This window comes from Gottfriedia sp. S16(2024), assembly GCF_050473765.1.
Classification (GTDB): Bacteria; Bacillota; Bacilli; order Bacillales; family Bacillaceae_G; genus Gottfriedia.
On the sequence record NZ_JBFLUO010000001.1, the window covers coordinates 4,206,416 to 4,667,788 of the forward strand.

Sequence of the window (461,373 nt, forward strand, 5' to 3'; positions counted from 1 at the left end):
GCAAACGAACTTACAGTTGTAATTACATGGCAAGATGAACCTCTCATAAGAAAAGAAGATATGAAACCAAAAGATTGCAATGGTCAACGAAAACACATGCAAGTATTCAATTTTAAAAATTAATGTTTTATAAAAAAGATAGTAAAACGGGAATCATCTGTTTTACTATCTTTTTATTTAATACAAATTTGATTATTCGTTATTGAACTAAAGCATCAGTTAGTGAAATAAAATACCTTGTTCATTGCCTTTACACTACTTCATTCCAGACTTCCTAATAATAGATGAAAATTCGTTATATTTATCGAGAACGTTTTTACATAAAGGGTGAGCTTCATCTTGAAATCGCAATGCTAATATCCCTTCTCTATGAAGGTGTCTAAGAAGTTTGCTAAAGGCTTTATCAATGGTCGATACAAACATATAAAGATTAAAAGAATAGATATCTCTGCCACCAGGTTGATGATTAATTTGCTCGATACGAATTTTATTACTATCTCTTACAAAATTATAATAGTCACTATTACCGTAATTACTCAATCGAACACGACTACTTTTTCCATTATAAAGTGAGGATAACTCTAAGAATAGCTGAGGTAAAATAACAGAACCTAAACCAGAAGAAAAAGTGAAATCCTGTTCATCTCCAGAAACAGTGATATTGACTTCTCCATCTTCAAGGTCAATTTCTACTAATCCTTTATAGGTTGAACTCAAAAGAACACCCCATTTTAGTTGATTATAATTATTAAATTCAATAAGTTTATATAAATTCCTTGTTCAACTAAACTGCCATTTAGCTCAATAAAAAAATCGACTATAACGCCGATTATGTTGTTCAACTCAAGCAATGCGTTAGTTCAATAAAAAGATTTGATAATGACTTATGAACCAGTAAAATCAAAAAAATATATTTACAAGAATTGCTAAGATTACAATTGGAATAACTCTCTTAAAAAACCTCTTCCAGTCACCTTTTGTATCTGAAAATATAATTATTAAAACATAAATACTACATATCAATCCAAATACTAAATCAGAAATGTTTAATATTTTTTGTAGTAATAAAAGTACAATAATTATTAGAATCTCAGAAGTTTTAATATCGTTATTTTTCTTCTTCAATTATTATAAAACTCCTTTGTTTTTATATGTAACTAAAGCATCAGTTAGTTGAACAACTTTTAATTTTTTGGAAGAACCCCATTAGTAATCTTTTTAAGCGTTTTTTCTAAAATGCTACCAAATATAATAAGAGTTAGAATAATATCTATGATTTGAATCAATTTTCTTACAAATAGATTTGAAAGACTTTCTCCAATCCAATTGCCACCGTAATAAATGCAAATAAACATAAAAAAAATCGTAATAAGATAGGTTAAAAATACACCTGAAATCTGAAGTTTTGTTAGTTCCTTTATTATTTTTCTGTTTTTAAATATTTTATAAATCGTGATTACGATGAACAAAATCGTTATTAAAATACCAATCATTGTACCGCCTCCTACATAACCTCTTCTATATATCCCTTTAAATTACCTTTTCTCTTATGCAACTAAACTGCCATTTTGTTGAATAAAAAAAGCCGCAAATTAGCAGCTCAAGATCTTCAACTATCGCATTCGTTTGTTGCATAAAACCACTTTTTATTAATGGTTTGTGGTAAAATTTTCTTTTTGATGTTTTCTATTAATCATACTAATCCAGAGTAATATACTTGGAATAAAAGACACCCAGATTAAATTGACTTCGTTCGTAATTAAAACTGAGGATATAGGATAGTTAGATGCATTGTAAATCCCCAGTATCATCCAAGCCCATCCTCCATCTGTAAAAAAGAAGCAATAACACCATATTAATAGAGCTGCAATTAACACGGATGAAACAGATAAAAAATCTTTTAATACATTTTTCTGACTGACCAATAATTTACTACCTATTTTGTAATACAGAAACCATCCTAAAATAGAAGTGACTATATAAATTACATTTGTTATCGTTTCTGAAACAGATAATTTAATTAGCAAATCCGTAATAAACCCTGCTGTAAACCAAATTAGAACACTAACAAGCATATGAACAATTAATGAAATTATATTGTTTTTGATCATAACTACTCTCCCCTTCATTTTATTAATTTGAATTAATCCTTCTCCTTTAATTGATTGTTTGTTAATTCAGAAAGTCGATTCATAACATCTACCTGATCAAACGAACTATACCATCTATAATCTGAATCATCTAAAATTCTATAATGTTGACTAATTACATTTTGTTGTACACGATAGACTCCTTTTTTCTCAACTTCATTCCAAAATAACTTCCTACCTAGTGTTTTATCTTTTGGAGTATTCATTTCTTCATGTGCGATTGTTTCGATGACTTCAAAAGGTTCATTACCAAAGAAGTTTTTTAAAATCATACTATCCTTGAATAAAGCACAGACTGCAACAGTATTTGTCCATCCTAATAATGTTCGTTCTTTTTCAATTTGAACTAGTGTTTTTTTTGAAATTCCAAGAACAGTTGCCATTTTTTCTTGCGAATACCCTTTTTCTAGGCGAATCATTCTGACATTTTTTGATGTGAGTTCGATGAGTTTATCCTTATTCATATATAATCACTTCCTTATGAACAGATTCATAACAATTATCTTAATCATTCCATAAGGTTATTTTTACCATCATAGTGTAATATTACACTTTTCAGAACTTTTTGTAAATAAATACATTTTGATATTTTTTTAATTGAGATTTCCTTATTCAAATGATTTGAAATAAAATAAGCACCCTTCAATGAAAGGTGCTTTTAAACTAATTTATTTTGTTAAGATGGTCGTATCGTGAGTGGAATCTTTGCAACTAGTCAATACATAATTCAATTCGGTCTCTTCAATGGTTTTGCAAATTGTTGAATAAATTTTTTGATCTCCGAAATTGTCCCTTCTTGTGTCAACAGTCGAGTGAATCTCTTTTCCGTTATAGTGTAAATCATGTAAAATTGGGTCGCCTTCAGTAGTGTAATGAACCACTCTAACTTGGTCAGGTTCCCCTCTCTTAACATGGTCTAAAAACGTTAGAAACTTTGACATATTCTTCACTTCTCCATGCGTATCTATTACATCATCAACTGTTGGCTTATAATCAGGAAGGGTTTGTGCAGAATTCGATTTTTGCGTACCATTACAAGCAACTAACCCCACACATAAAATAAAACCAATCATTCCCATCAAAAGTTTACTTTTCATTTGTTTTATCAACCCCACATATAGCAAAGTAATTATATTATTATTTCTAGAATTTAGACCCTTTCCCTTTAATTATGTACCTTTTACCTCGATAAAAAAAAGAGCTTCAAGCAATTCATAATCTTCAACTAAAGAATACGTTTGTTGTATTAGGTTTTGTTTTGAAACTAGTTTGCATTACTAATCTCTATATCCATAACCGATTAATTTATGTGATTTTAGATCTGCATAAACTACAAAATCACCTATTGTGGGATTATCATTTGAAGGGTAGTTTACAATGAAAACTTCTTTTCCAATAAATTTTTTGTCAGTAATCATTCCCATTGAATCACGAAGAATTATTTGCTGTACTCTTGCTTTTTTCCAGTCTCCTTGGATATGATTTTTATCCTTACTTGTAAGCTGATCCCACACACTTTCACTTACATCTAATGACTGTTTTTCATTATTTTTAACTTCCAATACATGAGGTTTATCTTTTTCTTTAGATGATTCTTCTTGACAACCATTTAGAACAAAAATCAAAGGAACTGAAAAAATACCTATTAGAAATAACTTATTCATAACTACACCTCCATTAAAAGAAATTTCTACGAAGGATATCCTCATACCTTTAATTTAAAGTTGGGTTATTTTCACCTTAATTTAATAGCATTTTTTGTTGATTAAAGTAAAAAGCGTCTTTAATCAGTCTAAATTAACACCAAAATCTCTTTGCCTTATATATCTATCCTGCCAGTTTGTTCAATAAAAAAGACCGACGAATAGTCGATCATGTTTTTCAATAAAATCATTGCTTTTAGTTGTATAATACTATTTCATTGACCTTGCAATTTCTAACATTTTTTCTTCTGTTAACCTCATGCTATCTATTTCTATATGCGTTCCCTCTTGGTTCCAAGAAAGCAAACCACCAGTAATGAGTTCTCCATGATTATTGTCCAATTGACCACTATTTCCCCATTCTTTGAAGTATCCTTTGTATCCATTAATCTCGACTTGCTTAGAGTTAGATTCTAAACGTTCATCTTGTAATCGTAATTGTTTTCTTTGTTCAATACCTATTATAAGTTTTGTATCGTTTGTATCCATGTAGTGTAATCTAATATAAGTGAACTTTTCCTTTTCGCCCCAAGGGTATGTTTTAGTTTCTAGTGTCCAACCACCAGGTACTTTTTGGGGAGTAAAGACCTTAAAATCTACTTTATTCTTTATATCTGGTACAGTAATGCTATTGTGATTATACTTAATTTCTTTAGCCATAGCTGTTGTTGAACTAATGCTTAAAAGGATTAAGATTAGGACAATAAATAAACGGATGGACGTTATCAATTTTGTACCTCGATTCTCAATAAATTTTAATTGTAGTATCTCCGAACTGTCATTACTTATTAAAACTATACTGTCATTTACTGCAATAAAAAAACGAGCCGCAAGCAACTCGTGATTTTCAACTAAAGCATGTTTTAGTTTTATAAGATTATTTTTAATAAGTTCCGTTTAAATTGGTAATAGATACATTAAACATGCTTTTGAGATAGGGAGATTACTAATGAAAACGATATTGATGTCGTGTATAGTTATATACAATTTGATTTTTATTCCTTATAACACGTTTGCTCAAAATATAAATGATAAGGATAAAGAGGAACTAATTATCCAGTTCCTTGAACCATATTATTTAATGGCTCTAAAAAAGCACTTTGGTAACCTTTATAACATATCAACTCAATGCGAGCGATTAATTGAAATAAAAAGGGAGCCAGATAGACCGAAAGTATTTACAGTAGAAGCAAAAACGATGACGTTTGAGGGTGCACATAATCCTCCTCATTATTCGGTAACCATTATAGTTTCAAACAAAGAAGATGTTTTTAATTTCAAATTAATTAATTACAAAGTAGAAAAAACTCAACCAGGAACTACTTGTCAAAATTATTAAGAATAGTTAGAGAGGATGATCAAAATGATTATCCTCCCTTTTTTGTTCAACTAACATGCGTTAGTTGAACATCGTGATTTTAAATAGGTTTCAAATAAAACCTTATTACTGAATTTGTGTATTCAACATCTCCGATGGAGTGCACCTGTTGAAACACTTTTGGATAATGAGAATCTAACGGAACTAACATCAATTGTTTTTTTTCTTTATATGAAAGGTCTACGTTAATTCTGTTATCAAAATTGATTGTAAAATAGAAGAGGTATGGTAAAATCCATTCATAGTAAGAAAAACCATCCTTAAATGATTGATTTATTCCAACTGTACACTTGTTACTCATAGCTAATTCAACTGCATTTAAAGGTTCATTGTTTTGATAAGTCACCACATTGAATTGAGGGTCTGCCATAATCCATTTTTTCATTTTAGTAATATATATTTCGACAACGACGTGCCCTGCTCCAAATTTTCTAGTCTCACAATCCCGTGTTTTTAGAGACAATATTCTCGACCGAAGCCCCAAAGCATTTAAACAACCATTTAGAACCACCGCGTATTCAACACACCGATATTGCTTACCTTTAAATACTTGCTCTAAAATGTATAAAGGATCAAAGTGTTTAGGTATATTCTCACCATTATGCTCCCATAAACAACTAACCCAACTCATTATGACTTCCACTTTTGTTAGATCGTCCATCTCATCATTAATAAGGCTTATTAAATTATACCTTTCTCGAAGTTCCTTAAGATATGGATGGTTGTAATCTAACCATAAAAACTTATCTTGAATTCTATTTTCCTCTAAAGAAAAGGTAATCATTTAAGTACCTCCAAATAAGTTCTTAATTGAATAACTAGCTATTTCTTCTCAAAAGTTAAATTACCATTTTAATAGGAAAGTATTCTTCAAAAAACATATAATTCTCATTATTTTAGATGCTTTAAAATCTCCAGCTAACACCGAAAAAGGAGCTGAATTATCGCCAACTCCTTTGTTTGCAAATTCACTGCGTTATTTACTTAAGGAATTTGTATACTATTCCTTCATATAACTACCTATTTAAAAGATCAAGCGATAATATTTGACTATTCTCGTTGTCTACAATTAATTCTAAATTAAAATATTTACTGAACAGCTTAATTGATTCAAGATTTTTTATTTCATTCCTTAGTTTCCATCCAGCTGGTGATATAACAAAAGTGTGATTATCTTCTTCTGAAACACCAAAAGATTTTTTTATAAACTTGATGACATCTAAAAAACTTGAATCGGTTTGAAAAGGAATCTCAATTTTTTCATTTAAAACTTGGTATAGTTTTTTATTTTCCCTAAAGGTTAGAAAATTGTGCTCTAAAGGAATAATATCTGACGAAAAATATAATTCCCTGATAATCGGGTGAATTTGATTATATCGAGACATTTCCAAGAATTTGTATTTAGAGAAGTCCTTAATTTCCCTCAGTTGAATTCGTTCTAAGCGATCATTGATGACTATTTTTTGAATTTTATTGAAGTGAACGGCAATTTGTTCCATGACTATCTCTTCAACTTCATCATTTGTAATCGGAATAGCTGTCACAAGAGGTAAATCAAAAAGTGTATGTATCGCAATAAAGAATTGAGCAATGATAGTTATATCATTACGTTTTTTATCTATTTGAACTATTTTTATTTCGAGTTTTTCATTACTTATTCCATTACCTAATGTACCATTAACTCCTGTCTTTACATTCATTTCTCTGAGCCAATTCAATGCAATATTCTCCTATTCGAACTTAATATAATTTAAATCTTGTGGTATAACATAACAAAAATGATTTATCATAGCAAATCCATATACAACTATCGCATGAAAAAATGAGCTGCCAGAGCAACTCATGTAGTTCAACTAACGCATTGCGTTAGTTGTTTAAAGAAACTTAAACTTATTTAACTTTATAAAATAGAAACCTGTCCCGTTTTCTTGTGGAACAAACACTTGCTGAGCTGAACTATTTTCCACCATATTTTGCTCTTCTACTGATATGACTGTATATTGGTCCCCATTATAAGTGGCTTGTTCAGTTTCCCCTTCAGATACCATAGCTTCTATACGATTTTGCTCTTCTAATGATACAACTCTGAATTGGTCTCCATTAGTCTGTGCATATACCTTTGTATTTTGGAAGTCTTTTGCAAATCCGACTGATAATGCTAAAGCACCTGCAAAACCAATTGATAATACTAGTTTTCTTTTCATAAATAAACCTCCTATTTTATTTTGGTAAGTAATTCCATCTTTTTGTTATAAAGATAGTATCACAAATAACTTAAATAACTTGTCTAATATTGTTTAACTAATCTGCCATTTACTACAATAAAAAAAGCCGCATATAAGCAGCTCGTGTAATGCAACTAATGCATGCTTTAGTTGAATAAGGATTACGAAAAGGAGACGCTAAGTTGACTTAGACTCTTTCTTAGAATCTAATATTTTAATAACAATATAGCTAATAATAAATGAGGAAAGGATGAAATATAAATGGATCACATATCTAAATGCATAAGCAGATAATAAAACTGTAACAATTGGAGATATTAAAATACTTCCCCATTTATTTTTAGTAAAAAAATAAATAGCAATTACAAAAAAAACTGCGGCTATTACTGGTATTAAGACAATCCATTCCTGACCTTCACCTATAATCATGTACCTATCCTTTAAGTAAGCGAATTTTTCCATTTTCAACCTCCCACTTTATGTACCTATTTGAAAGTCCCTATTATATAAAATGGATTAAATACCAATATTTTCGATTTTATTATTAAATTACCTCCATTTTTTCATTAAAATAATAGAACAATTTATGTCACTACTTGTTCAGCTAAACTGCCATAATGTTGAATTAGAAATCAAAAATGCTTGAATTAAAGATCACCTTGAGCGACTACCGCCACTCTAAATTTTTTGTAGTGACATCAAAACCCTTCAATTCAAAAAAACTATATCTGCGCCAAATTTAAAAAATATAGGAAAATTAATCAATAATGCCGACATTAACATCTTTTACTTTCTCACCATTTTCAACAACTTGTATTGGACGGTCTGTGCCATTCTTATCTTCTGAACGAATGACAAATAATGAGTCCGATTTAAATCCTTTGCTTTCCTCTGATTTATAAGAAAGTGTAATGGTTTCGTTTCTCGTTGAAAATTGAATCTCGTGGAACTCTTTATCTAGGTGATTTAGATAAACATATAATAATGATTTATCGCTTTCACTTCGTAAGAATAATGGACCACTGTGTTCACTATTTAATTGAATAGCTGTTTTTAACCATTCTTTTTCTACAAGGTCCACGCGCCATTCTTCAATACTGAATCCATCACCTAATCTAGCTTTTGATATTACTAGTTGATTGTCTCCTGTTACTTTTTTTGTTGGTTTTACATTTGTACCACTTACTTGTTCTTTTTTTTGTTTATCGATATCGTTTGTACATGCTGATAAACCAAGTATTAACACACTAATTGAACCAATTGCTAACATTTTTTTCAAATCTATCACTCCTTACATTACGTTACAACTTCGATAAGGCAAATATTTACGATCCAGTTCTCTCCAAACGGTATGCCGTTCATTTGGTTACAAATTAGGATTTTCATAACTTAATAAAACTAATTTCTAAATTTCTTATCCTTATTTTTATTGGCTATTTAAACATCGTTATCCTGTTCGTGAACGTTAATGCTCTAACTTTTTTGACAATTTAATTTTAATAGATCTATAGCGTATAAATGAAAAAGTAAAAAAGATCTGAATTGATCCTTTTCTACTTTGATTTATGACGTATTTTTCCATTTAGTGCAAAAAAAATGACTACCGAAGTAATCCATTGTTGTTAAACTAATGCATGCGTTAGTTGCATATGATTATATTGTTTTCCAATCCTTATTTTTTACATTGCGGTTTAAACTAGCGCTTTCCTTTGCTTCGTCGATAGTATCGTAATCTATATCTCCAATAACTTCCCAGTTCAAATCGCAAGAAAATAAATAATAAATATTACTTCCTTCATACTGACAAATAGCCATAGCAGTAACAAGTATTTCATCAATTATTTCTTTATCATCGTTTATTATTCCTATTGTTCCATATTGATTAGTCAAGGAATTTGATGTGTATAGAATTACTTTAGCACCATCCAATTTAGTCGGAATTCTCATTTCTTACCTCCACCAAATTGCCAATTATTAATAGACTATTTCTATACAATCTACTGGATTCCCTGTTCAACTAATCTGCCATTTACTTTAATAAAAAAAGCCGCAAATAACAGCTCTTGATCTTCAACTATTGCTATGCTTTAGTTGTACAAAGCAGAATCTAATCATTAGAATTATTAATAATCGTTGGTACAGAATCAGTTTGTTTAAATACGTATGTTTCATTATCAATATTTATTTTAAAAGTTCTGCTTTTTTCATTATAAAAGATTTTCAAATTTTGAAACTTAGGACTATTAATTACATAAGTCTTATCGGTTTCCTGTAGATATGTTCCTTTGTCTGTTTCATTTCGATTATAATAATAAAATGAATGATGATCTTCTTCATCAAATACTATTGTTACAAAAGGAAGTTGCTTACTATGGTAAGTTCCTTTTAAAGTTGAATTAAATGATTTCTGTATTTTAGGGACATTTGTAGCTAAAATAATAAATGCTAAAACTAATAATAGAATCATACTTTTATCAACCCACTTTTTCTTTTCAACCTTATCCATTACTAACTACACCCCCTTCTAATATTAAATTATTTAGTATTAAAGAGGACTATTCTAAATATCAATTCAATATCAGGTTATTTTAACCTTGAATTAATCGTACTTTCTTGCCCACTGATGTAATAATCCTAGTTATACAACTAAAATTAACAAAAAAAAAACGGGCTGCAAACAACTCGTGATCTTCAACTAAAGCATTCGTTGAATAACGTATTTCACTTTATTATCCAAGATACCTAATTTTATTTTGATCTTTTTTCGCTCTAATAACTATTTTTGCTGTTAAATGCTCTGGGTTGTCATACGTTAACTGAACTTCTTCAAAAAGTTCATTAATCATCTCTTCAAGATTTCCCAACGTAACTGATTTTGTAAGAGTTTTTGTTCTTCCTATTTCATAGTTTTTATATGCATCATCATAACCATCTATTTTCACTTCACCAGCAGCACTTATTTGAATTTCTACTTTAATTTGATCTTCCATCATTTCAATTCCTCCTGATATAAATTAGAACTACTATTCCTTACTACGCTACCAAATAGCAAATTATGTCTGATGATCGTAACCCACAAGTCTTATGTAACTATCGGACTACGATAGTTACATAAAAAGTTAATTTATTATATCTCGTCCTAATTGAATAACTACGAATTAAAAGGTCGAACTCAATGGTATTAAAAATAAGTGTGCTGCAAATATTGACCATGTTATTTTATTGTTCTTATTAAGAATTAATGCTCTAAACATAATATTTAAAATTGTAGAACCTAAAATACTAATAAATATTAAACTACCATAAAATATAATTTCCCTTGTCGATGACGAAACATCTGTGGCATTAATCAGTTCACCTAATACAAACAAAAATGGAGTACTCAAAGGAAAAATAACCAAAAAGGAACATAAATAAACTATTGTACCCCATACGATTTTATATTTTTTCTTTTCTTTCAATCAAATTACCCCTTACATTTTTTAATTAAATTTTAACAATTATCCTCTATAATTTCCTAATGTAAATTTTCCTATTTTTCAAAATATTATCAAAGGCATATAATTGAACAAAAAAAGAGTTGCAGTGATATTATCCCCTTCAGGTAGACAGTAAAAAAAGAGAACATGATATGATGTTCTTAACTGTTTAACTGAGAGGGGATTTTTTTATGGCTAAAAAAGGACAAACATTTTCAACTTATTCTGAAGAAGTAAAGCGAGAAGTCGTTCGTTTGAAAGTGGATGAAGGATGGTCATATCGTATGCTTCGTGAAAAGTTTGGAATTAAAAGTGATTCCCAAATAGCTCAGTGGGTACGTAAGGTTAAAAATGGGGAAACCTTTGATGATCAGCGTGGAATATGGAGTAAAAAAAACTTTACTAGTATTGAAGAAGAAGTTAATTACCTGAAAGCGCAGGTAGAATACTTAAAAAAGCGCAATCCAAATCTTCACGGAAAGGAATGGTCTTAAAGGCGGCACGTTTTGAGATAATTAATCAACTTCGAAATTTTCATCCTTTAAAGTGGTTACTAAAAATAGGTGAAGTATCAAAAGCTGGCTTCTATAAGTGGCGAAAAAGTCTTTCTAAACGCTCGGTTAAAGTGGATGAAGAATTATTATTAAAAGAGCATATCTTAGCTATTTATAAAATACACCCTTATTTTGGGTATAAACGAATGACAAAAGCCTTAAAACGAGAAGGCATTCTAGTCAATCATAAACGAGTACGACGCATGATGAGAAATTTAGGAATTCGTTCAGTTATTCGAAAAAAGCGTCCTTTCTATGGTAAACGTGGTTCGGTCGTTTTTCCAAATATCCTTAACCGCAAATTTTCTGCAGAAAAGCCATACCAAAAGCTAGTAACAGATATTACTTATGTGCGAACTGGGGATACATTTGTCTATTTATCAACAGTTTTAGACCTTTATAATAATGAAATTGTAGCCTGGAAACTTTCAGAAAGAAATGACCTAGAATTAGTGTTGAACACTCTCGATCAATTGGAAAACAAGCCCTTCACAAAAGATGCATTAATCCATTCAGATCAAGGTTTTCAGTACACATCACCAGCTTATAAGAAGCAAGTTACAGAGAAAATAAAGATTCAAGGAAGTCATTCTAGGAAAGGTAACTGTTACGATAATGCCTGTATCGAAAGCTTCTTTTCTCATTTAAAAACGGAAAAGTTGTATTTAGTGAACCCGAAAAGCAAGCCAGAAGCAGCAAAGGCAATTCACGAATATATTTATTTTTACAACAATGATCGATTCCAAGAAAAATTAAACGACCTTTCCCCGATAGAATATCGTGAAAAGGTCGCAGCTTAATATACTCTTTTTTTCATTGTCTACTTGACAGGGTTATGTGCACAGAAGCAACTCTTTTTGTTCAACTAACGCAGTAGAAATTTCGATATTATTCTTTTGTACTTTTAATTAAGGTATTTCATGCGCCTTTTATCATATGTTTTTTCATCATCGGTTCCAAATCCATAACCATCTTCAATAAGTGAACTTATTGGCGGAATCGATTGCATAATAATTTTCCTTTTTTTATCTTCTAACACAGTCGTAACAAAGTAGTAATTTACACCATTTAGTGCGTACTGATCCTCTTTGTATACTTTCAAATCCACTCCGACATAATATACTCTCGGACTTTTAAAATTTTCTATGTACCTCGTCGGTAAATATTGTGAAGCATACGAATACGGTACCTCTTTCAGATATTTCACTTTAGCTTTCTTGATCCCAAAAAATCCATTTTTCTCTTGTTGATTTTGCTTTTGTTGAATAAAACCAAGCATATCCGCATCTTTCACCCATAACTTAGGAATCAGATACCAGTTCCGTTCATCAATCGCTTGAAAGTATTCTTTTACTATTTGACTTGGTTGGACCTTTTGTTCTGCATGAACAAATCCATTGAACCCTACAACCAGGCATAATGAAAAAAGTAATACGCTAAATTTACTTCTCTGCAAGGAATTTCCTCCGATTATTTTTTAGAGTATTATTTCCCACTAGGTCGGTCATATTCATTCTTACATATTGTCTTACTCTAAATTGCCAGTTATTGCTTAAAAAAAAGATTGCGGAAACAGCCCTAATGATCTTTTACTAATACGTGGGTTAGTTGAAGCACCTCTATTTTTTTATCCATATTTTAAATATAATTCTTCCATTTATTTTTTCTTCACCTAAACAAATACTACCATTCGTTTTATTGTAATTTATCCATTCTGGTAAAAGTTCTGATAAACATTTTATTACCTTTTCGTCAGGTGTAGCGTATCCTACGTTTGTATTAGAACATAAATATTGACCGAAATCTGGATATAATGCATCCGCCCACATTTCTGCTTGCAGATGCGTTTCGAAAATATAATTATCTTCTTTGTAGCTACCGTTAATCCATATTATATTCTTCATATAATTACTCGCCTTCAAAATGTTTAATTTATGTTTATGATTGGATATGTTTATCTTTTTAAATTTGATAAAATCTGTTGTGCTTTATATTCGTCTTCTTTTTTCACATAGAATTCATATAGGACAGGTCTTCTATAGTCAGATACATTCATCTGCAATCCAGGCGTAGAACTATTTCGTGTATGATTTTTAACCTTGTACTGCAAGTCTTCACTTTTAAATGCTTGAGAAACCTTAAAATAGTCATCATCTTTTAACGCTGTATAAACTAATACTTTGTTAAAGAAAAAATCATATAGTGACAATGTCTTCACTCCTTTAGTTTTACCCGTTAATCTAAGATATTCGAATTCTGTATACAAATTCCTTGTTCTAACTATACTGCCATTTATTAAAAAAATCGACTTAACAACCGATCATGTTGTTCAACAAATGCATTGGGATTTTTAGACACAAAAAAAAGAATCACCATAGAAGATTCCTTTTTTATTTATGCATTAGAAATATTAATTTTTCTTTTTTTTATATAATAAGCAAGTGTAAAAGGGATTAGAGGGAATAAAGCAATAACTTTGCCAACCCAACTTTCTCCACCAGCAAAGTATAATGTTGGAAGGATTAAAAGAATTCCACTGATCAATAAAGAATGCCAAGATTTTTTCCATAGACCCCAAATTAATAGAACTAAACCTGAACCAATTAATAACCAAAAAATCAAACCTATCCAGTAAAAACCCACCGTTTCCATTTGAACACCACCTTTTGTATTTATATAAATATTATATTTTCACTTTAAACTATCCTTCCATTTATTTTAAAAAAATCATTATATTTATTGTTTTCTCTAAATCTTGTATTATTGGCACAAAAATGCAATTTATATTTAAAAAAATGACTAAATAGCAGATCAGGTTGCTTAACTAATGCACTGCGTTAGTTGCATAAGGAATCGATTAGATTAATCATCTCTGTTACCCTTTCAACCAGACGAAACTCATCGTGAGTAACCAAACAACGATAGGTGTGGCAAACAATTTGATTCGTTGGATTGTCGTAAACGGACTATTTCTTTTTTTCAACCATTGATCAACGAGAAAATAAATTGAAGAAGCAAGTAATCCAGGTAATAAGAGAATTAGACCGAATAGTAAATGAAAAATTCCACAGATGGTTAGCCATAAGCTTTTTTTTCGACTTGCAAACCGATTTGCAATTGTCTCACTCAAAAACGATGTAATTACCCCATAGATAAGATAAAACGGTAGACTATACATTAAGTAAATAGGGATAATTCCGATAACATCTGAAAAATAGTGCTGAATAGAAGTGATTGGTTCATCGAAAGGTTCTGGATCAATTAAAGCAAACATGATGCTAAATAGCGTGCTTGCATAGATAGCAGTAACAAATTTTCGTTTAAGCATGCCTTGAAGTTCTTCATCACTTTTCATAAATTCATTCCTTTCTCTCTATGGTTTACTAATTCAGTTTATTCGGCAAAAAGCTTACTTTTTCCTTTATGTACCTTATATAACTAAACTGCCATTTGCTTTAATAAAAAAAACCGCATAATAGCAGCTCTTGATCTTCAACTATTGCATGCGTTAGTTGATTTACATTTTCTCACAATCTTACCTTCATTACATCGGTAATAGTCGTTCCAACTTTTGTTATTTTTTATTCCTTATAATATTAATCGAAGCACTAGACGGTGTAAGGTATTTCTTTTCCCCAATGGAAAAATCAGATTGTTGACGATTTATTTCTGCATATTGAATTACCTTGCCCTCATTAAGAAAAACCAATAGGTATATATCGTCCCTCATATCAATGTTACTTAGGTCTTTAAAATGCACTTCTAATTGTTTATCAATACTTTCTTGAGTTGTATAAGGTAGAAAGATAAAGGCTTTTTCCCAAGTGAATTTAGCCAAAGACGATATATCTATTTCACTTTTACTTTTATTTTCCACCACTGAATGAATAGACTCTTCTAATTTTTTATTCTGTTTTACATTACTTACACTACAGCCTACTAACAAATATAAAGAAAAAATGACAATTATAACTTTCTTCAATTCAAATCCCCTTTTTCTTAATTTCCATAAAACTGCATACACACTCTCTACAATTCATACAAACCAATTTTCTTAGTTTTAACATATTTACTCTTTTACGCTAGATTTTTCTGTGAATTCTTATTGACCTAAACTGCCATTTAGCTCAATAAAAACCCATAAACTAATACTCATTTTAAACCCCTTTGGAGAAATGATTTTTTAATGTTTTTGCGTTATTTTTATCTAGCTCACCGTAACTGTATCCTTCTTTTTCATCATTAATAATAATAGTTGCAGTACCAGTCGCGTTAAACCAAATTTCATATTCATATAATCTATTAGGCATATTTTTCTCTTCTTCATAGAAGAAAACAGCAAGTAAATCTGGCTTCTTTGCCATACTCAGAATCTGATTCGATTGCCATTTGATTTTTTTAAATAAGTTTTCTATTAAAACCAAAGTATCTTTATCTTGAATATGAGTGGGTTCTTGATTTTTTACAAATGTATCAATGTCAATTCTTGTTAACTCGCCCTTACCTTCCGATGTACAACCCACTAATAAAAAAGTAAGAACAGCAATAAGAACAAAATACTTCTTTAATTTTTTCATAATACACCTCCTTAAATAGATAGGTTCTACAATAAATATGTTCATACCTGTAATTTAAAGTCGGGTTATTTTTGCATTGATTTAATAACTTCTATTTGTACATTAAAGTAAAATACGACTTTAATCAGTATAAATTAACTCAACAATCCCATTTCCTTCTTCCACTAATCTGCTTTAAAGTTAAACAAAAAAAGAGTTGCCAAAGCAACTCTTTTTGTTGAACTAACGCATGCGTTAGCCATCCATGAATCAGTGATTCACAACAGTGAATGGAAGATTATATGGCTCTCCCATGGTAGTTGAATATGAAATGCTTTTTTACATATACCATTGCAATTCATTTTCTTACCATTTTTATAACTTCCCATTCCTTATTTTGCTTAAGCACTTCTAAATTGTATTTGTTCCATCTGATTTCTTAAAAAGGAAATATGCTTTATTTCCATTTATAAAAGTAACAGGGGAACATTTCGGCAGACAGTTTATGGAATTTCAAGCACAATAAAAGACTACAATAATTGTAGTCATTCTGTTTTTTCTTTTGACAAAGTGCTTAACATATCTGCCATTTTGCTATCCAAATAAACCAGCTTTTGTACGATTAATAAAAGTTCTTTATCCATCAGCGCAGAGTCATGTTCAGTTAATTTTTTTATTTGGTCACGCATTAGACCATTAACTACTAAAAGATCCATTAAGGTTTCGTTTTTTTTTGCTTTCAGTAAAGTCATTTTACTACCACCTTTCAGTCTTTTTTAAATAAATTCTATTTAATTTGGTAGTTTCCTCTAGACAAATTCCTTCAATTATTGCAAACCATGTGAATTTAATGTTTTTTAATTTGGGGGATTTTTGCCTTTTTTAAATAGACTTTCAGATAATTCTTTTGCAAAAAACCTGCCATTTAGCACAATAAAAAATGGACTACCGTAGTAGCCCATCCTTGTTGAACTATCACTTGCCATAATTCAATAAGCAGAATTAAAAATTGTTACATTTCATTTATGTTAAAACTCAATTTTATCGTACTTATAACAATTTGTTATGTATGACATTTTTGAATTTGGAACAAGTTTTTTACAGTAGTCTTCTACTATGTGCGAACCTTTAACAAACTTCCCTTTAACAAATGTTCCCTTTCTATGTTGATCTGTTCGGTCTCTGGAACTGTCATAACGATAATAAATTATTTTCCCATTAAATTGATACTCTGTTATTACTGCATCACCATTGGATGTGAATTGAGTAAAACGAATAAAATCAGGTTTTTTATTTTTAACATTATTTTTAAACTCAGTTATTTTCTTCTTTTGTTCAGAAGTTCTTTCTTTAAAAAATGTTATGTCACCGTTTTTTAATGCTTCTTTCTTACTGTAAATTAAAGGAACCTTGTTCGTTTGTTTTTCTCCAAAGTTTTCAATTTCTTTTTTAAATCTCCACTTGCTGAATAGATTAGCTTCAGCCCCAACTTTATTATTTAAATTCGTACTAACCAAAACCATTATCACAAGTATTGTTGAAAAAGCTCTAATATTCAAATGACAATACCTCCCATATTTTATCTATGATAGTTTCATCCTTTGAAAACCTCTCTATTCAATGAAGCTCAGCCTTTCTTATTCCACTATTCTGCCATTTACTTGTATAAGAAAAAAGCCACCTGGATTGGCAGCTTCTATTCAACTCATGCAATGCGTTTGTTACATAAAGAGATTTTTATAGTTCCTTGTATCCAACTATTTTCTTTAACATTTTTGCATCCGTTTGACTAATTTTTCTATAATCTCCCATATCAATAATTGCACCATCATTAGTAAACCATATTTGTGTTTCTGTCAAACGTATACCTTCTTTAGGATTGTTGATAAATAAGTGTAAATCTGATTTACCTAAGTCTAAATTTTTATTGTCAATTTGCTTTGCAAAGGTTAGAACTTGTTGGATATAATCAATCTTTTCTTGATTCTTTACATCAGTTATGACTTTACGTATTTCGATTACCCCTTGTTGACCTGATATTTCATATCCCACTTGAATCTCTCTTGTTGGTTTGTTATATAGTAATTTTCCGCTAAAAAAACCTCCACTAAAAACAATTGTGATTAGAAGAATAAAAACAACAATTTTTATAAATTTATTCAAATACATGACCTCCCCTCAGTCTCACTATATGAATAATAATTCTATAAAATTTTTCTGTTTTTCCTTAGAAAGTCCATTTCCTTATTAAGCTATACTGTCAGATAAGTAGAAAGGAGCTGATTGTCCAATCAGCTCCTAAAAGAGTTAACTATTGCATGCGTTAGTTGCATAAGCAACACATGATTTTACAAATACCAAAGCAATTCATTTTTCATTTTCTTACCATTCTTATTCATCTTTTTTACAACTTCCCATTCCTTATTTTGCTTAATCACTTCATAAAGTGTATTTGTTCCATCTAATTTCTTAAAAAGGATATATGCTTTATTCTTATTTATAAAAGTAACAGGAGAAATTACATTTTTATAAGGTGGATGGATCTCTGGATTCAAAATGTTATTAACAATTTCCTCAGTAATATTGGCAAGGGATTTGTATTCCTTTTCTTTTTCTGCTTTATATTGGAGTTGCGAATACTTAAATTCTGAATATAGCTCTAAATTTAAATTAAACGATTGCTTTATATCTGAAATAGTCTCACTATAAAACTGTTTAAATTTCCTTTCCTCTTGATCGCCTTCATGAACATAACTAATCTTTTTAATTCCCATTGGGCTTATATCAAAGATCATTGTCTCCTTTCCATGCGGAGGATTGTGTGCATGTTCAAAAGTATTCACTTGGACTTTTGTTGTAAAGCTAAAGCTTCCTTCTCTATCCCTATTAATATTTAATATTTTCGCATCATACAAACCATACGCTTTGTGATATCCATAATAATCTTCTACACCTTTTGAAATATAAGGATCGAGTGTAGTCAGTAATGTATCATGAAGTAATTTATTATTTATTTCATTTTCATTTTGATTTGCTTTAATTACATAAGGTTGAATAAGAAAAATGAACGTGCTAATTGAGATTAATATAAAAAATTTTGTCTTCATATAAACCTGCCTATTGTATTTTAGGATTATATTAACCCATGCAAAAAAAACGATACTTAGATCCTGACAATTTATTCTCCCAGTTACCAAAATAAAAAAATCGACTAAATAGTCGATTTTGATGTACAAATAAAGCATGCGTTAGTTGAAAACTTTTTTTCATTTAGACTCTATACTTGCTACTAAATCCTCTATTGTACCAAAGCATTTTTCGATTTCAGGTAAATGGTAAAATGTACTCGTAGTTTCAAAATTATCTACTTCTTTGTTTGGTGAATATAAATAGACTTTTTTGCCACTTCCAAGAGCGATACCTAATTCAATATGACTTCCTTTTCCTGCTGGAAACAAAACAACAACAAAATCAGCTTTAATTACAGCTTCCTTCTCTTTTTGACCTATTACTTTTAGTTCTTCAAGTGTTGTAACGTTTTCATTTGTTGTCCAATCATATGTATTAATGAATCCTTTTTCTATTAAAATTTTACTAACATACCTAACCATTTCAATATTTTTAAGACTTGATGCAAGATAAAACTTTATTATTTCCCCCTCCTTTTTATTCTAAATTTTATCATAAATTCGAATAACTCTTATACAACTATTCTGCCATTTACTTGAATAAGATAAAAGCTACCGTAGCAATTTAAATGTTGTTCAACTAATGTATGCGTTAGTTGATTAAGAAATTGTATAAGGTACGTATAGTTTAATAAGTTAATTTGATTTAAGGGTTAGTCTATTAAACCTTTAAGTTGACTATTGTTTTTCTTCAAGAATAGCCAAATAATACATAGAACAGTAAAAATAGAGACGAATAAGATGGGTAACTGATAGAAACTCAAAATATTAGGTCCATAATATTTTAATTGATGATACTTCTCTATGATATTTTCGTATGAAGTTTTGTATTCATATTGAACTACCCAATTTCCGTTCTCCATTACTACATTTCCTAAATCATAATCACTTGGAATTATTTTTTCTTTGCTTCCAATAATACCTTCATTTCCAATAACAATTGCTGCTTTTTGATAATTAATTGGGTAAATTGTTGTGGGTTCATTTCTTACAAGAGCGTTTTCCTTAATCCAATCTTCTACATTGGTTTTAGGAAATATAGCCAACAAATTAAGTTTGCCATTATACTTTTCAAATACTTTAAGAAGTTGTTCTTCTTTTTGATTTGTAAGAACAGTTGAGTCTCCAAGTACGTTGATTGCATCATTCATAATGGCTTTTTTTTCTTGCTCTACTACACCAAGCCTGTTTACTTCTTCTTTATATTTTTTCATTTCATTATTCGAATTAGCTAGAAAGTATATCCCAAACAACAATGAGATGAGTGCAAATATAAGTATATAATTTGTAAATTTCTTCTGGAAGTTTAAAAATCCAGATACTTTTGTAAACGGTTTTTTCGTCGTCTCCAACCTTTCAATTTTATAAATCTCATCGGATATATTGATATCGGATTTCATAGTATCTAATATTTTTCCGCAGTTTACACATCTAGTTAAATGTTCTTTAATAAACTGATTGCTCTCTTTGCTACATATATTGTCTATATAAGATGGTAGTAGGTCCCTCACAATATCACACTTATTGTTCATTCTCCATCTTACCCCTTTCCCTTAATTTAATTTTAGCCCTATAAAAAGTAACCCTTGCCCAGTTTTCATTCTTCATTTGAATTTCACCAATTTCTTTATAACTAAGTCCTCCTAAAATTCTAAGAAGTAAAACTTCTTTATATGGTTCTTCTAGTAGGTGGATTATTCGGTATAGAGCAACTTTATCCTCCGAATTTATCAATTCAGTTTCAGGTGAAGTATGTATGGAATTCTCTTGGTAAATCTCTTTTCGTTGCTTCTTATTTTTTTCTAGGTACTTATAGTAAGAGTGCTTCGCTATTTGACATAACCAAACTGACATCTTACATCCACCATTATAACTATCAATCGATCTCACAGCTTGATAGAAAGTTTCTTGTGTTAATTCTTCTGATAAATCTGCATCATGGCAAAGACACATCAAATACTTAAAAACGACTTCAGCATAATTATTGTAAATTTCATTAAGATCTCCCAAGGCTTTTCCTCCTTTCGCACTATATATCCGATTAAAGTCGTTTTTGTTACAAAAAATATGATATTTTTTTATGAATTTTTTTAACAGCAATAAAAAACCGCCATCTATTGGCGGTAATAATGGTTAATTTTAACATATTTACTTATGTATTTTACTAGTCTGCTATCATAAATTAGACTGCTGCACTCCACTTCATGCAACTACCATATGCTTTAGTTGATGATGAGGTAATAAATAATACTCTTCAGATAAGTTCCTGTTTTGGTCGATACCACTTCGGAATTAATAGATAAGCTACATATCCTAATAGATTAAATAAAGCAAAAATAATTATCCAGCCTGTGTTTAATCGTTTATGATGATACGCATTGATCGTTGCCCAAATTGTAAATAAAGTCCAATTAATTGCTAATCCTGCTATTAAAACATAACCTGCAAAAGTATCAAAACTTCTATACTTCATTTCGACATACCACTCTTTATCTCCGTTTCCATAAGGGAAAAAGTCATGAGCTAACCATTCTGGAGACCAAACGATTTTTTTGTATTGATAATCTGGCTTTTCTATTTCCGTATTATAAAAAATCGTGCCATCGTCTTCCGTTCTAATCTTCTTTGAACTATAAATGCTAACATCAGAAATAAAATCCGTACTTTCTACTAACCTTGCTATTTCTTTTTTCATTTCTAAAGAAACTAATTTCTCACCTTTTAATTCGTCTGCTATTTGTGTAGCGATTACAGACAATTCGTGTGAGTGTTGTTCTTCATATTGCCAAACGAACCCAAAGATTGATAAAAATATTAAAAGAAACGCTACGGAACAGAAAAGAACCCACTTGGCAAAAGTTTTTTGTGCTTTAAACAATTGAGCCACTATTGAACGTATTTCTTTTTCTCCACCAAAACGCTCAATAGCAAGTTCAATGGCTTCTTGTTCGGATTTTCCTTCTGATTTCAATTCGTGAACAGCTTCTAACAAATGACCTTTCATCTCTGCTTTTAACTCTTGGACTTCCTTCAGGTTTCCGCCAACATTTAGATAAATCGAATCGACAAATGCTTCAATTTGTTTCATACTGAATCGCTCCCTTCTACAAATGAATCAATAATACGCTTAACAAAAATCCATTCCTTACGCTTTAATTCAAAATTTTCTTTTCCTAAAGTTGTAAGGCTATAATACTTTCGTCTCCCACCAGGACCTTGCTCATCTGCCCAATAAGAAGAAATCCAATCAATTTTTTCTAATCGCTTTAATGAAAGATAAAGAGTACCTTCCTTCAATTCAAATTGTTCATCACTTTTTTCACGAACATACTTCGCCAATTCATACCCATACATTTCCTTCGTGTGTAAAAGAGAAAGTATGATTGTATCAATGTGACCTTTTAATACCTCTTTGTTAATATTCAATTCCCTCACCCCATTCCCTTAATATTTTTATTACTTTGTTATACAAGGTATTCAATAATATTAAATAATATCCTTTTAAAAAAAATCGACAAATAAAAAGAACGATCTTCTACTAATTAATCGTTCTTTTAAAATATATTAAAAAACTAAACTGCATTTACAACAAAAAAACGAGTTGCAAGCAACTCGTTATCTTCAAATATAGTATGTGCTAGTTAAGTAAATTTCTAATTTTCATTTATTTTTTAATGAAGTCAATATTTCTAAAGCATTTGAAAGTATATTCTGCTCTCGCTTATGTCCTTTCAGTGCTACCTTTACGTTTAAAATACATTCTAATAATATTTCATCGTTTACAACTGAATTAATATTTTCTTCGATTAATTAAAACGAGTTTGCTTGGACTTCGAAATTTCCAGTCAGCAAATGCTGAACTAAAGTTTTTAAGTGTGCAGTACAATCAAATGGTTTCAGTGCATAAAACAAAGTACCTCGATACCCTAATGTTTTAGGGTCATTTATCATTTCAAAAAGTGGTTCAATTGCTATTTCATTTCCAATATCACTAAGAGCAATTGCAATTGCATTTCTTATCCTATGATTACCAGTGACTTTTAAGCAATCAATGAGAAGGTGAATACAATTTTCTTGTTTATTTTTCACGATTTCTTCTAATATTTTTTCTGCTTCCTCTACATTTTCACTATTTATTACTTTGCTTATGTGATCTAAAACCATCTCTTCAAATCCCCTTCAACACAATCCTTTTTTACTAAATTTCAACGAAATGGTCTAGTTTCTATTACAACTAAAGCAATTCGTTCGTTCAATTGAATCACTCAACAAAACTACCAATATTAATTAGGATCCCATCCTTATCGAGCCTGAGATGATTGTATGGAATTTGACGTAACTTTTTGTACTTTTCATTCCAAATTATATCTATGAAACCGTTTGATTCTTGAAGAATACAATCAGCTTTGACGTTCACTAAACAATAACATTCATTAGGATATACTTCATCGAGACCAAATAATGAAATTACATCTTTTTCGATTGCCATTCCACCTATTTTAAATTCAAAAATGGAATACAAGTCTTTAAGAAAATTTGTAAAATCTGTAATTTCTTCATTTTGTATTCCAATCTGATCCCACTCTATGGCATCAATTGGAGAACCATAAAACCAAAAATTAACCATTGCAGTATTAGAAGAGACCATTTCAATTTGTAACGTTGCTTTTCTCTTCCTAGATAAATAGACATATAATCTGAGTTGTAGGGAATGTAAGTAATTTGATTTAGGATCTTCTTCGTTAAACGGATAGCCTTCAGCAAAGAAATCGATAATTTCATCAACATTTTTGTCATTGATTTCAATTCTATTTTTTAATTTTGATATATTTAATATAATTTCTTGTATTGTTTCTTTTTTATTTTTTTTTTGTTCCAATAAAAAACTAATCTCAAGGAAAGGACCACCTTGTAACCATTGAGACCACTGCATGTGTTTTGCCTCCAATTTTAAGTAACTATTGTATTGTATTAGTTCAACAATATTATTTCATTATTAACTAAATAAAAGACTGACCAATTTCTGTAATATTTGATATTACATTTAATTCAATTCATTCTTTCAATGCTTTTCGTACATTTTGTCAGTAACATAATAAAAGATTGTAGAGAATTTTAATGAATGCTGCGTTTTTCTTCGCAATACTCTACGATATATTCATAAATACCTTTATTTTCAGTTCCTAGGGGACCTGTATCACCTTTAATTATTAGCTCTTTTGCACTATTTATTGCACTGTTGTATTTTCCAATTTGAATATAAGCTAACATTTTCATCAAATCTACATGGTAAAAATCTGATTGTTGTACAACGAATTTATTGAAATTATCTACACTTTTTTCCATAGAATTTATAAACGTCTCGTAGGTATCAATAAATTCTACTACGGTTTGACGAATATCATCTTCTATATTCTCTAAACTGTTTTCAACAATTTTAATCTCTTTGATAGGATAGGTTGGTGCTACAAATGCTCCTATTGCTCTTAAGCTCATAGGTTCTCCTGCATTTTCCTGTATATCGAATACTTCCCAAAATAAATCATCATAAATCAATGGTTTTATTTTACAATACATACTAATTGAAATTTCATTATCATCTGTAAAATTTGTTCTATAGTCTCCCGTTACAAAAAAATCTCCTACTTTTTTAAATATACAGTACGACCTCTTTTTTAAACCAAATTCTTTAGCTAACACTCTCATAGACTTTTCTTGAATTTTTTCAATTTCTTTAAAAAGAGCTTTTTGTTCTTTTTTCAAAATTAATCCACACCTTATCTCGTTTATTTCTTTAAATATAATCTATATAAAACCTCATATAAGAAATAATATTTTAACAAAGATTCGCTTCAGTATCACATGGCTTACCAAGAATCCTTTTTAATCTATACTGTCACTTACTTGAATTAGAGGTTTTAGCTATCATACCAATACGTATGCAAAATCCTTTAATAGCTTACCTATATCAAAGTCATCTAATCAATGGAGCATTAAAATTGATCAAGCTGATCAAGTTAAGGTAAATGAGCCTAAACTTACAAAGGCAAAAAAGGGTGTTATTAATGTTTATAGTTTGGATATAAGCAATATTGGTGATAGAAACATAAATAACGTTAGAATTGAGGCTTATCGAAATGAGCCTCATTCAAAAACTTATTACGAGTTATTTACTCATGATGGGGATATTTTAATTAAAGATGGTAGCTCTTATCATCATGCAAACTTTCCTATATCGGTAAAAGCTAAGGTATTTAAAGTGGACATTACTTGGGAAAAGACAATAAAAGGAAATCAAATCAGACATTTTAAAGAAACATTTGTTTTTCATCAAAAATAATTCCAATAAAAAGAGGAAGATCCTAAGATCACCCTCTTTTTGTTGTTTAACTATTACATACATAGTTGTACAACAAATTATCTTAAATATGAATAAACAATGTTCCATTAGTTTTTACTGTAACTAAAGGATTTTCAGGTAAGTTTTCTTCAGTAAGAATGATTTCTTTACCAATTATATTTGATAGTTTAATCATAAATTCAAATACGTAACTAGCTTCATTTAGCCCTATAATTTCTTTAGGATTTATATCAAATTCTATTTCATCTTCTACAAAGAAATGGCAATTTACCAAAACACTATTGATGTCAATAGACATTAAAACACTTTTATTCTTTTTTTCCTCAAATATTTTGGATACATTTATTATTTTATTTGTGTTTTTTTGTCCATCTATATAAAACTCAATACCCCAATCAGATAAACATAACCAGTCTATTAATTTTTGCCAGTCATTTATATTGGCATCTAAAATATAAATATCCCTTAAACTTCCATCACCGAAAAATACATTATCCAAAACTTCATTAGTTATATGTTTTTCCATAAAAAAGATTCCCCAATACCAAATAGTTGTATCGATTTCTGTTTGATTTTTTTATTTTTTATATGCATTTATGCGAAGTACATTCAAAATAACTATTAATAAAACTAACGTAAACCATATAGATCCTGTATATCTTAATGGATGTATTGAGATATATTTACCCAAAACAGGGAGATTACTCAATACGTCATTTACAATTAGCTTTATACCCGTATAGCCTAGAGTAACAGTTAAAATTGTAGATAATATTAATACAAAAAGCTCAGTATTCTTGATTCCAGTTTCTCTATTCGTATTGATATTTTCTCTAATATCATTAAGTAGTTTTTCACACTTTGTTACAAGAGAATTTACTCCAGTTTTTTCTAATATAATCTTATATAATTCTTTTGGACTCCCATCGGATTGTAAGATTAATTCTTCATCGAATTTTAATTTAACAAAATTAAAATCTTCTTTTAATTGATTGAATTTCTTTAAGTTTTTTGTTCCTGATAAAATATCATTCAATAATTTAGATGTATAATACCTTTTAATAAAAGTAAGCTCATAAAATCTTAGATGCTGATACATGTGTGTTAATGTATATGCTTTATATAATTCATTCACATATTTGTCATATTCATTTTCCTGTTTAAGTTCCTTTTCAATATGTTTTACTGATTCGTCAACAGCATCTTTAAAGAATGTATATCCAATACTTAATATTGAAGAAAAGGGTGTGCAATAAAAATGCAAACCCTTCATCCTAAAAACTTGAGCACCCTCGATTTCTTTTGTTATTTTTTCTTCCTCCATTCTAAAGGTTAGTTCAGAATTAGCGTTTCTTAGGTAGCTATAATACAGATGTTTGTTTTGTTCTATAAATTTCTGGTGTTCAGAGTTTTTATTTGATGCAAAATCCCCAAAAACCCAGGAATAATTATAAAACTCTTCATCATTAAAATAATCCCCACATAGCATCTTCAAGTAACTTTGATAATATTCAAAAATTTGAGTAAGATTTAGTGTTTTTGCAGTAGTTTTATTATAGTAATCACTTGATTTATATTTCTTCTTACTTTCATAGAATTGAACGTTTGAAAGAATAACATTTTGAGGTGTAGTTTTGGGTGGATTTTCCACTTTATTGGTCTCATAGGCTATGTTTATTTGTAAAGTAACAATACCGATATCATAAAATGTTGCAATAATTATTGGTTGTACATACTCGTCTTCAATTTTTGCTAAAAAGGGTAAAAATGTAAACCTTTTTTGGTTCTTCATAATAAAATTTTTACTTAAGAATTGACGGTTAATCCCTTCAATTGAATTATCAATTATTTTAGTTTTATCTAAAATTTGTTCTTCAATCAAATCTACAAAATGGGTGATTATTGTTCCGTTATCAACATTATTAATCTCGATATTATGTTTATAATCATCCTGCATCCCATATTGTTCTAAGTATTTATTTATCTTTTCTTGATCAATATTTTTGTTTGACAGGAGCATAGAAAGCTTTCTATTTAAAGGCTCTTTGGGTGGGTCACTCAAAATATTACTGGTATAGGCAGATTGTTTTAATCTCAGATACATTTCGTACCTAGGATTAACGATCCCATTAGTTTTATTGGGATCGTTATAAGTTGTATAGCCGTATGAGTCCTTTATTAAATTTGTAAACTTTGCGTAATGTTCTTTATTAAAAGACAAAATATTGTATGCATTTAAAACCTTAAAAAACATATCTTCACCATTTGTACCTTTTATTATTTATTTTACATTTATAAATTAATTTTTTATAGTTCGTACTTCTTTTCCTTTAAAAAATGTTCAATCAAACATTAAAGCTTTCTATAAGCTGTTACCGAATGCTATTAAAGAAACAGTAGAAGTGTACACTTCTCAAGAGTTTATGCATATAAACGAAGTATTCATATTTATGAACAACCCTTATTCCGAATGGTCATAAAAATAGACTACTGATTAATGATATTAGTACATTTTTCTTAATTTATCTATTAAAATCGGTATTTATAAAATAGTAGTTAACTAGACTTTCTCCATAAGTTGTGCCTGAGATCATAAATAACAGCATTTAAATTTAAGAAGAACTTAATTTAATGAATTCTTCAGCATCTTCCACACATAATTTTATTCCTTTTTCCCAGAATTCTTCTGAAGTAATATCTTCTCCTAAATGTTTCATAACTAAATCTTCAACAGTCATACTTCCTGAATCACGAAGTAAGTTTAAATAATCTTTCTCAAAATCTATTCCTTTCTCCTTTGCCTTTGCATAAATGCCCAAAGCAAATAAATACCCAAAAGTATATGGGAAATTATAAAAAGGCGATTGAGTAATATAGTAGTGTGGAGTCCAAACCCAAGAATGGATTGAAGGTTGTTCTAGGGAACCAGCATAAGCCTCATTTATTGATTCTTCCATTAACTGATTTAGTCGATTGGCTGAAACAATCCCTTCATTACGTTCCTTGTAAAATCTCTGCTCAAAAATGAATCTCGAATGCATATTCATAAAGTTCATTACACTACGTTTTAATTTTTCATCCAATATAAATAATTTTTCTTCTTTTGACTTTGCCTTTTTCATAGCCGCATCAAAAATAATCATTTCGGAGAAGGTTGAAGCAGTCTCGGCAATACTTAACGGATAACGCTTATTCAACCCATTTACCGACTTCATGGCATAATTATGGAAAGCGTGCCCCAGTTCGTGAACAAGAGTTAACACATTTAAAAAAGCACCTCTAAATGTCATAAAAACTCTTGATTCACCTGTTAGTGGAAAACTAGCACAAAATGGAATGGCAGACTTATTTGGACGATTTTCTGCTTCTATCCAACCTTCATCGAAAGCTTCCTTAACGAAAGCTTCTAATTCCGTTCCAAACTGTCTAAAATGTTCCGTAATAAGGGTAGCAGCTTCCTCGAATTTTATCTCTTGATTACTTTTTGTAATGGGAGCCCAAAAATTATAAGCCTTCATACTAGATTCGCCTATCATTTCAGCTTTTTTATTCAAGTAATTTGAAAAAGGCTGTTTATATTTACTGATCACTGTCCACATCGTATTCAGCGTTTCTTCCTTCATTCTGTTCTTTTTCAAAGGTTCTTCTATTTCACTTTTTATCCCGAGTTTGTTATTCACTTGTATACGAAAGCCAACAATGTGATTTATAATTTTACTAAATAATTCTTCTTTCTCTTTCCATGTAGACTCTAATACATAGTGAGCTTCCTTTCTCACTTCTTCATTATGGTGTGACCGCAAGTTAATGGCTTGTCCAACTGATAGAGTCTCTTCTTTTCCGTTAATTTGAATATTTAAGTTAATACTACTTACTAGATCCTTATAGAAATGTCCCCAAGCATGGTACCCATCGATCATTAAATCAGAAATCAAATTTAGCTCCTCTTCTGACAAATTCTTAGCTGCATTTTCACGCCATTCGTTTAGAATAAATCTATATTCGTGTAATTCTTCGGTTTCTAGTATGCTTTCCCAAACATCTTCCTTTGTATTTCTTAATATCTTCTTTACTTTCGATAATTCTTTTTCAAAACGAGATTCTATTTGAGCAACTTTTCCTCGTAATACCGCCGCATCTTGATCCTTTGGATTTTCTGCAAGGAGACAAGTGATAAACGAATTAGCTTGCGTTAAGTACAACCGAATGTTTCCGATGTTTTCTACTAAATGCACCAATCTAATTATTTCGTTTGTTGAAAGTGGAGTAATAAATGTTTTAACATTACCTTCTAGTTCATGTACTTGAGCTTCTAATCGATTGAAATGATTTAAAAATTGAATTGATGTGCTTCCGCCCATAAAAACCTTATCTAGATTCCACTTTTTAGAATAGCTTGTTTTCTCCATTAGTTACCTCCCAGTAATATGTATTTACCACAAAAACGAACATACATTCTTATCATAACATATATCTGATGTTAAAAATCCATACAATTATAAGAGATAGTAATTTTGTAAGATTAATGTCAATTGTTCTACTCTTCTTCCAATTTGTTCAATAAAAAAAGACCGACGATTTGCCGATCATGTTGTTCAACTAAAGCTTGCTTCGTTGTACAAGAAAATAATTTATTTAGTAACAGCAACTAAATCATCCAATGTTAGTAATGAGTACCTTATAATAGACTTCTAATTTTATTCATCTAATGCATTCTTTTGTTGAATAAGCTAACTTTTTATCGTAACTACAATCAAAGATAGTAAGCCAAGGTAATCACTTTGATTTCTTCTTTTAATAACGTATTATTCACATCTTATTTTCTACATAAATAAAATCCTACATCTTTTGGATCACGCCAAACTCTTCCAATACGGGCTAATCTATCCTCAGTTTCTAATTTCAACCAGTTTTTCATATCAGTGTATAAGTCCGTATCGTGAGGTATATTTAAAGATGGAAACATGCTGATTATATAATTCACGATTGGCTCAGGCTGTCCAAAAATTAATGAATTAGAGATCACTTTTTCTTCTACTTTATCAAACACTGAATTTAACAGTTCTTTTGCATTCTCTATACAAAATGGAGCAGCTGGCGAAACTCTCTCAGGGAATCCAAATTCTAATAGCATGTCATTACAAAGTTCTCTAATTTTTGGTAATGAATCACGAGAATTTGTAGTGGTAATTAGTCCTCCGTTTGGTTTTATTACTCTTTTAAAACCTTCTATTGTTCCTTGAAGATCTGGCACATGATATAGCATATGTCTTGCTACCAACCAATCATATGAATTACTTGAAAAAGGAAGTTTTCTTGCATCTCCAATAATCCATTCAATATTTAAATTCTTTTGATTAGGTTTCTTTTTTGCTTCTTCAATCATTTTAGGTGACTGATCAAGTCCAGTAAGATGTCCTCTATGCCCCTTTGTTTGTAATATAGAAAGGAATGCCCCAGTCGCACATCCAATGTCTAGTATCTTTTCATCATTTGTTAAATTTAATAGTTTAATAACCCATTCATCTAAATCTACACGTTTTTCTTCGTACAATAAGTGTGTATCAATTCGTACTTGCAAATTTGTACTTGCTCCATATTGACGTTTAACATCATTCATTTTTTGTGATGCCACTTTTGCACAAAAATTTTGAATCGCGTGGGTTAGGAATTCTGTTTTATTTATTCCTTCATAAATTAATGCGTCTTCAAATTTTTCTAAAATTGTTTCATTGATTCTAAAGTGAATGCTCTTACTTTTAATATTCGTCCCCTCCCAAGCATTTATAATAAGAACATAGCACGCTTTAAGATTTTCCGTAAGCATTTGTGTACACAAACTCTGTTAGAAGATACCCTATTTTTTTGATTAGAATTTTCATTTATTTCATATAAAAAAGCCAGCAATTTAATGCTGACCGATTCTATCCTTATTGAACTTACGCTTGCCTTAGGTACATATAAAACCTTTCGCTTTAGGAAAAAATTTTCTTAATTGAATTAAATCATCAATTACAAAATCAGCTTGTTTGAGTTCATCTTCTTGTGAAAAATCAAAATTACAACCAATCGCCGTTAAACCATTATCCTTAGCTGCATTGATGTCAGATAAGCGATCTCCTATAACAGCGCCACTTTTAATTTCATATTTGTTAACAATAGTTTTGACTAAATCTCCCTTATTAAGGGTTTGAATTTGTTGAATACTAAACGTTTCAGTAACCCAATTATCTAACTTATAATACTTTACAATTGCATTTAAATAGTCTGTTAAACCATTACTCGCTATGTAAATTGAAAAATTATTGTACTTTAAAAATGTAAAAATCTCTTTTACATTTGGATATAAAGCTCCATTCCCATTATTAATGTTCTCAATTAATCTTTCCTGAAAATAAGCATCTGTTTGTTCTCTTACTTCCTTAGAATAACAAGGTAATAACACTTCCCAGACTTTAAGGTACTCCCATTATTTCACGGTATTTTTCAATAGGCGTTACTGTATCCCATAAATTTAGTGAACGTAAATGGTTAAAAGTATCATTAAGTGATAACTCTAAAATTTTATCTGTTTGAAATAATGATCCATCCATATCAAATATTAGTGATTGTTGCAATGAGATCATCTCCATTTGAAATCTGATTAGTATTTTCATTAGTTAGTTTATTAAAAACTTCCTAGAGATTAATTTATTCATTTTCTATATTTAATAGGGATCTATATTAAACCAAGCTTCAATTTAATTTAAATTCTGATCTAACTGCTTCTAATAGGATTTATGAATAACTGAATTTGGAAGAATTGCTCTGTAATATTTACCTATCTTCTCAACCTCAGACATTATACGACTAATTCCTATTTCAGATAAATTCCAATTATCTTTTGTTATTCCAAACCGATCAGTAACAGGCGATACAATAAACTCAGTTTCTACTGGAAACTCGGTTTGATAGCATAATAATGCACGACGTGAGTGACCTGCTTTACATACTATAATAACCTTTTTAGGCTGTATTCCTTTTTCTTTTAAGACCTCAAATGAAAAACGTGCATTTTCCAATGTATGCTGTGCTTTCTCTTCTTTTAAAATGACATTTGCTGGAACACCATTTTCAATACCTATTTGCTTCAAATATTCCCACTCAGTTGTCTTTATGCTTTCTTTATATCCTCCAGAAGGTAATATATAGGGTGCAAAGCCTTGTTTATACAATGAACTAGCTTTTTCCATTAACTGAGGGTAGTCTGATCCTGGAATAAGAATTACATCTGCTGATTTTATCTCATTTTCAACAAAAATAAAGCCTGTAATACATTCAAAAGGATTATTCACATGATTTTACCTCTTTTATCTTCAAGTACTATTAAATAGATTTTTTATTTCAATGTCGATAACAACTCTTCGTTTCTAACCTCCATACAATATTCTTCTAATACATGATTTCTGCCCCCGTGTTTCTCGTACCATTCTTGAACTCGTTTTACATGTTCTTTATCGCCTCTAACATTTGCTTCAATTTCTTGATACTTTTCATAACTGTCATACTCCCAAATGGCGAATATTCCTGTGGTTGTTGTATCATGAGAAATCATCCATCTTCCTGTCAATCTTGCACCGTGCTTATGTTGATTTGGTAAATTCGTTTCATTAAAGTGTTCATTAAACGCCTCAACGAATTCATTTTTTACAATGTGAAATTTCCTTCTATAAAACATGTAATTTATCTCCCTATTTCTCTTATTTGTCAATTACTAGTTTAGTTTTTTTCAGAATGTTCCTTTAGTTAATATTAAAATTTCAAAGTGCGCCAGCCGTTACTTTTATCAAATGTGGCAATGCTAAATAAAAAGCACTTACTGTAAAAAGATGATTAATTTCTCCACTTTTTATTTTAGAGTACATATCTTCTACATCAACCAACTTGATTTCAATCACTTCAGTGAGGTCTAGTTCCTGTTCAAATGCTTGATAAGCATCTAAAATTAAATATGTTATTACTTTATTATTTTGTGTTGCTGGATTAATAAAAAACTCTCCTAATAAAATTGGTTCAGTTTCTGTTTTATATCCAGTTTCTTCTCTTACTTCTCTTAATATAGCTTCAATATAAGTTTCAGTACCTTCAGATTTTCCTGCTGGAATCTCTAGAAAATACTCCTGTCCAGCGTATCTATACTGCTTTACCAATAAAATCTTTTTCTCTTTTGTTACCACAATAGCGTTTACCCAATTAGAATACTCATTTACATAGTAATCTTGTATTATATTTCCATCAGGCAATTGACAACAATCTTTTCTTAAATTTCCAAAAGGAGTTTTAAATATATATTCCGAACTAAGTGTTTTCCATTTCTTCATTCTAATAGCTCCTTATAAATTTGGTTAAATTCCTTTTTTAACTAAATTCAACTACAAAAGTATGCGTAAAATGTACAAGAATGTAATAAATTAAACTTCACTTTTTCTATAAATCTTTAACTGTCCGCCTGAAGACTGAACCCAACTCCAATTATTAAGTACATGTTCAAGAGGTAGACATTGATATGGATTAAACATCGTTTGCCCTTGTTTATTAAATACTAAACCATTACTCAATACAAAACACGAATGCAGTGTATTTTGATCTTTTTCCCAAATCAATACGTCATTTGGTTGGATCGAACTAGATTTAATTCTCACATAATCTTTATTTTCCAGTTCTTCATAAAATTCTGCTGGAAGTACCCATTTATTTAAGTAAGATGTTAGTTTGCCCTCATCTTTCTGCAATGCTGCTAATACAGCACCCAAGCAGTTCGGTCCATTGTTACTTCCAAATGTATTCAGTAAAGAAGCAATAGTTAGGTATTCACTCTTTAATGCATTCAAGTATGTTATATCTGAAGTAGAATCCATATCTACAAACATATTTGCTACATAAAGTAATATGTATATTCTTATTTGGTAAGGCAAAGCTTTCCATAAAAAACCTTGTAATGTAATCATTTTCGTTCCATCTATATTAATTGAAAAAGTATCGAGAGCATTCTTTACATCAACTGGAATGTCTCCTATAACGTTTCGTAATTCATCTAACTCAAATATGTATCCTCTATTGAGGCGTATTTGTTCGCTCAAGACTGCTTTTTGTAAATCTTCCTCCCAAAAGAGAAACTCCTGATTAGATACAATACCTATATAACGAGCTTTTGCAGAAATATTCCACGGCAAGTAAGAGGTTTTTATATCTAATGACAACTCAACTGTTGCACGTGCATTAACTACAACAAAATCTGGACGATCCTCAAAATAAAAGTATTAATATCAGGGACTAATTTTTGATCCCATGCTTTTAAAACTTCTTCTGTAATTCTATTATTTTTTACTTCATACATTATTTCTCACCTATATTTAACCTTAATAAATAAGGATTTTTTAACTGATTTTAATTGCATAATGATATATTTCAACACATTATGAGCACTCCCATTTCCAAATAAGTAAGCCATTTAACATAATAAAAATGACCGTGAAAGCAATCTTCTATTACTTCAACTAATACATGCTTTAGTTGCACACCTAATTTCTCTATTAATTCTATTAAACAAACTCATAAAATTCTTTTAATGCTTTAATAACTGCATCTGGACGATCAATATGTATTGCATGTCCAGCATCATCAACTATTATATGCTTACTATTCGTGGACAATTTAACTAGTTCTTCTTGAAATTTACTCCAGTAAATCCATGACTCTGTTGTATGGTATGGTTGTGTACCACCAGTAACCACAAGAAGTGGCATATTTCCAAGTGACTTAGACTCACTAACTTGTTCAAGACTTTCTTCAAATTCATTTAATGAAGCTTCAAAACTAAATTGACCATAATATTCTTTTTTTACATTATCTGAAAATAAAGGAGCCATAAATTTATTTTGGTCCTCATGAACTGAATCCAAAAGTATTACACCAGCAACTTCTTCAGGATATTCACTTGCAAATAACCTAACATTTGCTCCACCAAAAGAATGTCCAACCAATATATATGGTGGTTTCACGCCTGCTTTTTGAAGTAAAGTATGAAGGTTTTCAACATTTTGCCTACTATGACGTGGTCTATTGTCTTTTCCACTTTCCCCAATACCTGCTCTATCATAAATAAACATCATAGTAAACTTTGAAACTTCATTTCTAATTGTTTTCCAATTATTTAAGTCCCACCCATATCCAGAGTCAAATACCATAGTTACATTTGCATCTTTTTTTCCAAAAAACTCATAATGTAGTTCTATACCACCTATATCTACTTTTTGCTTACCTTCATTTTTCTTAACATTATGCATATTTAAACACCTCCAAAAATCATTATTTTTATATATTAATATTCTCTAAAATAGTAATGATTTCCTTTTTAACTAAATTGAAATAGTCGAAAGGAGCCATCATGGCTCCTATAAGATATTTTACTTAATTTTAAACGTTGTTTGTTCAACTAATCTGCCATTAACTCCATAAAAAAAAACCGACTAAACAGTCGATCATGTTGTTTAACTAAAGCATCAGTTAATTGAATTAGGAAATTACTTAAAACAGTATTCACTTGTAATTCTATATATACAGTCTAGGATTATGTCAGGACGATCTAGAAATACAGAATGCCCTGAATTACCAGCAAATAACAATTCACCTTTTGAAGAGAGTTTAACTTGGTTAATAATTAATTCCGACCATTTCTCTTCAAAGATTCTTAATTCCCATAAAGGTATTCCTGTTTTCAATTCTGACATAATGGTGAATTCTTTATCTCGTCCAATGACAATTAACGGTATATCTGGAAAATCCCCCAATTTTTTGATTACTTCAGCATCGTTTTTCCATTGTTTAATCTCTGATGCCATCGCTCTATAAAGTGATGGATTTACTTGAAAGTCCAATAATCTCTGTTGAATATCAATAGGTAATTGAAGATGTTTCTTATTCAATGTTGGCTTAATTGTTTTAGATAATCGTTCAATATCTTTACTCGCATAACTTAAACATTTTTCAATCCAATCTTCATCCGATTCTTTATCCATTACAGGTAGATTTAAATTATCCAACTCTTTCAATTCAACGGAGGTAGAATCAACTAAGATTACTCCAGCTACCATTTTAGGATAAGATTTAGCAAAGTGTTGAGCACATAGTCCACCATAAGAATGTCCAATTAAATAAATTGGTTCTTCAATCTTAAAATGATTAAGTAATGCTGCTAGATCACGTACAGTCGATTCAGTATTATTTATTCCTGCCCCAATTTCACTTTTACCAAGCCCTTGCCGATGAAAAGTGAGGATTCTACTGGTATGACTTAATTTGTCTATAACCTCGTACCACTCATCATAGGAACACCCCATACCTGTAAGTATTACAATTAAAGGTCCTTTCACTCCTTTGTATAGCACTTCAATTTTATTATTATTTATAAGAATATATCGATTACTATCCATACTACTTAATCTCTCTCCCCTGATGTAACTAATCTGCTATTTAAAACAAAAGATTGTTCAAAAAATAAGACCGCCGAAGCAGTCGATCATTGTTCAACTAATGCATGCGTTAGTTGCATAAGGAATTGTAATTAGCAATGCACAATTTTAAGTTTGCTTAACAAATATTTTTGAAATCTCCAATTTATCATTCTTTGCTAATGAATTGATTAAATAATGTATACCAGCTTTTCCTGTACTTCCTAAGTCAAAATATGTAATATATTTATTTCTGAATTTCTTAATATATCTCATAAAATTCATATAATGATCGCCTGATTTTTCCGATTCAAGATTCCAATTTTCATATGCACTCTTTAAGGTATCAACTACTAATTGTTTATCGCCTTCATTTTCGGTGCTTAAACTTACTTCTAGGTATATGTCGGATTCAATATTTCCAGAATATTCTACTTCAAATGGAAAAGTAAAAGAATCAACAACAACAGTCTTTTTCTTAGATTGCATTTTTATAGCGTTAACTGGAAAATCTTCACACCAGCTAAAAGTAATATCAATGTCTTCCACATTATCAGCAGGGAGAATATTTTTTTTGTCAGATGAGCTCCATTTAATTGTTACATCTCTACTAAAAGATCTCCAATCAACAGCACTAACTTTCATATATCCAAGTCCATCGGTAGCAAGTTTTGCTCCATCTTCTTCGATCAATATGCCCCATAAACAATTAGTGATTGGTTCATCTAATAGTGTAGAACCACTTTCAGTAAGTTGAGTGATCATTTTTGAAGTAAATGAAGGATGAAAATCATCTACAAATGTAAAATCCAATTTTAACTCTTTCTTTTTTCTTCCCATTTATTTCACCCTTCTAAATTATTAAATAGTGTAACATTACATTTAATTTGTAACTCTTTTAATCAACTATCGCATGCGTTAGTTGAAGAAAATCAAATTTAATTCTTTGAAATAACATATCCTTAGTTAATTGATAGAAAGATACAATATGCGTAACCTCCAACACATAAAAATTGTATCAACCCTAATTTTTTAGTTCTTTTATTATTACTCAGTTGACTACTTATTCCAGCAAATAAACATGTAATTAAACTTAATGAATAGAAAATGACCATATTAATTCTGGTTGAAGAATGTAACATGTCATAAATACCATAAACGGAATAAACAATAAATAGAATTAAGCCACAAAAAGCTAAATAATCAAAGATTTTCTTAACCACACACTCAATCCTCTCTTATTACGATGATAACTTTAATAAGTTTACTTTCAACTAAAGCATTGCTTAAGTTACTTAAATGATCTTATATTTGTAGAATTATTTTTATTTTATCATTAAACAAAAAAGTATTAACCCATCAAAAGAATCATATAATTGCAATTTCTTATCGAACTAAACTGCCATTTTGTTCAATAAAAAAGGACCGACAAAATCGTCGATCACGTTTTTCAACTAATGCATTCGTTAGTTGCATAAGGTTAATAAATTAATTATTATCTGGATCATATTTTTTAAGATACTTTCTCCAGATAAATGAATAAACTAGCAAACCGATTATTACACCTATAAATTCATCAAGTCCTAAAAATCTAAATATCATTCCAAATACTAAAATAGATGTACCACCGAGTACAATTTCTAACAGAATAAATATATTGCGGTTCATTATAATACCTCTAGTTATTATATAAATTATGATTCACTATACATTGGATAGCCCCTGGGAATCTACTACTATCGCATGCGTTAGTTGAACAATTGGTCATAAAAGTACCATAGTAAAAAAACTGTTACTCCTAATAAAAATACTCCAAATACAATAGTAATAATTTTAAATAAAACTATATGATATCGTTTCGGTAACCATTTTTCTGAAATCAATACTAATATTGCCATAAAAAATTCAACAAATGGATCTGTATCCCATCCAGAAAACTCTCCTCGTTCATATTTTTTAATACCAGCATATAATGTGTTTCCAGCAGCCAATAATATACCTAGTGAAATTAGCAAAACCAATGAAAATATTAAAAAATGCATTTTGGAATCCCCTTAAAATATATAAGATTATTTTATTTAGCACTTATTATTTTAGTTAGTCTAAGGATTAATTACTTTCTTTTTTGTTTAAGAATTTTATAAGGTACATTAAATGTAATGTATATCATTGTTAAACCAACTAAAATCGCCCCAATAAATCCAATTCCATTTGAGAAAATTTTAAAAGGTTTAAAACCAACCATTACTAAAATTAGATAACAAATATGATAAGTAAATGTAAAAAAAATAAATATAGCAAAGTCCTTAATATTTTGTTTCCAATTAATTTTTTTAGATTCAAAGTAATAAACAGTGCTCTTTCCAACAAAATAAATTAGTGCATAAATAAATGCGTCTTTGAAAGTGAAGTCTATACCACTGACTAATAAGACAACTAATAATATTCCAATACTTATCCTTTTTTTCATCCGATGTTTCCCCTAGAAGTGTTAATTTTGTAAATCCTTTATTTATTCATCACTGTTCTTTTTTTATTGTTTTGTATAGAAACCAGCCAATCCATTTTCCAATTATTATTATTGATACGATATAAAAAATACAACTGGTACCCACTTTGAACCAATTTGCATTTAAAATCTAATCCTAACTAAATTTTATCACTTATTTATCGATTAATTATTAGAAAAAAAATCCATTTCTTATTGAACTAAACTGCCATTTACTACAAAAAAAAAGCCGCATTTAAGCAGCTCGTGTTAAGTAACTAATGCATGCGATAGTTACATAAGGATTTCGCAGTTTGTTCGTAAAGTACATTTTTTTACCGAAAGTTTAACAACCTTATTGCTTTATCGTGTAGTTCGGGTAGTTCTAAAGGTAAATCAAACCCACTACTGCCATCAAATCCTTCAAATTCCTTATGAAATCTAACTTACTTTGCCTCATCTGGGTAACTTTCAGTAAGTTCAACTAACTCTTTCGCCCACCTATCCCAAGTAGAATCCTCAATTATAGAACCATTTAATTGATAATAAATATACGAATGAACCAATATTTGTAAACGTCTTTGTTGTATCTTCTCTCTAATCGTTTGTATCATTATTCCATCCTTTCGTTAATCACTACTGACATTATCAGTTTTTTTATTACTTCGTGTTCGACAACATATACAATACCTCCCCACGCTTCGTGGTTCTCATAATTGCTTTATACTTCTTTTTCGTTGAACTAACGCATTAGTTGGTTGTATTAGTTTATATATTATCTAATTAAAAGCTTTCCTTCTAAACACATAAAAAACTGCTGATCCTACTGCGGTACTCAATGAAAACACAATTAGAAAAATGAAGTCTGAAGAACTTGCAAAGTCTGGCTCGAAGAAAATAAGTGCATATATAATTCCACCGTATACCAAACCTAACAATATGAAATGATAAAGTTTAGCAGGTTCACTGACAATGAACAATCCTTCTCCTATCGCACATCCACCTAATATGAAGAAAGCTCCAATTACCCACATACCTACAAAATCAGTTAATTCTGAAGCAGTATAATGTCTACCATTTAGAATGTAAAATAATACAATTACTAAGGTAATCAGGATAAAAGAAAAAACTGATGCTAAAAAAGAAACTAGAAAATTTTTCATTTGACCTTTCTCCTGAAAATGATTATTTTTTTAGATTTTATTCGACATAAATTGTTGAAATCCTTGTTCAACTAATCTGCCATTTTGTTGTATAAAAAAAATCGACTAAACAGCCGATCAAATTGTACAACTAGTGCATGCGATAGCTGAATAAGAATCTAAATAAAAAATTTAGCTTTTTATTATTTCGTTTTTTCAAAGTCTAAGATTTTCAGACAATTTCTATCTTCATCATCAATATGAATTGTTGTGATATCTTCTATTTTTATTAACGATTCTCCATCGCGTTTACCAAATTGAGTTAAATTGGTTACAATAAGCACTCCATTTTCTTCGCTCTTTATTAGACCTTGAACAGTAGCACTTTCGTATAGTTCTATCAATACAACAAAGTTGTTCCGTTTAGCAAACTCGATAATACCCATCATTAAATTTTCATTATTTATATCAACTTTGATATGGCTTTGTTTCTTTGCTTTATATAATTTATCTATTTTGCGAAGATAAAGGGTATCCAAGCTAATTTGATAGATTTTTTCGGTTTGAATTAAAGAAAAACCATCGTACATACCAGTTGGAGAGACATTAGCTAAAATTACATATTCATCTGATAAATTAAGAACTTTTGCTACTGCACAAGTATCAACATCTCCCAAATCAGTGTAGATTTCAACAAGTTCTTCTTTATTTGTTAATTTAAATAATTGTTCCTTCAAACCTAATCACCCCTATTTAAGTAATATTCATAAATTAGTTCGATATAAAAGTTGAACGTTCCTTCTTTAGCTATTCTGCCATTATGTTAAATTAGAAAAAGCGATCTTCTATTGAAGAATCGCACGCTTTAGTTGCATTAGATTATTTCTTTGGTCCGCCAACATACTCTGTTTTACCACTCCAAAAGTCATCAAGATGAATCCACCATTTTAATGATTCAGGAAGTAAGAATTTTTTTATTCCATCATGATTCCCTGCGTGCTGCTGTATATCTTCAAGTAATCCAACGGTAGCAGCTTCTTTAACAACTTCATCTCCTTTGATGTGCAATCGCTCAACCAATTCAAATATAGTTGGGAATTCATCATATTGTCCTTTTTTATGTAATTCAGCTACATGTCGTGCAAAATCAGATATATCTATATACAATAATTGTTCTTCATTTTGTTCATAATTATCTTTTAGATATGCCTCCCATCTTTTTTTATAAGAAGGACATGCTCCTACTAATAACTTCATTACATCCTGTTTTTTAATTTCAGTACTCACTTGGAACACCTGCTTTAAATTATTCTTAATAATCTTTAATTCATTCATATTTGTAAATTTATTTTTATTTTATCATTAAGTCAAAAAGTATTAATCAATCAAAAGACTCATGAAAATTACAATTACTTATTCAACTGATATGAACGAAACTGTCAACTCACCATACCCAAATGGTTTTGATTTTATGTTTTTAGGCAGTCTTATTCTAAGACTGCCAACTTAGTTTTTAATTTTTACTAAGTCTGTGAATTACCATTCTTTTAAGAAAGAATAGAAGTTTTTATTTTCAAACCTAAAGAATAACCTCTTTAAAACCTTGGCACGAAGGCAAAAATTATCAACAGTGATTTACAATCTGATATGCGTGGGTTGGTTACCACATTTCATTCTATCCGTTACGGAGCTGCCTCGATCTAAACGCGCACGTTCAGTATTTTACCTAGTGCATAGTTGAACTAGAGGGTTCTCCTTACCGTGTTTGCCTCCGAGCCAAAATTTCAATTTTAGTTAGTCTTTAGATTTCATTTATAATTAGATTTTTATATTCCTGTTTTGAGTAGAAGATTACCTATTAAGCAACAGATTGGATTAATTTTTGATCCTCAATACTACATCCAATTGCCCAAATAAAACCAAGTAACTCACGAGCGACGGCTACAACTGCAAACTTTCCTGCCTTACCTCTAGCTGTAATTCGATTATATTTTAAATTGAGACGATGTTGGGCTTTCCACGCAATTCTTTGTGCTTCAATTGGTTGTCCAGCCTGTCTTTTCAATAATTCACCTTTAAGAGAAGGTCGATGGCGGTATGCCCAGGAACATTCTACTAAAGCTCGGCGAATGTGTGAGTTTCCTATTTTAGTAATTGGACCCTGCCATCGGCTTGAGCCACTCGAGTATTCCTTCGGAACAAGTCCAGCGTAGGACATTAATTGCCTTGGATTCGAAAAACGTGAAAATTGACCAATTTCTGCGACTAGTGTGACAGCTGTAACCTCGGCTATTCCTCTTAAAGTCTGAAGGGCTTGTATGACAGGTGCATGTTCGCTTTTGATTGCTTCCTCATGAACCTGTGCTTCAATACGCTTCATTCTTTCTTCAACCTCATAAATTGAATGTAAATATTCTTGAAAGACGATACGTAATGATGATTTTTCAAAAGTGAGCGTATTTAACCAGGTACGATGTTTGATTGTCCAGTTCCTAACACCTTGAGGTGGACGTATTTCATGACGAAGCAAGAAATGAACTAATCTTTGACGTGCTTTTTGTAAATCTTCGCGAGTGTCAGAACGAGCATGAATTAAATCTCTCAATGCCTCATGGATTTCGTCAGGTACCCAAACAGCCGTTAGTTCGCCAGCTCGAAGAAGCTGAGCTAACCGTAATGAATCGCGACGATCCGTTTTTACTCGATCACCAGTACGTTTAGGAATTAGTGTTGGAGCAACTACAATACATTCAATTTCCATTGATAAAAGTTGACGGTAAATACTATATCCACATGAACCAGCTTCATAACAAACTAGTAAATTCTCTGGATCACCTAACTTCTTAAAAAGTTTTCGAATAGCTTCTGGGGTATTTGCGATATTCCCATGAAATCTTGGTGCAGCTCTTCCTTCATCAGCAATTCCAACAGCAATAATATCTTTTGAAACGTCTAAACCAATAAATTTTTGACCATCCTTCATAATACACGGCTCCTTTTGTTTGTAGCTCTACATTTGGTTTGGGTAGGCTTTTTGATTACTACCATTTTTGCCAAGTGCAACCTACGATAAGCAAAATGGAGCCGTTTCGTTCATTATGACTAAACTGCCATTTAGTAAAATAAAAAAGACCACCGAAGCAGTCGACGTTGTATAACTAAAGCATCAGTTAGTTGCATTAGTTCTCTTATAATTCATTAAAAAACTCTTCATTTCAGCCTTTTTAATGTAGAAGAAAAATCGTTATATTTATCGATAACGTTTTGTTCTAATGGGTGTCCTTTTTCTTCAAATTTTAACGGTAGTACTCCTTCTTTACGTAATTGTCTAAGATGTTTGCTAAATGCTTTATCAATAGCTGTTACGAACTGATTTAGATTAAAATGATATGTATTTCTGACTCCAGAATTTTTCATTATATTTTCAATCCTGATTATATTGCTGTCTTTTATAAAATTATAATAGTCACCATTTCCGTAATTACTCAAACGAGCACGACTACTCTTCCCAGAATAAAGGGAGGATAACTCAGAGAAAAGTTGAGGTAAAATTATAGAACTTAAACCAGATATAAAATTGAAAACCTGATAATCTCCTGAAACGGTGATTTGAACATCTCCATTTTCAAGATCAATATCTACTAAAACTTTATATGTTGAACTCAAGTTAACACCCCATTTAAGTGTGATAATAATATAAAATTCAATATGATTTAAAAAATCTTTGGGCAACTATACTCTAAATATAGAAATATGAGTTGATTGTTCGTAATCAACTCATAAATGTTATTAAACTATCGCATCAGTTAGTTACATAAGGAATAATAAGGATTACTTGCAGTTCTCACTCCAATTTATTACTTCTGCTTCTAATACACTTACTTCTCCTAAGCTTAAAATGTGAGGAATAAATGGAAACATTCCAAACTTATTCCCTTTTTTATTTTCTTCCTCATAGTAATTTCGGGTATCGATTGGAAGCGCAGTTATTTCTTCATATTCCTCTATATCAATAAAATGAACATCTTCGCTATTTATTTTCGCAGCAGGTCCTATGTAATTTTCTTTACGGTATAAATAGACCACATTCAAATTATTTACTAAGTTTGTAGTCGGAATCTTATAAAACATTAAATCTGTTTTTACTTTTACACTAACAGATCTTAGGGCATTATAAACAAGATGTGGATGTATAGGTAAAAAATGAATAACATCATTCCATAAGCAATTTAATTTTGGAATTTCTTTTTCCAAAAGTTTTGGTCGTTCAGGGTGATCATAATATTTTTTTGCATAGTGTTTATATAGCTCTGAATCCAAAAACTTTATTTTATTTAAGGGCATAAGTGTTTCTCCACTCATATTTTTTGGAACCATGTGATAAACGTATTTAATAAAATCTCCCCCTTTTTTTCCGCACCTTTCATAATTCTATTTTAAATTATATTAGTCCTTCTTATTGAACTATTCTGCCATTTACTTGAATAAGAAAAAGCTACCGAAGCAGCTTAAAGGTTGTTCAACTATTGCATGTGTTAGTTACTCTAAACTTCTCTCCAATTACAAACTCACTTGAACTTTCTCATGGTTTTTTGCTCAATTATATTTTTGAATAACTCAAAATTATAAGCCTCTTTATCAATATAAAAAGTTTTCCTTCCTGATTTTATGTAAGAAAATAGTAGATTTACACCAACATCATTTATATCTGAATACTTTATCTCATATTTTTTCCAAAAAAAAGTCCTATAAATGAAAAAATCAGAATTGCTATTTACAAAAATTCTCCTCGAAATTGTACTATTACTGTACATTACACATAATAATATGAGTCCTATAAAAGCAACTTTTATCCATAATTCACCCTTATCCTCTGAAAAAACTAATGCAAGTATATAAGCAGTTAATAATATGCTAGTAGCTATTATCCCTATCCAAACATAAATTTTAGTAGTTCGTACTATATATTCATTCTTATCTTTATTCGTTATTAATTCCTTATTTTTGTTTTTATCAACAAAATAAAATATCACCATAAAAATAAGCATAAGAAATAAAATTTTCATTATTGCACCTTCCCTAGAACAAACATATAAGTTAGTATTTCCCACGTTCTTATTCCACTAATCTGCCATTTAGTTGCATAAAAAAACGATCCTTCGTTATTGAAGAATCGCATTAGTTAGTTGAATAGCATTTTTTATTTTGTTCTTTTTCATTAATTTAGTATCGAATACTCACTGCAAATCAAAATCAATACAATAAGAAAAAAAGCAACCTTATACCATAGACGATATTTAGATGACTTATTATTTTCTGAATCACTTTTTTTATTTTTCGAAGTAGACATTTCATAAATCAACGGAGCAGCCCCAACTAAAGCAAATATTAATTTTATAATCAGTTCCATACTTTTCTCCCATTTCTAACGATATGTTACTTCTATTATAAATTCTTTTCAAAAGTCTGTAACTTGGGGGAATTTCTCCTTTTTTACTTGAAATTTAATATTTTTTCTTCAACTAAACTGCCATTTAGTTCAACAAAAAATCGGCTTTTCATCCGATCACGTTGTTCAACTATCGCATTGCATTAGTTACTTATGAAATTTTTTTTTCTTTTGCATTTGTATGCTCGTTAAATAGCTGTGTTTTTATTCGAAGTATTTCTTACTTTGTTTATGATTTTAAAGATTATATAAAATCCTAAATAAAAACTTAAGAAATTAAAAATAACATCTTGTAACATAACATTCCAATGACCAGTTTCTGTATAACCGAAAACTATATTTGGTTTTCCAAACCAATGATAATATGGTAATTCTTTAGGGTTTGTAGGGATAAAAGCAGTTATTACCGTTGTAACTAAACTTAGTATAGCAACTAGATTTTTTTTCATTTTAATCCCTCCGTCAAAGGTTTTAAGTTAATTATACCAACTCAACGACTTTCGTAATTTGGGGGAATTCCGTTTTTTTACATAGAATTTCAGATAATCCTTATGCAACTAACCTGCCATTTTGTTGAATAAAAAAGGCAGTTGCGACTCGTGAGTTTGTTCAACTAATGCATTAGTTAGTTGCATAAGAAAATTATAAATAAAGTTATAAACACTAAATTTTAGCTACTTTAGAATATTGAAATTTTTATTTTTCTTATCCAGCTCTTTGATAATACTTTTCTATTTATTTGCAATTTTACGTAACAAATAAAGTGCATAAACTATTTCAGGTATAGCCCCTATCATCATAATTATTTTTATTACACCTAAAATTAAATACCAAGGTGATACAAATACACTCATTTTAAACCCTTTGGAGAAATATTTTTGTAATGTTTTTCCTTTTACACCTCTTTAAAAAGAGTTCTACAATAAATATTCTCTTACCTTTAATTTAAAGTCGGGTGATTTTTTTATTCTTGATTTAATAACGTTTATACGATTTCGTATTGAACTAAACTGCCATTTTGTTGAATAAAAAAGGAACTGCGCTGCCAAAGCAACTCATGTTGTACAACTACTTTGGAAGTGCGACATAAACTTCCATGCACTGTGGTGAATCTGAGGATTCATGGTTGGCTAACGCATGTATTAATTATAAAAGCTACCGATAAACAACTAAGCTATCATTTAAATTACAAATAATTTATTAACTTTATTTAAGTTATTAACTACTGCTTGATTAAAAACTACTTCCAATCTCTTACTAAGTTCATTAAAACTTTTGAAAACTTGTTAATCAAACCCCGATTCTTTTATTTACTTCATTTCTATATCGCTTAGTGTTTGATTCCTTATTCTTTTACCAATCGCATTAATGAAAAGTTCAACATGATAAAACACATTTGAAGCGTATGAACCGAATAATAACATGAAAAATAACCCACGAATATTATCTAGAACGCTCAGTGGCAAACTTAGTGTTTCATATACAAATAATGGAAAAGTCACAAACATCCCAGCAATTGCATACATTCCTACTTTTGTGAAGTAAGAAGTTCGTTTGGAGGGATAGCGATGTAGTTGATGCCATTTATCTACTCCATACGATAAAAGGATACCAGCAACAAAGTAAATGACCCCTGAATAAATAATTGCTAACGAAAAAAGTTCAATAAAACCAAAATGATATGTATCTTCTGGTGTGTGTGGGTCATAAGAAAAACAGGCATAAATAAATGAAAAACAAATCGTTGAAAGTGAAGCTATGAAAAGTTTTTTAAGCATTTTTTTGACCAATTAGTATCACCACCTAAATATTTTGAAGGACTGAAATGAAAGAAAGTATAATTGCAATAATATTATAATTAGTTTAAAACATTACTTTAAAGATTCAATGATTTAATAGACCTATTTCCCAAAATGTATACTTATTTAATAATTTAGCTCTGTTAAGTTTAAATGTTGATTTTTAGCAAATGAAAAGACCACAAAAATGCGGTCTTATTTTTCTTTATATAACTAACGCATTCCTACTTTAACTAAACTGCCATTATGTTGAATAAGAAGAAGCAAATAAAATACCTTAGTTAACAAATGTTATCAAAGGTATTCTAATTCAATCGTAAACGGTGCATTCCTACGTATTGGATTATTTGGGGATAGGTATTTTAACTCTGAATCTAGCATACGGCTATAATATATCTTACGAATAAACCGTTTTAAGTGCGTATTTATTTCCATAGGATCTGCATTCCCATTTTCAATATCATCCAAAACGGTTAAAACATTAGATAACTTTTCCGTTACTGTTGCAGTATTAGTATTTGCTAGCCTAATAGTTAATTCTTCAAGTTCTGCATTAAGTAATTCAATGGTATCGGTTATTGATTCCTTCTTACTTGCTATTTCATTAACAGTAAAAACACCACTAATAGCTAATTCAATTAATTTATTAAACTGTTTTTTTTGTTCTTCTATTTTCCCGTTTATATGGATTAACTGTTCTTCTAAATTGGCTGTTAAATTAGTTGTATCATTATTAAGTAAAAGTTCAATTTCTAGCTCTATTTCACCTCTTAACTTACTTACTTCCTCCATTACCAACTCTTCAACGTAAATAACATTTATACCCATATTGGGGCATTTAGTACCATCTTCCATTAAGTACTCGCACCCTTTAATGTAATAACTTGCATTTCGATTGTTTTTACAAATCACTAGCTTTCTACCACAGTTATGGCAATAACATAAATCTTTTAATATCGTTACGCCTGTAACAGAGCTAGGTCGTTCTCTAATAATCTTTGCCGTTTCAGCCCTTGCATCACGAATACCGTTAGCCTTTTCCCATTCTGCTACGCTGACAATTGGGGGATGTGCATTTTCTACTTCTATCGTATTAACGTTTAAATATACATATTTTCCATTCTGTTTCACTCGTTTACGATCATTAAACACTACCATCCCCTTATAAGCTGGATTACGAATGATCCGTCTAATACTTGGTAAGTTAAATGCTTTACCTGTTGCACTTTTATATCCTTCCGCATTAAGGATATCTCGTATACGATAACTACCTAATCCTTCATTTTGCAGCTTAAATATGTAGCGAATAATATCTGCACTTCTCTCATCTATTTCTAACCTTTTAGTATCCTTATTTCGTTTATATCCATATGGTACAGTACCACTAACGTGCATACCTTGTTTAACCATTGATAACTTATTATTTTTACTACGAGCACCTATTAGGGAGTGTTCTTGTGAAGCAATTAAACTTCCAAAACGGTACATTAAAACGTCAGATTGGCTATTCGCTAAATCGTAAATCCGTTCTCTGGTAATGATTGGCTTATTATAATCTACGCATGTCTGCAACACCTTTTCACTGATAAGCCCATTTCGGCTTATACGGCTTAATTCTACTACTAATATTCCGTCGTATTGCTCTATATCGTTTAACATGCGTTGAAGTTGCGGACGTTCACTTAACTCTGACTTACCTCCGCTTAATACTTCTTGATACAGATCATATGCCCATCCACATTCTTTAGCATATTCGATTAACATTGTGCGATGATTAAGTAATGTGTCTGCATTTTCGCCCTTCTTTTCTTGTGATATACGTAAGTAAATAGCAACATTATATATATCAGTGGCTATGTTATTTTTTTCAACTATTTTCATAAGTAATCCTCCCCTCTATTTATTAATATTGTGTAATAGGATAAAACCGTACAAAATTTAGTATAAAATTAATAATACAATGAAATTTAAAGTACTGCATTATAAAAATGCAGTAGGTACTGCATAACCAGATGTATGCCCACGTAATCCCTCAATAATCTCCAACCCTTTTGCAACTGGTGCTCTAAAATGACCAATTCCTTCTGATAAATCACATTGATAAATATAATATGGTCTGACTCTTATTTTTACTAAGTCATGCATTAACTTTTTCATAATTGGTACGCTGTCATTAATCCCTGTTAAAATAACTGACTGATTCCCAACTGGAACGCCAGCATTTGCAAGCATTTCACATGCTTTTTTTGCTTCTTCTGTTACTTCAATACTCGTATTAAAATGTGTATTTAACCATACTGGATGATATTTTTTTAATATTTCACATAAGTTGTCGGTAATTCTTTGAGGGAAAACTACAGGCGCTCTAGTTCCAATTCTAATAATTTCCACATGATCGATTGCTCTTAAATTTTTTAAAATATATTCCAATATATTGTCATTAATTAATAATCCGTCTCCACCTGAAATCAGTACGTCTCTTACTTCTTCATTTTCACGTATATATGCTATTGCTTCATCTAATTGTTTTTTCGGTACTCCCATACCAATTTGCCCTGAAAATCGACGTCTTGTACAGTAGCGACAATACATAGAGCATTGATTTGTCACTAAAAAAAGCACACGATCTGGATATCGATGAGTTAATCCAGGAACTGGACTATCATCATCTTCGCCTAGTGGATCTTCCGAATCATATTTTGTTTTATTTAATTCTTTACTAATTGGTACAGACTGCATTCTAATGGGACAACGTGGGTCAGTCGGATTCATTAAAGAAGCATAGTAAGGAGTAATATTTAATGGAATGGTTTTAGTAGATATTCTTACCCCTTCTTCTTCATCCTCCGTTAAATCGATCACTTGTTTCAAATCATCCAATGTTCTGACTGTATTTGTTAATTGCCATAACCAATCGTTCCATTGTTCATCCGTAACATCTTTCCATAAAGGAATATCTTTCCAATGTCTTTGAGGTTTATAAAGCTGATTTTTCATTTATGGTCCTCCTTGTTTAATAGGACAATTTAAATTTACTAAATTAAGTAAAAATTTCTAGTTATATACCTACTTCTTTATATGCACTAAATAAAAAGTTGGTGAAAAAAGTAAAACTCAAAAAAACAGTATAAATACTGTGTAAAAAATGAAATAAACCGACTAACTAAATGTTAGTCGGTTTCTGTGGCTGACGCTCAATAGTTTTTAGCAAGTTACAAAAGACGCACCGATGATAATTAATAAAATAAATAACACAACGATTAACGCAAATCCTCCGCCGCATCCAAAGCCACCGCCGCAGCCGCCGTAGTAAGGTGAATATCCCTTCATAATAGATTGCCTCCTTCACTTAACTTTTAGAAATCACACTAAAGTATATGTAAGGGTCACAATCCTTGTTACATAGGCATTTGTCTATATTTAAGGCGAGATTAAATATATTTTTGGATAACAACTTTATCTCATAGTGCTAAACATAAGGGCGTATGAATGATTAAACAATTTTCGAAAATCAACTTTAAGTAATAAAAAAAGTCTTGAGAAAACTCTCTCAAGACTCTTTAACTTAATAAATTAGTGATAATATAAATGTCCAAATACAAACAAATGCTAGCAATCCAAAACTATATTTTAAAGTCATTTTTGTTAATGTCGATTCATTACCAGTTTCACCTACTGCAGCAGTTGCGATTGCAATTGACTGAGGTGAAACTAGTTTTGCAATTACCCCACCTGCAGTATTTGCTGATACTAATAATGAAGGATTTGTACCTAAAATATTACCAGCCGAAACTTGAATTGGAGCAAATAAAGTATTGTTATTCACGACAGAACCAGTCATAAATACCCCAATCCATCCTAAAATTGGAGATAAAAACGGAAATGCGTCTCCAGTGTGTGCAACTGCTTGACTTAAAGCACTTGTTAATCCTCCATAAGTCATCAATTTTGCGATACTAATAATTGCACAAATCATAATAATCGGTATCCAAAATTCTGAGATTGTTTTTAAAAGTAGAGATAAACCTCTACTAACATTAATTGATTTAGAAGTGAAAATTGTAACTAATCCTGCTAATAATATTGCAGTACCTGTTGCTCCGATTAGATCAATGCTGACATTTATTGTTGAACCTGGAACAACGAATTTTATAACAGTAGAAGATAGAGCTCCTCCAACAGCGAATAAACCTTTAAATGATTTTAAGCTCCAAATTAATACGAAAATTGTTAGTAAATAGAATGGTGACCATGCTTTAATCACATCAGCCATTGAATAAGATTCAATTTTAAATTCTTTCCCATTTAGTAAGAAAATATTTTTAGGTTGCCATTTTTTTAGAAATAATGCTAAAACACCCATTGTTAATAATGAAGGAATAATATCTGCTAACTCTGGACCTAAAAAGATTGTCATGATTGCTTGAGAAACTGTATAAGTAATAGAGGTTACTAAAATTGCCGGTAAAATTTCTTTAATTCCTTTAAATCCATCGATTAACCAAATTAACAGAAATGGAATCGTAAAATTAATAATCGGTAAAGTTAGTGCTGTCATGATTGAAACTTTCATTGAAGTTACGCCATGTAAACCAAATGTATCAATAATTCCCACTGGTATTCCAATTGCTCCAAACGCACCAGATGCTCCATTTGCAATTAAACAAAGCATAGCTGCTTGCAATGGTTTAAAACCGACTGAAACTAATAATACCGCACAAATAGCAATCGGTACTCCAAAACCTGCTGCCCCTTCAAGAAATGCGTTAAAACAAAATCCAATCAATAAGAACTGGATCCGCTGATCACTCGAAATACCAACTATACTACTACGTAAAATATCAAACTTCCCAGATTCTACTGTTATTTTGTATAACCACACAGCCATTACAATGATATAACCAATTGGCCATAACCCTTGAATAGTTCCTTGGGTTACACTTCCGATTGATTCACCGATTGGTAATTTAAAGATTGTAAGTACGATTATAAACGTAATTCCTAGGTTTAATAAAGCAGCATAAATACCTTTCATTTTTAACACGGTTAAGCATAAAAGAAATAAAAGAATCGGTACAGCCGCAACAAGTGCTGAAATTGCGAGATTATCAAATGGATTAAAGCTATCTACTAACATTTGGTTTACTCCCTTTGTTTAGGTTCTTAGATTTAACCTATAAAATCTAGCATCCAACCTAATTATTTTGTTAAATAACTTCACAAACTTTATTTTTATTAATATTGCCTTATTAAATCATTAATATTTATTTCAACCGTTATATATTTTGTGAAAGTATTCACATATGGTGATAAAAAAATAATTATTTTCACCTAATTTATTCGTTTTTATTTGTGAAGAAATTAACAAAGTAAATTTTATACTATGTAGTATTTCTTAACAATGAACAATTATTTCTATTTATGGAAAAATACGGTATATATCAATTTTCCTTTTTTGTTATGTATTTTCAAAATATTAGAGGGGAAATATAAATTAAATTACATAAATAGACCAACAATCATATTGAAGGAGTAATTTAGTCATGTCGAAGTTCTTGCGAATATGCCTTCTTTCTTTTCTTGTTTTCTTTCTAACCAGTTGTCAAATTAGACCATCGAATCACGACCAAAGCCAATCAAATCCACTAAGTGAACAAAAAATCAGCTTTAAAAATAAACTTTTAAAAAACTCATTATTTTTCCTAGTTATTGGTGTTGATTCTCGTGGCGAAAAAAACTCACGATCAGATAGTATTGCAGTAGTTCAATATAATGTTGAGGATCGAACTCTAAAAGTTGCCTCAATACTAAGGGATTCATATGTTAAAATTAAAGGTTATAAGTTTGGTTATGGAAAAATTAATCAGGCTTATTATTTAGGTGGAGAAAAACTACTAAAAGAAACAATTTATAATAATCTCGGTATTCCGATTGACCATACGGTTATAATTGATTTTAAAGGTTTTGTTGGGATTGTAGATACACTTGTTCCAGAGGGTATAACAGTTAATGTTAGTCAAGCAATCATTAATGATATGAACTTAAAAATGAAACCTGGAAATAATAAACTACACGGTCAACAGCTTTTAAAATACGTACGATTTAGACATGATCAAGATAATGATTTTGGAAGAGTTCAACGCCAGCAAGAAGTATTGTTAAAAGTCGTAAGGGCCGTTAAAGAAAAGTTAAATACTTTTGGAGGAATTGCTAGGGTACCTCTTTTACTAGACGAAACAACAAAATATGTTTCAACTGACTTAAAATTAGATGAAATACTTTCGCTTGCTTCTTTTGCATTTTCTCAACCAATTGAAAAAATTGATCGCCTAAGTATTCCTGTAGATGCTGGTTTTACAAACGAAACGGTCGAACATTCAGGAGCAGTACTAAAATTAAACTTTTCTAAGAACAGACAAACAATAAAGCAATTTTTTAAAGCTCCTACACCAGTCATTAATAGTAAAAATAGTAATAAAAAGTTGAAAAATAAATGATATTTTGAATTTCACAAAAAAGAGAAGGTTATTATCCTTCTCTTTTTTGATTATTTTTATCTTGTACTTTTTTATCCTGTAGTGACTTAGTAAATTATTGATTAAATGAAATCACTTTATACGTATCCGATGAGTATTCCAAAATTGTAATACTAGCGTTTTTTATTTCTAATTCAATATTAAATTCTTCTGAAAACTTTTTTACAATATTTCGAATCGTATTTCCATGAGTGACAATTAATACATTCTCATCGTTTTTATTATTTTCAATAATTAGTTCATTTAATCCTTTTTCAATTCGATCCCATAGCTCGGAGTAATTCTCGGCATGATGGTATGGATCAGACTCTTTGATAAAATTTGTAATATCTTCTAGGGAACGATTTCTTAATAGTTCTCTAAAGGAAGAGTAACCGTGATCATTTGCAACTTTACCTAAGGCTACTGCTGAGAATTCTCCTTCAAAACTACCAAAAAAGGACTCTCGGAAGGCTTTTGATTTTCTTATTTCGGGAATTTCGTAATTGTTCTGCTGTAAAATTAGTTCTGCCGTTTCAACAGTTCTACCAGAATCGCTAGTATATACACGGTCAAATTGGATATCTGATAATCTATTTCCACATTCAATCGCTACTAGCTTTCCTTCTTCTGTTAATGGACTATCGGCCCATCCTTGCATTCTTTTATAACGATTTAAATAAGTTTCACCATGTCTAATTAAATATAAATGAATTCTATTTTCCATCTAATCACCCACAATGTGAATTTTAAAATCTAGTTAAAGATTGATCCTTATTTGCCAAAACCTTACCTAAATAAATCCCACTAGCCGCTGCTTGAGATAATGAGTGGGTAACTCCAGAGCAATCTCCAATTACAAATAATCCATCTAAACTCGTTTGAAAGTTTGAATTTGTTTCAATAATTGGTGAGTAAAACTTTCCATCCATTCCGTAAAGGAGTGTATCCTCATCAATTGTCTCTCCAATAAATTCTTCCAACTGATTCAAAAATCCTTGTAAAATATTCAAATATAAATTAGGAACTTCATTTTCAAGGTCACCGCAATCAGCATCTAATGTTGGTTTTATACTGTTTTTTTCCATTTTCGCAATTGTTGTAGGCTTGCCGCTAAGTAAATCACCTAATCGTTGAACGACGATGCGATCTGACCCATTATTTATTTTTCCAATAATTTCATTAGCGTAAAGATTTGCTTCATTTAGTGATGGAAAATATTTAGGAGTGAATAAAGTAAAATTTAAATTAGTTGTCCCTGATTCTTTTTCCTTAAAATTTTGTCCATCTGGCATCACTAATCCTTCTTGAAACTTTCGAACGATTCTACCTTTTGGATTCATACAATATGTAGTTGAAATCAATTCGTCATATTCAAAAGCAAGTTTCGTTTCAAATGTATCTTGTAAAATTGAACGAAGCTGTTGTTCTTTCATCTCGACTCTAATCCCTAAATCTAAACGAGTTCTTCCTTGTTTAACTCCAAGTGAAGCACACTGATCATTTAACCATTCTGTTCCGGATCTACCTGTTGCAAATACGATGTTTTTAGATTCGAATTTTCCTAAGTTAGTATCCAAATAGAATAGATTATTCTCCTTTTTAATATCTAGAATATCAACTTCAAAGCGAATATCAATCTTACTAGATAATTCCTTATATAGTCGTTCGAATATTTCTGTTGAAAGACGTGTACCGAGATGTCTAACTTCAGTAGTTAACATATGTAACTTGCAACCCTCGGCTTTTTTTGCCAAATTTTCATTTACAGTCGAATACTTTTCTACAGCCCCTCCACCATAAAGGCATAATAGATCGTCAACCTCTTTCATTAATTGTTCAAGATTTACTCTGCCTACCTTTTGTGCTAATTCTCCCCCAAAATCACATGAATAGTTGAATTTCCCTTCTGATTTACCAAGTCCTGCAAAGCCATAATATTTACCACAAACGTCGCAATTGCATATTCCGCCTTTATCTATAGCACAGGCCCTTTCTTCTAAAGACTTTCCTTTTTCCAGTATTAATACTTTCTGATTTGATTGTAATAATGTATATGCTAAAAAAATGCTACTTACACCTGAACCGATAATTGTAATATCATACATCTTTTTTCACCTTCTTGATTTTTTCACTTATTTTAATTGTACAATAGTTACTATCTTTAAGTGAAATTCTCTAGTTTTATTTGATAGAAATTATTTATATAAAAAAAAACACGCCTTAATTAGCGTGTTCAAGAATTTTTATTCTTATCCTTATCTCTAAACTCTAAAATGGCGATCACAAACATACCAAAGCTAATCATCAGTGATAAAACTTCGAAAGTAATAATAGAAACCGCCTCCTTACTTTTAAGCCTTCCCGGAACCAAGTTTGTCCTATACATTCAACCATATTTTTTTATATTAAATTTATAACCTCTCTTAAAAAAGGGATTAACATGCAGGATTATTCATTGTTACATTTAATCCAATTTCTTCCACAAACTTTTTAAGGTCTATTTTTTGTTAATAATTGGAATAATAGTTTCGACAGGAGGAATACAAATGGAACATTTCGAAGCATTTTTGAATAGTAAGAATTGGATTGATAATGATTTAGATGCAAGATATATAAATATAAACCACCCTTATGCGATCTTAATTTCTGGAGAAGAAGGACAAATTACTTTAAGAGGAAACACCGGTTTTGATAACGGTCAAAACGGAGAAGAAATCTTCTCTTTTACATCATTAAAAGAGCTTCAAACGTGGTTTGAAGATAATATTGGTGAATGAATTCGTTTTATTTAATAAATATCCTACTCATGCCAAAATCTAAAATTATTGGCTGAGTTTTTTTATTTTATTGCAATGTAAAACGCTGAGAAAATCATTTACCCTAAAATTTAATTTTTTGAAACTAAAAAAGCAGATATACATAAAGGATATTGAAGCATTTGCAACGAATAATTTTCTTTGGAGGTGTTTGATATGAGCAGTATAAATAAAGAATTAAATTCTACTAAAGATGATTTGTATTTAGAGGTAAGCAACGAAATGAAAGGAATCCAAATCCATTTGTTAGAAGAGATTACTAGGTTAAACAGCGAAGTTAATTTTCTAATATCAGTTGTTCTACCAAATATAGATCGAGATCATTTAAATAATGATCAATTGGCCATGTTCGGAGAAATCGTATTAAATAAAAGAAGTTAAACACAATATTAGGTTTGTGAAATTCTATCAAATGAAAAAATGATAAATCCTTGAAGCAATCAATTCAAATTATGTTTTCAAATTACTTCTCTTTTACCTCTTATAACTCTTACCACTTATGATTGATTGTTGGATTGTAGAACACGAATCCAAAGAATTTGTATTACCTTTAGATAAACCGAAAAGCAAAATACTTTTTATTTGAATGTAAGTCTATTTCTGTATTTAATTAATCAATATTCCAAAGTATTTACCGTTTACTCTTCAATCTTTTTAGAAAAAACTTTACCATTGTTTAATTGACACCAATCCAAATCTGTTGTGTCTCTGTATTTTTCATTAAACTCATCTATCGTAAGGAAAACTTCAATATTACCTTTTTCAAGTTCTAAAAGAAGCGTATAAGGAGTTAAGCCGTAAACATTAGAAACAGCAATTAATTCACCAATATGTATTTTTTCAGAAAAATCAATTTTGTCTTCCATTTCAATCTCTCCTTACCCTATAGAATTTAAAGTCCAAAGTACTTTTATATTCTGCCCTTAATACAAATTTATCTTCAAAAATACTTCAATAAGATTTTGATTAAATTAACTATAAATACGAGACCGACTTCATTACAAATTGAAAAAAGTGAATTTAAAAGAGTAAAAATGACTCAAGTGTGTTTCTTGAGTCATTTTATTTTTGGCTTTGCTTACTGAAATAATTGTATTAATAGTATTATTTTTTATTTGTTTATGTTTTATTAATTTTATGATGCAATTATTAATACCTCGCTTCTATTTAAGAAAATAAATTATGTCTATTCCTAAAAAAACTTCAATTTGTGATTTATATCACAAATTTATATCAATATATTTGGTAATCTTTTTTTAGAAAGACAAAACAACAAAAATCTTACGGGGGTACTAAAATGAATCAACCATTTAATGAGTTATCTAAGATTAGTGAGATTGTTACTGAATTCCCAAAAGCAAGTGATCTATTTAAAACATATCGAATTGATTTTTGCTGCGGTGGAAATAGACCTCTAATTGATGCGATTGAAGAAAAAAATTTACCAAAAGATGAAATTTTAACAAAACTAAATACACTTTATCAAGAAACAAAATTATCAAACGAAGTAGTAATTGATTTTAAAGAAGCTTCTAGTAGTGATTTAATCGATCATATTATAAGTAAGCATCATCGTTTTTTAAATGAGGAATTACCTCAATTAAGCCCATATGTAACGAAAGTAATGCGAGTTCACGGAGAAACTCAACCTCATTTAGTAAGATTACACAAACTGTTTTTTGATTTAAAAACAGAATTAGAGCAACATACTTGGAAAGAAGAATCAGTGGATTTTAAATTAATTTTAGAATATGAAAAAAACCCAACGGAAGAAAATTACAAGAAATTAAGTAAAGTCGTTAACGAGTTAGAAAATGAGCACAGTTCTGCAGGGGATATTTTAAAAGAATTACGTGAAATCACGAATGACTATACTCCACCAATGGAAGCATGTGGTACTTACCGCCTTGTTTATCAAAGACTTGAAGCTCTTGAGGCTGATACATTCCAACATATCCATTTAGAAAATAATATATTGTTTAAACGAGCAATTGTTAGGGCTTAAATAAATCTAGTTTATATAGGAGCATGACAACTCATGCTCCTTTTTTAGTTAACTTCCGCTTGCAATTCTTCTATATTTATTACAAAAAAACCCTCTGAATCAATCGTAACTAATTCCTTTTTTCTTAATTGGTTTATCGTACGGTTTACTGACTCTCTGGATGAACCAATCATATTAGCAAGTTCGCGATTCGTAAAATGAGTTGTTAGTTTAGATTGATTTTTATCTAAAGATACCCCATTCGATTTACATAGACGTAGTAGTAACATGATTACTTGGTCATATGTATTATGTAGTGTTTGTTCAACTAATCTCGCTTGTAAGTCAATAATTTTTTCTCCTAAAAACTTAAATAACTTAATACATAATTCAGGATATTTAATCAGAATTTCCTCAAAGTCAGCGATTGGAGTGACAATTAACTCCGCTGTTTTGAGAACTTCAACATGAGCAGGGAAAGTTCCTTTTCGAAATAAACCAACATGTGGAAACATCTCGCCAGTTCGGGGTATCGAAACAATTTGTTCTCTACCCGACGGATCAGTTATATGTATTTTTACTTTTCCAGAGTGTATAAAAAACACTCGATCAAGTTTGTCACCTTGCATACAGACAAATGATTTTACTTTATATATTCTTATATGTGAAATATCTACTATAGATTGAAGCTCCTCATCCGATAGATCTTTAAAAAGTGGCACTTTTTTAAAATGATTAAAAATTACATCTGACATTCAAAATACTCCTCTATAAAAAATTCCTAATACTCATTTAACATCTATTTTGTATATCAACTACAAGTATTTACCTATACCACTTATATAATTAATAAAAAAAGACTCCTTTGATAAGAGTCTTCATTTAGTTCAGTTATTAAAAAAAACTGGAGTAAATTTAAATTCATTTACATTAAATAAACCTTTTGTCGTAATTTTTATACTTGGAATTACAGGCAGTGCTAGAAATGATAATGTTAAAAAAGCGTTAAATGTATTGTTTGGCCTAATTTGAAGTAATGATTTTTCAATTTGGAGTAAACCTGCTTCTACTTCTTCTGCAGATTTATTACTCATTAAACCGCCAATTGGTAATGATAATTTGGCAATTACTTTTCCAGAGGATACGACTACAATTCCACCGTTCATTTCTTCAATTGTTTTAATTGCAAGATACATATCAGCATCATTCATACCGGCAACGATTAATTGGTGTGAATCATGAGCTATTGTTGTAGCGATTGCTCCCTCAATTAAATTTAAACCTTTAACAATTCCAAGACCAATCTCTTTTTCAGAATGGTAGCGATCTATTACTGCTATTTTACATAAGTTTTCAGCGACATTTGGAACAAAATAAGTATATTCATTTGATAATTTTTTAATTAAATGATTTGTTACGATACTATTTGGATTAATTTCAATTATATTAGCAAGCTTTTTGGAGTCGGTTTTTAATTCGAGATCTTCAATCTTTAGATCTCCTAAGCTTACTTTTGAATCAATTACATTTGACTCTTCACTATTAATTCGTTTACTAATTTGTTTGTTTTTAACGATAAACTCATTTTTACACCATACGTCCGTAACTTCTACTGATTCTAAGTCGTTTAAAAATACTAAGCTTGCTTCATATCCAGGAGCAATTGCTCCTTTTTGTTTTAAACCATAACATGTTGCTGGATTTAATGTTGCCATTGAATAAGCAGTCACTGGGTGAATTCCAAATTTGATTGCTGTACGAATACAAAAATCAATCGAACCCTCTTTCATGATATCGTCTAAATGTTTATCATCAGTGCAATACATAATTCGCTGGGCATTTCGATCATTTACTGCAGGTAATAAATCCTTTAGATTTCTTGCAGCGGACCCTTCTCTAAATGCAACATATAACCCTGCTCTTAGTCTTTCCATTACTTCCTGTACATTTGTACATTCATGATCAGTTGAAATACCTGCATAGGAATATGTGTTTATTTCATTTTTAGATAGTCCAGCTAAATGACCATCGATTGGCTTTTGATAAGCGTGAGCTAATTTTAATTTATCGATCATTTGTTTTTCCATCGACATAACAGCAGGATAATCCATTACTTCAGCTAAGCCAAGTACTCTTGGATGTGTCATAAAAGGCTCTAAATGTTCTGCATAAAGTATGGCTCCCCCGCGCTCTAATGAGGTTGCTGGTACACATGACGGTAACATAATTCTAACGTCTAACGGAATATTTTCTGATGCGTCTAACATCATTTTTATTCCACCAACCCCAGCAACATTTGCGATTTCATGAGGATCGGTAATAACTGTAGTTACACCATGTGGTAGTACAGTTCTCGCATATTCACTAGGTAAAACCATCGATGATTCGATATGAACATGGGAATCAATAAAGCCTGGTGATATATATTTCCCTTCTGCATCTATTACTACATTAGCTTCATAGTCACCTATTCCAACTATTATTCCATTTGTAATTGCAATCGAATCTTCTATTATTTCTTTCGTAAAAACATTTATTACTTTCCCATTTATGATTAAAAAATCAGCCTTTTCAGCTTTTGTTGACGTTTTCATCTCATGTAGATTCATGTTTGTTTCCTCCTAAATATTTAGGAGAGAATATGCTATGTCATATCTCTCGTAGTCAAACTATATCGGCAGCTTGGTAGAAACTTTTGGACCGGTTATTTCCAAAATTATACGAGCGTATTAAGAATCACTTTATTTTTTAGTGAGACAGACGAAAAAACAAGTTTTAGGACGATGTCTTCATACTGAATCATTTAAAGTGAATAAACTTAATTAGCTAATATTTAATTGTAAAAAACTATATTGATAGTATTCTATAAAATTTTGAGTCTAAAAAGCAATAACTATTTTAAGAGTTTTAAATATAAAATAATTCATAATTTTCTCGTTAATGAATACTATGTTAAATGGGATCGTAGGATGGTAATCATAGGAGGTATGTAGTTTGAAGAAAGTGGTAGAAAAAAAACGAATAAACCCGCATATTTTTAATCATTTTTCATCCTATTCAAAAAAAGAGGACAATTTGTTCCCTGTTAATTATAATCGATTTGATTCGTTCCAAAGGCTAATAAAAAATAATTCACCAATAAGTTATAAACAAGACAATATAATAAAGCAAAATTTAGCTTTTATAAGACTCGTTAATGTTTTACCAAAAAAAATAAGCTTAGACATATATGTTAATCGTACTAAATTTATTTCGAATTTAACTTATAAAGAATCAACTCACTATTTAACTTTACCTTCAGGGGTACAATTTGTTGAAATTTTTAAAACGAATGATCAATCAAAACCAATTCATTCTGAACAACTAAATTTACTTGCTGAGCAAAAATATACGATTGCTATTGGTCATAACTTTGACCAAATCTCACTGTTTTCATATATGGATAATAATTCCTTGCCACAAGGAGAAGCTAAAATTCGCTTTATTAATTTATCCCCTAATTCACCTAATCTAGATTTTGCAGTAAAAGCTGGTGAAGGCGATGTTGTTTTCCCAAATGTCCCATACCGAAAAGCCTCAGAATATCTGCCTATATCTCCAATGACAGTTAATTTGGAAATACGTTTAACTGGTACAAAAATGATCATATTTCCCCTCTATAAATCAAAGTTTAAAGAAAATATAGTATATGATTTAATTTCAGTTGGGTGTGTTGAAGAGGATCCAAGATTTGAAGTCATTAAATTATTTTAGAATTATTTTGACCGATAAGAAATTAACGGCAGGAGATCGGTAGCTCTGGTTGAAAAAAAACAGGATTGTCAAAATTAGACAATCCTGTTTTGTTATTTACTCACTAATCTAACAACACTCATACTATTCACGTACTTTGTAAGCTTACATTCACACGAAAAATCTTTAGTTATTACCTAATAAAAAAGAACGACCTTTAATAGTCGTTCTAAAGTTATTTATTTAATAAATCATTTTATTTTTTTGGTCTGCTCATTTTTATAATAAGAAAAACAATAAGCACTAGTGACACCGCAATAATAATACCATTAAACCAAATTTTCGTTTGAAACCAACGAGGTTTTTGAGCGTCTACGATAGGCGAGACAATCATTTGTTCTTTTAATTTCCCTAACACCAATTTTTCTTTTTGAATATACTGTTTGAAGTTCTCAATATCATACTTTGGTGCTTCTACATGATCGTTCCCATAAAGCAACTTGTATGGCCCAGTACCCGTGTCCTCAAATATAATCTTATCCAAAAAATATTCGACCTTTATTCCCTTTATATCCAATGGTGGATTGTCTTCGTTATTAATTTTTATTTTAAAATATGGCTGCGTAATTGGAGTTACTGCTGTGATCGTAGTATCGTTAATTTGAACGTTTTTAAAATTAATATGATATATCTCATTTTTACCATCAACTTGAATTTCATTATCCTTTGGGTCAAATACAGAATAAGCTCGAGTAAAATTATTATCAATGTCCAGCATTATTGTCTTGATTTTAAGCCTATTTTTATTCTGGATTGCAATATCCGTCAACTTAGAACCCTCTTTAATTTTAAAAGTGGGATTACTAGTTTTCTTATAATCATTCCATTTAAAATCGTAAGTTTTATGAACTAAATGTAGCTGTTTAAAAATCAGATTTTCAACATTATCTAGCACTTTTACTCGATAAAAACTATATTTATGGACAGTGCCAAGATTAATCATTTTATTTTCTAATCGATCAGTCCGGTATAGGTCATTTTTCTTTATATACTCCCACAGATTACCATCATAACTACCATAGACTTCTACATGCTTTAAAAAATCTAAATTCGGCAAATCGATCAGTAGTGTATCTCCTTGAATATCCTCATTTTCTTTTATTGGTGTGATACGAAAATCCAAGATCGTATTTTGATCTTTCTTTGCAGTATTCACTAAGGTTGAAGAATAGACTATGTTTTGCTCCTGCGATTCTTTATAGCCATTTTCTATATAAAATGGAACAAACTGCCCCTTACTGTTTACGATTCGAAGGTCATTTAAATTCTCATCTGCTCCTGCATATACTTCTTCATCCAAAAAAAATGATTGGTATTTATTATGATCTGGTATATCAATTGACTTGGAAAAATGCCAATCCTTACTATTATCCTTTGCTTCGATAACTGTAAAGATCGGTAACATAAAAACCAAGGAAGAAATACTAGCAATTAAACTAATTTTTTGAATCAACTTGACCATGTTGCTCCCCCAGTCTTGATGAAACTCTTTGATAAATAAATGACACGCCAATAAGCACAAACCCGAAACTGAAATATGCGATTATCTTACTTCCCGAAGATAGAAAAGATAAATCAAAAAAGATTAACTTTCCTGTTGATACAAGAGTTAGTCCAAGACCTAATCTTCTAATATACATATATCGCTTACGGAAGCCATATAAAATATAAGAAATTGCTAACAATAAATATAATAAACTGATTGCTAATCCTACCTTATTTAATTGAAGCTGTATATTTATGAATACTGTAAGGATTCCTATTAAGTAGATTCCTAAAATTAAAGGATACAATTCACTACTTTTAAATTGTCTACGAATATATGCAATTAAGAAGTCCCGACTGCTGAAAAACACGAAAATATTAACACCAATCAATATACCTAAGGCAAGATATTCGACAAATGTATTTTTTGAAAAATCTTCCTTCAATGCCGGGAATTGAATCGTTACATAAATACAAATTAAATACCCGATCATGTATAGGAATAAGCAATAATACTTCACAATACCGTCATAAAGGACTTTCATTTTAGTAAGAATATATGCAAATACAATCGTAATAAATGCTTGTAGTAACCCTTGATAAAAGGAATAATGTGTAAATTGATCAGATACATTATTGCTATATACATTGTCAATCTCATACATTAAATAAAACCATATATTAACTAGAGTAAAATATTTAAACCAAGTAATTACTTTTAACTCGATCGGTCGAGAGAAAAGTGGTACATCACTTCGATTTTGTTGTATCGCATAAAATAAAGTAAGAATCGACATACCAATAATAATCGCACCATATTTAAAATCAAAATAATCATTGTTAATATCTAGTAACATATTCATTCCGATATCAATAACAAAAAATGATCCAATACATAGAAGGAATATGCCCCAACCAGCTCTAGTTAGTTGCTTGAATTTATAAATGCTTCCATAAAGGCTTAACAGAATCCCCTCAATAAGCCATCCTATAGATAACCACTGGATTCCAAACTGGAACGGAATCATTAAGATCGCAAATGTTAGTGATGTCGCATAAAATAACAACATCGTTTGTTTTTCTTTCTTCATGACTTTCTCGATGAATTTTCCCAAACCAATATACACAAGGCTAAAAATAAGTGCTAATAAACCTCTTAAGTCCTTTAATCCCGCTTCGTCAAATAAGAAGTATAATAAACCGCAACTAATCACTGTGTTTAAAGACAATAATACAACGTCAAGTCTAGTAAGCTTTGATTTGTATTTAAATGGATACAATAAAGTGATACCAAGGTACATTAAGAATGTAATGATCGAGTACAATATGCTAATTGATTCATTATCAGCTAACCATATTAATGCAGCTAAAGATGGTGTGTTAAATAAAAAGCTAATGTAATTTACAATCGTCCAACGTTTTCTAAATGAAACTAACAATATGCAAAGATTTAATAGGAAAAGATAACCCATCGCTGTGTAAACAGCATTTCCGTGGAGGCCGAAAGCCCACATATATGAAAATAATGGAAGATAACCTCCTACTAGTCCGAGTGAACAAATAGTCCTTGAATGATATCTTAATGATAACAGTACTGCGGTTAAAGAAACTAAAATAGATAAAGTCAATCCTACATAAATGTCTATTATATGTAATAAAAAATAACTATAAAAAATCGATCCATACAAGACCGAAATTCCCCCTCCTAAAAGTCCAAGAGCAAACGTCTGTTTTTGCTTTCGGAAAAACACTTCCCCACCTGCCAGCATTACTGCTCCAAGCAAGAAAAATATACTCCCTTTCATATAGCCATTAAACCAAGTGGAATATGAATATTTAAATGCAGCCCCAACACCTAATATAATTAGGAGAATTCCAAGTTTATTGATCCAATTCAAACCGATTTTCATTTCGATTTGATTTTGTTTTATTCGTTTCTGAATAATTTCTTCATTTACTTCTTCTGAAGAAAATTGGTCTAAACCATTTTTGACATTTCCGATTAACGTTTTCTCTTCTTCTGCTATTTGTTCACGATGCAAAATAATTTTCCGATCTAATTCTGAGGAAATTTGCTTAAGCTTCGCTCTTAATTCATCTTTTTCTATCTCTAAATCAATGGAAGCCCTTTCAAATAGACGCCTGATTTTTTGTTTCGCATCGAATTCAAAGGCATCTAATCGGTTATGATGATCTTTTGTTCTTCCTTCAAAATAAGTTTCTAATTTCTTACGAGATACTTTAATAATATTGAGTTTCTCATCAAGGATTTGCTCCATCAATGAATTTCGTAATTTAACATTCTCTTCTGATATTTGATCATACTTTTCCTGTAATTGAGACAATTGAAGCTTATACTCTTCGTAATAATTACGTAAAGTTTGATTTTCATGAATCAAATCACTTGATTCATACTGCTCAATTAAGGTCTGATACTCCTTTATCAACTCGTTCTGACTATCTTTCAAGAATATTAGCCTATCTTTAAAATCATCCATCATTTCCTCCTCCTTGTTTTCGAAGATTATATAAATTATAAAAAGAATACAAAATATTACTTTTTATATAACACTTCCGGTATATACTATTTCACTTTTAGTAGTGTGATAACACTTAAATACTGTTAAAACAAAAATAATTGAGATAACAACTTTAGATGATTGTTTCATTGTTCAAATACAATGGCCTTTATTGACTGTTTGCTAATTCGGAAAGGCGATTCATTACATCTTCTTGATCAAACGAACTATACCATCGATAGTCTGAATCATCTAAAATACGATAATGTTGACTAATTACATTTTGTTGAACACGATAGACGCCTTTTTTCTCAACTTCATGCCAAAACAGTTTCCCTCCAAGTGTTTTAAATTTTGGAGTATACATTTCATCGTGTGCCAGTGTTTCAATAACTTCAAACGGTTCATCACCAAAAAAATTCTTTAAAATCATACTATCCTTGAACAAAGCACAGACAGCAACTGTATTTGTCCATCCTAATGATGTTCGTTCTTTTTCAATTTGAACGAGAGTTTTTTTGGAAATTCCAAGAACAGTTGCCATTTTTTCTTGCGAATACCCTTTTTCTAGACGAATCAATCTTACATTTTTTGAGATGAGTTCGATTAGTTTATCTTTATTCATATTAATCACTTCCAATGAAAAGTTTTAAAGCGATGATGTGTTTTAGTTCAAAAATTTACTCCCACTCACCTTTAGTGTAATATTACACTTTGTGGAACTTTTTGTAAATAAATGAGTTGATTTATTTTTTTAAAATTTTTCAGAATACAATCTTAAACATCATGAGTAGTGGTTTAAGAAAAGGATCTTCTTTTTTCTAAGATCCTTTAAAGATAATGATCTAGCGTTTCTTTATTATTTAATGTTCGAATTACACTTTCCTTTTTCAACATAACCCTAATCAGATTCTACAATAGGTTAAGTTAATTATACATTTCAAATCGACTTCTGTAATTTGGGGGAATTTTACCTTTTTCCATAGGATTTCAAATTATCCTCTTAAACAACCTAGCAATATACAACTCCATTATACAAAATAAAAAAACTCGGACTTATTATCCGAGTTTTTTTATGCCTCTTTTGGCAACGTTATGTAAAATGCTGTCCATTCGTCATCAGAAAAACAATTAATTTTCCCATCATGTTTTTCAATGATTTGTTTACATACAAATAAGCCAATTCCAGTACCATGATTTTTTGTCGTAACAAATGGTTCAAAAATTGTCCGTATGCTTTCTTCACTAATTTTAGGTCCATTATTTCTTATTTGAATTTCAATCTTATCCTCTAAATCTGAAACTTGATAATGAATCGTTTTTTGCCCATCGTTTTCAGCCAATGCATCGATTGAATTCATTAATATATTAAGTAAAACTTGACGAAGTTCATTTCTGAAACCTGGTATGTATATTTTTTGAGATATTCCTTCTTGTAAAATGACATTCGAATTTACAATACTCGGATATAAGAATTCTGTGATTTCTTTAAATAAATCATTAATTAAAAAGGATTCCACGATCTGATCATGATCTTTTTTCGAGACATGAAGAAATTGATCAATTCTAAAATTTAATTGATGCAATTCATGATCTATGATGTCTAAATATTTTAATTGTGGATGATCTCCTTTAAGTAATTTTACAAATCCTATAATTGAAGTAAGTGGATTTCTAAATTCATGAACGAAACTAGCAGACATTTGTCCTAGGATTGTAAGTCTCTCTTTGTGAGTCTCGTCAATGAACTGTTTTTTCTCTTCTATATCTTGTGTAATGAGATATGAATAATGTTTTACTGTAAAATAAATAAACTGGTCAAAAACGTAGTTAATTTTATTAATGAGTGGCTGAAGTAGACTAATACTTTCTTCAAATTCAGACAAATGTTTAAATAGTTCACTTCTAGCTATATTTGAGTTATACACAAAATCTCCGATGTTAGCACTTGCTCTAGCTCGTTCAAGGGCGATTTTATGCGCCAAATCTTTGACTTGATCCTCACTTATTTTACCCTTAATAAATAATAACGTAATGTCAATCAATTTAGTTCCATTAATGATAATCTCGGATTTAAATGGATCATTATCGCTAATTACCGCTTTAGCGACCCAATTCTTTACTAATGTAGGCATACTTTCCTGTATGAAAGCGCTATACCTACTCTCTATTGACATATCAATAAGGAACACCTCCAATAAAAATCTATTAATTAAATAGTAACAAATTTTTAAATATTCGTTAAGTAAAAAAATAAAAATTTGTCGAATTTATTACGACAAAGTAATATTTTTTACAATATTCTGATTAAAACGTAAATTAAATTGATGAATATTTCATTCATTTCTTTCAGCAACTGAACCTTTACAATTGTCACTTAGTCCTAGTTATTATAAAACTAAAAGTACGCAAAAATGTCAATAATATGGTGTGTAGAATAGAATAAAGTTAGATACAATTAAATTAATAAACTGAAAGTAGGTATTTCAATGGCTGGAAATAAAGTTGAAGATTATTTAATCAAAGGTATCTATGGTGAAAAGCAAATAAAAATTGAAGAACGAAATATTTTTTTAGGCACAATTCGTGAAAGAATTGAAATTGCGTTAACGACAAGTCAAGTGATGGCAAATTCAATCTATCCAATCGTTGAAAAATCAATCAGTATGAAAAATGTTACTTTGTTATTAAATGGTACTCTAGCCTATAATACAATTTCGAAATATATTTTACTGGCAAAGAAAAAAAATATTCCCTTTTCATTAGTCAATAATTTACCCGTCCCTACTCCGATCGGACTTGTCGTGACGCATAATGACGCAGTTGATAAGAATGAAATTTTTGTTAAAGATGAACTTTATAAATCAACTAATTTTTAATTAATTCGGTATGTGAAATTTCAAAAAATATGGATAAAAGCGCAGCTCAATTGTTTTACAATTTAAGTTGCGCTTTCTTCTTCTAGTTCAGGTTTTTTGATTGGTTCCCGTGTTAATTCAATCGATTTTATATAATGTCCGTCTAACTTAAGAACTTTAAATGTGCAGTTATGATATTTAATTGAATCTCCTTCTTGCACATCAAAATTTTCAGTTAAAATCCATCCACCAATTGTATCAACATCAGTATCATCAATATCTAAGCTAAAAACATCATTAATTTCACTAATTAAAACTTTTCCTGCAATGACGAATTTATTTTCGTTTACTTTACTTATATCCTCTTTCTCATCAACATCAAACTCATCACGAATTTCCCCAACAATTTCTTCTAAAATATCTTCAACTGTTACTAAGCCAGATGTACCTCCGTATTCATCAACTAATATTGACATATGTATATGTTCTCTTTGCATTTTAACAAGCAAATCATGAACAGATATTGATTCAATAACTTGAATAATCGGTCTAATATATTGTTCAAGTGTTTTTACCTCTGCATCCCCTTTATGAAGAACAAAATCAGTAAAAACATCTTTAAAATTTATTAACCCAACAACATGGTCCTTATCTCCATCTACAACAGGAAAACGAGTATATTTTTCTGTGCTCATAAAGTGAATATTCTCATGAAAAGGTTCACGCAAATCAATTGCAACCATTTCCGTTCTAGGAACCATTATTTCTTTTGCTACTCGCATATTGAAATCAAATATATTGTTCACATACTTAAATTCAGATTGATTAATTTCACCACTTTTATAGCTCTCAGAAAGGAGGATTCTTAACTCCTCTTCTGAATGTGCAACTTCATGTTCTGAAGCAGGAGGAAGTCCAAATATTTTTAAGACCATCCTTGCTGAATTATTAAACAACCAAATGAACGGATAGGTAATTTTGTAAAAAAGAATCAATACTGGTGAAAACTTTAAGGTAATTTGTTCAGCCTTTTGAATAGCGATTGTTTTAGGTGCTAATTCACCAACTACGACATGAATAAATGTAATTATTCCAAAAGAAAGTAAAAAAGAGATTGTGCCACTTACTGCAGTAGGTAAATTCAAATCGTCAAGCAGCGGATGCAATAATTCATCTACAGCTGGTTCACCTAACCAACCTAAACCTAAACTCGTAACTGTAATACCAAGTTGACAAGCTGAAAGATATTCATCGAGATGTGTTATTACTCGTTTTACAGCTCTTGCTTTTTTATTTCCCTCGCCAATTAATTGATCAATTCTAGAACTTCTAATTTTTACGATTGCAAATTCTGAAGCAACAAAAAAGGCAGTAAATGCAATTAATACAACAACTAATAATAACTTAGTACCAATTCCAAACAATTGAGTCATCCCTCCAATTGGAAGTGAAGGCCATCTTCATAATTAATATTTTTAAATTAGGCTTATCTTAGTATATTCAGTTAAATAATTTGTTATCAAAATTTTTTTATTTAGGCATTCTTAAAACAAGATAAAAAGGATGTTAGAAAAGGTTTCCTCATTTCCTCTTTGAACACTCCTCAATATTTCTTCTCTCTTAATTACCATTCTTTACCTTATTTCTATTTTCCTTCTCCGGTAGTGTCTTGCATTATATGCTATATATCAACTTTATATTCTAAAATTTGTAGAATATTCCGCTAATAACAACGTAATAAACCGAATTTCGATAAAAATCAATTCAAAAGTAATTAAGTTTACATATTCAGCTATTTTGATTGTTTAGAACCTATTTATTCGATGGATTTTAAGAACTTTTGCCGAGTCAACACTAGTTTTGTCAACCTCAAAGGAATGTGCAGTTTAATAAAGAATTTTTAATTATATAAATTATTTGGAGGAGGAATAGCGTATGTATACAACTTCTCAAGTGGCAGAACAACTGCAATTAACAAATAAAAAAGTATTATTATTTTTAAAAAAAGGTAATTTAAAAGTAGAGAAAACTCATAATGGATATTTGTTTACAGAAGAACAAATCGAACAGATTAAAGAAATTTATGAAGCTTCTGCACAAACGATCGAAACAAAACAAAATGACACTGATCACAACATTGACATTATAAAAGAATTAACTCAAAAATTAATAAAACTTGAAGAAAAAGTTGAAACGAAAGCAAATGAAGTCGTTTCAGTTCAAATTTTGGAACATCGATGTGAAATTGAAGATTTAAAGAAAGTAGTTGTTAAACTTGAAAATCAAGTAGAACAATTAAATGAACAAGTGACCTTATTAAAAGCGGATTTAGAGGATCAGAAAAAGATCATTACATTTAAACCGAAAAAACGATTTGCCATTTTATCAATATTTGGAGTTTAAAAAATCTAAATTCAAGTTTAAAGGTTATGAACCCTGAGTAAAGTCAATCAGTGAAATAAGCGTTTGGAGTTAAAAACGTAGAAGAATTTTCTTCTACGTTTTTTTACATACTAAAATGAATGTTGGTCAAAAATAAAATTGTATGAAGGGAGGAATTTCCATGCAAAAAAATGCGCGTCAATATACTCAGGATGCAACTACTGAACTTAAACACGCAATTGAATGTCTTCAATCTGCATTAGAAACCGTTGAAAAACCACAAAACCACGAAAGAATCGAGCAAGCGCTTCAAGCTTGTCAAACAGCTTATAATCAAACGAACCAGGCAGCAGGTATTCTTGAACAAGAATAGTATGCAAATTAAAAAACTCAGGTTTATCCCTGAGTTTTTCTCATTTATTTATCATAATACATTAAGATTTCTTTAAATTCATTTGAATATTTCAATAGTTTAATAGCATGCTTTATATCCAATAAAAATGGTACAGCAATTATATCATCACTTATTTCAAAATATTCATCAATCGGTAAAATTTTAAATCCTGCACTTCTAGCAAACATATATAGTCTTTTATTTATTGTACCAATATACCAATCAGCGTTAGTTTGATTGGCATGATCATAGCATGCTAGTAAAATTTGTTTAAAAAATCCTTTACCTCTATTTTCTCTTGTAATTAATAATTTACCAATTTCATAGATTTCTTCATTTTGAATATATTTAATGTATTTGTTTTCGGAAAAATCATAGTAATATTTATTTTTATCCTCATTTTCAATATTATATTTACTAAACTCGAGGGTACCAATTAACTTTTTATCCGAATTACAAATTCCATAACGAGTAACTTCATTACTTCTTACTAAGAAAGGTATTTCGTTTTCTTCACAAAAATCTCCCCAAAGCTCGTTAAATAAATTATTCTCTTCTTTTGTATGAATAACACGAAACACTCTCACTCACCCCTAAAATTCCTATATAAATATTCTTATCTTACGTCTATTAAACAACGTTTATACCAAATTTTAATATTGTCTCTTTAATTCTATTTAGTTATTTTGTTAAAAAAATATTTAATTGGCCTGTTTATATATGGCTCTATTGTATGGTAAAATTTAGCTTTTGGCAACGCTTACATAACTAATTATGTATAATTTGTGAAATCAAAATTATCTCATAATTAGTTTTGTAGTATAGATTAATAATAAAATGTAAATTTTAAACAGAAATATTATTTCGTATTTTATAATATAAACAATGTATGAAAATGTCAAAGAACATCTTCGAATTAAAGAAATATGCCCTATGCCGTCGAATGGTAAAGGGCACATAAAGATTGGTTGGTTGACTTTCTAAATACAGTATAAATTTGGGTTATTTAAGTTCTTCAAGTGTTCTGTTTATTATATCTACTAGCTCTCTTTCACCAATTAGTTCATAAAAATCCTCGCCCTTTTTCCTAGGATAAAACTGAATATAAGTACCACAGCCCGCTTCAAGAACTTTACGATGAACATTACTACCTGGATATAAACAAATTACTTCATTGATCGGTTTTCGCACATATGTCATTTTTCCATTAACACGTTCAACATACTTTAGTCCCCAGTATTTATACATTTGTTCCATTGCCTTTGTATTCCCTACTGGTTGATAAATATTAAACATTGGACTATATTTAATTTCAAAAATGATCGAAGCAACGTATTCTTTATTTTTTTTTCGATAAAAATCTAATCTTATATCCGGTTTTTTAGATTCTTCACCACTAAAAAAATTTGTTCCTTTTAACAGTGATACTTGCGGACTTCCTTCAATAATTTCGTTATAAACTAAATTAATGATCCAACTTTTATTTTCAAGCGACACAAATGCCCCATCCATTAACTCATCGTCTTTTATATGCATTAAAATCTGTTCAGCTAATGGTTCAGAATCATTTTTAAATTTTAGCTTTAAGAAAATATCGCATAATGAGAAAAAGACAAAGTATTCATATAGTAAAAAAGTTGGCTTATAGACAGGTAAAAGCATTTGTTTTTTTCCGTATTCCTTTACCTTTTTATCAAACAAGCTTAAAGAATGAATAAAATTTAAAAATACTTTCGATGGACTAGTTGGATATTTTGAAGTATCAGTATCCGTCGCTATTCGAAAGATTCCGATTGTATATTCTCTAAAATATACTTCATAAAGTTTTTCCAAAGAATTCGTAATGCGCTCTTTTTCTGAAACACTTTTAGATAATTTTTCTAATTCTAGCTCTTTTAACATTTTTGACTGTCTATATTTAGCTTTTTCTCGATCAGTAATTGAGCCATTTCCAACTACATTCTGCATCATTTTTTCTATATCCTTCACTTGAAAATCGATTTGATCCATTTTATTTTTGTCTTTAACTAATTCATATTTTACAAAAGTTAATAGAGTTTCAATTGTAAGTATAAATTTACGAACTTTATTTTTAGCATATTTTATTTCATCTATATAATTTTCTTCTTGAACGACCGGTTGCATTGTTAAATTTGTTGCATTTGAAATGGCTGGATGCAATAAGGTCCATCTAATTGTATTAAAATCTAATTTTTTCACCTGCCTTTTTAATTCATATTCCTTTTTTTGTTTCCGCTTTAATTTACTAATAAATTGCTGAATTGCAACTAGCAGTCTCTCTTCATTTGACTCGATAAATCGAATAATTGGCCAAAAATACATTGTTCCATTTTGAGTAAATGAAGCGGAAGATTTTTTAAAGTATTGTGAGTCATTCATTATTCCATTTATTTGTTGATGTAATGTTGAATGCATCCACTCTAATTGATCATAATCTAAATTTTTTGGTACTATTTTTATCATTCCATAAAAGTGTTGGTCTTGATAAATAATACAAAATTCATAATATCCGCATCTCCAAGGATATGCATTCTCGGTTTTACCATGTTCATATATTAATATTTTTCTTTTTTCAGATGTAAAAATAAACTGCTGATCATCCAGGTTTTCTTGTTGAAAATGATAAAGATTATTCCAAACGAACGTAATTTTACCGTCAAACTCACCATCGACTTGAAATAAAAATCTTTTTAATTCTTGTATTTCATAGGCAAATAAGTAAGCCTCTTTTGGGTTCATTGTCAGTGCATCAAGAGATATTTTTTCCTCTTTCCCCCTAGTTCCAACAAGAATTGCAATCGTAAATGGTAGATAAAGAGGCTCAAAAATTTCTGGACTATTATTAGTTGACATATCCATCAATCTCCAGTTGCTTTCTTTTCTTTTTCAATTCTTTAATCGAATACTCAAAATCAGAAATTGATCTACCTAAATTAGATTTCATGACCATATTTAGTAGCCCTTCCTGCTCGTTCCCTTCCCCAGTACCAATTAGTTCTTCTAAATTAGCAAATAATCCCCTAACTTTAGTTAATACGCGTTGCTTAACAAAAAGATCAATCGCTTCTTTGCGTTCGAATTGAATATGGGAAGGAAGAGTAGGTATGTTAGCTAAATAATTTGATAAATCTTTAATCATACGCGGAGAGATTATTCGCTCACTTAGTGAATGTTCAACTATTTTATTAAACTCATCAAAAAACTTTAATTCATCACTTGTAAGTTCAGATGCACTTAAAGTTTTCTTCGTCCAATTACTGAAGTTTTCTGCATTAATATAAATTTGTGGCACAGTTTCATAAATATTTTCGTTATTCATCTTTTCTGCATAATTTACGAATGACGTTGACCTAAGTGAGATGATATTTACACGATCTAATAATCTTAAAGAAAACTCACTTGATGTTTCATCAAAGTTAACTGTTCCAACAAAAATAATATTATTACCGATTCTTACTTTAGGCTTATAATATTGATTAATGACTACGTTATGATCATGGAATAAAGTTATGACTCTCTTATCCTGAGGCATTTCTAAAATTGATAAAAATTTACTAAACCAATGTTCAATTTGAGAAAGATTCATTTCATCAAATATCACCATATACATCCTGTGTGGAAATTGTTCAGCCTCTATCAGTAATTTTGTTAATCCAGTCTCAGAATCTATATAAATCCCAGTAGTCGGATTTAAATAGCCTAATAAATCATAATGTTCTCGATAAGACGGGGAAATTGGAACAAATAATAACTCCTTTCCAAATTCAAGTCCTAAGGTTTCACCATATATACGTGCTAATTGTGATTTCCCAGTACCACTTACACCACCTAAAATTGTTAGAGCCTGAAATTTACAACATATATGAAAATTAATAATATCTTTTTTTTCGTATAACAAGCCTTGCTGCAAACAATTTTGGTAAAATCGTTCAATAAAAGCATTTTCAGTATCATTACTCCATTCAATTGGAAATGCTTGTTTCTCGGTAAATTCTTGCGTATAAATAAGTTCTTTACATTCTTTTTTAAAGTTTTTACTCAACTCTTCCCATTGTTTTTCGGGAATAAAATAAATTAAATGATTTAAATGAATAAATGACTTTTTAAGTTCATCTTCATCATAATCTTGAAATGTAACTTCATTTTGTTTTTCTAAGTAACTAATATCATTCATCATCGATTTTAAAAACAAATTGCCATATAGTCTATTTTCATAAAAGACAAATTCTGGTTGATCAAAATCATTAAAGTATTTTGGCAAATGAATTGGCAAAGAACCTTTTATTAGTCGGTTTTCGACCTCTTCACGCTTTCCCTCTCCCCTAAGTTCAATGACAGGCAGTAGATGATAGGAGGTGTCCCGTTTCCCATCAAAAAACTCTACTAGATCTGCTGTAACTACTTCATTTGCATATTCAAGACGAAACATGACTAATTTAGAATCAAAAATCTTTTTTAATCCTTCAATTATCTCATCTTTTTTCTTACTTTTAATTAGTGGTTTTATTTTACTTTCATTATTTTTATTTGCAGTTGTCCCTACAAACAAAACATCTTGAGTTGAAAAACTCGTTTTTAACTTTGATGGAATTGGAGATAAGCACTCTATATAAAAACGAATATGATCTTCGTCTTCATAATAAAGTAAGCTCTGCTTCTCTTGGTCCACTACTCTTTCTGTAACAATTTTTCCAAGGAATAAAAAGTTGTGAATTTTTTTTGCTAATTTCTGGGTCAATGCGCGTTTTAATTTCAAAGTCATTTCCCCCACTTTCCGACATTTCTCCTACATTTTACGTTCATAGTATAGAAATTATGAATAATACGGCCTTTTTACAAATAAAAACACCCAGTTAAACCTGAGTGTTTCAGTGTGTGGACAAAATCTAAAATTTTACGATTAAAATGTATCCCATTCAGATTACAGGATTTGTATTATAGCATTAATTGATAATATGCGATATCTAGCCATTTATTAAATTTCTGGCCTACTTTATAAAAATGACCTACCTTTTTATATCCTAATTTCTCATGTAATCTTTCACTCACTTCATTCCCACTAGTAATACAAGAAATAATAGTAAAGTGGCCTAATTTTTTAGCAGTTTCAATCATTTCAACCATTAATGCCTTCGCTAGCCCTTTACGACGATGATTAGGATGAATATATACAGATAGTTCAACTGTATGTTTATATGCATCTTTTTCCTTAAATTGAGTAAGTGAACAATACCCAGTTACTTGTCCATTATCTTTAGAAACAATTACCGGGTAAAGATCTGTATGGTTGGAAAACCATTTTTGCATTTCTTCTTCCGTTTTTATTTTCATATCAAATGTTGCTGTAGTATTTAGAATTGCATCATTATAAATTGTTACAATTTCTTGTACATCTTCTTTTGTTGCAAAAAGTATTTCCATTCTACTTCCTCTTCTCGCGTTTTATCTTTCCATTCATTGTACATTACAAAAATTGAATTTCAACATGCCTATTCATAAAAAATCCTTACATCAAAACATGCACAGTGTTTAGGCTCCTTACATATACTGCGTTAGTCGGAATGATAGGAGGTATGAAAATGAGTGAAAAAGAAAATAACAACACTCAAGATGAAAAGCAAAGTCATTCATCTATTGATCTTCAACATTATTTAAAAAAGGTGGATGATCTAATCGATCAGTCGCCAATTCGAGGTCTTTTTGATGAAATTGATAAATTCTTTCATAAACATGGAGTTTTTTCCTCAATCGGTGTAGAAATCATTGAAAACGGTGAGGAATTAATCATTCAGGCAAGTATGCCAGGTGTAAGTAAAGAACAAATTTATATGGACCTTGAAGGAACAATCTTAACAATTGGCTTAAAATCTGATACAACTACTGAAGTACAAAATGATCAATCAAATTACTCCTATAAAAAATATTCTTATAGCCAATCCCAAAGAGTTGTAAAATTACCTTACCCAATTAATGCAACAACTGCAACAGCAACATACGAAAACGGTATGCTTGTCATAAAAGGTACAAAATTACCTGAATACCAAAAACAAATCTTTTTAGACTAAAACACGATTTTGCATATTACCGACTACTTAAACGAATCCAATTAACTAAATTCAAATTAAACAAAAAAACTGAGTATCTTTTAGAAACTCAGTTTTTTATTAAATAGATAGATAATTTTTTTACTGAAACGCAGTTTTATTTCCCTGTTAATGTTTCCATATCAGATAAAATCTCATCAAATGGCACATTACTTACACCACTATAATCTTTAACGATTTTTCCGTTTTGATCAATTAAATAAAATTTAGTACCATGGATAACTTGTGAATTGTTTTCAGGTTTTTTAACAATCGTTTTAAAATTTTCAGATGCAAATTTTTCAATGTGTTTTTGAGAATATCCCGTTAAGAAATTCCAATTACTAAAATCAGCATTAAATTTATTTGCGAATGTAGTTAATAATTGTGGCTTATCAACTTCAGGATCAATACTAAATGAGATGAAGTCTACATTTAACTTCTTCTCTGCAGCCTTTTGTTGAAGTTTTGCCATATTTGCTGTCATTGGCGGACAAACTGTTTCACAACTTGTAAATATAAAATCTGTTAGCCAGACTTTTCCTTTTAAGTCTTTTGTCCCAAAAGTCTTACCGTCCTGGTTAGTGTATGTAAATTTTTCTAAATCCCAATTTAAAGGATTTTCAATTTTATTTCCACAGCCACTTAATAAAGCCAGGCATAAAATCATTATAAATGTCACAAATACCGTATTTCTCTTCATACTTATCCCCCTACGCTAGCATTGTACTTGTCCATTGTATCAAAAACAGATCGTTTCTTTCTAATAATTTAAACTAATTGACATATATATTTAAAATTTTTCAAATGATATTTTTACAAAGTAAAGTTAAACTAAACATATTGATAAAGAATCTTGAAAGGATGACTGATAATGGCAAATAAAAAATATGAAAATTTAGACACGAGTTATCGTAAAACTTTTAAAGATATTATCAAATGCGGAATAGAAAGAAGTAGGGCAAAAAAGGATTATAGTAGTGTAATTCAACAATGTAGTCATAAAAAAATCTCCTATTTAAAGGAAAATCGTAATGAAACAACAATTACTTGGATTGGACACTCTACTTTTTTAATACAAATAAACGGAGTCAATATTTTAACTGATCCTGTTTATGCTAATCAAATGGCTTTAAAAAAACGATTATCAAAACCAGGCATACTTATATCAGAATTACCTCCAATTGACATAATTTGTATTTCTCATGGTCACTATGATCATCTAGATTTTAATACATTGCGACACTTCCCTAAAAAAACACGATTTATTTTACCGATCGGCTTAAAACAAAAATTTGTTAGTAAAGGCTATAAAAATGTCCATGAAATGAATTGGTGGGAGTCAAAAGACCTTTTAGGGATCAATATTTCATTCGTACCTTCTCAACATTGGACGAAGAGAACATTATTTGACAGAAATAAATCACATTGGGGTGGATTTGTTTTCAAAACGTCTAAAGAATGTATCTATCACGTTGGTGATAGTGCTTATTTTTCAGGCTTCAAAGAAATCGGTAAAAGATTTCAAATTGATACAGCAATTATTCCAATCGGAGCATATGAACCTGAATGGTTTATGAAACACAACCATATGTCACCAGAAGAAGCTGTTCAAGCGTTTTTAGATCTAAACGCGAAGTTATTTATCCCAATGCATTACGGAACATTTAAACTTGCAGACGATACTCCTTTTGAGGCTCTAGAGCGATTATGTTCTGAATGGAAAAGGAAAAAAATAAAACCTGAAAAGCTTCAAATTTCTTTACTAGGTGAAACATTTCATCACTCTACCGTTAGAAATAAAAAAGAAGAAGCCATTTATTAAGCTTCTTCTTTTTCCAATGTTGAATATAAAATCTACTCAGCATAAAAAACGAACCCTATAGCACCTTTACCTGTATGTGTGCTAATTACTGGAGTTGTATAATCTGTTTTATCTAATTCAAGGTTCGTTAGTTGTTGAATTGAATTTCTAAGTGTCTCTGCAAGCTCAGTAGCATCTGCATGAGCAATCCCTACACCTTTTATGGCTTTTCCAAGTGTGTCTTGTTCAAAATATTTAGTTAAAGTTTTTACTACTTGTTGATGGCTACGCACTTTACCAACTGGAGAATAAACTCCCCCTTCAAGTGATGCAATCGGTTTAATATTTAGCAATGACCCAATGAAGGCTTTACCCTTTCCAATTCTTCCACCTTTAACTAAATTTTCAAGTGTATCTACCATTATATATAAATACGTACTATTTTTAATTTCTGTAAGACGGTTAACAATGTCTTCAACAGTGGATCCTTCATCAGCCATTTGTGCTGCCTCGATGACTTGAAAAGCCATTGCTCTTGTAATAAAAGCTGAATCGATTACTGTTACATCACCTTCAACCATCCCAGCAGCTGCACATGCAGTTGAATAAGTACCACTTAAACCACTAGATAAGTGAATTGAAATGACTTTACTGCCATCGGCTGTCAATTTTTCAAATGTTTCTACAAATTTTCCTACAGCTGGTTGAGATGTCTTTGGCAATTCAACTGATTGTTGCATTTCTTCAATAAATTGCTTTGGAGATATATTAACTCCATCTAAATATGTTCCACCATTTATTTGAATTGTTAAAGGAATGACTGTTATATTTAAATTTTCAATTTCTTCTTTTAATAAGTCGGCCGTTGAGTCAGTTACAATCTTAATGTTTGCCAATCAATTCACATCTTTCTTCTCTAAAATTCTACAAATTTTGCAAAGTAAATTCATTATATCATTTTTACTATGAGTTAACAGTAAATATTAAAGTTCCATTAAAATTTCAATATTTCTTTGAAAATCATATTGACAAGTAGGAGAGTTTTAGTTTAAAGGAAGGTTAAGATGAAATTATTGAATACATATTGAGTAGTTGTAGAATTTTCCAAAATAAAAAACTCGGTACTTTTACCGAGTCTTTTACCGATTTATTTGCCGTTCTTTTCGTCTTTTTCTTCTAAAAGATCATTTGTTAAACCTTGTGTAGAACGCTTAAATTCTCTAAGTGTATCTCCAAATGCTCTTCCGATTTCAGGTAATTTTTTTGGTCCAAATATAATTAATGCTAAAATTAAAATTAAAATTAAACCTGGAAAGCCTATGTTAGCCATTATTTTCCCCCAACTTCCATCCACTATTAATAAGTAAGTACCAAACTTTCCTTATATAGTAATATTGTCAAAAATTTGTTCATTCGTCAAATAATTTCAAGGAATTTTAATAAAATTTAATAACTTATTCGTTTATAGTTTACATAATAACATTATTGTTTCCTAATTTTGTTTTTTATTTAAATTAATTTATCTATAAACTGTAAATACTCTTCTTTATTACTAGGTACCACTAAAGAACCACTTTGAATCTTATCCTTATATTCATTGACCTTTACTAAAATTGAGTCCTCAACATTATTATCCGCCAATATTAATTTTATACCATCTTCATTTAAACCATAAATTAATGTTTTACCACCATGAAATTCATTTGATTTTGTTTGTTTAGCTAAATCATATACTGCCTGATCAATTTTTTTCACAAGTGAGATGAGCGTTACGTTTTCAGGTAAACCGTGTCTATACTCATTGCGGTCAGCTCCTATTACCCATACTTCTCTTTGATTTGATCTTCTAACCTTTTTTGCAGTTGTAAATACGCCTTTACTTGTTAAACCCGTTACTGGAAAAATAATATCTACATCTTTCATAAAAAAGTCGTTTGCTATTCTTGAACCTATTTTAGGGTCATTAAACGTATTTGAATACGCAGTTAGAACTTCAATTTCTTTATTTACTGATTTTACTCCAGAAATAAACCCATACTTATATCTGTTAATAATTTCATTGTCGTCCCCACCGATAAATCCAACTTTTTTGGTTTTTGTTTTCATTGCTGCTATTACACCTGCTAAAAAACTTCCGTCTTGTTCAGTAAAATTAATACTAATTACATTTGGTTGGTCAACCCTTGAATCAATCACACCAAATTTCGTACTCTTATTGTTTTCTGCAACCTTATTTAATACAGAAGATAAATTATTACCTATTCCAATTATTAAATCATAATTTGAATCAGCCATTTTAGTAATTTTCTTTTCAAAACTTTTTGTACTACTTGTTGTAATGTATTTATAATTCTGATCTTTTTTTAAATTTTCCTCTTTTGCAAATTTAGTAATACCTTTCATTGCACTTGAGTTTAAATAACTGTTATTTTTTCCATTTGAATTTGAGACGATTCCTATTTTGAACGTATTACTAGAATCTTGATTATTGCTGCTGCAAGCCGAAATAACGACTGCAATTATCGAAACTAAGATTAATGCAGTCTTTTTTATATACAAATCATTCACCTCATTCGAATACAATTATTTCTAGTATGAATTTTCGATTATTGTTTTATTCGTTGAAAAGAAGATGGATTAGGAAAATGAGGGTTTTGGGGATTTAAAATTTAAAAAGCAGGTAGTACTTTGTACTTCCTGCTTTCACGTTGCTGATAAACATTCTTATTATTTAATTCTCGAATTTTCGTAAAAGGAGTAGAGTGATGTTGATTTCCACTACAGCATGCTCGCTTTCAATGGGGCGAGACCTGAGCCTCCTCGTCACATTCGTTCCTGCGGGGTCTCAGCCTTCCCGCATTTCCAAAAGGAGTCTTGACCGTTTAAAATTTCTACAATCAGAAAAGCAGGGAATAAATAATAATTCCTGTTATTCTTAATCCTATCTCATTCAAATGTTCCTTTTACTAAAACCTCTTTATCTTGCATCATAATTTTTCCTTTTGAAATAACTGCTTCAATTTCTAGTGTGGATTTATTTAGGAAGACTAAATCTGCATCGAATCCATTTTTGATTTGGCCTTTTTGTAATTTTAATATATTGGCTGGGTTTTTAGTGATTACGCTAATTGCATCTTCAATCTTGATGCCTTCAATTAAAATTGCGTCTTTTACTTCGTTAAATAAACTGCTTACTCTTCCAACCTTCATGCCTCGGAGTATTCCGTTTTCATCAAAATCGGGTAGACTACCTTGTCCATCAGATGTAAACGTGATTTGATCAATGCTAACACCTGAATTGAGCATTCTTTTCAACCCTACACTACATTTCACTTCACCATTATTCAAAAAGTGTGGGATTGAGCTAGTTGTAAAGTCAACAAACCCTCCTTTTTTAGCAAAGTTAATTCCTGCTTCAAATAAATAGCTATTGCGGTTAATATGTGTTGGGTAAAATTGTGTAATTGGTAATTCGGTTTCTTCGACAATCTCCTCGATCATTGACAGCATTTTTTTACTATCTCCTATATGTACATTCACAACGCCGGACTTTCCTGAAAGTAAGCCCCCATTTCGAGCTTGTGCAGCTATTCTTGCAAATTCTTCCTTTGTCGGTTGAGATGATCGATGGTCCGAAATGGCTATTTCACCTACACCGATAATCTTATCAATTAGAATGATGTCTTCTTCAATTTTAGAAAATAACGTTTTGACAGGTGTTTGGTATGAGCCCGTATAGACAAATGAAGTTATTCCCTCTTCTTCCAATGCTCTACATTTTGCTAGTAGGCTAGTCATAGTTCTTGTTGTTCCATCTGTTCCTATGACTCCTACTACGGTGGTAATTCCTCCTTTAATACAATCAGACAACAATAATTCTGGAGTTCTTGTTTTAAAGCCACCTTCCCCTCCACCACCAATAAGATGAACATGTGCATCAATGAAGCCAGGCACAATATAGTAGGCAGATGCATCAAATATTTGTATAGGTACCGAAGTTGAAGTTGAGGTAATGTCTATTTCTTCATGAATATGCTCAATTTTTTCATTCGATATTAAAATATCGTTTTTACCTATCGACTTTGGTGTAAATATTTCACCATTTTTTATGAGTAACATATATACCTCCGATTAGATAATTTTGTTTAATTTCAGCTTACCATATCTGTCTCTGTTATGAATCGTTCCTTTTTAGTAACTGTTAAAATGATCTATCAAAATATACATACAGCTATAAAATATTGAAAACATTAAATCTCTAGATTTGTTCATAATACTCTCATAGTTAAAAATGATTCAATTAAAATAGGAGGCATTTTTATGAGTAGAGCAATGAAAGAAGAATTAGCAAATGCTATTACTCATGGGATTGGTGCAATACTGAGTATCCCAGCACTATATTATTTAATTAATAAGGCTATTAATAAAGGGACACCTTGGCATTTAATTTCCTTTACAGTCTTTGGTTTGTCTATGTTGCTACTTTATATTTGCTCAACATTACTTCATAGCGTCAGAGACCCAAAATTAATTAGACTATTTACAATTTTAGATCACTCTGCAATTTATTTATTAATCGCTGGAACTTATACTCCATTTTTACTCGTAACATTAAGAGGAAAGATTGGCTGGTCATTATTTACCATTATTTGGGGTTTGGCAGTTTCGGGAGTAGTCTTTAAATTTATCTATGTTAATCGATTTGAATTATTTTCAACCATTGTTTATTTAATTATGGGTTGGTTAATGATGTTCGCAATTAAACCTATTTATGTAGGACTATCTGGAATAGGATTTTTCTACTTATTATTAGGCGGGCTATTTTATTCGATTGGTACAATTTTTTTTCTAGTCAAACGCTGGCCATATAGTCATGCAATATGGCATTTATTTGTATTATTAGGTAGTGCATCTATGTATTTTTGTATATTTAAATTTGTAGTTTAAAAAAAGCGCTTCATTTCAAATGAGCGCTTTTAGTTTTATTATTCAATAATCTCTTTAATATAGTTAGTTAATTCTTTGGCATCTGTCATTCCAATTTGTTCAGGATAAATTGGTGGAAATACTTTAAGTGTAACATTTGCTGGTTTAATTCGATTACCATTAGCTTCTAAAATATTATAGGTCCCTTCAATTCTTACAGGGATAACTGGAACCCCTGACTTCGTTGCTAAATGAAGGCTTCCTGATTTAAATTCCCCCATTTGACTACCCTTACTTCTAGTTCCTTCTGGAAAAACTACTAATGAATGGCCGTTTTTCAGTTTATCAACGCCTTCTTTTATAGCTTTAAGTGACTGTCTTCGATCACTTCTGTCCATAAATACACTATGCATTTGATCCATCCAGTCAGGTACAATCGGCAGTTTTTTTAGTTCGATTTTTGCAATGAATCCAATAGGTTTTTCTAAATATCCTAATAATAGTGGAATATCAAAATTACTTTGATGATTACTTACAAATAGGACACCTTGATCTCTAGGAATATTTTCGATTCCTTCAACCTTAACTTTACTACCAGTACAACCAATCATCATTTTCCCGAAATAATCTGGAAATTGGTGCATTAAACGGTCTTGCTCATGTACAGGTAATTCTTTTGGTATTTTTTTTACTGATGATAATTTTAGCTTTGCTTCAATTACACCAATGACAATGCGTGTTGCAGCAAATATTGTGCGAAACATATTAATCCTCCGATAATTGAGTATGTTAATTATTATACAAAATGCCCAACCACTTGAAAAGTATTATCCATCCTGATTATGTTATAAAACGAGAATCACAAAAAAAAGAATCGGCTTGTATTAGCCGATTCCTTAATATAGTGAATCTTTAGTTCGAAACTTTTGCACCACTGAATTCTGCAGCAAGAACTTTAGCTTTTTCAATTGCATTAGCTTTAATTTCTTGTGCTTTATCTGGCATTGCAGCCATACCTTCTACGAATAATGTAGTTACATCAGTAACACCTACAAAGTTTAAAATACTTGTTAAGTATGGGCTAGAGAAGTTAATTCCAGTTGCAGGACCTTCTGAATAAACGCCACCACTTGCTTGAATGTGTAAAGCTTTTTTATTCTCAAGTAAACCAACTGGACCATTTTCAGTATATTTAAATGTTTTGCCAGCAATTGAGATATTATCAATAAAGTTTTTTACTACTGATGGGAAACTAAAGTTCCAGAATGGTGTAACAAATACATACTCATCAGCTTGAGTGAAAATTTCTAAGTTACGATTCATAGCAGCTAAAGTAGCTTGTTGATCAGCACTTAATTCTTCAAAAGCAGTACCGTTTCCTAATTTGCCCCACGCATCAAATACATTTCCATCTAACATAGGAACATTTTCTTTAAATAAATCAAAATGAACAACTTCATTTTCAGGATTTGCTTTTTTGTATTCATTAATAAATGCTTCCCCTACAGATAGACCAAATGAATTTTCAATTGCATTTGGATTTGCAGTAATATAAAGTAATTTTTTCATCTTAAACATCTTCCTCTCAGTTTCGTTTATCTTTAATTCGAGATTTATTATTAAAAATTAAGGGATAAATAAATCCCTTAACCTCATAATAATATCTCTAATTCAAGATGTCAACACTTTTTTTCATAAACAAAATATCTAAATTTAATTTTTGATTTTTCATCGACTTGTACATCAGATACAGATTTAACATTCCATTCTTCCTTTGAAAAATTTGGAAAGAAAGTGTCACCTTCAAAGTTATGTTCAATTTCAGTAATATAAAGTGTGTCTAAATATGGGAAAGTTAAATTAAAAATTTCCGCTCCACCAATAATAAATAAATCTTTATTTTTATTTTCTTCAACATAACTTATAACATCATTAATGACTGTAACACCTTCTGCATGAAACTCCTTTTGTCTTGTCACAACGATATTTTCTCGGTTTGGAAGTGGTCTACCAATTGAATCAAAGGTTTTTCTTCCCATAATAATTGTATATCCAGTAGTTACTTTCTTAAAATAAGCAAGCTCCTGTGGAAGATGCCAAGGCATTTTATTATTTAAACCGATCACATTGTTTTCTGACATCGCAACTAATGCAGCAATCATACACTTACTACCCCTTTGATCGCAGGATGGCATTCATAATCTTCTAATGTAAAATCTTCATATATTTTCCGATTCAACAACATAAATTCTGTTTAACTCCTTTTTAGGTAAAAATTTTCCCACTTTAGATATTATATAATTATATCGTAATTACTTAATCAGATACCTAATTAACTTTTAAATTTTATTCAATAGCTATTTTAAAAATATTGCTACTACTGGGTTACTCATACCTTTCTAAATCAAACTTAAATACACAGTCCCCATATTTTACTCTTCCACCCTATAATTAAATTCAAGTGAATTACACTAAATTAATAAATTTATAGCATTTTCACTTACAATAAATTATTTAATAAACACCTCTATGTATTAAGAAGGAGTTCATTTTCCGAATTTACAACTCCTAACATTACAATTTTATTTCTCAGCCACCTTAATAACCATTCGATAGTATAAATAATACATTGTAATATTTGGCTAAGCCATTTATGGGTTATTCTTTGAGCATCTTGTCTTTGTTCATAAAACCTATGGATCCAAGGATGGAGAACCAAGTCTTCATTATCTCCAATATCACGTGTCAAATACTGAACATTAAAATATGATATTAAAAAGATAATCAGAGAGTGGGATTGGATTCTGATTATCTTTTTTCTTACACTGCAATTGGAGCCTTAATAGAAGGATGTGGATCATACCCTTCAACTTTTAAGTCCCCTAATTCAATATCAAAAATTGATTTCTTTTCAGGATTAATTATTAATTTAGGTAGAGGTCGTAAGTCACGGGATAATTGTTCCTTTACTTGTTCTATATGGTTTGAATAAATGTGTGCATCACTAATACTGTACACAAACTCACCAACTTCTAAATCACATTCTCGAGCAATTAAATGGATTAATAATGAATATGACGGAATATTAAAGTTTGATCCAAGAAACGAATCTGCGCTGCGTTGCAGTAAGTGGCAACTAAGCTTACCATTGGCTACATAAAATTGAAACATTACATGGCATGGTGGCAAAGCAGCTTTACTTCCTTTTTTGCCAGCATTGATTACATCCTCTGGGTTCCAGGCATTCACTATTAATCGACGGGAATCAGGGTTGGTTTTAATCTGCTCAATAACATCTTTTAATTGATCGATTGTTTCGCCTGTTATGGTTGTCCAATTACGCCATTGCTTACCATAAACATTACCAAGCTCACCATACTTCTCGGCAAATTCATCGTCTTCTAAGACACGCTTACAGAACGTCTCCATTTCTGCCCGATATATCTTATTAAATTCTTGGTCGACTAAACAACGATTCCCAAAATCCGTCATATCTGGCCCTTGGTATTCGTTAGACTCTATCCACTTTTTAAAAGCCCATTCATCCCAGATATGGTTATTATTTTGAAGTAAATATCGAATGTTTGTATCACCTTTAATGAACCATAATAACTCAGTTGCAATTAAGCGGAAGGGTGTACGTTTTGTTGTAAATAGCGGGAATCCTTTAGATAAATCAAATCGCATTTGATATCCGAATACACTAATTGTTCCTGTACCAGTACGGTCTTCTTTTTTTACACCATTTTCTAAAATATATTTTAAAAACTCTAAATATGTTTGTTCTAACTGATTTGACAATTTAATTAACCTCCACTATTTTTTACTCGTATGTATTATCTTAATAATTCAATTTTTGTTGAAACTAATATAGTTTTTTTATCTTCAATTCTAATTAAACTAATTGTTCATATACCGCGTTATTCTTAGACATCTGTATTTCTAAAGATTGTCTTAGTATCCTATTTTCATGTTCTAGTTAAATCTGCATCGTTATATATACTACCATGCTTTTTAATCCATTGTAAATGTGTATTGTATTCAATTTCTTGATGAATTTTCAAAGGAATTATTGTCATTTCATACTTCCCCATGACTATTACAAAAGTATTAATTACATGTTCGGCTGGTTTTAAAGTATCTATTAATTGCATTTTATATTTAGATAACATGGAATATTATTACCATATTTTCTAAATATTTTTCTGTATAGTGGATGTTGCTTATGCAACCGATTAATCCTCATAACCATCGCTATACTAATAAATGTGTTACATTCATTAATAGTACCTCCTCGCTCCAAACTGCTTTTGACATACATATTAAAATATATAGCATTATCAGTGAAATCTTGTAAACTTGGAATATTATTCTTCTTAAGCTTACATTGAGAAACGTTACATAGGGATTGTAGATAGTACCATAGAAGCAATTGCTGGTATTGTAATAAGTGATTTGATGATTTCTGTATTTTAAACTAAGAGTGTTAATCTATATTATAAACTTTGATGGTAATTCTACCACTCTAATTTTCTTATCAGGAAATACAAATAAGAGTTATTTTGCTCTTCATATTCAATAAGTTCCATATTAAACATTCAGATATAATATAACTGAATATTTAGTCTGGTATTTAAAGATTTAAAGCATAAACAAAAAAAACTAAACGCAATTTTAATATCTACGGTTAGTTTATCGTGTAATTAGTATTTTTCAAATTTTAGCTAAGAAAATATTTCCCCTATAATTGGAGATATAAAGTCATAATTCTAATCTCTATTCATTTGTTTAAGTTTCTTGTCTTGACCTTATGGAATTTCTCTAATAAAGTATATTAAGCCTATTCAACACAAGTAAAGGAGGAATATTCTCAAATTTGGTATAAATGATAATAGTTAAAGTACATAACATTACTATTACAAAAAAATGTTTCCTTTCAAAAATCTTTCAAACCACTTTACTTTACCATCCATAATTTTGGTTGAATAAGAATTTTTTCAGGATATCCACTGAAAATATAAAATATTGATTCAGAAATGTAACCACTTCTTTCTAAAACAATTTCCAAATATTCCTTCATTTCAAATTCATCTGCAATTTCTTTTAAAATATCAACAGTTTGAAGGTGTATTCCTCCTGGTTTTTCTCCTTCTTTTCTCATCATTTCGAAATATTTTTCATATGGTGTTAAATTTTCCACATTCTTTGTCAATGACCAATTTGCTAATTTCTTAGTTGAATTTAAAATACTAAAAGAAATATTCATATTAATCACACGTTTCCATGCCTCAGCTAAATCTAAACAATCATGAAGTCCTTGCAATGTCTCCGAAATATATAAGAATAATCTTTGCGTTAATCCTGCATTTTCTATTACATTTACGGGTATAAGTGTGCCTAATACCGCTATCGCCCCTGCATTTAATAGGGCGTCATTGATTGTATAATTTCCTCTTCCTTTAGTAGCTACATGACAAGCACTAAGAATGACTACAGGTGGTACTTTGAGCGTTGGTTCAGGAAACCAAAATTCTCCACCCACTACCAATCCAGAAACACCTTCATGATTATATGTCCCATGTGCAGAAATAATTAAGAAATCAATATTTTGATAAGTAATTATTTTATCCTCTAATTCTTTTTTTGAATTAACAACTTCATAATAGATGGTTACTAATTTATTTTCAGAAAGTTGTTCTCTCATTATCGACCATCCTAAATCAGAATACTTTCTAATGTGGTCATTTTCAGATAAGCATTCTAAAATTAATATTTTAAACCCTCGTCCAAAGCCAATATAATGGTCATTGATATGATTTAAGCCATATTTAAAAGTATTTGTTAACGGAGTTATTGGACGATAGGAAATAGCAGTCATACTACACAATGGATCACTGTAACCAGGTGGTATTGCTAAACCAATTGGAAAATCTGTAAAGGCTATGATTCTAGGAGAAGCAAGTGCATATTCTCCTAGATTCTCAATACCTAAACATTCAGCCAAATGATTACCAAAATCTTTCATAGTTCGTAATATAAACTCTCGTTTTCTTTTAGTAGCGAAAAAATGTCTTTCTAAATTATCTAACTTATTAAATATATCTGGATTTAATTGATTACCTTCTAACCAAATCCCCTGTTGAGAAATCGCACGTTGAACACCAAAGAAATTAATTAAGTCTTTTTCTTCTTCATTAATTATATGCTCATGTGAATCAACCCTGTAACTTTTTCGTGAGCGTGGTCCTCCTGGTAAAGTAATAATAAGTGGACACGGCGTATATATGTAAGCTTTATTTAAAGCCCTAGTAATCTCATAATCACTTATTTTTTCCAGTTCACTCCCTAATTGATCCCATATTTTAAATAGAGTAAGTTGTTTTTTCGTAGCATACATTCTTCCTTTTAATGAATAATTATCTCTATTTAAGAATTCTAGAACTTCTTTTGTATCTCCATTTTGATTGGCTAAAAAAATATTAGGTAAAGTAGATCTTTCCTCATCAGCCAATAATCTTGGGGATACATCTAGGATTTTTATTGATTCCATTTCTATATTGTTATCATTAAATGTAGTCTTAACTTTTTCTTTAATAGACTCCCATTGCTCAGAAAGAAGATTCGAAGACAAATTTTGTATACTAACAGAACCTAATTTAGCAGGACATAATTCATTTAATTTTTTAGATTCTTCATAACAAGAATCTTCGCTAATATAAAGTGTTGGGTGAAATGTATTGAGTAAATCAATATTAGCTTCATTAAGTTCTGAAGATATAATAAATATATTATGCTGATGCAATACGTCACCTTCAACAAAAAATTTATCAGGAGAAAATATAACATCCATTCCGTTTCTAGGCATATGTAAGCAATACCATAAAGCTTTAGAAACATCAGCTAAAATCGGACTGTAAAGATGTAAAGAAGGATTAACTTCTCTTTCCTTATTACTGTCGAATACAATGAAGTAATTATCATAAATCCCTTCCAAACTCTTGTGTTTAACTACCTTTCTTTCATTAATACAACAATTTTTAAATTTCTCCCCACTACCACAAGGACATTTATCATTTCTTTCTACCTTCACAGCAAAATCCCCTTATATTTAAAAAAGTTTTAATTAAAAAAATTTAAAATTTTATACAAATTACACTTTTCAGTATTTTCAATACAATTAAAATCATAGGATTCATTAATTAAATTTCGTTAACTAAAAAAAATATTTCCGCGCTTCTTTGATTAAGCTGATAAGAAAGTTTTCCATCATTCCAAGCAGAAACAATTATTCTGCATGAACCTGAGTTTGTTTTAATTCGATTAAAAAACTTAATGTACTAATTGTTCCTGTTCCAGTACGGTCTGTTTTTGTCATGCCATTGTCTAATACGTGTTTACATAAATCTAAGTATTACTTCATATTAGCCTCCTAATTATGTATTGTTAATTCTTAATGATCTTCTGCATTAATTTCAATATAACCAAAATGAAATTCTGATGATTTGCGAATTAATTGATTAAATCCATATTTTTTAAATCTTTCACTTCTAAAATGATCTTTCAACACTACCCTTTTTTTGGCAACTCGCTTTGCTTCATTGATTACTTCATATGTTAGGTCATCATATGAAGCTAAATTTTTTAATGCTGCAATACCCGAAGAGGCTTCAATATTTTTTTCAAACATCGGATCAAAATAAACGATATCAAAAGATTGATCTGGAAGTGTCTTCAAATAAGTTTTATAATCTATATTTTTCACTTCAATTTTGTTGATGATATTCGACCAATCTATAATGTTCTGTTTATTTGTTTTTAGGCCATTCTTAGTAAGGTAAGCGATAATTTGGTTTTTCTCTAAGCCTAAAACTTTACCTTGGTCACCTACAACATAGCTTGCAACAATACTATCTGAAGCCATTCCAAGTGTACAATCTAGTATTGAATCACCTTTTGTTAGTAAACAAGCGTCACAAAAAGGATCATGTTCACCCTTCATCAATCGCCTAATTCTAAAAACTGAGGAATTCGGGTGAAAAAAATACGGAATTGCTTCGTCATCCTCATACCATTCTAATCTATTTTTACCTAATATAAGTATAGGTTTTTTAAATTGACCATAGATTTCTTCAATGCTAAATTCCTTTCGGAAAATTAGCTGTCCATTTAAGTCTGAAGCAATTTTCTCAGCTTCCTTTTCTAAATAAACATCTGGTCTTAAACAAGTTGTAATAATCATATGTCTCCTTAATTAAGAAAAAAAGAGGAAAATCCTCTTTTTACATTTGTGCAAATATCGATTGAATTCTTGCTTTAATGTCTTCAGGAGTTGAACCTTCGATTTGTTCACGAGGAATAAAGCCAACTACCTCTTTACCTTTAAATACTGCCATTGATGGTGAAGATGGTGGGAAGTCAGCTAAATATTCTCTTAACGTTGCAGTAGCTTCCTTATCTTGTCCAGCGAACACTGTCATAACATTAGCAGGTTTCTTTTCTGAATCAATAACAGCTTGGACTGCAGAAGGTCTAGCAAGTCCAGCAGCACAACCACAAACTGAATTGATTACAAAAAAAGCAGTATCATTTAATTCATTCATAAATGACTCGACTTCTTCCCCAGTAGTTAATTCTGTAAAACCATTTGAAGTTAATTCCTCTCTCATTGGTTTTACGATCCCTTTCATGTACTCATCATATGCATTCATTAGTTTGTTTCTCCTTTGTCATTTTCTATTTTATTACGCTCAGTCATTTGTTTCCAAACTGAACCTAGTGCTTCCTCACCATTCTCAATTCGATGTAAAGCAAGCTGAACTTGTAATTTCACTTCGAATTCTGGGTCTTCTAATGCGGCTTTTAACGCAGGTATTGCACTTTCATCACCTAGCTCAAAAAGAAACATTGCTGCACGCCATCTAACTAATTTACTAGGATCTTTTAATGCTTCAATCATAGCTGGCATTGCTTCTTCAAATCCTAAGTCTGATAGACAATCTCCAGCAATTCGTCTTACACCCACTGCCTTATCCTTTAAAGCCTCATATAAATAAGGTAACACTAATTCTGATTTTAACATACCTAAATAAGCTGTAGCTAATCTTCTTATTGAAACATGTTCATCTTTTAATGCAATCTCTAATAATGGTAAATTTTCAAGTGTAGGATCGATTTTTACAAATCTCGCATACCTTTTTTTCCAATCTTTTTCTTCAAAAATATCTGCAGTAAATGGTTCAAATTTAGGAACTTCTTTTTTCTCAACATTAGTAGAATCATTCGTACTCACTTCGTTCACGATATTCTTTATATCGTTTTCAGTGTGAGTAGCCGTTAATTCATCAATAATTTCTTTCTCAATTGTTGATAATTCACCATAACGAATTCCATAATCAATCCATTGTCTTTCAAATACAACATTTGAGGCAGATGTTGTTAGTTTCATAATTGCTTCTTTATAGAATGGAGGTAAGGCTGCTCTTTGTTCTTCACCATTTACAATTAATTTCAACTGCATTGGTATATTATGATACATTTGAACAAATACTTGTACCTCTCCAAAATGATTATCAATTATCGTTTCATTAGTAGCTTCATCATTTACTTCTTCACCGAATACATTTCTGACTTGAAGCAAAATGGTTTGCCAATTTGCATTTGACTTACGATCAATGGCGATAAAATCAGCCACATGATAGACACTTTTGATTCCTTCAATTCCTAATATTTCTTGAATTATTAATGGTGCCTTGTCAATATTATCAATAGAATAATGATTTCTACTTCCTGATGGCAATTCCTCATCTAATAACACTTTCATTGTATTAGGACTCGGTGTTGGTTCGATTGACTTAATTTTCATCTTAATCTCCTCTTCTTGTTATTTAGTCCATTCTATCAAAAAGAGGAAAAACTCACTATTGTAACGCCTTAACAAATTCTTCAAATTCATTTGTACTTGATTCGACAGCGTTGTGAGTTAACTCTTCAGATCGACGAGTAAAAAGGTGAAATTTCTCAACTATTATTTCCGTCACATAAATAGGTTTTTCAGATTCCTTTACATAACTTGAAGTTTTTATAACTCCCTCAATAGAAACTTCCATCCCTTTTTTTGCTTTTTTAGTAGCATATTCAGCAATGGGACCCCATAATTTTACTGATACATAATTCGTTCTCGTTTTTTTCAGATAATCTGAATAAACATTCGTAGCAATATTAATAAAAGTTGTTTTCCTACCATTCGGTGTAGTTTGTAAAATGGGCTCTTTCGTTAATCTTCCTACTAGTACAACATTGTTTATCATTATTACCATCTCCTTTATTTTTTTCTACAATACAAAATTATTGTAAGTTCGTAAAAAAAGGAAAATAGTATTTTCAATAAACATTTATTTTTAAAAATTCATTATGAGATAAAAAAACTTGAGTAGTAAAATGACATCATAATCCAAAACTCAAAATTAATAATCTACTTTAAACTTTCAACTAAATCACTTAAAACTGACCAACGCTCCATTTTCTGTTCTAACTCAGCTTCTTTTTCTTCAATATCTTTAGAAAGTTTATAAGCTTCATCAAAATTAGAGCCTACACCTTGTAATTTTTCATTTAGTTGCTCAATCTCATTCTCCAGCTTTTCGATGTCTGATTCAATGTTGTCCCATTCTTTTTGTTCTTGATAAGTTAATCGCTTTTTCTTTTGCTCTTTTTGATAAACTGGTTTTTCAATTGTCTCTTTTATAACTTCGACTTCACGTTTTTCGTTAGATTGTCGATCTAAATAATCCGTATAGCTTTCTAATGTAGATGAAATTTTCCCTTCACCTTCGAAAATTAATAATTTATTTGTAACTTTATCTAAGAAATAACGATCATGTGATACGGTAACTACTACTCCACTAAAATTCTCAATATAGTCTTCTAAAACCGTTAAAGTATCAATATCTAGATCATTTGTAGGCTCATCGAGTAATAATAAATTTGGAGCAGTCATTAAAAGTCTTAATAAATATAGTCTTCTTTTTTCCCCACCTGAAAGTTTTCCTAATTGTACACCGTGCGATGAAGTAGGAAATAAGAACGTTTCAAGCATTTGTGAAGCTGAAATTGTTTTTCCATCAGGAGTATGAATGACTTCTGCTTCTTCCTTAATATAATCAATCATTCTCATAGTTGGATTCACATTTTCTTGTATTTGAGTATAGTATGCTACCTTAACCGTTTGTCCAATTTCAATTTCACCAGAATCAACTTGTTCTTCTCCAACTAGCATTTTCAATAAAGTTGTCTTCCCCGCACCATTTTCACCAATTATTCCAATTCGATCAGTTTGAAGTAAAAGTAAGTTAAAATTATCTAATATCTTTTTCTCGTTAAAAGACTTATTAACATTTATAAACTCAACAACTTTTTTACCTAAACGAGTTTGTTGGAAGTTCATCTCTAATTCCACTTTTTCTTGATTGTTTAGTTTACCCGAAAGGTCATCAAATCGTTGAATACGAGCTTTTTGCTTAGTCGTTCTAGCTTTTGCTCCTCTACGCATCCAAGCTAATTCTCTTCTAAATAAATTGTTTCTTTTTTCATTAGTAGCTGCCTCTTGCTCTTCTCGAGCAGCTCTTTGTTCAATATAATACTGATAATTACCTTCATATCGATAAATATTACTATTTGATAGCTCTAATAATGCTGTTGTAACTTCATCTAAAAAATAACGATCATGGGTTACAAATAATACTGCGTTTTGCAGTCTTTTTATGTATTCTTGTAAAAATACGATACATTCATAGTCCAAATGGTTCGTAGGCTCATCTAAAATTAATAAATCACTTGGATGTATTAATGCTTTTGCTAAGGCTACTCTTTTCTTCTGACCACCTGAAAGTAATGAAACGTCTAAATTTAAATTTGATAAACCTAATTTCGATAAAATTGTCTTAGCATTTGCTTCTAAATCCCAACCATTTAATGAATCCATTTCAGCTTGTAATTTTAGTAATTCATTTTGTAATCCTTGATTAGATGGATCTTCTCCAAGTGCTTGTAAAGTTTTTTCATATGATTTTACTAAAACCATTACTTTATCTTCACTCTCAAATACTGCTTCAAGAATTGTTTGGTTTTTATCAAAGTCTTCATGTTGAGGCAAATAACTTATTACATAATCCTTTGGAGTAGTAATTTTTCCATCATCAGCTGACTCGACACCAGCAATAATTTTTAATAAACTCGATTTACCAGTTCCATTTATACCTAATAATCCAATTTTCTGTCCTTCGCTTACGGTAAATGAAATTTTATCGAATAAAGTTTTTTCCCCATAAGTTTTAATTAAATTCTCTACACTTAAAATCTTCATATTTTAAAATTCCACTCTTTCATAAATTCATCGATGAATTTTTCTACAAATTGATGTCTTTCCTCTGCCAATTCTAATGCTGAATTTGTGTTCATTAAGTCTTTTAGTTTTAATATTTTTTCATAGAAGTGATGTAACGAAGAACTTTTGTCACTTCTATATTCTTCGATCGTCATGTTTTCTCTTATTTTAAACTCTGGGTTAAACATACTACGACCTTTTTTACCTCCGTATGCAAACGTTCTAGCAACACCGATCGCTCCAATTGCATCTAAGCGATCAGCATCTTGTACAATTTTACCTTCTAAAGAGGTTGGAATAACCCCATTTCCTCCTTTATAGGAGATATTTTCAATTATGTACATGATTGCGTTTACTTCTTCAATACTATTTAATAATTCATTTAGAACTGATTCTAATTGAGTTTTCTGAGCTTCAAGATCATCATGTAATTTATCATCTATTACATCGTGTACTAAAGCAGCACATTCTACGATGAATTGATTTGCATTTTCTTTTTGAGCAATATGTACAGCTAAATTTCTAACCCGGTCAATATGATGCCAGTCATGTCCAGAGCTATCACCTTGATGAAGATTTCGAACATAATTTTCTATTTGTAAAATGATTTCCTGTTGATTCATACTCGTACCTCCATAAATCGACTAGTGATATTATATCATTTTTCTATCACCGTAAAACATTTATAGGTTAAGTGAGAATTAAATTTACGAAAAAACCTTCACTTTTGGTGAAGGTTTTTACAAATTATGATTTTATATATAGAGAGAATTCTAATGATATTGAGTAGTATATTTATTCTTAAATCCATAAGGATTCGATTTATGCCATTTCCAAGCATCACTAATGATTAAATCGATGTCTTCATACTTTACCGTCCAGCCTAATACTTTTTTAGCTTTCTCTGAAGAAGCAACTAGAATACTTGGGTCACCTACTCGTCTAGAACTGATTTTATATGGTATTGGATGCTTAGTTATTCGACGAACCGCTTCAACAATTTGTAATACTGAATACCCCTTATTATTTCCAAGGTTAAAAATATCACTTTTCCCACCATTAAAAAGGTATTTAAGTGCTAGTAAATGAGCATCCACCAAGTCTTCAACATGAATATAGTCTCTAATACACGTCCCGTCTGGAGTATTATAATCATCTCCAAAAATAGAAATCTCTTTCCTTTGATTTAAAGCAACTTGTAAAATCAATGGAATTAAATGAGTCTCTGGAGAATGGTCTTCTCCAATTTCGGCTGAAGGCTTTGCTCCTGCAACATTAAAGTATCTTAGTGAAACATAATTTATACCATATGCTAAACTACTCCATTTCATCATCTTTTCCATCATTAACTTTGTTTCACCATAAGTGTTCGTTGGATCTGGAATGCAGTCTTCTGAGATAGGTACTATTTTAGGTTCACCATATACAGCAGCGGAAGATGAAAACACGATATTTTTAACATCAAATTCATTCATCACTTCTAATAGAATATGTGTGCCAAATACATTATTGCTAAAATACTCCAACGGTTTTTCCATTGATTCACCAACTAGACTATTTGCTGCAAAATGTAACACACCATCAATCTTTTCATTTTGAAATACTGATCTTAAAAATTCCTTATCTCGAATATCCCCATTATAAAAAATGGCTTCTGAATGAATCGCTCCTTTATTTCCTGTCTGCAAATTATCAACAATTATTACATTTACGCCATTTTCAATCAGCATGTATACTGCATGTGATCCTATATATCCAGCTCCGCCAAGTACTAAAATATTCATTTTAATCACATTCTTTCGTTTTTAAGTTGTTTTTTGGTCATATTTTTATTCTTAAAAACAAGCAATTTTTGACCAAAGTAATTTAAAACCGTATATAACCCAGAACTAAATAAAACAGCTAAGTCATTTTTATAATTTAGAGAGATAAAATCCTGTAAATTTAAAATGTAATCAATTATTTTAGCTCCGAGATTAAATGCTATAAAATAACAGGTTAAAATGACTATAATAAACAATGGAATACTTTTTTTTACAGAGCCTTGACTTTTAAATGTAAAATTTCGATTTAAAATATAACTTACACAAGCTCCTATGGAATTTCCAATAAATGTTGAAATCCAATAAGACAAACCAAATAAATGAAGAAATAAATAAATGAATGATAATCCTACAACTGTATTTGCAATTCCTACCGCAATAAAACGGATAAATGTCTTATTCATCTTTGCCCCTTATTTACTAATTCAGAATCGCTCATTGTATATAAATTTGTTTCAATAGCGTATCTAGGTCGATTTTTTACTTCTTGATAAATCTTTCCAATATACTCACCGATCATTCCGATTCCCAATAATTGAACTCCACCTACAAACCAAATTGAGACCATTAATGATGGCCATCCACTAACCGTATTTCCTAATATATGTTGAACTATTGCATAGCCACCTGCTATCAAACTAAATATGATGGATAAAAATCCAAGCAGTGATACAAATCTAATCGGGGCTATACTAAATGATGTGATCCCGTCGAACGCAAAAGAGAGCATCTTTTTTAATGGGTATTTTGATTCTCCTGCAAACCTTTCTTTTCGATCGTAATAGATATTAGTCGATGGAAACCCTACAAGAGGAACTAGTCCCCTTAGGAATAAATTAGTTTCTTTATATTTGAATAATTCATCTAATGCCCTTTTACTCATTAATCGGAAATCTGCATGATTAGGAACTAGATTAATCCCTATTTTCCCCATGAATCGATAGAATCCAAGCGCTGTTGAACGCTTAAAAAAGGTATCTGTTTCTCTACTGTCTCTTACGCCATAAACAATATCAAAACCCTCTTTATACTTTTCTACAAAATTACGTATTACATTAATATCATCTTGTAAATCCGCATCGATTGAAACTACACAATCGGATTGCTTATAAGCAATTTCAAGCCCAGCAATTAGTGCGTTTTGATGCCCTACATTTTTAGCAAGCTTTAATCCTTTAACAAATAAATTATCGATACTTTCTTTTTCTATTAGTTCCCATGTTCGATCCTTACTTCCATCATCTACAAATAGAATTTTGCTATCATCTGAAATAAGAGAATCATAAATTAATTCTTCAATTAAGTAAGTGAGTTGATAGGCTGTTTCTTCAAAAACTTCCTGCTCATTGTAACAAGGTACAACAATTGTTAATAAAGGTATCATATATAATCACGTCCTTATAAAGTGGTTATTTTACTTCGTATAGATAGATGCGCCATGCTGAATGAACATCATCAAAAGTCTTCATCAATCTAAGTCCATTACTATTAGCATTTTCTATTGGGACAGCCGCAAAAATATATTCCCCACCCAACTTTTTAAATTCGTTAATATTTAGTTGTAAATGATGGATTTTTACGTTCGAGTTCTTTTTAAATTCATAATTTTTACCTAGTTCAGCTACAAATAAATAGCATCTTCCACCCCAATGATCGAAGTAATTTTCAAGTAAGGGGCTTTTTTCAAGTTCAGGTGCAATTATTTTTCTAAATTCGTGTTTATATTTTAACGAATAAAAATTATTATATGTATCGAGTGTGTAAAAACCATTGTACTGAGCAATCGCAGGGTGAATGCCTATACTTGCAACTCGATAACTATTTTTAGGTTTACCAATATATTTGGAGATTTCACTAAATTGATTTACAGCATAAAATTGTTTAAAAGATGGTTTCCCCGAAACTCGATAGACAATCTCGTCATTCGCACAAAACATTACGATTACTTGGACTACTAAACAAATTTTCACAAACTTTTGCCAACCTTTTCCCTTTAACCAAAGAAGATAGGCTCCAACAGCAAACATTAAATAGATTATTAAAGGTCTTAAAAAATGAAATCTAGCAAAATTAAACGTATTTAAAAGCTGAAATTGTTCTTTTACTGGCTTCCATCCTTTATAAAACCAAAAGGCGTACCAAACGGATAATAAAAAATTAAGAATAAATAAGGATAGAAACCTTTTTTCTATAATTCCTCTTTTTTTATTTCTTAAAGTCCAGAATACAATAAAAGATAAAGGAACAATGACTAGAGTGTGAAGTGTTAGTACATGTGTATGTCCTAAAAAATAATTCTTAAACACTAATCGAATCGTATGCCAAAAACCCAATGTAGAGCTTACAAACTCGTTTCTACTTGTTGGTTCAGATGGAATGACTAATGAGAATACAAGGCGATATTCTATTGCTAAATACATTAAAGTCATTAATAAAATACTTAAAAAGAACACTAGATTGATTTTCTTTTTTACAAATACATCTCTTAACCATAGCAATCCCATAAATACTAAAAAGAAAAAGAATCCTAATACAAAACTAGAATAGAAAGGTAATAAAATAAGGGTAATCCAGTCTTTCCAAGAATATTTCCCAATTCTTATATTTAGAAACGCCCAAAGTGCTAGTGGCATTCCCAATGTACTTAGCATTCCGGACGGCCAAAATGGCGTTAGTGCAAATGCAAGTGAGACCCATACTCTAATAAGGTAATTTTCCTTTGATGTTATAAAATGCTTTCTTAACAGGATATACATCCCAAAAAACGCGAAAAATCTAGTAATTGTCTGTCCGATGGAATAAGCTAGCATCGGCGAAAAGAGATTATTTAGCCACTGAATACCACTAAATTCCGTTCCATAAGCATTTCTAGGCAATCCATTAATGATCTGTGGGATTGTAGAATTTAATTTACCAAATAATTGCCCTGAATTTTTAAGTGTTTTATACCATGCAATGTTTGAATCTAAATTATCATGTACTCTAATGTGAGCATTTTCTCCTAATATGAAAAGTGGAGAAACATAAATGATCATTAAGATTGTTGCAATCACTAAATGTTTATTTTCCTGGCTTAGTTTCTTAAATAGTTTCATATTTATTACACCACTTTGTTTATATATTGTTTTTTGATTACTGATTAATATTTCCCTCGCTTTATCTTTTTAGTTATATCATTACTAGCTCTTTCTCATATCTATTAATATTAAAATTCTTTTCTGAAAATCAGATGAAAATTTGACTAAAATTTCATTTAAATTTGCCTTATTATTTTCATAAGTAAAAAATATTCATTTTATTATGTGCATAAAAATTTGATTAGATTAATTTCTTTAATAATATATAAAGTTTTTAGAATTCATTAAATCATGTACTAGAGGTGTAATCATGCTGATTTTTGTGGATGACGAACAAAAAAAGTTTCATCTAACAAACGGAAGAATTAGTTATGTATTTTATGTCATGAAAAATGGTCAACTTGGGTCTTTGTATTTTGGAAAAGCAATTGACATTCATTCAAATTTTACTCATATCCAAAATGACAATTCTTCTACAACATATACTTCTTATTATTATGCTGATCGATCAATTAGTCTTGAAACGATTAGACAGGAATATCCCGTATATGGCACTTCTGACTATCGTGAACCGGCATTAAGTATTCGTCAGTTAAACGGTAGCCATATTACTAACTTTATCTATAAAGATTTTACAATTACAAAAGGGAAACCAATTTTACAAGGTTTACCTGCCACTTATACAGAAAATGAAGAAGATGCTGAAACAATTCAGATTGTTCTTGAAGACTCAATTCTTAAAGCTGTGCTTGTCATTTCCTATACAATATTTAAAGATTTATCAGTTATTACTCGAAGTGCATATATTTGTAACCAAGGAATTGAACCATTTTATTTAGAGAGATTCATGAGTGCAACGATTGATTTTCCTGACCATGATTTCATGATGATTCAGCTAAGTGGTGCATGGTCTAGAGAGAGACATATAAAGGAACGTCAGTTAGTGATGGGTACACAAGGAATCTCGAGTTTGCGAGGCTCAAGTTCACATCAACATAACCCATTTCTTGCCTTTAGAAGAAAGGAGACTACAGAAAATCATGGTGAAGTATTTGGTTTTAATTTAGTTTATAGCTCAAATTTTATTGCTCAAGCTGAAGTTGATCATTATGATATGACTCGAATCACGATGGGAATACATCCGTTTCGATTTACCTGGAAATTATCTGAAAACGAACACTTTCAATCCCCTGAAGTAGTGATGGTGTTTTCTGATCAAGGAATGAACGGAATGAGTCAAACTTATCATGATTTATATCGAAACAACTTAATTCGTGGAAAATGGAAAAATAATGAACGACCTATATTAATAAACAATTGGGAAGCCACTTATTTCAATTTTAATGAAGAATCCTTACTTCAAATCGCAAGAGAAGCAAAACAACTTGGGATTGAATTATTTGTATTAGATGATGGTTGGTTTGGTAAAAGAAATAATGCAACTAGCTCTCTAGGCGATTGGTATTCAAATACAGAAAAATTCCCTAAAGGAATAAATAGTTTTGCAAATCAAATTAAAGAGTTAGGTTTAAAATTTGGTCTTTGGTTTGAGCCTGAAATGGTTAGTCAAAATAGTAATTTATTTAAAAATCATCCTGATTGGATTATTTGTACACCTAATCGACAAGTTTCTTTAGGAAGGCATCAACTAGTCTTAGATTTCACGAGAAAGGAAGTTGTCGATCATATTTATAAAAAAATGGCAGATGTTATAAAAAATACAAATTTGGACTATATAAAATGGGATATGAATCGAAATATTACTGAGGCTTATTCTAAGAAGTTAGCTAATGATCAACAAGATGAATTTTTTCATCGGTATATTTTAGGTGTGTATGAATTATATGAACGACTAGTAAGTGATTTTCCAAATGTGTTATTTGAATCATGTGCTGGCGGTGGTGGTCGATTTGATCCTGGTTTATTGTTTTATGCACCCCAAGTATGGGCTAGTGATAATACAGATCCAATTGAACGATTAAAAATTCAATACGGTACCTCACTACCATACCCAATTTCTAGCATCGGATCACATGTATCAGCATCACCTAATCATCAAACATTACGTTATACCCCATTATCAATTAGAGCCAATGTCGCATTCTTTGGAACATTTGGTTATGAATTAAATCCTTCGATACTTACAAAACAAGAAAAAACAGAAATTAAATCGCAAATACAATTTTACAAACAGCACCGATCATTAATGATGAACGGAGATTTTTATCGGTTACTTGATCCTTTTAAGGATAACGAAGTAGCTTGGATGGTAGTAAGTAAAAACAAAAATGAAGCCATTATAGGCTGGTACAAGATATTAGCAAGTCCAAATCCACCGAAGTACCAGACTTTAAAACTGACAGGTTTAAATCCAAATACGAAATATTTACTAAACAATACAAATCGCACTTTTTATGGAAACGAATTAATGGAAAATGGAGTCCCCTTACCACCCGAATTTAATGGTGCCAATAAAAAAATTGCAAAACGAGCAGGTGATTTCCAATCTTGCATCTTTCATCTTGTTTGTTGTGATTAATTGAACGAAACTAGTACTTAATGTCTTATAAAAATGATATATTGACCAATCAAACGCTTGTCTTTTCGTGCAATAAATCTTGCAGATGTGCGATAAACACAAGCGTTTTGATATGGTCGAAAACCATTCAATATTAAAAAAGGTTCTTAAGCTTTCAATAATTCCTCAATTGTCGCTCTCATCTCTTGAGGATTTGTTTGAGGAGCAAATCGTTCAATGACTTCACCATTTTTATTAATAATAAATTTAGTAAAATTCCATTTTATTGATTTTAACCCCATAATACCAGGAGCTTTTGAGCTTAAATATTTAAATAGTGGATCTGCTTTGTCACCATTTACATCAATTTTTGCAAAAACAGGGAAGGTTACACCAAAATTCAATTCACAAAAACTTTGAATTTCTTCATTTGAACCTGGCTCCTGATTCATAAATTGATTACATGGAAAACCAAGAATTTCTAATCCGTCTTCTTTATATTCTTCATATAATGCTTGTAAATCTTTATATTGAGGAGTATATCCACATGCACTTGCAGTATTTACAACAATCACAACTTTATCTTTATAATTTGAAAGAGATACTTCTTCGCCCTTGCTATCTTTTACTTCAAAATCATAAATACTCATTTCACATTCCTCCTTCTTCCTTATAATGTTAATAGTAATTATTTTCCATCAAAAAGTCTATTCTAATTACTATATTTTGAAAAAAACCTTCAAACCTATTAGTATTTAAATTATAGTTTAATTAAACTAATTTCTTCACCTTTTAACTAAAGAATGGAGGTAAGTGTATGCAAGATTTAGGGTTTAATACATATTTAATTGATTTATATGATTTATCGTTTCAGGAACGAACGGGTAGCTATATTATATTAGATGAAGATATTACAATCATTGAAACAAGTGCAAGCCCTTCCCATGAGTATTTATTAAAAGGTTTAAAAGAGTTACAAATTTCATTTGAAAAAATTAAAAATGTTATCGTAACACATATTCATTTAGATCATTCAGGTGGCGCTGGCTTGCTAATGGAAAAATGTCCAAATGCAACTCTTTTTTTACATCCAAAGGGAGCTAGGCATTTAGAAGATCCGACAAAATTAATTGCGAGTGCAAAACAAGTTTATGGTGATGATTTTGATCGTTTATTTAACCCAATCCTTCCAATTGACTCTACTAAAATTTATCAGGTAGCCGATAGTGAAGAGCTTGTTATTGGTAAAAATCGTAAACTAACATTTTTACATACTCCAGGTCACGCTAATCATCATATTTCAATTTTCGATTCTTCTAGTAAATTTATGTATACAGGAGATACTTTAGGTATTTATTATCCACAGCTTCAAAAGGAAATCGGTACGTTTATTTTACCATCGACATCACCTAATCAATTTTCATACGAAGCAACTCTAAGTTCATCAAAAAAAATTCAAGAGTATAATCCGGATGCTATTTGCTTCGGTCATTATGGATTAACTAGAGATACAAATTTCGTATATGCGTCTTTAAAACTATATTTAGATCGTTTTATAAAACTAACTGCTACCACGATTGAAGAAAATAAGGAAAAAGCTTTTTATGAGAAAAGTAGGATTCTGTCAGAAGTATTATACAACGAAGTAAAACAAGATCTTCAAATTAAGAATATAGATGAAAGTAATCCGGTTTTCCAGATTATTAAATTAGATTTGGAAGTTTCAGCTATGGGATTAGTACTGGCTATGGATCAAAATTAACCAAATAAAAAACTTCAGCCATTTGGCTGAAGTTTTTTATTATTTTTTACCCTTTTTTACCGGTTTATTTTTGCTCGAAACAGGTTTTTTGTTTTGATTCGAAACTGGTTTTGTTCTTTTTTCATTTGATTGATTTTCATTCAATTGTTTTTCGTTCATTTCGATTTTTTGTATTTCGCCATGTGAAACGGTTAAATGTTCAAAAAACATTTTTTGCGTTCCTCTTAAGCTAAATAAATTCTTTTTCTCTCGAGGTGTTACCAAGTTTATAACAGTACCTTGTTTACCCATTCTTCCTACACGGCCACTTCGATGAGTATATTGTTCAACTTTTTCTGGTACATCAAGTGTTATAACGTACGGTAACTCTTGCAAATCAATTCCTCTTGCTGCTACATCAGTAGAAAATAGTAAAGTAGTTTTACCAATTTGAAGATCTTTTAAAACTCGGCTTCTTTCCATTTTCCCTAGTTTTGAATGCAGTACCGCTGTTTTAATTCCTCTAAAGTTTAATTTAGAAGCGTATCCTTCAAGTTTAAATGGATCATTACTAAATACGATTGCTTTCATATTTTGAACAGAACCAATTCTTCTAAGTAATTCTAGCTTCTCTCTTTCTTCACAAGGAATAAACCCATGGACTATATTTCCTTCCAAGCTTTGTTCAATCGAAATTTCTTTTAGATTTGAACTTGTTTCTTTTGCAAACTGCATTGCTGCCGGTGTGATTGTTGCCGATAAGAATAATAGTTGGCGATCTTTCATTGTTGCTTTGACAATTTGCGGTAAATCTTTTTGATCATCCGTTTTTAATAATTCGTCTACTTCATCAAAAACAATTGTCTTAACACAATGCATTTTTAATTTTTTTTGTTTAATTAATTGTGAGATACGCCCCGGTGAACCAACGATAATTTTAGGCTTCTGTTTTAATTTTTCAATCTGACGTTTTATATCAGCTCCACCAACAATTGAAGCAACCTTTATATTTGTATTTTGTGTATAGTCTTGGACAACCTGAAAAATTTGCATGACAAGTTCACGAGTTGGAGCCATGATAATAATTTGAGGATTTTCTTCCTTTTCATCAACCTTATTAATCAATGGTAAAACATATGCAAGAGTCTTACCAGTACCTGTCGGAGATTGCGCTATAACATCGTTCCCTTCTAAAATTGCGGGGATTGCTTCCTCTTGAACTGGTGTCCATTTCGTAATATTATTTGCTTTTATTTTTAAGATTGTTTGTTCTGCTAATTGAAAATGTTCCATTTAAATCTCCTTTAATATTTGCTCATCGTACCATTGTAACATTATTTCTGTATTATGTACCAATTCTTCTATTAGATCGAAGTCATCTTCGGTCATTTTATTTTGAAATTTTATGTTTACTGACGATTCAATGATATTTTTATCTAAAATAGACTGTTTAATGTTATAAAATGGAGTGAATTGTTCAGTTGTCTTATTTTGAAATAAAAGTAGACTTCTTTGAATGATTTCGATTTCTAATTGTTTAGGAAAGGAAAATTCAAGTTCAATATAACAACCTACTTCAGTATTTCCATTAATTAATTCATTATATAAATCACTAGCCGTTGTATTCATTGAAAATGTGCAACTAGTTGTCTTAGTCGACTTGTTTAGCTTCCTAAATTTAATTGAGAATAATCGATCCATCTTGGAAAGATTAACAAAGTCATTTCGATCGATGATTTCATATTCTCCGTCTAGATCTTTATCATATATAAGCCCTTCTATTACAACCTTCATATTATCAAAAGCGGTCGGATCAAACATTATTTATACTCCTTTAAACTATAGATTCCTTTAGTTCGCTTATTTTCTATTATGTATCATATTAAACGAACCACACAAAAAATAATCCGATAAAATCGTCTTGATTCAAATTTTATCGGATCAATTTTTATTTAACTATTTCAAATTGGCTATTATAAAGATTTGCGTAGAAACCTTCTTTTTCCATTAATTCATCATGCGTACCTTGTTCAATTATATCGCCATCCTTCATACAAAGAATCAAATCTGCATTTCGAATAGTCGAAAGGCGATGCGCAATCACAAAACTTGTTCTTCCTACCATTAAATTGTCCATTGCTTTTTGAATGAGTGCTTCAGTTCTCGTATCAACACTACTCGTTGCTTCATCTAAAATTAATATTTCAGGATCTGCCAAAATTGCTCGAGCAATCGTGATCAGCTGCTTTTGACCTTGGGATATATTATTCACTTCTTCGTTAAGTATCATATTGTATCCATCAGGCAGGGCTCTAATAAAGTGATCAGATTGAGCAGAAATAGAGGCATTTTTAATTTCCTCATCTGTTGCATTTAGTCTTCCAAAACGAATATTATCCGCAATGGTACCATTAAATAGCCAAGTATCTTGCAGAACCATTCCAAATAATGATCTAAGTTCATCCCTTTTATAATTCTTTATGTTATGTCCACCGATTGTGATTTCCCCACTATTTACATCATAAAACCGCATTATTAAATTTACAATTGTTGATTTACCAGCTCCTGTAGGCCCAACAATTGCAATTTTTTGGCCAGGTTTAACGACTAAATTAAAATCATGAATTATCATTTTTTCAGGTGTATAACCAAAAGCAACATGATTAAAGCGAACATCACTAGTAACTTCATTATGCTTAATTGATAGGGCATTTGTTACTTCAGGTACTTCTTCTTTTTCTTCTAAAAATTCAAATACTCTTTCTGCTGCAGCTGCAGTTTGTTGAAGTATATTTGAAATATTAGCAATTTGTGAAATTGGCTGCGTAAATGAACGAACATACTGAATAAAAGCTTGAATTCCTCCGACTGTCATTGATCCATTTGCAGTAAAATATCCACCTAATATACAAATAGCAACGTAGCCAATGTTTCCAATAAAAGCTGTAATTGGAATCATAAGTCCTGATAGAAAATTTGCTCTCCATGCCGATTTATATAACTCATCATTATACTCACTAAAGGCTCTTGTAGATTCTTCTTCACCACTAAATGCTTTTACTAAAACATGATTTCCTAACATTTCTTCTACATGCCCATTTACTTTTCCTAAATATCTTTGCTGGTTAATAAAATGTTTTTGAGATTTTTTAACGATCATCATGACAAATACCATTGAAAGAGGCAATATGCATAGTGCAACTAAAGTGAGTTGCCAGCTGATCGAAATCATCATAATTGTTATACCAATAATTGAAGTAATCGATGTAATTATTTGCGTTAAACTTTGGTTTAATGTTTGATTAATCGTATCAACATCATTTGTTATTCTAGAAAGAACTTCACCGTGACTAGTTTGATCAAAATAACTTAAAGGTAATTTATGAATTTTATCATTTATATCACTTCGAAGCTTATAAGTTACCTTCATCGTAACACCACTCATTACATAGCCTTGAAAATATGCAAAAAGTGAGCTTAATAAATATAAACCGATCAACCATAAACCAATTACACTTATTTTCCCAAAGTTAATTTTTCCACTACCACTAATTTGTTTCATGACACCAGAAAAAATTTCATCTGTCGCTTTCCCAAGAATTTTTGGCCCTAGTATTGTAAACACAGTTGAAATAATTGCTAGTATAAAAACAAAAATGATCGTCTTTTTGTGCGCTCCTAAATACCCCATCAATTTTGTCATCGAACCTTTAAAATCTTTCGCTTTTTGACCTGGCGCCATTGGAATATTTCTTCCAAACATTTGACCAGGACCACGACGAACACCCTGATTTTGAAAAGTATTTTTATTAGAATTGCTCATGCTAATTCCTCCTTGGATAACTGCGATGAAGCAATTTCTAAGTATTCTGGGCAATTTTTCAGAAGTTCTTTATGAGTACCTTGGCCTACAATCCTACCGTTATCTAAAACAACAATATGCTCTGCATTCATGATCGTATTTACGCGTTGGGCAATGATGATCATCGTCGCCGATTCTATCTCTTCATTTAACGCTTTTCTTAGAGCAAAATCCGTTTTAAAATCAAGCGCAGAGAAACTATCGTCAAAAATAAGAATTTCAGGTTTCCTTGCTAAAGCCCGAGCGATCGAAATTCTTTGTTTTTGGCCACCTGAAACATTATCTCCACCTTGAGAAATTTCAGCATTAATTTCCCCTTCTTTTTGAGAGATAAATTCACTAGCCTGAGCGATTTGGGCTACTCTTTCCATTTCTTCATCAGAAATATTTTTATTTCCGTATTTTAAATTAGAAGCAATTGTCCCTGTTAATAAAAGACCTTTTTGAGGTACATACCCTATTTTAGTACGTAAATCCTTTTGCTTTACTTCCCTTAGATCTACACCATCAACTAAGACTTCTCCTTTGGAAACATCATAAAAACGTAATATTAAATTTGCAATTGTTGTTTTCCCCGAACCAGTTGGACCAATAATAGCAGTTGTTTGTCCTGGCTTTGCAACAAATGAAATATCATTTAGTACATCATTTTCAGCACCTTCATAACGGAAACAAACATTTTTAAATTCAACAAATCCTTTTTTATTCGCTTCGAAGTTTTTATGAGACTTTGGATCGATAATTGTTACTTCAATCGACAACACTTCTGAAATACGTGCACCAGAAACAGCAGCTCTAGGAACAAGGATAAACATGATTGAAATCATTAAAAATGCTGTGATGATTTGCATTGCATATTGCATAAATGCGATCATATCGCCAACTTGCATATTAGATTTAGCAATTTGATGGGCACCAACCCAGATAATTAAAAGTGATGACCCATTCATAATCAACATCATTGAAGGCATCATCAGTGTCATGATTCGATTAACAAATAAATTCGTTTTCGTTAATTCGCTGTTTACCTCTTGGAATCGCATTTTTTCATGTGAAGCATTTCCAAAAGCTCTAATCACCATCAATCCCATTAAATTTTCTCTTGAAACTAAATTTAATTTATCTATTAACTTTTGAATTAATTTAAACTTTGGAATAGCAACTGTCATGATTATCATAATTAAAGAAAGTAGAACAATCACAGCTAATGCAATAATCCAACTCATCGAAGCAGATTTATTGATTGCCATTATGATTCCGCCAATCCCCATTATTGGTGCATAACAGAGCATTCGTATCCCCATCATTAAAAGAGTTTGAATTTGCATAACATCATTTGTACATCTTGTAATCAGAGATGCCGTTGAAAATTTATCAAATTCATTGTTAGAAAAGCTTTCAATTTTTTTGAAAACATCTTTACGTAAATTCCTAGCAACGCCAGAAGCAATTCTTGAGGACAAGAAGCTGACTAAGACTGTAGCTATTCCTCCAAGTAAAGCAATCGCAATCATAATCAATCCAATTTTAACGATATATAGACTTCCTAATTTGTGTAAATTAACGCCTAATTCTGTATAAAATGCTTTCGTCATCATAATACCACTTTGAGTTAGTAAGGTTTTATCCGATGAAATAGCTTTATTATGCGCATTTATTATCACATTTTTGGAAAGTTTATCAAACATTGGTTGTAACTCATATAGTTTAGTTACATTAATCTTATTTGAACGCGGCGTACTGCTAGTTTGTGCATGACTGACTTTTCCAGCAGATTCTTCTTGGATTATATTAAATAAAGTCCATGTAGATACACCAAATGATTGATCAATTTGTTTTTCTACATTCTTATTTAATTTTTTCTTTACGTATATGTTCTGATTTGCCTTTTTGTAAATACTTATGTATGTTTTCCCTTTTGAATTTTTATCAGTTGTAGATTTTAAATCATAATTATTCATTACAATTTCTTTTTCTTTATCCGTCATAAAGGTGGTCATTAGTTTCATACCTTTTTGACTAATTGCATCTGGAGCAACGTGCAATATACCATTTTGCTGTATACCATTGTTTACTATTTCAGACATATAGTTAGGTAAGTTCAAATCACACATGGCCTGACCAAATAAAAATAATATAGCTAAAATAATACTTGTACTAAATGATTTTAAATACTTAGCTAACTTGATCAAATGAGCATCTCTCCTATTTTGTTGTATTTTGGCTCCTAAACACTAACTCATACTGAAAAAACTCGCATCAAATGCGAGTAAATTTTTCAGTTTGAATTATTAAGTTAATTAAAACAATCCTTTTGGACGTCCTAGTTCATCTACGTCCATATTTAATGCAGCTGGTTTTTTCGGTAAACCTGGCATTGTCATTACGTTACCTGTTAGTGCAACAATAAAACCTGCACCAATTGATGCTTTAAGTTCTCTTATTTCTACTTTAAAACCAGAAGGTCTTCCAACTAAACTTGGTTGATCTGATAAAGAATACTGAGATTTTGCCATACAAATTGGTAGGTTGCCCCAACCATTCTCATTAAATTCCAAAATTTGTTTTTTCGCTTTAGGAGAAATATTCACTCCGTCTGCACCATATACTTCTTTTGCAATTTTTTCTATTTTATTTTCAATTGAATCAGATAATTCATATAAATAATTAAAATTTTCTTTAGGATTTTTTAACATATTAACAAGTGATTCAGCTAGCTCTACGCCACCTTTACCGCCATGTTCCCATACTTCTGTTAAGACAATCTTAATGCCATTGTCTTGTCCCCATTGTTTTAATACGCTAATTTCTTCTTCTGTGTCAGAAATAAATTTATTAATTGCTACAACAACAGGTACATTGAATTTTTGAACTGTCTCTACGTGCTTTTCAAGGTTTTGGATTCCATCTTTAACCGCTAAAGCGTTTTCATTAGTCAATTCGTTTTTATTTACTCCACCATGCATTTTTAATGCTCTAATTGTTGCAACAATCACAACTGCGTCAGGTGTAACACCTAAAGCTCTAGTTTTAATATTTAAGAATTTTTCTGCTCCTAAATCTGCACCAAAACCAGCTTCCGTAACAACATATTCCCCTAATTTCATAGCCATTTTAGTTGCAATAACACTGTTACAACCATGAGCAATATTAGCAAATGGACCACCATGAATAATTGCTGGAGTGTGTTCAATCGTTTGAACAAGATTTGGTTTAATTGCGTCTTTAAGTAATAATGCAAGAGCTCCTTCTACTTTTAAATCTCCAACAGTTACTGGAGTTTTATGTATAGTATAGGCAACAACAATTCGTTTAAGCCTTTCTTTTAAGTCTTGAATTGATGTCGCTAAACAAAGAACTGCCATAATTTCAGAAGCAACAGTTATATCAAACCCATCTTCTCTTGGAACTCCACCAGATGGACCACCTAAACCTACAACGACATTTCTTAAAGCGCGATCATTTAAATCGACTACTCTCTTCCAAGTAATTCTACGCACATCAATTTCAAGTTCATTTCCTTGATGGATATGATTATCAATAAAAGCTGCTAAAGCATTATTGGTCGTAGTAATGGCATGGATATCACCGTTAAAATGCAAATTAATATCATCCATTGGTAAAACTTGAGAATAACCTCCTCCAGTTGCACCGCCTTTTACTCCCATTGTTGGCCCTAAAGAAGGTTCACGTAATGCAACGATTGCATTTTTGCCAATTTTGTGGAAAGCTTGTGCAAGTCCAACAGTGACCGTAGATTTACCTTCACCTGCAGGAGTTGGATTTATTGAAGTAACTAAGATTAATTTACCATCTTCATTTTCTTTTAATCGGTCTAAAATTGATAATGACAATTTAGCTTTATAATGACCATAGTTTTCAACTTCTTCATCAAAAAGATTTAAATTATCTGCAATTTCGGTTATTTTTTTCATTTCTGATTCAAAAGCAATTTCTAAATCTGACTTAACTTGACTCATTCAATCATCTCCAATTGCACTTCATTATAATCAAAATTATAGCACAATTTTACAAAAAATTCATTTTTAAAAATTCGAAATTCTTTCATCAAATCATTCAAAATTACTAATACTTTCTACTTATCAATGGAATCCAAAGTTACATACTATAGATAAGGCATTAAAAGAAAGGAGTGTAATTTTATGTATCGTCATACAAAGCATAATGAACATAAACGTAATCACAATTTACCAAAGGATCAAAATGAAGAATATAGTGCAGAGTTTTATCCCACAAGGAATGTGTTTTATTCGGAAACAACTTCAGATAAATCTCATGCCTCTGGAATTGTAATTGGATACGTAGCTCTATTTTTTTCACTATTTTCGTTATTTTTAATGCCTGTTATATTTGGGATTGTTGGAATTGCACTTGGAATATACTCTGTAACTAAAGGTCATTCCACTTTAGGATATACAGCAATTGGGTTTGGATTATTTTCGGTAATTGTAACTATTTTCTATAATTTATTAATTGTCTTAAGTGCAATACTTTAAGAGTAGATTAAAAAATAAGCAAAAAAAACCTTTAAGGTCCTTTCAGAATAGATGTACTTCATCTACACACTGAAAGGACCTTAAAGGTCCATGATATTCCTTCGCAAACGATCACTTACTCCATTTTTACAAATCGAAAGACAATTAATTTTCATTAAACTTGAACTACAGACCATTCGTCATCTTTCTTTGAATAAGTTAAATTTGCAATATGATTTGTGAGGTCGCGATACTCTTCAACATTTTCTAAAATTTCATCTACACCAGAATAAAAATCAACTCGGAAAATAGGAATTTCGATTACCTTTCTATTTTCAACTCTTTCACTTAAATCGATTATTAATCCATCCTCCATTAAAGGATATAATGTCAACATTAATTTAATATTGATTGGATTAATTTGTTTTGAACGATTAAATATATTTAAACTTCTTCTCTGAAGTTGTGTAATTTTATAAGATATAACATTACAAAGCATAAAAATAAAATCATTAGTTCGTTTATAATAAACTTTTTGATACATTCCATCACTTATATTCATGTATGCAAAAGAATTGTTTAATCTTGGTATAAAAGGTTTTTGTAATGGTTCTTTTTTGTGAGCAAGATACAGTAATTCTGCGATTTCTTTAGGCTCTAGCTCATCTAAATCTGCTAATTCTTCAAAATCGATCCAACAAAGGTCGTCATGTTCACTATGTTCTAATATAAATTGATTAATATCTTCTCTTTCAACATAATAAAAAGAGGAATTTAAATTAAATTCGGACCATTGAATATCGTGTTTTAGCAAAAGAATGTTTTGAAGAGGAAAAGGAAGTCCTTGAACAAACTCTTTATAATTTATGCCTGAGGTTATAAAGCAATGATTATGGTTATCACCATAAATATAGATAATATCCTTTATTGAATCAATTCCCGCCAACGATATTGCCACCTTTAATTTTTTTCTTTATCATATCATACTTTATACTAAATTTATCATCAAAAATGATTAATTTAATTCTTTTTATCTAATATTTTTATACATTTTTTACCATAATTCCGTATGCTCTACCTCAAAAATAATGTTATACAGGAGGCCTACATAAAGCAGTAGTTTTTGTTTGAATTGGTTCTTTCGTAACAGAGCGAATACTCCATTCACCGTCATCATTTGAAAAATTAAATTTAACAAGAGTGTAAGGTGGTTGTTGATCTTGTTTATATGCAATTAATTGAATTGTTGCCCCGAATACGTATGTACCATTATATTTCTTTTTTAGATTTGTGATTGTTGCACAATTATATTGTTCTCCTGGACCGAACATTTTATATAAACGGTTATTTATACTAGGAAAAAGAATTGATAACACTGCATCTTCTAATACTTCATTTTGTACCGCAAATGCATTTGCCGGTTTTGATGTCCCAATTAAGCATATTAATAGTATGATAATAAATCCTCTTTTCATATCTAATCCTCCATCTTAAGGTTTTAACAAATTACTTAGTATCTATTCTTTACAATTTACTGATGGTTATGAAAGAGAGTTTTAAATGAACATGAAATAGCAATTATAAGAAAAAGGAAAAAAGAAGACCCTGAAAAGTTTTTTCTTTTCTCGGTCTTCTTTTTAGCTGTTAACTACACTATTGATGATCCCAATAGTATTTGCTTAAGATATCTGAGAGCAAGTCAATTGTTCTATAAAGTTCAGGTAATGTATTATCGACTCCTCCTACTTCGATTAATATTGAATGTGGCGATAAATCTTGGTTATAAACGCCATTTCCTTGTTTATAGTTTTTACTAAATATCCCTCTAGTTAAACCTTTGTTAAATTTCATAATTTCACTATTTAAGTCTTTCGCTAACGCTAAGTTCTTTCTATAATTTTTGTTTTCTACTCCGACAATAAAGTATAGCTTTGCGTATTTTTGACCATCAATCTCAGTTGTTGTCACATTTTTTCTTTGATCATCACGATGTATGTCAATAAGATAATTTAAATCATTATCTTGAGCAAGCGCATTTTGTACAACCAATCTAGACATTTTATATGAACTTCCCCAATTCCAATTTCTTTTCGTTAATTCAGATCCAATATTTGTTTTATCGTCAATCGCGCCTATTCCATTTGCTTCTAAATTATTTTTTAATCGTTCACCTAATAAGCTTACATTTACTTTTGGAGAAGAAGCTTGATTTGGCGACTTTGCACCTGGGATTAAAGGTAAAAATGATTCCCAGCTATGTGTGTGGTAAATAAAAAAGACATCTTTTCCATTTGTAGTTTTTGATGGTGGATTTGCTGGATTTTTAATTGGTTCATTCACTGGATCTTTAACAGTTGGATTTTGGTTAATTTCGTCAAGTGTTAAGCTTGATTCGATTGGAAGATTCGTAAAATCAATTCCTTCTCCAGCGACTAATATATTATTTTCGAATTTTGTCATACTTGATATTTCATGTACTAATAAACTTTTTGGATCGTACAGTCTAATATTGGTAATAAATGAAAAAAGAATATTACCGAGAGGTTGTCCATTTTTATTGGAATCATCACCTGACTTAAAATGACCGTTTTCATATTCAAACGCTTTAATAAATCCTTCATAACTCATTTTTTCGAACCATTGATGTACATAATATGATTTGGTATTTTTCATTGATGTCACAAATAAACTAGCTAACAAAAATAATAAGACAATGCCTACAAAGACACTTGCCGTTACACGTTTAAGATTAATAGATTTTATATATATTGATTGTCTCATTAAATCACCTCTAATAAAACGTATGTACAAGCCCTATAGAATAGAATGAAAAAATTATTAAATCCTTATTAATTAATCCCTATCTATATAAAAAAGCGTGATTGGATTGTTAAATTGTCGGCACTTCAACATTTTAAACCACTCTCATTTATGAATTTTAAATAGAATTTAGATTAGTAAAAAAAGAGATGCCTCAAAAAGACACCTCATAAAAAAGTTCGTAATTTAATTAGTGTAAAAGCACTTTTTTAAATAGATTACATATTATTATTGTTGCAACGACTGAAGTTAGTTAATGGATTCACAACGCAACTATTTCTTGCAGCTTCTAATTGAGTTTCACAAAATGAGTTTGTTGCTGGTGATACCATACTGTTATTCATGTTTCTGTTTCTATTTTTTCTACATCCACATCTTCTATTATTATTCATATTTCTGTTTTCGTTTCTGTTTTCATTTCTGTTTTCATTTCTGTTTTCGTTTCTGTTTTCATTTCTGTTTTCATTTCTGTTTTCATTTCTGTTTTCATTTCTGTTTTCATTTCTGTTTCTGTTATGGCTATTATTCATATTTTCACTCATTACTCTATCATTGTCATGATTTCTATGACAATCACAGTCATTACATGGTCTACGAACTTCAACAAACTCTCTCATATCTCTTACTGGAGATACTTCTTCTCTTTCTTCTCTTCTACGATTGCAACCACAAAATCCCCACATTTAAGAACACCTCTATAATTATTTATTGTACATTTATAACATACGTAGAAATTTAGATATTGAATGTGTACATGTCTAGATATGAACAAGTTTTTTATATTATTTTTCGATTTAAATTGATAATTCGGTAAATGAAATTTTAAAAAAGCTCACTTTTATAAGAATTTGTTAGTTGTTTATCCTGAAAGTAAAAAAAAAAATGAGCCAATTAGGCTCATTTTACTTGTTGCGGTATACATACGCATCTTTTGGTGGTTGAATTTCCTTAATATTAGTGACATCTAAATAAGGAATGTTTACTTTAAATGGTTGATAGTACATTTGTTGTATATTACCAGTAGCTTCAATCCATTGATCATTTTTAAACGTTTGTCCATCAGGTAAATCAATTAGCACTCCATATACACCGGAATCGGCAACACAGTGAATAATGCCAAATCTAAATAAGAAAACCTGATTTTTCTTTAATCCTTTTTCATGATAAATAAAGCCTTTATAGGTCAATTGCTTACCTAAATATTTTCCAGGCTCATCGTATAAAACTTCCATTCCTTTAAGAAAGTCATAATCATTTAGGACAATACTTTTTTTATTTATATATTCTTTTGATTCTTGTTTAATTAATTTTTGATATCCTTCTTGCCCATAGTAAATACTTAAATCAGGCTTTAAATATTGCCTTTCCATGAAAGGATCATTATTCCCCGGTTCTGAAACGGGGAAATGAAACCCTTTTGCTTGTACAATCGTAGAGTCCAAAGTTGCAACTGGTAAAAATATACCGGTAAACAATGGAAAGATGAATACTAAGCCATTTAAAAACTTTTTAAAACCTTTAGCTTCTTTATGAACATGTCCATGTACACAAGTATGATCACAATTATGATCATGATGGTGGTCATGATCGTGGCTATGCTCTTCATCTTCATCATGACTCGTTCTTAAAGTATGAATTACTTGAATTAAAGTTAGAAATGCAAATAATATCGCAGCTGTCAAAGATAAATAAGAGTATTTCATATTAATATATTTTGAGATCGTACCTTTAATATGCAATTGCATTAAAAAGAAGGTAAATCCTAATAGTACATATGCTCTTGCCATATTGATTCTCCCTTAAATGAGTAATGTTGTGAAAAACGTTAATACAATAACTAACCCAATAATAATGAATACATATCGACTTTTGAAATGTTGGAATAACATTAATGTATTTTTTATGTCGATCATTGGACCAATAACCATAAACGCAACGATTGAGTTTAAAGAAAACGTACTTTGAAATGAAGATGCTACGAATGCATCAGCCTCAGAACAAAGAGATAAAATAAAGGCTAATGCCATCATTACTAGAATACTAGCAACTTGTCCATTACCTATATGCATTAACGTTGAAGTTGGAATAAATGTTTGTACGAATGCTGCAATAAATGCACCTAAAATTAAAAATTTACCCATTGAGAAAAATTCCTCTATAGCATGTACACAAACACTCCATAATTTTTTCCTAGCAGGAATTGAATGATCAACTGGAATTGTAACTAGATCGTGTTTTAATGGATTCTCAATTTTTAAATATGATAATACGATACCAATTATATAAGCAATGATCATAGCAGCTCCAGCACGATAAATAACCATTTCAATATTATTACCAAATGCAATAAATGTTGCAAACAGTACAATTGGGTTAATGATCGGCCCTGTTAACATGAACGCGACCGCTACATAGTGTGGCACACCTTTTTTGATTAGCCTACTTACAATTGGGACAATTCCGCACTCACAACCTGGGAAAATAAATCCCAATAAAATAGCTACTAATACTGCTAGATATCTATTTTTTGGTATTAACTTAGATAACATTTCCTCAGTAATAAATATTTGAATGATCCCCGATATAAAAACACCAATTAAAATAAATGGCAGTGCTTCAACTACTATCGAAATAAAGATCGTATTCATTTGTAAAAACGAATGATAAAAATTCGTACTCATAATCTCTCTCCCATGTACTTTTTAAAAATGAAAACTCACAAAACCTCCGAATGACCGGCGGCTTTGTGAGTTAAAAGTACCTTTTTTTCCAAAATATTAATGCAATTGTTGTTGATAATATTGCAGATATACCTATTACGATTGGAAACGCATGTGGAATATTTGCTAATGGGATATGATCAACGTTCATCCCATAAAAACTTGAAACCATTGTTGGAATTGATAAAATAATTGTAATAGAAGTTAAAAATTTCATTACAATATTTAAATTATTTGAGATAACCGAAGCAAATGTATTCATCATTCCACTTAAGATATTACTATATACTTCTGCCATCTCTATTGCCTGTTTATTTTCAATAATAACATCTTCTAATAAATCTTCATCATCTTCATACATTTTTAAAATATTCCCTTTAAGAATTTTTTGCATGACAATTTTATTCGATTTTAGTGAAGTCGTAAAATAAACAAGACTTTTTTCAAGGTTCAGCATTGTAAATAACTCTTGGTTTCTCGTAGATTGATGTAATTCGGCTTCAATTTCATTTGTTTTGCGATTAATTTGTTTAAGATAACGTAAATAATATGATGATGTCGTATGCAATAGTTGAAGTGCAAATCTAGTCTTTTTAAATGTAAAAAATCCTTTTACTTTTTGGTAAATAAATCTTTCAAAGATCGGATTTTCACTTAAGCAAATTGTCACAAACGTGTGAGATGAAATAATCATCCCGATTGGTATTGTATCAAAAATTGTGTGCCCATTATCATCATGAGCTACAATTGGAATATCAACAATAATTAGAGTGTGTTCCCCTTCAACCTCTATCCTTGAACGTTCTTCATCATCAAGTGGGTCTTTGATAAAATCTAAATCTAAGTCTAATTTTTGAACTAGATATTGAATTTCTTGTTCTGTTGGATTGATCGCATTGATCCAGCAACCTTTTTCAATGACATCAACTTGATTTAGTTTCCCTTGTGCATCTGAAAGATAAAAATTTAGCATCTTAATTCACCTCTAATTCTGAAACAAAAACTACACAATAATAGCATACGAAACATTTATATATGTTTCAACCTTTATTAAAAAGAAAGTCCATTTTCTAATAATCAAGCGCTATCGGCTGGCTATTTTAGTGAGCATTTATACTATTCACAAATAAAGAAAAAGGCCACTTATAGTGACCTAATTTTTAGTATCCGCTTTTATAGAAATAATGCATATCACTTAATTCATCAATGTATTGATAAACTTCTAACTGACTTTGTAATTGTTCTTTTGTATGTAATGAATAATCTTCCGTATTCAATTGATTTTGAACATTTGAAAGAGTATTTGATAAATCAGATTTTAATGCATCATATGACATAGAATACATAAAATTCATCCTTTCAATTGAAATTTATCATATTATATGTAATATAATGTAAAACAAATCATATTTATTTTATTTTCTACCTTTTGCCACTAATTTTTTTATTAAAAAATATACAACAAATAGGGCAATCGCTATAATGATTAGCATCGGAGTATAAGGAGCTAAAACCTCTTTAGCAGTTTCCCAGTTCTTTCCTAATTTCTCACCTATTTTGATAAATAGTATAGACCAAGGAATGATTGCAAGAACTGTATAAAGTGTAAATTTACTTACTGGCATCTTTGCTAATCCAGCTGGGATCGAAATGGCATGTCTAACAACAGGAATAAAGCGAGCCGTAAACACTACTCCTACGCCATATTTTGAAAACCATTTTTCTGCTAAATCAAGGTGATGCTTATTAATTAGAATATATTTACCATATTTTTCAATAATTGGACGCCCACCAAAATAGCCTAACCAATATAAAAATAATTGAGCAATAGTTCCTCCTATTACCCCTGCTACTAAAGCACCTGCAAAATTTATATGCCCTCCGGCTACAAGATAACCAGCATATGCTAAAACAATCTCGCTAGGAATAACCTCGATCATTAATCCTAATGCGACCCCTAAATATCCTAATGACGCAAAAAATTCTAATATTTGATGTATGATATTTGTCAATAGGATCCCCCCTCTCAAAAACAACTTGTACTACAATGATAATACATAGGAAGATAAAATATGTCAAAATAAAGTAATACTCCGGTGAAAGTAACTTATCTCATATAAAAAAAGGCTGTCCAAGTCAGTGACCTGACAATAGAACAGCCTTTTATCATTTCTTAATTATTTAATTACAACGTTTTTGTATGTGTAATCTGGTCCGAACGCATGCTCAATTAATCCAGTTACTTTTGGCTTCATAACGTATGCAATCGCACGTTGGTAAATTGGAAGAATTGCTGCATTGTCTTGAACTAAGATTTTCTCTGCTTGTAAGAATGCATCAGAACGCTTAGTTGGATCTAATAAGAAATCTGAACCTGCTTGAGAGATTAACTTGTCATAATCTGCGTTAGCAAATCCCATTTGGTTGAATGGGCTCTTACTAGTCCACATATCGAAGTATGTCATTGGGTCTTTATAGTCTGGACCCCATCCGCCGAATGAGATGTCATAATCTTTCTTAGAGTTTAAATCTAATTGTTGTGCAAATGGAACTGATTTAATGTTAATTTTTAAACCTGGTAAGTTTTTAGTGAATTCACCTTGTAGGTACTCACTGATTTTTTTGTTAGTTTCAGTATCTGAACCTAATAATTCGATTGAAACATCTTTCTTACCGATTTCTTTTAAGCCTTGTTCCCATAATGTTTTAGCATCAGCTTTATCGTATTTTACAAGTTGTCCAGAAGCATCACGGAAGTCTTTACCGTTAGCATCTAAGAAGTTACTTGGAGCTAAACCGTATAAAGGTACTGAACCGTTATTTAAGATTACGCTAGTGATTGCTTCACGATCAAATGCTTCATTTAAAGCTTTACGGATGTTAACGTTTTTAAGAGCTGGATTTTTCGATTCGTTTACACGTAAGAAGAATACAGTTGGCTCTTTAGTTGTTCCATAGTCAGGGCTAGATTTATATTTGTCAACAAACTCTGCAGTTAAACCAGCACGGTCAACTTCACCAGACTCATATAAGTTTACAGCAGTTTGTGGATCTTTTACGATTTTAAAGTTGATTTCTTTTAAAGTTACGTCTTTAGCATCATAGTAATCAGGGTTTTTAACTAACTTGTAGCTTTGATCATGTTTCCACTCTGATAATTCAAATGGACCATTGAAGATTAAGTTAGCTGCTTCTAAACCATAGTTTTTACCTTGAGATTCAACGTATTTTTGATTTAATGGTAAGAATGTTGGGAAAGTTACTAATGAATCAAAATATGGAATAGCTTTTGCTAATTTAACTTCTAAAGTTTTATCATCAACAGCTTTAACTCCTAATTGATCAACTGGTTTTTTACCAGTAGTAACATCTTCACCGTTTTGTAATACATTCAACATGAATGCATACTCAGATGCATTTTTAGGATCTGCGGCACGTTTCCAACCGTAAACGAAATCTCCTGCAGTTACAGGCTCACCATTAGACCATTTAGCATCACGTAAGTGGAATGTATAAGTTAAACCGTCAGCTGATTTATCAAAAGATTCTGCGATACCAGGTTGTACAGCATCATCTTTACCTAACACGTTTAGACCTTCCATAATGTTACCTAAAACGTTGAAAGATTCAGCGTCTGTACTAGTACTTGAATCTAAACTTGGTAGCTCAGCTCCGCCTAGTAAGTTCAATACTTGTGGTTTTGCTTTTGCTGTTTCTTTTTTACCTTCATTTGATTTGTCTGAGTTACATGCAGTTAAAAGCATGCTCACAGCAACAGATAAAGATAGAAAATACGATACCTTCTTTTTCATTAGATTGCCTCCCCAAAATTAAACAATTAGACTTAAAAACTATTAAAATATTCAAACAATTTTTATTGTCCGAATAGTTAATAACCTTTAACTTACTTTTTATTTTACATACTTTTTAGAAAATATCAACAAAAAATCGACATTTTTTTCAAAAAAATTAATAAATTTAAACAAATCTTTACTTTTTTGTAATTAAAAGTTACATTTTCAAGTGCTTTTTTGCATATTTAAATCAAGACTATTAATAATTGCCCCAATTTCAATAAATGTTTAAAGTGGGACAAATATGTATATTTTTTTCAAGTTTCAAGAAAAAATCATATAATTTTCTCTCTGCAAGCACAAAATAAAACAAGAGCCAGCGAAAAAAAGTAACCAACTGGACACCTTTTAACATTTACTTTTAAGATTTTTCTTATGCACAAAAATAGAAAATAACCCCTTTAGTTTATTACCTAAAACTTCCTAAAAAAGAGAAGGGTGATCCCTTCTCTTTTTGTTTGATACTATTTATTTTTTTTGTTAGAAGCCCATTTGTAAGAGAAATCTCCGCCAAATTTATGCGCAATAATACCTTTAACTGAATCTTTTTGTAAATATGCACGGCCGCGTTGGTAAATTGGTGAAATACCAGCTTCATCCATAATTACTTTTTCAGCTTCTACCATATCATCCCAGCGTTTTTGTGGGTCTGCTTCTTTCTTTGCAGCATTTACAAGCCCATCATATTGTGGATTGTTGTATGCCATTTCATTAAATGGACTGTTAGATAAGAACATATCAATAAATGTCATTGGATCTGGATAGTCTGGACCCCAACCTGAGAATGAGAAGTCGTAATCTAATTTTTTCTCGTTATCAAGTTTAATTTCAAACGGTTGTGGTGCTACAGTAATTTTTAAACCAGGTAAGTTCTTCTCAAGCTCACCAGCGATGTACTCAGCAGCTTTTTTGCGAGTTGTATCATCATAAGAAAGCATTTTCAGTTCAAATTTATCTTTACCAAGTTCTTTTTTAGCTTCAGTCCATAATTTTTTAGCTTCTTCGACATTATACTTGTTAAAGTCACCATTATGATCACGGAAATCTTTTGAATCTGGTCCTTTTACCCACTCAGAAGGAACTAACCAGTATGCAGGTTTAGAGCCATCATTTAAGATTGTAGATGTTATAGCAGATTTATCGTATGCTAAGTCAAATGCTTTACGAGCTTTAGCATTTTTAAAGATTGGTAGTTTTTCATTGAAACGGAAGAATACTAAACGAGCATCTAATTGAGTTTTGTATTCTGGGTTGTTTTTATATTTATCAACGTACTCAGAATCTAACATTACTTTATCAATATCACCGTTTTCATATAAGTTAACTGCAGCAGAAGTATCTTTAACTACATTGTATTTAATTTCATCTAACTTAACTGTATCCTTGTCCCAATATTTAGGATTCTTCTTCAATGTAAAGCTTTGCTCATGCTTCCAGTCACTTAAAGTAAACGGACCATTATATAATTGAGTATTTGCTTCTAAACCATATTGATCACCTTTAGACTCAACCCACTTTTGGTTTTCTGGTAAATATGTTCCAAAAGTTGTTAATTGTAAGAAATAAGGTGTTGGTTGCTCTAATGTAACTTGTAAAGTTTTATCGTCAACTGCTTTAACACCTAATTGATCTAATGGCATTTTACCATTGAAAATTGCCTCAGCATTTTTCACATAGTAAAGAATGAATGAATATTCAGATGCAGTTTTTGGATCTACAGCACGTTGCCATCCGTAAACGAAATCTTTAGCAGTTACAGGATCACCATTTGACCATTGTGTATCTCGTAAATGGAAAGTATAAGTAAGTCCATCTTTACTAACTTCAATCGAATCTTTTTTAGCAACACCATCTACTACTTCGTCACCTTCACCTAAACGTAGTAAACCTTCATTTACGTTGTTTAAAACTTCGAATGACATTGAATCAGTAGTTTTTGCTGAATCCATAGAAGGAATCTCAGTAGTTGTAGTTAATCTTAACGTTTGCTTCGTATCTTTCTGAGAATTGGTTGCTGTTTTTTCTGTGTCTTTGCCACAAGCCGCTAGTACTGTACTTAGTACTAATAAACTTGAAACAGTTGTTGCTAATCTACGCTTCATTAGAGCACCTCCATATATTAGTGATTTTTCCATTTTATAATTTACTTATTTTTCTGAAAAATCACTTATTACTTTTTCAATATACTACAAACTTTTCAGAAAAAAAAGTATTTTTTTAATATTTAATTTATTTTTTATTAAAATTTCTTCAAATCTTAGTTCAATTTTCACACTTTTTATAAATTTTAGTGTAGTTCAATATGATTGTATTACTATTCACATATTTTTTTGTTGCAAAAAAAACGCATTTTTTTTAAATTGTATGTCGATTCTACAAACATTTTATGAACTTAATTATTAGTTTCCATTCTTACTAAATTATGGGTTATAATATATCTTATTGAATTTGAATATATCTATTTTTATATCAATTTTAGGAAGTGAATGTATGATAAGAAAAAGTATCCCAAACCTATTTACTCTAGGGAATTTATATTGTGGGTTTCTATCGATCGGCTTTGCAGCTAAAGGAGAGTTTAGAAATGCCGCAATTCTTATTTTAATAGGAATGATGCTCGATAGTATGGACGGTCGAGTTGCTAGGGTTTTAGGAGTCCAATCACAATTAGGAAAAGAACTAGACTCTTTAGCTGATATAGTTACTTTTGGAGTTGCACCTTCCTATTTGGTATTTTGTACACAATTTTCAACTGAAGGTATCTTTGGTCTAGGAATTGCTGGTTTATTCCCGCTGTTTGGCGCATATAGATTAGCACGATTTAATGTAACACCGATTTCAACATCATTAAAATATTTTACTGGTGTCCCAATTACAGCAGCTGGTGGTTTTGTTGCTTTTTTAACATTATTTGGAAGTCGAATACCGCAAATAGTCATTATTACAGTTTTTGTTGCATTAGCATTCTTAATGGTTAGTAGAATTAAAATTCCAAGCTTTAAAGATATTCCGATCCCTAAATATGCTACAATTATTACGATTTTTTTAGGATACGCATTATATCTAGTATGGCATGCTAAAAAAGTGCAGTGGCCATTCTTCATTTATATAGCAATTCCGCTTTACATTTTCTTTATTTTCTTTCAATTTTTCAAAAGTAAAAAGAAGCAATCAAGTAATGAAAATAAGAAACCACGTAAATTCCGTTTAAAAAGAAAGTCTTAATAAAAAGTATGTTTTGATGCATTGTTTTTCATCAAAGCATACTTTTTTTTATATATTAATCCTTTTAAACCGCATTTTTCTTGCACATTAATAATTACTGTTCTATAATGACTAAGGATTAAATCGTATTTATTACGATTTTGAATATTTTAATAAAATTTATGTACCTAATTGTTTGATAAGAATTATCTTACATTTTTTTTAAAACTTAAAAAGGAATGATTACGAATTACATTAAAATATTTTAACCTTTTTCGTTTATTAATAAGCTTATTATAAAATACTAAAATGATAAATTTTTTTAGGGAGAGAAAAAAATGAAATTTAAAAAATTAGCAATTACGACTTTGCTAGTAACAAGTGCAGTTCTGTCAGCTTGCAATAAAGACACGCAACAGCAAAGTACGAAAAATAAAAACAAAAATAAACTGACGATTTATACAACCATCTATCCTTTACAAGATTTTGCTGAAAAAATTGGTGGTAAATACGTAGATGTTCATTCTATATACCCTACTGGTGTTGATACTCATGATTTTGAACCAACTTCTAAGCAAATTGTGAAAATCGCAAACTCAGATTTATTTGTATACAATGGTGCAGGTATGGAACCTTTTGCAGATAAAATAAAAGATACACTTAAAAATAATAATGTTGCGATCTTAGAGGCTACCAAAAATATTGAATTAATAAAGTCAAACGAAGAAGAAATTCAGGCGGATGAAGATCATCATGACGTTGATCCACATGTTTGGTTAGATCCATCTCGAGCAAAAATTGAAGCACAAAATATTAAAGATGAATTAGTTAAATTAATGCCAAAAAACAAACAGTACTTCGAAGCAAATTATAATAAAATTGAAAATCAATTTGATGAACTTGATAGTGAATTAAGAAATTTAGTTTTACATTCTGCACGTAAGGATATTGTCGTTTCACATGCAGCTTATGGATATTTGGAGCAACATTACGGAATTGAACAAATCCCAATCACTGGACTTTCCCCTTCTCAAGAGCCTTCACAGAAGGATTTAAAGAAAGTTGTTGATTTTGTTAAAGAACATAATGTTAAATATATTTTATTCGAAACATTTGCTACACCAAAAGTAGCATCCGTTGTAAAAAATGAAACTCATGCTGAAATCTTAAGACTTAACCACTTAGCAACTATTTCAGAAGACGATGTAAAGAATCATAAAGATTATTTCGACTTAATGCAAGAAAATATTGATACGTTAGATAAGGCATTAAATAACCGTTAAAAAGAGGACCCAATTTGTTGGGTCCTTTTTTGCTACTATTTATCCTACCTTCATATTTTCAGAAATCGGTTCTGATTTTCTCTTAATCTCTTTAAACATCACTTCAAATAAATATGCTCCGATCAAAGCTAATATTGAAATGATGCTAAATGTCCATTTATATCCAATCAGCCCAGCAAGTGGAATTGTTAATGGTGCAATCGTTCTTCCAAGTGACCATCTTAATCCAGCTGCTGCAAAATACTGTCCACGTTGATTTTCAGGTGCAATTTTTGCAATAAATGAGTTCTGATTTCCTACAACTAATATCTCACCCAAAGTAAAGAGTGCCATTGCAATAAAAATTACATAGGCTGATAGCGTAAATCCAAATAACAGCATAGATAAAGCATAACAAACAGATGATGCAAAAAATAAAAGTCTTTCATTAAACTTATTTGCAAGTTTCGTTATTAAAACTGTCAATAACGCTACGATTAAACCGTTTTCTGCTATGACCCAGCTAAATAACGTTTCACTATTTGTCTTTAAAGTAAAATTGCTAAAATTAAATAATGTTTGAACGGGAATACTTTCTTTAATATAAACCGCTAGTAATAAATCTAATTGAGTAAAAGTTTGAGAGATTAATATACCAGCTGCAACAAATAAGAAAAATACCTTATCAGTAAAAATAATACGATAATTCTTTACTTGTTTTACTAAAACTTTTGAAATAGAATCTTCTTTTTCTTGTCTTACAGAGTCTGGTAATGATTCCTTTATTAATAGAAGAATCATAAATGCGACGATTAAAAAGATAAATGAAGATGTAGCAAATAATAAAAATCTTGCTTTAAAAAATAAAATCCCACCAATGATTGGTCCGATAACAACATTAATATTGATCATCGTATAAAAAACAGCGAATACTAAGTTTCTTTCATCTTTATCTTCTACAGTATCTGCTACCATAGCCGAACTTGCTGGATTATATAGCATTCCTGTGACACTAATAATTGCAAAACCAAAAAAAGTTAACCATGGAGAATTTAAAATTGGTGAATTTGCAATTGTTAGCAAAATCATTCCTCCAGCTTGAATAAAAGCTGAAATAACCATCATTCTTTTTCGGCCATACGTATCAGCCAAATATCCTCCGATTAAATTTGCAAATACCCCAACAGCTTGAGAGCACATAAGTAAGACTCCCGCTGTTACTTTTCCCAATTCTTCTGCAAAATAAATTGCTAAAAATGGTAAATACATCCAAAAGAATAATCCAAAGAAAAACTCGGCAACAAGCCTGATTTTCATATTAAAATTCCATTTAAGTATATTCATGATGTCCGTCCCCCTAACCTTCTCACTTTAACATAATTAAAAAAATGCGTAAATTGAATTTTAATTTCTACTTCCTTCTTCTAAGAAATCTATACCAATAAATGCATTTAATTAAACTGTTTAGAAACTTTTACAAAGGGAGCATGTCTATTTTCTTAAAATGTATCATACAATTTAGTACTACATTTAGGAGGACTTCCTATGAAATTGAACTTTAGTAAAGAAGCTCGAAATATAGCCTTTACATATGTCGGAACTGTTATTGGAGCAGGTTTTGCTACGGGTAAGGAAATTGTAGAGTTCTTTTCAATTAACGGGGTATATGGTGCAATGGGGATCCTGTTTGCCACTGTATTATTTTGTTGGTTCGGAACTAAAATTATGACAATTGCTCATACATATAAATTAAATTCTGCTCAGCAATTTAATGTACTATTATTTGGAGAACTCGGAGGAAATATTATTAATGGGCTATTATTCTTTGTTTTAATTGGCGTTACAAGTGTCATGTTGTCAGGTGCTGGAGCCGTATTTAAGAATTACCTACATTTTGATTCTTTTATCGGTTCATTATTTTTTATCATTTTGACTTTTATCGTTTTAAGAAAAGGGACAAGTGGTTTATTCAGTCTAAATAATACAGTAGTCCCAATTATGTGTGCTTTTATCGTCGCAGTTTTCATTAACTCACATTTACCATTTACAATGCATGAAATCACACTAGATCATATTTTACCTTCTATTAGTTCGCTTAACCTTACAGTGTTTTCAAAACCTATTACTTATGTTTGTTTAAATATGGCTTTAGCCCAGGCTGTTTTAGTACCTATTGGTTTTGAGTGTAAAGAAAAATCTTCAATTGTACAAGGCGGGGTATTAGGCGGTCTAATATTAGGGACTATTTTATTACTAATTCACCTGAATGTATCAGGTGTAACCAATTTTCAACAATATGAAATTCCAATGGTAGAAGTAATCAAAAAAATCCATCCAATTTTCTATTACTTTTTCCTAATGGTTATTTTAGCTGAAATTTTCACTACATTAGTTGGAAATATCTATGGGATGTCTAGGCAAATAAATTCATATATCCGATTAAATACAAATATAGTCGTTATTTTATTATTAATATGCTGCCTATTTATTAGCATTATTGGCTATGGACCATTATTAACATTCCTTTATCCACTTATCGGTTGGATTAGTTTCCTTGTAATCCTTACCTTACTAAAACCTAAAAAATCATCTTAATCGCAATCATCGCAAACTTCATAATATAAACCAAATTCAATGTGTAACTTTGGCATCCATTGAATCTTAAACATCCTACTTTGCCAACGTTCTAATACAAATTGAATTGAATTTTCATCAGGATCGTTTATTAATATCATTTGATGAATTTGTAGGCTTTTTACTGAGAAGCGATTTTCATTTTCGATATACCAATCAATCGTTAACTCATCGTATTCATTTATAATAAACTTAACATACGTGCTCGGTTTATCTTTCAAACTCATCTCGCTAAAGATTCCTTCGTCAGTCACAATAATTGGATAATCACCTTTATCATTTTTTTCTAATTTTATTTGAAAGGTATTTTCTAAAAAACAAATCATTTTGTCACCTTCTAATTTATGATATGTTGATAGTTTATCAAATTAAGACAGGAAAAGACAGGAATATGCCGGTTCAAAAGAACTTGTTAGGATGGTAATGTTGGAATTTTGTTCTCAAATTGAAAAGGGATTACTCTTATTTATAGAGTAATCCTTTTTTTTATTTTCGATTATATAAAGCTTTATATTTAGACCATGTATTTCTTCGTTCTTTCATTAAAGTAATGAATTCCGGTTTACATTCGTCTAAATTAGTTAACGCTATCAGTTCGTTATTTTTCCATTTTGTTACAATACCTTCTGTAGTATAGATTAAGTATTGGTACTCTAAGTAACTTCCTAACGTTGATAAGCTTATTTGTTCAAAAATATTTTCTGCAAAGCTGTTAGAAAATGATACACATACCGGCCTAGTGCCCACTCGATCCAAGTCAAGAACATGTACAATTTTCCTATTACAATCTATACATAATGAATAAACGGAAGGAACAATTCCACCAGTTAAAAAAACTTGTTCATTGCTATAGAATTCCTTCACTCTAATCCTCCTATTATCATTGTATATAAGTATATGCAATAAAAAATAGAATTGACTAGTTAAATTACATTATGCGTCACTTTATTTAATGGAATTTTGGATAAACATGATCTTCCCTGCTTCATTAAATTTTAAAGAAGCTTCAAATTCTTTGCCATCTTTTGAAAATCCTTTTATAACTTCTGTTGTCTCACCGTTTAATAACTGCTTCATTAAAGCTTTTGTAATTGTTTTACCTAATATTTTTTTTGAAATTGTAACTTCACATTTTGTTTTTTGGAATTGATCACACCCATAAAATGAGCCTTTATCGACCATTTTACCATCGCATTTAATACATTTTCCAACACTAGTTGATTTTTTCTTCGGACCAAACTTCGAATTTTGCATTTCCTCAATTTTAAAATCTGAAAAATTCCATATCTTCTCATTTTCATATGCATCAAGAATTATTTTTTCAGTTAATTTTTTGGTTTGTTCCATAAACTCAAGACTACTTGCTTTTCCTTCTCCAATTTCACTTAATCTCTGCTCCCATTTTGCAGTCATTTCAGGTGAAGTTAAAATATTTTCCCCTAGAGCATAAATGATCAGCTTCCCTTTATCCGTCGCGAAAACTTGATTTTTCTTAACATCAATATATTTTCTATTTTTTAAAGTACCTATAATACCAGCCCTAGTTGCCTCAGTACCTAGTCCTTCAGTTTTATTTAGTATTTTCGTTAATTCCGGATTATCAATATGTTTTCCGGCAGACTTCATTAATGTAATTAATTGTCCTTCTGTATATCTTTTAGGTGCTTGAGTTTTCTTTTCTTTTACCTCTACTTTTTTAACAATTCCTTCTTGCCCAGTTTCAACAACGGGTAAATTTTGTTCTTCAGTATTTTTTTCTTTTGATTTTTCGAATATGACTTTACGCCAACCTTCTTGAACCATTATTTTTCCTTTTGAAATAAAGGTCGCTCGCCCGTCTACTAACGTATGAATTGTAGTATAGTCAAAAATTGAATTAGGATAATGTGCACTTATTAAACGATTTACAATTAGTTCATATATTTTCAATTCCTCATCATTCATTTTATGAATATTTGGCACTTGCTCAGTAGGTATAATTGCATAGTGATCAGTGACCTTTTTCTCATTAACGTAGCGACTATTATTTAAGATCGATTGATTTGGCAGAGGGAAGAATTGTGAAAATTGCTCAATTTTTTCAAGTTTCTTCAATATATCTGGGAGCATCATTGCTTCTTCTTTCGTAATAAAACTTGAGTCTGAACGTGGGTATGAAATATTCCCTTTGACATAAAGTTTTTGTGCAATCTCTAGTGTTTTTTGTGGTGAAAATTTATATTTACTGTTTGCATCAGCTTGAAGTGCCGATAAATTATAAAGAAAAGGTGGTTGAAACTCTTTTCTTTCTTGCTCAATATCAGTAATTTTTACGTTTTTATTTTCACAAAAGCCAGCAATTTTTTCTGCTAATTCCTTTGACAAAATTTTAGATTCGGAATTGTTATGCCATTTTCCAAAAAACTTTTGCTTTTCAAACTGAAATGTAGCAAAAACTTCCCAATAAGGTTCGGAATTAAACCTTTCAATCTCAAGTTCTCTTTTCACAATGAGAGCTAGTGTTGGTGTTTGAACTCTTCCTAACGAAAAGACATCCTGGATTCCTTTTTTCTGCAGATGTAAGGAATATACTCTTGATGCATTCATCCCAACTAACCAATCAGCACATGCTCGGCTATACGCCTCAAAGAATAAACTTTTTGTTTCACTTTCATCCAATAATTGACTAAATCCTTTTTTAACGGCATTTTCTGTTAAAGACGAAATCCAAAGCCTTCTCATTGGCTTTTTATTTCCAGCTAAATTTAAAATAAGGCGAACAATATGTTCTCCTTCACGTTCACAGTCACCTGCAAGAATTATTTCAGTAACCTCTTCTAAGTGGACTAAGTTCTTAATAATTGAAAATTGATCCCATTTTCCTTTTGATACTTTATGCCCAAAGCGATTAGGTATAATAGGTAAAGTATTTAATGACCACTTTTTCCATTTTTCATCATATTCTTCAGGTGATAATAACTCACATAAATGCCCAATAGCCCAAGTTAAATAAGCACCTTTTGGAAAAAACTCGTTAGGTTGAATGACTAAGAACCCTTTTTTCTTTTGGAACTTAAAAGGGGCTGCAAGCTTTAAACCTTGATCAGGCTTTTCGGCAATAATTAATTTCATTTTCTTCCTCACATTTTAAACTAATTTTTGTATAACTGTATTTGTTTGATATAGTTATTATATAACTTATGTAATGGTAGGGAAAGCCGTAAGAAACGAAAAAAAGGCAGTGCCAAAAGAATACATTCTCTTGAACTGCCTTTTCTTCTCTTAATAGTTGGACGCTTTTAACTACACGCTGGATTACGTGGTATTTGAATAAATTCTACTTCTTCTAATATTTTAATTCTTTTTGTTACAATGACAACAAAGTTAGCTGTCCATATATATTTAGGAAAGTTATTTTCGTCAACCATCATTGCTTGAAATGTATCATTCATCATTTCTTCAAATTTTTCCTCTGTAATAAAATCATTTTCAATTTTAAATTCAATCCATTCACAATGAATCATTTTCATCTCTCCATCTCTTTATAAAGTGAAATCAAGATCGATTCTTAATAGTAATCTAAATCACTTACTATGGTTGTAGTATATCATGTACTTTTTCATTTGTGAATAATTTCACAAACGGATATTAACTTTTTATTTTATTTGTGAAATATTTAAGTCAATTGAGTGTATATTTTGATATTAAGCGCTTACTTGACTTATATTCTTAATAGTTGTATATTAATTTCAACATTTATTAAAAATATTAATAAATGGAAATTCTTTCGCGCTTCATGTGCAATGTTTTAGGAGGAAAAGAAAAATGCAAGGAAAAGTAAAATGGTTCAACAATGAAAAAGGTTTCGGATTCATCGAAGTTGAAGGTGGAGACGATGTATTCGTACATTTCTCAGCAATCCAAACTGACGGATTCAAATCTTTAGAAGAAGGTGCTGAAGTTTCTTTTGACATTGTTGAAGGTAACCGTGGACCTCAAGCTGCTAACGTAGTAAAGCTATAATATAAACTTGACTACATAAAGGACTGATTATCAGTCCTTTTTTATTTTTATTAAGAGATTATCATAAAAATTATTCAGTATACTTAAACAAAAAAATCCTCTTGCTTTTCATGATTCCCATTTTATTTGGGAATACTACGAAGTGAAATAAGGAGGGTGTTTATGTCAAATTTTAATAATTTTGAAGATGTAGAAATGAAAGTGAAAGCTGCTCAAAAGCTTGTAGGCTATGCAACAATGAGCATGGACGCACAGCAGTTAACAGATGCAACAACAGCAGTTAGTCAAGCAAGAGAACAGCTCGAAAAAATGAAGGGCCTTGCTACTGATTTAGATGATGAATTTTTAAAGAAACAAGAAGAAGATTTAATGCAAGTTGAGCAACAAATAAGAGAAGCTCAGATATAATGAAAAAGAAGGTACTTTTAATGGTACCTTCTTTTTTGTGTTTAAATTAAGTTAGTGGCTAATTAACAGTCAGAAGTTAATTGCTTACCGATCATTTTTATTTTTTCTCCAACCGTACATTTATTAATACAAAAGGATTGAGCAAATTTTTGGCTATGGTCTTTTCTAAAATGTTTATAAACAAAACAACCATCGCAATAAGTCTTTATTAAAGTATCTATTTCGTCCAAGATTTCTTTACGTTCCATACTTCATTTCACCTCTTCATGTAACTTCAATCGTACTTATTATCTTATTCCCTTTAAGTGCTTGCGTTGCTAGATTATGAGCTTCTTTATTATCATTACGTTTAATAAGTTCTAATTGTAAGGTTAATTTTAAGTTTTTACAATTTCTTTCAATTCGATTTATGAATCGTTCATGTTGTTCCTCATAACATGGCCAATCTCCATTTAATTGATTAATGACAACTTGTGAATCTCCTTTAATAAGAATCGTTTGCCCTTTTATATTCATTTCCTCTAATAGTAGGATTGCATTTTCAATAGCAGCAAACTCTGCTTCATTATTTGTCAATAACCCATCTAATTTTTCATTAAACCTTTTTCGATAGTTTTTACCATTTTGACTAAAGTATAAGCATACACCTATACCTGAAATAGATGTTGATTGATCAAATCCACCGTCAAAAAAAATTGAAATATTATGTGGTTCTTCTTCAAGTTCTTTTAAGTACTTTATTACTTGTTTTTTGGTCCACTCTGTGTCGAATTGATCTAAAAAGATGATTTCTTTTGTTCTACCTGTACTTTCAAAATCCTCCGCTAAAAGTAGAGCTTCTTTTATTTCTAACCATTCAGTTTCAAGTGTAATTTGATATTTCTTTTTAGTTTGATACTTCCAACTGATCTTTAGCTTCATCCGTCACACCTCTTCTATTGTTTATTTTAGACTAGACTATGGTTAAATATAAAAATACTTCTTTCATATTTTAAGTTTTCATTTTTTTGAATATATACTAAAATGATACATATATAAGTGTTGGAGGTTTACTATGATTGAAGTTTATATTGACGGAGCTTCCAAAGGAAATCCCGGGCCCTCAGGTGCAGGTATTTTCATAAAAGGAATAAAAGAACCTGTTTTTTTAAGTATTCCATTAGATTCGATGTCTAATCATGAAGCAGAGTTTCATGCCTTGTTACTTGCACTAGATTATTGTGTCAAACATAATTTAACAACTGTTTCATTCCGTACAGATTCAAAAGTCGTTGAAGAAAGTATTGATAAGAATTATTCGAAAAACGATTTGTTTATTCCTTTATTAGAGAAATCACTTAAGTTGATTAATCAACTTGATCTTTTCTTTATTAAATGGATTCCATCAAGCGCAAATAAGGTTGCTGATGAACTTGCTCGAAAAGCCATAAAATAAAAAAGGAATGGACGATATGAAAAATAAATTAATCGCTTTTTCTTCTTTAGTCTTTGTGTCCTTCATTTGGGGTTCTTCGCTTTTCATTGTTAAAGAAACACTTAAGATTGTCCAACCATTTACATTTAATGCATTACGATTTATTGTAGCCGCAATTGTCTTATTTACAGTTCAAACTTTATTAAATCGAAAAAATAATAAAAGATATCGCGGAAAAGCTGGATTTATTTCCCCTGGAATCGTTATAGGATTATTCTTATTTCTAGGTTTTGTTTTTCAAACATTTGGATTACATTACACTTCCATATCCAAATCTGGTTTTATAATAGGTATTAGTGTAGCGATTGTTCCTTTTCTTTTATTTTTTAAATATAAGAAAAAGCCTACTTTACGGGAAAATTTATGTGCAATTATTGCATTCATCGGATTATTTTTATTGACTCTTTCAACAAATTCCAAGTTTAATTCCGGTGATATTATTTCCTTTTTCAGTGCGATTGCGTTTGCTCTTCATATTATTTATTCAACGATCTACTCACCTAGTTATAATTCACTACAACTAGCAACTGTACAAATAACTTTTGTAGGTTTAGCCTCTTGGACATTTGCTTTAATTTTTGAAGATTGGCAAGTCATTTTCAATCATGCATTATGGACAAATAAATTTTTCATTTTTTCAATTCTATTTACAGCAATTTTTTGTACCGCTGCAGCTTTTTTTATCCAAATGTTTGCCCAACGTACAATAAGTGCCACAGAAGTAGGAATTATTCTCGCTACAGAGCCAGTTTTTGCAGCGATTACTGGTTATTATTATGGTGGAGAAAGATTACAAGAAATTGGTTTATTCGGTTGCAGTTTAATTTTAATTTCTACGATCGTAACTCAAATTAGAAAGAACAAAAGTAAAAAGCAATTATATAAAGAAGAAAAAACCATTCACAAGATGTGAATGGTTTTTTTTTCCCGCAAATGCCGTTGTTCCTTTTATGTCTAAGTAAACCGAACTCCAAGGTGGATGTCCTCACAAGTAACGTTCATCCTCCTATATGTAGGCACGATGTTGTTACTTAAATATCGGTCTTCCGGTATACAAATCATTGGTTTAAGACATAAACTGACAACGCACACAGCAGGTTTTGTTTAATTTGTATTCTCATTCTATACCAACTAAAACTATTTTGCAACTAATTATTTCTTCTTATTCACAACATTTTCTTCATAAGAAATCCAGTCACTAAAACTACCCGGATAGAGTTTTACATTCGTATATCCAGCTTCAACTAATCCTAAATAATTAACACAACCAGTGACACCTGAACCACAATAAACAACAGTTTCATTGTCATTTTTAAATGGTTTAAAGAGAGTTTTTAATTCTTCTTTTGTTTTAAATTCTCCCGATTCATTTAATACATCTTTCCAAAATGAATTTTTTGCTCCAGGTATATGGCCAGCAATTCCGTCAATTGGTTCAAATTCGCCAATATATCGAATAGATTCTCTAGAATCAATTAAATTGTAATCATCATTTTTACTATTCTTCTTAACTTCATTCATCGAACTAATCATATACTCTTGTACGTTAATCTCGAATTTTTTAGGTATTACTTCTTCGATTTTAGTAGTTACTTCAAAATCGTTTTCCAACCATTTTTTATAACCACCATTTAAAACAAAAGTAAACTGATGCCCTACTAAATTACATAAAAACCAACATCTTGCCGCGTTATCATTCGTACCATCATCATAACAAATAACAATTGTATCATGATCGATCCCTAGTTCCCCTAAAAGATTTCCAAAATCATTTAAATTAGGAAACGGATGCCTGCCTCCATGCTTTTGTACAGGACTAGATAAATCATTATTTAAATCAACATAACGAGAAAGCGGAATATGATTTTTCTGATATTCACTTAAACCATATTCAGGATTTGACAATTGAAATCGACAATCTAAAAATACAACATTTTTATTTAAGTGCAATTTATTTGCAATGTTTACATCAATAATATTTTTCAATTTTAATTGTCCACCTTCATATTAAATTAATTTTTTGAATAAGCTTAATACTTTTTCATCTACAACGACTTCATTTAAATTTTCAGTTGCTTTAATTGTTTGTTGAACATCATTTTCGATTTGATTGCTGCAGTTTTGCAATACAGAGTTTAATGAATCCACATATTGAATGTGATAATGCTCCGCAAATAAGCTATTCATATTTGCTAAATACTCTTTTAATGGTGTTCTCAATTCATTAATGCATTCATCGATCATAGTTTCTTTCATATTTTCAACAAAAAAGCTTTTTGGATTTTTAAAGTAATTCTTTAAACTTTCAAATCGATCTACATTAATAAATTGATCAGGATTTTTTATCGAAACAGGTAAAATCTCATTAATTTCGCTTTTTTGAACAATAAATTCAGATTGAATCGAATGAATTTCATCAATTACTCGATCTTGTGACATTGAAATTTCATTTGTTAAAAACTTCTCTAATCTAAATCCAGTTACTCTTAATTCCTTTAAAATCTCTTCCAATACTTCATATATAAATTCACGAATTTTAGTTACAAATAATTGTTTAATATTTTTTGTTGTATTATTAAAAATACTTGGATTAAAGAAGTAAGGGAATAAATCTCGCATCCTTAATTCGATACGCTTTTCGATAAAGAAAATCAATTGCTCGTTTTCTTTCATAAAGGCTCTTGGTAAATTAGTAGGTTCTGCATTTTTAATCGCTTCTTTAATATTTTTCTGAATTTGCTCAAGTTCGTTGAAGAATTGATCTTTTTCACGCTTTATTCTTTCGAAACGATTAATCGTATCACGTAAGATTTTTTCAATTGTTAATAGGTCATTAATAAATGTTTTAAAGACTTCATTTGCAATTTCAAATTGGAAGAAATTTTGGATTTTCGTATTTAATTTCTTATAATTATTCTGGATTTCTAAATTTAACTCTGATTCACCATATCCCTTCATCTGAAGCATACTTGAAATAGGAAAAACAGCTGGGAAACGAACCCCTAGTTTCGTTAATTGGTTTACAAAGAAATTTTGTACGATTTCGATTTCGTTTTGATCCTTTGCTAAATCCGAAGCATTTAATACAAAGTAAACTTTATCACTATCAAAACTTTCTCTCATTCGTCCGATTTGCATTAAGAAAGACTCATCTTGACGTGTAAAAGCATGCTGATAATGTGCAACATATAAAATTAAATCAGCTTTTTTCAAATAGTCGAATGCTAGTTCAGTATGTCTTGAATGGATACTATTTCCTCCTGGCGTATCCACTAATACAATTCCACTTAACGTGATCTCACAATCAAAATAAACTGTACTTTCTTTTACAAAACATGCTCGATTTTCTTCACTGATTACACTTACATACTCACTTAAGTCATATCGCTTAGTAGTACCTAGTAAACTTCTCATTTCTTCATAATTTTGACAGACGCTTTCTGCATAAACGAAAGCATCAGTAGGGATTTTATCCTTTTGTTTCTTGATTAAATTTTGAAGAGTATTAAACCACTCTTTTTCACTTGCTTCCACTCCCCATTTTTTGAAGAAATCAAGAAACTCTTCTTTTAAAGATTCCTCTGATTTATAACTCACATCAGCTTTTTTATTGCCAGATTCAACTGTTGATCGTTTAATCTTACAAATTGCCGCTGTTGTTGGGTGTGGAGAAACAGGTAGTACACGATCGCCAAGTAGAGTATTTATATACGATGTTTTTCCAGAACTAAACGCTCCGAATAATGCAATTGTGTATTCGTTTGATTTTATTTGCACTCTTTTTTCTTTTAAAATACCGATTTTACTCTGAATAAATTTATTTGAAGTTAATTCGTCTAATATAAAATCAGCGACTTCATATTTAGCTTGAATTTCTTCGTTTGAATATTTTTTTGAATTAGTTTGTTCGATGTCAGTAATAAGTTCTTCTTTTACTTCCGGTACACAAACAGTTAAAATTTTATGATTAATTAACTCGCTTACTGATATTAAAGTAGGCTTAATTTCCGGCAGGTCTTGATTAAATTCTTGATGATTATTTAAAATCGTCTTAATTTCTGTAACCATATGAGAAATTTTTTGATTATTAAACTCTAATTCATCAAATCCTTCTATTTTTGATTGTAAATCAATCTTTTGATTTTTTAACTTTAGTATAGTTGATTCATTTTGTACTTTAAGTTCTTTTGAAAGTGTGTAAATAAATTCGGAAATACTTTTACGATATACCGCCTTAATCCCTTCACTAACTTCCTTCGTATACTGTAATAAATAATTTCCACCTGTATCAATCAAGTGAGACGGCTTTGGACAAATTACCTCTTCACTCAAATTAGGCTCTAAGATTTTATCAAAGTCACTGCTATCAATTTTATTATTTTCAATTTGTTTTAAAGTTCGAATTGCTGCTTCTTTTACAAAATACTCTATTTGTTTATTTGTTAATTCTTTTACTTTGTGAATAAATTGACTTTTAGATTCATGTAATGCATTTTCAAGTTTTTTTCTTGATTGAAATAATCCTTTATTTTGCAATGCTTTTTCTGATTCTAAATATTTTGACGCTAATTCTCTCATTTCAAATGGTGTAATGTTTGAATTAGTAAGAACTTGTTGTGTAGACTGCAAACAATTTTCCTCAAATGATGAAACTGACTTTTCAATCACTTCAATTTCATTATTTAAATCATTATAAACTGATCTAATTTCATCTGCATTTTGATCGAGATCAATGTAATCGTTCTCAAGTTGTTGTATTTGTTCGTTCATAATTGTTAAAAAGCTTGCATTGTCATTTTCAATTTGAACTACGTCTTGATGACTGTATAAATCATTTAAATAATTTATAAACTGGTTATATTCATTATTATTGACAGATTTATCTCTTGTAGAAATATAAAAAACTTGTAAGTTGCCTAATCCTTGTTTTTTCAAGTTTCCAATTACACCATGTTGAAACTGTTCGAACGTCAATTCGGTTTCATCGTGTTTATCAATACATGTGATGACTAAACAAACTTTATTATTTTTTTCAACTAAATTATGAATAAAATCGATATTTGTTTTCGAATGAACATGTTGATAATCCATTAAATAAAAAATACTATCCGCTAGATGAATGACAGAATTTGTTGCCTCTAAATGATCCATATCTGTTGAATCAATTCCTGGAGTATCAATTAAAACAGATCCAGTTGGAATTTTAAATATCTCTTGTGCCCACTCGAGCTCAATTATTGAGCCACTATCAGAAGCTAACTTTTTTAGTTCGTCTACTTGAATGTCCTCTTGAATCTGATACATTTCACCATCTTTAAGAGTAATTAACATTTTACTTTCGCCATTTTTTAATTTTACAACGTTTGCACTTGTAGGAATTGGGCTTGTAGGTAGTTTTTCAACTTGTAAAAGATCATTTAGTAAGGATGACTTACCAGCAGAAAAATGCCCACAAAATACGTAATAACTTTCCTTATTTTGTATTTTGTATGCTAATTTTTTTAATTGAAATAATTCCTTCGAATTTCCTTGTTCAGAAAGTAAATTGATACCTGAAGAAACCTTATTCATTAAATCCCCTCTGTTAATCTTAGTGTTTTGCAACGTGATTTCCCCATTTCATTTCATACTCAAATATTTTCCCTAGCATTATTTTATCCCCATATATATTAATTTGGAAGAAGAATGTATAGGCATATGCATATAAAATAAAAAAAACTAGGTAACATCACCTAGTTTTGAACTTGTTTAAGTACATATTTAGTTAATAAAAAGTATAAAAGAATTGTAGCTGACACAAATCCAAGAACCATTTGACGCACAACCTTTCGAAGTTGATAATGATTTTCATTCTACATTAATCATAATCAGTTATTTTCCATTTGTCAATAACTATTCGATTGATTGTAAAAGCGCTTTATTTTCTTCTCGGATTCTTACTTTTAATAAAATTAAATTACAAACAGAAAAGATTACAGTTGTAATATACGCATGAAACATAATTGGTATTACTAATAATTCAATTGTAACGATTATGTAATTTGGATGCTTGATATATTTATAAAGCCCACGTTTTACTAATTTTTCATTAGGTAAAATGATGATTTTTGTATTCCATCTTTCCCCCAACGTTGAAATAACCCATACCCTTGCTAATTGTAAAATGACAAAAACGATTAGGAGAAATGTTAAAAATCCAATTTCTATATATTGAATGAAATAATTCTCAATTAAAATTGATATAAAAAACATGCTATGTAAGATGATAAAAAATTTATAATGCTCTTGGCCAAATTCAAGTGCACCCCGCATTTTTAATTTTTTTTCATTTTTCTTTGCTATACTTAGCTCAATCACTCTTTGTATGATGATGAATAAAAAAATAATCTTTAACATTAGCATTCTACCCACTTTAACAAAGATAACTCTGAACTAAATCCTGGTCCTAAAGCACAAAGAAGTCCGTACTCATTCGTTTTTCCTAACTTCATAAACTCAGATAACACAAATAAAACAGTACAAGATGACATATTTCCATATGATTTTAAAATATTTAGGGATATTCCGATATTCGCTTCGGAAAGATCTAAAGATTCAATATAAGCATCCAATACTTTTTTCCCTCCAGGATGAGCAATGAAGTGAGTTATATCCCTTATCGTTAGTTCATTTTCCGTTAGAAAGGTTGTAACAACTGGTTGTAACCAACTTTTAACAATCGATGGAATATCCCTAGAAAAAATGACAAATAAACCATCATTCCGAACATCCCATCCCATTACGTCTAATGAATTTGGCATTAGAGTTGAGTTAGTTTGTTCAATTGACGGCAAAGATTTATGTATCGTTCGATTTTTCAAATCACTTTCATCGCCAATAACTAGTACCGCTGCTGCTCCATCAGCAAATAGTGAAGTTCCTATTATATTACTCTTGGACAGATCTTCTTTTTGAAATGTTAAACTACATAATTCAACTGCAACTAGTAAAATATTTGACTTTGGATGGGCTTTACAATAATCAAATGCTCTTGAAATACCACTAGCACCACCTGCACATCCTAGCCCCCATATTGGTATTCTTTTAATTGAAGAATTAAATGGCAGGATATTAGCTATATGAGCATCAATTGTGGGTGTAGAAATACCAGTTGAAGATACAAAAATAATTCCATCAATTTCTTCATATTGAACTTCTGAAGATAAAAATTCATTACTCGTCACACAATTTTTAATCGCTTCTATCGACAATTCAATCGAGATTTCAGTGTATGCCTGATTTTTTTGCTCAAAGCTATGCTCTTCGCTATACCAAGGAAGCTCCTTAGCAATATATCGACTTTGAATCTCACCATTTTGAAATACAGATAATAAACGATCAATTGAAGGATATCTTTTCAAAAAAAGATCTCGAATAAAAGGTACTACATTTTCCTGATCGATTTTATATTTAGGTACAGCTTTTCCAACAGATAAAATTAAAGGCATAATTTTCCACTCCTTGTAGTCATTACCTTTTGTTTAAAATTGGAAAATTATTCTTTTATAAATGCAAAAAAAGACAATTCGCTATTCATTCATGGACCATGAACAAATAATAAGAATTGTCTAAGCGTTTCAAAGGAGTTTTCTTTCTGTTGTGCAGTTTTAGTATATCTCATTTTACACAAATCTACATTCGCAATTATTTCCATTAAAACGATTCTGAAATAGCCCTCATAACGCTTCTAATACACGATTATGATTTATTTACTTCTTCCAACTCATATAATTTTGTGTATTTTGATTCTAAATAATCTACAAAATATTTAACATTCAATTCTTCACCAGTAACATCCTTCAAAATTTGTTGCGGTTCTTTCATTGCACCATATTGGTGAATATTCACTTTTAACCAATCAAGAATTGTTTGAAAATCATTCGTTTCAACTAATTCATTAAAATTTGGTAATTCTCTTTCCATTGTTGCTTTAATTTGAGCAGCATACATTGCACCTAATGCATAAGTTGGAAAGTATCCAAAATGCCCCATCGACCAATGTACGTCCTGTAAAACACCTTCTCGATCAGTTTTAGGAATTATTCCTAAATACTCCTCCATTTTTTGATTCCAAATTGAAGGAAGATCAGTAACCTGAATTTTGCCATCTAATAAATCCTTTTCAATTTCATAACGAATCATTACGTGTAAAGGATAAGTTAATTCATCAGCTTCAATACGAATAAAAGATGGCTTACTATGATTTATGACTTTATAAAATTCATCTAAAGTAACATTATCTAGCACTCCATTAAGTTGCTCTTTTAACTTTGGATAATTTGATTTCCAGAATTCATAGCTTTGTCCAATTATCTTTTCATATAAAAGGGACTGAGATTCATGAATACCTAAAGATGCTCCTTGAGCGATCGGTAAACCTTCCAAATCTTTGGAAATGTTTTGCTCATATAGAGCATGACCACATTCATGAATTGTACTAAACATGGCTTTTTCAAAATTATTTTCATGATATTTCGTTGTTACTCGAACATCACCTAAATTAAGAGAAGTAGCAAAAGGATGTGGAGTAGGGTCTAATCTTCCGGCATCAAAATTATAACCAAGAGAAGCTAATAGTTGCTCACATATTTCTTTTTGTTTTTGCATTGAAACGAATGCTTTCATCTCTTCTTTTTCAAAGTTTTTCCCACTTGTCGCTACAGCTTTAACAATCGGTACTAATTTATTTCTTACTTCTGAAAATACTTCGTCCAGTTTATTTACAGTCATTCCAGGTTCATATTGATCTAAATATGTATCATATTTACAGTCCTTATATCCTAAATATTCAACGAATTTACGTTTATACTCAATTATTTCAGTTAAATAAGGTTCAAATTTAGCAAAATTATTTTCTTCCTTCGCTTCTGCCCAAACACTCTCAGAAATTGCTTGGCATTTTACAAAGGCTTCAAACTCATCAACTGGTATTTTCGTATTTTGATCGTATTGCTTTCTTAAATATTTTACAGTTTTTTCAACTTCTAACGAACATTTACCTGCACTAATGGCTTCTTCCATTGTAATTAAATAGTGAGCCATATCTTTTGAAGTACTCATTTTAAAAACATCGGCTGATAATTGACTAATTACATTTGAACGCTGACTAACAGCATTTTTAGGTGCACCTGTCCGAAAATCCCAATATAAAACACCAATTGCTTCTTCAATGTTTAACATTTTTCTTACATACTCTAAAAACGAAGCCTCATAATCTTTTAAGCTCATCAAAACACCCACCTTTTATTATCAAATTTTTGAGTCAGCTAAATAGTAGCATAAAAAATAGACGGATTAAGAAGAATTATCTCACTTTTTAAATAATATTTCTCGACAAAACGGATATTGTCAAATCACTTCGTACATACTACTCAAGTCTTTGAATCTTTTTTTAGATCAACACAAAATTTGCATTCTGAATATTCCTTGACAGGAATATTCCACGTGAGGTATATTCGATTTATGAATTCGACTTTAATTGCTCTTGCAGAGCCGAACCGGTTACAGATTGTCGAACTCTTACGTGACGGTCCTTTATCAGTCGGGGAAATTGCTGAAAGCTTAGGACTTAAACAACCACAGGTTTCAAAGCATCTTCGCGTTCTAAGCGAAGCTGGGCTTGTCGAAGTTCAACCAATCGCCAATAAAAGAATTTATAAACTAAGACCCCAGCCGCTAAAAGAAATGGATTCGTGGATTAAGTCATTCCGACACGTCTGGGAACAGAGATTCGATCAATTGGACGATTATTTAAAAAAATTACAAGGCAAATAATCATGACTTATTCAACGCACACAATTTGATTTGTATTAACTATTTTTGAAAGGAGAAGTACAGGGAAAACATTACTTACTATGACATCACTTTTTGCATCTGTAGAAATTCGCAATAAAGTTGTTGAAGAATACGGCGCAATAGAAGGCGGAAAACAGACTTTAAGCAGCCTAGCAGATTTTTTAATCAATATAAAATAAATGGAGGAATTAATAATGAGTAAAAATACGTTTAATGTAGATGAGCAAGGATTAGTCTTAACAAGGGTTGTAGATGCGCCACGTGAATTAGTATTCAAGGTTTGGTCAGAAGCAGACCATCTTAAAAATTGGTGGGGTCCAACAGGCTTTGAAATGGATGTAGCAACGTTAGAATTTAGACAAGGAGGTAAATTCCACTATAAAATGGAATCTCCAGAAGGATTCGTAATGTGGGGATTATTTGTTTTTGGTGAAATTATTGAACCTGAGAAAATTGTATTTGTTAATTCATTCTCTGATCAAGAAGGTAATATGGTCCGTGCTCCATTCTTTGAAGTTTGGCCATTGGAAATTCAAAATACTTTAACTTTAGAAGAAAATGATGGGAAAACAACTATTACATTAAAAGGTTTTCCAATCAATGCTACTGATGAAGAAGTTGCAGCATTTATTGCAAATAAAGATTCTATGCAACAAGGCTTTACTGGTACTTTTGACCAACTAGATGCATATTTAGCTAAAACTTCATTATAAGATAAATGCAAAAATACCCTTTAAAGGGTATTTTTTTAGTGCTTTTTAATAATAAACAACTTTCGTTTTAGCGATTAAATCATGCAATGTTTTCCGATCTTTTCGGAAGATAAAAAATATATCAACGAGATACAAAATTCCAATTACCACTATAAATATTGGCAAATTTAGCTGGCAACCAAAAGCAAATATCGAGCGTAATGTCATTGTTTTGAAATCAACTAAGTCTTCTGTATCCTTCACAACCATAATACTTAATAATCTTTTTCCTATTGTTTGTCCGTTCCAAAAATAAGTAGGTACTATGACATAAAATAGGAAAATAAATAATAGCGACCAAATTGAATATAGAAACAGTTGCTTACTACTAAACATAAAAAAATCTAAAATGTCTTTACTTTCTAACCCAAGTATTATTAAACCTAATTTAGAAAATAAAAGATTTAATGAGCCATCGATCCAAGCTGCAAACAATCTTCTAAAACGACTTGCCTGTTCGAAATCCATCTAGAACCTCATTCCACATTTTATAAAAAAATGGATATTAATCGATATACTCTATTATACTTAGGAAGTTTTGTTTTTGATTAGTGATTTTTAACTATTTGATTTAATTTTTTTATACAAGCTGCATAAGTTGTTTTTTCACTACATGATAATTTTTAATGTTCGGTTGATAAACAAACTAAAAAAGAGATGAAAATTTTGACTATTGATCTATGACAAGTCTCCCTCTTCTTATTAAGGTATTTCATTTAAAAAGGACTAATTACTATTAAGTAGAATTATTAAAATTAAATAGAAATTTACAAAGGAGATATTTAATGAAGAAAATTTTGACAGGAAAAATGAGTATTACTCAAGCATTATTTGCATGTGCCTTTTCTTCAATTGCAATTACTGTGTTAGAAAGTTATATACATTATAGTAATCGCTATATTGCTGGTATAGTTGCTGGCTTAATCACTTTTTTCAGTTTTCTCTTAGCATTTATCATTTTCAAAAATGAGAAATAATAAGTTTGAATTTTACGTAGCATGAGGTTTTATTAGGAATATTTCGATAAATCAAGATGGACAGTACGGTCATACATTAGGATTTTTTATAGGATATATTTTTGGGTTTACTTTTTTATTTAGACAAAATAAAAAATATGAAAGTAACTAATTAGTAGATCGACTAAATTGCGCATTTAACGGAGAAAAACCTTGTTTATCCAAGGTTTATTTTTTGTTTAAGAAAGCAATAAATTATGCGAAAGGAGCAAAAAAATAAGACCACAAAAATATTTTGTGATCTATGTACTAATTTATCATATTGGTTTAATATTAATTTTCGATTGTTTACCTGCAACCGTTTTCAACAATTTCTGTAGTTCTCTTAAATCAGTGTCCAACTGATGACGAATCTTTACTACTTCATGATGATTGTCATTGTTTTGATTTTGAGCTTCTTGCAACTTGATTCGTTTTTCTTCAATATTTCGTTCTAAAGATCTGGCTGTTCTAAAAAACATTCAAATTACCTCCTTTTCAAAAAAGTATGAACACGCTTTCATTTTTATCTATAATACTATAAAAAAATATCTTAAGACTCTCTAAATGTGACTATTTTTTGAACTTAATTAGGGTTCCTTTAAATCTTCAATATTTCCCCTTATTAAATTCAACTCTCCTTAATAAGTAACCGTGAACACGCTTTCATTTTTATCTACTATACTATAAAAAAGCAATTTATTAAATATCTAAATATGTCTATTCTTTGAACTTATTAAAAAAACATAAAAAATTAATAAGTTTGAATTAATCATTTATTTATGTTTGCTTTAATGTTTTGTATAGGGAGATTTATTAAGAACCTCCCCATACGAATAAGATTATGCTAAATTATACAATTTAGAGTACTTATCTTCTAAGTATTCAATAAAGTATTTAACATTTAATTCTTCCCCTGTAACATCTACTAAAATTTCTTTCGGTTCTTTTAGTTTTCCATATTGGTGAATATTAAGTGTTAGCCAATTTACAATTTGATGAATCTCACCGCTTTTTAAAATCGATTCATAATCGGTTAAATCCTGTTTCATTTTATTCTTAAACTGCGCTGCATACATTGCACCTAAAGCATACGAAGGAAAATAACCAAAATCTCCACCTGCCCAGTGAACATCTTGTAGAACGCCTTCTCGATCGTTTGATGGAACGACTCCTAAGTATTCTTCCATTTTTTCATTCCATACTTTTGGTAAATCCTTTACTTGTAAATCACCATCAAACAGTTCTTTTTCAATTTCATATCGAACCATTATATGCAATGGGTATGTACACTCGTCCGCTTCAATTCGAATTAATGAAGGCTCACTATGGTTTATTGCTTTATAAAATTCTTCAACCGATAAATTTTTAAAATAATCGCCAGTTTTCGCGATTAAATTTTCATACTGTGTTTCCCAAAACTCTTTACTTCTTCCAATCATATTTTCAAAGAATAGTGATTGAGACTCGTGAATTCCCATCGATGCACCTTCACATAATGGTGTCCCAATTAAATTCGATGATAAATTTTGCTCATAAAGTGCATGGCCACATTCGTGAATGGTTCCAAAAAGCGCACTCATAAAGTTATCTTCTATATATTTCGTTGTTACACGAACATCACCAGGATTTAACGTAATCTGAAATGGGTGAACTGTTTCATCTAAACGACCAGAATCGAAATTATAACCTAATTTTTCAAGAATATCCTCACTTACTTCTTTTTGAATTTCAATTGAGATTGGTTGTGACAATTCTTCGCGAATTAGTCTAGTTTGTGATTTTGAAATTTTTGCAACTAGTGGTACAAGACTTTCTCTTACTTTCCCAAATACTTCATCAAGCTTCCCAGTTGTCATACCAGGCTCATAAAAGCTTAATAAGGTATCATATTTCTTTTCTTTATAGCCCCAATATTCAATGAATTGTTTTTTCATCGCTACAATTTTTTCTAAATATGGTTGAAACTTACTAAAGTCACCTTCATTTTTAGCATCTTCCCAAGCATTTTCACTTAATGAACAAAGCTTTACATATTCTGCATATTCATTTTTAGGGATTTTACAATTTAAGTCATAATTTTTTCTACATTCCTTAACAGATTTTTCAATGACTTCATTTAAGTTGCCAGTACCTATTTCTTTTTCTAATAAATTTAAATAGTTTTCCATTGTACATGATGTCGTCATTTCAAATACTTCAGCAGAAAGTTGACTGATGACATTTGATCTTTGTTCAGCACCATTTTTAGGAGCTCCAGTTCTTAGGTCCCAATACATAACATTAATTGCTTCATTATAATTCTCGATTTTCTTTAAATAATCAATGAATTCTTCTTGTATCTTATTATTTGCCATATTTATCACTCATTTCTAAATATTGTTAATTTCATTCTATCATAACTTTTATATTGAATTAATATTAAGCTTCAAAAGCACTTTCGTTAACAGAATTCAAATGATTAAGTTTATATAAAAGACATGTTTAATAAAAGTATTGTACAATACAGCAAGGTGATGTTATGAAAATATTATTATTAGGAGCAACTGGAAGAGTCGGTTCTTTTTTAGTGGATTTATTATTAGAAGCTAAATGTGAAGTAATTGCTTTAGTAAGAGATGAACAAAAAATAACGATTAATCATGAAGCTCTTACAGTTTTAAAAGGAAATACGCTAAATGAAAATGATTTAAATTTAGCTTTAGAAAACGTAGATGGAGTAATTTCTGCATTAAATACTGGCAGTGAAAATATTTTATCTAGAACTATGGGACTACTAATCCCTCTTCTGGAAATGAAAAAAATAGGTAGGATCGTTACAATTGGAACTGCAGGTATTTTACAATCAAGAGTTGATCCAACAATTCTTCGTTATTTAAGCTCTGAATCAAAACGAAAATCAACAACCGCAGCAACTGATCATGAAAAAGCATTTAACTTATTAAACCATAGTCAGATAAATTGGACGATTGTTTGCCCTACTTACTTACCAGATGGTCCAATAACGAAAGATATTCGTGCTGAAAAGAATTATTTACCGATTGATGGCCAACGTATTACGACTGGAGATACAGCTTTTTTCGCATTTAAGGAATTTTTCGAATGCAATTTTAGTAACTCTAGAGTTGGAATTTGCAATTAAAAAAAGCTAGCGAATGCTAGCTTTCGGTGTATAGACAAAGTTCTAAAAACTTGACTTTCAGACTGATTGCAAGCGCTTGTCTTTCGAGGCACGAAGCCTGGTGAGGAGCGGAGTTACCCTAGTCGGTAATGAGCACCGCAGACAGGCGAAGTAACGAAGAAAGCGAGCGTTTGTCAACAGTCTGAAAGCTAGCGAATGCTAGCTTTTTAAGTTTTAAGATGGATTAACAGGCAAACTATTTAAGATTTTTTCTTTCGTTTCCTTGTTTAGATCATTCTCGATAAATAAAACGATTCTTCCTTTATCTTCATGACTACGAATTAGTCGTCCAATTCCTTGGCGTAATCTTAATAACATATACGGCTCATCGATCTCGAAGTAAGGGTTCTGTGCATTTTGACGTTTTGATTGGAATACTGGATCATTTGGCGGGAATGGTAGCGCGTGAATGATCACTTGACTTAGTGACATTCCTTGAATATCTAATCCTTCCCATAAATGAACTGCACATAAAGATGCGCTAATATCTTCTTGGAATTTTTGTACAATTGAACTAATTTCTTCTTCACCTTCAAAGTATAAATTGAAGTCTAATTTTTCTTTTTCAACTTGCAGTTTAAACTTTTTCATTTCTTGAGTTGAATTGAAGAGAATTAATGTACTTCCGTTCTTATCCTTTAACTTCTCAATAATTTTTTCATTTTTTTCCTCAATTTTGGTTGGGTCAACTTGATTTAACTCTATTTTCATTTGTTCATCATAGTCAAACGGAGAATTAACCGAAAATGATAAGTAATCTTTTATCCCTAAACTACCTGCGATATAATCAAAAGAACTATTTTGAGAAAGAGTTGCAGATGAAAATACAATCGGCATTTTCTGATTAAATACTTTTTCTTGTAGAAGCTCATTTACAGCCTTTGGCATGATGACAAGTGTTAATTCATTTTGATTATATTCAATCCATTGAATCGCTGTAATTTCATTAATAAATAAATTTAAGCAACGCTCAACATCATCTAAATGCTCATCAACAATGTTTAACTGATATTCATCAATCGTATACATTTCACTTTCAAAGACTAATTCATCACCAATACTACTAATTTGAGATTTTAATCTCCTTGCTAACTTAATTAATCTTTCATTCATATTCAGTTTAAAACGTCTAGATCCTTCAACTTCTTCAGTATTGTTATCTAATTCAAAAAAGAATTGATCATATGTTTCTAATGTATCTTCTAGTAACTGTTGGAAACTTTCACGCGTGCCTGATTGCATTAAAAATGATAAAAATGTATTTAATGTTTCTTGTTGAAGTCGATATGTTAACGATTTTTGACTTGCAAATTCAAGTAAATGTCCTTCATCAAATACTACACAACTTGGATTAGGTAGTAATGGCAATTGACCTTCACGTTTTCTAGATTCTACCGTCCAAATATGCTCCATATAAAATTCTTGTGAGCAGACAATTAAGTCAGTTGCTTTACGATAATGTTCTCTTGATAGAGTTTGTCCACATCTATGTCTTTGTTCACAAGTAGAACAATCCTGGAAATAATCATATGAAATTGTATCCCACTCTTCATCTGTTAGATCCTTATATTCAGTACGGTCCCCATATGGAGTAAATTTTTGCAGTGTTCCATAATCATTTACAAAGCTTGGTAAATTTTCATAAACCCCTAAAACGGCATCCGATACGTCAATTTCTGAACGCTGTAAATCTAATTTTTTTAAACATAAATAATTTGTAGTTGATTTAGCTAATCTAACATCAATTGATAAATTTAAAGCATTCGATAATTTTTCAATGTCCCCATTTTTCTTTACTAGCTGCTCGATTAAAGATTCATCAGCACATGCGATAATAGCTGGCTTACCAGTATATCTTGCATAGCATAAACAATATAGCAAATAGACAAACGTTTTACCTGTACCAACACCTGCTTCAGCAAAAATAACTTTCTTTTCTTTAAAAGCTCTTTCAACTTGATAAGCCATAAAGATTTGCTCATCTCTTAATTCATAGCCTGCATCTGGTAATAAATCGTAAAAAACGTCCCCAATCCACTCCCCTAGCTTTTCAATGAATTGGTCTTGCTTTCCTACCTCAAAAGGTAATTTAGTTGAATGACTCATTGCTACCCCCAAAATGTAAATTAAAAAGAAAAAGTCCTCTTGTGAGAACTTTAATTTTGCAAATTTATTCGATCCATTATATTATTTAAAAATTGTCTCTACCCGCTATCATACAAAAAATGTGAGGGAAAGGCAAGGGAAATAAGGCATGATCCTTAAAGACTAAGGAATCTGTGAATTAGGAACGAATTAAAAGTGTACATTGCTTTAAATTCATAATACTCCTTTATCTCCCCTTAGTTATTTTTACCAACCTTTTGCTTGTTTTATCATTTCTTCAACAATCATTTGAGATTTTAATGCTTCTTCACCATTAATCGATGGATTTTCATCAGAGTAAATGCAATTGATAAAATGATTAATACAATCCTCAAAACCTCTTTGTTTTAATGTTGTGTCCCATGATGATGAAAACGAATTACTAATTGTGTTATTTTTTTCGATTTCAAAGTTGTTCATATTTTTTACCCTTATAATCGAACCTTCATTAATTAATTCTAAGCGCTCAAGATTTGTTCCTGACTTTCGATGCATTACTGTATTAATTGTAGTTCCTTCTAACGATTCATATTGGTGTGTAGCATACTCTAGTTGATTAGTATGAGTAAGTTGAACCCTTCCATTAATCAAGTTAACTTCTCCGTCTGAAAACCATCTAATTGTATCAACCAAATGTAAATAATCATCCAGCATCGTAAACTCGAATGAATTAGACCCGATTTTATTCTCTCGATGCTTTTCAAATCTAATTAACGCTATATTCTTTGCCTCTTCTTTTGCCTGCACATACATTGGACAGAATCGGCGGTTGAATCCAACCATAAGTTTTCTATTTAGTTTAATACTTAATTCAGTTAATTTTTCTGACTCTGGCAATGTAGCTGCTAGTGGTTTATCAACATATACATCTTTACCTTTATTTAATAAATACGATACTACCTCAAAATGTGAACTAGTTGAACTATGTACAAATACTGCGTCACTTTGTTCTGCAAGTAAATCCAAACTTTCAAAATCATGAATTCGATATTGTGAACATATTTTCTTACGCTTTTCTTTATTTGGTGAAAATGCACCGATAAAATCCCAGTTTTGTTCTTTTGTAAGAATTGGTAAATATGCTTTTTGTGCAATATTGCCTAATCCTACCATCCCGATACGTAGTTTTTTCATTTTGATCAGTCCTTTAAATTGGGTTACTTTTCTAGATTTATTGTAACAAATAATCATTCTTCTTAATAAAAAAATGATTATATTTCCAGATAATCTAATAGCAATAACATTCAAATTATCGGGAAATCTATAAAATAGTGATAAAAATGGTAGTTTGGAGGTGTTTATTTGTACTTATATTCTTTAATTCAGACTAATTTTGATACGAATGATGATATAAGTGTTGTAAGGGACCTTTATTTGCTTCAGCATGAAAAGAGTTTCACTAGTCATGAATTCCATGATCTAGTCACTCAATATAAAAGTACTGCAGAAACGAATTGGCATGTTGCACACTTACTTGAAAAAAATCATGGATTTAGAATTGTCCCTTCAATAAATTTATGATGTTGATAAATCTAATACAATTTTTGTTCAAATTTTGTTCGTAAAAACTTTACCGAAATAAGATATTATAAATAAAAGGTGCCCCAATCGTCTAATCGACAATTGGGAACACCCTTTTAAATTTTTACTCTTCGATTTTTCTTGGAGGTCTTTTTCCAAAGTATTGATAGTAGTCAGTTTTAATGAAGCCATTAAATAATTTACGTTTTTTTGTTGCAGGTTTACCGTAAAATTGTTCAAATCCCTCATGACTAGTTAGTACATACGCTGACCATGTATCTAATTTTGTAAAAACATTCCCCATATCTGAATATAACTTTTCAACGTAAGGACGATCGTTTAATCGCTCACCATATGGTGGGTTTGTAACAACATATCCATACTCAGATTTAGTAGTAAAGTCTTTTACTTGCATTTGTTTAAAAGCGATTGAATCTGATAATCCAACTTCATCAGCATTCGCTTTTGAAACATTAATCATTCGATGATCAATATCTGATCCGATTATTTCAAGTTTTTGATCATAGTTTGCTAAGTCTTCTGCTTCTTGTCTTGCTTCATTCCATCTTTTTTTGCCGATCCAGTGCCAATCTTCAGACGCAAAGCTTCTAAACGATCCTGGAGCAATATTATGTCCAATTAATGCAGCTTCAATTGGAATCGTACCAGATCCACAAAATGGATCAACAAAAGGTAAATCAGCATTCCAATTCGTTAGTAATACTAATGATGCAGCAAGTGTTTCTTTTAATGGTGCTTCACCTTGATCTACGCGATATCCTCTTTTATGTAAGCCTTCACGACCAGTAGTATCAATCGTTAATGTTACGATATCTTTTAAAATAGAGACTTCCACTCGGAATAATGGACCATCTTCAATTAACATACCTTGAATATTTTGGATTGTTTTTAATTTATCAACAATTGCTTTTTTGACGATTGCTTGGCAATCTGATACTGAAAATAATTTTGATTTATGAGATTTTCCTGATACAGGAAATTGACCGTTTCTTGGTATAAACATATGCCAAGGTAAGGCTTTTGTTTTTTCAAATAATTCATCAAATGAGGTTGCCTTAAATTCACCAACACGAAGTTTCACTCGGTCAGCTGTTCTTAGCCACAAATTCGCTTTCACAATTCCAGCTTCATCCGCTTTAAATAATACTCGACCATTTTCAACTACTACATCTTCAAAACCTAGGCTTTTTATTTCTCTAGCGACTAGGGCTTCGATACCCATTGCAGCAGTAGCAATTAATGTATATTTCGCCAATTTTACCACCTATCTCATTCAAATTAAGAATGAACTTTTCTTTTCATATTTTCATTTTAATTCCTATTTTCATTATGAACAATTTACGTCGAAATTACAAAAAACTCTCCATATAATGAAGAGTTTTTATACAGTTTCATCATTTCATATGTTCTGTAAGCCATGTTCTGTACCATTCGTACTGCAAGCGGCTCTCGCCTCGTACTACAAGGTGGTAATCATCTATCTACAGAATAATCTGTCCCTTTCTCAGTTCAATTCCTTTGAAAGGATTCCCCTACCATAATTTGGGTTTCTCACTCGTGGGGTTTACCGCGTTCCACTCCTCTCATTTCTTCGAGGACTACGTCACTGTGGCACTTTAAAGGTAGTAGAACCATATCCGTAAAGGACTTAGGTCCGTTCCCTGCCGTTAGCTGATACACAGCTACCCTATCTTATGACTTCGATAGGCACGAACACTACAGCCATCGCAGGACTGTGCGAGCATGGACTTTCCTCAACAACGTCTAGCGTTGCAGCGATTACCCGAACATATTGAAACGAACATTTATTAGTATAGTAAATTATACTTAAGTTTGCAATGCTTTCTTAAAATATAAATTTAGTTAAAATTATTCGAATAATTTACTTCCAAAAACATGCTTCTCTAAATTTGATAATCTTTTTAGAACATCAGTATTCGTATTATTAAAAGGTGATGGTGGAGGTGTAGCTGTGTTCTTTTGATCCTCCAACAATTTTTTATATTTTGCATTTTCTTGTTGTAGGGCTACGATTTGATTTTGAAACGATTCATAATCTTTAATGATCGTGTCTAAGTATTGATCCACTTCCTCTTGATTATATCCTCGCATCGAAACTTTAAACTCTTTATTTAGGATATCTTTTATACTTAGTTTTATTTTTGTTGCTTCCATGTGTGTCACCCCAAAACATTTAGAAATATTTACCTTCTATTTTTTCAAAGTCTTCATAAATTGTCAATTATCTATTCTATATTTCCCTATATTTATTATCATCATTCTCAAATGACTCTTCTGCAATCACTTGTAAATCGTCAAATGTGATGATTTCTACAGGATAATTAAATAGTTCATTTTTCTTGTGTGCTAAATCATATAAATACCTAGGACTTCCTTCTTTTTCATTATCGTAAAATAAAATACATCCATCACTTTTACTAACTAAAAATTCATTTTTTGCTTTTAACTGTATTGGAGATTCGTATGGTTTTCTTGAAATTGAGTCGACGTGATCTGCCCCAATTAAGATTTCATTATAATATTCTTTATTTGCTTCATTCCAATTTTTCTCTTGATCTTCGTAGGGTGTAAAAATACCCAGCTTTAACTCAGGATACTCAAGCTGAAGTTCGAATACTACTTCTGCGGCCCATAATTCGGTACCCATTTGCCCTGAAATAATAATCCATTCTAATTCATCTATAAATAAAATTATTTTATTTTTTATTGCTTTTTTTATGTATTTAACTGCATCATGTTTATTCGAAAAAATTCCTAATTCAAATGATTTATAACCAGATATAAGTAGTATCTTCATATTACCTCACAATAATAAATTAGGAAGAACTAAAAGTTCTTCCACAAATTAAATTTTATTTTATTAAATACTCTGCTGTATTTCAAATATTTAGTAACAAATAAAAATTGTAAGTATAATTTTATCTCGCAAAAATCATTAATTTAAATAATATTCAAATGTAGAAATTTATATTGAGGGAATCTAATATTTAACTTTACTTTAGTAGTCATTAGCTTAGTGGAAATCAACTATTAAGACAATTTAAGATCAATATTTCAATATTTGATTGCTGCTCATAGAGGATATTTTGTTCCCTTTTAGATTAGTTATTATGTTAGGAATATTATTATTAAAATTTTTTCGTAGAAATTTTACTTAAGATAAAATTACATATAAGGCTTGTTTAAAACTAGTAAAAATAATTAATGTTAATGTAATTGTGAAAAAAAATAAAAAAAGTATTTTGTTCAAATTTATCCTCTCCAATATCCTAAATATACTTTAATGTCAACTTTTTTATTTTATTAGGTTTGAACATATTTCACAACAATAAAATTAATAATGATTAAAAGTTTAAATATTCTGATTTTTGTGAGTATATACAATGATTGCCGAAAGCATTTTATTCCTTTAAAATGAGTTATGAAATCGTTTTAAATATAGATAAAATTTAGATTAATGCAATACAAGGAGTAAAAAATGATTAACAAAAATTCCCCAATACCAATTTATCATCAATTATTAGAATACATAAAATGTAAAATCGCATCAGGTGAATACCCCGCTGATGAATTAATTCCATCAGAAAGAGAGTTTTCAGAGAAATTCCAAATATCTCGCATGACCGTTCGACAAGCATTAAATAATTTAGTTCAAGAAGGAATTGTCTATAGGCAAAAAGGTAAAGGTACATTTGTTAGTCGTCAACAAGTTGAAAAAAAAATTAGCAGATTAAATAGTTACACAGAAGAAATGATTGAAAGAGGTTTAAAACCAAGTAGTAGATTAATTCAATTTGATATCTTAAATTCTGATAAAGCATTATCTACTATACTTAAGATAAAAGAAAACGATCCCATTTATTTTATTAAACGAGTCCGATTAGCAGACTCAATTCCTATGTCGATTGAAAGTATTCATGTGTCATGTGATATAGCTCCAAACCTAAATCAAAGTGTTTTAGAAAAATCATTCTTTGATTATGTAAATGCCAATATTCCGGACCCTATTCAATATGCTGATCAATCGATTCAAGCTAGAATGCCTTCTGAAGAAGAAGCTCAATTATTAGAAATTCCGCCGAATTGTCCCGTATTAGCAATTTATCGTACAACCTATTTAAGAAGTGGCAAAGTTTTAGAATACGAATTGACTGTATACAGAGCGGACCGCTACAAGCTTGTACATTCTTTATCTAGAAATGATTAATAGTATAGAAATAAAAGTGTTTTAGAACGAAAAAAAGCCAGGGATTCCTGGCTTTTTTATTTAAAGAAAACCCCAATTTGTTTAAATAGTCCGCCTACTTGATTCATGGTATTCATCATTTGACCCGCTGTAGACATCATTTTAGGGACATCGTACGAACCGGAACCATTTTTAAATTGATTTAATATTGATGAAAACTGAAAAGATTGACCATTATTATTTTGTTGGTTTAATTTTTTTGGTTGAGTTGGATAAGGTGTACTTGGCGCAAACATTGGTGGAGTTGTAAATGGACCTTGTTGTAACATTTGTGCATGTTGAGGTTGCATGGAATACTGGTGATTTTGTGGGCTAGTTAAATAGTTCGTTTGATTACCAAATTGTGAAGGATTCATTGGCATATGTGGATATTGATTTTGCATCATCCCGAAATAATTAGGATCGTATTGATACCCTTGGTTATACGAAACAGCAGGATGTTGCATTGAAAACTGTTGTGGTGCTGCATACTGGACTTGACTTAATTGACCATAACTACCAGTTTGTATTGATGGTCCCCCATAAGGAGATGGCTCAATCATCTGTGATTGTTGGATTGGTTGTGGTGGTTGTGTTAGTTGAGTTGACGGTGTATGTTGTGTCTGTTGCGATTGAACTGGTGGTTGTTGAGTATTAATAGTAGGATTTTGGGAAAAAGGTTGAATTGTATTTCCATAGTAACGCTGATTTTCATTCGTTAATTGGTTCATTTCTGGATAATTAAAATTCTCATCAATCATTTGATTTTGTTTTCTAAACCACTCAAAGCTGTTATCTGAATGATTTGGAGGAAACATTTGAGATCCCATATTCTCACATCCATTATAAGTTTTCTCATTTATAAATATGTTACAAATGCCTATTCTGTTACTTCTATTATCTTATGCGCTATTTGTCATAATATGTCGGAAGTTTAAATTTTTAAAAAAATTTAAATCTTAAATATTTATGATACATTTTATATAGTTATACAAGTTGTTAATTAAATTTTAATGTTGGAGGGGTAATAATGACTTTACAAGAATTAAAGAGCAAGTTTATTTCATCAAAAAGTTTCGAACCAACTGACTTTAATCAATTAATGGACTTTTTACAACAAAATTACCTAAATGGTGAGGTTACTATTCAACATTACAGAGAATTAGTTAAAGAACTTGAACGTTTTGGCGCTTGTAAGCCAATTTAGTAAACGGGAATATTAATATTATAAGAAATAAAGCGATACACATTTACTAAATTGTAAAAGTGTATCGCTTTATTTAATTCCTTTTATTTACTTATACCTTCATTCAAATCAAACATCTTCTACTTATATATGATTATTAAATGTTAAATGCTAATTGTCTTCCTAAAAATGGTGTTGAAATCCAACTACCACCCTCTTTTGCTTGACTTACTTTCTTTTCAAAATGATGAAGATGCACTGTTGTTGACTGGATCTTATTTAAAAGTGAATTCTTTTCTTCATCACACTTTTGATCAATTCTTAAAGCTAAGGAGTGCTCAATAAATTCAACCTCATTTAAAAATTCATCAATAGCACGAAAAAAATCTTCTCTTTGAATTAACTCCATACAGTTCAACTCCTCTTCCTAATTTTCTAAATTTTCTTTACAAAATAAATTCAACAACCGTTCATCTACCTCCTTCTTCACTGACAAAACTAGAACTATTTCGCTAAACAAAGTGAATAAAGGTATTTTCATCTATAATTTCGACAAAAAACTTGTAACGTGGAACAGAATTGGGAAAGGTATATTACATGGAGGTGTTTCAAATGGCAAAAAACAAAAATGAAAAAAAGAAAAAGCAAGAAAAAAGTAAAAGTCAACAAACTGGTAATCCAAAATTAGATGGTCCTAATTTCCCTGCTACATAAATGTTGGGACACAATCGATTTGATTGACATTATTTCTATAAAATTTAAATGAAAAAAGCTAGCATTTATGTGCTAGCTTTTTTCAGAGTGTTGAAATATAAATCGGTCATTAATGAAAATGTACAATAAGTGAACAATGTATTAATGAATATAATATTCATTTTTGGAAGATCTCGAGGCTCAAGAATCTCGCCCCATGAAAAACGAGCAACCTGTAGTGGAAATCAATATCACACTACTCCTTTTACGAAAATTTGGTACTTAGTTGATAAGATCGTTTTTCAACAGCGTGAAAAACAGCTAGCATTATTATTGAAAAATCGATTTCAATTTTAACAACGAACTAAGCAGCTCTTGCTTAATTAAAAAAGTTTCCTTAAAACTATCCCCACTCGTAACTACTTCATTTTCATACCATTCATTTAAAATTTTACTATTTGTGTACCAATCATCCTCAACAGTTCGTGTGTGAGGGATGATTGGATAGACATCTCTTAATTTCGGATTATTTGAGCTTGTAATTCCAACTAACCCTTCGTAATCACTTCTACTGCCTGTGTGAATAGTTTGCGTAGCAAAATCGATAAACTCATTGTGTATATCTTCATGAAATAAAATAGAATATAATTGTTTCCCAATCTGTATCCTTTTCGATAAATCTTCAAATTGGAAAATAACAAGTCCATATAGTTCCCCATTACTTGATGGAAATATAACATAACTAAGTTTTAATTGTTCCTGGAGTTTAAATGCTAAAGAATTAAAAACTTCATTTTTAAAAAATTTATTTTGAATGACAGGTCTTTCAATCATATTTTGTTCGTTAATGATCAATGAATAGACTAGTCTTTTCTTATCTCGATCCGTCCAATATTTCTCCCATTCAATTTCCATAAAACTAGATACTGAGAAATATTTCAATAGGTAAAATAATGGCTTATTTTTTACTTTTGAATATTCAAAAAGAAGTAACTGTGGAAATGCATCTAAAAAAATAATCCAATTTGCACGTTCATACGTCATAAAAAGCTGTTTTCTTTGTTTTACACTTAGTCCATTAACGAATATTTCGTTTTCCAAATCAGTCATGTTATAGCCTGCATTACGTGATACCATACTTGCAAGAAAAGACCACTCTATTTCACTTTGTCTTAAAAAATATTCTTGGTATGCAATCGTTCTGGAAATATTATCAGCATTATATTTAACTGTTTCTTTCTTTATTAAATCAATAAGTTTTGCTTCTTCATGTGATAAATTGTGATCTTCTCTTCTTTTTTTTATGAAACCTTTCCAGCTTTCATGGTTTGCATTCATTGACTCACCCCAAGCAATCTGGTATTTTTTTACACGAACATCTGTTTTAGTGCTATAATACGAGTTGTATGTAAATTAAGGTGGAGTTGGTTTTATGACAATAAGTTATCCAAATCGAAGAAATAATGTAGTTCAAAAAAGTCAAAAAAATAACGAAATACAAGTAAAATCAAATAATACTTATAGTAATCGCGGAATGTCACTTGAAGATGATTTAAATGCTACTAATACGTATTATTTATCAAATAACATCGCAAACATACATAAAAAACCAACACCTGTACAAATCGTAAAAGTAGACTATCCAAAAAGAAGCGCTGCAGTTATTAGAGAGGCCTATTTTAAACAGCCTTCAACAACCGACTATAATGGCATCTATAAAGGGAAGTATATTGATTTTGAAGCCAAGGAAACGAATAATAAGACTAGTTTTCCTTTACAAAATTTCCATTTACACCAAATAGAGCATATGGAAAATGTACTGAATCACGGTGGAATTTCGTTTGTCATATTAAAATTTTCATTATATAATGAAATTTATTTTATGAAAGCAACTGATATTCTTACCTTTTGGAAAAGGCAAACAGATGGTGGAAGAAAATCAATATCTAGAGAAGAATGCAAAGAGTATGGAACGTTACTTAAACCAAGTTATCCAATCATTGTTCCTTACTTAAAATGTATCGATGAACTTTTTGTAATTTAATATTTTAATAAATTCATTAAGTTCATTTGAAAGGCAGGAGAAACAAAAAAATGGCAAAAGAGTATAGTTCTCGACAAGAACGAAAACAATTGGAAATGGAAAAGCCTTCAAATGTAAAACCAAAAAAACGTGAAGGTTTATGGAAAAAGATTACATTAACAATATTAACTTTAGCGGTACTTTGTATTCTTGGGGGAGTTGGGACTTTCTATTATTTAGTAAGTGATGCTCCTAAACTTGATGAATCAAAGCTAAAAGTACCTTTATCGTCTACGATTCTAGATAAAAATGGGAATGTTATTGCGGAACTAGGAACAGAACAAAGAACAAAAGTTTCATATAACGAGATTCCTAAAGTAGTAGAAGATGCTTTTATTGCTACTGAGGACGTACGTTTTTATAAGCATAAAGGTGTTGATATCCGCCGTGTGCTTGGCGCAGTTTTAGCTAATATTACTGGTGGATTTGGATCACAAGGTGGTAGTACGATTACTCAACAAGTTGTCAAAAACTCATTCTTGTCTCCACAAAAAACAATTAAACGTAAAGTACAAGAATGGTATTTATCATTCCAGCTTGAACAAAAATATTCTAAACAACAAATTTTAGAAATGTATTTAAATAAAGTTTACTTCTCAAATGGTTTAAAAGGCCGCGGAGTTTATGGTGTAGCAAAAGCAAGTGAAACATATTTTAGTAAAGATTTATCGAAAATTACATTACCTGAAGCAGCTACACTAGCTGGTATGGTACAAAGTCCAAATAACTACAATCCAGCAAAACATCCAGCTCAATCAGAAGCTAGAAGAAATGTTGTATTAAGTCAAATGAAAAAATATGGTTACATCACTAAGGAACAATATGCTAGTGCAAAAGCAATTCCTGAGAAATCATTAGTTAAAGTTCATGAAAGTGGCCAAACAAAGTACCAAGCATTCATTGATGTAGTTATGGATGAGGTTAAAAAATACGGTGATGCAGATATAAATACAGATGGATTAACAATTGAAACAACTTTAGATCCTAAAGCACAAGATAAAGCAGATGAAATTATTAATCGAGGATCTGAATTTTATCCAAGCGATGATTTCCAAACTGGTTTTGTACTAACTGACACTAAAACAGGTGAAATTAAAGCTGTAGGTGCTGGAAGAAACACAACTAGTGGTGGTCTAAACTTTGCAACAGATATTAAAAGACAACCTGGTTCAACTATTAAACCAATCCTTGACTACGGTCCTGCGATTCAATATTTAAAATGGTCTACTAATCATCAACTTGTTGATGAACCATATCAATATTCTGATGGAACACCTATCCGAAACGCTGATAAATCTTATAAAGGTAAATTATCGATTCGTAAGGCGTTAATCGGTTCAAGAAATATTCCTGCATTAAAAACAATGCAGCAAGTTGGATTAGATAAATCACGTGAATTTGGTAACGGACTTGGATTTAACTTCCAAAAGAACAGTTTTTACGAGTCTCATGCAATCGGTGGATTTACAGGTGTATCTGCAATGGAAATGGCAGGTGCATATGCAGCCTTCGGTAATGGCGGTGTTTATATAAAACCACATGCTGTTACGAAAATAATCTATCAAGATAAAACTGAAAAAGTATTATCTCCTGAACCAAAACAAGCAATGAGTGATTACACTGCATATATGATTACAGATATGCTACGTGATGTTGTTAAGGCTCCAGGTGGTACGGGTGGTAGAGCTAATGTACCTGGTCTTGATATGGCAGGTAAAACTGGTACTACAAACTACCCACAAGAAGTAAAAGACAAGTATGGCTTCCCTTCAAACGCAACTCGAGATAGTTGGTTTGTTGGTTATACTCCAGATGTTACTGTTTCGGTATGGACTGGATATGAGAAAAATAAAGAAGGTCATTATTTAAGTAAAACATCAACAAATCTAGCTAAATATATAGCTAGAGATATGTTGGCAGCAACAGCTGATCGTTCATCTGCGTTCCATAAACCAAGTTCAGTTGTAAATGTTCAAAACGAATTATATATTAAAGGTGAAAAAATGGATGATCTTCCTACACCAGATACATTAGATTCAGCTAAAAATGTTACAGCGAAATATGATGAAAAAACGAGCAGTGTTTCGTTAAATTGGCAGTATCCTGCTGAGTTACTTGCTTCTACTACTTTTGAAGTAAACTATGATATAAACGGTGTTAAAGGCCAAACTCAAAAAGTAAATGGTACATCAGCAAAAATTAATGGTATTGTAGCTGGAAACAAAGTAAAAATTACGATCGTAGCAACTAATGGCGATACAAAGAGTGCTGCGGTTACTGTTACAGTCGATTTAACTACTACAGAAGAGCCAACTACCCCACCAGCTGATAATAACGGTAATGGCAACGATAACGGCAATGGTAACGGTAATGGCAACGATAACGGCAATGGTAATGGTAACGGTAATGGTACTGGTAATGGTAACGGTAATGGTAATGGTAACGGTAACGGTAACGGTAACGGTAACGGTAACGGTAATGGTAACGGTAATGGTAATGGTAATGGTAATGGTAATGGTACTGGTACTGGTGACGGCACTGGTACTGGTACTGGTGACGGTACTGGTACTGGTACTGGAACTGGTGATGGAACTGGTGATGGAACTGGTGATGGCAAAGGTGACGGCACTGGTGATGGTAATACAAATCCAACTACACCACCTACTACACCAGATCCAAATAAACCATCAAAACCAACAAATACGAATCCAACTTCGTATAACTCAGATTCATACTCTAATAATCGATTTAATAAGTTGGAACGTAATATTATTGCATAAATTAAAACCTCCTCATTTTTTGAGGAGGTTTTGCTATGTAACTATTCTAAAATAAATCCCCTTGCCTTTCTTTTTATTAAGTCCGAGAATTTCCAATTTACTCTAAACTAAAATAAACCTCCTCAACTTGAGGAGGTTTTGCTATGTAATTAATCTAATTAAATCTTCTTGCCTTTCCATATATTAAGCTTGAGAATTGGCAATTTACTCTAAATCTAAAATTCCTCCTCATCTTGAGGAGGTTATTTTTTGCTTATAATAAAGCTTTTCTAATTCCGTATATAAGCCAGAAAGTTGAATAAATGAGTGATAGTGATCAGGTTGATTTAATACAAAACTAATTCGCTCGTCTAAATTGATTGGCTTAATCTTTAATTTATCTAACTCAAGTAATAAATTATTTAAATTAAGCAGCATTTGGCCGTTTATCCATGTAAGAATTGATATAAAATTAGCTAACCCTCTTATCATTGGCTCACACGCAAGTTTTCGATTCCGTTGTTTAAAGTAGTTAGAAATGTGTTTTGATTCATCTTTCCACTCAATAAACATTTGTTTAATAATCTCTTCACTTTCATTCGGTATTTTTGAGCTCTTATTAACTAGAATCTGATTGCTTTCATAAAAAAACGGTTTATTTTTAATTTTAATTTCTTCATTTATTAGTTCATTAGAATTGTTTTTATAAAATGGCGTAACGATAAAATCCTTATAAATACTATTTGTCATTTACTTTCTTCACTTTCATTCGTTTTTTTCCTTCTCTACACATTTCAAGTAAAGGACATACCTCACAACTCGGTCTTTGAGCTTTACAATGGTATCTACCAAAAAATATTAGACGATGATGAGTTACTCCCCAGTCTTCGATTGGAACTTTTTTCATTAATGTCTCTTCTACTTCTAAAACAGAATCTTTCCAACGACATATAGCTAATCTTTTTGAAACCCTCTCTACATGAGTATCTACTGCGATTGCTGGAATATTAAATGCGACAGACATTACAACATTAGCTGTCTTTCTACCGACTCCAGGCAATTTTACCAGCTCTTCTCTAGTACGTGGAACTTCTCCATTAAAATCATTAATAATCATTTCACTTAATTTCTGGATATTTTTTGCTTTGTTCCTAAAAAGTCCAATAGAGCGAATATCATTTTGTAATTCCTCTAAAGAAACATTTAAATAATCCTTAGGTTCTTTATATTTTTCAAATAGGTTTTTTGTCACTTTATTTACTAAAACATCAGTACATTGCGCAGATAAAGCTACCGCTACTACTAATTCAAACGGATTCTTATGGTTTAACTCACAATGTGCATCCGGGAACATATCACCCATTATTTTTAGTACTTCATTTATTTGTTGCTTATTTAACATTTCAAAACACTCCTTACTAAACAAAAGCGAGGAGCATGTCCTCGCTTCAGATTGTCCCCCAAGCGCTCGCTTTCTTCGTTACTTCGCCTGTCTGCGGTGCTCATTACCGTTTAGGTAATTCCGCTCCTCACCAGGCTTCGTGCCTCTAAAGACAAGCGCTTTCAATCAGTCTGAAAATCAAATTTTTGGTACATTGTTTACACAATAAAGCGAGGAGCATGTCCTCGCTTTATTTTTCAAGCCAATTATAAAAAGGAATTGATCCTGTATACTTTGTTTCGTTTTGTGGTTCTCTTGTTTCTTTTTTTCTAAAATGCTTACTATAATTCATTGCTTGATCTACTTGCTTAATTCCGTTTTTCTTCCACTCAAAAAGAATACGATCTATATAACGAAAATTTAATTTCCCACTTATAACTGCTTCTTTCAGTGCAGTTTTGATTAGTTTTTCATTATGATCATCTTGGTCCATCCACATTGTTAAAGTTTCAATCTCAAAAGGGGACAATAATCTACCAAATTCTTTTTCAAATACTAAGTAAATTGATTCCTCTTCTTGTTCAATAATTGAAGGAATAGTATGTGTTTCTTTTGATTGTTGACCATTTTGGGTAATATTAACTAATTTTAACCATAATGGAGAAAGTGAATATGCCTCACATCGTAAGTTATGTTGGTCAATTTCTTCCGTAATTTCTAATAAACCTTTTTTAAGAAGTTCTCGAATAACTTCCATACATTTTTGTTCATTTATTGACATAATTTTTGCTAATTGAGTAGGTGTTGGAAACGTATGACCTTGTTGTTGAAAAGAGTAAAGCTGTAGAATCATGACTAGTTCTTCTTCATTTATGTTTAAAGAAGAATAATGACTGAGAAGTATATTTGGAATGCTAATATTCCCAAATTGAATCCAGTTTAGAATGCTATTATTATTCACTTCGAACACCTCTAGCATAGTATAGCATGATTACATAAAATATACAGTAAAAGAAACTCGTGAAATAAAAATAAATAGAGGCCTGGAAATCACACCTCTATTATAGTATATCTATTTAATATTTAAAAAACCAACTAATAAATTATTTAATTAAGGATATAGTCTGTTAAATATATTGTGAATGGTTTTGCTTTATTGTGCTATTAAATCACACAAAAATGTCTACTGAAAAAAGCTAAGCATATGCTTAGCTTCATTGTTAAAAATAGAGATTCCCATGGATAGGAATTAACTTAAGATACTTGCTTTCATAAATTGTTCAATGCGTTCTAAAGCTTTATCTAACTGTACTTGAGATGTTGCATATGATAAGCGAATATTATCAGGTGAACCAAAGCCTGAACCAGGTATTACCGCAACATTAGCTTTTTCAAGTAATTCAGTAGAGAATTCATCTACATTTTGATATCCAGCCATTTTAGCTGCCTCAGTCACATTTGGGAATAGATAAAATGCACCATTCGGTTTAACACAGCTAAATCCTGGAATTGAAATTAAGCGCTCATAAGTTTTATTTAAACGATCTTCAAACGCTACTCTCATTTCTTCAATAGGACCATCGCCTAACTCATATGCTTTAATCGTAGCGATTTGGGCCATTGTAGTAGGATTCGAAGTAGAGTGGCTAGCAAGATTTGTCATCGCATTGATTATTTCCTTATTACCAACAGCATAACCAATTCTCCATCCTGTCATTGAATGAGATTTTGATACTCCATTGATAATAATCGTTTGCTCTTTAAGCTCTGGGCTTAATGAAGCAATTGAAACATGCTTTGCACCATCATATACTAATTTCTCATATATTTCGTCAGATACGATTAATATATCATGTTTTAAACAAATCTCTCCGATTGCTTTTAATTCTTGCTCATCATAAATCATACCAGTTGGATTACTTGGTGAGTTTATAATGATCGCTTTTGTATTCTCTGTAATTGCTGCTTCGATTTGTTCAGGTGTTACTTTAAATTGTTGATGTTCATATCCTTCAATAAATACTGGCACACCTTCAGCTAATATAACTTGCTCAGGATAGCTTACCCAGTAAGGTGTCGGAATAATAACTTCGTGACCAGGGTCTAAAATTGCTTGGAAAAGTGTGTAAAGTGCATGTTTTGCACCATTTGTTACAACAACCTCTCCCGGAGAATAAGTTAATCCTTGATCTTTTAATAACTTATCACAAATAGTTTTTCTTAAGGCTGGTAAACCGTTTGAAGGAGTATATTTTGTTTGGCCGTTAAGCATTGCTGAATAAGCTGCTTCAATAATTTCAATTGGTGTATTAAAATCAGGTTCACCTGCTCCTAATCCTATTACATCAATTCCTTGATCTTTCATCTCTTTTGCTTTTGCTGTAATAGCTAGTGTTGTAGATGGTGTTAGTGCACTTACTCTTTTTGCTAGTTTCATCTTGTTAATTTCCCCCTAAATACTATAACGTTTTAAAAGCTCTCCATTTTCGAAAGCAGCGTAGTAAAAATTATATCGGCCGTTTTGGTCTATATATACTACTTCCCAAAGTGGTATTTTGTTCTCTATTCCTAACTTTACTTTATGTATTTTTTTTGGGTTTCTCTCACTGACTACTTTGTCAATGATTTGTTTTTGGGTCAATCCTTCACTTTTCTTTCGTGTAATAACTTCTCCATCCTGTACCCACGCAATCATTTCATTATTTGCATCATCTTTACCACTTACAACGATTGCTTGTTCTTTTCCATGGAAATAATCTGAAGTTTCCACAGATTTTAAATACCCTTGATTTAATACAAGCTCTTCGGCATGTTTTTTATCATCATTTAGCTTTGAAATTGATGATTGATATGTGGCGATTAAAAATAATGAAAGAAAAATGATGCTTAATCCAAGGATGACTAACCATTTTTTCATATATACCTCATTTATGTTCGATAAATTGTAAATACCGCATATTCTTGATCTTCTTTATCAAGTGCAAGTCCAAACATTAAATCTTTTTCTTTTAAAGTACGATTTAAACTATCAACAATTTTGTATAAATCTCTAGTATATTCAATTTTTGTTGTTGATAATACTTCAATATTTGAATTCATGTTGCTCCTCCTAAAAATGTATTATAAATACATTACAATTTATGTCATTATACCACACGTCTAGCCTGAAATCCCCTACTATTCTCATGCTAAATTTTGAAAAACTACTAAAAATCTTTTAATAATTCATCAATTGTATTTATTTTTATTTTATTTTTTGGGATTAACTTTAAAAATTCTCCACCATAGCTAGTATTTATTATGCGATTATCTAAAACAAATAATGAACCTTGATCTTTTTCATTTCGAATTAGACGACCATAACCTTGTCTAAACTTAAATACGGCTAATGGTAAAGCCAAACTTGAGAAAGAATTTTCTCCAGCTTTTTTTAATAAATTTGATTTAGCAATAAACATAGGCTTTTCAGGGTTTGTAAACGGTAAGCGTACAATGATTAAACAATCTAATTCTTCATTAGGTAGGTCAATTCCTTCCCAAAAAGTGTTCGTACCTAATAAAATTGTTTGTTTAGATTGTAAAAACTGTTTTATTAACTTTTGTTTTCCTCCAGGAGAAACACCTTGAGCTAATACAGATGAATTCAGTGAATCAAAATTTTGTATTAATTGATCATAAGTCTGTTTTAATAAATCAAAAGCTGTAAATAAAACTAATGTTCTACCTTTTATTTCGGTAACAATTTTACGAATTGTATTCGAAGTTTGTAATGCGTACTCTTCTTGTGTGATTTCTTTTATTCCCATTAAATCTGATGGAATATACACTTTCATCCCTTGGGCAAAATCATTTGGGACGGGGTAGATTTTTTCAACGACATTAATATTTTCACTAATTCCTAATGATGACTTTATAAATGAGAAGGATGAATCAATCGACATCGTTGCAGACGTTAGTACGATTGAATTTCTGCCACTAATTAAATAATTTTGTATTAAATCTGCATTTTCAACTTTCTCACAATAAAGCATCGTTGTATGAAATGAGCCTTTTGCTTCAGTTTCCATCCAGCAAATATAATGTTCATTTTTATCGAATAATATTTCATAAAGACCATTTTTCATGTTTTTTAATTGTTCAATAATCATTTTAAATTCTGAAACGATTGAACGATGAAACGCTGATCCCTTTTTCTCTTCAATTAAATTCAAATATTGCTCGCAACCCGTGAATAAAGTATTATTCACATGAATTAATCTATTTGCACATTCTTGAATAACCTTCCAATTTTGGCTAGCAGTATTTTTATCACTTAGTGTAATTGATTGTCTAATGTTTTCTTTATCAAACTCATTTTGTTTACTTAAAATAAAATCACGTAATAATCTAAATAACTCTTCAGATTCATACTTTATTTCTTTTACTAAGTGATCAACTTTTTTCCACCATTTTTCACGATTAGGTATTCCCTCATCAAATTTATATAATCGGTGAACAAGTTCATTACTATCAGTAGTACTTAATCTACTTAAATATTGATAATATTTTAAGCATGAAAAAGTGATTCCAAAAGTTTTTGATGCAGTCTCTTCAAGAGCATGTGCCTCATCAATTACAATCGTTTTGACAGAATTAATAAAGTGATCTTTATTTTTTAAAGTCGATAATAAATAAGCATGGTTTGTAATAATTATATCGGCTAACATTAATTGATTTTTAGCCCTTTGATAAAAACATTTATGAAACCAAGGATTTGTTCTTTTATTTTCACTTTCTTCGTTACAACAAACACGGTCCCATAAATGTAAGCCACCTGAAGGAAGTGATAATTCATCTAATTCTCCATTTTCAGTTTCAGTTAACCAAACTGTTATCATAGCTTTAGATAAAATACTATCGTAATTATCATCAAATTGTTCTCCAACAATATATTCGAATTTTTGGAGACATAGATAATTTCTTTTACTTTGTATAGAAGCTATTTTTAACTGAAAAGGTACAATTTTTTCAATCGTCTTTATATGTTTTTTAAGTAATTGTTTTTGTAATGAGATCGTACTTGTACTAATGACAACTTGTTTGCCGAATTGTTTTGAGAAAAATGCTGATGGAATTAAATACCCAAAAGTTTTGCCTACACCTGTTCCAGCCTCAGCTAAGAGAATATTATTCTGACTAAATGCATCGAACACATCATGCATATATGCAAATTGTTCTTCTCTTTTTATAAAGTTTGGAATTACCACAGCCATCTGATCTACAAGTTCACGCTTAAGATGCTCGTCGAATTCAACGAAATCTTCTTCTTCTTGTGGTAAACTAAAGCTTCTTTTTTTAATGGCGATTCGTCTAAATTCTTCATAATCAACAGTTTCATTTGAAAATGATTCAGATTGCTTTTGAAGTATTTCCGAAATATAGTATGTAATGTCGCTTTTAAAACTTGTGCTAAGTTTTTCTAATATTTTTAATGATGCATATGGTAAGCTTTCAAGTTTTTTTAATAAAATTGTTAATAATTCGGCAGTTACTTCAGCATCACTATCAGCTTGATGAGGATTTTCATGTTCAATATTAAATACTTTTGCTAAATCAGATAATTTATAACTAGTTAAAGTTGGATATAAAATTCTTGTTAACTCCACTGTATCAATAGCTAACGGTGAAATTTTTGGTAAACCAATCCGCTCAAATTCTTTTTGCAAAAATGTTAAGTCAAAATGAACATTGTGTGCAACGAAATAGGCGTCATTAAACATCGGATATAATTCTTCAACTATTTGTTCAAATTGAGGAGCGTATTGAACCATTTCATCTGATATCCCTGTTAGTTCGGAAATAAATGTTGGAATATTCATGTTTGGATTTATAAAACTTGAAAATTGTTCAATAACTTCTCCATTTTCCAATAAAAAGGCTGCAATTTGAATAATTCGATCTTGACCTCTATTATTATTTCCGGTTGTTTCTAGGTCAACGACCACAAATTTATTCATATTTTGCCACCTCCAAATTCTCTATATAGATATTATTTTGCATAAACAGATTAAACAATACAACCAACAAAAAAATCCCCTAAAGAAGGGGATTTCAAATTGCCCTCAAACACTCGTTTTCTTCGTTGTTTCTCTTGTCTGTTAAAAAATTGATCTCAACAAGTAATTTCATGTTTCGAAATTCAAAAGTTGACAGACAAAGCCTAATGCCCAATTCTATTACTTTACTGTACCTGCAATTTCTTTGCCAATCATTTCGACAATTTCATTTGCATCGTTTAATATAGCAATCTTTGGTTCATGTTGAGCCAGTTTCTCTTCCTCTACTTGACCATAAGCAATAATAATTACTTTGTCACCTTCTTGAACCAATCTAGCTGCTGCACCATTAAGACAAATTACACCACTTCCACGTTTTCCTGGAATAACATATGTCTCAAGTCGTGCACCGTTATTATTATTTACAATTTGAACTTTTTCGTTTTCAAGTACGTCAACTGCATCCATTAAATCTTGGTCAATTGTAATACTTCCTACATAATTTAAATTAGCTTCTGTAACTGTAGCTCTATGAAGCTTTGCTCTCATCATTGTGCGAATCATGTTATTTCCCCCTAGTTGTTCAATCCTTAAATAGAAATAATAATATTATCGATTAGGCGAGCATTAGTAAACTTAACTGCTAATGCAATAATTACTTTTCCATTTATTTTATTTAAAGGCTCTAAATCTGGATAAGAATAAATACTTACGTAATCTACTGTTCCAGATGTTTCGCTTTGTATTGTAGATATAATATTTTGCTTAAGTTGATCTGGATTTAGATTCCCATTTTTTATATCTTCAACTGCTGCTTGTAAACTTTTATAAAGAACAGGTGCTTCTTGTCTTTCTTTGTCTGATAAATAGACATTTCTAGAACTTTTAGCTAATCCATCTTCTTCTCTAATAGTTGGAACTGGATTAATTTTTACAGGAATGTTGAAGTCTTCAACTAAACCTTCAATTACAGCTACTTGTTGAGCATCCTTTAAACCAAAATAAACCTGATCTGGTTGAACAATATTAAATAATTTTGTTACGACTAATGCAACGCCATCAAAATGTCCAGGTCTTTTTTCACCACAAAGGACATCAACTCGTTTTGTTACTTTCATTGTCGATTTTAATTCATTTGGATACATTTCTTCAACTGTTGGATAAAAGAGGCAATCTACCCCAGCATTTAGTGCAACTTTTTCATCTCTGTCAAAGTCCCTAGGATATCGATCAAAATCTTCATTAGGGCCAAATTGAGTCGGATTTACAAAAATACTTAATACGACGATATCATTATTTTTTCTAGCTTCTTCTAATAATGATGCATGACCTTCATGTAAAAAACCCATCGTTGGAACAAATCCAATCGATTTTTCATTTTTTCTGTGAATTTTTAATTCATTTCTTAAATCTTTTATAGTGTGAAACACTTTCATTGCGAACTTCCCCCGTATAATGCCTTTAACTGTTCTTCTTTCATCGTAAACGAATGTTTAGTATCTGGAAATTGTCTAGCTTTAACTTCTTGCACATATGAAGCAATTGCATTTTCAATTGTTGTAGATACATTTGCATACTGTTTAACAAACTTAGCTACTCGCCCAACACCATATGTTATTAAATCATGGTAAACAAGTACTTGACCATCTGTATCAACACCTGCACCTATTCCTATTGTCGGAATTGAAAGATCCTTCGTAATGTCCTTTGCAATTTGCTTTGGTACACATTCAAGTACGATTGCAAAAGCGCCAGCTTCTTCACATTTTTTTGCATCGTTAAACAATTTCATTGCACTTTCAGAATCACGTGCTTGAACTTTATACCCACCTAATACGCCTACTGATTGTGGAGTCAATCCTAAATGAGCTACAACTGGTACTCCAGCGATTGTTAATGCTTTAATCACATCTAAAACATTTTCATCTGCGCCTTCAACCTTAACAGCGTGCGCATCACCCTCTTGCATAATGCGACATGCACTACGTAAAGCCTCTTCTTTTGAAAAATGGTAAGACATGAATGGCATATCTGTTACGATAAACGTATTTTTTGCCCCGCGCTTTACGGCTTTTGAGTGATGAATCATGTCATCTACTGTAACCTTAATTGTAGAATCATAACCTAGGACAACATTCCCAAGTGAGTCACCGACTAAAATCATATCTACTTCACTTGCTTCTGCTAATAGTGCTGAAGGGTAATCATAAGCAGTAATCATGACGATTGGGTCATTGTTTTGTTTCATGTTTAAAAAATCTTTTGTTGTTTTCATCTTTTTTCCTCCTTTTAAATGAGAGGAAATGGGGGCTACAATAAAAAAACTTTGCTCCGGTAGAGAACAAAGGAAAATTGTAAACCGTCTCATTCCTCTGTCCCAGTCCATATAGGATCAAGGCAGACACATTTTTAGAATTGATTTTTTAAAACCTGGTGTAGTTCTTCTTAGGATACTAAAGTTTGATTGACCCTATTCAGATACCACCCTTGAAGCATCAGCTAAAAGTCGCGACCCTTCCACTACAGTTTATAGTAAGAATAGCAATTAAGTAAAGAAAAAACTTGGTATTATTTACAAATATACGTGACAAATATACAGCAAATAAAATAACTCTCTTTCAAATATAAAAAGAGAGTTGTTTTATTTCGTTTTTACTTATTTATCGAAATATCCGCTGAATAGATTGTATGAACATTACCTAAGTGATCTTCAATTAATAATTGACCTTCATCAGTAATTCCAATGGCATTTCCGACAATTTCTTCAGTTAAAGTCGTGGCTTTTATTTGTTTCCCTAACGAAATTGCGTAGCTTTCCCATAAAATTTTAATAGGTTTAAATCCTTTTTCTAAAAATATTTCATAGTACTTTTCAAATTCAGCTAATATAGCTTGAATTAAATTGGCTCTCATAAAGGATTGTCCTTTTTCAATACGTAAGGATGTAGCGATATCTGACAGTTCTAATGGGTAATCTTCTTCTACTTGATTTACATTGAGTCCAATACCTATGACAACACTCTTAATGCAATCAGCATCTCCTTGCATCTCAGTTAAGATTCCACAAACTTTTTTATTATTGATTAAAATATCATTTGGCCACTTTATATTTGGTTGTAAACCGGTCACTTTTTCGATTGCTGATGCAATGACTACAGCTGTTAATAAGGTTAGTTGAGGTGCTACTCTTGGTGAAATAGCTGGTCTAAGGATCACACTCATAGCTATTGCTTTTCCATCTGAAGTTAACCAGTTTCTTTGTAATCTGCCTCGACCTAATAATTGACGCTCAGCCAAAACGATTGTACCTTCAGGTGCATCATTTAGCACTAATTCATTCGCAATCGTTTGGGTTGAATTCGTTTCTTCTTGGTATACGACATTTCTTCCAAATTTTTTCGTTTCTAAACCAAGTTGAATATCCGTTGGAGTTAACCGATCTGATTTGCCCGTTATTTTATATCCAACCTTCCTAACTGCTTCAACTTCAATTCCCTCTTCTTGCAATTCTTTCATGTATTTCCAAATTGCAGTACGTGAAATTCCTAATTCATCACTCAAAAATTGACCTGATAAATATTCATTACTATTTTCCGTAAATAATTGTATGATTCTTTCTTTTACTTTTGAAGCCAATTTATAAACCACTCCTTAACAGCAAGTTGGTTATTCTCAAGCTGGTTCTCTACTATTTGAAACTCAATTTCACTTAATACTTCTTTTAACCATGGACCACCTTTTAATTGTGACCATTCTAATAAATCATTACCTGTAATACATATATCTGATTTTGAATAAATCGGTAATTGATGATATAAAGCCTTTAATATATCCTCATTAAATTCACTTGCATCGACCTTTTCAATGACACATTGTAAACGCTCGTATTTTATTGCATCCGGTAATCCAACTTGATATAACTTTGTATTGCTCCATTTAATTTTCGTTTCACTTAACAAATTATAAACCTTCAATATTTGTTTCATGCGATTATTCGACATTTTCCAATTTCTTAAAACCTGTTCTGGGCTGTCAAAATTACATGTATATAAAATTAGCGCCCAAATCTCTTCAATTGTTTTTAATGATTGAAGAGGGAGTTCTAATAGTTCATTAAACTGATTAGTATATTTTTTTAAGCTTGGAAGATGATTTACTAAATTTGTTTGTATTAATAGTTCAATGCCTTTTTTAGGAGAATTTCCTAATAACATTTTTTCTATTTCAACCGAAATGCGTTCAATTGCTATATTTTCAATTAAATGTTTATTTGATTTAATTGCGTTAAACGTTTCATCATGTAAACGAAAATCTAATTGGCTTACAAACCGTATACCTCTTAGCATTCTAAGAGCATCTTCTTGAAATCTTTCCTTAGCTTCACCGACACATCTAATTAACCCATCATAAAGATCAATTGTACCATTAAAGGGATCTATTATTTCATTTTCTATCGTCATAGCAATGGCATTCATTGTAAAATCTCTTCGTTTTAAATCTTCTTCGATCGATTTTACAAATGTAACCTCCGATGGTCTACGATAATCATGATATGTTGACTCTGTTCGGAATGTTGTGATCTCATATGGCTCACTATTTTGTATAACTAAAACCGTTCCATGCTGTAGCCCTGTAGGAACGGTTTTTGGAAAAATTGACATAACTTCCTCAGGTAAAGCTGAAGTTGCAATATCAATATCGCCAATTGTTCTATTTAATAATTTATCTCTAACACAACCACCGACAAAATAGGCCTCATAACCATTTTTTATTAATTTATCTAAAATCGGCTTTGCTTTATCAAAAATTTCCATATTATTTCATTCCTAATAACTCATTATAAATGGATAAATATTGTGAAACGATTTTATTTGATTGAAATCTTTCTTTAACTATTTCAATCGCTCGACCTGAAATTCGTTTATATAATTCTTCATCTTGTAATAGGTTAAGCGTATAGTAAGCGATTTGTTCAATATCTCCTAGTTCACAAATATATCCGTTTTCCCCATGCTCGATTACTTCTGGAATCCCACCAACTCTTGTACCGATACATGGAACCCCACAAGCCATCGCCTCAAGTAATACTAAACCAAAGCTTTCTTTTGACGAAAGAAGTAATTTTATATCGCTCATTGAAAGTAACTCTTCAACATTCTCTTGCTTTCCTAAAAATAAAACATCATTCTCAATGCCAAGCTCTCTAACTAATTTACATAAACTTGAGATTTCCGGACCATCACCAACTAATAGGAGCTTGGATGGAATTTCTTTTCTTACTAAGTTAAATACATCTACTACATCTTTTGTTCGCTTAACTTGACGGAAATTAGAAATATGTATAATGACTTTTTCGTGCTCTTTAATCCCGTACCCTGCTTTTAATGCCCGACAATTTCTTTTGTAATACACTCTTTCATCAATAAAATTATACACAGTTTGTATTTCTTTATCAGGGTTAACTAATTCCTCTGTTTGACGTATTAAATCATTTGAGACCGCTGTTACAACATCTGATTTTTCAATCCCGAACTTAATTAACTCTGTTAAAGATGAATCATAGCCAAGAACAGTTATATCTGTTCCATGTAATGTCGTTACAATTTTAATATCATGATGAATCATTTGTTTTGCTAGAACAGCACATATTGCATGCGGAATCGCATAATGTACATGTAAAATATCTAATTTTTCACGGTTTGCAATTTCAGCCATCTTACTCGCCAATGCTAAATCATATGGTGGGTATTGGAAAACTGAATATTGATTTACTTCAACTGCATGATAATAAATATTAGGATATACTTTATTTAAACGAAACGGCATACTTGATGAAATAAAATGAATTTCATGTCCTAGTTCTGCTAATAACTTACCTAGCTCAGTCGCAATCACACCAGAACCGCCTACTGAAGGATAACATGTAATCCCAATTTTTAATTTCATTTTATCTCTCCTAAACTTCTTCATTTCTTCTTAAACTAACCAATCTGCATTTAATAGGAGCGGCCTTTTTGTCATAAACCCTTCCCCATAAGGGACTCCAGCTTCTTTACCAAAAATTTTCTCTCTTGCAATTACGCTATTTACATAATCGTTTGTTAAAGGCGTAACTACACCATCTGGCCCCGGAGTAAATTGACTTTCATATGCTTCTAATGCTGCCCTTTTAACTTCAATCGTTTCTGTAACATCAACAATAAAATTTGGTCGATGAAACCCATTAATCATATATTGAAAAACATGTTTAACCTTGTGGGCATCATGATTTGTATTTACATTAAATTTTCTAATCCCTGATGAAAATACTGCTTCTTCTACTATTTTTGTACAATTACCATGATCAGGATGACGATCCACTTCATATGGTGAGAAAATAATACTAGGCTTTGTCATTCGAATTAAAGCAGCTACTTGTTTAATTGCTTCCTCAGATAAGTATAGCCCCCTATCTGGTAATGATAAATTAAAACGCTTTGAAACCCCTAAAATCTTATCTGCTTCTTCAGCTTCTTTTCTTCTAATAAAAGTATCCCCATTTGATGAGAGCTCCGCTTCAGTTAAATCACAAATAGCAACCTTATAGCCTAACTTAGTAAATTTAGCAATCGTGCCTGCCATACCAATCTCAACATCATCTGGATGCGCTCCAAATGCAAGTACATCAAAATATTCCACTTATCTCACTCTCTTTCAAACTAACTAAAAAATTTCACTACTGCCTTAGCGGTTTGAATATTCGTTGCCACCGGGACATTAAAAACATCGCATAGCCTTAATAAAGCATTTACATCTGGTTCATGCGGTTGAGCAGTTAAAGGATCCCTAAAAAAGAAAATCGCGTCCATTTTCCCTTTAGCTATTAATGCACCTATTTCTTGATCTCCTCCGAGTGGACCAGATTGAAAGCGATAAACGTTTAAAGCTGTATTTTCCATTACACGTAGTCCTGTAGTACCTGTTGAAAATAGTTCATGTTGCTGAAAAAAAGATTCATTTTCTTGAACAAAAGTTACTAATGCGTCTTTTCTCTTATCGTGAGCAATTAGAGCTATTTTCACTACCTACACCACCTTTTAGTCCATTATATTTTCTAATCCGTAGACTAGCTCCGAAAGTTTCATTACTTCCTCAACGGCTACTTTAACTCCAGACATAAAAGAAGCTCGATTCATTGAATCATGTCGAATTGTTAATAGTTGACCATCTCCACCGAATAAAACTTGTTGATGCGCAACTAAACCAGGTAATCTCACGCTATGAACTCTCATTCCATTTAGATCGGCACCTCTAGCACCAGCTTCAGTTTCAACTTCATTTGGATGTCCTTGTAATTTTGATTCACGTACTTCCTCAATCATTTGAACTGTTTTAAGAGCTGTACCTGAAGGCGCATCTAATTTTTGGTCATGGTGTAGCTCAATAATTTCGATATCTTTAAAATATTTCGCTGCCATTGCAGAGAACTTCATCATTAATATAGCACCAATTGCAAAATTTGGCGCAATAATACAACCTAGCTCATTATTTGAAGCTAACTCTTTTAAATCATCAAGCTCCTCTTTTGTAAAACCAGTTGTACCAATAACAGGTCGAATACCATTTTTTAAAGCTAAAAATGCATGTTTTTTTCCAATTTCAGGTGTTGTTAAATCAACAAGTACATCAAAGCTTTCATTTTCGATACATTGCTCTAATGTTTCATATATTTTTGCTTCACCTTTAAACACAGGGTTAACCTTTTGGATTTGTTCTCCACCTAATTTATAATCTACTGCAGCTACAAGTTGAAAATGCTCAGTTCGATCAATTAATTGTAAAGCTTCAATTCCCATTTTACCTCTTGGTCCAGCTAATACTACTCTAATTACTTTTTCCATTTTAACCTTCCTTCCTTGTCCAACGATCTTTATCTCGAGTATTAAACTTGTTCATCACCATATCATGTGCTTCTTGTAAGTCTATATTTAGGCTATTTGCTAAACAAATCATAACAAATAATACATCGCCTAGCTCTTCTTCAATTAGCTTTTCTTTTTCAGTGCTTTTTTTAGGCTTTTCACCATAGGTATGATTGATTTCTCTAGCTAACTCACCCATTTCTTCAGTTAACCTAGCCATCATAGCTAAAGGACTAAAATAGCCCTCTTTAAATTGACCTATATATGTATCGACTTCTTTTTGCATTTCTTTCATCGTTTTTTCGTGCATACTAATATCAACTCCTCAATTAAATCTTATCGAATTGACTACTTTTTGACAAATTATATATTATTTTACTTGAAAAAAATACAAGATAAGATAAAAATAAGAGTTTAGGGTAATTTTTATAGTATGGAGGAAGTATATGATTTTTAATTTGAAGTTACGCAATATCTTATTTATTATTTTAGGTTCTGCAATTTTTTCTTTTGGAATTATGAATATAAATATTCCAAACAATCTAGCTGAAGGTGGTTTTACGGGAATTAACTTAATTCTTTTAGCTGAATTAAATATTCCAGTTTGGATCTCAAACTTAGTCTTAAACGTCCCGTTATTTTTTATTGGCTGGAGATTACTTGGTACAGTAACAATGCTTTATACTATCATTGGAACTGTTGCAGTCTCATTTTTCTTAAAATTATTTGAGAAATTTACGTTCAATATAGATGTCCATGGCGATTTAATGTTAGCTTCATTATTTGCGGGTGTATTTATTGGTGTAGGATTAGGAATTATTTTTAGATTTGGTGGAACTACTGGTGGTGTCGATATCATCGCCCGTTTAGCCTATAAATACAAAGGTATTAATATGGGGAAAACGATGTTTATTTTTGACTTTGTTGTCATTACGCTTTCACTTTTAACTTATTTAAAAGCATATGAAGCAATGTATACGCTAGTCGCAGTTTTTGTCGGAGCAAGAATAATTGATTTTATGCAAGAAGGTGCATATGCTGCACGTGGAGCAAATATTATTTCTGAGAAAAATGATTTAATTGCAGCTCGAATTATGAAAGAAATGGAACGTGGTGCAACTTATTTAAAAGCAACTGGAACATTTACTGGAGAAAGTAAAGACGTTCTATTTTGTGTCGTACCAAAAAATGAATTAGTTCATTTAAAAAACATCATTCAGGATATCGATCCACACGCATTTGTAGCCGTTACAGAAGTGCATGATGTACTTGGAGAAGGCTTTACTTTAGATGAAAATAAAGTCCCTCTTCACCCTTAATTTTTAACAGAAACAAAAAGAGGTTCTTGGCATTGATTGCCAGAACCTCTTTTAATTTTATATTGATATTAATCATCACTACGTGTCATACCAGTATAAATTAAAACTAATCTTAATAATTCTGCGACGGCTACCGCTGCCGCAGCAACATATGTCAATGCAGCTGCATTTAAAACACGTTTTGCATAAACATGCTCATTCGAATTGATGATACCCAAAGTTGTAATTTGTTTTAAAGCTCTACTTGAGGCATTAAATTCAACAGGAAGTGTAACAACTTGGAACAGTACTCCTAGTGCTAATAAAACTATTCCTATTAATAATGCACCTGATAGTCGAGATAACATACCAATTATTATGAATATATAAGAAAAATTGGAACTGAAATTTGCAACAGGTACTAAAGAATGACGGAATCTTAAAAAGCTATAGTCATTTGCATCTTGAATTGCATGTCCTACTTCATGAGCAGCAACTGCAGTACCCGCGACTGAATATCCATGATAATTTTCAGTTGATAATCTTACAACTTTTGCACGTGGATCATAATGGTCAGATAAATATCCTCGAGTTTCCTCTACTGCCACATTGAATAATCCATTTTCATTTAAAATTTTTCTCGCTACTTCTGCACCCGTTAAATTTGATGTAGAACCAACTTGAGAATACTTTCTAAAAGTTGATTTAACCCTCATTTGTGCATATAAAGGTACAATCAACAAAATTAAAAAGTAAATTAAATAACTCATTGTAATTCCTCCAAGGAGTGTGATTTTACGATATTGTAATAACTTTTAGAGAAATTTGTCAATCATTATGTTCTCTTCTTTTTTTATTCTTATTTCGATCACCTATATATTTTCTCCAACCGACATAACTTAATGTACCGATAATAATGATCCCTGTTGTAAAAATTGTCCAAATGGAAACAGGCGGAATAATTGAGTTTCCTTGATCAAAAATGAATAATAATTCACTTTTTGTCTCATCCAACTTTTGTTGAAAAGCTGGAATTGATTCTTGGTTAATTCGATAATCATCTAAAAACGAAACAAGTGAATTTATTTTTTTTACTTCATCATAGGGAAGATCCATGATAAGACTTGGATAAATAATTTCAAATTGATGTAAGAATTGATTTAATTGCGTTTCATATGCTTCAGAATTACCTCGTTTATATGCTGAATCCATATTCTGTAGTGGAGTCATAACCGACTTTTTCATTTCCTTCCACATCGGCTGCATTGTCGTTTCTCCAGCATCAATCAATAATCTTAAACCAAGAACATCAGCAACTTTTTCTTGTGGATCTATTGCATCATTCTTTAAAGATACGAGCGCATTTTGAAAAGTAACGGAAATCGTTTCTAGATCTTTTGGTGTGAAATTTTTATTCTTTTTCACAGACGCCATATACTTTGACTCAAACTGTTCAATCAAATTAGCACCATGTACATAATCACCATCTTGTACTAAAGAGAGTGATTGTTCGATTAGTGAAGTTTCTTGATCTATTTTAGCGTACCCTTTTACGGTATTAAATGAAAAGAAAATAAAAAAAACGCTTATCCCCGCAATTAATTTTTTCATCAAACCCCTCCCTCATAACTACTAATAATTATGAGAGAAAGGACAAGATTAGAACTTGTTCAATCACGAGCTCTATTTTTAAAAATTAACTGGTAATAAGCAATTAAAATAACAAATATAGTTAACCAAAATGTAAGTAAAGCTATCCAAATTCGATAATCAGAGAGCATATAGTATTCTGGCATTGTTCCAAAAACATAGTCTAAAATAAGATCTTGTAAGATCCAAATACTTGCAACAGTCAAATGCCATTTTTTAACCTTAAATGACGGTGCATACAAAACAGCCTGGATTGCCATAGCTCCATGCGAAAAAATTAATAAGTATGCAATTTTATCAAGTCCACCTGCTAAATAAAGAACCATTCCATTCATTAAAACTGCCCATATTCCATATTTCAACAAGCTTACATATGCTAGTGCTTCTATTAATCCATTCCGTTTATTTAAAATGAAAAGTAGCAATACAATACAGAAAAATAAGGATGCAGTAGGACTATCAGGTACAAATATTTTTAACCAACCAGGAGTAAAATCAAGTTGAGATTTATACCAATAGTATCCATAGATTGTTCCTAGTAGATTTATTATAAATAAAGCAATTAAATTAGGTTTAAGCCGTAGCATACTGTAGAGTATGTTCACTATTTCACTTCATCCCACTTTCACTTAGGAGATTTAATAAATTTATAACACAAAGTTCACAATTTATATGTATCATCACATTTTTTACATGTTATTATTTCAGTATACAATAAAACATAAAAAAAGAGTCGAAAATTCGACTCTCTTTTAATTACTCTGTTTTACCTGCTTTTGAAACGAATTCAGCTAGAACTTTAAGTTCTGCGTCAGTACCTTTAAATACACCAGATGGCATCGCTTTTCGACCGTTTCTTGCGATATGAGCGATTTCTTCAGGTTTTAAACCATTATTTTGAAGACTTGGAGCTGCTGCGCCACCTTCAAGATTATCGCCATGGCAAGATACACAAGTATTTTTTTGCAATAGTTTATATGCTGGATCTTCTTTATTTAATTCAACAAAAGTACGGATTTTACCTTGTTCTTTTTGTTTTTTCCAGTCATGGTGAGCCGCAGCTTCCCATGTTAAATAAATTACACCAGATAAAGCTAATAACATAAATCCTGTAGCTAATGGACGTTTAATTGGTTTTCTATGTGGACTACGATCTAAGAATGGCGCTAATAATAAGCCACCAAAAGCTAATCCAGGAATTACGAAAGCACCAATTACGTTATAGTCACCAGAAGCATAGCTATATTTTAAGAATTGATATAAGAATAAGAAATACCAGTCCGGTAATGGCGTATAGCCAGTATCAGTTGGGTCTGCAACCCTCTCAAGTGGAGATGGATGTGCAATTGTTAATGTTAAGTATCCAATTAAGAAAACTGCTCCTACCATCCATTCTTTTAATAAGAAGTTTGGCCAGAATGCTTCAGTTTTACCAGGATATTCTGAATAATCCTTTGGTACATTAGGTTTACGACCTGCCATTGCAGGTACACGTGAGTCACCTACAAATTTCATTCCTTTACCGCGATGCATGTTCTCCCTCCTTTATTCCGACACACTTTAGTCAATTTTTACTAAAGCCCCATGCACTAAATCTTATAGTGGACCTGAAATACCTTGCTTACGAATAATTAAGAAATGGGCACCCATAAGAGCAAGTAAAGCACCAGGTAAGAAGAATACATGGATTGCGAAGAAACGAGTTAATGTTTGTGCACCGATGATTTCCGGATTACCTGCAATTAACGTTTTCACTTGCTTACCAATAAATGGTGTTTGTTCAGCAATTTGCAGACCTACTTTAGTCGCAAATAACGCTTTCATATCCCAAGGTAATAAATATCCTGTAAAGCCTAATCCAAGCATTACGAAGAAGATTAAAACCCCTACAACCCAGTTAAGCTCACGAGGCTTTTTATATGCGCCTTGGAAGAATACACGTAAAGTATGTAAAAACATCATAACAATTACTAAACTTGCACCCCAGTGATGCATACCACGAACGATTTGTCCGTATGCAACGTTGTTTTGTAAGTAATAAACTGATTCCCATGCATTTTTGATATCTGGAACATAGTACATTGTTAAGAACATTCCAGATAAAATTTGAATTACTGTAACGAAAAATGTTAATCCACCGAAGCAATATACGAATGCTGAAAAATGGTGTGCTGGATTAACGTGTTCTGGTACTTCATGATCAGCGATATCTCTCCAAAGAGGCGTAATTTCTAATCGCTCATCTACCCAGTCGTAAATTTTGTTAAGCACGATTATTTACCTCCTGTATTTGGTTCTAGTTTACCAAGATAGAAAGAATCACCTTTCACTTTTACCGCATAGTTGTCTAGTGGACCAAGCGGTGGTGTACCTTTAATGTTTTTACCATCCTTATGGTAACGACCGCCATGACATGGACAGAAGAATTGATTTGGAAAATCTTTATTGTCGTTCCAACCAACTGTACAGCCTAAATGCTTACAAGTAGGTGATAACGCAACGATGTCTCCATTTGAATTCTTGTACACCCATGCAATGTGTGACGCATCAGATTTAACCCAACCATCAACCTGCTTAACTTTAAAGTCAAAGCGTTTTGGATCAGTCGTTAAATCTTTGATTAGTCCAACTTGCACCATTGCTCCAGCTTCTTCTTTTTGTAAAACTGGGTCAATGGCAAAACGAGCCAATGGCATTAGCATTCCTGCCGCCATAAAGCCGCCTACACCTGTTAAAGTGTAGTTTAAAAACTGGCGTCTTGAAACCTTTTCACTCATGAAAATTCCCCCCTCTATCACAAGTACTCCTGTACGGACAACAGCTATAATAATAAAACTAGGACACTTTCATAATATAATAACAAATTTAGAAGGTCAATAATATCCTAATAATAATCATAGTAATAATGTTGTTTTTATTTTTATCCCCATATTTTAGAAAATAATGCATTTATGTGAGATAATTGTTTATCAACTATTACTCGTTGTGATGATTCATCTAAGCTATTGATATTTAAATTAGGTAACCAAATTAATGATTCATCCATTTCAGATTCTGACTGTCTCCAATCAAAATCACATGTTAAATAAAACACATGCTTAATCCCACTAGTTTTAAACTCTTCATACCAAGCCTTTAATCGGTTTATTTTATCAGATTCTTCAGGTAAATAAGTAAATTCAGGAGCAATTACAACTCTGCCTTTATATGTACGTTCAAGTTCCGAAGTAAGTATTATTAAGTCCTCTCTTTGCTCGGCAAGACCAATATTTTCTTTCTTCAAAGAAACAGGACAAAGCGGAATAATGATCGTATCGATGTACTCCAGATTCTCAATAACTTGATTTAATTCATTTGTTGTCCATTTCATCAAAATTACCTCTTTCTATTAAAATAATTTATTTATAATTGTGAAATTTTTGTGAACAAATTTCTATTTTCCATTTAACCATACATTACTATTTTAAGAAAGAAAAAAAGTCCACTAATAAAGGATTTTACAGTGAGGTGAATGGCATCTTTGTAGTTAATTCAGAACCTCCATTAACAGTTCACTGATATATTTTAAAAAAATGTAAATTTAGTTGAACTACTATCCGTTTCGAGTCAAATATTTCTATGAGATCAATAAAGTGACTTTTTTACTAATATTATTTTTTATAAGTGTATTTTTTTATGAGTAATTAGCTAATCTTAATCTTACATACTGTTTTTTTTTTAACTTATATAAGTTGATAAATCGTTCGACCTCAATGAGATTTACCAGAAAGCTTTGGACCAAAAAGGAAACGTATACTACGATTAGGACCATGAATCTTGCCACAATTAAAAGCTAAGGCCCTAAAAATGGAAATTAACCCCACATATCTTATTTAACAATAAAAATTAACTCTATTCAATTAGCAAATAACTTTTCAACAGTAAAAAAGCCCCCATAAATGAGGACTTTTTTCAGGTTTTCATTAAGTTAATGAATTGAGTTGCTTAGTTAATTCTTGGAAAAGCTTTTTGTCTTGATTATCTAAAGCTTCATCAATCATTTTCATCAATCTGTCTTTTTGGAAATTCATAATTGAATCTGACAATAGCTTTTCAGCAATTACGCGGTCTTTTTCGTTACTATTTAAGTTTTTTGGTAGATGCGGGTTCTCTTCTAAAACTGAAACAAACATCGGATATTGAAAAGAAGATTTAAAGTTGAGCTGGATATAAATATCCTCATCCCTATTTAGTCGAATATCGTGAAATGATTTCTCTGCATCCGTCGTCATAACATTTTGTTTATAAAAATGAAATGGGACTTCTTTAACACAGTTGGTCGACATCACTAATCCACGTGGACAATATTTAGACTGTTCTACAAAATGAACCTTTTTCATTAAATAATCATGGCTCATTAGGTAATTTAAAATCCAAACACATTCTCTTTGCTTTAACTGAAAATTACTTAGAAACCATTTAACAAAATCTTTCTTCTCATTCACAGATACAGGGGTTGCCATTTTAAATCCCTCCTCTGTCCATAAAATTTGTCCCCTTTTCTGAATAAAGAAAACTACAGAATTTCATTTATTCTTTCAAGACGCTCTCTTACTTCTTCCTGTAGATACTCATCGTCTACAAGTTTACTGTAAACCTCTTTTGCTTCTTGTACTAAGCCTTCTTCAAACAATAGGTCTCCGTATTCCTTTAAGAAGGAAATTTCCTGGTTAAAGTCATTATATGCTAGACGATATTGTTTTAATGCCAATTCATAATTTTCATTTCCATAATATGCTTTGCCTAAGTCCCAATTAAAATGAGGATCTGAAGCCCCATGCTCGATTGCTAGTTCAATTATACTAATAATATCATCGAAATCTTCTTCTTCGAAAAGAATTCCGACTAATAACTGAACTGCCTCAATTAGCGAAGGATCATAAATTAATGCTTCCTGTAAATGTTTCTTACTTGCTTCTAAATTTTTCATTTTACGAGCTAATTTAGCTGCTGATAAAAGGCATTCTACATTCGTTTCATCAACTAGTAAAGCTTTTTGTAATATATCATACCCTTCTTGAAATTGGCCTTCAAGGTCATGCGCCTTACTTAACCATAAATGTGCTACCAAATATTCAGGATCAAAGAAGATTGCTTCTTCGAATACTGGAATAGAGGCTGCATAGCGTTCAGCTTGAAATAGCGTTATGCCATATCCTAATAGCGTATGGAAGTCTTTTGATTTCTGAATTCCTTTTTCATAATAGGAAATTGCATCTTCCCATTCACCTTCAGCACTTAAACATTCAGCAAGTCTTAAATCTTTATTTACTCCACTTACTTCAATTTCTTGATAGTTGAGTTTTTCGTAAAATGGTATTGCTTTTTTATAATCATATTTACTAAAATAATACTCCCCTAATGCAAAATCTACTACAGGTTCATTAGGTAAAATTCTTTTGGCTTCAAATAATTTTTGTTCAGCTACTTCATCAAGACCCTGAACTTGATATAAATCAGCCATTAATAATAGTGCTTGAACTCGACTCTCACTATCTTCTTTTATTGCAAGTAAAATTTCTAAAGCTTCGTCTTCTAAATCTAGATCCAACAATATTTCTGCATACATTATTTTAAGATCATCGTCGTCATCGTATAAGTAAACTAAATCTTCAATGAGATTTTTCGCATCTTCTACAATTCCTAATGATTGAAAAAGAAGTGCTGCTTCGTATTTTTCTTCATCGTTTGCAGTTTTTAAATTCTTTCTTAATAAATCCAATCCCTTTTCGGTATGACCGTTCTCTATTAACTGAACAGCTTCGTATAAACTCATTCTTACACCTCATATGACTACTTAATTAATTCATTTAATTGCTCTTTAAAGTTCGGAAAAGATACAGCTATGCATTCCGTATTTTCAATAATTGTATCACCTTTAGCAAGTAATGCAGCAATTGAAAGCATCATTCCCATTCGATGATCACCATGTGAATTTACATTCGCACCTATTAAAGAACTATTTCCTTGTATAATCATACCATCTTTTGTTGCTTCAATGCTTACACCAAGATTTGTAAGTTCTGTTACAACAGTCTGGATACGATCCGTTTCCTTTACTCTTAACTCTTCAGCATCTTTAATAATGGTCTCTCCATCTGCTAAAGCTGCTGCTAAGGCTAAGATCGGTAACTCATCGATACAAGTAGGTATTTCAGCCCCACCGATTACAGTTGATTTTAAATTCGATGATTTCACTCGAATATTCGCAATTGGTTCTCCGTTTACAACTTTTTCATCCTCTAATGTTATATTAGCGCCCATTCTTTCTAAAACAGTTAATATCCCTTTTCTAGTAGGGTTCACCCCTACATTTTTTAACAAGATTTCGCTATTTGGAACAATCGACCCTGCTACTAAGAAAAATGCTGCTGATGAAATGTCCCCAGGAACAATAACATCTGTTGCAGTTAATTCTTGGTTTCCATTAATTGAGACTTTGTTCCCATCAACTTCTAACTCACAACCAAATGCCTTTAGCATTCTTTCAGTATGGTCACGAGACTTTTCCGGTTCAGTCACAGTCGTTGTACCTTTTGCAAATAAACCAGCTAATAAAATTGAAGATTTAACTTGTGCACTTGAAACAGGAGAAGCATAAGAAATACTATTCAGTGAACCTCCTCTAATAGAAATAGGTGTATATGTAGCGTCTTCACGTCCATCTATAGAAGTTCCCATCATTTTTAAAGGTTTTGTAACACGTTTCATTGGTCTTTTACCAATTGATTCATCACCAATAATAACTGAATGGAATGGTAAACCACTTAATATTCCCATCATTAATCTTGCTGTTGTTCCCGAATTTCCTACATCAAGTACTTCGTGTGCCTCTTTAAGTTCTTCAATTCCTTTACCATAAACGACTACTTCATCTTCTGATACTTCGATTTGTACACCTAATTTTCTAAAACACGCAATCGTACTTAAACAATCTTCACCTAATAGAAAGTTAGTAATTTTTGTAGTCCCTTTCGCTAGTGATCCAAACATAATTGCTCTATGAGATATTGATTTATCTCCTGGAATTGTCACATCACCAACTAAACGGATTTTTTCTAACTGGGTATTTCTCATCATAGTCACCTTGTCTAACCTTTCTATATGTATTTACATTCCATTTTTTATTAAATCAAACCTTTTTTTTCTCTGAAATTCTATTCGACGAATTGTCCTATGTTTTTCATTTTCAATGTTCAATTAGTCTAATTTAGAAAAAGAAAATGATATTTTGATTTAACATTTGATCAAAACACCATTTTCAGATAAGTATTATGAAATTATTTGTTTAAAAAAACTATCTAAACTTTCTTTTATAAAGTTTTCGTCTAATTCACAAATCACTGGATTCCCAAAACTTTTTAATAATATATATTTTATTTTCAAATCTATATTTTTCTTATCTTGTTTCATTAGATTTACAATAGGTTCTAATTCTAATTTTGAATAAACAGGATAATTCAATCGATTATACCAATTTACAATTTCTTTAAATTTTAAGTCAACCTCAAAGAACTGTTCACTCAAATAGATTGAAAATAAGGTTCCAAATGCAATAGCCTCACCATGAGTTGTTTTCGCATAACCTAAATAAGCTTCAATCGCATGCCCAAGAGTATGGCCTAAGTTTAAAAATGCTCTTTCACCAGTTTCTCTTTCGTCCTTGGAGACAATTTCATTTTTTACACTTATCCCCATTGTCACACATTTTTCAATTAACGCATCATCTAAATTTTCAAGTGAAAGAATATTATCCATTAACCAATTCAAATTGTCGGTAGAAGAAATCATAGCTTCCTTACTAATTTCAGCAAAACCTGATCTCCATTCCTCAATTGGCAAAGAAGATAAAAAGTTTAATTCATACAAAACTAGTTCTGGCTGATAAAATGCGCCAACTATATTCTTAGCTTTTGGAAGATTTATAGCGACTTTACCACCTATAGCACTATCGTGGGCTAGTAAAGTAGTCGGTAATTGGATAAAACGAATACCACGCATATAAGAAGCTGCAACAAATCCTGCTAAATCACCAACTACGCCTCCACCTAAAGCAATTATTAAACTATTACGATCTAATTGGACATCAAAACAATAGGTTAAACAATTTTCGTACATAGCAAAACTCTTACTTTTTTCACCATGTGGAATGATAAAGTGTTCAACTTTATTTGCTTTACTACAATTTAGTAATACTTGCTCTAGATATAGTGGAGCAACTTGATCATCTGTAATGATTAATATCTTTGAAACTTTAGGTACTAAGCTATCCAACTTTGATTCTAGTTGACTTAATACTCCAAACCCTATACAAACATCATATTGTTTAGAGCTTGTTTTGACAGTTATCGCATTCATTAAAACTTCCTCGCATACTCACGGAAATCTTCAATATTACGCTTTAAACGCTCAAGTTGATCTGATTCAAATTGTTCAATAACTGCTTTTGCAACTTCCCAAGCAACAATATGCTCTGCTACTACACTTGCTGCTGGAACAGCACAGCTATCTGAACGTTCGATACTTGCTTCATAAACTTCCTTTGTTTCAATATCAACGCTTTGTAACGGCTTGTATAGCGTCGGGATTGGCTTCATTACTGCTCGAACGACAATAGGCATACCTGTTGTCATACCGCCCTCAAAACCGCCTGCACGGTTCGTTAATCGGTAGTAGCCTTGTTCATCTGAATATGCAATCTCATCATGAACTTCACTACCAGGTAAGGATCCAGCTTGAAACCCGATTCCGAATTCAACACCTTTAAAGGCATTAATGCTTACAATTGCACCTGCAATTTTTGAATCAAGTTTTCTGTCATAATGAACGTAGCTACCAACACCAGCTGGCATACCTTCAACAACAACTTCTACAATCCCACCAACTGAATCGCCATTTTGCTTTGCATCATCAATTAATGTTTTCATATTTTCTGTAGCTTCTGCGTCTATACATCTTACTTCTGAGTTTTCAGCTCTATTATGTAAGTCTTCTACATTTTTATAGTCTAAATTCTTCGCTTTAACTCCACCAATTTCAATTACATGGCTTGCAATTGTGATACCTAGCTCACTCAACAATTTTTTTGCCACCGCACCAGCTGCTACACGTACAGTTGTTTCACGAGCAGAAGATCGCTCTAAAACATTTCGTACATCTCTAAAACCATATTTTATAGCTCCATTTAAATCGGCATGCCCTGGTCTTGGTTTTGTAATGCTTCTTTTTCCTTCGTATTCTAAATCTTCTAAAGGTTCAGCACCCATAATATTAGTCCAATGTTTAAAGTCGTTATTTTCAACAACCAGTGCGATTGGAGAGCCTAAAGTATAACCATGTCGAACACCGCTAGTAATTTGAGCAGTGTCCTTTTCTATCTGCATTCTTCTCCCTCTTCCATATCCACCTTGACGTCTACGAAGTTCAACATTTATTTCTTCTGCTAAAATTGGTAAGCCTGCTGGAACGCCTTCAATAATTGTAGTTAATTGTGGACCATGTGATTCACCTGCTGTTAAATAACGCATTTCAACACCTTCTCTTTATGTAAGTTTAAAATTAATTAGTTACTACTATAGCACAACCTATTCTGAATTTAATATAAAAAGAGAGCCATATTCCGGCACTTTTTTGATTTTTTAACAAAAAAATGAATTATTCAGTAGAAAAACCTAATGCTCAGCATTTGATTGTGCAATCTTTTTTATTAATATTTTAAATCAAGAAAAAATCGGATGAAATCTCTTTACAGCTTAAAGACTGTACCGAGAAAGCTCATCTAATGTTGTAATTAGTTTTTATCATATTCAATTATTTTTCGTCATTCTCATTGCTAAAGCATTTGAGTCTCTGATTATTCCTGTACCATTTATAAGGTCGTTTTTTCAAAGCATTCACCGTCATCTTTTTTTAGATAATTTTACTTATGATTGAAGCTTTGCACGGAAGTCTTTTAACTCAAACATAAATTCTTCAAATTGTGGAATATTCATTTGTTGAGCCGAATCTGATAAAGCAACTGCTGGATCAGGGTGTACTTCTGCCATTACTGCATCTGCTCCAATTGCTAGGGCTGCTTTTGCTGTCGGTAATAATAAGTCTTTGCGACCTGTAGAATGTGTTACATCTACAACTACTGGTAAATGTGTTTCTTTCTTTAGAATCGGTACAGCTGAGATATCTAATGTATTTCGAGTAGCTTTCTCATACGTACGAATACCTCTTTCACATAAAATAATTTGGTCATTTCCTTGCGAAATAATGTATTCTGCTGCATTAATAAATTCTTCAATTGTTGCTGACAGTCCGCGTTTTAATAACACTGGTTTATTTACTTGACCAACTGTTCTCAGTAAATCAAAGTTTTGCATATTACGTGCTCCAATTTGAATGACATCAACGTATTCTAAAGATCTTTCAACATCATTTGGATTTAGTATTTCACTTATTACTGCTAAATCAAATTCATTTGCCACTTTTCTTAAAATTTGTAGTCCTTCGTATCCAAGACCTTGGAAATCGTATGGAGAAGTTCTTGGTTTAAATGCCCCGCCTCGCATCATTGTTAAACCTTGTTGTTTCATAGCTTGTGCTACTGCACGTACTTGTTCGTAGCTCTCAACTGCACATGGACCCATAATAAATGATTGAGAACCATCACCAAGGACAATATCATTTTTCACTGTAACAATTGTATTGTCAGGCTTTTTCTTTCTTGAAACTAAAAGAGCTTTTCTGTGATCATCCTCTTGTAGTTCTAAGCTTGCTTGGAAGATCGTCTTGAAAATATGTTGTAAAGTTGACGTTTCAAAAGGGCCCTCATTTACATTTGCAATCATATCTAACACTTCACGCTCACGAACTGGATCGAAACGCTTGATACCATGTTTAATCTTTTGTTGACCAATTTCTTGAACAACTTTTCCACGCTCGTTTAATAATTCAACGATTTTTAAATTAATCTCATCAACCTTATCACGTAAATTTATTAATTCATTATTTGTACTCATTTCCTTTTCCCCCTTAAATTTAAAAATTCTAATGTCCAACACCTCTACTTTTCATCAAGTAGTAGGCATGTAAAAAATAAAAACAAAAAGCCCCTACTGAATAAACAGTAGGGACGAATTAATTAATCGCGGTACCACCCTAGTTGTGAACAAAAACTCTGTTCACCACCTTCATTTTGTTAACGATCAAAACGACCGTTTCTATTTTCAATAAATGAAAAAGAAATTGCTCCAAGAATGTAATTTAGCATACCATTTGTACTGACTCGCAGCTTACGTCAGCTCTCTTAAACAGGGAAGTTATGCCTACTGTGCCCTTATCATCGCAATATATTTAATTGTCAAAAGATTCATTAAAAAAGTTATTAATGATGATTATAAGCAGATTTAAAGAGGCTGTCAATGTATTATTTTTTTACAATTTATAACTTATTCACTATTTTGCTTACTCATAACGATTCTACTAAAGTTAATACGAAAATTGATCCACAGATCTAGATTTTAATCATTTCCAAAATAAAAAAGCCAGCAATTATGCTGACTTCTTTGTCTAAAACTTTTTATTTATTAGTATACCCACTCTTTAATAAGCTTAGAGTATTCAACTAATTCATTTTGATTGAAGAAAATACCGATTTCACGTTCTGCACTAGCAGGTGAATCTGAACCATGGATAATGTTTTTGCCTACAGTTGCAGCATACTCTCCACGGATTGTTCCTGGTGCTGAATCTTTAGGGTTTGTTGCTCCCATCATTTGACGAGCGGTAGCGATTACATTTTCGCCTTCCCAAACCATAGCGAATACTGGGCTTGAAGTGATGAAGTCTACTAATTCACCAAAGAAAGGACGTTCTTTGTGCTCAGCATAGTGAGTTTCAGCTTGTTCTTTACTCACTTGCATTAATTTAGCTCCAACTAATTGGAAACCCTTTTTTTCGAAACGTGAAACGATTTCACCAATTAAGTTACGTTGTACACCATCAGGTTTTACCATTAAATAAGTTCTTTCCATTATGCTCTACCTCACTTGATTTCAATTATGTATAAACAACACAGTTAGAATAGTAACATCAATTTATAAAATTATCAATAGTTTAAAATCTTGTTATATTATAAAAATTGAAATCGCTTCCAGATTATTCGTTAACTTTAATCAATATAACTGATTAACGGGAGTTCTATACGTATCTAAAAAGCCAAAAGAGGCAGTTGTAAATGCACTAGCATTTTCCCCGCCTCTAGTTTTTTCGATTTCCAATATTTTTAGCAATTAATATTAACATTTCCTTTGCTTCACTATTAGGAAGGCTATTGATACTGTTTAAAGATTTTTGTAAATATGCTTCACTGACTTTTCTTGCTGCTTTAATATATGTACTTTTACGAATTTGATTGATAAGAGGTTTTACAGATTCCGGATCGATTCCTTCATAAACGGATTCAATTTTCTCTTTAAGAGCTAAATCATTCATCGCAAACAAGACAGGTAATGTAATATTCCCTTGGATTAAATCGCTACCTGATGGTTTTCCTAATTCTTTCTCAGAAGCCGTAAAATCAAGAATATCGTCCATAATTTGAAAGGACATACCTAAATAGTATCCGTAATCTTTTAAACACTTTTGAAAAGCCGGAGAGGCTCCTGATGCAATTGCACCAATTTCACAACTTGCTGAAATTAAAAGTGCAGTTTTTCGTTTAATTCTTCTTAAATAACATTTTAAATTTTGGTCAAAATTATATTTATCTTTTATTTGTTCAATCTCACCTAAACAAATCTCTAAAATAGTCTCAGATAATTTTTGATGGGCCAATGGGATTTCGATTTCTGACATACATTCCAATGCTTTTGCAAATAAAAAATCCCCTGCATACATAGCAACACGATCATTGTAAGTGGAATTGATTGTCGGTTTACCTCTTCGTAAACTAGCTTCATCAATTACATCATCATGAACTAATGATGCCATATGTATGATTTCCAAAGTAGCTGCTACATTTTTAATCGATTGAAGGTTATATTGTCCAAATTTAGCACTAAGCAATACAAAAACTGGTCTAATTCTTTTACCACCAGATTCAAGCAACTGTACAGATGCGTTTTTCAAAATTGGCTGTGAAGAATTAACTACTTTATGAAGCGTGCTTTCAATCTCATTAATGTCCTTTTTTAAATAAGAATATTTCCATTTAACCTTCATTCCGTTCACCTTACTATTCATCCCATTTTCTCGCTTTTTTGTAACTAGCTTTTTGGTTTAACACCTAAATGCATTGCTGCTACACCAAAAGTATAAGGTTTAATTTTTATTTTTTCTAATCCTGCTTTTTTGAAAAGATTTGCAAGTTCATTCATTCCTGGGAACGTGCTTGCACTTTCTTGTAGCCAAGAATATTCTTTAAAGCTTTTAGCAAATATTTTCCCAAAAATCGGCATGATGTATTTAAAATACGCTTTATACACATGTCTAATACCAAATGCAGTCGGTTGTGATGTTTCTAAACACACAACAATACCCCCAGGTTTCACGACTCTTGTCATTTCCTTCAACACTTGATAATAATCTGGAACATTTCTTAAACCAAATCCAATTGTAACGACATCAAAATAGTTGTCCTCAAATGGTAACTCCATAGCATTGCCATGAATTAATTTTACTTGGTCCAAATGCATATTTTTAACTTTTTCTTCACCAATTGATAGCATATTTTTGCTAAAGTCTAATCCTACTACTTCTCCGTCTTTTCCAACTGTATTTGCAAGTGCAATTGTCCATTCACCAGTACCACAGCATACATCAAGCGCTTTCATACCCTTTTGAACATTCATAATTTTCATAGTTTGTTTGCGCCAAGCAATATGTCGTCTAAAACTAATAATACCATTCATTGTATCATATTTATTGTAAATCTTTTCAAACACGTCATGTACGCGTTCTTCTTTTGATTGAGTCATATAAACCCCCACTAAACTAATTACGATTACTTCTATGTAGATTAATTTTGTAATTGTATTATTTTTGATAATTCTTCTTTTGTTTTAGCTAAATCAACAATCCCCATTATTCTTTGAAATTGAGAAATAAAATCAGAGTAATTTTCAACTGAAGATTGTTCGAATTCTTTTTTCAGTCTTGACATTAAACATTCTTGCTCAATATGCTTTATAGATTCTTCTGCTGAAATAAATTTTGCAAAATGTACAAGTATAGTTGATTCGATTACAGTTATACAGTTGAAAAGATCTTCTAAAGAACTAAATTGTTCATGAACTAGATTGATCTTCTCTTCATTCATTTCTTTAACAGCATATGACAGTTCTCGAATTAAACCAATTTCCCCAGTTTTAGACAGAGCATCGTAGTATAGTCCACTATATAAGTCTCCTTCTAAAACGGTTAATTGTTTCTTCTCACGATCCATTGGAGTACCTTCATATGTGGATACCTTTTCATGAGTATCTAATGCAATTTGATGAATCATCAAGGCTTTACAGTAATGTACAATTTTATCACTCGTAAAATTGTGATCATTTAATAAATTTATTAATAAAGTAACCTTTACATCATCAATTGTCGGTGCTTGCAGATGTTGATTTAAATATGGGTGTTTAATCGTATGTAAGATTTGAGTGATTACTTCATTTTTTAACTCGTGAATACTATTCATTATTTCCATCCATTCCATTTATAACTGATTTTTTCATTATACCATAAGTATTTTAGATGGTATAAGTTGATTGCTCAATCAACTTGAATTATTTTATAATGAATATTTTAAAAAAAGCAGGACTTCCGGCTTTTTAGACTGCCTGTCAAACGCCCTGCTTTTTGATTATTAGATTCTATTTAGTTGAATGAATCATTGCAAGTATTTCATTTCTTCCTTGCACATCTTCTTTAAGTGAGCCACGAACTGCAGTCGTAACAGTTTTTGAGCCTGGTTTTCTTACTCCACGCATAGACATACACATATGTTCAGCTTCTACAACTACCATTGCACCGTGTGGTTGTAGCACTTCCATAATAGCATCTACTACTGAGGCAGTAATACGCTCTTGTAACTGAGGTCTTTTAGCTACTGTTTCTACAGTACGTGCTAATTTACTTAAACCAGTTACTCTACCATTTCTAGGAATGTACGCTACATGAGCAACTCCGTAAAAAGGTAATAGATGATGTTCGCACATTGAATGGAATGGAATATCTTTTACAAGAACTAATTCTTCATGATCTTCACCAAATACTTTATGTAAATGAGCTTTTTCATCTTGGCGCATACCAGAGAATACTTCAGCATACATTTTCGCAACTCGCTTTGGCGTTTCGTAAATTCCTTCTCTATTTGGATCATCACCGATAGCTTCGAGAATTAGACGAACCGCTTGTTCAATTTTTTCTAAATTAACTTCATTCATTAATTGATCCCCCATGCTAAAAAAAATTCTAATATTCACTATCAGATTCGTTTTATTTTAACATAATTCTTTTTTTATAGGCAAAAAAAGAAGGATACTTTCTTTAAGATCACCTAAAAACAACGCTTTCTATGTCCAAAATTAATGATTGATCCCAAAATCATGGGACTTTTTGGACTTTTTTTAGCAAAAAAAGAAGGATGCTTTTATTAGCATCCTTCTTTTTCGCTTAAATTATGTAATTATTTTACTGCATCCTTAAGCGCTTTACCAGGTTTGAAAGCTGGAACTTTACTAGCTGCGATTTCGATTTCCTCGCCAGTTTGTGGATTACGTCCTTTACGAGCTGCACGCTCACGAACTTCAAAGTTACCAAATCCGATTAATTGTACTTTATCCCCGTTTTGTAACGCACCAAGAATTGATTCGAATACAGCGTCTACTGCTAAAGTAGCTTGTTTTTTAGTTAATTCACCAGCTTCAGCAACTGCATTGATTAAATCTGTTTTGTTCATGTCTTTCACCTCCTCCCAAAATTTTAGAAATGTTTCTTAATTTCATTTGTGACCAAAATTTTAAATTTTATACAACAAATTCCAATTAATTTCTTTGTCATGCCTTATATTATACGATTCTACGGCTTTTTTCAATATGTTTTATAAGAAAATGTTGGAATTACTCGAAAACAGGTGGTGATTTTTCTGAAAAATTCATGTTTCGTCTTCAATTTTGTTACAAGGTCTCGTGAAAGTACGATGATTACTGTATTAATTGGCATTTTTTTAATTTTTTTGATGATTTTTAATAAATTAACTTTTGTTGAAATTTGTCGAATATTATTTATTTTATCTTACTAATTTTCTATGTTTTTTCTTCAAATTTCATTTCCTTAAATAAAAATAACGATTAGATTTTTTAAAGATTAACCTTTATTTATAGCAAACACAAAAAAATCAGATGGTTTTTACCACCTGATCAATTAATAATTAAAGGATAATTGCAATTAAACCGCCACTTCCTTCGTTAATAATTCTTTCTAAAGTTTCCTTCAATTTATATCTTGCATTTTCAGGCATTAGAGAAAGTTTCGCTTGGATGCCTTCACGCACGATTGAACTTAATGAACGTCCAAATATATCTGAGTTCCAAATTGATAATGGATTATCTTCAAAATCTTGCATTAAGTATTTAACAAGTTCTTCACTTTGTTTTTCAGTTCCGATGATTGGTTCAAACGTTGACTCGACATCAACTTTAATCATATGAATAGAAGGTGCTACTGCTTTTAATTTCACCCCAAACCTTGAACCATGGCGTATAATTTCTGGCTCATCCAAGCTCATATCTAAAAGTGAAGGTGCAGCAATTCCATAGCCGGTCTGTTTAACCATTCTTAAAGCATCTGCTACTTGATCATATTCTTGTTTTGCATGAGCGAAATCTTGCATTAATTCTAATAAATGATCTTTTCCGCGAATTTCTACTCCTACAACCTCTTTTAAGACTTGATCATATAACTCATCTGGTGCAGATAAATCAATCTCTGCAACCCCTTGACCCATATCTATTCCAGCTAGTTGTGCATGTTCAATAAATTCATAATCACTAAATTGGCCAACTACATAGTCTACATCTCTTAATCGCTTAATATCTTTAACTGTTTCTTGTATTGCTTCTTGGTAGCTTTGGCGTAGCCAGTGATTTTCTTTTAAAACTAATACCCAGCTAGGTAAGTTTACGTTCACCTCAAGGACTGGGAATTCATATAAAGCTTCGCGAAGTACGTTCATTACATCTCCTTCGCGCATTGCTTCAACACTTAATGCAATGACAGGAATATCGTACTTATCAGATAGTTCTTGTCTAAGTGCCTCTGTATTAGGATGATATGGCTGAGAAGAGTTGATCACCATAATGAAAGGCTTTCCAACTTCTTTTAATTCAGCAACTACTCTTTCCTCTGCTTCGATATAATCATATCTAGCTATTTCTCCAATTGTGCCATCAGTTGTTACAACAACTCCAATTGTTGAATGCTCTTGAATAACTTTTCTTGTACCGATTTCCGCCGCTTCATTAAATGGAATCGGTTCTTCATACCAAGGAGTGCTAATCATTCTAGGACCATTTTCATCCTCATACCCTTTAGCTCCTGGCACACTATAACCAACGCAATCTACTAATCGAATATTTACATCTAACCCATCCGCTACATGAATTTTAACTCCTTGATTCGGAACGAATTTTGGTTCAGTAGTCATTATTGTTTTACCTGCAGCGCTTTGAGGTAATTCATCATGTGCTCTAGCACGATCCGCTTCATTTTGAATATTAGGGATTACAACTGCTTCCATAAAGCGTTTAATAAATGTTGATTTACCAGTACGCACGGCACCTACAACACCTAAGTAGATATCTCCTCCTGTGCGCTCGGCAATGTCTTTAAAAATATCTATCTTTTCCATGTGTTCCCCTCCCGATTTATCAATACATGGGAATAATTGACTTGAAGTAGTATACCTATGACAATATCATTCTATGATGTTGTCCTAGTGAGTTATGACAAGATTTTTTATTTTTTCTTTTTACTCACTTCGGATCAAATAAAAAAATCCTTCGATAAAATGTATTCTTTTATCAAAGGATTATGATTTATATTATTTATTTTTGTTCTAAAAACACCGGTTGTCCATCTTTAATCGTATATGGAAGTGAGTATGCAGGCACGATTGGAGAGTCTTTTACTAAAATAGAACGAATATCTTCACCGAATTTATAATTTTTCGCTTCTTTAATTTTTGCATATAAATCAGTTGAATAGTCAACATAGAACTCCCCATCATTCCCCATTATGATTGGTAAGTTCTTATTGCTATAAGGACTGACTACGAACGGTTCTTCTTTGAAACCCATCTTTTTATAGTTTAATAGAAAAACACCATTAGCCAATGTTTTCTTGATTGGTGGGTATGTATGTTTATCTTTATAAACTTCTACTCTTAAGGATACATCTCTTAGTTTTTCTGCAATTCTAAGATCGACTAATTTAACCGTCGGATTCTTTTCTGCATCTATTAATACGTACTGAAAGATCCCACCATTTTCATAAGAATTACCAGGTGCATCACTTAAATAGCCAGGTGTTAGTTTTGTAAAATCAATTGGATATTTAATATAAATTGGTGTACTCATATCCTTGTTTTTTATAGGTAACATTCCTGAATTGTTTTCCTTAAATTTATTAACTGCAGTTTGAACAGATTGCAATTGATCATCATATGGTACTTGATTTTGTGCAAGTTTATCTTGTGGATATAAACAGCCACTTAATAAACTAATTACAAAGCACATTAGAATGGAAAGAAATAGCTTTTTCATGTTAGTCCCCTTTATTCTCATTAACTAGGCCAGCTTAACACGATATATGTAATTAAAATCCCTGAAATAATTAAAGACATATATGCAATGAAGGCTGTAATCATTTTTAAAAATTTTATTTTTATTTTGTTTCTACTCAAGAAAATTAAAAATAATGATAAAAGCATTAAGCCGATTCCTACAAAAGAAATAATTTCATTAATATGTGCCGCGTTCATTATGTTCCCCCTATGTATTTTCTACCATTATTATAGTATCAAAATAATCACATGATTTGAATTAAAATCTTTTTTAATCCTATTAAGACATTATCGACTTATTTAATGCTTAAGTATACTTGGAAGTTATTAATTTATTTCTTTGCTTCATAAAAAATCCATTAGAACAAATTCACTAGTTACACCTTAACAAACACCATCAAAATACCTCCTTGTTAAAACGAACCAAGGAGGCACTCAGGACCATTCACATATTTAAAAGTGCAAAATAAAAAGAAAGAAAAAGTAAAAATATACTCCTTCTTTCTTCGAAGCAAACTGGGGCAATTGCTTCGTAATCTTCTTCGACTAACACCCACCAGAATACATCCGGTATAAGTCATTCTATATTATGCGAAAATGTATGATTATGCACTAAATACATCGCTGAAGAATAAGCCCAATTATTTTTGTTTAAACATATTTGTTAATGATTGAAAATCTAATGGCATATTATTTGTAACAATTGCTTGAACGATTTTGTCTTCTTTTTCCTTAGAAACTTGACGACCTGTCATCAATGCAATTTGACGAACTAGTTTTCTAACAGTTGCTTCATCTTTAAAGTTTGCATCTTTTACTGAATCAGCGACTTTAAAAATATCTGATTTGCTTACATTTGCTTTCTTTTCAATTTTATCGAAGAAACCATTTGGATTATTATTAGTCACCATTCAAACCTCCTTCTTTTCTATACAAATATGCTATGCAAAAAAAGAGAAATGGTGAAACGCCTATTTTAGTCCATAAAAGAAAAAGCATTAAAACAAAGTTTTAATGCTTTTAATCTTACTATATAAATTAATTACTCGGCAAGATCGCTTATATAATTTGAAGTACTTTCGCCTTCATGTTTTTTTACACGAGACATAAGTGCATCAACTGCTAATTTAGGATTTTTATTTTCAAATAAAACTGCGTGTAATTCATTAACAATTGGCATTTCTACATTTACTTGTTTTGCTAATTGATATGCAGCCTTAGTCGTGCGAACTCCTTCAACGACCATACCCATATTATCTAGTACTTCGTCTAAAGATTTGCCTTTCCCTAATAAATTACCGGCTCTCCAGTTACGACTATGGACACTCGTACAAGTTACGATTAAGTCGCCCATTCCAGTTAAACCAGCAAAAGTTTGAGTATTCGCTCCCATAGCCTTACCTAAACGAATTATTTCTGCAAGTCCTCGTGTCATTAATGCAGCTTTGGCATTGTCGCCATACCCAAGTCCGTCAGTAATACCAGCAGCAAGTGCGATAATATTCTTTAATGCTCCACCAATTTCTACACCGATTACATCTTCGTTTGTGTATACACGGAAATAACCATTTGAGAATAATTTTTGAACAATTTCCGCATCTTCCATATTTTTTGATGCCGATGTTACAGTCGTTGGATGTCTTAAAGCAACTTCTTCAGCATGACTTGGTCCTGATAATACTACTACCGATTTTAAGAATTTCGAATCAATTTCTTCAGAGATCATTTCAGAAACACGCTTAGATGTGTCTGGCTCAATCCCTTTACTTGCATGGATGATCGTAACTTCGTTCGTTAATTCATTATTTAATTGCTGACAAACTTCTCTTATTGCTTTAGTCGGTACAACAAGCAAAATATAGTTAGCCCCATTGATTGCTTCCTTTAAATTAACCGATCCCTTTAAATTTTGAGGTAAATTAATTTCCGGTAAGTATCTTTTATTCGTATGTTGTTCATTTATTTCATTTATTTGTTCGGATTTATTTCCCCATAAAGTAACCGTATGCCCATTATCTGATAAAACCATGGCTAAAGCAGTTCCCCAACTACCTGCACCTAAAACAGCGATTTTTTCCAAATCAACACTCCCCTTCATAAAGAATCCATATTTCGAATTTAAGCTCGTGCACGACCGATAATCTTAATTGGAGATCCCTCGAAATCAAAAGCATCTCTAATACGATTTTCTAAGAAACGCTCGTAACTAAAATGAAGTAATTCAGGATCATTTACAAAAACAACAAATGTTGGTGGTTTAATTGCTACTTGAGTTGCATAATACACTCTTAATCTTTGTCCATTATGTGTAGGTGTTGGATTCATCGCAATTGCATCCATAATAACATCATTTAGTACATTTGTTGGAACACGTAAACTATGGCTTTCACATGCTTTATTTATCATCGGTAATAAAGTTTGAGTTCGTTTCTTCGTTTTAGCTGATAGGAATACAATTGGAGCGTAGTCTAAGAATTGGAAATGTGCTCGAATGTTTTCAATGAAATCATTCATCGTTTTTTCATCTTTTTCTACTGCATCCCATTTATTTACAACAATAACAATTGATCTACCTGCTTGATGAGCATAACCAGCGATTTTCTTATCTTGTTCGATAATACCTTCTTCACCATCTAATACAACTAAGACGACATCTGATCTCTCAATTGCACGTAAAGCACGTAATACGCTGTATTTTTCCGTACTTTCATAAACTTTACCTTTTTTTCTCATACCAGCTGTATCGATAATGACATAGTCTTGGCCATCTTTTGAATAAGGCGTATCGACTGCATCACGTGTAGTTCCTGCAACATTACTTACAATTACACGTTCTTGACCTAATAATGCATTTACTAAAGATGACTTCCCTACATTTGGTCGTCCAATTAAACTAAATTTAATTGTCTCTTCATCGTAATTATCATCTTCTTGCTCAGGGAAATGTTTTACAACTTCATCAAGTAAATCACCTATTCCTAAACCATGTGAACCTGAGATTGGAAATACTTCTCCAAAACCTAATGCATAAAAGTCGTAAATATCGCTTCTCATTTCAGGATTATCGACTTTATTAACGGCTAATACTACCGGTTTTTTTGTTTTATAAAGGATTTTAGCAACTTCCTCATCTGCCGCTGTAACACCTTCACGTCCATTTGTTAGAAAAATAATAACATCCGCTTCATCAATTGCGATTTCAGCTTGTTGACGAATTTGCTCTAAAAATGGCTCATCACCGATGTCAATTCCACCTGTATCGATTAAACTAAATTCTTGATTTAACCACTCTCCTGAACTGTAAATACGATCACGAGTAACTCCTGGAATATCTTCTACAATTGAAATTCTTTCTCCCACTACCCTATTAAAAATAGTTGATTTCCCTACATTTGGTCGTCCAACTATTGCAACTGTCGGTTTAGACATTTAATTCATCCTTCCTAGCATAACTATGTACCATTTAAATCATCTAAATGAGTTTTAGTTTAGTATTAAAAATTGATTTATTTAAATAACTTATCTATTTTAACAAAAAACACGAGAAAAAACCAATACACTTCAACTTTTTAGTAATTTTCTATTTTTGAGACTTACTTTTGATACGTAAATTACTATGAATTGAATTGCTGACAATAATAAAATAGACATTAATAATGTATCAAACCAACTTAAATCTCCAATTATATATTTAAAATCAATCGACTTAAACGTAATATAATTAAAAATTTCTCCCTGAACTAGACCGATTGTTATATAACGAATTTTGTCATAATAGGATTTACTTAAAAAGAAAGTAAGTAGTAATACTAAAAATGAACTAATTATTCTCTCATCAATAAAAAAGCTTGCAGGATCATAAATCGATAGCAGTGTAACTACACTATATGTCATTCCTATAATCAAGCCTTTAAAGAAATGAACTATTTGCTCAATTAAATTTAATAAACTAATAAAGTAGCTTATGATAAAAATTATAATGATATATGAAAGATTTATTTCAATTGAAAATAGATCAATTGTATAAGCTGAACAACTAATTAATATAAGCACTCCAGATAAATACAAGAAATTCTTCTTAGTTCGATCCCTATAAAACAAAAGAAATAAAACAATAATCCAAGAAGTAAATATAAATAAACTACCCTGCACACAAAAACCTCCTAATAGTACTAGTATGAACAATTCATATTCAAAAATAATCAAATCGAAAAGAAAGTGTATAAGAAGTTGCATTTAAAACGAATCTATAAATGAGATTTTTTTGGAGGTGAATCGAGTGGGAAAAGATCGTCAAGAAAAGAAACTTAAACAATCTAGAAGAGTTGAATCTGATCGAGATCAAAGCATACATTATAAAGGTGCTACACGTTTAGACACACCTGAAGAGGCAAGAGCAGAAAATCAGCATAACTAAAGTGTTCTAAATAAAAATCCTTCAGCAAATGGCTGAAGGATTTTTTATTATTTTTTAAATTTATTTAACTTATCACCAAGTAGTTCGCTTAATTGGAAACCACTTTCACTTGGTTGTACGTATTTAGCAATATCCTCTTGAAGTTCAGCTTCACCAGCTTCTTTAATGCTTAATGATAAGCGTTTTTCAGTAGGATTAATTTCTAAAACTTTTACTTTTACTTCTTGACCAACAGTTAAGACTTCGTTTGGATTTTTAATATGCTTATCAGCAATTTGGGAAACATGAACTAATCCTTCAATTCCATTTTGTACTTCTACAAATGCACCAAAGTTTGTAAGACGTTTTACAGTACCCTCGATAACCGCCTCGGCTTTAATGCTTGGATTTAATTGATCCCATGGTCCTGGCTGAATTGCTTTCATTGATAAAGCAATACGGTTTGTATCTGTGTCAATTGAAAGAACTTGAACTTTTACAGTATCTCCTACAGATACAATCTCTTCAGGTTTTGTAACTCTTTTATGAGACATTTGAGATACATGGACTAGCCCATCTATTCCACCAATATTTACAAAAGCACCGAAATTTGTTAATCTTTCTACTTTACCTTCAACGATTTGCCCAACTTTAATAGAAGAGTATGCTTGACGGCGATTTTCAATTTCATTTAATTGCTCAACAGCTTTATGAGATAAGATTACTCGATTTTTTTCGCGATCTAGTTCTTCAATTACTACTTCAAGCGATTGACCAACAAAGCTTCCTAGATCTTCAACGAATTTTTTTGAAACTAGTGAAGCTGGAATAAATCCACGAACGCCTACGTCTGCAATTAGTCCACCATTTACTTGCTCTGTAACGATTACTTCAAAAACTTCTTTACTAGCTAATTTTCCTTCTAATTGTTCCCAAGCCTTTACTGAATCTACGGCACGTTTAGAAAATACAACTGTATCTTCTTCAACTTTAATAACCTTTAATTCAATTTCTTGTCCAACAGTTAGCGCTTCACTTACGTTTTCGATATGTACGTTTGAAATTTCTTTTATTGGAAGAATACCATCTGTTTTTCCACCGAAACCTACGATTGCTTGCTTATCTTCAATTTGTTCTACTACACAAGAGATAATTTCCCCAACTTCTGGCATTACTTTTTCAACCATGTCATATTCCTCCTTATGTTTTAAAAATGGATAGGCCAATTATGTATTATCCTCTTTTACCTTCTAATAAATAAGCAGAAAAGTCAAGAAATCTGATGACTAATTCTTCTAAATATTTTTTATTTTCCCTTCGACTATCGTTAATATGTCATTTACGACATCATCAATGTTTTTTGAAGTAGTATCTAATGAGATTGCATCATCAGCTTTTTTCAATGGTGAAACTTCTCTTTCTGAGTCAATTCTGTCTCTTGTCGCTATTTCTATTTTCAATTGCTCTAAATCACTTTCAAAACCATTTTTGACATTTTCGATATGTCTTCTTTGAGCACGTTCATCTACAGAAGCAATCATAAAGATCTTAACTTCTGCACCGACTAATACATGAGTCCCAATATCTCTTCCATCCATTACAACCCCACCATTTACGGCATATTGGCGTTGTAAATCGACCATTTTTTCACGAACTAAACTATGTTTTGCAACAAATGATACGTTTCTAGTTACTTCTGGTGTTCTTATTGGCTCTGAAACATCTACATCATCGATGAAAACCTTTTGAGTCCCTTCTTCCGGGATTAACTTGATCGTAATATTTGAAAGTAAATTACTTAAATCCATCTCGTTATTGACATCAATATTGTTTTGGATTGCTTTAAAGGTTAGAGCACGGTACATGGCACCTGTATCTATGTATACATATCCTAATTTTTTTGCAACAATCTTTGCAACTGTACTTTTACCGGCAGCTGCTGGTCCATCTATCGCTATACTAATTTTTTTACTCATAAGTCCTCCTACATAAAAAAAGTGCTACTTCAATAGCAACCTTTAATCTTATCATGTCCTAAAAAATTAAAACAAATAAAAATAAAGCAGGCTAGCCTGCTTTATTTTATATTACCATATGATTCCGACGAATTCACCTATTTACCAATATGATTATATACTTCTCTCGTGACGTCCTTAGCTTTTTGCGTAACACCTTCATACAATTCTATTTTGGTTAAATAGACAGAAAGACTAGGGAATGATAAGACGTATTGACTGATGACTAAACAAAATAACTGAATAATAATTAATTTAAATAATATTCGCTCGATTCTTTTCATTTAAGATCATACCTTTTTTATTACCAGTATGATTAGATTCAAATAATTTTATACACAATTTTGAATTTAATTTTTAATTCATCAATCTCTTAACAAATTAAAAAAACGTGCTAAGCACGTTTTTGTGAAATGTATAGACAAGTAAAAATTATTTAGAGAATCCTTCAAGAATGTCATTCACTTCGGATGCTAACATAACAGTTAATTTAATTCTTGCCTTTTTACTATCATAATCTTTACCTAAAATAACACCTTTATTAACTAAATCATAGGCACTTCCGTAATAATCATAAGTCGGATATACTTCGCCTTCTTCAGAACTAGTTGTGATGATTACTTTAACACCATCTTTAACAGCTTTTTCAATTTCTTCAGTCATATGTGGAGAAACTTGTCCTCTTCCAACGCCTTCAAGGACAATTCCTTTAGCTCCATTTTCAACAGCTGCTTTAATTAAATATCCTTTTGCCTCAATATAACATTTAATGATATCAACTTGAGGTAATTCACTTGTAATTTTGTATTTATCCTTTAATACCGGTTTTTGATAGATATGTACTTTATCGTTATCGATAATACCTAAGTATCCGAATCCAAATACGTTAAATCCTTGAATATTAGATGCATGTTCTTTTTTAACATATTTTGCAGTAAAAATACGTTCATTAAAGACAACAACTGTACCGACGTTTCGAGCAGATTCGTCAGATGCAGTATAAATAGCATGTCTTAAATTGATAAAAGCATCGGTACCTAATTCACCTGGTGATCTTTGAGAGCCAGTAATAACAACTGGACGATCATCGTCAATTGTTAAATCTAAAAAATAAGCCGTTTCTTCTAACGTATCAGTTCCATGGGTAACAACAACCCCATCGATTGTTTCATCTTGATAGTATTCTTCAATCTTATTCTTTAACAACATCCAATGTTCGAAGCCTATGTGCATACTTGGAACTTGGAAAAAAGAATCAACAATAACATTTATGTCTTTTGGTAAATTGAGCATATCTGCAATTTCTTGTCCTGACAATGCTCCAGAATCTAACTTACCTGATTCTGCATTTGGTTTGCTAGCAATCGTTCCACCCGTTGTTATTAATACTACTTTTTTCATTTTAGCACCTCATTTCACATGAAATTATAACATTTTAAAATTCTTTAAGTAAACAGAAAACGGCTTGAAAATCGTTAATAAAAAAAACGTAGCATCGCTACGTTTTTAGTTTAATTAAAATTTTTATTTACTAGCTAAGTGGGAAACTATTAAGTCACCGTGAAAACGACCATTTTCTATAAAAATTTCGTTTGCATTGTTTCCTGCAGCAATTACCCCTGCAATATAAATACCTTCAATATTTGTTTCCATCGTTTCTGGATTAAATAAAGGTCTTCCTGTTGTATCATCAACTTTTACTCCCATACTTTTAATTAATGTATGATCTGGGTGGTATCCTGTCATGGCATAGACAAAGTCATTCTCAATCTCAATTATTTGCCCTTCTTTTTCGTATACTACTGATGATTCTTTGATTTCAATTAGATTTGCGTTAAATTCCATTTTAATTGTTTCAGAACGGGCAAGTGCCTCGAATTCTGGTAGAACCCATGGTTTAATACTTGGTGAATAAGAGCTACCTCTATAAAGTACAGTTACATCTGCTCCACATTTTTCTAATTCTAGTGCTGCGTCAACACTTGAGTTTTTACCACCAATAATGACAACCTTCTGATTAAAATGTTTATGACCTTCAAAAAAGTAGTGTGAAACTTTACTAAGCTGTTCACCAGGCGTCGATAAATAGTTTGGTTGGTCATAATATCCAGTTGCTACAATTACCGCTTTTGCTTCATAACGTTTTTCTTCACCGTTTATTGTAACGGATTCGATGATAAAATCATTTTTCTTACTAACTGTTTTTACCTCTTCATATGCATTAATTTTAATGTTATTTCGTTTAACAACATCACGGTAATATGCTAGAGCTTGGTGTTTTTTTGGTTTTCTACCTTCAATAATAAATGGAATATTTCCCACTTCTAATTTTTCACTTGTACTAAAAAATGTTTGATGCGTTGGAAAACGACTGAGGGTATGGACAATATTTCCTTTTTCAATTATTAAAGCAGATATCCCCTTATTTTTTAATGCTAAGTAAGCTGCAATACCACAGGGTCCTCCGCCAATGATCAGAACTTCAACTTTTTCCATTTGAAACATCTCCAATAAACTAGAGTCTTAGATTTATTTACTATTTCTATTTTACGTAAAATATTCAATTTGTCTAATAATAGCTAATCAAAAAAAACAAGGTGGATATTTTCCACCTTGTTTTTAACTTCAAATATAATCTTATACCCAACCTCTAAATCGGCTAGCTTCAGCCATTTTACGCGCACCAACCATGTAAGCAGCTAATCGCATATTTACTTTTCTATTTACACTTGTTTCATAAATATTATTAAATGAACGTACCATAACTTTTTCTAATCGATCTTCTACTTCTTCTTCAGTCCAGTAGTAACCTTGGTTATTCTGTACCCATTCAAAGTAAGAAACAGTTACGCCACCAGCACTAGCTAATACGTCTGGAACTAATAAAATTCCGCGCTCTGTTAAAATCTTAGTAGCTTCAAGAGTTGTTGGTCCGTTTGCAGCTTCAACTACAATATTTGCTTTAATATTATGAGCATTATCTTTTGTAATTTGATTTTCAATCGCTGCTGGAACTAAGATATCACAATCTAATTCTAATAATTCTTTATTTGAAATTGTATTATTAAATAGTTTAGTAATTGTACCAAAGCTATCTCTACGATCTAATAAATAATCAATGTCTAAGCCGTTTGGATCATGAAGTGCACCATAAGCATCAGAAATACCAATAACTTTTGCGCCAGCATCATGCATGAATTTCGCTAAGAAGCTACCTGCATTACCAAATCCTTGGATAACAACTCGTGCACCTTCTAATTCAATACCTCTACGTTTTGCTGCTTCACGAATTACAATCGTTACACCTTTAGCAGTAGCTGTTTCACGGCCGTGAGATCCACCTAGTACTAATGGTTTACCAGTAATAAAACCAGGTGAGTTAAATTCATCTATTCTAGAATATTCATCCATCATCCAAGCCATAATTTGTGAGTTTGTAAATACGTCTGGAGCTGGAATATCTTTAGTTGGTCCTACGATTTGGCTAATTGCACGAACATAACCGCGGCTAAGTCTTTCTAACTCACGGAATGACATATCACGTGGATCACAAACGATTCCACCTTTACCTCCACCATATGGTAAATCTACAATTCCACATTTTAAGCTCATCCAGATTGAAAGGGCTTTTACTTCATTTTCTGTTACATTTGGATGGAAACGGATACCACCTTTAGTTGGTCCTACTGCATCATTATGTTGAGCTCTGTAACCAGTGAAAATTTTCACTTGTCCATCATCCATGCGAACCGGAATTTTTACAGTCATCATACGAACTGGTTCTTTTAAAAGTTCATACATTTCATTTGAATATCCTAATTTTTCTAACGCTTCTTTAATAACTACTTGTGTAGGCGCTAGTACATCTAATTGTTCTTCAGTGTTGCTATTTTTCTCTGTAGATTTCTCGGCAACCATTGTAAACCCCCTAGAAATTTGAACTATGAAAAGATTCATTCATTCTGAAATTAGTATACAACTTTCCATCCCATTTTGAAAGTTATAAACACATAGAAAACAAAATATAATATTCGTTTAATGTAAGCGTTTTCTAAGGTCATTATACTCCTATTTCCAAAATTTGAAAAGAAAAGAATGTGAAGAAATACAATATATTAATAAAAATTTACAAAAGTAAAACCTCTCGTAATAAATTACTGAGAGGCTTTATTTTTAACGAAATAAAAATGCAGTTGTTCAATAGCATTTTCCGAGATAAGTTCTTTACCATATTCAATAATACGGTAAATTGTTCTTGTGGAAGGATTACCATATTCAGCTAATATCGCATAAAATGTTTCACGATCTAGTCTTCCTATTTCATTCTCTTCGAACTTTAAGTAAAACGTATTTTCAAAAGAGAATAATCTCCCACCTAAAGCTTCACATGAAACTAATTTTTCAGAAAGTAGGATTAGATCATCTAAAGTAGAAAACTCGTACAATATATGTTCACTTTCATCTAGGATTACTTCCATCGAGATAAAATCGTCTTGAAATTCATCTTCCTCTTCTTCAATATCATCGGATTTTGTTACAATAACAACCATACCTTGAGCTTGAAGAGAGAAAACTTCAACGGATACTTTTCCATCTACTTCGAAACCTAGTTCTACGCTAGCTTCATGCATCATATCTTGAAAAAGCTGTTGAACTTTTGGTGCATTGTACCATAAGTCTTCTTTTGTCAGACCACGTTCAGATAAATCATCAGATGTAAGAAAAACTTTTATTTTATTGTAGTTCAACCGTTCCAACCTCATGAACTAGCCTCCTTGCTGCATTTACCATAGTACAGTTTATGTTTTTATATAATTTTGGTGATTCTAAAGTCAAAATTCATTTATAATTAAAATTCTGCTTTAACCATTCATCCCAGTTCGATTGTTGATTACCTATATAAAATTCCTGTATGGAATCCATAATTGGGCTCTCACAAGTTGAAACTGCATGTCCACCAATTCCAATAATGATATCAGGTTTAATTTTTTTGATTATGATGGCTAGATCAATTGTTTTCTTTAAATTTTCCCTTAAAGTACAAGTCATGATAAATCCAGCTGGGTTCACTTCATTAATTACTTGTTCAACATCATTTGAATCGATTGATGCGCCTAAATAAATAACTTGAAAACCGATTCTTCTTAAGTAGATCGTAAATATTAATAAACCTAGTTCGTGCTTTTCTTCAGGTCCACAAACCGCGATTAACTTTGGCAAATGTTTATTGTTAGGTAAATTTTGATAAATCATCCCTAATCTCGTTCTCAGAAAAGATGTTGCAAAATGTTCATGGGCACTTGTAATTTCACCATTACGACATTTATCACCTATTAATATGAAAACCTTAGAAATAATTTTAAATAATACTTTATCTACAGAAAAAAGACTAAATGCGTCATTCACATAATTGTGGGCTTCACTTTCTTCAAAAGATAATAATGAAGAAACAATTCGATTTACTAGAGCATCTGATTGTAAATTTTCAGTAAGAGAACTGTCATTAGACGATTTATGCCCTTTTGCTTCGTATAAATTAATTGCTTGTCCAATTGTAAATCCTTCATTAACTTTTTGAACGAGCCATTTTAAAATATAAACATGTTCTTCTGTATATAGTCGATGGCCAGCATCATTTCGTACAGGACTTATGATATTATATCTTCTTTCCCAAGCTCTTAATGTGCCTGGTAATATCCCAACAATGTTAGAAATTGCTTTAATATTGTACTTTCCTATTTGGGCCAATTTTCTTTCCTCCTGCATGTAAACAAGAAACACTTATTTCATAACTTCAAAATTTAAAACAGTTATTGTGTTTTGTTTTCGAATTCCTTTATTGTTATGTAGCTCCAAATATACCGTTTTCTGATTTCGATTTACATTTATTTGACTTCTTTCAAACAGATAAACTTGAATACTTTCAAAATTACTACTTTTACTATCCTTGACTTCAGTATAGCTTGTTAAAATACTAAGATCGTCTTCATATCGCTCTTCAAGTGCAAAGTTTAAATCATCTCTTTTTGTTTTCACATCATCTAAACCAACAATCGAAAACTTTGTCCCATTTTCAGTCTCAAATGAAGCACTTTTATTTTCTAAAATTGTAACTTTACAATCTAGTAATAATGCATTTAGATCTCTATAGTTGCCACTATAATCAAAATCATTCCACAAAAAATATACTGGAGCCAAAGATGATAAATAGTGGATGTTTTCATCATTATATTTCTTTGATTTCTTTTTTGAGTAACCGCTTAAAAGGATTAATGTATTATGATTGCAAATTTTTTCAATCTCACTCAATTTAAAAGGAATATCACCTATATTTGGAATCCATAAAAGCTGAATTGACTGTAATGAATCATCTAAATGCTTTATTTTAATTTTTTTATTAATAATTTCTAGTTTACTTTTTCGATTTAGCAATAGAATAATTGCTACTATTAATACGAATCCGATCGATAATAATAATTTTATTTTAATTTCCCCCTTGTAACTTAACCCATCAACAAAGTAAATATCGGCTTATTTCCTGATTTTACTTCTTTTTAAAAAAATCAACTTTATCTATTTCTTTTTGTTATAGTTCAAAGTGCTTTTATTTATTATACAAAAACTAGTAGAAATTGAAAAATTTTAAACAACAAAAAACTTATATCCATTATTACAAAATGGGCATAAGTTTTTAATTTGAGTAAAAAATGGTTTAATTGTCTATTGTCGTCTATGCAAAAAACTATAATTAATCAATTTTTTGTTCCAAGAAAACTGCGAAACTAAAATAATATTATTTGTGTTTAACTGTAGAATTTTCTTATTCATTTGTAACAGATACTATTCTTAGACCAATCTCTTCAAATTTACGTAAAATTTTATCGATATTTTTATTATCATCTATTTTTAAGACAATTCTTCTTAATAACTGATCTTTTGAATCAAAAGTTACTAGCGAAATAATATTAATCTTGAAATTGTGAAGATAATCAAGTAATCTTGCTAATTGCCCTTCCTTCTCCATACTTGTCATTGAAATTCTTATTCCCCGACAATCCTTTCCAAGTACTTCTTGAAAAATCTCAATTACGTCATATCTTATAACTAGTCCAACAAAATTTCTCTCATCATCAACTACTGCAATTGATGGGTATTTTTTTAACGAGTTCATTGTATCTTCAAATGGCTCTTCTGATTTAACACAGATTGTTTGATGTGTTGCGATTTCACCTATTTTTAGATTCTTTGTATATTCTTCTTTTCGTAATTCACTAAAAAAGCATCTTCTAAAAATCTCTGCTTGTGAAATCATTCCAACATATTTATTTCCCGTTAATACAGGTACGCTATCTATTTGCTTTTCCAATAAGAGATTAATTGCAAACTCTACAGTTTTATTAGATTGGATCGTAATTACTTGATGGTTTTGAAGCATTCTATGCTTTGCTAACATACTATAACACTTCCCTTCCCTCTATTTATAACATAGATTGGAAGCATCAAATCAAAGCGAATTTGTCTAGATTTTGAATTTCAATTTCATTGCCTTTTATGTATCTCTTAACATTATTTATCCACATCGACATTTAATGGGATTTTTAAGATCTGGCCAGGCGTCACTTCAATCCCATTTAAATGATTTGCATCTTGAATAATTTCTTCGCCATCACGATTACCGTAATATTTCATTGAAATAGTAAATAATGTTTCTCCTTTTTTGACTTCGTGATTAATTTCTTCCACTCCAACAGTTTCACTTGAATCTGTTGGAGGTTTTACTACATTTTTTATTTCTTTTTTGATTGGAGCTTTTTTCTGTGTTTCATTCTTTTTTTGTTTTTTAACATGATCGGTAGTAGCTAATTCAACTTTTTCAAATTTATTTGAAGGTATGATTAAACTTCCTTTTTCAGTAAAAATTTTATCGTATTTACTATGTACAAACTTAACCACTCCAAATGGTAGCATGATAAAAAGTATGACTAAAGCAGTGATTAAAGGATATTTTATTTTCCACCAGGGTCTTTGTAGATCCTCTTTTATTTTCATTGTTTCACTTCTTGGTGGTAAATTTAACAGATCAACTGCTTTATTCTGATCATTTATTTTCTTAATTTTTGATTTCTTATTTTTTTTCTTTCGACTTAAGTCAGCAATACTATTATTCTGAAGCTCATTTTTCATTCTTTGTCTTCACTTTCCAAACTTAATTTCATATACATTCCTAAAACATAATCTAAGATAAAATGTGCGATAAATACAATTACTATATTATTTGTTTTCAAATACAAGTAACCTAAGAAAAAACTTTCAATTAATACAATCGTAAGTAAAATCGGTTTTTTCACATAGCGAAAATGAACTAAAGCGAAAACAACTGATGCAATAATTAGTCCAAATTTAGCTTGAATAAATCCTCTAAAAAGTAATTCTTCTGATAATGCGATCAAAATACAAAGTAATGTCATTTCAGGAACTGAAAGTGACGTAAAGAATCTTTTATTAAAACCGCCATCATCCAACAAACGCTCTGGAATCGTATAATTTAATAAAATATTAAATAAGACGAGTGAAAATCCAGCACCGAATCCATATAAATATGTTTTATAACTTTTAAATAAATGTAAATCATCTATAAATTTTTCTGTACCAACGAAAAAAGCAATACATAAAATTGCGATTACTAAAATGATTAACTGCGTACCGTATACGCTTTTCTTCAAATAGTTAGCAGAAATTTCTTGTCGGTTTAATTCGCTTTCCATATAGATTCCTCACAGCCCCAATTTATTTCTTAATTCTTGTTCCCATGAAATTACGTTTGTATTTATATATTTCTCATGATCATTTGAACAATACTCTTCAAACGATATACCACAAATGTTACAGCAATTTATTGGTTTCTGTACTAATATTTCATCAAAAAGTAAAAGATATTTTTCGCGATAACAAGTTGTTGAAGATAGAAAATCAATCATCGCTTTGAGTTTTAAATATTTTACTTTTTTTCTCTCGGAAATTAATTCTTTAATCGATTCTAATAAGCCATAATTTATTTTTTCTAAATACAAGTGTTCATTTTCAATTATATTAAATTTGACCATTTCAGAATGAAGCGTCGTCCATTGTATTTCACTAAATTGAAAAACTGATTTCCAATTAGACACAAGGGTTTCAGTCAATTTTATCGGATTTTCTTCTAATCTTTTTAAATAAGCTAGAAAAGACTCAACTTGATTTACAGAAAGGATTTCGTCATCAATTAACCTTAATGGTAACTCATGATCTTCTTCACACATGATTAGTATTGCTATACTGGGCTCACCATCTCGGCCGGCACGTCCAATTTCTTGAAGATAATTCTCAATGTTTGACGGATACTGATAATGAATCACGAACCTTACATTCGGTTTATTAATTCCCATACCAAAAGCACTTGTACAAACGATGATATCTATTTGATTTTGAATAAATTGTTGTTGAATTAAAATTCTTTGCTCATGCTCCATTCCACCATGATAATAAGCAACTTTGCAATTTAACTTTTCTCTTATGGTATGTGAAATTTTCTCACAAGTAGCTCTTGTACCACAATAGACAATGCCTGGACCTGTTAATTTTGAAAGATGGTCAGTTAATGACTTGAGCTTTTCTACTTCTGAATCTACTTTTTCAACTTGAATTGATATATTCTCTCTATTAACTGAATTGATATATTTTTGAACATGTTTTAACTGTAAAGTTTCAATTATTTCTTCCCGCACATTTTTGCTAGCTGTAGCGGTTAAAGCTAAAACCGTCGGATTATTTAATTTCTGCTTAATTTCTCCTAAAGTTTTATATTCTGGCCTAAAATCATGCCCCCACTGTGATATACAATGTGCTTCATCAACAACAAATAACGAGACCTTAGAAGCAGAAAGTTTTTGAATTAAAAATTGATTTTGTAACATTTCAGGCGAAACAAATATAAACTTATAGCTGCTAATATTTTTAAACAAATATTTTTTTTGCTCAAAACTTCTAAAGCTATTTAGTGCAATGACTCGTTTATCTCCAAATGCTTTAATTTGTTCTACCTGGTCCTCCATAAGTGAAAGTAATGGTGAAACGATTACTACAAGGCCAGGCAATAGTAGCCCTGTTAATTGATATAACAATGACTTCCCCCCACCAGTAGGAAGCATCGCTAAAACATCTTTCGAGTTTAACAAGTCATTAATAATTTCTTTTTGGTTATTTCGAAAACTTGAATAACCGAACTTTTCGTATAGAACTTTATTTAGGTCCATGTAAATCACCCATTCTTGCAAGAGTAATACGAATTTGAAAATATGTTACCTCATTTAATAAAGCTTCTTTAATAATTTTTAATTTCCTTGTATTTAGCTCAATAATTTTATTTTTTATTAATGTAAATTGTTTTGTCGTAATAAATTGATTAATTGGAAATAATTTATCACCTAATACACACTCAACAATATGATCCTCTATTGTACTAATCTTTAAATTACGAATCGCAGCTATTTCTTGAATTGTTCTACCCTCAGCAAATAATTTCTTCGTTTCAATCGAAGTATTCGTAATATTAGTACTTTTATCTCCATTAACAAATTTACTTAAAAAAGGATAATTATTTTTAGGCTCAACTAAAATGGTGATCATATGATGCAAAGTATTAATCGATTTGAGATAAATTTTCTCAACACTCACTTTGTGTTCAGATGCAATCTGTTCTAAAGTCATGCCATAAGCATTTGCTCCAGACAATCGTTTCACAAATAGTAATGCGTCTTCATCACTTACATTTTCTAAAATTGTATGTAATTCATTATAAAATTGATTAACTAATTCGTTTTTATTCCCTGTAAAATTAAGAATTTCATTTTTTACCCATTCTTGTATATCTTGGTCTTGAATTACTGCCCTAAAATATTTTAAATTCATATTCAGATTTGAAACTGTTTGAAAGAACAATGAAAATCTTTTCCAAAATATCTTTTGAATACTAGAAAACCTTAGACCATTTATATATTTAAACTCCATAAACTGTAATTTTTGATTTTCTAGATAAGCTTGACCATTTTTATTTAACAAATAGATATTTTTATTTTCCGTTTGACTTATATACCCTTTAACCTCTAACCCATTTATAATTTCTTGCATATTCTGATGAGTGAGGAAATGAAAAAGCCCGAAAAATGATGTGACATGATAAAAATGAGAATCTTGAATAATTTGAGCACTTTGTTTACCTTTTAATAAATACATTATACCTTGGATCGTTCGTTCAGCATTATATCGATGAAGTAAAAAAAGGAAGATTTCTTCCAATATTGATAGATTAGACATCATAAACCTCTCAAATAAAATTATTCCATTAATATATTTGAATATTTTTTCGAATAATAATTAGTAGTACAAAAATATTTGTGCATTTTTTCTAAATAGTTTTTATTTCTTCTAGCTTATCATATGTATCAATAACCAAACCATTTTAAGCATATAAAAATCATTATTTATTTTATTTGAGATTTCATCATTTCTCGTTTTTTTCAAAACCTTGTACAATTATATTGAAAAGTTTTGGAAACCGTTTTAAAATGTTTACAGGTACATTACAAAAATAGTATCTGTAACATAAACAGGGAATAATTTGGGAGGTCAATACAATGGCAAAATATACAATCGTTGATAAAGACACTTGTATCGCATGTGGCGCTTGTGGCGCAGCTGCACCTGATATCTATGACTATGATGATGAAGGGATCGCATACGTTACTCTAGATGATAACCAAGGAATCGTTGAAATTCCAGACGTTTTAGTTGATGACATGATGGATGCATTCGAAGGATGCCCAACAGACTCAATCAAAGTTGCTGACGAATCATTTGATGGCGACGCTTTAAAATTCGAATAGTAAAAACTGCGACGAAATTATTTCGTCGCTTTTTTTATTTTTTTTAATAAAAAAACACAAGCTAGCCGAATTGCTAATTCTACTGTTCCGTCCTTCCTGTAATTTCTAAATCACTCATTGCCGGACCTATACAATTAATAATCAAAACCCCTTTCTTAATTATTTCCTTATTTTACATATTTAGAATAATCTAATAATTCGTTATAATAAACAAAACATCAAGAGAGGATGAACAGCATGGAACAGATGACAATTACTGAGAAAAAAACATTTTTAAACAAGTTCTTAGAGAAAAATCAGGTAAAAAAAGACATCGAATTGATTCTACAATATCTCCTTGCTGTTGATGAAGTACTAACAAACATCTCGTTTGTAGATGATGCAAAGAGTACACCAAATGGCATTGTAATTAATTTTCGAAATGATAACTACTCTAACTACTCGTACCTTCAGGTTTCGTATTACGAATTTAATAAGAAGGTCGAAATGTCACCGGAATCGATTTACCATAAACTTCGATTACACGGAAAGGAAATAGCGTTTTATCTTGAGTTGTTATTTGATGCGATGCCGATCGAGTACGCTTTGATTTTAGATTCAAATCCGTTTTCGACGACTTCTATTGAACCAAACGAAGAAGTGCAAGCAGAAATTGATGCGTTTCTTTCATCGCTTATCACTCAAACTTCACACGCACTTCTTCTTCGTCAAATTGACAAAGCACTATATGAGAAGAATGAACAACAATTTCTTTTGTTATCTTCTCAGCTGATAAACTAACAAATAAACCATCTATCATTCGATAGATGGTTCTCTTTTTTACGGTGCAGTTTTTTCACCTTTCAAAAAAACAAAAAAGTGTCTACCAAAATTTAGTAGACACTTTCATTTATTTATACGTTATGGACATTCATTCTTTGAGTTAACCAAACCTTTAATTTAGGGTAGATTACTAAGAATAGGATCATGATTAATAGACCTTTAATTGCATTAAATGGCATAATTGATGCAACAATTACTTCATTTGGCAGGTTAAAATTCATGAAATGTGCATATGCAGGTAATAACACAAAATAATTTAAAAGACTTAATATTCCAGTCATCACTACTGTACCAACGATTAATCCAAGAGTTAAACCTTTTACTGAACGATATTTTCTAAAGAAATACGACGCAGGTAAAATATATAATACTCCTGCACTGAAATTAGCAAATTCTCCAATTGGTACGCCAGTCATGCTACCATTAATAACATAATGAAGGATGTTTTTTATTAACTCTATTCCTACTCCTGCTACAGGACCAAAAACAATTGCTCCTATTAACGCAGGAACGTCACTAAAATCAACTGTAAGCCATACTGGAAATGCAGGTAGTGGAAAGTACAGCATCATCAGTACATAAGAAATACTGCTAAGCATAGCTACTACTACCATTTTATTTACTTTGTTGCGTTGTTGCATAATACCTCTCTCCTTTTTCCCGATCATATCAAGAAAAATGAAAGGTTCGCTTAAGTAGCGTTATTATTTGCACATATTATCATAAGTCCGAATTAATAAATGAAAAATAGTATAAAATTATGCAAATAAAATAAAATCCCCTATTTTTTGAAATAGGGGAGAATTTTCAGCACGCCAAATAAGCGTTCAAAAAGTGAAATTTTTTGAACTTGCGAACCTCCATCTTCTCCCATCCAGACTATACTGTCGGCTCTAGAATCGCACTAGATCCTGCCCAAAAAATCAGGCTCGCGGGCTTATAAGCAATGCTTAATTACCGCCGGTGGGGAATTTCGCCCCGCCCCGAAGATAGATCGTTTATTAATTTACAGTTTAATGTTACTAAATTAAATACAGTTTGTAAATAAAAATCTCCCACTAATCATTTAGAGCATTATTTAGGTTTTCTTGACAAAAACTTACTAACGAATCATCCTTTTGATCGTTCGCATATAACAACAGCACAACTGTTGTAAAAACGGCTTTAAATTGTGCTAATTTCTTTGACGCTTCCGATACATTACCATAAATCTCAAAAAATGCACCTCTCATATCGTTCGGAATTAGACTATAAATTATAGACAAATCTAATTCACGATTGCCGATATGAGCATCACCCCAATCAATAATTCCTTCAAGTTGGTTTTGTTCATTCACAATCATATTCTTAAAATGTAAATCACCATGAACAAGAACTAATGGTGTCTCACTTTTAATTTCAACTAAGCTTTCAATATAATGATTAATTTTCTGTTCATCTTCAATGAGTTTCTTCTGTATTGCCTGTTGTATATATTTTTTAGCCTGAGGTTTACGGAAGTTTATATCTAATCTTTTTAACTCATCAAATGGTAATTTAATCCCCTTTAATTCATCGAATTTTATTGAATGCAAATTTTTCAAGAAATTAGCGATTGGTTCAATCATTAAAATTCTCTCAGTTCTATTTAAATAAATTGGAGGCTTTCCCGCAATAAAATTATATCCTAAAAATGGCCAAGGAAATAATTCAGATGGCTTTCCATCAAGTATTGGTACCGTTGTCTTTAATTCAAAATGACTGTAAATAATTGGGAGTAAATTTCTTTCAACGTTTAAAATGGCTACAGCTATTTCTCTTCGCGGAAATCTTAGTAAAATGTCATCATTTAAACAAAAGACAGTATTGTCAAATCCTTCACCAATTTTTTTAATTACGTTTATATTTATTTCGGGGAATTGTATCTTCATTATTTCTTTTACTAATCCCTCTTCCATTACAATCGCTGGATCCCATATATTAGACATTTCTTTCTCCTTAAAATCAAAAAATAGAACTTCACATATAAATGTACTTTACCAAATTTAGAAGTAAATTACATTTAATATGGAAGTTCTTAAAACAGTCGGTCTTTTCGACACAAATTATTAAACTAATAGTCCAAATATACGGCTAAGGATTTGAAACAATTTTTAATTCATGAAAATTTTTATCTAATATTATATCCTTTAATTTCTCTCGATTCCCTCCGATAAATAAAAGACCAATCGTTAAAACAAAAACAACAATCAACAAACATCTCCTAAGAAAATCAAGCATTATTTTCCTCCTACCTAAAGAATTGTGGAAAGTGTTTAATCAGCCCAAAAACTCGTAGACTGACAACTGGTAATTCATTAAAAAAAATAGACGAGACGCATAAATCATTGCAAATCCTTGACTCTTTTTTATGTATATTACTTAAGAAGTATTGAGCAAATGGATCGTGTAAACGCCAAGAAGTAGTTTTACTAAAACATACGCTCAATCATTCTATGATAGAAAAAAATTATTTATACAAAAAAAATAGCGATTGATTAGAAAAATTTAACTATTCAACCGCTACTTTTCTTATTTATTTTTTATCAGTTCGAAATACGATTGATCCTCGTTCGTATTCAACATCCTTAATATTTAAACGTGTGTTGATTACCCTTGCAAGTGCAAAGAAATAATCAGATAATCGATTCAAATATAAAAATACTGGAAGATGAATGTTTTCTTGCTTCATTAATGTTACAACCGTTCTTTCTGCACGTCTCGTTACCGCTCTTGCTTGATGAATGATTGCAGCAGGTTTTGACCCACCAGGTAGAATAAAACGCTGTAATGGGGGAGTTGCTTCCATATATTCATCGATTAATGTTTCAAGCTCTTCAACCATTTTCTCTGTCGTTTTAAAAGGGATGCTATCCTTTACTACTGCCAAATCTCCACCACAGTCAAATAGTTCATGTTGGATCTTTTGAAGTGCATTGTAAATATCTCTCGTATCCTCTTGATCTAAATATGTCATTGCGTACCCAACGATTGTATTTACTTCGTCAATTGTTCCGTAAGATTCTACCCTTAAATCATCTTTATCTACTCGTTTACCTACTAAGCTAGTTTGACCTTTATCCCCGGTTTTTGTATAAATTTTCATGAAAAACCTCTCCTTTTTTCAATTTTAATTTACAATACATTACTTTTATAAATAATGACTTTCTTATTTGTTTCGGGATTATCTAAAATTTGAAAAGATGTGTCATATAAACCTTTTAATAAATTTTCATTTAAAACTGAGTCTGTTTTTCCTTCGATATAAATTTTTCCGTCCTTTAATCCTACTAATCGATCACAGTAAAGACTTGCTAAATTTAGGTCATGAAAAACAGTTACAATTGTTTTATTCTCTTGTTTTTGTAATTCCTTTAAAACGTCTAAAATTTTAATTGTGTGCATTAAATCTAAATGGTTACTTGGTTCGTCTAAAAAAATATATGGTGTTTCCTGAGCGAAGCATTGAGCAAGAAAGACTCTTTGACGCTCACCACCACTAATTTCATTGATGAAACTTTTTTCCATCTTCTTAGTACCAGTCATCATCATTGCATTATTGACCGCAGTTTCATCGATTGTGGACCAGCTAGGAAAAAAGGAAGACGAATGAGCAAGACGTCCAAGTTTAACTGTTTCTTTTACCTCATAAGAATATGTATAGGAATTTTGTTGTGATAAAACAGCAATCTTTTTTGCTATTTGTTTATTTGACATACTAGAAACTAATTCTCCATCCAACATTACATTTCCTTTAGACGGCTTAAAAAGTCCACAAAGAATATTTAAAAACGTTGACTTGCCACTCCCATTTGGACCGATAATTCCTAGCCATTCTCCTTGATTAATAGAATAAGACAGTTCATCCAAATCAGTATGAATTCCATCATAAGAATATGAGATATCTTGACATTTGATCATACTTTTCCCCTATTTCTTTTCAAAGATAGTAATATAAAAGCAAATATTGGAGCACCAATTAGTGAAGTAATTACCCCTATTGGTAACTCTCTTGGGGCTAAAACAACTCTCGATAATATGTCAGACCCGATTAAAAAAATTGCTCCATTGATCATCGATAAAGGAAGTAATTTTTTATGTAATGGCCCTACAAGTATTCTAGTATAATGCGGAACAACTAATCCTACAAATCCAATTGTTCCAGAAACGGCTACTGCTGCACCAGATAAAATACTTCCTGTTAACAAAATTAAATAAGTAGATTTTTTCACATCAATTCCGATATGTTTTGCATTTGTGCTCCCAAATGTCATCGCATCTAACTGCCTATTTTGACTAAATAATATTAAGAAAGAAATGATTAAAAACGGTAATAAACTTAGAGAGTACTGAATGCCTCTCCCACCAATATTACCCATTAACCATCCAATTACTGCACGTAATTCATTATTTGAAAAAGTTATAAATAATGACAACAATGCAGAACAAAATGAACTTATGATAATTCCACCTAAAATAATTGTCTCTACATTAAGTGATCGATCCAGTTTTCTAACAAAGAGTAATAATAAAATAAGTGTACCAAATCCAAATAAGATACTAACTACTGGTAATGTAAAATAAGTAACAAAAGGTAAGCTTATTTGAAAAAACAATACAAACACTGCACCTACAGAGGCGCCTGAAGAAACACCTAATGTAAAAGGATCAGCTAAAGGATTTTTAAGTATTCCTTGAAACGCAACACCTGCCAATGAAAGGCACGCACCGACTAATCCAGCTAACATAACCCTTGGCACTCGTATATTCATGACAATTGTTTGAATATCAGCTGGAACATAATCAGTTTTAAATATAGCATCTGAAAAGCTAGAAATAATAGAAGAAAAGGGAATCGATGTAGACCCAATCGAAACCCCTAAAATAAATAAAAAAATTAATAAGATAATTGGAATTAAAAAGATTAAATATGTATTATTTATAAAGCTCTGGGTAAACCGCCTTTGCAATTGCTTCGACTCCCTCTGCAAGTCTTGGACCAGGTCTAGATGTTGTATCTGAATTAACATCATATACACGGTGATTTTTAATTGCGTTTACTGTTTGCCAGTTTTTCCTAGCCATTACAGTTTTTTCTAAATTTGGAACATAATATCCATAAGTTGTTAAAATCACATCAGGATTCGCTTTAATTGCTGATTCCTCACTATACTTTACCCAACCTTTTTCACTTTCAGCTACGTTTTTAGCATGAACAATCGAAAGCATTTCATCTAAGAAAGTACCTTTACCTGCTGTATAGATTTCTGGCGGACCAGAAATTTCAAGCCATACCTTTGGATTCGTAGTTGCTTTAGCTGTTTTTTTGCTAATTTCATCTAATTTTGTTTTCATACCAGTTACAACTTTTTTCGATTGCTCGGTTTTTCCAGTTATTTCTCCAACTTGTTGAATTGTATCATACACATCATTAATAGTTGCAGCATTTTTTACGACAAAAACATTAATCCCAGCTTGTTTTATCTGTTCTAAACCGTCAGCAGAAATTCCTAAACTTGATTCATGAGCTAAAACTAAATCAGGTTTCAATGAAATAATTTTTTCAACATTATATGTCATATCGGCATTATTTCCGCCAACTTTATCAATTGATTTTACTTCTTTTGGATAATTGTCAAAATCTGTTACCCCTACTACATCCTTGCCATCACCAATAGAAAATAAGATTTCAGTATTACTTGGAATAAGTGATACGATTCTTTTAGGTGCCTCTTTAAAGCTAATTTCTTTGTTCGTTGCATCTTTAACAGTCATTGGAAAAGTTGCTTGTTCTGTTTTACTTACATTCGATTTTTTTTGTGTCGTATCATTATTACAACCAAATAATCCTAAACACAATAACATAATGATAAAACTTGATAAAAACTTTTTCATTTAAATCCTCCTAAATAATTGAAATACATAAAAAAAACCCCATTCATTTTGAACGGGGCTGAAACAACATAAAAATACAAGAAGTCTTGCAACTGCTGCTTCAAATCCTTACTCCCCGAAGAATTGAACAAGGATGAATTTAGCAGGTCTACTGACTTTGTTTCAACCTACTCCGACCTTCCCATTCTTTCGAACAGTGGCTATTCGTTTCGTCCACATTACAGTTGCGGGGACAGTTCTGGATTATACCAGATTCCCTTTTAAGCAATACTTGCACTAAACTCATCAATATTTCATTAATTCAATCGTAAGATAAATTGGGTAAGAATTCAATTATTTTATTTATATGTTTATGATTTTACTAACATTTTATTTGTTTTTTGTGTGTTTTGTAGAAATTTCTTCTCTAAACATATGGGAAATATGTTTTATATGAAACAAGATTACTCTACATCTTTTTCGTTCATTCGTAAATTATGCGGTATTTTAACTTTAAATGTCGTTCCCTGTCCTACTTCACTATAAACCTGGATGGATCCACCATGTGCTGTAACAATATTTTTAACGATTGATAAACCTAAACCTGTTCCACTTCTACCTCTTGTACGAGCTTTATCTGCCTTATAAAAACGTTCAAATACAAATGGTAAGTCTTCTTTTGAAATCCCTGCACCTGAATCAATAAAATTAAATGTAGTTGATCTTTCATTTTGATTTACTGAAACAATTATTCTTCCATTTTCATTCGTATGTCTTATTGCATTATCAATTAAATTTGTAAAAACCTGTTCCATTCGATCCTCATCTATGTAGATATTCAAATGCGAAACATTGTCGATTTCACCAAATAGCTTAATATTTTTATCCTTTGCTAGACCTTTAAACTTACGTAAAATTCGATCCACAAATTGTACTAGAGGAACGAACTCTCTATTTAATTCGGTAAAACCGTTCTCCATTCTTGCTAAATCTAACAGATCATTTACTAAACGCCCCATTCTAAGAGACTCATCATAAATGATTTGTGACAATTCCTGCATTTCTTCTTTGGATTCTGCTACCCCATCAACAATCGCTTCGCTATAACCTTGTAATAAAGAAATAGGCGTACGTAGTTCATGAGAAACATGCGCTATAAAATCTTTTCGCATCTTTTCTAAACGTCTTTGTTCTGTAACATCTCGAATCACCGCTACAACGCCTCTTATATTTGTTTGATTATAAAGGGGCGACATTAAAACTTGCCAATTGCCTTGATCAAAATGTAATTCGATAAATTGCTTTTTCTCACTTTCGACTACTAATACAAATAAATCTAATAACTCATTTGTTAAAACAAGAGAAGAGGGATCTTCTAACTGATCATCATTAAGCATTTTCAAAAAGCGTTCAGCTGGTGGATTTGATGTCACGATTTGACCTTCTTTATCAATCGAAATTACCCCATCTACCATACTTGTAATAATATTAGAAACCTTCTCTTTCTCTTGTTTTAATGCATTCATATTAAAATTTAATTGTTTACTCATCTTGTTAAATGAATACGCAAGCTCTCCAATTTCATCACTTGAATGGATCGGTACTTTCACATTAAAATTTCCTGAAGTCATACTACTTACAACTTCTTTCATTTTTCTAAGAGGAGCTGTAATTTTAGAAGAAAGAAAGAATGAGAAAAATGTTGTTAATACGATTCCGATTGATGCCGCAAGCAAGACAAAATTAGTCGTTTGATGAATCATCACTTTTACAGGTTGTAATGTTTGGTATATAAATACAGCTCCATTATTTGAGTTTGTATGTAATGGAACACCCACTACTAATTTTTCTCTCTCACTATTTTCACCATAAACAAGTCTTTTACTGACCTCTTTATTATCAGTTAACGTTTTATTTAAGATTTCATCATTTTTTATTTCTTTAAAAGGTAGATCCTGTATTCCATAAGTATTATTTGAATACCATGGCTCCCTACCGTCAATAGAAATGATTACTCTTGAATATCGACTAACAATATTATTTGATAAATACTCAATATTTGAGAGTGGTTGACCATTATCTATTAATTGTGCAATTTTCGTTGCATCATCTTTCATATTTTGTACTTGAAGGTCAATGTAAAATTTTTCAAAAAATCCTATTAAGACAAAGGTCAAAAATGATAATACAAGAGAGACTAGTAAGATAATTGTCAGCCAAAGCTTTCCAACTAAACTTCTTACGATCATTACTCCTGACCTACTTCAAATTTATAACCTACACCCCAAACGGTTACAATCATTTTCGCAGCATCCTCAGAGCTTTTACTTAGTTTTTCACGCAGTCGTTTTACATGTGTGTCTACGGTACGTAAATCTCCGAAAAAATCATATTGCCAAACTGATTTTAATAATGTTTCACGATCAAATACTTTGTCAGGTGCCTTAGCTAAAAACAACAGTAATTCGTATTCTTTTGGTGTTAAACTGATCTCTTCCCCTTCAACAATTACCTTATGAGCATCATTATCAATCGTTAGATGCGGAAACACAACGATATCCTTCGCTGAAGAATTATCTGAAGTAAATACTGGTACAGGTGAAGAACGTCTTAATAGAGCTTTAACACGTAGTACTACTTCACGCGGACTAAATGGCTTAACGATATAATCATCGGTACCTACTTCAAAACCTTGAACTCGGTTTGTTTCTTCACCTTTTGCCGTTAACATGATCACAGGCGTTGTTTTTGTTTTTCGTAATTCCCTACAAACTTCAATTCCATCAATTTTAGGCATCATCAAATCTAGTACGATTAAGGAATATTCATTCTTCAATGCTAAATTTAAAGCATCCTCACCATTTTCAGCTTCGTCAATACTATATCCATCACGTTCCAAATACATTTTTAATAATCGTCTAATACGATCTTCATCATCTGCTATTAATATTTTTATATTTTGATCCATAATTTCGACCCCCTCTACATAATTTTACATAATAAAAATTGGATATTCTAGTATAATTTGTGAACATTTTTACATAATTCTTAGAATTTATTATTTCCATAAAATAGTGAAAAAAAACTTGGCAGCAAGAGTGCGATTTCTAGGAAACCAAAATTAAGTAAATGTGGACCGAAATAAAAATTAGAAAAAAAAGCCTTGTAAAGGAAGGTTTATTCCTTTACAAGGCTGATTATTAATTACGCATATGAGTGTAAACCAGCAATGATTAAGTTTACTGCAATTAAGTTAAACATAATAATTGCAAATCCCAGTACGGCTAACCAAGCAGATTTTTCACCTTGCCAATTTCGTTTGAAACGAAGATGTAAAAACACTGCATAGAATAACCATGTTATTAATGCCCAATCTTCCTTTGGATCCCAGCTCCAGAACTTTGTCCAAGCAATTTGAGCCCAAATCATAGCAAAGATTAATCCACCAAGTGTAAATACTGGAAAACCAATTGCTACAGCACGGTATCCGATTTCGTCTAATAATTCACTATCGACTTTTTGTACAAATGGTTGTAAAAATGCACCAATTCGTTTTCTGATAATTAAACGAATGATTGCATATAATGCTGCGCCAGCAAAAACTGACCAAATTACAGTGTTCAATTTTTTAGCATTAACCATCGCTGGCACTTCTGCAAGGGCTTCAAATTTATCTTTTGTTGTCAATTCACCTTTATGTGGACCAACAATTGATGGAAGATTATAGACCATTTCTTCTTGTAATTTATCTTTATTAATCCAATTATATTTTGCTTCGTATCCAGATGCATTAAATGCTGTAGAAATAATAACGAAACCAACAACAGTTACTAAGAAATATAAAACTGCTTCAAGCCAAAATGTTTTCTTTGTTGATACTTTTTGATCGATATTTTTAATTAAATAAATTAGTCCTGTAATAAAGCTAATCGCTAAAATAGCTTCCCCTAAAGCTGCTGTTGTTACATGGATATGTAACCAATAGCTTTTTAAAGATGGAACTAATGGTTTGATTTCATGTGGAAATACTGATGCATAAGCAATGATGATTATTGATAAAGGTAATGCGAATAATCCGATTATATTTAAGCGATACATAAAATAAATCATGATAAACGCAAAAATTAACATCATTCCAAAGAATGTAATAAATTCAAATAAATTACTTACAGGTGCATGTCCAGCAGCAATCCATCTTAAAATAAAATAAGTAATTTGCGATAAGAATCCAATTAATGTAATCGAAATACCAATAGTACCCCATCTATTAGGACCATTATCATTTGTTTTCATCGAGCCGCCAAAAAAGAAAGTAGCTACTATATAACAAATAAACGCGATAAATAAAAAATTACTACTTAGCTCGTACATATTTTCCCCCTAGTTAAACACTATTCTTTAGCTTGTTGATCTATCGGCAATTCAATTTTTGTGTCTACAAACACTTTCTTTAATTCCATCTTTAAACCATAATAGTTTTTATTTGTAAATGCCGCAACCCAAACTTCCCCATCTTGATTCTGTATCCAAACGCGTCGGTGATACCAATACATACCTTGAATTACACCGATCATAAAGATTGCTCCTCCAAGTGCTAGTAACCAAAGAGTTAAATCTTTACGTACTGTTAAACCTGTTGAATCTTTTGTTTCAATCCCTGCAAATGACATTTTATATTTGTTTTCACCATTTGGTTCAATATTTTGTTTAATTGCAACAAATGCTACTTCGCCTTTTGGTGTTTTTGGTGTAGTCATTTTAAATACAAACGCTGGATTGTTTGGTTTTCTTGTTTTTGTATCAGGCTGACCATCAGAGTTAAAATAGAAATCTGGAAAATAATTTTTAAGTTCTACTTTATATCCATTTTTTAAGTCATATACTTCTTTAGGATTTTGTAAATCTACTGTGATTGGCCCTAATTTTTCACCTGTTTGTTTATTTTGTAATGTAAATAAGAATGCACTAAATTCACCAATTCGATAATCTACTTGATATAGAGCGAAGTTTTGGAACTTTAAAGGTTCATTAACTTTAATACTATAATCTTTTACTTTTTTAAGTTTTGGATCTTCTCCTGGAATTAAATTTCCTTCGCGTTTATACAACGTCACATCGGCTTGATAGTTTTTAGGTATTTTATCATTTCCAAAGCGCTCAATCGCTTTTTTATAAACTTTACCCTCTTTATCTTTATCATATGTTTCCATATGGAAATCATTTAATTTAATATAATAGTTTTGGTTTGTACCAACGACAGGTTTTAATTCGCCTTCTTGAACCCAAAGAGCTTTATCCATATACATTCCAGGTACATATCTCATCATTACCCCAATAAGGAAGATAATTAACCCTATATGGTTTACATATGGACCCCAACGAGAGAAACGACCTTTTTCTGCTAAGATATTGCCGTTTTCTTCACGAATCTTATAACCTCTTTTACGCAAATTAACTTTAGCTTTTTCTATTTCGTCTGGAATATGATCAACTCTACTAATTCCGAACATTTTTTGTCTTTTTAAAAAGTTTGGATGTCTAGTAACAGTTTGTTTGTTTAGAGCTTTATAGAGTGGTAAAATTCGATCTAAACTACAAATTACTAGTGAGATCCCAATCGATGCAACAAGTAACATGAACCACCAAGAGTTAAACGTATTATCCAAACCGATTGCATCGTATATTTTACCAAAGATTCCATATTCATCTTGATAATACGTTGCAGGATTCGCAGTAGGTGGTAATAAATCTCTTTGTGGAAAAATAGTACCTAATGCTGCTGCTACTAGCGTAATTAGAATGATTACAACTGCTACCTTTACAGATGAAAAAAACGTCCATATTTTATCTATATAAGTTTGATTATTAACGATTGATCTTCTAGCAGTCCCTTCATATCGCATATCAAGTATTTCTGTTGCTTTTTCATCTTGAGGTTTACCGCATGACTCACATATTTCAGTACCTACATGATTAAGATGACCACATTCACATTTAAAAGTCTCCATTTTATTTCCCCTTACTAATGTACACTCATCATTTTGGTAATATTTCTTTAATATAACTTTCAAAAGAATCTGGTGTCATTTGACCAGTTACGATTCTCTTTATTGTTCCATCCGGACTTACAAAAAACGTAGTTGGTAAAGGGTTAACACCATACGTATTTAAAACCTCTTGATCTTTATCTATTCCGACTGGAAATTTAAGTTTATAATCGCTTACAAATCTTTGTACTGAAAATTTCGATTCATCTGCATTCATTGCAAGTAACTCGATTCCTTTTCCCTTATATTTCGAATAGATTTCATTCATAAATGGCATTTCTCGCTTACATGGTTCACACCAAGTACCCCAAAAGTTAACAATCACGCCTTTTCCTTTTTCACCTGAAAGAGTATACTTTTTACCAGTATTTAGCTCCGTCATAGCAAAGTTTGGCGCTTTACTTCCTTTAGTAATAACTTCATCTTTCTTAAAGAAATTTATGTAAAAAGTATAACCAATTGCACAAACCAAAACTAATAGGATAATTGTTCGAATTAACGTTCTATTTTTCTTCATATATGCAGTTCCTCCCATATGATAGAATATCATTATTTCCTATTCTTGAATAGAAATTTGATACGTTTCAAAAAAGACTAAATTTTCAATCTTTTATCCCAAAATATTAAATGTTTAAAGCAAAGAAAAAACTCGGTATTTACCGAGTCGTAGTGAAAAAATAAGATATCAGACTGAATTAAAACATATTTTCTAAAAATGTTAACCGGATTATAAATAAGTACTGAATTTAGGTTAAGTAACTAAGTAAAAAAGCAGTGATCATCAGTCTGATTTATCATTAGCGTGGCTTTGCTGTAGCCATTGCTCTTAGTTTTTTCACTTCATGAGGTGATAGTTCTCTTGCATCACCAGGAGTTAATCCACTCAAATCTAAAAACGCATATCGTTCACGTTTTAACTTCACAACTGGAGTACCAATCGCCTCAAGCATCCTCTTGACTTGACGGTTTCTACCTTCATGAATAATCAGTCTTACAATTGCAGTATTTTTGCTTTTATCAAGTGAAATCATTTTAACTTGAGCTGGAGCCGTTTTCCCATCCTCAAGCACAATTCCTCTTTCTAATTTACGTAACTGCTCTTTAGTTGGAATCCCTTTTACTTTTGCGATATATTCTTTATCTATTTCATATTTTGGATGTTGAAGTATATTTGAAAATTCGCCATCATTAGTTAATAGAATGATACCCGATGTATCAAAATCCAATCTACCAATTGGATAAATGCGTTGTTTAATCATTGGGAAAAAGTCTGTTACAACTTTTCTACCTTTATCATCTGAAACACTTGAAATTACACCTGATGGTTTATATAAAAGGAAGTATACTGGTTCTTCTTTATCAATCGGAATCTCTTCCACTTCAACACGATCGTTACCACTTACTTTAACACCTAACTCAGTAACAACCTGACCATTTACTTTCACTTTTCCTTCTTTAATTAACTCTTCTGCTTTACGACGAGAAGCAATTCCCGCTCTAGCAATAACTTTCTGTAATCTTTCCATTCGATCATTTCACCTCTTCAACCATCATACAGATTTATACAATTGAAAACAAGTAGCAGCTACAAGGTTTTTTATGAATAAAGTGAGTTAAACACCCAATCTAAACCTTAATTCCATTTTTAAGTCGTGCACGATCGTCATTCTTCCTCTTAATCCATTGTCCCTTTATCCTTCTCTCAATATCATATTTTTAAAAATCTATCATATAATTTACTAGATTTGCAGAAATGAGGTAATAGATATGAATTTAACTTTAAAACACTCCTCAGCATTTGACCGTTCTAAAATTATTACGCCAGGTAGTGTACTTATTACTAAAAAGAATGAAACAATCTATATGCTTGTTTATGAGGAAAATGAAGACGATTTCCCATATGTACTTGTCTCATTAACCGATGCAAGACTAGTCCAAAATTATGATATTATGCCAACCCTTGGAGATATTGAAGATTGGATTGGTGAAGTGACCATGGTAACTCAGAAAAACAAAATATCTATTACAATTCAAGCTAATTACTAGTTTGCTGTTTAATCTATTAGGAACCCGTCAATAATATAATAAGTAAAATGAAAAAGGAGCTTACTATATGAATTATTCTTTTAATCCAGCAGTAAAATATAATTCAGTTGGTTCGTTTAAATTAGGCGATGTATTTTTCACTTCCGATAAACCTTCAAAAGCATACAAATTAATCTATGACTCTACAGAAACTAATTACCCATATATTTTATTATGCTTAGATGATGCCATTTCAATTCAAAGCTTTGATGATATTCCAACAATTGAAGATATTGAAGAAAATATTGGAGAAATTAAATTCACCGTTCCAAAAGAGAAATTACTTCTTGTGATCAATTAAGCTATTTTTTATTTTTGTTGCTTTAAAACGCCATCAAAATTAGGATGACGTTTTTTTCATTCTGTTGAAAACGATTTTGCCAATTAAGGTGGCTGCATGAGCCTTATTTCCACAACGGGATGTCCACTTTCCTTATGGCCGAGATTTATTTGTTCATTTCTCAATCCATTTTACGTTTAGTCCTCGAGATTCTTTTGGGTTTCGCTCAAATTTATGAATGATTCGTGGTCTTATTTGCAGTTTACTTAATTTTATTTAATTGTAGTTTTGCCTTATTTATTTGCACCTCCCCATTTTCTTTTTTCCAACAGTCTAATATAAAAAAACGTCATCCATTAAGATGACGTTTTTTTATATTAAGCAAATACGCTTTCTAACGTTTCGTCAGTTTGCTCGCTCCAATATTTTAACCATTTTTTTGCGCCTTCAAGGTCATGAAGTTTTGCTTGGCCGCATTGAAGCTCATTTGCAGCAGGTACTTCTTCAACTTGCTGTCCAAGTTCAGCTGTTTTACGTAATAATGTGATTACTTCTGAAATTGAAGGTGTACCAGCGATTATTAAATAAAATCCAGTTTGGCAACCCATTGGTGATAAATCAATAATTTTAAAAGGGTCACCAGCAGGTACTGCTTCACGTACGTTCAAAGCTAGTAAATGTTCTAAAGTGTGAATTGTATCTGGTTTCATTGCTTGCTTATTTGGTTGGCAAAAACGAATATCATATTTTGTAACAACTCCGTCTGTACCAACTGCATGAGTCCCACAATGTCTAACGTAAGGAGCAACAACTTTTGTGTGATCTAATTCAAAACTTTCAACTGATGGCATATTTAATTTCCTCCTAAATTACTTCTCTCTATTTTTTTGTAGCTTCAACGATCCATACAAAATCATTATATTGTTCGAATTTCACATCAAAACCATTTTTTTCAAAATGTGAACGAACAACTGGGATTAATGGATAATATTCTCTAATTAAATCATCTCTTAGATTGATATAATTTGCATTTTCAGCTTTTGTAATTTCATTTTTATATTCGTTTTCTGTTAAAAACATTGTATCTGCAAATACGATTTTCCCATTTGTGTTCAATAATGAGCTATATATTTTAATAGCTTCATATTTTTCTTGATCAGTTAAATGATGAAAAACGTATGAACTTACAATTGTATCGATCCCGGCCTGTGGTTTTGGAAAATCAATTAAATCTCCGTCGTGAATCGTAATATTCTCGCCCAATTTCTTTGAGGCAATAATTCTCATCTCGGGAGATGGCTCGATTGGAAATACAGTTTTTCCTTTATCAAGAAGTAACTTTGTTAAATTCCCTGTACCAATTCCAAATTCGAGAACGCTATTTCCACTTCTATTAACAATTTCATTCAGTATTTCATCATAACGTCGAAATGCTTCTTTATATTCTGGGTCATGGCCTTGAACAAAAGAATCGTAACTATCTGCCCAACCAGTAAAAACGTCTAAAAACTCTCTACCCATTTATCTCACCTTTGATGTTTGAAATATTAATGCTTGTTCTAGGTCTTCGATTAAATCTTCTAAATCTTCTAGACCAACCGATAATCGAATTAATTCATCAGAAATTCCGGATGCAATTCGTTTTTCTCTTGGGATTGAAGCATGCGTCATTTTTGAAGGAATCCCTACAAGACTTTCAACTGCTCCTAAACTTTCAGCTAATGTAAACCACTTTAATTTACCTACGAATTCTTCTGGATCTAAACCTTCTTTTAATTCAAAAGATAACATGCCACCAAATCCACTGCTTTGTTGTTTTGCTAATTCATGGTTTGGATGTGTCGATAATCCAGGATAGAAAACTTTATTTACATTTGGATGATTCGATAAGAACGTCACAATTTCATGCGTATTTCTTTCATGTTCTTCCATTCTAATTCCAAGTGTTTTAATACCACGTTGTAATAACCAGCTATCGTTTGGCCCTAAAACTCCACCAATCGAGTTTTGATAAAATGCTAAATCTTCAGCTAATTCTTCTTTATTCGTTACAACAACTCCAGCTACTACGTCACTATGTCCTCCAAGGTATTTAGTTCCACTATGAACGACGATATCAGCACCTAGTGTAAGAGGTTGTTGCCAGTATGGAGTAGCAAAAGTATTATCAACAATCGTTAATAAGTCATATTCATTTGCAAGTTTTGCAATTGCTTTAATATCAGTAATTTTTAATAATGGATTACTAGGTGACTCAATAAAAATTGCTTTTGTATTTGGTGAAATAACATTTTCAACTAAAGTAATATTACTTGTATCAACAAATGTAGCTGTTATGCCTAAATTTGATAACACTCTTGTAAGTAATCGGTAAGTACCACCATAAACATCATCACCGACTACGATATGGTCACCAGTCTTGAATAAACTAAACACAGTATGAATAGCTGCCATTCCTGATGCAAATGCAAATCCTGCAACACCGTGTTCAATATCTTTCATTAACTCTTCAAGAGCATGTCGTGTCGGATTGCCTGTTCTGGAATATTCAAATCCTCTATGTTTACCAACAGCATCTTGTTTATACGTACTAGTTTGATAAATCGGAACACTAACCGCACCAGTTGTTTCATCTCTACTAATTCCCCCGTGTATTAACGCCGTCTTTTTCTTCATATTTTATCCCTCACTATATATGTTTTTACTTAAGTATCTTTCACTACTATCTGGGAAAATCGTTACGATTGTACTCCCTGGTTTTGCTTTATTTGCTTCTAATAAACTTGCATATAACACAGCTCCTGAGGAACTTCCTACTAAAAGTCCTTCTTTCGTTGCTAGTTCTTTGACTAAACGAAATGCGTCTGTATCAAGTACTGTATGAATAGCATCAAATAATTTTGTATCTACAAAGGCAGGAATAAATTCCATTCCAATTCCTTCTGTATCATGTGAACCTGGCTTTCCACCATTTAAGATTGATCCTTCTGGTTCAACAATCACTGTTTTTACATTTTGTAATTTATCTTTTAAATACTGGGCTGTACCAGTAAATGTTCCTCCACTACCAGCTCCAGCAACAAATACATCTATTTTTCCATCTAGTTGGTCAACTAATTCAGGACCTAATGTTTTGTAATAGGTTCTTGGATTTGCTTCATTACTAAATTGTGATGGTACAAATGAATTCGGTATTTCTTTTGAGAGCTCATTCGCTTTTTTAATTGCACCTGTCATTCCATCTTCTGTAGGTGTGTTCACAATTTTTGCTCCAAGTGCTTTCATCAATGTTTGTTTTTCAATACTGAATTTTTCAGGAACAACAAATAGAACATTTACACCATATTTTATAGCTGCTAGTGCTAAACCAATTCCTGTATTTCCGGCGGTTGGTTCAATGACTGTACCACCTTTTTCTAATTTACCTTCGTTAAGTGCACTTTCTAATAATTCCATTCCAAGTCGATCTTTTACACTTCCACCTGGGTTACAGAATTCTAATTTTGCAAATAGTCTTGTTCCTTTTGGTAAAGGGAATGTTGTAATTTCAAGCAATGGTGTTGATCCGATCAGCTCGTGTACTGATTTTACAACTTTCATAATTTCAAGCTCCTTTATGTCACAAAAAGGTTAGTTTCTTCCAATCCATTATATGCAACATGGGTAAAATTGAATGTTGTCTTAATACCAACTATTCTTATTGGTATTATAAGATATTAATTTTAAATGCGCAATAAAAAAGTACTTTTATCCTAAAATAAAAGTACTTTTTCACTGTTTCAAATCGTATGCGTTGGGTTAAGAAAAGAACATCGTTACAAAAATGATTGAGAAAATAATACTGATTGCATCTGCAATTAAACCTACTTTTAATGCATCACCCATTTTACGAATTCCTACCGCTCCAAAATACACCGTTAAAACATATAGCGTTGTATCTGTACTGCCTTGCATAGTCGAAGCTAACCTTCCGATAAATGAATCCGGTCCATATGTTTTAATTAAATCCGAAGTAATCCCTAAAGCGGCCGAACCAGAAATAGGTCGAATAATTGCTAGCGGAAAAACTTCTGCCGGAATACCTAATGAACTTAATAATGGACGCATAAGTTCTACACAAAACTCTAGAGCACCTGACGCTCTAAAGATCGAGATCGATACTAGCATCCCTACTAAAAATGGAATTAATTGCACTGCAATTGTTACACCCTCTTTTCCACCTTCAACAAAAGATTCATACGTAGGCACCTTTTTCCAAGTTCCATGTATTAAAATGACAGCGATAATAAATGGAATAATATAAAGTGAAATAGTATTCATATATCCCATTTATTTTCTCCCCTTTCGATTTCGCCTACTTGCAAAAAAACTATTTACCGCGAGTCCCCCAATAAATGAAACGATCTGTGCAAGGATTGTAACACCTACTATTTCGGTCGGATTTGCAGAATGATAAGACATTCTAACTCCGATCACTGTTGTAGGAATTAAAGTGATTGCACTTGTATTTAAAGTTAAAAATGTAATCATGTCATCACTTGCTTCAATACTATTTCTATTTAACACTTTTAGTTGTTCCATCGCCTTTATACCTAATGGTGTTGCGGCATTTCCTAAACCGAATAAATTGGCGACCATATTTGACATAATATAACCTAGTGCCGGATGGTCTTTAGGGATTCTCGGAAATAGGAAAGATAGGAATGGTTGAAATAATTTCGAAAGAATTTTTAATAATCCAGATTCTTCTGCTATTCGCATTAAACCTAACCAAAAAACAAGCACACTAACTAGTCCAATAATAATGGTAATTGCTTGCTTTCCTCCGTCAAATACTGCTTTATTTACTTCATCCATGGTGCCATTAATCATTGCAAAAACAAAACCAATTATTGTAAGAGCAACCCAAATGATATTAACCATCAGAGTGCTCTCCCATTAAGTTTAATAGAACTTGTTTCCCATTTTGGATTATTTCTTTTGTAAATATTTTGACCTTACTATCGCTATAAAATATATTTCTAAATCCAATTTGTTCACCTTCTAGTTCGATAATCGCTTTACCAACAATTGCATCATTAGCAATTTTTTTCTTGGTCGGCTTTTGCATTTCAATCGTGATTCTTACTTGATCACGCTCTTTTTTATCTAAAGGATAAGAGAAGTCATTTTTCATATAAACATGTCCTTTATATTTTTTATCTGTGACTTCTTTAATTCCTCCTTTACTTAAAACTTTCGTTAAAGGATAGTTACTGAAACCATATTCGAATAGTGACATATGATCTTGCCAATCTTGCCCATCATTTAGTGTTACGACAATTAAATCCATTCCGTTTTTTGAAGCAGTTGATACGAGTGTTCTTTTTGCTTTTTTAGTAAATCCAGTTTTACCTCCAGTACTATACTTGTACATGAAAGTAAGCAATTTGTTTTTATTCTTCCAAACATAATCCCAAGATTCTGCCGTATTTGGGGCACGGTGTACTTTTGTACCTGCAATTTTTGCATATTTAGGATTTTCCATAGCGTATCTCGTTAATAACGCCATATCATAAGCAGATGAGTAATGCTCTTTTCCTTGCTGATCAAGTCCTGATGGATTGCTAAAATATGTATTACTCATTCCGATTTCTTTTGCTTTTTCGTTCATCATATAAACAAATCCTTCGATGCTACCACCTACAGCCTCGGCAATTGCATTAGCCGCATCATTCCCAGACCTAAGCATTAAACCATAAACTAAATCTTCAAGTTTAATTTTTTGTCCTGGTTTTAAATAAATGGATGATCCTTCTGTTTGCACTGCCCTTGAACTAATTGTTATCGTGTTTTGCATTTTACCGGACTCTACAGCGAGTATTGCAGTCATTATTTTTGTTATGCTGGCGATTCTTTCAGAGTCATGCATTGCTTTACCATACAAGATTCGTCCAGTTTTTTGATCCATCAAAACTGCATTTCTAGCACTAACTCCTCCAAATGCTTTAACATTATTCGTCGGAATAATAATTCCGATTAAAAATAAGCCAATGATTCCGATTACTAGCCATTTTTTCATCTTTCGCATCAACTCCACAGTTAGTCCTAATTAGTACAAGTTTACGAATTACATTATAAAAAAATGACTTTTTTTTTAAGAAAAAAGTGCTGAACTTGTTCAGATATACAACCTGAGCAATTCCAGCACCTACTATTTTACGCTTATTAATAAAATGGTTGCCATTTTAATTGACTAGCATAATCATATCGATAATTTACATCTGGCCAATTAACAATGTTCCAAAAATTTGTAATGTATGCGTCTTTATCAAATTTATACTGCAAATAATAAGCATGCTCCCAAACGTCCAAAACTAGCAATGGAATTGTATCCCATTGAGTAAAGAATTGATGTTTTTCAGTTTGAAGAATCTCCAACCGATTCGCTCTTGGAACCCAAACTAAAATCGCCCAACCGACACCTTCCACTTTTTTAGCAGCCTGTGTAAAATGCTCTTTAAAGGCTTCATAACTTCCGAAGTCATCTTCAATTTGTTTTAAAAAAGCCCCATGAGGTTGCCCTCCACCTGATTTACTTAAATTATTCCAAAATATCGTATGCAAATAATGACCAGACCCATGAAATGCAAGCTCTCTTTCCCAATGCTTTAATAAATCGTATGCCTTATTCTTTCTTGCCTTTTCTAATTCAATCTCAGCTTTATTTAAACCATCTACATAACTTTTATGGTGCTTATCATGATGTAGCATCATAATTTCTTTTGATATATATGGCTCGAGTGCATTATATGGGTATGGTAAAGGCGGGAGCTCGTGCTTACCAATCCCCACTCTCTCTTCGACTTCTATTACCCGATACGCATAGCTATCATCATATTCCTCTTCATTTAAAATTGAAATTAATCGTTCTTGGATATCATCCACATCCATACTAATTTCATCTAAAAAGGAATTTTGATCTACATAATGACCTTTTGTCCCCATTCTGTTTAACAATAGTTTAACTTTATATTCTAATAGTTCTTTTTCTTGAATATGGTCAAATCTTTCAGACAGCAACTGTAATACATTCGCACACCAGATTTCTACCTCCTGAAAGTAAGTGACGAGTTCAGATTGATTTAACATCATACACCTCCATCAGAGAAAATAAATTTCTCTTCTACTTTCCATTGTATGATATTAAATTTATAGCTATTACCGGTATTCATGCGATTCACGCGATTAATGGAATTAACGTATTTAAGATGTTAATTCCGCATCCTCTTATATAAAATGATTAGTTAAGTTTTTCTAAAACGGTCTGATTTTCTGAGTAAAACTCCATTTTTAATGAGATCACTTTTTCCAATTCATAAACAATCATCATTAAACTAGCTCTAGTCTCAAACTCATCTCTTGATTCAGGTAATGGCATCTTTCTAAAATCATTCATCATATGACTAAATTCCCCTAATAATTCAATCCCTGTAGATTTTTCTTTTAAATAAACACCTGTGTCCTCAAAAAATTCTGCGATAATTTTTGAATGCGGATAATTTAACGCAACCTTTTTTAATAATGGGATGATTTGATTCGATATGATTTCGAATTGACGTTCTCTCATTTCAAAATAATTAATATAATATAAGTTTGATTTTACAAAACTATTTTCAACTTGCCTGTAAGCTAATGATTTCGCCGTTTGTAAAAGGTTTTTTGTTTCATAAATTAATTCATTTTGTGAATCTTCATCCTTACCCTTCATTTTTAAAGCAATTCCTAGAAGTAACATTTTAAAATTTTGCTCGATTTTCTTTTGAGATTCAATCATCTTCTTCTCAATACTTGGCATATATGTATTCATTATTAAAGCAATTAAGATCCCAACTGCTAAAATTTCAACTTGATTAATTAAGAAAGATATTGATTTATTGTTACTCACATAAATTTGCAAAACGATCACTGAGCTTGGTATGATTCCTTCTTGTAACTTCAATGTGACTAATAAGGGTATAGTTAAAAGAAAATAAATGACAACTGTTAATGGGGTATAGCTTAAAAATTCAAACATCATCCATCCAATTAACATTGCAATAACTGATGCAACAAATCTTTGAATTGCAACAATAAATGATCTGCGTTTTGTATTTTGAATACTTAATAGCGTGACGACAGCAGCAGTACTGTAATTTTGTAAATGTAGAGCTTCTGCGATTAATAGAGATATACCACTTCCGATTGCTGTTTTGATTGTCCTTTGTCCAATTGAATACATTTGTTTCATTTTAAGTCCTCTTCTCTTACAAAGAAATTTCTATAGTATTGTAACGTATCTTAGATAAAAATTACTAGATATATCCATTTTTTTGAGTTTTATACAAAATGAAAAGACTAGAAAATTTCTAGTCTTTTTCTCTTAACGATATTATTTACATTTAACTATTTTCTAATTACTGTTTGTATTGTTGCATCAGTTTTGTTGAATAATCTGTTTCATAATACTCAAGTTCTTCTCGCATTTGTTGAAAAACTTTTTCTAAAGACGAAAATAGGTCTTGAAGAGTACCAGGTACAGCTTTATAAAATGTAATTGCTTGATTACCTGTGTATGCTGCACGACTATTTTCATACCATGCATCGTTTTTAGGAGAGAAGAATTCAGCGATACATCTGTGATAAATTTTATGTAAAGTATCTTCAGCTGTTGCTTTATGGAACTGTCCACTTAAAATTTTCTCACAAACTTCTTTAGCATCCTCACAATATACTGTAATTCTACGTAATGAAGAGAGTATTTTTTCTAAGTAGTTAGTATCCACTGATTGATTTTCATGTTGAAATGACGGTAAAGAATTCCTATTTAAAAACAAATTACACTCTAGACCAACAATCCCTAATTGATTACCTACAATTTTTAATTGATGCTCTACCATCTTATTCGACATTTTTTTCCCTCCGTTAAATTAGATCGATATTTCTATTTTATTTGAATTTTGCTTAATACTTCTCGCATATCCTACCAATTTATCAAAATCAACACCTTGTAGCTCTTTTACAAATTGATCTATTTCATTAATATATATTCGCTTTCTTCCACGATAATCAGGATTTTTAATAATTAGCGCAAGTGCCACTAAATCACGAAAATCGACTGATTGGTCACCATTTTCATATAATCTAGTTGTTTTTAAATCACTTAGTTCGGAAAGTTGTTCTTCAAAAAAGCGAACATATAAGACAGAAGTTACAATTTTTTGACCATTATATTCATATTCAACTTCGGAACGATTAAAAATGTCTTCTGAAGTATTTGATTGAGCCTTTACTAATTCATACCCATGACAATTATAAATTAACAATTCTTTCACCCTCCAAGATTTCCATAGTATTAGTTTAACATAGGATACATAAAGATTTGCAGAATTTTTTAACTAATCTTGTTTTTCAAATTTGCTAAAAAATAAATCTGCTTCTTCTTCAACCTCTTCCATTTTTAAATCTTGTGGGAGTGGAGGTAATTCTTTAATGTTTTTTAGGCCAAAATAATCTAAAAACTCAGAAGTAGTACCGTATAAAATTGCACGTCCAGTACCTTCAGCCCGTCCAACTTCTTTAATTAAATATTTCGAGACAAGCGTTTGAATTGGTTTTTCAGTCTTAACTCCACGAATATCTTCAATTTCTGTCCTCGTAATTGGTTGTTGATATGCAACAATCGCTAAAGTTTCTAATGCTGCTTGTGACAGCGAAGAGTTCGATGGGCTTTCAACTAATTTTTTGAAAAACTCACCATGTTCCCTCTTTGAAGTAAGTTTATATCTGTTAGCTAGAATTCTAATTTGTAAGCCTCTGTTAGGATTTTCATATTCTTTTTTAAGATTCTCCATTAATTCTAGAACTTCGGTTTGACCTAATTCTAAAGTCTCAGATAGCTCGACCATCGAAATTCCTTCATCGCCAGCTACAAATAAAAGTCCTTCTAGAACTCCTACTAAATTTTTTTCCTGTTCCATTACAAGTACACCTCAGCTTGCTTATCTTCAAAAACCTCACGTGATGTAAGAAAAATTTCTGAAAAGTTTTGTTCCTGTTCTACTACAATGTCTTTTGTTTTCATTAACTCCAATATTGCTAAAAAAGTAACTACAATACTTTCTTTATCATTATGTGGAAATAAACTGATGAAATTAGTTCTCTTTTTAATACTTTTTAAGTAGGTAATAATTTCATCCATCCTTTTGTCGATCGATATTTCTTCACGAACAATTTTAGTTTGAAGTGGTTCTTGTAGCTTTTTACGTTTAAATAGCTTTTGAAGTGCACCAAACATATCGTAAATTGTTACATCAGTTGGCATGACAATATCTTCTGGTCTCGGTCCATATTCGGACAAATCAACTGGATTTCGAGTAAAAATCATCGCCCGTTCTGATTCTTTTTCCTGAAATACGATCGCCGCTTCCTTAAATTGCTTATATATAATTAATCGATTCATTAATTCTTCTCTAGGGTCTTCTTCAAGTATTGCATCCCAATCAGCTTGTTCTTCATGATTAGGTAAAATACTTTTACTTTTCATCGCAAGTAATTCAGCTGCCATCACTAAATATTCACTTGCAATATCCAATTCTAATTCTTTCATTGTATGAATATATGAAACATATTGATCTGTTATTTCAGATACAGGTATATCATAAATATCAATTTCAAATCGTTGAATTAAATGAAGTAATAAATCTAATGGCCCTTCAAATGCATCAATTTTAACTTCATATTGCTTCACAAACTACTCACCAACTTACTTTAAAATAAAAATATACTCTATAACAGTATAAAGTATTATTTCATAAAACTATATAACAGAAAAGGATTTTTCATCGATGAAGTTACTTTGTTCCTAAATTTTTAGTTTTACGCCTATACCATTTTCTAAAATTTTTCATAAGATATCAGTGCAAGAAGAATTATATTTTTGGTAAGGAGGTTATTTCATGAGTAAAGGTGTTTCTCCAGAGTTCGGCGGTTTCGGCCACGGCAGAGGCTTTGCTTTAATCGTAGTATTATTTATTTTATTAATCATCGTTGGATGTGCTTTCGTCTGTTAATTTAACCCCGTGAATAAACAAAACGTGAAAGTCTAGACATTGCTCTAGGCTTTCTTCTTTTTAAATTTTTCCATTTCTGATAAAATTTTAGTAATAAAGAGGTGAAAAACTTGGTCCATTACAATAAAAACGAGCGGTACATAAAATATTTATGTCATTTCCATTTTGATCAAGATTTTTTTGAATGTCATGAAATTCTTGAGGAACAATGGAAACTTGAATTAAATCATCATTATAAAAAGGTCTGGTTAGGTTTAATCAGATTATCGGTAGTGTTATATCATTATAGAAGAAGAAACTTTACTGGTGCTAAAAAATTATTTCGACACGTAATTACCTTTTCAAATGATTCTAATTTATTGGAAATGGCTGGAATTGATCAATTGCGCTTTAAACAAATCATATCAAATTTACAGTTAAATCTTCAAAATGAAACGGAATATCACCATTTTGACCTCCCATTAAATGACCAAGAATTGATTGAAAGATATCAAAATCAAAAAGAATATTACTCGTCTTTTACGGAAGATTTAATTAATAAACATTCTACAAGAGATCGAACAGATGTCATTTCAGAAAGATTAAAGCAATTAGAATTACGAAGAAAAGTTTAGAGGAAAGGTGCTCAAAAAATTGGGCACCTTTTTTCTGTGTTTCGAAATAGAAGTTGAATCGTACTTACCCATGACTGGTTTATGAGTAAGCAAAGTGCAAATTGTTGTTTCATTCATACTCATAACCGGCCTATGAGTATGTAAAATCGCATGAAGTTTAAAAAACCTTACTCTTGAATGGTTCATGGAACCATTTTTTCTACAGTGTAAAAAAAGTGCTCAAAAAATTGAGCACTTTTTCTATAATACTTTCAAACTAACATGACAATGTTCAATGAATGAAGCTACTTCTTGCGTTGTTACGATTGTATAGTCTGTATACTGAGATCGAATCGCATCGTAAAGTGAAGTTGCAATACCTTGATTTCGGAATGAAGGGTTTACACTTAAATGTTTAATCATAATAACCTTATCTGGTAGAAGTTGTATTCCAATAATCCCAACAATATCGTCTAATTTCCAAAGGAACAAATGATTATCATCTTTAGTTTCATAATCTTTAATCGTATTTACTAAGCTCTTCACATTCTTTTCATTCGGCATAAACGAAAGCAGGCCCATTGCAATTTTCTCATATGTTTTCTTATACCTAATTAACATGTTAACCCCTCTTAAAAATTATTAAAACTCTAATTATCTTCTAAACCAATACATAATATATGATTGATTATCCCTCTATAGTACGATAAATATAAAAATACGTTCCAAATATATCAATATTTCAAATATATAATTCTCACATTTTTCTGTCAAGTCAGAAAACCGGAGAGATGGAAAAACGGGATATATGGTATAGGTGAGAATTTAAACTGATTTAGAGTACTAGTCATGTATTTTTCCTGCCCATCCAACCTTATAGGCTTTTGTCACCAATTAGATAAATTTGAATACAGTAAATTTTAGTTAGAGTTATATAAAAGGGTGATCATTATGAGGTTGGATTTAGATTATTCATCACCAAATATTCAATATACTTATGATATAAATAAAAATCATGCATTTGTAAAGGACAGTCAAAACTTTATCAATCAATTAAGTGTTAATGATTTGAATACTTTGGATAATTTGTCTTTATTGGATATATCTTTAAGTGCAAATAATGTTGTAGAGCCACATTATCATCAAAATTCATCAGAATTAGTCTATTGTATTTCTGGTGCAGCAGTTGTATCAATCTTAAATCCTTATACAAAGCAACTATTAAATTTCCCAATTACTCCTGGTCAAGTTGCAAACGTACCACAAGGCTGGTGGCATTATGAAATTGCAACTGTTGACAATACTCATTTATTAGCAATATTTAATGCACCTTCCCCAGACGTAATTTTATTCTCTGATTTAATGAAATTTACACCTTCAAATATTGTCTCACATACTTACTGTCTTGATGAAAACCAATGGAAAACAGCAACTGCAAATTTACAACCTTCTATATTTATAGGACCACCAAGAAATTGTAATCGACAAGTTCAAAACGAGCATGAATTTTCAAATCAGCAGAATCAAAATTATTATCCAAACTCCTATTACAACCAGAATTATTATCAACAGCGTTTTTAATTGCAAGATCAAGTGAGACCAGTTAGTCGAATTAAAAAAGTCAAAACTGCAATTAAATCTGCGCAAGTGCAATTAAAAAATCCAAAACTGCAATTAAATTTGGCAAATCTACAATTAAAAAAGTTATATCTGCAATTAAAATTTAAAAAACTGCAAATAAGACTATGAAACATGTGGAAATAGATTATGAGAACCAAGAAAATAGAAGAAATAACATGAAATCGCATGTGAAACAATAAAAACTAAACATATTTCAAAAAAAACCAAAATAAATCTTCAACTTAACCTTCTCTAAATAGTCCGAGATGTTATTAAATAATTTCACCGTTAAAACAACAAAGAACATGTTAAAAAACCACAAGGAAAAATTTTTCCCTTGTGGCTTTTTTCATTTGAAATCTATTTAGAGTGACCTCTTAAATGGTTTGACTATTCTTCGTCCCAAACCTTAACTTCTTGCATAACATCGCCATTACGCATTCTTAAAACTGTATCCATACCTTCGATTACTTGACCGAATACTGTATGTACTCCATCTAAATGTGGTTGTGGCTCGTGAACGATAAAGAATTGGCTACCACCAGTATCTTTTCCAGCATGTGCCATTGATAAAGATCCAGCTTTATGTTTTAATGGGTTACCTACAGTTTCACATTTGATTTTGTATCCTGGGCCACCTGTTCCATTACCGTTTGGATCTCCACCTTGAGATACAAATCCAGGAATTACACGGTGGAAAGTTAATCCATTGTAGAAACCTTCACGGATTAATTTTTCAAAGTTTTCAACTGTACCTGGTGCATGCTCTGGGAATAATTCGATTAAGATTTGTTCGCCATTTTCAAACGTAATACTTGCTTTTTTCATAATAAAAAATCCTCCTTATGTATGTACAACTTTATAAGACTTAATTGTCCTATATTTTTTCATTACTGAATAAATTAGTAACGCTGATATTATCATACAAAAAACAAAAAGTAATGACAAGTTTTCGAAAATGACTATAATAGTGTTGTAAGATGTAAAATTTGGATTATTGTAAAGGGAGTGTCTCTTTGTTAAAACGAAAGTTATTAGCGTTCACCATATCAATGGGATTAGTAGCTATGCCTTTATCGGTATTTGCTGATGCTGTTCCGGGTGAAACGATTGTTACTCTTGGGCAAAATTTATCTGAAACGCAAAAGAAATCATTATTAGCTGAAATGGGTGCGCCATCTGATGCTAGAATTGTGACTGTTTCAAATCAAGAGGAGCATAAATATTTAGATGGTACTGTGCCTAGTGCTCAAATCGGTACTCGAGCTCTTTCATCTGCTATGATTACAATTGGTGAAAAAAATACAGGCATCGTCGTTCAATCAAATAATATTTCATGGGTTACTAACTCAATGTATACAAATGCTTTAATCACTGCTGGATTAAAGGATGCAAATATTGTAATTACTGCACCATTTCAAGTCTCTGGTACAGCTGCTTTAACTGGGATTATGAAGGCTTATGAGCTAAGTTCTGGTCAAGTTATACCTGATGATGTTAAAAAAGTAGCAAATGAAGAAATGGTTAAAACTGCCGAACTTGGTGATTCAGTAGGTAATGAAAAAGCTGTACAACTTGTCACTAAAGTGAAAGAAGAGCTAGCTAAAAATCCAAACATGTCAACCGATGAATTAAAATCATTAATTGATCGATTAGCAAAGGATCTTGGAATTACATTAACTGCTGATCAAAAAGCTAGTTTGATGAATTTATTTGAAAAAATGAAAGATTTAAATATTAACTGGGATCAAGTAGGAAACCAATTAACAAAAGCTAAAAATAAAATCTCAGATTATCTAAATTCTAAAGAAGGCCAATCTTTTATTGAAAAACTTAAAGATTTCTTCTCTGCATTATTTGATGCGATTGTTTCATTATTTAAATAATTATGAAAGAAACCCGGTTACTTAAAAAAGTAACTGGGTTTTTTTGATGTTAAAATTCAAGCTACAAATAAAAGATGAAATATTGCAAATAAATCGTTGGCTGCAAATAATTATCAAAACAAATAAAAAGTGCTGTTGAGATACCTCACTAGCACTAGTACATTTTTTAAAATTAAAATGAGGGCGCTTATTTGTCAGTTGATCTGACTCCTGAGACAGCCCCCTTCCTTTATTCTTAAGTCAACAAATCAAATGGTAGCATCACCGATTGTTTTTCCACCTTTTTTATGTTGACTTTCACTAGCTTTTGTACGGACAACTAAGTGCCAAAATGCTCTGCCATCGAATGGAATAAATGGCCAAAAATAAGGTGTATTTAAAGTATTCAGGCTTGCTAAAAACAGAATGAATAATGTCGAACCAATCATAAAGCCTTTAACACCTAATATTGCTGTTAAAATTAAGATTCCAAACTTGGCTAATTTATTTGCAAGTGCTAGCTCATAACTAGGGGTAGCATATGATCCAATCATTGACACAGCCGTATATAAGACTACTTCTGGTTGGAAAAGACCCACATCAATTGCGACTTGTCCAATTAATACTGCTGCAATAATACCCATCGAGGTGGAAACTGCATTTGGTGTATGTATACTTGCCATTCTGAGGAATTCAATCCCCAAATCAGCAATAATTAATTGTAAATAAATTGGAATATTACTTGTTTCTTTTGGTCCTATATAACTTAATGATTTTGGTAATACCTCTGGATAATTACATAATAGTAACCAAAATGGTAATAAAAAGACTGACATAAAAATCCCCATATAACGACACCATCGAAGGAATGTTCCGACAGAAGGAGTTTGTCTGAACTCTTCTGCATGTTGCATATGGTGGTAATATGTTGCCGGCGTAATGATTACGCTCGGAGATGTATCCACGATAATACATACATGTCCTTCAAGTATGTGGTTTGCAACGACGTCAGGTCTTTCTGAATATCTAACTAAAGGAAACGGATTATACCCTTGCTTTAATATAAATTCCTCTAATTTCTTATCTGACATTGTAAGACCATCAACGTGAATACCTGTAATTCGATCTCGAATTTCTGTAACAAGTTCCGCGTGTGCTAAACCTTCTATATACGATAAACAAACATCAGTCTTTGAACTTTCACCTACTTGAAGAATTTCATTTCTTAAATTTTCATCGCGAATACGTCTTCTTATTAGCCCAGTATTATTAATAATGTTTTCAGTAAAACCATCTCGCGAACCACGTACTACTCGTTCGGTATCTGGTTCAGTTGGTCCACGCCCAGGATAGCTCCTAACATCGACTGCAAGCCCTTTATCTTCTCCGTCAACTAGTACTACAATCAAACCAGATAATACTTTCTTTATAACATCTTCAAATGTTAAAACAATCTCTACAGATTGATGGACAATCGTATCCTCAATATTTTTAAACATCGATTTATTTTTCTCGACTTTTTCTAGCCCGATTAAGTCGTCTAAAAATCTTTGAATAAAGCTTGTATCCGTTAATCCGTTTACATAATATAGATTAACTTCAACTTTATTTACAAAAATCACACGTTTTCCGATATCAAAACTTACTCCATAACCTATTCGATCACTTATTGTATAAGCATTTGTAACTAGTTTATTTGTTAGTTTAGTTGGCTCTTTTTTCGTGGTCACTGGAGTTCACTCCTCTCGAGGATATATTCAATTGCTTTTCGTGTAATAGGTGAGCCGATTTCAATATCATCTCTCCCACCCATTTTTCCAATATCACCGATCCCTAAAATGAAGGGGATATTTAGTTGATCTAAATTATAAACGGTGTCTCCATTTATTCTTCCGATTTCAATATCAGGAACTCCATACTTATCGACACCGTATTCAGTTAAATTCCCTTCGTTATCAATGCTTACATCTACTTTTGTCCATTCTTGATGATGTGTATTTGATGCTACTGCTAATGCAGCAATAACTTCAATATGTTTATCACTCGCTACATATTTTAAAGCCTTTTCTCCAGGACCTTCTCCCATAAAGCCACTGTCATCAAACAATACAAATACTGGTTCTTTTTGTGCTTGCATAATGATTTCAACCATTCTCTTTCCAGAGAATTTAGTGGGATTACCTTTCGATTGTGATATTGTGCATCCGCCAAATTGTTTTGCCAAATACTCAATACTCCGATGTGCATATACATCTCCGTCGGTTACGATAATGATCCTTTTCTTTTTCATAAGTTAACCTTTTGGCTTAAAAATTAGAGCAATTATAAATGAGAATAAAATTGCTGCCGAAATGCCAGATGAAGTTAGTGAAAAGATCCCCATTCCAATACCTATAAAGCCGTGGTCATTTGCTTCTGCCATCGCTCCGTGTAATAAAGAATGACCAAAACTAGTAATTGGAACGGTTGCACCCGCACCAGCAAATTTTATAAGCTTATCGTAAATGCCAAACCCATCTAAAATTGAACCAATTACAACAAAAATACACATTACATGCCCTGGTGTTAACTTTGTGAAATCAAAAAGTAACTGGCCTACTACACAAATTAAACCTCCTACTATAAAAGCATTAACAAAATCCATCTGAACACCTCCTAACAGCTTTCGAAAACGACAGCATGTGAAATAGTTGGAATTGATTCTTTCTGTTGAATCATTGTTGGGCTTAAAAGAGCGCCGGTTGCTGCTACCAAAATCCGTTTATAAGTACCTTTATTTAACTCTTGAAATAAATGACCATATGTTACGACCGCTGAACAAGCACAGCCACTTCCACCAGCAAAAACTTCCTGATTTTCTCGATCATAGATTAGCAATCCACAATCATTGTATTTCCCTGCCATATCATATCCTTCTTCTCTAACAAGTTGTTCGCAAATTGGTGCACCAACAGCTGAAAGATCTCCAGTTACGATAAAATCATAATCATTAGGTGTTGTATTTGTATCTTTAAAGTGTTGCACGATTGTATAAGCTGCTGCTGGTGCCATCGCAGAACCCATGTCGAATGGATCTGTCAAACCTAAATCCTGAACTGTACCTATTGTGGCGCATTTTACTTTTATTTTGCTTTTTTTATTGGAAAGGAGAACACTTCCCGCACCAGTTACTGTAAAAGTTGCCGAATCAGGTTTTTGTCCACCATATTCTGTAGGATATCTATATTGTCTTTCAGCAGTAGCATTATGGCTACTTGTTGCTGCCAGTGCCATTTTTGCATAACCACTATCGATTAACTGTGCACCGAGTGCAGCCGTTTCCATTGAAGTTGAGCATGCTCCAAACATACATAAAAAAGGAAGTTGCAATTCTCTTGCCATAAAGTTCGCAGTAACATTTTGATTTAATAAATCACCTGCTAAAAATACATCGATATCTTCGACGTTTTTGTTTGCTTTTTTTAATGCAACTGAAACTGCATTTCTCATTAATGCTCTTTCTGCTAATTCCCAATTATCTTCACCACAGTGAAGATCTTCATAAGCATAATCAAATTTGCCAGCTAACAGTCCCAAGTTTTCTCTTGGTCCTACAGCGGTTCCAGATGCTTGGACATAAACACCATTTTGAAACTCCCAAGTTTGTTTACCGACTAAAGCCATATGTACTCACCTCCTATAAGAATACTTTAAATGCGTATCGTATCATTCCGACGACGTATGCCGAAACAACTCCATAAACAATTACACAACCAGCTAGTTTAAACATATTTGTTGCAACCCCTAGAACTAGACCTTCACTTCTATGTTCCATAGCAGCACTCGTCATAGAGTTGGCAAAGCCTGTTACAGGAACAGCGGATCCTGCACCTGCAAATTGGCCAATTTTGTCATATATACCTAACCCTGTAAGTAAGCTAGAAATTAAAACAAGTGTAGCTACTGTTGGATCACCGACATTTTTATCAGTAAAGTTAAAATAGTTTATATAGATTTTTGTAATACACTCACCTAAAAAACAGATAAATCCCCCAACTAAAAATGCTTTAATACAATTTTTTAATACCGGCTTTTTTGGTTGGTATGGTTTGATATTCTCTTTATAATTAGCTTTTAATTTCCCACTCATTTCATCCATCCTTTACTCTATAAAATAAATCCAATGAAATAACGAACCAAAAACTTTACCTAGTGCGATCGCCATTAATAAGTACACAATTTTCTTTTGAATGCCAATTCGTTTCGCTAAAATTGGAAAAACGTTTAAAACCTCAGTTAATGCGGCAGCTAACATTCCAATAAAAATACCTGCTAACAGCCCAATAAAAACTGAAAATATATTCGGCAAATTAAATACGGTATTTCGTAAACTAATCCAGCAACCAAAAATTGCTCCTAAAATGACTGAAAACTCATATGCACGAATTTTTTTAATCGTTTTTGTTAACTGTGTTAGTCTCGGAATAATTCCAATAACCGATAAAAATGCTACAAAGCCCGTACCAACAGCTATACCTCCCGAAAACCCTACAAACACTATAAACAAATCTCTAATCATCGGTATTTACACTTTTGTTTGGCTTTTTATTTTCGTTTACTAACACATATTCATCCATTGAGCGTTGATACTGAAACATTTCTACTTCAAGAGGGCTCGGCTCTTCGTTTAATCTAGTCTTAAACCATTGATTAAAAAATAAAATCATCCCAATTCCTAGTCCAAAAGAATATGGTACTTGAAGTAATAAAGGTTTATGATTATGTTCTCCTGTAATCATATAGTAAATTCGTTGTTGAACCTGCTGCATGCTTACATCTTCATGGAAATAAATGATTGCTAATGAAGAACCCGTAAATAACAGGATCCAAACGAAACAAAACAGAAAGAAACGATCCTTTGAAACTTCATTTTTAAGTTCTATTATGCACATCGTCACTCCAACGAGCTCAAACGAAATATCAGGTTCAATTTCTTGAATTAATGGCAAAAGATCGAGAATATCAATAACTGTATGTGTACCATCCTCCTTTTTTGATTCATGTACAATGATTTTTTTAATTTGGGCTAAATCAACATTAATCCCTTGTAATCGTGCAATCTCTTCTAGATGTACACGTTTACCTACTTGTACAACGATCCGATTAAGTAACTTAATATATAACACCTTATTCATACTTTCCCCTCAGTTTCAAAGCTTTATGAATTCAATTACAACTAGTATGTGAAAACTTCCCAAAAATATAAGTCCAGGAAGATTGAACTAAGTAGTTTGGTAAGTAAAAACAGGAAATGTTAGGCGTCATCCCGATCAAAAAAAGCATTAGGTAGTCGAATTTGGAGATGTTTCATCTATATTTGAAACAGGAGTTTATAGTAAAAAGACAAAATAAAAAAGCTGAAAAATCGTTTTGAATTCAATACGATTCTTCAGCTTTTTTAGCTATGATTTTATTTAATTTTGTCTTTCATTTGTTGGAGAATTTTTTTCTCTAGTCTTGATACTTGCACTTGAGAAATTCCTAATCGTTCAGCAACTTCTGATTGAGTTTGATCTTTATAGTATCTTAAATAGACAATTAATCGCTCTCGATCATCTAATTGTTTTATCGCTTCTTTTAATGCAAATTTTTCAAACCAATTTGTTTCATGGTTATCAGCAATTTGATCTAACAATGTAATTGGATCCCCATCATTTTCATACACCGTTTCATGAATTGATGAAGGAGCTCTACTAGCTTCTTGCGCAAGTACAACATCCTCTGGTGTAATTTCCATATGAGTAGCAATCTCGTTAATTGTAGGCATTCTTCCAAGCGTTTTACTTAATTCTTCTTTTGCTTTTCGAATTTTATTATTCGTTTCCTTTAATGAACGACTCACTTTAACTGTTCCATCGTCTCGAATAAATCGTTGGATTTCTCCGATAATCATTGGAACAGCGTATGTAGAAAATCGCACATCATAAGATAAATCAAATTTATCTACCGATTTCAATAAACCGATACAACCAATCTGAAATAAATCATCTGGTTCATATCCACGGTTAATAAAGCGCTGAACAACTGACCATACCAGTCTCATGTTGTGCCCGACGATGCTGTCTCTAGCCAATTGATCTCCAGCCTGACTACGCTTAATTAACTCTTTTAATTCATGATCCTTTAACTGCGCACGGGGTTGATCTTGCTTGACTTCTACGTCCATAGGCGGATTCTCCTTAATTACTTAAAACATTGCTATTTGATAAGTACTTTTTAACCGTAATCGTTGTACCAACATTAATAGTGGACACAACTTCACATTGATCCATGAAATTCTCCATAATCGTAAATCCCATGCCGGATCTTTCTAAATCTGGTTTTGAAGTATATAAAGGTTGCATTGCTTCATCTAAATCAGAAATACCAATTCCTTCATCTCGAATTGTTAAAGTTACTGTCTGATCTTCAAGTAAAACTGAAATGAATACGATCCCTTCAGGATTATTTTCATACCCATGAATAATCGCATTTGTAACAGCCTCAGATACTACAGTTTTAATTTCAGTTAATTCATCTAAAGTAGGATCTAGCTGAGTAATAAATGCAGCTACAGTTACACGAGCAAATGATTCATTTTGACTTAATGCAGAAAATTGAAGGTTCATCTCATTTCGCATTATGCCACCCCCAATACATTAAGTCCATTTGACTCATCATCAGCTAAATGAACGATCTTAAATAAACCAGACATATCAAATAACCGCTTAATTGATGGAGAAATTGAGCATACAACCATTTCTCCACCTTTATTTCGAATAACTTTATATCTACCTAAAATGACACCTAAACCAGAACTATCCATAAATGTTAAATGCTCAAGATTTAATAAAATATGTTTGATAGTCCGTGACTCTAATACCTCATTTACTTGTAAACGTAAATCCTCAGCAGTGTGATGATCTAGTTCCCCTGCTAGTCTTACACAAAGGATTGCATTTTTCACTTCAAGTTCAATATTAAGACTCACTACAATAACCTCCTTATTTGACGGTTATTGAAAGTTTCGTTAAAACTAAACCGAATTCCTTCATGCATGACAAAACTAGTGGGAAAACGCCAAATCTTTTAGGAATACTCGAAATTAGTCGGAAAAAATCAGTTAAATCCACCAACAGTACGCTTAAATAAATCATACCAATTCGCTTTACTTACCGATTTATTCGCCACTAAGTCTGTTTTAGATAAAACTTTACTACCTTGTTTTAAGACTAAAACTCCGACAACTTCCCCTTTTTTAATTGGTGCTTGAATATTTTTGTTAAGCTTAATATCTTTCGTAATTTTATTCAGCGCCTCACCCTTCTTCAATACAACTGAAACTGGGCTTTTTGTGATAACATTTACACCTTTAGACTTACCTTTGCTAATACTAAGTCTTTCGATATTCTCACCTTGTTTAATTAATTGCTTTACTTGATATTGATTAAATGCATAATCAAGCATATTTGTCATTTGTGCATTTCTTTCTTTAGAAGTAGGCGCACCCATAATTACGCTAACTACTCGCATGTTGTTCTTCTTAGCAGTTGCTGTTAAACAATATTTTGCTTCTGCAGTAAATCCAGTTTTCAATCCATCTGCTCCTGGATAAAAACGAACTAGTTTATTCGTATTAACTAACCAAAATTGTTTTTCAGTATCTTTTCTCAAGTAATCTTCATAAGTACCAGTAAATTTTGTGATTAATGGATATTTTAAAAGCTCTCTTCCCATGATTGCCATATCATACGCTGATGAATAATGACCAGGTGCAGGTAACCCAGTTGGATTTTCAAAATGTGTATTTTTTAATCCTAACTGTTTTACTTTTTTATTCATTAAAGCGACAAATGCCTCTTCTGTACCTGCAATTTTCTCTGCCATTGCAACTGATGCATCATTTCCCGATGCGATTGCAATCCCTTTTAACATTTCTTTTACAGTCATCTCTTCGCCAGGTTCTAAAAAGATTTGTGATCCGCCCATTGACGCAGCATGTTCACTTGTCATTACTTTATCATCCAGCCTGAGTTTTCCTTTATTGATTTCTTCCATAATAATAAGCATTGTCATGATCTTAGTCATACTTGCTGGTGGAAGCTCTTTTCTAGCATCTTTTTCATATAAGATTTTGCCAGTATCTTGTTCAATAATTACAGAAGATAATGCATTTTTTGCCAAACTTACATCATTATTTTGTGTCTCTCTTGCATCTACTTTAGGTAGTGATAAAGAAAAGATCATAACACTACTTAAAAGAGTTAGTAATACCCTTTTCATCTATAACCCTCCATTCTTTTCATACATATTTTTTCCAAATATAAGTAGTTTAATCAAGTACAGAAGAAAATATTAGAAAGAATGGAACTATTTACATACATGAGAACATATGATATAAGTAAAGTGTATTAATTATACTCATACACTTAATACACTCCATACACTTAAGAAAACATTTGAGGTGGTGATCTCTTGATTATTATTTTAGACCCAAGAAGCCATTTACCGCTTTGGGAGCAAATTGTTCTACAAACAAAAGAGCAGATGCTAAGAAAGATTTTGGTAAATGGAGATAAACTTCCTTCCGTACGTGAATTAGCAACCACATTGGTAATTAATCCAAATACTGTTAGTAGAGCCTATCAAGAACTAGAGCGCACTGGCGTCATCGAAACGATAAGGGGTAAAGGAACATTCGTAATTGGTTTAACGAAAGAGACTGTTTCAACAGACACCCTTTTAAAATATAAAAATAAACTGTCCAATTTATTAATTGATTGTTTAACAGATGGCGTTGAAGTGGAAGAAATAATGAATTGGGTAAAAGAGTTTTATTCTAATAAAGGAGCTGAATAGTTTGCTGAAAATCCATCATTTAAATAAAAAACTCGATGAACAGGAAGTATTAAAAAATCTAAACTTTCAAATCGAAAAAGGTAAAATCACAGGCTTAATCGGTAGAAATGGAGCTGGTAAAACGACTCTTTTAAGGACGATCGTTGGCATTTTATCTCCAGACGAAGGCTCAATACTAATTGATGATGAAGAGATTAACGAATCACCAATTACTAGAAGACAAATTGCATATATGAGTGATTCTACAAATTTCATTAATCAATATAGTGTGAAAGAACTTATTACGATCTATGAAAATTCATATCCAAACTTCAATAAACACAAATTTTTAGAAGCATTAAATAAATATAAGTTACCTAATACATCTCTACGTAAATACTCTAAAGGGATGAAAACACTGATCTATTTATTATTAACCTTTTCGACTAATGCAAAATATGTCATTTTAGACGAACCGACTAACGGTTTAGACCCAGTCGTTAAACGGACTGTTTTGCAATTAATAATTGAATATGCAAGCACAGAATCAGTTGGAGTTATTATTTCATCACATCATCTTGCTGAGCTTGAGAAAATAATTGATCAATATTTATTTATTAAGGACGGAAGAATTAATTCAATCTCTACAATGGAAGAAAGTACGAATCAATTTTATAAATTACAAGTAGCATTTGAAAATGGCTTACCTAAAATATTGGAAGAAGACCCATCTATTTCTGTATTCTCAAAAACCGGCAAAGTAGCAATTATCATTATTAATGGAAATAAAGACGAATATATAAAACGAATGGAAAATGAAAATCCGCTTCTTTTAGAAGAACTTCCATTGACTTTAGAGGATTTATTTTTCATAAACGATGGAGGGGACTTATATGTTTAGTAAAGCATTGTGGCTAATAAATTCTAAACAATCTAGGCTTGCACTTATTTTATTATATCTTGTCTACCTGATTATTCTTCCATTTAGCTATTACAATAATACGGATGAATTAAATCGAGCATTACTAACAAATCCGAGTAATCCGTACCTTTATATAACTGACTTTAGTATGCTAGCAGTTATTTCACCGATTATTGTATTAATCCTAAGTATCTTATTGATCGGAATTGGCCGTAATACAGGAGGAATTGATTTTCAATTTTCACTTCCATACTCACCGAGACAACTTTATTTATCAAAATGGATGTTTGGAATTGCTCATATTTTTATGGCGACTGTTGGATTAATTATTTTAACTCTATTAATCCATTACAATACTAATCTTCACAAATATATTGATGCTTCATCATTTGTAACTATTTTTACTGTCATTTTCCTATTTACGATTGCTTTTTTTACTATTGGTCTATCGATTGGAACAATTACTGGTCATTATTTTTCACAAACACTTTTCACTATTTTTACGATTTTCTCACCTAGTATTATCTATTTTAGTATCTATTCAAATTTAAATGGCCTCTTTAACTATAAATTAACTGGTAATAGCTTTGAAAAACTGATTACTAGTTGGTCTATTCCATATCTAGCTGGCCAACTATCAATTTCAAAGGATTTTAATGAACAAATCGTTGATTATCCAACTATAGACTATGGAAATTTAACGATCATTATCCTTTATATCGTTGCATTTTTAATAATCGGGTTATTATGTTATAACAGACATGCGAATGTCAATAATGGCAAATTATTCGTATATAAAAAATTCGGGTTTTTCGTAAACGGATTATTTGTATATCTTACAGCAACATTAATCGCTTTACTAACATCTACAATTGCAAATGGAAATAACACGATTATTTACGTGATTGGATTAATAATAGGTACCGTTGTTGGCTATTTCTTCTATAAACGATTAAATAAATTTTTTGATTAATGTTTTTCAAAAAAATTCATAAAACACCAAAATAAAAAGCGCTGTTTCTCAGTAGAGAAATCAGCGCTTTTTTTTATGTGATAAAATTCAATGCGAAACGTACAAAGAATAATGCTGAAATTGCCACCATATATGGTGTGATTTCAGTTTTCTTACCTGCTGCCATTTTAACTAATGGATAAGCAATAAAACCGAATGCAATTCCGTCAATAATACTATATGTTAAAGGGATGAATGCTAAAATTAAGAAGGCAGGTATTGCCTCAGTAGGATCATCCAATTGAATATCTGTAATGTGTTTAACCATTAATGAACCGATTATGATTAAGATTGGTGCAATCGCAGATGTTGGAATATATGCTATTAATGGCATAAAGAGTAAACAACCTAAAAATAAAAATCCAGTTACAACAGAAGTAAGACCTGTTCTACCACCAGAACTGATACCTGCACTACCTTCAACAGCAATAACTGTTGGACTAGTTCCAAGTAAACCGGATAAAATAATACCAAACGCAGTTCCTTGAACAACCTTTTGTTGCTTATGCTCTTGGTTTATCATGCTTAATTGACCATGAATAATACCGATTGATTCAAATAATACAACCATCGTTAACGAAAATACTGCAATCCAAAATGGAAAACTCAATATATGAGCAAAGGTCAGTTGTCCGACAACCTCACTAGCAGATTTCATTGTTATTCTCGATGTATCATGTGCTTTTTCAATTCCACCATGTAAAATGAATGAAATGATTGTACCTAAAATAACCGTAATTAAAAAGTTTGCAGGTACATTTTTAATAAAAAGATAAATCGCAATACCTAGTGTAATAACTGTTGCTAAAACATCCATGTTTGTAAAATTCGCGATGGATACAAACGTACTTTCATTTTTTACAACAATCCCACCAGCTTGAAGACCGATAAATGTTAAGAAAAATCCAATTCCAACTGTAATTGCACTTTTTAGTGATAATGGAATAGCAGTTGTTAATTTCTTAATTAATTTTGTGAATGATAAAATTGATAATAAGATTCCACTTACGAATACAACAGCAAGTGCTTCTTTCCAATTCATTCCCATTTCTCCAACCATAGTATAAGTAAACAATGCGTTGATGCCCATTCCTGGAACTAATACTAAAGGTGAATTACTCCATAATCCCATCATAACGCTTCCAAAAAAAGCTGACAGAATTGTGGCAATCATTGCACCTTGGAACGGTATACCTGCATCATGCAAAATTGTACTATTAACGGATAAAATATAGACAAGTGTTAAAAAAGAAACTGCACCTGCAATTAACTCCGTTTTAATGGTCGTACCGCTACCTTCAAGATTAAACTGTTTGTTCAATAAATTTTTCAAAGAAATTCCTCTCTTTTAGTGTCTCCCTCTCCCACCCATGCAACAAGGCACGATTACAATTATACTAAATTTAATCAAATAATTAAACAAGAAAATAATTTTCTTTAGTGTTTCATTTATAAAAACTTTTTGACAAATCAGGATTGCAACGAAAACAGTGCCTAGGATCCCAATTAGTTGAGCAACTCCTATATATTTTTTTAGTTTCATTTCGTAAGATAAAACTAGAGAATTATATTAGGAGTGTTTATTTTGAAAGAACTATTTAAGAAAGTGTCTGCAGCAATTGGTTTTACATTGCTAGTTACAAGTCCCATTATCTTTCCAATGTTGTTTTTTTTATTTGGAATGTCTACTGACGCCGATGGTACTGGGGCTGGTAGGGAATTATCAGGATCCTTTTATTTTACAATCTATTTGTTATTATATTTTATTGCCATCATACTGATTACATCTATTATTACTAAATTGATAATCAATAAAGGTACAGTATTTAAGCTTATTAGCTGTATCGGCTTATTGTTTTTACCCTTTATTTTACAGAGATTTTCATTCACTGACATGTATGGCTTTCTATTAATCCCAATAGGGGTTATCTTATTAATCACTATAGCGATCTATGAAAAACTCGATACGTGGAAAAAGCCGTTTATATGGTTTTTAATCCTCTTTCCATATATCATTTTCGTACTTATGTTATTTGGAAGTTTAAGTATTTAAAAGAGATTTAAATTTTACAATAAACAAAATCAAACAACCCCTTCCATAAAATGGTGGGGTTTATTTTTTTACTCTTCATTCCTTGATATCCTACTAAGGAATTGAAATTATGTAGCTGTTACGTTCAACTTCCCAAAGATAGTAAAAAGAGATCGTCCCAAGAGTAGACCTCCAATAGCAAATATTATAGATAACCATATTCCACTTTCACTCAATGCTAAATACGATGGAATTAAAATATTTAAAGAAACTTTCAGTGAAATTAATATAATGATTGATCCAATCACCCAGAGCTTCCTTTTTCCAGAACCGATTTCCCCTCGTTTTTCACGAGTGATTGCCCACCCTTGAATGATCCCTGTTAAGATACCCATAATGATTCCCGAGAGTAACAACAACCATTCAATTGCTCCAATTTTATTCATCTGATAAGCCCAAATCCCCCCTAAAATCAGCATTAATATCCCAATAAGAAAGAACGGATTAAACTTTTTCAACTTTCTTTCCTCCTTTGCTAGATTTAAATTACGTTAAATTAATTATACCGACTTGTAAAATTTATTTAATACGCCCTCAGGCTGAATTATAGAGAGAAATAAGTTTTTATAACGAAAATTACTTTTGTGTATTTAAAAATCCAAATGAAAAACTACCATTTAATAAAACAAAAAAAACTGCAATTAAGCAGTTTTATGAACTTCAACAATCCTATATCGAACCTCTAAAGTTTGAATCAAATAAATTTTCTCTATTAAATTTTTAAGCTAGAATTTCTCCCCAGTCATAATCGACATAAAATCCTTATAAAACCCTTCATAATCTAACCCTATTGCAATATGTTGTTGCTCTCTTCCATCAAATTTCTCAGGAGTATTTGTTACTCGAAAATCTGCAATACTTTGACCTCTAGCTACACCTGTTGAATCAATGACAACAGCAGATTGATAGAATTTAAATAGATCGCTTCGAATGACTGCCATGAGAGTTACTGCATCATGAACTGGACTCCCCTTTATGCCCGGTACCTGCTTTTGATAAAAGTTAAAATAATAATAATCTAATAGTGGTTTTACAAGATCAGTTTTCCCTTTAGAATGAATATAATTGGCCATTGCAGGAGTAACTATGGCATTTTGTGTTACATTTAATGGAAAAATATATGCACCTTTTACATATTTCATAACGATATTAGCTGCGATCGGATCTCCATGAAAATTCGCTTCTGCAATTGGTGTAACATTTCCAGGATATAGAAATGCGCCACCCATGATATAGTAAGAATTCACAGTTTTCATCAGATCTTCGTATAAGATAAATAAGGTGGCTAGCGAGGTTAACCTCCCAGTATTCACAATAATTAGTTCGTCCTTATACTGCTCAATCAACTTGATAACTTCATAAAAGTTTTCTAAGTTCTCTAACTTTAAACCTGGATCGATTGGGCCTAAACCAAACGGACCATGTATATCAAGGTAATAGGTTGGGATTTCTCCCGTCATTGGTTTCTCAGCACCACCATAGACTTTAATATATTCTTTTCCTGACCTTTTAAGTAAAAAACGAACATTCCTAGTCGTTTCTTTTTTAGAAACATTGCCGTAATCCGCCACAATCCCAATTATATTAATATCTTCTGTTAATCTTGCATAAACCAAAGCAATCGCATCATCAATTCCTACATCTCCGAAGAATAACACTTTCTTTCCCATCAGCTTAGCTCCCTTTATATCAAAACTTTGGAACATTTTTTTTATTATTTATTCCTTTGATATAATGGTATGTAGTTATCTATTTGAAAAGTATAAAAAACATCCTATATTTTCACTATAGGATGTTTTTTATATCCCCATATATTTCATTCATCGGGATTTATATAATTTCATTTTTTAACAATTCAATTTTTCATGATATTCATAACACTTTTTTATTTAATTGAATTTATCTACTTCTAATAAAACTTTGATATCTTGTGCCTTGAAATGTAAGTTCTCCATCATCACCTTCAACAATCATTCCGTATTCAGTATCCTTAACCTGGAATTCTAACCGATCTCCACTTTCTACTTCGAACGTTACAAAATAATTACTATATGACGAATGTTCCCTGCCACCATGTACTGCTGTTCTTTTAGTTATAGCTTTCGCTTTTACATTTAATTTTGGTGAGTTGTTATTTTTATTCCATTGTGTAACTCCTTTTATTATTGAAAATAAAACAATGGATATAACAATTACAAAACTAATACCAATGAAAATTGGACCAAACGTAAACATAAAATCTTCACCTTCAAACATTTTACCCCTCCTAGCAAGTTGAATAGAATAAATTTAGGTATATAAATTTTATAAGTAGTTTAATATAGGAAAAATAATAAAAAATAATGTTATAAAAATGATAATTCCTTTTGCAACATACCAGTGTAATAAATGGAGACCATCTATACAAACAGGGAATTACTTCCTCATTCTCTTTTTTGTACCGTTCTCTTGTATACACAAAAGACATCAATAAGATTCCTACTCCAAAATTATCCTTATTCTACTAATCTACCATGTAGTACAATAAAAAGACTACTTGAATAGTAGATTCCTGTTAAACTAAAGCATTGCATTGGTTAAAAAGAATGAATTAATATCTAATGCATATCCCGCATCTTTAACTCTCCATTTTCCTTTTTTACTATCTCTAACCAGCGTCCAACTAAAATTATCCATCGTTTTATTTGCATCCCAACCACCAACAACTGTAGGAGCGGTTTTAATGGTAGAAAAGATAACAATGGCATTTTTATTTTCCATATAAGCTTCAATTGTATCTGCATCGATTGCTTGAAACTCTGAATAGTGTAGTTCTGTAATTGTGCATCCTTCATTATTTTCATCTTTCTTGAATTCTTTCTTGACGGTATCAAACGCAGTGATTATATCGTCCTTCGTTAACTTTTTAGATTGTCCTATTCTTACTTTTACATGATCAGCATCAGTATAATTATCTTCCGCTTGTTCAACTCTCCATTTTCCCTTTTCACTATTTCTTATTAAAGTCCAAGTATATCTAGTCTGAGTTGATTTAGGCTTCCAACTTCCATCACCACCAGAAGAATCGACTTTAAAGTTAGAAAGCAAAACAATTACATTTTTATCGCCTACAACCGTTTCATAACCGCCACCATTATTCATATAATCTTTCGTGATCGCAAGAGAATCTTTTTCTGAATACCATAGATCCGTCAGTGTACATCCCTTATAACCTTTGAATTTTTCTTTTACAGTACTTACTGCTGCATTTATTTCGTCCTTAGTGAACTTATTTGAATGTCCTACTTTTACCTTTACAGTTTCAGCACCAGTTTGGTGCTTATATAATAGAATTGAAGATACAACAACTATTAATATAAAAAGAGAAAAAAATCGTTTCTTATTTTTCATACTATGGACTCCTATTATTAATTTTGTTTAACCAAATTTCCAGTTACTCCCATAAAAATAATTATACAGTATAGAACTGCTACTGTAATTTGGGGTAATTTCGCCTTTTTGACACAAAAATTGAACTATTCTTATGCATCTGCTATTTAGTTGAATATCAAAAAGCTACCGAAGCAACTTAAAGGTTGTTCAACTCAACGTCAGGTTGTAAAGAATATAGTCCAGCATTTTTTTGCAAAAAAAACAATATGCGATGCACCTCTTGTCAAAAGGTTCAATTAATGTTAGGATTGTGTTGCTGTAAAAATAAATCGTAATGAGGTGAGGATAACAATGAAAACAAAAAAATATATGTCTTATCCTCATATTGCTATTTAGTTTGTTATTTTTATATAAATACATTAATTAAGCTCTGAGGGTAGGATTCACTCTCAGGGCTTTTATATTTTTAGGCAGAAGGACCGTTCAAGCTTTCTTGCCGATCTATTCTATGACAGCCACTTACTGAGTGGCTGTTATTTTTTTGGGCCAAAAGGTTGGTCAAGGCAACAAAATTGGTTTTATTTTGAAATTGATAAGGATTTAATCGATTATCATACAAATTGATATGAACTCTATTAGGGGGATATTTATTGAATTACTTAGGATGGAATGCATTTTCCACGGAAAATTTCAAAAAGTGCAGGTTTATGTTTGAACAGGCTACTAGGAGATTAGGGACCGAACCGATTAGTCATTACCTTGTTCCAAAGGATAAGGGACCACCTAATCTAGCTATCGTTTCAACTTAGGAAATTAAATTCCTTTATTCACAGCTTTCCAAATATGAAAGGATGATGCTTTATTAAAAGACTAGCTCAATATTTTCGCTCATTACAATCCGGACAGTCATCATATAGTATGATTTACGAAGACCCAACCTATTGGAATAATGAAGTTGCCTACTACATTGAAAGGACGCATAAACTCACACAAGATAAACCTTGTATCACCATACAAATACCTTTTGACCGTCTCGGCTTAGATGAAAATATGAATCAAATTGTTCTCTCGGATTTTGCATTAAGAGAATGGGTTGATCATATTGAGGCATTAAATGAAGGGATTTATAACCGGTCACGTTCTGATAAAGAAAACGGTGCTTTTTATTGTTTTCGTCCAACCAATGTGTTGATGCAACGTAATGCATCATTTGTCGAAGTCATCTCAGGAAAATGGTATTTATGTATAATGATTACAGTTCAACTTCCATTCAAGGATAATAATAAAGCAATGCGCATGCTCTGCAAAATGCTTCTAAAAGAAGTGGAGAAATTTATTGCTAAGTTTGATCTCATCAAATTAAATGCTGCTTTTGAATTGACAAAAAAACAAAATATGATTCGCGAATGGCTAAAATCTAGTGGTTATTGTGCGTTTATTGGGAATGGCAGCATTTTGCCAAGAAATAAAGACAATAGCGGCCCACTAGAGGATGCCTTGCCTTTTACATCCCCGGAAGATGTTGAAGTAGAAATTTGTGGTATGCGGGGAATGGGTATAAAACATGGCGTGACGGTCATTACCGGCGGTGGTTATTCGGGTAAAAGCACTTTGCTGGATGCACTAAATTCTGGGATTTACAATCACATCAAAGGCGACGGACGAGAATTTGTGATAACAGATCAAAGTGCAATGGAAATCTCTGCAGAGGAAGGCCGCTCCATAAAAAATATCAATATTACGCCTTTCATAAAATGGATACCCCATAATTCGGCTGAATTGTTTTCGACTGACTACGCCTCGGGTTCCACATCTCAAGCTGCAAATATTATGGAGGCAATTAACTACGGGTGTAAGCTTCTTCTTATTGATGAAGACAGAAGTGCGACCAATTTTATGATTCAAGACAACAAAATGCGTTCATTAATCAAGCGCGAACCCATTACACCATTTACAGAACGTGTAAAGGAGCTACATGAGGCTGTTGGCGTATCTTCTATTCTTGTTATTGGAGGGAGCAGTGAATTTTTAGCCGTAGCCGATCAAATCATCCTAATGGACAATTTTGTGCCAAAAAACGTAACAGAGGAAGCAAAAAATTTATGTGAACTCGAAATACCCCGAGAGCGAATCCCCCATACAAAATGGGAGATAGAAAGAAATATAACTACCGATCACTTTTCGAGCTATCCATAGGGCAGTGGTACAGAGAAGTTGATCGTTTCAACGATGGGATATATGATGATCGGTGATGAACAAATTGATATTAGAGGGCTTTACAATATCACATCACACGCACAGCTTGCAGCGATTGCCTTTTTAATTCGAAAAATAGCTATAAGGAATCAGGATCGCACCATCTTTCTTCATGAAAAGATCAAAAAAGAACTTGAAGAAATGGAGAAAGAAGGAGTGGATATTGTATTTTCTTCCTTTTTTCCTGGTTTCGAAAGATGGCTTGAATTACCTAGAATTAATGAAGTATTATCTGTCATAAACCGGATGAAACATTTGAATTTTATTCAACCTGAGCCATCTGAACATCTCTAATTACGACATAAATATTAATTATCTTGATAATCAAATAGTAAAGTTAAAAAATTGCATTGAAAAGTCTCAGAAACCAACAAGTGAACAATATAAAAAAGCTATTCTCATCTTGTGAGAATAGCTTTTAAAAATACTTAAGCTTCCATAATTAAATCATAAACTAATGTAGGTTCTTCTACTTTTTCAGCAGAAATTTTAATGTTTTCTAGTAAGTCTTTTTCAACTTCACTAATATCTTCTGTGCTTGAATAAACAGTAACTAATGAATCGCCTTTTTTAACTGCTTCGCCTACTTTTTTGTTTAGCATTAATCCAACAGCTAAGTCAATAACTGATTCTTTTGTTGCACGTCCAGCACCTAATTTCATAGCAGCTGTTCCAACAGCATCAGCTACGATTTGTGAAACATAACCGTCTTGCTTCGCTACTACTTCTTTTACATATTTAGCTTGAGGTAATTTTGATGGATCATCTACTACTGAACCGTCTCCACCTTGAGCTACTAAGAATGCTTTAAATACTTCTAAAGCTTTTCCGTTTTTCATGTTTTCTAGAAGTTTAGCTCTTGCTTCTTCAATTGTTGCAGCTTTTTTAGCTAATACAACCATTTGACTACCTAATACTAAACATAATTCTTCTAAATCTTTTGGACCTTCACCTTTAAGTGTGTCAATTGCTTCTTTCACTTCTAATGCATTACCAATCGCAAAACCTAATGGTTGGCTCATATCAGAAATTACTGCAACTGTATGTCTTCCAACGTTGTTTCCAATCTTAACCATCGCTTTAGCTAAATCGCGTGCATCATCAATATCTTTCATAAATGCGCCTGCACCTGTTTTAACATCTAAAACAATTGCGTCTGCACCAGCAGCAATTTTTTTACTCATAATTGAACTTGAAATTAATGGGATTGAGTTAACAGTTGCTGTTACATCACGTAGTGCATATAACTTTTTGTCAGCAGGTGTTAAATCTCCAGTTTGTCCGATAACAGCTAATTTAATATCATTTACTTGTTTTGTAAATTCTTCTTCTGTTAATTCAACATGGAAACCTTCTACAGCTTCTAATTTATCAATTGTACCACCAGTGTGACCTAAACCACGTCCGCTCATTTTTGCTACTGGAATATCTAAAGAAGCTACTAATGGACCTAATACAAGTGTAGTTGTATCACCTACTCCACCAGTTGAATGCTTATCTACTTTGATTCCTTCAATATTTGAAAGATCAATTGTATCACCAGAGTGTACCATAGCCATTGTTAAATCACTGTATTCTTTCTCAGTCATTCCCTTTAAGAAAACTGCCATTGCAAAAGCACTCATTTGATAATCAGGTACACTTCCATCTGTGAAACCTTTGATTACAAAATTAACTTCTTCAGTTGTTAATGTTTTTCCGTCACGTTTTTGTTCAATTAAATCTACCATTCTCATTTTGAAACGCCTCTTTCTGATTTGTGTATATTACTTCTAATGAAAAGTGACTTCCACATAATGTAGAAGTCCTTTATATTTTCGTTAACTTTTGAATTAACCGATTTTACGAATAATCTCTTTTACTAAAGATAAAAATGAAGCTCTTACTCTTTGGGTTGTTTCAATTACTTCTTCATGGTTTAGAGGTTGATCTAAAATTCCCGCTGCCATGTTTGAAATACAAGAAATACCAAGTACTCTTAATTCAGCATGACGTGCCACAATTACTTCAGATACAGTTGACATCCCTACTGCATCAGCACCTAATGTTCTAAACATGCGAATTTCAGCTGGTGTTTCATAAGATGGTCCTGTCAGTGCAGCGTAAACTCCTTCTTGAAGTTTTACATCTACTTCACTAGCAGCACTTTTTGCAAGTTCTCTTAATTCACGGTCATACGGATAAGACATATCGACAAAACGAACACCTAGCTCTGGGTTATTTGGTCCAATTAGTGGACTAGTACCAGTAAAATTAATATGGTCTGTAATTAACATTAAATCACCAGGTTCGTATGAAGTATTAACTCCACCTGCAGCATTCGTTACGATTAATTTTTCAACACCTAGTTCTTTCATGATGCGAACAGGGAATGTAACTTTTTCCATGCTATAACCTTCGTAGTAGTGTACTCTTCCTTGCATTGCTACTACTTCAATACCATGTATCGTACCAAAGACTAGTTGTCCTTCATGTCCTTCAACTGTTGATGTTGGATATTCAGGAATTGTATGATACGGAATTTTTTCTTGGTTTTCAATTTCATCAACAAGAATTCCTAAGCCAGATCCTAAAATCAATCCAATTTTAGGCTGTCTGTCAACTTTACTTTTAATAAATTCAGCGGCTTTATCAATATTTTCTTTATTCATATGTAACTCCACCTTATTTCAATTTTTCAAAAAAACTTGATCCATGTGATGGCATTGTAACTTTAAAGTTTTCTGCAATAGTTGCTCCAATATCGGCAAACGTTTTTGGAATTTCTAATTCTTTACCTTCTGAAAACTGTTTACTATAAACTAATAACGGAACATATTCTCTTGTATGGTCTGTACCAGTATAAGTCGGATCGTTTCCATGATCGGCAGTAATCATCAATAAATCATCTTCTTTTAATAAATCAAATACTTCTGGTAATCGTGCATCATATTCTTCTAATGCTTTACCGTAACCTAGCGGATCTCTTCTATGACCGTATACAGCATCAAAATCAACTAAATTTAGGAAGCTAATACCTGTGAAGTCCATTTTTAGTGTTTCAACTAATTTATCCATACCATCCATATTAGAAACAGTACGTAATGCTTTCGTAATTCCTTCACCATCGAAGATATCAGCAATTTTACCGATTGAAATCACATCTAAATTCGCATCTTTTAACTCATTCATAACAGTACGTCCAAATGGTTTTAATGCATAGTCATGACGATTTGGTGTACGTTTAAAGTTTCCAGGTTCACCAACAAATGGTCTCGCAATCACACGCCCAATCATGTATGGATCATCTAATGTTAATTTACGTGCAATTTCACAATAACGATATAAATCTTCTAAAGGAACAACTTCTTCATGAGCTGCAATTTGTAAAACAGAATCAGCAGACGTATAAACGATTAAATCGCCTGTTTTCATATGCTGTTCACCAAGTTCAACTAAGATCTCAGTTCCTGAAGCAGGTTTATTCCCAATTATTTTACGATCAAAATGGGTTTCTAATTCGCTTATTAATTCTTTAGGGAATCCATCAGCAAAAACTTTAAATGGTTTATCAATGTGAAGTCCCATGATTTCCCAATGTCCAGTCATTGTATCTTTTCCGACTGATGACTCTTCCATTTTTGTATAATAAGCAAGTGGCTTATCGGCCTTTGGAACCCCTTTCAATTCTCTTATATTACTTAAACCTAGTTTTGCCATGTTCGGCATATGTAATCCATTCATTTCTTCAGCAATATGGCCTAGTGTATCTGAACCAACATCATTAAATTTTTCTGCATCTGGAGCTTCTCCAATTCCTACAGAATCCATAACAACGAGGAACACTCTATTAAATTTTCTATTCATTTGTTTTCCTCCTAACTCATCGAAACAAACTTAAACTTAAATGCTAGCGTCAGATGTCTGACAACTAAAGTATACTTATTGTCCTAATTCTTTTCAAGAAATATATTTTCCAATTTGTGTCTATTGATACTATATTTCCCCAGAATCATAATAAATTGACATAAATAATTCATAAATACATTCTTTTTTATTAAGTTGCTAATAATGATGATATGTAAAATTACACTCTTCCATACATAATGCAAAAAGAAAAAGCCCAAGCTTTTTTAGCTGGGCCTTTTAAAGTATTATGCGGTTTGATTTTCTGTATTTGCAACTTGATGTTTTTGTGCTTTTCTTCTAGAAACAATTGTACCAGCTCCAATTACGATTGCAGTCATGACAATTTTGAAAGCTAAAGCAATTGCAGAATTATCAAAAGCATCGTGAATCATTTTTTCATGAGTAATCATTCCAGCTGCCGTCCAAGCTAAGATACCTGAACCAATTGTTGTAATTATTGGGTATTTGTTCATAATTTTCATTAATAATGAGCTTCCGCCAACAATAATTGGAATTGAAATTAAAATCCCAATTACGATTGCAACTAAGCTACCATGTGATACACCAGCTAAAGCTAAAACATTATCAAGACTCATTAACGCATCAGCAATGATGATTGTTCTAACTGCTCCCCATAATGTTGCACCACTTTTAACTTCGCCGTGTCCAGAGTCATCGACTAATAATTTAAAAGCAATCCATAATAACATTAAACCACCGATTGCATAAATAAAAGGAATTTTTAATAAATACACGATTACTGCTGCAAATACGATACGTAGTCCAATTGCACCTAATGTACCAAATAAAACTGCTTTTTTCTTTTGGTCTGCTGGTAAGTTTTTCGCTGCTAATGCGATTAGAATAGCATTGTCACCACTTAATAACAGGTCGATAAAAATTACATTCAATAGTACGCCAATACTTAATCCGTCAAATAAATCCATGACTATTCCCCCTTATGAAACTACTATTTTTAATTAAACAACCTGTACCCGTGACTACAAAATAAAAAGACCTTTGCCAATAGTTGTAGTTCTACGGCAAAGGTCTTGCTGAGCACACATATGTATGCCAACAAAGCCGATGAGAATTTCTTCTCATGTAATGACGACTTTGTTTCAGAATCTCTCCTGACGCTACTCCCCTTTGGAGTATTCGATTGTTTATTAATAATATAATAGTATTCTAGCTAGTCCATTATGTCAATAGATTTTTAACCGGTTTTTAATTATAAGTTTTATCTTTTATTTTCAATGTAAATAATTAACTTATTGCTTTGTCAATATTTTTGGTCCATTACTTGTTATCGCTAAAGTATGTTCATATTGTGCTGAATTTTTTCCATCTCTTGTTCTTGCTGTCCAGCCATTTGAATCCATTGTTGATTGCCATGATCCTAAATTAATCATCGGTTCAATCGTAATGACCATCCCTTCACGCAGTCTTAAACCTTTACCTGCCATACCAAAATGTGGAACATATGGCTCTTCATGAAGCGTTGGTCCGATGCCATGTCCTGTAAAATCACGCACAACTGAATAACCTAATGATTCAGCATAAGTTTGAATTGCAAAGCCAATATCACCAATACGGTTACCTACTACAGCTTGTTCTATACCTTTATATAAGCATTCTTGGGTAACTTTTAATAAGTCCTTGTTTTCTTTAGTAATATTCCCTACACCGTATGTCCAAGCGGAATCAGCAAGCGCGCCATTTAAATTTACGACCATATCAATCGTTACAATATCTCCATCTTTTAAAGCTTTTTTACGAGGAAATCCGTGGCAAATCTCATCATTAATTGAAGCACAAGTTGCATAGTTATATCCTCGATAACCTTTTTGCTCCGGTTTCGCACCATTTTCAGCTAAAAACTTTTCTACAAATTGATCAATTTCCCAAGTCGTAATCCCTGGCTTAATCATTTTTGCAATTTCCTTATGCGTAGCAGCCAATAAAGTACCTGCTTCATCCATTAAGTTAATTTCACGTTCAGTCTTAATCGTAATCATTTAGTTCATCCTCTCAAGTCACCTAGTTTCGGTTCTTACATGATTAATTTAATATATTATTCTTTTCACATTATAACAATCTTTTCCCAAGAAAAAAGAGCTTTATTTAAGCTCTTTAGTGTGTAGACAAAGTTTTAAAAATCTGTTTTTCAGACTGAACAGTCTAAATCTGAGATTAAGCTCTTGGATGAAACTCTTTATAAACATCCTTAAGTCTATTTTTCGTTACATGTGTATAAATTTGTGTTGTAGATATATCTGCATGTCCTAACATTTCTTGAACCGATCTTAAATCAGCGCCATTTTCTAATAAATGTGTTGCAAATGAATGACGTAAAGTATGCGGTGTTAATTCATGCTGAATATTTGCTTTTTCAGCTTGCTTTTTTAAGTTTTTCCAAAATCCTTGTCTAGACATTCTATTTCCATGATGATTTAAGAAAAATGCATCATTATTTTTTTTACCTTTTAAATCATTTCTTGCTAATTTTAAATAATTTTCAATTGATTCAATAGCAAGTTTACCTAAAGGAATAATTCTTTCTTTACTACCTTTACCTAAACATCGCACAAATCCCATTGTTAAATTAATGTCAGATAGATTTAATGATAATAACTCTGACACCCGCATGCCAGTAGCATATAGCAATTCTAACATGGCCTTATCTCTTAAACCAAATGTAGAGTGATCAGGTACTTCTAATAAAGCCTCTACTTCCTGTAGTGATAAAACCTTTGGAAGTACTTTTGGGGCTTTTGGAATTTCTATTAATAGTGAAGGATCGTCTTTCATCCCATCAACCTCACGAATTAAAAATTGATGAAATGAGCGAATTGTTGCTAATTGACGAGCCATTGTTCGTGCCGTTAAATCTCTTTCTTTTAAATATTTTAAATAACTAATAATATGTAACCTAGTTATATTTGCGAGACCATTTATATTTTCAACAACGTCCAAATATTTTCCGTAGCTTTCTAAATCCTTGCCATATGATAGAATTGTATTTTTAGATAAACCTTTTTCTACTTGGATAAAATGGATAAAATCCTCAGTTGCAAAATCAAATTCTTTTTTAAAAGGTGTTTTATCAGTCGTTGTCACATTTCATTACTCCCCGTTTTGATAAAACCGTACCAATTGGTTAAAAGCACCATCCTTTTTATGAATGTCCACCTTTAACATTGAGCCTTCTGGTCGGTCATATCGATGCATATTTTCATATTCAGAATGAATCCATTGAATAGCAAAATAAAATAAAATTGTACATGTAATGAATAAAATTGTAACTTTTATTACATTAAAAACAATACTTGCTCTTTTTTTCATATGACCACCACCTTTTGCTAGAAGTAAAGACATCATTACTACATACTATGCAAAAATAGGACAAATCATACTTCAAAAAAGCAACATTAATCATTACCAGTGTAATTTTTAGAACATGAAAAAGAGCAGACTCTTTTTATTGAACTGCTCCGTCTTTTAAGAATCAAAAATAAAATGATTTTAATTAAATTAAAATCATTTTACTACTCTTCGTTTTGATCATGGCAACGATGACATACACCATGAAATGATAATCGATGATCTTTAATTTTAAAATTCCAACGTTCTTCAACTGTCTTTTCAACTTCACTTAATAGATTTTCATGAATTTCATCTACTGCTCCGCAAACCGTGCAAATTAAATGATGGTGAAAATGTTGTGCACCTTCATGTCTTAAGTCGTATCTTGAAACGCCATCACCAAAATTTATTTTATCAACAATTGTTAACTCAGTTAGTAATTCTAACGTACGATAAACAGTAGCAAGTCCAATTTCTGGCGATTTTTCTTTCACTAGGAGGTAAACATCTTCTGCACTTAGGTGATCTTCTTCGTTTTCTAATAAAACACGAACAGTAGATTCCCGTTGTGGTGTTAATTTGTATCCTGCTAAATGTAGTTGTTTCTTTATTCGTTCAACTCGTTCTTCCATTCTTTTCACTCCCTCGCCACTTGATAATAATTATAACAAAGAAAGAGAAAGTGTCAAAAATTATTTGTTAATTTTTTGAAACAATTATTTCTGAGATGGCTTTTAAAAAATATGTTGAACCATATGCTTCAATAATACTTGCCATACTTAAGCAAACAGCAACAATTCCAAAAACAATAGAATACGAGACTAACTGTTTCATAATTGGTTCATTATCATTTTTAATAAATTGCTTTCGAATCATTCGAATAGATAGCTGAACTGCTAAAACAGTTAAAAGTATATATAATGGTAAAACGATCACATTTTGTGGAAAAACAGAAGAAAATGCTAATAAAATACCATGCCAACCTAATTGATTGACTAAAAATCCAACTGTAAATCCAACTACCAATCCTTTCATAAATAATAAAATAAGAATGATTGGTAATCCGATGATTGAGATCCCTAAAACCCAAATCAATGCTAAAAACTTTAAATGAGAGGAATAGCTAGAAAGGAACACTTCATTTCCGCTTATATAATCCCCATTATTAACTTGTCCAAAAAAATGTGTAATAAAGGATAGAATATCCTGCTTTTGACTCACATTCATACTATTTACGATGACTGCTCCAAATACTACACCAAAAAGTAAAATCACACTAACAAAAATATAGAGTGACAAATAATCTTTAACATGTTTTTTCATCGTTGATTTGACTGAGCTTCTTGTCATGATATCATCTCCTGCACTATATTCTCTCTTCATTTTATGAATGGACAAGTAATTTATTCTATTAATTTATAAAAGTTGAAAAATTAATCATAAAGAAAAAGTAGGTCTAGTTGCTATTTTATGGAAAGGGATGATGATTTTGTTGTCATCAAAAATTTTTAAAAAATATAAAAAAGCTGTTAAAGTCAGTCAACGACTAAAACAGCTTTGTTTTAATTTAATAATTCAATTTGTTTTTTTATGATTTGACCGATTGAATTAGCATTTTCTTCATTATTTCCATAAATAGAAGAATGTGTGTAGCCTTCTAATGTTTGACGGTTACCTTGATTCGTTGTTTCACAATATTCATTATGATATTTTTCAACTTTATGTAGTAATTCCTTTTTTTTCTTCAGGTTAAGTTGTAAGCCACTTTGATTAGAAGCTGTTAATACTAGTAAAGGAATATTCATTTTTATTTTCAATGCGTCCTTAATTCGTAAGTTACTATAATTTAGGTTTTTCCACTCACTGACAACAGTCTTCCAATGCTTATAACTTTTAATTGCGCTAATCATTTCGAACTGGTTCTCCGGTGAAGTTTTCATCATTTTATTAATTAATTTATTTGGAATTACCTTAGTAAGATTAAATCGGTTCGCGTTCTTCATCATTAACGCAAATTGATATAGTAACTTATCATATAATTTCTGCTCTTGTTCTTCTAGGGTCGGATGTGTTGGATCGAGTAAAACCATAGATTGGATAGAATTTGGAAAAAGCCGAGACAATTGGAATACAATATATGCCCCCAGAGAATGTCCGACAGCAATTAAAGGACTTTTAATATTTAATGCTAATAAAATATCATAACATTCAAAAGCTTGTTGCTCTGTTGATCGTTCTGTCGTCCATATTCCACTTTTTCCATAACCTAAGCGATCGTACGTTATAACTTTGGCATATTTACTCAACTCTTCTTGTAAATACTTCCATTGATGAAGAGTATGCATCATTCCACATTCTAAAAGAACTGTAACTTTGCCATCCCCTTTTACTCGAACGTGATATGTGCCAAGCTCACCATTAACAAACAATATTCTCACCTTCATCGTATTTGATTAGTTGTCTTATTGTATTCATTTTTCCTATTTTCTATTTTATCTTTCATTCTTTAATTTTTGCTTAATAAAAGTGAAATGCTGTTTTTCAATATAGGCATTCAATAAGTCATAAAAAAAAGACGTTAAAAAAATAACGTCTTTTTTCTCAAGATTTTTATATCGTTTCATTTTTTGCTTCGTATGCTTCTTTTACTTCTGCATAAAATTGTGCCTGAGAAGTATAAAAATATGGTGCTACATAAAATAAAGCAAGCCCAAAAGTGATGATCACTAATAGACCCCAACCGATGAATGAAAGCCCTAGTAAAAAGAATTTCCATTTATACCCATCCATCATTCTTCTACTTAATGTAATTGCATCTAGTGCATTCATTTCTGGAAAATCTTTTAAAATATATCCAACTTGTGAATACGCGATTGATTTGATAATCCCAGGAATGATTAATAAAACAGTCCATAATACTGTAAATAAAGTTACTAAAAATCCAACTATTATTCCTCTTATAAATTGATGCCCACTTTTAAAATAGAAAAATATATCCGATATGTTTTTTTCCTCAGCACGAATCAACTTTAAAAAGTATACAAGTAATCCATAACCTAGTAGCGTATTTAAGATTGCAGTAATAATTTCGATTACGGTTTGGATTCCACCAGGTATTAAATCTTGTTGATCAAAATCTAAAGTTATACTCCCTGTATAATGATAGTTGACTGGCCCATTAAGTAACATATAAATAAGTCCTTGTAATACACCAAAAACCACAAGTGTTAAAATCGCTTTACCCCAATTACCAGATAGACGACTTTTAGCTGTTTTTTTAATTGACGAAATTCTCATCTACTCATCCTCTCAAAAAATGTCACTTTATTTTACCATGTTTATTACCACTTTTTGAGAGATATTTTTAATTTTAATTTAATTTTTTTGTAATAATTGTAAATATTGGACTGCAAAGCATGTTTTCGCATCATGGATTGAACCTTTTTTTAGCTCTTCTAGACACTCGTCTAATGTTAGCTCAAAAATTTCGACAAATTCATCTTCGTCTAAAACTGCACTATTTTCTAATTTCTTTAAACCTTTTGCTACATATATATGTATATACTCGTCTGCAAACCCCGGTGATGTATAAAAAGATTGAATATGCTCCCACTCGGCTGCTTCATATCCAGTCTCTTCTTCTAGTTCTCGTTTAGCCGTTACAAGTGGCTCTTCGCCTTTTTCTAATTTTCCCGCTGGAATTTCTAAAAGACTTCTTTCTAGCGCTTTTCGATACTGCTCTACAAATACTATTTTTCCTTCACTTGTAATTGGAATTACAGCTACCGCACCTGGATGCTTTACGATTTCACGTGTACTTGTATTTCCATTCGGTAATTCTACTTTTTGATGATAAAGAGAGATTACTCGTCCTGTGAATATTTTTTCTTCTGCTAGTGTTTTTTCTTCAAATTTTTTCATTTTTTTCATCACCTTGTTCTAATTTATATGGTTGTCACATACATTTTATCATTTATTTCATTAAAATACTTTCTGAAATGAGGTAGTCTGATGAAAATGTGTATGACGGAAAATTCTGTTGTCCTTGTAGGCTCTAAAACAGAAATTTTAAAAAGCCTCGAAGTTATTGCTATGCAATATAAAACGGTTCAAGAATGGATTCAAAACTCCAATGGCAAGCTTCTCTATGTTGTAAAATAATTCTCTTTTCCCTACAATTAAACTTGGAGGGATTTATATGAAAAAACGTAAACTTGGTTCTACTTTATTAGAAATATCCGAAATTGGTTTAGGTTGTATGTCTCTTGGGACAGAAGAAAATGAGGCAATTTCAACAATTCATGCAGCAATCGATGCTGGTATTAATTACTTTGATACTGCTGATTTATATGATTTCGGTAAAAATGAAGAAATCGTTGGTAAAGCTTTAAAAGGTCGCAGAGATCAAGTGGTTATTGCAACGAAGGTCGGAAACCGTTGGAATAATTCACATGATAATAAATGGTATTGGGATCCATCGAGAGCATATATTAAAGAAGCTGTAAAAGACAGTTTACGTAGACTAAATACAGATTATATCGATTATTATCAACTTCATGGTGGAACAATTGAGGATCAATATGAAGAAACTATATTTACTTTTGATGAACTAGTAAAAGAAGGCTTAATTCGCCATTATGGAATCTCTTCAATTCGTCCGAATGTTATTAATCGATTTATAAATCATTCATCTATACAAGGTGTTATGATGCAATATAATGTACTTGAGCGTAGACCTGAAGAATTCTTTCCGCTTTTCGAAAAAAATAATATTTCTGTCATTGCACGTGGTTCTGTAGCAAAAGGATTATTAACAAGTAAATGGGAAAAGAAACTATCTAACAAGGGCTATATGTCATATTCAGAACAAGAATGTACTGAAATAATCCGAAAACTTCTCCAACTTCTCGATGAAGAACAATCCTTACATAGCTTAGCTTTACAATATGCTCTTTCTCATAAAGCAGTTTCATCATTAGCTGTTGGAGCTAGAAATAAAGAACAATTACTAGATAATATTAACGCTTACTTTGCAAAACCATTAAATTCACAACAAATCGCCCAAATAAAAGAAATTTCACTTCTTACGAATTATGAGGAACATCGTTAAGCCACTCCTTCCTTCCATGGAAGGAGTGTTATTTCTTCCATTTACTTGCTTTTCTATCGATTTCATCTAAAAATTCTTCTTTACGTCCTCTTTTATTTTCTAATTTGTTTTTAGCAAGTTCTTTTTTTAATTTTATATATTCCATTGCTTGATCAGTATGAGCGATCATATATTCCCTAAATGCAATATTTCGTTCAATAGCAGCATTTCCTTTTTCATATACTTGAATATGGAAACTACTATTATCATCACATTTTATAAAAAGTCTTCTGTCTTGCTTAGATAGATCCCCCAATTGTTCGTAACCTAAAGTTTTTAGAACATCACTATACTCATCAAACTTTTTTAAGTATTTTACAACGATCATTAAGTCAATGATTGGCATCGCAAACATATTCGGAATTGAAGTACTCCCTATATGATAAATCGCTGCTTTCTCTGGTAATAATAGATCAATTGCCTTTTTTTCAGACTGAAAATCTTCTTCCCAGGAAGTACGATAAGGTACAATTTCAATATTCTTTTTCATTTTAGAACACCTACACTTTTTTCATTAACTTCCTTTTATAGCATTCGTTAAAGGACAATTAATTATTGAAAAAATTAATTGCAGTAGAAAAAGCATAAAAATAGACCTTTTACAATCGTGACCTTCCACCTATTCCATAAACCCTATGTTTAAACTGTTTTCATTAAAATTCCCTAATCCCTTTTACCCTTACTTTCACTTAAAAAATGTTCAAAAATCGTAATTTAATACTAAATTAAATTTTGGTTAAAATACTCACAATTTCTTCTTTAAATGGTTTCTTTGAATTATAATTATTTTAGTTACTAAGATATTTAGTTACGTTAACTTTTTAGTACTTCCTATATTCTAAGGAGAGAATGAAATGTCAGAAAAACCAATCATTCGAAGTGAATTTATTCCATCTCTTATAATGGAATTTAGAAAATTCAGCACTTCAATCGTTCTTTTTAATGAAGGGCTTGCCTCAAACCTTCATTTAAATGCGACTGATTTACGATGTCGAGAATTACTTTGCCACACTGGTCCGATTACAGCTGGAAAGTTATCTCAATTAACACATCTAACTACTGGTGCTATAACAGGTGTTATTGACCGACTTGAAAAAGTCAACTTTGTTGAACGTATTCAAGATCCTAATGACCGTAGACGAGTAATTATTCAACCTGTGTATGAACGTGATGATGAATTAGCAGAACTTTTTAAACCATTATCTGACTCTCTTTCTAATATTTTTAATCAGTATGATGACAAAGAGTTAACATTATTATTTAAATTTTGGAATGATATTAATGAATTGATTCCAAAAGAGACTAAAGAATTAAATAAGGGGGAAACTTAATGGTTTCAAAAGAGAGTAAGGTTGGCTTTGTCGTAGCAGGTCTATTATTAGGAATGCTGATGGCGGCTATGGATAACACAATTGTTTCAGCTTCAATGCCGACAATTGTTGGAGAACTAGGTGGTTTAGACCAATTTATTTGGGTAACCTCTGCCTATTTGGTTGCTACTATGGCAAGTATGCCGATTTTTGGTAAGTTATCAGATATGTATGGACGTAAACGATTTTATTTATTAGGACTTATCATTTTCTTAATTGGTTCCGCATTATGTGGAACAGCAAATAGCATTATTCAATTAAGTATTTATCGTGCGATTCAAGGAATTGGTGGAGGTTCACTAATGCCAATCGCCTTTACAATTATTTTTGATATTTTCCCACCAGAAAAACGAGGAAAAATGACTGGTTTATTTGGTGCAGTTTTTGGTCTTTCTAGTGTATTTGGACCACTTTTAGGTGCTTATATTACTGATCAAATTGATTGGCGCTGGATTTTCTACATCAACCTACCTTTAGGTATTATTTCTTTATATTTAATTTCACAGTTTTATAAAGAAAACCTTCAGCTTAGAAAACTTAAAATCGACTGGTTTGGTGCGATTACACTTGTTGGTTCAGTTGTCAGTTTAATGTTTGCTCTTGAATTAGGTGGAAATGAGTACGATTGGAATTCTGCTCCAATTATTTCCTTATTTGCAATCTTTGCAGTATTATTTATCGCATTTATTCTAATTGAAAGAAAAGTTGAAGAGCCAATTATTTCATTTAGCTTATTTAAAAAGCAACTGTTTGCAGCAACACAGGGTGTTGCATTTTTCTACGGTTCTGCTTTCATTATTACGACTGTATTAATTCCACTTTTTGTTCAATCAGTTTATGGTGGTACAGCTACAAATTCTGGTATCATTCTTATTCCGATGATGCTTGGTTCGGTTGTAGGTAGCCAAGTAGCAGGTCAATCAGTACGTAAATTTAGTTACAGAAGCATCATGTTAGTTTCAGTTGTTTTATTCTTTATTGGAATGTATTTATTAAGCACTTTAGATACTGATACAGCTAGATCAACAGTAACATTCTACATGATTATCGCTGGTCTTGGGATGGGCTGTTCATTCTCATTATTAAGTATGGCAACTCAACACAAAATCGAACCTCAAAAACGAGGCATCGCTACATCAACAAATACTTTCTTTAGAACATTAGGTATGACAATTGGTGTAACAATTTTTGGTACAATTCAAAACCACGTATTTAAAAATAAATTAAGTGATTTACTTGGAAATATTAGCGCATTTGGCGGAAAAGTTGATTCACGAGCATTATTATCCGCTGATGCAAGAGCTAAAATTCCACCAGAAGTACTTCATAAAATCTCAGAAGCAATGGCACATTCAGTTGCAACTACTTTCAAATGGACATTAATTCCGATTACTTTAGGTTTTATCGCGATTATCTTAATGGGTAAAGAAAAATTAACATTTGAAGTAAAAGAAAATAGAGCGAAAAAAGCTCAATAAAAATAAAGCCAAATCCATTCTAATATGGATTTGGCTTATTTTTTTCTTCTATTAAATACTTTGAATAATACATTTGGAATACTTTGTAAATCTCTATTATTTCTTCAATTTCATCACTTAACATTCTTTCTATTTCATTCATTTGTTCTCTTTTTAATTCAAATGATTGCAAGCTATCTTCATATTTATTTAGCATTTCATAAAAAAACGTACAGTCAATTTTACATATAGAACCATCCGAGTAGTGGCCTGATTCTCTTAATAATGTATTCCAAGAAAGTTCACCATTTTTAGAACTTAAAAAAAGACACGCTAAATGTAGGTTATTAAATTTTATATAAAAGTCCGGGCTTAATGTTTCTAGGTCAGAGTAAGCATATTCAGAAACAATCCCACTTGCATCATTTGAGCTTTTAGTAATCGCTAATTCTAAAATCCAGTAAGGTGGATTTTCTAAAGACTCAATAATTGAATCACACCACAAATAGTAGTGTTTGTAAAAAATTAATCCTGAATCGATCATCTCTACAATTATTTTAGCATTGTTTTTGGTTAGGTCTATACTCATCCTCCAACTATCACCCCCTATCTTATTGCTCATAGTCATCTTAAACCGTTATTCAAATAATGTATACGTTCGTTCAATAACCTATCTAAGAATTCACTTATACCCTTACAATCTTTGAAATAATTTATTTATTAGTTTAAAGATTTCATGTGATTTAAGTCACAAACAATGATTATATCCCGCCATATAATAAGTTTATTCAAATTGTTAGGGGGATGAATGATGTTTTGTAACCAATGTGAACAAACTCCGGTTGGTGGTTGTAAGATTGTAGGTGTATGTGGAAAAGATGAAACAATTGCAAGTTTACAAGATACGATGGTTTATGGGTTAAAAGGAATTGCAGCTTATCGTACACATGCTGCTCAATTAGGGTATACCGATCCATTTGTTGACCAAGTAACACATGAAGCTCTGTATATGACTTTAACAAATTCTAATTTTAACTTACAAGAACACATTGATATGGCTATGAAAGTAGGTAAAGCCGCAATTCGTGTAATGGAGCTATTAGATGAAGCCCATACAAAACATTTTGGAATTCCTGAACCTGTTCAAGTTTCTTCTAATAAAATCGAAGGAAAATGCATTGTTGTGACTGGCCACAATTTATTTGCATTAGAAGAATTGTTAAAACAAACAGACGGGAAAGGTTTAAATATTTACACACACTCTGAAATGCTACCTGCTCACGGTTATCCAGCATTAAAAAAATATACACATTTAAAAGGTAACATCGGAAAAGCTTGGTTTGATCAACGTCGTTTATTTGAAAAATTCCCTGGAGCGATTTTAGCAACCACAAACTGTGTGATGCCAATAAAGGGAAGTTATGCAGATCGCTTCTTCTCATATGAAGTGGCGGGATTAGAAGGAGTAACAAAGATTATAGAGGAAGATTTTTCGCCATTAATTCAACGTGCATTAGAACTACGAGAAGCAAATATAGAATCAGAAGAAGTAATGACTACTGGTTACCATCACGAAACAGTTTTGTCTATTGCTCCTGAAATTGTAGAAGCTGTAAAAAACGGGAAGATTCAACGCTTCTTTGTTGTAGCAGGTTGTGACGCCCCAGGAAAAGGTGGAGAATATTATCGTGAGCTTGTCACTTCTTTACCAAATGATACAGTAGTTTTAACAACCTCTTGCGGTAAATTTCGCTTTAATGATGTAGATTACGGTACTGTAACTGGTACAAACATTCCTAGATTTATAGATTTAGGGCAATGCAATAATTCAGTTTCAACAATAAAAATTGCGGCTGCATTAGCGGATGCATTTAATTGTAGTGTCAATGATTTGCCTGTAAGTATTATACTTTCTTGGTTTGAGCAAAAAGCCGTGGCTATATTATTAGGGTTATTTAGCCTTGGAATCCAAGATATTCGAATCGGACCTAAAGCACCAGACTTTATTAATGAAGGCGTATTAAATGTATTAGTTGATACATTTGGCTTAAAATTAATTACGAATGCACAAGACGATTTGAAAACAATTTTACAAGGATAATAGCCTGAATGAACAATGAACTTCTCTTAAAAGAGAAGTTCTTTTATTTATTTTTCAGTTCCAACATCAATGAATGCTTAGAGTTTGTTCAATCATTTCGAACGTATTTTTCTGTGTTGCTATATACCATATTTCAAAATAAAAATAAATAAACAACTATAGATAAATAGTTGTTTCAGTGTGTAGACAAAGTACTAAATACTTGATTTTCAGACTGATTGCAAGCGCTTGTCTTTCGAGGCACGAAGCATGGTGAGGAGCGGAGTTAACTTTAGGCGGTAATGAGCACCGCAGACAGGCGAAGTAACGAAGAAAGCGAGCGTTTGGCGGGCAGTCTGAAACAACTATAGATAAATAGTTGTTTCTTATCCACCAATATAAGACATTTCAATTTTACGATTTTTATGACTTTCTTCTGTGCGGATCTCAGAGTATCTGTCATCTCTTTTTTCCCATAATGATTGAATTATTGCTGAAATGTATTGATCTGTAACGCCAGTGCGCAACATTTTTCTTAAGTCATACCCTTCTGAAGCGAATAGACAAGTGTATAGCTTTCCATCTGTAGATAGGCGGGCTCTCGTACATGAACCGCAGAAAGTTTCTGTAACTGATGAGATAAATCCGACCTCAGTATTCGTTCCTTTATATCGATATCGTTTTGCTACCTCGCCAATGAAATTCTGCTCTACTGGCTCCAACTGATATTGTTCTTGGATCAGATCGTAAACTTGCTTCTTCGAGATAACATCTTTAAAATTCCATCCATTTGTACACCCTACATCCATATACTCTATAAATCGTAATGTAATATTTTTCTCTTTAAAAAAATGAACCATTGGTAATACTTCAGTATCATTTAACCCTTTCTTTACTACCATATTTACTTTGACTTCTAACCCTGCTTCTCTAGCTGCAATAATTCCGTTTAAGACTGTGGAAACGCTCGTATTCATATTATTTATCTTCATGAAAACTTTATCATCCAAGGAATCTAAGCTCACATTTACGCGGCAAATTCCGGCTTCTTTAAGTGCTTTGGCGTTTTTTGCCAAAAATACACCATTTGTTGTTAACGTCACATATTTAATTCCTTCAATTTTTGAAAGACGATTAATCAGTATTGGTAGATCTTTTCTTAAAAGAGGTTCCCCTCCTGTTAAACGAATCTTTTCTACACCTATTTTTGCAAATAATTTAGCTAATCGAACAATTTCCTCAAAGGATAGGATTTCATCTTTACTCATAAAGGGATAGTCAACCCCAAATATCTCTTTAGGCATACAATAACTGCATCTAAAGTTACAACGGTCTGTTACAGATATTCTTAAATCTTGAATTGGTCGATTGCGGGTATCGAGGATATTGGCCATTATTTTCCTCCCCCTTCTTCTTATGTATGATTTTCAGCTAATATTAGCATACAAAATTATTTCACCTTATGATGTATGTCACAATCTGGTTGTATAAGCTATTCAGTATTTATGTTCCAGAATGCCTTTTTTGGAGGAGTTACTTTTCATTTGCAAAATGCAAGTTTAACCAGCTACTACGTCAATCTTTTATATTCAATATCCTTAGAGTTCTATGATATTCTATAGAATGGTATTATAATAATAAATGTAATACATAAAATACTTGTTTTCATGATAAATACATAAAATCAATGATGTTCAACTATAACGAAGCGGAGATACTTTGATGGAAAAAAATAATAATAGAAAAAGTGACCTTTCAATCGTTTCTAAAGATTTGGCTTCCTTATTACAGTCAATCGGATCAACTCGTTCAGTAAATAAAGACACCTTCTTATTTCAAGAAGGAGAAGATGCTACAGAATTGTATCTAATTAAATCAGGAATGATCCAAATAAGTAAGCTGACTTTAAATGGTGATGAATTAAATCTTCGTATTTGTAAAAAAGATGACTTAATTGGAGAATTGACTCTCTTTTCAGAGAATGCAAATTATATGCTAAGCGCATACGCTTTAGAAGAATCAGAAGTGCAGGTCATTCCGAAAGATATTTTGGAGAAAAAACTAATTAACCATGCTCCATTGACATTTGAATTTATGAAATGGATTTCTACTCATCTTAGAAAAAATCAATCAAAGATTCGAGACTTAGTATTGAGTGGTAAAAAAGGCGCACTTTACTCTACACTCATCCGTATATCGAACTCTTACGGAGAAATAATAGAAAACGGAATTCTTCTTAATATTCATCTTACCAATCAAGAATTAGCTAAGTTTTGTGCTGCTACTAGAGAAAGTGTTAATCGGATGTTAAGTGATTTAAGGAAAAAAGATGTTATTAGTTATTCTCCCGATGGAAAAATTATCATCAAAGATTTACAATTTCTTAAAAATGAAATCGGCTGTGATAATTGCCCAAAAGATATATGTAACATAGATTAGTTCTTTAGAAGACTATTTAAGTATAAAGCTGATTAAATTTGTCTTTACATAATATTATTAAATACTTGATATTAAGTAACCTTAACTTTACTTCTAACTAGTTAAGGTTATTTATTTTTTAATTACTTGTATTTCTCTTTAAAATAGATTGGTCCTCCAAATTCCCCCTCATTTCCCACCATCTAACTGATTTCACAACATCTGATCGCTATTATTTGAGCTATATGTGTGAAAAGAGTCACAGTTTGGTTCAAATCGTTTTTATATAATGATGAAAATATACGGTCTTGTAATTTAGGGAGAGAAAAAAATTGTATAAACCTGATTATTTACTTTATTTGAAAAGCCTCTGTTTGTTTCAAGATATCAATCATAACCTCTTAAAAAAAATAGTTGATGCATCCAATCTATACTTTAGAGAAACAAATGAAAATATACCTATTCATAATGAACAGAATATGATTATCATTTTAACCGGAAAGGTAAATGTTCATATGATAGAATCGAGTGGCCTTCAATATAAAATTGGCAACTTAAACTCAAGTGATGTTTGTTTGCCTAGTATCTTTCTGTATACTCATGTTAACAATTCCATTATTCTTGAAGTGACTCAGTCTTCGGTATATATTGAAGTCCCATATTTATTTATAAAAAGCTTGTCTGTTAAAGAGCCTATTTTAAAACGTAATATTTTGCGCTCTTTACATAAAAACCTTCAAAGTACTTACGAAGAAATTTTCAATATGATGAGTTAACGAATAATTTAAAATATGTTATCCATTCTTGCCCCATTTGTGTGATATACTTCACAACGCTTCTTTCCATTGATTGGTAAAATTTAGTTAGTAAATTTTATTATTGATCCATTGAAAGGGGCATCATTATATGAAAAGTTCTAAAATCCAATTACCTCTTCAAACATCAAGTCTCATCGTAGGGTTCATGGTTTGGGTACTCATTTCTTCACTCATGCCAAATATTCGCCAAGATATTGAATTAACAAATGGTCAAGTCTCTTTAGTCACTGCCATCCCTGTAATTTTAGGAAGCATCTTACGTATTCCAATCGGGTATTACACAAATCGATTTGGAGCTAGACCCATTTTCACCATCTGTTTTCTTGCACTTTTATTTCCTGTATTTTTCATTAGTCATGCTGATTCACTTTTAGATTTAGTTATTGGAGGATTGTTTGTTGGTATAGGTGGTGCAATCTTTTCAATCGGAGTCACTTCACTACCAAAGTATTATTCTTCAAATAAACATGGTTTTGTGAATGGAATCTATGGTTCTGGTAATATCGGTACAGCCATTACTGCATTTTCGGCACCTGTTTTAGCTAAATCATTTGGTTGGGAAACAACAGTCAGATTTTATTTAGTTTTACTAATTGCGTTTGCCCTATTAAATTTTCTATTCGGTGATAAAAATGAGAAGAAAGTAAATGTTCCAATTGTAAAGCAGGTAAAAGAGGTTTATCGTAATTCAACTTTATGGTCACTTAATTTATTCTATTTCATAACTTTCGGATCGTTTGTTGCCTTTACAATCTACTTACCAAATTTCTTAGTTAATCATTTTAATTTAAGTCCTGTTGACGCTGGTATACGTACCGCTGGATTCATTGCTCTAGCAACAGTTTTCCGACCAATCGGTGGATTCCTTTCAGATAAATTCAATCCTTTCAATATTTTATTGTTTGTCTTTGGTGGACTAACATTCTCAGGAGTTCTATTATCTTTTTCTCCTACTATTAAACTATACACAGTAGGGGTTTTATTAGTAGCAGTTTGTGCAGGAATCGGAAACGGTACAATCTTTAAATTAGTACCACTTTACTTTTCAAAACAGGCTGGTATTGTAAATGGGTTAGTTGCTGCTATGGGAGGTTTAGGAGGCTTCTTCCCTCCATTAATATTAACAGCTGTATTTAGCTTGACAGGACATTATGCGATTGGATTTATGGCATTATCTGAGTTTGCACTTCTCAGTTTTGTTATTGTAGTATGGATGACTTTCCGTGAAAAATTGAAAACGGAATATAAAATATTAGAAAATACAGCCCAAGCAATGATGGTTACAAATGAACATGGAGTAATTCAAAAAATAAATCCTTTCTTCACGAAAGTAACAGGCTACAAGAAAGAAGAAGTCATTGGTAAAAAGCCAAATATCCTTCAATCTGGACATCACAACAAAGCATTCTATATACAACTTTGGAAACAACTCAAAGATCAAGGTAATTGGCAAGGTGAAATTTGGAACAAACGAAAAAATGGTGAAGTTTATTTAGAATGGCTGACGATCACTCAAGTGTGTGACGATCATGGTAAAGTGATTTATTATATTGGACAATTTAGTGATCTATCTACAAGTAAAAGTAAAATAAACTAAAAATGTAGTTTATTCTATAACTTATGAAAAACATAATACTTTACATATGGTGCTCCTATAAAGGGGCACCACTTTCTTTTTATGTATTGAACTATGTATATAATACTTTTTCTACCACTTACATGTAATAAATGTCACAGGAGCTTTCTTCGTTATCTTTTATAATAAGGAATGAATTGATCGTAAGTGATAAAGCCACGGGAGGAGATATACATCATGTTAACTGTTGAATTACACTCTATTAGCCCTGATCTATCTATAGAACATACTCTTCATATGAAAGGATTTAAAATTCAAGAAGGAACGTATTTTTACACAAAAGATAACATTAAATTAGAAGGTATCATAGATTCTAATAAAAGATGTCTAAAAATCAATTTCCCCCCACAATTAAATCTAAAACAATATACAACCGTACACCATATTATTAAGTATCTTATTCTAGTTCTTAATGCTGAATATAATGATTCTCAAAGTTTATTAGGCTACTTATCTACTGGAGAAGGAGCATACATCATTACAAATTGGGACTATTGGGTTGCCTTTCTTCAAAAAGCAAGACTACATAGTTTAGAAGGAAAAAAAGTACGAGTATTCGATGAAACAAATAAAGAAATTGCCTCTGGTATGTTTATAAGCTACAAAACGGATGAACAATCATCAAATATTACAGAATGTATATTGATTACACATTTTGGTGAGAGATCCTTTAATGGAAGCAGTTTATTAATTGAAGCAACAAACGAATGGTAACTGAAAATACTTAACTTATTTGAAACGCAATTTCAATCATTGTTCTGTTTTTTGTAAAGTTATATAAATAACGTGCTAATTGGTATTAGAAATAAAATGAGAAAAAGGCATTGCTCTTGAGTGGTGCCTTTCGTAATCTCCTATTGCTTCGACCAAATAATTCTCTTGGAGTGCTTCTTCACATAACTCCTTCAACTTCATTGAAAAGTATCTTACTTTTTGGTCATCTATGTTATCAGAATTGTATTTTTCCGATAAACCATTACAAATGTTTATTAACTCCATTATCTCTTGTATGGATAAATCTTTGTCACCGTATTGATCTATAAGTAAATCAAACTTCTCTCTAAGCTGCTAAAACAACTCATATGTACTACCAAAGCATTGCGTTAGTTGCATAAGCTATCAATTTTTCAATTCATTAATTACCTTTAACGCCGTGGTGTTTGTAGGATCCTTCACCAGAATTAAATTTGCTACTTCAATGGCTTCTTCGTTTTTTAATAACTTTTCTGGGAGTGCATTAAAATAAAGGAGATACTCTTTGTAACTAATATCATAAGGAGATAGTTCAATCGCTTTTTTCGCATGATGAAATGATGTTTGATATGCTCCCTCCAAGTAGTTTAAAGCCATACTCAGAATAAATGAAATCACATAATGATTTTCGGATGTTTCTTCCTCTAAGAGTTGAAAGTTTGCAAAACCATACGGTGCAATACTTTCTTCTTCATATGCTATTAAAAAAAGCGCTTCTAATAAAGATTCTCCATCCATATTTGAAGATAATTCTCTCGCTCTGTTAAAATCACCACTAAGTATTGCATCCTTAAAATACATTTTATTTACGCTCCTTGAGTAAAAACATATTTGAAACTTGCACAACTAAAGCATGCGTTTGTTCAATAAGAATTGTATTCAAAAATAGCCCAAGGAAGCAAAAAAACTGGTTCTGTTCCTAGGTTTTCGTCATTTGCAATGTTACAACATCTCTCTGCTTCAGCAAGTGATTTAATAAAACCATTTTCATTCAATGAAAAATCAAACTGATTTTTAAACTCTTTCTCTAATCCGTTACACAAATAAGAATGGAATGTATTAAATTCATAGCCTAAGACCTCTCATAGCCTTTTATCAAATTAGTTTCATCAACAATAAATTCTTTCCTGATTAGGACATTCTCTATTCCGGTTCTTTCATCTATGGACTTGTTTATTGTGTCTTCCTCATCAAAAAAACTTTCTAAATAATTATTAGGTAGTCCAATACCTATTATTCTTAAGTCTTTTACGTCATTTAAAAATGTGCTAAAAAACTCTTTTGCTAAATTTAATGATGGGAAGATTTGAGGATATTGGAATTCTCCGAAATCAAACTTATCTTGAATCCATTTTTCCATCTCTTTGTATTTATCTACTGAACTATTAAGTTCTTTAATGTATTTTAGTTTATTTTCCTTCGAACCACCCCAAAATATATTGATCTCAGGATGCATATCATTAAATAAACAATGGTTTCTATACTTAATCACCAAGTGCGATGATGAATAAATTTTGTTCGATTGCTTCTAAACAAAGCTCTTTTAACTCACTTGCAAATTTCCTTATTTCTTTTTCCAACCTGTCATATTCTGCTTGGTAATTACTTAACAAATAATCAGAAATACTGAGTAATTCTTTTATTTCTTTTTCTGAAAATAACTTATCACTGTATTGATCTAAATCAAGTAATAAACGTAAGCTTGCATTATTCCTTTCCTTACCACGAAGATGAAAGTGAATATTTTCAGAAAACTTCACATTTCTATCTATATCTAACCAATCTCTTCTTCTTTTGCCTTTAGCTAAGGTAAAATCAATACCTACCATTTTGTACACCATCCCAAAAATTAAAAACTATTTAAAATAACATAGAAATTCATATTAATAAGTATTTCATTTCCTTATTCAACTAACCTGCCATTTAGCTGCATAAAAACGATCCTTCGTTATTGAAGAATAGCATGCGTTAGTTGCATAAGAAAAAATTATCGTAACTCTATTTTGATCCATTCTTCTTCTGGAATATATCTACGCTTAATATCAATTGCTTTTATGTCACTTCCTTTAATTCTAAATGTAATTGTTTCTTCTACATAAGGTGGATTATGTGCACCACTAAAAGTCTGTACTTGAACAGTTACATAAAATATATTATTTGTTTTATCTTTTTCTATTTTAATTATTTTTTCATATCCTCTATACCAAAGCCTATCAACCACTTGACTTATCGGCTCTGTTAATCGTTCAATTAACACGTCTTTAAGGAGCTCTTTTGATACAGGAATTCTATTTAATTTTTTTCTTATTACATCGACAATTTCCCAATCATTATCAACCTTTTTGATCTTATAAAGAACATTGGTACCATCATTTTTCCAAATGTGAATATAGCCTTCGTTCGCTTTAATATATATTCGTGGTTCATCAATCCACTCTTTTTCTTTATTAGTAGCCACCGTATACACTTTAGCAAGAGAAGTAAAATCATTAGGTTTATCTTGAGAATATGAACTTAAAGTATAATGTTCAAAACCAGTTAAATTAATATCAAAATAATTATCTGAAACTGAATTTGTTCGTTTAGTTGCTTCGACAGAATGTGTAGAAAAGATCAAAACAAAATTAATAAGTATTATAATTAATTGCCTATTCATATTTACACCTCGTGATTAACTTTTCCACAATAGAGGGCAATTATTTAACATTCCTTATTGAACTATTCTCAAATACCTCAAAAAAATAGCTGCATTTAAGCAACTAGTGATCTTTAACTAACGCATTGCGTTAGTTGAACAAGAATTGTTTGAAATCAAAAAAATTAAGATTGGTATAAATTAAAAACTTCGTTCCAATTCCAATGCTCATAATACCAGGTCCCCAAATTAATATTCTTAATCCAGATTCTCTGATTTTTGCCATTTTTTCCTGCAATCAAAACGCTAGCTTGCTTTCGGTTCGTTCTTATCCATACTAATTTTTCACCATCATTTATACTTAAAGGATAAAAATCTCCTTCATTTGCTAATGGAAAGGTGCTTTTCTTTTGTTTCTTAGTTTGGAGATTAATATGATAAATGCTAGGCAACGGTCTCTGTCCAACTTCGATTAGATCATTTTCAACTGATCGTGATACATAAATTTGATTATTAGTTTTCCACGTCAAATCTCGATCTACATAACCTTTTGGAGTGAAGCCAAACTTAGTATCATTAGACATTTTTATAATTTCTAGCTTCTTATTTAATGTCGAAACACGATTAGATCCTTTAATATAAGCTAAATAATTAACACTTTTTGCCCAGGCAAACCATTCCTCATAATGTAACATCTCATTAATTTTATGAAAAATAGCTCCATCATTTGAAAGAACACAAATTGTATTACTATCAGCAGATAAAGATGCAGTAGGAACTAACTGAAAAGCAATCCAGCTACGATCATAGGACCATTTAAACTGACTTGTTCCATAATAATGTTCATTTTCTGCAACTCGTATTGTATAAAAATGTTGGCGCTCATATTGATTGTTATGTTTAAGAATAAATTTAGATAAAACTATGTCCGAATAAACACTTTCACCTGCTTTATTAGAAGTTAAAAATCCCCTCCCGTCAGGTAACCATGAGAACTCGATAACTCCAGAAGAAATCTTATGCTGTTCTTTCATAAATTTAACATCAATCATCTTTAATTCATTATTGGATTGAAAACCAAAGGAATTTTGATTCGGTGCCCATTGAAAATTATTATTTACATTTGAAGAAATCTTAAAATGTTGCTTTCTCTTTATGTTATAAATCCAGAGGTCTCCTTTAAATAATGGGCTATATTCTTCTTTGACTCCGCTAATATAAGCTATCCAGTTGCCATCATAGGACCATTTTGGAAACCTCACGTATTTACCGTTTGTAATTCTCACTTCACTTTCTTTAATTTTAATCCACAAATCGTCATTTTTTATAAATGCTGCTTTTAATACGCTATTTGTTTCGGCGGCAGCTAAAGGAAACTGTTGTATCCATAATATAAGTATTGAAAGAAATATAATGATCTTTCTCTTCATGTAAACTTTATCCCACCTCTTTAATACAATTGCTATTATTCTTCCCCGTATTCACATTCTTACAATAAAATCCACCTTTTAGGCAGTCATTAATTGAATCATAATGCTTTGAACAATAAAAAAAGATCGACGTAAATGTCGATCTTTTAATCTAACTAGTCGAGTAGAATGGAGTCTCTTTACCTTACGGTAAATTGCACTCCAAACCCTCTCAGAACCGTGCTTGCACTATTAATGCACACGGCTCCTCCAGTAATCATTTACAGAATATAGCTAATTTCTTTTCTTAAATCATAAATATTCACCTTAGCCCTTGGTGTGGGTAGTGGAAATTTGCTAAGGAAGAGTCTGTATTTCTCCCATTTAAAGGATTTTCTTTGACTTCTTCTATTGAGCCACTTAAATATTAGGTTCTCGATTTTAACTTTGAAAATGTTAACATTTGGGATATTATCAGTGATGCAATAGTAGTTGAAGTAGCCAATAAGAGAGCGTTTGAATCTGTCCATAATTATATGAATATTATTATTTCTATTCTTCTTCAACCATTCTTTAGACTCTTTTAATTTGCTTTGTACTTTCTTCCTACTTGATTTGCGTTTCACTCGAAATTTTCCTTGTTTACTTTTTCCACAATAGTGCGTAAAACCTAGAAAATCGAAGGTTTCTGGTTTTCCATTTCCTTGGTGCTTTTCAAGTTTCTCCGCAAGTCGTCCGAAAGGGATAATTTTGGTTTTATCTTCGGCTATTTCCAGATTGAACTTCTTGAGTCTTAATTTTAGAGATTGAAAGAATTCCTGAGCCTCATTCTTAAATTGAAAACAGCACACAAAATCATCTGCATACCTTACCAGGTATGCTTGTCCCTCGCACTGTTTCTTGACACTTTTCTCGAACCATAAATCAAGTACATAATGAAGATAGACATTAGCTAATACAGGAGATATTACTCCACCTTGCGGTGTACCATTATCTGTTTTGTATTTCTTTCCTTCTTCCATATATCCACCTTTAAGAAACCTACCGATTATTCTCAGTAAGCTCGGGTCAGTGATTCGAAGTTTTAAAAATTCTATCATCCATTTGTGGTCAACATTGTCAAAGAATCCTTTTATGTCTACATCTACAACATAGTTTACTGACCTCTTTTCTATATAGAAGTTCAGTATTTTCAAAGCATCGTGGCAACTACGATTTGGGCGAAATCCGAACGAACAGTCCAAAAAGTCAATTTCATAGATGGAGTTTAATATTTTCGTAACACCTTTTTGAACAATCTTATCTTCATGTTCCGGTATACCTAATGGTCTTTTCTTTTTCGAATTGAGCTTCGGAATATACAGTCTCCTAACTGGAACAGGACGATAGCTTTTGCCTTTAAGTCTCATTACTAAATCTTCTATGTTTTCCTCGAGATTTGCACTGTATTGTTCTTTAGTTGTGCCATTTATCCCAGTTGCTTTCTTATTTGGTAATTCAATGTGACATTGAACTAGTGACTGCTTATCTAGTAAATATGCAAGAGATGTAAATTGCATTTTAGGATCAGATTTTGCTAATTCTGCTATCCTTAGTAGTTTTGTTTCCATTTGTTATACCTACCTCTGTGTGTAGTAAATGTGTCCCTATTAAGGGTGATAAACTGGTAGTAGCCTTTCCTCCATCGGCATTACCCAACTTCATAGGTACTACGCTACTATCCGACTCCCAACATCGGCATTTGGCTTCCTTACTTTTTATCGCTTGTACACCATACTCTTCTAAAAAAAAAAAAAGAAAAGACCGGTTGGGTCTCCCGAGTTGCCGTATCATATCAATGTATGACGTGCCAAGGTCTCTGACTCCAGAGAGGCTTTACCATTCTTGCCTTACCGAAAGGTAAAGTGTAGCTTTCTGCTATGCGTAAAGCATCAGCCCTCTCGATTTACTAACATTATGGAGCTCAATCCCTTCAACCATTTGGCTTTCGGCCCGCCACCTAACTGTCTACGCTTAAAGATTAAAGTTACCTTTAATCCTCCAAGACTCGCTACGAGCGAATGGCTAGTTCTTACTCGACGGGAATCCCACCCGTTATATGATACGACCTATGCTCGGCCGCACACGCATTAGTTAGTTGTATAAAAAAATTGTATTAATTAGATTTTTTAGATCTACTAACTTACTAATTAACATTTCACGTATATTTTCTTTTTCATTCGAATGAGAAAAGTATTTTTCTAACAGTTCTTGCCCCTTATCAAGATTACCAATTTTTGCTTCTATAAATGCTAGAACAAAGAATGGACTAGGGTAAATGAAATACTGATCACCACTTTCCATATTTTTTATTGCGATCTTCCGCACATCTTCAATTGAAGGAACTGACTTAAAGTGTTTTTCAATTTGTTTAATATCTGTTTTAATAGCATTTACGATAGATTGTTTGACATCGTCTTTAACCCACTGTGAAATTTCCGAAATATCCCCACGAATTGAAATTAACTCTCTTGCACCTTTTTCTGTTCGAAAGTATCGGAGTTTGTTCCCAGATAAAAGAGGGATGAAATCAAGACAATACCCGTATGAAAAACAACCCATTCCCCCCTTAGAAGGGACGTAATGAAAAACTTTCCTAATACCATTTTCGTTTTCACCAACCCAGTAATAATCACCTCGCCATTTTAATCCCAAAGGTAAAAGATACGGGCTAACTATAATATTCAACAACTCTTTTAACTTATCACCTTGTATTAATACTTCCATATTTTCTTCACCAGCTTATCTTCTTGAAATTTAATAATTGTTTATTATTAATAATGATAAATTATTTCTTTACTATCCTACAACACTCTGTTTTATTAACTAAAGTTCCAAATACTTAAATAGGAGTCGATCGTTATCAACTCCTTAATTGTTCAACTAATGCATGCATTAGTTGAATAGCAAAATCAGTCATTGGCTGCTTTTTTATTTATGTATTTGGCAGGTTAGTGGAATAATCGAATGATATAATAAAAGTAGAATCTATTTAAAGAAATTAAATTTGTTATTCCGATGAAAAGTTAAAAAATGATTGATTATTGGGAGTTAGAAGATGAAATATAAAAAAAGTAATAGAGACGGCTTTTTTAAAGATTCCCTAATTGAGTTTATATTTGAAGTGATTTTTGAAGTGATTTGGAACATCTTAATGTTTATACCAAGAATCATAATTCGATTAATAGGGAACATTTGGTGAAGCGATTAGTCAAAATGGAGCTAACGAGGGTAGGAAAGGAAAGCAAAACAAGTTATTTAAATCTTATGTAACTAACGCATGCGTTAGTTGAATAAGGATTTTAAGTATATAACAGTTATAAAATGAAAGAGTGATTAAATTTCCCGATTTTCTTTTTTCTCTCCAACAATAAAATAATATATTAGCCAAATGACAATAGAGAAACAAAATACAGCTGATAGATAATCTTTAGAATTGTAATTAAGTATTGTTACAAAAATCATTATAAATAGCGGGACTAAGCGTGAGAAAATCTTCCCCATAAATATTTTCCTTTCTTTACCTAATGCATGCGTTAGTTCAACAAGAACAACTTAAATATCAAAAAATAAATCTAAAATTCCAATGATAAAAAACATAATTGCACTCATCAACCAAAGATTAAGATCATTAGATTCTTTCTTTTTTAAAATTTTCTCCTTAATCACATTTGAAAAAAAAATAGCTGCTAATGAAATATGAAACAGTCCTTCGTATATATGATTAGTGTTATCCGATGTAAAAGAATAAACCACATACATCATCATTGGAATCATCAACATAGTTTGGATAATTGCTATTTGTTTAATTCTGTCTTTAAATATTCTGTTTATAAATTGACCCATGATAGTTATCAAAAAATTCTCCTAAGATTGTTGCTTCATAAATGGTGGGAAAAGCTTAACTAATGACTTTATTCTTATGTTTTTTCCTTAAAAATTCAACTAAAACTAAAATCGATAAACCTATTACTATTGTTACGATATGAAAAACCCATTTCTTTTCATCAGGAATATTGTCTTTTATAATTCCAAAACCTGCAATAAATGAATTTCCTCCGATAAAATAGTTCCATCCATGTCCAATTAATATGTACTTTCTATAAAAATGAAATGATGCAGACATAAAAAATACAAAAAATAATATTTCAAAAATCACAACTTTTCTCCCTAAATAGTTTTAATAGTTGAATTTTATCATACTAATCCCTTGCTTTTCGTTTGAAAAAATTACCATATCCTATTCAACTAATCTGCCATATAGCTGTATAAGAAAAACGATCCTTCGTTATTGAAGAATCGCACTACGTTTGTTACATAAGGTGGATGATCTCCTTTATTTATAGAGTATAACGGAATGAGTAACAAAACTTATCGTATCCCATTTTTTCCTCATAGAATCGATGAGCGTCAACTCTGTGAAGAGCTGATTCTAATGTTACATGTGAACATTCTTGCTCGCGTGCGTAGCGATGAATGTACGTCATTAATTCTTCACCATATCCTTTTGACCTTTCTGTTTCTTTCGTTACCAAATCGTAAACGAAAAGAAATTTATTATTATAAAAATTCGTTAAGATATTGATCCCTGCAACTGCAACAATCTCATCATTTACTTCCAAACCAATCAAACGATACCCTTCTTTATGCATTTGATTATATTGTTCTTCAAATTTTTCTAAAGTTAAGTGTGTTCTCAATTGATTTAAAAGGTTAAAAGCTTTTACTAATTCATCTTTTGATTTCATATGCTTAATACTTGATAATTGATGCATAATTTTCCCCCTTGATTAACTCTTTTATTTTTAAAATTTATAGAATTGAAGTCTATATCACTTATTCAATTAAAAAAGCATTACTTCCTGCTAACTTGAAGTAATGCTTAAATTATATAACTAATAGGAAGATATTTCTTCCTCAACCAAATAAACCTTAAAAGATTAAGAATAGCATGTCGTCTGAGTCATTTTGAAAGAGTTCCATAAAAGCTCATTTTTTGGACTAGCTAGACGCAATGATTTATACCCTTGGATATTAGGAATGACATTAAATCTATTGAAATATAAAAACCCGCAAAGAAAATTTATTTCATTGTGGGTTTGCTTCTAAAAATCGTTCATTACATTCAACATCAATCTCTTCATCTAATCAATCTATTAACTTTCATTATTTCTGATATTCTTTCTTTCTCCATTTTAAGTAAGTAAGAAAGCAAACGATAGAAGAAAGAACTCCTATAACAGTATATAGCTTAACAGATTCATATTTTTCTCCATAAAAAGACTCAATTGTCCATTGAAGCATCACTACGTTAACAATTAAGGTAATAAATATGATTATCCAATATTTTTTACGCACCATGACGAACTTTCCTTCCGACTGCGTAAACAACCCCATCGATTACTTCTAATTCAATCAGTGGTAATTCACGCTGAGGTGGGCCAGCTAGAGGCTGACCATTGTCCACGCTAAAGAATCCGCGGTGACAAGGACACAATAGCTTTGATTCTTCCTTATCATAAAAAACAGGACATTGTAGATGAGTACATTTATTATTATAAGCTTTTAGATTACCATCTTTTGTGTGTACTAGTATTGCAGGTTCATCGGCAGTTGGATAGTTAAAGTTTATTGAACTATCTTTTGGTAAGTCTTTCAATCTGATAATCTTTTGTCTATTTAAATCCTCTTTCTTGTTATTAAGGGCAATAGCTGAAAATGGAACAGTTGCTAATCCAAGAGCAACAGAAGCACCTACAACAGATTTCAGAAAAGATCTTCTGTTTAATTTTAAATCTTCATTTCTGTTTAAGTTATCGATTAAGTTAATCATATCATCATTTGTTTCTTTTATATTTCGTTTACTTTTATTATCTTGAGGCATAAGTCCGTCTCCTTTCGCCTAATATGAACTTATTTACGTATATACTCCAAAGAATTCCGGAACGTATTCCCACTTATTTCCTTCTTGTGGTTTTTTCCCTTCAACGAGATTCATCTGAGATCTTCTTCTACGCAACAGCTGCATTTCATCAAAGTCAATAAAACGAATCGCATCACTAGGACATACAGAAGCACACATTGGTGCAATATCGTATTTTGAGCGATCGTAGCACATGTCACATTTGTACATTTTATTTTCTTCAAAATCGAACTTAGGAATACCGAACGGGCATCCAAAAGTACAATTCCTACATCCTATACATTTCTCTTCCATAGCTGAAAGAACTACACCTTCTTCAGTTATTTGAATGGCATTCGCGGGACAAACTCGTGCACAAGCTGGATCTTTACATTGCATACAAAGCATCGGATAGGTCTGTCGACTTTCCATGAAATCAACATATTCTACATAGTTTCTTTCTTTTGCGTCATGATCACCGCATTCTCGGCAAGCCGCTTGACAAGAACGACATCCAATACATCGCTCAAATTCTAAATACATGATTTTATTCATCGATCCCGACTCCATTCAAAAGTTATTTATATTTCTCAATCTTCAGTGAGCATACTTTAAATTCTGGCATTCTCGAAATCGGATCTAAACATGGATTGGTTAATTGATTGACCGCTAATTCTTTTCCCCAATGATATGGAACAAACACCGTATCTCTTCTCGTAGCTTTTGTTAATTTCGTTTTTACAAGCATATGGGAGCGTGGTGTGATCAACTTTACAAGGTCGCCATTCTCCAATCCATATTGACTTGCAAGTGCTGGATGCATCTCAGCAAATGGCTCTGGACATTGCTCCATAAGAAATTTGACTCTTCTTGTTTGAGCACCAGATAAATAGTGAAACACTACCCTTCCTGTCGTTAAGAACAGAGGATACTCCTTCGTTGGAGTTTCACCTGCTTCTTTCCATTCAACACTTGGGAGGTTAGCTTTACCATCTGGCGTTCCAAACTTGTCAATAAACATCGTTGGAGTTCCCGGATGGTCTTCAGAAGGACATGGCCAAAACACCCCGTCTTCTTTATCAATTCGATCCCATGTTATTCCGTAATAATCTGCTTTCCCACCTTTAGTGGCAATGCGAAACTCTTCAAAAACTTCTTCAGCATTTTTATATGGAAAATATTTACCTTTGCCCATTCGTTCTGCAATTAAGCTAACAATCTCCCAATCTGGCTTTGACTCACCTAAAGGTTCACGTACTTTACGGATTCGAATCACTCGGCCTTCGAGGTTGGTCGTTGTTCCTTCGTCCTCTGCCCAAGTAGTCGCAGGTAATACTACATCAGCAAACTCCGCTGTTTCAGATAAGAAGAAATCACTGACAACTAAGAAATCAAGCTTCCTAAACCCGTTCCAAATATGTTCAAGATTCGGAGCTGAAACTGCAGGGTTACTGCAAATAACATGCATACCACGAATAGTACCTTTTTGAATTTCATCGAACATTTCATATGCAGAAACACCAGGCTTTGGCATTTCGCTCGGATCGATTCCCCATACTTTTGATACATACTTCACCGCTTCTGGATCTGTTAGCTTCCTATATCCTGGTAAAAGGTCGGCTTTTTGCCCGTGTTCTCTTCCTCCTTGACCATTTCCCTGTCCAGTAAAAGTTGCAACCCCCGAAGCAAATTTACCTATTTGTCCCCTGAGCAGTGCCATCGATGTATAAAGCGAAACATTATCTACACCTTTTGACTGTTGCTCAACACCTCGTGCAAACATAACAACTGATTTTTGGGATAATCCATAAATATGAGCAGCTTTCACAATTTTTCCAACCGACACGCCTGTTATCTTTGAAGTATATTCGGGTGTAAACTTTTCAACTGTTTTCTTTAGTTCTTCAAAATTATTACATCTTTCATTTACATAGTCTTGATCTACATAGCCATTTTTAATGAGTAGATGAAGCATTCCGTTCGCCAATGCAGAGTCTGTACCTGGCTTAAGATCTAAATGTACATCTGCAACACGTGCCGTTGGAGTCTCTCTCGGATCTGCCACAATCAGTTTAGCTCCCTTGTCCTTTGCTCTCCACAACCATTGAATGCTTGTAGGATGACACTCAGCGGTATTTGAACCTGCTATAAAGAAACAATCGGTATGTTCTAATTCTGGCCACGGTAGGGTTGAACCTCTATCGGTTCCGAGTGTCTTAAGGAATCCACCTGCAGCTGAGCTCATACAGAATCGACCATTGTAATCGATAAACCTTGTACCGAGACCAACCCTCGCATATTTACCTACCAAATAGCACTTTTCATTCGTCATAGATACCCCACCAAAAACAGATAAAGCATCTCTCCCACTTTCTTTTTGGATCCGTTTAAAGTTTTCTTCTATCAGGTCTAGTGCTTCTTTCCAAGTAGCTTTAACAAATTCACCGTTTTTCTTAATAAGTGGTGCAAGGATTCGTTCATCGTGCTCAACAGTTTGGTATGCTGTTACTCCTTTTGGACACATTTTTCCTCTTGTAACTGGCCAGTCATATCTCGGCTCTACCCCAACTATCTTTCCTGATTTCTCATTCACACGTATATGCATTCCACACTGCATTCCACAATAACAACAATGAGTAGTAATTAATTTTTCTCCTGGTTTTTGAAGGTTTTTAACACCTTCTTTGACGATGTATTGGCTCATTCTTCACGATCCCCTTTGTTATATTGATTAATATCTTTTTGAACTTCCTCTGGAAAATGATAATAGTCATCAGATCTCTTTTTGCTAAAACCAGACATTTGAATTCCATTTAATGTAGAGATTGGATCACTGCTTTTAAGATGTGGCTCTGAATTTAGTTGCTTCATGACCCTAATTCTTCTTCGACATGGTAAACAATAGTCTGAGAGATAACTTCTATCTTCAAGTTGTAAATCAAAGCTTTGGGCAGATAATATATCTTTTACATCGCTAATTTGATCATCAGAACTATAGGGTGTCCCACATCTTTTACATGGCCTCGTATCTACCCTAAGTTCTTGTTGATAGTTCATTGGAACTGCTGTTGCTAATGGACGGATCGGTAAATGAAATAGCTTTCCGAATGGAAAATAGATCAGTAAAATTACGACTGTCAATTGGTGAATAAGTGTTAAGTAATGATGCATCCAACCATCTAAAAGTACATATGAAACAGTTAATAGAAGTCCTGTCACGGTTACAGCTAGTAGTAAATATAAAGGTAATAAATCAAATTCAGCTCGTTGTGTCACCTTCACATCTTGACTCATAATTCTTCTTACGATTGCCATGATGACACCAACAAGAACCATACTAGCTGTAATGTTTAACCCGTTGTAAACCATTTCAGCGAATATACCGTGTGCTGCCATTGTAATTGTATCTACACCCATAACGACAATCGTGTATGTATTTGGATCAACGAGCTCAAAGTGCATCCAGCCAAATGTCAAACCAAAGGTGATTGCAAAGGAACCAATGCATCCCCAAGAAATTAGTAAATGCTGTACACCTCTGTAAATACCCCTTTTAAAGATAAATTTCTGTAAGAAAATATTTTCTAGCGCTGTCTTGGTGATCGATATTAGATTACGTTTTTTTCGAGAATTTTCTTTTAAATTTTTCAAACTACGCCTTATAACTTGATGTGTTGCCGGCCTGATAAGCCATGCAGACATCCTGATCGTTAAGCCTACAGCAAAAATGAGCGAAGAAATAAAATAGCCCATTAATGCCATATCGAAGTGTAAAAATCGGTCTGTTCCAACCCACGTTGTAAAGAGTAGAAGCAAAATAATAAAAAATGAATACATACTGATTTTCGAGTAAAATGAGCGCTCGAGGGATTTTCTCATCTCATGTTCAACCTCCATGTGACTTTTTTAACATCGAAGTGCCTGATAAATTGATAAAATTGGGTACATGATGAAGTCTTCTTCTTTGTCATAATTGTACAGAAAGACTGTATCCAAGACTGTGAAGTACATCACACAATAGACCCTTAAAATTTAAAAAGAGGTGTGAACATGTTATCAGGTAATGTAATCGCTATAACAAGTGGAAAAGGTGGGGTTGGTAAGTCAACTGTAGCGGCAAATCTTGCAGTTTCACTTGCGAGACAAGGAAAAAGAGTTGCTTTAATTGACTTAGATATTTATGGATTTAGCATTCCTAAAATGATGGAAATCGACATCAGTCCAAAAACCTTTAACGGAAAAATCATCCCTGTGGAGTCACACGGAGTAAAAATTATTTCGATGGGTTTTTTCATCAAAAACAACGATCCAGTCGTTTGGAGAGGCCCTATGTTAGGAAAAATGGTTGAGCATTTCAGTAAAGATGTCATTTGGGGAGAATTAGACTATTGCATTCTAGATATGCCTCCAGGGACCGGTGATATTGCACTTGATATGCATCACACCATTCCTCAAAGTAAGGAAATCATTGTCACCACCCCTCATCAAACAGCATCAATTGTCGCCGAGAGAGCAGGTACGATGGCCCAAAAAGCAAATCATGAAATTCTTGGAGTAGTTGAAAATATGTCTTATTTCCAACCTATAGATCGTTCTGAGAAGTACTACATATTCGGAAAAGGAGGTGGCGATTTATTAGCCGATCGATTAGGAACCGAAGTACTCGCCAAACTACCGATTGAGGAAGTTATCGAGAATTCTACTACTCCGTCCATATACGAAGAGAATAGTAGATTATTTCATCATTATAAAGAGCTAGCTAAAACTATTAATCAGAAAATTAACACTTAAAATGATGTTATAATGGATTAAAATAGCGACTTCAATTAGCAGAAGTCGCTTTTGTATGTTGAACCTTTGGATTATAAATGAACTAAATCTACAAAAACAGAAAACTAGTTACCACTAAGAATATGACAAAATTGATAATCTCAATGATCCCTAATTGCATAATAGTAAGTTTTTTATTGTACAAAGAAATTGCTCTTATCAAACTAGGAGCAAAAGGGAGAATCCAAAGCCAAGACTCTTTTAAAGTAAAAATAAATAATAGAACGATAAAATGGTATCCCCACGAATACCAACGAAATCTCTTATTCTTTTTTTCTCGAATCATTGATTTCACAAAAAATGTACTACCTAAAAAGAACAAAAATACGAAGAGTGCTACACTCCAGCCTTCGCTTGTAAGTGCACCCTTCCCTATATAAAAACTAGCCAATCCACCTATACAAAAAACACCAATCGCAACCATGTCATTCGTAAAGGCTCGTTCGTTTTTTCTCTTAACGAAATATATGTTTAATAGAAAGAATGGAAGCATAGCTAGACCGAAGTATATCAATCTCCATTCAGCAAACATAACGAGTGCTAAAAATACGAATGAAATGAAAAAATAACCTAACGCCCAATAAAAATAAAATGACACTTGTTTTCCTTTAATCACCATAATTAATGGATAGGTAGCAAGGTATAGAAAAAACCAGCCTATAAATAAAGGGATATGAATTAAACGAAATGAACTTGCGGCAACTCCAAGTATATATGGAATTAAAAGCATTGCCCAAGCACCGTGTTGGTTTGGAACTACTATTTTCACAATATAGCACCCACTTTCCTTATTATTCTTACATCATACTCAAACGATTATGGGTTTTCTGTGATTAAGTTCACTATCCTTTTTATGTTTGAGAATTTCATAAAGCCCCATTTACTTTAATAGAGCCTAAAATATAAAACTATTCCCAACAAGAAAAAAGCCCCTTAAAAAAGGGACTTTTTTACTCATCCTTTGCAACTCCACCAACGGACCAATTTTCTTTTTCGAATTCGTTTATTAAAATTCTTACTTGTGCTGGCTGAACATCCAATGTACGACATACAACTTCATTAATTTCTCTCATTAATTGCTTTTTTAATTCTGGACTTCTTCCTTCAATCAATTGAATTTGAATGATTGGCATATTGTATTACCTCGTTACCTGTAGTTCCATTGTCTCGATTCCATCAAATCGTGCTTCTACACTATCGCCCTCTTCAACATGGATCGCTTCTGTAATTCCACCCGTTAAGATAATCATCCCTGGTTCAATTTGTTCGCCGTTTTTACTTAGCATCTGCACCAACTTTACGACGGATTCTACTGGATGATCTAGTACATCAGAACTTACACCACTTTGTACTTTTACGCCATTTTTGTATAATTCAACATTAACTTCATCCCAAGAAGTATATGTAGGTGAATATTGTTGTTTACCAATAATAAATTTTGATGAAGATGCATTATCTGCTACTACATCTGTTAGCGTAAATGAGAAATTTTTATATCGACTATCAATTACTTCTAATGCAGGTACAATATACTCAGTTGCTTCCCATACATCTTTTGCTGTTACATCCTGTCCAAATAATGGCTTGTTGATCATAAATGCTATTTCTGGCTCAACCCTCGGATGGATTAAACCTTCCATCTTTAATTCTTTTTCTTCTAATTCCATCGATTTTGTTAAGCGTCCATAAATCGGCTCGTCAACATTAACAGATTTTTGTTTAGCAATACTTGTTAGTCCCATTTTCCAACCAATTAATGGATCACCATTTTTAATCGCATTATCAATACTTAATTTTTGAATTTCATAAGCATTATTAACGTTTAATTCTGGATGTTCAATCGTAATTTTATCCATTTCTAGACCGTTTTTTTGGTGCATATATATTTTATTCGCGATTTCAGTTATCATAAAACCCGTCTCCTCTCAAAAAACAGACAATTTTTTATTTGCTAACATACAAGCAACTTCTTGAATCATATCCTCTTGCCCACCGACTACTTTTTGTTTTCCTAATTCAATTAAGATATCTCTTGCATCAACATTCCATTTTTTAGCTGCTCGATTAGCATGTAATAGAAAACTAGAATACACTCCTGCATAGCCTAAAATTAGACTACCTTTTGTAATCTCTTGTGGTGTTTGAAGAATTGGCGCAACGATTTCCTCTGCTAAGTCCATCATTTTATAGAAATCAATTCCTGTCTTGATTCCTAATCGTTCTAACACTCCAATTAACACTTCAGTTTGTGTATTTCCTGCTCCAGCACCTAAGCAACGTACGCTGCCATCAATTCTAGTAGCTCCTTCTTCAATCGCTACTAGTGTATTTGCCATCGCTAGAGAAAGATTATTATGTGCATGGAATCCAACTTCAATATCAAGGGACCCTCGTAAAGCAGCAATACGGTCTTTTACTTCATGTGGAAGAAACGCACCTGCAGAGTCAACCATATATACAACGTCCGCACCATAACTTTCCATCAATTTGGCTTGTTCTACTAATTTTTCAACTGGTGCCATATGGGACATCATTAAAAAACCAACAGTTTCTAATCCAAGCTCTTTAGACATAGATATATGTTGTTTCGAAACATCAGCTTCAGTAACATGTGTAGCTATACGAGCCATTTTTGCTCCGATTTTTGCTGCCGTTTTTAATTCATTTACTGTTCCAATACCAGGTAATAGTAAGACAGCAATCTTTGAATGATTACATGAATTTACCGCTGCTTCGATCAATTCAAATTCATTCGTTGTTGATAAACCATATTGTAATGAAGAACCACCTAAACCATCTCCATGTGATACTTCAATAAAAGGCATTTTTGCATCATCAAGAGCCTTCGCAATTCGAACGACTTGATTTACTGTATATGAATGAGCAATTGCATGACTTCCATCTCGAAGTGCTACTTCAGTTACAATGACTTCTTTTCCAAACATTGCACTCCCTCACTTTCTTTAAGCACTTTTTTAAACAGTTTTTACAACTTCATATTGTGCAATCTCTTCTGCTACTCTTACTGCTGATGCAGTCATAATATCTAAGTTTCCTGCATAGCTAGGTAAGTAGTCCCCTGATCCTTGAACTTCTAAATATACAGTTATAGTTGAACCATCTATGATTGGATCCATTCTTAAACGGTATCCTGGAACATACGCTTGAACCTTTTTCACCATTTGTTTAACGGAATGAATCATGCTTTCATGGTTAAAATCTTCATTCGTAACTTTACAATAAACTGTATCTCTCATCATAATTGGCGGTTCTGCTGGATTTAAAATAATGATTGCTTTTCCTTTTTTAGCTCCACCAATCTCTTCAAGTCCTCTAGCCGTTGTTACAGTAAACTCGTCGATATTAGCACGTGTACCAGGACCGGCACTTCTTGAGCTAATTGTTGCAACGATTTCTGCGTACTCAACTTCGGCAATTTGACCTACCGCATGAACGATTGGGATTGTTGCTTGCCCACCACATGTTATTAAATTGACATTCCTTTCGACTATATGTGAACCTAAATTGACAGGTGGTACGACAAACGGCCCAATTGCCGCTGGCGTTAAATCGATCACGCGCTTCTTTAATTCACCAAGTACTTTTGCATGATGAAAATGAGCTTTTGCAGAAGTCGCATCAAACAATAAATCAGCCAGTTCTTTTCGTTCAATGAAACCTTGAATACCATTATCGATTACTTCAACTCCTAATTCCTTCGCACGGTTTAACCCATCAGATTCTGGATCAATTCCGATCATCGTTGTTAATTCTAGAAATGGATTATTCTGTAATTTCATCATTAAATCTGTTCCAATATTCCCCGAACCAATGATTCCGACTTTTAATTTATTCATAATTACCACCTCATTTATTTAAATGAAATCGAGACTTCACCTAGTAATGGAAACTTCGCAGTAAATAAGTCCCCAGCATTTGCATTAATTGCAGCTGACAAAGCTCCTGATAAAATAATTTCTCCTGCATTTAGCGAGATTCCAAATTCACTTAATTTATTGGCTAACCATGCTACACAATGAATTGGGTTTCCTAGCACTGCTTCTCCCTTACCTGAATTCATCAATTCTTCATTACGATATAATTCCATCGCAACATTCGGTAAGTCAATTTCCTTTACATCAAAACGCTCATTGCCAAGAACAAATAAGCATGATGAAGCGTTATCAGCTACTGTATCCTCTAATCGAATTTTCCAATTTTCGATTCTACTATCAACTACCTCTAATGCAGGTACAATATAATCTGTTGCATTAACTACATCCTCAAATGTAATATTTGGCCCGATTAAATCCTTTTTTAAGACAAATGCAATTTCAGCTTCTACTTTTGGTAAAATCATATTTGCAACTTGAACTTCACCGAAATTAGGAATATTCATATCTGTTAGTAAGTGACCGTAATCTGGTTCATCTACTCCTAATAACTCCTGCATAGCAATTGAAGTTAAGCCAATTTTTTTACCGATAATTTTCTGCCCTTTTTTCAATTTTTCTTCAACATTTGTTAATTGAATTTGATAGGCTTCTTTTTCAGTTAATCCAGGAAAAATCTCAGTTAAAGCTTTTATACTTACTCCACTCTCTTCTGCTTCTTGTAGCAGAATCGTAAGCTCGTCTACACTAGTAATCTTCACTTTCTTTAGCCCCCTTTTTAATTCTTATAATTTAATCGTGATATTCGATAATTCACTATAAAACTCAAAGCTATGAATTCCACCCTCGCGCCCTAAACCGCTTTGCTTCATTCCTCCAAATGGTGTACGTAAATCTCTTAAATACCAAGTGTTCACCCAAATAATTCCAGCTTCAATTTGATGAGCAACACGGTGAGCTCTGCGTAAATCATTTGTCCAAATTGTAGCTCCTAAGCCATAATGAGTATCATTTGCCCATTCAATCACTTCTTCTTCCGAATCAAAAGGCATAACTGTTACGACTGGACCAAATATTTCTTCTCTTACACATCTAGAATCACGGTTTAATCCTGTAATGATTGTCGGTGAGATAAAGCATCCTTTTTCAATTGATGCTGGTCTACTGCCACCCGTTAAAATAGTTCCGCCTTCTTCTTTTGCAATCTCGATATAAGATAATACTTTTTCGAAATGTTCTTTACTAATTACCGCACCCACTTTTGTGCCTTCTTCAAACGGATCGCCAATTTTTAATTCCTTTGTTTTCGCGACAAATTTATCAATAAATTCATCAAAGATTGATCTCTGAACATAAATTCTAGATCCACATAAACAAACTTCTCCTTGATTCATAAAAGATGATTTTAAAGTTGTTTCAATCACTTCGTCTAAATCAGAATCAGCAAAGATAATGTTTGGATTTTTTCCTCCAAGCTCAAACGATAATTTTTTTAACGTTGGAGCTGCCGCCTTCATAATTGCTGTACCTGTTTTTGTTTCACCAGTAAATGTGATTGCATCAACATCGCTGTGCTCTGTTAAAGCTGAGCCCGCCGCATTTGCTCCAAATCCGTGTACAACATTCACAACTCCGTCAGGTACGCCTGCATCTTTACAAATTTCAGCTAAAACTGTAGCTGTCATTGGTGTCCATTCTGCCGGCTTCATAACCGCTGTATTGCCAGCCGCTAAACAAGGTGCAAGCTTCCATGTTAATAGTAATAAAGGAAGATTCCATGGGTTAATCATTCCGACTACACCAACAGGCCTACGATATGTATAATGTAAGGCAGTTTGATCTTGCATATGAGACTCAGAGCTTAAAGTTGTAATATAATCAGCGAAAAAATAAAAATTGTGAGCCGATCTAGTAATATCAACTTCTAAAGCAAGTTCATATGGCTTTCCAGAATCCATTGCCTCTAAAGCTGCTAATTCTTCTTTTCGAGCTAATATTCCGTCTCCGATTTTTCTTAATACTGCCGCTCTTTGATTGCTAGTAAATTGTTTCCACTCACCTTTTAGCGCTCGTTTTGCTGCTTTTACTGCTAAATCAATTTCTAACTCCCCACCTTCAGAAACAGAACCTAACACTTCTTCAGTTGCAGGATTAATATTTAAAAATGTTTTTTGATTAAAAGAAGGAATAGATTGTCCATCAATAAAATGCTTACAATCGATCGGTAATGTTTTATTTTTCTTCTCTGTAACTTGCATAATAGGCACCTACCATTCTAATAGAATAAAAGGTGACACGAGTGCCACCAAATTTTTCAATCCTCTATTTCTACAACCATTTCAATTTCGATCGCTGTATTATGTGGAAGCTGTGCCATCCCAACAGCCGACCTAGCATGTTTTCCTCTTTCACCAAACACTTCTACTAAAAGGTCAGAAGCTCCATTCATCACTTTCGGATGATCATAGAAATCTTCTGTACTATTTACGAAGCCTAATATTTTTACAATTCGTTTTACTTTCGAAAGTTCACCTAATTCGTACTTTAAGACACTGATTAAATTTAACATTGACTCTCTTGAAGCAGCATACCCTTCCTCGAGCGTTAACTCTCGTCCAACTTTTCCATGGTATTCATCTACACCTTGACCAGATGTAAATAGTAGATTACCAGTACGAACAGATTTTACATAATTACCTGAAGCCGGTCTTATTGCTTTAAGTGCATAACCTAAACTGATTAATCTATCTTCTGGAGTCAATACTTTGTTTTCCATGAAGTAAATCTGCCTCCTTAATATTTAAAAATTTCAGGGCATTTTTGCCTAAAATAGCATCTTTCATTTCTTTATTAATATCCATTTGATTAATGACTCTTCCAGGTGGCGTTTCCCTTAATAAGAAAGGATAATCCGAGCCCATCACAATTTTGTCATAACCAAATCGGTTAATTAAAAATTGAATATTGATAGGATCATAGTGAAGTGAATCAAAATAAAAATTACTTACATAATGACTTGGTGGATAGGCAGTTTTTCGCAAATGCGGCCATACCTTCCATCCTTGATCTAATCTAGGCAGAATAAATGGGAATGAACCACCGCCATGTGCAAAACAAATCTTTAATTTTGGATATTTTTCAATCACACCACCAAATGTTAAGCTAGCAGCAGCTAAAGCTGTTTCACTCGGCATTCCAACCGTGTACATAAAGTTATGATCTGGAGTACGATCCTTCGCTAATGTTTCCCACGGATGAATAAACAATGGGACATTCCATCTTTCAGCCATTTCAAAAAATGGACTAAACTCATCACTGTCTAAATTTATTCCATTTACATTTGTACCAATTTCCAATCCGCTTAATCCAAGTGTATGAATACAGCGATCCATTTCCCTGATAGCTACTTCGGCGTTCTGCATTGGTACTGTCCCTAATCCAATAAATTTTGTAGGGTTCTTTTTAACTGTATTTGCAATGAAATCATTTTGAATTTGAGCCATTTCCAATGCTGCTGGAGCTGGTGCCCAATACGAAAATGTAACTGGAATTGGCGACAGCACTTGCATTGTTACATCTTCATTATTCATGTCCTCAATTCTCTTTTCAGGACTCCAAACTTGATCAGTTACTTCCCTAAATACTTTTCCTGCAACCATAATATTGGCACCACATGAACATGTCGGTTGTAAAATTGGCCATCTTTCATGACCATATTTTTCAAAAAAATCCGGTAAATCCTCAGGAATGATGTGTGTATGAAAGTCTATACGCATACCCATTCATCCGCTTCCTCTTTCATGACATGACCACAGTTTTTACATGTTCTTAATTCAAGGCTAGCATTGAATTGTTCAATCGCTTCTTTTACTTGTGTACCAATATCCGTTAATTGAACGGTCGTTTTATGCATTTCTTCATTACACTCATCACAGAACCAAACAAAGCTTTCTAATTCACCTTCTGCCCTTTTTCGTTCAAGCACAATTCCATATGAATCTTTTACTCTATGAGGTGAATGTGGAACAAAAGAAGGAAGCATAAAAATTTCACCTTCTCCAACTGTTACAACTTCTCGCTTACCATCTGGCGTAATACACTCAACATAGCAATTGCCTTTAATTTGATAGAAAAATTCATCTGCAGGATCGATATGGAAGTCTCTACGTTTATTTGGTCCTCCAATGATCATCGCAGCATACTCCGAATCTTCCCAAATAACCTTATTATTAACTGGTGGTTTTAATAGCTCTTTATTATCCTCAATCAATTTGAAAATATTAAAAACTCGACTTTTAAGATTCATCTCTAATCCTCCAATTAATTCATTTTTATTTAAACTTAAGTAAGCGCTATCATTATGCATTAATATAACCAAGCTGATTTGAGACTGTTTTAGCAGTTTTCACAACATCCTGAATCATTCGACCAATGTCTTGGCTCATCATATACGAAACCGGTCCAACCATATTTAATGCTGCAAAAGTTTGACCAGTATATGTTTGAATTGGAGCTGCAATTCCGAATAATCCTAGATCATTTTCATTGTTGCTAATGCTATAACCATTCTCTTTAATCGCAGTCATTTCTTTTTTTAATGCATCAATATTCGTAATTGTATTTGTTGTATAAGCTTTAAAGCCTTTTTCAATCGTTGTTTTTAAATATGCTGGATTATATGATAATAGAATTTTACCAGTACTCGTACAATATGCAGGTCGTTTAGCACCTATAAATGTCGGGACAGGTATCGAATGTTTTGATGAAACTTTTAAGACAAATCTTACGTCCCCTTTATCAAACATTCCGATATGAACGGTACTATCATAATTTTTTAGTAGATTTTCTAATAATGGAATGGCTTCACTATATATGTCTTGTTGATACATAACGTGATTACTCCATTCAAGCAGCTTCCAACCAAGTCGATACTTTTTCTTACTATCCTGAATTAAAATTCCTTCAGCACAAAGAGTTCGAACTAAATGATGGACCGAGCTTGCATTCATATTTAACTTTTCAGCTATTTCTAAATTTCCTAGGACTGGTTCTTCTTCTGTAAAGCAATCTAATATTCTAGAAATCTTTTGAACTGAAGAGATCACTAGATCCCCTCCTCTTTGATACTAAAAAATTTCATAAAATCCCTGCTTTCTAAAATTAATCAGTTAACTTTAGAATTCGCTAGATTAGTCGATACTCCTTTTAAGTTTTTTGCTCCGTTTAATGCATCGTCTACCATACTAAATGTTTTCTTGCGTTTCATTTGGTTATAGTAAATTGCTCTTTTTCGAATTGGATCACCAGTATAATATCTTTCATATTGAAGAGCTCTTTGTCCAAAAGCTTCTCCACATAAATCCCATGCAAGTTTGAATAATTGAATTCGTTCTAAAGAGGATACTCCTTCACGTCCAACATAGTATTTATCCATTGCATCTCTTAGCTCCGGATGTTCAAAGTCTGCTTCTGTTGGTGACATTAATAAACCACCTGCACCAATTGTTTGAATCACTTCAATTGCTCTTGGGTACATAGTTGGAAGCAAGCCACGAATTGTCTCAAGTGGTTCCCATGCCGGTCTTACTTCGCCTGAAGGTAATGTCTCATACTCTGTTTCAGAAACTCGAAGTAAAGCACGAATTGTTTCAACTGATTGTAGTAGTTCACCTAAGTCATTTTGGACATTTAAATAAACATCTACTCCAATTGAATCAGCTAATTTGCAAGCTACCTCTACTGCAAAAGCTAATTTTACGTAGCCTCTTACGCCAGACTGATGAGCAGGCTGTTGTGCAATACCTGTTTTGGGATATAGATTATTTGCAGCTTCAACATTATTATGAATAAATACACGATTCCAAGGGATTAACACATCTTCAAATACAAGGACAGCATCCATCTCTTCGAATCTAGATGCTAATGGATGATCAAAAAATGATCTTTTACCATCTTGCATTTGCTCTCTACATAAAATTTTTAATCCCGGCGTGTCAATCGGAAGTGCAAATGCTAAAGCATATCGCTCATCACCTTCGTGGAATCCAGGGAATGAATAAATAATGACTTCATCTGTAATTGGTGCTAATGTTGCAAGCATTTTAGCCCCTCTAACAACTAATCCATCAACCGTTTCTTCAACAGCACCTAAATGTGTAAATAGATCTTTTTGTTCATAAGATGGCTTACTGCGATCATTTTGTGGATTAATAATTGCGTGCGTTAAGAAGACGTCGTTATCACGAACAAATTTGAAATAATTTTGGACATTTTTTGACCACTCTGGATTATATTTATCTAAAAACCATGAATTACTTGCCATTGAAGTTAAGACAATGTTCAAGAAATCTGGTGTTCTTCCCATTAAACCAAATGTTGACTTTGCATATGCTTCGAATAAATCTCCACGCTTTTTAATATCCTCAGATGACTTAGGCACTAAAAATGCATTAGAAATTCGCTCACCAGTTTCTTCACAAATATGTGTGATTTTTTCTTGATAAGCTGGATCGAACTGCATATCATATAATTTTGCAATCTCTAGAATCGGTTGTTTGAAAACTGGATGGTTTACGATATCTTCTACCTTTTCTCCACCTAACCATACGTCTGGCTTTCTAGATTTTAGTCCATCAATATATTGCGCTCCTGTACGAATACCCATTTAATAATTCCTCCACTCCGATATGTAATTTTTTTAAACTTTGTTTTTTAAATCGAATTCGGAAATTTTTTAAAGCACTTTCAAAAAGATCAATTTCACTATCTTAAATTATTTACATCACCTACTACTTTTTAATTAACTTAATTTCACTATAAAAAATTATAAAATTTAGAACAATCAAAAAATTTCATAATGTGAAATTTCTTATAAAAAAATGATTAAATTAATTTTTTACACTTACAAAAAAAATAAGACACCAATGGCGTCTTATTTAAAGTCCTTCCAAGAGATATTACTCTCGTTAAGTAACTCTTCGAATGATTTATTTTTCTCACGTAATCTCTTTTCTTCACGAATACGTGCTTCTTCTTCCTCTTTTAGCTTCGTTTCATTTTCTTGCAATTGTTTTTTTGTATTTTTTAATTTTTGAAGAATTTCTTCATTCATTAATGATCCTAATGATATTTTTTCTTTCTGTTCATACGCTGGTTTTACAGGCTGTTGTGGTTTTCTTTTTTTCATATTATATCACCTTCCATTTCCATTATTTTATAATAATTTATAGTAGAAAGAGAAGTATTTCATCTTTACATATATTATAAAACTACTATTTCTCTTTTTTCAAATGCTAAAACTCAGATTCTTTTGGTTCTTCATAAAAACAATAGGATGCCGCAGCATCCTATTGTTTATTTTTATATTTAAAAATCTGCATTTCCTGGTGTACGTGGGAATGGTATTACATCACGGATATTCTTCATTCCTGTTAAATACATAACAAGTCGTTCAAATCCAATTCCATAACCAGAATGTTTTGTACCGCCGTATTTTCTAAGCTCCAAATACCACCAGTAATCTTCTTCATTCATACCAAGTTCTTTGATTCGCTCTACAAGGATGTCTTCTCTTTCTTCACGTTGACTTCCTCCGATTAATTCGCCAATACCAGGAACTAATAAGTCTGTCGCAGCTACTGTCTTGCCATCTTCATTTGCTCTCATATAAAATGCTTTAATTTCTTTCGGATAGTCAGTTACGTATACAGGACGCTTGTAAATTTCCTCACTTAAGTAACGTTCATGTTCAGTTTGTAAATCTGTTCCCCATTCAACTGGGTAGTCAAACTTTTTACCAGAGTTCTGTAATAATTCAACAGCTTCAGTATAAGTAACTCTACCAAAGTCAGATTCTAACGCATTCTTTAATCTTTCAATAAGTGTTTTATCAATAAAACTATTAAAGAATTCCATTTCTTCAGGTGCCTGTTCAAATACATAATTAATTACAAACTTAACCATGTCTTCACCAAGATCCATAATATCTGGTAGTTCTGCAAAAGCAACTTCCGGCTCAATCATCCAGAATTCTGCCGCATGTCGTGCAGTATTTGAATTTTCTGCTCTAAAAGTCGGACCAAATGTATACACATTACGGAAAGCAAGGGCATAAGCTTCACCATTTAATTGGCCACTTACAGTTAAGTTAGTTTCTTTACCGAAGAAATCCGCGCCGTCATCCACTTTTCCGCCTTCAGCTTTTGGAACTTGGTTCAGATCCATTGTAGTCACACGGAACATTTCTCCTGCGCCTTCTGTATCGCTTCCAGTAATGATTGGTGTATGTACATATACATATCCTTTTTCTTGGAAGAACTTATGAATGGCATATGATGCAAGAGATCTTACTCTGAAAACCGCTGAGTAAGCATTCGTTCTTGGACGTAAATGAGCGATTGTTCTTAAATACTCAAGAGAATGTCTCTTTTTTTGTAATGGATAATCTGTATCTGATAATCCCTCAATCACAATTTTTGTTGCTTTAATTTCAAAAGGTTGTTTCATTTCCGGAGTTGGAATAAATTCACCTTCTATTAAAACAGTTGAGCTAATAGGTAACTTCGTAATTTCTTTGAAGTTTTCAAGATTGTCCTCAAATACTATTTGTACACTCTTAAAGAATGTACCGTCGTTTAACTCCATAAAACCAATTGTTTTAGAATCACGAAGAGTACGAATCCATCCTGAAATTTGAACGGTTTGGTCTTTAAAATTTTCTTGATTTCTGTATAAATCTTTTACTACAGTCTTTATCATAATTAGCCTCCTTATGTTAATTTTCCAATAAAAAAAGCCTTCTATCCCTATAAAAGGGACGAAAGACTAACTTCCGCGGTACCACCCAAATTGTCATAATATGACCAACTTTAAAGCTAACACTGCTTATCCCAGTTAATAACGTGCTGGTAACGTCTAAGCCTACTTAAGTGATCCCTTTCGGTTAGAACTCAAAGGTGTTCTTCATTCATGCTTCATCACTAGGCTTCCACCGTCCCTAGCTCGCTATCGAATATAGCAAAAACTACTGTCCTTTTCATCGATTTAAAATATGTAGTTTTTAAAGGAATTTTTCTTGTATAATTTATCATAAATCATAATCTCTTGTCTAGTTGTCCCTAAAAATATATTCATTGGAATCTATACTTTTAAACAGCTTAACCTAATTAAATCGATCTGATACACAACATTTTCCATTTGAGCCTTTTGATTAACCAAGCTCCATCTTCTTGCCTTTTTACTTACTCATGAACACCTCATGAGTAACCTAGCTCCATCTTCTTACCTTTTTACTTACTCATGAACACCTTATGTGTAACTAAACTCCTTCTTCTTACCCTTTTACTTACTCATGAACACCTAATGGGTTAGCATATTTCATATTTTGTATTTTTTCCTACTCATGAATCCTTTTATATCTTATAAGGATTATTTATGAACATGAAGCGACAATGTTTAATTTATAAACTCGTCATTCTTAATTTAATTGTCAAAATCCCTTTATTAAATTTTCTTTTTCCTATGATACACTTTACTAAAAAGGAGGGTTTAATTTATGGCTAGAGCTGAAGAATTGTTAAGGGATAAATTTGTTTGTTCGAAATGTAAACATACACACGCGAAAACTAAAGAAGTATCAATGTCCGGTTCAGGTTTAAGTAAATTACTAGATATTGATTATAATCATTTTTTATTTGTTTCTTGTTTAAATTGCGGTTTTGTTGAGGTTTATAATCCTTCAATTTTAGAAGGTAAAACCCGTGGTGAGTTAACGACAATTCTTGATATTCTTTTCGGATAGAGAGTGATGGTTCTATTATGATGATCTGGCTTGTTGTAGCTGTTCTTTTTCTTATTTATTTTATTGGAGTTGGCTACTATTTTACGCAGCAAGTTTTGTTTATGAAAACAAATTCACTTGAGTTTATTTATCAGCGCGAGTTGGAAAATTTCCGATTTGATGAAGGATTGTATCGTTCTGTTCAAAAACAACCCTTTTCTATCCAATCTCGTTATGGATACGAATTAAAGGGATACTTGTTTGAGTCCTTTGATACAAATAATTGGGTCATTATTACACATGGTGTAACGGTTAATAAGAATAACTCAATTAAATATGCTGAGCTATTTTTAAGGCTTGGCTTTAATGTACTTACTTATGATCATAGGCGACATGGGGAGTCAGGTGGTCATACAACTAGCTATGGATATTATGAGAAATATGACTTACAATCTGTTGTTCAATATTTAAAGGATTTAAAAGGTGAGATTGTTCTTGGCATTCATGGAGAGTCAATGGGAGCATGTACAATGTTACAATATGCTGGTTTTGTTGAGGATTCTGCAGCTTTCTATATTTCAGACTGCGCGTTCTCTACATTCGAAGAACAGCTTACATATCGTTTGAAAATGGATTATAAACTTCCTAAATGGGCAATCCTTCCTGTTTCTAGCATTTGGTTAAAGCTTCGGAATGGATTTTTCATTAAAGATATTTCTCCTTTATCGGCAACACATAATATTAAAAATCCTGTTTTATTTGTTCATAGTAAACCAGACCCTTATATTCCATTTACACATACACTTAAATTATTCGAAGCGAAAAATCAAAATAAGAGAGAACTATTCATTGCCGAAAATGGTGCCCACGCTATGAGTTTAAATGAAAACAAAGATGATTACTATTCAATTGTTTCATCTTTTTTAAATAATATTGGCGTTAACCATAATTCAATATAAAAACTGGACAGAGTTTTTCTCTGCCCAGTTTTGGATCTATTAAAGAGCTGCCTCTAAAATTTTCAATGCATCTTCTTGATCTAATTTTTTAAAGTTACCAAATGGACCATATTTAACCGTTTTAGCAGCCATTTCAGGTAGTTGTTCTTTTGTAATACCGTACTCACTTAAACGACTTGGTGCACCGATTGAGTCCCAGAATGTGCGTAAAGCTTTAATACCAGCTAATGCCCATTCTTCTTTTGACATTGATTCTTGCCTGATATCAAATACTCTAGCTGCAAATTGACAGAAACGATCAACATTTTCGCTCATTACATATTCCATCCAATGAGGGAAAATAATTGCTAATCCTCCACCGTGTGGAATATCTGTTACTGCAGAAACTGCATGCTCTATATTATGTGTAGCCCAATCACCTTGGACACCCATACTTAAGATTCCATTTAATGCCATTGTTCCACTATATAGTAGTGTTTCACGCGCTTCATAATCATCCAATTTCTCTACTGCGATTGGAGCAGTTTCGATAACTGTTTTTAAGATTCCTTCACAGAAACGGTCTTGAATTTTTGTATTCGTTCCATGGTGGAAATATGACTCAATAACATGTGACATTATATCCACTGATCCATAAACTGTTTGATCACGAGGAACTGTAAATGTATTTTGAGGATCTAGGATTGAAAACGTTGGGTAACTAAATTTACTTCCCCAACCTAATTTTTCATTTGTTTCCCAATTTGTAATAACTGACCCAGCGTTCATTTCTGAACCAGTTGCTGCAAGTGTTAATACTGTTCCAAATTTTAATGCATCTGTTGGGAATGCTTTACGTGTAATAATATCCCAAATCTCACCATCAAATTTCGCACCAACTGCAATAGCTTTTGTACAGTCGATTACTGAACCACCACCAACAGCTAAAACAAAATCAATATTTTCGTCTTTACAAATTTGTATACCTTTATGAACTGTTGTTAATTTCGGATTTGGTTCAACTCCGCTTAGTTCATAAACTGTTTTGTCAGCTTCTTTAAGAATATCTACTATTTGATCATATAGGCCATTTCGCTTAATACTTCCACCACCGTATACAACTAAAACATTCTTTCCAAAGCTAGCAGCCTTTTCTTTTAACTTTTGTACACTATCTTTACCAAATATTAATTCTGTTGGATTTGCGAATGTAAAAAAATTCATATGTATCCCTCCTATTGTTCAAACTTAATTTTAACTTAAACAATCGAAAGGATGCATCTTAAACGACTTTTGTTTCGAATATTTTTTCATTTATTGGGAACACTAAATAATCGTATGAATGATTCATAATAAATCTAACTTTCTCATATTTAAATCCCACTTTTTCATATAATCGGCGGGCAGATGTTTTGTCTTGATCAACATTTAATGAAACACGAGTAATCCCTTTGTTTTTGGCAAAAGAAAGTAATCCCTCTAATAATTCAGTTCCAATTCCTTTGCCTTGATAATCTGGATGCACTGATAATGTATCAATATAAAAATCTTCATCATCTGCTTCCTTATCTACTTTTACATTTTGGATATTTAAATTACGACTTATTATTTCAAGCATTTCACGATCAAGTACTGATAATTCTAAGGAATGGTAGGCTATAATCACTCCTACAACTTTCCCTTCAATTTCTTTCACTAAACAATTATGGTAACTTAGTCGATTTTGTTCAGATTGAACATAATATTCTAAAATTGGGGTTGCTTGTTCGTATGATGTTGTCCCTGTTAACATAAATACAATATCTTCAATCGCTTGTACAATTAGAGGGACAATTTGTTTGGCATCTTCTTTTTTTGCTATTCGAATCATGAATTGTCACTCCTTAACATAAATTTTTACTTAGTTATCTTTAACATTTTTTTAGTATAAAAAAAATAACCTTTTCATTTTATACTAAATTCATGTTAATTTCATATTAAAAGTTAATACTTTATTAAAATACCCCATTTATTTTAACATAAATGTAATATATAATAACTTTAAGATGTGTAGGAGGAAATTTAATATGTCTGATGTTCAAATTAAGGTTTTAGATAATGGTCCTTTACGTGTAACTGGAACAGTTGATTTAGTTGATGCTGAAGGGAATACATATCCGCAAAAAGCAGCTTTCTCATTATGTCGATGCGGCATGTCAAGTAAATTACCATATTGTGACGGTACTCATAAAGGAAAATTCGAATCTGTCGTTCGAGCTCCTAAAGAATCAGAATAATTTCATTTTTCTGGCGCCGATTATTGAGCAATCCTAAATAATCGGCTTTCTTATGCCCTCATACCTTTATTATATTTGAATCATTCATAATACTGATCTAATCACATTTTATATTTAGGGAATGTACTATTTAGGGGGAAAACAATATGAAAAAGGTATTAGCTTCAGTCGTTTTATCTGCAGCATTAGTAGTACCAGGTGTAACTGCATATGCAGCGCCAAATGCAAATGAATTAAAATCTTATTTAGTTAGTATCAACCTAACTCAAAAACAATTAGAGGATTATTTAAATTCTTACTACGGTGAGTCGATCTCTGATTTCGATTCAGTTGATGAGTTAAAAGATACTTTAGGTGAAAGACTTACACAAAAAACTTTAGACGCTCTTCTAGATGAGTACGGTTACACTGAAGATGAAATTAAAGATCTAGCAGTCTACTATGATGATATGGACAAAAATGCATCATTACTAGATACGTATTATTTTACTTCTGATATCGAAAACTTAATTTATTTAGATGAAGATGAGTCAGGTAGTGTAGAAGATCAATTCCCTTCTATGGAAGATATTTCTTCTGCTCTTTCAGAGTTTGGAATTACTCAAGCAGAAATTAATAATCTATCTGCATACTTAGAAAAAGTTGTAAATGATGATCCTGCTGTTGAAGCTAAATTAGAAGCATTAGGAGAACGTGCATCTGCTTTAGAAGAAAAGTATCCTGAAATTTTCTCAATGGATTCTGAGGCTGCTCCAAAAGAATTACCAGCTGAATTAAAAGTAGAATTAATGAATATCGTAAAAGAGCTTCAATCTACTTTAAAAATTGATATTAAAGTTGCGATTGAACAAAATGGCGTTAAATCTCCTTTAACTTTTGCTAAATTACTTACTATGGATGATTCTATGGATTCTATGGAAAATATAAAAGTATATTTAGAGATTTATGATAATGCTGGTAATCTATTATTAGACGCTGTATTTTCACCAGATGAACTTTTAGGTGATGACCAGATTGTAGATATCGTTAAAGATACTCAAAAAGCAATTAAAAACCCAAAACCAGCAACTAAGAACCCAAAACCTAATGTTATTGTAAGAACGGAAAATGGCGGTAAACTTCCTACTACTGCAACTCATACAACTGAATGGACAATGGTTGGTATGTTAATGATGTTAGCTGCTGTTGTTTTACGTAAAAAGGTAATTGTTAAACGATAAGCTATGAATCGTAAACGAAAAGTTCTACTTATATTTTCAGCACTCCTTTTTATTGTCGGATTATTTTTTGCTACAACAAATGCTTATTCTTTAATTAAAACCTACGTACTGTATAAACAGTCTAAGGATGATTTCAAAAAAGAAATCAAAACAGAAACAGCAACTAAATTGAAGCAAATTAAAAGAGATGAACCGCTTTACAAGACTTATCCTAAATTTGGCGATGAAATGGGTACATTAACGATTCCTCGACTTCAAGCAACTCTACCAATCTTCCACGGGACAGATGAGGATGAGCTTGCAAAAGGAATAGGTCATTACGCTAAATCTGTGATGCCAGGTGAAAGAGATAATAGTGTTCTTGCTGGACATCGAGATACTGTATTTCGTGGGCTCGGTAAAGTAAAAGTGGGCGATCCGTTAATTGTTAAAACTTCGGCTGGCACATTTACTTACAAGGTTCATAAAATTCGTATCGTTGATAAAGATGATCGCACTGTTATTATTCCAAAACCAAGACCAACTTTAACGGTAAGTACTTGTTATCCGTTTAATTTTATTGGACATGCACCGCAGCGCTATATACTTGTAGCTGGTTTAGTCAAATCAGAAGTAAATAAATAAACAAAAAAATGCTTACTATACAATAGTGAGCATTTTTTTATTAGTAGTTTCATATTTTTCATTAATTTTCTAGTACAGCCCAAAATTTTTCGTTATTTAAATTGCGAACACTCCATTGGTAGTGTCCATCACTGCAAGTTTCTGAAAAGAAATTTGCCGAATAAATACTATAAAATAAAACGTATAAATGGATTGTACTTCTAACCTCTTCTCCTAATCGATCAACTACTTTATTTAAATATTTTGCTAGCTTTATTTCACCCAATTCATCATATAAATCAAATAAAATCCAGCTTAATGCAACATCAAATAACGGGTCTCCATATAATGTCATTAATCCGAAATCAATTACACCATTAATTTGTCCATCTGAATTTACTAATAGATTTGATGGATAATAATCACCATGTACTAATGCATATTCCCCTTCATATCCAACTGAAAATGCATCTATTAAACGTTTTAATTTCACTTCGTAATCTGATACATCTCTTTTCAAATAATAATCTACTTCTGTATTCTTTCTTAGTAGCGATTGCTTTAAAAAACCGTTCCAGTCCTTTGAAGAAACTTCTTCATAATCACTTAATAATTTAATGCCTTTAAATTGCTTTTCTAATTCAATCCTTTGAATACTTAATATTGTAGATAGATAGTTTTCAAAGAAAGAATCTAATACTTGCTCATCATAATTTGATAAATCCTTTTGTATATTTCTGCCTTCAATTCGTTTTTCAATTGTTAAAACAACGCCCTTCTCTTTTATAATCTCGTGAATTTTAGGTAATTCAAAATTTGCATCACTAGAATTCATTGATTCATAAAATTGCTTTAATATTTCTAGCTTTGAATGGGCTGTTGGTTTATATAATTTTAAGACTCTCTTTTGATCATAAGAGTAGACTTCTGCTTCTTGTCCCTTTCCTAAAAAATTCAATTCGCTTATATTGTACTTTTTCAAAATGTAATCCCTAACATTTTGTGTGATCATCTTTTGTTCCCCATTTTCCCTTATTTATCTTTTTTTCAATTCTATTTCCATCTATTCCTACTTCTTCCAAAATAGCCTACTATTTCTTATACGGCAATACAAATTATTTAATGATTTTTCTCCGTATTAGCTTCCTACTCTTCTTTTGATACCCATGAACCTTGTGCTTTTCGTATGTAGAGTATTTGCCCGATATGATAAGCATTATGTGTACATAAATTAGATAATGCTCCCCACCAGACTGCATCTACTGGAAAGTTTGGAATTTGTTCATAAAGCTTTGATTCATCTGCTTCTTTTATGGCTTGCTGCCAATTCGCTAAATTCTCGTCTAACCGTTCAACAAGCTCCTGCCAATATTCCCTTGTTAAATTTTCCATTTCTCGAAAAGTTGAAGCATTACTATCGATTACTTCAGTTGGTATTTCTCCTTTAAATCTTCTCAACCATCGTTCATTATAGAAATACAGATGGTATACGATTTCAGCGATCGTATGAGTAAAATCATTTTGTCTCCAACTTATATCCTCTAAACTTAAATTCTCCAATGCTACATTTAAAGGTTGAATCCAACTTTCAACATTACGACAGACTTCCAATTGATCTAATATAAACTCTTTTTTACTCATAGATCATTCTCCTTTGTTAATTTTATACTTTACGATATGTACTTTCGTGGTTATTACTAGATTCACCTTTATTACTTTATGATTTTAACTTATTAAAAAATGCACTACTTTTTTAAAAAGCAGTGCATTCTTGTAACGGGATAGGAGAATCTTTTGAAGCATAACGATAAAATCTTATACTAATGAACTCTGAATAGATTAATTGTTGCTCCAGCACCTTGTAACAACTTAACATCTCCAACAAAGTCAAATAATTGAAGTGAAATTGTATCTCCAGCTTCTAATGGTAAGATCATTTGACTACCGTAAATGGATCTATTCACTTCATTTACGATTGCTGATGCATTAATAGGTCTACCGTTTATTAATATTCTTGTAGATACGGCTAATAGTGCATTTAAATTCACAGTGTAAGTAATAAAATAATTACCTGGTGCCTCAACTGTTAGTCGATCATTTGCTCGATCAATTGTAATTCCTTCACCTAAATACTGAAATGATGGAAAAGTTACAACTGTTCCTTCTTGTATTACTGAAATTGTTCCACCACTATTTGTAACAAATGCAAAGCTTTCGCCAGGAGGTATTGGTGGACAATGATGTCTTGGGTGTCTTGAATGTCTCATATTATCACCTTTCATTATTATTAGACATAAATCCTCTTAGGAGTAACATATTAAAGACTTGTCTATATAGTTTATTAATATGAAAGTTTTTTCTTTTCGTTACAGCATGTCCACTAGTTTTTTTATTTTTTTCAATTTTAATAGAATAAAAAAACTTAGTCATCATCGGACTAAGTTCTGTTAAATCATATAGTATTGCGAGTTCTATGACCTCTCTAGTACATTTACAATCCGATTTAATAGTTCATTTTGCTTCTTTAATTCCTCGTTTCGGATTTTAAATAATTTATAGAAGTAGGAGATTACTACTATAAGACCTATAGGAATTGCAATGTAAAAAAGCATAATAATGATTGGAAATATACCTAAGGCTACATCCATTTTAACACTCCACATCCTTTATAGTTTATATTTAGATTATGTTAACCTATACAATCTTTATGTCTTTAAAATAGGGAAAAGGAATAAGAAGTGTCTACAAAGTATAGAAAGAATGCAAAAAAAGAGAGTCTCAAAAGTACTTTGACTTTTAAACTCTCTCTTGCCGGTCTACAAATTGAATGTAATTAACTTTGTTTCAATTTTTGTTTTTGATCTAAAAAATGATAGATTGCATGGGCTACGCCTGCTTCTTCATTTGTTTTTGTAACAAATGTACAGTAGCTTTTTAGTTCTTCTTTCGCATTTCCCATAGCTACTGGAAAACCTACTCGATTAAACATAGAGACATCATTAAAACTATCGCCAATTGCCATGCTCTCATTTAAATCTACTCCAAGGATTGGTGCAAGCTTTAATAATGCCGCTCCTTTACTTACATTTGCTGCATTAATTTCAACGTTATTTGAGCCTGACGAAGTAATTAATAGTCCCTCTTCTTGCATTAGTTTTAGACGAATGCGACTAATAACCTCTTCATTCTTGGAAAGAAATAATATTTTATATACATCGAGATCCTTAAAATCTTCAATAGAAGAGTAAGTTCGAACCTTTCTTAAAGTAGCTGTCACTTTGTGTGTCTTGCCAGTTTGCTTATCAGTAAAAAATTCATCATATAGTGTATCTCGACACTTTGTAAATGATCCTTCACTAGTACTAATAATAAATGTTTTATTTTCTGCTTCACATATGCTTAAGGCTTTCGCAAAAATTTCTTTATCCATTGAATCGTTGTGCAAAATTTTTGCCTCATAGTCATATATTTGGGAGCCATTTAAACAGACAATCGGACAAGTTAGACCAGCTTCATCTAATACTTCCTTTGCACTTTCATACATTCTACCTGTAGAAATGACAACATGGATTCCTTCCTTTTGTGCTGCCCGGATGCTTTCAACATTTTCCATAGGTATTCCATTCTTACCATTTACCAGTGTACCATCCATATCAATTGCAATTAATGCCATGTCGTTCTCTCCTTTTCTACTATTCTCTTATAATCTGAATGCTAACTATTCACCAATTCTACTAAATTATTCTTATTACAATTTATCTATTTCTATTTTATGATTTCATTCTCTATTATTATAACGCAAAAAAAGACCTTCTGCATTTCAGAAGGTCTTTGGACTGCCTACAAAACTCATTTTCTAACCATAATAAAGCCTATAACTCTATCTCAATAATCTCCTTACCAACCAAGCGTGCGCCTTGTTTTGCTACGACAATTCCACTTGTAGAAGTGAATACGTTGTTTGCTACAATTTTATCCATTACTTGATTGATTAATGTTGGATTAACTGGAATGGTTGGATTGTCTACTGTTAGCGTAACGACCTTTTCGTTTTCATTTAAAAATTTAAGTTCTAATGTTTGAATCATGTCGCTTTCCTCCTTTTTTATAGACTGTTTAAAAGTAGTCCATTGCTTAATACTTCTAGTTCTACTAACGGTAGATCTTGCAATGATGCTAAAGCATTGCCAATTTCACTTAGCTTCACTAAATCAACATCAACTCGGACATTTTTATATGCCTTCCTCTTGATCATGATTTTTCCTTGTGCGTCTTTTCCTGCATGTAAATTTACATACAATGTTAGTTGTTGAGTAGCAATTTGTGCCATTTTCAACTCCCCCTTTCGATGTATATGTACTTAAAAAAGAGGGAGTTTTCGTTAACGGTTCATTATTTTTTTTGATTTTCAAGATCCAATTTTCACGTCCACAATATCACTTAATAACAGCTCCATATATCCAGCTTGTTCTTCATAAATGGATAGCCTATTTTGGTGTAAATTAATTTTCCCTATTTTTCCTTTTACATTATGGTGATAGTGATCTTTATAATAAGTAATTTGTACACTTTCATCTTCGTGAATTGCCTGTTGAAGATGACGGTTCATTTCCTCTAATAGTTGTTCATCTACATCTTTTTGTTGTTCATAATTTTGTGATACTTTCCAATCACGAAGCATTTTTACATGTTCTGGTAACATCATTGACGTCCATTTAATCGTGCCACGGTCACGTATCATCGGCATTCTTCTCCTTTTTTCTCATTTTATCTTAGGTAGAACTAGTGGTTTTCACCTGCAGGGAGAAAAGGACGAAAGGAAATCTTTTACCCTTTATGTCCACCTACCAGCTTGCTTCGGGCAAGTGCTGTTCCTCCTTCTGCATAAGAAACAGCCCAGAGGAGCGAAGATGATCCGTATTTTTTTCGGACTGCGTCCATCACATATCCTAAATTACGCTTTTGAGGTTTTTTCTGGTCAAACAAATTTAACTGCATGATTTCGTCACTTACAATATTCGAAAGAGAAATGAGAATTTGCCGAACTGTCTTCCCTTCATAATATCGATCAAATAATTTTGTACAGATTTCATACAAATCTGAAGTAATATTTGTAGGTTCATCCATTGTAAAAGCATGGGAAAATCCTCCACCGAATTCTTCACGACTATATCCAATTCCTAATGTAATCGTACGTCCTGCCTTCTTAGCATTACGAGTTCGGCGTGCAACCTCTTCACACATTTCACGAATAACAAACTTAATTTCTTCGACTTTCGTATAATCTCTCATTAATATTTGGCTTTTACCAAAACTAATCTGTCCATTCATTATTGGCGCACCTAGCTCAGACAGATCTACTCCCCACGCATGATGATATAGTTGATTTCCCATCACCCCGAATTTTTTCTCCAGCAAATGAAGAGGATATTTCGCTAACTGTCCTACTGTAAAAATACCCATTGCATTTAAAGTTCGTTCGGTTCTTTTACCGATTCCCCACATTTCACTAAGAGGACTCACCTGCCATAGTTTTTTTTCTACATCTTCATAAGTCCACTCCGCTATCCCATCTTTTTTTCCTTCTAAATCTAAGCACAGCTTCGACAAAAGCATGTTCGGTCCAATCCCAATCGAACAAGGTAATTGAAATCGTGCCATAATTTCAGTACGAATTTTTTCGGCAATCTCCCATGCATCACCCCATAATCTCTTCACTCCATCCACCTTTAAAAAACATTCATCAACACTGTATACATGTAAATCCTCTAAGGGTACAAATTCATTTAATAACTTTACTATGTTTGTTGAGATTTCTAGATATTTTGACATTGAAGGATTTACAATTTTAATTCGCGGATCTTTCGGTATTTCAAAAACCCTTGATCCCGTTTTAATCCCAAATTCCTTTTTTAATCGTGGGGAAGCTGCAAGGACGATACTTCCTTCTCTCTCTACATCTCCAACAACTGCTAAATAACATTCTAATGGATCTAATTCGAGCATGACCGCAGAACAACTTGCATAAAAGCTCTTCATATCGATGCATAATATCCGATGATGTGGTAACTCTTCATAACAAATGCTCATACATATCACTCCGATTTTCCAAAAAATAGCAGAACTAATGTTCTTATTTTTATTATAAACATATATTAAACGAATATACGTTCGATTTCAATAAAATTTTTTCATTAGGAACAATACAAAATTTTAGCTATACTAAAGTTAGCTTAAGGGAGGAAACTAAAAGTGGATGGACAGTTTGTAAAGCAGATGATTAAACGAGCGTTAATGCAATATAGAGGAGAACACGAACAGTGGATTACAGCTGATATGCTAGATAAACTGTACGATCAAATCGTTACCGAACAATTAAATGATGATCGTGAATTATATGAATTAGTACAAGATATTGTTTACGAATACGTAACGAATTATGCCTAAGCAATCGAAAAAACCCGAGAAAGAACGTCCAGTTCTCTCTCGGGTTTTATGAATAGATAAATGATATTTCACTCGTAATTCCAACTTCTTCATCAAAACCAATAATGATTTCCATTGCATAGGATGAAAAACGATGAATCTCTTCTAAGTAAAAACCAATTGCGTCTGATATTTGTTGCTCACCATACAATACGTTCAGATGATTGGCCGAAACTTGACAACTTACCCCAACATCTTCATCAAATTGAAACTCAATTTGCACACTTTCTGGGCGTATTCCTTCTAAATCAGCCACATATACACAAATTGCATTGGCAACATCTTGTTCATCAAAATAGATTTTCACAAGTCACCTCGAAGGGAAAAAATTAATATCGGTTTCTACGAAAGATTTTCTTAATAAACCAAATAATCACTACTATCACTAAAAAATCTAATAGTAATCCAAAAAATGAAAAACCAAAGTGCTGACCACCATAGTAGCCACCAAACGGGTTTAGCATCGAGCCAAAAAGAGAGCCTAACCCAAATGCACCTGCATACCCTAAAAAATTCCTTCCAGGACTTCTATAAGATCGATAACTCGACCTAGGTGCTGTTGGTCGATAACTTCTATTAGAACGATACGATCTCCTAATGGCAAGATGCGTTGATGGTTGTTTGCTAAAAACAAAAGAATTAGTATTCACCTTAATACGTTGATGGTTATATGTATTACTACTTGCATCAACCGGGATTGACAAAGCAAGCATAAAAAACAAAATCCACATTGATATTAGAGAATTTATTTTTTTCAATATTGACCCTTCTTTCATCATCACATCTTTCTTAGTATGGATTATTTTAATAAAAAAATGTGATAATTAAAGAGGCCTATAACCACTTAATACTTTGTTTTGTAAACAACTGATCCGCTAATAGGTGCGAAAAATAACCGACTGTACCAGCTAACCATAATCCATTTATCATTAAGTCTTTTTGCAGCAAATAACAAATTCCACACCAAAAAGCTAAAAAGTAAAGGGAATGAGTTGGTCCACGATGCTTTAATCTCGAAGAAACAGCAACAAATACTCCAAGCGCAAAGATTGACCAATAACCATGAAAGAAAAACCAACCAATAACTGCAATTAATATGCCTGTTAACATTAATATTGTTTTTATATTCCGTAACCAGCTAACACAAACAATAAATAATGTGAGAATACCTACTGCATAAATCCATGAACCAGAATAAATTAATTTCCCTGTTTTCACAACAATAAATAATGTAGCTGCTAAAAATAATAAGCTGAAAAGAACTTTTAGCGGCATTGAAACTTTTTTTGTTAATGAACTATTATGATGATCTAAATCAGGAGCTAAACTACTGATTGCACCAACTATAAGTGGGACGGTCATAGAATCATTTTTTGTTGCATACATTGTGACACCAGTTGCAAATAATCCTACAATTACATGACTTTTTCCATCCAAAATATTTACCTTCCTTATCTTACATACTCATACTTTTATTATAGTCGGATAAGGTTAGTTTTCATATGAATATATTAGCAAATGATGGTAATTTAAGAATAATTAATGTCTTTATATTCATTGACGATTGTTCTTTTTTCTGACAAAATATAGGAAGCTTAGGTGTTATAGAAAACTAGTCGGTTTGTAAGCCTTTTGGGCGAAGACTAAAGACGTAGTTGCACTTACACTTTATTCCTAGAATTGGCTACTACATCAAGTAATCGACGTCGCTAGCCAGTTTACTTTTTAAAGTGTAATAAAATACTTTCACAGTTTGCTTTGGGGGAAATTATGCAAGAAAAAGAAATGAGTGTCATTGACCATTTAGATGAACTTCGAAATCGAATAATAAAAGTTATTGTTGCATTCGTTATTTTTTTAGGGATTGGATTATATTATACGAAAGCTATATTCAATTTCCTTGTTCAAGATTTGCATGGAAAGCTTCTAGCGCTTGGTCCAAGTGATGTCCTTTGGATTTATCTAATGATTGGTGGGGTGTTCGCGATCGCGTGTAGTATCCCTGTCATAGCTTACCAAATATGGGCGTTTGTAAAGCCGGCCTTGCATGTAAAAGAACGAAAAAGCACAATGCTTTACATACCAGCTTTATTCTTATTGTTCGTTTGTGGATTAGCATTTGGCTATTATTTCATCTTTCCAAACGTTTTAAAATTTTTACAGGATATTGGAGAAGACTTAGTAACAGTTACATTCACAGCTGAACGCTATTTTAGCTTCTTATTTAACTTAGTTGTTCCTTTTGCGTTTTTCTTTGATTTACCAGTCATTATACTATTTTTAACAAGTATCGGAATCGTATCACCGGCATTTTTAAGAAAAACTCGACGATTTGCATATTTTATCCTTATTATTATCGGAACAGCAATTTCACCGCCTGATTTTGTATCTGATATGATGACAAGCTTACCATTGTTAGTTATATACGAATTAAGTATTCTTGTTTCATCACTTGCATATAGAAGACGTATTAAACGACTACAACATGAATCAGAATAAAAAACAAAAATGGACAGCAATTAACATGCTTGTCCATTTTTTCTTGACTATTCCTCATAATAAAATATGTGATGTATACAAAGTAACAACCAAACCTGAAAAACTATAAATTAACGATGCTTTAATAGCAATTTTTCTTTGAAAATCTTTATGTAAATCATTAAATTCTAATCCAGCAGCACGCAACCATTGATACCGCTGCAATGGAGTATAACTTACTTTTTTAGCTGTTTTCCAATAAAGGAAGACCGTCGTAACGAATCCTACCATAATAGCAATATTACTAGCCGATGAATCCGAGAGAACACTAACAAGGAACGTCAAAATTACTTGTACAATTAAAATAGCAAAAACGTAAATGAACTTTTTCATGTTAATCCTCCTTATTTAAGCTTATTTAAATTATAACAAAGATGTATTTTTCAGAATAGTAAAAATTTTGTAGAAATCGTGGGTAATTAGAACTAAATAGACAACAAAAGGATAAGAAATTGAGTATGTTTATAAGAGAAAAATGTAAAAGAGACTAAAAAATTCTATTCCCTTCTTCCTATTTGAGTTTGTACGTTCGACTTTAAACTTGCACCAAACGAACGTTAGTTCTATAATAAAAATAGAAAAAAGATTCCCATTTATATGAGAATCTTTTAGTTTAATTAATTGTTAGTTTGAGCTGATCTCATCTTTTGATTTCGGCACGATGATGATTGTTTCTCCTTTTTTAGAGAACATGTATTGATCACGCGCATAGTTTGCTATGAAATCCGGATCATTTAATAGTCTAATCTGTCTGTTTAAATCTTTTTCAGTTTTAGCCACTTTTTTTTGTTCGACATGTAATGTTGAAAGTTCATGTTGCTTTGCCGAAGCGATCTTGTTTTGACTAAACATATATATTCCAGACACGACAATGAAAGACAAAAATAATATTGTCAAAATGATTCGATGGATTCTTATTGTTTTTCTTTTTTGAGTTTGCGGAAATTGATTACGAGAAGGCTTGTTTAATTCTTCTCTTTGTGGATTATATAACTTTCGTGCTTCTGCCTTCACGTTAAAAACCTCCCTTTAAAAATATTATTCTACTCTAGTTTAACAAGTAATATCTTTTTAGAAAAGAAAAAAAAGGTAAAACAAGTAAAAATTTGACTATTTTACACAAAAACTCGTCTTTTTTGTCGAGTTCTCGTCATGTATCTTATCAATAAAAGATACCATTAATTACCTCATTTTCTTATTTTTTGAATATTTTAAATTTTTTTAACAAAAGTGGTTGACGAATATTTTCCCATCATGTATATTAAATATAAATTAACTGAATATTTAAACAGTTAAATTTTAGTAATCATGTTATACACATCCCCCCAATCCCTATCACCCAATTAGATAGGGATCTTTTTATGTTCAAAATCACAAGCCAACAAATTACCAATTTAGGGAAAGTTGGATTATAATACTTTTTAAAGGAGGTACGAGAAAATGCAAAAATTAGAAATTGGTGCTGCCCAAGAAGCACTTCAAAATTATATAAATCAAACAGTCTATTTACATTTAGAAACTACAAATGGTGCATATGCTAATCACTTTAATGAAAAAGTAATGACAGTAAATGCCTTTATCAGAAATACGAAAGTAATCATTAGCCGTGCTACGATCACAGGCAAATACCCATACCGTGTCGGACTAAAGCTTGAGGAAGGCTGGGTTGTTGCAGAAGGATTAACTGATTTTGAAGTTGATGACCAAGGTCGCCTCCTACTAGCAGGTCATAATGAGGATGGAAAGCTTGCAATCGCAATACATTTAAGCTATACGCCATTTTAAGAGAGGAGCACTAAAAATGAGTCAAAAACAAGAAAAAGTATTACTTGTGTTCCCTCACCCTGATGATGAAGCTTTTGGGGCTGCTGGAACGATTTCTAAGTTTACAAATAAAGGGATTCCGGTTACATACGCTTGTTTAACTTTAGGAGAAATGGGACGAAATATGGGAAATCCATTTTTCGCAACAAGAGAATCACTTCCTACAATACGTAAAAACGAATTAATCGACGCTTGTAGAGAAATGGGAATCCAAGATTTAAGAATGCTCGGATTCCATGATAAAACAATTGAATTCGAAAACCCTGAGGATGTAATTAATCCAATAAAGGAAATTATCGACGAGATTCAGCCAACATTATTAATTACTTTTTATCCAGAACATGGTGTCCACCCCGACCATGATGCAACTGCAAGAGCTGCTGTTGAAGCAGTTCGACGAATGGATGAAGAAGATCGTCCAACAGTATGGTGTATTGCAATTACAAAAGAACGTTTTGAAGTATTAGGGAAACCAGATATCGTGAATGATGTAATGGATGTAGCAACCCAGAAACTAAGAACAATGAAAGCACACCGTTCTCAAACAGAAGCGATGCTAAAAGACGTTGTAAAAATCGAAAAATTTGAGGATATACCCGATGATCGATTAAAATCATTTTTTGCGAAGGAATCATTCTATACTTATCAGTTTGAATAAGAACTTGCAAAAACCAATATAAGAAGGTAAAAACCTTATTTATGTAGAAAGAAAAAGAGATTAAACTATTCTGGAGGTTAGTGAAATGTTGAAAATGAGGTATTTAATTTTATATGTTTCAAGTCTAGAAAAATCTCTTACTTTCTATACTGAGTCTTTAGGCCTTCCTATTCGTGGAAATCATGGTACGTATGTAGAATTAGATACAGGCAATACCGTACTTGCTATGATTGAACGTAGCAATGTTCAAGAGCTTACTGGATTAAATTATAAATATACTGAGGCAACCTCTCAAACCTTTGAAATCGGATTTGTAACTGATGATGTGAATTCTACAATAGAAGATTTACGAACAAAAGGTGTAAATATCATCAAAGAACCAATTACAAAGCCATGGGGTCAAACAGTAGCATATGTAGCAGATCCAGACGGACATTTTATTGAAATTTGTAGTTCAATGGACTAATAAAATAGCTAAAAAAATCCATCTCTAAAAAGAGATGGATTTTTTTAGCTATTGAAAAACAACCTTGTCAATTAATATCGAACATTAATTAATAAACTAATCAATTGAATTTTTTTTTCTAAAAATTAGCTCATACTATTTTTAACTTCTGAAAAAAACTTACTAGTGTTATTGGAATCATAAAATTGTCAAACATATTAAAATTTAAAAGCATTAATAGATCATCAAAAAAATGATAATTTCATTTTTAATAAATGTTCATTTAATGTCCTTTTTCTCTATTGAGCATTTTATATTTTTTCAAACTTACACAAAATTTCTAGTAGAACTATTACGACTAAACTTATAAATAGCAATTAAGAAAAATGCAGCCGCAAAAACTAGAAGGATTAAAATGTTTAAATATAAGCTTCCTAAACTGCTTCCTTGTTGCAACTTAGCCAAAGTCTCTAACGTCCATCTTTGAGGGAGAAAATCTGCAATTCTTTGTACTGATGATGGCATAATCTCAATTGGCCAGAAACAACCGGAGATCATGACAGTTGGAACAACGATTAAGTTCTGTAATGCTCCAGATGATTTTGAACTATTTGAGAACGCCACAATCATTAATGAGATTCCTACTGAGATCAAAGCAAAAAGCATCATAACAATTGCCGCTTCCCAAAACGGAATATGAATATCAATATGAAACACTTTAGTCATAAAGAGAAGCGTAATAATTACTTGAATAGTCATTACAATCATATTTACTACAACATTTGAGAAAATATATTTTCTAGCATTAATAGGTGCTGACAAAAGTCTGTAGTAAATTCGATTTTCTTTTTCCTTTAAAATAATTTCAGAAAGATTCCCTGCAGACATTAACATAATCATAATCAAAAAGCCTAAACTATATGTCGTCATATTTTCAGACTGAGATGAATCTGATAATGTTTTTGTTGCTACCTTGAAGCTTGCATTTTGGTAGTTGGAATACATTTGATTAAATTTAGTTTGGTCTGTTTTTGCCACTTTACTAATTGCCGAAACATTATCGATATAATTGTATAAATAAGATTTTACAAAGCTCGTAATTTGAGCACCTTTTATAGAAGATATTTGAATATGATCTGGATTACCAGAACGTACACTATCTGTAAAGCCATCATGGAACGAAATAACACAATCAAGTGATCCTGAAGCAAGTTTATCATTGGCATCAGAAGTGTTTATTATTTCAATACGAACGTTATCTAAGTGTTCTAAAAACATAATCGTATCATTTGCAATATATTGATGATCCTCATTGACAACTCCAACGTGAACAATCGTTTTATTTGAACCACCATAAGCTAGAAAGGAAATAAAAATACCAATTAGAGGTACTAAAATATACATAATAACATTTTTCTTATTTTTAAAAGTAGCTCTTAAAGTATTCGAAATTAGCCAAAAAACTGTCTGCATCTTACAGTCCCTCCCTTCTTTGTAGAGAAATAGATGCAAGAAATAGGAATAACAATGAAAAACCTATATTAAAGACAAGCGCAGGAATCGCAGCTGACAAGTCGTTTGCATAAATAATTTTTGTAATTGCAGTATTAACCCATGTAAGTGGGGAAAAATGTGTAATGATTTTTAAAAACCCGCTAGTATCGCCCAATTTAAAGTAAGCTCCACCAAAGAATGAAGATAACTGCACAACAATCATGATAATTGCTCTAGATGATGCATTTGATTTCGTAATATAGCTTACAACCAATCCTAAACTAATTGATAGAAGAACTTCCGTTAGTAAAACAATAAAGACTAATAATAGATGGCTACCCCAGTTAGCTTTAAAAAAGAATTTACTGAAATAGACAACTACAATAATGCACAGAAAGTTAGCAACCAAACTTCCAAGTATTTTCCCTATAAAAATCTCAAATTTAGAAATAGGAGAAACGATTAATCGATCAGCTGTTTTTCTCATTCTTTCTCCAGTAATCAACTTACTTGCAGACATTGCAGCATAAAGAGCAATCATAGTCGTCATTGCAATCGCGTAATAATCCATTGAACCTGGCTGTTTATTTGATGCAATGGAAGTATCCTTAATATAATCGTCATGTGAATTACCTAAAAAGACTTCTTTAACTTGAGTTGGGTCAATTTTTGCAACTTCAACTCCAACATTATATTTATCTACAAAAGAAGTTAACATTCCTTGAATAACGCTACCTTCAACACTGTTTCCTTCATTTATATAAAGCTTAATTCCGTTATCTTGAATAGAAATATAGCCATCATAATGATTTCGTTTAACTTCTTTCTCACCATTTGTATTACTCGCCGCTTTTTTAAAATGAATCCCAGACTTTTTCGTACCTTTAATTAATTCGTTAAAATACTTCGAAAACTCACCAGTTGTAGATTGATCTTTATATAAAACATGCACATCCTTAATCGGGACGGATGTTGTAAAAGCATTTGAAAGTGAAGTACCTAAAACAAGCATTAAAATGATTGGAAAAGCTAACATAAAAAATAAGGTCCTTACATCTCGAAAGTCTCGCTTAATTTCCATGAAAGCAATATTAAAAATGTTCAAGTCAATTGCCTCCTTGTTAAATAATTTTTCATGAAGTTAATCACGCAAATTTCGACCGGTTAATGTAAGGAAAACAGTTTCTAAGTTAGGAGCATTTTCCTGTAATGAACTGATTTCAATTTCATTATTTATAAAATGCTGAATGATTTTATTTAGATTATTCACACCATTATCTGAAGTAATCGTAATAACATTATCTAAAATATGAACATTCTCTACGCCATTAATCGCTTTTAGCTCAGTAACATCAATGTTTTCAGTCGTTTTAACTTCAATTCGTATATCCTTTGTATTCGTAATAATCGATTTAAGCTGTTCTTTCGTTCCTTCAGCGATGATTTTCCCATGGTCAATAATTGAAATACGTGAGCATATTTCTTCAACTTCTTCCATGTAATGGCTCGTATAAATGATTGTACAGCCCATTTCGTTAAGCTTACGTACACTATTAAGAATATAATTTCGGGAATGTGGATCAATCCCAACAGTTGGTTCATCCATAATAATAAGCTTAGGTCGGTGTGCAATTGCACACGCAATATTTAATCTTCTCTTCATTCCACCAGAGAAATTTTTTGGATATTCCTTAAATTTATCTTCTAACCCTACAAATTGTAGCGCTTCTTCTACTCTTTCATTTAATTCCGAACCTCTTAAACCATAAAGTCCAGCGAAAAATCTAACATTTTCATAGGCAGTTAAATCTTCATAAATAGCTAAGTCCTGAGGTACCATTCCAATATTCATTTTTGCGAACTTACTATTCTTCTTACTGTTTTTACCTAGGATTTCTACAGTACCTTGATTACTTCGAAGTAGCCCTGAAATAATATTAATTGTCGTACTTTTTCCTGCTCCATTTGCTCCAAGAAATCCAAAAATTTCTCCTTCTTCAATTGATAAAGACATATTATCGACTGCTATAAAATCCCCAAACTTTTTAGTTAAATTTTTTATCTCTAAAACTTTCATCCTCTCACCTCTTAAGCTTTGTGTATGATGCTATTATAAGCAAAAGGGTGAACTAATATCAGTGTATTAGTTCACCCTTTTTACATGAGAATATTCATGTTTTTATTTAGGCAAAATCATCATGGACTTAATAGAAATTCATATCACATGATGAAATTATTGGATTGGAAGCAAAGTTGTAACTGAAAAACCATCATAACCATCAACTATTATTTTCCCGTTTATAGCCGCTGTTCTCTCTTCCATCCCAATGATGCCTAAACCTTTTTTAATTTTCACTTTCCCTTTACCATTGTCTTTTACATTTGTTTTTATCATTTTATTCATGACATGTATTTCAATCGAAACCTCTGTAGCATCTGCATATTTCATCGTATTTGTTAAAGCCTCAACTACATTTTCTTGAATTACTTTCCATTGAATTGGTGTAATAAGGTCGAGGTTTCCTTTATAGACAAACAATGTTTTTAAATCATGCTTAGCAGAAAATTCATCTATGAATAATTTCATATGATGAATTCCCATTTGTTCAGTTGGAGGCTTCATATTTTTTAAAGTGAGTCTTATGTTTTCAATTCCATCCTTAGAAATATTAATCGCATTTTGAAGCAATTCTAATGCTTTATCCTGATTAGTACTCATTAAATGTTTAGCTGCTTCCATTTGATATAGCGCACCAGTCATTGAATGCCCAATTTTATCATGTATTTCTTGAGAAATACGATTTCGTTCCTCCAATTTAAAGGTATATTCCGATTGCTCGATAAACTCATTATGGTTATTTATCTTTTTTGAAAGCTTTTGAATCGTACTCCTCATCTTGTCAATTTGATCTTCTTTAAACTGTAATCTGGTGTTATACAAATTAACAATCGAAAAGACGATAAAACTAAATAATGAAATTAATCCATAAATAGGCTGTAAAGACTTTGGTAAGTAGAAAATTGGAAGTAATGCAAGAAAACAACCAATCCATTTTTTCGAAGTAAAAAAAGAAACGAGCTCTAAGATCGACACTGACAGCAGTAAAAGAAATAATGGCTGAATCTTTAAATTGGAATAGACAATTAAACAAATTGATAAGATTAGTAAAAGTTTTATCAACGATCTATTTTTTATTAAATAAAGACTAATATTCAAACAAAAATAAACAAGTAATGCAAAAAGTACCCAAGAGAAATTAGGAATTTCATTTTGAATACAAATTAAAGCTATATATAAGATAATAGAGAGTTTATTTAAAATAATCCAACGCTCCATATGTAACTCCTTCGCGTTAGTCTACTTTCCCAGTAATATAGAAAATAGCAATTTGTGTTCGATGTTCTAGCCCTGTTTTTCCAAGAATTGAAGTAATATAATTAGCAACTGTTCCTTCAGAAATAAAAATTTGCTTAGAAATTTCCTTATTCGAAAACCCTTTTGCAATTAGTGCCATTACATCTAACTCTCTTTGGGTAAACAAACTCGTATCTATTTTCGTATCTGTTGTACTCACATTACTTGCTAAATTCGTTCTAATTTTATCTAGTACTAAATCTTGCATGACTGTATTTCCATGATAAACACTTTTAATCGCTTCTCGAATTCGTTCTGGTTCATTATTTTTTAATAAATAGCCCTTTGCGCCATTTTTCACAGCATCAATAATGTACTCATCATCATCAAAAGTCGTTAAAATAAGTGGCTTCGTTTTAGTTTGCTCGGAAATATGCTTAGTAGCTTCTACACCATTCATATTTGGCATTCGAACATCTAAAAGCGCAACATCTACTTCATTATTTTGACAATATTTGAACGCTTCATTCCCATCATTTACGGTTTCTAATACATCAAACTCTTCATAAGAGCTCAATATGATTTTAAGACCTTCTCTAATAAATGAATTATCATCAGCAATAATTAATTTTATTTTCATTTGAATAGAGGGAGAAAATTTCTACCTCGTTTTCACATCCTTTATTCCACGAATTATATTTCCATTATATACCACTATTGACTAATTACCATGAGAAGAGAAAGATTAGCTCATTGATTTCAAAAAATAAATCCATTCATTACATAAGTTTATTGCTTTAAAACGATTAGCTTTCCGTATTCATTAATAAAAAGGTAAAGAAAAACACATGAACTCTACATTTGTGATAAATTTCACAATTTATTCAATTGTTGAAGTGAAATTTCTCGAAATATTTAGTAAAATTCAATTGAGCGCTCTGTTAAATTTTACTAAAAAATATTTACCCTTTAACTTATTTGTATATACTTCTAACTTTTTCAAAAAAATTACAAATAAGTTAACACATTAATTAACGCCGGCAAAATGAAAAGGTAAACTTTTCCCCTTATTAAGTTAGTAAATAGTAAACATTACAAGTCTTTTTACAGGAGAAAAATAAGTTCATGAAAAAATTTAATACGATAAAAATACTCATTATATTTATATTGGTATTTTTAACTAGTGGTTGTAATTCCCCAAATAAGACATTTTTATTGAGAGGTACATTTTTATGCAAAGAACTGCCTTTTGAATCAATCGTCTTTGATCCAGAAAATGATTATACATTTTATTATTATTACGAAGATTTACAAGGTAATGGAAAATTAGATAAAGGAACCTATTTAAGAAAAACAGAATCCCAATATATTATACAAAGTTCGATTTTTAATAAAGTAGAAATCACTTATAAAAATAGTGGATTCAAGATTATGAGAAATGAAAAGACTTATTATTTTAAACAGATTGATGCAAACCCATATATCCAAACAAATTATGAAAGTAGGGAGTTTGATTATGAAAAAAATAGTAAGTTTACTAGTCTTTTTAAGCATCTTAATATCTTCAACTTCAATTAATGCACAAGAAATTCCAACTGATGAGACAAGCCAAGAAGCTTTTGTAATACCTGTACCTCAAGAAGAAATTGATAGAGAAGAACAACTGCAATTAAAACAACAAAATAATAAAGCAAGAACTCCATTGTATGAATATAAAAATGAACTAGCGGGAACTCAAACAGCAAAAAAAGTCAAAATTGGTTATGCTGCAGGTCAACCACCAAAGGGGACTATATTTCATTCACCAGGAAGTTTTTATTGGTCAGAAGGTGGAAGTAAAGTTACAGTTACAATAACCGTTGCATATGGTGCTTATTCCCTTGGGGTAACTCCGGGAACTATTAGTGGAACTGGGGTTGTAGTAAAATCTCCATATAAGGGACAAGCAGTTAAACTGTTAATTCATAAAGATATCGAAGTTAAAAAATATAAGCAATATAGAAAAGCTGTTATGGGTAGCGGAACATGGGAATATGTAGGTGACGTATATACAAAGGTACCTGTATTAAATCATTATACAGTCGTAAAAGTATAAATCATAATTAAAACTAATCTCCACAATAAAGATAAAAATATAGCTCTAAAAACTAGAATGCTCAGAAATCTGGGCTTTTTTTTTATTGATTGGTGCAATTCTGTGCAAAATCCAAAAATATCTAAAATTGCTATTTGAAATTTGAACAAAATAACTTAAATACTTAGTCACATTAATAAGACCTGGAATCATTCAAAAATTTTTTTTAAAAAAATCCCCATGCATATGCAAAAGGGATTTAAAAAGTTTACTTATTTTCAATTAATACTTTACCAAATTGTACTTCATTATTTTCGAAGTAATCATGAGCGTCCTTCACTTGATCAAATGTAAAAGATTTTGGATTGATCAACGGTTTTAGCTTTCCTTCTTCAACTAAAGTAGCAATTTTATTTAAAATCGTACTATGTTCTTTACGCCCTTCCTCAGTTTTTTGAGTAAGCAGAATAAAAATTACATGTAAAGATAAAGATTTGTTATGTAAAAGTGTTAAATCATGCGTCGAACGTGCTGCGATTGCTAAAACAGTACCTTTTGGTTTAACTGCAATAAATGATTTATCTAGGTTTTCTTTGCCAACAGTATCAAAAACAAGATCAAATCCTTGCCCATCCGTTAGGCGGTTAACATATTCTTGGACGGTCTCTTCCTTGTAATTAATGACATGGTCTGCACCTAGATTTTTAACTAAATCAGCCTTTTCTTTCGATGAAACTGTTGTCGTGACAGTAGCTCCAAATGCTTTCGCCAACTGGATAGCTAGATGACCAACACCACCTGCCCCGCCATGAATTAAAATATGATCACCTTGTTTTAAATTACCTCTTTCAAAAAGTGCCTCCCATGCAGTAATAGCTGTTAATGGTAAAGTTGCTGCTTCTTGAACTGGTAAATTCTTTGGAGCTTTAGCAATTACTGATTCTTCTATTAAAAAATAATCTGAAAGAGCACCAGTAAAGACATTTAAACCGAAAACAAAATCTCCAACTGAAAAACGTGAAACATTTTCACCAACTTCAACAACTTCACCAGAAAAATCACTATGTAAAATCATCGGAAAATTAGGATGGAACGCATTTGGTACAATCCCTTTTCTAATCTTTGTATCAATCGGATTAATACTAGTCGCAGAAACCTTAACTAAAACTTGATGACCAGATGGCTTCGGTATTGAAATTTCAACATTTTTAAACTCAGAGCTATCTCCATATTGATGAATCACAATTGCTTTCATAATAGCCTCCTATGCAAAATAGAAAATATTTTTAAGTCATTGTAGCATATATCAGATCGAAAAAAATACACTTTTGACCTCAAATTGAATCTTAAGGTTTTGATTATAATGGTTAAAAATTTATAATTTATATTGTTTTTTCACGTTGATTAAGTATAATCAATATTAATCTTTTAATCTTAATTCATGGAGGAAAATGACTATGGTAAACAAATTAGAGGAATTAAATGAGAGAAATACGTTAAACCATAGAAATATTGTAAAGTATGTAAAACACGTCTTTGATGAGTTAGACTTAAAAGTTAAAAGATTTCGCGAAGAAACAGCAATCAAGGCAGCTCATCATGCAAAACCAGATTTAGAAGAAGAAAAAGTATTTTATAACAATATTCACCATATGAAGACGTTACTAATAGACGTATTAGAACGTACTACTGAAGATCTTGAGCATGTGGGAGATAAAAACTGGAATAAAAACTTCAAAGACGGCGTAAACGCATAATTATAAATATTAACGTATTTTCTCTATAAATAGGATAGGAGGGTATTAGACCTTCCTATCCTTTTAATTATTATTACAGATCTGGCTTCAAATTTCTTACATAATTTTTCAATACAAAAAGTACACTTTCATCAATTGGAATATTTATACCAAATCCATCACTTTTTTCAAGCGAAACAAAACCATGTAGCAAACTTCTTAAACCCCTTACCGCATGAATAAGTTCAATATCAGTTAAATTATACGGCTTCAATACTTCATAGATTAAGTTCAATATCTTATTCCCAGTTAAACGATACTCATCTCCTGGTGTTTGAGACGGAGATAAGGTAGCTTTATATAAACCTGGATGAGTTCTAGCATAATCAAGATAAGCAAAAGCTAATGCAAAAATTGCCTTCTCATTATTCTTACCTTCAACTGATTCACGAAGTTTTTCATAAAGCTGTGTAATCCCATGTAATGCAACACTATTTTTTAGTTCATCCAAATTTTTAATATGATTATAAATCGATGGTGGTTGAATCGTTAGCTTCTTTGCAAGATAACTAATCGTTAAAGCCTCCCACCCTTCTGTATCAACAATTTTAATTGAAGTTCTCAGTAATTCATTAAAATTCAATCCAATTCTTGGTGACATTGCGTATACTCCTCCACTTACTGCTTTTTAAAGGCACGATCAATTGCTTCTTGTGGATTGCTTAACATCGTACCATGACCGACTGCTAATAATGTAGGTTTTAATTCACTAATTTTCTTAGCACTATTTAGCGCAGCATCTTTATTCCATGTTGCGATAGATGGAAAAGGAAATAAAATTCTTAATTGACCAGAGATCGCAAAACCACCTCTTAATGAAAAAGCATCACCAGCAATAATGGCATTTGTACGTTGATCTAAAAATGCCATTGAACCAGGTGTATGACCGGGAACCTCAACTGCAATTAAAGACCCAATAGTGTCTCCTTCCTGTAATAACCGATCCGGAATAGTTTGGATATTTTTAGGAACGCCACCTTTTATAGGAGTATTTGGCTCACTAGCTTCTAAACTAGTGTCTCCTTTTAATAATTTTGAATCTCGTTTTGAAATGGAGACGACTGCATCAGGAAGCAGTGATTTTAATTGATCAAGCGATCCTACGTGGTCGCCATGAGCATGTGTTAAAACGATATTTGTAATTTTTTTACCTATATGATTAGCTGTTTCAATAATTTTAGTCGCACTAAAAGATAGTGCTGTATCAATTAATGTAAGCTCGTTTTCTTCTTCAACTAAAAAACAATTTACAGGAAAGAAATTGGGTAAAAAGCTCAACTCATAAAGATAATTATTTTTCGTAATCTTCATATTATACCCTCCTAATAATAAAAACTAAAACCTTTAGTTTTATAATACTAAAGGTATTAGTTTTTGTGAACAAAAATTCCAAATTTATGTAAAAATCGTTAAAATAACTAAAAAACCCTTCCATCCAAGATGAAAGGGCTACATTTAGATAAAATCTATAAACCTGATTTTCAGACTAAAATTATTTTCTAGATAAATCCATCTCTTTATAAGAAACAACTTTTGTTTTGTGTTTAAATTTATAACCTAGCCAAACAATTAAAAACACAGGAATTCCAATGTATGAAACAAGTACACCTTGCCAATCAATTGCATTACCAGTGAAAGCTTGCCAGTTTTGAGCTAGTACAATAAATAAACAAGCTAAAAATGCTAAGATTGGACCTAGTGGGAACCATTTTGCACGATAAGGTAAATCTTTCAAATCCTTTCCTTGAGCAACATAAGCCTTACGGAAACGGTAATGAGAAATCGCAATACCTAACCAAGCAAGGAAACCTGATAATCCTGATAAATTTAATAACCAAGTATACACTTGACCTTCACCGAAAAATGAAGATAAACAAGCAAGTGAACCAACTGCAAGTGTTACATATAAAGCATTTGTAGGAACACCATTTTTATTTACTTTTGTTAAGAATTTAGGAGCTTTTCCTTCGACTGCTAGAGTATATAACATACGAGTCGAAGCGTAAGTTCCACTATTACCTGCAGATAAAACTGAAGTTAAAATAACTGCATTCATAACAGAAGCCGCAAATGCAACACCTAATTTTTCAAACACTAGAGTAAATGGACTAACAGCCACGTCGCCTCTCATTAAATCAGGATCTGTATATGGAATTAATAAACCAATTACGATAATAGCTAAAACATAAAATAAAAGGATACGCCAGAAAATTTGACGAATTGCTTTTGGAACATTTTTTTCTGGATTTTCTGTCTCACCTGCTGCAACACCAATTAACTCTGTACCTTGGAATGAGAAACCTGCAACAATAAAGATTGATAATACACCTAAAAATCCATTATGAAACGGAGCATCTCCAACAGTAAAGTTTTTAAAACCTGCATGATGTCCACTTAAAATGCCAAAAATCATTGCAATACCAACAACTAAAAAGACAACTACAGTTACAACTTTAATTAATGAAAACCAAAACTCTGATTCACCGTAACCTTTAACTGAAAGTAAATTTAAACCTAATATAATCACTAAAAAGATTCCACTCCATAATACTGCTGGAGAATGAGGGAACCAATATTTCATCAGCATTGCTGAAGCTAATAATTCAAAAGCTAAAGTGATTGCCCAGTTATACCAATAATTCCAACCCATAGCAAAACCAAATGCTGGATCAACATAGCGAGATCCATAAGTACTAAATGAACCAGAAACTGGCAAATACGTCGCCATTTCACCTAAACTAGTCATTAAGAAATAAACCATAATACCAATTAGTCCGTAAGCTAAAACAGCTCCACCCGGACCAGCTTGACTAATTGAAGTTCCACTAGCTAAAAACAAACCTGTCCCAATTGAACCACCAATTGAAATCATCGTTAAATGTCTTGCTTTAAGGCCCCTTTTTAAAGAACCATCGTGAGTATTCGATACTACTTTATCATTTTTAGGGTTTGTTAGTCCCATCTTATTGCCTCCTCTTGATTCTTGCAATCTTATCTTTACGCGAGAATATGGGACGGTATAAAAGTGTTGTATGATGTGTATTTTACTCAGTATTTTCGTCAATATGTAAAGACTTGGAAAATCTGGTAAAATACAAAAAAACACGTGAAGCAATGTTCACGTGTTTAAGACCCAAATTATATGTGTCAAACAGCATCAACATCTCTTCAATAGCCCTCCACAAGAAATCTTGTGACAGTCCTATGCTTATTCAGCAATAGGCCCAATAATAAATTTAAATGGTAAATTTATTACTTCGGCAGTTTCACCTTTTATTACTTTTCACAGGTACCATAAACCTCAAAGTAACGACTAATCAAAACTGCGCCTCTATCCAGACGAGATAAAGATCATATTAAATTAATTTTTATAAACTCAATATACAATCTATTAATCTAGTTTGTCAATAGGTTTTTCGACAAAAATAGACTCAACTTAAGAGATGTATCTCTTGATTTTCGCTTCAGAATACTCTTGTCTTGTACGTAGCACATATGTTTTTGTATAATAATTCTATGTAATTCAAAGGAGGAATTTTTCACATGACAATTTATAAAGCATTGACACTTGCGGGATCTGATAGTAGTGGTGGAGCTGGATTACAAGCTGATATTAAGACGTTTCAGGAACGTAATGTTTATGGCATGAGTGCAATTACAACATTAGTAGCGATGGATCCTCATAATCATTGGCATCATCAAGTATTTCCAATTGATATAGATACAATTGCAGCTCAATTAGAAACAATCGTTGTTGGCGTTGGTATTCAAGCAATGAAAACAGGTATGCTTGGTTCAATTGAAATAATTGAGTTAGCTGGAAAAACAATCAAAAAACATAATATTGATCGAGTAGTTGTAGATCCAGTTATGATTTGTAAAGGAAATGACGAAGCTCTTCATCCAGAGACGAATGATGCATTAAGAGAAATTTTAGTACCACTTTCAACAGTTGTAACGCCAAATTTATTTGAGGCAGCTCAATTAGCTAAAATGCCTCCAATCTGCACTGTTGAACAAATGGAAGAAGCAGCACGCAAAATCCATGAATTAGGTGCTAAATTTGTTTTAGTTAAAGGTGGAAGCAAAATTCAGCATGAAAATGCAATAGATGTATTATTCGACGGTGAAAAAATAGAGCACTTAGAATCTGACAGAATTGAAACTACATATACTCACGGAGCAGGCTGTACTTACTCTGCAGCGATTTGTGCAGAGCTTGCTAAAGGAGCAGAACCAAGGGAAGCAATCTACACTGCAAAGAAATTCATTACGGAAGCAATTCGTCACTCATTCCCAATTAATCAATACGTTGGTCCAACAAACCACATGGCTTATCGATTACATGGTGAAGGCTGATTACAAATAATGGGGCTGTCTCATAAGTCAGATTAACTGATGAATGAGGCGCCCTTTTTTTATTGTAAAAAAGGGAATGTACAGACGCTAGTGGGGATCTCAGCTGATATGATTGATCTTTTTTATAGAAAATTAGCAGATTTTTATCAAGTTTTTATTCAGTTTTGCCAATTTTAATTGCGATTTTCAGGTTTTATTTGCAGTCAATCTGCAGCTCATTTAATCGTATTAAGATAACCTCTTTTTTTTTTGAAAATAAGAAAAAGGGAAAGGTTTCCCAATCCCCTATCTTCATAATTTTCACTTAGCGATTCCCTTAATTGCCTTAATTACAGTTCTTCCTTTGAAATAAATATATCTTTCCCATTTAGCTAATAAGCCATTTCCATTTTCACCATTTTCAATCTGAATCGCGTGCTGTTTATGAAACTCAGCAACTCGTTCATTATGTTTTGTATGCAAACGCTTGTGAAGATGTAATGCATGTTTGTTTTGTCCCATCTGAATTCCCACCTCCCTTATAGTTAATACCAGCTCAAAAAATTCGCAAATAACTAGATCATAAACGTTTAATTTTTTCTATTAATTTCTACTCAACTTCCTATATACTTTTACCTTTTCAATACTTTAGAACAGTAAGCAAAAATACCAAGATTTAACATTTTTTTATGTATTACATGTTATTATATATAGAAAGGGAGTTGATTTTATGAGAAAAAGTTTTTTCATATTAATGATAACATCTATGCTTCTTTCAGTAATTGGTTGTGAAAAAAATAATGAAGAAAATATTCAAGGCATTGCATATTCTAGCCTAACTAGAAATGAACAGGCTGCGTTAAGTGATAAACATGGGGTCGTTAAAAAAGAAGAATCCATACCTAATAATGCTACAATATTTAATAAAAATTATCATAAAGATAAGCTATATTCTGTTACTTTTAATGGAAATCATCCTGAAGAGAAGATCGTTATCTATATAGATACAAAGACAAACAAAAAAGTCGGCATGATTGGAGAGAATTAATTTTTTGTTACCTTAAAATTAAAGAGCAATTTTAATCGTTCAGACTGTTGACAAACGCTCGCTTTCTTCGTTGCTTCGCCTGCCTGCGGTGCTCATTACCGTGTAAAGGTAACTCCGCTCCTCATCAGGCTTCGCGCCTCGAAAGACAAGCGCTTGCAATCAGTCTGAAAATCAAGTTTTTTGTACTTTGTCTACTCACTGAAAGCAATATTAAATTTTATTGGTTTTAATAAAAATATACTAATCATTTAATCCTTTGCCATCGAGAATTTGATCAATGTATTTTTCAACTCTAGACGTACGGGTTTTTGATTGTTTTGGTTGAGAAAAATAATAAATATAAGCTCTTTGACGTCCTGGCGTTAATGCTTCAAAAGCCGTTTTTAACGTCGGGTTTTCATCTAATTTAAGTTGTAATTCTTCAGGAACTTCATAATCTGAAGTCTTTTTTAATTCTACTTGCAAACCTGCTTTTTCCACTTCAATTGCTTCTTTAATATAGTCCTTCAAAACACTTTCCATTTCAATTATTTCCTGAATATTGGTGAAACGAATCTGACGTGCTGATTGTACATTTTCTGTTTGTTGAATCAGAATGCCTTTTGGATCTTTTAACAACGCACCTTTGTGAAACAGAAGTGCACAATATTCTTTAAAACCATGAATTAAAACGATATTTTTATTATCAAGTGTGTAACAAGGATGCATCCATTTAAAATCTTCTGTCAGTTCACAGTCAATGACGATTTCCCTTAACTTATAAAATTCTTCTTGCCACTTTTTCGCTCTCAATAAAAATGCTTCAACTTTAGGATGCATATTATTATTTGTCATCGATAAACACCTCACATTAATTCTTTCAGACAACTTTTTAGCGTTTATTTAAATATAAATTAACTTAAGAATTATTATTTTAGTAAATTTTACTATACATGTTTTTATAATACCACTCGGATTGACTCATTCACTTTATTGTTGTACAGTCCATTCCACTTTTTTTACTTATTTTTAGCTAATTTGATAGAGAATTAGTTCCCTCCAAAAATTTATTCTTTAAACGGATGCAAATTTCCTTCACACAAAAAAAGAACAGGTCCAAGGTTTCCCTTATCACTGCTCTTCATACTCTTCTAAGTAATTAGTACTGATCCCAAGCAACAACTTCATCTAAAGTTAAACGAACTTTTTCGAAGCCTGCTTTGATTCCTTTACCAACTGAAATTAACATAACTGGTTTGAAGTTTGCTGGTACATTGAATGCTTCCACAAACTTCGCTTGATCAAATCCACCCATTGGAACTGTATCTAAACCTTTTGCTTTTGCTGCAAGCATAAATTGCATTGAGACTAATCCACCATCAACCATAGCAATTTTTGTTGCAATTTCTTCTGGTAAACCACCGTAGTTTTTCACGATTGATCCTACGTAGAAGTCTTTCACTTCCTGTGTCATCATACCTTTTTCAACTAATTCATCATAAATGCGATCAGCATTTTTGTATGCTTCTGTATCACCTAAAACAGCGATTACTGCAGAAGCATCCACAACTTGTTGTTGGTTATTAGCGATTGGTAATAATTTTTGTTTAGTATCTTGGTCCTTAATAACAAGGAATCTCCATGGCTGTAGATTTGAAGAAGATGGAGCTTGAACTGCAATTTCTAATAACTCCTTAATTTCATCATCAGACATTTGAAAGCTTGGATCGTAGTGACGAACTGATCTTCTTTCCTTTGCTACAGTAAAGAAATCCGTACTATCAAGTTCTTTTGGAGCTTCTTTACCAAAATCAATTTCGTTTACTTTATTTAAATACTCTTCTTTTTCAGATTTAACTTTAGACATTTTAATCTCTCCTTAATTAACTGTATCCTTTACAAATACAGTATATGACTTTAACTGTATAAAAGTCAACTACAGTTTATAGAAAAATAAAATCGAAACACTTTAGTTTCGACTAAATTAGAAAAAATACTAATAATTTGATTTTCAGACTGATTGCAAGCGTTTGTCTTTCGAGGCGCGAAGCCTGGTGAGGAGCGGAGTTACCCTAGACGGTAATGAGCACCGCTCAACAGGCGAAGCAACGAAGAAAGCGAGCGTTTGGCGGGCAGTCTGAAACTAGTTTCGATCTTATTTTACCCATTTTCTTTTGGTAATAAGTCTGAAATTGTTTTCTTTGCAAGACCTTCAACAAGCCAGCTTTCCATCTCATCTTTTAAATCGTATAAAGCAGATCGAGTAGATGGCGCAAAACATTCCTTACTATTTACATCTAAAAAGCCTTTTGAATATGGATCTGATCTCATCGCATCATAAACATCTTTTAAAGTAATTTCATTAGCATCTCTGGCTAAATAATATCCACCATCTCGTCCTTCTTTAGCTGAAATAATGCCTGCTTTAACTAAATTGGCAAGAATTTTTCTTAAAAAAGTAGACTGTGCCTCAAGTTTTTGAGCTAATACTGCGCTTGGACAGATTCCGTCTTGCTCTGCTAAAACTAGTAGAGATTGCAGTGCTAGTCCAAACCATTTCGTACTAGAAACCTTATCTTTCAAGATCATTCACCTCAGTTACTAGTCTAAACTATTTTTAGAAAAAGACAACCTTATCTAAATTATTAAGAGATAGGGTTATAGCGTGATGAAAGAAATTAAGCGAAATTAGAAAATCCCTACATCTTTCCTAAATTCACTTTTAATAAAGGTAATAATCATTTCTTTTGACATTTCACCATCGTAAATTTAAACGGAGGTTTATTTTCCATATTCTTATGTGGCTCAAGAATTTCGGAAACTTCGATCAATCCATAGTTTCCAAACTCTTGTTTGATCGAGTCAGAATCATAAAAAAACATTTTTATCCCTTCCATTATTTCAAAGTAGTCTTTATCTAGCTGTTTGCCCTTTCCGAACATTGGTGCATCTTTTGAAATCGTAGTAAATACCATATAGCCATTCGGCTTTAACTGATTATAGCAATCTTTAATAAACTTCTCTCTCTCATGTTTATTCAATAAGTGAATCAGTGCGTAACAAAATATGCCGTCGTACAGCTTTTGATCAAAAGGCATGTCGGTTACTGAACCATGAAAAATAGTAAAATCAATCCCATTTTGCCTTGCCAATTCAATCGCTGTTTTTGATATTTCAATACCTGTTACGTTTATTCCGTTTTCAGTAAAAATCTTTGCGTTTCTACCATATCCAATCCCTGGAATCAATACATCCTTAACATTCTTTTCAAGGAAATAGTCCTTTGTTAAAATTGCGGAGTCTGAAGGTTCATATCCCCACATCGCTTGATTATCTATAAAACTCGATTCCCAAAATTCTGTCATATGTAAATCCCCTTTCAAAATCATTCCACTTGAGCTATATTATTGTGTTCAAAAAAAGAAAGACCAAAGGTCTTTCTTTTTTATTTCTACTTATGACGCATTGCTCTTAGCTATTTCTTTATCTGATAAACGCTCGTTACCCATTAAGAAAATTGAAATCAATGCTAATCCTACAGGAACTAATGTCCAAAGGAATGTATGGGCAATTGATGTTGAAAACACGTCAGTAATTTTTGTCAGTATTGGCGCAGGAATCAATTTGGCAGCTTCAGGAGTAAAGGCTTGATTAATATTAGAGAAATTCTGAGGTGCGCCACTTTTTGCAAATGCATCAGCAATTTTATCTGTAAATACATTTCGTTGAATAACACCAAAAACCGTAATACCTACTGTCATGCCAAGTGCACGAAGGAATGCGTTAGTTGAACTTGCTGAACCACGATTTTCATTATCAAAATGATGCATCGCAGACATACCAAGAACTGAAAATGATGCCCCTACACCAAATCCAACAATAATCATATAAACGATCACTTGGAATTTAGACGTATCAGGTGTTAAAGTACCTAGACAAATAATACCTGCTAATAAAAGTACAACCGATCCAATCATGATATTACGATAACTAGTTTTATTTGCTAAAGTTCCACCAAATGCGGCAGAAATACTTACACTCACCATCATTGGTAATAAAACTAAACCTGAATTCGTAGCTGTTCCACCTTGAACAAACTGGATAAAGATTGGTATATAAATTGTTGCAGCGATGAATGCCGCTCCATAAAATAAGCCAACAAAGTTACTTGCAGCAAAAAGACGATATTTAAACATGCTAAACGAAATAATCGGTTCAGTTGCTTTACGTTCAATAAATAAAAAGACAATTAGGAAAACAGCAAATCCAGCAAATAAACCTAAAATTTGAACTGAATCCCAAGCATATTCTTTTCCACCTAGCTCAAGTGCAAACATTAAACAGATGATACTAATAATAAATGTTGTAGCACCCCACCAGTCGATTTGTTGCTTTGTGTGGTTTTTTGACTCGACATAAAAATAACTAATTAGTCCCAGTGTTAAAAGTCCAAAAGGAATATTAATATAGAAAATATATCTCCAGTTAATATAATCCGTAATATAAGCACCAATTAAAGGTCCAAGAACACTTGATAACCCAAACACAGCACCAAAAACACCACTCATTTTACCACGCTTTTCAACAGGAAACACATCCCAAATAATTGAAAAAGCAATTGGCATTAACGCACTTCCACCTATACCTTGAATTGCACGGTAAATACTAAGCTGAATAATAGAAGTCGCTGTTCCACAAAGAACTGAACCTAAAATGAATAATATAATACCTAACATAAAAAATCTTTTTCTACCGTACATATCAGAAAGTTTACCGAAAATTGGCATACCAGCCATTTCTGTAACTAAGTAAGCCGAAGTTACCCAAACAAATTTATCATAGCCGCCTAAATCCTTTAAAATAGTAGGCATCGCGGTAGAAACGATTGTGTTATCAAGGGAAGCGAAAAATATCCCAAGCAATAACGCAATCATAACAGGAACCAATTTAGTTTCCCTTTTTTGCATGACCATCTCTCCTTTAACATTTCAAGCATAAAATTTAACTTCAATTTTGTATTCATGGCCTAACTTAAGTATCTGACTGCTAAAAAAACGGGCGCTTAGCCTGATGACGAGCTAAAGTAACCTTTGGCGATCATTAGAACAGCAGTCAAAATCAGTCTTTATTAATGTATAAAATAGCATTACTTAATAGACCTAAACCTATTCCAATTCCAAAACCAAGAAATCCTCCTACGATTAAATGTGATGTAAAATAACCTACACCTAAACCAATCGTTAATCCTAAAATTACAAAAGCAGCATAAAAAATTCCTACAGCTTCCTCATGTCTCATACTATATAATCATTCCTTCCATACAATTTAACTTCATATAAAGTATGAATGTCTCCATAAATACTTTAATTAATTTAAAGTTAATATAACATTGTTTCGTTACTTAGACAATATAAAATTTTAAATTTATTGTTTTATTTTTATTAAAAACAGTACTTTATCTGTAAAATATACTACTAGTTCATTAACTTTATTGTATAAAAAGGAATATAACAACGTTACGCATAATAACAATCAATAAAAAACAAAACATTGTTGTGTTGAATTGAATTTATAGAATAAACTTCATTGCTAAGAACCAGACCATTCGTTCCAAAAAATTCAACTAGTCGACACCTTGCTCATTATCATTTTATAACAAAGACCGAGTGCACTTATTAAGAAAAGCCAAGCCGCTAAATGAAACATAAATTGAATGTCAATTGATTCAAGTAAAGTTCCTACACCTATAATACAAATAGCTGTTACAAAAGATGTCCAAAATAAGTAACTTCTATAAAAATCAGATGAAGCGTTCATAAATAATTTCTTTTCAGCGATCTTGAATAACGCAGTAAATCCTCCAAATAAAACTTGCCCAATATAGACAATCTTTATATTATCGATCAAAGGCAGTGAAAAAAACAATAAACAGCAAAATAATGAATGAAATATCATTAATAAAAATGGTGAAACGCGGTCAACGAATCGACCACCAAAGTATACGACCACACTCAAACTTAATGAAAAGAGTCCATATAATAAACTAAATACATCATACGCATCTCCTATATTCCTTAAGAAGAGGACATAATATGGAAATACTAAAGAGCTACTAAACCCAATAATACTAAGTAATGCGATTAAAAAACGGTTCATAGGACTACTCCCCATAATTTTCATAAAAAGTATTCATAAATACACCATTTGGATCAAACTCTCTTTTCTTATTGAAAAAATCTTGCGTTTTTGGATATGCTGTTACCATTTGTTGCTTCGACTGATATGGATAATAAGGTAAATAATAAGTACCGCGATGCTCCAAAGTTATATCAGTCCACTTTTGAATTACCTCTTTTGCATATTGAACAGAATCTTTATCTTTACCATGTTGAATCAAAACAACGAATGCAAACATATCATCTTTCGCATAATTCATGACTGTTTCATCATCTTTTTCAACGTAACGGATCGTAATATTTAATATATTTAAATTTTCATATTGTAAATAGTCTCTAACATCATCAATGTAATGAACAAATTCATTTACAGGTACAAAAAATTCCTGTAAAACTTGTGTATCTTGACGGTCATCGAATTCCATAAACTTACTTTCAGAACGCATGACATTATTACGAGTTTCATAGTTTCCATTTAAGGAGTGAATAAAGCGATATTGAAAATCCCAAAAGAGATTCTTACCAATATCTGAAGTTCTGGACATACCTAGTGCCAACTTCGGTAAAAAAGCGGAATGATCATCCTTCAGCTCTTGATCTGAATCGGACATTTTACGGGAAGTTGCCATATAATTAATTGCATAAACCTTATCTAAAAAGCTATCTGGTGCTACAGAAATTCTAGCAATATGCATTCTTGCATTTTCGTTTTCTAAAACGTTCTTGTTAAAATAATTTGGATATTTCTTATAGTCCATCGTTTTTGTTTCTATTCGATATAATTCATTATCTGTTAGTTGAAACTCTACTTCTAAAATAATTCCAAATAATCCATATCCACCTAATACATAAGGGAATAATTCTTTATTCTCTGTGCGGCTTACTTTCATTACTTTCCCTTCAGGTGTTAATAATGTAAACCAATTAACTGTACTAGCTAATGAGTGATTCCGAATATCACGACCATGTGCGTTCACACTTAATGAACCGCCTACTGAGAAAATCTCTTGTGACTGAGTTACCTTTAATGCAAGATGATAAGGATTAATCGCTTTTTGTATATCTCCCCATGTTGCACCACTTTGAACAATCACTGTCTTCTCAACGGGATCCACTTTTTCAACCTTATTAAATGTTTTTAAATCGATCACCACACCATCTTTATAATATGTATGACCACCTTGACTATGTCGCTCGCCTGCAATTGAAACTGTCTTCCCTTGTTTTTTTGCATCGATTACAATTTTCTTTAATTGATCTACTTCCTTTCCTTTGACAATCCGATCAATTTTAGTAGGAAGAAGATGGCCAACATCATCAATTACTCCATGCCTTAATGGTGCAGGTTTGTTCCACAGCGTATGTAAAACTGTAACAAACACGGTTAAGAGGAGTATTCCTACAAATATTCGTTTCCTCAAGTTCTTTTCCTCCCAGTAGAAAAAATAAATTTAAGCGTTAAAAAAAGACGTGCTTACACTAATGTATACACGTCTTCATTTAAAAATAATGTACAAATATTTATTAACTAAACCAACCAATCATTCGATTAACGTCTTTTTCATCTAAATGTCTTACCTGATAAGTACGACCAAATTGGCTTGAAAGAATCGTAATGTAGATCGATTTTAGTTTTACCCTTTTTTGAAGGAAACTTTGTTCACCGATCAATACTTGTATTCGCTCTTTTGGTAAAATCGCAGTTGTTCTTGAGAAATAACCAGACTGAATGATCACAGTTCGATCTAATAATGTATAGCCTGCATTTCTAAATCCTAATTCCCCAATAAATATACCGATTAAAACAATGCCATAAGCCCAGAAATGAACAAATGGAAGTAATACAATTCCACTTGCTATTAGAAGAAAAGTAATAATCATTCTTGAATAATATGTTTTTCGAGCTCTTTTTGGTGCTCGGTTTGATATTTCATCATAGTTAATAGAAGGAATAAAATTTTTTAGGAATAAGTGCACATCCTTCGTTTTAATAAATGGATGTAGTACATGTCTACCTTGTTCCTGCTTATCTCCCATGCCAACAGCTTCGACGTAAACTGTAGAATAGCCAAATAATTGACGAAGTATCCCTTCTTTTACAACTACTCCTTGAATTCGTTTTAAAGACACCGTAAATTCATTTTTTTCGAATAACCCTCTTGTAATAATAATTCGATCATCTCTTCTTTGGACAGTAAAGTTTGCAAATTTTAATATGTATCGAATGGTTGAAAAAATTAGGGAAAGTAATAAACTAGCTAAAAATACAATAAAAAACATCATGTAAGTGAATGTTTGTATTTGATTATATATTGCCACATAAATACTATGCGGGAGTAAATCCTCAATTTGAGAAAATAATGATGCTAAAACGGCAAAAGCTAGTCCAACTTCAAAGGAAGTGATTCCAGCTAAGAAAAGTTTTCTCGTTTCAATTGTTAAACTTATATCGACTAATGGCACAGCTTGTACACTATTTTCCTCAGCTACAACCAAACCTACTTTTTTCTTTTTAGAGTTTAATACTTCATTTTTTAATGAAAGTGCCACTTCCTTAGGTATTGCATTTAATATACCTTCAGCTTTTTTTCCACCGGCTGTTTCAATTCGTACGCTCACCACGTTAAATAGCTGTTGAATAAATCCAGCATTAATTGAAATAGACTGAATACGTTCTTTTTGAATAAATGTATTTTCGATGACAAATAATCCCGAACGAATTCTAAATTCATCTTCAGTTATATAGTAAGTAAATCGATACCATTTTATGATTGCTGAAACAACTGGAAAAACAATCAGAACAGCAGCAAACAAATATTGAAACATAGACCCTTTACCACCTGAAACTAAAAGTATAATTAGTGGTATTAGTACGTTTTTAATTTGCTCTAAAAATACGGTAAGTATATAAGCTGGATGTTGTCTTTTTGGCTCATACATCTTCATCACTTATCCTTGCTAAGTAGATAATTTTATCTCTAAGCTTCTCAGCGATATGGTGTTCTAAGCCTTCAATTTCATGTGTGGTGGCTGCCGTGGAAATATTCACTGTAGATAAACCGTATCGACGCAGTATTGGTCCTACTTCTGTCGTAACGTGTTGAACTCTGACCATAGGAATTACAATTCGTTTAATAACAAATATTCCTTTTTGGATTTCTAACTCATTTTCATAAATCTCATATGCGGTATATTTCAATTTAAGTGTTGGTAAAAATAAAGTTAAAAAAATAATTAACGCTATAACGATACCTATAATAATCATCAGAATAAAGAAGGGAAGTGAAAAATATCTCATAAGAAAATAATAGATAATTGGTAATGCAACTAAAGAGATACTACTTAATAGTGATGTTATTCTCCATACTGACCTCATTTTAGGTGATGGTCTTTGTGATGGATTTGGTCTCATTTAATCACCTTTTCTATCTCATTAATCTATCACTTACTATATCATACCATGAGACAAACTATTCACAAACCTCCTATTTATCGACAAAGTTAAAAAAAGGTAATTTTCCCCATGGTAAAAGAAAAAATTAATCATTTAACTAAGCAATTTCATGATAGATAGAATATCTTAAAGCTGATCAATAAAAAAAGGTTTTCTCATAAAGTCTAAAGACTTATGAGAAAACCTCATTCACTCGTTATAAATAGTCTCAGATTCTCTAAAATTTACAATTACTTTAGCTTGTCCTTCTACAAGCTTAGCAAATTCATCCATTGTAGTGTCATATTTAATATAGATTCTAGGTAAAAGATAGACTTCATTCTTTGTACCTTTTTCTACAAAATATTTCGGATCTGTCGCTACTGCAAAAGTATAGTACTTTTTTGTTTCCTCAATAACTTTATCATTATGATAACCATAAGGATACGAGAGAGCGATCACAGCTTTTCCAGTAATTGATTGGATCTTATCTTTTGAATCTTTTAATTCATGCTTGTAGTCATCTATCTTCCTTAAATCTGGATGGGTTGCAGTGTGCGATTGGATTGAAAACATCCCTGAATCAGACATCTTTTTTAACTCCGCACTTGAAAGACGATCCGGCCATCCAATATAGTCGGATATCGCAAATATAGTTGCTTTTGGTGTAAACGTATCCGATTTCAATTTTTGAAAGATTTTTAATACATTTAAGTTATTTTTATAACCGTCATCAATCGTAATAAAAATCGGTTTCTTTACTTTATTACGGTCTCCCCATTGTTCAAACGTTAAAAGCGTAAAGCCATGATCACGTAAATAAATTATTTGTTTTTCGAAATTCTCTGGTGAAACAAATAAATCCCTTACTCCATGACCCGTAAACTCATCAATATTATGATAAATTAAAATTGGAATTTTGTCTGCAGCATGTGTCTTTTCTGGCAACTGTATCCACAAAAATAGACATAGAAAAAATAAAGTTATTTTTCGCATAAAAATCCTCCCTTTATCTTTTTCTATTAGTGTTCCAAATTCAGTCCCTTGTATAATTAATTCTCTTACAAAATAAAAAAGACTCGTAAACAACCGAGTCCTCATCCATTTATTGTGATAATGTCAACATCTTGATTATAGCAGTACTTAAGATTTTAACGCCGTTTGACAGAGAATCTAGATTAAAGCTCATATTCGGGTGATGCAGGCCTGGCTCCAAATCTGTTCCTAAGCCAACCATTGTTGTTTGTATATGAGGGAAGTTTGTTTTGTAAAAATGAAAGTCCTCTCCTCCAGGAGTAATAACCGCTGGTGCCAAACCTTCAACTCCCATCGCTTCCACGATTGCCGCTTTTATAACCTCTTCCATAAGGGGACTCTTTTCTGCAGCCACCATTTCTGCAATGGTTTCCATAGAAACTTCTGCATGATTGGCCGTTCCAGCTGCAAAAACAGCTTGTTCAATATCTTTAATTAGCTCTTTCATTATATCATTTCGTTCTGCTCGAACATCAATTCCGAACTCAGCATAGTCTGGGATGATATTAACATTATCTCCACCGGCCTTAACCATAGTCAGCTTTGCAGATGCAGAAACAGATGGGTCTACCTTTATCGCATTGACTGCTTGAATGATTGCCCCCAGTGAATCGACTACATTTATACCAAGATTGGGTCTAGCACCGTGAGCCTGTAGTCCTTTAATGTTCCCTTTTAATAAAGTAGTAGCCCCATGATAGATAGCAGGTGCCGCTTCTCCAAATTTCAATTCTTGAATAGGACGTACATGAAGACCGAGTAAGAGTTTCACGTCATTTAGAACACCTCTTTCAATTATTGCTTTGGCACCTTTCCCTGTTTCCTCTGCTGGTTGAAAGATTATTTTTATCAATCCTTTAGGTTCATAACCAATTTCCTTCAAACAAGTAATGGCATAAAGGACCATGGTCATATGAGCATCATGACCACAAGAATGATTCGCTTTCCATTCTCCATCCACTAGCTGCCACAAAGCATCCATATCTGATCTAATCCCGATTGTTGGTCCTTCATTTTTATTTCCCCAGTATCCAACGACACCCGTTATGTCCTCGAATGTTTCGTATGGAATATCCAATTTTTCTAATTGTTTACATAAGAACTTAGTTGTCTCAACCTCTTTCCAACTAATTTCAGCATGATTATGAAGGTAATGATAAGTAGTTTTTATGGATTCTTCATGCTTAGAAACCCATGTATTAATCTTATTCATAATTAGCCAATCTCCCTTTTGCAATTTATTCTGGTAAATGTGAGGTTACAAAATCTAGCATGGCTTCTAACCTTTCAATTCGTAGCGTCGGTTTTCCTGTTTGAAGGAGTGCGTGGCTTGAGTTCGGTATCCGAGTAAATTGAACCTCTCCTCCCCTACGCTTTATTTGTGAGTAAAACTGTTCAGCCTGTTCTATAGGACATCTTAAATCGCTCTCATTATGAAGAAGCAAAAGTGGCGTATTCACATTTTCCACATAAGCAAGTGGTGAGCGTTTCCAAAGTGATTCTACATCCGTTTTCCCAAAAAACTCTACTTCAAGAAATTCAGGGGCAATATCACTAGTACCATACATTGACACCCAGTTAGAAATACAGCCTTCTGATACGGCAGCAAAAAATTGATCCGTATTTGTAACTAGCCAATTGACCATAAATCCACCATAACTAATCCCATTGACTGCCACCTTGTTTTTATCAAGAAAATCAAAACGACGTAAGGCCTCGTTTAACCCATTTAAAAGGTCATTCATATCCTTCCCGCCATAATCACCACACACAGCATTCGTAAAATCTGTACCAAACCCAGATGTCCCTCGTGGATTAAGGTAGACAACAGCAAAACCCTTTGCAGAAAATAGTTGCATTTGGTGAAAATAAGTATAGCCAAACGAGGAATGGGGACCACCATGAATATCTAATAATACGGGGTATTTTTTCCCTTCTTCAAAATTAGCTGGCTTAAGAACAAATCCTTGAATCTGCCAATCATCCTCTGAAAGATACGAAAAGACTGCTGGTTTAACAACCTTTACCTCAGATAATAAGGCATCATTACAGTGATCTAATCGTACTTCGTTTGTTGAAAGGGAAGGTGCTTCTGGAATAGAAAACTCTTCTGATGGTTCTCTTTTTTTATAATGATTTCCTGTATCTTTCTCAACATTAACCACAGCAATTTTTCCAGGGTGTTCAACAGACGAATAGGCTACAACAAATGTTTGATCCCCATTGTAAGAGAAATGAAAAATAGTTCTGTCCCCGCCAACTACAATCAGCCCTCTTCCATCTGAATCTTCCACAGCAAATCGGACAATTTCATTTCTACCTTCACGAGTTCCGAGGCAAAAAACGTACTTTCCATTTTGGGACCACTCAGGTTTTAAAGGACTCTTCAAAAAGCGCATATCAGTAAAAATCATATCATTTAGCGTATCATGATATTGTTTGCTTAAACATCTTGCATCTCCTCCATCAGCTGGAATAAGGAATAATTGAATTTGATTATGACGGTATGAAAAAAACGCAATCCATTTTCCATCAGGTGAATACGATGGCGAATGCGCATTTGCTTCAGGATACACTAACTTTTCTTCTCCACCATGAGTAGGTATAGAGTAGATTCTTCCCCCATAAAGACCACTCTCTCCATCATTAAAGGAAGTAAAAGAAATATATTTCCCATTCGGTGAGATAGCAGGATTTGATAGATGATTTTGCCTATTTGTTAATTGTTTGAACTCACCAGTTTTAACATTTATCGAAACAAGTTGGCGAATGAATTGCGTTTGTAATCCAATCCCATCATTTTTGTAATAAAGCTTATTGAAATGTTTTGAACCTTCTAGCCATAGCTTTTTTCGACCATTGATTTCATCACTGGCTTCCGCTTCACTTATATTTTCATCAAACACTTCTACTTCTCCGTCTTGCGCTACTGGCACTAAACCATATATTAGATCACTATTTGGTGACCAAACAATTGAGCTAATGCCATGTTTAAATTTAGTTAGACAGGTCTCCTGCCTACTGTCTAACGATAAAACCCAAATTTGCGAACCATAACTACAATTAGATAGATATGCAATGGAGTTTTCTTTTGGCGACCATATAGGATAAGTATTACTTGTTCCGTTCGTCGTTAGTTGCTCATCCGTTTTTCCTTCTATATTAGATAAGAACAAATGGGATTCATAGTCATTTTCATTCTGACGTGCTTTCGTTTTTTCATAGATTACATGTTTCCCATCAGGTGAAATTACAGGATTACTTGGCCATTCAAATCGATAAATATCTTCAGGTATAGTTAGTCTTAAACTCATTTATATCTCCTCCAAAATGAAGATAGTGAATCCAAATATTTGGCTTCACTATCCATTAATCATCGTTTATTCTCTTCATTGTACAAATGACAAGCAACTCTTCTTCCGTCTACTTCTTTCATTTGAGGCTTAACTGTTTTACAGGAATCCATAGCATAAATGCATCGTTGATGAAAAGAACATCCACTTGGTGGGTTGTCTAGCGAAGGTAACTCCCCCGTAAGAATGACACGCTCTTTCTGTTCGTCTGGATCCGTCTTTGGAATAGCAGAGATTAATGCTTGCGTATATGGGTGCAGAGGTTTTTTAAATAATTGTTCCTTATCTGCAATTTCTACAATTTCCCCTAGGTACATCACACCAACTCGATGTGCGATATGTTCAACTACACTCAAATCATGTGAAATGAATATATATGAAAGACCTAGATCTTCTTGTAAGTCTTGTAATAAATTAAGAATTTGAGACTGAACTGAAACATCAAGTGCAGAAACCGGTTCATCAAGTATGACTACCTTTGGTCTTATAATAATCGCCCTCGCAATCCCAATACGTTGGCGTTGTCCACCAGAAAGTTCATGTGGGTATCTCGATAAATAGCTTTCAGATAGTTCTACTAAACTAAGAGTATCTTTAATTAAACCATCATGTTCTTTCCTTGGAACACGATTAGCTATTAAAGGTTCAGATAGAATTTCTCTCACTGTCAGTTTCGGATTTAAGGAAGCCATTGGATCTTGAAATACCATCTGAATATCCTTACGAAATTTATTCATTTCTTTTTTACTAAGTTTAGTAATATCTGTTCCTTGAAAAAATACTTCTCCACTTGTGGGTTCAATAAGGCGTAATAAGCATCTACCAGTTGTTGATTTTCCACAACCGGATTCTCCAACGATCCCGAGGGTCTCCTCCTGATTTAGATTCAAACTAACCCCATTTACTGCACGTACATATTGAGGAGGTTTAAACCAAGATTTATTGGTCTTAAACTTTTTTTCTAACTGTTTTACTTGTAAGAGGGGGGCTGTCATACGAACGTCTCCTTTTGTTGTACCAACCAACATCTACAAGATGTTTGATTATCAACTTCGATAAGTGGTGGAAGGCTATTTCTGCATATTCCTAATACCTTTGGACATCTGTCAGCAAAACGACAACCTTTTGGATAGTTGTCAGGAGTTGGAACTTGACCCGGGATCGATTTAAGACGTTTTTCGCCTTTAGATTGATGAGGAGTGGATTGAATCAACCCGATTGTATAAGGATGCCTAGGATTACGCAAAAGTGTCCTTGTATCCGTTGTTTCCACAACCTGTCCAGCGTACATAACCACTACTCGATCACACATCTCTGCTACTACTCCAAGATCATGTGTAATAAGCAAAATCGACATATGTAAGTCATCTTTTAGGGATTTAAGTAAAGCTAATATTTGAGCTTGAATTGTTACATCAAGTGCAGTGGTTGGTTCATCAGCAATTAAAAGTGATGGATTACAAGATATAGCCATGGCAATCATGACACGTTGCTTCATTCCTCCCGATAAACGGTGTGGGTATTCGTGATAGATGGCTTCTGGACGTGGTATTCCAACTAATTGTAATAAATGTACAACCTTTTCCTTCAAATTTGATCCAGTTAATTTTTGATGCTTTTGAATCACTTCGCCTATTTGAATTCCAATCGTTAAAACAGGATTAAGAGATGTCATAGGATCTTGAAAAATCATAGATATTTCATTACCTCTTATTTTCCTCATATCTTTTTCAGTTTTATCTACTAAGTTACTATTATTAAATGTAACGCTACCACTAGCAATCTTAGCCTTTTTATCTAATAGCTGAAGGATAGAAAGTGAAGTCACACTCTTACCACAGCCCGATTCTCCAACTATCCCAAGTATCTCACCTTTTTTTACAGTAAGGTCAATGTTCTCTATGATCTTAAGCGAACCATGCTTACTTTTAAATTCCGTAGTAAGGCCTCTTACTTCTAGTACATTAGACATAATCGCCCTCTCCTTCTCGTTACCCTGATGCTTTTGGATCAAATACATCTCTCAAAACATCACCTAAAAAATTAACTGAAAACACAACTGCCGTAATCGCTAGACCAGGAAATGTAGCTAACCACCAAGCGTCATTAATATATTGCTTCCCCTCACTGAGCATGGTTCCCCATTCAGGAGTCGGCGGTTGGGCACCGAGACCAATGAAACTAAGTCCAGCTGTATCTAAAATGGCAACACCGATAAATAAAGTTGTATAAACAAGTAGAACCCCAAAAATATTGGGTAAAATTTGTCTTCTCAAAATCCAACTATTTGAGCTACCGATCGAGCGACTTGCTTCGACGAAATCAGAAAATTTCACCGTCAATACAGCACCTCTAGTTAATCTAGCAAAGCCCGGTATTGAAGCGATTCCAACAGCAATCATGGCATTTGTAAGGCTTGGCCCTAATATCGCGACAATGGCAAGAGCTAAAACAATGCTCGGTAAAGCTAACAATACATCCATGATACGCATTAAAATGTTATCAACAAGTCCGCCAATATATGCACTAATTAATCCTATAAACGTACCAGCAACTAAAGTGATCCCTAAAGCCAGTGTGGATACAGTTAAAGTAACGCGAACTCCATAAACTAACCGCGAAAATACGTCCCTTCCTAATGAATCCGTTCCAAAAATGTGCTCCTTATTTGGGGCTTGTAAAATGGCATCATAGAAAGGCTTCTCAGGATTATAAGGTGCAATAAATGGGGCAAAGATGCCAATTAAAACAATTAATAGTAAGAAAATTAAGCAGTATTTAGCCCGCTTATAGCTAAGAATTTTATGGAAAGTTGTGAGTTTAATAAGTTTAGGTTTCCTACGTAGAGTGGGAGCCTCAATTGGTTTATATGCCTCACTCAATTTCGCCATTACCCTTCACCCTTTTCATTCAATTTAACACGTGGATCGATTAAACTGTAAACGATGTCTACTAATATATTAACGCTAACGTAAACAGCTCCCATAAATAAGACAGTGCCCTGAATCATCGGAAAATCCCTTGACATTATCGCACCAATAGATAGTGTACCTAAACCTGGCCAATTAAAGACTTGCTCGATAATCACCGTACCACCAAGTAGCGCTGCTATTTGCAATCCAATAACAGTAATGATTGGAATAAGCACATTTCTAAAGGCATGACGGAATAATATATGACGCTCCTCTAGACCTTTCGATCGTGCAGTACGAATAAAGTCATTTGATAAAACCTCCACCATTCCATTTCTAGTTAATCTACTAATCATAGTAGACATGACTACTCCTAAAGTAATAGCAGGTAGAATGAGTGATCTGAATCCAGTTCCATCAGCTATAGGAAACCAGCTTAATTTCACCGAAAATACTAAAATTAATAAGATTCCTAACCAAAAGCTCGGAATAGATACGCCTAAGGTTGCTAAGCCAGTACAAAATGTATCGATTATCGTATCCTTGTATTTCGCAGCTAAAACACCCAACGCGATTCCAATAATGACGGCAAATATCATCCCAGATGCTGCTAACTTTATTGTTTCAGGAAAACGATCTAAGATTTCAGTCAATACCGGTCTACCGGTTTTCAAGGATGTCCCAAAATCGCCGTGAAAAACATTATTAATGTATTGTAAATATTGAACCAAAAGGGGCTTATCCAGCCCCAAATGATGTGTTAGTTTTGCTACTTGTTCCGGTGATGCATTTAAACCGAGCATTATTTTGACTGGATCTCCAGGTATCAAGTGTATTAGAAAAAATGAGAGGATCGAGATACCAAAGATAACAATGATGGCTGAAATGATCCGGTTTAGAATGTATTGAGTCATTACTTACTCACCCAACTATCATTTAAAAGTATATTCGTTGACTGAAGTTTGATATCATGTACTCTCTTATTGGCAATATAAAACACTTTAGGAGAATAGATTGGCACCCAGTAAGCATTTTCAACAATCAACTTTTGAGCGTCAGCATAAATTTGCTTTCTTTCCTCAGCATTGGTAGTTGTTCTGCCTTTTTCTAATAAAGCATCAAGCTCTGGATTTTTCACTCGAATGTGATTTAATCCACCAATTTGACTTGAATGGAATAGCATATAAAGAATGTCAGGATCAGAATAAGAATAACTTAAGAATGAAAGATCGAATTCTCCTTTAGATGCTTTTTGAATTAGGGTTGCTGTTTCCATTTGTTTAATATTAATAATAACGCCTATATCTTTTAACATCGCTTGAACGATTTGTGCAGCTTGACTTTGTGTACTATAGACTGAAAGATCAAACTCTAGTTTCTTTCCGTTTTTCTCCATAATACCTTGACTATTTTTACTCCAGCCTGAGCTTTCTAATAGTTTGATAGCTTCATCCTTATTGTATTTAATACCATATTCTTTTACATTCGGATCATATCCAAAAATAGAGGATGAAAGTGGTCCATATGCTGCTGTTCCTTCACCATTAAGAGCTGCTTTAATGATGGCATTTTTGTTAATAGCCATATTCAATGCTGTTCTCACATTTTTATCCTTTAACAATTCGTTATCAAGATTCATCTCTAAGAATAATCCTAGCCCTTGTTGATCAGCATCGAGGACTTGAAACTTATCATTCTTGCGATATCTTTCAGCATCTTTTGGAGCTGCATTTACTAGGACATCAATCGAACCACTATCAAGAGCAGCAAGCATCGTTTGTGGATCCGTAATAAATTTATACACTAATTTATCTGGGTAAGCCTTTCCTTTATTTGCAAAAAAGGATGGCGCCCAATTATAATCATTATTTCGATCTAATGTAACAGATTGTCCCGTTGTCCATTTCTCAAACTTCCAAGGACCAACTCCGACAGGGTTCCTTCCATAATTAGCTCCATCCTTATTGATAGCGGATACAGATAATGGCTGTAAAAACCCAGTTGTTAAGTTATTTAAAAAAGGTGCCGATGGTTGTTCCAAATCAACGACTAGCGTTTGATCGTCTGGAGTCAAAACTGATTTTACACCAGCTAAAAAGCTAACTAAAGGTGCACCAGTGGCAGGATTTAACATACGGTCAAATGTTTCTTTAAATGACTTTGATGTTAAAGGCGACCCATCGTGAAAGGTAACACCTTGACGAATTTTAAACGTAATCGTTTTACCATCATTTGATACTTGGTAGCTTTCTGCAAGGCCTGGAGCAATTTCATTCGTTTTCGGGTCAAGAGTTAAAAGTGTATTTCCTAAACGATTTGAAATTTCATCGGCTGTACTCATTGCTGTTTTTTGAATATCAAGAGTATCTGGTTCTTGCGAAAGCCCCACTGTAATCGTTCCACCTGTTTGTGGTGCAACTGAAGTATTTGTCGTATTTTTCTTATTATTCGTTGATGCTTCGTCAGTAGAATTACATGCAGTCAATGCAAAAATAGTAAGAACGCTCACTGATAACAGTGCGAATCTTGGGAATATTTTACGTGCAGTTTTTGTACGCAATTGATTAGCCTCCTTATTCCGTTTTTACTAATTGTCTGAATCCAAATACACAACGAATAATTTTTCCTTCTTCGTCTCGTTTAAATTGAATAGAATATTCATCTTCTCTCATTTCAAATAAAAACCAGTCTTCCTCAATCGGTTTTACGAGCGAGTCTACCATCCCTTCCATTTGAGCACAAAGTTTTCCATCATCATTGATAGAAAATTCAACCTTTCCACCCTCACCTGAAACAAATTTCCCAACATATTCTTGTAATTGATCTACATCTAAATGTATTTCCGATATGTTTAAATGTGAAGATTTTAATGGTTTTTCCAAATAATCAGCAAAAGCGCTATTTAAAAGTTTCTTAGAAGGAACGCCTATTAAATTAGCATTCGAAAAACCAGTTAAACCTAACTCAGGGATAATATTCAATTGAGCTGATACCCCTTTAATAGAACCGCCATGTTCAACAAGTTTATATCCATAGAAATCTGGATGAATCATTACTCCGTATCCATAGAATTCAGTATATCCACATTGAATATATGGAGTAGTCATGGCTTCAACACTCTCAGGTGTCAAAATTTGAGCATCTCCTACTTTGCCTTCATTTCGGAAGATTTCTGCATATTTCAGCATATCGTTTACAGTTGATTTTAAGAATCCTGCTGCACGCATCGATGGTGCATCCCATGGGTTATTTGACTCAAACACAATCGTCTCATCATCTTTTTTTCTAGAAGCATATAAGTTTGAAATATCTTCGTGCCCTTCCAATTCATGAAGATGGAAGACACTATTCTTCATACCAGCAGGATCTAATATAAAATCCTTCATGTACTGCTCATAAGTTATACCGCTGACTCTCTCCACAACAGCACCGAGTAAAGCATAACAGTCATTAGAATAACTAAATTCAGTACCTGGAGCACCAAGCAGTGTATATTCACCTTTAGCGATTGTTTCCATTAATTCTTCGTATGTAGCAATGTATGGAATATCAGGAGATTTTTGTTCCTCATTGTCGTCATCAAATTTTGGATCTAATGCTAGTGTTTTACTCATAGCACCATAAAGACTTGGAATTGGTGGAAGTCCTGCTGAATGCGTCATAAAATGGTGGAGCGTCATCTGCTTTGTATATTCATCATTGCTTGTCTTAAACTCAGGTAAATATTTAATAATAGGATCCTGAACCGATAATTTCCCTGCCTCTTGTAATTGGAGAATTGCTACACAAGTAAATGATTTAGTTACAGAGCCAATTCCAAGTACTGTGTCAGAGGATAATGCTAATTCATTTTCTTTATCACGGTAACCGAAACCGCTTTCATAAAATAATTCACCATTTTTAGCTAGACCAAGAACATAGCCAGGAATTTGATACTTCTCTACTATTTCATTGCAATAAACCTCAAACTCTTTTACTTTTTTCATAACATTGTGTCCCATTACAGCACTCTCCCTTAATATTTTATTAAACCTAAAATTAGTTAACTTTAGGTGTGACTACTAGAATTTAAGTTAATCTCTTTACAGTGTTAGATTTTCGAATAAATGGGTAGGAACATTACTTGTACAAAAGTAAGATTTTTTTGGGGTAGATTAGTTGATTAGTTGATTAGTTGATTAGTAGAAGATTCAAGTTGTTTTTTTAACTTAATTAAAGTGATTAGTACTTCTTCAAAAAAAGTAAATACTTCATTTTTATGAATTATAAAGAATTTCCTTTTTACTTATTATATAGTCTCTTAGAATTTCTAGTCAATATATTTTCTGACTTTTCATAATTTTAAGTTTTTACTTTGTAATTCGATTCTATGAACACATTTTTTTCGACGCAATAGTATTCTAACGCCTCTCGATTTATGTCATAGCCGATTCCGAATCTCTGTGGAATATGAATAACTCCTTGATCTACTATTACCTCAGGATCGATAATATCTCGCTCCCAGTAACTTGCCGAAGCAGCAGTATCTCCTGGTAAAATAAACTGATCTAATGATGTTAAGGCGATATTATGAGCACGTCCAATGCCAGCTTCAAGCATACCTCCGCACCATACAGGAATTCCTTTCATTAAACAATAATCGTGTATCCTTTTAGCTTCAGTTAGTCCGCCAACACGCCCAATTTTAATATTAATAATTCGACAGCTACCTAATTCTATTGCTTTTTTAGCATCTTCTAGTGAGTGTATACTTTCATCCAAACAAATAGGCGTTACTAGCTGTTGTTGCAATTTGGCATGGTCAATAATATCATCATGACTTAAAGGTTGTTCAATCATCGTTAAATTAAATTCATCGAGTTTTTTTAATAACTCTATATCAGATAAAGTATAAGCAGAATTTGCATCAGCCATCATTGAAATATGCGGAAATTCCCTTCTTACTTCTTTTAACATGTCGTAATCGGACCCAGGTTTAATTTTTAACTTTATCCGTTTATATCCTTCATTGACACGAGAATCCACGATTTCAAGAAGTTCTTTTACTGTTCGCTGAAGACCGATACTTATTCCAACATCGATTTTATCTTTATTTCCCCCAAGTGCTTGATAGAGGGGTAATTTTCGTCGTTTAGCAAAAAGATCCCAAACTGCTCCTTCTAGTCCAGCCTTTGCCATATTATTTTTTCTAATAGGTTGGAAACGTTCAGACACTTCATCAGGGTGATAAATAGGAGCATCAAACAATAATGGAATGAGAAAATCTTCCATAATATGTTTATTGGTTTTAACGGTTTCCTCACTATACCAAGGACTAGAGAAGGCAACGGATTCTCCAAACCCAATGTTCCCATCCTCATCTTCTACTTCAATGACATAAAACTCTTTTTCTTGAAAGGTCCCAAAGCTTGTGGTGAAAGGATCATTTAACTTCATTTTTAATCGGTTCAACGTAATTTGCCGAATCGAGATTGGACTATAGGTCATTCTAAAACCTCCTATGAAAGTGAACTGGTTTGTAAAAACCTTTCACTTTATTAATAAATTCTTCTAAAATTACCTCCTAATATAGCTGTTATTTCGACTTCCTTATACCCTCGATTCATTAGCTCTTCGATAAAAAGAGGTAATTGGTCATGGCCATCAATCACATCGAAGGGTACTCTTGGCAAACTAGCTAAATCATCTTGTGATAGGTATTTCATAAAGTCATTACAAAGGTCTAACCCTATTCCTACATGTTCAATTCCTGCTACATCCACAAGATAATCTAAATGATTAACGAGCTGCACAATATTACTTTTAGAATCATCTTCAGAAACTAGCATACTAGCAGCATTAAGCCCAATTACACCATTTGTGGAAGCAATTGCCATCATTTGTTCATCCGTCAAATTTCTCATTGTTGAGCAAATCGAGCGTGCATTGGAATGGGAAGCAATAACTGGCGTTTCACAAATTTCAATGACATCCCAGAAGCCTTCATCATTTAAGTGCGATACATCAATAGATATACCTAGTCTTTCTGCCTCTTTAATCACCTTAACTCCAAAGCTTGAAATCCCCCCCTTTCTTCCTTCAGGGACTGGCTGAAAGAAACTCCCATCCCCTACCGCATTTCTCCTGCTCCAAACCAGTCCCAGATTACGAACCCCTAATTCATAAAAAACTCGTAATAAACTAAGATCTGTTCCGATCGGTTCTGCTCCTTCAAGAGAGAGTAAGAAACCAATCTTTCCTTGTTCCTTTGCAAGATCCATGTCAGCTCCGTTATAACAGATCATTAATTTATCAGAAGACTCTTTCACTTCTTCATAAAGCGCACTTACTTGACTTAATGCTTTGCGAAGTGCCATTTCTGGTAAAAATGCACTTTCTATAAATATGGAAGCGATAATAACATTAATTCCGCCTTTTACAAACCTAGGATAATAATCTGTTTCAATTACTTTTTTTCTTCCTTTTTCCCGTTGGATCTGAACATCCATTAAAATATCAAAGTGCCCATCAATTGTTAATGCACTATTTCGAAAATTAACCACAAAAAATCTCTCCTCCTTAAAAGAGTTTAGAAGCTTAAATAGATAATTTTTCACGTTTTTCAAAAATATAATAACTTACTCTTCCTTCTGGATTTCGGATTACATCACTAGCAGCAAAGCCATTTTCACACAATTTTTGGAACCATTTTCTAGTTTTGTACCGCCATTCCATTGCAAGCTCAGGTCTTTTATTTTTTATTTGTTGAAATTCTTCAGGTATTGGAACTGCATAAATACCTTCCGTTAAATCGATTTCATATTCTCTACTAATTGTCGGAAAACCAAAGTTATCAAGCTTTGTTTCTACTAATGGTTTGTACCCCTGTAAGTCGACCCTACTTGGGGCCTTACATACATGATCACTACGAATCCACCACTCTACTAAAAAACGATCAGTAGGCAGTCCTTTATTTAGTGAGTCAGTCATCTCGCCATAATGATTTTCGATGTAGGTAGCACCAATCCCCTTTAGCTTATTTAGGTTTAAGTAAGCATTAACACTCTCTAATGGATCAAATGTCCAAACAATCAATGAATAGCCCATTTCTAAGGCATACTTCCGCTGTGCCTCTTTCAATTTTTTACCTAATCCACTTTTTTGATAGGTAGGTATAACTCCTAGCATATGGGAGCATAAATAGGATCTACCGTCCATATACCCTGGAAAGCTATATTGAAACCCTATTAATTGTTGATCGTGAAAAGCTCCTAAAATCAACCCACCATTATGAGATGCTGTATATGTTTGGTGAATAGGTATCGGTGACATATTCCACACTTCTTTTTCAATTCGTTGAATGGATTCTATTTCAGCAATATCCTCCAATCGTTTAATTTGAAACATTTTCATACCCACTTTCTTTATAAAATTAAGAGGAAGGTGAAGGTATTATCTAATAAAAAGATAGCCTTTATTCCCCAAAGAAATGGTCCAAATGAAAATTCTCATATGCCTTTGTACGCTTCATAAACTGATCAGAATTTTTGACAACTACTCCACCAAGTAAAGAATTCATAAGAGAAAAAACTGCCGGACTAACATCTAGTGTTGACTTGATCGGTAGCTGCACCGTAAATAATACATCAGTATATTCTCGAATCGGTGCAACTTCGGAATCGGTAAAACTAATCACAAACGCCCCCCGCAATTTCGCTTCCCTAGCCATATTAATTGTTTCTAATGCATACCGATGGAATGAAAATGCTACGAAAGTACTATTTTCATTCATTTCACCCATGCGTAAAACAATATCATCCGTATCTGGTCTAAACATCCTAACATTCCCTCGAATGAGTTCAAGTGCAAACGAAAACCAATGTGCCATTGCATGGGAAGAACGGGTACCAGAAACAAGGATCCTTTCAGCTTGACTTAATCGTTCTACTGCCACATTAAATTCCTCTTCGTTTAGTACTTCAGCAGTTTGCAATATTAACTCTGCGTCCTTTTGCATCATTTTCTTAGAAAAATCTCGATCCATGTCCATCTTGTTTTTCACGGAATGATATTCAACTAAACTGCTTTTACGATTCAACAGTCGGCTCTGGATATCCCTTTGCAATGGACTAAAGCCACTATAGCCTAGAGCATGACAAAATCGAATAACAGTCGTTTCGCTTACATTAATCTTTTGTCCAACTTGAACACCTGAGTCCATTGCGAAGTCTTCCGGATTTGCAAGGAAATATTTCGCGACCTTTTTTAAACCCTTCGAAAAGTTATCAAACTCATCTTGAACTTTTTGTTTTAATTCTTCCATTCCTAATCTCCCATTCACTTTTTTGAAGGATTTCCTTTTTTTTCATTATATTAAAGTTTATTCTTTTATTCAAGATTAAATTCTAAATTTTCTAAAAATAATATATTGTTACCTTAGGAACTGTTCTAGGGGCAAATACTAGATTAAAATAAACCATTAGATTGTCATTCTAGTGTTGCTCCTTCAACAATTACCATCATCTTGTTAAGAAAAAAAATGCCCATTTCATTTGATTAGAGTTGAACGTTTATCACTTGCTGATTATATAACACTATTTTTAAACAAGAAAAAAGGACTAACCCTAAAGTTAGCCCTTAACATTATATAATTATTTTTCAGTCAAAATTTTTACCCATAGATTCATATCTTCAATTTTATAAATGATGTAATTAATATTGTCTTTGTATCCTAATTGATGGAATAAAGCAATCATTCATAATACTCTTGGCATGGCAAATGTATAAGTGCAATAAATCAATTTTTTTATCAATTTAGACTCAAAAAAAAGCTCATATTATTTCCGTGAAAATATTTTTGGACTTCAACTTCTTTTGTATAGCTACATTGTCGATGTGATTAGTCTTCTGTTCTTGTTTTAACAATTAATTTAGTATAATGATTTTTATTCTTCTACCCCACACCAATCTAGTAAAGTGTGGGCAATTACCTCCGCACAACGAAATAATTCATCTAAATCAATGTATTCATTTGGATAATGTGCAACCTTCGTTTCCCCTGGTCCAAACACAATCGTAGGTATTTGTTTTATTTGTGTAAATAATCCGCCGTCCGTACCCCATGGGGAGGCTTCAATAATCGGTTCATTTTTATAAACATATTGATAGGATTTCTTTAGAGATTCCATAAATGGATGCCCAAGATCGATACTACCTGGTAACCATCTTGCTCCAAAAAATTCAACTTCAACCGGATTTTCAATAAACCAATCATCAATTAATGAGAGTGTTTTAAGCCACCTCGTTATTTCAAGTTTAGCTTCTTCGATTGTTTCATTTGGTGAAACACCTAGTCTTCCCTCAAGAGTAACTAAATCGGAGACCGAGGAGGGCCAAGTACCGCCATTTATTTTTCCGATATTAATCGGTATTGGAATTGGCACATTTTTGTATAGAGGATCATCTAGTAATCTTGTATTTCGAAGTTTTTCTAATTGATTTATATGATTTATAACCATTATACTTTTTTCAATTGCACTAACACCTTCATACCTAGTTCCACCGTGGGCAACTTTACCTTTTACTTTTACTCGAAACCAAACACTGCCTTGTTGTTTCGGAAATATTTTCATTTTAGTTGGTTCTGGAATAAGGACAGCATCTGCAACGTATCCCCGTAATATTGTTGCTAGCGTACCTGCCCCTCCACTTTCTTCCTCAATAACACTTTCAAAATAGATATCGCCTTTAAGTGGAATATTACATTTTTTTATCGCCTCAATCGCAAATAGTGCAGCAACATTGCCGCCCTTCATATCTGTTGTTCCCCTACCATATAAGCGATTCCCTACGATTTCACCGCTATACGGATGGCGCTCCCAACTACTTATTTCACCTTCAGGAACTACATCTATATGTCCATTTAATATAATTGATCTTCCATTTCCTGTCCCCTTTAAGATTGCAACTATATTCGGACTTTCTTCAAATGAAGTTCGTTCTGAAATAAAATAGGATGATTTAGCTAATTCCTCAATTGACGGCTCAAAGCGATCAATCACTAATCCAAGATTCTGTAAATAATTTGAGATAATTTTTTGTGCATCAGCTTCATTTCCTGAAACACTTTTTTCTTGAACAAGATTCTGAAGTAATTCAATTGCTTTGTTCTTATTTTTATGAATGTAGGCATTAATTTTAGTTTTCAAATCCAATTTCGATCACTCCCAACGATGAACAATAACATTTGGGTTCACAAATAGTGGGGCACCAGTTTTCTCAATTACATCGCTGACTAAATATGGAGACATTACTTCATTTAACCAAAGCTCTCCACTTTCTTTTTTAACTTCAATTACGGCCATTTCAGTAATGATTAAATCAACGCAACATGGAGATGTAAGAGGAAGTGTACATTCAGAGACTATTTTAGGTTCACCATTTTTATTAGTATGGTTCATTAAAACAATTACTTTTTTTGATTTTTGAGCTAAGTCCATTGCTCCACCAATTCCTGGTACTCTTTTACCAGGAACAATCCAATTTGCTAAATCGCCATTTTTACTAACTTCGAGGGCTCCTAGTACGGTTAAATCTAATAAACCTTTTCGAATAATCGCAAAGGCTATGCTACTATCAAAATAACTGGAACCTGGAATTAATGTTACAGGTAATCCTGCAGCATTACATAAATTCTCGTCTTCTTCACCTTTTTGTGGAGTAGGGCCTAAACCTAACACGCCATTTTCTGCATGGAACATTACCCGACAATCCTCTGGTAAGTAATTTGGGATAAGTGAAGGAATTCCAATCCCAAGATTCACAATCATACCGCTCTTTACTTCTTTTGCTGCACGTTTTGCCATAATTTCCCTTGGATTTATTTTTCCCAAACCCACTTCCAATTCACCCCTTCCGATTGAACGATGTGGTTAACGAAAGCGCCAGGTACGATAATTTCTTCAGGTTCTAATGCTCCTAAAGGAACAATTTCTTCAACTTCAGCAATTGTGATTTTTCCGGCCATTGCTACGTAAGGATTCGTATTGCGAGCACTTTTATCAAAAACTAAATTCCCAAAAGGATCTGCTTTTTTTGCATATACAATTGAAACATCTGAAATGAGAGGAGTTTCAACTAAATACTCTTTTCCAAATACATTCACTCTCTGTTTATCAACATCTATTACACTATCAATCCCAATATCTACTAAAACGCCACCTAATCCAACTCCACCCGCTCGAATCCGTTCGATAAATGTACCTTGAGGACTAAACTCTATTTCTAACGTACCATCTGTCATTTGCTTTCCAGCATTCGGATTTGATCCAATATGCGTTGTAATCATTTTTTTTACTCTTTTAGCCGTCACTAATTGTCCGACCCCAACATCAGGAAAACCCGTGTCATTTCCAATTAGAGTAAGATCTTTCACACCTTTCTCTAAAATGCTCCTTATTAATGTTGGTGGATTACCGATTCCTCCAAACCCACCGAACATTAACACCATATCATCTTTAAAATAAAGCAAAGCTTCTTCAATACTAATGATTTTCCCGAAAGTATTGATTGCCATTATTCGATCTCCTTTGCTTCTTGATTTAGCTCATTAAATACTTCCTTTAATAAAGTTAGCAATTCATTTACTTGCGCATCAGTAATGACTAAAGGTGGAGAAAGCAAGAAACTATTTTCAGATCTTCCATATGGACCACTAACAGATGGATAGAGTAATAATCCATGATTTTTAGCAATCTCAATTACACGATTTGTTACACTTTTACAATCAAAGAAATCTTCATCTATTTCTATACCGATTAGTAGTCCTTCACCCCTGATATCGAATAGAAAAGGATACTCTTTCTGCCATTCTCTTAGTTTTAATTTAATCTTTTCACCTTGTATTTTAGAATTTTGTACTAATCCATTTTTTTCGACATAGTTTAAAACAGCTAAAGCTATACTTGCAGAGAGAGGATTCGCACTAAACGTATGTCCACTCATAACAAGTCGACTGCCTTCTAAAATAGGTTGCATTACACGATCACTTGCGATTGCTGCAGCAATTGGCGTATAACCAGCCGCCAATCCCTTACCGAGGACTAATAAATCAGGCACACAATTCCAATGATTCATTCCGAACATTTCTCCAGTTCTACCTATTCCCGTCATTACTTCGTCTGCAATAAGTAGTACATCGTGTTTATCACAAATTTCTTTAATTTTTTCATAATATCCTTTTGGAGGAGTTAACGCAGCACCTGCCGCACCAACAATAGGTTCAGCTATAAATGCCGCTACATTTTCAGAACCTAATTTCTGAATTGTACGATCAAGTGCAGTCGCACAAAGTAAACCACAATTTCCAGGCTCTAATTCAAATGGGCACCTTTTACAATACGGCGCTTCAACCATCGGATAATCCTCTAGTAAACTAGTAAAACGTTTCCTCCTTAAAGGATGACCTGACATAGATAAGGATCCCATCGTGATGCCATGATAGCTCATACTTCTTGATATGATCTTCGTTTTCGTATGAATTCCTCTTTCTTGAAAATGCTGTATTGCCATTTTCATAGCTGTTTCAGTTGCTTCAGTACCACTATTAACAAAAAAACTCCAGTTTAAATCTCCAGGTGCTAGCTGACTTATTTTTTCAGCTAATTGTTCTGCCGCCTCACTCGTAAACTGTGATCGATAAACAAACGCCACTTTAGAAGCTTGCTTTACCATTTCGTCAATTATTTCCTTTACACCATGACCAATACTTGCCGCAACTGCACCCGAAGAACCATCAATATATTTCTTTCCTTGCTTGTCCCATAGGTAGATAGTATCTCCTCGATCAATTGTTGGATAACTATCACCTACAAGCGGTTTTATTAAATAATCTCGTTTAGTCATACTACCCCACCATCTTTCACTTAAATCTCATTACTATATATATAGTTGAAAGCCCATGAAGTTAGACTAATGAAAAAACAATAGGGTTTACTTCGAATAAAAGAATGAGGTGTATTGAGGAAAGATTGGATATAAAAATAGGTTAGTATGACGTTTTAAATTGACTAGCAAAATGTTGATTGTAACTGAAAAAGACCACAAAAATGTGGTCTCACGCTGTTGAAAAACAACCTTGTCAATTAACTTACCAAATTTTCGTAAAGGAGTAGGGTGATGTTGATTTCCACTACAGGATGCTCGCTTTCCATGGGGCGAGATTCTTTAGCCTCCTCGGCTAGCCTGCGGGGTCTCAGCCTTCCCGCTTATCCCATAGGAGTCGATCACCCCTTTCGTTCCAATCAACTTATTCATCATAAAAAAGTCTGCAATAAAACCTATTCAAATAGCCTTTACTTAAAGTATCCTATCAGTTGTTTATTAATCAGTTTGTAGGTCAATTAATATCGAACATTAATTAATAAACTAATCAATTGTATTTGTTTTTCTAAAAATTAGCTCACAATATTTTTAACTTCTGAAAAAATCCATTACTAGTGTGATTAGAATCATAAAATTGCTCAAACATATTAAAATTTAAAAGCATGAATAGAAAGACTATTCAAAAAATGATCATTTAATGTCCGTTTTCTCTATTGACCATTTTAAATTTCAACACTCTGAGACCACAAAAATGTGGTCTCAGTTTTCTTTATGTTGCAAACTCACGCGTTAATTGCATAAAATTCTATTCTTTGTACTATTTCGTGCTGAAATTATCGCTTTTTTATAGCTTTGATCATCGAAGTAAAATGGACCCAAATCTAGTTTTCTTTCATAGTCATTATTATAATCACCCACATAGAAATCTTTCCAAATAACTTTGTTATCAAGTAAATCTATTTTTGCTGAAATAAATCCACAGTCTAAGTCCCCACAATCTGGACAAATTAAGATAGGAATGCGATACCATAAAAGTTCATGTGGTTTTTCAAGTAAAAAGTACTTGATCATATCTCTTTGAAATTCAACAACTCCCCAGCCTAAACTTGGTATGAAGTTATATTTCATTAATTTTTGATAAAGAGAAATACCATCAATAATTAGATGATTAAATTCAACTTCTATATCATTAATTATTTCTTTTAGATTTTTAATTTCTAAAATGTTTAATTTATTCATCATTACACCCACGGGTTAATCTATTTTTGATAATATCTCTCTACCTGTGTAGGGATCAACAATTTTCCGATTTTCAACCAAATTATGCATTTATGAAACTATGAATTTTATCGTATTTAAGTAGGTTTTAAAAAATCTCTATTTATTTATGGCAATGCGGAAGAGCCCAATTGCACTCACATTATTTAAAACACAAGCAAATTTCAATTTAATCTTCATAGGCATCTCCTAAAGATGCAAAATCATCTTGAAGCCAATACCAATGTTCTCCCTCATTTATTACTAAACGTTCCAATAACTCCGTAAATGAATTGGCAATTATCGGACAACTGCCAACTACACCATGAGTCTCCCAATTGCTATCGTAACATCTGCCTAAACGCGGCTTACTTAGATCTATTGTTAAAAAATCGTTATTCTGATCACGTCCAATAATGTACCAACTTGAAGATAGATCGTATTCAGCTTTTTCACCGATTATAACGGGGTTTGCCAATATAAACTCTTCAGGTGAAACAATTGTTAAACAGTAATCACTGCCTATAAATAAATCAATTCCGCCACATAATGTAAAAAATTCATATAAATCGTCTGGTAGTTGATGACCTTTTTCTACATCTGGATAGCCTGAATGAGAATGAATCACACAGTTTGGAAAATTATTTATTTTATCAATCAACACTTGAATACCCATTTTAAATCCTCTCTTTATAAATGTTTTACAACAGTCCTAAATAAAAAGAGCTTCGAGAATATTCCTCTCTTAGCTCTTTTTTCTATACTCATCTAAGCTCGCTCTATGAACAGCTTCTGTTATTTTTTATTTCCGAATTTCATCATAAAATAATAACTAACCTTAGGGAAGACAGAGTAAAGTTTTGCTCCAAATCCCATCCATGAAGGTAGATCGATTTCATGTACATTATTTCCAATTAAAGAAATAACTTTCGAAGCAACTTTTTCAGGGTCCAGCATCATTTTACGAACGGACTTAGCATACGATCCTGACTCATCTGCAATATCAAAAAACGGTGTATCCATCGGACCTGGGTTTATATTCGTAATATAGATACCGTCTTTTTCAACTTCCTGTCTCAAAGCGTTACTGAATCCTAGTACTGCATGCTTAGAGCCTGCATATGCTGCAGCCTTCGAAGTTGCAATCTTACCAGCTAAAGAAGCGATATTAATTATATGCCCCTTCCCTTTTAGCTTCATAGACGTTAGGGCAAGTTTTGAACAAATCATGACTCCAAATACATTCACATCAAACATTTGCTTCATATCTTGAAGTGACATTTGTTCAACTGTCTGAAATAGACCATACCCTGCATTATTTATTAAAACATCAATTCCATCAAATTGCTCCTCGATTTGGTGAAATGCATCGTATACTGCATTTTCATCTGTCACATCGACAACAAAATAATGACATTTAACTGGAAAATCTTCTTGTATTTTTGCCTTTAAGTTTTTTAGCTCTGTTTCTCTTCTAGCAATTAAGACGATATTAGCGCCTTCCTTTGCTGCCGATAAAGCTAAATCTTTCCCAAGACCACTCGAAGCACCTGTTATTACTACCGTTTGGTTACTTAACCTCAAAAATTCCCACCTCTATTATTGACTGACTGAATGCTCATTCGTTTTATACTCAAGTATACCATCATTTCGTTCATTTAAACTAATAAAACCTAAGTTTTCCAGGTAGTCTAATTGACCAATTGTTTCGGATAAAGTAAGTGAAAGTTGCTTTTGATAAACCTTTGGAAATAACATTTGGCAAACTTCATATGCAGTTAACGGTTGTTGTTTTATCATTTCATATACTTTTTCAGCTCTAGCCTTTTGCTTTTCTAATCTACTTTTTACTAACCCTTTAATATCAGTAACTGGTTCACCATGTCCAGTATATAATTTTGTAATCGGCAGTTCTGCTATTCTTTGTAAAGAGTGATTGTATTGTAGTAATGGCCTTACACGTTCGGTTTCACCATTTAATGGAGGCTCAATGATTGGGTTAGATGAAACCTTATCTAATAATAAATCTCCTCCGAATGCAATGCCATCATCCTCACTAATTAAAGAAATGTGAGAAGTTGCATGACCAGGTGTGTACAATACTTTCAATCCAAAAATACTATCAATTATATCGCCTTCATCAATAATATGAGTTAATGAACGCTTACTAGTATATGGCATTTTCTCAGTCGTACGTGGCATTCTTTGAACATATTCCGCTGGAACACCGTATAATATTGCATTTTCAATAAAATACTCATTATAGTATTTTAGGAATGATTGTTCCTGCGTTAAATATGGAATATTTCGTTCATGGCCTAAAATTTTCACATCTTCATTAAACTCTTCCAATAATCCTGCATGGTCTGGATGATGATGAGTTAAAATCACTTGTTCAATATCTTCTAATTTATAACCTATTTTATCTAATTCACCTTTAAGTGCATCTAATGTATCTGGTGTGTTCGTTCCTGTATCAATTAATGTCAATAAATCTCCTTCAACTAAAAAAACATTTACTGTATTCATAGCATAAGGTACCGGTAGTGTAATTTGGTAAATCTTATCTTCAGGGATCATGTTAATTCCTCCTTATCTGAATCTTCTTACAGTTAATTCTAATATACATTTTAAAAAATACAAACAAAGAAGTATTAGAATTTTACATTAACGTAAAATCAGAATCTAGAAATCACAAAATAACACGGGGATCCGTAAAGGTATTAATCGCTACAAAACTAAAAAAAATTTCCCAATTATTTCTTTTTTTCTTAAAATTTTGCCTGCATCTAAAAATTATTTAAAAATATTTTTAATAAAATATATAAAAGCAATATGTCAACAAGGAATATAGCATTTATTTCTCTAATATAAATATCTATTACAATAGAGGAGAGGTGAATGTAATGTTTCTAGGAAAAGTTGCGTTTATTGGTGCAGGTAGTATCGCAGAAGCATTAATTGCAGGATTAATTGATAGTGGGTATATTGAGAGTGATCAAATTGCAATCACTAATAGGGAGGATTTAGAACGTTTAGATAATTTACATACAAAATATGGTGTATTAGCTACAACTAACCGTCAGCTAGCAATCTCTGGTTCAAGTGTAATATTTTTAGCGATGAAGCCTAAAGATGTTGCAGTCGCTCTTGATCAAATTAAACATTTTTTCAACGAAAAACAATTAATTATTTCCTTAGTTGCAGGTGTTTCAATCAGTACAGTTAAGCAGTTACTAGACAATGAAAATCTAAATATTGTTCGTGCAATGCCAACTACATCTTCACTCGTCAGAAAATCTGCTACAGCACTTGCTTATCCAGATGAAGTTCCTTTTGAAAAAGTGCAAACAGCAAAAAGATTATTTGAGCGTGTTGGTATTGTCGCTAAAGTTGAAGAAGATGAATTACATGCAATGACTGGATTATTTGGTAGTGGTCCAGCCTATATATATTATGTCATTGAACAATTTGAACGAGCTGCAATGGCACTAGGGATCCATCGTGATATTGCCAAACCATTTATTCAACAAACTTTAATGGGTTCGATTTCAATGCTTCAAGAAACGAATAAATCGCCATTGACATTGAGGAAGAAGGTTACAAGTCCAAATGGTACTACTCAAGCTGGAATATCTGTGCTTGAAGACCGTGAAGTTGCCAATTCATTTTTAAATTGCTTTATTGAAGCAACTGTCCGATCACGTGAGATCCAAGAGGAATATGAAAAAATTAATAAAATTTAATCAGCTTGTCATGACTCTCTTCTTTAGGTAATAAAATGATACAGGTAACTGTGTTGTCCTAAGGGGGAGAGTTTTCTGATGAAAATAACAAACAGTAGAGTATTACGAGCAAGTATTAAGCGTATTCTCATCACAATTGCTTTAATCGTCACATTAGTTTTAATTGTTGGCTTTCTAACAATCAGTTATGTTGTTGGTAGCTCAATGGTAGAAGCAAAGGGCAAACCACTTAGCTACCCTCAAAAAGTATCAACTCTCCTACAATTAAAATTCGATTCATTAAAGAAAGATAAACAATCAAATCATGATGAAGTACATAAAAAGCTAAATTAAGGTTTTAACTATATCCATGCCTGTTTGACTGGCATCAAAAAAACAACATATTAAATAAAAGAGCAAGGGAAGGTATTTTGATCCCCTTGCTCTTCTTTTTAATCATTTTTGAGTAGCATGATTTGTTGCAACTTCTTCATGCATAATATGAAACTCTTTTTTAATGATTTCTTTTTTCAACTTAATATAATCGTCTTCACTAATAGTTGGTGGTAGTGTAATTAAAATTCTTCTATAAACTGAATCACTATCAAGGGTAAGACAGCTCTTCAAATTAGAATATTTATTTACAAGCTTAGCTAATCTTGCTAATGCACCTTCATGTTCCATTGTACTAACAGTTAATGAATAACCGCCGTCCTTCATTCCCCATGCTTCTTCTAATAATTCAAAAACTGTTTTATGCGTTAAAATTCCTACAAATTCATTTAGATCGTTTACTACTGCTAAATATGGAAAACGTTTAATCGTAAAGAAAACTTTGAAAAATGGTGAATCCTCCTGTATAGGTGGACATTCTTTGCGAACAAAATCATTTACTGTTTTGCCTTGCAAAGAATCGTTATCTACTAAATACTCAGCTAAATCAACACGATAAAGATTTCCAACATACTCTTTATCATTTTCACTTAAAACTGGAATACATCGATATTTTGTTTTCTTTAAAAGATCCCATGCAAATTGCGCCTCAGTCGAAACCATACAATGAACTACATCATGTTTTTTTACGATATTACCCTTAATTCTCAATAATAACCCTACTTTCAAAATTTATTTTATTAATCATTCTTAATTTTTCTCTTTTAATAACACATTTACTCAGATAAAAACTCCATCAAGTCGCATGATTTGATTAAAAGCACTGTTAACATAAATAGATTCTTTTCAAGCCCCTCATCCAAAAGATTGAACTCTAAAAACCTCCTTATACGCTCATCAGTGTAGATCTTTTGATGTTTATTTATGAGGGAATCTTACGGATTTTACGTTAATAAATAACAATGTCTTTTAAAACGATCTCGAAGCCTTTCATAATAAATTCGCCCTTTCTCAAAATGTACCTTTTTTGTTTCATTAACTAATTCAAAATTTTCAAATAATTTTATAATACTATTTAAAGTCAACATCATATCTATATTATTAAAAGAGAAATTCATTCCAAAATAATCAAAAAAAGACTAAAAATCGGGTTCATGAGTCACTGAAATAGCTAATTCTAGTAAATCACTTACTCATAACATCCTGTATTGGAAATCTACCTCACTAATCTTCTTCTCCAGTACTAAATTTTGAAATTACTTGTTATTTTTTATCTACATAAAAAAAGAAGAGATTCGTGTGATCTCTTCTTCTCGAAACAATTATGCTTCTTGCTTTACTTTATTTGTCAGTTCTTTTTTTAATAAGTCAATTTTGTAATCAAATGATTGAAGATCAAATTCTGATCGTACTCTTAGTTCTAAATCACGAATTTGTTTTTCGAAGTAGTTGAAGTCAATTGACGGCATTTTACTATTAAGCAAATGGTGAGTTTCATTTATTTTTTTTGTCGCGTGAGCCATGTTTTGACGAGACATTAAGTCATATTTTTTCGTATGAAGCTCTTTTAACTTTTTTTCAATTTGATTAACTTGTTCATGCATAAAGCTAATTTCTTCTTCTGTTTTAGCGATTAACGTAACAAACTTTTCAGCTTGTTCTTTATAAAAAGCTAGATCTTCAGTTGCACGTTTAATTAGATCTTCTGCACCTGCTTCATTTGCAACCTTTAATTGCTCTTCACGTTTTTGCACCATTTGTAGTGCTGCCTCACGTTCGACCTGGAATTTCGTACGTAATGAATAATGTCTTTCAAGTAATCCCCTTACTTTTCCTAATTCACTTTCAGATTGTTTAATGAAGTAATTCAATTGTGAGATAGGATTTTGTTGTTCTTTCTCATCTAATAAACCATGTAAATCCGCTGAGATTTGATTTTTAATACGAGTAAATAAGTTTTTCATTGTCATACACTCCTCTTATTTTATAGGGTTGAAATTTTCATCATAAATATTAAATTCATCATCTTTAAGTTTCTGTTGATTTTTATAATCTTTATATAGGTAATAAAGCAATATTGCTGCTGCTACACCTATTAAAGAAGGAAGACCACTTATTGCTATCGATAAACCGATTAATCCAATAATTGTCCAGATGATTTTCATAAAAATCGAATCTGTTTTCATAAACTTTTTAAAACCGAAATATGTGATTACTAACCCAAGTGCTAACGTAATCAAGCCACCTAAATTCGCTAAAGCAACTCCAATTAATATTAGTACGAGGATAAAAGTTAAGAACTTCTTCATGACCTCGTCGCCTCCTTTCAACTTATACTCTTATCTTATACAAGTTTTTATATTGGAATAATGGCCTGAGGAATGGTTTTATATCAGACTTAAGAAGTAGAAAAGCAAGACAAACAAAAAACCAGATCAATTTGGATAATCCATTGATCTGGTTTTGACTAAAAATTGGGGAGTTTAACTCCAGCTTTTAATTGTAATAGTTGTGATACCGTTACAAACTGATAGCCTTGCTTTTGAAGAGCCGGTAAGATTTGTTTCAGTGCTGCGATTGTTTGACTACGGTCCCCACCGTGATCATGAAAAAGAACAATATCTCCATTTCTAGTATCTTTTAGTACATTTGATACGATTTTATATACTCCAGGATTTTGCCAATCAAATGTATCCTGATGCCAAGACCACATAACAGTTAAATAGCCAAGATCATGCACTGTATTTATCGAACGCTCACTATAGTAACCAAATGGAGGTCTAAATAATACTGGCTCGACATGAGTTGCCGCTATAATTGCATCATGAGTTTTATGTAATTGATCTCTTATTTGTTCATCAGTTAAATACTGAAGTCTAGCATGCGTAAATGTATGATTCGCAACTTCATGACCTTCTTTTATTTCTCTCAATGCAACTTCAGGAAATTTCGCAACTCTCTCACCGACTAAAAAAAATGTTGCTTTAGCATTATACTTCTTTAACAAATCTAAAACTTCTGGGGTATATTCATCATTCGGCCCATCATCAAATGTAATTGCTAATACCTTCTCTTTTACAGGTACTTCCCAAATAGCAGTACCTTGTTTTTCGTAGTAATATCGATTTTTACTTTCAGCTGATACATCAATAGAACTGTTAAAAATAAATTGGAAACTAAAAATAAATAAAAGGATAACTTTTAACTGTTTCAAAGCCAGGACCTTCCTTTTACGCAGAATACTTATATCATGTCTCTAAACTATTCTTTTATGTACACTTCTCAACTTTTTAAAAGTACTGCATCTTAACTGACTGTTTCATTTGTATTTTATCAATCTTTTCTGGTGATATCGTATTCATCAAAATCATTCGCTATATATGTATTATTAAAGATTTCATATGCTTCATCTAATAATTTTTTTGAAGCTTCTCCTTGATATCTTGCACTAATATGTGTTAAATAGAGGGTTTTAATTCCCTCACACTTAGCAACATTTGCAATTTGAGTACTTGTAGTATGGAAATAATCATATGCATGAGTTGTTTCATCATCTGCAAAGGTTGATTCATGCACTAATACATCCATACCTCTTGCAAGTAGATTACTTTTATCAGTTATGCGAGTATCTCCTGCTATTGCAATGCGTCGACCTTTTTTTGAAGGCCCAATAAAATCCTTACCATTTAAAATTCTTCCATCTTCTAAAGTTACTGTTTTCCCTTCTTTAAGGAATTTATAAACTGGCCCTGGTTTTACATCAATCTTCTTCAATTCCTCTACGTTCAATTCTCCAGGTAAATCCTTTTCAATAATTTGATAACCAAATGATTGAATTCCATGTTCAAGTTCAACTGCTTGAACAATAAATTGGTCATCTTCAAAAACAATACCTTCAGTAGTTTCAACATAATGAATCGGATATTTTAAATAAGTACCACTAATCTTAAAGCTAGTCTCTACATATTCTTTTATTCCTTTAGGTCCATAGATTGTTAATAAATCTTCTCCACCTAAAAAAGTTCTACTACTTAATAATCCAGGTAATCCAAAGATATGATCACCATGGCAATGAGTAATAAAAATTTTCTCGATTCGTCGTGGCCGAATTGGCGTATGTAATATTTGGTGCTGTGTTGCTTCACCACAATCGAAAAGCCAAGTCGCCCCTCTTTCTTCTAAAAGCTGTAATGCAATACTTGTTACATTCCTACCTTTTGATGGCATTCCTGCTCCCGTTCCTAAAAATACAAGCTTCACGTTAATGCCTCCATCTTAATTCATTTCTAATTGTTACAGTACCACTTGTATATTAAATTGCCAACACTTTAAAGAATGATTTATGAATTGATTGGGAAATTTACACAATAGAGCTTAGTTTTTTAAATTTAATTTATGGAGGAAAACAATGCGAAGACGTTTTTTCCAAATCACCACAATCTCATTAATTGCTTGCCTTACTTTGACCAGCTGTGCTAATCGAAATAATAATATAAGTGCATCAGAGAAAGAAAAAGAAAAAGATTTTAAAATTGGAATTGTTATGGGTAAAACTGAAATTCACGATAAAGGATTTAACCAAGCAGTTTGGGATGGGATTATTGAAACTGGAAAGAAACATGGTTGGAAGGAAAAGAAAAATTATGTAAAAACTGATGCCCCAACAGACAAAGCAGCAAAAAAAGAATTAATGAAGTATGCAAAGAAAAATTATGATTTAACTTTTGGAATTGGCTATTCATTTCAAAAAGCCATCTCTGAAGTTGCGAGTAAAGAAAAGAAATCAGACTTTGTCATCATTGACGGGATTGTAGAAAAACCAAATGTCGTAAGTGTTACCTATCGTGAAGAGCAATCAGCATTCCTCGCTGGTATTGCAGCAGCGATGAACACTAAAACGCATAAGATTGGATTTATCGGTGGTACAAAAGATCCATTTATAAAAAGGTTTGAATACGGATTTAAAGCAGGTATTATGTCCGTCGATCCAAAAATAAAAGTATTGACGGAATTTGCAAATTCATTTGATAAACCTGCAGATGGAAGTAAATTAGCAAAATCCTTATACAATGATAAAGGTGTAGATATAATTTTCCAAGTAGCAGGTAAAACAGGATTAGGTGTATTTACTGAAGCTAAAAAATTAAAGAAAAATGGTAAAAAGGTTTGGGTAATTGGTGTTGACCGGGATCAATATAAACAAGGATTACCGGAAAATGTCACTTTAACATCAGCGATTAAACGAATTGATAAAGGCGTAGATGAAGTAATAACAAAGAAATTAAAAGGGAACTTTCAAGGTGGACGCATTTTGCGATGGGGCATAAAAGAAAATGGCGTTGATCTTGCAAAAACAGATAAGAATTTAAATAAAGACACAAAAGAACAAGTTGATTTATATAAAGCCAACATAAGAACAGGACATATCGAAGTACCAGAAACAAAAAAAGATTTTGAAAACTTCTCTCCTACAAAGCCTGAAAAAGCAGAAATTAAAAAGAAAAAAGTAAAAATTGGTAAATAAAAAAATCTTGTCCAATTATATGAATATTCTGCATATAGTATAGTACCAACAAAAAAAGTTAGGTGTGATACTATGTCAATTCGAGATTTCATATTACTCTTCTATTGTTTTATTATCTTTTTATCTGTACCAATCGGATATAGGTATGTTTCAAAGAAAACAAAAGAAACTGGACAATTTTTACCATTTTTAGTAGTATCGCTTGCCATTGTTTTAGCAGACGGAATCCTTTCAATTTTAGTTTGGTCACTATTTACATCACAAATGGATACATTCATGTATATAGGTGGATTGATAACTGGTATGATTTTCACATCAATTTGTGGCCTATTACTATTATCCGTTTTACTTTTAAGAAGAAAATATTTTTTAAACTCATTTGTTGATCTTAACACTGCTAGAATCGAAACGAATCCACCACCTGATGATCATTCTAACAATGATTTTAAGAAATAGAGCTCTCGTGCTCTATTTCTTTTTTACTTGTAGAACAGTTATTCCCTTAAAAAAGTTTCGTATTTCGAAGCTAATAAATTGAGATTTAGTTCTAATTTTGTTTATACTTTCTTTAATTGATTTAGGAGGTTTCATAATGAAAGTTACAATTTATTCGGACTATGTATGTCCGTTTTGCTATTTAGGAAAAAAACCACTTGAGGACGCTCTAAAGGAAGTTAGCGATGTAGAGCTTGAATGGAAACCATTCCAATTAAGACCTGAGGGAGCTGAACCATTAAGTCCAAATAGTTCTTATATCCAACAAGGATGGAAATTCGGTGTTCAACCACTTGCTCAAAAGCTTGGTGTTGAGATGATTTTACCAACTATGGATCCCCATCCTTCAACTAAAAAAGCTCATCGAGGCTTTTTATTCGCAGAGGAAAATGGAAAAGGCGCTGAATATGCCCAAGCAGTTTTAGCAGACTTTTGGACAGAAGGCAAAGAAATTGGTGATGTAAACGTACTTGCAGATATCGCTGAAAAACTTGGCTTAGACCGTTCTCAATTCATTGAAACTGTTTCAAATACAAAGTATGACTCATCGATCAAAAACCCTAATTTTATTAATGCAGTACCAACTTTTATAATTGGTGATCAAGTTTTACAAGGTGTTCAAAGTAAAGAAGCATTTATACAAGCTTTAAACAACCAAAAACTAGTTGAGCAGTCTTCATTAAGCTGCGACATTGATGGAAACTGTTAATAATCTGTAATCAAAAAGGATGTCCCTTAAGTTTGTTTTCATTACTAACATATGGGACATTCTTTTTAATTTTAAAAAATCATCTGGGGAAAATAATTTTTTGATTCATTTTTATAACCAGTTCTCTATCAAGAACAAACAAACATAAAAAACTAATTATTTCCCTGCTACACTAACTTGACTCCAATCAATCACAAACGGATTACCAGTTAAACTTTTTCTTACTTCAGTAACAATACTCATTTGCTTTTTTACAACTTCTGATTGAATTACTTTTTCTCCATCCCCACTACCATCATAATACAACGGCTTCTTCTCCATAATGTCACCACCATTACTTATTAATAATTTATATTCTCTTTCTATGTCGAAATTCCCTTTTTAAACTTGGTAATTCACAAAACTTTTTACTCAAAAATTAACTTCCAATGAGCAATTTGTAGTGCCTCAATCTTCTTAAAATAAGAACATCGTATCTATTTCTTTAATTATTTAATTTTTCTTACTATAATTACAATATAAATCTATTTTGAAAGGTGTTTTTCTCATGATAAAAGTTGGTATTATTGGCCTTGGCGCAATTGGCCAAAGATTAATTCCTTTATTTTCAAACCACCAAGAAACAAAAATAGTAGCAATATGTGACACATTGGCAGAAAGAGTTCAAGAAACAAGTAGCCAATTCGAATCAGTTTTAACCTTTACAAATCATCTTGAGATGCTTGAAAATGTTGAACTTGATCTCGTTTATGTTACTGTACCTCCTAAATATCACTATTCGGTAGTATCTGATGTAATCGCAAAAGGAATTAATGTTCTTTGTGAAAAGCCTTTGGCAAATTCAACAGAGGAAGCTCTAGGACTTTATACTCAAGCGAAAGAAAAAGGTATTTTTCATGCTATGAACTTTCCATTAAATTACAATGTCGGTAGTAAGTCTTTTGCTAGCCTTATTCGTTCAGGATATGTTGGTGACTTAAGAAGAATCGAATTAAAGATGCGTTTTCCAAATTGGCCGAGACTATGGCAACAAAATGAATGGGTTGCTACAAAAGAACAAGGAGGTTACGTACTAGAGGTTGGTGTGCATTATATTCAACAAATTCAAAAGATTTTTGGTGACATGAAAGTCAATACGAAACATATACAATATCCCGCTGACCCTCTTGCATCCGAAAATGGCATTATCGCCTTTTTAGAATTAGAAGATGGTACTCCTGTATTAATAGATGGATTAAGCCAAATTGCAGGTGAAGAAGAGATTAAATTTACAGCATACGGTTCGAAAGGAACTCTTTCTTTAGTGAACTGGGCTAATTTAGAAGGAGGAAAAATCGGCGAGCCAATTAGGCAAATTGAAGCCGATCAATCTTTAGATGATTCATTAATTAATCATTTAGTAAAAGCTCTAAAAGGTGAAGAAGCAACAATCATAGATTTCTCAGAAGGCTACAAAGCACAAGTAGTTTTAGAAGCATTAAGAGGATAAATTTATACATAAAGGTAAAGGTGCCTCTCTTAAGAGAAGCACCTTTCAGACTATTGACAAACGCTCGCTTTCTTCCTTGCTTCGCCTGACTGCGGTGTTCATTACCGTTCTAAGGTAACTCCGCGCCTCGAAAGACAAGCGCTTGCAATCAGTCTGATCATCAAGTTTTTAGGATTTGGCAACAAACTTAAAGGTGCTCTCTTAATTGAGAAGCACCTTTTAAAACGCTTTAAAAGATCGTTTTTATTTTACCGGAATCCAAATTTCAGTATAATAATCTTCACTAAATGGATTTCCTTCTGGATAAAGTTCAAATTCCGGGATTCCTGCATGTGAATAGCCGCTTGAAGGAAACCATTCCGAAAAAATCTTCTTCCATGCTGATTGCATTGCGTGCGGCATTGCTCCGTGAACACCAAATACAGCCCATTTTGATGCAGGAATTTCATGATGATAAAAAGCTTCTGGTGCATCTCCTTCGTATTCGGTTGCAACCCAATATTCTAGTAGATTTTTTGATTTTTGCTCCTCGCTCATCATACAAACACCTAAAACACCTTTAATGTCACCATTGTTAATTTCGTACAACCGATCACTCGTACCATTTTCATTAACCTCTTCCCACATTTTTGGAATCAGTTGCTGTTGTTGATCGTTTAAATAAGAAAACTCTTTTTTCACTCCAACTACTTGAAAAGCACTTTTTTCAACAATATTAAATTGCATTGGTTCTGCTCCCTTCAAACTCACCTGAATAACGAGGCGGTTATATGATTTTAAATTACCGATAAACTTTCTTGCTTCACTTGGGGTTACACCATGCTGTCTTCGGAACGCTTTTGCAAAAGCCTCAGGAGAGTCATACCTATATTTCAAGGCAATGTCAATTATTTTAAGATCAGTCGTTGTTAATTCATTGGCCGCTAATGTCAATCTTCTTCGTCTTATATATTCAGCTATATTAATATCAGTTAAAATTGAAAATGTTCGCTGAAAATGAAAAACAGATGAATTAGCTTGTTTAGATATTTCTTCAATTGTTAACTCGTTTAATAAATTGTCCTCAATATAATCAATTGCCTTTTGTAATGATTCAATCCAAGCCATATGACTCCTCCCTTAATTACATCTTAAGAAGTTAAAATTATTCAGTCCTGTCTTTTTATGCTCTTTTGTGACAGATAAAAATCATTTAGCCCCTTTTCGATCAGCCATCGATAAAATGACAATTGTACTAATAATACATAGGCTACCAATCCAGTCTAGCATTTCAAAATTTACTCTTAACCAAATTACTGATAGTACAGCTGCGGATAATGGTTCCACACAATGCAAGTAAACTAGATTCAGAAGCATGAATATACTTTGAAGAATCGTGAATACGAATCTGCGAGGTTTTTCAGTCAGGATTGAAGAGCAATACTGTCAACTTCTTTGAGCCATACTAATTCTTTTTTCAACTTTGTTAATTTAGCAGAACAAGAATTGTACATTAATCCTTTGCCAGTTTCTTTGTATGTGTCGTTCCATTGTTCTAAAAAGTAATTGACTGTGCTACAGTTCCTGATATCCCCCATAATATTACCGCAGTTAATACGAGCATAATCCCCTTCGTTCTAGAATTAGATAGGGCAATCTTATCTGCACTCATTTTTACTCCCTCTACTAAAAACAACAAATCAAATTAAGTTAATAGAAAAATCGTACCTAAATATTCAGAATATATCAATCAAAAATCTTTTAATTTTCAACAATTAGATTAATTGTGTTTAGAAATTGCTTAATTGGAAAAATTGAACATATATGATTTTGTATTAATTGATTTAGGAGACAAGACTATGAAAGAGTTATATGAATGTATCATAGTAGGGGGAGGTTTCGCAGGTTTACAGGCATCAATTCAGCTTGGTCGATACAAAAGGAAGGTACTCGTAATTGACTCAAATTATGGGCGTTCTACATTATGTAAAACATATCGTAATATTTTAGGTTGGCCAAATAGTATAAGTGGACAAAAGCTAAGACAACTTGGAAGAAATCACGCTGAAGATTATGGTGTATCATTCACCCAAGATAAAGTAATAAGTATACAAAACGTAAACAATCAATTCTTATTGGAGACGGACGCAGGAAAATCTTATTCTGCCAAAACAGTCTTATTAGCAACTGGGCTAATCGATCGAATTCCTCAAATTAAAAACCTAGTCGACTGTCTTGGATCGACAATTTTTGTTTGTCCAGACTGTGACGGATACGAAATAGTAAATAAAAGTGTTTTAATACTTGGATCTGGAAATGTTGGTGCAAATCTTGCAATAACATTAGCTTATTGGTCAAAACAAATAACTTATATTAATCACGACGGACATGACCTTGATTCCAAATTAAATGACCAACTACAGAAAATTGGAATTCACTATCGAAAAGAAAAAATTAAGGAAGTTCTAAAAGAAGACGATTCCACTTTTAAAGGAATTTGTTTACAAAGTGGTAAAATAATTTATGGCGACCGAGCTTTTATTGGTTTTGGTGGAAATGAAGTACAAAATAATCTGGCTATTCAACTAGGAGTAAATCTTTTAAATAATAAGCATGTTATTGTAGACCCGCGGACAAAGGAGACGAATGTTCCAAATGTATGGGCAGCTGGCGATTTAGTAGCCCATTCCCAACAAGTCACAATAGCAATGGGCGATGGTACTCAAGCGGCTGTTTGGATTCAAAAGAGATTATTAGAATTGAATGAAAAAGATTCATAAATAACTTTCAAAGACAATCGATTTGATCCCCCATCTTTTAGCCTTTACACAGCACACGTTAAAACTTCCCTACCCATACTTACCATTCTCTAACAAAATTACTATTTAAGTTCAATAAAAAAAGTATTACATCATTTAATGAAGTAATACTTTTTGGTGTTTTCGCTTAACAATGTTTTAGTAAAATACTTTGATTAGTGTATACATTGTGATGATTGCTAAAATAAACACTAAAATTGGTAATAATATTCGGATAAAAGTCGAAGGGATTCGATATCTTCTATAAGTATCCTCTATACAAATAATACATAGTAAATAAATCAATCCTGATATGATTGCTCTAGCTAAATCAAAATGCCCAACTGATTTAATTGTGTGATTAAAATGCTGAAATATATAAAATTGTACGAGATTAAAAATTAAAAATAATAAAAAATAATAAAATACACTTAATATGTAAGTACTAAATTTTATTTTTTCACGCTCTATATTTTGACGCTTTCTAATAAAGCGCTTCTTATGTCGCTCTTTCCTCGGTATAAATTGTTCATCCATTTTAGTACATCCTTAGTTTAAAAATTGAATTATTTAAATCAAATTCTTACCTATATTGTACATAAACATTCCATTATTTAAAAATTTATAATACTTCTCTACAAAATTTGCTTCAAATTAATTAATCATAAAAATAATTATACCAAATTTCGTTGAATATACTTACTATTTTTTTCCAAAAAAATATAAAAAAAGTGCACTTAGATCGAATCTGAGTACACTTTTTCACGCTGTTGAAAAACAACCTTGTCAATTAAACCATCAAATTTTCGTAAAAGGAGTAGAGTGATGTTGATTTCCACTACAGGATGCTCGCTTTCCATGGGGCGAGATTCTTTAACCTCCTCGGCTAGCCTGCGGGGTCTCAGGCTTCCCGCTTATCCCATAGGAGTCGAGCACCCCTTTCGTTCCAATCAACTTATTAATCAAAAAAAGTCTGCCATAAATCCTAATCAAATAGCCTTTACTTAGAGTATACTAACAATTGTTTATTAATCAGTTTGTATGTCAATTAATATCGAACATTAATTAATTAATTAATTATTGGAATCATAAAATTGCTCAAACATATTAACATTTAAAACAATTAATAGATTAACCCAAAAATGATAATTACATCATTAATAAATGTTAATTTAATATCCGTCATAGGATCTTAGCCCTTCTGCATATCTCATAGGAGTCTTAGGAGTATGACAACATCTTCATTTTAGTTTTACATATCATAAACCTTTTATGAGTATGGTATTTTCTTATTTTTTATTGTTTTACTTCCTCATGAACCCTTCATGAGTTACCTTTTTTCTTCTTTTTGCTGTTTCAATTACTGATGAACATTTCATAAGTTCACAAAGAAAGTGTACTAAGAACAGTCTAGTACACCTTCTCTGCCTTATTTTTTATATTGCGTGTAAATATGAATTGCATCTCTTAAAAATTCAGCAGTTCCAGGCTGTTCTTTATCGTAATGTGCTCTAAAGCGCTCATCGTCAACATACATTTGTGCTAAACCCGCGTGCGCTTCCTTACTATATTTATTCCAATAAAATGTTAACCATTGTTTATGCAAATCAGCTGCTTTTTGTGCAATTTCACTTGATGGATCACCCGTTTTAAATGCTTCAGCTAATGTTTTTTCTAATTCGTCAGCAAGTCGCGTTACTTCTTTATGATCTTCTTCTGTCATATTCATTACTTTTTGATTTGCTTTATTAACAGCTTCATCCCCATATTTTTCACGTGCTTCTTTTCCATATTTCTTTTCATTTTCTTCGATCATATCTTTCTTAAAGCCTTCAAATTTTTCTTTATTCGACATTGTCATTCTCCCCTCTGCTAGAGCAATTGACTTTTCAACATTTGAAATTAATAAATCTAATTGCTTTCTTTTATCAAGAAGCTGCTCATGATGCTCGTTTAATGCCTTGGCACTATTAAAATCAGGTGATGTAATAATTTCTTTTATGTTTTCTAAATTCATGCCTAGTTCTCTATAAAATAAGATTTGTTGTAAGCGATCTACTTCCGCTTGACCATAAATCCGATATCCTGATGAGTTAATTCTTGCCGGCTTAAGAATTCCAATTTCATCATAGTATCTTAAAGTCCTAGTGCTGATTCCTGCTAGAAGTCCAAGCTTTTGTACTGTATATTCCATGGCGATTACCTCCTGACTTCTTTACAATACACCTTTACGCAACGTTAAAGTCAATTCTATATTTTATATTTTTTTTGAATTTTTTTAAAAAAGAAAGCTATTCATTCCAGGGGCACAAAAAAATCCCCTCTTCTATAGGGGATTACAGTGTAGACAATCTACAATATAAATTATTTACCTGTAAATACTTTCATACCATTTATACCATCAAATGGTTTTCCACCAGGAGCGTGTAAATGACGAACTGCTAGTTTAAATCGCTTATTTGAAGGTATTTCTTGTTTAAAAGTTAACAAGAACGAATTGTTATCTCCTTGTACCTTCGTAATTGTAACTTGGTTATTTGATAATGCATTCCTTGCATTAAATTGGCTCTTGCTTCCTAGTGATGCAATGCCGGTAGGGATTTTATCAGATAAACTTTGAATCCAATATACTGAAGCGTTTGTTCCTAAATCAATATCAACTTGTGAATCAAACGTTACTAGGATCTGATTCGTTGAAACTTGAAAAATATCAGTTAGTTTAGGAATTTGTTTAACAATGTGATTTGGCTTAAATCCTTCAATTTGTAAAAAATCCTTTTTGGTAGTAGCATTTACCTGCTTATTACCTGGAAGAATAGAAGACATTACAATCAGTAAAATCACAATCTTATAAAAAAATTTCATTATAATCTGCCTCCCGATATGTATATATAACAATTTTATAATTTGATGATTTGGCAAAATATATACTTAGATTTTTTTAATTTTATTAGTTTTTCTTCAAATAGTAGTTACCACTTCTTTAGATTGAAAAAGAGGCCTACTTTTATCTGAATAACGCTAATTAGATAAAAAAATTGATTTATATCTAAAATAATGGCAAACTATCTATAAGACTTAAGAGAGAATTATAGGTGTAATTATGATTGAAATTAAAACTTCTACGTTGAGTGACGGTGAATTTAACCGAGGTGTCTTTGCAACACGTGATATTGCAAAAGGTGAGCTAATACATGAGGCGCCTGTTATTTCTTACCCGAACGAGGAACATGAGCATATCGAGAAAACTTTATTAGCTGACTATGCATTTGAATATGGTATTAATCATTCAGCTATTCTTCTAGGATACGGAATGCTATTCAACCATTCTTATGATGCAAATGCGACTTACGATATTAACTTTGATAATCACACATTTGATTTTTTCGCTTACAAAGACATTAAAGCTGGCGAAGAAATTTTGATTAATTATAATGGCGAAGTAGATAATATGGATCCGCTTTGGTTTAATAAAGATTATGAAGAAGTTATGAGCAAAGAAAAAGAGAAAGAAAAAGAAACCAATTAATTGGTTTCTTTTTTTTTAAAGATTAATGGCACCATAAATTAATGCACCAAGTACTACAAAAGCCGGATGAATTTTAAATTTTTCCATTAAGAAAAATGTACAAACTGCAATAAAAATTACTTGGAATGCTCCAATATCATGAAACGAATCAGAAAATGATTGATATGTAAGTACGCCTAATAGTACTACAATTGTCGGTTTTACATACGCTGTCATCCTCTTCACTCGAATTGAGTCACGATTTTTATGAAGTAATCCAATTAAAAAAATCATTAGTAATAAAGAAGGGATTACCGTTGCAAAGACTGCTATAAAGGATCCAAAGATTCCTCCAATTTTGTATCCAATATATCCAGCCATTTTAGTTGCGATTGGCCCTGGTAAGGCATTCCCCATGGCAAACGCTTCATGAAATTCTTGTTGAGTTAACCAATGATTTCGTGTAACAACATCATTTTGAATTAATGGGATCGTAGCAGGCCCACCGCCATATCCTAAAAGATTCGTGAAAAGAAATGAAAGAAATAATTTCCAATAAATCATTCGTTTGTACTCCCCTTCCTCGTCTTTTGTTCATTTGAGGAAGTTGCCTTTACTGGCTGGCAGATTGCAAATACTAGTAAACCACCAATTATGATCGCTGGATGTATGTGTAAAAATTGAATTAGAAACAATCCAACAACTAAATGAATTAATATTGTTGGTGTTTTCAATCCTTTTTTTGAACTTTGATAAAATTGCCATGTTAATACACCTAACATTACTCCTACGACAGGTACAATTGATTCTTTCATCCCATTAACCCATTTTATATCTTTAAAAGACGTTAATGATGTTAAAAGTATAATCATTAAAATAATCGTCGGTAAGATGGTTGCAACGATTGCATTAAGCATTCCGATTATACCACCAATACGATAACCGATATAACCTGCTAATTTTGTATTGATTGGACCTGGGAGCATATTCCCTATTGCTAATATTTCAGAAAACTCTTCGTCCTTCATCCATTTATATGTATCGACAACTTCTTTATAAACGAGAGGAATCGTAGATGGTCCTCCACCATATCCTAAAATACTACTTCGAAAAAACGCGATGAATATATCCAATTGTTTCATTAAATCAATTCCTTTTCTTATTTACCAACTTGCTATACAACCGTCCGTTCTTGATTCTGTACCACCCATTAAAACGCCCGTATCTTCATTTCTCCAAATAATTTGGCCTCGTCCGAAACTTCCAGTATCCTTTGCAACCTTAATTTCATGACCTTTAGCCTGTAATTCTTTTATAATCTCTTGAGGAAAATTAGGTTCGACTTCAACAATTTTCCCTTCAATCCATTGCCATCTTGGAGCATCTAAGGTTTCTTGTGGATTTAAATGAAAATCAATACTATTCATGATTACTTGAACATGACCTTGAGGCTGCATATAACCACCCATTACACCGAATGGTCCAACTGCTTTATTATTTTTTGTTAAAAATGCCGGAATAATCGTATGATATGATTTTTTTCCACCAATTAAAGCATTGGCATGATTTTCATTTAAGCTAAAATCATAACCCCTATTTTGCAATCCAATCCCAGTTCCAGGAATTACAATACCTGACCCAAAACCCATATAATTACTTTGAATAAAGGAAACCATGTTTCCATCTCCATCAGCTGTTGCTAAATAAACAGTGCCTCCACTAGGCGGTCTTCCTGGTAATGGTGTTTGAGCAGTTTCCGTGATTTCTAAAAAGCGTTCTTTTCCATATTCATCACTTAATAGACTTTCAACTGAAGTCTTCATAAACTTTCGATCTGTTACATATTCCTTTCCGCAAGTAAAAGCTAACTTCATTGCTTCAAATTGTTTATGATATGTCATTACGTTCTCTTTGTCATCATACAGATCATTTTTCAATATATTTAACGCCATCAGAGCGACAATTCCTTGACCATTAGGTGGAATTTCCCACACATCATAGCCTCTGTAATTTATACTAATTGGATCTACCCATTCCGGTTTAAAGGACTCTAAATCTTCTTTAGTTAAAAAACCACCATATTGATTTGATGAAGCAATAATTTTATCTGCAATTTCACCTTTATAAAAATCTTTTCCATTTGTTTCTGCTATTTTTTCTAAAGTTATTGCATGATCCAGTGACGACCAGATTTCTCCTACTTCAGGAGCTCTTCCTTTTGGAGCAAACGTATCAAACCAAGCAGCAAACTCCTCAGAGTTTAACTCCTTTTTGTATATTTCATAAGCCTTTTTCCAAAACTTACCTAAAGTAGGTGAAATCGGAAAACCTTCACGAGCATATTCAATTGCAGGTTGTAGCACTTCCTTTAACGAAAGCCTGCCAAATCGATTCGATAATTCTACCCAACCAGCAGGAGCCCCAGGGACGGTTATTGGTATCCAGCCATATTTAGGCATTTTTTCATACCCTAAATTTTTTACTTTTTCGATCGATATATTTTTAGGTGCTGGTCCACTTGAATCTAAACCGTATAACTTTTCGTTCATCCAAACTAATGCAAAAGCATCTCCACCAATACCGTTTGAAGTTGGCTCTACTACTGTTAGACATGCAGCTGTAGCGATTGCTGCATCTACTGCATTACCACCTTTTTTTAAAATATCTAGGCCCGCTTGTGCAGCCAATGGTTGGGAAGTAGCGACCATACCATTTCTAGCATAAACCACATTACGATGTGATGAATAAACATGTTCACTCGTTTTCATTTTTGTATACATACTCTTTCCTCCTTGGCTTTTTTGCAATAGTTCTATTGGATAACAAAATAACTTAATCTTTAAATTCGACAATATTTTAGTAATCCCCTACTTAACTATCAATCTAAATAAAAGAATCTATTAGAATGAATGGCTAATTAACCTAAAAGGCTTAAATTTGGTTATATACATTAGATGCTTGTCCATTTCAAGTAAAAGTTACTTTGAATACTTTATCATTAGGAGGGTCAGTAGCAGATAAAACGCAATAAATTTCTGTAAAACCTCTAAAACTTTATAAAAGAAAGGAGGAAACGTTGCCTAATTGTTTGCTAAGAAACAGTAAATCAACTATGTAGGATTCGTTGTATCCGAATTTACGCACTTGGAGTGTTAGACCAAACGAGAGTAGCTTCTGCAAAATCGGACACGTAGAACACAGGAAGCAAACATCTATTTATATATTTTTATAGATTGTGGCAACGGGATTAATTTAATGTTCAAACTTTATTTAGATCCAGGGCATGGTGGATCTGATTCAGGTGCAGTAGGAAATGGATTAAAGGAAAAAGACCTAACTTTGGATATCGCATTAAGAATAAGAGATTTATTGAATAACTATAATGACGTTGATGTTAGAATGAGCAGATCTACCGACACTGATCGTTCTTTATCTGAACGTACTAACGATGCAAACTCATGGGGTGCCAGCTACTTTTTATCTGTTCATATTAATTCATTTAATACATCAGCATCTGGCTATGAGGATTATATATACGATGGTTTGTCAGATACGTCTACTTCAGCTCAATATCAAAACATTTTACATCCAGAAATCGTAAAGGTAAATGGTCTAACTGATCGTGGTAAAAAGAAAGCTAATTTTCATGTATTACGTGAATCAAATATGCCAGCGATTTTGACTGAAAATGGATTCATTGATAATGCAAGTGATGCTGCAAAACTGAAAGACCCAAATTGGCGTCAAAAAGTAGCTCAAGGGCATGTAAATGGATTAGTAAAAGCATTTAACTTAACGCCTAAGACTAATTCTGAAATGCATAGAGTAATCGTAGATGGAGTACAAGTCGGAGCATATCAAGATGATCAAAATGTACTGAATGCAGTAGAACAGTATCTTCCAACAGCAACTAAAATTATTATTGAGAAAGTTTAAACGGTTATATTAACGAATTAAAGACTGTCTATTTAAAGACCGTCTTTTTTCCGTTCAAAACGAAGGCAACTTAAAAAGACCTTCGATTGAAAGCTCGGCAGCTGTTTACTCTGTAGATTTCAATATATCTAATATATTGGTTGAGTCAATTTTCTTTTTTTGTCTACCTAAACTAATAACTTGTTCTCCATATTTATCTTGCAATTTATGTAATGTTTCAAATAATGGTTCTTGTTTGGCGTCCTTTTCAAAAGAAAATAGGTCCAATTGCTTTGATATTTCATCTTTTGGATTCAGTTGTGATGCAGTTACTCCAATTAAACGTAATGGTTCTCCGTTCCAATTTCTTTTCCATAAATCAAATGCTTCTTTAAAGATTTCATTAGATTGTTGTACAGGTGTAGAAAGTTTTTTGCTTCGATTTATTGTTTTTCGATCACTAAATCGTAGTGTAATTGTCACAGTGTCTGCAACTAAACCTTTCTTAATTAAACGTTCAGCTACTCGTTTAGATAGAGCTTCAAATTTTTCTGCAATCATAGGTTCCTCAAAAACATCAAATGAAAATGTCGTTGATTGGCCAATTGTCTTATGTGAAAGCATACGACTAGGATCGACTTCTCTCTCATCTATTCCATTTGCCTTATTTCTTAAAGATATACCGTTTACACCTAATAATTCTTGAACTTGTTTTTCATTACTTTTTGCTAAATCTTCTATTGTAATAATGCCAATTTCATTTAACTTTTCTTCAGTTTTCTTACCAACTCCATGCATCTCTCCTACTTTTCTTGGCCATAAAATAGTAGGAACATCTCTTTTACGAAGAACAGTAATTCCAAGTGGTTTTTTCATATCTGAAGCTGTTTTCGCAAGAAATTTATTTGGACCAATTCCGATACTGCATGGCATATCCAGATCTTCTAACAACATTGACTGGATTAATTCAGCTATTTTAATTGGATGACCTAGTTTTTCATCACATTCAGTTAGATCAATATAGCCTTCATCAATTGAAGCCACTTCAATTTTAGGACTTATTGCACCTAATTTTTCAAATATTTGCCTTGAGACTTTTCGGTAAGCTTCAAAATTTGGAGTTTTAACAATCATCTCAGGACATTTTTTCCGCGCTTCCCATAATGGCATTGTTGCCCGAATTCCATAAGCTCGCGCTTCATAGCTTGCAGTTACAATAATTCCTCTTCGCTCTTTTTCATTGCCGGCCACAACTACTGGTTTACCTTTTAATGATGGATCATTCGCTATTTCAACTGAAGCAAAAAATGAATTCATATCAACATGTAAAATGACTCTTCCACTCTTTGGTGCCCATTGATTCATTGCTACACCTCCTATGCTAGTATAATATCATTTTTTTATATTTCCTATTTACGTGTATTAATGTTGAATATAGTTAAAACTTATAAAGTTTGAATCAAATCTAACTAATATCTAATTATTATAAACGTTTTTGTAATAAAGGAGAAAAGCTATGCAAAGTAAAATTCAAAAAATATCTACGAATTTATGGTTTGATACACAAGCCGAAGATGCTGTAAATTATTACACTTCTATATTTAAAAATTCAAAAATTGAAAGAATCACTCGTTATGGAAAAGAAAGACATGACCCAAACAGTATGGAGGAAGGAGCTGTTATGACCATCCAATTTAGTTTGGAAGGGCTAGATTTTGTTGCATTGAACGGTGGTCCTCACTTTAAATTTACAGAAGCAATTTCATTCATCGTCCATTGTGACTCACAAGAAGAATTAGATTATTATTGGGAAAAGCTATCAAAGGATGGAGATAAAAATGCACAAGCATGTGGTTGGTTAAAAGACAAATTTGGCGTCTCATGGCAAATTGTTCCGACCATTTTACCTGAATTATTAAATGACTCCAATCCAGAAAAATCTGAACAAGTAATGAAAGCAATTCTCAAAACTAAAAATAAAATCAGTATAAATAACTTAATTGAAGCTTATGAAGGAAACCCCTCTTCGAATTAGAAGAGGGATTTTCATTACCCTTAAGGTTCCAATTTACTTCTCATAAAGAACAAAAAGAGATAAAATAAACCTATCTATATTGTATTTTTTGAAATTAATGGAGGTATTTTCTTTTGAGTAACGAAAATCAATCAATGTATGATTATATAGGGAAAGAAAAATTAGAGGAGCTTGTGGATACTTTTTATTCTTATGTTTCAAAACATGAGAGGCTTTCACCAATATTTCCTGGTGACTGGGAAGAAACAGCACGTAAACAAAAGCTATTTTTAACACAGTTTTTAGGGGGACCACAATATTATAGTATGGAACGTGGTCACCCAAGAATGCGCGCGCGTCATTTGCCATTTCCAATTACAATTGAATTAGCTCATGACTGGTTGGATTGCATGGGAAAAGCTATGGATGATGTCGATTTAGATGAAGAAATTAAAGAGCCATTATTACAACATTTAAGAAATGTTGCTTACCATATGGTAAACCAAGAATAATCTTTAGGGGATATATTATGAGCGAGAGGCCAATAATTTTATTTGATGGTGAATGTATTTTATGCAATGGAGCTGTTCAATTTATTATTAAACACGACCAAAAAGGTTATTTTCATTTTGCCGCTCTACAATCAACCTTTGGTGAAAAGCTTAAGAAGGATCACCCCGAACTTTGTTCAATTGATTCAATTATTCTTTTACAAAATGGAAAAATAAAAATTGAGTCTTCAGCTGCACTTTCTATTGCAAAAAATTTAGAAGGTTGGCCAAAATTTTGCTATGCCTTTATGATAATCCCAAAAACAATACGTGACTATTTATATAGACTGATCGCAAGAAATCGTTTTAAATTCTTTGGAAAAAATGAATCGTGTATGATCCCATCAAAAGAAATTAGGGATCGATTTTATTTATAATGAACAAAATTCTTTTCAATTGAAAGAACCACAAAGGTAAACAGATCCCCCTTGTGGTTCTTTTTAGTTTCCTTTTTTAATTGTTTGAATGACAGCAAGGTCCAGAATTAGCTTTTTATTAGAACTCTTGTTAAAGCGAGCCCAATAAATCCAACACCCATTCCGATTAGCCATCCTGAATGTGGTTCATGTAACAAACTTCCAATTCCACCGCCTAGAAACATACAGCCTACAAAAACGATTCCTCCAATACCAGCACCTCTATTACTCAAAATCTGACCATCCTCTCCAAATAAATATTTCCTATATATTTGTGATTAGATATCTTTTTGTATTTCTCTATTTCTATTTAGATTTCCCCCAAAAAATTCCAGTAATATTTACCAATTTACTAATTTATTAGAATTTTATTACTATTCAACAACAAATTTTATATAATAATATGAGACGTTAAGAATTTTTTTGAAATCATTTATACATTCTTAATAGCATTTTTTAACGTCAGACAATTTTGTTAAATCTTACCCGGAGCGTGATTAATTTGCAGAAGCACAGACGTAGAAACACACCAGCATTTACTGTTTTGGCATACTTTACATTAGTTGCAGGAGTATTTTTGTTTTGTATCGGACTTTACAATGCAGATATGGAATTAAACGAAAAAGGTTATTATATTGCAGTTATGCTGTTAGTAGCAGTAGGCTCAATTTTAACCCAAAAGGTTGTTCGTGATAATGCCGAAGATGATGATATTATCGCTGAGCAAGAAGTTCAATTAAAGATGAAGTTAGATAGTTCTACAAAGAAAGAAACAACTAATTTATAAAAACAAAAAGGGGATCACAAAAAGTATAGTTACTTTTTGTGATCCCCTTCCTTATGATGATAAAGTTTTTATTCCCAAACTCTTTTAAATTTAAAGAATTCTTGAATATAGCCATAAAGTGAAACTGGTGACATAATCATTTGATAGCATAATAAGAAGAATATAAATCCTATACGATTATTTCTTATTCTTAAATTTAAATTGCGGAAAACATAGTTTTTCTGATAAAAATAAAGAATTGAATAACTAATAAATGTCAATGGGAGAACTAATAAAGTCATTGGACCAACAATAATATTGATACCAAAAAACGCTAATATCAATCCAGGAATCCAACAGACAGTGTAAATAAAATCTAAGTAAACCATCACGAGATTAATACCAGTTAAATACTTTGTATAAACTTGTGGTTGTTGCCACGGTTTTATTTCAATCAGTCCTTCAACCATACCTCTAGCCCATCTTGATCTTTGTTTAGCAAAATGACCAAATGTTGTAGGTGCATCGGTAAAGGCTACTGCTAATGGTTCAAAGTATACCTTCCATTGCTTCTGTAAAAGTCTCCATGTTAATACGATATCTTCTCCAATCGCATCTGGCCAACCTTTTACTTCCTTTACACAATCAGTTTTATATAAACTAAAAGCCCCTTGTGCAACAAGTGTTCCTTGATATAATCCCTGAAGTCTTTTTATGGAAGCAATGCCTAAGAAGTAATCCCACTCTTGAATCTTAGTCCAAAATGTTTCGCGACTATTACGAACTAACATTGAGCCAGCTACAGCACAAACATCAGAAGGGCTACTTTTTATTCTTGAAACTAAGTATCTCACTGCAGAAGGATGAATTAATGTATCTGCATCTAGTGTAATGACATATGGTGTTTTTACATACTCCAAGCCTAAATTAAGTGCATGAAACTTACCGGGTTTTGATTGATGTAATAAAGTAATATTTGAATTCAACTCTTTTTTCGCTCTCATTACTTCACGATCTGTACCATCGGTTGAATTATTATTAATAACGATAACGTTTATTTCACCAGTATAATCCTGATTTGCAATATATTTTAACGTATTAAAAATAGCGCCTTCTTCATTATAAGCAGCCACTAATACAGTTACCGAATCAGTTGGAAATTCATTTTTAAAATTCGGTTGTTTATCGAGTAGTAAACTTATGACTAAAAAAGTGCTCATATAGCCCGGTATATATGCAATACCACCTATTATGATGATTGCTACTGGCGTAGTAACAATGTCAGATAAATCGTTTACCCAAGGAATCGATAAATATATTGAAAAAAGTAACCAAGAAAATGAAATAAAATGGCTAAACCAGAATTTCTTATTTACTGTTAAATAATATCGGTTTCCTTTTTTTTGTATAGGAGACAAGTTTGCTTTCAAAAGTCTCCCCCCTTTTTATGAAATTAAATCAATAAAAAACATTATATCACGATAATTTAATTTAATATCCTAACAACTTCTGGTAAAAATGACTTAATTAAAGATTGTTTATAACACTTTCATTACTTAATAATGACCAAAAAAAAAGAACTGAAATACTATCAGTCCTTGATCTAGCCAATATTATTTTTTAAAAGATAATCCTTTCTCTTCCAATGCATTTTTAATTGTCGTAATCGCCTTAGGTCCCATCCCATGTAATTTTAATACTTCCGCCTCACTTAATTGTGTGAAATGCTCCAAATGTAAGTAACCCGCTAAAGTTAGTGCTCTAATAGCAGGTTTAGCTAATCCATTTGGTAGTGAATTTTCACTCATATTAAAACTCCTCCAATTTAAAATTCTGATCAAGCCAACTGAATATATCATTTTTCATACTATTTGTAATCGTATGATTTACATCCTTATATTTAAGAAAATCTATATAATCATTTTGTTTTGTTGCCAACAAATCGAGTTGCCCATCAATTGGAATAACTAAAATCCAGTTCTCCGTGTAAGAATAAAATAGGATTTCTTATCGAACTATTTTTAAATTTAGGATCATATTTTACAAACGTTTCCAATTCCTTATCATTTAATGGTACTCTTCTATCTTTTTTACGAAAATCCTTCTCAGAATAAATATAAGAACTTGATCCATTAATATTAATTAATCCAGCATAATTAGTATTGGAAAAAAACATTCCACTTGCAATAAAACCACCCATTGAACTACCTAACAGAATTGTATTTTCTTTTTGTAAATTAAGCTGATCGATCAATTCATCTTCTTCTTCAATCGTTTCAAATATCGTTTTCCAAAAGTATGTTTGTAAAACCTTTTGATCGAAATGGTTATTACGAGCTTGTCTCGAAATATTTAATTTCGGGAATAACAACTTTAAATCCTAATTCAGATAGCTGATTACCAAGTTGTATTTGTGAATCAATCGTTGAACCCCAACCATGAAACATCATGATTGTTTCTTTCCTACTATATTTAATTTGATTTATCTCAAAAAAATTAATCATTTTCCCCATCTAAATTTCTTTATTTTCTAAATAGTATTAAATTATTCTAATAATAACAAAATTATTTGAATTTTGAATTGCCATATTAAAGAAAATGCTATAAAATACATTTGTTTGTACACAATGATATTATCACAATCTAATTTAAGCGGAAAAAATCGAGGATGTGTATTATTAATGGTTCATCATTTAAACGGATTAATTAGTCACTATGGTTATATTGGCATCATTTTAGCATTAATAGGTGGAATAATAGGTCTGCCATTACCAGATGAAATTCTTTTAACATACGTAGGTTATAATGTATTTCAAGGTAGAATGTCATATTTACCTTCTCTAGCTTGTGCTTTTATCGGAATCATTTGTGGAATCTCATTAAGTTATTTACTCGGATACATATTTGGTTTACCTTTATTAAAAAAATATGGACCAAAAGTTCATATTACAGAGAAAAAAATTGATATCACAAAAAACTTATTCTCAAAATTTGGACCGTATATTCTTATTATAGGATTTTTTATACCTGGAATCAGACATTTAACTGCTTATTTTGCAGCTATTAATAAATATTCCTTTAGAAAATTTGCGACGTTTGCATTTATTGGAGCAATTCTTTGGGGATTCACTTTTATAACATTAGGAAAAATTTTAGGTGAACAATGGGATAAAGTGGCCACTATTTTTGCAAAGTACAGTTTAGTCATGTTTTCAACTGCCTTATTGATTGCAATTTTATTCTTTTTCCTATTTAGAAAACGATTAACTACAAATTAGAGAAGGCTTTTAGAGTCTTGAGAAATACATATGTAATAACACAAAAAAGACGAGACATAATAGTGTCTCGTCTTCTTTTGATAGATAAGTTGATTGGAGCGAATGTTACTCGACTCCCGGTGTAAATCTGAAAATCGCAATTAAATTCCAAAGAATCGCAAATAAATAATTACTCATACTCGTTAAGGTATTAAAGCCAAAAATCGTACAATAGTTGATCCTTTCAAATGAAAAACTAGCAAATTTGCTCTAATTCGATTAAAAATTGGATAAAAAGCTGCTAATTATCTTTAAAAATAAAGTTCAAATCATATAAAAATCAATGGCACTAATGAGATACCCCTCTCATTAGTAGATTCTATATATTAGTTATGTTTAAAATTAAAAAGAGGGCGCCTATTTGTCAGTTAATCTGACAGATAAGACAGCCCTTTTTTTACTTAATTATTTTGCAACTTCTTCTACAATTGCAATGACCATTTCAGCAGTTTTTACTAACTCTTTGATTGGCATTCTTTCATTTGTAGTGTGGATTTCTTCATAACCGATTGCTAAGTTTACGATTGGGAAACCGTGACCTGCGAATACGTTCGCATCAGATCCTCCACCACTTTGTTGTAATGCAGGAGTACGTCCAATTTTTTCTGCTGCACGTTTTGCAACTTCAACAACGTGGTCTCCTTCACCAAATTTAAATCCTGGGTACATAATTTGTACTTCTACTTCAGCACGTCCACCCATTTCAGTAGCTGCTTCTTCAAAGGCAGCTTTCATTTTAGCTACTTGAGCTTCCATTTTTTCACCGATTAATGAACGAGCTTCAGCTAAAATATTCACTTGATCGCATACGATATTTGTTGCACTACCACCTTCGAAACGTCCGATATTAGCAGTCGTTTCTTCGTCGATTCGACCAAGTGGCATTCTTGCAATTGCTTTAGAAGCAATCGTAATCGCTGAAACGCCTTTTTCAGGTGCAACACCTGCATGTGCAGTTTTACCATAAATTGTAGCAATTACTTTAGCTTGAGTTGGAGCTGCTACGATAATGTTACCTACTTCTTCATCGCTATCTAATGCATATCCAAATTTAGTAGTGATTAATTTTGGATCCATTGCTTTAGCACCATGTAATCCAGATTCTTCACCAACTGAGATAATGAATTGGATTTCACCATGCTCAATATTTTGTTCTTTAATGATTTTCGCAGCTTCTAAAAATGCTGCGATCCCAGCTTTATCATCTGCACCTAGAATTGTAGTTCCATCAGTAACGATGTATCCATCTTTGATTGATGGTTTGATTCCTTTACCTGGAGTTACTGTATCCATATGACAAGAGAAGAAAATACCGTCAACGCCTTCTTTAGTAGCAGGAATTGTAGCAACAATATTTCCAGCACCGTGACCTGTAACACCCATCGTGTCGTCTTCAAAAACATTCATTCCAAGAGCTTCTAATTTTTGTTTTAAAACCTTTGCAATTTCAGCTTCAAACTTAGTTTCAGAGTCTACTTGTACTAATTCTAAAAATTCATCGACTATACGTTGTTCATTAATCATTTCTGTCATGCCTCCAAATTGTATATGTAAAAAAATGTCTACAAAGGTATATTACCATGTTTTTTAGCTGGGCGCTTTTCATTTTTGTTTTTTAATACTTCTAAAGATTGAATAAGCTTTTTTCTAGTCATTCTTGGATCAATAACATCATCAACTAGACCATATTTTGCAGCAACGTAAGGATTAGAAAATTTCTCTTTATATTGATCCATCCATTCAGATCTTAACTCATCTGGACGATTACTTTGAGAGATTTCTTTTCCGTATAAGATATTTACAGCACCTGCAGCACCCATTACAGCGATTTCAGCGTTTGGCCATGCAAATACTAAATCCGCTCCGATCGATTTACTATTTAATGCAACATAAGCTCCACCAAATGCTTTTCTCGTAATGACTGTAACTTTTGGAACTGTTGCCTCAGAGTACGCATATAAAAGCTTAGCACCATGCCTTATTATACCTCCATGCTCCTGTTTTACACCAGGAAAAAACCCCGTCACATCAACAAACGTGATGATTGGTATATTAAAACTATCACAAAAACGAATAAATCTTGCCCCTTTATCAGCTGAATGTAAATCTAGACCTCCAGCCATAAATTTAGGTTGATTACAAACTAGTCCTACTACTTCACCATTTAATCTAGCAAATCCCACAACTAAGTTTTTAGCGAAATATTTTTGAACCTCAAAAAAGGAATCATCATCTACAATCATTTCTACTATTTTTTTAACATCATAAGGTCGACTACTTTCATCAGGTATAAGCTCCATTAAATCATCAAGATCTTTTTCAGTTTTCATTTTAGTAGGTGCTTTTTCTTCCCAGTGAGCCGGTAAATACTCTATTAAATTTCGAACGATTTTAAGAGCTTCTTCTTCCGATTCAGCTTGGAAATGGGCATTCCCACTGATCTCATTATGGACTTTAGCTCCACCTAAATCCTCTGCTGAGATTTTTTCACCTGTTACACTTTCAATTACCTTAGGACCAGTAATAAACATTTGGCTAGTACCATTAACCATTATAACGAAGTCTGTAATTGCTGGAGAATAGACAGCACCACCTGCACAAGGCCCCATAATAACCGAAATTTGTGGTACTACCCCAGAATAAATCGTATTTCGATAAAACACATGTCCATAACCATCTAAAGAAAGGACACCTTCTTGGATTCTCGCACCACCTGAATCATTTAATCCAATAATCGGAGCCTTACACTGTACTGCCATGTCCATTAATTGACTTATTTTTTTCGCATGCATTTCACCTAATGCACCACCGAACACAGTAAAATCTTGTGAAAAGACAAAGACCGTTCGATCGTTAATTTTTCCGTAACCTGTGACCACTCCATCACATGCACCATTTTGTTCATCCATTCCAAAATCTGAACAACGGTGCTGGACGAAACTAAATAACTCAACAAAACTACCTTCATCTAATAGCATGTCTATTCTTTCTCGTGCTGTAAACTTTCCACGTTCATGTTGTTTCTCAATCCGTTCAAATCCTCCGCCTTGCTCTATTTCAGATTTCTTTTCATATAGTTTATATAAATCATCATACTTGCTCATTAAACTCCCCCCTTTTTTGAACAATTTCGATTAATACTCCGAATTGTTTAGGGTGTATAAAGGCAACTTTTGAACCTTCACTCCCATTACGTGGTGAGTGATGGATTAAATTGAATTGTCGTTTTTTTAGTTCTATTAATGATTTTTCGATGTCATCTACTTGAAAAGCAATATGATGCAACCCTTCCCCTTTTTTTTCAATATATTTATGTACAGGATTCGTAGATGAAAGTGGTTGGATTAATTCAATATTAATTTTATTTGTTTTAAAAAACGCGACTTCTACACCTTGGTCATCCACTATTTCACGGTATGAATATGATAAACCTAAATCACCCTCATACTTTTTAATACTCTCGTTTAAATTTTTTACACAGATTGCCATATGATCTATATTTGTGAACATTTTTTTGCCCTCTCCTTCAAATCAATGCTTTTTTTAGAAACATATGAGATTTTTTATGTACTGTAATCTGTTCAAAAGTACATAAGCTATTATTTAAACAATATTCAAGAAAGTGGACAAACATGATTAAAACCGTAGCGATAACAATGCAGATGTAATATTGAAACCTAGAACAACGATCAGATTCTGCTCCTTTAAAGAGGAAAAAAATACCATGATTTAAGCAAAAAACCAAAATTTAAAGTATGCAAAAAAAGTTCGACGGCATTCTTCTCACTTTTCTCTTTTATTACAACAATATGTCTACTTAACAATCGAGAGGTTAAATAGACACGATATAAAAGACTTATTTTTTCAAAAAAAAGTGCAATTAATGCAGTTTTTTGTAGTTTGTAAACTTACTAGATTACATGATACTATTACCACGTTATCACTATTTGTTAACTAGGGAGGAATTTAAGTGAACAAAAAAGTTTTGGCAGTTGGGTTATCTTTAGGTTTAGCAGCAAGTAGTTTTTCAGTAACAAATACATATGCTGCACCAAAAAATGTGTTATCTAGCTACAAGTATAATGAATCTGTAGGATCTCCTGAATTTGTTTCAGGTCAGCTGACAAAGTCATCAACTCAAAGTCCCGAGGGCATTGTACATGGTTATCTCAATGCTAACAAAGATAAATTCAAACTCGATTCAAAATCCTCAGAAGAATCATTCATCATCAAGTCTAGCAATAAAGATATGTTAGGCACCGCTCTTAGACTGCAACAAGTATATAATGGTGTACCCGTTTGGGGTTCTACTCAAACAGCATTAGTTGCAGACGATGGTGTTCTAACAGTTTTCTCTGGTACGGTAGCTCCTAATCTAGATACGAAAAAAGGACTTAAATCTGAAAAGAAAGTAAATGCCAACAAATCAATTAAAATTGCAGAAGCCGATCTTGGTTATACTCCTACATATGAAAAAGACCCTACAGCTGATCTAGTAGTTTATACAAATGGTGATGAAGCTACTTACGCTTACCTTGTAAACTTAAACTTCCTTTCTCCTAAACCTGGTAACTTTAATTATTTCATTGATGCATCAACAGGAAAAATATTAAATAGCTATAATAATTTAGATGAAGCAGATAGTAGTGCCCCTGCTGCAAAACCAGGTGGTACAGCGAGTAGTACGAATACAACTGGAACAGGAGTTGGCGTGCTTGGTGATTCAAAAACACTAAATATGACCTTATCAGGTTCATCTTATTATTTACAAGATAATACTAGAGCCTCAGGTGGTATTTTCACATATGATGCGGCTAACAAAACACGTCTTGCAGGTACACTTTGGACAAGTCCAGATAACCTTCTAAATAGTACTTATGATGCCGCTGCAGTTGATGCACATTATTTTGCTGGATTAACATTTGATTATTATAAAAATGTTTTTGGACGTAATTCCTATGATACTAAAGGCGGTGCACTAAAATCGAGTGTCCATTATGGCCGTAATTACAACAATGCGTTTTGGAACGGTACGCAAATGGTTTATGGCGATGGTGATGGTACAACATTTATTCCATTATCAGGTGGTATTGACGTAGTAGCACATGAGTTAACTCATGCAGTAACAGAAAAGAGCTCAAATTTAACTTATCAGAATGAATCTGGTGCATTAAACGAAGCAATTTCTGATATTTTTGGTACATTAATAGAGTTCTATAATAATAAAAACCCTGATTACGAGATTGGTGAAGATATTTATACGCCAAAAATTGCAGGTGATGCACTTCGTTCGATGAGTGATCCAACTAAATATGGAGATCCAGACAACTATTCAAAACGTTACACTGGAACATCTGACAATGGAGGAGTTCATACAAATAGCGGTATTATTAATAAAGCTGCATATTTAATTGCTAAAGGTGGAACTGCATACGGCGTGACTGTTACAGGAATCGGAAATGATAAACTAGCTCAAATTTTCTATCGTGCAAATACTGTTTACTTAACAGCTTCCTCTACTTTCAGCCAAGCACGTGCAGCATGTGTTAAAGCAGCTTCTGACCTTTACGGTACAAGCTCCGCTGAAGTAACTACAGTAAACAAAGCATTTGATGCGGTTGGAATTAAGTAAAATTCCAAGTAAAAAAAGGATGTCTCGTAAGCTATAAATGCTTATGAGACCTTTTTATTTGAATAAATGTGTGATTTTCGTTGATATATTGCTAATACTGTAAAAATAATCATACTTATGCTAAAATAGGACAACACTTGTATTATTCTTATAATGATTAATAAATAGTAATTCTTTAATATAAGGTGGTAATCACATGAGAAAAAAAACACAAAAAGTAGTCGTTATGATTATGTTAATTTCAATGCTTGCTACTACTTTACTTGCAGGTATCGCTGCTATGTTATAAAAGAAAAAAGAATATGTAAAATGAAGATTCATCATCAAGATCTTGAGATTTTGATGGTGGATCCTCTTTATTATCTGATCGCACCTTGTTCACGAGCTAGTTGTTCAAATGAATTTGTTGATGTTGTGATTAATACTTTCGTTCCATATGGGATTTTATCAAAAAGTTCATTCACATCATTTGTGTACATTCTTACACAACCATTTGATATATATTTACCAATTGTTGAAGGGTCATTATTTCCATGAATACCATAAATCGAACCATCTGTACCTAATGCGTCAAAACCAATCCATCTAGTTCCTAGAGGATTTTTAGGATCGCCTCCTGGAATATTCTTTTTGCGCCAATATGGATTTTTGGCTTTATAAGTAATATTAAAAATACCTTCAGGAGTTAAATCTGCTGTTTTTCCGGTAGCAATTCGATAGATCCTTAGGACTTTACCATCTTCTATATATGCTAAATTATTAACTTCTTTGTTAATGATAATAAATGGTTCGCCTACCCTCGGGTTTTGGCCAAGTGGCCATACTGGACCAATTACTAAAAGTAGTGATAGAACTAGTTTAAGCAAATAAAGCAACTCCTTTTTAATTTCACTTAACGTATTTTCCCTTAAACTTTGATTTCATAATCAAAAAACTTTCCATTTCATTAATGATTGTTAAAACCGCTGCTCTTGTTTCAAAATCATCAGATGTTTGTGGGAGTGGCATTTCACGAAACATATGATAGATTTCTTCTAACTGATGTAAGCATATAACGCCACTTATAATTGGATTGATTGAAAAACTTAAGTCATTAAAAAATTTGGATAAAATATGAGATTGTTCGTTACTCACTTTAATGTCACAAACCGTGTCAATAATACGGTGAATAATTTCAAGTTGCCTCTCTCTTAATAAAAAGTATTCATAATCTTCATCATTCGAAGATTTAAAATAATGATTATCGATTTCTAATTTAGAAATTCTTTTCGCTTCTTGAAGCAATTTTACTGTTTCATCATATTCTTCTAAAAAACACTTATTAGCTGGTTCTTTTAAAAAAATAGAAATCTTCTCAAAAATAAAACAAAATTTAGAATCTATTTGTACTTTATAGTTTTTTATTTGATCATCTAAACTAGGCATATATAAATTGCAAAGTAAAGCTACACCAATTCCTATTACAATTACAGTTATTTCATCTACTATGATCGGAACTGTAATTTTTTTAAGACCATATAGATGTAGCATGATCACCGTACTAGAAATGACTCCTTCTTGAATTTTAAGTTTTACTAAACTTGGAATAAAAAATAAAAGTAATAATCCAATCGCAAAAGGTGTATAACCAAAAATATGAAAGAAAAAAATACAAAAAAGTATGATTAGTAAGCATGCAGAGAACCTTCTTAATGCTGTATCTAATGAACGCTTTTTGGTTGTTTGTATACATAATATTGTTAATGTTCCAGCAGACGCGTAAAAATGAACTCCCACCGATTGTGCAATAAAAATTGCTACCGCACTCCCTAACGCTGTTTTAACAATCCTTGAACCAATTCTATACATAATATCACCTATTATTTATGTTCTACTTTATGAGCTATTTGATTCATTTAATAGCTTAAAGTTAAGAAAAGATAAAAATATGATCAGGATTGATAAAAACAACGTTGCCTAAGCTCCATTAAAGCGTACGTTCAATCTTTACGATAATAGGGCACATTCTCAAATATATCTAATGAAAATTTCATCTCATATTTACGCTTAATAATAAATAGATTGGTAAAAATATCATTATTCTAATAAAAGGTGTGAATTTATGAGTTCAAAATATTGCCATGAGTCACGGTCAGCTTTAACTGTTCGAGTTTTCCCTACTGACTTAAACAATCACCAAACTTTATTTGGTGGAAAAATTCTTGCTGACATGGATATGACTGCTTCAATTACTGCTTCTAAACATTCAAGATTGAAATGTGTTACTGCTTCGATTGACCATGTAGACTTCTTACATCCTGTTACAGAAGAGGATTGTATCTCTTATGAATCCTTTGTCGTAGTTACAGGAACATCATCTATGGTCATTTTCGTAAAAGCGATTGCAGAGAACTTGATTACAGGCAATCGCCGAGTTGCAGCTACTTCATTTTTAACATTTGTTGGAATGAAAGATAATAAAACGGTGCCAGTTCCAACTATCATTCTTGAAACTGAAGAAGAACGAGAACTTGCAGAAATAGCAAAAGCAAGAATCGAAAACCGTAAAAATAATAAATTAATCAGTAAAAACATTGAAACAATTATCTCTACAAAACCTTTAAAATTAAAACAAAGTGATGAGTAAATTAATTTGTTTCCTAAATAAAAAAGAAACTGAGGAATTTTCTTCAGTTTCTTTTTTTCTAATTATGATCAATGCGTAGAAATACCAGATACACCATGGCCGGTATTAGACTTCACAAGAATTTCATCAAATTTAGCTTCATTTTCTTTTTTACTTGAAAGAACTGTGCCTAAATATGCAGCTATGAATCCTAAAGGAATCGATATAATCCCTGGATTCGTTAAATTTATTAATGGATCTCCAACAAAAATGGCTTTTCCTTCAATTGGACTCCAAATATTTGGACTTATTGCTACTAGTATGATGGCAGATATTAATCCCGTTAACATACCAGTAATTGCGCCCGTCGTATTAAAACGTTTCCAATAGATTGTAAAGAGTATGACTGGTAAGTTCGCACTTGCAGCAACAGCAAATGCTAAAGATACTAAAAAGGCAACATTTAATGTTTGTGCAAATATTGCAAGTAAGATTGAGATTAAAGCAACACCAATCGAGGCATATCTAGCCATTGAAACTTGCTCTTTTTCAGTTGCTTTACCTTGTTTTAAAATTTCATTGTAAAAATCATGTGCAAAAGCAGATGCAGCAGTTAGTACAAGCCCTGCTACTACTGCAAGAATAGTTGCAAATGCTACAGCTGAAACAAAAGCAAATAAAAAGTTACCACCTAATACTTCAGCTAAAAGTGGCGCCGCCATATTTCCTGCTGGATTTGCTTTTATAATCTCAGAATTTCCAACAAATGCAGCTGCCCCAAATCCAAGGAAAATCGTCATAATATAAAATGCTCCGATTAACCAAGTTGCATATACGACTGATTTTCGTGCCGTTTTCGCATCACGGACTGTAAAGAAACGGACCAGTATATGAGGTAATCCAGCTGTTCCAAGAACAAGTGCTAAATTAAGTGAAATTGTGTCTAATCCATTTGTGTATTTTACACCTGGATTTAAAAATGAGTCCTTTAGTGGAGTTGCAGTTCTCATTTGGCTAAACATTTCGTTAATGTTGAAATTAAATTTTCCAAATACGATGATTGAAATAACTAATGTTCCAAGCATAAGAAGTATTGCCTTTACAATTTGAACCCAACTAGTAGCCCTCATACCTCCAAATATTACATAAACAGTCATTAATATACCTACTATTAAAACAGCAGTCGTATAATCAATTCCTAGTAATAATTTAATCAGTGCACCAGCACCAACTAGTTGTGCAATCATATAAAAGATTGAAATTGTCATTGTGTTTAACGCGGCTACCCCTCTTACTTTTCTTTGATCAAATCGCGCTGCAATCATATCTGCTAACGTATATTTACCAAGATTTCGTAAAGGCTCAGCTACTAAATATAAAACAACTAAATATGCAACTAAAAATCCGATGCTATAAAAAAATCCATCAAATCCAGTTAAAGCGATCGCACCTGCAATTCCTAAAAAGGATGCCGCTGACATATAGTCTCCTGCAATTGCAAATCCATTTTGCCATCCAGTTAACCCACCGCCGGCTGTATAGAAATCTTTCGCGTCTTTTGTTTTTTTAGAAGCGAAATATGTAATAACTAGCGTTCCAAGTACGATAATTAAAAATAAAGTAAATGCCGTCGTATTCAAATTTCCTCCCCTCCTTTATTTAACTTTTCCAATACTCGATCTGCCATTTTGTCAAAGGATGCAGCTTTCTTACTGTACATCATACATAGTACCCATGTCATAACAAATTGAGCGAATGCAAATATCCAAGCCCATGTGACCTCCCCAATTGCTTTTGTATTCAGTGCTTTAGAATAAGAAGTCATTAAAGGTAATGCAATGTAAAAACAAAAAAAGAATAAAGACATTGGTAGGATAAACTTTCTTTTTGCTTTCAGTAACTGTTTAAACTCATGAGATTTTGCAACTTCCGAGTATTTGCTTTCACTCATACTCGTACTAGAGTTTTGGTCCAATTCCATCATCATACTCCCCTTTCAAGTTTTTATTTCTTGAAAAATTTGAAAATATTATTGCTAAAAATAAATGAAAGAATATTCAGAAACTAAGATAATTGTATTTCATTTAGAAACACTTTAATAAATGTTTTCGATAGACAAGAATTAACAAGTTCTAATTTTTAAATTATTTTTTGTAGAATTAAAACTCAAGATCAACTTGAAATACAAAAAACTTCCGCTGACTTACAAACTGAAAACATAATTAGACAAGTTAAAACCAAATCAAAGAATTTTTTGTCAATAAAAAAATCCCTCTTTTCAACTGAAAAGTAGGGATTCTTCATATTATAAGTGATTAAATGTCTTATAAAACCTTCTCTAAGAATAACTTTGCACGATTTGTTTTAGGTTTTGTAAATAATTCGATTGGCGTTGCATCTTCAACTAGATTTCCTTCGTCCAGGAATAGAATTCGATCTGCAACTTCCTTTGCAAAACCCATTTCATGTGTAACGATGACCATTGTCATACCAGTATGAGCTAATGATTTCATTACTTCAAGTACTTCTTTTACCATCTCTGGATCTAAAGCTGATGTTGGTTCATCAAATAGCATTACTTTAGGTTCCATTGCAAGTGCTCTTGCTATAGCTACACGTTGTTTTTGACCACCTGAAAGTTTAGGAGGATATACGTTTGCTTTTTCAAGAAGACCAACTTTTTCAAGTAGAGCCTTCGCATTTTCTTCTGCTTTAGCCTTACTCATACCTTTTACATTAATCGGAGCATACGTAATATTTTCCAGAACTGTCATATGTGGGAACAAATGAAAATGCTGGAATACCATACCTACTTCTTCACGAATTTTCATTATATTACTTTTAGGATTTGTAATTTCAATATCATCCATCCAAATTTCACCATTTGAAGGAGTTTCTAATAAATTCATACAACGTAAAAATGTAGACTTTCCAGAACCAGATGGGCCAATTACAGCAACAACAGATCCTTGCTCAATTATTGTTGTTATTCCTTTTAATACATGAACATTTCCAAAGCTTTTATTTAAATTAGTAATTCTAATCATTTGTACGCATTCTCCTTTCAACAGATTTACCTAGAAGTGATAAAATCATAATGATAATGTAATAGATTGCAGCTACAAAAATAAGTGGCTCCATAAATGAGTAAGTCTCTCCACCTACTAAGAATGCTCTTCTCATTAAATCAGATGCACCAATTACTGTTACCATTGCTGATTCCTTAGTTAACGTAATAAACTCATTCATCAAAGCTGGTAAAATATTTTTAAATGCTTGAGGTAAAATAATTTTTGACATCATTTTACGATAAGGGATCCCTAAAGCTGATGCAGCTTCTTGTTGACCTTTATCTACTGCTAGTATACCTGCACGGATGATCTCTGATACATAAGCTCCTGAATTCAATCCAAAGGCCAATACGGCTGCTGGAAACTTTTCGATATCGACACCAATTAATTGTGGTAAACCATAATAAATAATCATTAATTGCAAAACCATCGGTGTTCCACGAAAAATTGATGTATAAAAATCTGCTATTACAACTAGCCATTTTGCACGGCTAATTTTCATTAATGCAAGTAATATTGCTAAAACAAGACCTAATAAAATTGAACAAACAACTACTAGAAGTGTTAATTTTAATCCGGCCAATATATATGGAATTGAAGGGACAATTTGAGAAAAATCTAAGTTCATATTGTAGTACTCCTTTACTATTTGTCTTTTAAATTGCCAAGTTTATTCGACAAAGTCTGTTTAGATAAAGAGCACTGGTTTAGAAACCAATGCCCTTTGTTTCATATAATTCATATCCAATGGATTGCTCATATTCAGTTAATGCTTCATCTAAGATTGCTAACCCATCATCGATTTGATTCTTCGTAACTGTTAATGGTGGAATCATTCGAATGACTTCACTGTTGTTACCACAGAAATAGAATAAAACACCTTTTTCCAAAGCCAGATCAAGAATTTTAAATAATCCATCACCGTCTGGTTCTTTTGTAGCGGGATTAATGATTTCAATGCCGATCATTAACCCAATTGAGCGAATGCTTCCAATTACCGGATGCTTTACTTTTAGTGCATTCAGTTTTTCTACAGCGTAAGCTCCAACTTCTTTCGTATTTTCTAAAAGCTTTTCTTCTTTAATAATTTCTAAAACAGCCAGTGCAGCTGAACAAGCTATTGGATTTCCTCCAAATGTTGTTCCATGACTACCTAGTGGCCACTGTTTCATTAGTTCATTTGATGCTACAGTCGCACTTAAAGGAATACCATTTGCAATTCCTTTTGCAATTGCCATAATATCTGGCGTTACATCAAAAGTATGTGCAGCAAACCAATCTCCTGTACGACCAAATCCAGTTTGAACTTCATCAAAAATTAGTAAAATATTATTTTTATCACAGATTTCTCGTATTTTCTTTAACCATGCTTTAGGTGGTACTATATATCCACCTTCACCTAGAACTGGCTCTACAATAACTGCAGCTACTTCTTCTGGTGTTACTTGATGATTAAATAAACGTTTAAAATCTTTTTCTAATTGTTCTACTACATATTGTTCTTCATCATAACCTTCAGGGCATTCTGAAACATTTGCATACGGTATTTGATAAGAGCCTGTTGGTTGTAAAAATTTTCGATACTTACTTTTTGATGTCGTAACGCTTAATGCTCCCATAGAACGGCCATGGAAACAACCAATAAATGAAACAATATATGGACGTTTAGTAGCATGTTTAGCTAGCTTAATAGCACCTTCAATTGCTTCAGTTCCACTATTACCAAAAAAGAAAGTATCTAAGTTACCAGGAAGAATTTCAGCCAACTCATCTGCTAGCTTTAAAATCGATTCGTAAATAATAACACCCGACGGACCATGAGCTAAAGAATCAGCACCATCTTTAATTGCCTGTACTACTTTTGGATGACGATGTCCAACATTTGTAGTAGCAATTCCAGATGTAAAGTCTAAGTACTCCTTACCATCTACACCATAGTAGTAACAGCCTTCTTCCTTTATAACCGGTAAGTTAGGATGATCCTTTGCCATGCTTGGCGCAAGACGTAAAGGCATTTTTTCTAATAAGTGACTCCAATCTCTCTCCATCAATAATTCCTCCCCTGATTACAACAAAACTTATCATTTTTTATATCTTCTGCCATACCCTATAGCTTTATCTTTTAATCTATTAAAAACTTACGTATTACTTCAATTCTCCGAACCATTTTTTAACTAATTTATCAATAGTTCCATCTTCTTTTAATTCTTTAAGTGCTTTATCAAATTTAGGTGTTAATTTACTACCTTTTGGAAGAGCTACTGCTGATCCAGATGTTTCAAAGAAATCTTGCATTAATTCGCCTTGCATTTCAGGTAATTTATTTAAATAGCCACTTGCTACAGATTGTTCGATAACAACAGCATCAAATCTTCCAGCTTTTAATTCTTCTACCATCTCAGGGATTCGGTTACGGTTTTCAACTTTAAATCCAACTTTTTTAGAAACATCAATTGCTTTTGTTTCTTGAATTGAACCAGCTTGTACACCGACTGTTTTTCCTTTTAAATCTTTAACACTTTTAATGTTTGAATCTTTATTTACAACTATTTCATTTTGATCAGTGAAATATGGTTGAGTGAAATCTGCATTTTTCGCACGCTCAGGTGTCTTTTTCATACCTGCCATAATAAAATCTACTTTATCTGCATTCATCGCAGTAATTAATGAATTAAAATCAATGTCTTTTACTTTAATAGTATAACCAGTTTTTTTACCAAGCGCTTTAGCTAAATCAACATCAAACCCGACTATTTTATCCTCTTTAGTGTCAATAAATTCATAAGGCTTATAATCCGCACTTGTTCCTAAGATTAAGGTTTTATCATCTGACTTGTTACAAGCAGATAACATTCCAATTGATAATGCTGATGCAGCTAAAACTCCGACTAATTTTTTCATTAATGCTTCCCCCTAATTTTTTAAAAATTCAAACTTATTATTTATATTATCTTTTTAGTATTCTATTAAACAACCATTTTTTCCGAATGAATAATTATTCCACAAAATGAATTTTAACACATACTAATAAATATGCAACTATATTTTTCAGGTTTTCGACAAAAAAATTAGATACAGCCTAATTTTACAAGGATATTATTCAAAAAATTTTTTCATTAATATTCACTATATTTATATATTTATTCATATAGGTGAATGACAGAGTTGTTATCAAACTTTTCAAACCTTTCAAAAAGTTTTCGACAAATCTCGCATATTACTACATTTTAAATTTCCAAAAACATAAATTCCCCCAAATTTAAGCGTTTTCATGATTATTCATAAAAAAAATACCATTATGGAAATGGTATTTTCATAAAAATGATTACATTATTCATTTATAAATTATTTTATTATACTAAAACTTCCTCTTCTATTACTACATTAACAACCTTATTCTCCTTATAATAAAAGGAATAATGATGATTCCGCTCGTTTTTTAATAGTATAGGAAGAAAATATGGAATACACTCTCCTACTCCTTGATTTTTTTCATCTATTACCCAATCTATTTTTTTCCAATCTAAAATTCCTTCATCTGTTTTTAAAGGCGTATCATATTTTAGGTTATTAGAAACCTCTGCCAGAAATACATACATACCTCCGAAATCCACATCTTCTTCATGCCAGGTCACTTTCCCTTTATAAGTAATATCTTTCAACTCAATATGTATTCCAGTTTCTTCTGCAATCTCTCTTTGCACTGATCTTTCGATTGTTTCCCCATTTTCTATTTTTCCACCAACACCATTCCAAATTCCCATTGTAGGAGCATTTATACGATTTAACATTAATAGTTCATCATTTCGTTTGATAAAGCATAAAGTATATTTCACAAATTCCCACTTACCTTTCAAGCATATTAGTATATTTTATCTCTATTAATTATGGCATAATTTGCTATTTATTTGTTTGTAAAACAACTTTACTAATTTTTTAGAATATTTTAAAATTTAAATAATATATTAGTACTACAAAGGAGAGGTGTGTTGTGGATCAATCAAATATTATCGATTTAAACCAATATAGAAAATCCAAAAAACATAAACTAGAATCTTTCGCTTTTCGAGTAAAATATGACGAAACAGCATATAAGGATGCATTAATGCTATTAATTTTTACATGCTCCTTAGCTGCATTATCTTTCTTTTTTATTTTTTATTTTATTTACAAACTATCCATTAATTAGAACGGTTCATTTCATTTTAGTTTACATAATAATATTATTATGCACAAAAAAAGTACAAAAATTTATGGAATTTCCCCCATAAATTTTTGTACTTTTTTATTTAAATTTCTTCACAAAATTGATCGAAGTAATTTTGAAGTTTTTGAATAACTTGCATTGGATCATGGCCTTCGATTTCATGTCGCTCAACCATCGCAACAAGCTCACCATCTTTTAAAAGTGCAAACGATGGAGAAGATGGTGCTTTACCTGTAAAATATTCACGTGCTCTCGCAGTAGCTTCTTTATCTTGCCCTGCAAACACAGTTACTAATTGGTCTGGTCTTGCATCATAGTGCACTGAATGTGCTGCTGCAGGACGCGCAATACCACCAGCACAACCACATACTGAGTTTACCATTACAAGTGTAGTGCCTTTCTTTTCTAGTGCTTGCTCGACGTCCTCAGGTGTTTTTAACTCTGCATAACCAGCCGCTACGATTTCTTGACGTGCAGTATGGACAACATCATTCATAAAAAAATTAAAATTCATATTCATTTCATCTACTCCTTACATGCTCTTTTTTTCATCTTACCAATTAAGCGGCTATTAATTCAAGCTTTTGAACCTGTTAGTTTTATTATTTCAAATGAATCTTTTTAACGCATTAATTAATCATTCACTAACTCTACGATTACATTCGGCAAATGAGCTAAAGTAGATATGGCGTATTGGTAATCTTCATTTAATTCTTCAACAACTCTTATTACGGTTACGAATGGATTTTTTATGACAAACTGATCAATCTTTTCCACATTTCCTGCAATAAATAAAACTTTTGCATCAATCTTATTTTTTAATCCGACTGAATGTAACGTGGATAATACATTTTTCATTAGTTCTTCTTCTTGCTCACTAGCACCTTCTAATATTATACAGTCCCAACTTAATAACTTAAACTGATCAAAAAGAAGTTCGTCCATATCTCTCCCTCCATATCGTTTGTTTATACAAATATATGAGGAAATGAACGAAAGCATACTTTTTTAGTATCTAATGAAAAAACTCTAATAATTAAGCTTCACCAATACCGAACGCCAATACTAATAAGAAGAAAAAAATAAATGTGACAACATTTAAGACGACGCCAAGAATAATATTTGTAAGTTTTTTTGAGAGGAATGCAAAAATTACCCCTGTTATTGATAAGATTAAAAAGCATAAAAGGAATATGCCTAGTTGTTGAGTGTGATCATGGATAAAAAGAGCTATAACTATACTGATACCAACCATCATTAAAGAAAGCCTACCATATTTATTCAAAATAACTCCCCATCCTCGCTATTTTTATTCTTACTTTAAATGTATCACAATTAGTTACTGGAAATGAATGGAAAAAATATTTATTCTAACAAAAAAAGAACGCTTATTTGCGTTCTTTTAAGAATTAACCGTTAATTTTGTATCCGATTCAACCTTGACTGCATTTCTTTTTTGAAAAAGTCGATTTACAAAATACATCATTGGAAAACTTATAAAAGCGATTGCACTAATAATAACAAAACCACGGCCGCCATTTTCATATCCGAAGTAAGCTAATAAACTTCCACCAAGCGCTGGCCCGAAAACGAAGCCAAGCTTTGAGAATCCCATTGCCCCAAAATAAGTACCCTTTAATTCTTCAGGAGCAAGCTGATCGACAAATACATCTGTAAATGTAAATGCAAATATTTCTCCTACAGTTAACACAATCATTACGATTGCTAATAAGAAAAAGTTAGTAAATAACCCAAATCCAGCAACCGCTAAACTAACAATCACATTTCCAATCATCATAGATACAGTAGGTGAAAAATTCTTCATTCTACTTACAATTGGGAATTGAAGTATTACTACAGTTACTGCATTGATTGTTGTTAAATACGCATACAGTTTAACTCCATTATGAAACTGTGGTGCATTCGCGAAATATTGAGACATTGTTGAAAAGCTTTGTGAATAACCAAGCCCATAAAAACAGATTGTTAGAATTGTTAAAGCAAAGATGATATCCTTACGTAAAATTGAAAACGACGCCTTCATCGTAACTTTGTTAGTTGTTGAAGCAGACTTTCCTTCTCCAATTTTATATTTTGATAACATAAATAATAATGTTAAACCATAAAAAAAGTACACAATTCCAGATAATACAAATGGCAATGTACTTTTAGAGCTTCCTAGATATAAACCAACTAAAGGACCTACTGCAACTCCAACATTAATCGCAGCATAGCGCAAATTAAAGACTAACAGTTTTGATTTTTCGTCGGTTAAATCAGAAAGTAATGCTCTTGAAGAAGGTTCGAAAAATGATGAACAAATATTTAAGATCGAGTTCAGCACGAAAAACCAGACGAAAGAATTTCCTAGTCCAAAACCAACTAATGTAATAGACCATAAGAAAATACTCGATAATAAAATAGTTTTTCTTCCAATACGATCAGAAAGAGTTCCTCCAATAAAACTGAAAAGTACCCCTAAAAAAGATGAAACTGTTAACATGAGCCCAACCATTGCAGGTGAGATATGTTTAACTGAAGTTAAATAAATAGCTAAAAACGGCATACTTACTGTGCTAGCAAACCTAACGAATAAAGTTCCTATAACGATATTCCAAGCAACAGGATGTACGGCAGATAAATTTTTAAACATCTTATCCCCCCCTATTTCTCTAAGATGTCACATATTTGTAAATTATCTTACAAATGTTACAGTTTGTAAAGGTTTTAGTTCAGGGACCTAAAAGTGAACTGGAGGTTGCGTAAAAGACTTAGGAAAGGGGGGAAAGCTTCTAATAAAGCCAATGCTAAAGTTATTTTAGGAAATGGTATTGCATGGAGACATAAGGGGTATAGAGAAGAGGAATGACATCCTATTCCCTATTGATTTTCGTATCACGATAAAGATTGTCTTTTAATATAGCCATGAATCGGTTTTTACTATTATCAATCACTTCGAAGCCGAATTTGCGGTATAAGTTGTGAGCATCTCTTGTACCAAGCATGAATGTTCGTACAGTTGAGAGTTTGTCATAACTCATGATTTGTTCCATTAGCCATTTTGATAAGCCTTGTTTACGATATTCTGGGAGAATAAATACGTCTGCTAAATAGGCAAATGTGACGCCATCTGAAACTACTCTAGCGAAGCCTACTTGTGTTGGTTCATTTTCTCCTGGACTCCCCTTGTAAACACCAAAACAGAAAGATCCTTTGATAAATCGCTCAATGTACTCATAAGGAATTTCATTTGCCCAATATGAATCTTTGTCTAAAAAATGATAAATAACTTCTCTGTTTAATAATTCTTTATTAGTTGATATGTAATAGCCGTTTTGTTCAACTAGCATAATGCCCACCCCTTTTTTAATAAAATACAGAATTTTATAATTATTTAATTTTATCACAGGTCATTACAAAAGGGCATTTTATAAATTCAGGAAAGAGGAAACAAATATATCCTTTTTTTATTACCTTTGCATGGTTGAGGGGTATCTCGGTGGCGTTTTTCATTATGCGTGATTTTATATGTCTATTTTCACTACCTCAGCAACAAATCTATTTTTAAACATAAAAAAAGAGGTTGCCACCTTAAGACAACCTCTTTCGTTTAAGAATTAATATACGTTCGTATTTTCTTTTGTTGTATTTTCTAGGATTTCTTTTACTCTTCCTAAGAATTTACCACAAATGAATCCGTCAAGTACACGGTGATCAAGTGATAAGCACAGGTTAACCATATCACGAACGCCAATCATACCGTTTACTACAGCTGGACGTTTTACGATGCTTTCAATTTGTAAAATTGCAGCTTGTGGGTAGTTAATGATACCCGCGCTTTGAACACTACCAAATGATCCAGTGTTATTTACTGTGAATGTGCCACCTTGCATTTCGTCTGATTTTAATTTACCAGTACGAACTTTTGTAGCTAATTCTGTAATTTCACGTGCAATACCTTTGATTGTTTTCTCATCAGCATTTTTAATTACTGGAACAAATAATGCATCGTCTGTTGCAACAGCGATCGATAAGTTAATATCTTTCTTTTGGATGATTTTATCTCCAGCCCACATTGAATTAATCATTGGGTATTCTTTAAGTGCTTGCGCTACAGCTTTAACAAAGAATGCGAAGAATGTTAAAGAGAAACCTTCTTTTTTCTTGAAAGAATCTTTAAGACTGTTTCTGTAATTTACTAAGTTTGTAACATCTACTTCGATCATCATCCAAGCGTGTGGAGCTTCATGTTTACTACGTAACATATTTGAAGCAATTGCTTTACGTACGCCTGTAACTGGAATTTCAATATCACCAACTGCTGTAGGAATAACAGGTGCTGGTGCTGCAGCAGGTGCTTTAGCTACTTGGGCAGCAGGAGCAGTTTGTGCTACAACTGGTTGAGCAGGAGTTTCAACTGCAACAGGTGCTGGTGCCGCTTGAGGTACACCATTTGCGATTGCATTTAAAACGTCTTTTCGAGTAACTCGACCATTATTTCCTGTACCAGGAATTAATGAAAGATCAAGATTATTTTCTTGTGCTAAACGAAGTACAGCTGGAGAAAAACGTACTTTACCAGACTCATCAGTTTTATCAATAGTTTGAACCGGTGCAGCAGCTACAGGAATTTGTGCTGGTGCTACAGGTGCAGCTTTTTCAGCTGGTTTAGTTTCTTCGATTGTTGTAGCAGCTACTTCACCAGAAGCTCCTTCAACTTCAATCGTACAAATGATTTCACCAACAGCTAAAGTTTCCCCTTCATTTGCGATTAATTCTTTAATTACACCAGAAAATGAAGATGGTACTTCAGCATTAACTTTATCTGTCATAACTTCAGCAAGTGGATCGTATTTATTTACGTGATCCCCTACTTTTACTAACCAAGTACTAATTGTACCTTCTGTTACACTTTCACCTAATTGAGGCATTTTAATATTTTCGATCATCATTATGTCCCCCTTTTTCAAACAGTGCCATTAAAATGCTGCAAGTTCTCTAGCCGCTTTTTCTACTTTGTCTGGATTAACCATGAAGAATTTTTCCATTGTAGGAGAATAAGGCATTGCCGGAACATCAGGGCCAGCAAGGCGAGCGATTGGCGCATCTAATTCAAATAAGCAATTTTCAGCAATAATTGCTGCAACTTCGCTCATTATACTTCCTTCTTTATTATCTTCAGTTACTAATAAAACTTTTCCTGTTTTAGAAGCAGCTTCGATAATAGATTCTTTATCTAATGGATAAATTGTACGTAAGTCTAAAACATGTACAGAAATGCCATCTTGAGCTAATTTTTCTGCAGCTTGAAGTGCAAAGTGTACACATAATCCGTAAGTGATGATTGTGATATCTTCACCTTCACGTTTTACATCAGCTTTACCAATTGGAAGTACGTAATCAGTTTCAGGTACTTCACCTTTAATTAATCGATAAGCACGTTTGTGTTCAAAGAAAATTACTGGGTCATTATCACGAATTGCTGCTTTTAATAATCCTTTAACATCATAAGGAGTAGAAGGCATTACAATTTTTAAACCTGGTTGACCTGCAAATACCTTCTCAACAGATTGAGAGTGATAAAGTGCACCGTGTACACCGCCTCCATAAGGAGCACGAATCGTAATAGGACAAGTCCAGTCATTGTTTGAACGATAACGAATTCTTGATGCCTCAGAAATAATTTGGTTTACTGCAGGCATAATGAAATCAGCAAATTGCATTTCAGCTACTGGTCTAAGTCCGTACATTGCAGCACCAATACCAACACCCGCAATTGCAGATTCTGCAAGTGGTGTATCTAATACACGATCCTCACCAAATTGATCATACAGACCATGAGTCGCTTTAAATACTCCACCTTTTAATCCAACGTCTTCCCCTAATACAAATACCTTTGGATCGCGTTCCATTTCCTCTTTTAACGCTAAAGTTACTGCATCTATATAAGACATTACTGCCATATTGTCCTACCCCCTCTTATTCTTCGTAAACAAACTTCAATGCATGCTCAGGTGCTGCATATGGAGCGTTTTCTGCGTAGTCAGTTGCTTCATCAACAATCGCACGAATTTTTGTATCTAATTCTTTTTCTATTTCTTCTGTTAACACACCAACTTCATGAAGGTATTTAGCAAATGTAAATAAGCAATCTTTGCTTTTTGCTTCTTCTACTTCTTCACGAGAACGGTAAATACGATCGTCATCATCACTAGAGTGTGCAGTTAAACGATAAGATACAGCTTCGATTAATGTTGGACCTTCTCCACGACGAGCACGGTCAACTGCTTCTTTTGTTACACGGTAAACTTCTAATGGATCATTTCCATCAACAGTGAAACCAGGCATTCCGTATCCAATTGCACGATCTGATACTTTTTCACATGCTAATTGCTTTTCAATCGGTACTGAGATAGCATATTTGTTATTTTCACACATGAAAATTACTGGTAACTTATGTACACCAGCAAAGTTTGCGCCTTCATGGAAATCACCTTGGTTAGAAGAACCTTCACCAAATGAAACCCAAGAAACGATATCTTTACCTTCCATTTTTGCAGCTAAAGAAACACCAACAGCGTGAGGTACTTGAGTTGTAACTGGAGATGAACCTGTAACGATACGATTTTTCTTTTGTCCAAAATGACCTGGCATTTGACGTCCACCAGAGTTTGGATCTTCTGCTTTAGCAAAACCAGAAAGCATTAATTCTTTTGCTGTCATTCCGAATTGTAAAACAACACCCATATCACGGTAGTATGGTAATACGTAATCTTTTGTATTATCTAATGCGTAAGCTGATCCAACTTGAGCTGCTTCTTGGCCTTGACAAGAAATAACGAACGGAATTTTACCAGCACGATTTAATAACCACATACGCTCATCAATACGACGCGCCATTAGCATTGTTTCATACATACTAAGAACGTCATCATTTGATAAACCAAGCTGTTCATGACGGTTTGAAGTTGTAACCTTTTCCATAAATATCCCCCTTTTACCACATACGATGTGGAAGCGTTTTAAATCATTATAGTGATGAAATGTAGAGATTTACTCTCTACATTTCATTATTTTAAATTAAGAGTGAATTGCTAATCCTTCTACAGCAAGTGCTGCTTCACCAATTGCTTCTGATAATGAAGGATGTGGATGAATTGTATGAGAAATTTCCCATGCAGTTGCATCTAATACTCGTGCTAAACCAGCTTCAGAGATCATATCAGTTACATGAGGTCCAATCATATGAACACCTAGAAGATCATTTGTCTCTTCATCAACAATTATTTTAACAAAACCATCATGCTCACCGTAAACTAAAGCTTTACCAATTGCACGGAACGAGAATTTACCTTTTTTAACTGTGTAGCCTTTTTCTTTTGCTTCACGCTCAGTTAAACCAACAGATGCAACTTCCGGATTACTATAAACACACTTACTTACCATTGTTGGATCTAATGGAAGTGGTGAATTACCTGCAATATGCTCAACTGCAATTGTACCTTCTCTTGAAGCAACATGTGCTAATTGTAGGCCACCAATTACATCACCAATCGCATAAATATGTGATTCTTTAGTTTGGTAATTAGCATTTGTTTGGATAAAACCATTTTCAACTACGATGTCAGTATTTTCTAATCCGATACCTTCAACATTCGCTTGACGACCAACAGATACTAACATTTTTTCAGCAGTGAAAGATTTCTCAGTATCTTTATGAAGTGCATTAATTCTTACACCATTATCGATTATTAAAGTTTCAGCTAAAACTTTCGCATCAGTAACTAATTTAATCCCTTTTTTCTTTAATAATCTAGTCATTTCTTTAGAAATTTCTTCGTCTTCTAAAGGTAAAATAGTTTTACTATACTCGATTACTGTTACCTCAACACCAAAATCTGCTAACATTGAAGCCCACTCAATACCTATTACACCGCCACCAACGATAATAATTGACTCAGGAAGTGACTCCATTTTTAACGCCTCATCAGATGACATTACATGCTCACCATCAATAGTTAATCCAGGTAAAGACTTTGGTCTTGAACCAGTTGCGACTAAAACGTTCTTAGGAATTAGCATTTCGTTCTCGCTACCATCGTTCATTTCTACTGAAATTGTTCCTGGCATTGGAGAGAAGATTGAAGGACCTAAAATACGTCCTAAACCGTCGTATACATCAATTTTCCCTTGTTTCATTAAGTGTTCAACACCTTTATGAAGCCCGGCAACGATATTTTCTTTTCTTTGTTGTACTTTGCTAAAATTTAATGTTACGCCTGATGTTTCAACACCAAACTCTTCACTTTTTTTAGCAGTTGAAAAAACTTCTGCACTACGTAATAATGCTTTACTTGGGATACAGCCTGCATGTAAGCAAGTTCCACCTAGTTTATTTTTTTCTACTACTGCTACTTTTAATCCTAATTGAGAAGCACGAATAGCAGCTACATAGCCACCTGTACCGCCACCGAGTACGACTAAATCATATTCTGTTGCCATGATGAAATTCTCCTCACATTTATACTAAAGATTTAACTGCAAATTCTCCAGGATAGATTTTTGCTTCTTCTTCTTCTCGAAGTACGCGAAGTGCACCTTCACAAAGAGCTTGAAGTTCATTTTCACCTGGTAAAACAATTACACGTGCCATCCATTTAACTCTTTTTGTTATTTCATTAACAATAAAATCACTATAAGCAATTCCACCAGTTAATATAATTGCATCAATATTACCCTCAAGTACAGCTGCTGCACTTCCAATTTCTTTTGCGACTTGGTAAGCCATTGCTTCATATACTAAAGCAGCTTTTTCGTCACCATCTTCAATCATGTTTTCGACTTTAATTGCATCAGCCGTTCCAAGATAGCTAACTAATCCACCTTGACCAACCATCATTTTTTGAACTTCGTTAATATAGTAGTCACCAGAGTAACAAAGTTTTATTAAATCGCCAATTGGTACAGTTCCAGCTCGCTCTGGACTGAAAGGTCCTTCACCATCTAAACCATTATTTACGTCAATTACGCGTCCTTTTTTATGAGCACCAACACTCACACCTCCACCCATATGGGCGATAATAAGGTTTAAATCGTTATATGACTGTTCTAACTGTTTTGACACTTTTCGTGCTACAGCTTTTTGGTTTAAAGCATGGAAAACACTTCTTCTTTCCATAAGTGATTGTCCGCTGATTCTTGCAACCGGATTTAATTCATCTACAACTACTGGATCAACGATAAATGCTGGGATGTTTAATCCTTGTGCAATCTCATTAGCAATGATCCCACCAAGATTTGAAGCATGCTGACCACTATAGCCAATTTTCAAATCTTCTAACATGATTTCATTTACAGCATAAGTTCCACCTTCGATTGGTCTAAGTAGTCCACCTCGACCACATACAGCACTTAATTTTGAAATGTTAATGCCTTCTTTGTGTAATACCTCTAAAATAACATTTTTTCTAAATTCATATTGATCAATTATTGTTTTGTAATTATTTAATTCTTCATCGTCATGGCGTATTGTTTGTTCAAAAATTGGTTTTTCATCATCAAATACACCAACCTTTGTGGATGTGCTGCCAGGATTAATTACTAAAATACGATGCATTGTCAACACTCTCCCTTCTAAGTTTACCTTACCTTTATAACTAGAAAGAAAGAGGTACTATTACTTCACTCTTTCTTTCCACCTAAAAAATAAAGGAATGTTAATTAATTTTTATTTAGTCAATTATCTTCTGCTTAAGATGTTGTGACCATTTGATAAGAATTGGCTACGAGATTTTGCCATTGTAGCAATACGCTCTTCAGCTAAACGGTCTGCAGCTAAATATGTTGGAATACCGTCACGTTTAGAAATTTCGATAACTTTTGCAATGTTATCATATAAGCCTTCAACTTTTTTCATTGCACGGTCGTAGTTATATCCATATAACTCATCAGCAACGTTGATTACTCCACCAGAATTAATTACATAGTCAGGAGCATAAACGATTCCTAATTCATGGATTAAATCACCATGACGAGTTTCTTTTAATTGGTTATTTGCAGAACCTGCAATAACTCGCGCTTTTAATTGTGGGATTGTTTTATCGTTAATTGTTGCACCTAAAGCACATGGCGCATAAATATCACATTCTACTCCATAAATATCATCAGGATCTACTGCTGTAGCACCAAATGCTTCTACTGCACGTTGTACAGCTTCTTTATTAATATCAGTTACGATTAATTGAGCGCCTTCTTCATGTAAGTACTCGCAAAGGCTGTAAGCAACATTACCAACACCTTGGATTGCAATTTTTTTACCTTCTAAGCTGTCAGTACCAAATGCTTCTTTTGCAGCAGCTTTCATACCACGGTATACACCGAATGCAGTAACTGGAGATGGATTACCTGAAGAACCGAATGATGGTGAAATACCAGTTACATAATCAGTTTCTTCATGGATTAAATCCATATCTGCTACAGTAGTACCTACGTCCTCAGCAGTAATATAACGACCATTTAAGCCTTGGATATAACGACCAAATGCACGGAACATTGCTTCGTTTTTATCTTTACGTGGATCACCGATGATTACAGTTTTTCCTCCACCTAAGTTTAAGCCAGCAGCAGCATTTTTATAAGTCATACCTTTTGCTAAACGTAGAGCATCTTCAATTGCTGCTTCTTCTGATTCGTAAGTCCACATTCTTGTTCCACCTAAAGCTGGACCTAATGTAGTATCGTGGATTGCAATAATTGCTTTTAATCCTGATTCTTTATCTTGGCAGAAAACAACTTGCTCATAATCATAAGTTTCTAAGTATTTGAAGATTTCCATGTAATAACAGCTCCCTTAAATTGTGTAAGTTTAGTTTTTAGAATTACATATAGCTAATGCTAATGAATATAATTTTGTCATTGCAGAGTCAGAACGCGATGTTAAAACAATCGGTGCCTTTGCTCCAGCAATAAGTGCAGCCACTTCTGAGTTTGCCATAAAGACTAAAGATTTATATAAAATATTTCCAGTTTCTATTGTAGGAACTAATAAAATATCAGCTTGCCCAGCAACTTCTCCAGTTAAGCCTTTATGTTTTGCTGCTTCAACAGAAATGGCATTATCAAGCGCTAATGGTCCATCAACAATACAATTTTTAATTTGTCCTCTTGTATTCATGACAGTTAGTGTTGCTGCATCTAGCGTTGCTTGCATTGCAGGATTTACTACTTCGACAGCTGCCAGTACAGCAACTTTAGGGGTTTCTAATCCTACTTTCCTTGCAATTTCAACACTGTTTTCAATAATTTTCACCTTTTGATCTAACGTAGGTGCTATGTTCATCGCAGCATCCGTTACGATTACTGCATTTTCTCTACCTGGTACGTCGAATATTGCAACATGTGATAAAACACTTTTATCTCTTAAACCATATTCTTTGTTCAATACTTCTTTTAGAAGAACTGAAGATGAAAGATTACCTTTCATTACAATTGAAGCTTCACCAGAGCGAACAGCTACAACTGCATTTTTAGCAGCCTCTTTGTTTGAATGAGAATGAACAATTTTTATTCTTTCTGCAAATTGTTCGTTTTTTAATAAATCTTCATACATTTCATAGATAGCTTGCTCATTTCCGAAAAGTAAGAAATTTGCTAAATCATTATCTAACGCTATTGAAACTGCTTCTTTTACTTCGAAGTCCTCAGCAACAGCTACAGCAACAGTTTGCCTAGAATGATTTTTCGCACGTAACATTATATCTGTTAAATTCATTGAAAGCCCTTCCTTTCATCCCCTTGCACTATATAAAGCAATTAGCGTGCCAACTTTCAAAAAAGGATAGAACTATTTTAAAAATAGTTGAAAAGCCTTACATTACCAACATTCTAGTACCAGGTACTAGTAACACCAATAAATCTATTCTACAACAATATTTTGAAAAATGACAGTAATTGTATGCAAAAATATTCATAGCACGCAAATTATTGCGTGCTATTTTTTGCAGTGTGGTATTTTTCCAATTTATAATACAAATTCCTTACTGATATTCCAAGCTCTTTTGCTGACCTTGTTTTATTACCATTATTTTTCATTAATATCTTTTCAATAATTTCACCTTCATAATTTATAACCATTTCATCAAGGGAGCTTATTTCTTCAATATGAACTTCGTTATGACTAACAGTTTGTTCTTGCTTAACTTGTACGATCGCAGATAAATGTTCAGGTAAGATTTGTTTTTCATTAAATTTCATGAATATAACCGCTCTTCCTAACACATTTTCCAATTCCCTTACATTACCTGGCCAATTGTAACTTTTTAATTTATTTAATGCTGATAATGAGATCCCTTCAACATTTCGACCGTAATCTTGATTTATTTTTGCTAATAGTCTCTCACTAATTGGTAAAATATCTTCAATTCGATCCTTTAATGCAGGAATAATAATAGGAAGCTTATTTAAACGATAATAAAGGTCTTCTCTAAACTTTCCTTCAATAATTGCTTCCTCAAGATGAACATTCGTCGCAGCAATCACTCGCACATTAATAGGAATCGACTTTGTCCCACCAACACGTCTTATTTCTTTCTCTTGTAGGACCCTTAATAGTTTGGCTTGCATCGCAGGTGATAATTCTCCAATTTCATCTAAGAAAATACTACCATTATTCGCTTCTTCAAAAAGTCCTCTTTTCCCACCACGTTTTGCGCCAGAAAAAGCACCTTCTTCATAACCGAATAATTCACTTTCCAATAAAGTTTCAGAAATCGCAGCACAATTCACTCGAACGAATTTATTATATTTGCGATCGCTTTCATTATGAATCGCATGAGCAAACAATTCTTTACCTGTTCCAGATTCCCCACGAAGTAGTACGGTAGCAGGAGTGCTCGCAGCCAACTTAGCCTGCATGATTGCTAAATTGATTCCTTCAGATTCACCAGCTATATCCTCGAATGAATATTTCGCCTCTAATGTTCTAATAATTTGACGCGCTCTATGTAGTTCATTCGTTAACTGTGAAATTTCAGAAACATCGTGGATTACTCCAACACTACCTTTTAATTTTCCGTCTACGATTACAGGAGCTACATTAACTAGTACATCACGATTTTGCTTTCCGACTTTCATGCGTACTCCACGAACCGCTTGTTTTGTTTTCAATACTTTTAAATGAACACTTTCACCTTCAGTAATATCAATCGTTGCATGTTTACCGAGAACTTGTTCGCTTGATAATCCAGTCAATCTTGTGTATGCGGGATTAATAATAATTCCATTACCTTTTTCATCTACAACTGAAATTGCTTCATCCGAACTTTGAATGACTGCTTCAAGCATGCTATAAACTTCTTTTAAATTTGTGACTTCTTCTGCTAAATCGATTACTTCAGTATCATCTTTAAAAACAGAAATTGCACCTTCAAGTTCACCATCTTCTCGAAAGATTGGAATACGAGTCGTAAAAATCTTACTTCCATTAATTAATATATGTTCTTGATTGATTTCCTTCTTTTTCGTTTGAAGAACTCGAGGTAATTTACTAGTCGGGACAACATCCAATATATACCTACCAATTGCAGCATCTTTATCAGTATGTAACATTCTTTCTGCAGAGCGATTAAATAAAAGAATTTTTCCCCATTTATCAACGACAATCATCCCATCGTGAGTGTTGTCCAAAATTAGTTCCTGCTGCCTTTTTTTATTATTGATTAAATTAAAAAGTGATTCTTTTTCTTGAACAAGATCAGATATCATTTTTGCAACAGAACCCGGGATCACTAAAGTATTCTTAGCTTTATATTCGATTATTTCCTCGTATATAGCTTCATCTCCAGTAGTATTTATGACAACATCAATCTCATCGTTTAAATTCGACTTCCAATCCTTTAGTATTGGAATATGTAAGCTTTTAGCAAATTCTAAACCTTTAGCCTCTTTTATCATATCTACTACTGCAACAACATGAAATAAATCAGAATGTGATAGAAGTTTTAATACGGCTGTACCTCCTGTCCCCATTCCGACGATCATTACGTTTTGTTTCATCTTAGTTCACCTACTAATTTCAACAAATTATTAAACACATTAGACTATTATATATATAAAGTTATTCTTTCGTCTATTTCAAATGTTTTATAAATCTTGACAACGCTATACTTGTATATGATTATGAAGAAAGAGAATTACGTAATTTTATACTTTATTGTTACTTTTATCGGAGGAATTAATTAACATGAAAGAATCATTTACACGTATGTTAGCATTCGTTGTGATTGTTGTACCAATAGCTTTAGCAGTTATCGGAATTAAATTACTTCGTGACACGGTATTTCTAATCCATTCTTTTGGCATTCCAAATCTTCCATTGCAATTATTAATCGGACTTGTTTCATTAGGTGTCGGTTTTTATTTAGTCGGAAGCTTTGTATTATTTAGAGATCGTAAACGAAACAAAGTCCAAGGTAAATTTTTAAAAAGATAATTTTTGTGAGCGTAAAGTAACATTTGCTTATGCGGGGACTCATTAAAACCAAAAGATAAATAACAAAACAAAAAAAGTGCTAATGTAAGCACTTTTTTTATTTGCTAAGAAGCTGACTTCTGACTTGGAAAGCAAGCTCTGGATAGTCAGTAATAATCGCCGTACACTTGACTTCAAATAACCGTTTCATAACAGATGTTTCATTAATTGTATACGGTCTTACAGCTATGTGATGTTCCATTGTTTCTTCTATTTGTTCATCAGTAATAATGCGATAATTAGGATGAATTGCATTTGCTTTAAAATCTTCAGCAATTTTCCATGGCTCTTTACTTCTTCTATTAAAAAGAACTGCGGTTTCAATGTCTGGTGCCATTAAGTGGAATTTAAGCATACTTTTATGATTAAAGGAAGATAAAACGATTCTTTTTTCATATTCATATGAACGGATTAAATTTATTACACGTTCCTCAAGTCCATGGTATTCGATTTTATCATTTTTGAGTTCAACATTGATACTAAAATTATTTCCTTTTGCCCAATCAAAAACTTCTTTTAAGGTTGGAATCGTACACCCTTTAAATTGGCGTTTAAATCGATAACTAGCATCAAATTGCTTTAATTCAGCTAAAGTATAATCTTTTACGAAACCTTTACCGTTAGTTGTACGATTTATTGTTTCATCATGAATAACAACAATTTCACCATCTTTTGATAAATGTACATCTAATTCAATTCCGTCTGCCCCTAAATCTTCACATGCCATAAAAGAAACCATTGTATTTTCTGGGTAGGTTCCTGCAGCACCTCTATGACCAATAATATCGACCACTGAAATTCCCCCTATGTGAGAAAATATGTACTTTCTTCTTTTTCTTATTGTATACTAATTTTACGAAACTAAGGAGGATTATTATGCGACCATTGCAAATTTCGCCTGAAACGGCAATTTTACTTTCTAAGAAATTAAACGTTCCTTTAGAACAAATTATGCATATGCCACAGCATATATTAATGAAAAAGTTGATGGAATTAGATTCGACTAAAAACGAAGAAGCATCTGAGGATAACGAATCTAAATAGTAATTTAGCATAAATAAAGAAGGTAGAAGTAGTTTTTCTACTTCTTTTTTTATGCACCTTTTTTCTTAATTCTATCTTTAAATTACACTTTTATGTAAAATTGTACAAATAATTAACAATTATGAGCTAAATTTAATTTAAACTTCCTTTCATATTAATAAGTTTTCAAGTAAAATGTAATGTATTGTGTATATTTTATAACGAAAAGTATTTATGGAGGTATTTTTAAATGTTACCTGATTGGTTAATTGGTTTGATCATGGGGATGGTAGAAGGATTAACAGAATTTTTACCTGTTTCTTCTACAGGTCATATGATTTTAGTTGCTGATTTATTAAATTTCACGGGTGAGAAGGCTTCATTTTTTGAAGTAATTGTTCAACTTGGTTCAATTCTAGCAGTAGTGGTTGTTTTTTGGAAACGACTATGGTCAGTACTAGGAGTTAAATCAGATGGTTATAGAAAAACGAACCTCAACTTAATTCATATTATTATCGGTGCTATTCCAGCCGGAATTGTTGGGCTTATATTCCATGATTTCATTAAAGATGTTTTATTCTCACCTAAAACTGTTGTAATCGGATTAGTAGCCGGCGGTATTTTATTAATTGTTGCTGAAAAAGTCTCTAAACAACCTAAATCATCCGATTTAGATCATATCTCATATAAACAAGCTTTTATTATTGGATGCTTTCAAATGTTAGCTCTATGGCCAGGATTTTCACGTTCAGGCTCTACAATAGCTGGGGGATTATTATTTGGTTTAGATCGAAAAACTTCTGCAGAATTTACTTTTATTTTAGCAGTACCGATGATGATCGCTGCAAGTGGATTAGATCTAATTAAAAATATCGATATTTTAAGTGCTTCAGATTTACCATTATTCGCAACTGGATTCATCACTGCGTTCGTTGTAGCACTACTTGCGATCGTTTCTTTCCTAAAATTATTAGAGAAAGTAAAATTAACAGGTTTTGCAGTTTATCGTTTTATTGTAGCAATTGTTTTCACGATTGTATTTATTTTCTAATTAAAAACTATAAAGAAATAGGACAACCATATAATGGGGCTGTTGACAAAATGGGAAAGGAGATTTAACTCCTTTCCCATTTTGTGTTTTCAGACTAATTCAACGTGGTCAAACCTTTTCTTATCACATTTTCTTGTTTAATTTATTACTTTAACCATTCTTTTTAAATTCAATGCCAACGCCGAAAAGAGGCATTGTTCAAGAATTTTTTGAATGCCCCTTTTATAAGTTTTATATAGATTATGTTTTGTTTTCATCGTCCCAAAAGTACCTTCACACCAAACTCTTCTTTGTTTTTGAATCTGTTTATATTCACTGGTCTTTGATCTTTTTAGATTTTCATCGATTAATTCATGTGCGATTGGTCGTGAAATGGCTTTTTTGATTGATTTTTTTCCGAAACATTTTTCTCGAAATGGACAAATTTTGCAATCTTTCGCTTTTGCTGAATAGATTTTGGAGTAATGACCATTACTTTTCTTTAAATGAGTAAACGGAAGTTCCTTATGATTTGGACAAATATAACTGTCTGTTTCATTGTTAAATTTAAATTCATGATAAGACATAGTGTCATAAGCTGTTTCTTTTTTTGTTGGGGTAATATATCCTGTAATTTTTAATTTCTTTAAGCCATGATGAATAGGGGTTGTATCGTACCCACGATCAGCTCCGACTTTTTTTATATCTAGGTCAAACTTTTCTTGTAGGATTGTTAATCTTTCTATAAAAGGTTCACAATCGTTAACGTTCCCAGCACTTGGATGAATATCTACAATGATTCCATTTTCAGTATCAATACTAGTATGTGCTAAATAATGAGGTCCTGAAGGTTTTCCTGAACGATGTAACGATCCTGAATCAGAATCTGTTCGAAAGACAGCGACTGTTTTTAAAGTAGGATCACTTTTTGGCTCTCTTCCTTTTTTCTTTTTACCTGAATCTATTCTTTTTTTTTCATGTTCTTTTTCAATTTTTTTTGCTTCTTCTTCAAGTGTATTTATGTATTGTGATGGTGTTTTTTCTAAAACCATTCTTTGAACTTTCTCTTTTGCGGCACTAGCTTTTATATGTGTCGAATCTGTCACAATCACAACTCCATAACGAATCCTTTTTCAATACAAAGACTAATAATGTGGTCAAAAATTTCTTGAAATACCGAACTATCTTTAAATCTTCTACGTCTATTTTGACTAAATGTTGAATGATCTGGCACTGGGTCGGATAAATCCAAACCTAAAAACCAACGATAAGCTATATTTAAAATGACTTCTTGTTCCAGTTCACGTTCAGATTCGATATTAAATAGATAGCCAAGTAATAACATTTTAAATAAAAGGACTGGATCTAAAGATTTTCTTCCTAATTTTGAATAATACTTTTCCATTTTATCGTATATAAACGTGAAATCTATTTTGTCTTTAATTTGGCGTAAAATATGGTTACTAGGTACAAAATCATTTAAATCGATGAACTCTAATTTATTTTGACAATCTTCTTTTCGACCCATCATAAGAATTCCCCCAATAAAAAAACCTATATAGAATAATTTCTACACAGGTTTACAAATTCCTATTTAATTCGTCAACAGCCCCTATAATGGGATGTCCTATTTTTTTATTGCTGTATACAACAATACTCTAGTCTCCATTTTAATCAGCTTATTTTACAAATGGAAAAAGGCTATTCGTACAACGTATACGAATAGCCTTTGTAATATATATGTTAGTTATTTAAATTTAAAAATTGTTGTCTATTGGCGAAAGCCCTACCTCTCTTTCGCAATTCGGCTCCAGGGCCGTTCCATTAGGCAGCTTGTTTCACAACAATCTTCACTAACAGACACTACTACTAATTTTAAACAAGGTTGAAATAGCTGACGCGTCATGGAATACGTCCAATTTTCTTCCAAATTTCGTAGTAATAATATCCTTTTTCTAAATGTTTCAGTGGCGCAGTAAATATTATAGCATACTAAAAATTATTACGCAAACTAATTTTTAATATCATAGAAAATCAAAGGACACGTACTTTACATTTTTTCAAAATGAAATATTGAATTTCGTTGTTATGGAGCATATTGAACTAACAGCTTTTATGAAAATTTTGAATTAAATCGATAAACTCATTTTCAACAACAAAAGAAAACGTTGTCTACTAAAGACAACGTTTTCTTTTGAAAAAGTATAATTGCTAATGCGAAAAAATACCGAAGATCTCGTAAGAAGTTATTCGCTAAGAGAAATGTCTGTGGAATCACTGTCAGAAGCTAATCGGGATTGAATTTTTCTTAAATAATTAATAATAAAAATAAATTATGAAGCTTTATGCTCTAAACGTAATTTATCAGCTACCATTGCAATAAATTCTGAATTTGTTGGTTTTGCCTTTGACATTGAAATTGTATAACCAAATAATGTAGAAATACTATCGATATTTCCACGGCTCCATGCTACTTCAATCGCATGTCGAATTGCACGTTCAACTCGGCTAGCTGTTGTATTGAACTTTTTAGCGATATCTGGATATAAAACTTTTGTAATTGAACCTAAAAGCTCAATATCGTTGTATACCATCGAAATCGCTTCACGTAAGTACATATATCCTTTAATATGTGCAGGTACCCCAATTTCATGGATGATACTTGTGATACTAGCATCTAAGTTACGTGGCTTGCTTTCGTAATTTGAAACTAGAGAAGGTGAATTACGTTTAGTTACCGAACTACCCTTTCCTACAACTTGACGGATATTGCTGATTAAATGCTCCATATCAAATGGTTTTAAGATAAAATATGATGCACCAAGATCAACAGCTTTTTTAGTAACATCTTCTTGACCAAATGCAGTTAGCATAATAACGTTTGGAATTTTTTCAACTAAGCCAGCGCGTAAACGATCTAAAACCGCTAATCCATCTAAATGAGGCATAATAATATCTAAGACTAGTACATCTGGCTTTTTATCTTTCACTAGAGGTAAGCAGTCTTGTCCATTAAACGCAACACCAACCACTTCCATATCTGTTTGTGCGTTAATGTAGTTTTCTAACATAATAACAAGTTCTTTATTATCATCAACTAATAATACTTTAATTTTCTCCACGCCCGTTCCTCCCTACATCCTCAATAGTGAATTTTCATTACTTATTACCGATAATTTCGACAATAAAAATTTATTTCCTGTTTTTATTATAAATTCTGAATATTTTTATTAATATAGATAGTTTTCTTCAATTTCTTCTAGCATTCGACGATTGGTTTAAAAACTACTATGTATTAAGTCGAATTATACATATAATTCATTATATAAAAAATGAAATAGTATGTAAATTTATAATTTTTAATATAAATTTACAATTCTGTAACATTAGCCGTCATATCAATCATCCTCTACATTAAAATTTTTTTAATTTTTCATTGTGCTAATAGTATATTACCATTTTTTTCCTATTTTGACTTAATTTTAACTAAATACACGACAAAATTTAATATGTGTATTTTTCAGTACTGAAATATAAATTGTTATCTTATGCTATAAACCAATTCACAAAAGGGTATTTTAAAGTGCCTTTACGTGCTCTTCATATAATGAGTAAGTTACTTTGAACGAAGGGTTTAACACTTGTAGGAGATGCAATAGAGGCCTCCTGAGCCCCTTAATGATCGTCTCACGGAAATCGATTATGTTATAGGGGAAATAAACTAAAACACATAAAAAATACACCTACATAATTTGATAGGTGTATTTTTTAAATCAAGAAGCCTTTTTATTTTGATAATCATAAATCGGTACCTTAGCCTCATCAAGCATCCATTCAATATGAACCCCATATCCACTAGTGGAATCATTTACAAAAACATGTGTAACTGCTCCGATTAATTTTCCATTTTGAATGATTGGTGAGCCGCTCATTCCTTGTACAATCCCGCCTGTTTCTTTAAGTAAACGTTTATCGGTTACCTTTAAAATAATCCCTTTAGTTGATGGGAATTTTTGTTGAATACTACTTACTATCTCTATGTCAAATGCTTCTACTTTATTATCATGTATTACGGTAAGTATTTTAGCAGGACCTTTTTTCACTTCATTTGATAATGCAATGGGTAATGGTTGAGACATGATCCCATTGTCAATTTTATTGTTAACCTTACCGAATATTCCAAATGGACTATTTGAAGTGATATTACCAATTGTTCCACGATCTAGTGCAAAATGCGCTATTTTTTCTCCTGGTGAACCATCTGCACCTTTTTCAATTGCAGTAACTGTTGAATAGACTATATGCCCATCTTCTACTTCAATGGCTTTTCTCGTATCACTATCAGAGATAACATGTCCTAGTGCACCATATTTTAATGAATTAGGTTCAATAAATGTCATCGTGCCAATACCAGACGCCGAATCTCTTATATATAATCCAATTCGATAGCTATTATGACCTTGATCACGAATAGGTTGTAACATTTTTGTGTAATACTTACCCTCGCGTTTTACAGTGATTTTTATAGGCTTTCCATACTTTCCTGCTTTTTGAATAAATGGTAATACATCTGACATTTTTTCGATTTGTTTACCATTCATTTTTATAATCATGTCTCCAACTTTAATACCGGCAATTTCACCTGGAGACTTTTGTCCTAAATTAGTATTTACTAAATGATGTCCAACTACTAAAACACCTACTGAGTTAAGTTTTACTCCTATTGATTGTCCTCCTGGTATTATTCTTAAACTGTTTAATACTTTTACATCCACCTTTTTACTTGGTAATTCATTCATACCAAGTGCTACATTAACAATTTCTTGTTGATCTTTATTTTTTATGGTAGATGAAAATACATTATTTTGATTTATATTAAACACGCCAATACCAACTATAAATAAAAGGAGAAGAATTTTTATTATTCGTTGAACATTTATTTTTTTCACAAGCGAATCACTCTCCTTAGCGCCAAATTTCATTTTTTTTAATTCGTGGCTATGTAGTTAATGTTAGCTTTGTAAAAGCAAAATATGATTGTAAAAATATGATAGATTCTTTAACGTATAATGTTGTATTAGTATGTTTCATTTAGCATTTTCCAATTACTAATTTATCAATAATTCCCATAAAAAAAAGAGAATATTTAATGTATAGAAAAAAATTTCTATCATCAAACATTCTCTTTTACGTTCATTGAGATTGGTATTTTGCAGAAGCTGCCTGATCGATCAATTCTTTAGCGTGTTGAATCGTTACATCTGTAATTTCAACTCCAGCGATCATTCGTGCAATTTCATTAATTTTTTGATCATTCCGTAATGGTGTAACAGAAGTTTTCGTTCGATTCCCATCAATTAATTTGGCGATAAATAAATGCGTATCTGCCATAGAAGCAACTTGTGGTAAGTGAGTTATACAAAGCACTTGAGAATCTATCGATACTTTGTGTATTTTTTCCGCTATTGCTTGTGCTACCCTTCCACTAACCCCTGTATCAACTTCATCAAATATAATTGACGTAATCCCTTGATGCTTCGTGAAAATGCTCTTTAATGCTAAGAACATCCTTGAAAGTTCTCCACCAGAAGCAACCTTTGCTAATGGCTTTAAAGGCTCACCTGGGTTTGTTGAAATATAAAACTCAACAAAATCAAATCCATCTTTTTTAAATCTAATATGTTTTTCATCTACAATCGGATCTGATTCTTGTCCTTCTTCAACATCAAACATAATTTCAAAGGTTGTTTTATCCATATAAAGCTCTTTTAATTCTTTATGTATATCAGCAGTCAAGTTGATTGCTAATTCTTTTCTTTTATTTGAAAGAGCCGAAGCCGCATTAATTAGCTTGATTGTTACATTATCTAAGTCTTTTTGTAACTTCTCTATATGCATATCTTTATGTTGAATAGTATCCAACTCTTGTTCGATATTTTCTGCGTATTTTAAGATATCAGCAACACTATGGCCATACTTCTTTTTTAACATAGAAATCTCACTTAAACGAGTTTCAATTTCGTTTAATCGATTTGGATCATATTCCATTTGTTCAATGGAATCACGTAATCGATACGATATATCCTCTAATAGGTAATAGCTACTACTGATTCCTTCATGCATTTCTTTAATGTCATTATCAATATTCGCTACTGACTCTAAAGAATACATACTCGACCTGACCGAATCTAACCCTGATCCATCCTGTGATAAACCTTGATATGCTTCAACTAAAGATTTATATATGCGTTCAAAATTTGAAATTTTGAGTCTTTCTTCCATCAATTGATCGTCTTCATTTTCTTGCAAATTCGCACTTTGTATTTCTGTTAGCTGAAATTGAATTAGATCTAACCGATGAGCCATTTGTTGTTCGTTTTCAGTTAATTGCTTTAACTGTTTTTTTAAGTCTGTATAGTTATTAAATATATTTTGATATTCAGTATTCAAAGGAGCAATTGCTTTCTCATCATATTGTTGTAACATCGGTAAATGATGCTCTTGGTCCATTAAATCTTGGCTCTCATGTTGCCCATGAATATCAACAAGTAAGCCACCAATTTCCTTAAGTATAGAAGTTGTCACTAATTTCCCATTGATACGGCATACACTTTTACCAGATGAAGTAATATCTCTTTTTAAGATGATCATTTCATCTTCAATGTCAAAGCCTAATTCTCTGCATCTAGAATAAATTAGATGATTCTCATTTTCGATATGAAATAAGCCTTCAATTTCTGCTTTTTCAGTATCATATCTTACGAATTCTGCAGATCCACGACCACCAAGTAACAGACCGATGGCGTCAATAATGATCGACTTCCCCGCTCCTGTTTCACCACTTAGTACAGTTAAACCCTTTTCAAATGAAATGGAAACTTCCTCAATGATTGCAAAATTTTTAATGATAATTTCAGATAACAATGAGTTTCTCTCCTCTTTTTAAAACCATTCTCCTATTGAAGCATGTCAATAAATTTTTCTTTTAAATCATCAGCATCTACAGGTGTACGACAAATGATTAAGATCGTATCATCACCACAGATAGTACCCATAATTTCTGACCAATCTAAATGATCTATTAATGCACCAACTGCATTTGCATTACCTGGCAAAGTTTTCATTACAATTAAATGGCTTGAACTGTCAATTTTAATAAATGAATCAATTAAAAGTCTTTTTAATTTTTGTAATGGATTAAATCGTTGATCTGCAGGTAGGCTATATTTATATCGACCATCAGATAACGGTACTTTTACTAGATGTAGTTCTTTTATATCACGTGAAATCGTTGCTTGGGTTACTTTAAACCCTAAGTCTCTTAGTGATTGTACTAATTCATCTTGTGTTTCGACTTCATTTTTTGCGATAATTTCTCGTATTTTTATGTGACGCTGACCTTTATTCATAATACACCTCTTTGCAAATTCCGACAAATATCTTACTTAAAGTTTATCTTAACTAATCTACTGGTTATTGTATATATTTTTTTAAACGTTTTCATAAAATGCATTTTTTGAGCATATTTTTTCTTTTCTTTTTTATTATGTTCGAATCCTAATTTCTTAATTTGAAAAAGGAGAAAAGGAAACCTATTTGGTTTCCTTTTTATTATTTTACCTTCTTTAATTCACTATGTGCTTCATTTACAATTTCCATTGGTAATCGATTTAACTCGCTATTTCCAATTTCCTTTGAACCTTCCCAATGAAGGTGAATTAAAAATTCAATGTTACCGTCTCCACCAGTTATAGGAGAAAAAGTTAAAGCTTTTATATCATATCCTTGGCGAAGCGCAAAATCGGTCATCATTTCAATAACTTGTTCATGCACTTTTGGATCGCGTACAATACCCTTTTTACCAACTTGCTCTCTACCAGCTTCAAATTGGGGTTTAATTAACGCGACAACATCACTTGAAGGTACTAATAATGTTTTTAGGACTGGTAAAATCAAACGTAACGAAATAAATGATACGTCAATTGAAGCAAATTGAGGTAACCCTTCAATTAAATCTTCTGGTTTAACATAACGAAAATTTGTTCGTTCCATTACAATAACACGTTCATCCTGCCTTAATTTCCAAGCAAGTTGATTGTATCCAACATCAAGTGCATATGATTTTTTTGCCCCATTTTGAAGGGCACAATCTGTAAATCCACCTGTTGAAGATCCAATATCAATCATAATTTTATCTTTAACTGATAGATCGAACGTGTTGATTGCTTTTTCTAATTTGTACCCTCCACGGCTCACATAAGGCATAACTTCACCTTTAATTTGTAAAGGGAGTTCCATATCTATTTTTTCTCCAGGCTTATCTAATCTTTGCTCGTTTGTATAGACAAGTCCTGCCATAATTGCTCGTTTAGCTTTTTCACGTGTTTCGATTAAACCACGATCTACTAAAAGTACGTCTACTCGTTCCTTTTTTGCCATTTATATGTCATCCTCTTATTTATTACAAACCATTTCACGGATTTTCTTAACCGATTCATCTTTTGTTAAATGAATTTCATCAAGTAATTTATCAACATCACCATGTTCAACAAATAAATCCGGTATACCAATACGTTCTACGCGGACGTTTTGAAAATTATTTGAACTTGCAAATTCTAAAACAGCACTTCCAAAACCGCCTTGTAATACTGCTTCTTCGATTGTTAAAATCGGTTTTCCGTCCTTAAAGATATCATTTAACATTGCAGTATCCATCGGTTTAATAAATCTTGCGTTTACTACTTTAACAGAAATATTTTCCTTCTCTAACTCATCCGCTGCATCTAGTGCCATTTTTATTGTTGTACCAAAAGTTAAGATAACTGCATCAGAACCTTCTTTTAATACTTCCCATGATCCAATCGGAATTTCTTTTAATTGCTCATCCATTGGTACGCCTATACCATTCCCCCTAGGGAAACGCAGCGCAATTGGGCCATCGTCGTATTGAATTGCAGTGTTTACCATATGTTGGCCCTCATTCTCATCTTTAGGCATCATTAAAACTAAGTTTGGTATATGACGTAGGAAGGCAATATCAAACACACCTTGATGAGTTTCACCATCCGCACCTACTAATCCTGCACGATCGATTCCAATGAATACATTTAAATTTTGTCTACAAATATCATGTAATACTTGATCGTATGCTCTTTGAAGGAATGTTGAATAAATTGCTAAAAACGGCTTCATTCCTTGCGTTGCTAATCCAGCTGCTACTGTTGCCGCATGCTGCTCTGCAATACCGACATCAAAAATTCGGTCAGGTAATTGAGCTTGGAAGTTTTCCAATTTTGAACCTACAGGCATCGCTGGAGTAATCGCTACGATTCGCTCATCTTTTAAAGCTAATTTTAATACAGTATCACTAACAAGTTTACTCCATGCTGGTGGTGCTTTATCCGGCTTAATTAACTTACCAGACTCTACTTTATAAGGACCTGTGCCATGCCAAGTTCCAATATCATCACTTTCTGCTGGCTTGTATCCTTTTCCTTTTTTCGTTAGAACATGTACTATTACCGGGCCTTTAGTTTTCTTAGCATATTCAAGGGACTCAAATAAGTCTTCAAAATTATGACCATCAACTGGTCCAAAATAAGTGAATCCCATTTCCTCAAAAAACATCCCTTGTGTAACTAAGTATTTAAGGCTATCTTTTAATTTTTTTGATGTACTTGATAGTTTGTCTCCGATTCCAGGAATTTTTTTGATCACACCTTCAAGTTCACCTTTAGCCCAACGGTATTTCCCAGTTGTTCTCAGTCTTCCTAAAATGCTATGTAAAGCACCTACGTTCGGAGCTATAGACATTTCATTATCATTTAAAATAACGATGACATCTTTTTGCTCATGACCAATATGGTTCATTGCTTCAAGTGCCATCCCACCAGTTAATGCACCATCTCCGATAATCGGAATAATGTATTCACCAGTTTTTTTTATATCTCTAGCAATAGCCATCCCCATTGCCGCAGATAGTGAAGTCGAGCTGTGTCCAGTTTCCCATACATCATGCTCACTTTCATTTCGTTTAGGAAAGCCACATAATCCTTTAAATTGTCTTAGTGTTGTAAATTCTTTCGCTCGACCAGTTAATATTTTATGAACATATGATTGATGTCCTACATCCCATAAAAATTTGTCTTTAGGCGAATCAAAGACTTTATGTAATGCAATCGTTAATTCAACAACTCCTAAATTTGGCGCAATATGACCCCCAGTCTCAGAAAGCTGTTGAATAAGAAATTTACGAATTTCTTCACTTAATACTTCTAATTCACCGTTCGTTTTATTTTTTAAAAAGCACGGATTTTCAATTGTCGTAAGATCCATCTTGGATCACTCACCTTCCTAGATGTTAAATCTATATAAATAATTCATTATTATGTAATTTTATCTATAAAATGATTTTACCATACTTGTAGTTAAACGCTAGTTTCTTAAATGACTAACTCTTAACACCATGTATCATAATACCATTTTTATTAAAATCTGTTTAATGTTTTTTATTTTTATAGAATAAAATTATCGATATTTTTTAAGCAAAATGAAAAGAAAGCCGCTAGCACAGATGTGTTAACGGCCTACATTTCTGTATATTTTATTAACAACATTAACACGTTTATAAAGTAGTTACATTATACATAAATGAATAAATCTATTCAATGGACATGGAATTAATTACATAATCAAAGATAATCAAAAACTGCGATTTTCAACAAAATCACAAATTGAGATTAAGTAATCATCTTTAATCCCACATGCTCGAACATGTTGTTTAGCTTCAGTAATAAAAGTATGAAGCCTTTCTTTAGCACCCTCGACTGAATATAACTTTACATAGGTAGTTTTATCATTTTCTATATCACTACCCACTGGCTTACCGAGTACTTCTTCATCACCTATTACGTCTAAAATATCATCTTGTATTTGAAATGCGATACCGAGTTTATAGGCAAATTGCGTTAGGTGAGATAATTGTTCTGCTGTTGCTTTTGATATAATTGCACCTGCAATTACTGGATACATTAGCATCTTACCCGTTTTTCTTTCATGGATATATTGCAACTCTTCTCCACTAAGCTCTTTACTTTCACCTTCCATATCTGCTACCTGACCGGCAACCATACCTTCAGGACCTGCAGCAATCGCTAACTCACTAATTAATTGTATTTTCACTTGATCAGACACATGAAAATCATTCATTTCCGTAATTAATTTAAAGGCGTATGTCAATAAGCCATCCCCTGCTAATACCGCAAGATCTTCGCCAAATACTTTGTGATTTGTCGGTTTTCCTCTTCGAAAATCATCATCATCCATACATGGTAAATCATCATGAATTAATGAATAAGTATGAATCATTTCTAAAGCACATGCAGGTTTTATCCCTATTAATGGGTCATTACCAAATGCATCTAGAGTTGCGAAAAGTAAAAGAGGTCTAATTCTTTTCCCTCCACCTTGCAATGAATAGGACATAGATTCTTTTAATTTTTCTGGTGCTTTTAATCTTTCAACCGATTTAATCATTTCATCATTTACTATTCTACTGGAATACTCCATAAAATCTTTGAAAGTGTTCATATTATTCCTCCTCAACAGTAAAAGGAGTTTGTTCACCCTGTTCATTTAATATAGAAGTCATTTGTTTTTCAACTTTTGTAAGCTTCTCTTGACAAATTTGAGATAGCTTTATACCTTCTTGAAAGTATTCGATCGCTTTTTCAAGTGGTACGTCACCTTGCTCTAATTTTTGTACGATCACTTCAATTTCTTTTATTGCTTCTTCAAAAGAACGCTCATTTTGTGACAATTGATTCACTCTCCTTTTACTTCAAGTACTTCACAATTTAATTTCCCATCGGTCATTTGTAATTGGAATCGGTCTCCGCTTTTTGCCTGTTTAACCGATTTCATCAATTCGTTATCATTTTTATATGCTAATGAATAACCTCTAGCCATAACTTTTAACGGACTAAGTGCATCAAGTGTATGAAGTATTCTTTCCATTTCAAATTTCTTCTGGGTAACTAGCCGATTAAATTCTTTTTGCAAAGCCATATGTAATTGCTGGTGCTTTTGCTTTTCAAGCTGAACTCTATTACTTGGGTGATGTATTAGTAGTGACGAATTTAGTTCTTTTTGCTTGTTTATTTTAGACTTAACAATTTCATTTATTGATGTATGTAAACGCTCGTTAATCCGGTCAAATTGCTCTTGTTTTGGATGGAATAGTGAATTAGGATATCTAAAAACATAAGCATCTTGAACTGCCTTTAGTTGCGCTTGTTTTCGTTCAATAATCGTATCCATCGCTTTATTAAGTCTTGATTTTCGAACAGTGAATTGCTCAAGTATTTCTCTTTGGCTTAACGAAACTAATTCTGCTGCAGCCGTTGGCGTAGGTGCTCGGAGATCAGCAACATAATCCGCAATTGTCGTATCCGTCTCGTGACCCACTGCGGAAATGATTGGAATTCTTGATTCAAAGATTGCTCTCGCTACTATCTCTTCGTTAAAGGCCCACAGTTCCTCTATTGATCCTCCGCCTCGTCCGACTATTAACACATCTATTTCTTTCATTCTATTAGCAGTTTCAATTGACTTCACAATCGACGCTTTCGCCCCTTCACCTTGTACAAGAGTTGGAATGACAACAATTTTCCCAATCGGGTATCTTCGTTGAATCGTTGTAATAATATCTCGAACTGCCGCACCGGTTGGTGAAGTAACAACCCCGATTACACTAGGAAAAGAAGGAATCTTTTTCTTAAATTTCTGATCAAAGAGTCCTTCTTCTAATAGTTTTTTCTTCAATTGTTCATAAGCTACAAAGAGACCGCCAACACCATCAGGTTGCATGTCTCTTATGTAGATTTGATAGCTACCAGATCCTGGGTATACATTTATTTCACCTTGTACGATAACCTGCATACCATCGGTTGGTTGAAATGCGATATTTGCATTATAGGATTGAAACATGACCGCTGCAATTCTAGCACCATCATCTTTTAACGTAAAGTAATAATGACCGCTAGATGAATGACGTTTAAAATTTGAGATTTCTCCACGGAGAAGTATATTTTGCAAATTACCATCCGCTTGAAATTTTGCTTTTAAATATTTAGTTAATGCGGTAACAGTAACTGGTAGCTTTTCCGTCATGCATAGCCCTTCTTTCATTCTTACAAAGCAATATGATTAAAGGTTAGTACTCAAATTTAATTTATGATCAATTTGAGAAGCTGCTTTTAACGTATTATGAAGTAGCATTGTTATTGTCATTGGTCCTACTCCACCTGGTACCGGAGTAATATAACCAGCAATATTTTTAACATCTTCAAAATTTACGTCTCCACATAATTTGCCATTTTCGTCTCTATTCATGCCGACGTCAATTACAATTGCTCCCTCTTTAACATAATCAGCTGTAATTAATTTTGCTACACCAATAGCAACAATTAAAATATCAGCTTGCTTTGTAATATTTTTTAGATTAGTTGTACGTGAATGTGTATAAGTAACCGTTGCATTTTCATTTAAGAATAGTTGTCCAACTGGTTTCCCTACAATATTACTACGTCCAATAACAACGACATGTTTACCACTAATCGTAATATTTGTATTTTCTATTAATTTTAATATACCAAAAGGAGTACAAGGTAGTAATGAATCTTGATTCGTCATCATTCTTCCAATATTAATTGGATGAAATCCATCAACATCTTTTAATGGAGAAATTGTTTCAATTACTTTCTTTTCTGAGATATGAGCAGGTAATGGCAACTGAACTAAAATACCATGAATTGACTGATCATCGTTTAATTTGTTTACAACGGATAATAACTCATCTTCAGTAACTGTTTCAGGTAATTCAATTACTTCAGAATACATTCCTAATTCATTACATGCTTTATGCTTCGAATTCACATATGTTCTTGAAGCAGAATTATTTCCAACTAAAACAACTGCTAAACCTGGTGTAACACCTTGATTTTTTAATTCTGAAACACCATTCTTTAATTCCTCACGAATTGATACTGAAATTTCTTTACCATTAATTAATGTTGCTACCATTTTAGTTTCCCCCTATGCATATAAACAATCTATCTATTTAGAATTTTGATAATACCGCATTGATAAATTTACTAGAATCATCATCACCGTAAACTTTAGCAATTTCAATCGCTTCGTTGATTGCTACACTTTTTGGAACATCCTCTAAGTAATTAATTTCTACTAGAGCGATTCTAAGGATATTGCGATCAACGTTACCTAAACGATCAATCGTCCAGCTTTCGATATTTGAAGCTAATTGTTCGTCAATCACTTCTTTATGACTAACAAAATTTGTTACAATTGCATCTAAAAATGCATCTTGTTTTTCCTCAGCTTCTTCTAATACATGCTCTAATGCATTTGAAGCATTTGCTTCACTTAAATCCATTTGGAATAATGTTTGTAATGCAAGTTCCCTTGCTTTTCTACGTTTCATCAAAATAATAAACTCCTTTAAGCTAAATTCATCATTCGTTGCATAGGTAATAACGAATTCTAATTTTGTATAGTAACACGTTATTTTACCATTTTTTTTAATAAGTTCCAACGACTGTCTGTATTAACTCTAATTTTTATTATTATTAACGTTTCTA

General features: G+C 32.0%; 489 protein-coding genes, 2 other RNA genes, 6 pseudogenes, 4 riboswitches and 2 other annotated features (1 of these 503 running past the window's edge). Of the genes and pseudogenes, 95 read left to right on the forward strand and 402 right to left on the reverse strand.

The window, feature by feature from the left end; genetic code table 11:
- On the forward strand, positions 1 to 123 hold the end of the coding sequence (locus AB1282_RS20000) for a hypothetical protein (protein ID WP_429900090.1). It extends 336 nt beyond the left edge of the window; the window shows 123 of its 459 coding nt (coding positions 337-459); its start codon lies off the left edge, out of view; the stop codon is at positions 121 to 123.
- 132 nt (positions 124 to 255) lie between these two features.
- On the opposite strand, the gene AB1282_RS20005 is transcribed toward AB1282_RS20000, so the two are convergent.
- The 7 genes from AB1282_RS20005 to AB1282_RS20035 form a co-directional block, all read right to left on the reverse strand.
- On the reverse strand, positions 256 to 717 hold the full coding sequence (locus AB1282_RS20005; protein ID WP_429900092.1) for a hypothetical protein: 462 nt from the start codon (positions 715 to 717) through the stop codon (positions 256 to 258).
- Between the two features lie 467 nt (positions 718 to 1,184).
- Positions 1,185 to 1,493, reverse strand: coding sequence for a hypothetical protein (locus AB1282_RS20010; RefSeq protein WP_429900094.1), 309 nt, complete (start codon positions 1,491 to 1,493; stop codon positions 1,185 to 1,187).
- Between the two features lie 156 nt (positions 1,494 to 1,649).
- Positions 1,650 to 2,111, reverse strand: coding sequence for a hypothetical protein (locus AB1282_RS20015; protein WP_429900096.1), 462 nt, complete (start codon positions 2,109 to 2,111; stop codon positions 1,650 to 1,652).
- A 32-nt stretch (positions 2,112 to 2,143) separates the two neighbouring features.
- Positions 2,144 to 2,614: a helix-turn-helix transcriptional regulator gene (locus AB1282_RS20020; RefSeq protein WP_429900098.1), complete on the reverse strand. Its 471-nt coding sequence runs from the start codon at positions 2,612 to 2,614 to the stop codon at positions 2,144 to 2,146.
- A 204-nt stretch (positions 2,615 to 2,818) separates the two neighbouring features.
- Positions 2,819 to 3,247, reverse strand: coding sequence for a DUF4362 domain-containing protein (locus tag AB1282_RS20025; RefSeq protein WP_429900100.1), 429 nt, complete (start codon positions 3,245 to 3,247; stop codon positions 2,819 to 2,821).
- Positions 3,248 to 3,427: 180 nt separating this feature from the next.
- On the reverse strand, positions 3,428 to 3,814 hold the full coding sequence (locus tag AB1282_RS20030; protein WP_429900102.1) for a hypothetical protein: 387 nt from the start codon (positions 3,812 to 3,814) through the stop codon (positions 3,428 to 3,430).
- A 249-nt stretch (positions 3,815 to 4,063) separates the two neighbouring features.
- Complete coding sequence (locus tag AB1282_RS20035) at positions 4,064 to 4,582, reverse strand: DUF4367 domain-containing protein (protein WP_429900104.1); 519 nt, start codon at positions 4,580 to 4,582, stop codon at positions 4,064 to 4,066.
- Positions 4,583 to 4,802: 220 nt separating this feature from the next.
- Here AB1282_RS20035 and AB1282_RS20040 point away from each other — a divergent pair, with 220 nt between their 5' ends.
- Entirely contained in the window at positions 4,803 to 5,192 is a 390-nt protein-coding gene (locus AB1282_RS20040) for a DUF3888 domain-containing protein (protein ID WP_429900106.1), read from the forward strand.
- 79 nt (positions 5,193 to 5,271) lie between these two features.
- Here AB1282_RS20040 and AB1282_RS20045 read toward each other — a convergent pair whose 3' ends face one another.
- The 9 genes from AB1282_RS20045 to AB1282_RS20085 form a co-directional block, all read right to left on the reverse strand.
- On the reverse strand, positions 5,272 to 6,015 hold the full coding sequence (locus tag AB1282_RS20045; protein WP_429900108.1) for a transglutaminase-like domain-containing protein: 744 nt from the start codon (positions 6,013 to 6,015) through the stop codon (positions 5,272 to 5,274).
- Between the two features lie 232 nt (positions 6,016 to 6,247).
- Positions 6,248 to 6,949: a hypothetical protein gene (locus AB1282_RS20050; protein ID WP_429900110.1), complete on the reverse strand. Its 702-nt coding sequence runs from the start codon at positions 6,947 to 6,949 to the stop codon at positions 6,248 to 6,250.
- A gap of 156 nt (positions 6,950 to 7,105) precedes the next feature.
- Entirely contained in the window at positions 7,106 to 7,435 is a 330-nt protein-coding gene (locus AB1282_RS20055) for a hypothetical protein (protein WP_429900112.1), read from the reverse strand.
- 198 nt (positions 7,436 to 7,633) lie between these two features.
- Complete coding sequence (locus AB1282_RS20060) at positions 7,634 to 7,918, reverse strand: hypothetical protein (RefSeq protein ID WP_429900114.1); 285 nt, start codon at positions 7,916 to 7,918, stop codon at positions 7,634 to 7,636.
- 295 nt (positions 7,919 to 8,213) lie between these two features.
- Complete coding sequence (locus tag AB1282_RS20065) at positions 8,214 to 8,735, reverse strand: hypothetical protein (protein WP_429900116.1); 522 nt, start codon at positions 8,733 to 8,735, stop codon at positions 8,214 to 8,216.
- A 374-nt stretch (positions 8,736 to 9,109) separates the two neighbouring features.
- On the reverse strand, positions 9,110 to 9,403 hold the full coding sequence (locus AB1282_RS20070) for a hypothetical protein (RefSeq protein WP_429900118.1): 294 nt from the start codon (positions 9,401 to 9,403) through the stop codon (positions 9,110 to 9,112).
- 160 nt (positions 9,404 to 9,563) lie between these two features.
- Positions 9,564 to 9,962 (reverse strand): hypothetical protein, encoded by a 399-nt coding sequence (locus AB1282_RS20075; RefSeq protein ID WP_429900120.1) that lies wholly within the window; start codon positions 9,960 to 9,962, stop codon positions 9,564 to 9,566.
- A 223-nt stretch (positions 9,963 to 10,185) separates the two neighbouring features.
- A complete protein-coding gene (locus tag AB1282_RS20080; protein ID WP_429900122.1) occupies positions 10,186 to 10,449 on the reverse strand; it encodes a hypothetical protein in 264 nt (87 codons plus the stop codon).
- A 165-nt stretch (positions 10,450 to 10,614) separates the two neighbouring features.
- Positions 10,615 to 10,917: a hypothetical protein gene (locus AB1282_RS20085; RefSeq protein WP_429900124.1), complete on the reverse strand. Its 303-nt coding sequence runs from the start codon at positions 10,915 to 10,917 to the stop codon at positions 10,615 to 10,617.
- Positions 10,918 to 11,126: 209 nt separating this feature from the next.
- Here AB1282_RS20085 and AB1282_RS20090 point away from each other — a divergent pair.
- A protein-coding gene (locus tag AB1282_RS20090; RefSeq protein WP_429898917.1) for an IS3 family transposase occupies positions 11,127 to 12,289 on the forward strand; the annotation gives its coding sequence in 2 pieces (ribosomal slippage) (positions 11,127 to 11,385 and positions 11,385 to 12,289; 1,164 coding nt in all).
- Between the two features lie 104 nt (positions 12,290 to 12,393).
- Here the strand turns inward: AB1282_RS20090 and AB1282_RS20095 are convergent.
- From AB1282_RS20095 to AB1282_RS20330, 48 genes and pseudogenes are all read right to left on the reverse strand, one after another.
- On the reverse strand, positions 12,394 to 12,945 hold the full coding sequence (locus AB1282_RS20095) for a hypothetical protein (protein ID WP_429900126.1): 552 nt from the start codon (positions 12,943 to 12,945) through the stop codon (positions 12,394 to 12,396).
- 163 nt (positions 12,946 to 13,108) lie between these two features.
- On the reverse strand, positions 13,109 to 13,393 hold the full coding sequence (locus AB1282_RS20100) for a hypothetical protein (RefSeq protein ID WP_429900128.1): 285 nt from the start codon (positions 13,391 to 13,393) through the stop codon (positions 13,109 to 13,111).
- A gap of 50 nt (positions 13,394 to 13,443) precedes the next feature.
- Positions 13,444 to 13,698 (reverse strand): hypothetical protein, encoded by a 255-nt coding sequence (locus AB1282_RS20105; RefSeq protein WP_429900130.1) that lies wholly within the window; start codon positions 13,696 to 13,698, stop codon positions 13,444 to 13,446.
- Between the two features lie 185 nt (positions 13,699 to 13,883).
- Positions 13,884 to 14,141 carry a hypothetical protein gene (locus AB1282_RS20110; RefSeq protein ID WP_429900132.1) on the reverse strand — a complete coding sequence of 86 codons (258 nt, stop codon included), beginning with the start codon at positions 14,139 to 14,141 and terminating at the stop codon, positions 13,884 to 13,886.
- 223 nt (positions 14,142 to 14,364) lie between these two features.
- Positions 14,365 to 14,844, reverse strand: a complete 480-nt coding sequence (locus AB1282_RS20115; RefSeq protein ID WP_429900134.1) for a hypothetical protein — start codon at positions 14,842 to 14,844, stop codon at positions 14,365 to 14,367.
- A gap of 219 nt (positions 14,845 to 15,063) precedes the next feature.
- On the reverse strand, positions 15,064 to 15,471 hold the full coding sequence (locus AB1282_RS20120) for a hypothetical protein (RefSeq protein ID WP_429900135.1): 408 nt from the start codon (positions 15,469 to 15,471) through the stop codon (positions 15,064 to 15,066).
- A gap of 175 nt (positions 15,472 to 15,646) precedes the next feature.
- Positions 15,647 to 16,066, reverse strand: coding sequence for a hypothetical protein (locus AB1282_RS20125; RefSeq protein ID WP_429900137.1), 420 nt, complete (start codon positions 16,064 to 16,066; stop codon positions 15,647 to 15,649).
- A 524-nt stretch (positions 16,067 to 16,590) separates the two neighbouring features.
- The gene (locus AB1282_RS20130; RefSeq protein WP_098809622.1) at positions 16,591 to 16,797 is read right to left on the reverse strand and encodes a hypothetical protein; all 207 of its coding nucleotides are present in this window, start codon (positions 16,795 to 16,797) and stop codon (positions 16,591 to 16,593) included.
- A gap of 276 nt (positions 16,798 to 17,073) precedes the next feature.
- Positions 17,074 to 17,604 carry a hypothetical protein gene (locus tag AB1282_RS20135; protein ID WP_429900139.1) on the reverse strand — a complete coding sequence of 177 codons (531 nt, stop codon included), beginning with the start codon at positions 17,602 to 17,604 and terminating at the stop codon, positions 17,074 to 17,076.
- Between the two features lie 178 nt (positions 17,605 to 17,782).
- Complete coding sequence (locus AB1282_RS20140) at positions 17,783 to 18,208, reverse strand: hypothetical protein (RefSeq protein ID WP_429900140.1); 426 nt, start codon at positions 18,206 to 18,208, stop codon at positions 17,783 to 17,785.
- Positions 18,209 to 18,393: 185 nt separating this feature from the next.
- Complete coding sequence (locus tag AB1282_RS20145) at positions 18,394 to 19,152, reverse strand: DUF3888 domain-containing protein (protein WP_429900142.1); 759 nt, start codon at positions 19,150 to 19,152, stop codon at positions 18,394 to 18,396.
- 159 nt (positions 19,153 to 19,311) lie between these two features.
- Complete coding sequence (locus AB1282_RS20150; RefSeq protein ID WP_429901193.1) at positions 19,312 to 19,698, reverse strand: nucleoside 2-deoxyribosyltransferase; 387 nt, start codon at positions 19,696 to 19,698, stop codon at positions 19,312 to 19,314.
- Positions 19,699 to 19,886: 188 nt separating this feature from the next.
- Entirely contained in the window at positions 19,887 to 20,765 is an 879-nt protein-coding gene (locus tag AB1282_RS20155) for a zf-HC2 domain-containing protein (RefSeq protein ID WP_429900144.1), read from the reverse strand.
- A complete protein-coding gene (locus AB1282_RS20160; protein ID WP_429900146.1) occupies positions 20,755 to 21,243 on the reverse strand; it encodes an RNA polymerase sigma factor in 489 nt (162 codons plus the stop codon). The genes AB1282_RS20155 and AB1282_RS20160 overlap by 11 nt, the downstream gene beginning before the upstream one ends.
- A gap of 244 nt (positions 21,244 to 21,487) precedes the next feature.
- Entirely contained in the window at positions 21,488 to 22,321 is an 834-nt protein-coding gene (locus tag AB1282_RS20165) for a permease prefix domain 1-containing protein (RefSeq protein ID WP_429900148.1), read from the reverse strand.
- Complete coding sequence (locus AB1282_RS20170) at positions 22,318 to 22,659, reverse strand: PadR family transcriptional regulator (protein ID WP_429900149.1); 342 nt, start codon at positions 22,657 to 22,659, stop codon at positions 22,318 to 22,320. The genes AB1282_RS20165 and AB1282_RS20170 overlap by 4 nt, the downstream gene beginning before the upstream one ends.
- A 384-nt stretch (positions 22,660 to 23,043) precedes the next feature.
- On the reverse strand, positions 23,044 to 23,397 hold the full coding sequence (locus AB1282_RS20175; protein ID WP_429900151.1) for a HEAT repeat domain-containing protein: 354 nt from the start codon (positions 23,395 to 23,397) through the stop codon (positions 23,044 to 23,046).
- A 97-nt stretch (positions 23,398 to 23,494) separates the two neighbouring features.
- Entirely contained in the window at positions 23,495 to 24,166 is a 672-nt protein-coding gene (locus AB1282_RS20180) for a hypothetical protein (RefSeq protein ID WP_429900153.1), read from the reverse strand.
- A 182-nt stretch (positions 24,167 to 24,348) separates the two neighbouring features.
- A complete protein-coding gene (locus AB1282_RS20185) occupies positions 24,349 to 24,996 on the reverse strand; it encodes a hypothetical protein (RefSeq protein ID WP_429900155.1) in 648 nt (215 codons plus the stop codon).
- 659 nt (positions 24,997 to 25,655) lie between these two features.
- Positions 25,656 to 26,120, reverse strand: coding sequence for a hypothetical protein (locus AB1282_RS20190; protein WP_429900157.1), 465 nt, complete (start codon positions 26,118 to 26,120; stop codon positions 25,656 to 25,658).
- A 51-nt stretch (positions 26,121 to 26,171) separates the two neighbouring features.
- Positions 26,172 to 27,848 carry a hypothetical protein gene (locus AB1282_RS20195; RefSeq protein WP_429900159.1) on the reverse strand — a complete coding sequence of 559 codons (1,677 nt, stop codon included), beginning with the start codon at positions 27,846 to 27,848 and terminating at the stop codon, positions 26,172 to 26,174.
- A gap of 358 nt (positions 27,849 to 28,206) precedes the next feature.
- Positions 28,207 to 30,003 carry a M3 family oligoendopeptidase gene (locus AB1282_RS20200; RefSeq protein ID WP_429900160.1) on the reverse strand — a complete coding sequence of 599 codons (1,797 nt, stop codon included), beginning with the start codon at positions 30,001 to 30,003 and terminating at the stop codon, positions 28,207 to 28,209.
- Positions 30,004 to 30,410: 407 nt separating this feature from the next.
- The gene (locus AB1282_RS20205) at positions 30,411 to 31,421 is read right to left on the reverse strand and encodes a class I SAM-dependent methyltransferase (RefSeq protein WP_429900162.1); all 1,011 of its coding nucleotides are present in this window, start codon (positions 31,419 to 31,421) and stop codon (positions 30,411 to 30,413) included.
- Positions 31,422 to 31,544: 123 nt separating this feature from the next.
- Positions 31,545 to 32,220: pseudogene (locus AB1282_RS20210) on the reverse strand (HAD hydrolase-like protein).
- 141 nt (positions 32,221 to 32,361) lie between these two features.
- Complete coding sequence (locus AB1282_RS20215) at positions 32,362 to 32,928, reverse strand: YdcF family protein (RefSeq protein ID WP_429900164.1); 567 nt, start codon at positions 32,926 to 32,928, stop codon at positions 32,362 to 32,364.
- A gap of 44 nt (positions 32,929 to 32,972) precedes the next feature.
- A complete protein-coding gene (locus tag AB1282_RS20220; protein ID WP_429900166.1) occupies positions 32,973 to 33,311 on the reverse strand; it encodes an NIPSNAP family protein in 339 nt (112 codons plus the stop codon).
- 82 nt (positions 33,312 to 33,393) lie between these two features.
- Positions 33,394 to 33,954 carry an NUDIX hydrolase gene (locus AB1282_RS20225; protein ID WP_429900168.1) on the reverse strand — a complete coding sequence of 187 codons (561 nt, stop codon included), beginning with the start codon at positions 33,952 to 33,954 and terminating at the stop codon, positions 33,394 to 33,396.
- Between the two features lie 90 nt (positions 33,955 to 34,044).
- Entirely contained in the window at positions 34,045 to 34,833 is a 789-nt protein-coding gene (locus AB1282_RS20230) for a hypothetical protein (RefSeq protein ID WP_429900170.1), read from the reverse strand.
- Between the two features lie 342 nt (positions 34,834 to 35,175).
- The gene (locus AB1282_RS20235; RefSeq protein ID WP_429900172.1) at positions 35,176 to 35,919 is read right to left on the reverse strand and encodes an alpha/beta fold hydrolase; all 744 of its coding nucleotides are present in this window, start codon (positions 35,917 to 35,919) and stop codon (positions 35,176 to 35,178) included.
- Positions 35,920 to 36,156: 237 nt separating this feature from the next.
- Positions 36,157 to 37,065 carry an alpha/beta fold hydrolase gene (locus AB1282_RS20240; RefSeq protein ID WP_429900174.1) on the reverse strand — a complete coding sequence of 303 codons (909 nt, stop codon included), beginning with the start codon at positions 37,063 to 37,065 and terminating at the stop codon, positions 36,157 to 36,159.
- Between the two features lie 147 nt (positions 37,066 to 37,212).
- Complete coding sequence (locus tag AB1282_RS20245; protein ID WP_429900176.1) at positions 37,213 to 37,923, reverse strand: hypothetical protein; 711 nt, start codon at positions 37,921 to 37,923, stop codon at positions 37,213 to 37,215.
- A gap of 648 nt (positions 37,924 to 38,571) precedes the next feature.
- On the reverse strand, positions 38,572 to 38,751 hold the full coding sequence (locus AB1282_RS20250; RefSeq protein ID WP_429900178.1) for a hypothetical protein: 180 nt from the start codon (positions 38,749 to 38,751) through the stop codon (positions 38,572 to 38,574).
- Positions 38,752 to 38,831: 80 nt separating this feature from the next.
- Positions 38,832 to 39,125 (reverse strand): hypothetical protein, encoded by a 294-nt coding sequence (locus AB1282_RS20255; RefSeq protein WP_429900180.1) that lies wholly within the window; start codon positions 39,123 to 39,125, stop codon positions 38,832 to 38,834.
- A gap of 71 nt (positions 39,126 to 39,196) precedes the next feature.
- Complete coding sequence (locus AB1282_RS20260) at positions 39,197 to 39,553, reverse strand: hypothetical protein (protein ID WP_429900181.1); 357 nt, start codon at positions 39,551 to 39,553, stop codon at positions 39,197 to 39,199.
- A gap of 464 nt (positions 39,554 to 40,017) precedes the next feature.
- On the reverse strand, positions 40,018 to 40,185 hold the full coding sequence (locus tag AB1282_RS20265; protein ID WP_429900183.1) for a DNA ligase LigA-related protein: 168 nt from the start codon (positions 40,183 to 40,185) through the stop codon (positions 40,018 to 40,020).
- 165 nt (positions 40,186 to 40,350) lie between these two features.
- Complete coding sequence (locus tag AB1282_RS20270) at positions 40,351 to 40,734, reverse strand: hypothetical protein (RefSeq protein ID WP_429900185.1); 384 nt, start codon at positions 40,732 to 40,734, stop codon at positions 40,351 to 40,353.
- A gap of 182 nt (positions 40,735 to 40,916) precedes the next feature.
- Positions 40,917 to 41,450 (reverse strand): hypothetical protein, encoded by a 534-nt coding sequence (locus tag AB1282_RS20275; RefSeq protein ID WP_429900186.1) that lies wholly within the window; start codon positions 41,448 to 41,450, stop codon positions 40,917 to 40,919.
- Positions 41,451 to 41,592: 142 nt separating this feature from the next.
- Complete coding sequence (locus AB1282_RS20280) at positions 41,593 to 42,000, reverse strand: DUF7674 family protein (protein ID WP_429900188.1); 408 nt, start codon at positions 41,998 to 42,000, stop codon at positions 41,593 to 41,595.
- 571 nt (positions 42,001 to 42,571) lie between these two features.
- A complete protein-coding gene (locus tag AB1282_RS20285; RefSeq protein ID WP_429900190.1) occupies positions 42,572 to 43,696 on the reverse strand; it encodes an IS110 family transposase in 1,125 nt (374 codons plus the stop codon).
- A 227-nt stretch (positions 43,697 to 43,923) separates the two neighbouring features.
- On the reverse strand, positions 43,924 to 44,379 hold the full coding sequence (locus AB1282_RS20290; protein ID WP_429900192.1) for a hypothetical protein: 456 nt from the start codon (positions 44,377 to 44,379) through the stop codon (positions 43,924 to 43,926).
- A gap of 165 nt (positions 44,380 to 44,544) precedes the next feature.
- On the reverse strand, positions 44,545 to 45,057 hold the full coding sequence (locus tag AB1282_RS20295; RefSeq protein ID WP_429900194.1) for a group-specific protein: 513 nt from the start codon (positions 45,055 to 45,057) through the stop codon (positions 44,545 to 44,547).
- A gap of 224 nt (positions 45,058 to 45,281) precedes the next feature.
- A complete protein-coding gene (locus AB1282_RS20300; protein WP_429900196.1) occupies positions 45,282 to 45,779 on the reverse strand; it encodes a hypothetical protein in 498 nt (165 codons plus the stop codon).
- Positions 45,780 to 46,350: 571 nt separating this feature from the next.
- On the reverse strand, positions 46,351 to 46,611 hold the full coding sequence (locus AB1282_RS20305) for a hypothetical protein (protein ID WP_429900198.1): 261 nt from the start codon (positions 46,609 to 46,611) through the stop codon (positions 46,351 to 46,353).
- A gap of 861 nt (positions 46,612 to 47,472) precedes the next feature.
- Positions 47,473 to 47,952: a hypothetical protein gene (locus tag AB1282_RS20310; RefSeq protein WP_429900200.1), complete on the reverse strand. Its 480-nt coding sequence runs from the start codon at positions 47,950 to 47,952 to the stop codon at positions 47,473 to 47,475.
- 303 nt (positions 47,953 to 48,255) lie between these two features.
- The gene (locus AB1282_RS20315; RefSeq protein ID WP_429900202.1) at positions 48,256 to 49,842 is read right to left on the reverse strand and encodes a recombinase family protein; all 1,587 of its coding nucleotides are present in this window, start codon (positions 49,840 to 49,842) and stop codon (positions 48,256 to 48,258) included.
- Positions 49,843 to 49,953: 111 nt separating this feature from the next.
- Positions 49,954 to 50,958: pseudogene (ablA, locus tag AB1282_RS20320) on the reverse strand (lysine 2,3-aminomutase); the annotation flags it as partial.
- A 207-nt stretch (positions 50,959 to 51,165) separates the two neighbouring features.
- Positions 51,166 to 51,291 carry a YjcZ family sporulation protein gene (locus tag AB1282_RS20325; RefSeq protein WP_069032026.1) on the reverse strand — a complete coding sequence of 42 codons (126 nt, stop codon included), beginning with the start codon at positions 51,289 to 51,291 and terminating at the stop codon, positions 51,166 to 51,168.
- A 235-nt stretch (positions 51,292 to 51,526) separates the two neighbouring features.
- Complete coding sequence (locus AB1282_RS20330) at positions 51,527 to 53,098, reverse strand: L-lactate permease (RefSeq protein ID WP_429900204.1); 1,572 nt, start codon at positions 53,096 to 53,098, stop codon at positions 51,527 to 51,529.
- Between the two features lie 406 nt (positions 53,099 to 53,504).
- Here AB1282_RS20330 and AB1282_RS20335 point away from each other — a divergent pair, with 406 nt between their 5' ends.
- Complete coding sequence (locus AB1282_RS20335; protein ID WP_429900206.1) at positions 53,505 to 54,458, forward strand: LCP family protein; 954 nt, start codon at positions 53,505 to 53,507, stop codon at positions 54,456 to 54,458.
- 94 nt (positions 54,459 to 54,552) lie between these two features.
- Here AB1282_RS20335 and AB1282_RS20340 read toward each other — a convergent pair whose 3' ends face one another.
- The 3 genes from AB1282_RS20340 to AB1282_RS20350 all read right to left on the reverse strand — a co-directional run bounded on the left by AB1282_RS20340 (position 54,553) and on the right by AB1282_RS20350 (position 56,865).
- Positions 54,553 to 55,203, reverse strand: coding sequence for a histidine phosphatase family protein (locus AB1282_RS20340; protein ID WP_429900208.1), 651 nt, complete (start codon positions 55,201 to 55,203; stop codon positions 54,553 to 54,555).
- Between the two features lie 22 nt (positions 55,204 to 55,225).
- A complete protein-coding gene (locus tag AB1282_RS20345) occupies positions 55,226 to 56,584 on the reverse strand; it encodes an NAD(P)/FAD-dependent oxidoreductase (protein ID WP_429900210.1) in 1,359 nt (452 codons plus the stop codon).
- A gap of 128 nt (positions 56,585 to 56,712) precedes the next feature.
- Positions 56,713 to 56,865: a putative holin-like toxin gene (locus tag AB1282_RS20350; protein WP_353611566.1), complete on the reverse strand. Its 153-nt coding sequence runs from the start codon at positions 56,863 to 56,865 to the stop codon at positions 56,713 to 56,715.
- A gap of 160 nt (positions 56,866 to 57,025) precedes the next feature.
- Between AB1282_RS20350 and AB1282_RS20355 the strand changes: the two genes are divergently transcribed.
- Complete coding sequence (locus AB1282_RS20355) at positions 57,026 to 57,256, forward strand: hypothetical protein (RefSeq protein WP_429900212.1); 231 nt, start codon at positions 57,026 to 57,028, stop codon at positions 57,254 to 57,256.
- Positions 57,257 to 57,451: 195 nt separating this feature from the next.
- On the forward strand, positions 57,452 to 57,676 hold the full coding sequence (locus AB1282_RS20360; RefSeq protein WP_429900214.1) for a hypothetical protein: 225 nt from the start codon (positions 57,452 to 57,454) through the stop codon (positions 57,674 to 57,676).
- A 257-nt stretch (positions 57,677 to 57,933) separates the two neighbouring features.
- On the opposite strand, the gene AB1282_RS20365 is transcribed toward AB1282_RS20360, so the two are convergent.
- Positions 57,934 to 58,161, reverse strand: coding sequence for a hypothetical protein (locus tag AB1282_RS20365; protein ID WP_056466304.1), 228 nt, complete (start codon positions 58,159 to 58,161; stop codon positions 57,934 to 57,936).
- A gap of 431 nt (positions 58,162 to 58,592) precedes the next feature.
- On the opposite strand from AB1282_RS20365, the gene ric reads away from it, so the two are divergent.
- A complete protein-coding gene (gene ric / locus AB1282_RS20370) occupies positions 58,593 to 59,300 on the forward strand; it encodes an iron-sulfur cluster repair di-iron protein (RefSeq protein WP_429900216.1) in 708 nt (235 codons plus the stop codon).
- A gap of 44 nt (positions 59,301 to 59,344) precedes the next feature.
- Here the strand turns inward: ric and AB1282_RS20375 are convergent, their stop codons facing one another.
- Together AB1282_RS20375 and ade are read right to left on the reverse strand one after the other, a co-directional pair.
- A complete protein-coding gene (locus tag AB1282_RS20375) occupies positions 59,345 to 60,034 on the reverse strand; it encodes a Crp/Fnr family transcriptional regulator (protein WP_429900218.1) in 690 nt (229 codons plus the stop codon).
- Positions 60,035 to 60,166: 132 nt separating this feature from the next.
- On the reverse strand, positions 60,167 to 61,888 hold the full coding sequence (gene ade, locus AB1282_RS20380) for an adenine deaminase (RefSeq protein ID WP_429900220.1): 1,722 nt from the start codon (positions 61,886 to 61,888) through the stop codon (positions 60,167 to 60,169).
- 32 nt (positions 61,889 to 61,920) lie between these two features.
- A riboswitch (purine riboswitch) is annotated at positions 61,921 to 62,023 on the reverse strand.
- 259 nt (positions 62,024 to 62,282) lie between these two features.
- Between ade and AB1282_RS20385 the strand changes: the two genes are divergently transcribed.
- Positions 62,283 to 63,032: a DUF4397 domain-containing protein gene (locus tag AB1282_RS20385; RefSeq protein WP_429901195.1), complete on the forward strand. Its 750-nt coding sequence runs from the start codon at positions 62,283 to 62,285 to the stop codon at positions 63,030 to 63,032.
- Positions 63,033 to 63,267: 235 nt separating this feature from the next.
- Here the strand turns inward: AB1282_RS20385 and AB1282_RS20390 are convergent, their stop codons facing one another.
- From AB1282_RS20390 to AB1282_RS20405, 4 genes are all read right to left on the reverse strand, one after another.
- Positions 63,268 to 64,533: a hypothetical protein gene (locus tag AB1282_RS20390; RefSeq protein WP_429900222.1), complete on the reverse strand. Its 1,266-nt coding sequence runs from the start codon at positions 64,531 to 64,533 to the stop codon at positions 63,268 to 63,270.
- Complete coding sequence (locus AB1282_RS20395; RefSeq protein ID WP_429900223.1) at positions 64,508 to 67,054, reverse strand: DUF2339 domain-containing protein; 2,547 nt, start codon at positions 67,052 to 67,054, stop codon at positions 64,508 to 64,510. Before AB1282_RS20395 ends, AB1282_RS20390 begins: the two co-directional genes overlap by 26 nt.
- A gap of 190 nt (positions 67,055 to 67,244) precedes the next feature.
- Positions 67,245 to 67,700: a helix-turn-helix domain-containing protein gene (locus AB1282_RS20400; RefSeq protein ID WP_056466326.1), complete on the reverse strand. Its 456-nt coding sequence runs from the start codon at positions 67,698 to 67,700 to the stop codon at positions 67,245 to 67,247.
- Between the two features lie 448 nt (positions 67,701 to 68,148).
- Complete coding sequence (locus AB1282_RS20405; protein WP_056466330.1) at positions 68,149 to 69,252, reverse strand: sensor histidine kinase; 1,104 nt, start codon at positions 69,250 to 69,252, stop codon at positions 68,149 to 68,151.
- 312 nt (positions 69,253 to 69,564) lie between these two features.
- Between AB1282_RS20405 and AB1282_RS20410 the strand changes: the two genes are divergently transcribed.
- Positions 69,565 to 69,954: a DUF1694 domain-containing protein gene (locus AB1282_RS20410; protein WP_390311886.1), complete on the forward strand. Its 390-nt coding sequence runs from the start codon at positions 69,565 to 69,567 to the stop codon at positions 69,952 to 69,954.
- Between the two features lie 62 nt (positions 69,955 to 70,016).
- Here the strand turns inward: AB1282_RS20410 and AB1282_RS20415 are convergent, their stop codons facing one another.
- Positions 70,017 to 71,366, reverse strand: a complete 1,350-nt coding sequence (locus tag AB1282_RS20415) for a hemolysin family protein (RefSeq protein ID WP_056466336.1) — start codon at positions 71,364 to 71,366, stop codon at positions 70,017 to 70,019.
- A gap of 502 nt (positions 71,367 to 71,868) precedes the next feature.
- On the opposite strand from AB1282_RS20415, the gene AB1282_RS20420 reads away from it, so the two are divergent.
- A complete protein-coding gene (locus tag AB1282_RS20420; protein WP_056466339.1) occupies positions 71,869 to 72,336 on the forward strand; it encodes a MerR family transcriptional regulator in 468 nt (155 codons plus the stop codon).
- Positions 72,337 to 72,496: 160 nt separating this feature from the next.
- The gene (locus tag AB1282_RS20425; RefSeq protein ID WP_056466342.1) at positions 72,497 to 72,688 is read left to right on the forward strand and encodes a hypothetical protein; all 192 of its coding nucleotides are present in this window, start codon (positions 72,497 to 72,499) and stop codon (positions 72,686 to 72,688) included.
- A gap of 44 nt (positions 72,689 to 72,732) precedes the next feature.
- Here AB1282_RS20425 and AB1282_RS20430 read toward each other — a convergent pair whose 3' ends face one another.
- The 4 genes from AB1282_RS20430 to AB1282_RS20445 form a co-directional block, all read right to left on the reverse strand.
- Entirely contained in the window at positions 72,733 to 73,290 is a 558-nt protein-coding gene (locus tag AB1282_RS20430) for a hypothetical protein (RefSeq protein ID WP_056466345.1), read from the reverse strand.
- Positions 73,291 to 73,711: 421 nt separating this feature from the next.
- Positions 73,712 to 75,583 (reverse strand): hypothetical protein, encoded by a 1,872-nt coding sequence (locus AB1282_RS20435; protein WP_056466348.1) that lies wholly within the window; start codon positions 75,581 to 75,583, stop codon positions 73,712 to 73,714.
- Positions 75,573 to 77,486 (reverse strand): hypothetical protein, encoded by a 1,914-nt coding sequence (locus AB1282_RS20440; protein ID WP_156339598.1) that lies wholly within the window; start codon positions 77,484 to 77,486, stop codon positions 75,573 to 75,575. The genes AB1282_RS20435 and AB1282_RS20440 overlap by 11 nt, the downstream gene beginning before the upstream one ends.
- A 179-nt stretch (positions 77,487 to 77,665) precedes the next feature.
- Entirely contained in the window at positions 77,666 to 78,151 is a 486-nt protein-coding gene (locus tag AB1282_RS20445) for a GNAT family N-acetyltransferase (RefSeq protein WP_056466356.1), read from the reverse strand.
- A 158-nt stretch (positions 78,152 to 78,309) separates the two neighbouring features.
- Between AB1282_RS20445 and AB1282_RS20450 the strand changes: the two genes are divergently transcribed.
- The gene (locus tag AB1282_RS20450) at positions 78,310 to 78,795 is read left to right on the forward strand and encodes an Hsp20/alpha crystallin family protein (RefSeq protein WP_056466359.1); all 486 of its coding nucleotides are present in this window, start codon (positions 78,310 to 78,312) and stop codon (positions 78,793 to 78,795) included.
- A gap of 136 nt (positions 78,796 to 78,931) precedes the next feature.
- Here the strand turns inward: AB1282_RS20450 and AB1282_RS20455 are convergent, their stop codons facing one another.
- Positions 78,932 to 79,516: an SCO family protein gene (locus AB1282_RS20455; RefSeq protein WP_429900228.1), complete on the reverse strand. Its 585-nt coding sequence runs from the start codon at positions 79,514 to 79,516 to the stop codon at positions 78,932 to 78,934.
- A 171-nt stretch (positions 79,517 to 79,687) separates the two neighbouring features.
- Here AB1282_RS20455 and AB1282_RS20460 point away from each other — a divergent pair, with 171 nt between their 5' ends.
- The gene (locus AB1282_RS20460) at positions 79,688 to 80,638 is read left to right on the forward strand and encodes an MBL fold metallo-hydrolase (RefSeq protein WP_390311897.1); all 951 of its coding nucleotides are present in this window, start codon (positions 79,688 to 79,690) and stop codon (positions 80,636 to 80,638) included.
- Between the two features lie 32 nt (positions 80,639 to 80,670).
- Here AB1282_RS20460 and AB1282_RS20465 read toward each other — a convergent pair whose 3' ends face one another.
- The 4 genes from AB1282_RS20465 to iadA all read right to left on the reverse strand — a co-directional run bounded on the left by AB1282_RS20465 (position 80,671) and on the right by iadA (position 84,736).
- On the reverse strand, positions 80,671 to 81,513 hold the full coding sequence (locus tag AB1282_RS20465; RefSeq protein ID WP_056466368.1) for a DegV family protein: 843 nt from the start codon (positions 81,511 to 81,513) through the stop codon (positions 80,671 to 80,673).
- A 251-nt stretch (positions 81,514 to 81,764) separates the two neighbouring features.
- A complete protein-coding gene (locus AB1282_RS20470) occupies positions 81,765 to 81,950 on the reverse strand; it encodes a twin-arginine translocase TatA/TatE family subunit (protein WP_056467043.1) in 186 nt (61 codons plus the stop codon).
- A 176-nt stretch (positions 81,951 to 82,126) separates the two neighbouring features.
- On the reverse strand, positions 82,127 to 83,176 hold the full coding sequence (locus AB1282_RS20475; RefSeq protein ID WP_429900230.1) for a BMP family lipoprotein: 1,050 nt from the start codon (positions 83,174 to 83,176) through the stop codon (positions 82,127 to 82,129).
- Positions 83,177 to 83,563: 387 nt separating this feature from the next.
- Positions 83,564 to 84,736, reverse strand: coding sequence for a beta-aspartyl-peptidase (gene iadA, locus AB1282_RS20480; RefSeq protein ID WP_056466375.1), 1,173 nt, complete (start codon positions 84,734 to 84,736; stop codon positions 83,564 to 83,566).
- 201 nt (positions 84,737 to 84,937) lie between these two features.
- Here iadA and trhA point away from each other — a divergent pair, with 201 nt between their 5' ends.
- Positions 84,938 to 85,564, forward strand: a complete 627-nt coding sequence (gene trhA / locus AB1282_RS20485) for a PAQR family membrane homeostasis protein TrhA (RefSeq protein ID WP_056466379.1) — start codon at positions 84,938 to 84,940, stop codon at positions 85,562 to 85,564.
- A 38-nt stretch (positions 85,565 to 85,602) separates the two neighbouring features.
- Here the strand turns inward: trhA and AB1282_RS20490 are convergent, their stop codons facing one another.
- From AB1282_RS20490 to AB1282_RS20565, 16 genes and pseudogenes are all read right to left on the reverse strand, one after another.
- The gene (locus AB1282_RS20490) at positions 85,603 to 86,307 is read right to left on the reverse strand and encodes a lysophospholipid acyltransferase family protein (protein ID WP_056466382.1); all 705 of its coding nucleotides are present in this window, start codon (positions 86,305 to 86,307) and stop codon (positions 85,603 to 85,605) included.
- Between the two features lie 148 nt (positions 86,308 to 86,455).
- Positions 86,456 to 87,112, reverse strand: a complete 657-nt coding sequence (locus AB1282_RS20495) for an FMN-dependent NADH-azoreductase (RefSeq protein WP_056466385.1) — start codon at positions 87,110 to 87,112, stop codon at positions 86,456 to 86,458.
- A gap of 110 nt (positions 87,113 to 87,222) precedes the next feature.
- Positions 87,223 to 87,705, reverse strand: coding sequence for a dihydrofolate reductase (locus AB1282_RS20500; protein WP_056466389.1), 483 nt, complete (start codon positions 87,703 to 87,705; stop codon positions 87,223 to 87,225).
- Between the two features lie 658 nt (positions 87,706 to 88,363).
- The gene (locus AB1282_RS20505) at positions 88,364 to 89,344 is read right to left on the reverse strand and encodes a thymidylate synthase (RefSeq protein WP_429900234.1); all 981 of its coding nucleotides are present in this window, start codon (positions 89,342 to 89,344) and stop codon (positions 88,364 to 88,366) included.
- A 1,156-nt stretch (positions 89,345 to 90,500) separates the two neighbouring features.
- The gene (locus AB1282_RS20510; RefSeq protein ID WP_429900236.1) at positions 90,501 to 92,633 is read right to left on the reverse strand and encodes an SEC-C metal-binding domain-containing protein; all 2,133 of its coding nucleotides are present in this window, start codon (positions 92,631 to 92,633) and stop codon (positions 90,501 to 90,503) included.
- 234 nt (positions 92,634 to 92,867) lie between these two features.
- Positions 92,868 to 92,954, reverse strand: a pseudogene (locus AB1282_RS20515) (thymidylate synthase); the annotation flags it as partial.
- Positions 92,955 to 92,993: 39 nt separating this feature from the next.
- On the reverse strand, positions 92,994 to 93,782 hold the full coding sequence (locus AB1282_RS20520) for a class I SAM-dependent methyltransferase (protein ID WP_429900238.1): 789 nt from the start codon (positions 93,780 to 93,782) through the stop codon (positions 92,994 to 92,996).
- A 40-nt stretch (positions 93,783 to 93,822) separates the two neighbouring features.
- Positions 93,823 to 94,251, reverse strand: coding sequence for a BrxA/BrxB family bacilliredoxin (locus AB1282_RS20525; protein WP_056466401.1), 429 nt, complete (start codon positions 94,249 to 94,251; stop codon positions 93,823 to 93,825).
- Positions 94,251 to 95,405, reverse strand: coding sequence for a conserved virulence factor C family protein (locus tag AB1282_RS20530; protein WP_429900240.1), 1,155 nt, complete (start codon positions 95,403 to 95,405; stop codon positions 94,251 to 94,253). Before AB1282_RS20530 ends, AB1282_RS20525 begins: the two co-directional genes overlap by 1 nt.
- Positions 95,406 to 95,460: 55 nt before the next feature.
- Positions 95,461 to 95,850 (reverse strand): single-stranded DNA-binding protein, encoded by a 390-nt coding sequence (locus AB1282_RS20535; protein ID WP_056466408.1) that lies wholly within the window; start codon positions 95,848 to 95,850, stop codon positions 95,461 to 95,463.
- A 164-nt stretch (positions 95,851 to 96,014) separates the two neighbouring features.
- The gene (locus AB1282_RS20540; protein ID WP_056466411.1) at positions 96,015 to 97,904 is read right to left on the reverse strand and encodes an ABC-F family ATP-binding cassette domain-containing protein; all 1,890 of its coding nucleotides are present in this window, start codon (positions 97,902 to 97,904) and stop codon (positions 96,015 to 96,017) included.
- Complete coding sequence (locus AB1282_RS20545) at positions 97,901 to 98,548, reverse strand: HD domain-containing protein (RefSeq protein WP_056466414.1); 648 nt, start codon at positions 98,546 to 98,548, stop codon at positions 97,901 to 97,903. Before AB1282_RS20545 ends, AB1282_RS20540 begins: the two co-directional genes overlap by 4 nt.
- Positions 98,549 to 98,698: 150 nt before the next feature.
- Positions 98,699 to 99,709, reverse strand: a complete 1,011-nt coding sequence (galE, locus tag AB1282_RS20550; protein WP_429900242.1) for a UDP-glucose 4-epimerase GalE — start codon at positions 99,707 to 99,709, stop codon at positions 98,699 to 98,701.
- 5 nt (positions 99,710 to 99,714) lie between these two features.
- Positions 99,715 to 100,152 carry a GtrA family protein gene (locus tag AB1282_RS20555; RefSeq protein WP_056466419.1) on the reverse strand — a complete coding sequence of 146 codons (438 nt, stop codon included), beginning with the start codon at positions 100,150 to 100,152 and terminating at the stop codon, positions 99,715 to 99,717.
- Positions 100,149 to 101,132 carry a glycosyltransferase family 2 protein gene (locus AB1282_RS20560; RefSeq protein ID WP_429900243.1) on the reverse strand — a complete coding sequence of 328 codons (984 nt, stop codon included), beginning with the start codon at positions 101,130 to 101,132 and terminating at the stop codon, positions 100,149 to 100,151. Before AB1282_RS20560 ends, AB1282_RS20555 begins: the two co-directional genes overlap by 4 nt.
- Positions 101,133 to 101,157: 25 nt before the next feature.
- On the reverse strand, positions 101,158 to 102,843 hold the full coding sequence (locus AB1282_RS20565; RefSeq protein ID WP_056466426.1) for a DUF6044 family protein: 1,686 nt from the start codon (positions 102,841 to 102,843) through the stop codon (positions 101,158 to 101,160).
- Positions 102,844 to 103,135: 292 nt separating this feature from the next.
- Between AB1282_RS20565 and AB1282_RS20570 the strand changes: the two genes are divergently transcribed.
- Positions 103,136 to 105,364, forward strand: a complete 2,229-nt coding sequence (locus AB1282_RS20570) for an alpha-galactosidase (RefSeq protein WP_429900245.1) — start codon at positions 103,136 to 103,138, stop codon at positions 105,362 to 105,364.
- 146 nt (positions 105,365 to 105,510) lie between these two features.
- Here the strand turns inward: AB1282_RS20570 and AB1282_RS20575 are convergent, their stop codons facing one another.
- Positions 105,511 to 105,993, reverse strand: a complete 483-nt coding sequence (locus AB1282_RS20575) for a glutathione peroxidase (protein WP_056466432.1) — start codon at positions 105,991 to 105,993, stop codon at positions 105,511 to 105,513.
- A 167-nt stretch (positions 105,994 to 106,160) separates the two neighbouring features.
- On the opposite strand from AB1282_RS20575, the gene AB1282_RS20580 reads away from it, so the two are divergent.
- Positions 106,161 to 107,105 (forward strand): MBL fold metallo-hydrolase, encoded by a 945-nt coding sequence (locus AB1282_RS20580; RefSeq protein WP_429900247.1) that lies wholly within the window; start codon positions 106,161 to 106,163, stop codon positions 107,103 to 107,105.
- A gap of 39 nt (positions 107,106 to 107,144) precedes the next feature.
- On the opposite strand, the gene AB1282_RS20585 is transcribed toward AB1282_RS20580, so the two are convergent.
- The 5 genes from AB1282_RS20585 to AB1282_RS20605 all read right to left on the reverse strand — a co-directional run bounded on the left by AB1282_RS20585 (position 107,145) and on the right by AB1282_RS20605 (position 114,926).
- A complete protein-coding gene (locus AB1282_RS20585; RefSeq protein WP_056466438.1) occupies positions 107,145 to 108,377 on the reverse strand; it encodes a DEAD/DEAH box helicase in 1,233 nt (410 codons plus the stop codon).
- Complete coding sequence (locus AB1282_RS20590) at positions 108,378 to 108,905, reverse strand: hypothetical protein (RefSeq protein WP_056466441.1); 528 nt, start codon at positions 108,903 to 108,905, stop codon at positions 108,378 to 108,380.
- Between the two features lie 127 nt (positions 108,906 to 109,032).
- The gene (locus AB1282_RS20595; protein ID WP_056466444.1) at positions 109,033 to 110,907 is read right to left on the reverse strand and encodes an ABC transporter ATP-binding protein; all 1,875 of its coding nucleotides are present in this window, start codon (positions 110,905 to 110,907) and stop codon (positions 109,033 to 109,035) included.
- Positions 110,904 to 113,138, reverse strand: coding sequence for an ABC transporter ATP-binding protein (locus tag AB1282_RS20600; RefSeq protein WP_429900250.1), 2,235 nt, complete (start codon positions 113,136 to 113,138; stop codon positions 110,904 to 110,906). Before AB1282_RS20600 ends, AB1282_RS20595 begins: the two co-directional genes overlap by 4 nt.
- Before the next feature lie 108 nt (positions 113,139 to 113,246).
- Positions 113,247 to 114,926: a formate--tetrahydrofolate ligase gene (locus tag AB1282_RS20605; RefSeq protein WP_390312198.1), complete on the reverse strand. Its 1,680-nt coding sequence runs from the start codon at positions 114,924 to 114,926 to the stop codon at positions 113,247 to 113,249.
- A gap of 183 nt (positions 114,927 to 115,109) precedes the next feature.
- Between AB1282_RS20605 and AB1282_RS20610 the strand changes: the two genes are divergently transcribed.
- Positions 115,110 to 115,463, forward strand: coding sequence for a hypothetical protein (locus tag AB1282_RS20610; protein WP_056466456.1), 354 nt, complete (start codon positions 115,110 to 115,112; stop codon positions 115,461 to 115,463).
- 154 nt (positions 115,464 to 115,617) lie between these two features.
- On the opposite strand, the gene AB1282_RS20615 is transcribed toward AB1282_RS20610, so the two are convergent.
- The 11 genes from AB1282_RS20615 to AB1282_RS20665 form a co-directional block, all read right to left on the reverse strand.
- Entirely contained in the window at positions 115,618 to 116,388 is a 771-nt protein-coding gene (locus AB1282_RS20615) for a hypothetical protein (RefSeq protein WP_056466459.1), read from the reverse strand.
- Positions 116,389 to 116,533: 145 nt separating this feature from the next.
- Positions 116,534 to 116,917 carry a DUF3888 domain-containing protein gene (locus AB1282_RS20620; protein WP_390312199.1) on the reverse strand — a complete coding sequence of 128 codons (384 nt, stop codon included), beginning with the start codon at positions 116,915 to 116,917 and terminating at the stop codon, positions 116,534 to 116,536.
- 178 nt (positions 116,918 to 117,095) lie between these two features.
- The gene (gene spoIIP, locus AB1282_RS20625) at positions 117,096 to 118,223 is read right to left on the reverse strand and encodes a stage II sporulation protein P (RefSeq protein ID WP_286131557.1); all 1,128 of its coding nucleotides are present in this window, start codon (positions 118,221 to 118,223) and stop codon (positions 117,096 to 117,098) included.
- 257 nt (positions 118,224 to 118,480) lie between these two features.
- Positions 118,481 to 118,945 carry a hypothetical protein gene (locus tag AB1282_RS20630; RefSeq protein WP_429900254.1) on the reverse strand — a complete coding sequence of 155 codons (465 nt, stop codon included), beginning with the start codon at positions 118,943 to 118,945 and terminating at the stop codon, positions 118,481 to 118,483.
- 219 nt (positions 118,946 to 119,164) lie between these two features.
- On the reverse strand, positions 119,165 to 120,049 hold the full coding sequence (locus AB1282_RS20635) for a TIGR03943 family putative permease subunit (RefSeq protein ID WP_056466471.1): 885 nt from the start codon (positions 120,047 to 120,049) through the stop codon (positions 119,165 to 119,167).
- Between the two features lie 12 nt (positions 120,050 to 120,061).
- Positions 120,062 to 120,943, reverse strand: coding sequence for a permease (locus tag AB1282_RS20640; RefSeq protein ID WP_056466474.1), 882 nt, complete (start codon positions 120,941 to 120,943; stop codon positions 120,062 to 120,064).
- Between the two features lie 70 nt (positions 120,944 to 121,013).
- A complete protein-coding gene (locus tag AB1282_RS20645; RefSeq protein ID WP_056466477.1) occupies positions 121,014 to 121,955 on the reverse strand; it encodes a magnesium transporter CorA family protein in 942 nt (313 codons plus the stop codon).
- Positions 121,956 to 122,142: 187 nt separating this feature from the next.
- Positions 122,143 to 122,328 (reverse strand): hypothetical protein, encoded by a 186-nt coding sequence (locus AB1282_RS20650; RefSeq protein WP_056466479.1) that lies wholly within the window; start codon positions 122,326 to 122,328, stop codon positions 122,143 to 122,145.
- Between the two features lie 69 nt (positions 122,329 to 122,397).
- Entirely contained in the window at positions 122,398 to 123,000 is a 603-nt protein-coding gene (locus tag AB1282_RS20655; RefSeq protein ID WP_056467047.1) for a DedA family protein, read from the reverse strand.
- 159 nt (positions 123,001 to 123,159) lie between these two features.
- Entirely contained in the window at positions 123,160 to 124,794 is a 1,635-nt protein-coding gene (locus tag AB1282_RS20660; RefSeq protein WP_056466482.1) for a peptide ABC transporter substrate-binding protein, read from the reverse strand.
- 506 nt (positions 124,795 to 125,300) lie between these two features.
- Positions 125,301 to 126,938: a peptide ABC transporter substrate-binding protein gene (locus tag AB1282_RS20665; protein ID WP_056466485.1), complete on the reverse strand. Its 1,638-nt coding sequence runs from the start codon at positions 126,936 to 126,938 to the stop codon at positions 125,301 to 125,303.
- 388 nt (positions 126,939 to 127,326) lie between these two features.
- Between AB1282_RS20665 and pssA the strand changes: the two genes are divergently transcribed.
- Both pssA and AB1282_RS20675 read left to right on the forward strand, forming a co-directional pair.
- The gene (gene pssA, locus AB1282_RS20670; RefSeq protein WP_056466488.1) at positions 127,327 to 128,061 is read left to right on the forward strand and encodes a CDP-diacylglycerol--serine O-phosphatidyltransferase; all 735 of its coding nucleotides are present in this window, start codon (positions 127,327 to 127,329) and stop codon (positions 128,059 to 128,061) included.
- 317 nt (positions 128,062 to 128,378) lie between these two features.
- A complete protein-coding gene (locus tag AB1282_RS20675; RefSeq protein ID WP_056466492.1) occupies positions 128,379 to 129,323 on the forward strand; it encodes a metal ABC transporter substrate-binding protein in 945 nt (314 codons plus the stop codon).
- 39 nt (positions 129,324 to 129,362) lie between these two features.
- On the opposite strand, the gene AB1282_RS20680 is transcribed toward AB1282_RS20675, so the two are convergent.
- Positions 129,363 to 130,646 carry an MDR family MFS transporter gene (locus tag AB1282_RS20680; RefSeq protein ID WP_429900258.1) on the reverse strand — a complete coding sequence of 428 codons (1,284 nt, stop codon included), beginning with the start codon at positions 130,644 to 130,646 and terminating at the stop codon, positions 129,363 to 129,365.
- A 201-nt stretch (positions 130,647 to 130,847) separates the two neighbouring features.
- On the opposite strand from AB1282_RS20680, the gene AB1282_RS20685 reads away from it, so the two are divergent.
- Positions 130,848 to 131,897 (forward strand): YkvI family membrane protein, encoded by a 1,050-nt coding sequence (locus AB1282_RS20685; RefSeq protein ID WP_056466496.1) that lies wholly within the window; start codon positions 130,848 to 130,850, stop codon positions 131,895 to 131,897.
- Here the strand turns inward: AB1282_RS20685 and AB1282_RS20690 are convergent.
- From AB1282_RS20690 to AB1282_RS20705, 4 genes are all read right to left on the reverse strand, one after another.
- Entirely contained in the window at positions 131,894 to 132,262 is a 369-nt protein-coding gene (locus AB1282_RS20690) for a DUF3979 family protein (RefSeq protein WP_056466500.1), read from the reverse strand. The two genes, AB1282_RS20685 and AB1282_RS20690, sit on opposite strands and share 4 nt — an antisense overlap.
- 160 nt (positions 132,263 to 132,422) lie before the next feature.
- On the reverse strand, positions 132,423 to 132,800 hold the full coding sequence (locus AB1282_RS20695; protein ID WP_056466503.1) for a hypothetical protein: 378 nt from the start codon (positions 132,798 to 132,800) through the stop codon (positions 132,423 to 132,425).
- A gap of 81 nt (positions 132,801 to 132,881) precedes the next feature.
- Positions 132,882 to 135,047, reverse strand: a complete 2,166-nt coding sequence (locus AB1282_RS20700; RefSeq protein ID WP_056466506.1) for a DNA topoisomerase III — start codon at positions 135,045 to 135,047, stop codon at positions 132,882 to 132,884.
- 167 nt (positions 135,048 to 135,214) lie between these two features.
- The gene (locus AB1282_RS20705) at positions 135,215 to 135,439 is read right to left on the reverse strand and encodes a hypothetical protein (RefSeq protein ID WP_056466509.1); all 225 of its coding nucleotides are present in this window, start codon (positions 135,437 to 135,439) and stop codon (positions 135,215 to 135,217) included.
- 301 nt (positions 135,440 to 135,740) lie between these two features.
- Between AB1282_RS20705 and cspD the strand changes: the two genes are divergently transcribed.
- Together cspD and AB1282_RS20715 are read left to right on the forward strand one after the other, a co-directional pair.
- The gene (gene cspD, locus AB1282_RS20710) at positions 135,741 to 135,938 is read left to right on the forward strand and encodes a cold-shock protein CspD (RefSeq protein ID WP_056466512.1); all 198 of its coding nucleotides are present in this window, start codon (positions 135,741 to 135,743) and stop codon (positions 135,936 to 135,938) included.
- 162 nt (positions 135,939 to 136,100) lie between these two features.
- On the forward strand, positions 136,101 to 136,346 hold the full coding sequence (locus AB1282_RS20715; RefSeq protein WP_056466514.1) for a DUF2564 family protein: 246 nt from the start codon (positions 136,101 to 136,103) through the stop codon (positions 136,344 to 136,346).
- Positions 136,347 to 136,408: 62 nt separating this feature from the next.
- On the opposite strand, the gene AB1282_RS20720 is transcribed toward AB1282_RS20715, so the two are convergent.
- Both AB1282_RS20720 and AB1282_RS20725 read right to left on the reverse strand, forming a co-directional pair.
- Positions 136,409 to 136,594 carry a zinc-finger domain-containing protein gene (locus AB1282_RS20720; protein WP_056466517.1) on the reverse strand — a complete coding sequence of 62 codons (186 nt, stop codon included), beginning with the start codon at positions 136,592 to 136,594 and terminating at the stop codon, positions 136,409 to 136,411.
- A gap of 16 nt (positions 136,595 to 136,610) precedes the next feature.
- Entirely contained in the window at positions 136,611 to 137,267 is a 657-nt protein-coding gene (locus AB1282_RS20725) for a reverse transcriptase-like protein (RefSeq protein ID WP_056466521.1), read from the reverse strand.
- 133 nt (positions 137,268 to 137,400) lie between these two features.
- On the opposite strand from AB1282_RS20725, the gene AB1282_RS20730 reads away from it, so the two are divergent.
- Positions 137,401 to 137,781 carry a reverse transcriptase-like protein gene (locus AB1282_RS20730; protein WP_056466524.1) on the forward strand — a complete coding sequence of 127 codons (381 nt, stop codon included), beginning with the start codon at positions 137,401 to 137,403 and terminating at the stop codon, positions 137,779 to 137,781.
- Positions 137,782 to 137,797: 16 nt separating this feature from the next.
- Positions 137,798 to 138,733 carry a DMT family transporter gene (locus AB1282_RS20735; protein WP_056466527.1) on the forward strand — a complete coding sequence of 312 codons (936 nt, stop codon included), beginning with the start codon at positions 137,798 to 137,800 and terminating at the stop codon, positions 138,731 to 138,733.
- Between the two features lie 7 nt (positions 138,734 to 138,740).
- Here the strand turns inward: AB1282_RS20735 and ssrS are convergent.
- From ssrS to AB1282_RS20765, 6 genes are all read right to left on the reverse strand, one after another.
- Positions 138,741 to 138,923: non-coding RNA, 6S RNA (gene ssrS, locus AB1282_RS20740), on the reverse strand.
- Between the two features lie 49 nt (positions 138,924 to 138,972).
- Positions 138,973 to 139,806 (reverse strand): sulfurtransferase, encoded by an 834-nt coding sequence (locus tag AB1282_RS20745; RefSeq protein WP_429900261.1) that lies wholly within the window; start codon positions 139,804 to 139,806, stop codon positions 138,973 to 138,975.
- 21 nt (positions 139,807 to 139,827) lie between these two features.
- Positions 139,828 to 143,391 (reverse strand): dynamin family protein, encoded by a 3,564-nt coding sequence (locus AB1282_RS20750; protein WP_429900263.1) that lies wholly within the window; start codon positions 143,389 to 143,391, stop codon positions 139,828 to 139,830.
- 321 nt (positions 143,392 to 143,712) lie between these two features.
- Entirely contained in the window at positions 143,713 to 144,216 is a 504-nt protein-coding gene (locus tag AB1282_RS20755; protein WP_429900265.1) for an isoprenylcysteine carboxyl methyltransferase family protein, read from the reverse strand.
- On the reverse strand, positions 144,216 to 145,307 hold the full coding sequence (locus AB1282_RS20760; protein WP_056466538.1) for a type III polyketide synthase: 1,092 nt from the start codon (positions 145,305 to 145,307) through the stop codon (positions 144,216 to 144,218). Before AB1282_RS20760 ends, AB1282_RS20755 begins: the two co-directional genes overlap by 1 nt.
- A gap of 250 nt (positions 145,308 to 145,557) precedes the next feature.
- Positions 145,558 to 147,087 (reverse strand): carboxypeptidase M32, encoded by a 1,530-nt coding sequence (locus tag AB1282_RS20765; RefSeq protein ID WP_429900267.1) that lies wholly within the window; start codon positions 147,085 to 147,087, stop codon positions 145,558 to 145,560.
- A 234-nt stretch (positions 147,088 to 147,321) separates the two neighbouring features.
- Here AB1282_RS20765 and AB1282_RS20770 point away from each other — a divergent pair, with 234 nt between their 5' ends.
- Together AB1282_RS20770 and AB1282_RS20775 are read left to right on the forward strand one after the other, a co-directional pair.
- On the forward strand, positions 147,322 to 147,633 hold the full coding sequence (locus AB1282_RS20770) for an ArsR/SmtB family transcription factor (protein ID WP_025671541.1): 312 nt from the start codon (positions 147,322 to 147,324) through the stop codon (positions 147,631 to 147,633).
- 215 nt (positions 147,634 to 147,848) lie between these two features.
- On the forward strand, positions 147,849 to 148,367 hold the full coding sequence (locus AB1282_RS20775; protein ID WP_390312211.1) for an SRPBCC family protein: 519 nt from the start codon (positions 147,849 to 147,851) through the stop codon (positions 148,365 to 148,367).
- A 45-nt stretch (positions 148,368 to 148,412) separates the two neighbouring features.
- On the opposite strand, the gene AB1282_RS20780 is transcribed toward AB1282_RS20775, so the two are convergent.
- A complete protein-coding gene (locus tag AB1282_RS20780; RefSeq protein ID WP_429900269.1) occupies positions 148,413 to 148,874 on the reverse strand; it encodes an RDD family protein in 462 nt (153 codons plus the stop codon).
- Between the two features lie 317 nt (positions 148,875 to 149,191).
- Between AB1282_RS20780 and AB1282_RS20785 the strand changes: the two genes are divergently transcribed.
- On the forward strand, positions 149,192 to 149,383 hold the full coding sequence (locus tag AB1282_RS20785) for a hypothetical protein (RefSeq protein WP_056466551.1): 192 nt from the start codon (positions 149,192 to 149,194) through the stop codon (positions 149,381 to 149,383).
- A gap of 296 nt (positions 149,384 to 149,679) precedes the next feature.
- Here the strand turns inward: AB1282_RS20785 and AB1282_RS20790 are convergent, their stop codons facing one another.
- Both AB1282_RS20790 and AB1282_RS20795 read right to left on the reverse strand, forming a co-directional pair.
- Positions 149,680 to 149,883, reverse strand: coding sequence for an aspartyl-phosphate phosphatase Spo0E family protein (locus AB1282_RS20790; RefSeq protein ID WP_056466554.1), 204 nt, complete (start codon positions 149,881 to 149,883; stop codon positions 149,680 to 149,682).
- Between the two features lie 360 nt (positions 149,884 to 150,243).
- Positions 150,244 to 151,764: a carboxypeptidase M32 gene (locus AB1282_RS20795; RefSeq protein WP_429901197.1), complete on the reverse strand. Its 1,521-nt coding sequence runs from the start codon at positions 151,762 to 151,764 to the stop codon at positions 150,244 to 150,246.
- 158 nt (positions 151,765 to 151,922) lie between these two features.
- On the opposite strand from AB1282_RS20795, the gene AB1282_RS20800 reads away from it, so the two are divergent.
- Positions 151,923 to 152,543, forward strand: a complete 621-nt coding sequence (locus tag AB1282_RS20800; RefSeq protein ID WP_429900271.1) for an NAD(P)-dependent oxidoreductase — start codon at positions 151,923 to 151,925, stop codon at positions 152,541 to 152,543.
- A 213-nt stretch (positions 152,544 to 152,756) separates the two neighbouring features.
- Here AB1282_RS20800 and AB1282_RS20805 read toward each other — a convergent pair whose 3' ends face one another.
- Positions 152,757 to 154,688, reverse strand: a complete 1,932-nt coding sequence (locus AB1282_RS20805) for an ATP-dependent DNA helicase (protein WP_056466560.1) — start codon at positions 154,686 to 154,688, stop codon at positions 152,757 to 152,759.
- A gap of 246 nt (positions 154,689 to 154,934) precedes the next feature.
- Positions 154,935 to 155,861 (reverse strand): Gfo/Idh/MocA family protein, encoded by a 927-nt coding sequence (locus AB1282_RS20810; protein ID WP_429900273.1) that lies wholly within the window; start codon positions 155,859 to 155,861, stop codon positions 154,935 to 154,937.
- Between the two features lie 168 nt (positions 155,862 to 156,029).
- Here AB1282_RS20810 and AB1282_RS20815 point away from each other — a divergent pair, with 168 nt between their 5' ends.
- The gene (locus AB1282_RS20815) at positions 156,030 to 156,248 is read left to right on the forward strand and encodes a hypothetical protein (protein WP_056466565.1); all 219 of its coding nucleotides are present in this window, start codon (positions 156,030 to 156,032) and stop codon (positions 156,246 to 156,248) included.
- A 124-nt stretch (positions 156,249 to 156,372) separates the two neighbouring features.
- On the opposite strand, the gene AB1282_RS20820 is transcribed toward AB1282_RS20815, so the two are convergent.
- The 4 genes from AB1282_RS20820 to AB1282_RS20835 form a co-directional block, all read right to left on the reverse strand.
- Positions 156,373 to 157,524 (reverse strand): THUMP domain-containing class I SAM-dependent RNA methyltransferase, encoded by a 1,152-nt coding sequence (locus AB1282_RS20820; protein WP_056466569.1) that lies wholly within the window; start codon positions 157,522 to 157,524, stop codon positions 156,373 to 156,375.
- A 151-nt stretch (positions 157,525 to 157,675) separates the two neighbouring features.
- Positions 157,676 to 158,060, reverse strand: an RNA gene (rnpB, locus tag AB1282_RS20825) — RNase P RNA component class B.
- A 78-nt stretch (positions 158,061 to 158,138) separates the two neighbouring features.
- On the reverse strand, positions 158,139 to 158,444 hold the full coding sequence (gpsB, locus tag AB1282_RS20830) for a cell division regulator GpsB (RefSeq protein WP_056466572.1): 306 nt from the start codon (positions 158,442 to 158,444) through the stop codon (positions 158,139 to 158,141).
- A 76-nt stretch (positions 158,445 to 158,520) separates the two neighbouring features.
- Positions 158,521 to 159,087 carry a DUF1273 domain-containing protein gene (locus AB1282_RS20835; RefSeq protein WP_056466574.1) on the reverse strand — a complete coding sequence of 189 codons (567 nt, stop codon included), beginning with the start codon at positions 159,085 to 159,087 and terminating at the stop codon, positions 158,521 to 158,523.
- A gap of 681 nt (positions 159,088 to 159,768) precedes the next feature.
- Between AB1282_RS20835 and AB1282_RS20840 the strand changes: the two genes are divergently transcribed.
- Entirely contained in the window at positions 159,769 to 160,497 is a 729-nt protein-coding gene (locus AB1282_RS20840) for a GntR family transcriptional regulator (protein ID WP_056466577.1), read from the forward strand.
- A 56-nt stretch (positions 160,498 to 160,553) separates the two neighbouring features.
- Here the strand turns inward: AB1282_RS20840 and AB1282_RS20845 are convergent, their stop codons facing one another.
- Positions 160,554 to 161,345, reverse strand: a complete 792-nt coding sequence (locus tag AB1282_RS20845; RefSeq protein ID WP_056466580.1) for a YppG family protein — start codon at positions 161,343 to 161,345, stop codon at positions 160,554 to 160,556.
- Between the two features lie 200 nt (positions 161,346 to 161,545).
- Between AB1282_RS20845 and yppF the strand changes: the two genes are divergently transcribed.
- A complete protein-coding gene (gene yppF, locus AB1282_RS20850) occupies positions 161,546 to 161,722 on the forward strand; it encodes a YppF family protein (RefSeq protein ID WP_082459337.1) in 177 nt (58 codons plus the stop codon).
- 136 nt (positions 161,723 to 161,858) lie between these two features.
- Here the strand turns inward: yppF and AB1282_RS20855 are convergent, their stop codons facing one another.
- Positions 161,859 to 162,110, reverse strand: a complete 252-nt coding sequence (locus AB1282_RS20855) for a hypothetical protein (RefSeq protein WP_056466583.1) — start codon at positions 162,108 to 162,110, stop codon at positions 161,859 to 161,861.
- A 614-nt stretch (positions 162,111 to 162,724) separates the two neighbouring features.
- A complete protein-coding gene (locus AB1282_RS20860) occupies positions 162,725 to 163,732 on the reverse strand; it encodes a DUF2515 family protein (protein ID WP_429900278.1) in 1,008 nt (335 codons plus the stop codon).
- Positions 163,733 to 163,826: 94 nt separating this feature from the next.
- On the opposite strand from AB1282_RS20860, the gene recU reads away from it, so the two are divergent.
- Together recU and AB1282_RS20870 are read left to right on the forward strand one after the other, a co-directional pair.
- The gene (gene recU / locus AB1282_RS20865; protein ID WP_056466590.1) at positions 163,827 to 164,438 is read left to right on the forward strand and encodes a Holliday junction resolvase RecU; all 612 of its coding nucleotides are present in this window, start codon (positions 163,827 to 163,829) and stop codon (positions 164,436 to 164,438) included.
- Between the two features lie 50 nt (positions 164,439 to 164,488).
- Positions 164,489 to 167,257, forward strand: coding sequence for a transglycosylase domain-containing protein (locus AB1282_RS20870; protein WP_429900280.1), 2,769 nt, complete (start codon positions 164,489 to 164,491; stop codon positions 167,255 to 167,257).
- A 228-nt stretch (positions 167,258 to 167,485) separates the two neighbouring features.
- Here AB1282_RS20870 and AB1282_RS20875 read toward each other — a convergent pair whose 3' ends face one another.
- The 17 genes from AB1282_RS20875 to AB1282_RS20955 all read right to left on the reverse strand — a co-directional run bounded on the left by AB1282_RS20875 (position 167,486) and on the right by AB1282_RS20955 (position 182,863).
- On the reverse strand, positions 167,486 to 167,986 hold the full coding sequence (locus AB1282_RS20875; RefSeq protein ID WP_429900282.1) for a YpoC family protein: 501 nt from the start codon (positions 167,984 to 167,986) through the stop codon (positions 167,486 to 167,488).
- A complete protein-coding gene (gene nth / locus AB1282_RS20880; RefSeq protein WP_056466600.1) occupies positions 167,976 to 168,638 on the reverse strand; it encodes an endonuclease III in 663 nt (220 codons plus the stop codon). Before nth ends, AB1282_RS20875 begins: the two co-directional genes overlap by 11 nt.
- Before the next feature lie 229 nt (positions 168,639 to 168,867).
- Positions 168,868 to 169,578 carry a DnaD domain-containing protein gene (locus AB1282_RS20885; RefSeq protein WP_353611567.1) on the reverse strand — a complete coding sequence of 237 codons (711 nt, stop codon included), beginning with the start codon at positions 169,576 to 169,578 and terminating at the stop codon, positions 168,868 to 168,870.
- Positions 169,579 to 169,866: 288 nt separating this feature from the next.
- Complete coding sequence (locus AB1282_RS20890; RefSeq protein WP_056466606.1) at positions 169,867 to 171,054, reverse strand: pyridoxal phosphate-dependent aminotransferase; 1,188 nt, start codon at positions 171,052 to 171,054, stop codon at positions 169,867 to 169,869.
- A 15-nt stretch (positions 171,055 to 171,069) separates the two neighbouring features.
- Complete coding sequence (locus AB1282_RS20895) at positions 171,070 to 171,534, reverse strand: DUF5590 domain-containing protein (protein ID WP_056466609.1); 465 nt, start codon at positions 171,532 to 171,534, stop codon at positions 171,070 to 171,072.
- Positions 171,535 to 171,545: 11 nt separating this feature from the next.
- A complete protein-coding gene (locus tag AB1282_RS20900) occupies positions 171,546 to 171,716 on the reverse strand; it encodes a YpmA family protein (RefSeq protein ID WP_082459338.1) in 171 nt (56 codons plus the stop codon).
- Positions 171,717 to 171,823: 107 nt separating this feature from the next.
- On the reverse strand, positions 171,824 to 174,613 hold the full coding sequence (gene dinG / locus AB1282_RS20905; protein ID WP_429900285.1) for an ATP-dependent DNA helicase DinG: 2,790 nt from the start codon (positions 174,611 to 174,613) through the stop codon (positions 171,824 to 171,826).
- Between the two features lie 219 nt (positions 174,614 to 174,832).
- The gene (gene panD / locus AB1282_RS20910; protein WP_056466615.1) at positions 174,833 to 175,216 is read right to left on the reverse strand and encodes an aspartate 1-decarboxylase; all 384 of its coding nucleotides are present in this window, start codon (positions 175,214 to 175,216) and stop codon (positions 174,833 to 174,835) included.
- 26 nt (positions 175,217 to 175,242) lie between these two features.
- Positions 175,243 to 176,088: a pantoate--beta-alanine ligase gene (gene panC / locus AB1282_RS20915; protein ID WP_056466618.1), complete on the reverse strand. Its 846-nt coding sequence runs from the start codon at positions 176,086 to 176,088 to the stop codon at positions 175,243 to 175,245.
- On the reverse strand, positions 176,085 to 176,927 hold the full coding sequence (gene panB / locus AB1282_RS20920) for a 3-methyl-2-oxobutanoate hydroxymethyltransferase (protein WP_056466621.1): 843 nt from the start codon (positions 176,925 to 176,927) through the stop codon (positions 176,085 to 176,087). Before panB ends, panC begins: the two co-directional genes overlap by 4 nt.
- A 377-nt stretch (positions 176,928 to 177,304) precedes the next feature.
- Positions 177,305 to 178,288 carry a biotin--[acetyl-CoA-carboxylase] ligase gene (locus AB1282_RS20925; RefSeq protein WP_056466622.1) on the reverse strand — a complete coding sequence of 328 codons (984 nt, stop codon included), beginning with the start codon at positions 178,286 to 178,288 and terminating at the stop codon, positions 177,305 to 177,307.
- Positions 178,273 to 179,466 carry a CCA tRNA nucleotidyltransferase gene (locus AB1282_RS20930; protein ID WP_429900289.1) on the reverse strand — a complete coding sequence of 398 codons (1,194 nt, stop codon included), beginning with the start codon at positions 179,464 to 179,466 and terminating at the stop codon, positions 178,273 to 178,275. Before AB1282_RS20930 ends, AB1282_RS20925 begins: the two co-directional genes overlap by 16 nt.
- A gap of 1 nt (position 179,467) precedes the next feature.
- Entirely contained in the window at positions 179,468 to 180,598 is a 1,131-nt protein-coding gene (gene bshA / locus AB1282_RS20935) for an N-acetyl-alpha-D-glucosaminyl L-malate synthase BshA (RefSeq protein ID WP_056466626.1), read from the reverse strand.
- Positions 180,599 to 180,628: 30 nt separating this feature from the next.
- Entirely contained in the window at positions 180,629 to 181,330 is a 702-nt protein-coding gene (bshB1, locus tag AB1282_RS20940) for a bacillithiol biosynthesis deacetylase BshB1 (protein ID WP_156339599.1), read from the reverse strand.
- Between the two features lie 20 nt (positions 181,331 to 181,350).
- Positions 181,351 to 181,713, reverse strand: coding sequence for a methylglyoxal synthase (gene mgsA, locus AB1282_RS20945; protein ID WP_429900291.1), 363 nt, complete (start codon positions 181,711 to 181,713; stop codon positions 181,351 to 181,353).
- A gap of 15 nt (positions 181,714 to 181,728) precedes the next feature.
- Positions 181,729 to 182,532: a 4-hydroxy-tetrahydrodipicolinate reductase gene (gene dapB, locus AB1282_RS20950; RefSeq protein WP_056466632.1), complete on the reverse strand. Its 804-nt coding sequence runs from the start codon at positions 182,530 to 182,532 to the stop codon at positions 181,729 to 181,731.
- 1 nt (position 182,533) lies between these two features.
- On the reverse strand, positions 182,534 to 182,863 hold the full coding sequence (locus AB1282_RS20955; RefSeq protein ID WP_429900293.1) for a nucleotide pyrophosphohydrolase: 330 nt from the start codon (positions 182,861 to 182,863) through the stop codon (positions 182,534 to 182,536).
- 136 nt (positions 182,864 to 182,999) lie between these two features.
- Here AB1282_RS20955 and AB1282_RS20960 point away from each other — a divergent pair, with 136 nt between their 5' ends.
- Entirely contained in the window at positions 183,000 to 183,872 is an 873-nt protein-coding gene (locus AB1282_RS20960) for a YitT family protein (protein ID WP_056466638.1), read from the forward strand.
- A 68-nt stretch (positions 183,873 to 183,940) separates the two neighbouring features.
- Here AB1282_RS20960 and AB1282_RS20965 read toward each other — a convergent pair whose 3' ends face one another.
- The 26 genes from AB1282_RS20965 to AB1282_RS21090 form a co-directional block, all read right to left on the reverse strand.
- The gene (locus AB1282_RS20965; protein WP_056466641.1) at positions 183,941 to 184,621 is read right to left on the reverse strand and encodes a zinc metallopeptidase; all 681 of its coding nucleotides are present in this window, start codon (positions 184,619 to 184,621) and stop codon (positions 183,941 to 183,943) included.
- A 58-nt stretch (positions 184,622 to 184,679) separates the two neighbouring features.
- Positions 184,680 to 185,462 carry a sporulation protein YpjB gene (locus AB1282_RS20970; RefSeq protein ID WP_056466644.1) on the reverse strand — a complete coding sequence of 261 codons (783 nt, stop codon included), beginning with the start codon at positions 185,460 to 185,462 and terminating at the stop codon, positions 184,680 to 184,682.
- 59 nt (positions 185,463 to 185,521) lie between these two features.
- Positions 185,522 to 186,106 (reverse strand): DUF1405 domain-containing protein, encoded by a 585-nt coding sequence (locus tag AB1282_RS20975; protein WP_429900295.1) that lies wholly within the window; start codon positions 186,104 to 186,106, stop codon positions 185,522 to 185,524.
- Positions 186,107 to 186,257: 151 nt separating this feature from the next.
- Entirely contained in the window at positions 186,258 to 187,034 is a 777-nt protein-coding gene (locus AB1282_RS20980) for a menaquinol-cytochrome c reductase cytochrome b/c subunit (protein WP_056466650.1), read from the reverse strand.
- Positions 187,035 to 187,097: 63 nt separating this feature from the next.
- Positions 187,098 to 187,772, reverse strand: a complete 675-nt coding sequence (qcrB, locus tag AB1282_RS20985) for a menaquinol-cytochrome c reductase cytochrome b subunit (RefSeq protein ID WP_056466653.1) — start codon at positions 187,770 to 187,772, stop codon at positions 187,098 to 187,100.
- A gap of 2 nt (positions 187,773 to 187,774) precedes the next feature.
- Positions 187,775 to 188,278 carry a ubiquinol-cytochrome c reductase iron-sulfur subunit gene (locus AB1282_RS20990; RefSeq protein ID WP_056466656.1) on the reverse strand — a complete coding sequence of 168 codons (504 nt, stop codon included), beginning with the start codon at positions 188,276 to 188,278 and terminating at the stop codon, positions 187,775 to 187,777.
- A 143-nt stretch (positions 188,279 to 188,421) separates the two neighbouring features.
- Positions 188,422 to 188,871 carry a DUF2487 family protein gene (locus AB1282_RS20995; RefSeq protein ID WP_335412561.1) on the reverse strand — a complete coding sequence of 150 codons (450 nt, stop codon included), beginning with the start codon at positions 188,869 to 188,871 and terminating at the stop codon, positions 188,422 to 188,424.
- A gap of 592 nt (positions 188,872 to 189,463) precedes the next feature.
- On the reverse strand, positions 189,464 to 190,003 hold the full coding sequence (locus AB1282_RS21000; RefSeq protein ID WP_056466666.1) for a ReoY family proteolytic degradation factor: 540 nt from the start codon (positions 190,001 to 190,003) through the stop codon (positions 189,464 to 189,466).
- A gap of 53 nt (positions 190,004 to 190,056) precedes the next feature.
- Positions 190,057 to 191,316 carry a tetratricopeptide repeat protein gene (locus AB1282_RS21005; RefSeq protein WP_429900296.1) on the reverse strand — a complete coding sequence of 420 codons (1,260 nt, stop codon included), beginning with the start codon at positions 191,314 to 191,316 and terminating at the stop codon, positions 190,057 to 190,059.
- A 17-nt stretch (positions 191,317 to 191,333) separates the two neighbouring features.
- Complete coding sequence (aroA, locus tag AB1282_RS21010; protein ID WP_429900297.1) at positions 191,334 to 192,617, reverse strand: 3-phosphoshikimate 1-carboxyvinyltransferase; 1,284 nt, start codon at positions 192,615 to 192,617, stop codon at positions 191,334 to 191,336.
- A 195-nt stretch (positions 192,618 to 192,812) separates the two neighbouring features.
- Complete coding sequence (gene aroB, locus AB1282_RS21015) at positions 192,813 to 193,898, reverse strand: 3-dehydroquinate synthase (RefSeq protein WP_429900299.1); 1,086 nt, start codon at positions 193,896 to 193,898, stop codon at positions 192,813 to 192,815.
- The gene (aroC, locus tag AB1282_RS21020) at positions 193,898 to 195,067 is read right to left on the reverse strand and encodes a chorismate synthase (RefSeq protein WP_429900300.1); all 1,170 of its coding nucleotides are present in this window, start codon (positions 195,065 to 195,067) and stop codon (positions 193,898 to 193,900) included. The genes aroB and aroC overlap by 1 nt, the downstream gene beginning before the upstream one ends.
- 396 nt (positions 195,068 to 195,463) lie before the next feature.
- On the reverse strand, positions 195,464 to 196,549 hold the full coding sequence (locus tag AB1282_RS21025; RefSeq protein ID WP_056466679.1) for a bifunctional 3-deoxy-7-phosphoheptulonate synthase/chorismate mutase: 1,086 nt from the start codon (positions 196,547 to 196,549) through the stop codon (positions 195,464 to 195,466).
- Between the two features lie 106 nt (positions 196,550 to 196,655).
- Positions 196,656 to 196,882 (reverse strand) — a binding site (T-box leader).
- A gap of 234 nt (positions 196,883 to 197,116) precedes the next feature.
- On the reverse strand, positions 197,117 to 197,563 hold the full coding sequence (gene ndk, locus AB1282_RS21030; protein WP_025671395.1) for a nucleoside-diphosphate kinase: 447 nt from the start codon (positions 197,561 to 197,563) through the stop codon (positions 197,117 to 197,119).
- Between the two features lie 226 nt (positions 197,564 to 197,789).
- Complete coding sequence (gene hepT, locus AB1282_RS21035) at positions 197,790 to 198,752, reverse strand: heptaprenyl diphosphate synthase component II (protein WP_056466682.1); 963 nt, start codon at positions 198,750 to 198,752, stop codon at positions 197,790 to 197,792.
- A gap of 44 nt (positions 198,753 to 198,796) precedes the next feature.
- Positions 198,797 to 199,507 (reverse strand): demethylmenaquinone methyltransferase, encoded by a 711-nt coding sequence (locus AB1282_RS21040; RefSeq protein WP_056466685.1) that lies wholly within the window; start codon positions 199,505 to 199,507, stop codon positions 198,797 to 198,799.
- A 41-nt stretch (positions 199,508 to 199,548) separates the two neighbouring features.
- Positions 199,549 to 200,220: a heptaprenyl diphosphate synthase component 1 gene (locus AB1282_RS21045; RefSeq protein ID WP_056466687.1), complete on the reverse strand. Its 672-nt coding sequence runs from the start codon at positions 200,218 to 200,220 to the stop codon at positions 199,549 to 199,551.
- Positions 200,221 to 200,395: 175 nt separating this feature from the next.
- Entirely contained in the window at positions 200,396 to 200,968 is a 573-nt protein-coding gene (folE, locus tag AB1282_RS21050) for a GTP cyclohydrolase I FolE (protein WP_056466689.1), read from the reverse strand.
- Positions 200,969 to 201,210: 242 nt separating this feature from the next.
- Positions 201,211 to 201,483, reverse strand: coding sequence for an HU family DNA-binding protein (locus AB1282_RS21055; RefSeq protein WP_056466694.1), 273 nt, complete (start codon positions 201,481 to 201,483; stop codon positions 201,211 to 201,213).
- Positions 201,484 to 201,954: 471 nt separating this feature from the next.
- Positions 201,955 to 203,433, reverse strand: a complete 1,479-nt coding sequence (gene spoIVA / locus AB1282_RS21060) for a stage IV sporulation protein A (protein WP_390311458.1) — start codon at positions 203,431 to 203,433, stop codon at positions 201,955 to 201,957.
- Positions 203,434 to 203,629: 196 nt separating this feature from the next.
- Positions 203,630 to 204,346 (reverse strand): hypothetical protein, encoded by a 717-nt coding sequence (locus AB1282_RS21065; RefSeq protein WP_390311459.1) that lies wholly within the window; start codon positions 204,344 to 204,346, stop codon positions 203,630 to 203,632.
- 20 nt (positions 204,347 to 204,366) lie between these two features.
- Positions 204,367 to 204,564 (reverse strand): DUF2768 domain-containing protein, encoded by a 198-nt coding sequence (locus AB1282_RS21070; protein WP_056466707.1) that lies wholly within the window; start codon positions 204,562 to 204,564, stop codon positions 204,367 to 204,369.
- A 443-nt stretch (positions 204,565 to 205,007) separates the two neighbouring features.
- Positions 205,008 to 205,277, reverse strand: coding sequence for a stage VI sporulation protein F (locus AB1282_RS21075; protein WP_056466710.1), 270 nt, complete (start codon positions 205,275 to 205,277; stop codon positions 205,008 to 205,010).
- 131 nt (positions 205,278 to 205,408) lie between these two features.
- Positions 205,409 to 206,464 (reverse strand): NAD(P)H-dependent glycerol-3-phosphate dehydrogenase, encoded by a 1,056-nt coding sequence (locus tag AB1282_RS21080; RefSeq protein ID WP_429900303.1) that lies wholly within the window; start codon positions 206,462 to 206,464, stop codon positions 205,409 to 205,411.
- A 20-nt stretch (positions 206,465 to 206,484) separates the two neighbouring features.
- The gene (der, locus tag AB1282_RS21085) at positions 206,485 to 207,795 is read right to left on the reverse strand and encodes a ribosome biogenesis GTPase Der (protein WP_056466717.1); all 1,311 of its coding nucleotides are present in this window, start codon (positions 207,793 to 207,795) and stop codon (positions 206,485 to 206,487) included.
- Positions 207,796 to 207,927: 132 nt separating this feature from the next.
- Positions 207,928 to 208,518 (reverse strand): YphA family membrane protein, encoded by a 591-nt coding sequence (locus AB1282_RS21090; RefSeq protein WP_056466720.1) that lies wholly within the window; start codon positions 208,516 to 208,518, stop codon positions 207,928 to 207,930.
- A gap of 127 nt (positions 208,519 to 208,645) precedes the next feature.
- On the opposite strand from AB1282_RS21090, the gene AB1282_RS21095 reads away from it, so the two are divergent.
- On the forward strand, positions 208,646 to 208,783 hold the full coding sequence (locus tag AB1282_RS21095) for a YpzI family protein (protein ID WP_082459340.1): 138 nt from the start codon (positions 208,646 to 208,648) through the stop codon (positions 208,781 to 208,783).
- Positions 208,784 to 208,830: 47 nt separating this feature from the next.
- On the opposite strand, the gene rpsA is transcribed toward AB1282_RS21095, so the two are convergent.
- From rpsA to AB1282_RS21165, 14 genes are all read right to left on the reverse strand, one after another.
- Positions 208,831 to 209,949 carry a 30S ribosomal protein S1 gene (gene rpsA / locus AB1282_RS21100; RefSeq protein ID WP_429900306.1) on the reverse strand — a complete coding sequence of 373 codons (1,119 nt, stop codon included), beginning with the start codon at positions 209,947 to 209,949 and terminating at the stop codon, positions 208,831 to 208,833.
- A 108-nt stretch (positions 209,950 to 210,057) separates the two neighbouring features.
- The gene (cmk, locus tag AB1282_RS21105) at positions 210,058 to 210,738 is read right to left on the reverse strand and encodes a (d)CMP kinase (protein WP_056466725.1); all 681 of its coding nucleotides are present in this window, start codon (positions 210,736 to 210,738) and stop codon (positions 210,058 to 210,060) included.
- A gap of 137 nt (positions 210,739 to 210,875) precedes the next feature.
- Entirely contained in the window at positions 210,876 to 211,061 is a 186-nt protein-coding gene (locus tag AB1282_RS21110) for a DUF5359 family protein (protein ID WP_069031855.1), read from the reverse strand.
- Between the two features lie 148 nt (positions 211,062 to 211,209).
- Entirely contained in the window at positions 211,210 to 212,178 is a 969-nt protein-coding gene (locus AB1282_RS21115) for an asparaginase (RefSeq protein ID WP_429900307.1), read from the reverse strand.
- A 123-nt stretch (positions 212,179 to 212,301) separates the two neighbouring features.
- Complete coding sequence (locus AB1282_RS21120) at positions 212,302 to 213,273, reverse strand: YpdA family putative bacillithiol disulfide reductase (RefSeq protein WP_056466732.1); 972 nt, start codon at positions 213,271 to 213,273, stop codon at positions 212,302 to 212,304.
- A gap of 141 nt (positions 213,274 to 213,414) precedes the next feature.
- Positions 213,415 to 214,695: a Glu/Leu/Phe/Val family dehydrogenase gene (locus AB1282_RS21125; RefSeq protein ID WP_056466735.1), complete on the reverse strand. Its 1,281-nt coding sequence runs from the start codon at positions 214,693 to 214,695 to the stop codon at positions 213,415 to 213,417.
- A 236-nt stretch (positions 214,696 to 214,931) separates the two neighbouring features.
- On the reverse strand, positions 214,932 to 215,540 hold the full coding sequence (locus AB1282_RS21130; protein WP_335415320.1) for a genetic competence negative regulator: 609 nt from the start codon (positions 215,538 to 215,540) through the stop codon (positions 214,932 to 214,934).
- A 76-nt stretch (positions 215,541 to 215,616) separates the two neighbouring features.
- Positions 215,617 to 216,525, reverse strand: a complete 909-nt coding sequence (locus AB1282_RS21135) for a MerR family transcriptional regulator (protein ID WP_156339601.1) — start codon at positions 216,523 to 216,525, stop codon at positions 215,617 to 215,619.
- A 33-nt stretch (positions 216,526 to 216,558) separates the two neighbouring features.
- Positions 216,559 to 217,209, reverse strand: a complete 651-nt coding sequence (locus tag AB1282_RS21140) for a hypothetical protein (protein WP_429900309.1) — start codon at positions 217,207 to 217,209, stop codon at positions 216,559 to 216,561.
- Between the two features lie 388 nt (positions 217,210 to 217,597).
- On the reverse strand, positions 217,598 to 218,230 hold the full coding sequence (locus AB1282_RS21145) for a CBS domain-containing protein (RefSeq protein ID WP_056466747.1): 633 nt from the start codon (positions 218,228 to 218,230) through the stop codon (positions 217,598 to 217,600).
- A 113-nt stretch (positions 218,231 to 218,343) separates the two neighbouring features.
- The gene (locus AB1282_RS21150) at positions 218,344 to 218,961 is read right to left on the reverse strand and encodes a LysM peptidoglycan-binding domain-containing protein (RefSeq protein WP_429900312.1); all 618 of its coding nucleotides are present in this window, start codon (positions 218,959 to 218,961) and stop codon (positions 218,344 to 218,346) included.
- On the reverse strand, positions 218,958 to 219,542 hold the full coding sequence (locus tag AB1282_RS21155) for a CPBP family intramembrane glutamic endopeptidase (RefSeq protein WP_056466755.1): 585 nt from the start codon (positions 219,540 to 219,542) through the stop codon (positions 218,958 to 218,960). The genes AB1282_RS21150 and AB1282_RS21155 overlap by 4 nt, the downstream gene beginning before the upstream one ends.
- Before the next feature lie 9 nt (positions 219,543 to 219,551).
- The gene (locus tag AB1282_RS21160) at positions 219,552 to 221,069 is read right to left on the reverse strand and encodes a RecQ family ATP-dependent DNA helicase (protein ID WP_429900314.1); all 1,518 of its coding nucleotides are present in this window, start codon (positions 221,067 to 221,069) and stop codon (positions 219,552 to 219,554) included.
- Positions 221,056 to 222,129, reverse strand: a complete 1,074-nt coding sequence (locus tag AB1282_RS21165; RefSeq protein ID WP_390311465.1) for a helix-turn-helix domain-containing protein — start codon at positions 222,127 to 222,129, stop codon at positions 221,056 to 221,058. Before AB1282_RS21165 ends, AB1282_RS21160 begins: the two co-directional genes overlap by 14 nt.
- A 320-nt stretch (positions 222,130 to 222,449) precedes the next feature.
- Here AB1282_RS21165 and AB1282_RS21170 point away from each other — a divergent pair, with 320 nt between their 5' ends.
- Both AB1282_RS21170 and AB1282_RS21175 read left to right on the forward strand, forming a co-directional pair.
- The gene (locus tag AB1282_RS21170; protein ID WP_056466764.1) at positions 222,450 to 222,698 is read left to right on the forward strand and encodes a ferredoxin; all 249 of its coding nucleotides are present in this window, start codon (positions 222,450 to 222,452) and stop codon (positions 222,696 to 222,698) included.
- Positions 222,699 to 222,935: 237 nt separating this feature from the next.
- Entirely contained in the window at positions 222,936 to 223,478 is a 543-nt protein-coding gene (locus AB1282_RS21175; protein ID WP_429900316.1) for a YpiB family protein, read from the forward strand.
- A gap of 113 nt (positions 223,479 to 223,591) precedes the next feature.
- On the opposite strand, the gene AB1282_RS21180 is transcribed toward AB1282_RS21175, so the two are convergent.
- The 13 genes from AB1282_RS21180 to rluB all read right to left on the reverse strand — a co-directional run bounded on the left by AB1282_RS21180 (position 223,592) and on the right by rluB (position 236,985).
- Positions 223,592 to 224,161 carry an ECF transporter S component gene (locus AB1282_RS21180; protein WP_056466771.1) on the reverse strand — a complete coding sequence of 190 codons (570 nt, stop codon included), beginning with the start codon at positions 224,159 to 224,161 and terminating at the stop codon, positions 223,592 to 223,594.
- 217 nt (positions 224,162 to 224,378) lie between these two features.
- A riboswitch (FMN riboswitch) is annotated at positions 224,379 to 224,515 on the reverse strand.
- 63 nt (positions 224,516 to 224,578) lie between these two features.
- On the reverse strand, positions 224,579 to 225,487 hold the full coding sequence (locus AB1282_RS21185) for a phosphotransferase (RefSeq protein WP_429900318.1): 909 nt from the start codon (positions 225,485 to 225,487) through the stop codon (positions 224,579 to 224,581).
- A gap of 145 nt (positions 225,488 to 225,632) precedes the next feature.
- Positions 225,633 to 225,779, reverse strand: a complete 147-nt coding sequence (locus AB1282_RS21190; RefSeq protein WP_156339602.1) for a hypothetical protein — start codon at positions 225,777 to 225,779, stop codon at positions 225,633 to 225,635.
- A gap of 295 nt (positions 225,780 to 226,074) precedes the next feature.
- Entirely contained in the window at positions 226,075 to 226,644 is a 570-nt protein-coding gene (locus AB1282_RS21195) for a cob(I)yrinic acid a,c-diamide adenosyltransferase (protein WP_056466779.1), read from the reverse strand.
- 29 nt (positions 226,645 to 226,673) lie between these two features.
- Positions 226,674 to 227,459 carry an ABC transporter ATP-binding protein gene (locus AB1282_RS21200; RefSeq protein WP_056466783.1) on the reverse strand — a complete coding sequence of 262 codons (786 nt, stop codon included), beginning with the start codon at positions 227,457 to 227,459 and terminating at the stop codon, positions 226,674 to 226,676.
- A complete protein-coding gene (locus AB1282_RS21205; RefSeq protein ID WP_056466786.1) occupies positions 227,456 to 228,508 on the reverse strand; it encodes a FecCD family ABC transporter permease in 1,053 nt (350 codons plus the stop codon). Before AB1282_RS21205 ends, AB1282_RS21200 begins: the two co-directional genes overlap by 4 nt.
- A complete protein-coding gene (locus tag AB1282_RS21210; RefSeq protein ID WP_056466790.1) occupies positions 228,474 to 229,433 on the reverse strand; it encodes an ABC transporter substrate-binding protein in 960 nt (319 codons plus the stop codon). The genes AB1282_RS21205 and AB1282_RS21210 overlap by 35 nt, the downstream gene beginning before the upstream one ends.
- 124 nt (positions 229,434 to 229,557) lie before the next feature.
- Positions 229,558 to 229,729: riboswitch (cobalamin riboswitch) on the reverse strand.
- 147 nt (positions 229,730 to 229,876) lie between these two features.
- Complete coding sequence (locus AB1282_RS21215) at positions 229,877 to 231,661, reverse strand: ATP-binding protein (RefSeq protein ID WP_056466793.1); 1,785 nt, start codon at positions 231,659 to 231,661, stop codon at positions 229,877 to 229,879.
- The gene (locus tag AB1282_RS21220; protein ID WP_025672290.1) at positions 231,661 to 232,380 is read right to left on the reverse strand and encodes a response regulator transcription factor; all 720 of its coding nucleotides are present in this window, start codon (positions 232,378 to 232,380) and stop codon (positions 231,661 to 231,663) included. The genes AB1282_RS21215 and AB1282_RS21220 overlap by 1 nt, the downstream gene beginning before the upstream one ends.
- Before the next feature lie 236 nt (positions 232,381 to 232,616).
- A complete protein-coding gene (gene ccsB / locus AB1282_RS21225; RefSeq protein WP_056466796.1) occupies positions 232,617 to 233,783 on the reverse strand; it encodes a c-type cytochrome biogenesis protein CcsB in 1,167 nt (388 codons plus the stop codon).
- A gap of 20 nt (positions 233,784 to 233,803) precedes the next feature.
- A complete protein-coding gene (gene resB, locus AB1282_RS21230) occupies positions 233,804 to 235,420 on the reverse strand; it encodes a cytochrome c biogenesis protein ResB (protein ID WP_056466799.1) in 1,617 nt (538 codons plus the stop codon).
- A 28-nt stretch (positions 235,421 to 235,448) separates the two neighbouring features.
- The gene (resA, locus tag AB1282_RS21235; RefSeq protein ID WP_056466802.1) at positions 235,449 to 235,976 is read right to left on the reverse strand and encodes a thiol-disulfide oxidoreductase ResA; all 528 of its coding nucleotides are present in this window, start codon (positions 235,974 to 235,976) and stop codon (positions 235,449 to 235,451) included.
- Positions 235,977 to 236,256: 280 nt separating this feature from the next.
- On the reverse strand, positions 236,257 to 236,985 hold the full coding sequence (gene rluB / locus AB1282_RS21240; RefSeq protein ID WP_056466805.1) for a 23S rRNA pseudouridine(2605) synthase RluB: 729 nt from the start codon (positions 236,983 to 236,985) through the stop codon (positions 236,257 to 236,259).
- Between the two features lie 241 nt (positions 236,986 to 237,226).
- On the opposite strand from rluB, the gene AB1282_RS21245 reads away from it, so the two are divergent.
- Complete coding sequence (locus AB1282_RS21245) at positions 237,227 to 237,505, forward strand: hypothetical protein (RefSeq protein ID WP_056466809.1); 279 nt, start codon at positions 237,227 to 237,229, stop codon at positions 237,503 to 237,505.
- Positions 237,506 to 237,572: 67 nt separating this feature from the next.
- Positions 237,573 to 237,845 carry a hypothetical protein gene (locus AB1282_RS21250; RefSeq protein ID WP_056466812.1) on the forward strand — a complete coding sequence of 91 codons (273 nt, stop codon included), beginning with the start codon at positions 237,573 to 237,575 and terminating at the stop codon, positions 237,843 to 237,845.
- Positions 237,846 to 238,201: 356 nt separating this feature from the next.
- On the opposite strand, the gene AB1282_RS21255 is transcribed toward AB1282_RS21250, so the two are convergent.
- The 13 genes from AB1282_RS21255 to AB1282_RS21315 form a co-directional block, all read right to left on the reverse strand.
- Positions 238,202 to 238,675 (reverse strand): S-ribosylhomocysteine lyase, encoded by a 474-nt coding sequence (locus tag AB1282_RS21255; RefSeq protein WP_056466815.1) that lies wholly within the window; start codon positions 238,673 to 238,675, stop codon positions 238,202 to 238,204.
- Between the two features lie 28 nt (positions 238,676 to 238,703).
- Positions 238,704 to 239,345, reverse strand: a complete 642-nt coding sequence (locus AB1282_RS21260) for a class I SAM-dependent DNA methyltransferase (protein ID WP_056466817.1) — start codon at positions 239,343 to 239,345, stop codon at positions 238,704 to 238,706.
- A complete protein-coding gene (locus AB1282_RS21265; protein ID WP_056466820.1) occupies positions 239,346 to 240,500 on the reverse strand; it encodes a bifunctional cystathionine gamma-lyase/homocysteine desulfhydrase in 1,155 nt (384 codons plus the stop codon).
- A 3-nt stretch (positions 240,501 to 240,503) separates the two neighbouring features.
- Complete coding sequence (locus tag AB1282_RS21270; RefSeq protein WP_056466825.1) at positions 240,504 to 241,424, reverse strand: PLP-dependent cysteine synthase family protein; 921 nt, start codon at positions 241,422 to 241,424, stop codon at positions 240,504 to 240,506.
- Between the two features lie 198 nt (positions 241,425 to 241,622).
- Positions 241,623 to 242,153 carry a spore maturation protein gene (locus AB1282_RS21275; protein WP_056466828.1) on the reverse strand — a complete coding sequence of 177 codons (531 nt, stop codon included), beginning with the start codon at positions 242,151 to 242,153 and terminating at the stop codon, positions 241,623 to 241,625.
- A complete protein-coding gene (locus AB1282_RS21280; protein ID WP_056466830.1) occupies positions 242,154 to 242,747 on the reverse strand; it encodes a nucleoside recognition domain-containing protein in 594 nt (197 codons plus the stop codon).
- Positions 242,740 to 243,894 carry a D-alanyl-D-alanine carboxypeptidase family protein gene (locus AB1282_RS21285; RefSeq protein WP_056466832.1) on the reverse strand — a complete coding sequence of 385 codons (1,155 nt, stop codon included), beginning with the start codon at positions 243,892 to 243,894 and terminating at the stop codon, positions 242,740 to 242,742. Before AB1282_RS21285 ends, AB1282_RS21280 begins: the two co-directional genes overlap by 8 nt.
- 137 nt (positions 243,895 to 244,031) lie before the next feature.
- On the reverse strand, positions 244,032 to 244,955 hold the full coding sequence (locus AB1282_RS21290; RefSeq protein ID WP_056466835.1) for a superoxide dismutase: 924 nt from the start codon (positions 244,953 to 244,955) through the stop codon (positions 244,032 to 244,034).
- A 151-nt stretch (positions 244,956 to 245,106) separates the two neighbouring features.
- Positions 245,107 to 246,093 carry an aromatic acid exporter family protein gene (locus AB1282_RS21295; protein ID WP_056466838.1) on the reverse strand — a complete coding sequence of 329 codons (987 nt, stop codon included), beginning with the start codon at positions 246,091 to 246,093 and terminating at the stop codon, positions 245,107 to 245,109.
- A 166-nt stretch (positions 246,094 to 246,259) separates the two neighbouring features.
- The gene (locus AB1282_RS21300) at positions 246,260 to 246,754 is read right to left on the reverse strand and encodes a DUF3907 family protein (RefSeq protein WP_056466841.1); all 495 of its coding nucleotides are present in this window, start codon (positions 246,752 to 246,754) and stop codon (positions 246,260 to 246,262) included.
- Positions 246,755 to 246,772: 18 nt separating this feature from the next.
- The gene (locus tag AB1282_RS21305; protein ID WP_429900326.1) at positions 246,773 to 247,168 is read right to left on the reverse strand and encodes a hypothetical protein; all 396 of its coding nucleotides are present in this window, start codon (positions 247,166 to 247,168) and stop codon (positions 246,773 to 246,775) included.
- Between the two features lie 72 nt (positions 247,169 to 247,240).
- Positions 247,241 to 247,822, reverse strand: coding sequence for an SMC-Scp complex subunit ScpB (scpB, locus tag AB1282_RS21310; RefSeq protein WP_429900328.1), 582 nt, complete (start codon positions 247,820 to 247,822; stop codon positions 247,241 to 247,243).
- Positions 247,822 to 248,592, reverse strand: coding sequence for a segregation/condensation protein A (locus tag AB1282_RS21315; RefSeq protein WP_429900330.1), 771 nt, complete (start codon positions 248,590 to 248,592; stop codon positions 247,822 to 247,824). Before AB1282_RS21315 ends, scpB begins: the two co-directional genes overlap by 1 nt.
- Before the next feature lie 208 nt (positions 248,593 to 248,800).
- Between AB1282_RS21315 and AB1282_RS21320 the strand changes: the two genes are divergently transcribed.
- Together AB1282_RS21320 and AB1282_RS21325 are read left to right on the forward strand one after the other, a co-directional pair.
- Positions 248,801 to 248,914, forward strand: a complete 114-nt coding sequence (locus AB1282_RS21320) for a YjcZ family sporulation protein (RefSeq protein WP_082459343.1) — start codon at positions 248,801 to 248,803, stop codon at positions 248,912 to 248,914.
- Positions 248,915 to 249,024: 110 nt separating this feature from the next.
- Positions 249,025 to 249,528, forward strand: coding sequence for a DUF309 domain-containing protein (locus tag AB1282_RS21325; RefSeq protein WP_429900332.1), 504 nt, complete (start codon positions 249,025 to 249,027; stop codon positions 249,526 to 249,528).
- Positions 249,529 to 249,768: 240 nt separating this feature from the next.
- Here AB1282_RS21325 and AB1282_RS21330 read toward each other — a convergent pair whose 3' ends face one another.
- On the reverse strand, positions 249,769 to 250,128 hold the full coding sequence (locus AB1282_RS21330; protein ID WP_025672354.1) for a GNAT family N-acetyltransferase: 360 nt from the start codon (positions 250,126 to 250,128) through the stop codon (positions 249,769 to 249,771).
- Between the two features lie 330 nt (positions 250,129 to 250,458).
- On the opposite strand from AB1282_RS21330, the gene AB1282_RS21335 reads away from it, so the two are divergent.
- Positions 250,459 to 251,088: a cupin domain-containing protein gene (locus tag AB1282_RS21335; RefSeq protein ID WP_429900334.1), complete on the forward strand. Its 630-nt coding sequence runs from the start codon at positions 250,459 to 250,461 to the stop codon at positions 251,086 to 251,088.
- Between the two features lie 429 nt (positions 251,089 to 251,517).
- Here the strand turns inward: AB1282_RS21335 and AB1282_RS21340 are convergent, their stop codons facing one another.
- A complete protein-coding gene (locus tag AB1282_RS21340; RefSeq protein ID WP_056466860.1) occupies positions 251,518 to 251,955 on the reverse strand; it encodes a peptidylprolyl isomerase in 438 nt (145 codons plus the stop codon).
- 224 nt (positions 251,956 to 252,179) lie between these two features.
- Here AB1282_RS21340 and AB1282_RS21345 point away from each other — a divergent pair, with 224 nt between their 5' ends.
- Positions 252,180 to 253,013 (forward strand): DUF1002 domain-containing protein, encoded by an 834-nt coding sequence (locus AB1282_RS21345; protein ID WP_390311558.1) that lies wholly within the window; start codon positions 252,180 to 252,182, stop codon positions 253,011 to 253,013.
- Positions 253,014 to 253,261: 248 nt separating this feature from the next.
- Here AB1282_RS21345 and AB1282_RS21350 read toward each other — a convergent pair whose 3' ends face one another.
- The 11 genes from AB1282_RS21350 to AB1282_RS21400 form a co-directional block, all read right to left on the reverse strand.
- On the reverse strand, positions 253,262 to 254,662 hold the full coding sequence (locus tag AB1282_RS21350; RefSeq protein WP_082459356.1) for a spore germination protein: 1,401 nt from the start codon (positions 254,660 to 254,662) through the stop codon (positions 253,262 to 253,264).
- Between the two features lie 56 nt (positions 254,663 to 254,718).
- Positions 254,719 to 255,282 carry a stage V sporulation protein AE gene (locus AB1282_RS21355; RefSeq protein WP_049819788.1) on the reverse strand — a complete coding sequence of 188 codons (564 nt, stop codon included), beginning with the start codon at positions 255,280 to 255,282 and terminating at the stop codon, positions 254,719 to 254,721.
- A gap of 3 nt (positions 255,283 to 255,285) precedes the next feature.
- Positions 255,286 to 255,636, reverse strand: coding sequence for a stage V sporulation protein AE (gene spoVAE / locus AB1282_RS21360; protein ID WP_056466865.1), 351 nt, complete (start codon positions 255,634 to 255,636; stop codon positions 255,286 to 255,288).
- An 11-nt stretch (positions 255,637 to 255,647) separates the two neighbouring features.
- Complete coding sequence (spoVAD, locus tag AB1282_RS21365; protein WP_056466869.1) at positions 255,648 to 256,655, reverse strand: stage V sporulation protein AD; 1,008 nt, start codon at positions 256,653 to 256,655, stop codon at positions 255,648 to 255,650.
- A 13-nt stretch (positions 256,656 to 256,668) separates the two neighbouring features.
- Positions 256,669 to 257,121 (reverse strand): stage V sporulation protein AC, encoded by a 453-nt coding sequence (gene spoVAC / locus AB1282_RS21370; protein WP_056466871.1) that lies wholly within the window; start codon positions 257,119 to 257,121, stop codon positions 256,669 to 256,671.
- 12 nt (positions 257,122 to 257,133) lie between these two features.
- Complete coding sequence (locus AB1282_RS21375; protein WP_056466874.1) at positions 257,134 to 257,550, reverse strand: stage V sporulation protein AB; 417 nt, start codon at positions 257,548 to 257,550, stop codon at positions 257,134 to 257,136.
- On the reverse strand, positions 257,543 to 258,166 hold the full coding sequence (locus AB1282_RS21380; protein ID WP_056466878.1) for a stage V sporulation protein AA: 624 nt from the start codon (positions 258,164 to 258,166) through the stop codon (positions 257,543 to 257,545). Before AB1282_RS21380 ends, AB1282_RS21375 begins: the two co-directional genes overlap by 8 nt.
- A 275-nt stretch (positions 258,167 to 258,441) precedes the next feature.
- A complete protein-coding gene (gene sigF, locus AB1282_RS21385; RefSeq protein ID WP_056466881.1) occupies positions 258,442 to 259,197 on the reverse strand; it encodes an RNA polymerase sporulation sigma factor SigF in 756 nt (251 codons plus the stop codon).
- A 13-nt stretch (positions 259,198 to 259,210) separates the two neighbouring features.
- On the reverse strand, positions 259,211 to 259,651 hold the full coding sequence (spoIIAB, locus tag AB1282_RS21390) for an anti-sigma F factor (RefSeq protein ID WP_056466884.1): 441 nt from the start codon (positions 259,649 to 259,651) through the stop codon (positions 259,211 to 259,213).
- A complete protein-coding gene (gene spoIIAA / locus AB1282_RS21395) occupies positions 259,651 to 260,001 on the reverse strand; it encodes an anti-sigma F factor antagonist (protein ID WP_025672020.1) in 351 nt (116 codons plus the stop codon). Before spoIIAA ends, spoIIAB begins: the two co-directional genes overlap by 1 nt.
- Positions 260,002 to 260,129: 128 nt before the next feature.
- Entirely contained in the window at positions 260,130 to 261,293 is a 1,164-nt protein-coding gene (locus tag AB1282_RS21400) for a D-alanyl-D-alanine carboxypeptidase family protein (RefSeq protein ID WP_056466886.1), read from the reverse strand.
- A 195-nt stretch (positions 261,294 to 261,488) separates the two neighbouring features.
- Here AB1282_RS21400 and AB1282_RS21405 point away from each other — a divergent pair, with 195 nt between their 5' ends.
- Genes AB1282_RS21405 through AB1282_RS21415 form a run of 3 tightly spaced genes read left to right on the forward strand, consistent with a single transcriptional unit; the run spans position 261,489 to position 263,743 of the window.
- Entirely contained in the window at positions 261,489 to 261,869 is a 381-nt protein-coding gene (locus tag AB1282_RS21405; protein WP_056467058.1) for a GntR family transcriptional regulator, read from the forward strand.
- A gap of 1 nt (position 261,870) precedes the next feature.
- A complete protein-coding gene (locus AB1282_RS21410; RefSeq protein ID WP_056466889.1) occupies positions 261,871 to 262,749 on the forward strand; it encodes an ABC transporter ATP-binding protein in 879 nt (292 codons plus the stop codon).
- Positions 262,742 to 263,743, forward strand: coding sequence for an ABC transporter permease subunit (locus AB1282_RS21415; protein WP_429900339.1), 1,002 nt, complete (start codon positions 262,742 to 262,744; stop codon positions 263,741 to 263,743). Before AB1282_RS21410 ends, AB1282_RS21415 begins: the two co-directional genes overlap by 8 nt.
- Before the next feature lie 73 nt (positions 263,744 to 263,816).
- Here the strand turns inward: AB1282_RS21415 and AB1282_RS21420 are convergent, their stop codons facing one another.
- Positions 263,817 to 265,115 (reverse strand): NCS2 family permease, encoded by a 1,299-nt coding sequence (locus AB1282_RS21420; protein ID WP_056466895.1) that lies wholly within the window; start codon positions 265,113 to 265,115, stop codon positions 263,817 to 263,819.
- 252 nt (positions 265,116 to 265,367) lie between these two features.
- Between AB1282_RS21420 and AB1282_RS21425 the strand changes: the two genes are divergently transcribed.
- A complete protein-coding gene (locus AB1282_RS21425) occupies positions 265,368 to 265,835 on the forward strand; it encodes a hypothetical protein (protein ID WP_429900341.1) in 468 nt (155 codons plus the stop codon).
- Between the two features lie 107 nt (positions 265,836 to 265,942).
- Here AB1282_RS21425 and AB1282_RS21430 read toward each other — a convergent pair whose 3' ends face one another.
- The 4 genes from AB1282_RS21430 to AB1282_RS21445 all read right to left on the reverse strand — a co-directional run bounded on the left by AB1282_RS21430 (position 265,943) and on the right by AB1282_RS21445 (position 269,264).
- The gene (locus AB1282_RS21430; RefSeq protein ID WP_429900343.1) at positions 265,943 to 266,332 is read right to left on the reverse strand and encodes a hypothetical protein; all 390 of its coding nucleotides are present in this window, start codon (positions 266,330 to 266,332) and stop codon (positions 265,943 to 265,945) included.
- A gap of 267 nt (positions 266,333 to 266,599) precedes the next feature.
- Positions 266,600 to 267,544 (reverse strand): nucleoside hydrolase, encoded by a 945-nt coding sequence (locus tag AB1282_RS21435; protein WP_056466901.1) that lies wholly within the window; start codon positions 267,542 to 267,544, stop codon positions 266,600 to 266,602.
- A 229-nt stretch (positions 267,545 to 267,773) separates the two neighbouring features.
- Positions 267,774 to 268,130, reverse strand: coding sequence for a DUF2500 domain-containing protein (locus AB1282_RS21440; protein WP_056466903.1), 357 nt, complete (start codon positions 268,128 to 268,130; stop codon positions 267,774 to 267,776).
- 303 nt (positions 268,131 to 268,433) lie between these two features.
- Positions 268,434 to 269,264, reverse strand: coding sequence for a hypothetical protein (locus AB1282_RS21445; RefSeq protein WP_429900345.1), 831 nt, complete (start codon positions 269,262 to 269,264; stop codon positions 268,434 to 268,436).
- A 900-nt stretch (positions 269,265 to 270,164) separates the two neighbouring features.
- Between AB1282_RS21445 and AB1282_RS21450 the strand changes: the two genes are divergently transcribed.
- Both AB1282_RS21450 and AB1282_RS21455 read left to right on the forward strand, forming a co-directional pair.
- Positions 270,165 to 271,442, forward strand: coding sequence for a P-loop domain-containing protein (locus tag AB1282_RS21450; protein ID WP_429900347.1), 1,278 nt, complete (start codon positions 270,165 to 270,167; stop codon positions 271,440 to 271,442).
- An 18-nt stretch (positions 271,443 to 271,460) separates the two neighbouring features.
- Positions 271,461 to 271,796: a hypothetical protein gene (locus tag AB1282_RS21455; protein ID WP_429900348.1), complete on the forward strand. Its 336-nt coding sequence runs from the start codon at positions 271,461 to 271,463 to the stop codon at positions 271,794 to 271,796.
- 134 nt (positions 271,797 to 271,930) lie between these two features.
- Here the strand turns inward: AB1282_RS21455 and AB1282_RS21460 are convergent, their stop codons facing one another.
- From AB1282_RS21460 to AB1282_RS21515, 12 genes are all read right to left on the reverse strand, one after another.
- Positions 271,931 to 273,238 (reverse strand): pyrimidine-nucleoside phosphorylase, encoded by a 1,308-nt coding sequence (locus AB1282_RS21460; protein ID WP_429900350.1) that lies wholly within the window; start codon positions 273,236 to 273,238, stop codon positions 271,931 to 271,933.
- Between the two features lie 96 nt (positions 273,239 to 273,334).
- Positions 273,335 to 274,153 carry a purine-nucleoside phosphorylase gene (locus AB1282_RS21465; protein ID WP_056466918.1) on the reverse strand — a complete coding sequence of 273 codons (819 nt, stop codon included), beginning with the start codon at positions 274,151 to 274,153 and terminating at the stop codon, positions 273,335 to 273,337.
- Between the two features lie 13 nt (positions 274,154 to 274,166).
- Complete coding sequence (gene deoB, locus AB1282_RS21470) at positions 274,167 to 275,348, reverse strand: phosphopentomutase (RefSeq protein ID WP_390311493.1); 1,182 nt, start codon at positions 275,346 to 275,348, stop codon at positions 274,167 to 274,169.
- 287 nt (positions 275,349 to 275,635) lie between these two features.
- On the reverse strand, positions 275,636 to 276,337 hold the full coding sequence (locus tag AB1282_RS21475; protein ID WP_056466924.1) for a TerC family protein: 702 nt from the start codon (positions 276,335 to 276,337) through the stop codon (positions 275,636 to 275,638).
- Positions 276,338 to 276,661: 324 nt separating this feature from the next.
- Complete coding sequence (gene map / locus AB1282_RS21480; protein WP_056466927.1) at positions 276,662 to 277,408, reverse strand: type I methionyl aminopeptidase; 747 nt, start codon at positions 277,406 to 277,408, stop codon at positions 276,662 to 276,664.
- Between the two features lie 175 nt (positions 277,409 to 277,583).
- The gene (gene xerD / locus AB1282_RS21485) at positions 277,584 to 278,510 is read right to left on the reverse strand and encodes a site-specific tyrosine recombinase XerD (protein WP_056466928.1); all 927 of its coding nucleotides are present in this window, start codon (positions 278,508 to 278,510) and stop codon (positions 277,584 to 277,586) included.
- 6 nt (positions 278,511 to 278,516) lie between these two features.
- Positions 278,517 to 278,735 carry a YqzK family protein gene (locus AB1282_RS21490; RefSeq protein ID WP_056466929.1) on the reverse strand — a complete coding sequence of 73 codons (219 nt, stop codon included), beginning with the start codon at positions 278,733 to 278,735 and terminating at the stop codon, positions 278,517 to 278,519.
- A 203-nt stretch (positions 278,736 to 278,938) separates the two neighbouring features.
- On the reverse strand, positions 278,939 to 279,388 hold the full coding sequence (locus AB1282_RS21495) for a Fur family transcriptional regulator (protein ID WP_056466931.1): 450 nt from the start codon (positions 279,386 to 279,388) through the stop codon (positions 278,939 to 278,941).
- A gap of 67 nt (positions 279,389 to 279,455) precedes the next feature.
- A complete protein-coding gene (gene spoIIM / locus AB1282_RS21500; RefSeq protein WP_056466934.1) occupies positions 279,456 to 280,106 on the reverse strand; it encodes a stage II sporulation protein M in 651 nt (216 codons plus the stop codon).
- 212 nt (positions 280,107 to 280,318) lie between these two features.
- On the reverse strand, positions 280,319 to 281,185 hold the full coding sequence (locus tag AB1282_RS21505) for an alpha/beta fold hydrolase (protein ID WP_429900354.1): 867 nt from the start codon (positions 281,183 to 281,185) through the stop codon (positions 280,319 to 280,321).
- Between the two features lie 181 nt (positions 281,186 to 281,366).
- Positions 281,367 to 282,053 carry a DUF975 family protein gene (locus AB1282_RS21510; protein ID WP_056466939.1) on the reverse strand — a complete coding sequence of 229 codons (687 nt, stop codon included), beginning with the start codon at positions 282,051 to 282,053 and terminating at the stop codon, positions 281,367 to 281,369.
- 78 nt (positions 282,054 to 282,131) lie between these two features.
- On the reverse strand, positions 282,132 to 282,677 hold the full coding sequence (locus AB1282_RS21515) for an NUDIX domain-containing protein (RefSeq protein WP_056466947.1): 546 nt from the start codon (positions 282,675 to 282,677) through the stop codon (positions 282,132 to 282,134).
- 90 nt (positions 282,678 to 282,767) lie between these two features.
- On the opposite strand from AB1282_RS21515, the gene mciZ reads away from it, so the two are divergent.
- Positions 282,768 to 282,917: a Z-ring formation inhibitor MciZ gene (gene mciZ / locus AB1282_RS21520; RefSeq protein ID WP_156339604.1), complete on the forward strand. Its 150-nt coding sequence runs from the start codon at positions 282,768 to 282,770 to the stop codon at positions 282,915 to 282,917.
- Positions 282,918 to 282,954: 37 nt separating this feature from the next.
- Positions 282,955 to 283,866, forward strand: a complete 912-nt coding sequence (locus tag AB1282_RS21525) for an aldo/keto reductase (protein WP_429900357.1) — start codon at positions 282,955 to 282,957, stop codon at positions 283,864 to 283,866.
- A gap of 28 nt (positions 283,867 to 283,894) precedes the next feature.
- On the opposite strand, the gene AB1282_RS21530 is transcribed toward AB1282_RS21525, so the two are convergent.
- Positions 283,895 to 284,395 carry a GrpB family protein gene (locus tag AB1282_RS21530; RefSeq protein WP_056466953.1) on the reverse strand — a complete coding sequence of 167 codons (501 nt, stop codon included), beginning with the start codon at positions 284,393 to 284,395 and terminating at the stop codon, positions 283,895 to 283,897.
- A gap of 364 nt (positions 284,396 to 284,759) precedes the next feature.
- Between AB1282_RS21530 and AB1282_RS21535 the strand changes: the two genes are divergently transcribed.
- Both AB1282_RS21535 and AB1282_RS21540 read left to right on the forward strand, forming a co-directional pair.
- Entirely contained in the window at positions 284,760 to 285,236 is a 477-nt protein-coding gene (locus AB1282_RS21535; protein WP_056466957.1) for a MarR family winged helix-turn-helix transcriptional regulator, read from the forward strand.
- Entirely contained in the window at positions 285,236 to 286,753 is a 1,518-nt protein-coding gene (locus AB1282_RS21540; protein ID WP_056466958.1) for an MDR family MFS transporter, read from the forward strand. Before AB1282_RS21535 ends, AB1282_RS21540 begins: the two co-directional genes overlap by 1 nt.
- 19 nt (positions 286,754 to 286,772) lie before the next feature.
- Here AB1282_RS21540 and AB1282_RS21545 read toward each other — a convergent pair whose 3' ends face one another.
- The gene (locus AB1282_RS21545; RefSeq protein ID WP_056466960.1) at positions 286,773 to 287,321 is read right to left on the reverse strand and encodes a hypothetical protein; all 549 of its coding nucleotides are present in this window, start codon (positions 287,319 to 287,321) and stop codon (positions 286,773 to 286,775) included.
- Between the two features lie 222 nt (positions 287,322 to 287,543).
- On the opposite strand from AB1282_RS21545, the gene hcp reads away from it, so the two are divergent.
- Positions 287,544 to 288,833, forward strand: coding sequence for a hydroxylamine reductase (gene hcp, locus AB1282_RS21550; protein ID WP_429900360.1), 1,290 nt, complete (start codon positions 287,544 to 287,546; stop codon positions 288,831 to 288,833).
- Between the two features lie 365 nt (positions 288,834 to 289,198).
- Here the strand turns inward: hcp and moaA are convergent, their stop codons facing one another.
- A complete protein-coding gene (gene moaA, locus AB1282_RS21555) occupies positions 289,199 to 290,206 on the reverse strand; it encodes a GTP 3',8-cyclase MoaA (RefSeq protein WP_429900362.1) in 1,008 nt (335 codons plus the stop codon).
- A gap of 328 nt (positions 290,207 to 290,534) precedes the next feature.
- On the opposite strand from moaA, the gene AB1282_RS21560 reads away from it, so the two are divergent.
- The 4 genes from AB1282_RS21560 (at position 290,535) to AB1282_RS21575 (ending at position 294,398) form a co-directional block, all read left to right on the forward strand.
- Positions 290,535 to 291,251: a Crp/Fnr family transcriptional regulator gene (locus tag AB1282_RS21560; RefSeq protein WP_429900364.1), complete on the forward strand. Its 717-nt coding sequence runs from the start codon at positions 290,535 to 290,537 to the stop codon at positions 291,249 to 291,251.
- A 311-nt stretch (positions 291,252 to 291,562) separates the two neighbouring features.
- Complete coding sequence (locus tag AB1282_RS21565) at positions 291,563 to 292,006, forward strand: hypothetical protein (protein ID WP_429900366.1); 444 nt, start codon at positions 291,563 to 291,565, stop codon at positions 292,004 to 292,006.
- A gap of 130 nt (positions 292,007 to 292,136) precedes the next feature.
- The gene (locus tag AB1282_RS21570) at positions 292,137 to 293,645 is read left to right on the forward strand and encodes a nitrate/nitrite transporter (RefSeq protein ID WP_429900368.1); all 1,509 of its coding nucleotides are present in this window, start codon (positions 292,137 to 292,139) and stop codon (positions 293,643 to 293,645) included.
- 216 nt (positions 293,646 to 293,861) lie between these two features.
- A complete protein-coding gene (locus tag AB1282_RS21575) occupies positions 293,862 to 294,398 on the forward strand; it encodes a hypothetical protein (RefSeq protein WP_429900370.1) in 537 nt (178 codons plus the stop codon).
- 405 nt (positions 294,399 to 294,803) lie between these two features.
- Here the strand turns inward: AB1282_RS21575 and AB1282_RS21580 are convergent, their stop codons facing one another.
- The 15 genes from AB1282_RS21580 to AB1282_RS21650 all read right to left on the reverse strand — a co-directional run bounded on the left by AB1282_RS21580 (position 294,804) and on the right by AB1282_RS21650 (position 308,301).
- Complete coding sequence (locus tag AB1282_RS21580; RefSeq protein WP_429900372.1) at positions 294,804 to 295,238, reverse strand: hypothetical protein; 435 nt, start codon at positions 295,236 to 295,238, stop codon at positions 294,804 to 294,806.
- 271 nt (positions 295,239 to 295,509) lie between these two features.
- On the reverse strand, positions 295,510 to 295,893 hold the full coding sequence (locus AB1282_RS21585; protein ID WP_056466983.1) for a hypothetical protein: 384 nt from the start codon (positions 295,891 to 295,893) through the stop codon (positions 295,510 to 295,512).
- A gap of 28 nt (positions 295,894 to 295,921) precedes the next feature.
- Positions 295,922 to 296,266, reverse strand: a complete 345-nt coding sequence (locus AB1282_RS21590; protein WP_056466986.1) for a hypothetical protein — start codon at positions 296,264 to 296,266, stop codon at positions 295,922 to 295,924.
- A 158-nt stretch (positions 296,267 to 296,424) separates the two neighbouring features.
- A complete protein-coding gene (locus AB1282_RS21595) occupies positions 296,425 to 297,093 on the reverse strand; it encodes a DUF3888 domain-containing protein (protein ID WP_056466987.1) in 669 nt (222 codons plus the stop codon).
- Positions 297,094 to 297,257: 164 nt separating this feature from the next.
- Positions 297,258 to 298,502, reverse strand: a complete 1,245-nt coding sequence (locus AB1282_RS21600; protein ID WP_429900375.1) for a TolB family protein — start codon at positions 298,500 to 298,502, stop codon at positions 297,258 to 297,260.
- A 260-nt stretch (positions 298,503 to 298,762) separates the two neighbouring features.
- Positions 298,763 to 300,091 (reverse strand): group II intron reverse transcriptase/maturase, encoded by a 1,329-nt coding sequence (gene ltrA, locus AB1282_RS21605; RefSeq protein ID WP_429899052.1) that lies wholly within the window; start codon positions 300,089 to 300,091, stop codon positions 298,763 to 298,765.
- 523 nt (positions 300,092 to 300,614) lie between these two features.
- On the reverse strand, positions 300,615 to 301,247 hold the full coding sequence (locus AB1282_RS21610) for a hypothetical protein (RefSeq protein WP_429900377.1): 633 nt from the start codon (positions 301,245 to 301,247) through the stop codon (positions 300,615 to 300,617).
- Positions 301,248 to 302,075: 828 nt separating this feature from the next.
- A complete protein-coding gene (locus tag AB1282_RS21615; protein WP_056475618.1) occupies positions 302,076 to 302,378 on the reverse strand; it encodes a hypothetical protein in 303 nt (100 codons plus the stop codon).
- Between the two features lie 43 nt (positions 302,379 to 302,421).
- The gene (locus tag AB1282_RS21620; RefSeq protein WP_056475615.1) at positions 302,422 to 302,679 is read right to left on the reverse strand and encodes a hypothetical protein; all 258 of its coding nucleotides are present in this window, start codon (positions 302,677 to 302,679) and stop codon (positions 302,422 to 302,424) included.
- 181 nt (positions 302,680 to 302,860) lie between these two features.
- Positions 302,861 to 303,295, reverse strand: coding sequence for a GNAT family N-acetyltransferase (locus AB1282_RS21625; protein WP_429900379.1), 435 nt, complete (start codon positions 303,293 to 303,295; stop codon positions 302,861 to 302,863).
- Between the two features lie 391 nt (positions 303,296 to 303,686).
- Positions 303,687 to 303,881, reverse strand: a complete 195-nt coding sequence (locus tag AB1282_RS21630; protein WP_056475607.1) for a hypothetical protein — start codon at positions 303,879 to 303,881, stop codon at positions 303,687 to 303,689.
- Positions 303,871 to 304,404: a ubiquinol-cytochrome c reductase iron-sulfur subunit gene (locus AB1282_RS21635; protein ID WP_056475604.1), complete on the reverse strand. Its 534-nt coding sequence runs from the start codon at positions 304,402 to 304,404 to the stop codon at positions 303,871 to 303,873. The genes AB1282_RS21630 and AB1282_RS21635 overlap by 11 nt, the downstream gene beginning before the upstream one ends.
- A 33-nt stretch (positions 304,405 to 304,437) precedes the next feature.
- The gene (locus AB1282_RS21640) at positions 304,438 to 304,977 is read right to left on the reverse strand and encodes a 4Fe-4S dicluster domain-containing protein (RefSeq protein ID WP_056475601.1); all 540 of its coding nucleotides are present in this window, start codon (positions 304,975 to 304,977) and stop codon (positions 304,438 to 304,440) included.
- Positions 304,978 to 304,999: 22 nt separating this feature from the next.
- The gene (fdhF, locus tag AB1282_RS21645; RefSeq protein ID WP_429900381.1) at positions 305,000 to 307,126 is read right to left on the reverse strand and encodes a formate dehydrogenase subunit alpha; all 2,127 of its coding nucleotides are present in this window, start codon (positions 307,124 to 307,126) and stop codon (positions 305,000 to 305,002) included.
- Positions 307,123 to 308,301: an MFS transporter gene (locus tag AB1282_RS21650; RefSeq protein ID WP_216600088.1), complete on the reverse strand. Its 1,179-nt coding sequence runs from the start codon at positions 308,299 to 308,301 to the stop codon at positions 307,123 to 307,125. The genes fdhF and AB1282_RS21650 overlap by 4 nt, the downstream gene beginning before the upstream one ends.
- 189 nt (positions 308,302 to 308,490) lie before the next feature.
- Between AB1282_RS21650 and AB1282_RS21655 the strand changes: the two are divergent.
- Positions 308,491 to 309,213: pseudogene (locus AB1282_RS21655) on the forward strand (Mrp/NBP35 family ATP-binding protein); the annotation flags it as partial.
- An 88-nt stretch (positions 309,214 to 309,301) separates the two neighbouring features.
- Here AB1282_RS21655 and AB1282_RS21660 read toward each other — a convergent pair.
- The 14 genes from AB1282_RS21660 to asnS form a co-directional block, all read right to left on the reverse strand.
- The gene (locus tag AB1282_RS21660) at positions 309,302 to 310,021 is read right to left on the reverse strand and encodes a YwiC-like family protein (protein WP_429900382.1); all 720 of its coding nucleotides are present in this window, start codon (positions 310,019 to 310,021) and stop codon (positions 309,302 to 309,304) included.
- Positions 310,022 to 310,202: 181 nt separating this feature from the next.
- Complete coding sequence (locus AB1282_RS21665) at positions 310,203 to 310,385, reverse strand: tautomerase family protein (RefSeq protein WP_056475592.1); 183 nt, start codon at positions 310,383 to 310,385, stop codon at positions 310,203 to 310,205.
- Positions 310,386 to 310,391: 6 nt separating this feature from the next.
- Positions 310,392 to 311,162, reverse strand: coding sequence for a 2-keto-4-pentenoate hydratase (locus AB1282_RS21670; RefSeq protein WP_056475588.1), 771 nt, complete (start codon positions 311,160 to 311,162; stop codon positions 310,392 to 310,394).
- Positions 311,163 to 311,177: 15 nt separating this feature from the next.
- Positions 311,178 to 312,197, reverse strand: a complete 1,020-nt coding sequence (gene dmpG, locus AB1282_RS21675) for a 4-hydroxy-2-oxovalerate aldolase (protein ID WP_056475586.1) — start codon at positions 312,195 to 312,197, stop codon at positions 311,178 to 311,180.
- Between the two features lie 30 nt (positions 312,198 to 312,227).
- Positions 312,228 to 313,109 carry an acetaldehyde dehydrogenase (acetylating) gene (locus AB1282_RS21680; protein WP_056475584.1) on the reverse strand — a complete coding sequence of 294 codons (882 nt, stop codon included), beginning with the start codon at positions 313,107 to 313,109 and terminating at the stop codon, positions 312,228 to 312,230.
- Positions 313,110 to 313,123: 14 nt separating this feature from the next.
- The gene (locus AB1282_RS21685) at positions 313,124 to 313,900 is read right to left on the reverse strand and encodes a 2-keto-4-pentenoate hydratase (RefSeq protein ID WP_056475674.1); all 777 of its coding nucleotides are present in this window, start codon (positions 313,898 to 313,900) and stop codon (positions 313,124 to 313,126) included.
- Positions 313,901 to 313,930: 30 nt separating this feature from the next.
- On the reverse strand, positions 313,931 to 315,403 hold the full coding sequence (locus AB1282_RS21690) for an aldehyde dehydrogenase (protein ID WP_056475581.1): 1,473 nt from the start codon (positions 315,401 to 315,403) through the stop codon (positions 313,931 to 313,933).
- A 56-nt stretch (positions 315,404 to 315,459) separates the two neighbouring features.
- Positions 315,460 to 315,921: a RidA family protein gene (locus AB1282_RS21695; RefSeq protein WP_056475578.1), complete on the reverse strand. Its 462-nt coding sequence runs from the start codon at positions 315,919 to 315,921 to the stop codon at positions 315,460 to 315,462.
- Positions 315,890 to 316,927, reverse strand: a complete 1,038-nt coding sequence (locus tag AB1282_RS21700; protein WP_429900384.1) for an amidohydrolase family protein — start codon at positions 316,925 to 316,927, stop codon at positions 315,890 to 315,892. The genes AB1282_RS21695 and AB1282_RS21700 overlap by 32 nt, the downstream gene beginning before the upstream one ends.
- Positions 316,912 to 317,451: a 3-hydroxyanthranilate 3,4-dioxygenase gene (locus AB1282_RS21705; protein WP_056475668.1), complete on the reverse strand. Its 540-nt coding sequence runs from the start codon at positions 317,449 to 317,451 to the stop codon at positions 316,912 to 316,914. The genes AB1282_RS21700 and AB1282_RS21705 overlap by 16 nt, the downstream gene beginning before the upstream one ends.
- Before the next feature lie 52 nt (positions 317,452 to 317,503).
- Positions 317,504 to 318,250 carry an IclR family transcriptional regulator gene (locus tag AB1282_RS21710; protein WP_056475576.1) on the reverse strand — a complete coding sequence of 249 codons (747 nt, stop codon included), beginning with the start codon at positions 318,248 to 318,250 and terminating at the stop codon, positions 317,504 to 317,506.
- Positions 318,251 to 318,309: 59 nt separating this feature from the next.
- Complete coding sequence (locus tag AB1282_RS21715; protein WP_056475573.1) at positions 318,310 to 319,809, reverse strand: 4-hydroxyphenylacetate 3-hydroxylase family protein; 1,500 nt, start codon at positions 319,807 to 319,809, stop codon at positions 318,310 to 318,312.
- A gap of 267 nt (positions 319,810 to 320,076) precedes the next feature.
- A complete protein-coding gene (locus AB1282_RS21720) occupies positions 320,077 to 320,331 on the reverse strand; it encodes a YqkE family protein (protein ID WP_056475570.1) in 255 nt (84 codons plus the stop codon).
- 179 nt (positions 320,332 to 320,510) lie between these two features.
- Positions 320,511 to 321,902, reverse strand: a complete 1,392-nt coding sequence (asnS, locus tag AB1282_RS21725) for an asparagine--tRNA ligase (RefSeq protein ID WP_056475567.1) — start codon at positions 321,900 to 321,902, stop codon at positions 320,511 to 320,513.
- A 51-nt stretch (positions 321,903 to 321,953) separates the two neighbouring features.
- Positions 321,954 to 322,192 (reverse strand) — a binding site (T-box leader).
- Positions 322,193 to 322,698: 506 nt separating this feature from the next.
- On the opposite strand from asnS, the gene AB1282_RS21730 reads away from it, so the two are divergent.
- Both AB1282_RS21730 and AB1282_RS21735 read left to right on the forward strand, forming a co-directional pair.
- Complete coding sequence (locus tag AB1282_RS21730; protein WP_056475564.1) at positions 322,699 to 322,944, forward strand: zinc ribbon domain-containing protein; 246 nt, start codon at positions 322,699 to 322,701, stop codon at positions 322,942 to 322,944.
- A 17-nt stretch (positions 322,945 to 322,961) separates the two neighbouring features.
- Positions 322,962 to 323,882: an alpha/beta hydrolase gene (locus tag AB1282_RS21735; RefSeq protein WP_056475562.1), complete on the forward strand. Its 921-nt coding sequence runs from the start codon at positions 322,962 to 322,964 to the stop codon at positions 323,880 to 323,882.
- Between the two features lie 39 nt (positions 323,883 to 323,921).
- On the opposite strand, the gene AB1282_RS21740 is transcribed toward AB1282_RS21735, so the two are convergent.
- Positions 323,922 to 325,085, reverse strand: a complete 1,164-nt coding sequence (locus AB1282_RS21740) for an iron-containing alcohol dehydrogenase (protein ID WP_056475558.1) — start codon at positions 325,083 to 325,085, stop codon at positions 323,922 to 323,924.
- A gap of 58 nt (positions 325,086 to 325,143) precedes the next feature.
- Positions 325,144 to 325,731, reverse strand: a complete 588-nt coding sequence (locus AB1282_RS21745; protein ID WP_056475555.1) for a GNAT family N-acetyltransferase — start codon at positions 325,729 to 325,731, stop codon at positions 325,144 to 325,146.
- Positions 325,732 to 325,927: 196 nt separating this feature from the next.
- Here AB1282_RS21745 and AB1282_RS21750 point away from each other — a divergent pair, with 196 nt between their 5' ends.
- The 3 genes from AB1282_RS21750 to AB1282_RS21760 all read left to right on the forward strand — a co-directional run bounded on the left by AB1282_RS21750 (position 325,928) and on the right by AB1282_RS21760 (position 327,981).
- Positions 325,928 to 326,137, forward strand: a complete 210-nt coding sequence (locus AB1282_RS21750; RefSeq protein ID WP_056475552.1) for a CDGSH iron-sulfur domain-containing protein — start codon at positions 325,928 to 325,930, stop codon at positions 326,135 to 326,137.
- A 146-nt stretch (positions 326,138 to 326,283) separates the two neighbouring features.
- Positions 326,284 to 327,357 (forward strand): processed acidic surface protein, encoded by a 1,074-nt coding sequence (locus tag AB1282_RS21755; RefSeq protein WP_056475549.1) that lies wholly within the window; start codon positions 326,284 to 326,286, stop codon positions 327,355 to 327,357.
- 3 nt (positions 327,358 to 327,360) lie between these two features.
- Entirely contained in the window at positions 327,361 to 327,981 is a 621-nt protein-coding gene (locus AB1282_RS21760) for a class D sortase (RefSeq protein ID WP_056475543.1), read from the forward strand.
- 61 nt (positions 327,982 to 328,042) lie between these two features.
- Here the strand turns inward: AB1282_RS21760 and AB1282_RS21765 are convergent, their stop codons facing one another.
- From AB1282_RS21765 to AB1282_RS21800, 8 genes are all read right to left on the reverse strand, one after another.
- The gene (locus tag AB1282_RS21765; RefSeq protein WP_056475540.1) at positions 328,043 to 328,972 is read right to left on the reverse strand and encodes a phosphotransferase family protein; all 930 of its coding nucleotides are present in this window, start codon (positions 328,970 to 328,972) and stop codon (positions 328,043 to 328,045) included.
- A 134-nt stretch (positions 328,973 to 329,106) separates the two neighbouring features.
- Entirely contained in the window at positions 329,107 to 329,601 is a 495-nt protein-coding gene (locus AB1282_RS21770; RefSeq protein ID WP_056475537.1) for a DinB family protein, read from the reverse strand.
- A gap of 179 nt (positions 329,602 to 329,780) precedes the next feature.
- Positions 329,781 to 330,227 carry a BclA C-terminal domain-containing protein gene (locus AB1282_RS21775; protein ID WP_056475534.1) on the reverse strand — a complete coding sequence of 149 codons (447 nt, stop codon included), beginning with the start codon at positions 330,225 to 330,227 and terminating at the stop codon, positions 329,781 to 329,783.
- A 566-nt stretch (positions 330,228 to 330,793) separates the two neighbouring features.
- Positions 330,794 to 331,633 carry a Cof-type HAD-IIB family hydrolase gene (locus tag AB1282_RS21780; protein ID WP_056475533.1) on the reverse strand — a complete coding sequence of 280 codons (840 nt, stop codon included), beginning with the start codon at positions 331,631 to 331,633 and terminating at the stop codon, positions 330,794 to 330,796.
- Positions 331,634 to 331,832: 199 nt separating this feature from the next.
- Positions 331,833 to 332,048, reverse strand: coding sequence for a DUF2922 domain-containing protein (locus AB1282_RS21785; protein ID WP_056475532.1), 216 nt, complete (start codon positions 332,046 to 332,048; stop codon positions 331,833 to 331,835).
- Positions 332,049 to 332,065: 17 nt separating this feature from the next.
- Positions 332,066 to 332,290 (reverse strand): DUF1659 domain-containing protein, encoded by a 225-nt coding sequence (locus tag AB1282_RS21790; RefSeq protein WP_056475529.1) that lies wholly within the window; start codon positions 332,288 to 332,290, stop codon positions 332,066 to 332,068.
- Positions 332,291 to 332,368: 78 nt separating this feature from the next.
- Positions 332,369 to 332,701, reverse strand: a complete 333-nt coding sequence (locus tag AB1282_RS21795; protein ID WP_056475525.1) for a YolD-like family protein — start codon at positions 332,699 to 332,701, stop codon at positions 332,369 to 332,371.
- Between the two features lie 86 nt (positions 332,702 to 332,787).
- Entirely contained in the window at positions 332,788 to 334,050 is a 1,263-nt protein-coding gene (locus AB1282_RS21800; protein ID WP_056475522.1) for a Y-family DNA polymerase, read from the reverse strand.
- 162 nt (positions 334,051 to 334,212) lie between these two features.
- Here AB1282_RS21800 and AB1282_RS21805 point away from each other — a divergent pair, with 162 nt between their 5' ends.
- Positions 334,213 to 334,407, forward strand: a complete 195-nt coding sequence (locus tag AB1282_RS21805; RefSeq protein ID WP_056475519.1) for a YqzH family protein — start codon at positions 334,213 to 334,215, stop codon at positions 334,405 to 334,407.
- Between the two features lie 46 nt (positions 334,408 to 334,453).
- Here the strand turns inward: AB1282_RS21805 and AB1282_RS21810 are convergent, their stop codons facing one another.
- The 3 genes from AB1282_RS21810 to AB1282_RS21820 all read right to left on the reverse strand — a co-directional run bounded on the left by AB1282_RS21810 (position 334,454) and on the right by AB1282_RS21820 (position 335,883).
- A complete protein-coding gene (locus tag AB1282_RS21810) occupies positions 334,454 to 334,753 on the reverse strand; it encodes a DUF2653 family protein (RefSeq protein WP_056475516.1) in 300 nt (99 codons plus the stop codon).
- A 22-nt stretch (positions 334,754 to 334,775) separates the two neighbouring features.
- Complete coding sequence (locus AB1282_RS21815) at positions 334,776 to 335,159, reverse strand: hypothetical protein (RefSeq protein ID WP_156339735.1); 384 nt, start codon at positions 335,157 to 335,159, stop codon at positions 334,776 to 334,778.
- Between the two features lie 121 nt (positions 335,160 to 335,280).
- On the reverse strand, positions 335,281 to 335,883 hold the full coding sequence (locus AB1282_RS21820) for a metal-dependent hydrolase (protein WP_056475511.1): 603 nt from the start codon (positions 335,881 to 335,883) through the stop codon (positions 335,281 to 335,283).
- 333 nt (positions 335,884 to 336,216) lie between these two features.
- Here AB1282_RS21820 and tatC point away from each other — a divergent pair, with 333 nt between their 5' ends.
- Positions 336,217 to 336,945, forward strand: coding sequence for a twin-arginine translocase subunit TatC (gene tatC / locus AB1282_RS21825; RefSeq protein ID WP_056475508.1), 729 nt, complete (start codon positions 336,217 to 336,219; stop codon positions 336,943 to 336,945).
- A gap of 54 nt (positions 336,946 to 336,999) precedes the next feature.
- On the opposite strand, the gene AB1282_RS21830 is transcribed toward tatC, so the two are convergent.
- Positions 337,000 to 337,317 (reverse strand): hypothetical protein, encoded by a 318-nt coding sequence (locus AB1282_RS21830; RefSeq protein WP_056475504.1) that lies wholly within the window; start codon positions 337,315 to 337,317, stop codon positions 337,000 to 337,002.
- A gap of 291 nt (positions 337,318 to 337,608) precedes the next feature.
- On the reverse strand, positions 337,609 to 337,998 hold the full coding sequence (locus AB1282_RS21835; RefSeq protein ID WP_056475502.1) for an FtsB family cell division protein: 390 nt from the start codon (positions 337,996 to 337,998) through the stop codon (positions 337,609 to 337,611).
- Positions 337,999 to 338,424: 426 nt separating this feature from the next.
- On the opposite strand from AB1282_RS21835, the gene AB1282_RS21840 reads away from it, so the two are divergent.
- The 3 genes from AB1282_RS21840 to AB1282_RS21850 all read left to right on the forward strand — a co-directional run bounded on the left by AB1282_RS21840 (position 338,425) and on the right by AB1282_RS21850 (position 339,932).
- Positions 338,425 to 338,769 (forward strand): YojF family protein, encoded by a 345-nt coding sequence (locus AB1282_RS21840; protein WP_429900393.1) that lies wholly within the window; start codon positions 338,425 to 338,427, stop codon positions 338,767 to 338,769.
- Positions 338,770 to 338,785: 16 nt separating this feature from the next.
- Complete coding sequence (gene bshB2, locus AB1282_RS21845) at positions 338,786 to 339,466, forward strand: bacillithiol biosynthesis deacetylase BshB2 (protein WP_056475496.1); 681 nt, start codon at positions 338,786 to 338,788, stop codon at positions 339,464 to 339,466.
- A gap of 85 nt (positions 339,467 to 339,551) precedes the next feature.
- Positions 339,552 to 339,932 carry a VOC family protein gene (locus AB1282_RS21850; RefSeq protein ID WP_056475494.1) on the forward strand — a complete coding sequence of 127 codons (381 nt, stop codon included), beginning with the start codon at positions 339,552 to 339,554 and terminating at the stop codon, positions 339,930 to 339,932.
- A gap of 306 nt (positions 339,933 to 340,238) precedes the next feature.
- Here the strand turns inward: AB1282_RS21850 and AB1282_RS21855 are convergent, their stop codons facing one another.
- The 5 genes from AB1282_RS21855 to AB1282_RS21875 form a co-directional block, all read right to left on the reverse strand.
- Positions 340,239 to 341,384 carry an ABC transporter permease gene (locus AB1282_RS21855; protein WP_056475491.1) on the reverse strand — a complete coding sequence of 382 codons (1,146 nt, stop codon included), beginning with the start codon at positions 341,382 to 341,384 and terminating at the stop codon, positions 340,239 to 340,241.
- Between the two features lies 1 nt (position 341,385).
- A complete protein-coding gene (locus AB1282_RS21860) occupies positions 341,386 to 342,510 on the reverse strand; it encodes an ABC transporter permease (RefSeq protein ID WP_056475488.1) in 1,125 nt (374 codons plus the stop codon).
- Positions 342,511 to 342,546: 36 nt separating this feature from the next.
- Positions 342,547 to 343,482, reverse strand: a complete 936-nt coding sequence (locus AB1282_RS21865) for an ABC transporter ATP-binding protein (RefSeq protein ID WP_129688594.1) — start codon at positions 343,480 to 343,482, stop codon at positions 342,547 to 342,549.
- A gap of 156 nt (positions 343,483 to 343,638) precedes the next feature.
- A complete protein-coding gene (locus AB1282_RS21870; RefSeq protein ID WP_429900396.1) occupies positions 343,639 to 344,742 on the reverse strand; it encodes a sensor histidine kinase in 1,104 nt (367 codons plus the stop codon).
- Positions 344,743 to 344,758: 16 nt separating this feature from the next.
- Positions 344,759 to 345,400, reverse strand: a complete 642-nt coding sequence (locus AB1282_RS21875) for a response regulator transcription factor (RefSeq protein WP_056475478.1) — start codon at positions 345,398 to 345,400, stop codon at positions 344,759 to 344,761.
- A 485-nt stretch (positions 345,401 to 345,885) separates the two neighbouring features.
- On the opposite strand from AB1282_RS21875, the gene AB1282_RS21880 reads away from it, so the two are divergent.
- On the forward strand, positions 345,886 to 346,338 hold the full coding sequence (locus AB1282_RS21880; protein ID WP_429900398.1) for a hypothetical protein: 453 nt from the start codon (positions 345,886 to 345,888) through the stop codon (positions 346,336 to 346,338).
- Positions 346,277 to 346,855, forward strand: coding sequence for a hypothetical protein (locus AB1282_RS21885; protein WP_429900400.1), 579 nt, complete (start codon positions 346,277 to 346,279; stop codon positions 346,853 to 346,855). Before AB1282_RS21880 ends, AB1282_RS21885 begins: the two co-directional genes overlap by 62 nt.
- A gap of 247 nt (positions 346,856 to 347,102) precedes the next feature.
- On the opposite strand, the gene AB1282_RS21890 is transcribed toward AB1282_RS21885, so the two are convergent.
- Entirely contained in the window at positions 347,103 to 348,089 is a 987-nt protein-coding gene (locus AB1282_RS21890; RefSeq protein WP_429900402.1) for a zinc-dependent alcohol dehydrogenase family protein, read from the reverse strand.
- Between the two features lie 202 nt (positions 348,090 to 348,291).
- On the opposite strand from AB1282_RS21890, the gene AB1282_RS21895 reads away from it, so the two are divergent.
- A complete protein-coding gene (locus tag AB1282_RS21895) occupies positions 348,292 to 348,591 on the forward strand; it encodes a hypothetical protein (RefSeq protein ID WP_056475467.1) in 300 nt (99 codons plus the stop codon).
- A gap of 73 nt (positions 348,592 to 348,664) precedes the next feature.
- Here the strand turns inward: AB1282_RS21895 and AB1282_RS21900 are convergent, their stop codons facing one another.
- The 3 genes from AB1282_RS21900 to AB1282_RS21910 all read right to left on the reverse strand — a co-directional run bounded on the left by AB1282_RS21900 (position 348,665) and on the right by AB1282_RS21910 (position 351,592).
- Positions 348,665 to 349,231: a TetR/AcrR family transcriptional regulator gene (locus AB1282_RS21900; protein ID WP_056475464.1), complete on the reverse strand. Its 567-nt coding sequence runs from the start codon at positions 349,229 to 349,231 to the stop codon at positions 348,665 to 348,667.
- 17 nt (positions 349,232 to 349,248) lie between these two features.
- The gene (locus tag AB1282_RS21905; RefSeq protein WP_429900404.1) at positions 349,249 to 349,941 is read right to left on the reverse strand and encodes an MBL fold metallo-hydrolase; all 693 of its coding nucleotides are present in this window, start codon (positions 349,939 to 349,941) and stop codon (positions 349,249 to 349,251) included.
- A 181-nt stretch (positions 349,942 to 350,122) separates the two neighbouring features.
- Positions 350,123 to 351,592 (reverse strand): amino acid permease, encoded by a 1,470-nt coding sequence (locus AB1282_RS21910; protein WP_056475460.1) that lies wholly within the window; start codon positions 351,590 to 351,592, stop codon positions 350,123 to 350,125.
- Between the two features lie 202 nt (positions 351,593 to 351,794).
- A riboswitch (Lysine riboswitch) is annotated at positions 351,795 to 351,972 on the reverse strand.
- Positions 351,973 to 352,173: 201 nt separating this feature from the next.
- Here AB1282_RS21910 and pdxK point away from each other — a divergent pair.
- A complete protein-coding gene (gene pdxK / locus AB1282_RS21915) occupies positions 352,174 to 352,989 on the forward strand; it encodes a pyridoxine/pyridoxal/pyridoxamine kinase (protein WP_056475458.1) in 816 nt (271 codons plus the stop codon).
- A 300-nt stretch (positions 352,990 to 353,289) separates the two neighbouring features.
- On the opposite strand, the gene AB1282_RS21920 is transcribed toward pdxK, so the two are convergent.
- Entirely contained in the window at positions 353,290 to 353,490 is a 201-nt protein-coding gene (locus AB1282_RS21920; RefSeq protein WP_056475456.1) for a hypothetical protein, read from the reverse strand.
- A gap of 208 nt (positions 353,491 to 353,698) precedes the next feature.
- Between AB1282_RS21920 and AB1282_RS21925 the strand changes: the two genes are divergently transcribed.
- Positions 353,699 to 354,016 (forward strand): hypothetical protein, encoded by a 318-nt coding sequence (locus AB1282_RS21925; protein ID WP_429900407.1) that lies wholly within the window; start codon positions 353,699 to 353,701, stop codon positions 354,014 to 354,016.
- Positions 354,017 to 354,256: 240 nt separating this feature from the next.
- On the opposite strand, the gene AB1282_RS21930 is transcribed toward AB1282_RS21925, so the two are convergent.
- The 31 genes from AB1282_RS21930 to AB1282_RS22080 form a co-directional block, all read right to left on the reverse strand.
- A complete protein-coding gene (locus AB1282_RS21930; RefSeq protein ID WP_056475450.1) occupies positions 354,257 to 354,850 on the reverse strand; it encodes a YdeI/OmpD-associated family protein in 594 nt (197 codons plus the stop codon).
- A 304-nt stretch (positions 354,851 to 355,154) separates the two neighbouring features.
- Positions 355,155 to 355,862 carry a nitroreductase family protein gene (locus AB1282_RS21935; protein WP_056475447.1) on the reverse strand — a complete coding sequence of 236 codons (708 nt, stop codon included), beginning with the start codon at positions 355,860 to 355,862 and terminating at the stop codon, positions 355,155 to 355,157.
- 293 nt (positions 355,863 to 356,155) lie between these two features.
- Entirely contained in the window at positions 356,156 to 356,578 is a 423-nt protein-coding gene (locus AB1282_RS21940; RefSeq protein ID WP_390311536.1) for an RrF2 family transcriptional regulator, read from the reverse strand.
- Positions 356,579 to 356,733: 155 nt separating this feature from the next.
- Positions 356,734 to 357,360 carry a class I SAM-dependent methyltransferase gene (locus AB1282_RS21945; protein WP_429900410.1) on the reverse strand — a complete coding sequence of 209 codons (627 nt, stop codon included), beginning with the start codon at positions 357,358 to 357,360 and terminating at the stop codon, positions 356,734 to 356,736.
- 90 nt (positions 357,361 to 357,450) lie between these two features.
- Positions 357,451 to 358,962: an MDR family MFS transporter gene (locus AB1282_RS21950; RefSeq protein ID WP_390311538.1), complete on the reverse strand. Its 1,512-nt coding sequence runs from the start codon at positions 358,960 to 358,962 to the stop codon at positions 357,451 to 357,453.
- Between the two features lie 151 nt (positions 358,963 to 359,113).
- On the reverse strand, positions 359,114 to 359,293 hold the full coding sequence (locus AB1282_RS21955; protein ID WP_056475436.1) for a hypothetical protein: 180 nt from the start codon (positions 359,291 to 359,293) through the stop codon (positions 359,114 to 359,116).
- A 321-nt stretch (positions 359,294 to 359,614) separates the two neighbouring features.
- Complete coding sequence (locus tag AB1282_RS21960; RefSeq protein WP_056475434.1) at positions 359,615 to 360,151, reverse strand: hypothetical protein; 537 nt, start codon at positions 360,149 to 360,151, stop codon at positions 359,615 to 359,617.
- Positions 360,152 to 360,155: 4 nt separating this feature from the next.
- Entirely contained in the window at positions 360,156 to 361,592 is a 1,437-nt protein-coding gene (locus tag AB1282_RS21965) for an FAD-binding oxidoreductase (RefSeq protein WP_429900413.1), read from the reverse strand.
- A 103-nt stretch (positions 361,593 to 361,695) separates the two neighbouring features.
- On the reverse strand, positions 361,696 to 363,117 hold the full coding sequence (locus AB1282_RS21970) for a PH domain-containing protein (protein WP_429900415.1): 1,422 nt from the start codon (positions 363,115 to 363,117) through the stop codon (positions 361,696 to 361,698).
- On the reverse strand, positions 363,104 to 363,583 hold the full coding sequence (locus tag AB1282_RS21975; protein ID WP_429900417.1) for a PH domain-containing protein: 480 nt from the start codon (positions 363,581 to 363,583) through the stop codon (positions 363,104 to 363,106). The genes AB1282_RS21970 and AB1282_RS21975 overlap by 14 nt, the downstream gene beginning before the upstream one ends.
- Positions 363,584 to 363,814: 231 nt before the next feature.
- Positions 363,815 to 364,600, reverse strand: coding sequence for a polysaccharide deacetylase family protein (locus AB1282_RS21980; RefSeq protein WP_056475422.1), 786 nt, complete (start codon positions 364,598 to 364,600; stop codon positions 363,815 to 363,817).
- Positions 364,601 to 364,709: 109 nt separating this feature from the next.
- On the reverse strand, positions 364,710 to 365,852 hold the full coding sequence (locus AB1282_RS21985) for a M20 peptidase aminoacylase family protein (protein WP_390311543.1): 1,143 nt from the start codon (positions 365,850 to 365,852) through the stop codon (positions 364,710 to 364,712).
- A gap of 25 nt (positions 365,853 to 365,877) precedes the next feature.
- Positions 365,878 to 367,953 (reverse strand): prolyl oligopeptidase family serine peptidase, encoded by a 2,076-nt coding sequence (locus tag AB1282_RS21990; protein WP_429900419.1) that lies wholly within the window; start codon positions 367,951 to 367,953, stop codon positions 365,878 to 365,880.
- A 59-nt stretch (positions 367,954 to 368,012) separates the two neighbouring features.
- Positions 368,013 to 368,987: an ABC transporter ATP-binding protein gene (locus tag AB1282_RS21995; protein WP_156339733.1), complete on the reverse strand. Its 975-nt coding sequence runs from the start codon at positions 368,985 to 368,987 to the stop codon at positions 368,013 to 368,015.
- Positions 368,984 to 369,964, reverse strand: coding sequence for an ABC transporter ATP-binding protein (locus AB1282_RS22000; RefSeq protein ID WP_390311546.1), 981 nt, complete (start codon positions 369,962 to 369,964; stop codon positions 368,984 to 368,986). The genes AB1282_RS21995 and AB1282_RS22000 overlap by 4 nt, the downstream gene beginning before the upstream one ends.
- A 19-nt stretch (positions 369,965 to 369,983) precedes the next feature.
- Positions 369,984 to 370,883, reverse strand: coding sequence for an ABC transporter permease (locus AB1282_RS22005; protein ID WP_056475407.1), 900 nt, complete (start codon positions 370,881 to 370,883; stop codon positions 369,984 to 369,986).
- Positions 370,883 to 371,818, reverse strand: a complete 936-nt coding sequence (gene nikB, locus AB1282_RS22010; RefSeq protein ID WP_056475404.1) for a nickel ABC transporter permease — start codon at positions 371,816 to 371,818, stop codon at positions 370,883 to 370,885. The genes AB1282_RS22005 and nikB overlap by 1 nt, the downstream gene beginning before the upstream one ends.
- Positions 371,818 to 373,464, reverse strand: a complete 1,647-nt coding sequence (locus tag AB1282_RS22015; protein WP_429900422.1) for an ABC transporter substrate-binding protein — start codon at positions 373,462 to 373,464, stop codon at positions 371,818 to 371,820. The genes nikB and AB1282_RS22015 overlap by 1 nt, the downstream gene beginning before the upstream one ends.
- Before the next feature lie 13 nt (positions 373,465 to 373,477).
- The gene (locus tag AB1282_RS22020; protein WP_056475397.1) at positions 373,478 to 374,905 is read right to left on the reverse strand and encodes a serine hydrolase domain-containing protein; all 1,428 of its coding nucleotides are present in this window, start codon (positions 374,903 to 374,905) and stop codon (positions 373,478 to 373,480) included.
- Between the two features lie 340 nt (positions 374,906 to 375,245).
- On the reverse strand, positions 375,246 to 376,391 hold the full coding sequence (gene menC, locus AB1282_RS22025; protein ID WP_429900424.1) for an o-succinylbenzoate synthase: 1,146 nt from the start codon (positions 376,389 to 376,391) through the stop codon (positions 375,246 to 375,248).
- A 50-nt stretch (positions 376,392 to 376,441) separates the two neighbouring features.
- Positions 376,442 to 377,446 carry a dipeptidase gene (locus AB1282_RS22030; RefSeq protein ID WP_429900426.1) on the reverse strand — a complete coding sequence of 335 codons (1,005 nt, stop codon included), beginning with the start codon at positions 377,444 to 377,446 and terminating at the stop codon, positions 376,442 to 376,444.
- 34 nt (positions 377,447 to 377,480) lie between these two features.
- Positions 377,481 to 378,290 carry a GNAT family N-acetyltransferase gene (locus AB1282_RS22035; protein ID WP_429900428.1) on the reverse strand — a complete coding sequence of 270 codons (810 nt, stop codon included), beginning with the start codon at positions 378,288 to 378,290 and terminating at the stop codon, positions 377,481 to 377,483.
- A 67-nt stretch (positions 378,291 to 378,357) separates the two neighbouring features.
- Complete coding sequence (locus tag AB1282_RS22040) at positions 378,358 to 379,206, reverse strand: MurR/RpiR family transcriptional regulator (RefSeq protein ID WP_056475384.1); 849 nt, start codon at positions 379,204 to 379,206, stop codon at positions 378,358 to 378,360.
- A 622-nt stretch (positions 379,207 to 379,828) separates the two neighbouring features.
- A complete protein-coding gene (locus AB1282_RS22045; protein ID WP_429900430.1) occupies positions 379,829 to 381,097 on the reverse strand; it encodes a peptidase in 1,269 nt (422 codons plus the stop codon).
- A gap of 6 nt (positions 381,098 to 381,103) precedes the next feature.
- A complete protein-coding gene (locus tag AB1282_RS22050) occupies positions 381,104 to 381,748 on the reverse strand; it encodes a 3-oxoacid CoA-transferase subunit B (protein ID WP_429901199.1) in 645 nt (214 codons plus the stop codon).
- A gap of 14 nt (positions 381,749 to 381,762) precedes the next feature.
- Positions 381,763 to 382,458 (reverse strand): CoA transferase subunit A, encoded by a 696-nt coding sequence (locus AB1282_RS22055; protein WP_056475375.1) that lies wholly within the window; start codon positions 382,456 to 382,458, stop codon positions 381,763 to 381,765.
- Complete coding sequence (locus AB1282_RS22060) at positions 382,458 to 383,786, reverse strand: aspartate aminotransferase family protein (protein WP_390311556.1); 1,329 nt, start codon at positions 383,784 to 383,786, stop codon at positions 382,458 to 382,460. The genes AB1282_RS22055 and AB1282_RS22060 overlap by 1 nt, the downstream gene beginning before the upstream one ends.
- Positions 383,787 to 384,554: 768 nt before the next feature.
- Complete coding sequence (locus AB1282_RS22065) at positions 384,555 to 385,004, reverse strand: oxidoreductase (protein ID WP_429900432.1); 450 nt, start codon at positions 385,002 to 385,004, stop codon at positions 384,555 to 384,557.
- A gap of 208 nt (positions 385,005 to 385,212) precedes the next feature.
- The gene (locus tag AB1282_RS22070) at positions 385,213 to 385,698 is read right to left on the reverse strand and encodes an SMI1/KNR4 family protein (RefSeq protein ID WP_056475367.1); all 486 of its coding nucleotides are present in this window, start codon (positions 385,696 to 385,698) and stop codon (positions 385,213 to 385,215) included.
- Between the two features lie 119 nt (positions 385,699 to 385,817).
- A complete protein-coding gene (locus AB1282_RS22075) occupies positions 385,818 to 386,606 on the reverse strand; it encodes an SDR family NAD(P)-dependent oxidoreductase (RefSeq protein WP_056475363.1) in 789 nt (262 codons plus the stop codon).
- Between the two features lie 15 nt (positions 386,607 to 386,621).
- Complete coding sequence (locus tag AB1282_RS22080) at positions 386,622 to 387,602, reverse strand: MBL fold metallo-hydrolase (protein ID WP_056475360.1); 981 nt, start codon at positions 387,600 to 387,602, stop codon at positions 386,622 to 386,624.
- Between the two features lie 326 nt (positions 387,603 to 387,928).
- Here AB1282_RS22080 and proC point away from each other — a divergent pair, with 326 nt between their 5' ends.
- Entirely contained in the window at positions 387,929 to 388,768 is an 840-nt protein-coding gene (gene proC / locus AB1282_RS22085) for a pyrroline-5-carboxylate reductase (RefSeq protein WP_056475356.1), read from the forward strand.
- A gap of 78 nt (positions 388,769 to 388,846) precedes the next feature.
- On the forward strand, positions 388,847 to 389,101 hold the full coding sequence (locus tag AB1282_RS22090; protein ID WP_056475353.1) for a hypothetical protein: 255 nt from the start codon (positions 388,847 to 388,849) through the stop codon (positions 389,099 to 389,101).
- Positions 389,102 to 389,203: 102 nt separating this feature from the next.
- Here AB1282_RS22090 and cbpA read toward each other — a convergent pair whose 3' ends face one another.
- From cbpA to rnz, 5 genes are all read right to left on the reverse strand, one after another.
- Positions 389,204 to 389,851 carry a cyclic di-AMP binding protein CbpA gene (gene cbpA / locus AB1282_RS22095; protein WP_056475349.1) on the reverse strand — a complete coding sequence of 216 codons (648 nt, stop codon included), beginning with the start codon at positions 389,849 to 389,851 and terminating at the stop codon, positions 389,204 to 389,206.
- Positions 389,852 to 390,462: 611 nt separating this feature from the next.
- A complete protein-coding gene (locus tag AB1282_RS22100; protein ID WP_056475347.1) occupies positions 390,463 to 391,104 on the reverse strand; it encodes a PspA/IM30 family protein in 642 nt (213 codons plus the stop codon).
- Positions 391,105 to 391,119: 15 nt separating this feature from the next.
- Complete coding sequence (locus tag AB1282_RS22105; protein WP_056475344.1) at positions 391,120 to 391,449, reverse strand: hypothetical protein; 330 nt, start codon at positions 391,447 to 391,449, stop codon at positions 391,120 to 391,122.
- Between the two features lie 158 nt (positions 391,450 to 391,607).
- Positions 391,608 to 392,354, reverse strand: coding sequence for a polysaccharide deacetylase family protein (locus AB1282_RS22110; protein WP_286131762.1), 747 nt, complete (start codon positions 392,352 to 392,354; stop codon positions 391,608 to 391,610).
- A gap of 119 nt (positions 392,355 to 392,473) precedes the next feature.
- Positions 392,474 to 393,400 carry a ribonuclease Z gene (gene rnz, locus AB1282_RS22115; RefSeq protein WP_429900437.1) on the reverse strand — a complete coding sequence of 309 codons (927 nt, stop codon included), beginning with the start codon at positions 393,398 to 393,400 and terminating at the stop codon, positions 392,474 to 392,476.
- 148 nt (positions 393,401 to 393,548) lie between these two features.
- Between rnz and AB1282_RS22120 the strand changes: the two genes are divergently transcribed.
- The 3 genes from AB1282_RS22120 (at position 393,549) to AB1282_RS22130 (ending at position 395,868) form a co-directional block, all read left to right on the forward strand.
- Positions 393,549 to 394,664, forward strand: a complete 1,116-nt coding sequence (locus AB1282_RS22120; RefSeq protein WP_429900439.1) for a BMP family lipoprotein — start codon at positions 393,549 to 393,551, stop codon at positions 394,662 to 394,664.
- A 72-nt stretch (positions 394,665 to 394,736) separates the two neighbouring features.
- Entirely contained in the window at positions 394,737 to 395,120 is a 384-nt protein-coding gene (locus tag AB1282_RS22125; RefSeq protein WP_056475336.1) for a hypothetical protein, read from the forward strand.
- Positions 395,121 to 395,256: 136 nt separating this feature from the next.
- Positions 395,257 to 395,868: a DsbA family oxidoreductase gene (locus AB1282_RS22130; protein ID WP_429900441.1), complete on the forward strand. Its 612-nt coding sequence runs from the start codon at positions 395,257 to 395,259 to the stop codon at positions 395,866 to 395,868.
- A gap of 156 nt (positions 395,869 to 396,024) precedes the next feature.
- Here the strand turns inward: AB1282_RS22130 and AB1282_RS22135 are convergent, their stop codons facing one another.
- Positions 396,025 to 396,189: a hypothetical protein gene (locus AB1282_RS22135; RefSeq protein ID WP_172795443.1), complete on the reverse strand. Its 165-nt coding sequence runs from the start codon at positions 396,187 to 396,189 to the stop codon at positions 396,025 to 396,027.
- 226 nt (positions 396,190 to 396,415) lie between these two features.
- On the opposite strand from AB1282_RS22135, the gene AB1282_RS22140 reads away from it, so the two are divergent.
- On the forward strand, positions 396,416 to 397,357 hold the full coding sequence (locus AB1282_RS22140; RefSeq protein WP_390313131.1) for a Gfo/Idh/MocA family protein: 942 nt from the start codon (positions 396,416 to 396,418) through the stop codon (positions 397,355 to 397,357).
- 243 nt (positions 397,358 to 397,600) lie between these two features.
- Here AB1282_RS22140 and AB1282_RS22145 read toward each other — a convergent pair whose 3' ends face one another.
- Together AB1282_RS22145 and AB1282_RS22150 are read right to left on the reverse strand one after the other, a co-directional pair.
- Entirely contained in the window at positions 397,601 to 398,464 is an 864-nt protein-coding gene (locus AB1282_RS22145) for an AraC family transcriptional regulator (protein WP_056475327.1), read from the reverse strand.
- Between the two features lie 299 nt (positions 398,465 to 398,763).
- Positions 398,764 to 398,904, reverse strand: a pseudogene (locus AB1282_RS22150) (IS200/IS605 family element RNA-guided endonuclease TnpB); the annotation flags it as partial.
- 291 nt (positions 398,905 to 399,195) lie between these two features.
- Between AB1282_RS22150 and AB1282_RS22155 the strand changes: the two are divergent.
- Entirely contained in the window at positions 399,196 to 400,116 is a 921-nt protein-coding gene (locus AB1282_RS22155; protein ID WP_056475325.1) for an NAD(P)/FAD-dependent oxidoreductase, read from the forward strand.
- Positions 400,117 to 400,293: 177 nt separating this feature from the next.
- On the opposite strand, the gene AB1282_RS22160 is transcribed toward AB1282_RS22155, so the two are convergent.
- The 3 genes from AB1282_RS22160 to AB1282_RS22170 form a co-directional block, all read right to left on the reverse strand.
- Positions 400,294 to 400,671, reverse strand: a complete 378-nt coding sequence (locus tag AB1282_RS22160) for a hypothetical protein (protein WP_056475322.1) — start codon at positions 400,669 to 400,671, stop codon at positions 400,294 to 400,296.
- Between the two features lie 892 nt (positions 400,672 to 401,563).
- Entirely contained in the window at positions 401,564 to 402,328 is a 765-nt protein-coding gene (locus tag AB1282_RS22165) for a MerR family transcriptional regulator (RefSeq protein WP_390313127.1), read from the reverse strand.
- 170 nt (positions 402,329 to 402,498) lie between these two features.
- Complete coding sequence (locus AB1282_RS22170; RefSeq protein ID WP_056475318.1) at positions 402,499 to 402,999, reverse strand: hypothetical protein; 501 nt, start codon at positions 402,997 to 402,999, stop codon at positions 402,499 to 402,501.
- A gap of 238 nt (positions 403,000 to 403,237) precedes the next feature.
- Between AB1282_RS22170 and AB1282_RS22175 the strand changes: the two genes are divergently transcribed.
- Complete coding sequence (locus AB1282_RS22175) at positions 403,238 to 403,663, forward strand: SET domain-containing protein (protein ID WP_056475314.1); 426 nt, start codon at positions 403,238 to 403,240, stop codon at positions 403,661 to 403,663.
- A 15-nt stretch (positions 403,664 to 403,678) separates the two neighbouring features.
- On the opposite strand, the gene AB1282_RS22180 is transcribed toward AB1282_RS22175, so the two are convergent.
- The 3 genes from AB1282_RS22180 to ggt are packed head-to-tail and all read right to left on the reverse strand — an operon-like array spanning position 403,679 to position 406,422.
- A complete protein-coding gene (locus AB1282_RS22180) occupies positions 403,679 to 404,206 on the reverse strand; it encodes a chromate transporter (RefSeq protein ID WP_056475311.1) in 528 nt (175 codons plus the stop codon).
- Positions 404,203 to 404,784 (reverse strand): chromate transporter, encoded by a 582-nt coding sequence (locus AB1282_RS22185; protein ID WP_056475307.1) that lies wholly within the window; start codon positions 404,782 to 404,784, stop codon positions 404,203 to 404,205. The genes AB1282_RS22180 and AB1282_RS22185 overlap by 4 nt, the downstream gene beginning before the upstream one ends.
- A 21-nt stretch (positions 404,785 to 404,805) precedes the next feature.
- On the reverse strand, positions 404,806 to 406,422 hold the full coding sequence (ggt, locus tag AB1282_RS22190; protein ID WP_429900446.1) for a gamma-glutamyltransferase: 1,617 nt from the start codon (positions 406,420 to 406,422) through the stop codon (positions 404,806 to 404,808).
- Between the two features lie 475 nt (positions 406,423 to 406,897).
- Here ggt and AB1282_RS22195 point away from each other — a divergent pair, with 475 nt between their 5' ends.
- Positions 406,898 to 407,578 carry an N-acetylmuramoyl-L-alanine amidase family protein gene (locus AB1282_RS22195; RefSeq protein WP_390313125.1) on the forward strand — a complete coding sequence of 227 codons (681 nt, stop codon included), beginning with the start codon at positions 406,898 to 406,900 and terminating at the stop codon, positions 407,576 to 407,578.
- Positions 407,579 to 407,683: 105 nt separating this feature from the next.
- Here AB1282_RS22195 and AB1282_RS22200 read toward each other — a convergent pair whose 3' ends face one another.
- Entirely contained in the window at positions 407,684 to 408,922 is a 1,239-nt protein-coding gene (locus AB1282_RS22200; RefSeq protein ID WP_429900448.1) for a DNA polymerase IV, read from the reverse strand.
- 151 nt (positions 408,923 to 409,073) lie between these two features.
- Here AB1282_RS22200 and AB1282_RS22205 point away from each other — a divergent pair, with 151 nt between their 5' ends.
- From AB1282_RS22205 to AB1282_RS22215, 3 genes are all read left to right on the forward strand, one after another.
- On the forward strand, positions 409,074 to 409,592 hold the full coding sequence (locus tag AB1282_RS22205) for a VOC family protein (protein ID WP_056475300.1): 519 nt from the start codon (positions 409,074 to 409,076) through the stop codon (positions 409,590 to 409,592).
- 113 nt (positions 409,593 to 409,705) lie between these two features.
- On the forward strand, positions 409,706 to 410,083 hold the full coding sequence (locus AB1282_RS22210) for a hypothetical protein (protein WP_025672250.1): 378 nt from the start codon (positions 409,706 to 409,708) through the stop codon (positions 410,081 to 410,083).
- A gap of 17 nt (positions 410,084 to 410,100) precedes the next feature.
- On the forward strand, positions 410,101 to 410,499 hold the full coding sequence (locus tag AB1282_RS22215) for a thiol-disulfide oxidoreductase DCC family protein (RefSeq protein ID WP_056475298.1): 399 nt from the start codon (positions 410,101 to 410,103) through the stop codon (positions 410,497 to 410,499).
- A 107-nt stretch (positions 410,500 to 410,606) separates the two neighbouring features.
- Here the strand turns inward: AB1282_RS22215 and AB1282_RS22220 are convergent, their stop codons facing one another.
- Positions 410,607 to 410,771: a hypothetical protein gene (locus tag AB1282_RS22220; protein ID WP_156339732.1), complete on the reverse strand. Its 165-nt coding sequence runs from the start codon at positions 410,769 to 410,771 to the stop codon at positions 410,607 to 410,609.
- 269 nt (positions 410,772 to 411,040) lie between these two features.
- Between AB1282_RS22220 and AB1282_RS22225 the strand changes: the two genes are divergently transcribed.
- A complete protein-coding gene (locus AB1282_RS22225) occupies positions 411,041 to 411,325 on the forward strand; it encodes a YiaA/YiaB family inner membrane protein (protein WP_056475296.1) in 285 nt (94 codons plus the stop codon).
- A gap of 68 nt (positions 411,326 to 411,393) precedes the next feature.
- On the opposite strand, the gene AB1282_RS22230 is transcribed toward AB1282_RS22225, so the two are convergent.
- From AB1282_RS22230 to AB1282_RS22245, 4 genes are all read right to left on the reverse strand, one after another.
- Positions 411,394 to 412,734: a glycosyltransferase family 2 protein gene (locus AB1282_RS22230; protein ID WP_429900451.1), complete on the reverse strand. Its 1,341-nt coding sequence runs from the start codon at positions 412,732 to 412,734 to the stop codon at positions 411,394 to 411,396.
- A gap of 183 nt (positions 412,735 to 412,917) precedes the next feature.
- Positions 412,918 to 413,112, reverse strand: a complete 195-nt coding sequence (locus AB1282_RS22235) for a DNA-binding protein (RefSeq protein WP_429900453.1) — start codon at positions 413,110 to 413,112, stop codon at positions 412,918 to 412,920.
- A 146-nt stretch (positions 413,113 to 413,258) separates the two neighbouring features.
- Positions 413,259 to 413,675, reverse strand: coding sequence for an alpha/beta hydrolase family protein (locus AB1282_RS22240; RefSeq protein ID WP_429900455.1), 417 nt, complete (start codon positions 413,673 to 413,675; stop codon positions 413,259 to 413,261).
- Positions 413,635 to 413,808 carry a hypothetical protein gene (locus AB1282_RS22245; protein ID WP_429900457.1) on the reverse strand — a complete coding sequence of 58 codons (174 nt, stop codon included), beginning with the start codon at positions 413,806 to 413,808 and terminating at the stop codon, positions 413,635 to 413,637. The genes AB1282_RS22240 and AB1282_RS22245 overlap by 41 nt, the downstream gene beginning before the upstream one ends.
- A gap of 177 nt (positions 413,809 to 413,985) precedes the next feature.
- On the opposite strand from AB1282_RS22245, the gene AB1282_RS22250 reads away from it, so the two are divergent.
- Positions 413,986 to 414,582 (forward strand): DedA family protein, encoded by a 597-nt coding sequence (locus AB1282_RS22250; protein ID WP_056475284.1) that lies wholly within the window; start codon positions 413,986 to 413,988, stop codon positions 414,580 to 414,582.
- A gap of 444 nt (positions 414,583 to 415,026) precedes the next feature.
- Here the strand turns inward: AB1282_RS22250 and AB1282_RS22255 are convergent, their stop codons facing one another.
- Genes AB1282_RS22255 through mce form a run of 3 tightly spaced genes read right to left on the reverse strand, consistent with a single transcriptional unit; the run spans position 415,027 to position 418,131 of the window.
- Positions 415,027 to 416,145, reverse strand: a complete 1,119-nt coding sequence (locus AB1282_RS22255) for a M20/M25/M40 family metallo-hydrolase (protein ID WP_056475280.1) — start codon at positions 416,143 to 416,145, stop codon at positions 415,027 to 415,029.
- Between the two features lie 38 nt (positions 416,146 to 416,183).
- Complete coding sequence (locus AB1282_RS22260; protein ID WP_429900459.1) at positions 416,184 to 417,725, reverse strand: acyl-CoA carboxylase subunit beta; 1,542 nt, start codon at positions 417,723 to 417,725, stop codon at positions 416,184 to 416,186.
- On the reverse strand, positions 417,712 to 418,131 hold the full coding sequence (gene mce / locus AB1282_RS22265; RefSeq protein WP_429900461.1) for a methylmalonyl-CoA epimerase: 420 nt from the start codon (positions 418,129 to 418,131) through the stop codon (positions 417,712 to 417,714). Before mce ends, AB1282_RS22260 begins: the two co-directional genes overlap by 14 nt.
- A 460-nt stretch (positions 418,132 to 418,591) precedes the next feature.
- Here mce and AB1282_RS22270 point away from each other — a divergent pair, with 460 nt between their 5' ends.
- Both AB1282_RS22270 and prli42 read left to right on the forward strand, forming a co-directional pair.
- Positions 418,592 to 420,253 (forward strand): M4 family metallopeptidase, encoded by a 1,662-nt coding sequence (locus AB1282_RS22270; protein WP_056475273.1) that lies wholly within the window; start codon positions 418,592 to 418,594, stop codon positions 420,251 to 420,253.
- A 196-nt stretch (positions 420,254 to 420,449) separates the two neighbouring features.
- Entirely contained in the window at positions 420,450 to 420,542 is a 93-nt protein-coding gene (gene prli42 / locus AB1282_RS22275; RefSeq protein WP_156339731.1) for a stressosome-associated protein Prli42, read from the forward strand.
- 70 nt (positions 420,543 to 420,612) lie between these two features.
- On the opposite strand, the gene AB1282_RS22280 is transcribed toward prli42, so the two are convergent.
- Positions 420,613 to 421,128, reverse strand: a complete 516-nt coding sequence (locus AB1282_RS22280; RefSeq protein WP_056475269.1) for a L,D-transpeptidase — start codon at positions 421,126 to 421,128, stop codon at positions 420,613 to 420,615.
- 13 nt (positions 421,129 to 421,141) lie between these two features.
- Positions 421,142 to 422,101 carry an aromatic acid exporter family protein gene (locus tag AB1282_RS22285; protein ID WP_429900464.1) on the reverse strand — a complete coding sequence of 320 codons (960 nt, stop codon included), beginning with the start codon at positions 422,099 to 422,101 and terminating at the stop codon, positions 421,142 to 421,144.
- A 253-nt stretch (positions 422,102 to 422,354) separates the two neighbouring features.
- On the opposite strand from AB1282_RS22285, the gene AB1282_RS22290 reads away from it, so the two are divergent.
- On the forward strand, positions 422,355 to 422,879 hold the full coding sequence (locus tag AB1282_RS22290) for an acyl-CoA thioesterase (protein WP_056475263.1): 525 nt from the start codon (positions 422,355 to 422,357) through the stop codon (positions 422,877 to 422,879).
- Positions 422,880 to 422,947: 68 nt separating this feature from the next.
- Here AB1282_RS22290 and AB1282_RS22295 read toward each other — a convergent pair whose 3' ends face one another.
- The 7 genes from AB1282_RS22295 to AB1282_RS22325 form a co-directional block, all read right to left on the reverse strand.
- Positions 422,948 to 424,498: a solute symporter family protein gene (locus tag AB1282_RS22295; protein WP_429900466.1), complete on the reverse strand. Its 1,551-nt coding sequence runs from the start codon at positions 424,496 to 424,498 to the stop codon at positions 422,948 to 422,950.
- Entirely contained in the window at positions 424,495 to 424,839 is a 345-nt protein-coding gene (locus tag AB1282_RS22300; RefSeq protein ID WP_056475258.1) for a DUF485 domain-containing protein, read from the reverse strand. Before AB1282_RS22300 ends, AB1282_RS22295 begins: the two co-directional genes overlap by 4 nt.
- Positions 424,840 to 425,182: 343 nt before the next feature.
- Complete coding sequence (locus AB1282_RS22305) at positions 425,183 to 425,905, reverse strand: amino acid ABC transporter ATP-binding protein (protein ID WP_056475255.1); 723 nt, start codon at positions 425,903 to 425,905, stop codon at positions 425,183 to 425,185.
- Positions 425,898 to 426,557, reverse strand: coding sequence for an amino acid ABC transporter permease (locus AB1282_RS22310; RefSeq protein ID WP_056475253.1), 660 nt, complete (start codon positions 426,555 to 426,557; stop codon positions 425,898 to 425,900). The genes AB1282_RS22305 and AB1282_RS22310 overlap by 8 nt, the downstream gene beginning before the upstream one ends.
- Before the next feature lie 79 nt (positions 426,558 to 426,636).
- Positions 426,637 to 427,977 carry an aspartate aminotransferase family protein gene (locus AB1282_RS22315; protein ID WP_429900468.1) on the reverse strand — a complete coding sequence of 447 codons (1,341 nt, stop codon included), beginning with the start codon at positions 427,975 to 427,977 and terminating at the stop codon, positions 426,637 to 426,639.
- 97 nt (positions 427,978 to 428,074) lie between these two features.
- The gene (locus tag AB1282_RS22320; RefSeq protein WP_390311320.1) at positions 428,075 to 428,830 is read right to left on the reverse strand and encodes a transporter substrate-binding domain-containing protein; all 756 of its coding nucleotides are present in this window, start codon (positions 428,828 to 428,830) and stop codon (positions 428,075 to 428,077) included.
- 452 nt (positions 428,831 to 429,282) lie between these two features.
- Positions 429,283 to 429,765 (reverse strand): NUDIX hydrolase, encoded by a 483-nt coding sequence (locus tag AB1282_RS22325; protein ID WP_156339730.1) that lies wholly within the window; start codon positions 429,763 to 429,765, stop codon positions 429,283 to 429,285.
- Positions 429,766 to 429,920: 155 nt separating this feature from the next.
- On the opposite strand from AB1282_RS22325, the gene AB1282_RS22330 reads away from it, so the two are divergent.
- A complete protein-coding gene (locus tag AB1282_RS22330) occupies positions 429,921 to 430,118 on the forward strand; it encodes a hypothetical protein (protein WP_056475245.1) in 198 nt (65 codons plus the stop codon).
- A 100-nt stretch (positions 430,119 to 430,218) separates the two neighbouring features.
- Here the strand turns inward: AB1282_RS22330 and AB1282_RS22335 are convergent, their stop codons facing one another.
- The 13 genes from AB1282_RS22335 to AB1282_RS22395 all read right to left on the reverse strand — a co-directional run bounded on the left by AB1282_RS22335 (position 430,219) and on the right by AB1282_RS22395 (position 444,188).
- Positions 430,219 to 430,656, reverse strand: a complete 438-nt coding sequence (locus tag AB1282_RS22335) for a BrxA/BrxB family bacilliredoxin (protein ID WP_056475242.1) — start codon at positions 430,654 to 430,656, stop codon at positions 430,219 to 430,221.
- 113 nt (positions 430,657 to 430,769) lie between these two features.
- A complete protein-coding gene (locus tag AB1282_RS22340; protein ID WP_056475239.1) occupies positions 430,770 to 431,081 on the reverse strand; it encodes a hypothetical protein in 312 nt (103 codons plus the stop codon).
- A gap of 91 nt (positions 431,082 to 431,172) precedes the next feature.
- The gene (locus AB1282_RS22345) at positions 431,173 to 431,421 is read right to left on the reverse strand and encodes a hypothetical protein (protein ID WP_390311317.1); all 249 of its coding nucleotides are present in this window, start codon (positions 431,419 to 431,421) and stop codon (positions 431,173 to 431,175) included.
- 117 nt (positions 431,422 to 431,538) lie between these two features.
- A complete protein-coding gene (locus AB1282_RS22350) occupies positions 431,539 to 432,789 on the reverse strand; it encodes an MDR family MFS transporter (protein WP_056475233.1) in 1,251 nt (416 codons plus the stop codon).
- A gap of 220 nt (positions 432,790 to 433,009) precedes the next feature.
- Entirely contained in the window at positions 433,010 to 433,486 is a 477-nt protein-coding gene (locus AB1282_RS22355) for a GNAT family N-acetyltransferase (protein WP_390311316.1), read from the reverse strand.
- Between the two features lie 267 nt (positions 433,487 to 433,753).
- Positions 433,754 to 435,088 carry a dihydrolipoamide acetyltransferase family protein gene (locus AB1282_RS22360; RefSeq protein ID WP_056475226.1) on the reverse strand — a complete coding sequence of 445 codons (1,335 nt, stop codon included), beginning with the start codon at positions 435,086 to 435,088 and terminating at the stop codon, positions 433,754 to 433,756.
- Positions 435,089 to 435,115: 27 nt separating this feature from the next.
- Positions 435,116 to 436,099: an alpha-ketoacid dehydrogenase subunit beta gene (locus AB1282_RS22365; RefSeq protein ID WP_025671106.1), complete on the reverse strand. Its 984-nt coding sequence runs from the start codon at positions 436,097 to 436,099 to the stop codon at positions 435,116 to 435,118.
- Between the two features lie 16 nt (positions 436,100 to 436,115).
- Positions 436,116 to 437,120 (reverse strand): thiamine pyrophosphate-dependent dehydrogenase E1 component subunit alpha, encoded by a 1,005-nt coding sequence (locus AB1282_RS22370; protein ID WP_098232832.1) that lies wholly within the window; start codon positions 437,118 to 437,120, stop codon positions 436,116 to 436,118.
- A gap of 96 nt (positions 437,121 to 437,216) precedes the next feature.
- A complete protein-coding gene (gene lpdA, locus AB1282_RS22375) occupies positions 437,217 to 438,638 on the reverse strand; it encodes a dihydrolipoyl dehydrogenase (RefSeq protein WP_056475220.1) in 1,422 nt (473 codons plus the stop codon).
- A 19-nt stretch (positions 438,639 to 438,657) separates the two neighbouring features.
- On the reverse strand, positions 438,658 to 439,758 hold the full coding sequence (gene buk, locus AB1282_RS22380) for a butyrate kinase (RefSeq protein ID WP_056475217.1): 1,101 nt from the start codon (positions 439,756 to 439,758) through the stop codon (positions 438,658 to 438,660).
- Positions 439,759 to 439,875: 117 nt separating this feature from the next.
- Complete coding sequence (gene bcd / locus AB1282_RS22385) at positions 439,876 to 440,970, reverse strand: branched-chain amino acid dehydrogenase (protein WP_056475213.1); 1,095 nt, start codon at positions 440,968 to 440,970, stop codon at positions 439,876 to 439,878.
- Between the two features lie 30 nt (positions 440,971 to 441,000).
- Positions 441,001 to 441,906 (reverse strand): phosphate butyryltransferase, encoded by a 906-nt coding sequence (yqiS, locus tag AB1282_RS22390; RefSeq protein ID WP_056475209.1) that lies wholly within the window; start codon positions 441,904 to 441,906, stop codon positions 441,001 to 441,003.
- A gap of 209 nt (positions 441,907 to 442,115) precedes the next feature.
- On the reverse strand, positions 442,116 to 444,188 hold the full coding sequence (locus AB1282_RS22395) for a sigma 54-interacting transcriptional regulator (protein ID WP_429900474.1): 2,073 nt from the start codon (positions 444,186 to 444,188) through the stop codon (positions 442,116 to 442,118).
- 187 nt (positions 444,189 to 444,375) lie between these two features.
- Here AB1282_RS22395 and AB1282_RS22400 point away from each other — a divergent pair, with 187 nt between their 5' ends.
- On the forward strand, positions 444,376 to 444,624 hold the full coding sequence (locus AB1282_RS22400; RefSeq protein ID WP_114346315.1) for a DUF2627 domain-containing protein: 249 nt from the start codon (positions 444,376 to 444,378) through the stop codon (positions 444,622 to 444,624).
- 97 nt (positions 444,625 to 444,721) lie between these two features.
- Here the strand turns inward: AB1282_RS22400 and AB1282_RS22405 are convergent, their stop codons facing one another.
- Positions 444,722 to 445,456, reverse strand: coding sequence for a glycerophosphodiester phosphodiesterase (locus AB1282_RS22405; RefSeq protein WP_286131761.1), 735 nt, complete (start codon positions 445,454 to 445,456; stop codon positions 444,722 to 444,724).
- Between the two features lie 83 nt (positions 445,457 to 445,539).
- Between AB1282_RS22405 and AB1282_RS22410 the strand changes: the two genes are divergently transcribed.
- Together AB1282_RS22410 and bacA are read left to right on the forward strand one after the other, a co-directional pair.
- Positions 445,540 to 445,707: a YycC family protein gene (locus AB1282_RS22410; protein ID WP_082459603.1), complete on the forward strand. Its 168-nt coding sequence runs from the start codon at positions 445,540 to 445,542 to the stop codon at positions 445,705 to 445,707.
- A 229-nt stretch (positions 445,708 to 445,936) separates the two neighbouring features.
- A complete protein-coding gene (bacA, locus tag AB1282_RS22415; protein WP_056475200.1) occupies positions 445,937 to 446,737 on the forward strand; it encodes an undecaprenyl-diphosphate phosphatase in 801 nt (266 codons plus the stop codon).
- A gap of 137 nt (positions 446,738 to 446,874) precedes the next feature.
- Here the strand turns inward: bacA and AB1282_RS22420 are convergent, their stop codons facing one another.
- From AB1282_RS22420 to nusB, 13 genes and pseudogenes are all read right to left on the reverse strand, one after another.
- Positions 446,875 to 447,822, reverse strand: coding sequence for a transposase (locus AB1282_RS22420; protein WP_429900477.1), 948 nt, complete (start codon positions 447,820 to 447,822; stop codon positions 446,875 to 446,877).
- Positions 447,823 to 447,824: 2 nt separating this feature from the next.
- Positions 447,825 to 448,247: a transposase gene (locus AB1282_RS22425; protein ID WP_429900479.1), complete on the reverse strand. Its 423-nt coding sequence runs from the start codon at positions 448,245 to 448,247 to the stop codon at positions 447,825 to 447,827.
- An 802-nt stretch (positions 448,248 to 449,049) separates the two neighbouring features.
- Positions 449,050 to 449,838: a sporulation transcription factor Spo0A gene (gene spo0A / locus AB1282_RS22430; RefSeq protein ID WP_056475196.1), complete on the reverse strand. Its 789-nt coding sequence runs from the start codon at positions 449,836 to 449,838 to the stop codon at positions 449,050 to 449,052.
- A 651-nt stretch (positions 449,839 to 450,489) separates the two neighbouring features.
- A pseudogene (gene spoIVB, locus AB1282_RS22435) lies at positions 450,490 to 451,599 on the reverse strand (SpoIVB peptidase); the annotation flags it as partial.
- 310 nt (positions 451,600 to 451,909) lie between these two features.
- A complete protein-coding gene (gene recN, locus AB1282_RS22440; protein WP_056475189.1) occupies positions 451,910 to 453,640 on the reverse strand; it encodes a DNA repair protein RecN in 1,731 nt (576 codons plus the stop codon).
- A 32-nt stretch (positions 453,641 to 453,672) separates the two neighbouring features.
- A complete protein-coding gene (ahrC, locus tag AB1282_RS22445) occupies positions 453,673 to 454,125 on the reverse strand; it encodes a transcriptional regulator AhrC/ArgR (RefSeq protein ID WP_056475186.1) in 453 nt (150 codons plus the stop codon).
- Positions 454,126 to 454,327: 202 nt separating this feature from the next.
- The gene (locus tag AB1282_RS22450) at positions 454,328 to 455,155 is read right to left on the reverse strand and encodes a TlyA family RNA methyltransferase (protein ID WP_056475182.1); all 828 of its coding nucleotides are present in this window, start codon (positions 455,153 to 455,155) and stop codon (positions 454,328 to 454,330) included.
- Positions 455,156 to 455,170: 15 nt separating this feature from the next.
- Positions 455,171 to 457,051, reverse strand: a complete 1,881-nt coding sequence (dxs, locus tag AB1282_RS22455; protein ID WP_056475180.1) for a 1-deoxy-D-xylulose-5-phosphate synthase — start codon at positions 457,049 to 457,051, stop codon at positions 455,171 to 455,173.
- Positions 457,052 to 457,417: 366 nt separating this feature from the next.
- Positions 457,418 to 458,305, reverse strand: a complete 888-nt coding sequence (locus tag AB1282_RS22460) for a polyprenyl synthetase family protein (RefSeq protein WP_056475177.1) — start codon at positions 458,303 to 458,305, stop codon at positions 457,418 to 457,420.
- 1 nt (position 458,306) lies between these two features.
- Positions 458,307 to 458,534: an exodeoxyribonuclease VII small subunit gene (locus AB1282_RS22465; RefSeq protein ID WP_082459601.1), complete on the reverse strand. Its 228-nt coding sequence runs from the start codon at positions 458,532 to 458,534 to the stop codon at positions 458,307 to 458,309.
- 5 nt (positions 458,535 to 458,539) lie between these two features.
- Positions 458,540 to 459,886 carry an exodeoxyribonuclease VII large subunit gene (xseA, locus tag AB1282_RS22470; protein ID WP_429900482.1) on the reverse strand — a complete coding sequence of 449 codons (1,347 nt, stop codon included), beginning with the start codon at positions 459,884 to 459,886 and terminating at the stop codon, positions 458,540 to 458,542.
- Positions 459,887 to 459,922: 36 nt separating this feature from the next.
- Positions 459,923 to 460,798 carry a bifunctional methylenetetrahydrofolate dehydrogenase/methenyltetrahydrofolate cyclohydrolase FolD gene (folD, locus tag AB1282_RS22475; RefSeq protein ID WP_056475166.1) on the reverse strand — a complete coding sequence of 292 codons (876 nt, stop codon included), beginning with the start codon at positions 460,796 to 460,798 and terminating at the stop codon, positions 459,923 to 459,925.
- 37 nt (positions 460,799 to 460,835) lie between these two features.
- The gene (gene nusB, locus AB1282_RS22480) at positions 460,836 to 461,216 is read right to left on the reverse strand and encodes a transcription antitermination factor NusB (protein ID WP_056475651.1); all 381 of its coding nucleotides are present in this window, start codon (positions 461,214 to 461,216) and stop codon (positions 460,836 to 460,838) included.
- Between the last annotated feature and the right edge of the window lie 157 nt (positions 461,217 to 461,373).

Excerpts from the sequence above, each read along its gene's own strand:
- AB1282_RS20010 (WP_429900094.1), bottom strand. The coding sequence starts at position 1,493 with ATGATTGGTATTTTAATAACGATTTTGTTCATCGTAATCACGATTTAT.
- AB1282_RS20015 (WP_429900096.1), bottom strand. The coding sequence starts at position 2,111 with ATGATCAAAAACAATATAATTTCATTAATTGTTCATATGCTTGTTAGT.
- AB1282_RS20020 (WP_429900098.1), bottom strand. The coding sequence starts at position 2,614 with ATGAATAAGGATAAACTCATCGAACTCACATCAAAAAATGTCAGAATG.
- AB1282_RS20025 (WP_429900100.1), bottom strand. The coding sequence starts at position 3,247 with ATGAAAAGTAAACTTTTGATGGGAATGATTGGTTTTATTTTATGTGTG.
- AB1282_RS20030 (WP_429900102.1), bottom strand. The coding sequence starts at position 3,814 with ATGAATAAGTTATTTCTAATAGGTATTTTTTCAGTTCCTTTGATTTTT.
- AB1282_RS20040 (WP_429900106.1), top strand. The coding sequence starts at position 4,803 with ATGAAAACGATATTGATGTCGTGTATAGTTATATACAATTTGATTTTT.
- AB1282_RS20045 (WP_429900108.1), bottom strand. The coding sequence starts at position 6,015 with ATGATTACCTTTTCTTTAGAGGAAAATAGAATTCAAGATAAGTTTTTA.
- AB1282_RS20055 (WP_429900112.1), bottom strand. The coding sequence starts at position 7,435 with ATGAAAAGAAAACTAGTATTATCAATTGGTTTTGCAGGTGCTTTAGCA.
- AB1282_RS20060 (WP_429900114.1), bottom strand. The coding sequence starts at position 7,918 with ATGGAAAAATTCGCTTACTTAAAGGATAGGTACATGATTATAGGTGAA.
- AB1282_RS20070 (WP_429900118.1), bottom strand. The coding sequence starts at position 9,403 with ATGAGAATTCCGACTAAATTGGATGGTGCTAAAGTAATTCTATACACA.
- AB1282_RS20075 (WP_429900120.1), bottom strand. The coding sequence starts at position 9,962 with ATGGATAAGGTTGAAAAGAAAAAGTGGGTTGATAAAAGTATGATTCTA.
- AB1282_RS20080 (WP_429900122.1), bottom strand. The coding sequence starts at position 10,449 with ATGATGGAAGATCAAATTAAAGTAGAAATTCAAATAAGTGCTGCTGGT.
- AB1282_RS20100 (WP_429900128.1), bottom strand. The coding sequence starts at position 13,393 with ATGAAGAATATAATATGGATTAACGGTAGCTACAAAGAAGATAATTAT.
- AB1282_RS20110 (WP_429900132.1), bottom strand. The coding sequence starts at position 14,141 with ATGGAAACGGTGGGTTTTTACTGGATAGGTTTGATTTTTTGGTTATTA.
- AB1282_RS20115 (WP_429900134.1), bottom strand. The coding sequence starts at position 14,844 with ATGAAAAGTGATGAAGAACTTCAAGGCATGCTTAAACGAAAATTTGTT.
- AB1282_RS20125 (WP_429900137.1), bottom strand. The coding sequence starts at position 16,066 with ATGAAAAAATTAAAGAAGTATTTTGTTCTTATTGCTGTTCTTACTTTT.
- AB1282_RS20130 (WP_098809622.1), bottom strand. The coding sequence starts at position 16,797 with ATGACTTTACTGAAAGCAAAAAAAAACGAAACCTTAATGGATCTTTTA.
- AB1282_RS20145 (WP_429900142.1), bottom strand. The coding sequence starts at position 19,152 with ATGAAGACAAAATTTTTTATATTAATCTCAATTAGCACGTTCATTTTT.
- AB1282_RS20155 (WP_429900144.1), bottom strand. The coding sequence starts at position 20,765 with ATGAACAATAAGTGTGATATTGTGAGGGACCTACTACCATCTTATATA.
- AB1282_RS20165 (WP_429900148.1), bottom strand. The coding sequence starts at position 22,321 with ATGAAACAAATTGAAGCATTTGTCGATTCGATTTATCTAAATGTTGGC.
- AB1282_RS20175 (WP_429900151.1), bottom strand. The coding sequence starts at position 23,397 with ATGGTTTTAGATCACATAAGCAAAGTAATAAATAGTGAAAATGTAGAG.
- AB1282_RS20180 (WP_429900153.1), bottom strand. The coding sequence starts at position 24,166 with ATGCAGTGGTCTCAATGGTTACAAGGTGGTCCTTTCCTTGAGATTAGT.
- AB1282_RS20190 (WP_429900157.1), bottom strand. The coding sequence starts at position 26,120 with ATGGAAAAACATATAACTAATGAAGTTTTGGATAATGTATTTTTCGGT.
- AB1282_RS20195 (WP_429900159.1), bottom strand. The coding sequence starts at position 27,848 with ATGTTTTTTAAGGTTTTAAATGCATACAATATTTTGTCTTTTAATAAA.
- AB1282_RS20200 (WP_429900160.1), bottom strand. The coding sequence starts at position 30,003 with ATGGAGAAAACAAGCTATTCTAAAAAGTGGAATCTAGATAAGGTTTTT.
- AB1282_RS20205 (WP_429900162.1), bottom strand. The coding sequence starts at position 31,421 with ATGCTTACGGAAAATCTTAAAGCGTGCTATGTTCTTATTATAAATGCT.
- AB1282_RS20220 (WP_429900166.1), bottom strand. The coding sequence starts at position 33,311 with ATGTTTTATAGAAGGAAATTTCACATTGTAAAAAATGAATTCGTTGAG.
- AB1282_RS20225 (WP_429900168.1), bottom strand. The coding sequence starts at position 33,954 with ATGAAGAAATGGAAAACACTTAGTTCGGAATATATATTTAAAACTCCT.
- AB1282_RS20235 (WP_429900172.1), bottom strand. The coding sequence starts at position 35,919 with ATGCATAATGTTAAGAAAAATGAAGGTAAGCAAAAAGTAGATATAGGT.
- AB1282_RS20240 (WP_429900174.1), bottom strand. The coding sequence starts at position 37,065 with ATGGATAGTAATCGATATATTCTTATAAATAATAATAAAATTGAAGTG.
- AB1282_RS20245 (WP_429900176.1), bottom strand. The coding sequence starts at position 37,923 with ATGGGAAGAAAAAAGAAAGAGTTAAAATTGGATTTTACATTTGTAGAT.
- AB1282_RS20250 (WP_429900178.1), bottom strand. The coding sequence starts at position 38,751 with ATGAACCGCAATATATTTATTCTGTTAGAAATTGTACTCGGTGGTACA.
- AB1282_RS20255 (WP_429900180.1), bottom strand. The coding sequence starts at position 39,125 with ATGCATTTTTTAATATTTTCATTGGTTTTGCTAATTTCACTAGGTATA.
- AB1282_RS20260 (WP_429900181.1), bottom strand. The coding sequence starts at position 39,553 with ATGAAAAAAAGGATAAGTATTGGAATATTATTAGTTGTCTTATTAGTC.
- AB1282_RS20265 (WP_429900183.1), bottom strand. The coding sequence starts at position 40,185 with ATGATACAAACGATTAGAGAGAAGATACAACAAAGACGTTTACAAATA.
- AB1282_RS20270 (WP_429900185.1), bottom strand. The coding sequence starts at position 40,734 with ATGAAAAATTTTCTAGTTTCTTTTTTAGCATCAGTTTTTTCTTTTATC.
- AB1282_RS20285 (WP_429900190.1), bottom strand. The coding sequence starts at position 43,696 with ATGAAGGATGGTCAAAAATTTATTGGTTTAGACGTTTCAAAAGATATT.
- AB1282_RS20295 (WP_429900194.1), bottom strand. The coding sequence starts at position 45,057 with ATGCCCTTAAATAAAATAAAGTTTTTGGATTCAGAGCTATATAAACAC.
- AB1282_RS20300 (WP_429900196.1), bottom strand. The coding sequence starts at position 45,779 with ATGAAAATTTTATTTCTTATGCTTATTTTTATGGTGATATTTTATTTT.
- AB1282_RS20305 (WP_429900198.1), bottom strand. The coding sequence starts at position 46,611 with ATGAAAAAAAATCTAGTTGCTATACTAAGTTTAGTTACAACGGTAATA.
- AB1282_RS20315 (WP_429900202.1), bottom strand. The coding sequence starts at position 49,842 with ATGAAAATAGTTGAAAAAAATAACATAGCCACTGATATATATAATGTT.
- AB1282_RS20325 (WP_069032026.1), bottom strand. The coding sequence starts at position 51,291 with ATGAAGGGATATTCACCTTACTACGGCGGCTGCGGCGGTGGCTTTGGA.
- AB1282_RS20330 (WP_429900204.1), bottom strand. The coding sequence starts at position 53,098 with ATGTTAGTAGATAGCTTTAATCCATTTGATAATCTCGCAATTTCAGCA.
- AB1282_RS20335 (WP_429900206.1), top strand. The coding sequence starts at position 53,505 with ATGTCGAAGTTCTTGCGAATATGCCTTCTTTCTTTTCTTGTTTTCTTT.
- AB1282_RS20340 (WP_429900208.1), bottom strand. The coding sequence starts at position 55,203 with ATGGAAAATAGAATTCATTTATATTTAATTAGACATGGTGAAACTTAT.
- AB1282_RS20345 (WP_429900210.1), bottom strand. The coding sequence starts at position 56,584 with ATGTATGATATTACAATTATCGGTTCAGGTGTAAGTAGCATTTTTTTA.
- AB1282_RS20350 (WP_353611566.1), bottom strand. The coding sequence starts at position 56,865 with ATGTATAGGACAAACTTGGTTCCGGGAAGGCTTAAAAGTAAGGAGGCG.
- AB1282_RS20355 (WP_429900212.1), top strand. The coding sequence starts at position 57,026 with ATGGAACATTTCGAAGCATTTTTGAATAGTAAGAATTGGATTGATAAT.
- AB1282_RS20360 (WP_429900214.1), top strand. The coding sequence starts at position 57,452 with ATGAGCAGTATAAATAAAGAATTAAATTCTACTAAAGATGATTTGTAT.
- AB1282_RS20365 (WP_056466304.1), bottom strand. The coding sequence starts at position 58,161 with ATGGAAGACAAAATTGATTTTTCTGAAAAAATACATATTGGTGAATTA.
- ric (WP_429900216.1), top strand. The coding sequence starts at position 58,593 with ATGAATCAACCATTTAATGAGTTATCTAAGATTAGTGAGATTGTTACT.
- AB1282_RS20375 (WP_429900218.1), bottom strand. The coding sequence starts at position 60,034 with ATGTCAGATGTAATTTTTAATCATTTTAAAAAAGTGCCACTTTTTAAA.
- ade (WP_429900220.1), bottom strand. The coding sequence starts at position 61,888 with ATGAATCTACATGAGATGAAAACGTCAACAAAAGCTGAAAAGGCTGAT.
- AB1282_RS20390 (WP_429900222.1), bottom strand. The coding sequence starts at position 64,533 with ATGGTCAAGTTGATTCAAAAAATTAGTTTAATTGCTAGTATTTCTTCC.
- AB1282_RS20395 (WP_429900223.1), bottom strand. The coding sequence starts at position 67,054 with ATGGATGATTTTAAAGATAGGCTAATATTCTTGAAAGATAGTCAGAAC.
- AB1282_RS20400 (WP_056466326.1), bottom strand. The coding sequence starts at position 67,700 with ATGAATAAAGATAAACTAATCGAACTCATCTCAAAAAATGTAAGATTG.
- AB1282_RS20405 (WP_056466330.1), bottom strand. The coding sequence starts at position 69,252 with ATGTCAATAGAGAGTAGGTATAGCGCTTTCATACAGGAAAGTATGCCT.
- AB1282_RS20410 (WP_390311886.1), top strand. The coding sequence starts at position 69,565 with ATGGCTGGAAATAAAGTTGAAGATTATTTAATCAAAGGTATCTATGGT.
- AB1282_RS20415 (WP_056466336.1), bottom strand. The coding sequence starts at position 71,366 with ATGACTCAATTGTTTGGAATTGGTACTAAGTTATTATTAGTTGTTGTA.
- AB1282_RS20420 (WP_056466339.1), top strand. The coding sequence starts at position 71,869 with ATGTATACAACTTCTCAAGTGGCAGAACAACTGCAATTAACAAATAAA.
- AB1282_RS20425 (WP_056466342.1), top strand. The coding sequence starts at position 72,497 with ATGCAAAAAAATGCGCGTCAATATACTCAGGATGCAACTACTGAACTT.
- AB1282_RS20435 (WP_056466348.1), bottom strand. The coding sequence starts at position 75,583 with ATGTCAACTAATAATAGTCCAGAAATTTTTGAGCCTCTTTATCTACCA.
- AB1282_RS20445 (WP_056466356.1), bottom strand. The coding sequence starts at position 78,151 with ATGGAAATACTTTTTGCAACAAAAGAAGATGTACAAGAAATTGTAACA.
- AB1282_RS20450 (WP_056466359.1), top strand. The coding sequence starts at position 78,310 with ATGAGTGAAAAAGAAAATAACAACACTCAAGATGAAAAGCAAAGTCAT.
- AB1282_RS20455 (WP_429900228.1), bottom strand. The coding sequence starts at position 79,516 with ATGAAGAGAAATACGGTATTTGTGACATTTATAATGATTTTATGCCTG.
- AB1282_RS20460 (WP_390311897.1), top strand. The coding sequence starts at position 79,688 with ATGGCAAATAAAAAATATGAAAATTTAGACACGAGTTATCGTAAAACT.
- iadA (WP_056466375.1), bottom strand. The coding sequence starts at position 84,736 with ATGTTACTCATAAAAAATGGTGAAATATTTACACCAAAGTCGATAGGT.
- trhA (WP_056466379.1), top strand. The coding sequence starts at position 84,938 with ATGAGTAGAGCAATGAAAGAAGAATTAGCAAATGCTATTACTCATGGG.
- AB1282_RS20490 (WP_056466382.1), bottom strand. The coding sequence starts at position 86,307 with ATGTTTCGCACAATATTTGCTGCAACACGCATTGTCATTGGTGTAATT.
- AB1282_RS20495 (WP_056466385.1), bottom strand. The coding sequence starts at position 87,112 with ATGAAAAAATTACTTTATATTACTGCAAATCCAAATGCAATTGAAAAT.
- AB1282_RS20500 (WP_056466389.1), bottom strand. The coding sequence starts at position 87,705 with ATGATTGCTGCATTAGTTGCGATGTCAGAAAACAATGTGATCGGTTTA.
- AB1282_RS20520 (WP_429900238.1), bottom strand. The coding sequence starts at position 93,782 with ATGATTATTACAACTTGTTTAAGACCAGATGTTTATTTAGAAAAGGAA.
- AB1282_RS20525 (WP_056466401.1), bottom strand. The coding sequence starts at position 94,251 with ATGAATGCATATGATGAGTACATGAAAGGGATCGTAAAACCAATGAGA.
- AB1282_RS20530 (WP_429900240.1), bottom strand. The coding sequence starts at position 95,405 with ATGAAAATTAAGTCAATCGAACCAACACCGAGTCCTAATACAATGAAA.
- AB1282_RS20535 (WP_056466408.1), bottom strand. The coding sequence starts at position 95,850 with ATGATAAACAATGTTGTACTAGTAGGAAGATTAACGAAAGAGCCCATT.
- AB1282_RS20540 (WP_056466411.1), bottom strand. The coding sequence starts at position 97,904 with ATGAAGATTTTAAGTGTAGAGAATTTAATTAAAACTTATGGGGAAAAA.
- AB1282_RS20545 (WP_056466414.1), bottom strand. The coding sequence starts at position 98,548 with ATGAATCAACAGGAAATCATTTTACAAATAGAAAATTATGTTCGAAAT.
- galE (WP_429900242.1), bottom strand. The coding sequence starts at position 99,709 with ATGAATATTTTAGTACTTGGCGGAGCTGGATATATAGGATCACATGCA.
- AB1282_RS20555 (WP_056466419.1), bottom strand. The coding sequence starts at position 100,152 with ATGAATAAGACATTTATCCGTTTTATTGCGGTAGGAATTGCAAATACA.
- AB1282_RS20560 (WP_429900243.1), bottom strand. The coding sequence starts at position 101,132 with ATGATACCTTTATTAACAATTGTTGTACCTTGTTACAATGAGCAGGAA.
- AB1282_RS20565 (WP_056466426.1), bottom strand. The coding sequence starts at position 102,843 with ATGAAACTATTTAAGAAACTAAGCCAGGAAAATAAACATTTAGTGATT.
- AB1282_RS20570 (WP_429900245.1), top strand. The coding sequence starts at position 103,136 with ATGCTGATTTTTGTGGATGACGAACAAAAAAAGTTTCATCTAACAAAC.
- AB1282_RS20575 (WP_056466432.1), bottom strand. The coding sequence starts at position 105,993 with ATGAGTATTTATGATTTTGAAGTAAAAGATAGCAAGGGCGAAGAAGTA.
- AB1282_RS20580 (WP_429900247.1), top strand. The coding sequence starts at position 106,161 with ATGCAAGATTTAGGGTTTAATACATATTTAATTGATTTATATGATTTA.
- AB1282_RS20585 (WP_056466438.1), bottom strand. The coding sequence starts at position 108,377 with ATGGAACATTTTCAATTAGCAGAACAAACAATCTTAAAAATAAAAGCA.
- AB1282_RS20590 (WP_056466441.1), bottom strand. The coding sequence starts at position 108,905 with ATGTTTGATCCGACCGCTTTTGATAATATGAAGGTTGTAATAGAAGGG.
- AB1282_RS20595 (WP_056466444.1), bottom strand. The coding sequence starts at position 110,907 with ATGAGCAATTCTAATAAAAATACTTTTCAAAATCAGGGTGTTCGTCGT.
- AB1282_RS20605 (WP_390312198.1), bottom strand. The coding sequence starts at position 114,926 with ATGAGTCAAGTTAAGTCAGATTTAGAAATTGCTTTTGAATCAGAAATG.
- AB1282_RS20610 (WP_056466456.1), top strand. The coding sequence starts at position 115,110 with ATGTATCGTCATACAAAGCATAATGAACATAAACGTAATCACAATTTA.
- AB1282_RS20620 (WP_390312199.1), bottom strand. The coding sequence starts at position 116,917 with ATGAAAAGAGGATTTATTATCATACTATTAATATGCTTAATTGGGACA.
- spoIIP (WP_286131557.1), bottom strand. The coding sequence starts at position 118,223 with ATGAGACAATCAATATATATAAAATCTATTAATCTTAAACGTGTAACG.
- AB1282_RS20630 (WP_429900254.1), bottom strand. The coding sequence starts at position 118,945 with ATGTGGGGATTTTGTGGTTGCAATCGTAGAAGAGAAGAAAGAGAAGAA.
- AB1282_RS20635 (WP_056466471.1), bottom strand. The coding sequence starts at position 120,049 with ATGGCAAGAGCATATGTACTATTAGGATTTACCTTCTTTTTAATGCAA.
- AB1282_RS20640 (WP_056466474.1), bottom strand. The coding sequence starts at position 120,943 with ATGAGTACGAATTTTTATCATTCGTTTTTACAAATGAATACGATCTTT.
- AB1282_RS20645 (WP_056466477.1), bottom strand. The coding sequence starts at position 121,955 with ATGCTAAATTTTTATCTTTCAGATGCACAAGGGAAACTAAATCAAGTT.
- AB1282_RS20650 (WP_056466479.1), bottom strand. The coding sequence starts at position 122,328 with ATGTATTCTATGTCATATGATGCATTAAAATCTGATTTATCAAATACT.
- AB1282_RS20660 (WP_056466482.1), bottom strand. The coding sequence starts at position 124,794 with ATGAAAAAGAAGGTATCGTATTTTCTATCTTTATCTGTTGCTGTGAGC.
- AB1282_RS20665 (WP_056466485.1), bottom strand. The coding sequence starts at position 126,938 with ATGAAGCGTAGATTAGCAACAACTGTTTCAAGTTTATTAGTACTAAGT.
- pssA (WP_056466488.1), top strand. The coding sequence starts at position 127,327 with ATGATAAGAAAAAGTATCCCAAACCTATTTACTCTAGGGAATTTATAT.
- AB1282_RS20675 (WP_056466492.1), top strand. The coding sequence starts at position 128,379 with ATGAAATTTAAAAAATTAGCAATTACGACTTTGCTAGTAACAAGTGCA.
- AB1282_RS20680 (WP_429900258.1), bottom strand. The coding sequence starts at position 130,646 with ATGAATATACTTAAATGGAATTTTAATATGAAAATCAGGCTTGTTGCC.
- AB1282_RS20685 (WP_056466496.1), top strand. The coding sequence starts at position 130,848 with ATGAAATTGAACTTTAGTAAAGAAGCTCGAAATATAGCCTTTACATAT.
- AB1282_RS20690 (WP_056466500.1), bottom strand. The coding sequence starts at position 132,262 with ATGATTTGTTTTTTAGAAAATACCTTTCAAATAAAATTAGAAAAAAAT.
- AB1282_RS20700 (WP_056466506.1), bottom strand. The coding sequence starts at position 135,047 with ATGAAATTAATTATTGCCGAAAAGCCTGATCAAGGTTTAAAGCTTGCA.
- AB1282_RS20705 (WP_056466509.1), bottom strand. The coding sequence starts at position 135,439 with ATGATTCATTGTGAATGGATTGAATTTAAAATTGAAAATGATTTTATT.
- cspD (WP_056466512.1), top strand. The coding sequence starts at position 135,741 with ATGCAAGGAAAAGTAAAATGGTTCAACAATGAAAAAGGTTTCGGATTC.
- AB1282_RS20715 (WP_056466514.1), top strand. The coding sequence starts at position 136,101 with ATGTCAAATTTTAATAATTTTGAAGATGTAGAAATGAAAGTGAAAGCT.
- AB1282_RS20720 (WP_056466517.1), bottom strand. The coding sequence starts at position 136,594 with ATGGAACGTAAAGAAATCTTGGACGAAATAGATACTTTAATAAAGACT.
- AB1282_RS20725 (WP_056466521.1), bottom strand. The coding sequence starts at position 137,267 with ATGAAGCTAAAGATCAGTTGGAAGTATCAAACTAAAAAGAAATATCAA.
- AB1282_RS20730 (WP_056466524.1), top strand. The coding sequence starts at position 137,401 with ATGATTGAAGTTTATATTGACGGAGCTTCCAAAGGAAATCCCGGGCCC.
- AB1282_RS20735 (WP_056466527.1), top strand. The coding sequence starts at position 137,798 with ATGAAAAATAAATTAATCGCTTTTTCTTCTTTAGTCTTTGTGTCCTTC.
- AB1282_RS20750 (WP_429900263.1), bottom strand. The coding sequence starts at position 143,391 with ATGAATAAGGTTTCTTCAGGTATCAATTTACTTTCTGAACAAGGAAAT.
- AB1282_RS20755 (WP_429900265.1), bottom strand. The coding sequence starts at position 144,216 with ATGTTAAAGATTATTTTTTTATTCATCATCATACAAAGAGTGATTGAG.
- AB1282_RS20760 (WP_056466538.1), bottom strand. The coding sequence starts at position 145,307 with ATGCCTTTAATTTTATCTGTTGGAAAAGCTGTACCTAAATATAAAATC.
- AB1282_RS20765 (WP_429900267.1), bottom strand. The coding sequence starts at position 147,087 with ATGAGCTTAAAAGATTATGAGGCTTCGTTTTTAGAGTATGTAAGAAAA.
- AB1282_RS20770 (WP_025671541.1), top strand. The coding sequence starts at position 147,322 with ATGAATTCGACTTTAATTGCTCTTGCAGAGCCGAACCGGTTACAGATT.
- AB1282_RS20775 (WP_390312211.1), top strand. The coding sequence starts at position 147,849 with ATGAGTAAAAATACGTTTAATGTAGATGAGCAAGGATTAGTCTTAACA.
- AB1282_RS20780 (WP_429900269.1), bottom strand. The coding sequence starts at position 148,874 with ATGGATTTCGAACAGGCAAGTCGTTTTAGAAGATTGTTTGCAGCTTGG.
- AB1282_RS20785 (WP_056466551.1), top strand. The coding sequence starts at position 149,192 with ATGAAGAAAATTTTGACAGGAAAAATGAGTATTACTCAAGCATTATTT.
- AB1282_RS20790 (WP_056466554.1), bottom strand. The coding sequence starts at position 149,883 with ATGTTTTTTAGAACAGCCAGATCTTTAGAACGAAATATTGAAGAAAAA.
- AB1282_RS20800 (WP_429900271.1), top strand. The coding sequence starts at position 151,923 with ATGAAAATATTATTATTAGGAGCAACTGGAAGAGTCGGTTCTTTTTTA.
- AB1282_RS20805 (WP_056466560.1), bottom strand. The coding sequence starts at position 154,688 with ATGAGTCATTCAACTAAATTACCTTTTGAGGTAGGAAAGCAAGACCAA.
- AB1282_RS20810 (WP_429900273.1), bottom strand. The coding sequence starts at position 155,861 with ATGAAAAAACTACGTATCGGGATGGTAGGATTAGGCAATATTGCACAA.
- gpsB (WP_056466572.1), bottom strand. The coding sequence starts at position 158,444 with ATGGAAGCAACAAAAATAAAACTAAGTATAAAAGATATCCTAAATAAA.
- AB1282_RS20835 (WP_056466574.1), bottom strand. The coding sequence starts at position 159,087 with ATGAAGATACTACTTATATCTGGTTATAAATCATTTGAATTAGGAATT.
- AB1282_RS20840 (WP_056466577.1), top strand. The coding sequence starts at position 159,769 with ATGATTAACAAAAATTCCCCAATACCAATTTATCATCAATTATTAGAA.
- AB1282_RS20845 (WP_056466580.1), bottom strand. The coding sequence starts at position 161,345 with ATGGGATCTCAAATGTTTCCTCCAAATCATTCAGATAACAGCTTTGAG.
- yppF (WP_082459337.1), top strand. The coding sequence starts at position 161,546 with ATGACTTTACAAGAATTAAAGAGCAAGTTTATTTCATCAAAAAGTTTC.
- AB1282_RS20855 (WP_056466583.1), bottom strand. The coding sequence starts at position 162,110 with ATGGAGTTAATTCAAAGAGAAGATTTTTTTCGTGCTATTGATGAATTT.
- AB1282_RS20860 (WP_429900278.1), bottom strand. The coding sequence starts at position 163,732 with ATGAATGCAAACCATGAAAGCTGGAAAGGTTTCATAAAAAAAAGAAGA.
- recU (WP_056466590.1), top strand. The coding sequence starts at position 163,827 with ATGACAATAAGTTATCCAAATCGAAGAAATAATGTAGTTCAAAAAAGT.
- AB1282_RS20870 (WP_429900280.1), top strand. The coding sequence starts at position 164,489 with ATGGCAAAAGAGTATAGTTCTCGACAAGAACGAAAACAATTGGAAATG.
- AB1282_RS20875 (WP_429900282.1), bottom strand. The coding sequence starts at position 167,986 with ATGACAAATAGTATTTATAAGGATTTTATCGTTACGCCATTTTATAAA.
- nth (WP_056466600.1), bottom strand. The coding sequence starts at position 168,638 with ATGTTAAATAAGCAACAAATAAATGAAGTACTAAAAATAATGGGTGAT.
- AB1282_RS20890 (WP_056466606.1), bottom strand. The coding sequence starts at position 171,054 with ATGAAACTAGCAAAAAGAGTAAGTGCACTAACACCATCTACAACACTA.
- AB1282_RS20895 (WP_056466609.1), bottom strand. The coding sequence starts at position 171,534 with ATGAAAAAATGGTTAGTCATCCTTGGATTAAGCATCATTTTTCTTTCA.
- AB1282_RS20900 (WP_082459338.1), bottom strand. The coding sequence starts at position 171,716 with ATGAATTCAAATATTGAAGTATTATCAACAACAAAAATTGAATATACT.
- dinG (WP_429900285.1), bottom strand. The coding sequence starts at position 174,613 with ATGAATAAATTTGTGGTCGTTGACCTAGAAACAACCGGAAATAATAAT.
- panD (WP_056466615.1), bottom strand. The coding sequence starts at position 175,216 with ATGATTCGCACAATGATGAGAGCAAAGCTTCATAGAGCTACAGTTACA.
- panC (WP_056466618.1), bottom strand. The coding sequence starts at position 176,088 with ATGAAAGTGTTTCACACTATAAAAGATTTAAGAAATGAATTAAAAATT.
- panB (WP_056466621.1), bottom strand. The coding sequence starts at position 176,927 with ATGAAAACAACAAAAGATTTTTTAAACATGAAACAAAACAATGACCCA.
- AB1282_RS20930 (WP_429900289.1), bottom strand. The coding sequence starts at position 179,466 with ATGGAAATTTTTGATAAAGCAAAGCCGATTTTAGATAAATTAATAAAA.
- bshA (WP_056466626.1), bottom strand. The coding sequence starts at position 180,598 with ATGAAATTAAAAATTGGGATTACATGTTATCCTTCAGTAGGCGGTTCT.
- dapB (WP_056466632.1), bottom strand. The coding sequence starts at position 182,532 with ATGGAAAAAGTAATTAGAGTAGTATTAGCTGGACCAAGAGGTAAAATG.
- AB1282_RS20955 (WP_429900293.1), bottom strand. The coding sequence starts at position 182,863 with ATGCACGAAAAAACGATGAAAGAAATGCAAAAAGAAGTCGATACATAT.
- AB1282_RS20960 (WP_056466638.1), top strand. The coding sequence starts at position 183,000 with ATGATTTTTAATTTGAAGTTACGCAATATCTTATTTATTATTTTAGGT.
- AB1282_RS20965 (WP_056466641.1), bottom strand. The coding sequence starts at position 184,621 with ATGAGTTATTTAATTTACTTTTTAATTTTGTTGATTGTACCTTTATAT.
- AB1282_RS20970 (WP_056466644.1), bottom strand. The coding sequence starts at position 185,462 with ATGAAAAAATTAATTGCGGGGATAAGCGTTTTTTTTATTTTCTTTTCA.
- AB1282_RS20980 (WP_056466650.1), bottom strand. The coding sequence starts at position 187,034 with ATGCATCGCGGTAAAGGAATGAAATTTGTAGGTGACTCACGTGTACCT.
- AB1282_RS20990 (WP_056466656.1), bottom strand. The coding sequence starts at position 188,278 with ATGAGTGAAAAGGTTTCAAGACGCCAGTTTTTAAACTACACTTTAACA.
- AB1282_RS20995 (WP_335412561.1), bottom strand. The coding sequence starts at position 188,871 with ATGAAATGGACAACAAATGAATTAAATCAAGTTATTGAGAATCTGGAG.
- AB1282_RS21000 (WP_056466666.1), bottom strand. The coding sequence starts at position 190,003 with ATGGCAACCCCTGTATCTGTGAATGAGAAGAAAGATTTTGTTAAATGG.
- AB1282_RS21005 (WP_429900296.1), bottom strand. The coding sequence starts at position 191,316 with ATGAGTTTATACGAAGCTGTTCAGTTAATAGAGAACGGTCATACCGAA.
- aroA (WP_429900297.1), bottom strand. The coding sequence starts at position 192,617 with ATGAGAAATACCCAGTTAGAAAAAATCCGTTTAGTTGGTGATGTGACA.
- aroB (WP_429900299.1), bottom strand. The coding sequence starts at position 193,898 with ATGAATGCGATAACTGTCAAAACAAGCTCTAAACAATATGATGTTTGT.
- aroC (WP_429900300.1), bottom strand. The coding sequence starts at position 195,067 with ATGCGTTATTTAACAGCAGGTGAATCACATGGTCCACAATTAACTACA.
- AB1282_RS21025 (WP_056466679.1), bottom strand. The coding sequence starts at position 196,549 with ATGAGTACAAATAATGAATTAATAAATTTACGTGATAAGGTTGATGAG.
- ndk (WP_025671395.1), bottom strand. The coding sequence starts at position 197,563 with ATGGAAAGAACTTATTTAATGGTAAAACCTGATGGTGTACAACGTAAC.
- hepT (WP_056466682.1), bottom strand. The coding sequence starts at position 198,752 with ATGAAGGTTAAATGGAAATATTCTTATTTAAAAAAGGACATTAATGAG.
- AB1282_RS21040 (WP_056466685.1), bottom strand. The coding sequence starts at position 199,507 with ATGACTCAATCAAAAGAAGAACGCGTACATGACGTGTTTGAAAAGATT.
- AB1282_RS21045 (WP_056466687.1), bottom strand. The coding sequence starts at position 200,220 with ATGAATAGTATTCACGAGTTAAAAAATGAAGTAATCACTCAAATCTTA.
- folE (WP_056466689.1), bottom strand. The coding sequence starts at position 200,968 with ATGAATGAAGTTAATTTAGAAAAAATTGAACAAGCGGTTCGTCTAATT.
- AB1282_RS21055 (WP_056466694.1), bottom strand. The coding sequence starts at position 201,483 with ATGAACAAAACAGATTTAATCAATGCAGTTGCTGAAGCTGGTGAATTA.
- spoIVA (WP_390311458.1), bottom strand. The coding sequence starts at position 203,433 with ATGGAAAAGATAGATATTTTTAAAGACATTGCCGAGCGCACAGGAGGA.
- AB1282_RS21065 (WP_390311459.1), bottom strand. The coding sequence starts at position 204,346 with ATGAAAAAGCTATTTCTTTCCATTCTAATGTGCTTTGTAATTAGTTTA.
- AB1282_RS21070 (WP_056466707.1), bottom strand. The coding sequence starts at position 204,564 with ATGAACGCGGCACATATTAATGAAATTATTTCTTTTGTAGGAATCGGC.
- AB1282_RS21075 (WP_056466710.1), bottom strand. The coding sequence starts at position 205,277 with ATGGTGACTAATAATAATCCAAATGGTTTCTTCGATAAAATTGAAAAG.
- AB1282_RS21080 (WP_429900303.1), bottom strand. The coding sequence starts at position 206,464 with ATGAAGGGGAGTGTTGATTTGGAAAAAATCGCTGTTTTAGGTGCAGGT.
- der (WP_056466717.1), bottom strand. The coding sequence starts at position 207,795 with ATGTCTAAACCGACAGTTGCAATAGTTGGACGACCAAATGTAGGGAAA.
- rpsA (WP_429900306.1), bottom strand. The coding sequence starts at position 209,949 with ATGGTTGAAAAAGTAATGCCAGAAGTTGGGGAAATTATCTCTTGTGTA.
- cmk (WP_056466725.1), bottom strand. The coding sequence starts at position 210,738 with ATGAGTAAAAAAATTAGTATAGCGATAGATGGACCAGCAGCTGCCGGT.
- AB1282_RS21110 (WP_069031855.1), bottom strand. The coding sequence starts at position 211,061 with ATGAAAAGAATCGAGCGAATATTATTTAAATTAATTATTATTCAGTTA.
- AB1282_RS21115 (WP_429900307.1), bottom strand. The coding sequence starts at position 212,178 with ATGAAAAAAGTAGTATTAATAACAACGGGTGGAACGATTGCTAGCAAA.
- AB1282_RS21120 (WP_056466732.1), bottom strand. The coding sequence starts at position 213,273 with ATGGAAAAAGTTGAAGTTCTGATCATTGGCGGAGGACCCTGTGGTATT.
- AB1282_RS21125 (WP_056466735.1), bottom strand. The coding sequence starts at position 214,695 with ATGGTTGCCGAGAAATCTACAGAGAAAAATAGCAACACTGAAGAACAA.
- AB1282_RS21130 (WP_335415320.1), bottom strand. The coding sequence starts at position 215,540 with ATGAGGTTGGAACGGTTGAACTACAATAAAATAAAAGTTTTTCTTACA.
- AB1282_RS21145 (WP_056466747.1), bottom strand. The coding sequence starts at position 218,230 with ATGTTAGCAAAGCATAGAATGCTTCAAAACCATCAAGTAATTACGATC.
- AB1282_RS21150 (WP_429900312.1), bottom strand. The coding sequence starts at position 218,961 with ATGAAAAATGAGCTTCAGAATAATAGTATTGCTGACTTAAGTCGAAAG.
- AB1282_RS21155 (WP_056466755.1), bottom strand. The coding sequence starts at position 219,542 with ATGGAAAGCGAATTAAACCGACAAGAAATTTCTGCTAACTATTTGAAG.
- AB1282_RS21160 (WP_429900314.1), bottom strand. The coding sequence starts at position 221,069 with ATGGACCTAAATAAAGTTCTATACGAAAAGTTCGGTTATTCAAGTTTT.
- AB1282_RS21165 (WP_390311465.1), bottom strand. The coding sequence starts at position 222,129 with ATGTCTAATCTATCAATATTGGAAGAAATCTTCCTTTTTTTACTTCAT.
- AB1282_RS21170 (WP_056466764.1), top strand. The coding sequence starts at position 222,450 with ATGGCAAAATATACAATCGTTGATAAAGACACTTGTATCGCATGTGGC.
- AB1282_RS21175 (WP_429900316.1), top strand. The coding sequence starts at position 222,936 with ATGGAACAGATGACAATTACTGAGAAAAAAACATTTTTAAACAAGTTC.
- AB1282_RS21180 (WP_056466771.1), bottom strand. The coding sequence starts at position 224,161 with ATGCAACAACGCAACAAAGTAAATAAAATGGTAGTAGTAGCTATGCTT.
- AB1282_RS21185 (WP_429900318.1), bottom strand. The coding sequence starts at position 225,487 with ATGTCTAATATATGGGATCCAGCGATTGTAATGGAAGAGGGATTAGTA.
- AB1282_RS21190 (WP_156339602.1), bottom strand. The coding sequence starts at position 225,779 with ATGCTTGATTTTCTTAGGAGATGTTTGTTGATTGTTGTTTTTGTTTTA.
- AB1282_RS21195 (WP_056466779.1), bottom strand. The coding sequence starts at position 226,644 with ATGAAAATTTATACAAAAACCGGGGATAAAGGTCAAACTAGCTTAGTA.
- AB1282_RS21200 (WP_056466783.1), bottom strand. The coding sequence starts at position 227,459 with ATGATCAAATGTCAAGATATCTCATATTCTTATGATGGAATTCATACT.
- AB1282_RS21210 (WP_056466790.1), bottom strand. The coding sequence starts at position 229,433 with ATGAAAAAGTTTTTATCAAGTTTTATCATTATGTTATTGTGTTTAGGA.
- AB1282_RS21215 (WP_056466793.1), bottom strand. The coding sequence starts at position 231,661 with ATGATCGTAAGAAGTTTAGTTGGAAAGCTTTGGCTGACAATTATCTTA.
- AB1282_RS21220 (WP_025672290.1), bottom strand. The coding sequence starts at position 232,380 with ATGGATCAAAATATAAAAATATTAATAGCAGATGATGAAGATCGTATT.
- ccsB (WP_056466796.1), bottom strand. The coding sequence starts at position 233,783 with ATGTACGAGCTAAGTAGTAATTTTTTATTTATCGCGTTTATTTGTTAT.
- resB (WP_056466799.1), bottom strand. The coding sequence starts at position 235,420 with ATGGAGACTTTTAAATGTGAATGTGGTCATCTTAATCATGTAGGTACT.
- resA (WP_056466802.1), bottom strand. The coding sequence starts at position 235,976 with ATGAAGAAAAATAGAACGTTAATTCGAACAATTATCCTATTAGTTTTG.
- rluB (WP_056466805.1), bottom strand. The coding sequence starts at position 236,985 with ATGGAAAGATTACAGAAAGTTATTGCTAGAGCGGGAATTGCTTCTCGT.
- AB1282_RS21245 (WP_056466809.1), top strand. The coding sequence starts at position 237,227 with ATGAATTTAACTTTAAAACACTCCTCAGCATTTGACCGTTCTAAAATT.
- AB1282_RS21250 (WP_056466812.1), top strand. The coding sequence starts at position 237,573 with ATGAATTATTCTTTTAATCCAGCAGTAAAATATAATTCAGTTGGTTCG.
- AB1282_RS21255 (WP_056466815.1), bottom strand. The coding sequence starts at position 238,675 with ATGCCATCAGTTGAAAGTTTTGAATTAGATCACACAAAAGTTGTTGCT.
- AB1282_RS21260 (WP_056466817.1), bottom strand. The coding sequence starts at position 239,345 with ATGGGTAGAGAGTTTTTAGACGTTTTTACTGGTTGGGCAGATAGTTAC.
- AB1282_RS21265 (WP_056466820.1), bottom strand. The coding sequence starts at position 240,500 with ATGAAGAAAAAGACGGCGTTAATACACGGGGGAATTAGTAGAGATGAA.
- AB1282_RS21270 (WP_056466825.1), bottom strand. The coding sequence starts at position 241,424 with ATGAAAGTTGTAAAATCAGTACACGAGCTGATCGGATCAACACCATTG.
- AB1282_RS21275 (WP_056466828.1), bottom strand. The coding sequence starts at position 242,153 with ATGGGATATATGAATACTATTTCACTTTATATTATTCCATTTATTATC.
- AB1282_RS21280 (WP_056466830.1), bottom strand. The coding sequence starts at position 242,747 with ATGGTTAATATCATTTGGGTTGCTCTTACAATAATTGGTTTTGTTTTT.
- AB1282_RS21285 (WP_056466832.1), bottom strand. The coding sequence starts at position 243,894 with ATGCGAAAGATGAAAAAATGGCTAGTAATCGGAATCATTGGCTTATTT.
- AB1282_RS21290 (WP_056466835.1), bottom strand. The coding sequence starts at position 244,955 with ATGTTAAATCAATCTGAACTCGTCACTTACTTTCAGGAGGTAGAAATC.
- AB1282_RS21295 (WP_056466838.1), bottom strand. The coding sequence starts at position 246,093 with ATGAAACAAATGTATTCAATTGGACAAAGGACAATCAAAACAGCAATC.
- AB1282_RS21300 (WP_056466841.1), bottom strand. The coding sequence starts at position 246,754 with ATGTCGAATAAGATGGTAGAGCATCAATTAAAAATTGTAGGTAATCAA.
- scpB (WP_429900328.1), bottom strand. The coding sequence starts at position 247,822 with ATGGAACAGGAAAAAAATTTAGTAGGAGTTCTAGAAGGACTTTTATTT.
- AB1282_RS21320 (WP_082459343.1), top strand. The coding sequence starts at position 248,801 with ATGAGTAAAGGTGTTTCTCCAGAGTTCGGCGGTTTCGGCCACGGCAGA.
- AB1282_RS21330 (WP_025672354.1), bottom strand. The coding sequence starts at position 250,128 with ATGTTAATTAGGTATAAGAAAACATATGAGAAAATTGCAATGGGCCTG.
- AB1282_RS21335 (WP_429900334.1), top strand. The coding sequence starts at position 250,459 with ATGAGGTTGGATTTAGATTATTCATCACCAAATATTCAATATACTTAT.
- AB1282_RS21340 (WP_056466860.1), bottom strand. The coding sequence starts at position 251,955 with ATGAAAAAAGCAAGTATTACGTTTGAAAATGGCGAACAAATCTTAATC.
- AB1282_RS21345 (WP_390311558.1), top strand. The coding sequence starts at position 252,180 with ATGGGATTAGTAGCTATGCCTTTATCGGTATTTGCTGATGCTGTTCCG.
- AB1282_RS21355 (WP_049819788.1), bottom strand. The coding sequence starts at position 255,282 with ATGAAAAAGAAAAGGATCATTATCGTAACCGACGGAGATGTATATGCA.
- spoVAE (WP_056466865.1), bottom strand. The coding sequence starts at position 255,636 with ATGGATTTTGTTAATGCTTTTATAGTAGGAGGTTTAATTTGTGTAGTA.
- spoVAD (WP_056466869.1), bottom strand. The coding sequence starts at position 256,655 with ATGGCTTTAGTCGGTAAACAAACTTGGGAGTTTCAAAATGGTGTTTAT.
- spoVAC (WP_056466871.1), bottom strand. The coding sequence starts at position 257,121 with ATGAGTGGGAAATTAAAAGCTAATTATAAAGAGAATATCAAACCATAC.
- AB1282_RS21375 (WP_056466874.1), bottom strand. The coding sequence starts at position 257,550 with ATGATTAGAGATTTGTTTATAGTGTTTGTAGGGTTTTCGGGAGGTATA.
- AB1282_RS21380 (WP_056466878.1), bottom strand. The coding sequence starts at position 258,166 with ATGAATAAGGTGTTATATATTAAGTTACTTAATCGGATCGTTGTACAA.
- sigF (WP_056466881.1), bottom strand. The coding sequence starts at position 259,197 with ATGGACGTAGAAGTCAAGCAAGATCAACCCCGTGCGCAGTTAAAGGAT.
- spoIIAB (WP_056466884.1), bottom strand. The coding sequence starts at position 259,651 with ATGCGAAATGAGATGAACCTTCAATTTTCTGCATTAAGTCAAAATGAA.
- AB1282_RS21400 (WP_056466886.1), bottom strand. The coding sequence starts at position 261,293 with ATGAAAAGGGTATTACTAACTCTTTTAAGTAGTGTTATGATCTTTTCT.
- AB1282_RS21415 (WP_429900339.1), top strand. The coding sequence starts at position 262,742 with ATGTTTAGTAAAGCATTGTGGCTAATAAATTCTAAACAATCTAGGCTT.
- AB1282_RS21435 (WP_056466901.1), bottom strand. The coding sequence starts at position 267,544 with ATGGGAAAGAAAGTGTTATTCTTCGGAGATGTAGGAATTGATGATGCG.
- AB1282_RS21440 (WP_056466903.1), bottom strand. The coding sequence starts at position 268,130 with ATGTTTGAAGGTGAAGATTTTATGTTTACGTTTGGTCCAATTTTCATT.
- AB1282_RS21445 (WP_429900345.1), bottom strand. The coding sequence starts at position 269,264 with ATGAAAAATAAGAAACGATTTTTTTCTCTTTTTATATTAATAGTTGTT.
- AB1282_RS21450 (WP_429900347.1), top strand. The coding sequence starts at position 270,165 with ATGATTTACGAAGACCCAACCTATTGGAATAATGAAGTTGCCTACTAC.
- AB1282_RS21460 (WP_429900350.1), bottom strand. The coding sequence starts at position 273,238 with ATGAGAATGGTAGATTTAATTGAACAAAAACGTGACGGAAAAACATTA.
- AB1282_RS21465 (WP_056466918.1), bottom strand. The coding sequence starts at position 274,153 with ATGAATAAAGAAAATATTGATAAAGCCGCTGAATTTATTAAAAGTAAA.
- deoB (WP_390311493.1), bottom strand. The coding sequence starts at position 275,348 with ATGAATAGAAAATTTAATAGAGTGTTCCTCGTTGTTATGGATTCTGTA.
- AB1282_RS21475 (WP_056466924.1), bottom strand. The coding sequence starts at position 276,337 with ATGGATTTATTTGACGGATTAAGTATTGGCGTACTATTGAATGTAATT.
- map (WP_056466927.1), bottom strand. The coding sequence starts at position 277,408 with ATGATTACGATTAAGACTGAACGTGAAATTAACTTAATGGATGAAGCA.
- AB1282_RS21490 (WP_056466929.1), bottom strand. The coding sequence starts at position 278,735 with ATGAAAAAAAGAGCAAGTATTGTTTTTAATGTAATAAAAGTTACAATT.
- AB1282_RS21495 (WP_056466931.1), bottom strand. The coding sequence starts at position 279,388 with ATGGAAGAACGAGTTGAACGAATAAAGAAACAACTACATTTAGCAGGA.
- spoIIM (WP_056466934.1), bottom strand. The coding sequence starts at position 280,106 with ATGACAAGAAGCTCAGTCAAATCAACGATGAAAAAACATGTTAAAGAT.
- AB1282_RS21510 (WP_056466939.1), bottom strand. The coding sequence starts at position 282,053 with ATGAGAATTTCGTCAATTAAAAAAACAGCTAAAAGTCGTCTATCTGGT.
- AB1282_RS21515 (WP_056466947.1), bottom strand. The coding sequence starts at position 282,677 with ATGAAAAAATTTGAAGAAAAAACACTAGCAGAAGAAAAAATATTCACA.
- mciZ (WP_156339604.1), top strand. The coding sequence starts at position 282,768 with ATGAAAATGTGTATGACGGAAAATTCTGTTGTCCTTGTAGGCTCTAAA.
- AB1282_RS21525 (WP_429900357.1), top strand. The coding sequence starts at position 282,955 with ATGAAAAAACGTAAACTTGGTTCTACTTTATTAGAAATATCCGAAATT.
- AB1282_RS21530 (WP_056466953.1), bottom strand. The coding sequence starts at position 284,395 with ATGAAAAAGAATATTGAAATTGTACCTTATCGTACTTCCTGGGAAGAA.
- AB1282_RS21535 (WP_056466957.1), top strand. The coding sequence starts at position 284,760 with ATGTCAGAAAAACCAATCATTCGAAGTGAATTTATTCCATCTCTTATA.
- AB1282_RS21540 (WP_056466958.1), top strand. The coding sequence starts at position 285,236 with ATGGTTTCAAAAGAGAGTAAGGTTGGCTTTGTCGTAGCAGGTCTATTA.
- AB1282_RS21545 (WP_056466960.1), bottom strand. The coding sequence starts at position 287,321 with ATGAGTATAGACCTAACCAAAAACAATGCTAAAATAATTGTAGAGATG.
- hcp (WP_429900360.1), top strand. The coding sequence starts at position 287,544 with ATGTTTTGTAACCAATGTGAACAAACTCCGGTTGGTGGTTGTAAGATT.
- moaA (WP_429900362.1), bottom strand. The coding sequence starts at position 290,206 with ATGGCCAATATCCTCGATACCCGCAATCGACCAATTCAAGATTTAAGA.
- AB1282_RS21560 (WP_429900364.1), top strand. The coding sequence starts at position 290,535 with ATGGAAAAAAATAATAATAGAAAAAGTGACCTTTCAATCGTTTCTAAA.
- AB1282_RS21570 (WP_429900368.1), top strand. The coding sequence starts at position 292,137 with ATGAAAAGTTCTAAAATCCAATTACCTCTTCAAACATCAAGTCTCATC.
- AB1282_RS21575 (WP_429900370.1), top strand. The coding sequence starts at position 293,862 with ATGTTAACTGTTGAATTACACTCTATTAGCCCTGATCTATCTATAGAA.
- AB1282_RS21580 (WP_429900372.1), bottom strand. The coding sequence starts at position 295,238 with ATGTATTTTAAGGATGCAATACTTAGTGGTGATTTTAACAGAGCGAGA.
- AB1282_RS21585 (WP_056466983.1), bottom strand. The coding sequence starts at position 295,893 with ATGCATCCTGAGATCAATATATTTTGGGGTGGTTCGAAGGAAAATAAA.
- AB1282_RS21590 (WP_056466986.1), bottom strand. The coding sequence starts at position 296,266 with ATGGTAGGTATTGATTTTACCTTAGCTAAAGGCAAAAGAAGAAGAGAT.
- AB1282_RS21595 (WP_056466987.1), bottom strand. The coding sequence starts at position 297,093 with ATGAATAGGCAATTAATTATAATACTTATTAATTTTGTTTTGATCTTT.
- AB1282_RS21600 (WP_429900375.1), bottom strand. The coding sequence starts at position 298,502 with ATGAAGAGAAAGATCATTATATTTCTTTCAATACTTATATTATGGATA.
- ltrA (WP_429899052.1), bottom strand. The coding sequence starts at position 300,091 with ATGGAAACAAAACTACTAAGGATAGCAGAATTAGCAAAATCTGATCCT.
- AB1282_RS21610 (WP_429900377.1), bottom strand. The coding sequence starts at position 301,247 with ATGGAAGTATTAATACAAGGTGATAAGTTAAAAGAGTTGTTGAATATT.
- AB1282_RS21625 (WP_429900379.1), bottom strand. The coding sequence starts at position 303,295 with ATGCATCAATTATCAAGTATTAAGCATATGAAATCAAAAGATGAATTA.
- AB1282_RS21630 (WP_056475607.1), bottom strand. The coding sequence starts at position 303,881 with ATGGTGCGTAAAAAATATTGGATAATCATATTTATTACCTTAATTGTT.
- AB1282_RS21635 (WP_056475604.1), bottom strand. The coding sequence starts at position 304,404 with ATGCCTCAAGATAATAAAAGTAAACGAAATATAAAAGAAACAAATGAT.
- AB1282_RS21640 (WP_056475601.1), bottom strand. The coding sequence starts at position 304,977 with ATGAATAAAATCATGTATTTAGAATTTGAGCGATGTATTGGATGTCGT.
- fdhF (WP_429900381.1), bottom strand. The coding sequence starts at position 307,126 with ATGAGCCAATACATCGTCAAAGAAGGTGTTAAAAACCTTCAAAAACCA.
- AB1282_RS21650 (WP_216600088.1), bottom strand. The coding sequence starts at position 308,301 with ATGAGAAAATCCCTCGAGCGCTCATTTTACTCGAAAATCAGTATGTAT.
- AB1282_RS21665 (WP_056475592.1), bottom strand. The coding sequence starts at position 310,385 with ATGCCAATCATTCAAATTCAATTGATTGAAGGAAGAAGTCCAGAATTA.
- AB1282_RS21670 (WP_056475588.1), bottom strand. The coding sequence starts at position 311,162 with ATGATAACTGAAATCGCGAATAAAATATATATGCACCAAAAAAACGGT.
- dmpG (WP_056475586.1), bottom strand. The coding sequence starts at position 312,197 with ATGTTTGGAAAAGAAGTCATTGTAACTGAAGTAGCACTTCGAGATGGA.
- AB1282_RS21680 (WP_056475584.1), bottom strand. The coding sequence starts at position 313,109 with ATGAATAAATTAAAAGTCGGAATCATTGGTTCGGGGAATATTGGAACA.
- AB1282_RS21690 (WP_056475581.1), bottom strand. The coding sequence starts at position 315,403 with ATGCAAGTTACAGAGAAGAAAAATAAAACATTACCGATCGATTGTAAG.
- AB1282_RS21695 (WP_056475578.1), bottom strand. The coding sequence starts at position 315,921 with ATGGAAAACAAAGTATTGACTCCAGAAGATAGATTAATCAGTTTAGGT.
- AB1282_RS21700 (WP_429900384.1), bottom strand. The coding sequence starts at position 316,927 with ATGGGTATGCGTATAGACTTTCATACACACATCATTCCTGAGGATTTA.
- AB1282_RS21705 (WP_056475668.1), bottom strand. The coding sequence starts at position 317,451 with ATGAATCTTAAAAGTCGAGTTTTTAATATTTTCAAATTGATTGAGGAT.
- AB1282_RS21715 (WP_056475573.1), bottom strand. The coding sequence starts at position 319,809 with ATGGGTATTCGTACAGGAGCGCAATATATTGATGGACTAAAATCTAGA.
- AB1282_RS21720 (WP_056475570.1), bottom strand. The coding sequence starts at position 320,331 with ATGAAAAAAAGAAAACCACAACAGCCTGTAAAACCAGCGTATGAACAG.
- asnS (WP_056475567.1), bottom strand. The coding sequence starts at position 321,902 with ATGATAAAGACTGTAGTAAAAGATTTATACAGAAATCAAGAAAATTTT.
- AB1282_RS21730 (WP_056475564.1), top strand. The coding sequence starts at position 322,699 with ATGGCTAGAGCTGAAGAATTGTTAAGGGATAAATTTGTTTGTTCGAAA.
- AB1282_RS21735 (WP_056475562.1), top strand. The coding sequence starts at position 322,962 with ATGATGATCTGGCTTGTTGTAGCTGTTCTTTTTCTTATTTATTTTATT.
- AB1282_RS21740 (WP_056475558.1), bottom strand. The coding sequence starts at position 325,085 with ATGAATTTTTTTACATTCGCAAATCCAACAGAATTAATATTTGGTAAA.
- AB1282_RS21745 (WP_056475555.1), bottom strand. The coding sequence starts at position 325,731 with ATGATTCGAATAGCAAAAAAAGAAGATGCCAAACAAATTGTCCCTCTA.
- AB1282_RS21750 (WP_056475552.1), top strand. The coding sequence starts at position 325,928 with ATGTCTGATGTTCAAATTAAGGTTTTAGATAATGGTCCTTTACGTGTA.
- AB1282_RS21755 (WP_056475549.1), top strand. The coding sequence starts at position 326,284 with ATGAAAAAGGTATTAGCTTCAGTCGTTTTATCTGCAGCATTAGTAGTA.
- AB1282_RS21760 (WP_056475543.1), top strand. The coding sequence starts at position 327,361 with ATGAATCGTAAACGAAAAGTTCTACTTATATTTTCAGCACTCCTTTTT.
- AB1282_RS21765 (WP_056475540.1), bottom strand. The coding sequence starts at position 328,972 with ATGATCACACAAAATGTTAGGGATTACATTTTGAAAAAGTACAATATA.
- AB1282_RS21770 (WP_056475537.1), bottom strand. The coding sequence starts at position 329,601 with ATGAGTAAAAAAGAGTTTATATTAGATCAATTGGAAGTCTGTCGTAAT.
- AB1282_RS21775 (WP_056475534.1), bottom strand. The coding sequence starts at position 330,227 with ATGAGACATTCAAGACACCCAAGACATCATTGTCCACCAATACCTCCT.
- AB1282_RS21780 (WP_056475533.1), bottom strand. The coding sequence starts at position 331,633 with ATGGCATTAATTGCAATTGATATGGATGGTACACTGGTAAATGGTAAG.
- AB1282_RS21785 (WP_056475532.1), bottom strand. The coding sequence starts at position 332,048 with ATGATTCAAACATTAGAACTTAAATTTTTAAATGAAAACGAAAAGGTC.
- AB1282_RS21790 (WP_056475529.1), bottom strand. The coding sequence starts at position 332,290 with ATGGCACAAATTGCTACTCAACAACTAACATTGTATGTAAATTTACAT.
- AB1282_RS21795 (WP_056475525.1), bottom strand. The coding sequence starts at position 332,701 with ATGATACGTGACCGTGGCACGATTAAATGGACGTCAATGATGTTACCA.
- AB1282_RS21800 (WP_056475522.1), bottom strand. The coding sequence starts at position 334,050 with ATGAGCATTTGTTATGAAGAGTTACCACATCATCGGATATTATGCATC.
- AB1282_RS21815 (WP_156339735.1), bottom strand. The coding sequence starts at position 335,159 with ATGCTTGCTTTGTCAATCCCGGTTGATGCAAGTAGTAATACATATAAC.
- tatC (WP_056475508.1), top strand. The coding sequence starts at position 336,217 with ATGCAAGAAAAAGAAATGAGTGTCATTGACCATTTAGATGAACTTCGA.
- AB1282_RS21830 (WP_056475504.1), bottom strand. The coding sequence starts at position 337,317 with ATGAAAAAGTTCATTTACGTTTTTGCTATTTTAATTGTACAAGTAATT.
- AB1282_RS21840 (WP_429900393.1), top strand. The coding sequence starts at position 338,425 with ATGCAAAAATTAGAAATTGGTGCTGCCCAAGAAGCACTTCAAAATTAT.
- bshB2 (WP_056475496.1), top strand. The coding sequence starts at position 338,786 with ATGAGTCAAAAACAAGAAAAAGTATTACTTGTGTTCCCTCACCCTGAT.
- AB1282_RS21850 (WP_056475494.1), top strand. The coding sequence starts at position 339,552 with ATGTTGAAAATGAGGTATTTAATTTTATATGTTTCAAGTCTAGAAAAA.
- AB1282_RS21855 (WP_056475491.1), bottom strand. The coding sequence starts at position 341,384 with ATGCAGACAGTTTTTTGGCTAATTTCGAATACTTTAAGAGCTACTTTT.
- AB1282_RS21865 (WP_129688594.1), bottom strand. The coding sequence starts at position 343,482 with ATGAAAGTTTTAGAGATAAAAAATTTAACTAAAAAGTTTGGGGATTTT.
- AB1282_RS21870 (WP_429900396.1), bottom strand. The coding sequence starts at position 344,742 with ATGGAGCGTTGGATTATTTTAAATAAACTCTCTATTATCTTATATATA.
- AB1282_RS21875 (WP_056475478.1), bottom strand. The coding sequence starts at position 345,400 with ATGAAAATAAAATTAATTATTGCTGATGATAATTCATTTATTAGAGAA.
- AB1282_RS21880 (WP_429900398.1), top strand. The coding sequence starts at position 345,886 with ATGAAAAAATTTAATACGATAAAAATACTCATTATATTTATATTGGTA.
- AB1282_RS21885 (WP_429900400.1), top strand. The coding sequence starts at position 346,277 with ATGAAAAAAATAGTAAGTTTACTAGTCTTTTTAAGCATCTTAATATCT.
- AB1282_RS21890 (WP_429900402.1), bottom strand. The coding sequence starts at position 348,089 with ATGAAAGCAATTGTGATTCATCAATATGGAGATAGCTCTGAGTTTAAA.
- AB1282_RS21895 (WP_056475467.1), top strand. The coding sequence starts at position 348,292 with ATGGTAAACAAATTAGAGGAATTAAATGAGAGAAATACGTTAAACCAT.
- AB1282_RS21900 (WP_056475464.1), bottom strand. The coding sequence starts at position 349,231 with ATGTCACCAAGAATTGGATTGAATTTTAATGAATTACTGAGAACTTCA.
- AB1282_RS21905 (WP_429900404.1), bottom strand. The coding sequence starts at position 349,941 with ATGAAGATTACGAAAAATAATTATCTTTATGAGTTGAGCTTTTTACCC.
- AB1282_RS21910 (WP_056475460.1), bottom strand. The coding sequence starts at position 351,592 with ATGGGACTAACAAACCCTAAAAATGATAAAGTAGTATCGAATACTCAC.
- pdxK (WP_056475458.1), top strand. The coding sequence starts at position 352,174 with ATGACAATTTATAAAGCATTGACACTTGCGGGATCTGATAGTAGTGGT.
- AB1282_RS21920 (WP_056475456.1), bottom strand. The coding sequence starts at position 353,490 with ATGGGACAAAACAAACATGCATTACATCTTCACAAGCGTTTGCATACA.
- AB1282_RS21925 (WP_429900407.1), top strand. The coding sequence starts at position 353,699 with ATGAGAAAAAGTTTTTTCATATTAATGATAACATCTATGCTTCTTTCA.
- AB1282_RS21930 (WP_056475450.1), bottom strand. The coding sequence starts at position 354,850 with ATGACAAATAATAATATGCATCCTAAAGTTGAAGCATTTTTATTGAGA.
- AB1282_RS21935 (WP_056475447.1), bottom strand. The coding sequence starts at position 355,862 with ATGTCTAAAGTTAAATCTGAAAAAGAAGAGTATTTAAATAAAGTAAAC.
- AB1282_RS21945 (WP_429900410.1), bottom strand. The coding sequence starts at position 357,360 with ATGACAGAATTTTGGGAATCGAGTTTTATAGATAATCAAGCGATGTGG.
- AB1282_RS21950 (WP_390311538.1), bottom strand. The coding sequence starts at position 358,962 with ATGCAAAAAAGGGAAACTAAATTGGTTCCTGTTATGATTGCGTTATTG.
- AB1282_RS21955 (WP_056475436.1), bottom strand. The coding sequence starts at position 359,293 with ATGAGACATGAGGAAGCTGTAGGAATTTTTTATGCTGCTTTTGTAATT.
- AB1282_RS21960 (WP_056475434.1), bottom strand. The coding sequence starts at position 360,151 with ATGAACCGTTTTTTAATCGCATTACTTAGTATTATTGGGTTTAGTAGC.
- AB1282_RS21970 (WP_429900415.1), bottom strand. The coding sequence starts at position 363,117 with ATGAAGATGTATGAGCCAAAAAGACAACATCCAGCTTATATACTTACC.
- AB1282_RS21975 (WP_429900417.1), bottom strand. The coding sequence starts at position 363,583 with ATGAGACCAAATCCATCACAAAGACCATCACCTAAAATGAGGTCAGTA.
- AB1282_RS21980 (WP_056475422.1), bottom strand. The coding sequence starts at position 364,600 with ATGCGAAAAATAACTTTATTTTTTCTATGTCTATTTTTGTGGATACAG.
- AB1282_RS21985 (WP_390311543.1), bottom strand. The coding sequence starts at position 365,852 with ATGAATAAGATTAATACATGGGTTTCTAAGCATGAAGAATCCATAAAA.
- AB1282_RS21990 (WP_429900419.1), bottom strand. The coding sequence starts at position 367,953 with ATGAGTTTAAGACTAACTATACCTGAAGATATTTATCGATTTGAATGG.
- AB1282_RS21995 (WP_156339733.1), bottom strand. The coding sequence starts at position 368,987 with ATGACAGCCCCCCTCTTACAAGTAAAACAGTTAGAAAAAAAGTTTAAG.
- AB1282_RS22000 (WP_390311546.1), bottom strand. The coding sequence starts at position 369,964 with ATGTCTAATGTACTAGAAGTAAGAGGCCTTACTACGGAATTTAAAAGT.
- AB1282_RS22005 (WP_056475407.1), bottom strand. The coding sequence starts at position 370,883 with ATGGCGAAATTGAGTGAGGCATATAAACCAATTGAGGCTCCCACTCTA.
- nikB (WP_056475404.1), bottom strand. The coding sequence starts at position 371,818 with ATGACTCAATACATTCTAAACCGGATCATTTCAGCCATCATTGTTATC.
- AB1282_RS22020 (WP_056475397.1), bottom strand. The coding sequence starts at position 374,905 with ATGGGACACAATGTTATGAAAAAAGTAAAAGAGTTTGAGGTTTATTGC.
- menC (WP_429900424.1), bottom strand. The coding sequence starts at position 376,391 with ATGACCTATAGTCCAATCTCGATTCGGCAAATTACGTTGAACCGATTA.
- AB1282_RS22035 (WP_429900428.1), bottom strand. The coding sequence starts at position 378,290 with ATGTTTCAAATTAAACGATTGGAGGATATTGCTGAAATAGAATCCATT.
- AB1282_RS22040 (WP_056475384.1), bottom strand. The coding sequence starts at position 379,206 with ATGGAAGAATTAAAACAAAAAGTTCAAGATGAGTTTGATAACTTTTCG.
- AB1282_RS22050 (WP_429901199.1), bottom strand. The coding sequence starts at position 381,748 with ATGGCAAAACGTGCAGCAAAAGAAGTAAAGAGCGGTATGATTGTGAAT.
- AB1282_RS22055 (WP_056475375.1), bottom strand. The coding sequence starts at position 382,458 with ATGGCAATCAATACTTTCGGGAAAATCATTAGTATTGAAGAAGCTTTG.
- AB1282_RS22060 (WP_390311556.1), bottom strand. The coding sequence starts at position 383,786 with ATGACTAAACGAGATTATTTAATAAAACCGCTTGTAGGTGATAGTTAT.
- AB1282_RS22065 (WP_429900432.1), bottom strand. The coding sequence starts at position 385,004 with ATGAATAAATTAAACATTTTAGAAATTAAAAATCTAAAAGAAATAATT.
- AB1282_RS22070 (WP_056475367.1), bottom strand. The coding sequence starts at position 385,698 with ATGGGTATTCAAGTGTTGATTGATAAAATAAATAATTTTCCAAACTGT.
- AB1282_RS22080 (WP_056475360.1), bottom strand. The coding sequence starts at position 387,602 with ATGATCCCTGAAGATAAGATTTACCAAATTACACTACCGGTACCTTAT.
- proC (WP_056475356.1), top strand. The coding sequence starts at position 387,929 with ATGTTTCTAGGAAAAGTTGCGTTTATTGGTGCAGGTAGTATCGCAGAA.
- AB1282_RS22090 (WP_056475353.1), top strand. The coding sequence starts at position 388,847 with ATGAAAATAACAAACAGTAGAGTATTACGAGCAAGTATTAAGCGTATT.
- AB1282_RS22100 (WP_056475347.1), bottom strand. The coding sequence starts at position 391,104 with ATGAAAAACTTATTTACTCGTATTAAAAATCAAATCTCAGCGGATTTA.
- AB1282_RS22105 (WP_056475344.1), bottom strand. The coding sequence starts at position 391,449 with ATGAAGAAGTTCTTAACTTTTATCCTCGTACTAATATTAATTGGAGTT.
- AB1282_RS22120 (WP_429900439.1), top strand. The coding sequence starts at position 393,549 with ATGCGAAGACGTTTTTTCCAAATCACCACAATCTCATTAATTGCTTGC.
- AB1282_RS22125 (WP_056475336.1), top strand. The coding sequence starts at position 394,737 with ATGTCAATTCGAGATTTCATATTACTCTTCTATTGTTTTATTATCTTT.
- AB1282_RS22130 (WP_429900441.1), top strand. The coding sequence starts at position 395,257 with ATGAAAGTTACAATTTATTCGGACTATGTATGTCCGTTTTGCTATTTA.
- AB1282_RS22135 (WP_172795443.1), bottom strand. The coding sequence starts at position 396,189 with ATGGAGAAGAAGCCGTTGTATTATGATGGTAGTGGGGATGGAGAAAAA.
- AB1282_RS22140 (WP_390313131.1), top strand. The coding sequence starts at position 396,416 with ATGATAAAAGTTGGTATTATTGGCCTTGGCGCAATTGGCCAAAGATTA.
- AB1282_RS22145 (WP_056475327.1), bottom strand. The coding sequence starts at position 398,464 with ATGGCTTGGATTGAATCATTACAAAAGGCAATTGATTATATTGAGGAC.
- AB1282_RS22155 (WP_056475325.1), top strand. The coding sequence starts at position 399,196 with ATGAAAGAGTTATATGAATGTATCATAGTAGGGGGAGGTTTCGCAGGT.
- AB1282_RS22160 (WP_056475322.1), bottom strand. The coding sequence starts at position 400,671 with ATGGATGAACAATTTATACCGAGGAAAGAGCGACATAAGAAGCGCTTT.
- AB1282_RS22165 (WP_390313127.1), bottom strand. The coding sequence starts at position 402,328 with ATGGAATATACAGTACAAAAGCTTGGACTTCTAGCAGGAATCAGCACT.
- AB1282_RS22170 (WP_056475318.1), bottom strand. The coding sequence starts at position 402,999 with ATGAAATTTTTTTATAAGATTGTGATTTTACTGATTGTAATGTCTTCT.
- AB1282_RS22175 (WP_056475314.1), top strand. The coding sequence starts at position 403,238 with ATGATTGAAATTAAAACTTCTACGTTGAGTGACGGTGAATTTAACCGA.
- AB1282_RS22180 (WP_056475311.1), bottom strand. The coding sequence starts at position 404,206 with ATGATTTATTGGAAATTATTTCTTTCATTTCTTTTCACGAATCTTTTA.
- AB1282_RS22185 (WP_056475307.1), bottom strand. The coding sequence starts at position 404,784 with ATGAAACAATTGGATATATTCATCGCGTTTTTTCGAAGTAGTATTTTA.
- ggt (WP_429900446.1), bottom strand. The coding sequence starts at position 406,422 with ATGTATACAAAAATGAAAACGAGTGAACATGTTTATTCATCACATCGT.
- AB1282_RS22195 (WP_390313125.1), top strand. The coding sequence starts at position 406,898 with ATGTTCAAACTTTATTTAGATCCAGGGCATGGTGGATCTGATTCAGGT.
- AB1282_RS22200 (WP_429900448.1), bottom strand. The coding sequence starts at position 408,922 with ATGAATCAATGGGCACCAAAGAGTGGAAGAGTCATTTTACATGTTGAT.
- AB1282_RS22205 (WP_056475300.1), top strand. The coding sequence starts at position 409,074 with ATGCAAAGTAAAATTCAAAAAATATCTACGAATTTATGGTTTGATACA.
- AB1282_RS22215 (WP_056475298.1), top strand. The coding sequence starts at position 410,101 with ATGAGCGAGAGGCCAATAATTTTATTTGATGGTGAATGTATTTTATGC.
- AB1282_RS22235 (WP_429900453.1), bottom strand. The coding sequence starts at position 413,112 with ATGAGTGAAAATTCACTACCAAATGGATTAGCTAAACCTGCTATTAGA.
- AB1282_RS22245 (WP_429900457.1), bottom strand. The coding sequence starts at position 413,808 with ATGATTAATTTTTTTGAGATAAATCAAATTAAATATAGTAGGAAAGAA.
- AB1282_RS22250 (WP_056475284.1), top strand. The coding sequence starts at position 413,986 with ATGGTTCATCATTTAAACGGATTAATTAGTCACTATGGTTATATTGGC.
- AB1282_RS22255 (WP_056475280.1), bottom strand. The coding sequence starts at position 416,145 with ATGATTAATGAACAACGTATAGTCGATGAATTTTTAGAATTAGTACAA.
- AB1282_RS22260 (WP_429900459.1), bottom strand. The coding sequence starts at position 417,725 with ATGAGCAAGTATGATGATTTATATAAACTATATGAAAAGAAATCTGAA.
- mce (WP_429900461.1), bottom strand. The coding sequence starts at position 418,131 with ATGTTCACAAATATAGATCATATGGCAATCTGTGTAAAAAATTTAAAC.
- prli42 (WP_156339731.1), top strand. The coding sequence starts at position 420,450 with ATGAGAAAAAAAACACAAAAAGTAGTCGTTATGATTATGTTAATTTCA.
- AB1282_RS22285 (WP_429900464.1), bottom strand. The coding sequence starts at position 422,101 with ATGTATAGAATTGGTTCAAGGATTGTTAAAACAGCGTTAGGGAGTGCG.
- AB1282_RS22290 (WP_056475263.1), top strand. The coding sequence starts at position 422,355 with ATGAGTTCAAAATATTGCCATGAGTCACGGTCAGCTTTAACTGTTCGA.
- AB1282_RS22300 (WP_056475258.1), bottom strand. The coding sequence starts at position 424,839 with ATGGAATTGGACCAAAACTCTAGTACGAGTATGAGTGAAAGCAAATAC.
- AB1282_RS22305 (WP_056475255.1), bottom strand. The coding sequence starts at position 425,905 with ATGATTAGAATTACTAATTTAAATAAAAGCTTTGGAAATGTTCATGTA.
- AB1282_RS22310 (WP_056475253.1), bottom strand. The coding sequence starts at position 426,557 with ATGAACTTAGATTTTTCTCAAATTGTCCCTTCAATTCCATATATATTG.
- AB1282_RS22315 (WP_429900468.1), bottom strand. The coding sequence starts at position 427,977 with ATGGAGAGAGATTGGAGTCACTTATTAGAAAAAATGCCTTTACGTCTT.
- AB1282_RS22320 (WP_390311320.1), bottom strand. The coding sequence starts at position 428,830 with ATGAAAAAATTAGTCGGAGTTTTAGCTGCATCAGCATTATCAATTGGA.
- AB1282_RS22335 (WP_056475242.1), bottom strand. The coding sequence starts at position 430,656 with ATGAATATGAATTTTAATTTTTTTATGAATGATGTTGTCCATACTGCA.
- AB1282_RS22340 (WP_056475239.1), bottom strand. The coding sequence starts at position 431,081 with ATGGACGAACTTCTTTTTGATCAGTTTAAGTTATTAAGTTGGGACTGT.
- AB1282_RS22350 (WP_056475233.1), bottom strand. The coding sequence starts at position 432,789 with ATGTTTAAAAATTTATCTGCCGTACATCCTGTTGCTTGGAATATCGTT.
- AB1282_RS22355 (WP_390311316.1), bottom strand. The coding sequence starts at position 433,486 with ATGCTAGTTGAACAAAACGGCTATTACATATCAACTAATAAAGAATTA.
- AB1282_RS22360 (WP_056475226.1), bottom strand. The coding sequence starts at position 435,088 with ATGATGATCGAAAATATTAAAATGCCTCAATTAGGTGAAAGTGTAACA.
- AB1282_RS22365 (WP_025671106.1), bottom strand. The coding sequence starts at position 436,099 with ATGGCAGTAATGTCTTATATAGATGCAGTAACTTTAGCGTTAAAAGAG.
- AB1282_RS22370 (WP_098232832.1), bottom strand. The coding sequence starts at position 437,120 with ATGGAAAAGGTTACAACTTCAAACCGTCATGAACAGCTTGGTTTATCA.
- lpdA (WP_056475220.1), bottom strand. The coding sequence starts at position 438,638 with ATGGCAACAGAATATGATTTAGTCGTACTCGGTGGCGGTACAGGTGGC.
- bcd (WP_056475213.1), bottom strand. The coding sequence starts at position 440,970 with ATGGAAATCTTCAAATACTTAGAAACTTATGATTATGAGCAAGTTGTT.
- yqiS (WP_056475209.1), bottom strand. The coding sequence starts at position 441,906 with ATGAATTTAACAGATATAATGTTACGTGCGAAAAATCATTCTAGGCAA.
- AB1282_RS22395 (WP_429900474.1), bottom strand. The coding sequence starts at position 444,188 with ATGAAACAAAACGTAATGATCGTCGGAATGGGGACAGGAGGTACAGCC.
- AB1282_RS22400 (WP_114346315.1), top strand. The coding sequence starts at position 444,376 with ATGAAAGAATCATTTACACGTATGTTAGCATTCGTTGTGATTGTTGTA.
- AB1282_RS22410 (WP_082459603.1), top strand. The coding sequence starts at position 445,540 with ATGCGACCATTGCAAATTTCGCCTGAAACGGCAATTTTACTTTCTAAG.
- bacA (WP_056475200.1), top strand. The coding sequence starts at position 445,937 with ATGTTACCTGATTGGTTAATTGGTTTGATCATGGGGATGGTAGAAGGA.
- AB1282_RS22425 (WP_429900479.1), bottom strand. The coding sequence starts at position 448,247 with ATGATGGGTCGAAAAGAAGATTGTCAAAATAAATTAGAGTTCATCGAT.
- ahrC (WP_056475186.1), bottom strand. The coding sequence starts at position 454,125 with ATGAATAAAGGTCAGCGTCACATAAAAATACGAGAAATTATCGCAAAA.
- AB1282_RS22450 (WP_056475182.1), bottom strand. The coding sequence starts at position 455,155 with ATGGCAAAAAAGGAACGAGTAGACGTACTTTTAGTAGATCGTGGTTTA.
- dxs (WP_056475180.1), bottom strand. The coding sequence starts at position 457,051 with ATGGATCTTACGACAATTGAAAATCCGTGCTTTTTAAAAAATAAAACG.
- AB1282_RS22460 (WP_056475177.1), bottom strand. The coding sequence starts at position 458,305 with ATGAACACTTTCAAAGATTTTATGGAGTATTCCAGTAGAATAGTAAAT.
- xseA (WP_429900482.1), bottom strand. The coding sequence starts at position 459,886 with ATGACGGAAAAGCTACCAGTTACTGTTACCGCATTAACTAAATATTTA.
- folD (WP_056475166.1), bottom strand. The coding sequence starts at position 460,798 with ATGGTAGCAACATTAATTAATGGTAAAGAAATTTCAGTATCAATTCGT.
- nusB (WP_056475651.1), bottom strand. The coding sequence starts at position 461,216 with ATGAAACGTAGAAAAGCAAGGGAACTTGCATTACAAACATTATTCCAA.